This window comes from Variovorax glucosi (assembly GCF_051216695.1).
Classification (GTDB): domain Bacteria; phylum Pseudomonadota; class Gammaproteobacteria; order Burkholderiales; family Burkholderiaceae_C; genus Variovorax.
The window spans coordinates 447,080-900,610 of sequence record NZ_JBPJZE010000001.1 but is presented as its reverse complement, the minus strand read 5'-3'; the positions used below and the strand labels follow the sequence as shown (position 1 = coordinate 900,610).

General features: G+C 64.8%; 416 protein-coding genes, 9 tRNA genes, 2 pseudogenes and 2 riboswitches (1 of these 429 running past the window's edge). Of the genes and pseudogenes, 233 read left to right on the top strand and 194 right to left on the bottom strand.

The annotated features are described in order from the left end of the window. Positions 1–1,629 carry the 5' portion of a glucan biosynthesis protein G gene (locus ACSFA3_RS04315; protein WP_435504156.1) on the bottom strand. It extends 9 nt beyond the left edge of the window, so only the first 1,629 of its 1,638 coding nucleotides appear in the window; it begins with the start codon at positions 1,627–1,629; its stop codon lies off the left edge, out of view. A gap of 181 nt (positions 1,630–1,810) precedes the next feature. On the opposite strand from ACSFA3_RS04315, the gene bglX reads away from it, so the two are divergent. The 4 genes from bglX to ACSFA3_RS04295 all read left to right on the top strand — a co-directional run bounded on the left by bglX (position 1,811) and on the right by ACSFA3_RS04295 (position 11,590). Continuing rightward, positions 1,811–4,144 carry a beta-glucosidase BglX gene (bglX, locus tag ACSFA3_RS04310; protein ID WP_435504155.1) on the top strand — a complete coding sequence of 778 codons (2,334 nt, stop codon included), beginning with the start codon at positions 1,811–1,813 and terminating at the stop codon, positions 4,142–4,144. A 31-nt stretch (positions 4,145–4,175) separates the two neighbouring features. Then, positions 4,176–5,597, top strand: coding sequence for a CoA transferase (locus ACSFA3_RS04305; RefSeq protein WP_435504154.1), 1,422 nt, complete (start codon positions 4,176–4,178; stop codon positions 5,595–5,597). Positions 5,598–5,619: 22 nt separating this feature from the next. Further along, a complete protein-coding gene (locus ACSFA3_RS04300; protein WP_435504153.1) occupies positions 5,620–6,135 on the top strand; it encodes an SET domain-containing protein in 516 nt (171 codons plus the stop codon). Between the two features lie 91 nt (positions 6,136–6,226). Further along, positions 6,227–11,590 carry a DUF4011 domain-containing protein gene (locus tag ACSFA3_RS04295; RefSeq protein ID WP_435504152.1) on the top strand — a complete coding sequence of 1,788 codons (5,364 nt, stop codon included), beginning with the start codon at positions 6,227–6,229 and terminating at the stop codon, positions 11,588–11,590. A 9-nt stretch (positions 11,591–11,599) separates the two neighbouring features. Here the strand turns inward: ACSFA3_RS04295 and ACSFA3_RS04290 are convergent, their stop codons facing one another. Beyond that, entirely contained in the window at positions 11,600–12,499 is a 900-nt protein-coding gene (locus ACSFA3_RS04290; protein ID WP_435504151.1) for a LysR family transcriptional regulator, read from the bottom strand. Between the two features lie 113 nt (positions 12,500–12,612). On the opposite strand from ACSFA3_RS04290, the gene ACSFA3_RS04285 reads away from it, so the two are divergent. From ACSFA3_RS04285 to mmsB, 4 genes are read left to right on the top strand one after another with little or no spacing between them, the layout of a single operon-like run. Beyond that, positions 12,613–14,157, top strand: coding sequence for a CoA-acylating methylmalonate-semialdehyde dehydrogenase (locus ACSFA3_RS04285; RefSeq protein ID WP_435504150.1), 1,545 nt, complete (start codon positions 12,613–12,615; stop codon positions 14,155–14,157). After that, positions 14,154–15,308: an acyl-CoA dehydrogenase family protein gene (locus tag ACSFA3_RS04280; protein ID WP_435504149.1), complete on the top strand. Its 1,155-nt coding sequence runs from the start codon at positions 14,154–14,156 to the stop codon at positions 15,306–15,308. The genes ACSFA3_RS04285 and ACSFA3_RS04280 overlap by 4 nt, the downstream gene beginning before the upstream one ends. Before the next feature lie 33 nt (positions 15,309–15,341). Beyond that, positions 15,342–16,454, top strand: coding sequence for an enoyl-CoA hydratase/isomerase family protein (locus ACSFA3_RS04275; RefSeq protein WP_435504148.1), 1,113 nt, complete (start codon positions 15,342–15,344; stop codon positions 16,452–16,454). 26 nt (positions 16,455–16,480) lie between these two features. Next, on the top strand, positions 16,481–17,374 hold the full coding sequence (gene mmsB, locus ACSFA3_RS04270) for a 3-hydroxyisobutyrate dehydrogenase (RefSeq protein ID WP_435504147.1): 894 nt from the start codon (positions 16,481–16,483) through the stop codon (positions 17,372–17,374). Positions 17,375–17,403: 29 nt separating this feature from the next. On the opposite strand, the gene ACSFA3_RS04265 is transcribed toward mmsB, so the two are convergent. From ACSFA3_RS04265 to ACSFA3_RS04250, 4 genes are all read right to left on the bottom strand, one after another. Next, entirely contained in the window at positions 17,404–17,799 is a 396-nt protein-coding gene (locus ACSFA3_RS04265; RefSeq protein ID WP_435504146.1) for an FHA domain-containing protein, read from the bottom strand. A 63-nt stretch (positions 17,800–17,862) separates the two neighbouring features. Next, positions 17,863–19,179 carry a sulfatase family protein gene (locus ACSFA3_RS04260; protein WP_435504145.1) on the bottom strand — a complete coding sequence of 439 codons (1,317 nt, stop codon included), beginning with the start codon at positions 19,177–19,179 and terminating at the stop codon, positions 17,863–17,865. A gap of 20 nt (positions 19,180–19,199) precedes the next feature. Beyond that, positions 19,200–20,168, bottom strand: a complete 969-nt coding sequence (locus ACSFA3_RS04255) for a Bug family tripartite tricarboxylate transporter substrate binding protein (RefSeq protein ID WP_435504953.1) — start codon at positions 20,166–20,168, stop codon at positions 19,200–19,202. A 100-nt stretch (positions 20,169–20,268) separates the two neighbouring features. Then, complete coding sequence (locus ACSFA3_RS04250) at positions 20,269–21,090, bottom strand: metal-dependent hydrolase (RefSeq protein ID WP_435504144.1); 822 nt, start codon at positions 21,088–21,090, stop codon at positions 20,269–20,271. Positions 21,091–21,182: 92 nt separating this feature from the next. Between ACSFA3_RS04250 and ACSFA3_RS04245 the strand changes: the two genes are divergently transcribed. Continuing rightward, positions 21,183–21,779 (top strand): TetR/AcrR family transcriptional regulator, encoded by a 597-nt coding sequence (locus ACSFA3_RS04245; RefSeq protein WP_435504143.1) that lies wholly within the window; start codon positions 21,183–21,185, stop codon positions 21,777–21,779. 62 nt (positions 21,780–21,841) lie between these two features. Here the strand turns inward: ACSFA3_RS04245 and ACSFA3_RS04240 are convergent, their stop codons facing one another. The 4 genes from ACSFA3_RS04240 to ACSFA3_RS04225 all read right to left on the bottom strand — a co-directional run bounded on the left by ACSFA3_RS04240 (position 21,842) and on the right by ACSFA3_RS04225 (position 25,295). Then, positions 21,842–22,768, bottom strand: a complete 927-nt coding sequence (locus ACSFA3_RS04240; RefSeq protein WP_435504952.1) for a Bug family tripartite tricarboxylate transporter substrate binding protein — start codon at positions 22,766–22,768, stop codon at positions 21,842–21,844. Positions 22,769–22,866: 98 nt separating this feature from the next. Continuing rightward, positions 22,867–23,631 carry an SDR family oxidoreductase gene (locus tag ACSFA3_RS04235; RefSeq protein ID WP_435504142.1) on the bottom strand — a complete coding sequence of 255 codons (765 nt, stop codon included), beginning with the start codon at positions 23,629–23,631 and terminating at the stop codon, positions 22,867–22,869. Continuing rightward, positions 23,628–24,326 (bottom strand): fumarylacetoacetate hydrolase family protein, encoded by a 699-nt coding sequence (locus ACSFA3_RS04230; RefSeq protein WP_435504141.1) that lies wholly within the window; start codon positions 24,324–24,326, stop codon positions 23,628–23,630. The genes ACSFA3_RS04235 and ACSFA3_RS04230 overlap by 4 nt, the downstream gene beginning before the upstream one ends. 15 nt (positions 24,327–24,341) lie before the next feature. Then, positions 24,342–25,295, bottom strand: coding sequence for a 2-hydroxyacid dehydrogenase (locus ACSFA3_RS04225; RefSeq protein WP_435504140.1), 954 nt, complete (start codon positions 25,293–25,295; stop codon positions 24,342–24,344). 104 nt (positions 25,296–25,399) lie between these two features. Between ACSFA3_RS04225 and ACSFA3_RS04220 the strand changes: the two genes are divergently transcribed. After that, complete coding sequence (locus ACSFA3_RS04220; RefSeq protein ID WP_435504139.1) at positions 25,400–26,566, top strand: citrate synthase; 1,167 nt, start codon at positions 25,400–25,402, stop codon at positions 26,564–26,566. 9 nt (positions 26,567–26,575) lie between these two features. Here ACSFA3_RS04220 and ACSFA3_RS04215 read toward each other — a convergent pair whose 3' ends face one another. From ACSFA3_RS04215 to ACSFA3_RS04200, 4 genes are all read right to left on the bottom strand, one after another. Then, entirely contained in the window at positions 26,576–27,265 is a 690-nt protein-coding gene (locus ACSFA3_RS04215; RefSeq protein ID WP_435504138.1) for an orotate phosphoribosyltransferase, read from the bottom strand. Next, positions 27,262–28,515, bottom strand: coding sequence for a hydantoinase/carbamoylase family amidase (locus ACSFA3_RS04210; protein WP_435504137.1), 1,254 nt, complete (start codon positions 28,513–28,515; stop codon positions 27,262–27,264). Before ACSFA3_RS04210 ends, ACSFA3_RS04215 begins: the two co-directional genes overlap by 4 nt. Positions 28,516–28,620: 105 nt before the next feature. Then, positions 28,621–28,926: a hypothetical protein gene (locus tag ACSFA3_RS04205; protein WP_435504136.1), complete on the bottom strand. Its 306-nt coding sequence runs from the start codon at positions 28,924–28,926 to the stop codon at positions 28,621–28,623. Positions 28,927–29,040: 114 nt separating this feature from the next. Continuing rightward, the gene (locus ACSFA3_RS04200; RefSeq protein ID WP_435504135.1) at positions 29,041–30,246 is read right to left on the bottom strand and encodes an MFS transporter; all 1,206 of its coding nucleotides are present in this window, start codon (positions 30,244–30,246) and stop codon (positions 29,041–29,043) included. Between the two features lie 18 nt (positions 30,247–30,264). Between ACSFA3_RS04200 and ACSFA3_RS04195 the strand changes: the two genes are divergently transcribed. Continuing rightward, positions 30,265–32,031 carry a dipeptidase gene (locus tag ACSFA3_RS04195; protein ID WP_435504134.1) on the top strand — a complete coding sequence of 589 codons (1,767 nt, stop codon included), beginning with the start codon at positions 30,265–30,267 and terminating at the stop codon, positions 32,029–32,031. Positions 32,032–32,107: 76 nt separating this feature from the next. Further along, complete coding sequence (locus tag ACSFA3_RS04190; protein WP_435504133.1) at positions 32,108–32,938, top strand: transporter substrate-binding domain-containing protein; 831 nt, start codon at positions 32,108–32,110, stop codon at positions 32,936–32,938. A gap of 3 nt (positions 32,939–32,941) precedes the next feature. Here ACSFA3_RS04190 and ACSFA3_RS04185 read toward each other — a convergent pair whose 3' ends face one another. From ACSFA3_RS04185 to ACSFA3_RS04115, 15 genes are all read right to left on the bottom strand, one after another. Then, on the bottom strand, positions 32,942–34,489 hold the full coding sequence (locus ACSFA3_RS04185; RefSeq protein ID WP_435504132.1) for an amidase: 1,548 nt from the start codon (positions 34,487–34,489) through the stop codon (positions 32,942–32,944). 31 nt (positions 34,490–34,520) lie between these two features. Next, a complete protein-coding gene (gene urtE / locus ACSFA3_RS04180) occupies positions 34,521–35,213 on the bottom strand; it encodes an urea ABC transporter ATP-binding subunit UrtE (protein WP_435504131.1) in 693 nt (230 codons plus the stop codon). Between the two features lie 2 nt (positions 35,214–35,215). Next, positions 35,216–35,965 carry an urea ABC transporter ATP-binding protein UrtD gene (gene urtD / locus ACSFA3_RS04175; protein WP_435504130.1) on the bottom strand — a complete coding sequence of 250 codons (750 nt, stop codon included), beginning with the start codon at positions 35,963–35,965 and terminating at the stop codon, positions 35,216–35,218. Next, a complete protein-coding gene (urtC, locus tag ACSFA3_RS04170) occupies positions 35,962–37,089 on the bottom strand; it encodes an urea ABC transporter permease subunit UrtC (RefSeq protein WP_435504129.1) in 1,128 nt (375 codons plus the stop codon). Before urtC ends, urtD begins: the two co-directional genes overlap by 4 nt. A 2-nt stretch (positions 37,090–37,091) precedes the next feature. Continuing rightward, a complete protein-coding gene (gene urtB, locus ACSFA3_RS04165; RefSeq protein WP_435504128.1) occupies positions 37,092–37,985 on the bottom strand; it encodes an urea ABC transporter permease subunit UrtB in 894 nt (297 codons plus the stop codon). Position 37,986: 1 nt separating this feature from the next. Then, complete coding sequence (locus ACSFA3_RS04160; protein WP_435504127.1) at positions 37,987–39,234, bottom strand: transporter substrate-binding domain-containing protein; 1,248 nt, start codon at positions 39,232–39,234, stop codon at positions 37,987–37,989. 238 nt (positions 39,235–39,472) lie between these two features. Next, positions 39,473–40,072: an ANTAR domain-containing response regulator gene (locus ACSFA3_RS04155; RefSeq protein WP_435504126.1), complete on the bottom strand. Its 600-nt coding sequence runs from the start codon at positions 40,070–40,072 to the stop codon at positions 39,473–39,475. Between the two features lie 11 nt (positions 40,073–40,083). After that, positions 40,084–41,229 carry a transporter substrate-binding domain-containing protein gene (locus ACSFA3_RS04150; RefSeq protein ID WP_435504125.1) on the bottom strand — a complete coding sequence of 382 codons (1,146 nt, stop codon included), beginning with the start codon at positions 41,227–41,229 and terminating at the stop codon, positions 40,084–40,086. A gap of 114 nt (positions 41,230–41,343) precedes the next feature. Beyond that, positions 41,344–42,267 carry an ABC transporter permease gene (locus ACSFA3_RS04145; RefSeq protein WP_435504124.1) on the bottom strand — a complete coding sequence of 308 codons (924 nt, stop codon included), beginning with the start codon at positions 42,265–42,267 and terminating at the stop codon, positions 41,344–41,346. After that, positions 42,264–43,325: an ABC transporter permease gene (locus tag ACSFA3_RS04140; protein ID WP_435504123.1), complete on the bottom strand. Its 1,062-nt coding sequence runs from the start codon at positions 43,323–43,325 to the stop codon at positions 42,264–42,266. The genes ACSFA3_RS04145 and ACSFA3_RS04140 overlap by 4 nt, the downstream gene beginning before the upstream one ends. Continuing rightward, positions 43,322–44,875: an ABC transporter ATP-binding protein gene (locus ACSFA3_RS04135; protein WP_435504122.1), complete on the bottom strand. Its 1,554-nt coding sequence runs from the start codon at positions 44,873–44,875 to the stop codon at positions 43,322–43,324. Before ACSFA3_RS04135 ends, ACSFA3_RS04140 begins: the two co-directional genes overlap by 4 nt. A 100-nt stretch (positions 44,876–44,975) precedes the next feature. Further along, positions 44,976–45,977 (bottom strand): BMP family protein, encoded by a 1,002-nt coding sequence (locus ACSFA3_RS04130; protein ID WP_435504121.1) that lies wholly within the window; start codon positions 45,975–45,977, stop codon positions 44,976–44,978. Positions 45,978–46,017: 40 nt separating this feature from the next. Beyond that, complete coding sequence (gene upp / locus ACSFA3_RS04125) at positions 46,018–46,647, bottom strand: uracil phosphoribosyltransferase (RefSeq protein WP_435504120.1); 630 nt, start codon at positions 46,645–46,647, stop codon at positions 46,018–46,020. A 13-nt stretch (positions 46,648–46,660) separates the two neighbouring features. Continuing rightward, positions 46,661–48,037, bottom strand: coding sequence for a URC4/urg3 family protein (locus ACSFA3_RS04120; protein ID WP_435504119.1), 1,377 nt, complete (start codon positions 48,035–48,037; stop codon positions 46,661–46,663). Continuing rightward, complete coding sequence (locus ACSFA3_RS04115) at positions 48,034–49,320, bottom strand: GTP cyclohydrolase II (RefSeq protein WP_435504118.1); 1,287 nt, start codon at positions 49,318–49,320, stop codon at positions 48,034–48,036. The genes ACSFA3_RS04120 and ACSFA3_RS04115 overlap by 4 nt, the downstream gene beginning before the upstream one ends. Before the next feature lie 126 nt (positions 49,321–49,446). Here ACSFA3_RS04115 and ACSFA3_RS04110 point away from each other — a divergent pair, with 126 nt between their 5' ends. Then, a complete protein-coding gene (locus ACSFA3_RS04110; RefSeq protein ID WP_435504117.1) occupies positions 49,447–49,953 on the top strand; it encodes a DUF1993 domain-containing protein in 507 nt (168 codons plus the stop codon). Here ACSFA3_RS04110 and hemH read toward each other — a convergent pair. Further along, positions 49,950–50,969 (bottom strand): ferrochelatase, encoded by a 1,020-nt coding sequence (gene hemH / locus ACSFA3_RS04105; RefSeq protein ID WP_435504116.1) that lies wholly within the window; start codon positions 50,967–50,969, stop codon positions 49,950–49,952. The genes ACSFA3_RS04110 and hemH overlap by 4 nt on opposite strands. Before the next feature lie 15 nt (positions 50,970–50,984). Here hemH and ACSFA3_RS04100 point away from each other — a divergent pair, with 15 nt between their 5' ends. The 22 genes from ACSFA3_RS04100 (at position 50,985) to ACSFA3_RS03995 (ending at position 69,709) form a co-directional block, all read left to right on the top strand. Beyond that, positions 50,985–51,710: an HAD family hydrolase gene (locus tag ACSFA3_RS04100; RefSeq protein ID WP_435504115.1), complete on the top strand. Its 726-nt coding sequence runs from the start codon at positions 50,985–50,987 to the stop codon at positions 51,708–51,710. A 194-nt stretch (positions 51,711–51,904) separates the two neighbouring features. Beyond that, positions 51,905–52,168 (top strand): hypothetical protein, encoded by a 264-nt coding sequence (locus ACSFA3_RS04095; RefSeq protein WP_435504114.1) that lies wholly within the window; start codon positions 51,905–51,907, stop codon positions 52,166–52,168. A 405-nt stretch (positions 52,169–52,573) separates the two neighbouring features. Then, positions 52,574–52,768, top strand: a complete 195-nt coding sequence (locus tag ACSFA3_RS04090; RefSeq protein WP_435504113.1) for a hypothetical protein — start codon at positions 52,574–52,576, stop codon at positions 52,766–52,768. A gap of 33 nt (positions 52,769–52,801) precedes the next feature. Then, positions 52,802–53,674 carry a DUF1521 domain-containing protein gene (locus ACSFA3_RS04085; RefSeq protein ID WP_435504112.1) on the top strand — a complete coding sequence of 291 codons (873 nt, stop codon included), beginning with the start codon at positions 52,802–52,804 and terminating at the stop codon, positions 53,672–53,674. An 18-nt stretch (positions 53,675–53,692) separates the two neighbouring features. Further along, a complete protein-coding gene (locus ACSFA3_RS04080) occupies positions 53,693–54,064 on the top strand; it encodes an EscI/YscI/HrpB family type III secretion system inner rod protein (protein ID WP_435504111.1) in 372 nt (123 codons plus the stop codon). 8 nt (positions 54,065–54,072) lie between these two features. Further along, positions 54,073–54,987: a type III secretion system inner membrane ring lipoprotein SctJ gene (gene sctJ / locus ACSFA3_RS04075; protein WP_435504110.1), complete on the top strand. Its 915-nt coding sequence runs from the start codon at positions 54,073–54,075 to the stop codon at positions 54,985–54,987. A gap of 7 nt (positions 54,988–54,994) precedes the next feature. Continuing rightward, complete coding sequence (locus ACSFA3_RS04070) at positions 54,995–55,519, top strand: hypothetical protein (protein ID WP_435504109.1); 525 nt, start codon at positions 54,995–54,997, stop codon at positions 55,517–55,519. Further along, on the top strand, positions 55,516–56,226 hold the full coding sequence (locus tag ACSFA3_RS04065; RefSeq protein ID WP_435504108.1) for a hypothetical protein: 711 nt from the start codon (positions 55,516–55,518) through the stop codon (positions 56,224–56,226). The genes ACSFA3_RS04070 and ACSFA3_RS04065 overlap by 4 nt, the downstream gene beginning before the upstream one ends. Continuing rightward, on the top strand, positions 56,223–56,453 hold the full coding sequence (locus ACSFA3_RS04060) for a hypothetical protein (protein ID WP_435504107.1): 231 nt from the start codon (positions 56,223–56,225) through the stop codon (positions 56,451–56,453). Before ACSFA3_RS04065 ends, ACSFA3_RS04060 begins: the two co-directional genes overlap by 4 nt. A gap of 29 nt (positions 56,454–56,482) precedes the next feature. Next, positions 56,483–58,483 (top strand): secretin N-terminal domain-containing protein, encoded by a 2,001-nt coding sequence (locus ACSFA3_RS04055; protein ID WP_435504106.1) that lies wholly within the window; start codon positions 56,483–56,485, stop codon positions 58,481–58,483. Between the two features lie 6 nt (positions 58,484–58,489). Further along, a complete protein-coding gene (locus tag ACSFA3_RS04050; RefSeq protein WP_435504105.1) occupies positions 58,490–58,756 on the top strand; it encodes an EscS/YscS/HrcS family type III secretion system export apparatus protein in 267 nt (88 codons plus the stop codon). A 3-nt stretch (positions 58,757–58,759) separates the two neighbouring features. Beyond that, the gene (locus ACSFA3_RS04045) at positions 58,760–59,755 is read left to right on the top strand and encodes a hypothetical protein (protein WP_435504104.1); all 996 of its coding nucleotides are present in this window, start codon (positions 58,760–58,762) and stop codon (positions 59,753–59,755) included. Next, entirely contained in the window at positions 59,752–61,113 is a 1,362-nt protein-coding gene (locus ACSFA3_RS04040) for a FliI/YscN family ATPase (RefSeq protein WP_435504103.1), read from the top strand. The genes ACSFA3_RS04045 and ACSFA3_RS04040 overlap by 4 nt, the downstream gene beginning before the upstream one ends. Then, positions 61,097–61,564, top strand: coding sequence for a hypothetical protein (locus ACSFA3_RS04035; RefSeq protein WP_435504102.1), 468 nt, complete (start codon positions 61,097–61,099; stop codon positions 61,562–61,564). Before ACSFA3_RS04040 ends, ACSFA3_RS04035 begins: the two co-directional genes overlap by 17 nt. Further along, positions 61,549–62,067 (top strand): hypothetical protein, encoded by a 519-nt coding sequence (locus ACSFA3_RS04030; protein ID WP_435504101.1) that lies wholly within the window; start codon positions 61,549–61,551, stop codon positions 62,065–62,067. Before ACSFA3_RS04035 ends, ACSFA3_RS04030 begins: the two co-directional genes overlap by 16 nt. Next, on the top strand, positions 62,067–63,323 hold the full coding sequence (locus tag ACSFA3_RS04025; protein ID WP_435504100.1) for a FliM/FliN family flagellar motor switch protein: 1,257 nt from the start codon (positions 62,067–62,069) through the stop codon (positions 63,321–63,323). The genes ACSFA3_RS04030 and ACSFA3_RS04025 overlap by 1 nt, the downstream gene beginning before the upstream one ends. Continuing rightward, positions 63,320–63,979 carry a type III secretion system export apparatus subunit SctR gene (sctR, locus tag ACSFA3_RS04020; protein ID WP_435504099.1) on the top strand — a complete coding sequence of 220 codons (660 nt, stop codon included), beginning with the start codon at positions 63,320–63,322 and terminating at the stop codon, positions 63,977–63,979. Before ACSFA3_RS04025 ends, sctR begins: the two co-directional genes overlap by 4 nt. 4 nt (positions 63,980–63,983) lie before the next feature. Beyond that, positions 63,984–64,787 (top strand): EscT/YscT/HrcT family type III secretion system export apparatus protein, encoded by an 804-nt coding sequence (locus ACSFA3_RS04015; RefSeq protein ID WP_435504098.1) that lies wholly within the window; start codon positions 63,984–63,986, stop codon positions 64,785–64,787. Further along, a complete protein-coding gene (locus ACSFA3_RS04010) occupies positions 64,732–65,886 on the top strand; it encodes an EscU/YscU/HrcU family type III secretion system export apparatus switch protein (RefSeq protein ID WP_435504097.1) in 1,155 nt (384 codons plus the stop codon). Before ACSFA3_RS04015 ends, ACSFA3_RS04010 begins: the two co-directional genes overlap by 56 nt. A gap of 118 nt (positions 65,887–66,004) precedes the next feature. Continuing rightward, entirely contained in the window at positions 66,005–66,352 is a 348-nt protein-coding gene (locus tag ACSFA3_RS04005; RefSeq protein ID WP_435504096.1) for a hypothetical protein, read from the top strand. 98 nt (positions 66,353–66,450) lie between these two features. Next, the gene (locus ACSFA3_RS04000; protein WP_435504095.1) at positions 66,451–67,536 is read left to right on the top strand and encodes an HrpJ domain-containing protein; all 1,086 of its coding nucleotides are present in this window, start codon (positions 66,451–66,453) and stop codon (positions 67,534–67,536) included. Between the two features lie 4 nt (positions 67,537–67,540). Continuing rightward, entirely contained in the window at positions 67,541–69,709 is a 2,169-nt protein-coding gene (locus ACSFA3_RS03995; RefSeq protein WP_435504094.1) for an FHIPEP family type III secretion protein, read from the top strand. Positions 69,710–69,734: 25 nt separating this feature from the next. Here ACSFA3_RS03995 and ACSFA3_RS03990 read toward each other — a convergent pair whose 3' ends face one another. The 4 genes from ACSFA3_RS03990 to hpnC form a co-directional block, all read right to left on the bottom strand. Continuing rightward, the gene (locus ACSFA3_RS03990; protein ID WP_435504093.1) at positions 69,735–70,499 is read right to left on the bottom strand and encodes a LuxR C-terminal-related transcriptional regulator; all 765 of its coding nucleotides are present in this window, start codon (positions 70,497–70,499) and stop codon (positions 69,735–69,737) included. 98 nt (positions 70,500–70,597) lie between these two features. Then, entirely contained in the window at positions 70,598–71,893 is a 1,296-nt protein-coding gene (gene hpnE / locus ACSFA3_RS03985) for a hydroxysqualene dehydroxylase HpnE (protein ID WP_435504092.1), read from the bottom strand. Between the two features lie 15 nt (positions 71,894–71,908). Further along, on the bottom strand, positions 71,909–72,748 hold the full coding sequence (hpnD, locus tag ACSFA3_RS03980) for a presqualene diphosphate synthase HpnD (RefSeq protein ID WP_435504091.1): 840 nt from the start codon (positions 72,746–72,748) through the stop codon (positions 71,909–71,911). A gap of 25 nt (positions 72,749–72,773) precedes the next feature. Then, positions 72,774–73,676, bottom strand: a complete 903-nt coding sequence (gene hpnC, locus ACSFA3_RS03975; RefSeq protein ID WP_435504090.1) for a squalene synthase HpnC — start codon at positions 73,674–73,676, stop codon at positions 72,774–72,776. A 136-nt stretch (positions 73,677–73,812) separates the two neighbouring features. Here hpnC and ACSFA3_RS03970 point away from each other — a divergent pair, with 136 nt between their 5' ends. The 23 genes from ACSFA3_RS03970 (at position 73,813) to ACSFA3_RS03860 (ending at position 98,827) form a co-directional block, all read left to right on the top strand. Further along, positions 73,813–74,937 carry an efflux RND transporter periplasmic adaptor subunit gene (locus ACSFA3_RS03970; protein WP_435504089.1) on the top strand — a complete coding sequence of 375 codons (1,125 nt, stop codon included), beginning with the start codon at positions 73,813–73,815 and terminating at the stop codon, positions 74,935–74,937. Continuing rightward, positions 74,934–78,095: an efflux RND transporter permease subunit gene (locus ACSFA3_RS03965; protein ID WP_435504088.1), complete on the top strand. Its 3,162-nt coding sequence runs from the start codon at positions 74,934–74,936 to the stop codon at positions 78,093–78,095. The genes ACSFA3_RS03970 and ACSFA3_RS03965 overlap by 4 nt, the downstream gene beginning before the upstream one ends. 79 nt (positions 78,096–78,174) lie before the next feature. Further along, positions 78,175–78,261: transfer RNA gene (locus tag ACSFA3_RS03960), tRNA-Leu, on the top strand. Positions 78,262–78,287: 26 nt separating this feature from the next. Next, entirely contained in the window at positions 78,288–79,607 is a 1,320-nt protein-coding gene (gene tig / locus ACSFA3_RS03955) for a trigger factor (protein ID WP_435504087.1), read from the top strand. Between the two features lie 85 nt (positions 79,608–79,692). Next, positions 79,693–80,301 (top strand): ATP-dependent Clp endopeptidase proteolytic subunit ClpP, encoded by a 609-nt coding sequence (gene clpP, locus ACSFA3_RS03950; protein ID WP_435504086.1) that lies wholly within the window; start codon positions 79,693–79,695, stop codon positions 80,299–80,301. Between the two features lie 150 nt (positions 80,302–80,451). Continuing rightward, positions 80,452–81,717: an ATP-dependent Clp protease ATP-binding subunit ClpX gene (gene clpX / locus ACSFA3_RS03945; RefSeq protein WP_435504085.1), complete on the top strand. Its 1,266-nt coding sequence runs from the start codon at positions 80,452–80,454 to the stop codon at positions 81,715–81,717. A gap of 102 nt (positions 81,718–81,819) precedes the next feature. Further along, positions 81,820–84,261 carry an endopeptidase La gene (gene lon, locus ACSFA3_RS03940; protein WP_435504084.1) on the top strand — a complete coding sequence of 814 codons (2,442 nt, stop codon included), beginning with the start codon at positions 81,820–81,822 and terminating at the stop codon, positions 84,259–84,261. A gap of 54 nt (positions 84,262–84,315) precedes the next feature. After that, positions 84,316–84,391: transfer RNA gene (locus ACSFA3_RS03935), tRNA-Gly, on the top strand. A 226-nt stretch (positions 84,392–84,617) separates the two neighbouring features. Next, entirely contained in the window at positions 84,618–86,300 is a 1,683-nt protein-coding gene (gene atzF, locus ACSFA3_RS03930; RefSeq protein WP_435504083.1) for an allophanate hydrolase, read from the top strand. A gap of 51 nt (positions 86,301–86,351) precedes the next feature. Then, positions 86,352–87,362: an ABC transporter substrate-binding protein gene (locus ACSFA3_RS03925; protein WP_435504082.1), complete on the top strand. Its 1,011-nt coding sequence runs from the start codon at positions 86,352–86,354 to the stop codon at positions 87,360–87,362. A 2-nt stretch (positions 87,363–87,364) separates the two neighbouring features. Next, positions 87,365–88,204, top strand: a complete 840-nt coding sequence (locus tag ACSFA3_RS03920; protein ID WP_435504081.1) for an ABC transporter permease — start codon at positions 87,365–87,367, stop codon at positions 88,202–88,204. Positions 88,205–88,209: 5 nt separating this feature from the next. Further along, positions 88,210–89,031, top strand: coding sequence for an ABC transporter ATP-binding protein (locus tag ACSFA3_RS03915; protein WP_435504080.1), 822 nt, complete (start codon positions 88,210–88,212; stop codon positions 89,029–89,031). Then, positions 89,028–89,234: an AtzG-like protein gene (locus ACSFA3_RS03910; protein ID WP_435504079.1), complete on the top strand. Its 207-nt coding sequence runs from the start codon at positions 89,028–89,030 to the stop codon at positions 89,232–89,234. The genes ACSFA3_RS03915 and ACSFA3_RS03910 overlap by 4 nt, the downstream gene beginning before the upstream one ends. Further along, a complete protein-coding gene (locus ACSFA3_RS03905) occupies positions 89,231–90,658 on the top strand; it encodes an AtzE family amidohydrolase (RefSeq protein WP_435504078.1) in 1,428 nt (475 codons plus the stop codon). The genes ACSFA3_RS03910 and ACSFA3_RS03905 overlap by 4 nt, the downstream gene beginning before the upstream one ends. A 79-nt stretch (positions 90,659–90,737) precedes the next feature. Next, positions 90,738–91,850 carry a BMP family ABC transporter substrate-binding protein gene (locus tag ACSFA3_RS03900; RefSeq protein ID WP_435504077.1) on the top strand — a complete coding sequence of 371 codons (1,113 nt, stop codon included), beginning with the start codon at positions 90,738–90,740 and terminating at the stop codon, positions 91,848–91,850. Between the two features lie 16 nt (positions 91,851–91,866). Next, a complete protein-coding gene (locus ACSFA3_RS03895) occupies positions 91,867–92,964 on the top strand; it encodes an ABC transporter permease (RefSeq protein ID WP_435504076.1) in 1,098 nt (365 codons plus the stop codon). Then, positions 92,961–93,881: an ABC transporter permease gene (locus tag ACSFA3_RS03890; protein WP_435504075.1), complete on the top strand. Its 921-nt coding sequence runs from the start codon at positions 92,961–92,963 to the stop codon at positions 93,879–93,881. The genes ACSFA3_RS03895 and ACSFA3_RS03890 overlap by 4 nt, the downstream gene beginning before the upstream one ends. Positions 93,882–93,892: 11 nt before the next feature. Next, positions 93,893–94,978, top strand: coding sequence for a formamidase (locus ACSFA3_RS03885; protein ID WP_435504074.1), 1,086 nt, complete (start codon positions 93,893–93,895; stop codon positions 94,976–94,978). 4 nt (positions 94,979–94,982) lie between these two features. Continuing rightward, the gene (biuH, locus tag ACSFA3_RS03880) at positions 94,983–95,666 is read left to right on the top strand and encodes a biuret amidohydrolase (RefSeq protein ID WP_435504073.1); all 684 of its coding nucleotides are present in this window, start codon (positions 94,983–94,985) and stop codon (positions 95,664–95,666) included. 14 nt (positions 95,667–95,680) lie between these two features. After that, on the top strand, positions 95,681–97,282 hold the full coding sequence (locus tag ACSFA3_RS03875) for an ABC transporter ATP-binding protein (protein ID WP_435504072.1): 1,602 nt from the start codon (positions 95,681–95,683) through the stop codon (positions 97,280–97,282). After that, entirely contained in the window at positions 97,282–97,947 is a 666-nt protein-coding gene (locus ACSFA3_RS03870; RefSeq protein WP_435504071.1) for a cysteine hydrolase family protein, read from the top strand. The genes ACSFA3_RS03875 and ACSFA3_RS03870 overlap by 1 nt, the downstream gene beginning before the upstream one ends. 9 nt (positions 97,948–97,956) lie before the next feature. Then, on the top strand, positions 97,957–98,676 hold the full coding sequence (locus ACSFA3_RS03865) for a GntR family transcriptional regulator (RefSeq protein ID WP_435504070.1): 720 nt from the start codon (positions 97,957–97,959) through the stop codon (positions 98,674–98,676). A gap of 77 nt (positions 98,677–98,753) precedes the next feature. Further along, positions 98,754–98,827 (top strand) — tRNA-Cys (locus ACSFA3_RS03860). 15 nt (positions 98,828–98,842) lie between these two features. On the opposite strand, the gene ACSFA3_RS03855 is transcribed toward ACSFA3_RS03860, so the two are convergent. Continuing rightward, a complete protein-coding gene (locus ACSFA3_RS03855; RefSeq protein ID WP_435504069.1) occupies positions 98,843–100,021 on the bottom strand; it encodes an acyltransferase family protein in 1,179 nt (392 codons plus the stop codon). Positions 100,022–100,277: 256 nt separating this feature from the next. Between ACSFA3_RS03855 and ACSFA3_RS03850 the strand changes: the two genes are divergently transcribed. Genes ACSFA3_RS03850 through ACSFA3_RS03835 form a run of 4 tightly spaced genes read left to right on the top strand, consistent with a single transcriptional unit; the run spans position 100,278 to position 104,026 of the window. Further along, complete coding sequence (locus ACSFA3_RS03850) at positions 100,278–101,171, top strand: TauD/TfdA dioxygenase family protein (protein ID WP_435504068.1); 894 nt, start codon at positions 100,278–100,280, stop codon at positions 101,169–101,171. A gap of 43 nt (positions 101,172–101,214) precedes the next feature. Further along, a complete protein-coding gene (locus ACSFA3_RS03845) occupies positions 101,215–102,225 on the top strand; it encodes an ABC transporter substrate-binding protein (RefSeq protein WP_435504067.1) in 1,011 nt (336 codons plus the stop codon). A 59-nt stretch (positions 102,226–102,284) separates the two neighbouring features. Continuing rightward, entirely contained in the window at positions 102,285–103,157 is an 873-nt protein-coding gene (locus tag ACSFA3_RS03840; protein ID WP_435504066.1) for an ABC transporter ATP-binding protein, read from the top strand. Then, positions 103,154–104,026: an ABC transporter permease gene (locus ACSFA3_RS03835; protein ID WP_435504065.1), complete on the top strand. Its 873-nt coding sequence runs from the start codon at positions 103,154–103,156 to the stop codon at positions 104,024–104,026. The genes ACSFA3_RS03840 and ACSFA3_RS03835 overlap by 4 nt, the downstream gene beginning before the upstream one ends. 4 nt (positions 104,027–104,030) lie before the next feature. Here ACSFA3_RS03835 and ACSFA3_RS03830 read toward each other — a convergent pair whose 3' ends face one another. Further along, a complete protein-coding gene (locus tag ACSFA3_RS03830) occupies positions 104,031–104,945 on the bottom strand; it encodes a protein NO VEIN domain-containing protein (RefSeq protein ID WP_435504064.1) in 915 nt (304 codons plus the stop codon). Between the two features lie 77 nt (positions 104,946–105,022). Between ACSFA3_RS03830 and ACSFA3_RS03825 the strand changes: the two genes are divergently transcribed. Further along, a complete protein-coding gene (locus ACSFA3_RS03825) occupies positions 105,023–106,132 on the top strand; it encodes a potassium channel family protein (protein ID WP_435504063.1) in 1,110 nt (369 codons plus the stop codon). Between the two features lie 145 nt (positions 106,133–106,277). Here ACSFA3_RS03825 and ACSFA3_RS03820 read toward each other — a convergent pair whose 3' ends face one another. Further along, entirely contained in the window at positions 106,278–107,210 is a 933-nt protein-coding gene (locus ACSFA3_RS03820; protein ID WP_435504062.1) for a DUF6279 family lipoprotein, read from the bottom strand. Positions 107,211–107,381: 171 nt separating this feature from the next. Between ACSFA3_RS03820 and ACSFA3_RS03815 the strand changes: the two genes are divergently transcribed. Both ACSFA3_RS03815 and ACSFA3_RS03810 read left to right on the top strand, forming a co-directional pair. Then, positions 107,382–107,468 (top strand) — tRNA-Leu (locus ACSFA3_RS03815). Between the two features lie 134 nt (positions 107,469–107,602). Beyond that, complete coding sequence (locus tag ACSFA3_RS03810; RefSeq protein ID WP_435504061.1) at positions 107,603–109,840, top strand: PhoX family protein; 2,238 nt, start codon at positions 107,603–107,605, stop codon at positions 109,838–109,840. Positions 109,841–109,856: 16 nt separating this feature from the next. Here the strand turns inward: ACSFA3_RS03810 and ACSFA3_RS03805 are convergent, their stop codons facing one another. From ACSFA3_RS03805 to ACSFA3_RS03750, 12 genes are read right to left on the bottom strand one after another with little or no spacing between them, the layout of a single operon-like run. Continuing rightward, positions 109,857–111,983 carry a TadG family pilus assembly protein gene (locus ACSFA3_RS03805; protein WP_435504060.1) on the bottom strand — a complete coding sequence of 709 codons (2,127 nt, stop codon included), beginning with the start codon at positions 111,981–111,983 and terminating at the stop codon, positions 109,857–109,859. Positions 111,984–111,995: 12 nt separating this feature from the next. Continuing rightward, a complete protein-coding gene (locus ACSFA3_RS03800; RefSeq protein WP_435504059.1) occupies positions 111,996–112,466 on the bottom strand; it encodes a TadE/TadG family type IV pilus assembly protein in 471 nt (156 codons plus the stop codon). Between the two features lie 23 nt (positions 112,467–112,489). After that, entirely contained in the window at positions 112,490–112,939 is a 450-nt protein-coding gene (locus ACSFA3_RS03795) for a TadE/TadG family type IV pilus assembly protein (RefSeq protein WP_435504058.1), read from the bottom strand. After that, complete coding sequence (locus ACSFA3_RS03790; protein WP_435504057.1) at positions 112,936–113,799, bottom strand: DUF3613 domain-containing protein; 864 nt, start codon at positions 113,797–113,799, stop codon at positions 112,936–112,938. Before ACSFA3_RS03790 ends, ACSFA3_RS03795 begins: the two co-directional genes overlap by 4 nt. Beyond that, positions 113,796–114,737: a type II secretion system F family protein gene (locus ACSFA3_RS03785; protein ID WP_435504056.1), complete on the bottom strand. Its 942-nt coding sequence runs from the start codon at positions 114,735–114,737 to the stop codon at positions 113,796–113,798. The genes ACSFA3_RS03790 and ACSFA3_RS03785 overlap by 4 nt, the downstream gene beginning before the upstream one ends. A 5-nt stretch (positions 114,738–114,742) precedes the next feature. After that, a complete protein-coding gene (locus tag ACSFA3_RS03780) occupies positions 114,743–115,738 on the bottom strand; it encodes a type II secretion system F family protein (RefSeq protein ID WP_435504055.1) in 996 nt (331 codons plus the stop codon). Then, entirely contained in the window at positions 115,731–117,116 is a 1,386-nt protein-coding gene (locus ACSFA3_RS03775) for a TadA family conjugal transfer-associated ATPase (RefSeq protein WP_435504054.1), read from the bottom strand. The genes ACSFA3_RS03780 and ACSFA3_RS03775 overlap by 8 nt, the downstream gene beginning before the upstream one ends. A 2-nt stretch (positions 117,117–117,118) precedes the next feature. Next, complete coding sequence (locus ACSFA3_RS03770; RefSeq protein WP_435504053.1) at positions 117,119–118,342, bottom strand: CpaE/TadZ family protein; 1,224 nt, start codon at positions 118,340–118,342, stop codon at positions 117,119–117,121. After that, complete coding sequence (locus tag ACSFA3_RS03765) at positions 118,339–119,667, bottom strand: type II and III secretion system protein family protein (RefSeq protein ID WP_435504052.1); 1,329 nt, start codon at positions 119,665–119,667, stop codon at positions 118,339–118,341. Before ACSFA3_RS03765 ends, ACSFA3_RS03770 begins: the two co-directional genes overlap by 4 nt. Before the next feature lie 12 nt (positions 119,668–119,679). Then, on the bottom strand, positions 119,680–120,639 hold the full coding sequence (cpaB, locus tag ACSFA3_RS03760) for a Flp pilus assembly protein CpaB (protein WP_435504051.1): 960 nt from the start codon (positions 120,637–120,639) through the stop codon (positions 119,680–119,682). A 7-nt stretch (positions 120,640–120,646) separates the two neighbouring features. Further along, a complete protein-coding gene (locus ACSFA3_RS03755) occupies positions 120,647–121,165 on the bottom strand; it encodes an A24 family peptidase (protein WP_435504050.1) in 519 nt (172 codons plus the stop codon). Between the two features lie 21 nt (positions 121,166–121,186). Continuing rightward, on the bottom strand, positions 121,187–121,366 hold the full coding sequence (locus ACSFA3_RS03750; RefSeq protein WP_435504049.1) for a Flp family type IVb pilin: 180 nt from the start codon (positions 121,364–121,366) through the stop codon (positions 121,187–121,189). Positions 121,367–122,056: 690 nt separating this feature from the next. Between ACSFA3_RS03750 and ACSFA3_RS03745 the strand changes: the two genes are divergently transcribed. Both ACSFA3_RS03745 and mdeB read left to right on the top strand, forming a co-directional pair. Continuing rightward, positions 122,057–122,707 carry a DUF6806 family protein gene (locus tag ACSFA3_RS03745; RefSeq protein ID WP_435504048.1) on the top strand — a complete coding sequence of 217 codons (651 nt, stop codon included), beginning with the start codon at positions 122,057–122,059 and terminating at the stop codon, positions 122,705–122,707. 60 nt (positions 122,708–122,767) lie between these two features. Further along, positions 122,768–125,425, top strand: a complete 2,658-nt coding sequence (gene mdeB, locus ACSFA3_RS03740) for an alpha-ketoglutarate dehydrogenase (RefSeq protein WP_435504047.1) — start codon at positions 122,768–122,770, stop codon at positions 125,423–125,425. Between the two features lie 35 nt (positions 125,426–125,460). On the opposite strand, the gene ACSFA3_RS03735 is transcribed toward mdeB, so the two are convergent. The 4 genes from ACSFA3_RS03735 to ACSFA3_RS03720 form a co-directional block, all read right to left on the bottom strand. Beyond that, complete coding sequence (locus tag ACSFA3_RS03735) at positions 125,461–126,195, bottom strand: hypothetical protein (RefSeq protein ID WP_435504046.1); 735 nt, start codon at positions 126,193–126,195, stop codon at positions 125,461–125,463. A 202-nt stretch (positions 126,196–126,397) separates the two neighbouring features. Beyond that, on the bottom strand, positions 126,398–127,180 hold the full coding sequence (locus ACSFA3_RS03730; RefSeq protein ID WP_435504045.1) for a PA3715 family protein: 783 nt from the start codon (positions 127,178–127,180) through the stop codon (positions 126,398–126,400). Beyond that, the gene (gene murI / locus ACSFA3_RS03725) at positions 127,177–128,013 is read right to left on the bottom strand and encodes a glutamate racemase (RefSeq protein WP_435504044.1); all 837 of its coding nucleotides are present in this window, start codon (positions 128,011–128,013) and stop codon (positions 127,177–127,179) included. The genes ACSFA3_RS03730 and murI overlap by 4 nt, the downstream gene beginning before the upstream one ends. Continuing rightward, positions 128,010–129,560, bottom strand: a complete 1,551-nt coding sequence (locus ACSFA3_RS03720) for a fumarate hydratase (protein WP_435504043.1) — start codon at positions 129,558–129,560, stop codon at positions 128,010–128,012. Before ACSFA3_RS03720 ends, murI begins: the two co-directional genes overlap by 4 nt. A gap of 155 nt (positions 129,561–129,715) precedes the next feature. On the opposite strand from ACSFA3_RS03720, the gene ACSFA3_RS03715 reads away from it, so the two are divergent. The 5 genes from ACSFA3_RS03715 (at position 129,716) to ACSFA3_RS03695 (ending at position 138,098) form a co-directional block, all read left to right on the top strand. After that, positions 129,716–131,068: a sigma-70 family RNA polymerase sigma factor gene (locus tag ACSFA3_RS03715; protein WP_435504042.1), complete on the top strand. Its 1,353-nt coding sequence runs from the start codon at positions 129,716–129,718 to the stop codon at positions 131,066–131,068. A gap of 100 nt (positions 131,069–131,168) precedes the next feature. Next, positions 131,169–133,571: a TonB-dependent siderophore receptor gene (locus tag ACSFA3_RS03710; protein ID WP_435504041.1), complete on the top strand. Its 2,403-nt coding sequence runs from the start codon at positions 131,169–131,171 to the stop codon at positions 133,569–133,571. 82 nt (positions 133,572–133,653) lie between these two features. Further along, positions 133,654–135,039, top strand: a complete 1,386-nt coding sequence (gene fumC, locus ACSFA3_RS03705; protein ID WP_435504040.1) for a class II fumarate hydratase — start codon at positions 133,654–133,656, stop codon at positions 135,037–135,039. 114 nt (positions 135,040–135,153) lie between these two features. Beyond that, complete coding sequence (locus ACSFA3_RS03700; protein ID WP_435504039.1) at positions 135,154–137,073, top strand: O-linked N-acetylglucosamine transferase, SPINDLY family protein; 1,920 nt, start codon at positions 135,154–135,156, stop codon at positions 137,071–137,073. 5 nt (positions 137,074–137,078) lie between these two features. After that, entirely contained in the window at positions 137,079–138,098 is a 1,020-nt protein-coding gene (locus ACSFA3_RS03695; protein ID WP_435504038.1) for a metal-dependent hydrolase, read from the top strand. 112 nt (positions 138,099–138,210) lie between these two features. Here the strand turns inward: ACSFA3_RS03695 and ACSFA3_RS03690 are convergent, their stop codons facing one another. The 3 genes from ACSFA3_RS03690 to ACSFA3_RS03680 form a co-directional block, all read right to left on the bottom strand. Further along, on the bottom strand, positions 138,211–139,581 hold the full coding sequence (locus tag ACSFA3_RS03690; RefSeq protein WP_435504037.1) for a hypothetical protein: 1,371 nt from the start codon (positions 139,579–139,581) through the stop codon (positions 138,211–138,213). Further along, complete coding sequence (locus ACSFA3_RS03685; RefSeq protein WP_435504036.1) at positions 139,578–140,006, bottom strand: hypothetical protein; 429 nt, start codon at positions 140,004–140,006, stop codon at positions 139,578–139,580. Before ACSFA3_RS03685 ends, ACSFA3_RS03690 begins: the two co-directional genes overlap by 4 nt. Before the next feature lie 108 nt (positions 140,007–140,114). Next, positions 140,115–140,765, bottom strand: a complete 651-nt coding sequence (locus ACSFA3_RS03680; RefSeq protein ID WP_435504035.1) for a YqhA family protein — start codon at positions 140,763–140,765, stop codon at positions 140,115–140,117. A gap of 206 nt (positions 140,766–140,971) precedes the next feature. Here ACSFA3_RS03680 and acs point away from each other — a divergent pair, with 206 nt between their 5' ends. Together acs and ACSFA3_RS03670 are read left to right on the top strand one after the other, a co-directional pair. Continuing rightward, on the top strand, positions 140,972–142,978 hold the full coding sequence (gene acs, locus ACSFA3_RS03675) for an acetate--CoA ligase (RefSeq protein WP_435504034.1): 2,007 nt from the start codon (positions 140,972–140,974) through the stop codon (positions 142,976–142,978). Positions 142,979–143,064: 86 nt separating this feature from the next. Further along, on the top strand, positions 143,065–143,574 hold the full coding sequence (locus ACSFA3_RS03670) for a LapA family protein (protein WP_435504033.1): 510 nt from the start codon (positions 143,065–143,067) through the stop codon (positions 143,572–143,574). Here the strand turns inward: ACSFA3_RS03670 and ACSFA3_RS03665 are convergent. Further along, positions 143,568–143,885, bottom strand: coding sequence for a c-type cytochrome (locus ACSFA3_RS03665; protein ID WP_435504032.1), 318 nt, complete (start codon positions 143,883–143,885; stop codon positions 143,568–143,570). The genes ACSFA3_RS03670 and ACSFA3_RS03665 overlap by 7 nt on opposite strands. An 83-nt stretch (positions 143,886–143,968) precedes the next feature. Here ACSFA3_RS03665 and ACSFA3_RS03660 point away from each other — a divergent pair, with 83 nt between their 5' ends. Beyond that, positions 143,969–144,220, top strand: coding sequence for a TIGR04438 family Trp-rich protein (locus ACSFA3_RS03660; RefSeq protein ID WP_435504031.1), 252 nt, complete (start codon positions 143,969–143,971; stop codon positions 144,218–144,220). Between the two features lie 39 nt (positions 144,221–144,259). Here ACSFA3_RS03660 and ACSFA3_RS03655 read toward each other — a convergent pair whose 3' ends face one another. The 6 genes from ACSFA3_RS03655 to ilvD form a co-directional block, all read right to left on the bottom strand. Next, entirely contained in the window at positions 144,260–145,729 is a 1,470-nt protein-coding gene (locus ACSFA3_RS03655) for an efflux transporter outer membrane subunit (protein WP_435504030.1), read from the bottom strand. Then, positions 145,707–148,910 (bottom strand): efflux RND transporter permease subunit, encoded by a 3,204-nt coding sequence (locus tag ACSFA3_RS03650; RefSeq protein WP_435504029.1) that lies wholly within the window; start codon positions 148,908–148,910, stop codon positions 145,707–145,709. The genes ACSFA3_RS03655 and ACSFA3_RS03650 overlap by 23 nt, the downstream gene beginning before the upstream one ends. 20 nt (positions 148,911–148,930) lie before the next feature. Next, on the bottom strand, positions 148,931–150,172 hold the full coding sequence (locus tag ACSFA3_RS03645) for an efflux RND transporter periplasmic adaptor subunit (RefSeq protein WP_435504028.1): 1,242 nt from the start codon (positions 150,170–150,172) through the stop codon (positions 148,931–148,933). A gap of 78 nt (positions 150,173–150,250) precedes the next feature. Further along, the gene (locus ACSFA3_RS03640; RefSeq protein ID WP_435504027.1) at positions 150,251–151,705 is read right to left on the bottom strand and encodes a sensor histidine kinase; all 1,455 of its coding nucleotides are present in this window, start codon (positions 151,703–151,705) and stop codon (positions 150,251–150,253) included. Positions 151,706–151,707: 2 nt separating this feature from the next. Next, positions 151,708–152,373: a response regulator gene (locus ACSFA3_RS03635; protein ID WP_435504026.1), complete on the bottom strand. Its 666-nt coding sequence runs from the start codon at positions 152,371–152,373 to the stop codon at positions 151,708–151,710. 52 nt (positions 152,374–152,425) lie between these two features. After that, entirely contained in the window at positions 152,426–154,120 is a 1,695-nt protein-coding gene (gene ilvD, locus ACSFA3_RS03630) for a dihydroxy-acid dehydratase (RefSeq protein WP_435504025.1), read from the bottom strand. A 97-nt stretch (positions 154,121–154,217) separates the two neighbouring features. On the opposite strand from ilvD, the gene ACSFA3_RS03625 reads away from it, so the two are divergent. The 3 genes from ACSFA3_RS03625 (at position 154,218) to ACSFA3_RS03615 (ending at position 157,547) form a co-directional block, all read left to right on the top strand. Next, positions 154,218–155,180: a LysR family transcriptional regulator gene (locus ACSFA3_RS03625; protein ID WP_435504024.1), complete on the top strand. Its 963-nt coding sequence runs from the start codon at positions 154,218–154,220 to the stop codon at positions 155,178–155,180. A gap of 137 nt (positions 155,181–155,317) precedes the next feature. After that, positions 155,318–156,814 carry an aldehyde dehydrogenase family protein gene (locus ACSFA3_RS03620; protein WP_435504023.1) on the top strand — a complete coding sequence of 499 codons (1,497 nt, stop codon included), beginning with the start codon at positions 155,318–155,320 and terminating at the stop codon, positions 156,812–156,814. A gap of 22 nt (positions 156,815–156,836) precedes the next feature. Then, complete coding sequence (locus ACSFA3_RS03615) at positions 156,837–157,547, top strand: cupin domain-containing protein (protein WP_435504022.1); 711 nt, start codon at positions 156,837–156,839, stop codon at positions 157,545–157,547. On the opposite strand, the gene ACSFA3_RS03610 is transcribed toward ACSFA3_RS03615, so the two are convergent. After that, positions 157,548–157,820: a hypothetical protein gene (locus ACSFA3_RS03610; protein ID WP_435504021.1), complete on the bottom strand. Its 273-nt coding sequence runs from the start codon at positions 157,818–157,820 to the stop codon at positions 157,548–157,550. 26 nt (positions 157,821–157,846) lie between these two features. Between ACSFA3_RS03610 and lgt the strand changes: the two genes are divergently transcribed. Then, positions 157,847–158,674, top strand: coding sequence for a prolipoprotein diacylglyceryl transferase (gene lgt, locus ACSFA3_RS03605; protein ID WP_435504020.1), 828 nt, complete (start codon positions 157,847–157,849; stop codon positions 158,672–158,674). Position 158,675: 1 nt separating this feature from the next. Here the strand turns inward: lgt and ACSFA3_RS03600 are convergent, their stop codons facing one another. The 8 genes from ACSFA3_RS03600 to ACSFA3_RS03565 all read right to left on the bottom strand — a co-directional run bounded on the left by ACSFA3_RS03600 (position 158,676) and on the right by ACSFA3_RS03565 (position 166,242). Beyond that, positions 158,676–159,581, bottom strand: coding sequence for a pseudouridine synthase (locus tag ACSFA3_RS03600; RefSeq protein ID WP_435504019.1), 906 nt, complete (start codon positions 159,579–159,581; stop codon positions 158,676–158,678). Positions 159,582–159,600: 19 nt separating this feature from the next. Then, positions 159,601–160,002: an oxalurate catabolism protein HpxZ gene (hpxZ, locus tag ACSFA3_RS03595; RefSeq protein ID WP_435504018.1), complete on the bottom strand. Its 402-nt coding sequence runs from the start codon at positions 160,000–160,002 to the stop codon at positions 159,601–159,603. A 10-nt stretch (positions 160,003–160,012) separates the two neighbouring features. Then, a complete protein-coding gene (locus ACSFA3_RS03590) occupies positions 160,013–160,504 on the bottom strand; it encodes a VOC family protein (protein ID WP_435504017.1) in 492 nt (163 codons plus the stop codon). A 14-nt stretch (positions 160,505–160,518) separates the two neighbouring features. Further along, positions 160,519–161,445: an ABC transporter permease gene (locus ACSFA3_RS03585; protein WP_435504016.1), complete on the bottom strand. Its 927-nt coding sequence runs from the start codon at positions 161,443–161,445 to the stop codon at positions 160,519–160,521. A 3-nt stretch (positions 161,446–161,448) separates the two neighbouring features. After that, positions 161,449–162,525, bottom strand: coding sequence for an ABC transporter permease (locus ACSFA3_RS03580; RefSeq protein ID WP_435504015.1), 1,077 nt, complete (start codon positions 162,523–162,525; stop codon positions 161,449–161,451). After that, the gene (locus ACSFA3_RS03575) at positions 162,522–164,063 is read right to left on the bottom strand and encodes an ABC transporter ATP-binding protein (protein WP_435504014.1); all 1,542 of its coding nucleotides are present in this window, start codon (positions 164,061–164,063) and stop codon (positions 162,522–162,524) included. Before ACSFA3_RS03575 ends, ACSFA3_RS03580 begins: the two co-directional genes overlap by 4 nt. Before the next feature lie 5 nt (positions 164,064–164,068). Next, positions 164,069–165,121 carry a BMP family protein gene (locus ACSFA3_RS03570; protein ID WP_435504013.1) on the bottom strand — a complete coding sequence of 351 codons (1,053 nt, stop codon included), beginning with the start codon at positions 165,119–165,121 and terminating at the stop codon, positions 164,069–164,071. Between the two features lie 224 nt (positions 165,122–165,345). Then, positions 165,346–166,242 (bottom strand): LysR family transcriptional regulator, encoded by an 897-nt coding sequence (locus ACSFA3_RS03565; RefSeq protein WP_435504012.1) that lies wholly within the window; start codon positions 166,240–166,242, stop codon positions 165,346–165,348. Between the two features lie 112 nt (positions 166,243–166,354). Here ACSFA3_RS03565 and ACSFA3_RS03560 point away from each other — a divergent pair, with 112 nt between their 5' ends. Genes ACSFA3_RS03560 through ACSFA3_RS03545 form a run of 4 tightly spaced genes read left to right on the top strand, consistent with a single transcriptional unit; the run spans position 166,355 to position 171,153 of the window. Continuing rightward, positions 166,355–167,020, top strand: a complete 666-nt coding sequence (locus tag ACSFA3_RS03560; RefSeq protein ID WP_435504011.1) for a GntR family transcriptional regulator — start codon at positions 166,355–166,357, stop codon at positions 167,018–167,020. Beyond that, on the top strand, positions 167,020–168,510 hold the full coding sequence (locus ACSFA3_RS03555) for a malonyl-CoA decarboxylase (protein ID WP_435504010.1): 1,491 nt from the start codon (positions 167,020–167,022) through the stop codon (positions 168,508–168,510). The genes ACSFA3_RS03560 and ACSFA3_RS03555 overlap by 1 nt, the downstream gene beginning before the upstream one ends. 55 nt (positions 168,511–168,565) lie before the next feature. After that, positions 168,566–169,564 (top strand): Bug family tripartite tricarboxylate transporter substrate binding protein, encoded by a 999-nt coding sequence (locus ACSFA3_RS03550; protein ID WP_435504009.1) that lies wholly within the window; start codon positions 168,566–168,568, stop codon positions 169,562–169,564. Between the two features lie 8 nt (positions 169,565–169,572). After that, the gene (locus ACSFA3_RS03545) at positions 169,573–171,153 is read left to right on the top strand and encodes a malonate--CoA ligase (RefSeq protein ID WP_435504008.1); all 1,581 of its coding nucleotides are present in this window, start codon (positions 169,573–169,575) and stop codon (positions 171,151–171,153) included. On the opposite strand, the gene ACSFA3_RS03540 is transcribed toward ACSFA3_RS03545, so the two are convergent. From ACSFA3_RS03540 to ACSFA3_RS03530, 3 genes are all read right to left on the bottom strand, one after another. Beyond that, positions 171,140–171,892, bottom strand: a complete 753-nt coding sequence (locus ACSFA3_RS03540) for an anti-sigma factor (protein ID WP_435504007.1) — start codon at positions 171,890–171,892, stop codon at positions 171,140–171,142. The genes ACSFA3_RS03545 and ACSFA3_RS03540 overlap by 14 nt on opposite strands. A gap of 8 nt (positions 171,893–171,900) precedes the next feature. Next, on the bottom strand, positions 171,901–172,473 hold the full coding sequence (locus tag ACSFA3_RS03535) for a sigma-70 family RNA polymerase sigma factor (RefSeq protein WP_435504006.1): 573 nt from the start codon (positions 172,471–172,473) through the stop codon (positions 171,901–171,903). A 97-nt stretch (positions 172,474–172,570) separates the two neighbouring features. Then, a complete protein-coding gene (locus tag ACSFA3_RS03530) occupies positions 172,571–173,134 on the bottom strand; it encodes a DUF3455 domain-containing protein (RefSeq protein WP_435504005.1) in 564 nt (187 codons plus the stop codon). Positions 173,135–173,259: 125 nt separating this feature from the next. Here ACSFA3_RS03530 and ACSFA3_RS03525 point away from each other — a divergent pair, with 125 nt between their 5' ends. Then, positions 173,260–173,448 carry a GNAT family protein gene (locus tag ACSFA3_RS03525; protein ID WP_435504004.1) on the top strand — a complete coding sequence of 63 codons (189 nt, stop codon included), beginning with the start codon at positions 173,260–173,262 and terminating at the stop codon, positions 173,446–173,448. Positions 173,449–173,599: 151 nt separating this feature from the next. On the opposite strand, the gene ACSFA3_RS03520 is transcribed toward ACSFA3_RS03525, so the two are convergent. From ACSFA3_RS03520 to ACSFA3_RS03510, 3 genes are all read right to left on the bottom strand, one after another. Further along, complete coding sequence (locus tag ACSFA3_RS03520) at positions 173,600–174,466, bottom strand: ZIP family metal transporter (protein WP_435504951.1); 867 nt, start codon at positions 174,464–174,466, stop codon at positions 173,600–173,602. Between the two features lie 94 nt (positions 174,467–174,560). Then, positions 174,561–175,532: a ferritin-like domain-containing protein gene (locus ACSFA3_RS03515; RefSeq protein WP_435504003.1), complete on the bottom strand. Its 972-nt coding sequence runs from the start codon at positions 175,530–175,532 to the stop codon at positions 174,561–174,563. A gap of 193 nt (positions 175,533–175,725) precedes the next feature. Then, positions 175,726–176,838 (bottom strand): catalase family protein, encoded by a 1,113-nt coding sequence (locus ACSFA3_RS03510; protein ID WP_435504002.1) that lies wholly within the window; start codon positions 176,836–176,838, stop codon positions 175,726–175,728. A gap of 128 nt (positions 176,839–176,966) precedes the next feature. Here ACSFA3_RS03510 and ACSFA3_RS03505 point away from each other — a divergent pair, with 128 nt between their 5' ends. After that, a complete protein-coding gene (locus ACSFA3_RS03505) occupies positions 176,967–177,290 on the top strand; it encodes a YnfA family protein (RefSeq protein WP_435504001.1) in 324 nt (107 codons plus the stop codon). Positions 177,291–177,304: 14 nt separating this feature from the next. On the opposite strand, the gene ACSFA3_RS03500 is transcribed toward ACSFA3_RS03505, so the two are convergent. The 3 genes from ACSFA3_RS03500 to fnr all read right to left on the bottom strand — a co-directional run bounded on the left by ACSFA3_RS03500 (position 177,305) and on the right by fnr (position 180,502). Beyond that, positions 177,305–178,339, bottom strand: coding sequence for a zinc-dependent alcohol dehydrogenase (locus ACSFA3_RS03500; RefSeq protein ID WP_435504000.1), 1,035 nt, complete (start codon positions 178,337–178,339; stop codon positions 177,305–177,307). Between the two features lie 2 nt (positions 178,340–178,341). Further along, the gene (locus ACSFA3_RS03495) at positions 178,342–179,724 is read right to left on the bottom strand and encodes an NAD-dependent succinate-semialdehyde dehydrogenase (RefSeq protein ID WP_435503999.1); all 1,383 of its coding nucleotides are present in this window, start codon (positions 179,722–179,724) and stop codon (positions 178,342–178,344) included. A 61-nt stretch (positions 179,725–179,785) separates the two neighbouring features. Next, a complete protein-coding gene (fnr, locus tag ACSFA3_RS03490) occupies positions 179,786–180,502 on the bottom strand; it encodes a fumarate/nitrate reduction transcriptional regulator Fnr (protein WP_435503998.1) in 717 nt (238 codons plus the stop codon). A 185-nt stretch (positions 180,503–180,687) separates the two neighbouring features. Here fnr and hemN point away from each other — a divergent pair, with 185 nt between their 5' ends. Then, positions 180,688–182,058 carry an oxygen-independent coproporphyrinogen III oxidase gene (gene hemN / locus ACSFA3_RS03485; protein ID WP_435503997.1) on the top strand — a complete coding sequence of 457 codons (1,371 nt, stop codon included), beginning with the start codon at positions 180,688–180,690 and terminating at the stop codon, positions 182,056–182,058. 3 nt (positions 182,059–182,061) lie between these two features. Here the strand turns inward: hemN and ACSFA3_RS03480 are convergent, their stop codons facing one another. The 3 genes from ACSFA3_RS03480 to ACSFA3_RS03470 all read right to left on the bottom strand — a co-directional run bounded on the left by ACSFA3_RS03480 (position 182,062) and on the right by ACSFA3_RS03470 (position 183,713). Then, on the bottom strand, positions 182,062–182,877 hold the full coding sequence (locus ACSFA3_RS03480; RefSeq protein ID WP_435503996.1) for a sulfite exporter TauE/SafE family protein: 816 nt from the start codon (positions 182,875–182,877) through the stop codon (positions 182,062–182,064). A gap of 219 nt (positions 182,878–183,096) precedes the next feature. Continuing rightward, the gene (locus ACSFA3_RS03475) at positions 183,097–183,471 is read right to left on the bottom strand and encodes a cell division protein ZapA (protein ID WP_435503995.1); all 375 of its coding nucleotides are present in this window, start codon (positions 183,469–183,471) and stop codon (positions 183,097–183,099) included. Then, the gene (locus ACSFA3_RS03470; RefSeq protein ID WP_435503994.1) at positions 183,468–183,713 is read right to left on the bottom strand and encodes a DUF904 domain-containing protein; all 246 of its coding nucleotides are present in this window, start codon (positions 183,711–183,713) and stop codon (positions 183,468–183,470) included. The genes ACSFA3_RS03475 and ACSFA3_RS03470 overlap by 4 nt, the downstream gene beginning before the upstream one ends. Before the next feature lie 38 nt (positions 183,714–183,751). After that, a riboswitch (cobalamin riboswitch) is annotated at positions 183,752–184,002 on the top strand. Between the two features lie 76 nt (positions 184,003–184,078). On the opposite strand from ACSFA3_RS03470, the gene ACSFA3_RS03465 reads away from it, so the two are divergent. The 10 genes from ACSFA3_RS03465 to ACSFA3_RS03420 all read left to right on the top strand — a co-directional run bounded on the left by ACSFA3_RS03465 (position 184,079) and on the right by ACSFA3_RS03420 (position 194,282). Further along, entirely contained in the window at positions 184,079–186,034 is a 1,956-nt protein-coding gene (locus ACSFA3_RS03465; RefSeq protein WP_435503993.1) for a TonB-dependent receptor domain-containing protein, read from the top strand. Further along, positions 186,019–187,437: a cobyrinic acid a,c-diamide synthase CobB gene (locus ACSFA3_RS03460; RefSeq protein ID WP_435503992.1), complete on the top strand. Its 1,419-nt coding sequence runs from the start codon at positions 186,019–186,021 to the stop codon at positions 187,435–187,437. Before ACSFA3_RS03465 ends, ACSFA3_RS03460 begins: the two co-directional genes overlap by 16 nt. Next, positions 187,424–187,987: a bifunctional adenosylcobinamide kinase/adenosylcobinamide-phosphate guanylyltransferase gene (gene cobU, locus ACSFA3_RS03455; protein WP_435503991.1), complete on the top strand. Its 564-nt coding sequence runs from the start codon at positions 187,424–187,426 to the stop codon at positions 187,985–187,987. The genes ACSFA3_RS03460 and cobU overlap by 14 nt, the downstream gene beginning before the upstream one ends. Beyond that, on the top strand, positions 187,984–188,856 hold the full coding sequence (locus ACSFA3_RS03450) for an ABC transporter substrate-binding protein (protein WP_435503990.1): 873 nt from the start codon (positions 187,984–187,986) through the stop codon (positions 188,854–188,856). The genes cobU and ACSFA3_RS03450 overlap by 4 nt, the downstream gene beginning before the upstream one ends. Further along, on the top strand, positions 188,853–189,869 hold the full coding sequence (locus ACSFA3_RS03445) for a FecCD family ABC transporter permease (protein ID WP_435503989.1): 1,017 nt from the start codon (positions 188,853–188,855) through the stop codon (positions 189,867–189,869). Before ACSFA3_RS03450 ends, ACSFA3_RS03445 begins: the two co-directional genes overlap by 4 nt. 11 nt (positions 189,870–189,880) lie before the next feature. Beyond that, a complete protein-coding gene (locus tag ACSFA3_RS03440; RefSeq protein ID WP_435504950.1) occupies positions 189,881–190,678 on the top strand; it encodes an ABC transporter ATP-binding protein in 798 nt (265 codons plus the stop codon). 27 nt (positions 190,679–190,705) lie between these two features. Then, the gene (gene cobO / locus ACSFA3_RS03435; protein WP_435503988.1) at positions 190,706–191,287 is read left to right on the top strand and encodes a cob(I)yrinic acid a,c-diamide adenosyltransferase; all 582 of its coding nucleotides are present in this window, start codon (positions 190,706–190,708) and stop codon (positions 191,285–191,287) included. Positions 191,288–191,294: 7 nt separating this feature from the next. Next, positions 191,295–191,981: a 5,6-dimethylbenzimidazole synthase gene (gene bluB, locus ACSFA3_RS03430; protein WP_435503987.1), complete on the top strand. Its 687-nt coding sequence runs from the start codon at positions 191,295–191,297 to the stop codon at positions 191,979–191,981. Beyond that, entirely contained in the window at positions 191,978–192,922 is a 945-nt protein-coding gene (gene cbiB, locus ACSFA3_RS03425) for an adenosylcobinamide-phosphate synthase CbiB (RefSeq protein ID WP_435503986.1), read from the top strand. Before bluB ends, cbiB begins: the two co-directional genes overlap by 4 nt. Positions 192,923–193,220: 298 nt before the next feature. Then, positions 193,221–194,282 (top strand): aminotransferase class I/II-fold pyridoxal phosphate-dependent enzyme, encoded by a 1,062-nt coding sequence (locus ACSFA3_RS03420; RefSeq protein WP_435503985.1) that lies wholly within the window; start codon positions 193,221–193,223, stop codon positions 194,280–194,282. Positions 194,283–194,294: 12 nt separating this feature from the next. Here the strand turns inward: ACSFA3_RS03420 and ACSFA3_RS03415 are convergent, their stop codons facing one another. Then, positions 194,295–194,468: a hypothetical protein gene (locus ACSFA3_RS03415; RefSeq protein WP_435503984.1), complete on the bottom strand. Its 174-nt coding sequence runs from the start codon at positions 194,466–194,468 to the stop codon at positions 194,295–194,297. A 108-nt stretch (positions 194,469–194,576) separates the two neighbouring features. Beyond that, positions 194,577–195,494: a LysR family transcriptional regulator gene (locus ACSFA3_RS03410; protein ID WP_435503983.1), complete on the bottom strand. Its 918-nt coding sequence runs from the start codon at positions 195,492–195,494 to the stop codon at positions 194,577–194,579. Positions 195,495–195,670: 176 nt separating this feature from the next. On the opposite strand from ACSFA3_RS03410, the gene ACSFA3_RS03405 reads away from it, so the two are divergent. From ACSFA3_RS03405 to ACSFA3_RS03390, 4 genes are all read left to right on the top strand, one after another. Further along, positions 195,671–196,585: an alpha/beta hydrolase gene (locus ACSFA3_RS03405; protein WP_435503982.1), complete on the top strand. Its 915-nt coding sequence runs from the start codon at positions 195,671–195,673 to the stop codon at positions 196,583–196,585. 148 nt (positions 196,586–196,733) lie between these two features. Then, positions 196,734–197,975, top strand: a complete 1,242-nt coding sequence (locus ACSFA3_RS03400) for an efflux RND transporter periplasmic adaptor subunit (RefSeq protein ID WP_435503981.1) — start codon at positions 196,734–196,736, stop codon at positions 197,973–197,975. Between the two features lie 20 nt (positions 197,976–197,995). Then, positions 197,996–201,214, top strand: coding sequence for an efflux RND transporter permease subunit (locus tag ACSFA3_RS03395; protein ID WP_435503980.1), 3,219 nt, complete (start codon positions 197,996–197,998; stop codon positions 201,212–201,214). A gap of 2 nt (positions 201,215–201,216) precedes the next feature. Then, positions 201,217–202,635 carry an efflux transporter outer membrane subunit gene (locus ACSFA3_RS03390; RefSeq protein ID WP_435503979.1) on the top strand — a complete coding sequence of 473 codons (1,419 nt, stop codon included), beginning with the start codon at positions 201,217–201,219 and terminating at the stop codon, positions 202,633–202,635. Here ACSFA3_RS03390 and ACSFA3_RS03385 read toward each other — a convergent pair. Further along, entirely contained in the window at positions 202,632–202,892 is a 261-nt protein-coding gene (locus tag ACSFA3_RS03385) for a hypothetical protein (protein ID WP_435503978.1), read from the bottom strand. The genes ACSFA3_RS03390 and ACSFA3_RS03385 overlap by 4 nt on opposite strands. A 254-nt stretch (positions 202,893–203,146) precedes the next feature. On the opposite strand from ACSFA3_RS03385, the gene ACSFA3_RS03380 reads away from it, so the two are divergent. The 7 genes from ACSFA3_RS03380 (at position 203,147) to ACSFA3_RS03350 (ending at position 210,867) form a co-directional block, all read left to right on the top strand. After that, positions 203,147–204,604 carry a cobyric acid synthase gene (locus ACSFA3_RS03380; protein ID WP_435504949.1) on the top strand — a complete coding sequence of 486 codons (1,458 nt, stop codon included), beginning with the start codon at positions 203,147–203,149 and terminating at the stop codon, positions 204,602–204,604. Then, positions 204,604–205,641 carry a nicotinate-nucleotide--dimethylbenzimidazole phosphoribosyltransferase gene (gene cobT, locus ACSFA3_RS03375; RefSeq protein ID WP_435503977.1) on the top strand — a complete coding sequence of 346 codons (1,038 nt, stop codon included), beginning with the start codon at positions 204,604–204,606 and terminating at the stop codon, positions 205,639–205,641. Before ACSFA3_RS03380 ends, cobT begins: the two co-directional genes overlap by 1 nt. Then, a complete protein-coding gene (cobS, locus tag ACSFA3_RS03370; protein ID WP_435503976.1) occupies positions 205,638–206,444 on the top strand; it encodes an adenosylcobinamide-GDP ribazoletransferase in 807 nt (268 codons plus the stop codon). The genes cobT and cobS overlap by 4 nt, the downstream gene beginning before the upstream one ends. Further along, positions 206,441–207,016 (top strand): histidine phosphatase family protein, encoded by a 576-nt coding sequence (locus tag ACSFA3_RS03365; RefSeq protein ID WP_435503975.1) that lies wholly within the window; start codon positions 206,441–206,443, stop codon positions 207,014–207,016. The genes cobS and ACSFA3_RS03365 overlap by 4 nt, the downstream gene beginning before the upstream one ends. A 110-nt stretch (positions 207,017–207,126) precedes the next feature. After that, positions 207,127–208,053 carry a DUF995 domain-containing protein gene (locus ACSFA3_RS03360; protein WP_435503974.1) on the top strand — a complete coding sequence of 309 codons (927 nt, stop codon included), beginning with the start codon at positions 207,127–207,129 and terminating at the stop codon, positions 208,051–208,053. 94 nt (positions 208,054–208,147) lie between these two features. Further along, the gene (locus ACSFA3_RS03355) at positions 208,148–209,581 is read left to right on the top strand and encodes a metallophosphoesterase (protein ID WP_435503973.1); all 1,434 of its coding nucleotides are present in this window, start codon (positions 208,148–208,150) and stop codon (positions 209,579–209,581) included. Next, a complete protein-coding gene (locus tag ACSFA3_RS03350) occupies positions 209,578–210,867 on the top strand; it encodes a cytochrome-c peroxidase (protein WP_435503972.1) in 1,290 nt (429 codons plus the stop codon). The genes ACSFA3_RS03355 and ACSFA3_RS03350 overlap by 4 nt, the downstream gene beginning before the upstream one ends. On the opposite strand, the gene nth is transcribed toward ACSFA3_RS03350, so the two are convergent. Genes nth through ACSFA3_RS03335 form a run of 3 tightly spaced genes read right to left on the bottom strand, consistent with a single transcriptional unit; the run spans position 210,828 to position 213,113 of the window. Then, a complete protein-coding gene (gene nth / locus ACSFA3_RS03345; protein WP_435503971.1) occupies positions 210,828–211,469 on the bottom strand; it encodes an endonuclease III in 642 nt (213 codons plus the stop codon). The genes ACSFA3_RS03350 and nth overlap by 40 nt on opposite strands. Before the next feature lie 4 nt (positions 211,470–211,473). Further along, a complete protein-coding gene (locus ACSFA3_RS03340; protein WP_435503970.1) occupies positions 211,474–212,850 on the bottom strand; it encodes a type II toxin-antitoxin system HipA family toxin in 1,377 nt (458 codons plus the stop codon). Further along, complete coding sequence (locus ACSFA3_RS03335; protein WP_435503969.1) at positions 212,847–213,113, bottom strand: helix-turn-helix domain-containing protein; 267 nt, start codon at positions 213,111–213,113, stop codon at positions 212,847–212,849. Before ACSFA3_RS03335 ends, ACSFA3_RS03340 begins: the two co-directional genes overlap by 4 nt. Positions 213,114–213,246: 133 nt before the next feature. Here ACSFA3_RS03335 and ACSFA3_RS03330 point away from each other — a divergent pair, with 133 nt between their 5' ends. Next, entirely contained in the window at positions 213,247–214,434 is a 1,188-nt protein-coding gene (locus ACSFA3_RS03330; protein ID WP_435503968.1) for an aminotransferase-like domain-containing protein, read from the top strand. A 10-nt stretch (positions 214,435–214,444) separates the two neighbouring features. On the opposite strand, the gene ACSFA3_RS03325 is transcribed toward ACSFA3_RS03330, so the two are convergent. After that, positions 214,445–214,672 carry a hypothetical protein gene (locus tag ACSFA3_RS03325; RefSeq protein WP_435503967.1) on the bottom strand — a complete coding sequence of 76 codons (228 nt, stop codon included), beginning with the start codon at positions 214,670–214,672 and terminating at the stop codon, positions 214,445–214,447. 81 nt (positions 214,673–214,753) lie between these two features. Between ACSFA3_RS03325 and ACSFA3_RS03320 the strand changes: the two genes are divergently transcribed. Beyond that, positions 214,754–215,119, top strand: coding sequence for a DUF6172 family protein (locus ACSFA3_RS03320; protein ID WP_435503966.1), 366 nt, complete (start codon positions 214,754–214,756; stop codon positions 215,117–215,119). On the opposite strand, the gene serB is transcribed toward ACSFA3_RS03320, so the two are convergent. From serB to mfd, 4 genes are all read right to left on the bottom strand, one after another. Next, on the bottom strand, positions 215,116–215,838 hold the full coding sequence (serB, locus tag ACSFA3_RS03315) for a phosphoserine phosphatase SerB (protein WP_435503965.1): 723 nt from the start codon (positions 215,836–215,838) through the stop codon (positions 215,116–215,118). The two genes, ACSFA3_RS03320 and serB, sit on opposite strands and share 4 nt — an antisense overlap. 10 nt (positions 215,839–215,848) lie before the next feature. Further along, the gene (locus tag ACSFA3_RS03310) at positions 215,849–216,280 is read right to left on the bottom strand and encodes a type II toxin-antitoxin system VapC family toxin (RefSeq protein ID WP_435503964.1); all 432 of its coding nucleotides are present in this window, start codon (positions 216,278–216,280) and stop codon (positions 215,849–215,851) included. An 8-nt stretch (positions 216,281–216,288) separates the two neighbouring features. Then, the gene (locus ACSFA3_RS03305) at positions 216,289–216,621 is read right to left on the bottom strand and encodes an antitoxin (protein WP_435503963.1); all 333 of its coding nucleotides are present in this window, start codon (positions 216,619–216,621) and stop codon (positions 216,289–216,291) included. 72 nt (positions 216,622–216,693) lie between these two features. Beyond that, a complete protein-coding gene (mfd, locus tag ACSFA3_RS03300; RefSeq protein ID WP_435503962.1) occupies positions 216,694–220,194 on the bottom strand; it encodes a transcription-repair coupling factor in 3,501 nt (1,166 codons plus the stop codon). A gap of 128 nt (positions 220,195–220,322) precedes the next feature. On the opposite strand from mfd, the gene ispD reads away from it, so the two are divergent. After that, positions 220,323–221,072: a 2-C-methyl-D-erythritol 4-phosphate cytidylyltransferase gene (gene ispD, locus ACSFA3_RS03295; RefSeq protein ID WP_435503961.1), complete on the top strand. Its 750-nt coding sequence runs from the start codon at positions 220,323–220,325 to the stop codon at positions 221,070–221,072. Further along, entirely contained in the window at positions 221,069–221,578 is a 510-nt protein-coding gene (gene ispF, locus ACSFA3_RS03290; RefSeq protein WP_435503960.1) for a 2-C-methyl-D-erythritol 2,4-cyclodiphosphate synthase, read from the top strand. The genes ispD and ispF overlap by 4 nt, the downstream gene beginning before the upstream one ends. Before the next feature lie 12 nt (positions 221,579–221,590). Here ispF and ACSFA3_RS03285 read toward each other — a convergent pair whose 3' ends face one another. Both ACSFA3_RS03285 and ompR read right to left on the bottom strand, forming a co-directional pair. Then, complete coding sequence (locus ACSFA3_RS03285) at positions 221,591–223,015, bottom strand: sensor histidine kinase (RefSeq protein WP_435504948.1); 1,425 nt, start codon at positions 223,013–223,015, stop codon at positions 221,591–221,593. A gap of 97 nt (positions 223,016–223,112) precedes the next feature. Further along, a complete protein-coding gene (gene ompR / locus ACSFA3_RS03280; protein ID WP_435503959.1) occupies positions 223,113–223,844 on the bottom strand; it encodes an osmolarity response regulator transcription factor OmpR in 732 nt (243 codons plus the stop codon). A gap of 172 nt (positions 223,845–224,016) precedes the next feature. Here ompR and ACSFA3_RS03275 point away from each other — a divergent pair, with 172 nt between their 5' ends. The 8 genes from ACSFA3_RS03275 (at position 224,017) to rimO (ending at position 231,188) form a co-directional block, all read left to right on the top strand. Further along, positions 224,017–224,358: a hypothetical protein gene (locus ACSFA3_RS03275; protein WP_435503958.1), complete on the top strand. Its 342-nt coding sequence runs from the start codon at positions 224,017–224,019 to the stop codon at positions 224,356–224,358. 85 nt (positions 224,359–224,443) lie between these two features. Beyond that, the gene (locus ACSFA3_RS03270) at positions 224,444–225,118 is read left to right on the top strand and encodes an SIMPL domain-containing protein (protein WP_435503957.1); all 675 of its coding nucleotides are present in this window, start codon (positions 224,444–224,446) and stop codon (positions 225,116–225,118) included. A gap of 64 nt (positions 225,119–225,182) precedes the next feature. After that, the gene (locus ACSFA3_RS03265) at positions 225,183–226,151 is read left to right on the top strand and encodes an alpha/beta fold hydrolase (protein ID WP_435503956.1); all 969 of its coding nucleotides are present in this window, start codon (positions 225,183–225,185) and stop codon (positions 226,149–226,151) included. 117 nt (positions 226,152–226,268) lie between these two features. Next, on the top strand, positions 226,269–228,410 hold the full coding sequence (locus ACSFA3_RS03260; protein ID WP_435504947.1) for a RelA/SpoT family protein: 2,142 nt from the start codon (positions 226,269–226,271) through the stop codon (positions 228,408–228,410). 46 nt (positions 228,411–228,456) lie between these two features. Beyond that, positions 228,457–228,533, top strand: a tRNA-Val gene (locus tag ACSFA3_RS03255). A gap of 169 nt (positions 228,534–228,702) precedes the next feature. Further along, positions 228,703–229,101, top strand: a complete 399-nt coding sequence (locus ACSFA3_RS03250; RefSeq protein ID WP_435503955.1) for a hypothetical protein — start codon at positions 228,703–228,705, stop codon at positions 229,099–229,101. Positions 229,102–229,200: 99 nt separating this feature from the next. Continuing rightward, positions 229,201–229,734, top strand: coding sequence for a polyhydroxyalkanoate synthesis repressor PhaR (gene phaR, locus ACSFA3_RS03245; RefSeq protein ID WP_435503954.1), 534 nt, complete (start codon positions 229,201–229,203; stop codon positions 229,732–229,734). 47 nt (positions 229,735–229,781) lie between these two features. Continuing rightward, a complete protein-coding gene (gene rimO / locus ACSFA3_RS03240) occupies positions 229,782–231,188 on the top strand; it encodes a 30S ribosomal protein S12 methylthiotransferase RimO (protein WP_435503953.1) in 1,407 nt (468 codons plus the stop codon). 92 nt (positions 231,189–231,280) lie between these two features. Here rimO and ACSFA3_RS03235 read toward each other — a convergent pair. Then, positions 231,281–231,365: transfer RNA gene (locus tag ACSFA3_RS03235), tRNA-Leu, on the bottom strand. A gap of 89 nt (positions 231,366–231,454) precedes the next feature. Here ACSFA3_RS03235 and rnr point away from each other — a divergent pair. Then, complete coding sequence (rnr, locus tag ACSFA3_RS03230) at positions 231,455–233,749, top strand: ribonuclease R (protein ID WP_435503952.1); 2,295 nt, start codon at positions 231,455–231,457, stop codon at positions 233,747–233,749. 23 nt (positions 233,750–233,772) lie between these two features. Next, positions 233,773–234,552 (top strand): SDR family oxidoreductase, encoded by a 780-nt coding sequence (locus ACSFA3_RS03225; RefSeq protein ID WP_435503951.1) that lies wholly within the window; start codon positions 233,773–233,775, stop codon positions 234,550–234,552. A 7-nt stretch (positions 234,553–234,559) separates the two neighbouring features. On the opposite strand, the gene ACSFA3_RS03220 is transcribed toward ACSFA3_RS03225, so the two are convergent. The 3 genes from ACSFA3_RS03220 to ACSFA3_RS03210 form a co-directional block, all read right to left on the bottom strand. Next, positions 234,560–236,041: an NAD(P)H-hydrate dehydratase gene (locus ACSFA3_RS03220; protein WP_435503950.1), complete on the bottom strand. Its 1,482-nt coding sequence runs from the start codon at positions 236,039–236,041 to the stop codon at positions 234,560–234,562. Between the two features lie 19 nt (positions 236,042–236,060). Beyond that, complete coding sequence (locus ACSFA3_RS03215; RefSeq protein WP_435503949.1) at positions 236,061–237,317, bottom strand: D-amino acid dehydrogenase; 1,257 nt, start codon at positions 237,315–237,317, stop codon at positions 236,061–236,063. A gap of 98 nt (positions 237,318–237,415) precedes the next feature. Next, positions 237,416–238,744, bottom strand: a complete 1,329-nt coding sequence (locus ACSFA3_RS03210) for an amidase (protein WP_435503948.1) — start codon at positions 238,742–238,744, stop codon at positions 237,416–237,418. A gap of 217 nt (positions 238,745–238,961) precedes the next feature. Here ACSFA3_RS03210 and rpsB point away from each other — a divergent pair, with 217 nt between their 5' ends. The 21 genes from rpsB to ACSFA3_RS03105 all read left to right on the top strand — a co-directional run bounded on the left by rpsB (position 238,962) and on the right by ACSFA3_RS03105 (position 260,669). Beyond that, positions 238,962–239,717: a 30S ribosomal protein S2 gene (gene rpsB / locus ACSFA3_RS03205; RefSeq protein WP_435503947.1), complete on the top strand. Its 756-nt coding sequence runs from the start codon at positions 238,962–238,964 to the stop codon at positions 239,715–239,717. 80 nt (positions 239,718–239,797) lie between these two features. Beyond that, complete coding sequence (gene tsf, locus ACSFA3_RS03200) at positions 239,798–240,721, top strand: translation elongation factor Ts (protein WP_435503946.1); 924 nt, start codon at positions 239,798–239,800, stop codon at positions 240,719–240,721. A 98-nt stretch (positions 240,722–240,819) separates the two neighbouring features. Further along, positions 240,820–241,542 carry a UMP kinase gene (gene pyrH, locus ACSFA3_RS03195; RefSeq protein ID WP_435503945.1) on the top strand — a complete coding sequence of 241 codons (723 nt, stop codon included), beginning with the start codon at positions 240,820–240,822 and terminating at the stop codon, positions 241,540–241,542. Positions 241,543–241,554: 12 nt separating this feature from the next. Then, the gene (gene frr / locus ACSFA3_RS03190) at positions 241,555–242,115 is read left to right on the top strand and encodes a ribosome recycling factor (protein WP_435503944.1); all 561 of its coding nucleotides are present in this window, start codon (positions 241,555–241,557) and stop codon (positions 242,113–242,115) included. After that, the gene (gene uppS / locus ACSFA3_RS03185) at positions 242,115–242,852 is read left to right on the top strand and encodes a polyprenyl diphosphate synthase (protein ID WP_435503943.1); all 738 of its coding nucleotides are present in this window, start codon (positions 242,115–242,117) and stop codon (positions 242,850–242,852) included. Before frr ends, uppS begins: the two co-directional genes overlap by 1 nt. Beyond that, a complete protein-coding gene (locus ACSFA3_RS03180; protein ID WP_435503942.1) occupies positions 242,852–243,706 on the top strand; it encodes a phosphatidate cytidylyltransferase in 855 nt (284 codons plus the stop codon). The genes uppS and ACSFA3_RS03180 overlap by 1 nt, the downstream gene beginning before the upstream one ends. A 27-nt stretch (positions 243,707–243,733) precedes the next feature. Continuing rightward, a complete protein-coding gene (gene ispC / locus ACSFA3_RS03175; RefSeq protein WP_435504946.1) occupies positions 243,734–244,924 on the top strand; it encodes a 1-deoxy-D-xylulose-5-phosphate reductoisomerase in 1,191 nt (396 codons plus the stop codon). Positions 244,925–244,952: 28 nt separating this feature from the next. Next, entirely contained in the window at positions 244,953–246,320 is a 1,368-nt protein-coding gene (gene rseP, locus ACSFA3_RS03170) for an RIP metalloprotease RseP (protein ID WP_435503941.1), read from the top strand. A 37-nt stretch (positions 246,321–246,357) separates the two neighbouring features. Further along, positions 246,358–248,757 (top strand): outer membrane protein assembly factor BamA, encoded by a 2,400-nt coding sequence (gene bamA, locus ACSFA3_RS03165; RefSeq protein WP_435503940.1) that lies wholly within the window; start codon positions 246,358–246,360, stop codon positions 248,755–248,757. Continuing rightward, on the top strand, positions 248,757–249,308 hold the full coding sequence (locus tag ACSFA3_RS03160; protein WP_435503939.1) for an OmpH/Skp family outer membrane protein: 552 nt from the start codon (positions 248,757–248,759) through the stop codon (positions 249,306–249,308). The genes bamA and ACSFA3_RS03160 overlap by 1 nt, the downstream gene beginning before the upstream one ends. 27 nt (positions 249,309–249,335) lie before the next feature. Beyond that, entirely contained in the window at positions 249,336–250,313 is a 978-nt protein-coding gene (gene lpxD / locus ACSFA3_RS03155; RefSeq protein WP_435503938.1) for a UDP-3-O-(3-hydroxymyristoyl)glucosamine N-acyltransferase, read from the top strand. 7 nt (positions 250,314–250,320) lie between these two features. Beyond that, positions 250,321–250,767 (top strand): 3-hydroxyacyl-ACP dehydratase FabZ, encoded by a 447-nt coding sequence (gene fabZ / locus ACSFA3_RS03150; protein ID WP_435503937.1) that lies wholly within the window; start codon positions 250,321–250,323, stop codon positions 250,765–250,767. Between the two features lie 19 nt (positions 250,768–250,786). Then, a complete protein-coding gene (gene lpxA / locus ACSFA3_RS03145; RefSeq protein WP_435503936.1) occupies positions 250,787–251,575 on the top strand; it encodes an acyl-ACP--UDP-N-acetylglucosamine O-acyltransferase in 789 nt (262 codons plus the stop codon). 4 nt (positions 251,576–251,579) lie between these two features. Further along, entirely contained in the window at positions 251,580–252,731 is a 1,152-nt protein-coding gene (lpxB, locus tag ACSFA3_RS03140; protein ID WP_435503935.1) for a lipid-A-disaccharide synthase, read from the top strand. Then, positions 252,703–253,419, top strand: coding sequence for a ribonuclease HII (rnhB, locus tag ACSFA3_RS03135; RefSeq protein ID WP_435503934.1), 717 nt, complete (start codon positions 252,703–252,705; stop codon positions 253,417–253,419). The genes lpxB and rnhB overlap by 29 nt, the downstream gene beginning before the upstream one ends. Then, the gene (locus ACSFA3_RS03130; protein ID WP_435503933.1) at positions 253,416–254,204 is read left to right on the top strand and encodes a TrmH family RNA methyltransferase; all 789 of its coding nucleotides are present in this window, start codon (positions 253,416–253,418) and stop codon (positions 254,202–254,204) included. The genes rnhB and ACSFA3_RS03130 overlap by 4 nt, the downstream gene beginning before the upstream one ends. Positions 254,205–254,352: 148 nt before the next feature. Further along, complete coding sequence (carA, locus tag ACSFA3_RS03125; RefSeq protein WP_435503932.1) at positions 254,353–255,537, top strand: glutamine-hydrolyzing carbamoyl-phosphate synthase small subunit; 1,185 nt, start codon at positions 254,353–254,355, stop codon at positions 255,535–255,537. Continuing rightward, positions 255,530–258,790 (top strand): carbamoyl-phosphate synthase large subunit, encoded by a 3,261-nt coding sequence (gene carB, locus ACSFA3_RS03120; protein WP_435503931.1) that lies wholly within the window; start codon positions 255,530–255,532, stop codon positions 258,788–258,790. Before carA ends, carB begins: the two co-directional genes overlap by 8 nt. A gap of 31 nt (positions 258,791–258,821) precedes the next feature. Continuing rightward, positions 258,822–259,691: a Kdo hydroxylase KdoO gene (locus ACSFA3_RS03115; RefSeq protein ID WP_435503930.1), complete on the top strand. Its 870-nt coding sequence runs from the start codon at positions 258,822–258,824 to the stop codon at positions 259,689–259,691. Positions 259,692–259,758: 67 nt separating this feature from the next. Continuing rightward, positions 259,759–260,241 (top strand): transcription elongation factor GreA, encoded by a 483-nt coding sequence (gene greA / locus ACSFA3_RS03110; RefSeq protein WP_435503929.1) that lies wholly within the window; start codon positions 259,759–259,761, stop codon positions 260,239–260,241. 5 nt (positions 260,242–260,246) lie between these two features. Next, entirely contained in the window at positions 260,247–260,669 is a 423-nt protein-coding gene (locus ACSFA3_RS03105) for a DUF4149 domain-containing protein (RefSeq protein ID WP_435503928.1), read from the top strand. A 20-nt stretch (positions 260,670–260,689) separates the two neighbouring features. Here ACSFA3_RS03105 and ACSFA3_RS03100 read toward each other — a convergent pair whose 3' ends face one another. Both ACSFA3_RS03100 and ACSFA3_RS03095 read right to left on the bottom strand, forming a co-directional pair. Further along, positions 260,690–261,454 carry a glycosyltransferase gene (locus tag ACSFA3_RS03100; RefSeq protein ID WP_435503927.1) on the bottom strand — a complete coding sequence of 255 codons (765 nt, stop codon included), beginning with the start codon at positions 261,452–261,454 and terminating at the stop codon, positions 260,690–260,692. A 2-nt stretch (positions 261,455–261,456) separates the two neighbouring features. Further along, complete coding sequence (locus ACSFA3_RS03095; protein WP_435503926.1) at positions 261,457–261,936, bottom strand: YhbY family RNA-binding protein; 480 nt, start codon at positions 261,934–261,936, stop codon at positions 261,457–261,459. Positions 261,937–261,955: 19 nt separating this feature from the next. Here ACSFA3_RS03095 and ACSFA3_RS03090 point away from each other — a divergent pair, with 19 nt between their 5' ends. From ACSFA3_RS03090 to ACSFA3_RS03065, 6 genes are all read left to right on the top strand, one after another. Then, positions 261,956–262,618: an RlmE family RNA methyltransferase gene (locus ACSFA3_RS03090; protein ID WP_435503925.1), complete on the top strand. Its 663-nt coding sequence runs from the start codon at positions 261,956–261,958 to the stop codon at positions 262,616–262,618. A gap of 148 nt (positions 262,619–262,766) precedes the next feature. Then, on the top strand, positions 262,767–264,686 hold the full coding sequence (gene ftsH, locus ACSFA3_RS03085; RefSeq protein ID WP_435503924.1) for an ATP-dependent zinc metalloprotease FtsH: 1,920 nt from the start codon (positions 262,767–262,769) through the stop codon (positions 264,684–264,686). 101 nt (positions 264,687–264,787) lie between these two features. Then, positions 264,788–265,651: a dihydropteroate synthase gene (gene folP, locus ACSFA3_RS03080; protein WP_435503923.1), complete on the top strand. Its 864-nt coding sequence runs from the start codon at positions 264,788–264,790 to the stop codon at positions 265,649–265,651. Beyond that, a complete protein-coding gene (glmM, locus tag ACSFA3_RS03075) occupies positions 265,648–266,976 on the top strand; it encodes a phosphoglucosamine mutase (RefSeq protein WP_435503922.1) in 1,329 nt (442 codons plus the stop codon). Before folP ends, glmM begins: the two co-directional genes overlap by 4 nt. Next, entirely contained in the window at positions 266,973–267,545 is a 573-nt protein-coding gene (locus ACSFA3_RS03070; RefSeq protein WP_435503921.1) for an MOSC domain-containing protein, read from the top strand. The genes glmM and ACSFA3_RS03070 overlap by 4 nt, the downstream gene beginning before the upstream one ends. Continuing rightward, positions 267,542–268,030, top strand: coding sequence for a GNAT family N-acetyltransferase (locus ACSFA3_RS03065; RefSeq protein ID WP_435503920.1), 489 nt, complete (start codon positions 267,542–267,544; stop codon positions 268,028–268,030). The genes ACSFA3_RS03070 and ACSFA3_RS03065 overlap by 4 nt, the downstream gene beginning before the upstream one ends. Positions 268,031–268,042: 12 nt before the next feature. On the opposite strand, the gene ACSFA3_RS03060 is transcribed toward ACSFA3_RS03065, so the two are convergent. From ACSFA3_RS03060 to ACSFA3_RS03045, 4 genes are read right to left on the bottom strand one after another with little or no spacing between them, the layout of a single operon-like run. Continuing rightward, a complete protein-coding gene (locus tag ACSFA3_RS03060) occupies positions 268,043–269,131 on the bottom strand; it encodes a phosphotransferase (protein ID WP_435503919.1) in 1,089 nt (362 codons plus the stop codon). 41 nt (positions 269,132–269,172) lie between these two features. After that, the gene (locus tag ACSFA3_RS03055) at positions 269,173–269,892 is read right to left on the bottom strand and encodes a Crp/Fnr family transcriptional regulator (RefSeq protein ID WP_435503918.1); all 720 of its coding nucleotides are present in this window, start codon (positions 269,890–269,892) and stop codon (positions 269,173–269,175) included. 24 nt (positions 269,893–269,916) lie between these two features. Next, positions 269,917–270,696 carry an oxepin-CoA hydrolase, alternative type gene (locus tag ACSFA3_RS03050; RefSeq protein WP_435503917.1) on the bottom strand — a complete coding sequence of 260 codons (780 nt, stop codon included), beginning with the start codon at positions 270,694–270,696 and terminating at the stop codon, positions 269,917–269,919. Beyond that, positions 270,693–272,225 carry a 3-hydroxyacyl-CoA dehydrogenase gene (locus ACSFA3_RS03045; protein ID WP_435503916.1) on the bottom strand — a complete coding sequence of 511 codons (1,533 nt, stop codon included), beginning with the start codon at positions 272,223–272,225 and terminating at the stop codon, positions 270,693–270,695. The genes ACSFA3_RS03050 and ACSFA3_RS03045 overlap by 4 nt, the downstream gene beginning before the upstream one ends. Before the next feature lie 143 nt (positions 272,226–272,368). On the opposite strand from ACSFA3_RS03045, the gene ACSFA3_RS03040 reads away from it, so the two are divergent. Beyond that, positions 272,369–274,873, top strand: a complete 2,505-nt coding sequence (locus ACSFA3_RS03040) for a hypothetical protein (RefSeq protein ID WP_435503915.1) — start codon at positions 272,369–272,371, stop codon at positions 274,871–274,873. Here ACSFA3_RS03040 and ACSFA3_RS03035 read toward each other — a convergent pair. Further along, on the bottom strand, positions 274,867–275,811 hold the full coding sequence (locus ACSFA3_RS03035; protein WP_435503914.1) for a LysR family transcriptional regulator: 945 nt from the start codon (positions 275,809–275,811) through the stop codon (positions 274,867–274,869). The two genes, ACSFA3_RS03040 and ACSFA3_RS03035, sit on opposite strands and share 7 nt — an antisense overlap. Positions 275,812–275,906: 95 nt before the next feature. Between ACSFA3_RS03035 and ACSFA3_RS03030 the strand changes: the two genes are divergently transcribed. Both ACSFA3_RS03030 and ACSFA3_RS03025 read left to right on the top strand, forming a co-directional pair. Beyond that, the gene (locus ACSFA3_RS03030; protein WP_435503913.1) at positions 275,907–276,740 is read left to right on the top strand and encodes a DODA-type extradiol aromatic ring-opening family dioxygenase; all 834 of its coding nucleotides are present in this window, start codon (positions 275,907–275,909) and stop codon (positions 276,738–276,740) included. 135 nt (positions 276,741–276,875) lie between these two features. Next, positions 276,876–277,655, top strand: coding sequence for an alpha/beta fold hydrolase (locus tag ACSFA3_RS03025; protein WP_435503912.1), 780 nt, complete (start codon positions 276,876–276,878; stop codon positions 277,653–277,655). A gap of 375 nt (positions 277,656–278,030) precedes the next feature. On the opposite strand, the gene ACSFA3_RS03020 is transcribed toward ACSFA3_RS03025, so the two are convergent. The 5 genes from ACSFA3_RS03020 to ACSFA3_RS03000 all read right to left on the bottom strand — a co-directional run bounded on the left by ACSFA3_RS03020 (position 278,031) and on the right by ACSFA3_RS03000 (position 284,795). Further along, on the bottom strand, positions 278,031–278,588 hold the full coding sequence (locus ACSFA3_RS03020; protein WP_435503911.1) for a hypothetical protein: 558 nt from the start codon (positions 278,586–278,588) through the stop codon (positions 278,031–278,033). After that, the gene (locus ACSFA3_RS03015) at positions 278,585–280,924 is read right to left on the bottom strand and encodes a glycoside hydrolase family 19 protein (RefSeq protein WP_435503910.1); all 2,340 of its coding nucleotides are present in this window, start codon (positions 280,922–280,924) and stop codon (positions 278,585–278,587) included. Before ACSFA3_RS03015 ends, ACSFA3_RS03020 begins: the two co-directional genes overlap by 4 nt. A 39-nt stretch (positions 280,925–280,963) precedes the next feature. After that, on the bottom strand, positions 280,964–283,600 hold the full coding sequence (locus tag ACSFA3_RS03010) for a type VI secretion system Vgr family protein (protein WP_435503909.1): 2,637 nt from the start codon (positions 283,598–283,600) through the stop codon (positions 280,964–280,966). Between the two features lie 112 nt (positions 283,601–283,712). Further along, positions 283,713–284,432, bottom strand: a complete 720-nt coding sequence (locus ACSFA3_RS03005) for a hypothetical protein (protein WP_435503908.1) — start codon at positions 284,430–284,432, stop codon at positions 283,713–283,715. 15 nt (positions 284,433–284,447) lie between these two features. Next, positions 284,448–284,795, bottom strand: a complete 348-nt coding sequence (locus tag ACSFA3_RS03000; RefSeq protein WP_435503907.1) for a c-type cytochrome — start codon at positions 284,793–284,795, stop codon at positions 284,448–284,450. A 122-nt stretch (positions 284,796–284,917) separates the two neighbouring features. Between ACSFA3_RS03000 and ACSFA3_RS02995 the strand changes: the two genes are divergently transcribed. The 7 genes from ACSFA3_RS02995 to ACSFA3_RS02965 all read left to right on the top strand — a co-directional run bounded on the left by ACSFA3_RS02995 (position 284,918) and on the right by ACSFA3_RS02965 (position 293,781). Continuing rightward, positions 284,918–286,564: an ATP-binding protein gene (locus ACSFA3_RS02995; protein WP_435503906.1), complete on the top strand. Its 1,647-nt coding sequence runs from the start codon at positions 284,918–284,920 to the stop codon at positions 286,562–286,564. A gap of 68 nt (positions 286,565–286,632) precedes the next feature. Continuing rightward, entirely contained in the window at positions 286,633–287,493 is an 861-nt protein-coding gene (imuA, locus tag ACSFA3_RS02990) for a translesion DNA synthesis-associated protein ImuA (protein WP_435503905.1), read from the top strand. Then, positions 287,462–288,778 carry a Y-family DNA polymerase gene (locus tag ACSFA3_RS02985; RefSeq protein ID WP_435503904.1) on the top strand — a complete coding sequence of 439 codons (1,317 nt, stop codon included), beginning with the start codon at positions 287,462–287,464 and terminating at the stop codon, positions 288,776–288,778. The genes imuA and ACSFA3_RS02985 overlap by 32 nt, the downstream gene beginning before the upstream one ends. Next, complete coding sequence (locus tag ACSFA3_RS02980) at positions 288,771–292,082, top strand: error-prone DNA polymerase (protein ID WP_435503903.1); 3,312 nt, start codon at positions 288,771–288,773, stop codon at positions 292,080–292,082. Before ACSFA3_RS02985 ends, ACSFA3_RS02980 begins: the two co-directional genes overlap by 8 nt. A 41-nt stretch (positions 292,083–292,123) precedes the next feature. After that, positions 292,124–292,921 carry a hypothetical protein gene (locus ACSFA3_RS02975; protein WP_435503902.1) on the top strand — a complete coding sequence of 266 codons (798 nt, stop codon included), beginning with the start codon at positions 292,124–292,126 and terminating at the stop codon, positions 292,919–292,921. A gap of 91 nt (positions 292,922–293,012) precedes the next feature. Beyond that, positions 293,013–293,318: a hypothetical protein gene (locus ACSFA3_RS02970; protein WP_435503901.1), complete on the top strand. Its 306-nt coding sequence runs from the start codon at positions 293,013–293,015 to the stop codon at positions 293,316–293,318. Between the two features lie 13 nt (positions 293,319–293,331). Further along, positions 293,332–293,781: an acyl-CoA thioesterase gene (locus ACSFA3_RS02965; protein ID WP_435503900.1), complete on the top strand. Its 450-nt coding sequence runs from the start codon at positions 293,332–293,334 to the stop codon at positions 293,779–293,781. 7 nt (positions 293,782–293,788) lie between these two features. On the opposite strand, the gene ACSFA3_RS02960 is transcribed toward ACSFA3_RS02965, so the two are convergent. From ACSFA3_RS02960 to ACSFA3_RS02940, 5 genes are all read right to left on the bottom strand, one after another. Further along, complete coding sequence (locus ACSFA3_RS02960; protein ID WP_435503899.1) at positions 293,789–296,842, bottom strand: sensor domain-containing protein; 3,054 nt, start codon at positions 296,840–296,842, stop codon at positions 293,789–293,791. A gap of 20 nt (positions 296,843–296,862) precedes the next feature. Then, complete coding sequence (locus ACSFA3_RS02955) at positions 296,863–297,336, bottom strand: hypothetical protein (RefSeq protein WP_435503898.1); 474 nt, start codon at positions 297,334–297,336, stop codon at positions 296,863–296,865. After that, the gene (locus tag ACSFA3_RS02950) at positions 297,336–298,706 is read right to left on the bottom strand and encodes a porin family protein (RefSeq protein ID WP_435503897.1); all 1,371 of its coding nucleotides are present in this window, start codon (positions 298,704–298,706) and stop codon (positions 297,336–297,338) included. The genes ACSFA3_RS02955 and ACSFA3_RS02950 overlap by 1 nt, the downstream gene beginning before the upstream one ends. A 266-nt stretch (positions 298,707–298,972) precedes the next feature. Continuing rightward, complete coding sequence (locus ACSFA3_RS02945; protein WP_435503896.1) at positions 298,973–299,530, bottom strand: fasciclin domain-containing protein; 558 nt, start codon at positions 299,528–299,530, stop codon at positions 298,973–298,975. Positions 299,531–299,677: 147 nt separating this feature from the next. Then, positions 299,678–299,751 (bottom strand) — tRNA-Gly (locus ACSFA3_RS02940). Positions 299,752–300,000: 249 nt separating this feature from the next. Between ACSFA3_RS02940 and ACSFA3_RS02935 the strand changes: the two genes are divergently transcribed. After that, complete coding sequence (locus ACSFA3_RS02935) at positions 300,001–300,402, top strand: hypothetical protein (RefSeq protein ID WP_435503895.1); 402 nt, start codon at positions 300,001–300,003, stop codon at positions 300,400–300,402. Next, on the top strand, positions 300,399–300,848 hold the full coding sequence (locus ACSFA3_RS02930; RefSeq protein ID WP_435503894.1) for a hypothetical protein: 450 nt from the start codon (positions 300,399–300,401) through the stop codon (positions 300,846–300,848). Before ACSFA3_RS02935 ends, ACSFA3_RS02930 begins: the two co-directional genes overlap by 4 nt. Positions 300,849–300,860: 12 nt before the next feature. On the opposite strand, the gene ACSFA3_RS02925 is transcribed toward ACSFA3_RS02930, so the two are convergent. The 12 genes from ACSFA3_RS02925 to ACSFA3_RS02870 all read right to left on the bottom strand — a co-directional run bounded on the left by ACSFA3_RS02925 (position 300,861) and on the right by ACSFA3_RS02870 (position 311,868). Then, entirely contained in the window at positions 300,861–301,529 is a 669-nt protein-coding gene (locus ACSFA3_RS02925) for a GntR family transcriptional regulator (RefSeq protein ID WP_435503893.1), read from the bottom strand. Next, a complete protein-coding gene (locus ACSFA3_RS02920) occupies positions 301,477–302,499 on the bottom strand; it encodes a branched-chain amino acid ABC transporter permease (protein WP_435503892.1) in 1,023 nt (340 codons plus the stop codon). The genes ACSFA3_RS02925 and ACSFA3_RS02920 overlap by 53 nt, the downstream gene beginning before the upstream one ends. A 1-nt stretch (position 302,500) precedes the next feature. Then, positions 302,501–303,403, bottom strand: a complete 903-nt coding sequence (locus ACSFA3_RS02915; protein WP_435503891.1) for a branched-chain amino acid ABC transporter permease — start codon at positions 303,401–303,403, stop codon at positions 302,501–302,503. Positions 303,404–303,434: 31 nt separating this feature from the next. Then, positions 303,435–304,631, bottom strand: a complete 1,197-nt coding sequence (locus tag ACSFA3_RS02910) for an ABC transporter substrate-binding protein (RefSeq protein WP_435503890.1) — start codon at positions 304,629–304,631, stop codon at positions 303,435–303,437. A 63-nt stretch (positions 304,632–304,694) separates the two neighbouring features. Further along, on the bottom strand, positions 304,695–305,417 hold the full coding sequence (locus ACSFA3_RS02905) for an ABC transporter ATP-binding protein (protein WP_435503889.1): 723 nt from the start codon (positions 305,415–305,417) through the stop codon (positions 304,695–304,697). Next, on the bottom strand, positions 305,410–306,168 hold the full coding sequence (locus ACSFA3_RS02900) for an ABC transporter ATP-binding protein (RefSeq protein ID WP_435503888.1): 759 nt from the start codon (positions 306,166–306,168) through the stop codon (positions 305,410–305,412). The genes ACSFA3_RS02905 and ACSFA3_RS02900 overlap by 8 nt, the downstream gene beginning before the upstream one ends. Next, positions 306,158–307,462, bottom strand: coding sequence for an FAD-dependent oxidoreductase (locus tag ACSFA3_RS02895; RefSeq protein ID WP_435503887.1), 1,305 nt, complete (start codon positions 307,460–307,462; stop codon positions 306,158–306,160). The genes ACSFA3_RS02900 and ACSFA3_RS02895 overlap by 11 nt, the downstream gene beginning before the upstream one ends. Next, positions 307,459–307,719 (bottom strand): (2Fe-2S)-binding protein, encoded by a 261-nt coding sequence (locus ACSFA3_RS02890; RefSeq protein WP_435503886.1) that lies wholly within the window; start codon positions 307,717–307,719, stop codon positions 307,459–307,461. Before ACSFA3_RS02890 ends, ACSFA3_RS02895 begins: the two co-directional genes overlap by 4 nt. Continuing rightward, positions 307,716–308,816 carry an NAD(P)/FAD-dependent oxidoreductase gene (locus ACSFA3_RS02885; protein ID WP_435504945.1) on the bottom strand — a complete coding sequence of 367 codons (1,101 nt, stop codon included), beginning with the start codon at positions 308,814–308,816 and terminating at the stop codon, positions 307,716–307,718. The genes ACSFA3_RS02890 and ACSFA3_RS02885 overlap by 4 nt, the downstream gene beginning before the upstream one ends. A gap of 2 nt (positions 308,817–308,818) precedes the next feature. Then, on the bottom strand, positions 308,819–309,760 hold the full coding sequence (locus ACSFA3_RS02880; RefSeq protein WP_435503885.1) for a 4-hydroxyproline epimerase: 942 nt from the start codon (positions 309,758–309,760) through the stop codon (positions 308,819–308,821). 13 nt (positions 309,761–309,773) lie between these two features. Continuing rightward, entirely contained in the window at positions 309,774–310,907 is a 1,134-nt protein-coding gene (locus ACSFA3_RS02875) for a branched-chain amino acid ABC transporter substrate-binding protein (protein WP_435503884.1), read from the bottom strand. 28 nt (positions 310,908–310,935) lie between these two features. After that, entirely contained in the window at positions 310,936–311,868 is a 933-nt protein-coding gene (locus tag ACSFA3_RS02870) for a dihydrodipicolinate synthase family protein (RefSeq protein WP_435503883.1), read from the bottom strand. Between the two features lie 252 nt (positions 311,869–312,120). Between ACSFA3_RS02870 and alaS the strand changes: the two genes are divergently transcribed. After that, the gene (gene alaS / locus ACSFA3_RS02865; protein WP_435503882.1) at positions 312,121–314,820 is read left to right on the top strand and encodes an alanine--tRNA ligase; all 2,700 of its coding nucleotides are present in this window, start codon (positions 312,121–312,123) and stop codon (positions 314,818–314,820) included. A 68-nt stretch (positions 314,821–314,888) separates the two neighbouring features. Here the strand turns inward: alaS and ACSFA3_RS02860 are convergent, their stop codons facing one another. Then, complete coding sequence (locus ACSFA3_RS02860; RefSeq protein WP_435503881.1) at positions 314,889–317,126, bottom strand: NADP-dependent isocitrate dehydrogenase; 2,238 nt, start codon at positions 317,124–317,126, stop codon at positions 314,889–314,891. Positions 317,127–317,303: 177 nt separating this feature from the next. On the opposite strand from ACSFA3_RS02860, the gene ACSFA3_RS02855 reads away from it, so the two are divergent. The 3 genes from ACSFA3_RS02855 to ACSFA3_RS02845 are packed head-to-tail and all read left to right on the top strand — an operon-like array spanning position 317,304 to position 320,798. Beyond that, positions 317,304–318,347 carry an aliphatic amidase gene (locus tag ACSFA3_RS02855; RefSeq protein WP_435503880.1) on the top strand — a complete coding sequence of 348 codons (1,044 nt, stop codon included), beginning with the start codon at positions 317,304–317,306 and terminating at the stop codon, positions 318,345–318,347. Further along, positions 318,347–319,141: a CbbQ/NirQ/NorQ/GpvN family protein gene (locus ACSFA3_RS02850; protein WP_435503879.1), complete on the top strand. Its 795-nt coding sequence runs from the start codon at positions 318,347–318,349 to the stop codon at positions 319,139–319,141. Before ACSFA3_RS02855 ends, ACSFA3_RS02850 begins: the two co-directional genes overlap by 1 nt. Beyond that, positions 319,128–320,798, top strand: a complete 1,671-nt coding sequence (locus tag ACSFA3_RS02845) for a nitric oxide reductase activation protein NorD (RefSeq protein ID WP_435503878.1) — start codon at positions 319,128–319,130, stop codon at positions 320,796–320,798. The genes ACSFA3_RS02850 and ACSFA3_RS02845 overlap by 14 nt, the downstream gene beginning before the upstream one ends. Positions 320,799–320,802: 4 nt before the next feature. On the opposite strand, the gene trmB is transcribed toward ACSFA3_RS02845, so the two are convergent. Genes trmB through ACSFA3_RS02825 form a run of 4 tightly spaced genes read right to left on the bottom strand, consistent with a single transcriptional unit; the run spans position 320,803 to position 324,583 of the window. Then, on the bottom strand, positions 320,803–321,585 hold the full coding sequence (gene trmB, locus ACSFA3_RS02840) for a tRNA (guanosine(46)-N7)-methyltransferase TrmB (protein ID WP_435504944.1): 783 nt from the start codon (positions 321,583–321,585) through the stop codon (positions 320,803–320,805). Then, positions 321,585–322,511 carry a tRNA glutamyl-Q(34) synthetase GluQRS gene (gene gluQRS / locus ACSFA3_RS02835; RefSeq protein WP_435504943.1) on the bottom strand — a complete coding sequence of 309 codons (927 nt, stop codon included), beginning with the start codon at positions 322,509–322,511 and terminating at the stop codon, positions 321,585–321,587. Before gluQRS ends, trmB begins: the two co-directional genes overlap by 1 nt. A gap of 7 nt (positions 322,512–322,518) precedes the next feature. Continuing rightward, on the bottom strand, positions 322,519–323,589 hold the full coding sequence (locus ACSFA3_RS02830) for an NAD(P)/FAD-dependent oxidoreductase (RefSeq protein WP_435503877.1): 1,071 nt from the start codon (positions 323,587–323,589) through the stop codon (positions 322,519–322,521). Positions 323,590–323,629: 40 nt separating this feature from the next. Further along, positions 323,630–324,583 (bottom strand): LysR family transcriptional regulator, encoded by a 954-nt coding sequence (locus tag ACSFA3_RS02825; RefSeq protein ID WP_435503876.1) that lies wholly within the window; start codon positions 324,581–324,583, stop codon positions 323,630–323,632. A gap of 146 nt (positions 324,584–324,729) precedes the next feature. Between ACSFA3_RS02825 and ACSFA3_RS02820 the strand changes: the two genes are divergently transcribed. The 4 genes from ACSFA3_RS02820 (at position 324,730) to ACSFA3_RS02805 (ending at position 327,476) form a co-directional block, all read left to right on the top strand. Continuing rightward, a complete protein-coding gene (locus ACSFA3_RS02820) occupies positions 324,730–325,431 on the top strand; it encodes a pirin family protein (RefSeq protein WP_435503875.1) in 702 nt (233 codons plus the stop codon). A gap of 81 nt (positions 325,432–325,512) precedes the next feature. Continuing rightward, positions 325,513–325,950, top strand: coding sequence for a DoxX family protein (locus tag ACSFA3_RS02815; RefSeq protein WP_435503874.1), 438 nt, complete (start codon positions 325,513–325,515; stop codon positions 325,948–325,950). A gap of 31 nt (positions 325,951–325,981) precedes the next feature. Further along, entirely contained in the window at positions 325,982–326,536 is a 555-nt protein-coding gene (locus ACSFA3_RS02810; protein WP_435503873.1) for a flavodoxin family protein, read from the top strand. A 13-nt stretch (positions 326,537–326,549) separates the two neighbouring features. Further along, positions 326,550–327,476, top strand: a complete 927-nt coding sequence (locus tag ACSFA3_RS02805) for a pirin family protein (RefSeq protein WP_435503872.1) — start codon at positions 326,550–326,552, stop codon at positions 327,474–327,476. Positions 327,477–327,490: 14 nt separating this feature from the next. Here ACSFA3_RS02805 and budC read toward each other — a convergent pair whose 3' ends face one another. The 4 genes from budC to ACSFA3_RS02785 form a co-directional block, all read right to left on the bottom strand. Further along, positions 327,491–328,261: a meso-2,3-butanediol dehydrogenase gene (gene budC / locus ACSFA3_RS02800; RefSeq protein ID WP_435503871.1), complete on the bottom strand. Its 771-nt coding sequence runs from the start codon at positions 328,259–328,261 to the stop codon at positions 327,491–327,493. A gap of 223 nt (positions 328,262–328,484) precedes the next feature. Further along, positions 328,485–328,856 carry a type II toxin-antitoxin system VapC family toxin gene (locus ACSFA3_RS02795; RefSeq protein WP_435503870.1) on the bottom strand — a complete coding sequence of 124 codons (372 nt, stop codon included), beginning with the start codon at positions 328,854–328,856 and terminating at the stop codon, positions 328,485–328,487. Further along, positions 328,843–329,052: a type II toxin-antitoxin system VapB family antitoxin gene (locus ACSFA3_RS02790; RefSeq protein ID WP_435503869.1), complete on the bottom strand. Its 210-nt coding sequence runs from the start codon at positions 329,050–329,052 to the stop codon at positions 328,843–328,845. Before ACSFA3_RS02790 ends, ACSFA3_RS02795 begins: the two co-directional genes overlap by 14 nt. Before the next feature lie 50 nt (positions 329,053–329,102). Next, positions 329,103–329,939: a sulfurtransferase gene (locus ACSFA3_RS02785; RefSeq protein ID WP_435503868.1), complete on the bottom strand. Its 837-nt coding sequence runs from the start codon at positions 329,937–329,939 to the stop codon at positions 329,103–329,105. 97 nt (positions 329,940–330,036) lie between these two features. On the opposite strand from ACSFA3_RS02785, the gene ACSFA3_RS02780 reads away from it, so the two are divergent. From ACSFA3_RS02780 to ACSFA3_RS02770, 3 genes are all read left to right on the top strand, one after another. After that, complete coding sequence (locus tag ACSFA3_RS02780) at positions 330,037–331,092, top strand: Ldh family oxidoreductase (protein WP_435504942.1); 1,056 nt, start codon at positions 330,037–330,039, stop codon at positions 331,090–331,092. A 41-nt stretch (positions 331,093–331,133) separates the two neighbouring features. After that, positions 331,134–334,652, top strand: a complete 3,519-nt coding sequence (gene dnaE / locus ACSFA3_RS02775; RefSeq protein WP_435503867.1) for a DNA polymerase III subunit alpha — start codon at positions 331,134–331,136, stop codon at positions 334,650–334,652. Between the two features lie 134 nt (positions 334,653–334,786). After that, positions 334,787–335,626 carry a cupin-like domain-containing protein gene (locus tag ACSFA3_RS02770; RefSeq protein ID WP_435503866.1) on the top strand — a complete coding sequence of 280 codons (840 nt, stop codon included), beginning with the start codon at positions 334,787–334,789 and terminating at the stop codon, positions 335,624–335,626. 8 nt (positions 335,627–335,634) lie between these two features. Here the strand turns inward: ACSFA3_RS02770 and tolA are convergent, their stop codons facing one another. The 19 genes from tolA to ACSFA3_RS02675 form a co-directional block, all read right to left on the bottom strand. Next, positions 335,635–336,690 carry a cell envelope integrity protein TolA gene (tolA, locus tag ACSFA3_RS02765; RefSeq protein ID WP_435503865.1) on the bottom strand — a complete coding sequence of 352 codons (1,056 nt, stop codon included), beginning with the start codon at positions 336,688–336,690 and terminating at the stop codon, positions 335,635–335,637. Between the two features lie 2 nt (positions 336,691–336,692). Further along, entirely contained in the window at positions 336,693–337,130 is a 438-nt protein-coding gene (locus ACSFA3_RS02760) for an ExbD/TolR family protein (RefSeq protein ID WP_435503864.1), read from the bottom strand. Positions 337,131–337,163: 33 nt separating this feature from the next. Then, positions 337,164–337,880, bottom strand: coding sequence for a protein TolQ (gene tolQ, locus ACSFA3_RS02755; RefSeq protein ID WP_435503863.1), 717 nt, complete (start codon positions 337,878–337,880; stop codon positions 337,164–337,166). Further along, complete coding sequence (ybgC, locus tag ACSFA3_RS02750) at positions 337,877–338,326, bottom strand: tol-pal system-associated acyl-CoA thioesterase (protein WP_435503862.1); 450 nt, start codon at positions 338,324–338,326, stop codon at positions 337,877–337,879. The genes tolQ and ybgC overlap by 4 nt, the downstream gene beginning before the upstream one ends. Beyond that, on the bottom strand, positions 338,323–339,516 hold the full coding sequence (locus tag ACSFA3_RS02745; RefSeq protein ID WP_435503861.1) for a pyridoxal phosphate-dependent aminotransferase: 1,194 nt from the start codon (positions 339,514–339,516) through the stop codon (positions 338,323–338,325). Before ACSFA3_RS02745 ends, ybgC begins: the two co-directional genes overlap by 4 nt. Then, complete coding sequence (gene nusB / locus ACSFA3_RS02740; RefSeq protein WP_435503860.1) at positions 339,513–340,070, bottom strand: transcription antitermination factor NusB; 558 nt, start codon at positions 340,068–340,070, stop codon at positions 339,513–339,515. Before nusB ends, ACSFA3_RS02745 begins: the two co-directional genes overlap by 4 nt. After that, a complete protein-coding gene (gene ribH, locus ACSFA3_RS02735; protein ID WP_435503859.1) occupies positions 340,067–340,531 on the bottom strand; it encodes a 6,7-dimethyl-8-ribityllumazine synthase in 465 nt (154 codons plus the stop codon). Before ribH ends, nusB begins: the two co-directional genes overlap by 4 nt. Positions 340,532–340,535: 4 nt before the next feature. Next, positions 340,536–341,693, bottom strand: a complete 1,158-nt coding sequence (ribBA, locus tag ACSFA3_RS02730) for a bifunctional 3,4-dihydroxy-2-butanone-4-phosphate synthase/GTP cyclohydrolase II (protein WP_435503858.1) — start codon at positions 341,691–341,693, stop codon at positions 340,536–340,538. Continuing rightward, positions 341,690–342,346 (bottom strand): riboflavin synthase, encoded by a 657-nt coding sequence (locus tag ACSFA3_RS02725; RefSeq protein ID WP_435503857.1) that lies wholly within the window; start codon positions 342,344–342,346, stop codon positions 341,690–341,692. Before ACSFA3_RS02725 ends, ribBA begins: the two co-directional genes overlap by 4 nt. A 31-nt stretch (positions 342,347–342,377) precedes the next feature. Then, on the bottom strand, positions 342,378–343,478 hold the full coding sequence (ribD, locus tag ACSFA3_RS02720) for a bifunctional diaminohydroxyphosphoribosylaminopyrimidine deaminase/5-amino-6-(5-phosphoribosylamino)uracil reductase RibD (RefSeq protein WP_435504941.1): 1,101 nt from the start codon (positions 343,476–343,478) through the stop codon (positions 342,378–342,380). Between the two features lie 61 nt (positions 343,479–343,539). Further along, complete coding sequence (locus ACSFA3_RS02715; protein ID WP_435503856.1) at positions 343,540–344,130, bottom strand: GspH/FimT family pseudopilin; 591 nt, start codon at positions 344,128–344,130, stop codon at positions 343,540–343,542. Further along, the gene (locus ACSFA3_RS02710; RefSeq protein ID WP_435503855.1) at positions 344,127–344,603 is read right to left on the bottom strand and encodes a type IV pilin protein; all 477 of its coding nucleotides are present in this window, start codon (positions 344,601–344,603) and stop codon (positions 344,127–344,129) included. Before ACSFA3_RS02710 ends, ACSFA3_RS02715 begins: the two co-directional genes overlap by 4 nt. Continuing rightward, entirely contained in the window at positions 344,590–348,594 is a 4,005-nt protein-coding gene (locus ACSFA3_RS02705; RefSeq protein WP_435503854.1) for a pilus assembly protein, read from the bottom strand. Before ACSFA3_RS02705 ends, ACSFA3_RS02710 begins: the two co-directional genes overlap by 14 nt. 3 nt (positions 348,595–348,597) lie before the next feature. Further along, positions 348,598–349,212 carry a pilus assembly protein gene (locus tag ACSFA3_RS02700; protein WP_435503853.1) on the bottom strand — a complete coding sequence of 205 codons (615 nt, stop codon included), beginning with the start codon at positions 349,210–349,212 and terminating at the stop codon, positions 348,598–348,600. Further along, the gene (locus ACSFA3_RS02695) at positions 349,209–350,186 is read right to left on the bottom strand and encodes a PilW family protein (protein WP_435503852.1); all 978 of its coding nucleotides are present in this window, start codon (positions 350,184–350,186) and stop codon (positions 349,209–349,211) included. Before ACSFA3_RS02695 ends, ACSFA3_RS02700 begins: the two co-directional genes overlap by 4 nt. Then, positions 350,183–350,791 carry a type IV pilus modification protein PilV gene (gene pilV, locus ACSFA3_RS02690; protein WP_435503851.1) on the bottom strand — a complete coding sequence of 203 codons (609 nt, stop codon included), beginning with the start codon at positions 350,789–350,791 and terminating at the stop codon, positions 350,183–350,185. The genes ACSFA3_RS02695 and pilV overlap by 4 nt, the downstream gene beginning before the upstream one ends. A 177-nt stretch (positions 350,792–350,968) precedes the next feature. Further along, positions 350,969–351,412, bottom strand: coding sequence for a transcriptional regulator NrdR (gene nrdR / locus ACSFA3_RS02685; RefSeq protein WP_435503850.1), 444 nt, complete (start codon positions 351,410–351,412; stop codon positions 350,969–350,971). 25 nt (positions 351,413–351,437) lie between these two features. Continuing rightward, a complete protein-coding gene (glyA, locus tag ACSFA3_RS02680; protein ID WP_435503849.1) occupies positions 351,438–352,682 on the bottom strand; it encodes a serine hydroxymethyltransferase in 1,245 nt (414 codons plus the stop codon). A 40-nt stretch (positions 352,683–352,722) separates the two neighbouring features. Further along, a riboswitch (ZMP/ZTP riboswitch) is annotated at positions 352,723–352,861 on the bottom strand. Between the two features lie 22 nt (positions 352,862–352,883). Continuing rightward, positions 352,884–353,735 carry a lytic transglycosylase domain-containing protein gene (locus tag ACSFA3_RS02675; RefSeq protein ID WP_435503848.1) on the bottom strand — a complete coding sequence of 284 codons (852 nt, stop codon included), beginning with the start codon at positions 353,733–353,735 and terminating at the stop codon, positions 352,884–352,886. A 381-nt stretch (positions 353,736–354,116) separates the two neighbouring features. On the opposite strand from ACSFA3_RS02675, the gene ACSFA3_RS02670 reads away from it, so the two are divergent. The 3 genes from ACSFA3_RS02670 to ACSFA3_RS02660 all read left to right on the top strand — a co-directional run bounded on the left by ACSFA3_RS02670 (position 354,117) and on the right by ACSFA3_RS02660 (position 361,396). Then, entirely contained in the window at positions 354,117–357,872 is a 3,756-nt protein-coding gene (locus ACSFA3_RS02670; protein ID WP_435503847.1) for a DUF748 domain-containing protein, read from the top strand. A 93-nt stretch (positions 357,873–357,965) separates the two neighbouring features. Continuing rightward, entirely contained in the window at positions 357,966–360,953 is a 2,988-nt protein-coding gene (locus tag ACSFA3_RS02665; protein WP_435503846.1) for a DUF349 domain-containing protein, read from the top strand. Next, a complete protein-coding gene (locus ACSFA3_RS02660) occupies positions 360,950–361,396 on the top strand; it encodes a GNAT family acetyltransferase (protein WP_435503845.1) in 447 nt (148 codons plus the stop codon). Before ACSFA3_RS02665 ends, ACSFA3_RS02660 begins: the two co-directional genes overlap by 4 nt. On the opposite strand, the gene ACSFA3_RS02655 is transcribed toward ACSFA3_RS02660, so the two are convergent. From ACSFA3_RS02655 to ACSFA3_RS02635, 5 genes are read right to left on the bottom strand one after another with little or no spacing between them, the layout of a single operon-like run. Continuing rightward, a complete protein-coding gene (locus ACSFA3_RS02655; RefSeq protein ID WP_435503844.1) occupies positions 361,380–362,168 on the bottom strand; it encodes a M90 family metallopeptidase in 789 nt (262 codons plus the stop codon). The two genes, ACSFA3_RS02660 and ACSFA3_RS02655, sit on opposite strands and share 17 nt — an antisense overlap. A gap of 7 nt (positions 362,169–362,175) precedes the next feature. Beyond that, positions 362,176–362,985, bottom strand: coding sequence for a UDP-2,3-diacylglucosamine diphosphatase (locus ACSFA3_RS02650; protein WP_435503843.1), 810 nt, complete (start codon positions 362,983–362,985; stop codon positions 362,176–362,178). 22 nt (positions 362,986–363,007) lie between these two features. After that, on the bottom strand, positions 363,008–363,520 hold the full coding sequence (locus ACSFA3_RS02645; protein WP_435503842.1) for a peptidylprolyl isomerase: 513 nt from the start codon (positions 363,518–363,520) through the stop codon (positions 363,008–363,010). Positions 363,521–363,536: 16 nt separating this feature from the next. Then, entirely contained in the window at positions 363,537–364,121 is a 585-nt protein-coding gene (locus ACSFA3_RS02640; protein WP_435503841.1) for a peptidylprolyl isomerase, read from the bottom strand. Between the two features lie 46 nt (positions 364,122–364,167). Continuing rightward, a complete protein-coding gene (locus tag ACSFA3_RS02635; protein WP_435503840.1) occupies positions 364,168–364,677 on the bottom strand; it encodes a tetratricopeptide repeat protein in 510 nt (169 codons plus the stop codon). A 356-nt stretch (positions 364,678–365,033) separates the two neighbouring features. Here ACSFA3_RS02635 and cysS point away from each other — a divergent pair, with 356 nt between their 5' ends. The 6 genes from cysS (at position 365,034) to ACSFA3_RS02605 (ending at position 370,580) form a co-directional block, all read left to right on the top strand. After that, positions 365,034–366,410, top strand: coding sequence for a cysteine--tRNA ligase (cysS, locus tag ACSFA3_RS02630; RefSeq protein WP_435503839.1), 1,377 nt, complete (start codon positions 365,034–365,036; stop codon positions 366,408–366,410). 8 nt (positions 366,411–366,418) lie between these two features. After that, the gene (locus tag ACSFA3_RS02625) at positions 366,419–367,105 is read left to right on the top strand and encodes a DNA-3-methyladenine glycosylase family protein (protein WP_435504940.1); all 687 of its coding nucleotides are present in this window, start codon (positions 366,419–366,421) and stop codon (positions 367,103–367,105) included. A 16-nt stretch (positions 367,106–367,121) separates the two neighbouring features. Continuing rightward, positions 367,122–368,102, top strand: coding sequence for an acetyl-CoA carboxylase carboxyltransferase subunit alpha (locus tag ACSFA3_RS02620; protein ID WP_435503838.1), 981 nt, complete (start codon positions 367,122–367,124; stop codon positions 368,100–368,102). Positions 368,103–368,106: 4 nt separating this feature from the next. Beyond that, positions 368,107–369,057, top strand: a complete 951-nt coding sequence (gene tilS, locus ACSFA3_RS02615) for a tRNA lysidine(34) synthetase TilS (protein ID WP_435503837.1) — start codon at positions 368,107–368,109, stop codon at positions 369,055–369,057. A gap of 81 nt (positions 369,058–369,138) precedes the next feature. Then, positions 369,139–370,407 carry an aspartate kinase gene (locus tag ACSFA3_RS02610; RefSeq protein WP_435503836.1) on the top strand — a complete coding sequence of 423 codons (1,269 nt, stop codon included), beginning with the start codon at positions 369,139–369,141 and terminating at the stop codon, positions 370,405–370,407. An 80-nt stretch (positions 370,408–370,487) separates the two neighbouring features. After that, positions 370,488–370,580: transfer RNA gene (locus tag ACSFA3_RS02605), tRNA-Ser, on the top strand. Between the two features lie 49 nt (positions 370,581–370,629). Here ACSFA3_RS02605 and ACSFA3_RS02600 read toward each other — a convergent pair. Together ACSFA3_RS02600 and ACSFA3_RS02595 are read right to left on the bottom strand one after the other, a co-directional pair. Further along, entirely contained in the window at positions 370,630–372,078 is a 1,449-nt protein-coding gene (locus ACSFA3_RS02600; RefSeq protein ID WP_435503835.1) for an HDOD domain-containing protein, read from the bottom strand. Then, positions 372,075–373,838: a putative bifunctional diguanylate cyclase/phosphodiesterase gene (locus tag ACSFA3_RS02595; protein WP_435503834.1), complete on the bottom strand. Its 1,764-nt coding sequence runs from the start codon at positions 373,836–373,838 to the stop codon at positions 372,075–372,077. Before ACSFA3_RS02595 ends, ACSFA3_RS02600 begins: the two co-directional genes overlap by 4 nt. A 307-nt stretch (positions 373,839–374,145) precedes the next feature. On the opposite strand from ACSFA3_RS02595, the gene ACSFA3_RS02590 reads away from it, so the two are divergent. Then, the gene (locus ACSFA3_RS02590) at positions 374,146–374,601 is read left to right on the top strand and encodes an OB-fold protein (RefSeq protein WP_435503833.1); all 456 of its coding nucleotides are present in this window, start codon (positions 374,146–374,148) and stop codon (positions 374,599–374,601) included. 4 nt (positions 374,602–374,605) lie between these two features. Here the strand turns inward: ACSFA3_RS02590 and ACSFA3_RS02585 are convergent, their stop codons facing one another. Beyond that, positions 374,606–375,034, bottom strand: a complete 429-nt coding sequence (locus tag ACSFA3_RS02585; RefSeq protein WP_435503832.1) for a hypothetical protein — start codon at positions 375,032–375,034, stop codon at positions 374,606–374,608. Between the two features lie 15 nt (positions 375,035–375,049). Next, on the bottom strand, positions 375,050–376,066 hold the full coding sequence (locus ACSFA3_RS02580; RefSeq protein WP_435503831.1) for a Bug family tripartite tricarboxylate transporter substrate binding protein: 1,017 nt from the start codon (positions 376,064–376,066) through the stop codon (positions 375,050–375,052). 56 nt (positions 376,067–376,122) lie between these two features. Between ACSFA3_RS02580 and ACSFA3_RS02575 the strand changes: the two genes are divergently transcribed. Beyond that, entirely contained in the window at positions 376,123–377,388 is a 1,266-nt protein-coding gene (locus ACSFA3_RS02575) for a CynX/NimT family MFS transporter (protein ID WP_435503830.1), read from the top strand. Continuing rightward, positions 377,385–377,897 (top strand): 2'-5' RNA ligase family protein, encoded by a 513-nt coding sequence (locus ACSFA3_RS02570; protein WP_435503829.1) that lies wholly within the window; start codon positions 377,385–377,387, stop codon positions 377,895–377,897. Before ACSFA3_RS02575 ends, ACSFA3_RS02570 begins: the two co-directional genes overlap by 4 nt. Before the next feature lie 26 nt (positions 377,898–377,923). Here the strand turns inward: ACSFA3_RS02570 and ACSFA3_RS02565 are convergent, their stop codons facing one another. Then, the gene (locus ACSFA3_RS02565; protein WP_435503828.1) at positions 377,924–378,442 is read right to left on the bottom strand and encodes a hypothetical protein; all 519 of its coding nucleotides are present in this window, start codon (positions 378,440–378,442) and stop codon (positions 377,924–377,926) included. A 33-nt stretch (positions 378,443–378,475) separates the two neighbouring features. After that, on the bottom strand, positions 378,476–379,423 hold the full coding sequence (locus tag ACSFA3_RS02560) for a LysR family transcriptional regulator (RefSeq protein WP_435503827.1): 948 nt from the start codon (positions 379,421–379,423) through the stop codon (positions 378,476–378,478). Positions 379,424–379,556: 133 nt separating this feature from the next. On the opposite strand from ACSFA3_RS02560, the gene ACSFA3_RS02555 reads away from it, so the two are divergent. The 7 genes from ACSFA3_RS02555 to ACSFA3_RS02525 are packed head-to-tail and all read left to right on the top strand — an operon-like array spanning position 379,557 to position 387,049. Then, positions 379,557–380,099, top strand: coding sequence for a PPC domain-containing DNA-binding protein (locus ACSFA3_RS02555; protein WP_435503826.1), 543 nt, complete (start codon positions 379,557–379,559; stop codon positions 380,097–380,099). Continuing rightward, complete coding sequence (locus ACSFA3_RS02550; protein WP_435503825.1) at positions 380,092–380,487, top strand: PPC domain-containing DNA-binding protein; 396 nt, start codon at positions 380,092–380,094, stop codon at positions 380,485–380,487. The genes ACSFA3_RS02555 and ACSFA3_RS02550 overlap by 8 nt, the downstream gene beginning before the upstream one ends. A gap of 9 nt (positions 380,488–380,496) precedes the next feature. Further along, positions 380,497–381,336, top strand: a complete 840-nt coding sequence (locus ACSFA3_RS02545) for an SDR family NAD(P)-dependent oxidoreductase (protein ID WP_435503824.1) — start codon at positions 380,497–380,499, stop codon at positions 381,334–381,336. A gap of 17 nt (positions 381,337–381,353) precedes the next feature. Beyond that, entirely contained in the window at positions 381,354–382,523 is a 1,170-nt protein-coding gene (locus ACSFA3_RS02540) for an acetyl-CoA acetyltransferase (RefSeq protein ID WP_435504939.1), read from the top strand. A gap of 32 nt (positions 382,524–382,555) precedes the next feature. Continuing rightward, positions 382,556–384,142 carry an acyl-CoA synthetase gene (locus ACSFA3_RS02535; protein WP_435504938.1) on the top strand — a complete coding sequence of 529 codons (1,587 nt, stop codon included), beginning with the start codon at positions 382,556–382,558 and terminating at the stop codon, positions 384,140–384,142. Positions 384,143–384,179: 37 nt separating this feature from the next. After that, positions 384,180–385,193: a TRAP transporter substrate-binding protein gene (locus ACSFA3_RS02530; RefSeq protein WP_435503823.1), complete on the top strand. Its 1,014-nt coding sequence runs from the start codon at positions 384,180–384,182 to the stop codon at positions 385,191–385,193. Beyond that, the gene (locus ACSFA3_RS02525) at positions 385,190–387,049 is read left to right on the top strand and encodes a TRAP transporter large permease (RefSeq protein WP_435503822.1); all 1,860 of its coding nucleotides are present in this window, start codon (positions 385,190–385,192) and stop codon (positions 387,047–387,049) included. The genes ACSFA3_RS02530 and ACSFA3_RS02525 overlap by 4 nt, the downstream gene beginning before the upstream one ends. A gap of 30 nt (positions 387,050–387,079) precedes the next feature. Here ACSFA3_RS02525 and ACSFA3_RS02520 read toward each other — a convergent pair whose 3' ends face one another. The 4 genes from ACSFA3_RS02520 to ACSFA3_RS02505 form a co-directional block, all read right to left on the bottom strand. Further along, on the bottom strand, positions 387,080–387,754 hold the full coding sequence (locus ACSFA3_RS02520; RefSeq protein ID WP_435503821.1) for a GAF domain-containing protein: 675 nt from the start codon (positions 387,752–387,754) through the stop codon (positions 387,080–387,082). An 84-nt stretch (positions 387,755–387,838) separates the two neighbouring features. Continuing rightward, positions 387,839–388,297 carry a VOC family protein gene (locus ACSFA3_RS02515; protein WP_435503820.1) on the bottom strand — a complete coding sequence of 153 codons (459 nt, stop codon included), beginning with the start codon at positions 388,295–388,297 and terminating at the stop codon, positions 387,839–387,841. Positions 388,298–388,349: 52 nt separating this feature from the next. Beyond that, positions 388,350–389,021, bottom strand: coding sequence for a DUF4760 domain-containing protein (locus tag ACSFA3_RS02510; protein ID WP_435503819.1), 672 nt, complete (start codon positions 389,019–389,021; stop codon positions 388,350–388,352). 99 nt (positions 389,022–389,120) lie between these two features. After that, entirely contained in the window at positions 389,121–391,439 is a 2,319-nt protein-coding gene (locus ACSFA3_RS02505) for a hypothetical protein (RefSeq protein ID WP_435503818.1), read from the bottom strand. 138 nt (positions 391,440–391,577) lie between these two features. Here ACSFA3_RS02505 and ACSFA3_RS02500 point away from each other — a divergent pair, with 138 nt between their 5' ends. Then, on the top strand, positions 391,578–391,787 hold the full coding sequence (locus ACSFA3_RS02500; protein WP_435503817.1) for a hypothetical protein: 210 nt from the start codon (positions 391,578–391,580) through the stop codon (positions 391,785–391,787). A 46-nt stretch (positions 391,788–391,833) separates the two neighbouring features. On the opposite strand, the gene ACSFA3_RS02495 is transcribed toward ACSFA3_RS02500, so the two are convergent. After that, positions 391,834–393,225: an aminotransferase-like domain-containing protein gene (locus tag ACSFA3_RS02495; RefSeq protein ID WP_435503816.1), complete on the bottom strand. Its 1,392-nt coding sequence runs from the start codon at positions 393,223–393,225 to the stop codon at positions 391,834–391,836. Positions 393,226–393,574: 349 nt separating this feature from the next. Between ACSFA3_RS02495 and ACSFA3_RS02490 the strand changes: the two genes are divergently transcribed. The 9 genes from ACSFA3_RS02490 (at position 393,575) to ACSFA3_RS02450 (ending at position 400,892) form a co-directional block, all read left to right on the top strand. Then, positions 393,575–394,057, top strand: a complete 483-nt coding sequence (locus tag ACSFA3_RS02490) for an MSMEG_0572/Sll0783 family nitrogen starvation response protein (protein WP_435503815.1) — start codon at positions 393,575–393,577, stop codon at positions 394,055–394,057. A 2-nt stretch (positions 394,058–394,059) separates the two neighbouring features. Further along, a complete protein-coding gene (locus ACSFA3_RS02485) occupies positions 394,060–395,115 on the top strand; it encodes a Nit6803 family nitrilase (RefSeq protein WP_435503814.1) in 1,056 nt (351 codons plus the stop codon). Next, on the top strand, positions 395,078–396,148 hold the full coding sequence (locus ACSFA3_RS02480; protein WP_435504937.1) for an MSMEG_0568 family radical SAM protein: 1,071 nt from the start codon (positions 395,078–395,080) through the stop codon (positions 396,146–396,148). Before ACSFA3_RS02485 ends, ACSFA3_RS02480 begins: the two co-directional genes overlap by 38 nt. A gap of 3 nt (positions 396,149–396,151) precedes the next feature. Further along, positions 396,152–396,709: an MSMEG_0567/Sll0786 family nitrogen starvation N-acetyltransferase gene (locus ACSFA3_RS02475; RefSeq protein ID WP_435503813.1), complete on the top strand. Its 558-nt coding sequence runs from the start codon at positions 396,152–396,154 to the stop codon at positions 396,707–396,709. Between the two features lies 1 nt (position 396,710). Further along, positions 396,711–397,700 carry a sll0787 family AIR synthase-like protein gene (locus ACSFA3_RS02470; RefSeq protein WP_435504936.1) on the top strand — a complete coding sequence of 330 codons (990 nt, stop codon included), beginning with the start codon at positions 396,711–396,713 and terminating at the stop codon, positions 397,698–397,700. Further along, the gene (locus ACSFA3_RS02465) at positions 397,693–398,994 is read left to right on the top strand and encodes an MSMEG_0565 family glycosyltransferase (protein WP_435503812.1); all 1,302 of its coding nucleotides are present in this window, start codon (positions 397,693–397,695) and stop codon (positions 398,992–398,994) included. Before ACSFA3_RS02470 ends, ACSFA3_RS02465 begins: the two co-directional genes overlap by 8 nt. After that, entirely contained in the window at positions 398,907–399,191 is a 285-nt protein-coding gene (locus ACSFA3_RS02460; protein ID WP_435503811.1) for an MSMEG_0570 family nitrogen starvation response protein, read from the top strand. Before ACSFA3_RS02465 ends, ACSFA3_RS02460 begins: the two co-directional genes overlap by 88 nt. 18 nt (positions 399,192–399,209) lie before the next feature. Next, positions 399,210–400,475, top strand: coding sequence for an MSMEG_0569 family flavin-dependent oxidoreductase (locus tag ACSFA3_RS02455; protein ID WP_435503810.1), 1,266 nt, complete (start codon positions 399,210–399,212; stop codon positions 400,473–400,475). A gap of 105 nt (positions 400,476–400,580) precedes the next feature. After that, entirely contained in the window at positions 400,581–400,892 is a 312-nt protein-coding gene (locus tag ACSFA3_RS02450) for a hypothetical protein (RefSeq protein ID WP_435503809.1), read from the top strand. 24 nt (positions 400,893–400,916) lie between these two features. Here the strand turns inward: ACSFA3_RS02450 and ACSFA3_RS02445 are convergent, their stop codons facing one another. The 4 genes from ACSFA3_RS02445 to ACSFA3_RS02430 form a co-directional block, all read right to left on the bottom strand. After that, entirely contained in the window at positions 400,917–401,096 is a 180-nt protein-coding gene (locus ACSFA3_RS02445) for a hypothetical protein (RefSeq protein WP_435503808.1), read from the bottom strand. Positions 401,097–401,161: 65 nt separating this feature from the next. Beyond that, a complete protein-coding gene (locus ACSFA3_RS02440) occupies positions 401,162–401,587 on the bottom strand; it encodes an RNA-binding S4 domain-containing protein (protein WP_435504935.1) in 426 nt (141 codons plus the stop codon). A gap of 14 nt (positions 401,588–401,601) precedes the next feature. Continuing rightward, the gene (locus tag ACSFA3_RS02435; RefSeq protein ID WP_435503807.1) at positions 401,602–403,068 is read right to left on the bottom strand and encodes a sensor histidine kinase; all 1,467 of its coding nucleotides are present in this window, start codon (positions 403,066–403,068) and stop codon (positions 401,602–401,604) included. Further along, positions 403,065–403,745 (bottom strand): response regulator, encoded by a 681-nt coding sequence (locus ACSFA3_RS02430; protein ID WP_435503806.1) that lies wholly within the window; start codon positions 403,743–403,745, stop codon positions 403,065–403,067. Before ACSFA3_RS02430 ends, ACSFA3_RS02435 begins: the two co-directional genes overlap by 4 nt. 121 nt (positions 403,746–403,866) lie before the next feature. On the opposite strand from ACSFA3_RS02430, the gene ACSFA3_RS02425 reads away from it, so the two are divergent. The 5 genes from ACSFA3_RS02425 to ACSFA3_RS02405 are packed head-to-tail and all read left to right on the top strand — an operon-like array spanning position 403,867 to position 407,588. Then, positions 403,867–404,826: a Bug family tripartite tricarboxylate transporter substrate binding protein gene (locus ACSFA3_RS02425; RefSeq protein WP_435503805.1), complete on the top strand. Its 960-nt coding sequence runs from the start codon at positions 403,867–403,869 to the stop codon at positions 404,824–404,826. A 10-nt stretch (positions 404,827–404,836) separates the two neighbouring features. Continuing rightward, positions 404,837–405,379, top strand: a complete 543-nt coding sequence (locus ACSFA3_RS02420) for a tripartite tricarboxylate transporter TctB family protein (RefSeq protein ID WP_435503804.1) — start codon at positions 404,837–404,839, stop codon at positions 405,377–405,379. 1 nt (position 405,380) lies between these two features. Next, positions 405,381–406,895, top strand: a complete 1,515-nt coding sequence (locus tag ACSFA3_RS02415) for a tripartite tricarboxylate transporter permease (protein WP_435503803.1) — start codon at positions 405,381–405,383, stop codon at positions 406,893–406,895. A 40-nt stretch (positions 406,896–406,935) separates the two neighbouring features. Beyond that, positions 406,936–407,226 (top strand): AbrB/MazE/SpoVT family DNA-binding domain-containing protein, encoded by a 291-nt coding sequence (locus tag ACSFA3_RS02410; protein ID WP_435503802.1) that lies wholly within the window; start codon positions 406,936–406,938, stop codon positions 407,224–407,226. Continuing rightward, a complete protein-coding gene (locus ACSFA3_RS02405) occupies positions 407,226–407,588 on the top strand; it encodes a type II toxin-antitoxin system PemK/MazF family toxin (RefSeq protein ID WP_435503801.1) in 363 nt (120 codons plus the stop codon). The genes ACSFA3_RS02410 and ACSFA3_RS02405 overlap by 1 nt, the downstream gene beginning before the upstream one ends. A 14-nt stretch (positions 407,589–407,602) precedes the next feature. Here ACSFA3_RS02405 and ACSFA3_RS02400 read toward each other — a convergent pair whose 3' ends face one another. The 4 genes from ACSFA3_RS02400 to ACSFA3_RS02385 all read right to left on the bottom strand — a co-directional run bounded on the left by ACSFA3_RS02400 (position 407,603) and on the right by ACSFA3_RS02385 (position 413,790). Beyond that, on the bottom strand, positions 407,603–407,983 hold the full coding sequence (locus ACSFA3_RS02400) for a hypothetical protein (RefSeq protein ID WP_435503800.1): 381 nt from the start codon (positions 407,981–407,983) through the stop codon (positions 407,603–407,605). A gap of 82 nt (positions 407,984–408,065) precedes the next feature. Then, complete coding sequence (locus ACSFA3_RS02395; RefSeq protein WP_435503799.1) at positions 408,066–411,155, bottom strand: efflux RND transporter permease subunit; 3,090 nt, start codon at positions 411,153–411,155, stop codon at positions 408,066–408,068. Beyond that, positions 411,152–412,285, bottom strand: a complete 1,134-nt coding sequence (locus ACSFA3_RS02390) for an efflux RND transporter periplasmic adaptor subunit (protein ID WP_435503798.1) — start codon at positions 412,283–412,285, stop codon at positions 411,152–411,154. Before ACSFA3_RS02390 ends, ACSFA3_RS02395 begins: the two co-directional genes overlap by 4 nt. Continuing rightward, complete coding sequence (locus ACSFA3_RS02385; protein WP_435503797.1) at positions 412,282–413,790, bottom strand: efflux transporter outer membrane subunit; 1,509 nt, start codon at positions 413,788–413,790, stop codon at positions 412,282–412,284. Before ACSFA3_RS02385 ends, ACSFA3_RS02390 begins: the two co-directional genes overlap by 4 nt. 309 nt (positions 413,791–414,099) lie before the next feature. Here ACSFA3_RS02385 and ACSFA3_RS02380 point away from each other — a divergent pair, with 309 nt between their 5' ends. Beyond that, entirely contained in the window at positions 414,100–414,558 is a 459-nt protein-coding gene (locus ACSFA3_RS02380) for a DUF4019 domain-containing protein (RefSeq protein WP_435503796.1), read from the top strand. 69 nt (positions 414,559–414,627) lie between these two features. Then, positions 414,628–415,677 (top strand): annotated as a pseudogene (locus tag ACSFA3_RS02375) (ESPR domain-containing protein); the annotation flags it as partial. A 188-nt stretch (positions 415,678–415,865) separates the two neighbouring features. Here the strand turns inward: ACSFA3_RS02375 and ACSFA3_RS02370 are convergent. Further along, positions 415,866–416,081 (bottom strand): hypothetical protein, encoded by a 216-nt coding sequence (locus ACSFA3_RS02370; RefSeq protein ID WP_435504999.1) that lies wholly within the window; start codon positions 416,079–416,081, stop codon positions 415,866–415,868. Here ACSFA3_RS02370 and ACSFA3_RS02365 point away from each other — a divergent pair. Further along, a pseudogene (locus tag ACSFA3_RS02365) lies at positions 416,068–416,502 on the top strand (hypothetical protein); the annotation flags it as partial. The gene ACSFA3_RS02370 and the pseudogene ACSFA3_RS02365 sit on opposite strands and share 14 nt — an antisense overlap. A gap of 164 nt (positions 416,503–416,666) precedes the next feature. Here the strand turns inward: ACSFA3_RS02365 and ACSFA3_RS02360 are convergent. Beyond that, entirely contained in the window at positions 416,667–416,927 is a 261-nt protein-coding gene (locus tag ACSFA3_RS02360; RefSeq protein ID WP_435504998.1) for a hypothetical protein, read from the bottom strand. 73 nt (positions 416,928–417,000) lie between these two features. Between ACSFA3_RS02360 and ACSFA3_RS02355 the strand changes: the two genes are divergently transcribed. Then, complete coding sequence (locus ACSFA3_RS02355) at positions 417,001–421,404, top strand: beta strand repeat-containing protein (RefSeq protein WP_435504934.1); 4,404 nt, start codon at positions 417,001–417,003, stop codon at positions 421,402–421,404. Between the two features lie 42 nt (positions 421,405–421,446). Here the strand turns inward: ACSFA3_RS02355 and ACSFA3_RS02350 are convergent, their stop codons facing one another. After that, a complete protein-coding gene (locus ACSFA3_RS02350) occupies positions 421,447–423,000 on the bottom strand; it encodes a helicase HerA-like C-terminal domain-containing protein (RefSeq protein ID WP_435503795.1) in 1,554 nt (517 codons plus the stop codon). A 103-nt stretch (positions 423,001–423,103) separates the two neighbouring features. Between ACSFA3_RS02350 and ACSFA3_RS02345 the strand changes: the two genes are divergently transcribed. Genes ACSFA3_RS02345 through fabG form a run of 11 tightly spaced genes read left to right on the top strand, consistent with a single transcriptional unit; the run spans position 423,104 to position 434,027 of the window. Beyond that, complete coding sequence (locus ACSFA3_RS02345; protein ID WP_435503794.1) at positions 423,104–423,418, top strand: phosphopantetheine-binding protein; 315 nt, start codon at positions 423,104–423,106, stop codon at positions 423,416–423,418. Between the two features lie 15 nt (positions 423,419–423,433). Further along, entirely contained in the window at positions 423,434–424,081 is a 648-nt protein-coding gene (locus ACSFA3_RS02340) for a COG4648 family protein (protein ID WP_435503793.1), read from the top strand. 23 nt (positions 424,082–424,104) lie between these two features. Next, complete coding sequence (locus ACSFA3_RS02335; RefSeq protein WP_435503792.1) at positions 424,105–425,847, top strand: ApeI family dehydratase; 1,743 nt, start codon at positions 424,105–424,107, stop codon at positions 425,845–425,847. Further along, positions 425,847–426,821 (top strand): acyl-CoA synthetase, encoded by a 975-nt coding sequence (locus ACSFA3_RS02330; protein WP_435503791.1) that lies wholly within the window; start codon positions 425,847–425,849, stop codon positions 426,819–426,821. The genes ACSFA3_RS02335 and ACSFA3_RS02330 overlap by 1 nt, the downstream gene beginning before the upstream one ends. Further along, a complete protein-coding gene (locus ACSFA3_RS02325) occupies positions 426,778–427,389 on the top strand; it encodes a LolA-related protein (RefSeq protein ID WP_435503790.1) in 612 nt (203 codons plus the stop codon). Before ACSFA3_RS02330 ends, ACSFA3_RS02325 begins: the two co-directional genes overlap by 44 nt. Continuing rightward, positions 427,386–429,812 carry an MMPL family transporter gene (locus ACSFA3_RS02320; RefSeq protein WP_435503789.1) on the top strand — a complete coding sequence of 809 codons (2,427 nt, stop codon included), beginning with the start codon at positions 427,386–427,388 and terminating at the stop codon, positions 429,810–429,812. Before ACSFA3_RS02325 ends, ACSFA3_RS02320 begins: the two co-directional genes overlap by 4 nt. A 15-nt stretch (positions 429,813–429,827) precedes the next feature. Beyond that, positions 429,828–430,676: a polysaccharide deacetylase family protein gene (locus tag ACSFA3_RS02315; protein WP_435503788.1), complete on the top strand. Its 849-nt coding sequence runs from the start codon at positions 429,828–429,830 to the stop codon at positions 430,674–430,676. After that, complete coding sequence (locus ACSFA3_RS02310) at positions 430,673–431,428, top strand: class I SAM-dependent methyltransferase (protein WP_435503787.1); 756 nt, start codon at positions 430,673–430,675, stop codon at positions 431,426–431,428. The genes ACSFA3_RS02315 and ACSFA3_RS02310 overlap by 4 nt, the downstream gene beginning before the upstream one ends. 10 nt (positions 431,429–431,438) lie before the next feature. Continuing rightward, positions 431,439–431,930, top strand: a complete 492-nt coding sequence (locus ACSFA3_RS02305) for a hotdog family protein (protein ID WP_435503786.1) — start codon at positions 431,439–431,441, stop codon at positions 431,928–431,930. After that, positions 431,927–433,252, top strand: coding sequence for an MATE family efflux transporter (locus ACSFA3_RS02300; RefSeq protein ID WP_435503785.1), 1,326 nt, complete (start codon positions 431,927–431,929; stop codon positions 433,250–433,252). The genes ACSFA3_RS02305 and ACSFA3_RS02300 overlap by 4 nt, the downstream gene beginning before the upstream one ends. Before the next feature lie 43 nt (positions 433,253–433,295). Further along, entirely contained in the window at positions 433,296–434,027 is a 732-nt protein-coding gene (gene fabG, locus ACSFA3_RS02295) for a 3-oxoacyl-ACP reductase FabG (protein WP_435503784.1), read from the top strand. 1 nt (position 434,028) lies between these two features. Here the strand turns inward: fabG and ACSFA3_RS02290 are convergent, their stop codons facing one another. From ACSFA3_RS02290 to ACSFA3_RS02255, 8 genes are read right to left on the bottom strand one after another with little or no spacing between them, the layout of a single operon-like run. Further along, on the bottom strand, positions 434,029–434,673 hold the full coding sequence (locus ACSFA3_RS02290; RefSeq protein WP_435503783.1) for a LysE family translocator: 645 nt from the start codon (positions 434,671–434,673) through the stop codon (positions 434,029–434,031). Next, positions 434,674–435,696, bottom strand: a complete 1,023-nt coding sequence (locus tag ACSFA3_RS02285) for a C-terminal binding protein (RefSeq protein WP_435504933.1) — start codon at positions 435,694–435,696, stop codon at positions 434,674–434,676. After that, the gene (locus ACSFA3_RS02280; RefSeq protein WP_435503782.1) at positions 435,650–436,882 is read right to left on the bottom strand and encodes a beta-ketoacyl-[acyl-carrier-protein] synthase family protein; all 1,233 of its coding nucleotides are present in this window, start codon (positions 436,880–436,882) and stop codon (positions 435,650–435,652) included. Before ACSFA3_RS02280 ends, ACSFA3_RS02285 begins: the two co-directional genes overlap by 47 nt. A 22-nt stretch (positions 436,883–436,904) precedes the next feature. Continuing rightward, complete coding sequence (locus tag ACSFA3_RS02275) at positions 436,905–437,189, bottom strand: acyl carrier protein (protein WP_435503781.1); 285 nt, start codon at positions 437,187–437,189, stop codon at positions 436,905–436,907. After that, positions 437,186–437,896 carry a phosphatase PAP2 family protein gene (locus ACSFA3_RS02270; RefSeq protein WP_435503780.1) on the bottom strand — a complete coding sequence of 237 codons (711 nt, stop codon included), beginning with the start codon at positions 437,894–437,896 and terminating at the stop codon, positions 437,186–437,188. Before ACSFA3_RS02270 ends, ACSFA3_RS02275 begins: the two co-directional genes overlap by 4 nt. Continuing rightward, complete coding sequence (locus ACSFA3_RS02265; protein ID WP_435503779.1) at positions 437,893–438,669, bottom strand: glycosyltransferase family 2 protein; 777 nt, start codon at positions 438,667–438,669, stop codon at positions 437,893–437,895. Before ACSFA3_RS02265 ends, ACSFA3_RS02270 begins: the two co-directional genes overlap by 4 nt. Further along, positions 438,670–439,461 (bottom strand): lysophospholipid acyltransferase family protein, encoded by a 792-nt coding sequence (locus ACSFA3_RS02260; protein WP_435503778.1) that lies wholly within the window; start codon positions 439,459–439,461, stop codon positions 438,670–438,672. It lies immediately after the preceding gene. A 16-nt stretch (positions 439,462–439,477) separates the two neighbouring features. After that, the gene (locus tag ACSFA3_RS02255; protein ID WP_435503777.1) at positions 439,478–440,509 is read right to left on the bottom strand and encodes a chorismate transformation FkbO/Hyg5 family protein; all 1,032 of its coding nucleotides are present in this window, start codon (positions 440,507–440,509) and stop codon (positions 439,478–439,480) included. A 207-nt stretch (positions 440,510–440,716) separates the two neighbouring features. On the opposite strand from ACSFA3_RS02255, the gene ACSFA3_RS02250 reads away from it, so the two are divergent. From ACSFA3_RS02250 to rng, 8 genes are read left to right on the top strand one after another with little or no spacing between them, the layout of a single operon-like run. Further along, positions 440,717–441,442 (top strand): YebC/PmpR family DNA-binding transcriptional regulator, encoded by a 726-nt coding sequence (locus tag ACSFA3_RS02250; protein WP_435503776.1) that lies wholly within the window; start codon positions 440,717–440,719, stop codon positions 441,440–441,442. After that, a complete protein-coding gene (gene purD, locus ACSFA3_RS02245; RefSeq protein ID WP_435503775.1) occupies positions 441,439–442,740 on the top strand; it encodes a phosphoribosylamine--glycine ligase in 1,302 nt (433 codons plus the stop codon). Before ACSFA3_RS02250 ends, purD begins: the two co-directional genes overlap by 4 nt. Further along, entirely contained in the window at positions 442,740–443,657 is a 918-nt protein-coding gene (gene hemF, locus ACSFA3_RS02240) for an oxygen-dependent coproporphyrinogen oxidase (protein WP_435503774.1), read from the top strand. The genes purD and hemF overlap by 1 nt, the downstream gene beginning before the upstream one ends. 1 nt (position 443,658) lies before the next feature. Then, positions 443,659–444,309 (top strand): nicotinate (nicotinamide) nucleotide adenylyltransferase, encoded by a 651-nt coding sequence (nadD, locus tag ACSFA3_RS02235; RefSeq protein WP_435503773.1) that lies wholly within the window; start codon positions 443,659–443,661, stop codon positions 444,307–444,309. Continuing rightward, positions 444,309–445,052, top strand: a complete 744-nt coding sequence (gene rsfS / locus ACSFA3_RS02230) for a ribosome silencing factor (protein WP_435503772.1) — start codon at positions 444,309–444,311, stop codon at positions 445,050–445,052. Before nadD ends, rsfS begins: the two co-directional genes overlap by 1 nt. Further along, a complete protein-coding gene (gene rlmH / locus ACSFA3_RS02225; RefSeq protein WP_435503771.1) occupies positions 445,049–445,528 on the top strand; it encodes a 23S rRNA (pseudouridine(1915)-N(3))-methyltransferase RlmH in 480 nt (159 codons plus the stop codon). The genes rsfS and rlmH overlap by 4 nt, the downstream gene beginning before the upstream one ends. Continuing rightward, positions 445,525–446,142: a Maf family protein gene (locus ACSFA3_RS02220; protein ID WP_435503770.1), complete on the top strand. Its 618-nt coding sequence runs from the start codon at positions 445,525–445,527 to the stop codon at positions 446,140–446,142. The genes rlmH and ACSFA3_RS02220 overlap by 4 nt, the downstream gene beginning before the upstream one ends. Before the next feature lie 26 nt (positions 446,143–446,168). Continuing rightward, positions 446,169–447,701, top strand: a complete 1,533-nt coding sequence (gene rng / locus ACSFA3_RS02215) for a ribonuclease G (RefSeq protein WP_435503769.1) — start codon at positions 446,169–446,171, stop codon at positions 447,699–447,701. Between the two features lie 10 nt (positions 447,702–447,711). On the opposite strand, the gene msbA is transcribed toward rng, so the two are convergent. Continuing rightward, complete coding sequence (gene msbA / locus ACSFA3_RS02210) at positions 447,712–449,532, bottom strand: lipid A export permease/ATP-binding protein MsbA (protein ID WP_435503768.1); 1,821 nt, start codon at positions 449,530–449,532, stop codon at positions 447,712–447,714. Positions 449,533–449,661: 129 nt separating this feature from the next. On the opposite strand from msbA, the gene tolB reads away from it, so the two are divergent. The 5 genes from tolB to ACSFA3_RS02185 all read left to right on the top strand — a co-directional run bounded on the left by tolB (position 449,662) and on the right by ACSFA3_RS02185 (position 453,214). Further along, positions 449,662–450,978 carry a Tol-Pal system beta propeller repeat protein TolB gene (gene tolB / locus ACSFA3_RS02205; protein ID WP_435503767.1) on the top strand — a complete coding sequence of 439 codons (1,317 nt, stop codon included), beginning with the start codon at positions 449,662–449,664 and terminating at the stop codon, positions 450,976–450,978. A 19-nt stretch (positions 450,979–450,997) separates the two neighbouring features. Beyond that, positions 450,998–451,516 carry a peptidoglycan-associated lipoprotein Pal gene (pal, locus tag ACSFA3_RS02200; protein ID WP_435503766.1) on the top strand — a complete coding sequence of 173 codons (519 nt, stop codon included), beginning with the start codon at positions 450,998–451,000 and terminating at the stop codon, positions 451,514–451,516. A gap of 2 nt (positions 451,517–451,518) precedes the next feature. Beyond that, positions 451,519–452,268, top strand: a complete 750-nt coding sequence (gene ybgF / locus ACSFA3_RS02195; RefSeq protein WP_435503765.1) for a tol-pal system protein YbgF — start codon at positions 451,519–451,521, stop codon at positions 452,266–452,268. Between the two features lies 1 nt (position 452,269). Further along, complete coding sequence (locus tag ACSFA3_RS02190) at positions 452,270–453,082, top strand: tRNA threonylcarbamoyladenosine dehydratase (RefSeq protein WP_435504932.1); 813 nt, start codon at positions 452,270–452,272, stop codon at positions 453,080–453,082. A 56-nt stretch (positions 453,083–453,138) separates the two neighbouring features. Continuing rightward, positions 453,139–453,214 (top strand) — tRNA-Lys (locus ACSFA3_RS02185). Positions 453,215–453,531 lie beyond the last annotated feature (317 nt).

Genomic DNA, 453,531 nt, shown 5'->3' with positions numbered 1-453,531 from the left:
CGGCTTGTCCGCCGGCGTAGCCAGCGGCTCCGCAGCAGCCTTCGGCACCGGCACCGCCGGTACGGGCGGCAACTGATAGCTCCAGGTTTCGGTCAGCGGCTTGTCGCCCTGCGCCAACGCCGCGCGCATTTCGACCGGTTGCGTCGGGTTCTTCACCTTCACCCGCAACGTCAGGCGCCAGCCTCTGATCGCAGGATTGCGCTCCAGCACGCTCTCCAGCAACTCCGCGTTGTCGCCGACGCTGATCTTCGAAGTCACGGGTGTGTCGACCGGCAGCCTGGACAGCACCGGGCCTTCGAAGTCGATCAGGAAGGCCGTGCTGCCGTCCAGCTTGCGGATCAGGTTGGCCTGCAACTGTTCGCCGTCGGTGTGGAAAGTCTGGCGCACCCAGCCGTTGTCCGAACCGTGCAGCGCGGATTCGTCGCTGGTCCAGTGCATGCGGTAGGCGAACTGCATCTGCTGGCCCTTGACCACCGGCGCGTCGGGCGTCCAGTAGGCGACGATGTTGTCGTTGGTCTCGTCGGGCGTCGGTATCTCCATCAGCGTGACCTTGCCCTTGCCCCAGTTGCCCTGCGGCTCGATCCAGGCGCTCGGGCGCAGGTCGTAGCGGTCCTTCAGGTCCTCGAAGCGCGAGAACTCGCGGCCGCGCTGCAGCAGCCCGAAGCCCTTGAGGTTCTCGACCTGGAACGTGCTGATCGCCAGCGTTGCCGGATTGTTCAGCGGACGCCACAGCCATTCGCCGTTGCCGGTATGTATCGCCAGCCCGTTCGAGTCGTGGATGGCCGGCCGGAAATTGCGCTTGAGGTTCGACTGCTGGCTCGGGCCGTACAGGAACATGCTGGTCAGCGGTGCGACGCCGAGCGTCTTGATGTCGCTGCGCGCGAACACGTTGGCCTGCACGTCGACGACCGCATCCCGGCCGCCGGGCGTGACGATGAACTGGTAGGCGCCGGTCGCGCGCGGGGAATCGAGCAGCGCGTAGATGACGAGCTGCGTTTCCTGCCCAGTCGGTCGTTGCACCCAGAACTCGCGGAAGTTCGGGAATTCCTCACCGCCCGGCGGTGCCGTGTCGATGGCGAGCCCGCGCGCCGACAGGCCGTACGCCTGACCCTTACCTACGACGCGGAAGTAGCTCGCGCCGAGGAAGCTCATGATCTCGTCGTCCTTGCCCGCCTGGTTGATCGGGTAGAGCACCCTGAAACCGGCGTAGCCGAGCGCGCTCGTTGCGCCCTTGTCGAACGTGAGATTTCCGAAGTCGAAACGATCGGCGTCGTACTTGATCTCGTTCACCCCGCCTTCGCTGATTTCATTGATGCGCACCGGCGCATTGAAGTGCATGCCCTGGTGATAGAAATTGAGCTTGAACGGCGTCTGCTGGTCGCGCCATTCGAAGCGGTCGCCGCGCGGCTGCATCTTCTGGTAATCGGCAAACTGCATGCTGCTGAACACAGGCGGCAGGTTGCTGACCGGCGCGACATACGGTTTGTCGACCAGCGCCTTGGCCCGTGCCGTGACGTCGTCGAGAGAAAAGGCCTGGACTTGTCCGGCGCAGAGCAGAGCGAGCGAGACGGCGAGGCATGCGACCGGTGCCGTGGACTTCTTCTTGCGGGATGCGATGCGGAGATTCATGGAGCGGTTCCAGGATGAAGATGTGCAAAAGCGTTGCACTTGGTTGCCGAAAGACAGGGAAGCAATGTTCCTGCCAGTGGGTGTGGCGCGAGGCCGATACGTTGGATCGAGGCCGCCGTACTTGCGTCGGCGCGAGCACTGCGGCTCTCGTACCTTAGCTTAGCATCGCTCCGAAATGACCATGAAAGTCGCACGAATGAAGATGTCCCGCCGGTTGGTCCTCGTGGCCGGCCTCGTCAGTCCGCTCGTGTTCGCGCAGGCGCAGCCCTTGCAGAACTCGCCATCCCGCAGCCCGCTCCTGAAAGACAAGAGCGCCTTCGTCGCCGATCTGGTCGGGCGGATGACGCTCGACGAGAAGATCGGCCAGCTGCGCCTGATCAGCATCGGCCCCGAAATGCCGATCGACCAGCTCGCGAAAGAGATCGCGGCCGGCCGCGTCGGCGGTACGTTCAACTCGGTCAACAGGCCGCACAACCGGCTGCTGCAGGATGCGGCGGTGAAGAGCGGGCGCCTGAAGATCCCGATGTTCTTCGCCTATGACGTGATCCACGGCCACCGCACGACCTTCCCGATCGGGCTCGGCCTGGCGTCGAGCTGGGACATGGACGCGATCGGCCTGATGGCGCGCACCGCCGCGATGGAGGCGGCCGGCGATTCGATCGACATGACCTTCGCGCCGATGGTCGACATCGCGCGCGATCCGCGCTGGGGCCGCACCTCGGAAGGCTTCGGCGAAGATCCGTATCTGGTCTCCGAAATCGCCCGCGCCACGGTCAGGGGTTTCCAGGGCACGCTGCCGGTGCCGGCCGACCGCATCATGACCAGCGTCAAGCACTTCGCGCTGTACGGCGCGGTCGAAGGCGGGCGCGACTACAACACGGTCGACATGAGCCCGATGCGCATGTACAACGATTACCTCCCGCCGTACCGCGCCGCCATCGACGCGGGTGCGGGCGGCGTGATGGTCGCGCTCAACTCGATCAACGGCGTGCCGGCCACGTCGAACACCTGGCTGATGCAGGACCTGCTGCGGAAGGACTGGGGCTTCAAAGGCGTGACGGTGAGCGACCACGGCGCCATCGTCGAGCTGATGCGCCACGGCGTGGCCAAGGACGAGCGCGAAGCGGCGAAGCTGGCTATCAGGAATGGCATCGACCTCAGCATGGCCGATTCGGTCTATCTCAATGAATTGCCAGGGCTGGTGAAGTCCGGCGAGGTGACGACGCGCGAGATCGACAACGCGGTGCGCGAAGTGCTCGGCGCCAAGTACGACATGGGACTGTTCCACGACCCGTACCTGCGCATCGGCGTGGCCAAGGACGATCCGCCGGAGCTCGACGCCGAGAGCCGGCTGCATCGCCCGGAAGCGCGCGATGTGGCCCGCAAGTCGATGGTGCTGCTGGAGAACCGCAACGCGACATTGCCGCTGTCGAAGTCGAAGACCATCGCACTGGTCGGTCCGCTGACCGATGCGCCGATCGACATGCTGGGCAGCTGGTCGGCTGCCGGCAACAACAGGAACGCCGTCACGCTGCTGACCGGCCTGAAAGCGGCAGTCGGTACGCAGGGCCGCGTGCTGCATGCGCGCGGCGCCAACATCACGGGCGACGAAGCGATCGTCACCTACCTGAATTACCTGAACTGGGACGCGCCGGAAGTCACGCAGGACAAGCGCGCGCCGGCCGAGATGATCGCGGAAGCGGTCAGGATTGCCGCGCAGGCCGACGTGATCGTCGCTGCGGTCGGCGAATCGCGCGGCATGTCGCACGAATCGTCCAGCCGCACCAGCCTCGATCTGCCGCAGAGCCAGCGCGACCTCATCGTCGCGCTCAAGGCCACCGGCAAACCGCTGGTTCTGGTGCTGATGAACGGCAGGCCGCTGGCACTGCAGCGCGAGCAGAAGGAAGCCGACGCGATTTTGGAGACCTGGTATACGGGCATGGAGGGCGGTCACGCCATCGCAGAAGTGCTTTTCGGCGACTACAACCCGTCCGGCAAGCTGCCGATCTCGTTCCCTCGCTCGGTCGGCCAGATACCGACCTACTACAACCATGCGCGCCTCGGTCGACCGTTCACCGAAGGCAAGCCGGGCAACTACACATCGCAGTATTTCGAGGAAGTCACCGGTCCGCTGTACCCATTCGGCTACGGCTTGAGCTACACCGAATTTGCGCTGTCCGATGTGGTGCTGTCCGCGCCGACGATGGCGCGCGGCGGCAGGATCGAAGCGGCTGTGACGGTGAAGAACGTGGGCCGCCGTGCGGGTGAGACGGTCGTGCAGCTCTACATACAGGACGTTGCCGCGTCGGTGGTGCGGCCGGTGAAGGAACTCAAGGATTTCCGCAAGCTGATGCTGCAGCCCGGCGAGGAGAAGGTGCTGCGGTTCAGCATCGGCGAGGATAAGCTGAAGTTCTTCAATGCCGATCTGAAGAACGTCGCTGAACCCGGACAGTTCAATGTGCAGATCGGCCTCGATTCGCAAACGGTCAGGCAGCAAGGTTTTGTCCTGCAGTAATGCCGGTACGGAAATCCAGGAGGGCGCGGCCATGAACCCCATCGACGTCTTGCGAGAACTCTGGTTGCAGAGCGGCCTGTCCGCCGATGCGCTCAATTCAGTAGACCTGACCGGTGCAGACCCGGTGTTTCCTTCGTCGTTCGCGGTCGGCACTGCAGCGCAGACCACCGTCGCCGCCGCCGCGCTGGCTGCATGGGAGCTCGGCCGTCTGCGCGGGTTGACGATGCCGCGACTGAGCGTCGACATGACGCACGCTGCCGTCGAGGCCACAGGCTGGTTCAGCATCGACGGCGTCGCGCCGGATCTGTGGGATGCGTTCTCCGGGCTTTATCGCTGCGCCGACGGCTACGTGCGCATCCACGCGAATTTCAGCCATCACCGCGAGGGAGCGTTGCAGCTGCTGGGGCTCGACCCGGCGACGTCGAAAAAGAATGATGTCGAGCGCGCACTGAGTAATTGGAGCGCGCTCGACTTCGAGGAGGCGGCCGCCGAAAAAGGCCTTGTCGTCACCGCGCTACGCAGCTTCGACGAGTGGGATGCCACGCTGCAGGGACAGGCCTTGCGCACGCAGCCGCTGTTCACGATTGAGCGTATCGGCGAGGCGGAGCCGCTGACCTTGCCGCCAATTGCAGGAACGGATGACGGCGTTGCCCGACCGCTTGCCGGCGTGCGCGTGCTCGACCTCACGCGCATCCTGGCCGGTCCGGTCGGCGGTCGCACGCTGGCAGAGCATGGCGCCGAAGTGCTGCTGGTGAATTCGCCGCTGTTGCCGAACATTGCCGCCATCGCCGACACCAGCCGCGGCAAGCTGTCGACGCATGTCGATCTGAAGACAGCGGAAGGACGCGCCGCGTTGCAACGCCTGATAGCCGATGCACATGTGTTCGTGCAGGGCTACCGGCCAGGAGGTCTTTACGACCTCGGCTTCGGCTCGCATGCGGTGGCGAAGTTGCGTCCCGGCATCGTCTACGTCTCACTCAGCGCCTACGGCACGCAGGGCCCGTGGGCCGACCGGCGCGGTTTCGATTCCCTCGTGCAGACGGCGATGGGATTCAACCAGGCCGAAGGCGAAGCGGCCGGCGATGGCAAGCCGCGACCGCTGCCGATGCAGATCCTCGACGAGGCGACCGGCTTCCTGATCGCCTTCTGCACCGCCGTTGCGCTTTGCCGTCAGCAGCAGGAGGGCGGCAGCTGGGAGGTCAAGCTCTCGCTGGCACAGACCGGGCAGTGGCTGCGCAGCCTGGGTCGCGTGCCGGGCGGGCTGGCGACGCTCGTGCCGGACCGAGCGCCCTACGTCGAAACGACCGCTTCGGGTTTCGGCGAGCTTGCAGCACTGCGTCACGCCGCGCACGCGGCTGGGGCGGCACGATCCATGCAGCCAACGCAAGTCAAGCAAGTCGCGCGACCATCGATGCCGCCCGGTAGCCATCCGCCATCATGGCCCGACGCTTGAACGGTTACGCACCCCCAACACCATGACCACCAAAAAATCCCGCGACCCCCTCTCGTCCACGCCTTTCCTTCGCATCGCCGACAGCGCGGTTCACGGCCTCGGCGCCTATGCCAACCGCGACCTGCCCGCCGACACCTTCCTCGGCCTGTACGAAGGCCGGCGTTACACGGCAGAACAGGTGGCGGCCAAGGACTGGAACAACCAGCTGACCTATCTTTTCACTCTGTCGAGCGGCGAAACGATCGACGGCGCCAAGGGCGGCAACGGCACGCGCCACCTGAATCATTCGTGCGCGCCAAACTGCGAAGCGGTCGAGGAATACGACGCTTCCGGCAAGCTGCTGCTGCGCTTCCAGACACTGGTCGCGGTGGAGGCGGGAGATGAACTCTTCATCGACTACTGCCTCACCGCGGACGATGGATCGCCGGCTTCCGACTATCCGTGCCACTGCGGATCGCCGGACTGTCGCGGCACGATGCTCGCACCCGTCGAAGCGCCGGTCGAGGCACCCGTGGACATCTTTTCCAAGCCGGCCTAGAACGAGCGCCCGTCGGCGCGCGCAGCCCATTTACCCTTTTCACCCCTGCGCTGCGCTGCCATCGACGGAGCGGCTATAAACGTCGGCTCCCATGGACAACGAGACCGACTTCATCGCCACATCCGATTCGCCCGCAGAGGCTCTTGCAGTCTCTCCAGTCCTCCCAGTCATCGAAACGGAGGCCGACGCAACGCTCGGATACGCCTCCATCCAGAATGCCGTTCCGGTGCTCCGGTCGATGTCCATCACCAACCGGGGTGTCGATCCGTTATCGAACGTCGAGGTGCGCATCGCCTGCAATCCGCCGTTCGCCGAAAGCATCAGGCTGCGCTTCGACCGGCTGGCGCCCGGCGAAACCCGCCGCATCGCACCGATCGACCTTCGCCCCGATCACGCATGGCTCGCCGACCTTCAGGAGTCGGTGAAAGCGTCCATCGAGGTCGACGTCACGGCGGCCGGCGTCGAGGTGGCGCGCGCCACGCAGAACATTGAAGTTCTGGCATACGACCAGTGGGCCGGCACGCGCGCGCTGCCCGAGCTTCTGGCGGCGTTCTGCATGCCGAACAATCCGGCCGTCGATGCGCTGATGGGCAAGGCATCGACATTGCTTCGCTCGGCGCACAGCGACCTGTCGATGAGCGGCTACCAGTCGAAGAGCCGCGACACCGTCTGGAAGCAGATCTCGGCGATCTACAGCACCGTCGCAGCGGAGAACCTGCAGTACGCCGAACCACCGGCTTCCTTCGGCGACGATGGGCAGAAGATCCGCACGCCCGACCGCATCCTCGACAGCCGTGTCGCGACATGTCTCGACCTCGCGATGCTGTTCGCATCGGCTTTCGAGCAGGCCGGACTGCGTCCCGTGGTGCTGATCAAGAAAGGCCACGCCTGGGTCGGCGTCTGGCTGCATCCGACGTGTTTCCCCGATCCGCTCACCGACGACGTGCAGGCCGTGCGCAAGCGTGTCGATACCGGCGAGTTCCTGGTCTTCGAGACCACTGGCGTCGCGCATCACCACAGCCTGCGGCCTTCGCTGCGCGTGGCGATGGAGCAGGGGCTGGCGCATCTTCGGGAAGAGGGCACTTTCCGTTATGCGGTGGACATCCGGCGCGCACGGGAGCTGCAGATCAAGCCGCTGCCGTCGCGCACGACGACATCCGGTACCGGCGTGCCCGACGCTTCCGGTGCCGGGCCGGGGCCGGCCGTCATCGAGCCGCCACCGCCGTTTCCGGCGCTTGACGTCGACACGGTCCAGTCGCTGGATGCGAGCAACGACGACACGCCCGACGGCCGTCTGTCGAAGTGGAAGTCGCGCCTGCTCGACCTAACGCTGCGCAACAAGCTGCTGAACTTCAAGCCGACCAAGGCATCGCTGCAACTCGTTGCGCCCGACCTCGCCGTGCTCGAAGATGCGCTGTCGGAGGGCAGGGATTTCAAGATCAGGCCGCTGCCCGCCATCATGGAAGGCACCGATCCGCGCGTCGCCAATGTGCATGCGAGCCGTGGCACCGGACGCAGTCCGCTCGACGACATGGCGCTGGAAGCGCTCGGCGGCAACGAACTGCTGGCGCGTGTCGCGCAGGACGCACTCGACGGCCATCTGCTGGCGATCCACACCGCCGCGCGCATCGGGCTGGAGGAGGGCGGCGCGAACACGCTCTACCTCGCGCTCGGCCTGCTGCAGTGGACCGAGGCCGACAAGGCCGATGCGGTGCATTGCGCGCCGATCCTGCTGATTCCGGTGACGCTGCAACGCCAGTCGGTGCGCGCCGGTTTCCGGCTGGCCCGGCACGACGACGAAGCCATCGTGAACCCGACGCTGCTGCAGTTGTTGCGCACCAGCTTCGAGCTGCGCGTCGCCGGGCTGGAAGCGATTCCGATGGACGAGAAGGGCATCGACGTCGGCCGCGTGCTGCAGGCCTTCAGGCTGGCGGTCGCGGAGATTCCGAAGTGGGAAGTGCTTGAGCAGGCCAACCTGGGCATCTTCTCCTTCACCAAATACCTGATGTGGAAGGACCTGCAGGACCGCACCGAAGAACTCAAGGCCAACCGCGTCGTCCGGCACCTGATCGACAACCCCGGTCAGGCCTTCGCGCGCCAGGACGTTCCCGGCGAATTCGAGCGGCTCGACGAGTCGCACCGGCCGCAGGACATCCTCGCGCCGCTGCTGGCCGATTCGTCGCAGCTCAAGGCGATCTGCGCGATCGATGCCGGCCGCGATCTGGTGCTCGAAGGGCCGCCCGGCACCGGCAAGAGCCAGACCATCACCAACCTGATCGCGCACTGCCTCGGCACCGGCAAGACGGTGCTGTTCGTGTCGGAAAAGCTGGCCGCGCTGTCGGTGGTGCACCGGCGCCTGAACGACATCGGGCTCGGGCCGTTCTGCCTCGAACTGCATTCTTCCAAATCGAAGAAGAGCGAAGTTCTCCAGCAACTCGCCAGCTCGCTCGACATGGCCGGGGAGCGAACGGCCGACGACTGGAAGCGCGAAGCCGAGCGGCTGGCCGTGCTGCGGCTCGACTTGAACGGCCTCGTCGATTCGCTGCACCGGCAGTATCCGAATGGGCTGACCGTGTTCGAAGCCATCGGAACCTGCATCGGCGAGGACGGCAAGACGCCGGCGCCGATGCCGTGGACCGATCCGCTGACGCACGGCCGCGAGGCACTCGACACGTTGCGCGAGACCACGCGGCGCATCCAGGCGCTCGCGGGCGCCATCGGCGGCGCGGATGGCACGGTAGGGATCGAAGGATTGCAGGCGCATCCGCTGGCGCTCATCGGCCATTCCGATTGGTCAACGGTCTGGAGCGACGACCTGCTGGTCGCGCTGCAGGGCCTCGATCGCGCCATTGCGGGTTTTCGTGGCAAGGTCGCGGCGCTGGGCGGACTTCTCGGTGTCGGCAGCGACGGATCGGGCATGGACACATTCGGTGCGCTCGACCGGCTCGCCGATGTGCTCATGGCCGCGCCCAGGGTGCCTCAGGGCCTGGCGCGGCAGGCGCACGACCCGGTCGCGCGCGCCCGCGTGCTGGCGCTGGTGAAGCACGGCACGGCCCGCAACACCGCGTGGCAGCGGCTGGGGTCGGGATGGACGCCGCAGCTGGCGAAGCTGGATGCGACGGCGCTGACGGCGGAGTGGTCGGGCGCTGAAACCGCCTGGTGGCCGAAGTCGTTGCTGGCGAAGCGGGCGGTCACCGGTCGTCTCAGCGGATTCCGCGACGATGGCAAGCGGCCGACGCCGGAGCAGATCCGGCAGATGCTCGCGCCGCTGGCGGAGGTGAACGATGCGGATCTGGCGCTGCGCACGGCCGGGCCGGAGGCGCAGGTGCTGCTCGACGACGCCTTTGCCGGGCTGGAAACCGACTGGACGGCGATGGTGGACCATGAGGCGTGGGCCGCGAGGTTTGCCGAGGCGGTTGCGCACTGCGCGGACGGCGACGCCGCGCAGGCGGCTGCGCTGCGGAGCCGCCTGCAACCGCTGGTGGCCGAGAACCGCGCCGCGCTCGCTCCGACGGGATCGGCCGGCAAGGTGCTGCTGGCCTACCGCGATGGATGGCGCGAGGTGCTGCAGATGCTCGCTGTCGTCGACGGCCTGGCCAAGCCGATCGCGCCCCTGCAGGGACAGCCGCACGACGACGGTGCGCTGGCACGCATCCAGGGCACGCTCGCCGCCTGGCAGGGTGCGAAGCATACGTTGCAGCCGTGGTGCGGTTGGCGCGCCGTCCGGACGTTCGCGGTCGCACAAGGCTTGCAGGGGCTGGTTTCCGCGGTCGAGTCGGGCACGGTTCCGCTGCGCGATGTCGAAACGCATTTCGAATTCAGCTACCGCAGCTGGTGGGCCAAGCGGACCATCGACGGCGATCCGGTTCTGCGCGGTTTCTCCAGCGCCGACCACGAGCGGAAGATCCGCGAGTTCAAGTCGGCCGACCAGCGATTCCAGAAGCTGACCGAGCGCTACATCGCCGCCACGCTGGCCGGGCGAATCCCAGCGGCTTCGGAAGCGGTCGTCAGCGCCGACAGCGAACTCGGACGGCTGCGCCGCGAGCGCCAGAAGCAGCGAGGGCACATGCCGGTGCGCCAGCTGGTCCGGTCGCTGCCGACGCTGCTGCCGCGACTCAAGCCGTGCCTGCTGATGTCGCCGCTGTCGGTGTCGCAGTACCTCGATGCCGGTTATTCGCAGTTCGATCTGGTGGTGTTCGACGAAGCCTCTCAGATTCCCGTCTGGGATGCCGTGGGCGTGATCGCGCGCGGCAAGCAACTGGCGGTCGTCGGCGATCCCAAGCAATTGCCGCCTACCAACTTCTTCAACCGCAGCGCCGATCCCGACGAAGGCGAGACGGGCGACGCGGGCTTCGATCAGGTGGAAGATCTCGAAAGCATCCTCGACGAATGCCTCGGCGCCGGCATGAACCGGCTGAGCCTGAAATGGCACTACCGCAGCCGGCACGAGAGCCTCATCACCTTCAGCAACGTCACGTACTACGGCTCGGAGCTGATTACGTTTCCGTCGCCGGTCACCGACGACATCGCGGTCCGATTCGAGCGCGTGCAGGGCGTGTACGACCGCGGCGGATCGCGCACGAATCGTGCCGAAGCCGACGCCATCGTTCTGGGTATCGAAGCGCATTACCTAAACCCGGCCAAGGCCCGGCTGACGCTGGGCGTTGTCACCTTCAACCAGACGCAGCAGGCGCTGATCGAAACGCTGCTCGACGCGCGACGCCGTACCAGCCCCGAGCTCGACCGCGCCATCGAGGCCCGCGCGCATGAAAAGCTCTTCATCAAGAACCTGGAGAACGTGCAGGGCGACGAGCGCGACGTGATCTTCTTCTCGATCACCTACGGACCGGACACGAGCGGCAAGGTCACGATGAACTTCGGGCCGCTGAACGGCGAAGGCGGTCATCGCCGGTTGAATGTCGCCATCTCGCGGGCACGCGAAGCCGTCGTCATCTACAGCACGCTGATGCCGGAGCAGATCGACCTCGCGCGGGTTCGCGCGGCCGGCGTGCGGGATCTGAAGCACTATCTCGAATTCGCGATCCGCGGTGCGCGAGCGCTGGCTGCGCAGAGCGCGCCGACCGGGCTCGATCCCGACAGCCCGTTCGAAGTCGCGGTGATCGCGAAGCTGCGGGCGCATGGCTGGGTCGTGCATCCGCAGGTCGGCTGCTCGGGCTACCGGATCGATCTGGCGGTGGTCGATCCGCGTGCGCCGGGACGCTATCTGGTCGGCATCGAATGCGACGGACGCGCCTATCACTCTGGCGCGACTGCACGCGATCGGGACCGGCTGCGCCAGCATGTGCTGGAGAGCCTCGGCTGGCGGATCCACCGGATCTGGTCGACGGACTGGTGGCTGAATCCGAACGGTGAGGTCGAGAAGATACTGAAGCTGCTCGCGTCGTTGACGGAGAAGTCCGAAGCGCCGGAGGAGGCCGTCGTAGCGACGCCGTAAGTCTTCGGCTCAGGGCGTCGGCAGCAGGACGCGCTGCTGCGCCGTCACCGTCTCGCGCACGAAGGCCCAGACCGCCTGCATCCGCGCCAGATGCTTGTTCTCTTCCGGCATCGACATCCAGAAGGTACGCGTGAAATTGGCTTGCGGATGCGCAGGCAGCACGGCTTCCAGCGCGCCGTCGCGCCCGGCGATGAAGGCGGGCAGCACGGCGATGCCCGCGCCCGCAGCCACAGCCGCGTGCTGCGCGAGGATGCTGGTGCTGCGCAGCGCGAACGCATCGGGGCGATACAGCTCGTCGAGGTACTGCAGTTCCTTGCTGAAGAGCAGGTCGTCGACGTAGCTGATGAAGGTGTGGCCGCGCAGGTCTTCGCGGCTCGCGATGGGCGGGTGCGCGGCGAGGTAGCCTTTGGATGCGTAGAGACGCAGGCTGTAGTCCGCAAGCTTCGCGACCATCACCGGGCCGCGCGCCGGACGTTCCAGCGAGATGACGATGTCGGCCTCGCGCCTCGACAGATGGACCAGGCGAGGCATGGCGAGCAGGTCGATCACCAGCTTCGGATGCCGCATCGCGAACGTCGCCAGCGCCGGTGCCAGCATCACCGTCCCGAAACCTTCCGTCGCGCCGATGCGCACCACGCCGGACAGGCCTTCCGCCGATGTCGGCGCCGAGCTTTCGATGCTTCGGTAGGCGCCTTCCATCGCTTCGACCTGCGGTTGCATCCGGCGGCCGGCCTCTGTCAGCCGATGGCCGCCGGCTTCGCGTGTGAAGAGCGGTGTGCCGACCTGCTTTTCGAGCGCCTGGATGCGGCGCGCGACGGTGGTGTGATCGACAGCCAGCCGGCGGGCCGCGCCCTGCAGCGTGCCGGAGCGGGCGAGTTCGAGAAAGTAGCGGAGGCTGTCCCAGTCCATGTGTTGCGATTATGCAGAGCGAGGATGCATATTTGTCTATTGCCATCGCAAAAGTGCAAAGCTAGGATCGTTGAATCCCCGCAGACGGGAACACCATAAAAGGAGACAGATTCATGGACGCCAAAGTCAAGCCGGCCCCGACCGCCGTCAACGCCGCCAAGCAGATCGCCACCGTCAAGCTGCTCATCGGCGGCAAGTTCGTCGAGTCGAAGACCACCGAGTGGCGCGATGTCGTCAATCCGGCGACGCAGGAGGTGCTGGCCCGCGTGCCGTTCGCGACGCCGGCTGAAGTCGATGCAGCCGTTGCATCCGGCAAGGAAGCCTTCAAGACCTGGAAGAAGACGCCCATCGGCGCCCGCGCCCGCGTCTTCTTGAAGTACCAGCAGCTGATCCGCGAAAACATGGCCGAGCTTTCCGCGATCCTCACCGCCGAACAGGGCAAGACGCTGCCGGATGCGGAAGGCGACGTGTTTCGCGGCCTCGAAGTGGTGGAGCACGCGTCGGCCATCGGCAACCTGCAACTGGGCGAAATGGCCAACAACGTTGCCAATGGCGTCGACACGTACACGCTGCTGCAACCTCTGGGCGTGTGTGCCGGCATCACGCCGTTCAACTTCCCCGCGATGATTCCGCTGTGGATGTTCCCGATGGCGATCGTCACCGGCAATACTTTCGTGCTGAAGCCGTCCGAGCAGGACCCGATGGTCACGATGCGCCTCTGCGAACTCGCGCTGCAGGCCGGCATTCCGCCGGGCGTGCTGAACGTGGTGCACGGCGGCGAAGCGGTGGTCAACGCGATCTGCGATCACGCCGACATCAAGGCGATCTCGTTCGTCGGCTCGACCAAGGTCGGCACCCATGTCTACAACCGCGCCATACCGACCGGCAAGCGCGTGCAATGCATGATGGGCGCCAAGAACCACGCCATCGTCATGCCCGACGCCAACAAGGAGCAGACGCTCAACGCGCTGGCCGGCGCGGGCTTCGGCGCGGCGGGACAGCGCTGCATGGCGGTGTCGGTCGCGGTGCTGGTGGGCGATGCGCAGAAGTGGGTGCCCGACATGGTCGCGAAGGCGAAGACACTGAAGATCGGCGCCGGCACCGACAAGGGCATCGACGTCGGGCCGGTGATTTCCCTCGCAGCCAGGGACCGCGTCAACGGCCTGATCGAACGTGGCGTCGCCGACGGCGCGACGCTGGCACTCGACGGCCGACAGCCCGACGTGCCGCGCTACGAGAACGGCAACTTCGTCGGCCCGACCGTGTTCGCCGACGTGAAGCCCGGCATGGCGATCTACGACCAGGAAATCTTCGGCCCGGTGCTCTGCCTCGCGAATGCTGCCGACATCGACGAGGCGATCGCGCTGATCAACGCGAACCCGAACGGCAACGGTACTGCGATCTTCACGCAGTCGGGCGCGGCAGCGCGCAAGTTCCAGGAAGAGATCGACGTGGGGCAGGTCGGAATCAACGTTCCGATTCCGGTGCCGGTGCCGATGTTCTCTTTCACCGGTTCGCGGGCGTCGAAGCTGGGCGACCTGGGGCCGTACGGGAAGCAGGTCGTGATGTTCTACACGCAGACGAAGACGGTGACGGCGCGGTGGTTCGACGACAGCACGGTGAGCCAGGGTGTGAATACGACGATCAGCTTGAAATGAACTTCGAACTCACCGAAGAACAACTCGCTTTCGCCCAATCCGCCCGCGCGTTCGCCGCAGCCGAATTCGCTCCCCATGCCGCCCGCTGGGATGCCGAATCCTTCTTCCCGAAAGACACCATCGCCCGCGCCGGCGAACTCGGTTTCTGCGGCCTCTACGCACCCGAGCGCATCGGCGGACTTGCCCTGCCGCGCCTCGACGCCACGCTGGTGTTCGAAGAAATGGCGGCCGTCGATCCGTCGACCACCGCCTTCGTCACCATCCACAACATGGCGACCTGGATGCTCGGCACCTGGGGCACCGACGCCGTCTGCGATACCTGGGGCGAGGCGCTGACCAGCGGGCGCAAGCTGGCGTCGTACTGTCTCACCGAACCGGGCGCCGGGTCCGATGCCGGCTCGCTCAAGACGCGCGCCGAAGTACAGGGCGATGGCTACGTGCTCAACGGCGGCAAGGCCTTCATCAGCGGCGCCGGCGCGACCGACGTGCTGATCGTCATGGCGCGCACCGGCGGCGGCGGCGCGGGAGGCGTGTCCGCTTTCGTGGTGCCTGCGGATGCACCTGGCGTGAGCTACGGCAAGAAGGAGCACAAGATGGGCTGGAACAGTCAGCCCACCCGCACCATTGCCTTCGACAACGTGCGCATTCCCGCCGATCATCTGCTCGGCGGCGAAGGCGAGGGTTTCCGCATCGCGATGAAGGGGCTCGACGGCGGGCGCATCAACATCGCGACCTGCTCGGTCGGCGCGGCGCAGGGCGCGCTCGATGCATCGCGCAGCTATCTGCACGACAGACAGCAATTCGGCAAGCCGCTCGCCAGCTTCCAGGCGCTGCAGTTCAAGCTGGCCGACATGGCGACCGAGCTGGTCGCGGCGCGGCAGATGGTGCGCATGGCCGCGAGCAAGCTCGATGCGGCGCATCCCGACGCCGGCACCTATTGCGCGATGGCGAAGCGCTTCGCGACCGATGTCGGCTTCACCGTCTGCAACGATGCGCTGCAGCTTCACGGCGGCTATGGCTATCTCAGCGAATTTCCGCTGGAACGGCTGGTGCGCGACACGCGCGTGCATCAGATCCTCGAAGGTACCAACGAAATCATGCGGGTCATCGTCGCGCGCAAGCTGCTCGAAGGCGACACCGACATCCGCTGACCTAATCCATCTCATCGCACCAATTCACTGCAAATGACCGAACCCGTCGTCCTCTTCAAAGAAATCCCGACCGCGAACGGCAAGCGTTTCGGCATCGCCACGCTCAACGCGCCCGCGTCGCTGAATGCGCTGTCCGTCGACATGGTCCGGCTGCTGACGCCGAAGCTGCGCGAATGGGCCGCCGACAACGCGGTCGTCGGCGTGATGCTCGACGCCGCCGGCGAGAAAGCCTTCTGCGCCGGTGGCGACCTGCGCCAGCTCTATCAGACGCTGCTGGACTGCAAGGCCGAGCGGAACGAGTACGCCGAGCGCTTCTTCGGCGAGGAATACGAGCTCGACTACCTGATCCACACCTTTCCGAAGCCATTCGTCTGCTGGGGCCACGGCATCGTGATGGGTGGGGGCGTCGGTTTGATGGCGGGCTGTTCGCACCGCGTCGTCACAGAAGGCAGCCGCGTCGCGATGCCCGAAGTCAACATCGGCCTCTATCCCGATGTCGGCGGCAGCTGGTTCCTGCGCCGTACGCCGGGTCGCACCGGTCTTTTTCTCGCGTTCACGGCCGCACAGATCAACGCCGCCGATGCGATCTTCGCGGGCCTTGCCGACGTGCTGGTACCGCACGCGGCCAAGGCGCAGGTGCTGGAAGCGATCGGCACGGCGGCCTGGAAGTCTGAGCAGGGCGCCGACCGTGCGCTGATGTCGGCGCTGCTGACCAAGGCGGGCGAAGGCGCCGCGATGCTGCCGTCGAAGCTGCGCGAGCATTTCGACCTCATCAACGTCACGTTGGCCGGCGAGGATCTTCTGGTCATCGACCGGCGATTGCGCGCGCTGCATAGCGACGACGCGTGGCTGCAGACGGCGGTCAAGACTTATTCGAGGGGCGCGCCTAGCTCGGTGGCGCTGTCATGGGCGTTGTGGCAGCGCGTGCTGCGGATGTCGCTGGCCGAGGTGTTCCGTGTCGAATACCGGGCGTCGCTCGGTTTCTGCGCCCATGCCGATTTCGCCGAAGGCATCCGGGCGGTGCTGGTCGACAAGGACCGCAATCCGAAATGGACGCCGGCCATGCTGGCCGAGATTACGCCGGACTTCGTCGAAGACCACCTGCGTGCGCGCGGCGGGATGGCGCCGGAACTCGAAGCACTGTAAGCACTGAAAGTACTGGAGACAGAGAAATGAAGATCGCATTCATCGGACTCGGCAATATGGGCGGCCCGATGGCCCTGAACCTGCACAAGGCCGGCCACTCGGTCAGTGCCTTCGACCTGTCGGCGGAGGCATGCAGGAAGCTGGCGGACGAAGGCGTAACCATTGCTGCGTCGGCGATCGAATCGCTTGTCGATGCGGAAGTCGTCGTCAGCATGCTGCCGGCCAGCGCGCATGTCGAGGCGCTGTACTTCGGGCGCGACGGACAGCCGGGTCTGCTGGAGAAGATCCCACCGGGCGCGCTGGTGATCGACAGCAGCACCATCGCCGCAGCGACCTCCCGCAAGGTGGCCGAAGCAGGCGCCAAACGCGGGCTGGCAGTAATCGATGCGCCAGTGTCTGGCGGTACCGGCGGCGCCATCGCCGGCACGCTGACCTTCATGGTCGGCGGCGCGGCAGCCGATCTCGAACGCGCGCGACCGCTGCTCGAGAAGATGGGCGCCAATATCTTTCACGCAGGCGATGCCGGTGCCGGCCAGACCGCCAAGATCTGCAACAACATGCTGCTCGGCATCCTGATGATCGGCACGTCGGAGGCCATCGCGCTGGGCGTGGCCAACGGGCTCGATCCGAAGGTGCTGTCGGAAATCATGCGGCGCAGCTCGGGCGGCAACTGGACACTCGAAAAGTACAACCCGCTGCCCGGCGTGATGGAAACGGCCCCCGCGTCGAAGGGCTACGCTGGCGGCTTCGGAACCGATCTGATGCTGAAGGACCTGGGCCTGGCGCAGGAAAACGCGGCTGCGGTCCGGGCGTCGACGCCATTGGGCGGACTGGCACGCAACCTGTATGCGGCCCACAGCCTGGCCGGTCACGGCGCGCTGGATTTCTCCAGCGTGATCCGGATGGTCCAGAAATCCTGAAATCCTGAAAGGCTGAAGCGGCCGAATCCCTACTTCTTGGTCTCCAGCGGGTCGTCCGGGCTGGCCGGTCGCCAGCCTGGTATCGACGACAGCGCTTCTGCCTCGATGTGCTGGGCGTCATGGCCTTCCCACATGAAGTGGATCAGGCAATCGCCCATCGTCAGGATGTCGCCATGCGACAGCGCCGCGTGCATCACCGCACGACCGTTCAACAGCACGCCGTTGCGGCTGCCGACGTCCTCGACCAGCGCGAACGGATGCTGCATGACGATGGCTGCATGCATCCGGCTCACGCGCAGGTCGGACAGCATGATGTCGTTGTTGGGCGCGCGCCCGAAGGTCGTTCTAGGCAATGTCAGCTGATAGACGTAGGCCTCGCTGGATGGCGGCTGGATACGAAGCGTAGGTGGCTTACTTTCACTCATGTGCGAACTATCGCCGTATATGTCGCCAACTCGGCCCGTCGGATGGCGCCGGAAGCAAAAAAATCAGCGCTGCGGCATGTCCTTCGTCGAATAACCCACGCTCACCGTCGCATCGGACGGGATCGGCGGCATCGTCGCGTTCCAGCTTTCCCAGTCGGCGCGCATCCTGGCCAGCCGATCCTGCTCGCGCTTGGCCAGGTTCGCGCGCTCGCGTTCGTCGGCCGGAATGTTGAACAGGTATTCGTTGCCGTCGACTTTCAGGTACTTCCAGTCGCCGTCTCGCATGGCCTGCTGACCGCGATGGTTCATGCGCCAGTGCAGCGGGCGGTCGAAGCCCTGGGCCGCGTCGCGCAGCACCGGCATCAGCGAGATCCCGTCGAGCGGAAACGCGGGGTCTGCCGAGACGCCCGCGGCGTCCAGCATCGTGGCCGACCAGTCCATCGTCATGCAGGGCTGACGGCTTTCGCAGCCCTTGCCGATGACCGCCGGCCAGTGCGCGATCCACGGCACGCGGATGCCGCCTTCGGTCAGGTCCATCTTGCCGCCGACCAGCGGCCAGCTGTCCGAGAAGCGTTCGCCGCCGTTGTCGCTGGTGAAAACGATCAATGTGTTGTCGGCCTGGCCGTTCGCTGCCAGCGCAGCCATCAGGCGGCCGATGCCTTCGTCCATGTGATGGATCATCCGGCGGTAGACGTGGATGTTGCCGCCGGCCAGGTCGAACAGGTTGTCCGCGACTGCCGGCGCTTTTGCCGCATCGTCGCGGGTTTCCCAGGGCCAGTGGGGCGCGGTGTAGTGCAGGCTCAGGAAGAACGGTTCTTCCTGCTGTGCCATGCGATCGACGTAACCGACTGCGCGATCGGAGATCAGGTCTGTGAGGTAGCCCTCGGCCTGCGTCGCTTGGTCGCCGGTCCAGAGATCGTGCTGGCCGCGCGAATCGCAGTGCGTGAAATAGTCGACGCCGCCGGACAGCGGGCCGAAGAATTCCTCGTAACCCGAGCGCAGCGGACCGAAATGCGGCGGATAGCCGAGATGCCACTTGCCGATCAGCGCCGTGCGATAGCCGCTCGCTTTCAGCAGCGAAGGCAGCGTCGGGTGATCGGGCGGCAGGCCGAGCGTCGTGCTGCCACGGCTGTCGCTCCGGATCGGTTCCTCGGCCGCGCCGCGTAGCCGGTACTGGTAGCGGCCGGTGATCATCGCGAAGCGCGTCGGCGAGCAGACCGGCGAATTCGAGTAGCCCTGCGTCAGCTTCAATCCGCCGGCGGCCAGACTGTCGAGCACCGGAGAAACCGGACCGAAGTCCGCATCGCGGCCGCCGTAGCAGCCGAGGTCCGCGTAGCCGAGGTCGTCAGCGACGATGAAGACGATGTTGGGGCGCTGCATCGACGTTCCGTCCGGGCCGGTCAAGGCTGGTAGCCCGACTTCTGCACCACTGGCGACCACTGCGCGCGGTATGCCTTCAGCATCGCGACCGTCTGCGCCTGCGTGCTGACGACCGGCGTCATCAGCGAGTCCTTGAAGCGGCGGGCGGTGTCCGGGTCCTGCATCACGTCGTGGATGGCGCGCGAGAGGCGGTCGACCTTGTCTTTCGGCATGCTCGTCGGCGCGAAGAAGGTGTTCCAGCCGGTCGCCGAAAGATCGAGCCCGGCTTCCTTGAAGGTCGGAATCTTCGGTGCGAACGGCGAGCGTTGCGCACCGGACACAGCCAGGATGCGCAGCTTCCCGGCTTCGTGCTGCGGCAGCACGACGTCGGCAGTGTCGATCGCCACCGGCACCTGGCCGCCGAGCAGGTCGTTCAGCAGCGGCGCCGAGCCGCGATAGCCGATCACCTGCGTCTGCACTGCTGCCTTCTCGCCGACCATCAGAGCGAAGAAGTGCGGCAGGCTGCCGGTGGCCGGCACGCCGACGTTGGCCTGCTTTGGATTGGCACGCATCCAGGCGAGCAGGTGGTTGAGTTCGCGCACCGGCAATTCGGGCGATACGGCGAGCGCGAAGTCGTAATCGTTGACGTGCGACACAGGAACGAAATCGCGTTCCGGGTCGTAGCCGTTGTCCTTGAACACCAGTGGCGCGACGATCATGACGGCCGGGTTGGCGAGCATCAGCACGTTCTGGTTGGCCGGCGTCGTCTTCACCTGCTGTGCAGCCAGACGTCCACCCGCGCCGGGCTTGTTCTCGACCACCACCGGCACGCCGAGCTTCAGCGCGAGCTTGTCGCCGACGATGCGCGCGACGCGGTCGGTCGCGCCGCCGGGTGCATAGCCGACCACGATGTGTAGCGGAGTGTCGAGTTGCGGCGTTGCCGCGGTTTGTGCCTTGGCAGCGGCGACGAACCCGGCCGTGAGGGCGGCGACCGACAGGAGCGCCACCATGCGGCGGGTGTAGCGGCCGCGCGGGTACGAGAGGAAGGACGGCATGCGGTGTCTCCGATAAGGGGCCGCAATGCTACCGGTTCTTCCGGCCGGCGGTCGGTCAGCGCGATGCGACCTGTTCGAACAGCGCCTTGTTTTCCTTCAGCCAGCGTTCCGAGAGGTCGCCATCTTGCTGAGACGGATCGAAATCCGTGCGGAAATAGCTGCGCCAGGTATCCAGGTTGCTGCGCAGCAGTCCATTACGGCCCAGGAGGATCCGTGCGCCGCTGCGCCACGTGGCGAGCTTCCATAGCTGACCCTCGCGCTTCAGGTTGGCGACTGTCTGACGTGCGAGGTCGCTCATGAAGATCAGCGTCGTGCGTCGAAACCAGCGGGTGCGCCACTGTTCGGACCCGTCCGCGGCGCGGTAGATGGTGAACGCCGTATTGCGATGTTCCGACTCTTCCGCGCTGTGCCAGAGCCACATGGCCTTCAGTCGCGGTTCGGCGCCGTCGAAAACTTCTGGATGCGCGAGCAGCCAGTTTGCGAACATCGCCGTGAAATGTTCGGTGGCAGCCGTAATGGCCAGCGCGTGCCGCGGATCGGTACCTTCGAGAAGCGCCATCCGTTTCCTGGCGCGGGGCGTCCAGTCGTCGACCAGCCCGTGCTTCGCCAATTGCGCGTTGAACAACGCGTGAATCCTGCGATGCGTCGCCTCCTGGCCGATGAAGCCTTTGACTTCCGCTTTGTGCTGCGCTTGCAGATAGGGCGAAAGCATCACCATCGCGTCCCGCACCGAATCGATGAAGAACTGCTCTCCGAACGGAAAGCTCATCGACAGCGCATTGAACATGGCGGTCGAAAACGAATCCCCGCCGCACCAGTTGCGCGCGATCGGCTCATCGAGATCGATGAGAAGGCGGCGGGTGGCGAGATCGGTCATGCAGTCGGTACTTTCACGTACCGCCGATCATGCGAGCGCTGGGTGGTACTGTCAAACACCGAGCCCGAATGGGTCGATATAAGGGCATCCTCATGTCTCGAGCACAAGCCACACCGCATCACGAGCACTACGGGCGCCTGCTGGACGGCATGGGCGCAGCGGTTGCCGCCAAGGGGTACGCCGAAACCACGATCGCCGACATCGTGCGGGAGGCGGGTGTTTCGCGCCGCAGTTTCTACGAGCATTTCGCGACCAAGTCGGATTGCCTGCTCGCGCTCTACAAGGCCGGCAGCATGCGCGCGCTGACCGTATTGGCAGAAGCGGTCGATCCGGATCAGCCTTGGCAGACGCAGGTCGCGCCTTCGCTTTCCGCCTATCTGGTCTACCGTTCGCAAGCGCCGGCGCTTCTTCGGATGCTGTTCGTCGACATCGTCGGTATGGGCCCGGAAGGGCTTGCCGTGCGTGGAGAGGTCAATCTGGAGATTGCGCACTGGATCCAGGCAGCGACGCATGAAGAGGGTCGGCTGCCGATTTCGATCGAACTTGCGATGACCGTGATCGGTGGCATCAACGAACTCGTCCTGCGTGCGATCCAGCAGGGGCGCTCGGACGATCTGCGACCTCTCATCGCGCCACTGACGCAGATGGTGCTGGCCGTGGCCGGCTACCAGCGAATGTCGGAAGCCTAGACTTGCGCGGCGTCGACGCCATCTGCCGCGCGCCTCGGCGCTGCGCTACGGACCGGTATCCATCACTCCGATGGAATTCCCGCTTCCTTCACCACCTTGCCCCACTTGGTCAGGTCGGACCTGATCAGCGCCGCATATTCCTCAGGCGTTCCGCCCTGGATCTCGATGCCGACGGCTTCCAGCTTGACCCTGACGTCCGGAAGCTTCAGCGCGGCGTTGATCTCGGCGTTCAACCTGGCAACGATCGCCTTCGGCGTGCCGGCAGGTGCCAGGAAGCCGCCATTCGTATTCGCGTCATAACCCTTGAGGCCTTGCTCGTCGGCTGTCGGCACGTCGGGCAGCGACGCCGATCGCTTGCGGGTCGATACCGCGACGGCCCGGACGTTGCCGGCCTTGACCTGCGACTGGATCGCGCTGATCGTGTCTATATAAAGAGCGGTGCGCCCGGCCAGCAGATCGGGGTGGGCTGCGGACGAGCCCTTGTACGGCACCAGCAGCATCGGTACGCCGCTCGCCATGCGAAACATCTCGGCCGCCATCTCCTGCGCGCTGCCGCGTCCGGAAGTCGCGACCTTGGCCTCGTTCGGATTCGCCTTCATCCAGGCGACGAACTCGGGCAGCGTCTTGGCCGGAATCTGCGGCGAGATCGCGAAGATCAGCGGCACCTCATGGGTGTAAACGATGGGTTCGAAGCTCTTTTCCGGATCCCAGCCAAGGCTCCTGAACAGGAACTTGTTGATGTTGTGACTGCCGCCGACGATGCCGATCGTGTAGCCGTCAGGCGTCGACTTGGCAAGGATCTCGGTGCCGAGGTTGTTGGAGGCGCCCGGCTTGTTCTCGACGATCACCGGCTGGCCCATCGACGCGCCGATCTTGTCGCCGACCACGCGGGCGATGACGTCGATCGCACCGCCCGGCGGCGCGGGGACGATGATCTTGATCGGTCGGGTCGGATAGGTAGCCTGCGCGCCGGCCAGGGTCGGCAGCATGGCGAGTGAAGCCGACACGGCCAGGGCCTTGATAAGGGCCTTAGAGAGGGAAGTGATTTGCACGATTTGTCTCCTTTTTATGGTTTGTTCGATCGCTCTCAGCCGCGCCCGACGTAGGGCATCGCGCTGGCCATGACGGTCATGTTCAGCACATTGGCCGCCAGCGGCAGCGCTGCGATGTGGCGCACGGCATCGGCGACATGCTTCGCGTCCATCGTGGGTTCGGCTGCAACCGTGCCGTTGGCCTGCAGCACGCCGCGCGTCATGCGCTCCGAAAGCTCCGTCAACGCATTGCCGATGTCGATCTGGCTGGCGACGATGCCGAATGCGCGACCGTCCAGCGCCAGCGATTTGGTGAGGCCCAGCACCGCATGCTTGCTCATCGTGTAGGGGGCCGTGAACGGGCGCGGTGTGTGTGCCGAGACCGAGCCGTTGTTGACGATTCGGCCGCCCTGCGGCGATTGGCGGCGCATCAGGCCGCAAGCCGCTCGCGCGCAAAGAAACATGCCGGTCACGTTGGTGTTCAGCACGCTGAACCATTTGTCGAGCGGCAGTTCGTCGATCGGCACGGCCGGTGCGTTGACGCCGGCGTTGTTGAACAGCAGGTCCAGCCGGCCGAAGCGCTTTTCGACGGCATCGAAGAGCGCCTGCACGCTCTCGGGATCGCTCACATCGGTCGGCAGTGCAAGCGCAAACTGGTCGCGCGATGCGGCCTCCGCCGCCAGCGTTTGCAGCGGCTCGGTGCGACGGCCTGCAAGCACGACATGCCAGCCGTCGTTCAGCAGCCCGATAGCCACGGCGCGACCGATGCCGCTGCCGGCGCCGGTGACCAGCGCGATCTTGTTGGAAGGGGTTGTCGTCAAAGGTTGTCTCCTGTCGTGGTCATCATCGAGAACCGGCCGATGCCTGCCGCGCCGCCTTCGACGACGTCGCCCGGTTGCAGCGCGCCGACGCCGGCCGGCGTTCCGGTGTAGATCAGGTCGCCGGGCTGTAGCGCCACCGATCTGGAAAGCATCGCGACCAGTTCGGACACCGACCACAGCAGGTCCGATATGTCGGCCCGTTGCCGTTCGATGCCGTTCACCGTCAGCCACACGGCGCCATCCTTCGGATGCCCGCAGATCGCGGCCGGAACGATAGGCGTGCACGCCGCGGATCGGTCGAAGGCCTTAGCCGGCTCCCATGGGCCGCCGGCACGTTTCGCCTGCTGCTGCAGATCGCGTCGCGTCAGGTCCAGCCCTGCGGCATAGCCCCAGATGTGGTCCGGCTCCACCTGCTCGGGTTCGATGTTCCAGCCGCCGCGACCGATGGCGACGACCAGCTCGATCTCATGACAGAAGTCGCTCGTGCCGGTCGGATAGGGCAGCGCACCGCGCGCCTCGAACACGGCGCCGGCCGGCTTCATGAACCATGCCGGCATGTCTGGCGACCTCGGTTCGTCCGCATTCCAGCTGTAGTTGCGACCGATGCAGTAGACGCGGTTGACCGGAAAAAGCGTATCGGTGTTTGCCACCGGCAAGGTCGTCGGTATCGGCGGCGGGAAAACGAAGTTCGTCATGCGGTTCGATGACGTTCAGGTCGTCAGGCTCATCGATGGGCGTTTGCCCGCCAGGGCCTGCGCGATGCTTTCGAGCACCATTTCGCCCATCGCCGTCCGTGTCTCCCAGGTCGCGCTGGCGCGATGCGCCTGCAGCGTCACGCGCTCCGAATCGCGCAACGCGGCCGGAACGCGGGGCTCGTCGACGAACACGTCCAGACCCGCGCCAGCGATCCGGCCCGAGGTCAGCGCGTCGGCCAGGTCCGCCTCGTTGACCAGTCGGCCGCGCGCGACGTTGACCAGGAAGCCGCGCGGGCCAAGTGCTTCGAGCACCACCGCATCGACGATGCCTTCGGCCTTGTCTGCCGCCGCGCTCAGTACCAGCGCATCGACATCGCGGGCCAGCGTGAGCAGATCGGGCACGAACCGGTGCGAGAGATCGTCCATCCGGCGCAGGTCGGTGTAGCTGATTTCGCAGCCGAAAGCCGCGGCCCGGACCGCGACCGCGCGGCCCACGCGACCCATGCCGACGATGCCGACGCGCATGCCGCTGAACCGTCGGGCCAGCGGAATCGCGCTCGGCTCGGGTCGGCGCTCCCACTCGCCAGCGCGCACGAATCGGTCTCCGGCGCAGAGGTTGCGGCAGGCGGCGATCAGCAGCCCGACCGCCAGGTCGGCGACGTCTTCGGTCAGCGCGCCGAGCGTGGCCGTGACGGGCAGTCCGCGGCTGCGGCAGTACGCGAGATTCACGGCATCGGTCCCGACGCCGTTGACGGCCACCACCTTGACGTTGGGCAACTGTTCGAGCATCGCCCGCGAAATGCCGGCATGCCCGCCGGTGATCACTGCATCGACGGAGGCGCCGTTCTCGCGCAGCCAGGTTTCGCGATCCGCGGTCTCGAAGAATTTGACAACCGTGTAGAGCGAAGTGAGCTGCTCGTTGATGGCCGGGATCAGGATCGGATTGAGCTGCAGGACGCGAGGTTTCATGGCTGTTCGGGTGGCTATCAAGGGTGGCGCATGTTAAAAATAGATTGATTAATAGGTCAATATTGATGTTTAAAATCAATGTATAAAACTTTCTGCGACCGCTCATGGCTTCCTGGATTTCGATGGACGAGGCGTGCCGCCTCCTGGGGGTGCGACCCCAGACCGTTTACGCCTACGTAAGCCGCGGCAAGCTGGAGGTGATGCCCGATCCGGTCGACACGCGGCGCAGCCTTTACCGGGCCGAAGAAGTGGCCGGCCTGACCCGGCGAAAACAGGCGGGCCGCAAACACGAAACGCTGGCGGCCAACACGCTGTTCGGTTCGGAGCCGAGCGTTCCGACGGCGCTTTGCGCGTTCTTTCGCGGGCGACCACACTACCGCGGTAAGGACGCCGTCGACATGGCCCGGTCGGCCACTCTGGAGGAGGCCGCGCAATGGTTGTGGAATGCAGAACAGCCGGTCGACTTCACTTCGCCGAAGTCGACCGAACCGAAACCTGCAGACGAACCGGGGCGGGTCGCGGCATTCGCCGTGCTCGGGCGCCTTGCCGCGACCGGGCATTCCACCCGTGGACGCCTGACACGGTTGCTGCACCGCGAAAGCGAGGGCCTGATCGGCCGAATGGCCAACGCATTCGGCGCCGGGCCGGGCAATCAGCCGCTGCATCTGCGTTTCGCTAAGGGCTGGAAGCAGCCGGCGCATGTGGCCGAGCTGTTGCGGACGGCGATGGTGCTGCTGGTCGATCACGAACTCACCAGTTCGGCTTTCGTGGCGCGCATCGCCGCGTCGACGGGTGCGTCGCTTCCGGCTTGCCTGATCGCCGGACTTGCCACGCTCTCGGGCCCGTTGCACGGCGACGCTTCAGGCCGGGTCCAGGCGCTGTTCGGCGAGGTCGAACGGCTGGGCGACGACAAGGTGCTGGCGCACTACCTGTCGACCGGGTTGCCGCTGGCCGGCTTCGGTCACCACCTCTATCCCGACGGGGACCCGCGTGCGGCAGCCTTGCTGGCGATGTTCGAGCCGTCGGAAACGATTGCGCGCTTCATCCAAAAGGTGACGAGCCTGACCGGCCTTCAGCCGAACATCGACGTGGCGCTGGCTGCTCTGGTCGCGCACCACCGATTGCCGGAAGACTCAGCCTTCGGGCTGTTCGCGACGGCGCGCAGCATCGGATTGCTTGCGCACAGCCTGGAGCAATTGGGCGTGGCGCAGGTCATCCGTCCGCGCGGACGCTATGTGGGGCCGATGCCCGAAACGTCGGAAATGCCCTGAAAAACCGATCTACGCCCGGCCGATGCCGCCATGCGCCAGCGACCAGGCCGACGGGTTTTCCAAAAACTGGGCCAGCTCGATACGCGCGTCCCGCCCGAAGTCGTTGCGCGCTTCGGCGGCGGCAAGAACGTCGCGCCAGTTCGCGAGTGCGTGAAGCCGCAGATCCAGCGAGTCCAGCAGCCTGTCCGCACCGAGGATTCCGTAGTCGAAGACGACGAACAGGTCCTGCACCCTGGCGCCGCGAGCGCGCAAGGCACTGACGAAGCCGGCCTTCGACGCGCCGGCGGCCATCATGTCGTCGACGAGAAGCACCTTCATGTCCCGGAGAACGACGCCCTCGACCCTGTTCGCGCCGGTGCCGCGCTTGCGCACGAACTGGAGCGGAAGGTTCAGCGCATCGGCGATCCAGGCGGCCAGCGCGATCCCGCTGGATTCGCCGCCCGCCACGGCCGTGACTCCGCTCAGTGCGCCGTCCGATTCGAGACGCTTCAATCCGGCGGAAACCAGCGCACGGCGCGTTTCCGGAAACGAGATCAGGCGCCTGCAATCCATGTAGACCGGACTCGCCCAGCCGGACGGCAGGCGGAAGGGTTCGTCGGAACGGACGGTGACGCAGCCGGCGTCGATCAGGCGGGACGCGATGGCGGGGCCGGAGCCGGGGATCAGGTCGTGTGTCGACATCGAAGAACTCTTGTTCATAGTTTGGCCAGCGCCGTGTTCAGGGCCTGCACGCCGAGCATGAAATCGCCCATGTCCATCGCTTCGTGCGGATTGTGCGAGCCGTTCTGGTTGCGCACGAAAAGCATGCCGCTCGGTATGCCGGCGTTGGCGAACAGGGACGCGTCGTGACCGGCTCCGCTCGGAATCGTCTCGTGCACGGTTTTCTGTTCCGCGCACGCCTGGGAGAGCAGCTTGCAGAGGGCGGCATCCATCGTGGCCGGCTCGCTGAGCAGGCGCCGGTCGAATTCGAAACGCACACCGCGCTCCCGCGCGATCGCAGCGCATTCCGCCTGCATCACCTGATAGAACGCCTCCAGCGTGTCGTTGCTCTTGCTGCGCGCCTCCAGGCTGAAGGCGACATGGCCGGGAATGCGGGAAATCGAATGCTCGGCAGGGTCGGTGCCAACGATGCCGGTGGTCACGACCAGATCGGTCCCGCGCTCCAGCAACACGCGCCAGTGCTCGTCGAGCCGCATGATGAGGTCGGCTACCGCGAACATGGCGTCGTGACGCAGCCACCGCGGCACTACGCCCGAATGCTGCGCATCGCCGTGGCAGACGACGCGGTTGTGGCGCACATTGCCGCGAATGCCGGACACGACGGCCAGCGGCAAGTCGCGCGCGATCATCACCGGGCCCTGTTCGATGTGCAGTTCGACGAAAGCCTTGACGCGCGCCTTGTCGAAGAGCGTCTGCTGCGCCGAGATGGCTTCGACATCGGCCCCGCAGGCACGCATGCAGTCGGCCATCGACTCGCCGGTGGCGCGCTGCTTCAGGGCCAGATCTGCCGGGCCGATTTTTCCGAACAACGCGCCCGAGCCCATGTAGGCCTTGCCGAACCATGCACTTTCTTCGCCGCGGAACGCCACGACTTCAAGCGGGAGCGGGTAGGCCGTGCCGTTTCTCTTCTGGTCGACGAGACACAGCAGGCCGGCGACAACGCCTGCATAGCCGTCGAAGTTGCCACCCTGCGGAACCGAGTCGATGTGCGAGCCGGTCCAGGAGACGGCTCGCGCGCCTTCGGTTTCGGGCAAGCCGACGACGACGTTCGCAGCCCTGTCGTCATGGACCGCCAGACCCTCCTGGCGGGCGAAGGTGCGGAGGTATTCGGCGGCCGCGGATTCGCCGCGGCCGTAGCTCTCGCGAGTGACACCGACGCCGTCGAAGGAAAGTTCGTGTACGTCGGAAAAAAGTTTCTCGGCCAAAGGCCGAAGTGAGGAGATGGTCATGTGCAGTCGAACTCTTCGGCCCCGATGGCCGCCTGGGAGTCGACGGTGCAGCTTTCGTGCCAATCAGCCGCAACTGCGCGCAGCGGCACGCGTTCTCCGGGGTTCTTACTTGTCGGACTTCGTTTTCTTAGCTGCGGCCTTCTTCGCCGCCGCCTTCTTCGCTGGCGCAGCTTTTTTTGCAGCCGGTGTCTTTTTTGCAGGAGCTGTTTTCTTGGCTGCCGTCTTTTTGGCTGCTGTCTTTTTCGACGCGGCAGCCTTCTTGGCGGGTTTTGCGGTCTTTTCGGACTTGTCGAAATCCTCCTTCTCCGGCGCTCCCTCTTCGCCCTTTTTCTTCATGTGTTCACCGCTGCCGTTCTTGATGCGCTCCTGCTTGGCATGGATGTTGGCGTACAGACCTTTTTTCGCTGGCATGGATGACTCCTGTGGTGATTGTTGCCAACGGTAGTGCGCGTTTGTCAACTGGCCGCACGCCCGCGCCGCATGCCAGCGTAGGAAGGCACTCGCTTGCGTCGACGTTTTCTCTTTTCAGAACGGTGCCGGCTTTGGACTCGACGCATAGATCAGCGCGCCGCTCAGCACCACACCCGTCGCGCACAGGAATATCAACGAGTACGTTCCAGCTGCATCCCAGCCGTTACGCAGGCTCGCATCCGCGATCAGCCCGAACGCCCACGACGTCGCTGCCGATCCCAGGAAGACAAAGGTGTTGAGCACGCCGAGACCGCGCCCGCGCAACGACTTCGACACCATCCCGCGACCGTGCGCCATCACCAGTGGATGCACCATGCCGACCGTCGCCAGCAGCGTGAGCAGCAGCACGCCGGGTACGAGACCCGCGTCGGGCCAATGGGAAAGCATTGCGCCGCAAATGAAGGACATCAGCGCCCAGCCGAGGATGGTCGTCTTGATGCCTTTGCGGCGTACCAGCAGCGGAAGCAGCAGGGCAGTGGCAAAACCGCCGAGGCTCACCAGCGCCAGCATCAGGCCCCGCGAACCGGCGTCGAGTCCGAAGACGTCGGCGAGATACGGACCGCCCCAGGCATTTCGGAATGTCGTGCCCGCAGCCAGCGCGACGCAGAGCGGGATCAGCGTCCACATCGCCGGCAGCTTCAACAATCCGGCACTGCCACGCAGCAAGGCAGCCGGACTTTCCTGGCGCGCGTCGGCATGGCCCTCGTCGCGCACGTTGCGCCAGACGCCGATGCAGGCGAGCAGCATGCAGGCGGCCGCAACGGCCAGCGCCGGACGCCAGCCGAACGTGTGTGCAGCCCAGCCTAGCGGTGCCGTGGCGAACAGCGCCCCGATCATCGACACCGCATTCGCACGGCTGATGACGGTGACGTAGCGGTGCACCGGCAACTGTTCCGACGCGTAATGCATGAGCCCCATGAAGACTGGCGCGCAGGCGAGACCGAGTCCGGCCTGAGCCACCATCGCGGTCGCGCCGCCCGGCGCAGCGACGAAGAGTATCGAAGCGGCCACGCCGACCGACATCAGCAGGCGGGTCGGCCGCCCGACGCCGTAGCGGTCGAAAGCCACGCCGACCGGAACCTGCGCCACGGCAAAAGCAAGGAAGAAGCAGGACGACAGCGAACCGAAGCCGGCTGGCGTCAGGCCGAGGTCGTGCTGGAGCTCGGGTGCTATCACGGCCAGGCAGGTGCGAAAGAACTGGCTGAGCGCGAAAGCGAAGATGAGGGCGCGGATGCCGCGCGATGGATCGGTGGAGAGCATCGGGTGAGAATCTCACACATGACACGACTTTCCTTCTCCATTCTTCCCGCCGCCCTTGCCGTTGCCGTGGCAGGTACCCTGTGCCTGACGCCGCGAAGCGCAGCGGCGGAAACGCTCAAGAAGCCGGCGCTAGACCGGCTTGCCGCGATGCCGGCGCTGCAGAAGGCCCCCGACTTCAAGCGTTTTCTCTCGCAGGCCGCCGGCTCCAGCGGCGCGTCGCCGTCGCTCAAGAAAGCCGCCGCGGCCTATGCGGCGAAGTGGCCGCTGACCGGCGACGACCAGGTCAACGTGAGCCGCATGCTCGGCCTCTACAACCGCCTGCATCACCACGATGCGGTGATCGCCAGCATCTCCGAAATGGTCGCGATCCCGACCGTGCGCGCAGCCAGCGTGCCGCCGCACGAGAGCCCGGCGATCATCGAGATCGGCCGGAAGATCGAGACGATGTCGCGCGAATTCGGACTGCAGTACCGGAACGTCGACAACCGCATCTTCGAGGTTAGGCTGCCGGGCACGGGCAGCGAGGAGTTCGGCATCCTCACGCATGCCGACGTGGTGCCGGCCATCGCCGAGGAATGGGTGCTGGACGACGGCACGAAGCTCGATCCGTTCAAGGTCACGCGCGTGGGCGACTATCTCTATGGCCGAGGCACCATCGACGACAAGGGCTCGATCGCTGCGGTGATGTACGCGATGAAGGCAGTGAAGGAAAGCGGCCTGCCGTTGGCCCGCACCATCCGTTTGATGGTCGAGACCACGGAGGAAACCGGTGGCGACGCGATGAAGTACTACCGTGAGAAAACGACCCTGCCGGCCTACAACATCGTGCTCGACAGCAAATACCCGGCGGTGGTTGCGGAGAAAGGGTCGGGTGCGCTGAAGGTGTCTTTCTCGGGTGCTGCAGGGATCGAAGCCGATCCGGCGGTCACCGCTATCACCGCGATGACGGGCGCGCCGTCGGCCAACGCGATTCCGCAGACTGCCACGGCGAGGCTGCAGGGCGGCGATCTCGCGGCGGTCGCGGCGAAGCTCGAATCAGCCAGGGCGGTGTTCGTGCAGAAGTACGAAGGGCAGGGCGGCAAGTTCTCCATCGACATCGCGCGCGGCGCCGACAGCGTCGACCTGAAGGTGAACGGCGTCTCGGCCCACGGCTCCCGGCCCGAGGAGGGAGTGAACCCGGTGCCGCGTCTCGCGCTGTTCCTGCGGGAGGCCGGCGTGCCGCTGGCCGATAACGGCTACGCCCGTGCCGCAAGATACGTCGCGGAGGTCTATGGCACCGATTACTTCGGCAACACCCTCGGCGTCGCCTACAAGGACGACTTCATGGGTCCGCTCACCCTGTCGCCGACGCTGATCCGGGCAGGCACCGAGGGCAAGGTCGACGTCACGGTCAACGTGCGCATGCCGCGCGGCAACACGCCAGACGACCTGAAGAAGGCAATCACCGCGAAGATCGATGCATGGGCAACCGGCAGCCAGACCCAGGCCGTCGTGCAATACGACCAGGGCAACTGGATGGCCCGCGACCCGAGCGGCGCATGGCTGTCGACGTTGCTCAACATCTTCGGCGACACCACCGGACTCGAAGCCAAACCGGTTCCGACCGCCGGCAGCACCACGGCCAAGCTGATGCCGAACGCGATCAACTTCGGCCCCGCTATGCCCGGCAAGAAATACACCGCGCACAACGCCAAGGAATTCAAGGAAGTCGCCGACCTCGACGCCGACATGCAGATGTTCACCGAGATGCTGGTGCGGATCGGAAATCTGCAGAAGATGCAGTGAATACCAGCGTTGCGGCACGCTGCTTGCATCAGCAGAATTCGGTTTCCGACAATATCCTCAACATCTAGGACAAGGCATGCGCCAAGCAGTTTCGAAGTTTCCTTCTCTCATCGCCACGGCGATCGCAACGGTCATCCTTTCGGGCTGCGCAATGCCGCCGCCACCAGCTCCCGCTTCGCCGCCACCGCCGCCGGTCGCAGTAACGTCGCATCTCGACGCCGTGCAAAAGGCCGGCACGCTGCGCGTCTGCTCGCCGGGCGACTACCGTCCGTTCAGTTTTCAGAAAGCCGACATGGCTTATGAAGGCATCGACGTCGACCTGATCACCGCCTTCGGTGCCAGCCTCGGCGCGAAGCCGGAATGGATCAAGACCAGCTGGGCCAACCTGATGCCCGACCTCACTGCCGGCAAGTGCGACATCGTGGTCGGCGGTGTTTCGGTGACGACAGAGCGCCAGAAGAAGGCGTTCTTCAGCGCGCCGTACATGGTGAACGGCAAGACGCCGATCGCGCGCTGCGCCGACGTTCGCAAGTACCAGACGGTGGCCGACATCGACAAGCCGGCTACCCGCGTGATCTTCAACCCGGGCGGCAGCAACGAGCGCTTCGCGCGCGCCAACTTCAAGCAGGCCAGGATGACGCTGCACGGCGAGAACATCACGATCTTCGACGAGATCCTGGCCAACCGCGCCGACGTGTTCGTCACCGAATCGGCCGAGGCGATCACGCAGCAGAAGCTGAAGCCGGGGCTCTGCGCAATCAACCCGGACAAGCCGTTGCAGTACGGCGAGATGGCCTGGATGCTGCCGCGCGACGATGTGGCCTTCAAGTCCTATGTCGACCAGTGGCTGCACCTGTCGCAGGCAGGCGGCGATTTCCAGAAGACGATGGACCGCTGGTTGAAGTAAGGCTCAGTCGGTGACGAGACGGGGCGGCACGCGATGCTGCGTGCCCGTCTCGTAGCCGTAGGCGAAGGCCAGCAGGTCGGCCTCGCTCCACTGCTTGCCGACAAAGATCAGGCCGAACGGCGAGCCCGATGCGTAGTAGCCGGCGGGCATCGTCACGCCGGGAAGGCCGGCGATGTTGATCTCACCGACGGTCGTTTCCTGGATCGTCAGACCCGAGCCTGCCGCCGGCAGTTCTTCGCGCATCTGCGGGAACACCAGACCGTCCAGCCGATGGCGGTCGAACACCTCGTCGACGATGCGCAGGTAGGCCTCTTTCAGTGCGATGAAGTCGCCGAGCTTCGGCGGTGTCGTCGGAGACTTCAGGCACGCCACGAAATCGGGCAGGTTGTGCAGGTAGCTCAGGACGCCGCCGGGACCGAACGCCGACTGGCTCGCCGTCGCGGCGGCAAATTCATCGAAGCTCTTGAGCGCGGCGTCGGGGCCGAGCCGCTCCAGGTATTTCTGCAGGTCGTAGGGCACCGATTCCATGCCGCGCGCGTCGAAATTCTGCAGCGGCAGCGTCGGCTTCCTGAGCGCTGCGAAATCCGTGTCCGCGAACGGATCGTCCACCAGCACCGCACCCAGCGCTTTCAGCTCATCGATCGCTCGCGCATAGAGCGTTTGCGTTTCCGGCGACAGCGGCTGGTTGCGCCAGCCGGCGCCGTAGAGGCCGAGTCGTACGCCCTTGAGTGCGTTGCTTTTCAGCTTCGACGTGTAGCCGAGCGCAGGCTTCTTGCCGACGCCCGCCAGCGTCTTCGGATCTTCGGCCGTGTAGCCGGCCAGCACGTCGAGGCACAGCGCCGCATCGCGGACGCAGCGCGCGATCGGACCCACGACATCGCGGTTGCCCGACAGCGGTGTCACGCCCGCGTTGGGCACCAGGCCGATGGTGGGCTTGATGCCGACCAGGTCCTGCGACGAAGCGGGATTCTGGATGGAACCGCCGGTTTCTTCTGCAAGTCCGATTACCGCCATGCCGGCGCCGACCGCGGCCGCGGTTCCGGCGCTGCTGCCGCCCGGAACCCTGTCGGTCATGACGACGTTGAGCGTCGGTCCGGCCCAGCTGTCGTCGGCATGGGTGCCGGTGTGGCTCAGCACCGGCACGTTGGTCTTGCCGAGGATGATCGCGCCGGCAGCCCGCATGCGCGCGACCACCGGCGAGTCCGTCGCAGGCATCAGGTCGACGCCGCCGGTCTTGCTGTAGAGCAGCGACCAGCCTGCTGTGGTGGGAAAGCCGACCATGTCCATCGGGTCCTTGACGACCACCGGCACGCCCGCGAGCGGTCCGAGCTGCTCGCCGGCCAGCCGACGCACGTCGATGGCGCGTGCGTCTTCGATCGCGGCTTCGTTGATGAAGATGATCGCGTTGTAGTGCTTGTTGAAGGTTCCGATCTGCTTCATGCAGGCCTCGACGAGGCTTTCCGAAGTGAAAGCGCCTGTCATGAAGCCGTCCTGCACTTGCGCGACGGTGAGTGTGTTCAGGTTCGGCGCCGCCGAATCTCGATTGCTCATTCTTGAACTCCTGGTGGGAATGAAAGGTTGATCAGAAAGTCATGTGCCTGTCGACCACTTCGTCGGTCAGCCAGTCGATGGGGCCGCTCTCGACGATCGATCCCTTCTCGAACATCGCGAAGTGGCTCGCCACGCGCCGCGCGAAGTCGATGTTCTGTTCCACCAGCACCATGGTCAGCCCGAACTCGCGGTTCAGACGCGTGATGGCGGCTTCGATCTCTTCGACGACGGACGGCTGGATGCCTTCATTGGGCTCGTCGAGCAGCATCACCTTGGGATGCGCCGCGAGTGCACGGGCCAGCGCCAGCTGCTGTTGCTGACCGCCCGACAGCACGCCGCCGGGCCGATCGAGATTCGCGGCGAGGTACGGGAACAACTCCAGCGCCAATGGAGGAATCGCATGCGGACCGCGACCGGCGAAAGCGCCCATCTCGATGTTCTGCCGTACGCTGAAATCCGGAATGATCTCCCGGCCCTGCGGCACATAGGCGACGCCGCTGCGTGCGCGCAGGTGCGTCGGCAGGGCGTCGATGCGCGTGCCTTCGAGACTGATGCTGCCGGTCGAGCGGACGATGCTGCCCATCAGCGTGCGCAGCAGCGTGGTCTTGCCCATGCCGTTGCGCCCGAGGATGGCGGTGATCTTGCCGGCCGGTATGTCGAGGTCCACGTCCTGAAGGGCGTGGCTGCGGCCGTAGAAGCCGTTGACGTTCGTGAGTTTCAACATGGTCAGGCGATCCCGTGAGAGCCGAGGTAGGCCTGCCGAACGCTGGCGTCGCGTTCGATTTCCGCGACGTTGCCTTCGGCCAGAACACGCCCGAGATGCAGCACCGTGATGCGCTCGGCGATGTCGCGCACGAAAGCCATGTCGTGCTCGACCACCAGGATCGTGTGGCTGCCGCGCAGCTTCTTGAGGATCTGCGCCGTCTTGCGCGTCTCGGCCTGCGTCATGCCTGCGGTCGGCTCGTCGAGCAGGATCACCTTCGGGCGTTGCGCGATCAGCATGCCCAGCTCGAGCCACTGCGTGTGACCGTGGCTCAGGTCGGCGGCCTGGCGTTGCTGCACATCCTCCAGCCCGATGAGCGATAGGATCTCCTCGACCTTGCTCTCGTCGCTCCGGTCGAAGCCCCAGCGCAGGTTGCGGACGATCGAGGGTTCGCGCGTCGCAGCCACACACAGGTTCTGCCGCACGCTCAGCTCGCGGAAGACGCTCGGTATCTGGAACTTGCGACCGATGCCGGCGCGCGCGATGCGGTACTCGGGCATGTGGGTCAGGTCGGTGCCGTAAAGCTCGACATGCCCTTCGGTGCTGCGCGTCTTGCCGGAGATCAGGTCCATCAGCGTCGTCTTGCCGGCGCCGTTGGCGCCCAGCAGAACGCGCAACTCGCCCTGTTCGACCTGGAGCGAAACGCCGTCCACAGCCTTGAAGCCGCCGAAGCTGACACCGATGGATTTCAGCTGCAGTGCGATCGGGGTCATCGTGCCGCTCCCGGCTCATCGGCTGCGGTGCGACTGCTGTCCCGGCGCGCGATCACGTCGTGCACCCAGCCGCCGATCCCTTTCGGCAGGAACAGCACGACCAGCACGAAGGTCAGCCCGACGATCACGCGCCACGCTTCGACCAGCGCCTGGGTTTCGCTGGCGGTCGCTTCCAGCATGTTGATCAGGATGGCGCCGACGCAGGCACCGAGCAGCGACGCGCGGCCGCCGACAGCGGCCCACACGACCATCGTGATCGAGAACGAGAGGTCTAGGAATGTCGGCGATGCAAACTCAGCGACCACGACGTAGAGCATGCCTGCCAGCGCCGCGATGGCCGCCGAGAACGCGAAGAAGAAGGTCTGGTAATGCGCGACGTCGAAACCCAGGTAGCGGGCGCGCTGAGGATCGCCCGATGTCGCACGCAGGATCAGCCCGGCGCGGGTGGCCAGCAGCAGGCGTGCGCCGACCAGCGTTACCGACAGCAGCGCGGCGACGAGGTAGTAGGTCGCCTTGCTGTACGGATCGAACTCGAAGCCACCGACGCGCAGCCAGGCCAGGTCCGACAGCCCGTTGAAGCCGTTGGTCAGCGGCTGTGCATCGACCAGCAGAAGCCGCACCAGCAGGACCAGCGCGAGCGTGATGATGGAGACGAAGACGCCGGCGATGCGCTTGCGGAAGATCACTGCCGCCAGCACGAATGCCACCGCCACCGGAAGCACCACGCCCATCAGGATTCCGAACCACTGATGCGCGAACGGCATCCACAGGAAGGAGCCGTTGTTGATGCAGCACAGGTCGATGACCGCGCCCGGCTCGGCGTTCGACAGCATGAAGTCGGGAACCGGTCCCGTGCCCGCATGCTGCAGGCTGGTCGGGCTCGCCATCTTCAGCGACATCGCCAGCATGTAGGCGCCGATGCCGAAGAACAATCCCTGCCCGAGGTTGAGGATGCCGGCATAGCCCCAGCACATGGCTATCGCGATGCCGAGCATGCCGTACACCAGGTACTTGGAAAGCCGGTTGAGCCAGAAGCCGTCGAGCACCAGCGGCGCGGCGGCCACCAGCACGAGGAAAACTGCGTAGGCGGCGAACGTCGCTCGCCGGTCCAGTCGGGAAACCATTTTCAGCGTCCCTTGAAAGAGAAGAGGCCTTGCGGGCGGATGACGATCAGCAGGATCACGATGCCGAACACCGCCGCTCGCGCCACGATGTCGTTGGTGACGGCCGCGATCACGCTGTTGACCTCACCCAGCCCGAGTGCCACGACGACCGCGCCGAGCAGGCTGCCGACGCCTCCCGCAACGACCACCAGAAAGCTGTCGACCACCAGCGCCGTCCCCATGTCCGGCGACACGGTCTTGAATCCCGCGACCAGCACGCCCGTGATGCCCGCAAGACCGGCGCCGTAGGCGAACGTCCAGGCGTTGATGCGCTCGACGTCGATGCCGCAGGCCGCCGCCATGCGCGGGTTGCGGATGATGGCGCGCACCTGCATGCCGATGCGGGTCCGGTAGAGCAGCAGCCATGTGATCAGCGTCAGCACGACGGTGCTGCCGACGATGAATGCGCGGTAGGCATTGATGGACGTACCGGCGATCGTGAAGGCGCCCTTGAGCGCTTCGGGCACGGGCATGGTCTGCAGGCCGGGGCCGAGTCCTTCGATGTGGATGCCGAAGAACGCCAGCCCGCCTTCGAGCCGGACGAACTGCTGCACGAGGATGGCGACGCCCCATGTCGCGAGGAGGGTGTCGCCGAGCCTCCCGTAGAGCCGGCGCACCACGCATCGCTCGATCAGGAACCCGAGCAGCGCGGTGAGCACGAATGCGATCGGTATCGCCGCGTAGAGGCCCCATCCCAGCCAGATCTGCGTCATGACCGCCGCATAGGCGCCGATCATGATCATCTCGCCATGCGCCATGTTCACGACGCCCATCGCGCCGTAGATGATGACGAGGCCGAGAGACGCGAGCAGCAGGATCGAGCCGACGCTCAGGCCGATCAGTAGGACGTCGACCATGTCAGGTCTTGGCTGCGACCGCGCCCTTGACCGTGCACATCGGGCTGCCTTCGGTCTCGCCGTTCGTGAAGTAGGGCAGCGGACGAACCGGCTGAGCGCTCGCATCCACTACCTTGCTCTGGCCGTCGGCCTGCCACTGGCCGATGCGCGGCGTGACCCATGCGTGCAGGCTTTCGGGGTCGATGCGCACCTTGCCGCCGGGCGCGTCGAAGGTCTGGCCGCCGATGTTGGCGCGGATCGCGTCGGGCTTGTCGGACTTGCCGGCCTCCACCGCCTGTTTCCACAGGAACACCTGGAAGTAGGCCGCTTCTAGCGAGTGGTAGGTGACGGCCTTCGAGTCGTTCACGAACTTGCGATAGCGCTCGATGAACGACTTGTTCGCCGGCGTGTCGATCGACATGAAGTACGGCACCGAGGTGTAGCTGCCGGCTGCGTATTCGGCACCCATCGCGGCGATCTCGATCTCGCTGGTCACCGTCGCGCAGATCGGCACCGCGGCATGCGACATGCCCTGGTTCTTGTACTCGCGGTAGAACGAAATGAGCGAGTCGCCGACGACGTTCGACAGCACCACGTCGGCGCCGGATTCCTTGATCTTGCGCACGGTGGTCGCCCATTCGGAATGGCCGAGTTCGAGGTATTCGTCGGCCACCCATTTCGCGCCCGACTGCTCGATCAGCTTCTTGCTGACCTTGGCCATTTCACGCGGGTAGACGTAGTTGGAGCCGACGATGAAGAACTTCTTCTTGCCGAGCTTCTGCACGATCCAGGGGATGTAGTTGCCGAGCTGCTGGTTGGCCACCGCGCCGCTGTAGACGACGTTCTTCGAGCACTCGGAACCTTCGTAGTGGGTCTGATAAAACAGCATTGCGTTGCGCCGCTCGAACACCGGCAGCACGGCCTTGCGGCTGGCCGACGTGTGGCAGCCGAAGACGGTCTCGATACGGTCGCGCGTCACCAGCTTCGATGCCTTCTCGTTGAAGGTCTTGGGGTCGGAGGCGCCGTCTTCCAGCACCACCTCGACCTGCCGTCCCAGCACGCCGCCGGTCGCGTTGATCTCCGCGACGGCCATCTTCACGGCATTGGCCAGCATCTTCTCGACGATGGAAAGTCCGCCCGTCTGCGAGTAGAGCGCGCCTACCTTGATGGGCTCGGCGGCGAACGCGGAACGCATCCAGGCGGGGGACGAAAGCACGGCGGCCGAAGCGGCCGAGGAAGCGAGGAGATGACGGCGTGAAGTGGGCAGCATGGCAGGAACCTTAAGGGTTGATGAACCGTGTCAAGAGAGACCAGCCGACGGCACTGTCGGGTACGGGCAAAAAAAAACCCACTTCGCAGCGAAAGGGCTGCGACGTGGGCTTCATTGCCAGCATCCAGAAGAACACAACATGGTTCTCTGGAAGAACCGCACCAGCGCCTGAAGATCAAGGGTGATGCAGCCACTGTACCGACGATATTCATCGGCACAGTGGTTTGATCGTATCCGCTTAATTTGACGCTTGCAACAGAGTTTCCATGTTGATGATCGAGCTTGCGATCTGCTCCATCGACAAGCGCTTCGACATCGCCTGCGCACGGATCGCCTGGTAGGCCTCGACCTCGCCGATGCCCTTCGACGCCATGAGGATTGTCTTGGCGCGGCTCATCGCCTGGTCGCTCGTGATCTTCCTGCGAAGCTTGCGGTTCTCCTTCAGCAGCGCCTGCCGCTCGACCCAGATGCTCCGTGCGGCGATCAGGTTCGCGAGCAGTCCGAACGGCTTGATGGGCTTCTGCACGACGGCGAACGCGCCGCTTTCCAGCACCAGCTGCAGCGTCGTCGGGTCCTCGTAGTTGACGATGGCGATCACCGTGGGTTCGGGCTTCGGCAGCGCCTTCAGCAGCGCTTCGGTCGCGGCGCGCGCTTCGCCCTCGATCAGCAGGAAGAGCACGTCGGCGTTCGATGCCAGCGTCGCCGGCACCGGCCATGTCACGCTGACCATGCAGCCGACCCGGCGCAGATGGCTGACGAGCGCGTCGCCTTCCTCGTCCGGCGGATGGACGACGACGATCTTCAGTTCGGGTAACTCTCGCAGCAGGGATATGGCCATGCGCCCTCCGTTCAGGCCGAATGGCCCGCGAGTGGATCGAACCGGCTTTCGTACATGTAGGGATCGGGTTTGACGCGGACCCCCGGATCGTCAACGACCTGGAACCGGCCGCTCGCATCGACCCTGGCGACACGTGGCCAGAGATAGGTATGGTGATTTTCCCGATCGATCTTCACGCGTCCTTGCGGCGCATCGAATTCATGGTCGTGCAGGTGCCCGAGCATCGCATCGAGTCTGTCGTCGCCGGCGCGTTCGAGCGTCTGCGCATACAGCATCACCTGGTAGTACGCGGCTTCGGTGCACGACGCGATCGGCAGGTCGGGCCCGAAGCGCTTGCGGTAGGCGGCCACGAACTTGAGGTTCGCCGGACTCTGCAGCGTGGAGAAATACGGCGCGGCCGTGATGCTGCCTTCTGCCGTTCGTGCGGACATCTGCGCGATCTCGGCTTCCTGCGTCGACTGGCTGGCGATGGGATGCGTGCGCTGGTCGAACCCGGCTTCCCTGTACGCGTTGTAGAACAGCGGGATGCCGTCGCCCACGACGGTCGAATAGACCAGGTCGTGCCGCGATGCCTTGAGCCGGCGGACGACTTTCGGCATGTCGATGTCGGCGGTGCGCAGCGGTATGTACATCTCGTCGGCCACCTCGCCGCCGGCCTGCCTGAACAGGTCCGCGATGATCCGGTTCGACTCGTACGGGTAGACATAGTCGGAGCCGATCAGGAACAGCCGCTTGCCGAAATTCTGCGTCAGGTAGCGAACCAGCTGCACCGAGTTCTGGTTGGGCGCGGCACCGGTGTAGACGCAGTTCGGCGAGTACTCGAACCCTTCGTACAGCGTCGGGTAGAACAGCAGCGCACGGTGCGCCTCCACCACCGGCAGCACGGCCTTGCGGGTGCTGGACATGTAGCAGCCGAAGATGACCGCCACGCCGTCGGTGTCGCAGAGCTGCCTGGCCAGTTCGCGGTACTGTTTGGGACGCGACTCCGGGTCGTAGATGACAGGTTCGATCTGCCGCCCGAGCACACCGCCGCTCGCATTGATTTCGTCGATGGCGAGCAACGTCGCAGCCTGCTGCGTCCGCTCCATTGCCGCCGTCACGCCGGTGGTGGAAAACAGGACACCGACGCGCCAGGTTGGCGTTTTGACTGTGCTCACGATAGGTCTTTCAAAAAAAAAGCTCCCGACGGTCTTGTGCGAACCGTTGGGAGCTTCACTGCTCGAAGTATGTGGGGCGATGCGCTGCATCGCCGGTGAACGGAACTCTATCAGCTACCGCTCGCCCTTGCGATACGGTTTCATCAGTGCCTGCGGATAGCTCGCCTTGCGCGCTACCAGCACCAGCGCCACGATCGACAGCACGTAAGGCAGCATCAGGTAGATCTGATAGGGCAGCACCGCATCGCCGGACTGCTGCAGCCGCAACTGCAGCGCATCGAAGAACGCGAACAGCAGGGCGCCGAGCAGCGCCTTGCCGGGTCGCCACGAGGCGAAGACGACGAGCGCGACGCAGATCCATCCTCGGCCGTTCACCATGTTGAAGAAGAACGCGTTGAAGGCCGACAGCGTGAGGAACGAACCCGCCACGCCCATCAGCGCCGAACCCGCGACGATGGCACCGGTGCGGATCCTGCCGACCGATACGCCCTGGCTTTCCGCCGCCTGCGGGTTCTCGCCGGCCATTCGCACCGCGAGACCGACCGGCGTCCTACACAGCACCCAGGCGATGACCGGCACGAGCATGAGCGCGAAGAGCGTGAGCACAGTCTGCGCATTCAGTATCGGGATCGGCAGCCAGTCCATGGGGCCGAAAGGCGTGACGGTCGGCGGTGTGTTCACCTTCGGGAAACTGACCCGATAGCCGTAGTAGCTCAGCGCTGTCGCCAGCAGCGTGATGCCGAGGCCGGAGACATGTTGCGAAAGCGCCAGCCCGACCGTGAGGAACGCATGCAGCAGACCGAATGCAGCGCCCGTCAGCGCCGCCACGCCAACGCCGATCCACAGCGGCGCGCCCGCGTACACGGCGAGCCAGCCGGCGAAGGCGCCCGCCACCATGATCCCCTCGATGCCTAGATTCAGCACGCCCGCCCGCTCGCACAGCAGCACGCCGAGTGTGCCGAAGATAAGCGGCGTCGCGATGCGCAGGGTCGCAACCCAGAAGGATGCGTTTGCGAGGATGTCGAACAGGTCGCTCATTTCAGGCGCACCCTGAACTGCGTCAGCAGAGTCGCCACCAGTACGGCGATCAGCGAAGTCGCAACGATCACGTCGGCGATGTACGTCGGCACGCCGACTGCGCGGCTCATGGTGTCGGCGCCGACCAGCACGCCGGCGACGAACACGCCCGCGGCGACCACGCCCAGCGGATGCAGCCCGGCGAGCATCGCGATCACGATGCCGGTGTAGCCGTAGCCTGGCGACATGTCGAGCGTGACGTAACTCGTCCGGCCCGCGACCTCGATGGCGCCGGCCAGCCCCGCGAGCGCGCCGGAGAGCAGCGCCGCGCCGACAACCGTGCGCGTGACCGGCACGCCGGCGAAGGCGGCGGCGCGCGTGTTGGCGCCGACCGCGCGCATGTCGAAGCCGGCGACCGTGTAGCGGAACAGCGCCCAGACCATGACGGCCAGCGCTGCCGCCCACAGCAGGCCGGTGTGCACCCGCGTCTGCGCGACCAGCTTGGCGAGTTCGAGATCGCTCTGCAGCGACACGCTCTGCGGCCAGCCCATCGCGGTGGGGTCTTTCATCGGGCCGTCGAGCAACGCCGACACGGCCAGCAGCACGATGAAGTTGATCAGCAGCGTCGTCACCACCTCGTCGACGCCCAGCTTGTTCTTCATGAGCGCCGGTCCGAGCAGCAGCAACGCACCGGCAGTCGCTGCGGCGAGCATCATCAATGGGAACAGCAGCCACGGCGACAGTTCGAAGCCCGTTCCGCCGTGCAGGCCGCCGACCGCGACGGCCGCCAGCGCGCCGGCATAGAGCTGCCCTTCGGCGCCGATGTTGAACAGCCGCGCCTTGAAAGCCACTGTCGCCGAAAGTCCGGTGAGGATCAGCGGAATCGCTCGCGTCAGCGTCTCGCTCCACGCGAACACCGAGCCGAAGCCACCCTGCAAGAGCAACGCATACGTCCGACCGACCGGCGCGCCGGCCCAGAGCACCAGCAGCGCGCTGATGGCGAGCGTGAATGCGAGGGCACCGACGGATGCAAGCAGCAGCGATGCGCGGGATGCGGAGTGACGGCGCTCGAGTCTCATGTGCCCGCCATTGCGAGGCCGATCTGTTCGCGGGTCCAGTTGGCTGCGGAGCGCGGCTCGCCGAGCCGGCCGCCATGCATGACAGCCACGCGGTCGCCGAGCGCGAGCACCTCGTCGAGGTCGTCGGAAATCATGAGCACCGCGGCGCCGGCATCGCGGGCGGCGATCAGCTGCGACTGAACATAAGCCACGGCGCCGATGTCGAGGCCCCAGGTCGGCTGGTGCGCGACGATCAGGCGCGGTGCTTTTCGCTTTCCCAACGTGCTGCCGCCGTCGGGTGCCGTCAGCGCGCGGCCGAGGATCAGCTTCTGCATGTTGCCACCCGAAAGCGCGCGCGCCGGCGCGTCGAGGCCGGCGCCGCGCACGTCGTACATCTTCTCGATCCGCTGCGCATGCGCGCGAGCCGACGCGCGGCGAATCCAGCGGATGCCCAATGGCGTCCAGCGCGAAAACGCATTGCCGCGCAGCCTTTCCGACACCGCGTTCTCCCACACCGGCAGATCGCCGATCACGCCCACCGCATGCCGGTCTTCCGGGATTCGTGCGACGCCACGCGATACCAGTGCAGCAGGCGAGGGTGGCAGCGCGCGCCCCATGAGTTGCACGCTGCCGGCGGTCGTGCGGCGCGTTCCGCTCAGCAGTTCGGCCAACGCAACCTGGCCATTGCCCGACACGCCGGCGATGGCGACGATTTCTCCCGCATGCAGCATCAGCGACACGCCGTGGAGCCGGTCGTGACCGCTTCCAGTCGTATCGACATGATCGAGCACACAGACCGCATCGCCGACATGGCGTGCCGGTCGCCGCGCGGTCTGCTCGACCGCATGGCCGACCATCCAGCGCGCGAGTTCGCCCTGTGTCGTGTCGGCCGCGCGCGCTTCGGCCACCAGCTTTCCGCCGCGCAGCACCGCGATCCGGTGCGATACGCGAAGCACCTCGCCGAGCTTGTGGCTGATGAAGATGATCGACAGGCCCTGCGCCACCATCTGCGCCAGCGTCGCGAACAGCGCTTCGCTTTCCTGGGGCGTGAGCACCGCGGTCGGCTCGTCGAGGATCAGGATACGCGCGCCGCGGTACAGCGCCTTCAATATTTCGACGCGCTGCCTTTCGCCGACCGACAGATCGCCGACCCTGGCGTCGGGCTGCACCGGCAGGCCGAAGCGCGTCGACACCGCCATCAGCTTCGCGCGCGCCGCACTGCGTCGCGAGAATGGCTGCCACAGCGGCTCGGTGCCCATCAGCACGTTGTCGAGCACGCTCAGGTTGTCTGCCAGCGTGAAGTGCTGGTGGACCATGCCGATGCCCGCAGCCAGCGCGGCTTTCGGATTGCCGGGCGCGAGTGGCTTGCCGAAGACTTCGATGGTGCCCGCGTCGGCCGTGTAGTGGCCGAACAGGATCGACATCAGCGTCGACTTGCCGGCGCCGTTCTCGCCGAGCAGCGCAAGCACTTCGCCGGCCTTCAAATAAAGCGAAATGGCGTCGTTTGCGGTCAGCGTGCCGAAGCGCTTGGTAACACCATCGAGCCGCAGTACGGTTTCGATGGTTTTCATCCGTGAAACACCGCGGAACGGGCTTTGCCCGGCCGCTGGTGTTGCCCCCGGCAGGGGGTTGGCGAAGCGACACGAAGTGCGCGAAGCCTGGGGGCGAGCATTATCTGGCCGTGGATTTCGGCTGGCCGTCGTCGACCTTCACGGTGAACTTGCCGGCCAGGATGTCTGCCTGCTTCGCCTTGACCTTTGCGACGATGTCGGCCGGCACCTTCTTCTCGAACGTGCCGAGCGGCGCCAGTTCGGAGCCTTTGTTCTTCAGCATCGCGTACGGGCCGTAGTCCTCGGCCGAATACTTGCCTTCCTTCACCAGCTTGATCGCGCGGTCGGCCGAAGGCTCGAAGTTCCAGAGCGCCGAAGCGACCACGGTGTCTGGATACTGTGCTTGCGTGTCGATCACGTTGCCTATCGCCAGCTTGCCCTTTTCCTTGGCCGCATCGCTGACGCCGAAACGCTCGGCATACATCACGTCCGCGCCCTTGTCGATCATGGCGAAGGCGGCTTCCTTGGCCTTCGGCGGATCGAACCAGCTGTTGATGAAGCTCACGCTGAACTCGACCTTCGGATTGGTCTCCCTGGCGCCGGCCATGAAGGCGTTCATCAGCCGGTTGACTTCGGGAATCGGGAAGCCGCCGACCATGCCGATGCGGTTGGCCTTGGTCATGCCGCCCGCGATCATGCCGCTGAGGTACGCCGGCTCCTGGATGTAGTTGTCGAACACGCTGAAGTTCGGCGCCTGCGGCTTGAGCGACGAGCCCATCAGGAAGGCGGTCTTGGGAAAGTCCTTGGCGACCTTGCGCGCGGCAGCCTCGACGCCGAAGACTTCACCGAGGATCAGCTGGTTGCCCGCCGTGGCGTACTCGCGCATCACGCGCTCGTAGTCGGCGTTGGAGACGTTCTCCGTTGCCTTGTATTCGATCTCGCCGCGTGCTTCGGCGGCTTTCAGCGCCTTGTGTATGCGGCCGACCCACTGCTGCTCGAACGGCACGGTATAGACCGCAGCGACCTTCAGCTTGGCTTGCGCAAGCGCGAAGCCCGGAGCGCCTGCGGCGAGCGTGGCTGCAATGGCGATGGATCGAACGATCAACTGGCGGCGTACGGTCAAGGTGTTCTCCAAGTGTCAGAAAAAGGCTGGGCGGGCGAGATCACTTCGTCCCGAAAATCCGGTCGCCCGCATCGCCCAAGCCGGGAAGGATGTAGCCGTGGCTGTTCAGCTCGCGGTCGATGGCGGCGGTGTAGATCGGCACATCGGGATGTGCGGTCTGCAACGTCTTCACGCCTTCCGGACAGGCCAGCAGGCAGACGAACTTGATCGACTTCGGATTCAGTTCCTTCAGCCGCTCCACCGCCGCGCTGGCCGAGTTGCCGGTCGCCAGCATCGGATCGACGATGACCACATCGCGGTCCTGCATGTCGCTCGGCATCTTGAAGTAGTACTCGACGGCGGTGAGCGTCTTCGGGTCGCGGTACAGTCCGATGTGGCCGACGCGCGCGCCCGGCACCACCGTCAGCATGCCTTCGAGGATGCCGTTGCCCGCGCGCAGGATGGAAACCAGCACCAGCTTCTTGCCATCGATGACCTTGGACGTCATCGTCTCCAGCGGCGTCTCGATCTCGATGTCCTGCAGCGCCATGTCGCGCGTGACTTCGTAGGCCATCAACATGCTGAGTTCATTCAGGAGACGGCGGAAACTGTTGGTGGATGCGTCCTTGCGGCGCATCAGCGTGAGCTTGTGCTGGACGAGTGGGTGGTTGATGACGTGAACGTTGCTCATTTACTTTTTTTCTTTAGAAGACAGTGCCGTCGCTCTCGATCCGGAGCGGTGGTGCTCCATCTCGCAAGCGTTGTGCCAGGACGCGTCCCGCCGCCCAGCTGCCGCCTTCAAGGATGCAGGCCAGCGGCAGTTCGTCGGCATCGAGGCCGAGCGAACGGCGCACGCGGGGCGCCAGCTCGTCGAGCAGCGCAACGGTCAGCGCACGCCATTCGACGATGAATTCGTCGCCGACCTTCCATGTGCGCTCGAGCGATTCGGCGTCGCGTGGAACGATCACGCCGGTGTCTATGAACAGGCCACCGTTGCGGTACTCCGGCAGGCCGGTGAGAGCGTCCAGTCCGTGAACCTTCACGCCCGCCCACTTGAAGGGCTCCAGCAGTGAATACGTGAGCCATTGCGACAGCTTGTGAAACGGCATCCAGCCGTTGGTCAGGCCGGGGCCGAAGACGGCACTGTGGCGCCAGCAATCGCCGAGCGCGAAATCCGGATTGCCCGAGCCGACCAGCGCGGCGCCGCCCGGCATGTCGCTGCCGTCGGCCGCGATGCTGTCGACCGAATTGGCTGCGGGCCAGATGCGCGAGAGCGATGACAGCAGCAGCGAGAGCAACCCGTGCGCGGTCGCTTCCGCGGTCGGCGGAATGGCGGGCCCGACGGGGCCGATCAGCGCATCGAACAATCCGCCGGGCCGGCCCGGGTTGCCGAAGACTTCCGGCTGTTCGGCCAGCGCTTCGCCGAGGCGGCGCAGCAGCATTGCGCGACCGGAAAGACCGACCAGCGGATTGACGTCGCTGACCTGGAACGCTTCCGCCAGGCGGTCGGCGATCAGCGCGCGCAGGCCGGCGGCATCGGCTTGCAGCGGCTTGTCCGGATCGGATGAAAAGAGGCCGCTGGTGAATGCATGGAAGCTCGCCACTCCAAGACCTTCGGAACGGCTGTAGCGCTGGCCGCTGGCAGCTTCGGTGTAGTGCCAGTCGGGGCCTGCACCGGCATCCAGCAGCACGCTGACCAGAGCGAGATCGATCTGCATGCGTGCGCGCTCGCGTGGCGTCACTTCAGTGCCGTCTCTCGTGGACAAGCGATCCAGTTCGGCCAGCCGGTCGAAGCCGCCGGCCTCGAAATGTCGCCAACGGCTGTGGAACGGAATGTCGCCTGACGGATAGCGCTCGCGTGTGACGTCGGCCACGGTTTGCGCGGCGTTTTCCATCGTGGCGTCGTTGCCGATGACGAACCACTGCGACTCTCCGCTGCGCGCACGCGCCAACAGCGCTGCGGCACGGGAGCGGATGGCTTCCGTCGTGCGCAGATAGGCTGCGGCATGGGCGGGCTGGGTGAATTCGGTCGAGCTTTCGTTCTCGTGCGAGGTGTCGAGTCCGTAGTTGTCTCCGCTCATTCGCTCAATCCCCGGCCTTTGACCTTCTTCAGTTCTTCGGAATCCGGCACCGGGCCGGGCGTGAAATAGCCGGCGGCCATCTTGGCGTCCATCTCGACGCGTGCGTCTTCCGGAATGAGATCGTTGGGAATATTCACGCGCTCGCCGATTTCGATGCCCGAGCCTGTGATGGCGTCGAACTTCAGGTTGCTCATGGAGACCAGGCGGTGGATCTTCTTGATGCCGAGCCAGTGGAAGACGTCCGGCATCAGCTCCTGGAAGCGCATGTCCTGCACGCCGGCCACGCATTCGGTGCGGGCGAAATACTGGTCTGCGGTATCGCCGCCGACCTGGCGCTTGCGGGCGTTGTAGACCAGGAACTTGGTCACTTCGCCGAGCGCGCGGCCTTCCTTGCGCGAGTATGCGATGAGCCCGACGCCGCCGCGCTGCGCACCGCGGATGCATTCCTCGATCGCGTGGGTCAGGTACGGGCGACAGGTGCAGATGTCGGAGCCGAAAACGTCCGAACCGTTGCACTCGTCGTGGATGCGGGCGGTGAGTTCGACTTCGGGGTTGGCGAGGTCGCGCGGGTTACCGAAGATGTAGATGGTCTGTCCGCCGATGGGCGGAAGGAACACTTCGAGATCGGAGCGCGTGACGAGCTCGGGATACATGCCACCGGTTTCCTCGAACAGCGTGCGACGCAGGTCGGTTTCGGAGCAGCCGAAGCGGCGAGCGACTTCCGGCAGATACCAGACCGGCTCGATGGCCGCCTTAGTCACCATCGCGGCGCCGCCTGCAGTCAGAAAATGTCCGTCCGCCTTCAGGCGGCCGCTCTGCAGCGCCTCGATCACCTCCGGCAGGATCACATGCGCCTTGGTGATGGCAACAGTCGGTTTGATGTCGTAGCCGGCTGCCAACTCGGTCGAGAAGGCATCGGCGACCAGCGCTCCCCACGGGTCCATCGAGACGATTCGGCCGGGTTCGCTCCACTGGGGATACGGCCCGATCACGTCGGTCGGCGACGTGTTGGTGAGGTCGGCGCGGTGGTCGCGCTTGAGAGCGCCGGCCGCTACGGCGAGCGCACGGTAGACGCTGTAGGAGCCGCTGTGGGTGCCGATGACGTTGCGGTGCGCCCGCGACGTCGTAGTGCCGACGATCGGGCCGCGCTCCGTGGCGGTGGCTGCGCCCCAGTGCAGTGGCAAAGCACCGAAGCCGCCTGCATGGGAGGTCAGCCGGATATGACGCGGCGAGCCGGGGAGGGGTGGGGTGTAAAGCGAACTTGAAACGGTGTCGACAGACATTGCAGGCCCTCAAAAAATGCAATGTACCGAGGGTCTTCACGACTGGCAAGCGCGCGTACGCCATCCGCCGTAGCGGCTTGCGGCATCGGCGCCACAATCGCGCGCTGGATCAACCAAGGAGACTCCATGGCCTTATCGATGTACGACCTTTCCGTTCCCGTCTTCACGCGAGGGCTTGGGCAACTGGCTCATCTGCTCGACAAGGGTCTGTCATATGCCACGGCGGGGAAAATCGATCCCGCCACTTTGATCAGCGCCCAGTTGGCGCCGGACATGTTCACGCTCGCCCGACAGGTGCAGAGCGCAAGCGACGCTTCGAAGCTGGCGGTCGCGCGCATCGCCGGCATCACCGCTCCGAGTTTCCCCGACACAGAGACCACGTTCGAGGAACTGCAGGCGCGTATCGCCAAGACGCTCGACTTCTTCGAGACCGTCGATCGTTCGCTGCTCGACGGTAGTGAAGCCCGGCCGGTCGTCGTCAAGACACGCGGGCACGAACTGCAGTTCACTGCGGAACGCTATCTGCTGCAGTTCGCACTACCCAACTTCTTCTTTCACGTCACCACCGCCTACGGTGTTCTTCGCCATAGCGGCGTGCCGGTCGGCAAGCTCGACTATCTCGGCAGCTTCTAGCCCTGCTTGGTCGGCCAGCCGGAAAGATGTCTTTCGGCGATGCCGGTCAGTGCCGTGATCCAGGCCGGATCGTCGTTGAGGCAAGGAATGTAGTTGAAAGTCTTGCCGCCAGCGTGCAAGAAAGCTTCGCGCGCTTCCATCGAGATCTCTTCCAGCGTCTCAAGGCAATCTGCTGGGAAACCCGGGCACATCACGTCGACGCGGCCGACGCCAGCCGCTCCCATCTCGCGCAGCGTCGGCTCGGTGTAGGGCTCCAGCCATTTGGCGCGACCGAATCGCGACTGGAAGGTCACGCGAAACTCGGATTCCTTCAATCCCAGACGCTCGCCGATCAGACGCGCCGTTTCGAGACACTGCGACTGGTATGGGTCTCCCAGGCGAATATTGCGCTCCGGGATGCCGTGGAAGCTCATCACCAGCTGATCGGGCCGGCCGTTCTGCTTCCAGTAGGCAGCAACGCTCGCAGCAAGCGCATCTATATAGAGCGGGTCGTCGTGGTACTGGTTGACGAAGCGAAGTTCAGGCAATCTGCGCTGCGTGCGGGTCCAGGTGGTGACTGCATCGATGACGCTGGCTGTGGTGGTCGCCGAATACTGCGGATAGGCCTGCAGCACCAGCACGCGCGTCGCGCCCTCGGCCATCAGGGCATCGAGTTGTGATTCGATCGATGGATTGGCGTAACGCATGGCGTGGCGCACCGAAAGGCGATGGCCACGTTCCCCGAGCCAGCCCGCCAGGAGTTTGGCCTGCTTTTCCGTCCAGACCTTGAGCGGCGAGCCCTCCGGCATCCAGATGCTGGCGTATTTGGCGGCGGACTTGGCTGGGCGAATGCGAAGGATGATCCCATGCAGGATCAGGCACCAGACTGCGCGCGGAATCTCGACGACGCGATAGTCGTGGAGGAATTGCGAGAGATAGGGGCGAACCGCTTCGGCGGTCGGCGCATCGGGGGAACCGAGGTTGCACCAGAGGATGGCGGTGCGTTCTTCGGTGACAGATGGGGCATTGAGAGGCATGCGATATTCTGCTGCATGACCATTGACGTCCCGCGCATCGAAGCCATATCCCTGGACCTCGACGACACGTTGTGGCCGATCTGGCCGACCATTGAGCGCGCGGAAGTTGTACTGCACGCATGGTTGTTGCGTGAAGCGCCGCGCACGGCGGATCTCCTGATGAAGCCTGGCATGCTGCGCGAATTACGTGAAGCAACGGCACGCGAACGCTCCGATCTTGCACATGATCTGAGCGGGCTGCGGCGCGAATCGATTCGCACAGCGTTATGCCGGAGTGGTGAGGACCCTGCGCTGGCAGAACCTGCATTCGACGCTTTTTTCGCGGAACGTCAGCGGGTGGTGATGTACGAGGATGCGCTGCCGGCATTGAGGCTGCTCAGCGCGCGCTATCCGCTGATCGCCATATCCAACGGAAACGCCGACCTTCGCCAGACCGGCGTCGATCGGTGGTTCAGCAGCGGCTTCAGTGCACGCGAGTTCGGTAGCGGCAAACCGCACGCGCCCATCTTCTTGGCGGCGGCTGCCTCCGTGGGGGTGCAGCCCAGCGCAGTGCTGCATGTCGGCGACGACGCCGAACTCGATGTGATCGGCGCGCGGAATGCCGGCATGCAAGCGGTCTGGCTTGCTCGCGAAGGCGCGAACACCGTTCCGCCCGTCTGGCCGATAGACGGACATCCGCACGTCACTGTCACCACGCTTCTCGCGCTGTGTGAATTGTTGGGAATTGCAATTTCTAATTGAGTGCGAATTACTTCACTACCGCGCGTAGTGAAGTGAACTAATACTTTATATAAAAACGTTTCGGATCAATCCGAAGCGTTAATTTTCGTCGTCGATTATACGATGCGACGCGGTTGACCCATTTGCGTGGAGCTTTCATTTCAACGCGATGGCAGGTCTGCAGGCACAGTAATACTTACGTTAAAGGAAGAATCATGGCTGGAATTCCGGGTTTGGGCGGTTTGGGTGGGGCCGGCGGCGGCTTGGCAGGTCTGTTGGGAAAAATTCCAGGGCCAGCAGGTAAAGCGTTGAGTGCAGTTGCACCGTTGGCGGAAATGGCAGCCAGCCTAGTTCCTGGCGGCGCGGCAGTCACTGCCGGACTCGATGTTGCGGGCGGAATCGCTGCAACCGCGATCGATAAAAGCAAGGCATCTGGTGATGGCAATGAGAAACCCAACCCGACGTCGATACTTTTTTAAGTAAACCTGATTGCTCAAAATTTTTTTGATTAGAAGTACTAAGTCGAAAATTCTGCTGGATCATCCTTTTCGCTTCGTACTCATGTTTTTTGTTGGTGGTGAATTATTGCGAAACTTGAGGGGGCTAAAACTAAGAGTTGTCTGAGTTTCGGTGTGATCTGGCTGGAACGCGACTCGACAGCAGCTCAATCGTCAGCATTTCCGCACGTCGTATGCAATGGTCACATCCTGGCTATGTGACTTCGTTTCTGTCTGCTTGCCGAGAAATCAGCGGATTCTATTAATCAATGACTGGGCTCTTTCCGTAAAGCTCCCGGCTTAAATTGTGAGGTTGTAATGGCAATGTCAACATTGTTGAGTTCTCTTTTGGGCGGGGCGACCGGAACGAGCCTGACGAAAAATCTCATGGCCAGCAAGGCGGGCGCGGCGCAGCAGGCAGCGGTCCAGGGCGCTAATATTGAAGCCGAGGCGGAGGTTACTGCGCAGGAGCTGAACAAGATCGAGAGAGACAAGCAGACAAAGCTGCTTCAACTCGACGGTGAAGAAAGAAAGAATCGGATGGGTGTGAACGAAAAAAATGCCTCTCTCATTCAATTTTAAAAGATTTTTTTAATCAATCGAACGGTTCACGCCATGTCAATCAATAATTCGGGTTTTTCACAAAAACAGGTTTCTCATTTTCAGATGAGCGGTTCGCCGAACATGCGCCCGAATTGTTCTGGCGCAAATGTTCAAAGTGCCAGCAGGGATCTATGGGCCGGCAAGGCGTGCGAAAGAGAGATGTCTGTCGAACAGGGTGAGGATTCAACGGAAGTCAAAACGCCAGGCGGATACAAGATCACTGGATTCGGTCAAAGCAGTGCCGACGGTGGAAAACTGGAAATTGTTGATCCCGATGGCAAGAAAACGACGGTGTGGGGCGATCCACACGTCGACCAGACCGACACGGACGGTAAGAGCAAGCGTGCATTCGACGTAAAGAATCGGACGACATTCACCCTTCCGGACAAGACGGTAATCACCATGAACATGAAGCCGTCCACCAACGGCTCCGATACGACCATGCTTTCCGACGTAATGATCACCAATGGCGACAAGGGTGTGCTCATGAGCGACATGATGTCCGGAAAGGGAAAGATGAGAACGGACGAAGGTTACGGCCCGCTGATGGACGACATGGTCGACGATGGAAATGTTTTGAACATGGGCAAAAACGGTCAGTTCTACGAAACAAATCAATTCGGCGGAAAGAGCAAGGTCACCCAGGAAAGTATTAATCGTACGGAAAGCAAAATGAACGAGGGCGTCATGCGCGAGGAGGCGCAGGATTCGGACGAGGCAATGATGCAGCAATTCATGCAGCACATCCAGAAGCTGCTTTCAGGATTCAATTCCGAATTCCTGCAGTCGCTGACTTCGGGTTCGTCCAGCAGCTATTCGTCGCGACATCCGCATCTGGGCATGCAGCACATGACGCTCAATACTGCAAGCGCAAGCTGGTTCTGAACTTTCAGGTCCGATCCCATGTCGATCCCTTCATCTCCAATCGATGGCCTGCGTGCAGGCGCACCCGCATCTGCTGCTCAATCGAGCCAGGGAGTTTCAGCACTTTCTGCGCCTGAGGCACCCTCGGCAGAGGGTGACGAGTTCCACGCGATGGTGGAGGGAAGCTCAGGCTCGGCCTCTTCGGGTGGTGTCATGAGAATGCTCCAGGGTGTCGATAACTCCCGGAAGACGGCGGAGAGTTCGATTGTCTCGGTCGTTAAGACAGGCGATATCTCGCGCATGTACGACGCCACCGCCGCGATGGCACGCTTCAATCTGCAGACACTCGTACTGAACAAGCTTGCCAGCAAGGTGGGTCAGGCCGTCGATCGATTGACCAATCTTCAATAAGCGACGTTATGACGATCGTCGCGCACTGCGGTGCCTCACCTGTTGTCCATGCATCGTGCCTCGCTTCGCTACAGCGCGCCATGCATTGGGTTATTCGTGTCGCAGCAGCCATGTGTGCTCTGGTGCTGATTCTTGGGTTGACTGGATGCGACTCCGCGACATCGCCACTGCATCGAGGCTTGAGCGAGACCGAAGCAAATCGCCTCGTGTCCTTTCTCGATCGGTACGAGATCGCGGCCGGGAAGACCGTCGAACGCGACGGCGTGACCGTATTCGTGCCATCCGCAGAGCTTGCCCGTGCGGCCCGCCTCTCGTCCAGAGCGGGCCTCCCACGCACCGACTACAAATCCTTCGGCGCCATCTTCCCCAAGGACGGACTGATTTCATCTCCTCTCGAGGAGCGGGCGCGCATGACGTTTGCGGTGTCGCAACAGATCGAAGCGATGCTGGCGGACATCGATGGCGTCGTCAGCGCGAGGGTGAACGTGGTGATTCCAGAGCGCCGCAACGGGCGATTTGCCGAAACGCCATCGGCTGCGGTTTTGATCCGTCATCTCGACGGCCTGGAAACGGACATGCTGACGCACAAGATCCGCCGGCTCGTGGCTTCCAGCGTTCCCGGTTTGGTGGATGCCGACCCGCGTCAGATAAGCATCAGCTTCGTTCCTGTTTTCAGGCCCGACTCGAAGGACGAAGCCAATGGATCCGGCTTCGATGATTCCCTCAAGACAGCTTCCAAGTCGGGCTCTGGCTCTTCCGGATCAGCGCAGCCTGCACCTGCCACCGAGGAGCGTCAGCTTTTTGGCGGATGGCCGTATGTCTTCGGAATCATCACGGCACTCATGATCTGCGGCTTCATCATGCGCCGACAGTTCATGCCGCCGATGGACATGTCTGACGAGCTTGAGCTCTCGCAGTACTGAGTTCGACATGAAGTCAGCTTCCAACTCCAGCGCCTTTCACGGAAGCATCGATGCCAGTTGGTTCGGTGCGGACTTCAGACTGACTTCTCCAACATGGCGTCTCATGCACGCGGAAGAGGCAGCCGCGAGCGGCGAATTTGCCTGCATGGAGCCGGAGTTCGTCGATTTGCTTGCTGGAGGTTGGCCGGCTGACGCAACGGCGTTGGTCGCTTCGGCCTGGTGGCTGGCGGAAGCGCTGTGGCGCAACGGCGTCGCAGCATCGGTGCTCGGTGCCGCGCATCTGCGTCGCGCAAGGCAGATAGGTCTGGCTGTGCTCGCCATAACCCCTGTCAGTCCCCCTGCGCGACCTGCATTGGCTGCATGGCTGGCTTCGGAGCTTTTCGATGGTCCGGCCCGTGCAACGATTCGGCTGCAGCTTGCCCGCATGCAGCCGTCTGACACCGAAGCCTGCAACCAGATCAAACGGCAGATCGCTCCTGCGCAGGCCGCAAGACTCGTCGGTTATGCGCGCGCGGCGATGGGTGTGTCATGAGCATTTTTGCGCGCATCGTATTGAACGAGACGGCAGAAGCGACGCTGCCTGCGCCTGTGTTCAGCGTGGTCCGGTCGGTCGACGTGGCCAAAGCCGATCAGGGCCGCCAGTTGGTGGCACAAGCCTGGATCCGCGCGGATGAGATCGTGGCCGACGCTCATGCGCAGGCTGCTGCACATGTGGCGCAAGCGCGCATTGACACGGCCGCTGCGCAATCTGCTTGGTACGAGGGTCAGGCGGCGCTCTTCGAATCGAGAACCGCGCAAGCCATCGATCTCCTTTGTCGCGCGACGGGGCAGATTGCCGAAGCCGTCATTGCCGCCATTTTCGAACGTAGCCCGGCACTGCCGATTCAGGCGTCCGTCGAGATCGCCGTCCGGTTGCTGCGCGCCGAAATGCGTTCCCACGTGCTCTGCCACTCGCTCGACTTCGATGTCGTCGATGCCGCATCAGCGTCGCTGGGCGCCATTCAGACGCAAACCGACGAATCCGTCAGGCGTGGCGAACTGATATTCCGCGACGCGCAAGGGGAAGTCAGGGTCGACGGTACCGATGCGCTGCTCCAGTTGCTCTCCGACTGGAAGACTGCATTGGCAAACGCGCTGCCGCCCCTTCCGCTGAATGCCATATCGAGTCCGTCGCATGCGACCTTCAAAAACGGCCTCACTGCTGCGCCGTCAACCCCAGAAAGCGAGATGACCCCGTGATCACTTCCATAAAAGCTCCTCTGTCGACGCTTCAAATCCTCGAGCGGCGGGCCGATGAAACCAGCAAAAGCGTGGATGAGACGCTGTCCAACTTCGACATTGCCAGCCAGGCCGACTGGGACGCGCTGAGCGACAACCGAATGGATTCGCAAATCGCCGTATGGGCACGCAACGACTTTCACCGCCTCCAGCATCAGACTGCCAAGAGCATCCTGGCTTCGACATGAGCAAGCCACGCCTCCGAACTCGGTCAGAAGTGCAGATTGCCTCTATTCCGCGCCGGTTCGCCTTCGCAGGTTGCGCGGCGATCATGCTTGCCGCCCTTGCAATGCCCAGCCATGCGGTGATGCCGACCGCATGGAAGACAACCAACTACGCACTGGCACCCGGTGAAGCGCGCGTGCGCGACGTTCTGGGCGACCTGCAGAAGACGATGGGGCTGAGCATCGAGATGACGCAGGCGGTACAGGGCTCTATTTCCAGCGCAGGCGAGGCGATGACGGTCGAGGGCCTGTTGAACAAGATCGCTGTCAACAATGGCCTCAACTGGTTCGTCTTTCGCAACCGGCTCTATGTGGCGCGCGAAAGCGAAGTCGAGGAGGCACGCCTGCCTGCGCCTTCTGACCAGGTCGGCGAACTGCGCAGTTATCTGAGCGGCCTGCGGTTGCTCGAAGACAAGTTCGGCTGGATCGAGATGGCTTCGCGCAGCGAGGTCACCGTCATCGGACCGCCAGCCTATGTGCGCCTGGTCAGGCAGCACGCTGCCAATGTAAAGCTGGTCAAACCGAAGGAGCCGGTGCCCCTCGAGCCGATGCAGACCATGACATTCAGATTGCGTCACGCGAGCGCGATAGACGTTCAATCGACTGGTGGCGCCAGGATGATTCCTGGCGTCGCATCCATGCTTCGCAAACTCTATGGCGACGACGGTACGCCGGAGAGTCTGATGGCGGGCGACCGGAGTGCGACTTCGCCCATCCAGCGGCGCCAGCGGCGAGAAGCGGCACAGGCAAGCGCGTCGCGCTCGGGGCCGGACGTGGCGGCCTTGCGAAACGCGACGGCCGATAGCGGTGTCGAAGACGAGACCCAGGCTGCCGAGCCCTCCATACCTGCATTTCCTGTGCGCATGCGCGCGCTTGCGTCGGATCTCGGTAATCCCGGCAGCGGCCCGGAGAGCCGCAAGCCCACGGACGCCGCGGGATTCACTTCGGCTGCGCAATGGCGCCACGACGGCTTCGGGCGCAACCAGGGCGGAATGGACGAGCGACCCAGCATCCAGGCAGATGCGCGTCTCAACATGATCCTGGTGCGCGACCGTGCCTCGAAGCGTGCCGAATACGAACGACTCATCGCCGAGCTGGATGTCGCAACCTTGCAATTCGGTCTGAATGCCGTGGTGCTCGAGCTCGACACCGACGCGATGGGGGTCCTGCTCACCGATGTCGCGCGATCGACGCGACCGGGACCGCTCGCCTCGTCTGTCGTTGTCTCTCGCACTGCGATCGAGGCGCTTTATCCGGCCTTGCGGGCCGCACGGCAGTGCAAGCAGGACATCTCGCTGGTGTCGCAATCGGTCGTCTTCAAGGAAAACGATGCGTTCGGCCTCAACTTTGCTGACGACCTGATCTACCCGTCGATAAGCACGCCGTTCTGGTACTCGTTGTTCTCGAAGCTGGTGGCGTTACCGCAGGATCAGGCAAACAAGGCCCGCACGATCGGCCTGAAGCTCGTCGGTTCCGCCCGAGCGACTGGCGATCAGCGTGTCGAACTCCGCTTCGAGCTGACCGATGGGCGAGACAACCCGCTGGATCGCGGCGAACTGGTTTCCAAGCGCCTGACCGAAACGAGCATGTCGATCGAGCTAGCAGAAGACGACGTGCTTCTACTGGTCGACGGGCTGGTGTGGAGCGGGAACGACATGAAGACGGCCAGATCGCGCATGGTGATGTTGTCCACTCGCCGCTGGTCGCGGGAAGATGCACCGCGCCAGCTGGCGGCGGCGGCAGCCCTTGCACCTGCGATCGGCGACAAGGCACCCGCATGCGCAGCTTCAGGGTCGGCAAGGGCGTCCATGCCGCCGTACGGGCGCAGTCAGTTGGCGGCTGCACCAGCACCAGCACCAGCACCAGCACCAGCAATGGCAGTAGTGCCGGCCTCATCCGTTGCGATCCCCGCACGGACCCTGTCGCTGTTTCCGCGACCGGCCTATACCCGTGGTGCGCCGATGCCCACCGCGCCCGACGCATACGCCCGCTGATCGTCCATGGAAAGCTCGCTCTACCTGTTCAAAACCGGGCTCCTGCTGGCGACGCTGCTGTCGGCGCCCGTTCTGCTTGCGGTGCTCGTCGTCGGCATGCTGGTTTCCCTGGTTCAGGCCGCGTTCCAGCTGCAGGACCAGACGCTGCCGATCGTCGCGAAGCTGGTGGTGGCGGTGTTGGTGCTTGCAATGAGCTGGTCGTGGATGTCGGCGCAGCTGATCCAGTTCTCCCAGCAGGTTTTCGACAGCATCCAAACCATTTCGGTGAAGTAGGCCATGGCTACCTTCGATCCAGGTATTCCCATCACGCTGACGCTGGAAGAGGTGCGGGTGCTCAACGGGCTCAGTCGTGGCGCTGCGATCCCTATCGAGTCTCGCCTGAGCGTGGGTTGCTCCCCGGAGAACGACCTTGTCCTGCTCGACCCGCTGGTGAGCGACCAGGAGGCCGAGCTCGAGTGCCCGCTGATGCCCGGCGGACCGCTGACCGTGCGGTGGCTGAATACGCCGACGCCTGGCGCGGACGCACCGGTGGACGAAGTGCCGGTGATCCGCGAGGCACATATCGAATTGGGCGAAGTCTTTCTCGTGTCCGGCGTCATGCTGCAGTACTGCAACAGCGACGCACCCTGGGACTACGCGCTTCTCCCGAAGGTCGATCCCGCAAGACTCCCCAGACTTGGGCGCAAACGCCGTCAATCACGCCGCGCACCGACCTTGAAGCTCCGTATCTTCCAGGGCGTCATGGGCCTGGGGCTGATTGCGCTCGTCGGCATCGCCGTGCTCATGTTCTTCCAGCAGCAGAACCAGAACAAGGTTCTGGCGCAGGTCGCTCCACCCAAGGTGAGTGGCATGAGCGCAGCGCAGGTGGCGGCTGAAGTGCAATTCGAAATGGAAAGCCGAGGCCTCACGACGCTGCAGGCCACCGTCGATCGCGGCATCGTGCACGTCATCGGCACCGTGCCGGCCAGTCGCCAGGAAGAATTCGAGCGCGTCGTGGAGCGTGCGCGAGCCACCTACCGGAAGACACGTTTTCGTTTCGAGACGACCAACGAGGCAGGTCCGGGTCCCGGGCTCGACATCGTTGCCATCGTGGGCGGCGCAACGCCCAACCTGCTGCTGCGCGACGGTAGCCAACTCTATGTCGGCAGCGCTTTGACGGGTTTCACGTTGTCCGGTGTGGAAGGGAGCTGTGCAATCCTTCTGGCTGCCGACAACGTCAGCAAGACGACGCAGTGTCTGGGTGCCAGCAAGCCACCGGTAGCGCCACCATGACCAATCCCGCCAGACAGGTCGCGACGGTTGCCGCTGCATGGACCGGCGAGCGTTTGCCGGGGCTGCGTGCCAGCGCCGGCCTGAGCATCATCGGCAGCGTCTACGAGGTCGTCGGCACCGACGTGATGGCACGCCTGCCGCTTGGGCGACTGGGCATGCTTTGCGTCATCGAACGGACCGGCATGGCCAGCGAAAGCCTGCTTGCCGAAGTCGTCGGTTTTTCGGCCGATGGCGTGCGGCTCACGGCGATGGGGTCGCTGCAGAACGTCGGGCCGGGTGACCGAGTCCGTGTCGTCGCCACCGAACATTTCGTCGCAGCCGGACCGCATCTTTGCGGCGACGTGCTCGACGCCTACGGCCGTTCGCTGACAGGCAGGGTCGGCGCGTTCGCTCTCGGCGCTCCGTCGGTAGGGTCGCGTCGCGTGCTGCAGGGCATCCACGGCGCGCTCGACCGGAAACCGATTTCCGAGGCTTTCACGACCGGCGTGCGTGCGCTGGACGGCCTGATGACCATCGGGCGAGGCCAGCGCGTCGGTATTTTTGCCGGACCCGGATGTGGCAAGACAACTTTGCTGAGTGCGATTGCCCAAGGCTGTGCCGCCGATTACGTCGTCTTCGGCCTGATCGGCGAACGAGGACGGGAACTGCAGGAGTTCGCGCACGAGATGCAGTCGTCACCGCTCGCCGCGCGCCTGATCATCGTTGCCGCCAGCAGCGATCGGAGTTCGCTCGAGCGGGCGCGCGCCGCTGCAACCGCGACGACGGTGGCCGAAGCGCTGGCAGCTGGCGGCCACAGTGTGCTCCTGCTGATCGATTCGCTGACGCGCTATGCACGTGCGCAGCGGGAAATCGGCATTGCCGCTGGCGAGCCGCCGGGCCGCGGCGGATTTCCTCCGTCGTTCTACACCAGCCTGCCGCGATTGGTAGAACGTGCCGGCAACTTCACCGACGGTTGCATCACGGCAATCTACACCGTGCTCTCCGAGCAGGACCTGGAAGCCGATCCCGTAGCGGACGAGACCCGGTCGCTCCTCGACGGCCACATCGTTCTCTCGCGCAAGCTGGCCGAGGCTGGCCATTACCCGGCCATCGACGTCCTGAGAAGTCTCAGCCGGACCATGGGCAGCGTGGTCGTGTCCGCGCAGTCGGGATCGGCACGCAAGGTGCGCAAGGCGATGGCGCGCCACGAGGCGCTCGATTTCCTGATCAAGGTCGGTGAATACAAGCCGGGTCGCGTCGCCGAAGACGACGCGGCGGTCGAAGCGGAACCGGCGATCAAAGAATTCCTGCAGCAGGATCTCGGCGTTCGTGCCGATTTCGACAGTACCGTGGCACAGCTGCATGGCCTCGTCGCGTAAGCATCACGTCTTCCGGGACGATCGCCCGCCGCCATCGAGGACGGCGGCAGAGCGCCTGCAGGCCAAGCAGGTGCACGCTTTGACGGCGCTGCGCCTTCTGCGGCGCGATCGGGCGTTCGAGGAAGTTGCCGAAGTGCAGCTCCGGCATGCCGCCTGCGAGAAGCGACTGATCGAAGCCGGTCAGGCCATCGTGGCCGCACAGGCCGAACTGCGGGTGCGGCACGGCGAAATCGATGTCATCGTGCGCGCCGGCGCGACCGAATTGCGCGTCATCCATCGAATGAACGATGCGGCCGAACGGGCTCGCTTCGACGTCGAGCGGTTCTACCGCCAGCAGGACCGCCTGGCCATGATGCTGGAGCGAATCGGCCAGGAACTCGAGTCTCAAAAAGCCGCAGCGCACTCCTGCGCGCTCGACTACGAAAGGATTTCGGAATGCAAGACTTCATAGTGAATGCAGCGCTCTGGATCACGCCCGACTTTGCACCGTCGGACCGTCGAACTGTCGACGAGCTGGCTCCGTACGAACTCGACGAAGCATCGCTCGCGCAATTCGAGGCCTTGCTGCCGGCACGACAAGATGACGCGATCGACGCGTCGAGTACCGAGGAAGGGAGTTCCGGCATTGCTGGCGTTGGTGCGAGAGGAAGTGCCGGTGGTGCAGCAGCAAGCGCGTTTTTCGCGGCGACGTCGGCGCCCGACGCCGGCGTGCGTTCCAGAGATGTCCGCCCGCCGGAGCCCGATGCCATCGTCTCGAGCTACACCATCCACCATGCGCGCATTGGCGTGGTGCACGTTCACCAGTCGACAGGCGGGCACGGAGGCGTCGGCGCGCTCACGCTCAGCACCGACGACGACGACCTGCGTGCTCGCCTTCGCGAAGCGATGCCGGCATTGCGGGAAGCCATCGCCGACGGCGACGGGCGTGGCCCTGACCTTTCGGTGGACGCTTGATGCGTGACGGCAGGGCTCCCCATGGCGATGCGTCACGTCACGGTGCGACGCAGAACGCTGCGTGGACACGAACGCATGTCTCGGCCGATGCGGCGCGTCTGTCGCGCACCATCGGGCATGGCCGTCGCATTGCGCTGGAAACGCCGGGGCGCTTGAGTTACATCGAGGTCCTGACACCGGCGATGTTTGCCTCGCACGCGGAATCCGAGAAGGTGGCGGACGCGATGCGTGGAACCGTTCTGGACGGCAGGGAAGGCCAGTTGATCTTGGGGAGCGGCGGTCTCGCGCTGCTCTGCCTGCTTGGCGGCGTTCCGTGGCCTGTCGGTGGCGGTGCGGCCAGAGAGCGATTGCATGCCGCGGCAGCTTTGGCAAGACTTCCATCTCCCCTGGCCGAGCTCGATTTTTCGCTTGCCCGGGTTCAGGCGCCGAGCCTGTCGCCGGTGTATCGAATACTGGCATCGGTCTCGAAGGCCCGGGCTGCGCGTCACGAAGCACTCGTGCGTCAGCGGCTACATGTGCGGAGCGACGATATCTCGTGCTATTGCGAGGCTTGGGCACCCGCACGTGTCTGGGACGCTGCCATGCGACTCGCCGAGCCGCACATCGCTTCCGCTGCTGCGCTGCAGATGTCCGCGATTCCGCTGCGATTCGGTTTTTCGCTGGGCTGCACGCGAGCACCGCGCAGCGAGTTGGCTCTTCTGCAGCCGGGCGACATCGTCCGGATGCCCTTGTGGCTCGATGCCAGCGGTATCGGTCTTGTATCCATCGCCGGTCTGGCGATTGGTGTTCGCTGCACCGGCCCTGAGCGAAATCGGTTGTTTTCGATCACTTCCGTCGAACCTGCTGCATTGGTTGCAGGCATCGATTTCCCTTCGCCCTTCGCCCTCCGGGCGTTCACTGACCCACCGAGACCTGCCGCCATGAATCCACTTTCCTCGTCGACGAACGAAGTCTCCGCTGCGCCACCGGGCGAGGTTGTGGTGCCGGCCGATGCGACGCCACCCGGCCCGCTCGGCAACGACTTGACGGAGCTTCTCGACACGATGCCCGTGACGCTCGCTGCGGAGGTCGGTCTCCTGCGATTGACGGTGGCGACGCTGCGTGGACTGGCGCCGGGAATGCTGCTTGAAATCGAACCGCATGCGCTGGGGGAGGTCGTACTTCGCACGGAAGAGGGGCGGCATCTCGCCGGCGGCCGTCTGGTAGACATCGATGGACAGTTGGGGATCCAGGTCACACAGCTGGGGTCTTTGTGAACCCGACCGCAGTAGGCAGCGATCCCGTCAGCCTGATCCTCCTGGTCACGCTGATGGGATCGCTGCCGCTCATTTGCGTCGCAAGCACATCGTTTCTCAAGTTCTCGCTGGTATTGGTCGTGGTTCGCAACGCCATCGGCGTGCAGCAGGTGCCACCCCAGATCGCCATCTATGGCATGGCCCTGGCGCTCACCGGTTTCGTGATGGCGCCGGTCGGCTACGAAATGGCCGAGCGATACCAGGACCGCGACTTCATCGGCAAGTCCGTCGAAGAAAAGTTCGAAGCGGCGCAGCGCGTCGCGCAGCCGTGGAAAGCCTTCCTGCTGCGCAACACCGAAACCTCGGCGCAAGAAACCTTCGTTGACATCGCAAAGCGCAACTGGCCGCCGGCACTTCAATCCAAGATCACGCCTGAACATCCGGTGATCCTGATCCCTGCGTTCGTCATCTCCGAATTGAAGACGGCTTTCGAGATCAGCTTCCTGATCTATGTGCCGTTCATCATCATCGACGTCGTGGTGTCCAACATCCTGCTGGCGCTGGGAATGCAGATGGTGGCGCCGATGACATTCGCGACACCGCTCAAGCTTCTGCTGTTCGTGGCGGTCGATGGCTGGGCGCATCTTCTCCGTGCGCTGGCAGGCGGCGTGAGCTAGCGGAATGCTCGAAAGCGCACTCCAGTGGCCGGTCGAAGCCACCATCGTCTTCTGCTGTCTCTGGGCGCGCTGCACGGTGATGCTCGGCATTGCGCATGTGTTCGGACTCGTCGGCAATTCGCGCGGTCTGCGGGTGATCGTCGCAACGATTCTTGCCGCATGGCTCTGGCCGGCGGCCTTCCACGCACCCGACCTTGCGCTCGAAGACGCGACACAGTTCAGGATCGCCTTGCTGATGGCCAAGGAGGGCGCGGTCGGACTTTTCCTCGGTATTCTGCTTTCGATCCCGGTGTGGGTCGCCGAGTCGGTCGGCGCCATGTTCGACAACCACCGAGGCGCGATGACGGGGCAGACCTTCAACCCGCTGCTCACGTCGCCGAGCACCATGGCGCTGCTGCTGCAGTACGCTGCCGTGCTGGCACTTTATGGAAGCGGCGCACTGACCTGGGTGTTCGAATTCCTGGTGCTCGTCGCCAGACTGTGGCCGCCGGAGTCGTTGACGCCGAATGCCGGCCTGGCGGACCTCGACATGCTCATCCTTTCATTCAACGCGATGGCAAAAGGCGCCGTGCTGTACTTCGCTCCGCTGATGGCCATCATGCTGATGATCGAAGCCGGAATGTCGCTGATGAGTCTCTACGCACCGCACTTGCAGGCTTTCCAGCTCGCGATGCCTGTGAAGTCGCTGGTCGGCTTAGGTGTTCTGTTGATGCTGGTCGGCACGATCGGCGAATTCTGGATGGCAGAGAGTCTTGGCCATTTTCGCGGCCTGGTCGAGCGCGCGCGGGCTGTTCTCCATGTCAGGTGAAAAGACTTTCGATGCGACCGATCACAAGGTCGAAGAGGCTCGGGAGGACGGCAATGTCGCCATCAGCCAGGATCTGATGAAGTCGGCTGTCTGTCTTGTCGCCTTTGAAGTCTGCCGTGTCATGGCGATGCAATTCGACGGTTTCGTCTTTGCCTATTTCACGGACTTCATTTCGCAATTGGCCAACGTGCAGCAGCATCGAGGTTTTCGCGCCGACAACATCTTCATGTGGATCGGCGCTTCGGTAGCGCTGTCTCTCATGATCGGCTGCGTTTCGGTCCTTGTATTCATCACCATGTCGTGGGTGCAGACCGGCGGGCCGGTGATAAAGAAATCACCTATCGAATTCAAGCTGGACGGCTTTCTTCCAGATAAGTACTTCAAGAAAGTATTTGCATTAAAGACGCTTGTCGACCTTGCGACCAATATCATCAAAGCGTTGGTTATTTCTGCAGTGCTGTGGTTTGCAGTCAAGGAAGTGGTCCGGCAACTGCCGATGGCCGTGCCTTCCGGAATCGAGGAAGTCTCGGCACTTATTGCTAAGGAGGCGCTGGGATCTGTCAGAAAAACCTTGGTTATCTTGTTCGTGATGAGCGTCGGCGATTTCTGGATTCAGCGGAAACTGATGCTCAAAGACCTCAAGATGTCGATGCAGGACATGAAGGACGAGCACAAGCAGATGGAAGGCAGTCCCGAAAGCAAGCAGAACGTGCGCGCGTTTGCGGAAGAACTGATGTCCGGTTCGGACGATGGTGGAGGCGGGTTGGGAGGAGCCAACGTGCTCGTCGTCAATCCGACACACGTCGCGGTGGGACTGCGGTACGTTCACGGCGAACGCCGTTTGCCCAGGATACGAGCGCTGGCCATCGACAAGGAGGCCATGCGGTTCATCGAGATCGCAAAGGACACCGGCATCCCGGTCGTTCGGCACATCTGGCTCGCCCGAACGTTGTATTCAGTCAAAGCAGGAGAGCCTATTCCTCGAGAAGCGTATCGCGCAATTGCAGCGATCTACCGCCTGATCGTCGGTCTGGAGGGAATTACCGCCGGACCCCAGTCGTCGCCGGTACCACCTGAGATGCCAAAGCCGGCACTTTGACGCGATTTCTATCGCGACCTTTGGTCAATTCGATCTTTAAGACCAATCCGAGTACGCCGAGAAAAATGAGGAAACTAGCATGTGGAATCGGCAAACGACAACTTAACCCGAGTTCAAAATGAGCGAAGTCATTAATAACCTGATGGGTGGAAACGTACTTGGTGCGATATCTTCTCTGTTCAAGGAATCGCCACAAGAAAACATTCGCGAGGCGGCTATCGACATTCTCAAGGGAGAAAAAGTCGATAAAAACATGGAAAAGCTCACGACGGAGATGCAGCGTACTGGCGGAGACCGTGAAAAAATCACCGAAGTGAACGAGTTGATGCAGACGATGGCATCAGGCAAGGCCGATCAAACCTCCACGATGGAGCAGATACTCGCAATAGTTGGCCCTAAAGACGCAGAGAAGATGGGCCTGCCGCCCTCGGGCAAGCGCATGAAGTCCGACTCGATTCAATTCTGAAAGTCGAGCCGAGCCGCTATTAAAGAATCTTCTGTTTCATCGCTACAGCCTCATCGCATTCAATGGAAATTCGACCCGCGTCCGCCATTCAGCGCGCGATGCCCACTGCGCCGACCGCATCGGCTAGCACCCAGAACGATGCCGACCAGGTCAAGACCCCGGTCTTCAGACGACCTGATCCCAGCAGACAGACCCGTACGAGGGCCGAAGGCGGCAACCTTCAGGGAATGCTGGCTCAGATTGCGGCGCGCCCGTCTCAATTGCGTCGCGTGGTCAAGTCACTCGGTGACGATAAAACCGATCCGCAAGCATTGTCAGATGAAGCTTCTGCCCATGTAAAAGGCGGCGGGACGCTTTCAGGCTTCGCGGACACGCATGCTCTGGACCCGGCGACGCTGCAGTTGATCGGTAACCGGGCTGCGCTCGATCTTTCCGGAAGCGATCCGGCGTTGGCCCAGGTGCTGCAGCGGGAACTTGAGCATCTACAGGACATTCTGGCAACGGACATCGGCGCCGCGCTCAACACCGCTGCGGCACTTGCGGCTGGCGGGCGTTCGCAGCTGGACAAGGCCTGGTTGCGCAACATGTACATGTCCGTCACTTCGGCCAGCGCACCCGTTCTCGATGCCTATGAATCGCTTCTTCAGCGTTTCGGAACACTTCACTTCGAAGCCGGCGCGATTGCGATGATGCGTGCCCTCGCAGACGACATGAACGCGCCTCGCGCATCGATTCCGCCCGACAAGCTGCAGATTCTGCTGCTCAGCAGCATGGTCACGATCCGGCACATCGTGGCACTCATTCAGACCTGCAATGCATTTCTGCGCCGACCGAAGACCGTCCCTGGACCGGCGGCTGAGGAAACACAAAAGGATTCGGACAAGAACAGCGGCGACCGCGACGAGTCGCGTGGCGAACTGGCGACGGTCCGCATGATCAAACTGCTTCTTCAACTGACGACAAGCAGTGCAGCTGTCAAGCTGGTGCCCGGTTTTCTGGAAGAAGACGTCGTCTCCAAGGCGCATGCCGAGCGAGCCGCACGCGCCCGCAACGAGTTCATCGATGTCATGCGAAATCTGCCGGCGACGCTTTGGAAGGATCCCAAGCTGAAAGACCAGCTCATCGAAATGCTGCGTCGACAGGCCATTCTGGAGCCTGATGCAGGTATGGGGCCAAGAGCCTGACGCCGTGAAAGATCGAATGAAAAAATGGTCTTTCGAGCGGCTCCAGTCTGCAGGCAAGGACGCCACCAAGCGCACGCGCTCGGAGCGCCTTCTCGGAATGCTGCGCGGACGTCCCGATCTGCTTGCAGCAAGCCTCGTCATGCTGGTCGTGATGATGATGATCGTGCCGTTGCCCCAGTCCTTCGTTGACGCTGCAATCGCCTTCAACTTCGCGATCTCGATCCTTCTCGTTGCCATCGTCACGTACGTCCCGAATCCACTTTCTCTGTCGACGTTTCCAACGTTGCTGCTGATCATCACGGCCTTTCGCCTGGCAATCAGCATTTCGACGACGCGCCTTGTCCTGCTCGAAGCCAATGCAGGTCACATCGTCGAAGCTTTCGGCAAGTTCGTTGTCGGCGGCAATGCGGTCGTCGGATTCGTGATGTTCCTGATCCTGACAGTCGTACAGTTCCTGGTTGTCACGAAAGGCGCGGAGCGAATCGCCGAAGTCGCTGCGCGCTTCTCGCTGGACTCGCTGCCGGGCAAGCAGTTGTCGATCGATGGCGACGTCAGGGCAGGTTTTCTGGATGCAGCGGAAGCCCGGAAGCGGCGCAATGAGCTTTCCAGCGAAAGCCAGCTTTTCGGCGCCATGGACGGTGCCATGAAGTTCGTCAAAGGCGACGCTGTAGCCGGGCTGATCATTGTTGCGATCAACATGTTCGGGGGATTTGCCGTCGGCATGCTGCAGCAGGGCATGAGTGCAAGCGTCGCCATCCAGACCTTCACCATCCTCACCGTCGGCGACGGCCTCATCGCCCAGATCCCCGCGTTGCTGATTGCGCTCTCGTGTGGTTTGCTGATCGCCAGGGTGACGCCTGCGATCACCGGTGACGAGGACGAAGGCGCTGGAACCATCGGCGACGAAATGACGCGTCAGTTGCTGGCCGAGCCGAAAGCCTGGTATTTCGCGGCCGTGATCATCGCAGCGATGAGTTTGATTCCTGGCCTGCCGGCCATTCTGTTCCTCACTATTTCCGCCTCGATCGCCGGTATTGCCTTCATGCAGTCGTCGCGGACGCGACGCAAGACGGCAGGCATGGTCACCGACCAGCAACTTTCTAAAGACGGGTTGAAAGACCTGCGTCGAATCACGCCCAACATTCCGCTCGTGTTGCGAGCCGCGATCTGCCATGAGCATGACGCTGCCTTTCTGCCACTGATTGCCACTACCCGCCAGATTCGGAATGCGATCGTTGCCGAATATGGCTTCACGCTGCCGCCTCTGGTCTTTCAGTACAGCGATCTCGTTCCCGCCGATGAACTGCATTTGTGTGTCTACGAAACACCGCAGTTGCGCATCAGCTTCAGACCGGGTCAGATCGCATGGCGCCTCCCGCGCGGTCAGGTGATCGAACTGCCGGCCACGTTGACCGAGAACAGCGCCATCCCTGCTGTGGCACTCAGGGAGGAAGGATGGTTCTGGACGCCCGCAACCAACCGTGAAGCATTGGCGGAAAGAGGATTGGTTAGCTGCGATTTCGACACGTTTTTTGCAGAACGGGTACGCGCCACACTTTTCGAGCATGGCGCTCAATTCCTGGGAATGCAGGAAATGCGCGCCTTCATCGCCTGGCTGGACAGCGAGGCGCCTGAGCTTGCCAAGGAAATCCAGCGTTGCGTGCCTATCGCCAAGTTATGCAGCGTGTTGCAGCAACTTGCACGCGAACGCGTACCGGTCAGGAATTTTCGGCTGATCGGGGAAACGCTGATTTCCTCAGGCCTGCACGACCGGGATCCGGAAGTGATCGTCGATCATTTGCGTCAGGTTTTGCGTGACGAGATCACGATGCAATATGTCGAGGGCGGCATCGTCAAGTTGTGCCTGTTGCATTCGGCCCTGGAGGATGCGTTGCGAGGTAGCCTGCGGCAGTCGATCATGGGAGCGTATATCGAATTGCCGGCCAGCGAACTCGACCAGATCTACAACGCAATCTTGATCCATATTTATCCCAACGATGAGCTCCAGCCGCGTGCCGTCGTCGTTGTTGCGCAGGATATCCGGCGTCCGCTTTGGCAGGGTGCTGCACTGATGAAACGTTTCTTGCCGACGTTGTCGTATCCCGAGTTGAGCCCGAATTACCGAACCGAAGTGATTGCCAGGGTCGATTGGACCACGGAAGAATTCTTCTGAACGCCGCAATTCTCTTCGAGCTGGATTACAGCAGTTGAAAAGAATGTTGCAATTTGAATAGATCCTGATCGCTGCCGACGCTCAGTTTTCGAAATGCGGACTGTTTCTGCGAGCTGATGGTCTTGATGCTGCGGACGAATTTGACGCTGATCTGGCTCACCGACATGCCCTGCAGCAGGCAGCGCAGAACCTCGCGTTCTCTGGCAGAAAGCCGTGCACCTTCGAATGTGAGCATCGAGTCGGGTGGATCGCTTTCTGGAAGGGCATCGATCTCATAGTCGCCAAGCTCGAAATCTTCGAGATCGAGCAGGTGTTCCGGATGTCGCCCACCATAACGCTGATGCCAGGACGCGAAGCCAAGATCGCGAACCGTGTTGATCAATTCGTCCATCGACGCGCTTTTCGACACCACCTTCGACGCGCCGGCGCGATAAATAAATGAGATCGTGGAAGCACTCATGTAGCCGGCGTAGACAAGCAGACTCATTCTCGGAAATGCGCGGCGGATATACCGTATGAGATTCCATCCGTCGTTTTCCATGCCTTCAAGCCGATATTCGACGACGATGACATCGCAGAGAACATGTCGCAGCATCGACGTCAGCTCTTTCGAATCGGACGCAGCGCCGAGCCAGTTGACATCGCATTCGCTGCGAAAGCGGCACTCCAGGCCGAAACGAACTGCCGCGTGACTGTCCAGGACGCATACGTTGATTCGTGCCGGATCGCCCTGCGACAGAGATTCCGAATGCGCGACGTGGATGGCATTGCGTTGAAGGGCTTCGCTCATTCTTTACTTCTCATGCATCAATGCACGACGCGTAGGCTAATGCCTTATAAGAAGTGTGTGTCTGAAGTAATCTTTACTAACTTGGAGTTAATTGAATTTCAATCTTGGACTTTCATCCCGGCCGCCGCGAGGCCGTTTCGCACAGCACCTTCGAGGGTTGCCGGATACGGTCCATCGACATAATCGCCGCACGCCGAAAGTCCAGCAGCAATGTGCATGGAGGGACGAACCAAGCCCGCAGTGCAGGCAAAAGTGGCGCGCTTTTCGACAATGGTCCGCGCGATTGCCAGGTTCGGCTGGTGCAATTCGCTTCGAGCCTGGGTTAACACCTTCTGTTGGATCAAGTCCCGGTCCTGATCGCAAGCGCTGACGACAAGGGCGAGCGAGCCAGTTGCGCCGCAGAGTTGCTCGCGGTCGAATGCGAATTGGGCTGGTGCATCCTGCGATGCGCGCAACGCCAGCATCGGTGCCGCCAGGGCCGTCGCGCCCGATAGGTAGACCGTGGCGATGGATTCGAAACGCAACGCTTCAGCCGCACTCGACCACGCTTCGGCAGCAGACACGGCGCCGCGAGTCGAGATGGCACCGTTCCCGATAGCCCCTCGAACGAGTTTTGCCGCATCGGTTGAACCGACCGCCAGCACGACCCGATCGAATGCGACACCGTCGACTTCCCAACCACCGGCCGAGTCGGCGACCAGTTCGCGAATGCGCTGCCCGGGGTGCAGCCGGGCACTGTTGCTTTCCAGCCAGCGCCAGGCTGCGTCGGGAAACAGTCGACCCAGGTCGACACGTGGAAGCAGCAGATCGGCGCCACCTGCCGCACCGAAGAGCGCGTCGGAAAGCACGCGCAGGAACACCTGTCCGCTCGACTCTTCGACAGGTGTATTCAGTGCGGAAACGCATAGCGGTTCGATCAGCTCGCGCATGACGCGAGGTGGCAGGCCGGCACACAGTTCTCCGACGGTGGCGAGTCGACTGCAGCGAAAACCGGCGATGCGCCATCGCAGGGCGGTGCGCACGAGCGCCCACTTTTCTCCCGCGGACCAGCCGCCTGCAGTTGCGATGCCGCCCAGCAGATGAAGCGGTTCCGGCCAGCGAGGCAGTGCGATGCCGCCGCCGTCCGCAAATCGCAGAGACAAGGGTAGCCGCAGCAGAGCTGCATCGGGATCGACACCGACGCGCCGCATCATTGCCAGTGTTTCGCGGTACGCGCCGATCAGGATGTGCTGGCCGTTGTCGAGCGGCGGTCCGGCATCCTCCAAGTCGATTCGGCGTGCACGGCCACCGAGCGAGCGTGACGCTTCGAATACCGTCACCTCGTGGCCTGCGCTCACAGCCTCGACAGCGCAGGAAAGTCCGGCCCACCCGGCGCCGATGACGGCAAGTTTCATGGCGCCTTCAGCGGCTCAGACCCGGCCGAGCGCCTGCACGCGCCATGCGAGCCAGAACTTGCGGACCGGCGTCAGGCTCACTCGCTGGTTGAGCACCTGGAATCCGTCGCGTTCGATCTCGCGCAGCAAGGTTCGATAGATGCTGGCCATCATCAGTCCCGGCTTCTGGCTGCGACGGTCGACCGCGGGCAGCAGTCCCAGTGCCTCGTCGTACGCCTGGTGCGCGCGCGCGGCCTGGAACTTCATGAGCGCCACGAAGCGCTCGGAGTGAACGCGGTTGAGCACCTCGTGCGCCTTGACGTCGAACTGCTGCAGCTCATTGACCGGCAGGTAGATGCGGCCGCGCAACGCGTCTTCTCCGACGTCGCGCAGGATGTTGGTGAGCTGCAGCGCGAGGCCGAGCTTGTGGGCGTAGGCGGTGGTTTGCGGATCGACCTGCCCGAAGATGCCGGCAGCGACTTCGCCGACGACGCCCGCCACCAGATGGCAGTAACGTTGCAGGCCGGGAAAGTCGAGGTAGCGCGTCTGGTCGAGGTCCATCTGGCAGCCGTCGATGACCTGCTGCAACTGATGCGCCTCGATGCCGTGCTCTCGCGCGAGCGGCATCAGCGCCTGCATCACCGGATGGTGCGGCTGTCCGGCGAAAGACTGCGCGACTTCGGTGCGCCACCAGGCGAGCTTGGTTGCGGCAACGCCCGGATCGCGGACTTCGTCGACCACGTCGTCGACCTCGCGACAGAACGCATAGAAGGCGGTGATTGCTGCGCGGCGCGGCTTCGGGAGAAACAGGAACGCGTAATAGAAGCTGCTGCCGGAAGCAGCCGCTTTTTCCTGCACATACTGCTCGGGATTCATCGGACGGAGCGGTTTCGCTTCTTTTTCATGCGGCCGATTGTCTCCGCATCCATATGCCCATCCTCAGCGCGCGCCAAGCCATGCGTGGTGCGTCGGACGCGCCGATGGTCGGCCGCTGCGAGAAGGTGTCGAAGCCCAGTGCCTCGATCTTGTCGAGGATGCGCAAACCTCCCTGGACCACGAAACGCAGTTCCCAGCCAGCCCGTCCGGGCAGCCGATGGACAAGCGGGGCGCCTTCCAGCATCAGCAGGCGGGCCCATGCGGCTTCGTCGGCCAGCAGAGCGAGTGCGCGTACCGGTGGCGGCGCGATGCCAATCGGGCGGAAAGTGCGCAGATCGTATGCAGTGAGGCTGTGCGCGGCGCAGTCGTCGACCGGTAGATAGAAGCGGCCGCGCGGAAGGTCGACGCTCGGGTCTTGCCAGAAGTTGATCAGCTGCAAAGCGCTGCAGATGGCGTCGCTCTGCGCCAGCGCCACAGCATCTTCGACGCCGTAGAGATGCAGCAGCAGCCGGCCAATGGGGTTGGCCGACCGCCTGCAATAGTCGAGCAATGCGGCGCGATCTGCGTAATGGCCGCCATCGCGTGTCATCCGGATGTCCTGCATGAACGCCGAAAGCAGATCCGCCAGCAGACTCTGCGGCAGCTCGAATTGCTGCATGGCCCAGGTGAGCGGTCCGAATACTTCCGGCCAGCGTGCCGACGGCGCTTCTCCGCAAGCTGCGGCAGCAAGGTCGGCGCGGAATTCGGCCAGATCGTCCAGGCGTTGTGCTGCAGTGGCGTCGCCTTCATCGGCGATGTCGTCCGCGGTACGTGCGAAACCGTAGATGGCTGCGATCGGCGCGCGCAGGCGAGGCGGGCAAAGCCAGGACGCCACGGGGAAATTCTCGTAGTGCGCGGGCGGTGTCGCTATGGAGGGCAGGTCGGACACGGCTTGAAATGGTTGTGGGGCCTGCGGGATTGTCGATGCCGACAGCGCGCCGCCTCGATTGACAGTGCCGTACGCATCCCCTAAATTACTAACCGTTCGGTCATTAATGGCCCGTCACTGTATACCGAGGTGGTCCATGACCGTGTTTTTTCCGCGCGTTTGCCTGCGCGTTCGCCCGCGCATTTCGGCGTCGCTCGTTGCTGCGGCCGCTGTATTGACGGTTGCCGGATGCTCGCGCCCGCCACCGGCAGAGGAGCCGCTGCGCGCCGTCAAGGTGATCGCCGTGGGCGTCGGCAGTTTCGACACGGCGCCGGAGTTTTCCGCCGAAGTTCGGGCGCGGGTGGAGTCGCAACTGGGCTTCCGCGTCGCCGGCAAGATTCTTCGTCGGCAGGCCGGGCTCGGTCAGCATGTCAAGGCCGGCGACGTTCTCGCACAGCTCGACCCGCAGGACTACCGCCTCGCCGCAGACGCCTCGCGCGCGCAGCAGGCATCGGCATTGACGAGCCGCGACCTGGCGGCAGCCGATCTCAAGCGCTACCGCGAGCTGCGCGAGCAGAACTTCATCAGCGGAGCCGAACTCGAGCGGCGCGAATCGACGTACAAGGCAGCGCAGGCGCAGTTCGATCAGGCGAAGGCGCAACTCGCGTCGCAAGGCAACCAGGCCAGCTACACGACGCTGATCGCCGATGCGCCGGGCATCGTGACGTCGATCGATGCCGAGCCTGGACAGGTGGTTTCCGCCGGTGCGCCGGTGGTGCGCATCGCACAGGATGGCGCACGAGACGTCGTCTTCGCCGTGCCGGAGGATCGCGCGGCGCTCATCCGCCCGGGCTCGGGTGTGTCTGTGCGTGGTTGGGCAAGCGGCACGGTCCTGAAGGGCAGCGTGCGCGAAGTCGCGGGCAGCGCCGATCCGGTGACGCGTACCTATACGGTCAAGGTCGCCATCGACGCGGCGACATCGCCTGCGCTCGGCGCCACCGTCTACGCCAGCCCCGAGGCGCTTTCGCGTGTCGGTGTGCCCGTGATCAAGCTGCCGACCAGTGCGCTGCGTCAGGAAGGCAGCGGCAGCGCGGTGTGGGTGCTCGACAAGGCGACCATGACCGTCCGGTCGCAGCCGGTGCAGGTCGCGACGGCCGACGGCAACCAGGCGGTGATCGCATCGGGCGTCGGCCAGGGCGATCTGGTGGTGGTCGCCGGCGTGCACGTGCTTTCGCCGGGACAGAAGGTTTCGATCTTCCAGGACAGGTCCGCACCGCGATGAGCAACCCGAACCACGAGCCCTCGGAGCCGGCCAAGGGTGGCTTCAACCTGTCGAAATGGGCGCTCGACCACGCGGCGCTGACCCGCTACCTGATGATCGCGCTGATGGTGCTCGGCTTTGCCGCGTACTTCCAGCTGGGGCAGGACGAAGACCCGCCGTTCACCTTCCGCGTGATGGCCGTGCGCACGCTGTGGCCCGGCGCGACCGCGCAGCAGGTGGCCGAGCAGGTGACCGACAAGCTGGAACGCACGCTGCAGGAAGTGCCGTACGCCTACCGTATCCGCAGCTATTCCAAGCCCGGCGAGTCGCAGATCATTTTCGAGATCAAGGATTCGTCCAAAGCGAGCGAAGTGGCCGGTGTCTGGTATGCGGTGCGAAAGAAGATCGGCGACATCCGCAACACGCTGCCCGGCGGCGTGCTCGGTCCGTTCTTCAACGACGAATTCGGCGATGTGTACGGCGTGATCTATGCGCTCGAAACCGACGGTTTCAGCCAGGCCGAGATCAAGACATTTGCCGACGAGGTCCGCCAGGGTCTGTTGCGCGTCAAGGACGCAGCCAAGGTCGAGCAGTTCGGGCTGCAGGACGAAAAGGTCTATATCGAGGTATCGCAGAAGCGGGTCGCGCAACTGGGGCTCGATTTCAATGCGGTGCTCCAGCAGATCGGCGCGCAGAACGCCGTCGAGAGCGCCGGCACGATCCAGTCGCCGCTGGACGTGGTGCAGGTGCGCGTCGCCGGCCAGTTCACCGACGTCGATCAGCTCCGCGCGATGCCGATCCGCGGGAGTTCGGGCAACCAGCTGCGTCTGGGGGACATCGCCCAGATCCGGCGCGGACTGGTCGATCCGCCCGTCACCAAGGTGCGGCACCAGGGCCGCGAAGTTGTGGCTCTCGGCGTGTCGATGGCCAAGGGAGGCGACATCATCGCGCTGGGCAAGGCGCTGAAAGTAGCGGTTGCCGATATCAATGAGCGCCTGCCGGCCGGTGCGAGCCTGAAGCAGGTGCAGGACCAGCCGGTGGCGGTCGCGACATCCGTCAACGAATTCATTCATGTGCTGATCGAGGCGGTCGCCATCGTTCTGGCTGTGAGCTTCGTCGCACTCGGCCTGCACAAGGGCGGGCGTTTCGGCTGGCACATCGACGTGCGGCCCGGGCTCGTCGTCGCGATCACGATCCCGCTGGTGCTGGCCGTCACGTTCCTGGCGATGAACTACTTCAACATCGGGTTGCACAAGGTGTCGCTCGGCTCGCTGATCATCGCGCTCGGTCTGCTGGTCGACGACGCCATCATTGCGGTCGAGATGATGGTGCGGAAGATGGAGGAGGGCTACGACAAGGTGCGCGCGGCGACCTTCGCCTACGACGTCACGGCCAAGCCGATGCTCACCGGCACGCTGATCACCGCTGCGGGTTTCCTGCCCATCGGCCTGGCCAAGTCAGTAACCGGCGAGTACACATTTGCAATCTTCGCCGTGACGGTGATCGCGCTGGTGCTGTCGTGGATCGTGTCGGTGTATTTCGTGCCGTACCTCGGGACGCTGCTGCTCAAGGTCAAGAAGCACGACCCCGACGCGCCGCCGCATGAACTGTTCGACTCGCGCTTCTACAACGGCTTTCGACGCACTGTGGACTGGTGCATCACTCACCGCTGGCTGACCATCGCGGCAACGGTTGCCATCTTCTCGCTGGGCATCTTTGGCATGGGGCGCGTGCAGCAGCAGTTCTTCCCGGATTCGAGCCGGCCGGAGATCATGGTCGAGTTGTGGCTGCCCGAAGGCACGTCTTTTGCTGCCAACGAAGAGGTTTCCAGGCGCATCGAGCAGCGGCTGATGACAGAGGACGCCGTGGCGACGGTCAGCACCTGGGTCGGCAACGGCGTTCCGCGTTTCTACCTGCCGCTCGACCAGATCTTTCCGCAGAGCAACGTGTCTCAGATGATCGTGCTGGCGAAGGACCTGAAGCAGCGCGAGGTGCTGCGCAAGCGTCTACCCGAGATCCTGGCGCAGGAGTTTCCGGAGGTGCGCGGCCGGGCCAAGCTGTTGCCGAACGGGCCGCCGGTGGCCTATCCGGTGCAATTTCGCGTGATCGGCACCGATCCTGCCGAGTTGCGCCGGCGTGCCGACGAAGTGAAGGCGGTGATGCGCGCCAATACCAGCCTGCGCGGTGTGAACGACAACTGGAACGAATCGGTGAAGGTGATCCGGCTGGAAGTCGATCAGGCCAAGGCGCGAACGCTCGGCGTCAGCAGCCAGGCTATCGCGCAGGCTGCGCGCACGATGTTCAGCGGAACGACGGTCGGTCAATACCGCGAGAACGACCGGCTGATCGACATCGTGCTGCGCCAGTCGCCGGACGAGCGCGAAGCGATCTCCGATATCGGCAACGCCTACCTGCCCACCGCTTCGGGCAGATCGATTCCGCTGACGCAGATCGCCCGCCCGGTATTCACCTGGGAGCCCGGCGTGATGTGGCGCCAGAACCGCGATTACGCCATCACCGTCCAGGCGGATCTTGCCGAAGGCCTGCAGGGCGCGACCGTCACTTCGCAGCTGCTGCCGAAACTGCGTGAAATCGAAGCCGGCTGGCGTGCCGAGGGCAGTGGCGGCTATCGGATCGAGGTGGCCGGCGCCGTGGAGGAAAGCAGCAAGGGCTCGACGTCGATCGTCGCCGGCGTGCCCATCATGCTGTTCCTCGTCTTCACACTGCTGATGCTTCAACTGCACAGCTTCAGCCGCGCGCTGCTGGTCTTCATCACCGGGCCGCTCGGCATCGCGGGTGTTGCAGCAGCGCTGCTGATTCTCGATCGTCCGTTCGGCTTCGTCGCGCTGCTGGGCGTCATTGCGCTGATGGGCATGATCCAGCGCAATTCGGTCATCCTGATCGACCAGATCGAAAGCGACCGTGCGGCCGGCGTGCCGGCCTGGGATGCGATCGTCGAATCGGCGGTGCGGCGACTGCGGCCGATCGTGCTGACCGCCGCGGCGGCGGTGCTGGCGATGATCCCGTTGTCGCGCAGCGTTTTCTGGGGGCCCATGGCCGTGGCGATCATGGGCGGACTGATCGTGGCGACGGTTCTGACGCTGCTCGCGCTCCCCGCGATGTATGCCGCAGCCTTTCGCGTGAGGCGCGAGCCGGAAGGCGTTCCGAATCGCGGCTAAAATGCGCGGTTGCCGATTTCAACGGGTGGGCTGCAGCGATCTGCACACCACCCGTCTTTGCATTGAATTTCACCTGACAGCGCGGGTGGCGAAATTGGTAGACGCACCAGGTTTAGGTCCTGACGTTCGCAAGAACGTGCCGGTTCGAGTCCGGCCCCGCGCACCAGCCCCATATCCTTTGAGGAAAACAGAATGACCGTGAACGTTGAAACCCTCGAAAAGCTCGAGCGCAAGATCACCCTGACCTTGCCGGTCGGCATCATCCAGTCGGAAGTGGATTCGCGTCTCAAGAAGCTGGCACGCACCGTGAAGATGGACGGCTTCCGTCCCGGCAAGGTGCCGATGAATGTCGTCAATCAGCGTTACGGCTATTCGGTTCACTTCGAAGTCATGAACGACAAGGTCGGCGAGGCCTTCTCCAAGGCAGCCAACGAAGCCAATCTTCGTGTCGCTGGCCAGCCTCGCATTACCGAAAAGGAAGAGTCGGCCGAGGGCGAAATGGCCTTCGACGCGATCTTCGAAGTTTTCCCCGAAGTCAAGATCAACGATCTGGCCGGCGCCGAGATCGAGCGCGTCACCGCCGACGTGAGCGACGAAGCGATCGACAAGACGCTCGACATCCTGCGCAAGCAGCGCCGCACCTTCGCGCAGCGCGCCCAAGATGCCGCTGCCGAAGACAACGACCGCGTGACGGTCGACTTCGAGGGCAAGATCGATGGCGAGACCTTCCAGGGCGGCAAGGCCGAAGACTTCCAGTTCATCATCGGCGAAGGCCAGATGCTGAAGGAATTCGAAGACGCGGTGCGCGGCCTGAAGTCCGGCGACAGCCGCACCTTCCCGCTGTCGTTCCCCGAGGATTATCACGGCAAGGACGTCGCCGGCAAGCAGGCCGATTTCATGGTCACCGTGAAAAAGATCGAGGCGTCGCACCTGCCTGAGATCAACGAGCAACTTGCAAAGTCGCTCGGCATCGAAGAAGCCACCGTCGAAGGCCTGCGTGCCGACATCAAGCGCAATCTCGAGCGCGAAGTGAAGTTCCGTCTGCTGGCGCGCAACAAGAATGCCGTCATGGACGCGCTCATCGCCAACGCCGAACTCGACCTGCCGAATGCCAGCGTGCAATCGGAAGTCGAACGCATGATCGAAGGCGCCCGCGCCGAGCTCAAGCAGCGCGGCATCAAGGACGCCGACAAGGCACCGATCCCGGAAGAAGTCTTTCGTCCGCAGGCCGAGCGCCGCGTGCGACTGGGCCTCGTGGTCGCCGAACTCGTTCGTGCGAACGAACTCCAGGCCAAGCCCGAGCAGATCAAGACGCACATCGACGAACTCGCCGGCAGCTACGAAAAGCCGGCCGACGTGGTTCGCTGGTACTTCAGCGACAACCGCCGCCTTGCCGAAGTCGAGGCCGTCGTGATCGAAAACAATGTGACCGAGTTCGTTCTCGGCAAGGCCAAGGTTGCCGAAAAATCGGTTTCCTTCGACGAACTGATGGCGCAGCCGCAACAGGGCTGATCGCTGGCGCTGCATGGGGCTTGTGCTTTCGGCTCAAGCCCCAAATTGATCCGGGTACGGAACAAAAACATCTGGGAAAGCACATATGAGCGCACAGGAAATTCAAGGCCTCGGCATGGTGCCGATGGTGATCGAGCAGTCCGGCCGCGGCGAGCGGTCCTACGACATCTATTCGCGTCTGCTGAAAGAGCGCGTGATTTTCCTGGTGGGCGAGGTCAACGACCAGACCGCCAACCTGGTGGTGGCGCAGTTGCTGTTTCTCGAGAGCGAGAACCCGGACAAGGACATTTCGTTCTACATCAACTCGCCGGGCGGCAGTGTGAGCGCCGGTATGGCGATCTACGACACGATGCAGTTCATCAAGCCTGCAGTGTCGACCCTGTGCATCGGCTTTGCGGCCAGCATGGGAGCCTTCCTCCTGGCGGCTGGCGAGAAGGGCAAGCGTTTTTCGCTGCCGAATTCGAAGGTCATGATTCACCAGGTCCTGGGCGGCGCCCGCGGTCAGGCGACCGATATCGAGATTCATGCGCGTGACATCCTTCGCACGAAGGACCAGATGAATCGAATCCTGGCGGAGCGGACCGGTCAGCCGCTCGAGAAAATCGCGCGCGATACCGAGCGCGATTACTTCCTGACGGCCGATGAGTCCAAGGATTACGGACTGATCGACCAGGTCATCTCGAAGCGCGGCTGATCGGTCTTTGCGCAGAGGTTTGAAGGCGCTGCGATACGGTAGCGTTACTCGATAACGGCGTTTTCCATGCGGAGAACGCCGTTTTTGTTCAGAAGTCCCATTTCAGGTCTTCGCTATCATTGTTGAATTCAGTTACGAAGGCACCAGTACATGGCCGAGAAAAAAGGCTCTTCCAGCGAGAAAACGCTTTATTGCTCCTTTTGCGGCAAGAGCCAGCATGAGGTCAAGAAGCTCATCGCAGGTCCGTCGGTATTCATCTGCGACGAGTGCATCGATCTCTGCAACGAGATCATCCGCGACGAGTTGCCGAGCGGCGATGAAGCCCGCGATCCGCGCAGCGATCTTCCGACGCCGCTCGAGATCAAGAACAACCTCGACAACTATGTGATCGGCCAGGAGCCTGCCAAGCGCATGCTATCCGTGGCGGTCTACAACCATTACAAGCGCCTGCGCCACAAGGAAAAGTCCAAGGGCGACGAAGTCGAACTCGGCAAGAGCAACATCCTGCTCATCGGCCCGACCGGCTCGGGCAAGACGTTGCTGGCTCAGACACTGGCGCGGATGCTCGACGTTCCCTTCGTGATGGCCGACGCCACGACGCTGACCGAAGCCGGCTACGTCGGCGAGGACGTCGAGAACATCATCCAGAAGCTGCTGCAGAGCTGCAACTACGAAGTTGAGCGTGCGCAGCGCGGCATCGTCTACATCGACGAGATCGACAAGATTTCCCGTAAGTCGGAAAACCCCTCGATCACGCGCGATGTGTCGGGCGAGGGTGTCCAGCAGGCCCTGCTCAAGCTGATCGAGGGCACGATGGCCAGCGTACCGCCGCAAGGCGGGCGCAAGCATCCGAACCAGGATTTCCTGCAGGTCGACACGACCAACATCCTGTTCATCTGCGGCGGTGCTTTCGCCGGACTCGAGAAGGTGATCGAGAACCGCACCGAAGCGTCAGGCATCGGATTCGGAGCGCTGGTGCGAAGCAAGGCGCAGCGCAGCCTGACCGACGTGTTCCGCGAAGTCGAGCCTGAAGACCTGATCAAGTTCGGCCTCATACCCGAACTCGTCGGTCGCATGCCCGTCGTGGCGTCGCTGGCCGAGTTGAGCGAAGACACGCTGGTCAAGATCCTGACCGAGCCGAAGAACGCAGTCGTGAAGCAGTTCGTCAAGCTGCTCCAGATGGAAGGCGTCGATCTCGAGATCCGGCCCGGCGCGCTGAAGGCGATTGCACGCAAGGCGCTGGCACGCAAGACCGGTGCTCGCGGACTGCGGTCGATCCTGGAGCAATCGCTGATCGACACGATGTTCGAATTGCCCAACGCAACCAATGTCGACAAGGTGGTCGTCGAGGAATCGACCATCGAGGAAAACAAGCCGCCGCTGCTGGTGTATCGTGAAGCGGCCAAGAAGGCCTAGGCTTTCTTGAACGCTGAACGCGTTCCCTCCGATGAACGCGCCCTCCGGGCTTGAAATCCGGGCGGCGCGTTCCATCTTCGTCTGATCACTTCGAGGATCCGCATGTCCGGCCACACCCCTTTGCCCCCTGACGCCATCGACCTGCCGCTGCTGCCGCTGCGAGACGTCGTGGTGTTCCCCCACATGGTGATCCCGCTTTTCGTGGGACGCCCCAAGAGCATCAAGGCGCTCGAGCTCGCGATGGAAGCCGAGCGACGCATCATGCTCGTCGCCCAGAAAGCCGCCGCCAAGGACGAGCCGTCCGTCGAGGACATGTTCGAGGTCGGCTGCGTTTCGACCATTCTGCAGATGCTCAAGCTGCCAGATGGCACCGTGAAAGTCCTGGTCGAAGGCCAGCAGCGTGCCCGCGTCAACAGCATTCACGACGGCGAGACGCATTTCACCGCCAACGTCATGCCGCTGCCCGCACCCGATGCGGCAAGCCAGAAAAGCACCGAGATCGAGGCCCTGCGCCGCGCGGTCATGCAGCAGTTCGACCAGTACGTCAAACTGAACAAGAAGATTCCTCCCGAGATCCTGACGTCGATATCGAGCATCGACGATCCCGGTCGTCTGGCGGACACCATTGCCGCGCATCTGCCGCTCAAGCTCGACAACAAGCAGGGCGTGCTGGATCTGGACGATGTCAAGGCGCGTCTGGAGAACCTCTTCGGCCAGCTCGAGCGCGAAGTCGACATTTTGAACGTCGACAAGAAGATTCGCGGTCGCGTCAAGCGACAGATGGAAAAGAACCAGCGTGATTTCTATTTGAACGAGCAGGTTAAGGCGATCCAGAAGGAACTGGGCGAGGGCGAGGACGGCGCCGACATTGAGGAGATCGAGAAGAAGATCAAGCTCGCCAAGATGCCCAAGGAAGCGCTCAAGAAGGCTGAGAGCGAACTCAAGAAGCTCAAGCTGATGTCGCCGATGTCGGCCGAAGCAACGGTGGTGCGCAACTACATCGATGTACTGATCGGCTTGCCGTGGAGCAAGAAGACCAAGATCAAGCACGACCTGGCGAATGCCGAAGCGGTGCTGAACGAAGATCACTACGGGCTGGACAAGGTCAAGGACCGCATCCTGGAGTATCTCGCGGTGCAGCAACGTGTCGACAAGGTCAAGGCGCCGATCCTGTGCCTGGTCGGGCCACCCGGTGTCGGCAAGACCTCGCTGGGTCAATCGATCGCCAAGGCTACGGGTCGCAAATACACGCGCATGGCGCTTGGCGGCATGCGCGATGAGGCGGAGATCCGCGGCCATCGCCGTACCTACATCGGCGCGTTGCCGGGCAAGGTGCTGCAGAGCCTGAACAAGATCGGCACGCGGAACCCGCTGTTTCTGCTCGACGAGATCGACAAGCTGGGCACCGATTTCCGTGGCGACCCGTCGAGTGCGCTGCTCGAAGTGCTCGACCCTGAGCAGAACCACACTTTCGGTGACCATTACGTCGAGGTCGACTTCGACCTGAGCGATGTGATGTTCGTCGCGACTTCGAACTCGATGAACATTCCTTCGGCGCTGCTCGACCGGATGGAAGTCATCCGGCTCTCGGGCTATACCGAGGACGAGAAGACGCACATCGCGCTGAAATACCTGCTGCCGAAGCAGATGACGAACAACGGCGTCAAGGAAGAAGAGCTCCTCATCACCGAAGAGGCCGTGCGCGACATCGTCCGCTACTACACGCGGGAAGCTGGCGTTCGTTCGCTGGAACGCGAGCTCTCCAAGATCTGCCGCAAGGTGGTCAAGGGGCTGCTGCTGAAGAAGATGACGCCGAAGGTGACGGTCGACGGCTCGAACCTCAACGATTTCCTGGGCGTGCGCAAGTACACCTTCGGGCTCGCCGAGAAGCAGAACCAGGTCGGTCAGGTCGTCGGCCTTGCATGGACGGAAGTCGGCGGCGATCTGCTGACGATCGAAGCAGTCGCGATGCCGGGCAAGGGTGTCATCAGCCGCACTGGATCACTAGGCGACGTGATGAAGGAATCGGTGGAAGCTGCACGCACTGTCGTGCGGAGCAGGGCACGCCGGCTTGGCATCCGCGACGATATCTTCGAAAAGCGCGACATCCACATTCACGTGCCGGACGGCGCGACGCCGAAGGACGGCCCGAGCGCCGGCGCGGCGATGACGACAGCCTTCGTTTCGGCGCTGACCGGTATTCCGGTGCGCGGCGATGTGGCGATGACGGGCGAGATCACGCTGCGCGGCGAAGTCACCGCCATCGGCGGCCTGAAGGAAAAGCTGCTGGCCGCATTGCGCGGTGGAATCAAGACGGTGCTGATTCCGGAAGAAAACGCCAAGGACCTGCAGGACATTCCTGAGAACGTGAAGAACGGGCTGGAAATCGTGCCGGTGAAGTGGATCGACAAGGTGCTGGAGATCGCACTCGAGAAGATGCCGACACCGCTGTCGGACGAAGAAGTTGCCGCATCGGCTGCCGCGGTGGCCGAGTTGTCGAGGCAACGTGCGGCGCAACCGCCAGAAGGCTCGATCAAGCATTGAGAGGTCCTGGTTGTCGACCCTCGACAATCCGGTATATAATCTGAGGCTTGAATCGCGGGATTAGCTCAGTTGGTAGAGCGATACCTTGCCAAGGTATAGGTCGAGAGTTCGAGTCTCTTATCCCGCTCCAGAACAGATCTTCTGGAGTTCTTCGGAATTTCGCAAGTCGTTAAAAAAGGACCCTCTGGGTCCTTTTTTCGTTTCCTCTCCCCTCGCATTCGTCGATCGTCACGCCCACAAGAACTCGGGTTGGCACGCTGCTTGCATCTGAACTTGTACACAAGACAGGATGCTTGATGATGGTGCATGAATCGACTTCGCTGCAAGAACAGAGCAACGAGCCAAAAGCGACTGCAATGGCAACGGCCTGGATCACCCTAATCGATCCGCCGCTAGGTCTCGCCGGGACAATCGCAGACCGGCCGCTCGAAGGTCTGCGCTTTGCAGTCAAGGACAACATCGACGTCGAGGGGCTTCCGACGACCGCTGCCTGTCCGAGCTTCGCAAGCGATGCCGAAGCGCATGCGCATGTCGTTCAGCGCCTGCTCGATGCGGGTGCGCTGCTCGTTGGCAAGACGAATATGGACCAGTTCGCCTGCGGACTCAACGGCACGCGTTCGCCGTACGGCGCGGTGCCGAACAGCTTCGATCCGCGCTACGTGTCCGGCGGTTCGAGCTCGGGTTCTGCGTGGACGGTCGCCGTCGGAGAGGTCGACTTCGCACTCGGCACCGACACCGCAGGATCGGGACGCGTGCCCGCCGGTCTGAACAACATCGTCGGGCTAAAGCCGACCAAGGGTCTGATCAGCACACGCGGCGTCCTGCCGGCTGCGCAAAGCGTGGATTGCGTCTCCATCTTTGCCCGGACGGTCGAACTCGCGGCGAAGGTACTTGCGGTTGCGATGGGTTACGACGCGCTCGATCCGTATTCCCGGCCGCTGAGTCCTGCGACTGCGCCGTTGCCCTCGCGCCTGCGCGTCGGCATTCCGTCGGCGCTGGAATTCTTTGGCGATGCCGCATCGGCCGATGCCTTCGCGGCTTCTTTCGCGCAACTCGACAAGCTCGGCGCCACGACGGTGCCGATCGATTACGCCCCGCTCGCCAAAGCAGCCGATCTGCTCTACGACAGCGCGATGGTGGCCGAACGCTACGCAGCGGTGCGTCCGTTCTTCGATGCACATGAACACGACGTCATCGAACCTGTCCGCGGTATCCTGGCACGCGGAAAAAGCTACAGCGCGGCCGATCTGGTCGATGCGCAGATTCACTTGCGCGCGTTGGCGCAGAAGATCGCGCCGATGTGGGACGACATCGACATCCTCGTCGTGCCGACGGCACCGGCGCACTACACGATCGAGGCGATGCGGGCCGATCCGGTGACGCTCAACCGCAACCTCGGCGCGTACACCAACTTCGTCAACCTGCTCGACTACGCAGCCATCTCGGTGCCGACCTGTCTGCGTAGCGACGGCCTGCCTTTCGGGCTGACGCTGATCGGGCCCTGCGGCAGCGACTTCCAGCTGGCGGCACTGGCGCAACGCGTTCATCACGCGACGGGCCTGACGCAGGGCGCGACCGGCCTGCCGTTACCGGCGCCAGCCACCTTGCCGACGATCGTTGCGGCGCCGACGGTCGAGAAGGTCAAGGTCGCCGTCGTCGGCGCCCATCTTTCGGGCATGCCGCTCAACAGCCAGTTGACTGAACGCGGTGCGGTGCTGCTGCGTGAAACGCAAACCGCCGCCCAGTACCGTCTGTTCGCGCTGCCCGGCACCGTGCCGCCCAAGCCCGGCATGGTGCGCGTGCCGGCCGCGGAAGGCTCGGCGCTCATCGTCGAAATCTGGGAGATGCCGTCCACGACCTATGGCTCCTTCGTCGCGATGATTCCCGCGCCGCTCGGCATCGGCACGCTCACGCTGGCCGACGGCAGCACCGTGCAGGGCTTCGTCTGCGAGTCGATCGCGCTCGACGGCGCGGAAGACATCACGCACCACGGCGGATGGCGCAGCTACATCGCTTCGCGGCGCGCGCCTGCCGCCTGAGCAGAACCAGCAGATTTCTTTCCTCAATCCATCCCACCCAGGAGTCGGTCCATGGTCTCTCAAGACAAGTCCTTCACGGCAGGCGCACCTTCGCGTCGCCACATGCTCCAGGCGGGTGCCGCAGGTCTGGTCGCGCTTGCCGCGCCGTCGCTGGTGTTGGCTCAGTCGACGCCCAAACTGCGCATCGGCTACTGGCCGGTTGCAGCAGGATTGCCGTTCTTCGCCGCGATCGAAAAGGGCTACTTCAAGGAAGCGGGTCTCGACGTCGAGCCGCTCAAATTCGCCGGCGCGCAGCAGGTGATGGAGGCGATGCTCTCGGGGCGCTCCGACGGCAGCTCCAACGGCACCGGTTCCGCGAACCTGGCCATCGGCGAGATTGCGCAGCCGGGACTGTTCAAGATCTTCTGCACCAACCCGAGCAATGCCAAGTTCGTGCTCGACGAGTTCATCACCGCCAAGGACGGTCCGATCAAGACGATGGCCGACCTCAAGGGCAAGCGCGTCGCGTCCGGGCCCGGCATCCAAAACGTGACGCTGTGCAAGACCATGCTCGAGCGAGCCGGCGCCACCGGCGCGACGGTCAGCGAACTGCCGATCGGCCAGCACGTCGCAGCTATCGTCGCCGGCCAGGTCGACGCCTGCTACACGCTGGAGCCGACCGGCACCGTCGGGCGAATGAACGGCACCACCCGCGTGATCGAAGCCGGCGTTGTCGCCAAGTACATCCTCGGCGACCCGATGGCGCCTTGGCACGGCGGCGCGGCCAGCCTGACGACCGAGTTCATCAAGAAGAATCCCGAAGTCGCGAAGAAATTCATCGCCGCCTACACGCGCGGCGTCGAACTGGTGCGCACGCAACCGGCCGACGCGCGCCAGTACATGAAGGGCTACACCGCCATCGAAGGCGCGCTGACCGCCGAAGTGCCGCTGGCCTCGTACATGCTCTACAACGAGTTCAAGCCGAGCGATATCGCCTACTTCCAGAAGTTCTACGACCTGTTCACGGAAAAGGGCATCTTCGACAAGAAGGTCGTCGTCGAGAGCCTGCTCTACAAGGCCTGACCGTGGCCGATACGCTCACCACCACCGCCGCAACCGCCGCTGCCTGGACGCCACCCGCTGCCGGCGCCGCGGCCGCCGTGCCGAAGCGCCCGCTCTGGGACCGGCTGCTGCCGTTCATCGGTCCGGTCGTGCTGTTCATCGCCTGGGACCTGGTGGTGCGGCTCGGCTTCATCAAGCCGATCCTGCTGCCGACGCCGGCCGACACCATCGCCGCGCTCATCACCGGGCTGGCCGGCGGGCCGCTGCTGACCGATTTCGCGGTGACGGTCTGGCGCACGCTGCAGGCTTTCGTGATCGCTGCCGTCGTCGGCGTGCCACTCGGCGTTCTGCTGGGCAGCAACGAGCGCGTCTACCGCAGCGTCGAGTTCCTGATCGACTTTTTCCGCTCGACGCCGTCTTCGGCGCTGATTCCGCTGTTCCTGCTGATCTTCGGCGTGTCGGACGTGAACAAGGTCGCCATCGCCGCCTTCGGCGCGTTCCTGATCGTGATCTTCAACAGCGCTTACGGCGTCATCAATGCGCGCAAGCAGCGGGTGATGGCTGCGAAGGTGATGGGCGCGTCGCGCTGGCAGGTGTTCAAGGATGTGCTGATCTGGGAGAGCCTGCAACCGTCGTTCGTCGGGCTGCGTTCGGCCGTCTCGATGGCGCTGGTGATCGTGATCGTCGCTGAGATGTTCATCGGCTCCGACGCCGGGCTTGGCAACCGCATCATCAACGCGCAGCAGGTGCTCAACGTGAAGAGCATGTACGCGGCCATCCTCGCGGCGGGTGCGCTGGGCTATGCGCTGAACATCCTGTTCCTCGTCGCCGAACGCAAGATCGTTCACTGGTCCGGAAGGTAATCGCCATGTCCGCAGTCATCAACGCACCCGTGTTCGCCGACGTGCCGAAGCCGGCTTTCAAGCCCGGCCCGGCCGGCACGCACATCACCATCCGCGGCCTCACCAAGTACTTCGCCGGCTGGCCGCTGTACGAGAACTTCGACCTCGATATTCCGAAGCACAAGATCGTCTCGGTGTTCGGGCCGAACGGCTGCGGCAAGTCGACGCTGATCAACATGATCGCGGGGCTGGTGCCGATCGATTCAGGTGAAATCCTTTTCGATGGCAAGTCGCTCAAGGACACCAAGATCGGCTACGTGTTCCAGAACTACCGCGAAGCGATGTTTCCGTGGATGCGCACGATTGACAACATCGCCTACCCGCTGAAGCTCGAAGGGCGGAGCAAGGCCGAAGTTGACCGGCGGATGGAAGAGCTTGTCGCGTCCTTCGATGTGAAGTTCGACCTCAAGCGCTATCCGTACGAACTCTCCGGCGGACAGCAGCAGACCGCGTCGATCATGCGGGCGCTGGCACCGAATCCGGAGGTGCTGTTCCTCGACGAACCGTTCTCCGCGCTCGACTTCGAGATGACGCTCTTCATCCGCGAGAAGCTGCAGGAAGTGTTCATGCAGACCGGCACGACGATGCTGCTGGTTTCGCACGATCTCGAAGAGGCCGTGTATCTGGCCGACCAAGTGCTGCTGCTGACCAAGCGGCCGACACGCGTGGCGGAAATCCTCGACTACGGCGATGCGCGCCCGCGCACCATCGACACCCTGAGCTCCGACAGCTTCGTCGCGATGAAGAAGCTGAGCCTCGAGATCTTTCAACGGGAAGTGCGCCGATGACACCCGCCCAGACTGAAGCCTGCGTCGATGCCGCCGCCTTGGCGCTCGACCTGCCGCTACACCCGGACCATCGCCCCGGTGTGCTCCGCTTCTTCGCGCTGGCCGCGGAATTCGCAGCAGTGATCGACGCGGTGCCGCTGGAGGCGCATGCGGAATCGGCGGTGGTTTTCAGGCCTGTCGTTCCGCATGGAGAGCCGGTATGAGCGCTGAAGAACTGTTGCTCCACGACGCAGCCGCGATGGCCGAGGCCGTGCGCAGCGGCGCCGTGAGCGCGACCGCGCTGGTACAAGCCAGCCTCGACCGCATTGCAGCGACCGACGATCGCGTGAATGCATTCACCGACGTGGTGCGCGAGCGCGCATTGCGTCGCGCGGGACAGGTCGACGCATCGCTCGCTTCCACGCATGCCGAACGCACCCGCGCGCTACCGCTGCTCGGCGTGCCGTTCGCGGTTAAGAACCTGTTCGACATCGCGGGCCTGCAGACGCTGGCCGGCTCGAAGATCGAGCGCGACAGCGTGCCCGCGCGCAGCGATGCGGCGCTGGTGCGTCGGCTCGAAGCTGCGGGTGCGGTGCTGGTCGGTGCGCTCAACATGGACGAATACGCCTACGGTTTCACGACCGAGAACAGCCATGTCGGCCCGGTGCACAACCCGCACGACCCGACGCGCATCGCAGGCGGATCGTCGGGTGGGTCGGGAGCGGCTGTGGCTGCAGGGCAGGTTCCGCTGACTCTAGGTTCGGACACCAACGGATCGATCCGCGTGCCGGCTTCGCTGTGCGGCGTCTTCGGACTGAAACCGACCTTCGGGCGACTGCCGCGCACCGGCAGCTATCCCTTCATCTCAAGCCTCGATCACCTCGGCCCGTTCGCGCGTTCGGTGCGCGATCTGGCGCTGGCGTACGACGCGATGCAGGGGCCGGAGACGGCCGGTGCGCACGATCCGGGCTGTGCGCAGCGCGCCGTCGCACCGACTTTTCCGACGCTCGGCCACGGACTGAAGGGCTTGCGCATCGGCATACTCGGCGGTTATTTCCGCGAGCGCGCGATGCCGGAGGCGCTTTCGGCGGTCAACCGCGTGGTCAATGCGCTTGGCGCCACCAACACGGTCGAACTGCCGATGGTCGAGGCCGGACGCGCCGCGGCTTTCCTCATCACCAACGCCGAAGGTGCCGCGTTGCATCTGGACGACCTGCGCAAGCGTCCGCAGGATTTCGAGCCGCTCTCGCGCGACCGCTTCCTGGCCGGCGCCCTGCTGCCTGCCGCGTGGATCGCGCGCGCGCAGCGTGTCCGCCGGCTTTACGCCGAGCAGGTGGCGCGGGTGTTCGAGAGCTACGACATCCTGCTGGCCGCTTCGACGCCGTGCGCAGCGACGCCCATCGGCGCGGAATGGTTCGAGATCAACGGCCAGCGCCTGCCGGTGCGCCCCAGCATGGGCGTGCTGACGCAACCGATTTCGTGCATCGGGTTGCCGGTCTGCGGCGTGCCGGTCTGGGGCGCGCACGAAAGCCTCCCGGTCGGCGTGCAGATCATCTCCGCGCCGTGGCGCGAGGACCTGGCGCTGCGTGTGGCGGCGGTGCTCGAAGCGGCCGGTGTCGCGCGGGCACCGGTGGCGTCGCTGAACTGAAACTTCTCGGCGCCGTGGGCATGAAATTTGCATACCGTCTTGTATCCAAGATCACCATGTACTTTTCCGGAGCATTTCCATGAGCCAGATCAATCGCCGCGATTCCCTCAAATCCATCGCCGCGCTCGGCGTAGCCGGCACGCTCGGCGGCTGGAGCGCGCTTGCCGGCGCGCAGACCAAGCCGCTGACCATCGGCGTGATCTACGTCGGCCCGCGCGACGATTACGGCTACAACCAGGCCCACGCGCAGGCGGCAGCCGAAATCAAGAAGATGCCCGGCATCAAGGTGGTCGAGGAAGAGAACGTACCCGAAACCGCAGCCGTGCAGAAGACCATGACCGGCATGATCCAGCAGGACGGCGCCAAGCTGCTGTTCCCGACCTCGTACGGTTACTTCGATCCGCATCTGCTGGCCGTGGCGGCCAAGAACCCGGACGTGCGCTTCTCGCACTGCGGCGGTCTCTGGACCGAATCGATGCCCAAGAACGCCGGCAGCTTCTTCGGCTACATCGAGGAATGCCAGTTCCTGAACGGCGTCGTCGCGGCGCACATGACCAAGAGCAACAAGATCGCATTCGTCGCGGCCAAGCCGATTCCGCAGGTGCTGCGCAACATCAACGCCTTCACGCTCGGCGCACGCTCGGTCAAGCCCGGCATCACCTGCAGCGTGATCTTCACCGGCGACTGGTCGATGGCAGTCAAGGAAGCCGAAGCCACGAACAGCCTGGCCGACCAGGGCTGCGACGTTTTCACGATGCATGTCGACGGCCCTAAGGTCGTCGTCGAGACCGCAGCCAAGCGCGGCAAGATGGTCTGCGGCTACCACGCGAGCCAGGCCAAGCTGGCGCCGCAGGCTTACCTCACCGGCGCGGAATGGAACTGGATGACCGCGTACAAGACGATCATCGAAGCGGCGCAGACCGGCAAGCCGCATCCCAACTTCCTGCGCGGCGGCCTGAAGGACGGCTACGTGAAGATGTCGGCGTACGGACCTGCCGTGACCGATGCAGCCAAGAAGCAGGCCGACGGCATCAAGGCGCAGATGATCGCCGGCAGCTTCGACATCTTCAAGGGACCGCTGAAGGACAACAAGGGCAAGGAAATCATCGCAGCGGGCAAGGTCCAGAAGCAGACCGATCTCGAGCTGGAAAAGATGAACTACTTGGTCGAAGGCGTGCTGGGCTCGGTCTGATCGCGAGCCGATTCCCATGCCCACCGCGCTGAAAGAGATCGCCTATCCGGTGTTCGCCATCGCGGCGGCATTGCTGCTGTTCGGTTTGCTCGGTGCGCTGGCGGGCGTCGATCCGGTGGACGTCTGGACGACGCTCTTCACCGGTGCGTTCGGCAGCTGGTTCTCCTGGCAGAACACGCTGCAGCGCGCGGCGCCGTTGATGCTCACTGCGCTTTGCGTGGCGATCCCGGCGCGCGCCGGGCTGATCATCATCGGCGGCGAGGGCGCTGTCGTGCTGGGCGGATTGGCCTGCGCAGCGCTGCCTTACGTGTTGCCGTTGCCGGGCAACGTGGTCGGCACGGTCATCGTCTGCATCGCGGCTGCGGCGGCGGGTGCGCTCTGGATCATGCTGGCCGGCTGGCTGCGGCAATTTCGCGGAATCAACGAGACGATCAGCAGCCTGTTGCTTGCGTATATCGCCATCGGACTGTTCAAGCATCTCGTCGAAGGGCCGTTGCGCGATCCGGCAAGCCTGAACAAGCCTGCGACATATTCGCTGCCCGAAGGCCTGCTGATCGGTGGCATCGGCGGGTCGGACATTCACTGGGGGCTGGCGATCGGTGTCGTCGCATGCATCGGCATGGGGCTGTGGCTGCGCATGACGACCTCTGGCTTTGCGGTGCGGGTGGTGGGCGGCAATCCAAGGACGGCGCAGCTGGTGGGCTTGCCGGCGACGCGGCTGATCTTGACGGCCTGCGGGGTCGGCGGTGCGTGTGCGGGCGTGGCCGGCGCGGTAGAGGTTGCGGCGGTGCACACCAACGCCAACGCGTCGCTGATCGCGGGTTACGGCTACGCGGGCATCCTGGTGTCGTTCATCGCACGGCACAACCCGGCGGCGATCGTTCCCGTGGCGATTCTGTTCGGCGGCTTCGGGGCGGCAGGTAGCTTGCTGCAGCGGCGGCTGGGGTTGCCGGATGCGTCTGTGCTGGTGCTGCAGGGGATTGCTTTCGTGCTGATCCTGGCGAGCGAGGGGTTGCGGACTGTGGATTGGGGGCGTGTTCGTTCATTTGCCAGCCGGGGGAGGGGAGCCCCCATCCCGGCCTTCCCCCGGAAGGGGAAGGAGGAAATCCGATGACTGTCGATCAATGGATTGCGCTGGTCGCGGGAATCGTCGGCGGTGCGTTGCGTGTCGGTGCACCGTTCCTGTTCGTGAGTCTGGGCGAATGCCTGACCGAAAAGTCGGGCCGAATCAACCTCGGTCTTGAGGGCGTGCTGGTGCTTTCGGCGATGGCGGCGTTCGGCGGCGCCTATTACTTCGACTCGCCCTGGGCCGGCGTGCTGGTCGGCGCGGCTGCCGGCGCGCTGCTGGCATTGCTCCACGGTCTGCTGTGCTCGCTGGAGCGCGTCAATGATGTCGCGACCGGCATCGCGCTAATGCTGTTCGGCACCGGCCTCGCGTTCTATCTCGGCAAGCCGCTGATCCAGCCGCAGGCGCCGCAGATTCCGGCCATTCCGCTCGGCTTCTGGAGCGACAACCCGGTGGTGCGATCTGCGTTGCAACTCAATGCGCTGGTGCCTATCGGGCTGCTGATCGCGGTATTCCTGTACTGGGGGTTCGCCCGCACGCGCGCCGGTCTGCTGGTGCGCATGGCGGGCGATTCGGCCAACGCGACGCGCGCTCTGGGTTACTCGGTGTCGGCCATCCGCATCGCAGCGACGACGGCGGGCGGCGCCATCGCGGGGCTCGGCGGTGCGTCGCTCACGCTGTTCTATCCGGGCAGCTGGAACGAGGGCATCTCCAGCGGGCAGGGCCTGATCGCGGTCGCGCTGGTCATCTTCGCGCGCTGGAGTCCGCTGCGATGCGTCGGCGCGGCGTTCCTATTCGGCGGCGCGGGGGCGATCGGCCCGGCGCTGCAATCGATCGGCGTCGGCTGGGGCTATCACCTGTTCAATACGGTGCCCTATGTGCTGACGCTGGTGATCCTGGTCTTTACCTGCAAACCCGGCAGCGTCGCCATCGGCAGCCCGGGCGAGCTTTCATCCACTAGATAAGGACGACACCCATGAGCGGTTTCGGTGGTCTCAACAAGTCGGCGCACGGCGTCGTCATCGGGCTGGTTCAGCTGCAGTTGCCGGTGGTCCGCACAGCCGAGGATCTGGCTGCGCAGACGCAGCGGATCGTCGACATGGTCGGCAAGGCGCGGCGCAACCAGGGCACGATGGACCTGGTCGTGTTCCCGGAGTATTCGCTGCACGGCCTGTCGATGGACACGTCGCCGGAAATCATGTGCACGCTCGACGGCCCCGAGGTCGCGGCCTTCCGCAAGGCCTGCATCGACAACACGATCTGGGGCTGCTTCTCGATCATGGAAGCCAACCCCGACGGCAATCCGTACAACAGCGGCCTGATCGTCGACGACACCGGCGCCATCCGCCTCTACTACCGCAAGATGCATCCGTGGGTGCCGGTCGAGCCGTGGGAGCCGGGCAACCTGGGCGTACCGGTCTGCGACGGACCGAACGGCAGCAAGCTCTCGCTCATCATCTGCCACGACGGCATGCTGCCCGAAATGGCGCGCGAGGCCGCGTACAAGGGTGCGGAAATCATCATCCGCACCGCCGGCTACACCGCGCCGATCCGCCATGCCTGGAAGATCACCAACCAGGCCAATGCCTTCTGCAACCTGGCCTACACGGCGAGTGTCTGCATGTGCGGCAGCGACGGCAGTTTCGACTCGATGGGCGAGGGCATGTTCTGCAACTTCGACGGCACGGTGATGGTCGAGGGCGGCGGGCGCGTCGACGAGATCGTCACCTGCGAACTGCGTCCCGATCTGGTGCGCGAAGCCCGCACCGGCTGGGGCGTCGAGAACAACATCTACCAGCTCTATCACCGCGGCTATGTCGCCGTGAAGGGCGGCGCGCAGGACTTTCCGTACACCTACATGCAGGACATGGCCGCCGGCCGCTACAAGCTGCCGTGGAGCGACGAAGTGAAGGTGGTCGACGGCAGTTCCTGCGGTTTCGTTCCGCCCGTGCGCGCTTATGCAGGTGCCGGTACGCATCCGCTGGTGCCTCGCGTGCCGGCTTCGGTGCCCGACATTCCGCAGGACCCCGATTCGAAACATCGCAGAGCGACGGGTACCTGACCCGATGACGACCATTGCCGCCCAACCCTACGCATGGCCGTACAACGGCGACCTGCGTCCGCAGAACACCGCGCTGGTCGTCATCGACATGCAGACCGATTTCTGCGGCAAGGGCGGCTATGTCGATGTGATGGGCTACGACCTGTCGCTGGTCCAGGCGCCGATCGAGCCGATCGCGCGCGTCATGGCGCGCATGCGCGAACTCGGTTTCCACATCATCCACACGCGCGAAGGGCATCGGCCCGACCTCGCCGACCTGCCGGCCAACAAGCGCTGGCGGTCACGGCAGATCGGCGCGGCGGGCGTCGGCATCGGCGACGACGGGCCGTGCGGGCGAATTCTGGTGCGCGGCGAGCCAGGCTGGGAAATCATTCCGGCACTGGCGCCGCTGCCCGGGGAAGTCGTCATCGACAAGCCGGGCAAGGGATCTTTTTACGCGACCGACCTCGAACTCATCTTGCGCACGCGCGGTATCGAGAACCTGATCCTCACCGGCATCACGACCGACGTCTGCGTCCACACCACGATGCGCGACGCCAACGATCGCGGCTTCGAATGCCTGCTGCTGTCCGACTGCACCGCTGCGACGGACCACGGCAACCATCTCGCGGCGCTGAAGATGATCACGATGCAGGGCGGCGTGTTCGGCGCGCATGCGGATTCGGCGGCGCTGCTGGCGGCGCTCTAGAGCCCAAGGACACAATGCGCGACGAAGTCACGACCCCCATCGGCGCCTTGCCTACCGCCACGGGCGCACTCGCGCTCGATACCTACCAGCTCACCAAGCGATTCGGCAGCTTCACCGCGATGGACAGCGTGACAATGCGCGTCGAGCCCGGCACGGTGCATGCACTGCTTGGCGAGAACGGCGCGGGCAAGAGCACGCTGGTGAAGTGCGTGGCAGGCTTCCAGAGGGCGGAAGAGGGCAGCATCCTGATCGATGGGCGCGAGCACGACATCGCAAATCCGGTCGTCGCGCGCCAACTCGGCATCGGCATGGTCTACCAGCACTTCACGCTCGCGCCAGGCATGACGGTGGCCGAAAATTTGTTGATGGCCGGCGGCAAGACGCCCGCGCTGATCGACTGGAAGAAGAAGCGCGCGGAGCTTGAGGCGTTTCTCGCGACCACGCCGTTCAGCCTCGATCTCGATGTGACGCCGTCGTCGCTCGCGGCCGGCGAAAAGCAGAAGCTGGAACTTCTCAAGCAGCTCTATCTGCGCCCGCGATTGCTGATCCTCGACGAGCCGACTTCCGTGCTGACGCCGCAGGAAGCCGATGAGGTCCTGGGCCATGTCCGCGACTTCGCCAGGAGCGGCATGTGCACCGTTCTCATCATCACGCACAAGTTTCGTGAAGTGATGGCGTACGCCGACAGCGTGACGGTGCTGCGGCGCGGGAAAGCGGTGCACCACTGCCGCGTCGACCAGACCAGCCCGGCGCAGCTGGCGGCGTCGATGATGGGCGAGGGTGCGGGCGCGCCGCCGCTCGAAATCGACGCGCCCGCCGTGCGCACCGGGCGTGCCTTGCACACCATGAAAGCGCTGGCGGCGAATGCGCCGGTCGCGCTCCATGTCGACCGACTGCAAGCGATGGGCGACCGCGGCACGCTGGCCGTGCACGACCTCAGTCTTTCGGTTAAGGCAGGAGAAATTCTCGGCGTGGCCGGCGTGTCGGGCAACGGACAGCGGGAACTCGTCGAGGCGCTGGTCGGACAGCGCGCACGTCTGTCCGGCAAGGTCACGGTGATGGGCAAGCCCTATGCGGCCAGCCGTGCCGAGAACCGCGAACTCAAGGTGCGCAGCCTGCCCGAAGAGCCGTTGCGCAATGCGTGTGTCGGCGACCTGAGCGTGGCCGAGAACATGGCGCTGCGCGATTTCGATCGGCCACCGCTCGCACGCGGCGGGTTGCTGAATTTTCCGGCCTGGCGCAGCCGGGCGCGCGAGTGGATTGCCGAGTACGGAGTCAAGACGCAGGGCGAGGGAGCGCCGATCCGCAGCCTTTCCGGCGGCAACGTGCAGCGCGCGGTGCTGGCGCGCGAACTGGCAGGCGACATCAACGTGCTGATCGCTGCGAATCCGGTGTTCGGACTCGACTTCGCTGCCGTGGCGGAAATCCATTCACGCATCGTGCAGGTTCGGGAGAAAGGCGGTGCTGTACTGCTGATCAGCGAAGACCTCGACGAGCTGCTGGAGCTTTCGGACCGCATCGTCGTGATGAGCGAAGGGCGGGTTGTGTTCGAAACGGCTGCCGCGACGGCCGAGCGTCACGTGCTGGGTGCCCACATGGGCGGAGGAAATCACTGATGCGCATCGAAGAAGCCCGGCCGTTTCCCTACGATTTCGAAGTGAAGACGACGGCGCTCGTCCTCATCGACTTCCAGCGCGACTTCATGGAGCCCGGCGGTTTCGGCGACACGCTGGGCAACGACGTTTCGCTGCTTCAGGCCATCGTGCCTGCGACACGACGCATGCTCGAAACGTGGCGCAATGCAGGTGGTTGTGTCGTGCACACACGCGAGGCGCATCGCCCGGACCTTTCGGACTGTCCGCCGGCCAAGCGCGATCGCGGCAACCCGACGCTGCGCATCGGTGATGCCGGGCCAATGGGGCGCATCCTGATCGTCGGCGAGCCGGGAAGCCAGATCGTCGAGGCGCTGGCGCCGGTCGACGGCGAACTGGTTATCGACAAGCCGGGCAAGGGCGCTTTCTACGCCACCGGATTGCAGGCCGTGCTGCAGGAGCGCGGCATCACGCATCTGCTGTTCGGCGGCGTGACGACCGAAGTCTGCGTGCAGACCAGCATGCGCGAGGCCAACGACCGCGGCTACGAATGCCTGCTGATCGAGGACTGCACCGAAAGCTACTTTCCTGCGTTCAAGGATGCGACGGTCGAGATGATCCGCGCGCAAGGCGGCATCGTCGGCTGGACGGCGACCAGCGCAGAGGCGATCGCCGCGCTCGGCGACTAATATCGCCCCGTGTCTACCGTCCGCTCAGCCCCCGTCATCGCCGCCGATCCCGCCGTCTTCCGCACTCGCGCGGCCGAGGTCTATGCGCAACTCAAGCGCGACGTCGCCGAGTTCAAGCTCGTGCCCGGCGACCGCTTCACCGAAAACGAAATCAGCGAACGGCTAGGCGTTTCGCGTACGCCGGTGCGGCAGGCGCTGTTCAGGCTGCAGCAGGAAGGTTTTGTCGAAGTGCTGTTCCGCAGCGGCTGGCGTGTGCTGCCGTTCGACTTCGACCAATTCGAGCAGTTCTACGACCTGCGGATGATCCTGGAGACCACTGCCGTACATCGCCTGTGCGAAACCGACCGTCACATCGACCGCACGGCGATCGACGGTCTGGCCGATATCTGGCTGGTGCCCGAGGCGCAACGCAGCAGCGCCACGGCTCAGGTCGCTAAGTGGGATGAAGAATTCCACTGCACGCTGGTCGCCGCCGCCGGCAACGCCGAAATGGCCCGCGTGCACCGCGAGGTGACCGACCGCATCCGCATCATCCGGCGGCTCGATTTCACGCAGCAGCCGCGCATCGACGCGACTTACGACGAGCACGCGAAGATCCTCAAGGCCGTGCTCGCCAATCGCGGAGACCAGGCAGCGATGTTGCTGCGGGCGCATATCGAGACTAGCCAGGCGGAGGTGCGGAAGATCACGCTGCATCAGGTGCACATGGCGCGGCATGCGGCCAGTTAGCGCCGGCTGGGCGCCGTTGCGGATGGTGTAGACTTGCAATCCAGTTTTCGCAAGACAATTGATGTGCATGGGATAACGGCGCGATAGCAAAGCGGTTATGCAACGGATTGCAAATCCGTGTAGCCCGGTTCGACTCCGGGTCGCGCCTCCAACTCCCAACGCGTTCTCAGCGATCCGTCGCCAGTTCCGCAACCGGCTTGCGCCGCGTCAGTCGGTTCCCCAATGCGATACCCGGTTTTTCGACCCACAGCATCACGAGATGGGCGAACAGATAGACCCCGGGAACGACAAAGACCAGCATCGCGCACACCCGCGCGAACGGACTCAGGTCGATCAGCCAACCATGCGTCAGGATCAGCCCGAAGCCCGCGATGAAAAAGCCGTGGAACAGGTAAACGCTATATGAAGTCTCGGCAGTGAACCTGACCAGACGTCCCTGCAGCAACGACGTCAGCGCCGAAGGCAGGCGACCGGCATGCTCGAGTCGCGCGCCTATGAACAGCACTGCATACAGAACATAGGATCGCCAGACGCTCGATGGATCGAGCGCTATCAGCGCGCATCCTGCGGCGAAAAGCGCCAAAGCATAACGACCACGCGCGGCGACTGCGGTGAATGCGAGCATGCCCGCCATGAAGGTCTGCAACTTGAACAGCAGCAGAGCGGGCTCCTGCCATAGCGGGCGCAAGCCAGGAATGAATCGCCATGCAAGCGCGGCCAGAACCAGCGCCACGAGGATCATCCCGAACCGACGCATGGCGAGCACGAGCAGCGGGAAAACGGCATAGAACTGCATCTCCAGGCTCAGGCTCCAGTCGGGCAGGAACGTGGCCCATGAATACGCCGGATGCAGGCCGAACAGAAAGCTGAGATGGAGCAGCACGTTTTCTGCCGTGTAGTGAATGAGCATCGGCGCATAGCTCGTATCCGTTCCCCAGCGTTCCGGATCCAATACCCGGAATTCCTGATAACCGTTGAGGTAGTAATTGCTGAACGTCACCGCGCAGAACAGGGACAGGTAATAGGCCGGCGCGATCCGAAAGAACCGTCGCCACCAGAACCGTCGCCACGAAAAGTCGCGCGGCGTCGCGGCATCTTTGGCGTAGCCGGTCGACGCCATCATCACGAAGCCGGAAAGCATCATGAACAGATCGACAGCGAGTTTCGGGTTGGGCAACCATCGCCAATAAGCGCCGCCCCAGATCATGCAATGCGTCACCACCACCCACAGGGCAGCGAATGCCCGCAGGAAGCTCATGGTGTGGTACGTGCGATCGGCGCTCAGGCCGCGGCTATTGGTCGGGGTGGAATAGTCGACCGCATTTGGCGTTTGGTTGGGTGTCATCGAGGGCTAGTTCGAGTGTTTTTATGTTTTTGAACACTGGCAAGGACATTTAAGAGTCCTCTTTGGCATTGAAAAAACTTGTAATTCTTGAGAATTAATTTAGCTCATTTCCTGCCGGACCGGAAGGTCGACTTGATGCTGGTCTCGTTAGACCGCTTTTCGTATAAGCAAGCAAAAAATCAGTCGTTCCGAATCCGATTCGGCACTCCTAAAGTGACTGTTCCGATCCCCACGGATCACATCAGTCACTGATTTCATGCCGGCAGTTCTTTCCCCGCAAGCCACCAGCGCACCAGCCCAGACCTTCGAAGTCCGTCCGTTCGACGCCCCCGTAGGCGCGGAAATCATCGGTCTCGACATCGCAAAGCCGATCAACGACGCTGATTTCGCGCGCATCCATCGCGCGCATCTCGATCACCATGTCGTCGTCTTCCGCGACCAGCGGATCACCCCCGCCGCGCACGTCGAATTCAGCCGCCGTTTCGGCCCGCTCGAAATCCACGTGCTCCACCAGTTCCAGTTGCCCCAACAACCCGAGATCCTCATCGTTTCCAACATCAAGGAAAACGGCGAGCCGATAGGTCTGGGCGACGCGGGTGTCTACTGGCACTCGGACATCTCGTACAAGCCGAAGCCCAGCCTGGGTTCGCTGCTTCATGCGCAGGAACTGCCGTCAGAGGGCGGAGACACGCTTTTCGCCGACCAGCACCTGGCATGGGAGGCGCTGAGCCCGGCGCTGCAGCAGCGCATCCTGCCGCTCAAGGCGACTCACAGCTATCTCGCCAAGTACGAGGAACTGCGCGCAAAGAATCCGTGGCGGCCGAAGCTGTCGCAGGACCAGATCGATCAGGTCGCGCCAGCCGTGCAGCCGGTGGTACGCACGCATCCGGAAACGGGCCGCAAGGCGCTTTTCGTCAGCGAACATTTCACGACCGGCATCGTCGGTCTGCCGAAGGAGGAGGGCGATGCGCTGCTGGCCGAGCTGTTTGCGCACAGCGTGAAGCCGGAGTTCGTCTATCGCCATGCGTGGAAGCCGCACGACCTCGTGTTCTGGGACAACCGTTCGCTGATGCATCTGGCGGCCGGTACGCCCGATCACCTGCGCCGCAAGCTCTATCGCACGACGGTGATCGGCGACACGCCGCGCTGATCCATCACCGACGCCGAACCCCAGTTTTCAGGACACCGATTCCATGAACCGCTTCAAACGCACCGCCGTATCTCTTCTCGCCGGCGCGACCCTCTTCACTGCCGGCCTCGTCGCCCATGCCGAAGGCCAGATTCGCATCGCCGAGCAGTTCGGCATCGTCTATCTGCTGCTCAACGTCGCGCAGGACCAGAAGCTGATCGAGAAGCATGCCAAGGCCGAAGGCGTCGATGCCAAGGTCGAATGGGTGAAGCTTTCGGGCGGCTCGGCTGTGAACGACGCGCTGCTCTCCGGGAACATCGAAATCGCCGGCGCCGGCGTCGGTCCGCTGCTGACGATCTGGGACCGCACCAAGGGCCGGCAGAACGTGAAGGGCGTGGCGTCGCTCGGCAACTTCCCGTACTACCTGGTCAGCAACAACCCGGCGGTGAAGACGATCGCCGATTTCACCGACAAGGACCGCATCGCGGTGCCGGCCGTCGGCGTGTCGGTGCAGTCGCGCGTGCTGCAGCTCGCGTCGGCCAAGCTGTGGGGCGACAAGGACTTCGCGAAGCTCGACAAGATCAGCGTCGCGGTGCCGCATCCCGATGCTGCGGCGGCGATCATCAAGGGCGGTACCGAGATCACCGGGCACTTCGGTAATCCGCCCTTCCAGGAGCAGGAGCTGGAAGGCAATCCGAAAGCGCACATCGTGCTCAAGTCGTACGACGTGCTCGGCGGTCCGTCGTCGGCCACCGTGCTGTACGCGACCGAAAAATGGCGCAGCGAGAACCCGAAGACGTACAAGGCTTTCGTTGCAGCGCTCGACGAAGCGGCTGCGTTCGTCACCGCTAATCCCGAGAAGGCGGCGGACATCTACATCAGGGTCAGCAACGCGAAGATCGACCGCAACCTGCTGCTGAAGATCATCAAGAACCCCGAAGTGCAGTTCAAGACGACGCCGCAGAACACCTACCCGCTGGCCGAGTTCATGCACCGCGTGGGCGCGATCAAGAACAAGCCGGCTTCGGCGAAGGATTATTTCTTCGACGATGCGCACAACGCTGCCAGCAACTGATGCGCACCGCAAATTTGCGTACGGGTATTGGCTCCTTCCCCCTCCGGGGGAAGGCTGGGATGGGGGCCGCACCCGTCACCCACGTCGCAACGAAGCCAGCGCTGCCGGCCCCCACCCCAGCCCTCCCCCGGGAGGGGAGGGAGCAAGCCCCGCTTCTGCAAGTCGACAACGTCAGCCTCGAATACCGCACGCCGGAGCGTGTCGTCCGCGCGACGCATCGCGTGAGCTTCGATCTGCACGAGGCCGACCGCTTCGTGCTGCTCGGCCCGTCGGGCTGCGGCAAATCGACGTTGCTGAAGGCGATCGGCGGCTTCATTCCGCCGGTCGAAGGTGAGATCCGGCTCGACGGCCGACGCGTGACCGCGCCGGGGCCGGACCGCATCGTCGTATTCCAGGAGTTCGACCAGCTGCCGCCGTGGAAGACTGTGAAGCAGAACGTGATGTTTCCGCTGCTTGCCTCGCGCACTCTGGGTCGCAAGGAAGCCGCCGAGCGCGCGCTGCACTACCTCGACAAGGTCGGGCTGGCGCCGTTCGCCGATGTGCATCCGCACCAGCTTTCGGGCGGCATGAAGCAACGTGTGGCAATTGCACGCGCGCTGGCGATGCAGCCGCGCGTTCTGCTCATGGACGAGCCTTTCGCCGCGCTGGACGCGCTCACGCGCCGCAAGATGCAGGAAGAATTGCTCGAACTGTGGGACGACGTGCGCTTCACGCTGCTGTTCGTCACGCATTCGATCGAGGAAGCGCTGGTGGTCGGCAACCGCATCGCATTGCTGTCGCCGCATCCGGGCCGCATGCGCGCCGAAATCAACAGCCACGATTTCACGCTCGCGAGCCAGGGCGGCGTCGAATTCCAGGCGGCTGCGCAACGCATCCACAACATGCTTTTCGAGGAAACGGTCGAACACTCGGAAAAGAGGCTGGTCGCATGAACGCCGCCGTCAATCCGCCGATCCGGCCCGAGTACGAGAACCGGCTGGAAGTTTTCACCGAAGTTCCGGTCGAGCGATCGCTGCCGTTCGCCACGCGCGTCTGGGCGCAGGGATGGTTGCGCAAGGGGCTTATCCTTGTCGCGCTCGCCGTGATCTGGGAGATCGCCGCGCGCTGGCAGGACAACGACCTGCTGTTGCCGACTTTCCTGGCCACTGCGCGGGCGCTTGTCGACGGCATCGCCAGCGGCGAACTGATCAACAAGGTACGGATTTCGATGGCGGTGCTGTTGCAGGGCTACATCGCAGGGGTACTGCTGGCTTTCGGGCTGACCACGCTGGCAGTGTCGACGCAGATCGGACGCGACCTGCTGGGCACGCTGACGTCGATGTTCAACCCGCTGCCGGCCATCGCGCTGCTGCCGCTGGCCTTGCTCTGGTTCGGGCTTGGGCGCGGCAGCCTCGTCTTCGTGCTGATCCACTCGGTGCTCTGGCCGCTGGCGCTCAACACTTACGCGGGCTTCCAGGGCGTGCCCGAGACGCTGCGGATGGCAGGGCGCAATTACGGGCTGAAGGGGTTGCGCTATGTGCTGCAGATCCTGGTGCCGGCTGCGCTGCCGGCCATCCTGTCGGGGCTGAAGATCGGCTGGGCCTTTGCCTGGCGCACGCTGATCGCGGCCGAACTCGTGTTCGGCGCATCGTCGGGGCAGGGCGGACTCGGCTGGTACATCTTCCAGAACCGCAACGAGCTCTACACCGACAAGGTGTTCGCCGGCCTCGCAATGGTGGTGCTGATCGGGCTGGCCGTCGAAAGCCTTGGTTTCGCGACGCTGGAGCGGCTGACGATCAGGAAATGGGGCCAGCAGCGCTGAAACGTCAGCCGAGCAGCGGCTCGAGTCCCGGCGCGCTGTCGATTTCCGTCGGCTTGTAGAGCTTGTGCTGCGCGGCCGGATTGCCCGCATCCATCACCACGACCAGGCGCCACGGGTCGCCGCGCTTCACGCCGGCCCGTTCTTCTGCGGTTAGCTGGAAGCTGGTCACGCCGGGCGCCGTGCCTTTCACGGCGACCTTCAACAGCGTGTTGCCCTTCTTGTCCGACACCTCGATGTCGTAGCCGAGCTTCTGGCTCGACACGTCTTCCGTCTTGTAGCCATAGCCGGCGAAGTGCTTGACGACGTAAGTCATCGCAGCCGCCTGGATTTCCTCGCGCGTCGAATGCACGACGACGACCTCGGGTTTCGGTGCCGGCAGGCTGCCTCGTAGGCGCGCTGCCTGGATGTCGTCCTGGCTCGGCAGCCAGCCGCGCGGGCCGCGGATCAGGATCGCCATCTTGAGCTCCTGATCCCAATGGCCGACGTGCCAGTCCTGGTCGTCCGGCACGCGCACCGACACCTTCGCGGCCTTGTCGGTTTCCAGGTCGCCGATGGCGACGCGGTTGGTCTGCAGCACGACGCGCAGCTGCTTGTCCGCGTCGAGTGCGCGCTTGAGCAGCGCCAGCCGGTCCTTCCCGCGCTGGATCTGCAGAACGCTGCGCTCGCCGCCGTCGATGCGGCGCTGCGTATCGAGCGATTCGAGAATGAACCAGCGACCACCCGAGCCGATGCTGACGTATTCGGCCCAGACGGTGGCGATGATGTTGTCGCCGGTCGCCAGCCACGCGTGGTCGGACGCCTTGTCCCGTGCTTCGAACACGCCCATCTTGGCGATGATTTCGACCGGCGTGCGCTTGTCGCCCATGAGGCGTTTTTCGTTGATGACCGCGAGGACGGCGGGGTCGACTTCTTTTTCCATGCTGAAAGATTCAGGCGAGTTGTGATCGCCTCAAGTATGCCTCCGGGGCATGATCGGCTTTTTTCTTCCGGCGTCCCATGCCCGTCACCGTCCTGCTGCTCGGCGCCTTGCTGGTGCTGTCGATCCTCGTCGACGCTTTCGAGGTCGTGCTGCTGCCGCGCCCGGTGCGCCGGCAGGTCCGCGTCAACCGCTATTTCTTCCGAATGACCTGGGCCGTCTGGTCACGCCTCGCGAAGCTCTGGCCCGCGGGTCGGCGCAGGGAGGATTTCATCGGCGTCTACGGTCCGCTAGCGATGGTGACGCTGTTCGCGCTGTGGGGCGCATGCCTGATCGTCGGCTTCGGCCTGATGCAGTGGGCGCTGCAGCGGCTGGTGCCCGACGCGGGCTCCGATTCGCTGGCGGCACAGATGCTGGTCAGCGGCGACGCCTTCTTCACGCTCGGCTATGGCGACAACGTGCCGCACAACCTGCTGGCGCGGCTGCTGGTGATCGTCGAGGCCGGCACCGGCTTCGGCTTCATCGCGTTGACCATCGGCTATCTGCCGGTGCTCTATCAGCATTTCGCGCGGCGCGACATCCAGCTGATCGAGTTCTCGGCACGCGCCGGCTCGCCGCCAACCGCCGCTTCATTGCTCGCATGGCATGCACACGGCAATGCCGAGTCGCTCGAACGCTGGCTCACGGGCTGGGAGACCTGGGCCAGCGACCTGATCGAAAGCCATGCCGTGTATCCGATGCTGGCTTTCTATCGTTCGCAGCATGAGGGCCATTCGTGGCTCGGCTCGCTGGCGGTGGTGCTCGACGTGTGCACCTTGCTGATCGCCGGCGGTGCCGATGCACGGTGCCATCAGGCGACGGCGACGTTCTCGGCTTTGCGTCGCATGCTGGACGAGTCGAGCGAAGCGCTCGCGACAGGTCGCCCGAAACCCGCTTCCGACCGGCGAATGGACGATGCCTCGTTGCAGACGCTGACGCCGACGATCCGCAAACTGCTGCCGGAATGGCGCGACGACGCGGCCGCTCGCCAGGCCATCCGCAAACTTCGTTCGACCTATGAGCCGCAACTCCAGGGACTGGCGGCTTACCTGATGCTGCCGTTGCCGGACTGGATGGGTCCCGACGAGTTGCAGCCTGAACGTTTCGGTCGCGACGCGATCCTGCTGGAACTCATGAAGGGACGCGAATAAGTCGAGAGCGAACTTTAAATGTGAAGAATTCCATCGGAACGGAACGCAGGAAATCGCACGGGCTCGTGCATTCCTGGGGACTCTACACGCTGACGCTGCGTGCCAAGGTTGCGGCAGGCGCTTTCGATTCCATCACCTGAGCTAATTACCTGAGCGCCGCATTCGGATCGCGAGGCGTCGCAGGTTGTGGCGCCAGTGGCTTTGCGATGAGATCCCTCACATCCTGCGCATACGACTGCAACCGGCGCGCTGCACGCTCGCGCTGATCGGGACGCGTCACCTTGTGCAGTGCGGCGATGTTGGTGCAGCTTTCCTGAAGCAGCGCATGCTGGTAGTCCTTCCATGCGCCGGGCGGCGGTTCGGCGATGCGTTTCGAATACGCGTCGATGGCCGCACGCAGCTCGCGGACCGGCGCCTTGCCCGATCCCATGCGACGCAGCAGACCCAGGAACTCCTGTTGCCGCTGGCGACGTTCCGCATCCACGAGACGCGGGTCGAAGATCGACCTGTCGACGAGTTCGCGCAGCAAGGTGCGTTGCCCGTTGTCCAGCGTGCCGTAGAAGTCCTCGCTGCGGTCGAGGAAGGTGTCGTAACGCTTTTTATGCTGCTGGTCGGGACTGCGATCGAGCCAGTCGTCCGCATACTCGGCGTTGACCTTGGCGTATTTGGCCTGCAAGTATTGAAGCTGCGAGGCGCTCAGCGTCGCAGCGAGTTCCGCGCCTGCCTGCGACGCGTCCAGCGCGACGGCAAGAACGCGGGTGCGAATCTCGTCGCTGAAAATGCAGATCTGGCTTCCCGTGACATCTTCCGGCGCCATGCGCTCCGCTTTTTCGACCAGCGCGAGCAGTCTGGGCAGTTCGTTCTTGCGATGGCGTTCGAGCAGCTGGGCCAGCTGGTCGCGGACCTGCGGCGTCTGGGCGCCGGAAAAGTCGACATAGCCGTCGAGCCACCAGTAGCCGAGCTCCGGCAGATTGTTGTAGGCCAGCTTGATTGCGCTGCAGCCGGAAAGCGCGACTCCCACCAGGATGGCGCACAGCATCTTCACCAGTGTGGTGTGCACGAAGGCAGGAAATCGCATCTTTCGCATCTGTTTCCCAGGTGAGTCGTCGGAATCGGCAGGGACTAATCTAACGGTTGGTTCGACACCCGCTGCGGCCCGGTTTCCCGACCGTACGCAGTCCAATGCCGCACCGTTTCATGCGTCGGTATCGGCAAAAGCCTGTGCTAACCTCGACGACGAAAAGTGCGCGCCCGAGTGGTGAAATCGGTAGACACAAGGGACTTAAAATCCCTCGACTTCGCGGTCGTGCCGGTTCGATTCCGGCCTCGGGCACCACACATTTCCTCCGCATTCTTTCCAGGCGCTGTCATCCCTCTGACACATCGCCGTCGCGCCAGCGACACGCACCGCTAGTACTTTCGTGGGTGGATTCCTGACTTCCACCTGACCCCACCACGAGAGAACAAAGAATGCCTGCGAACACGCGCCACGATATCGACCGCGCCATCGATCCCGACGACATCGGCCACAACCCGACAGCCAATCCTTCTTTCAACGACCTCATCGCTTCTCGCCTGAGCCGCCGCAACCTGCTGGGTCTCGGTGCAGGCGCGGCCAGCGTCGCCTTGCTCCAGGCCTGCGGTGGCGGCAGCGACGACGCCGTCGCAGCAACGCCGGCCCCGGCTCCGGCGCCCGCTCCGGCACCCGCAGCGCCCTCGCTCAAATTCAATGCTGTCGCCAAGGGCCTCGCCGACACCGTCGTCGTTCCCGCCGGCTACACCGCCAGCGTGCTCTACCGACTCGGCGACCCGATCGCCACCGGCGTGCCTGCCTATGCCAACGACGGCACCGACGCCGCATCGACCTACGACCGCCGCGCCGGCGATCACCACGACGGCATGACGTATTTCGGCATCGACGCGACCAACAAATGGCTGCCGAGCAGCGTCGCGCGCGGTCTGCTGGTGATGAACCACGAAGCCATCACGCCGCTGTTCCTGCATCCCACCGGCCAGACCGTCTCGGGCACCGGCAACGCACAGGTGCGCACGGTCGCCGATGAAGTGCTGCGCGAGTTCTACCTGCACGGCGTCAGCGTGATCGACGTGGCTCGCACCGGCAGCACCTGGAGCTACACGCAGGGTTCGACGTTCAACCGTCGCGTCCATACGCTGACCGAGATGACCTTCTCCGGCCCCGCTGCAAAGACCGCCTACCTGACGACCAAGTACTCGATCGATGGCTCGCGCACGCGCGGCACGGTGAACAACTGCGCCAACGGCACGACGCCGTGGGGCACGTACCTCACCTGCGAAGAGAACTGGGCCGGCTACTTCCGCCGCATCGTCGCCACCGATAATCCTTTGCGCAGCGCGAAGGAACTAGTTTCCTTCGCCCGCTACGGCGTCTCCGGCACCGGCCGCGAACTGTGGGCCACCGTCACGCCCGACACCGCCGACAACCTGTACGGCCGCTGGAACACGCAGGTGCTCGCCGGCGCGGCAAGTGCCGCTGCCGACTATCGCAACGGTGCCAATACCTATGGCTGGGTGGTCGAGATCGATCCGTTCGCACCCACCAGCACGCCGCGCAAGCGCACCGCGCTCGGCCGCTTCGGCCACGAAGGCGCCTGCCTCGGTCCGGTCGTGGTCGGCAAGCCGCTGGTCTGGTACATGGGTGACGACTCGCGCAACGAATACATCTACAAATTCGTGTCGACGCAGAACTGGAACGCGGCCGACGTCGGCGGCGGCCTGACTGTCGGCGACAAGTACATGGACGATGGCCGTCTCTACGTCGCGCGCTTCAATGCCGACGGCACGGGCGTATGGCTCGAATTGAAGCTCGGCGTCAACGGCATCACCTCGACCAATGCCAGCTATGCATTTGCCGACGCAGCCGACGTGGTCGTCAATGCGCGGCTCGCGGCCGACGTGGCCGGCGCGACGAAGATGGACCGCCCTGAGTGGACCGCCGTCAATCCGAAGACCGGCGAGGTGTACGTCACGCTGACCAACACCAACGCGGCGTCGCGCCCGATCACCGCGACCGATGCGGCCAATCCGCGCTTCTACAACGACCCGAAGGGCACTGCGGCCACTGCGCAGACCGGTAACCCGAACGGCCACATCGTGCGTTTCGCGGACGATGGCGCCAATCCTGCAGCGCTCACCTTCAAGTGGGACGTCTACCTGTTCGGCGCGCGCTCGACCGCTTCGGCCGACGTCAACCTGTCGCAACTGAGTGCCGACAACGACTTCTCCAGCCCCGACGGCATGTGGTTCAGCCAGGCGAACCCCGGCCTGCTGTGGCTGGAAACCGACGACGGTGCCTACACCGACGTCACCAACTGCATGCTTCTGGCCGCCGTTCCCGGCAAGGTCGGCGACGGCGCTGCGAAGACGATCGTCAACACCAGCGGCGCCACGACCGCCACGCAGGCGACTTTCGTCGGCAAGGCGCCGGGCAACGACGGCCTGCGCCGCTTCCTGGTCGGACCGAAGGATTGCGAGATCACCGGCATCGCCGAATCCGGCGACGGCCGTGCGCTTTTCGTGAACATCCAGCATCCGGGCGAAACCACGCCGAATGCCAGCATCGGCACGCCGGCCCAGTTCGGCAGCCATTGGCCGGAAGGCGGCAACGCGCGCCCGCGTTCGGCCACGATCGTGATCACGCGCAACGACGGCGGGCCGATCGGTACCTGAGCGGTCGGTAGAGCGGTCAGTAGACCAGCTTCGAATTGCCGCACTGCAGCGATTCGACCTTGACATCCACCTGGCCCAGGTAGATGCCGAGCACGTTCTGCAGCAGCGGCGTCAGCACGTTGGCGCCGATGGCGTTCAGCACCGGCTTCAGCATCCCCGCGAGAACCGCGAGGCTGTTGGAGGCGGTGCCGCCGCTGCTGCTGCCGCTGGCTTTCGTCAGCGTGTTCTTCAGCAGGGTCACGCAACCTGCGTTCGACGTCGTGCCGAAGAGACCGGTGTAGCTGCAGCCGTCGCCGCTCGCCAGTCCGCCGACGGCACCCAGGAGATCGCCGATGCCGTTGACCAGCCCGCTGAGCAGGCCGCTCTGCGCGGCGTTGGCCTCGATGCGCTGCTTCGCGTTCGCGAGACGCGAGGCGCGACAGGCGGTCGTGTCCGCCGTGCATCCCGCGCCGCCGTTCGCTGCCGATCTGCCGCTGTCGTTCCATATCTGGTTGGCGATATCCGTCAGGTTGGCGCTGCTCGGCGTGCCGCTGGACGACGTGTTGGTGAAGAGCAATGTCGTCGTCTGCGACACCAGGTTAGATACCGTGCTGCCGATCGCGAGATTGTTGCCCAGCGTTCCGGTTTCGCCCTGCTGCAGCGTCACGCGGCTCGGCGTGTCGAGCGGCAGAGCGGCGATGCGCAGGTGATTCGTCGTTTTCAGCAGGCCGAGCACGTTGACCAGTTCCATGTCGAACAGGCTGTCGTCGCACAACTGCCGCTTGGAGAACAGCAGCTGATCGAAGCAGGCCTTGTAGGCCGGCGCGGTGGCCGCAACGGCGCAATCCTGCGTGCCCGACGCGTTGGCGATGCGTCCGATGCAGGACTTCGCGAGTGCGCCGGTCGCCGAAAGCACGGCGCGCTGTTCGTTCGACGCAGTGGCGAGCGCGGGCGTGCAGAGATCCTCGAGCTTTGCCTGTGCCGAGATCACGTCGAGCACGATCGGCAGATTCAGTTTGATCAGGGGCGCGAGCAGGCTGCCGATCAGCGCGTCGTCGCTGCGCACGTGGATGAACGTGCGCATCTGCGCGCTGTACGCCGTGATGCCCTTCCGGCCGATCGCGATCGAAGGCGGCTCCACGACGCCGATCTTCGCCGTCACGCTGGCAAGCCCGATCAGCGAGATGTTGAGCGACGGAATGCTGACCGCATGACCCGAGCTCGCCACGCCGATGGCGGTGCGGATCACATCGAGCGCGTTGAGCTGGGAGGCGAGAGCGGTGTAGCCGTTCGATGCCGTGATGGTCGCGAACAGCGCCGAGGCGCCGCTGGCGGAGCCGAGTCGCATGTCGAGCGTCGTCGCGCCGAGTGCCGTCTTGAGCGCGTTCACCAGCGCGACGTTGGCACTCAGGAGGTCGGTGCGCCCGCCGGCCGCGACGACTGCATCGAGAAGCTGTCCGAGCGTGATGTCGGTATCGATCAGACTGTTCAGGCTGGCGACCGAAATGCTGGCGGCGGGGCACAGCGCGGCGCCGGGAATCGCGCACAGCAGTCCGCCCGGCGTGATCGGCACCGTCGCCAGACCTTCATAGCCGACGAGGATGCTGTTGTCGATGTTCAGGCCGATCGCCTTCAGCGAAGCGCCGAGCGTCGAGTCGCCATTGAAGCGCATCAGGCGCGGCGTGACCGAGATCGCCGCGATGGGCGCATCGAGCATGGCGAGCGCCTCGACCGCGATGGTGCGCGCGCCGCCGAGGTGCGGCAGTATCGACACCGGTGGCGCGGACCTGATCGTGACGCGCAAGGCGTTCGGGTCGGCGCCGCCGCTCGTGAAATGCCGCTCGCCCGTAATGCTGCCGGCCCACTGGCCGCATTCGATCGTCGACAGCGCGATGCCGGCCAGATTGCGCGCTGCGTTCTGCGTCGCCTGGGTCTTGGCATTGGCGCAGGTGTCGACACCGGGCGAAGGCAGCAACCGCTGCGCACCCGCGAGCGCGGCCAGGTCGGCGGTCTTCTGGAATTCGCGCTTCATGTAGAAAAGATAGGCTATCTCGCTGCCCAGCAGCACCGCGACGATCAGGCTCAGCGCCATGGCAGCGGTGACGACGACGGAGCCGCGTTGCCGGCGGCGCCGGAGCCGCGACGAGAAATAGGGCGTGTGCACTGGGTCGCCCGCTCAGGAATAAAGGACGGCCGTTGCGCGGCTGGTCAGCGTGTTCGGCATCCAGCGGCTGGCGTCGAACAGCGGGACCGAGGGCAGCACGCGGTTGAGACTGTACGGATAGCTCACCGTGACGGTGACCAGCGGGCTTGCGGTCGCGACCGTCACCGTCACCGTCACCTGGCTGGCGATCCAGTTGCGTCGAGCTGCCTGCGAAACGTTGCTCGCGGCCGGCACGATCAGCGATCCGGCGAGCGAATCGCGCACGGCACCCTTGATCTGCTCGACGGCTGCCGCCTGGCTGTTCTTCAGCATCAGCGACGGCAGCAGCGGCGCCGCGCGAGCGCCGTCTTCGGCAGCGCGCGACACCGCCTGCTGGATGTAGAGCGCCGCGCCGAAGGTCGCGATGCCGTAGAGCATCAGCAGCAACAGGCTGAAGACCAGTGCGAATTCGACTGCGGCGATACCGCGCTGCGCACGCTGCATGCGATGCGATCGGCGGCGGGTACTCACAGCGATCGCCCGTCGAGCAGCACGGTGGCGCGTCCGGTCAGCGTGTCGGGCATCGCGAAGTTCAGCGCCGGCATCAGTCGGCGAATGCCGCCAGCCGTCACCGTGACGACGATCTGGCAGCGTTGCGACCAGTCGAGGCTGCAGACCGGTGCGATGCACTGGTTGCTTTCGACGCCGCAGACCTGAGCCGCGACGGTCGGCGTCACCGGCAGCCAGCCGCTCGTGCGCTGCAGCGCGACCGCTGCGGCGCGCGCGGTGCGGGAAGGAAGGTCGACCTGGTATCGCAGGGCCGCACGCGCTCCATCTTCGGCTGCGTTCTGCAGCCCGGCCCGGAACGCGAACAGCAGACCGAAGCACAGACTCGCATAGAGCAGGGTGAAAAAAATCAGGAACACGAATGCGAACTCCACCGCGTAGACGCCGCGCTGGGTGCGCCGGGCCTTCATGGCGAAGCGCGCCCCGCGCCGGCGCTGCGCATGTTGGTGCTCAGGTGTTCGGGTATCGGGCGCTTGAAGCTGTCGATGTAGCGCTGGTAGCTCAGGTTCGCGATCTCGCCGGCGATGGGCCGCGGCGTTGCCGATTCGGCACTGCCGTTGCGCTGCAGTTCGACCAGCGAAAGGGCGCTGTCGTGCACGGCGGCTCGCGTCCTGGGCGCCATCTTGTAGGCGTTCATCAGGGCCTCCGCCTGCGGCGCCTGTCCGCTGGCTTGCAGATACAGCGCGACATTGACCTGCACCTGTGCATCGTCCGGCCGCAGCTGGATTGCCTGCATCAGCGGAACGCGTGCTTCGGCGATGCGGCCGGCACGCAGGTAGGCATAGCCGAGATCGCCGAGCAGCACACCGTCGGTCGGGTTGCGCTGACGCGACAGCTCGAAGAATCGGATGGCTTCCGAATCGTCGCGCCGGGACGCGGCGATGAGGCCGAGACCGTGATGGCCGGCGGCTTCGAGCGGCGTGCCGACGAGCTTTTCGTAGGCGGCGCGCGCGGCGTCCGGCTGGTCCGTCTGGCGGAGCGCGTCGGCCCGCAGCCGGACCGACGGCGAGGTGCTGCCCCAGCGCTGCTCCAGCGCGTCGATGTGGGCGAGGGATGCGAACCACAGCCCGTCGCGCTGCATCTGCGCGACCAGGCGGAGATAGGTTTCCTCGCTGTCCGCCGGCGCGCCGGTGGGTGCTTCGGCGGCGTTGCGCTGGAGCTGCTGTTCCGCAGCGCCGGGGTAGACGCCCTTCGGCTCGCTGGCGCAGGCGCCGAGCAACAGGGCCGCCAGCAGCGAGGCACCTGTGCGGAGGATGCGTTGAGTGGTCATTTGCCCATGGCTCCCATTGAACGGACGATGGCCAGGAAACCCGGCCCGGCGGCGACGATGACCAGCGCCGGCAGCAGCGTCACGACCATGATGCCGGTCATCTTCACGGTGATCTTTCCGATGCGCGCCTTCATCTGCGAGCGCCGCGATTCGCGCAGCCGGTCGCCGAACTGCGCGAGCGGCTCCTGCACTGCGCCGCCATGACGATCGACCTGCACCAGCAGCGCCACCAGTCCGGCGAGGTTGTCGTTCGCATGCAGCGTCGCCAGCCGCTGCATCGACTGCTCGCGGGTGCGGCCCTGCGCGTACTGCCGGTTGGCGATGACGAGTTCCGCGCCGAGCACCTTCAGCACGTGAGTGAAATCGGTCGCCATCACCTGCAGGCTCTGGTCCAGGCTCAGGCCGACGCCTTGAAGCAGCCGCAGCAGGTCGACCGCGAGCGGCAGTTCTTCCACCACGCGTTCGCGTCTTCTTGCGGCCCAACGACCCAGCAGCCACTTGGGCAGCATGAAGCCGACGATGAAGGCGAGTGCGGCGACGGGCGGTATCTTTTGGTCGAGCCATCCCGCTGCAATACCGATCCACGCCATGAGCGGCAGCAGCGTGGCCAGCGTCAGCCTCAGAAGCAGAAAGACCAGTTGCGCACGCACCGAAGGCAGGCCGCACTGGTCGATCAGCTTGCGGTCTTCGTTGGCGACCAGCAGCCGGCCGACGCGTGTCTGCAGCCAGTGGATGGGCAATGTCTTGCGGCTCTTGCCGGATGCATCGCCGCCGTCGGTGCCGGACGATGCCGCACCGCCCTGGACGGCCAGCGCCCGCTCCAGCACGCGCGCGTGCCGGTGTCTCTCCGACTCCCGCGCGATCAGCAGACCGGCGACCAGCAGCGCCGATGCCGCCATCAACGCCAGGCTCAGGATCGCGAGTGCTTCGGGCGTCATCGCGGTCATCCGATGCGCGCCAGGCGGTAGAGCATCAGCACGCCGATCATCTGGAGCCCGGCGGCACCGAAGATCATGGTCTGCCCGGTCGGGTCCTGCCACATCCGCAGGAAGTAGGAAGCGTTGGTCATCACGATGATGCCTGCGACGATCATCGGCAGCAGGCCCAGCACCCAGGCCGACAGGCGTGTTTCCGAAGACAGCGCGATCAGTTCCTGCTCGGCCTGTTCGCGGTCGCGCATGAAGCCCGCGACGCGTTCGAGCAGCAGGTCGGTCCTGCCGCCGTAGCGCACGCCGACGCCGACGATCGATGCCAGCAGCGCCATCTCGTCGATGCCGGTGTCGCGAGCCGTCTGGTGCAGCGCGAGATCGAGATCGACACCTGCGCGAGCCAGCGCGGCGGCGTCTTCCAGCGGTTCGCGCAGGGGTGCCTTTGCGCTGTCGACGGACAGCTGGAACGCCGCCTGCGTCGCATTGCCGACTGTCAGGAGCCGCACCATTCCGTCGATGAAGCCCGGCAGTTGCGCGACCATGCGCCGGCGCCGCTTCTGCAGGCGCAGCCAGAGAGCGAACGTGCCGGCAAGGGCGAGCAGGACGAACGCGGTCACGGCAGGCAGGGCGCCTGCCGCCGCCAGCATGGCGATGCTTGCCGCCAGTACGACGATCGAGGAGATCGCGAGAGTCCGCAGCGTGATCACGCCTTGCAGCCGGCCAGGCAACTCGATCGGAGCCCAGCCTGTCCTGGCCGCATTGGCCGAGTTCGCCGAGTTGGCCGGACCGGCCGGCGCGGGCGCCCAGGGGTCGGTCATCTGCCTGGGTTGCTCGGCTGCCGACCCGTCGGCGGCCAGACCGCCGCCGGTTCCGTGCGCCGCGATCTGCTGCGCCAGGAACCGCCCGGCCGCATCGCGCGCCTGTCGCCGGGCTGCCCACTGCCAGAGCAGAAGTGCGGCCGCCGCGACCAGCAGCGCGAGGATCGCGGCGACGAAGAACGCGTCAGGCACGGATCGCTCCGAAGCCGGTGATGGGTTCGTCCATCCGGTCGCGGGCCGTGCCGCTGTCGCTGTTGGCCGCGGTCGTCGCACGTTGCTGGCGCTGGAGGCTCTGGCGGAAGCGCGTGATCTTCGGCGAATGCGGAGCGACGCCGAGCGTTGCCCAACGGTCGATCTCGCGGCCGTCCGGCCCGGTCATCGGGTCGTAGCGGTAAAGCTCCTGCATCGCAACCACGTCGTCGTTGACGCCGGTGACCTCCGAAATCGACAGGATGCGCCGCTGTCCGCTCGAAAGCCGGCCGATCTGGACGATGAAGTCGACCGCGTTCGCGATTTGCCGGCGCAGGCTGTTCTCGCTGCCCTGGTAGCCAGCGAAACCGGCCAGCATCTCCAGCCTGTAGAGGCATTCGCGCGGGGAGCTGGCGTGGATGGTGCCCATCGAGCCGTCGTGGCCGGTGTTCATCGCCTGCATCATCTCGATCACTTCCGCGCCGCGCACCTCGCCGACGATGATCCGGTCCGGCCGCATGCGCAGGCTGTTGCGCAGCAGGTCGCGGATCGATACCTGGCCGGCGCCGTCGAATCCGCCGGAGCGGCTTTCGAGGCGGACGACATGCGCGTGGCCCAGAGAAAGCTCCGCCGTGTCCTCGATCGACACCACGCGCTCGGTCGCCGGGATGAAGGTCGCCAGCGCGTTCAGCAGCGAAGTCTTGCCCGAACTCGTGCCGCCGCTCACCAGCACATTGCAGCGCGCTTTCACCGCTATTTCCAGCAGTTGTGCCATGCCGGCGTCGAAAGTGCCGAGACGCACCAGTTCCGACGGCGTTAGCGGGTCCTTCCGAAACTTGCGGATCGACACCGAGAGCCCGTCGAGTGCCAGCGGCGAGATCACCACGTTGATGCGCCCGCCGTCCGGCAGCCGGGCGTCGACCATCGGATTGGCCTCGTCGAGGCGGCGGCCGACCGGAGCCAGGATGCGGCGCACGATGCGCAGTACGTGCGCCTCGTCGGTGAAGCGCAGCGTCTCGCGCTGCAGCATGCCGCGGCGCGAGACGTAGACCTGCTTGTGGCCGTTGATGAGGATGTCTTCGACGGCCGGGTCGTTCAGCAGGTCTTCCAGCGGCCCGAAACCGGCCAGCTCCTTGGTCAGCGCGTCGGCGATCAGCTGGATTTCGCGGTTGTTGACAGGCACGCGCTGCTGGCGGATGAAGCCGTCGAGCTCCAGTTCGACGAATTGCTGGATCGACGCCCGCGACAGCCGTCCGAATTCCGCGCCCAGCTCCTCGATGCGCCCGAGCAGGTGTTCGTGCGTCCAGCCCTTGATGTCCTGGAACTGCTGCGAATGTATGAAGCCTTCGTTGTCGTCGGCGAATTCGATGACCGGTGACATGCTCAGCTCTCCTTCGCCCGCTTCTTGATCTGGCTCATGAAGCTGTTCCACGGCGAGGCGGCCGGAGCACCGGTCGGCGCTCCGGCAGTGGCGCCCGACGTCGCGAACTCGCGCTGCAGCGCTTTCGCGATGCCGAGAACGGCCTGTGTGTAGGGGTCGTTGCGCGCCGTGCGCACCAGCATCTCGCCCCGTCCGGCTGCCGTCAGCAGTGCCGTGCGGCGCATCGGCAGGACGTGGGCCAGCGGCAGGCGCAGACGCGCGGCGATGTCGCGGGCAGTCAGGCTCACGGCCGGATCGATCTTGTTGACGACCAGCGAAAAGCGCTGGATCTCGATGCCGCGCGTTTCCAGTTCGCGCAGCATGTTCGCCGTCGACAGGATGGCGCCGATGCTCTGGTCGCAGACCACCCAGGTCCGGTCGGCCTCGGCCACCGTGCGCGCGATGAAATCGACCGTGGTGAAGCCGCCGAGGTCGATGAACTGGTAGTCGAAGAAATCGGCCAGCCGGCGGATCAGCGCGGCCGAGTCGGCATGCGATATCTCCCGGATCTGCGTCAGGCTCGGCGGCAATGGCAAGACGGCAGCGCCGCCGGCATGGTGGGCGAAAGCGGTGTGCAGCAGCGTCTGGTCGAGCCGGCGGAGGTTGTGCACGCCGTCGACGAAGCTGAAGCTGCTCTGCGTGTCGAGGTACAGCAGCCCGTCTCGCGCCGGCAGGCCGAGGTCGAGCAGGGCGGCGCGCGAGGTCGCGTCCTGCATCAGCAGCGCCAGGCTTGCGGCGAGCGTGGTGGTGCCCAAGCCGGCGCGGGCGCCGAGCAGTGCGACGGTGCGGCCGCGCACGGCGGCCTTCTGTGCGCTGCGTCGCTCCAGCAGTGCGGCCAGCGTGGTTTCGGCGTCCGGCGAGGGTGCGGCCATGTCGATGAAATCGTCGACGCCTGCGCGCAGGCCGGCCAGCAGCGTCGCAGGGTCGTCGGCACTGCCGGTTCCCAGGATGGCGAGCGCCGGCCAGTCGCGCCGGAGATGCTGATGCAGCGTCGCCGAGGTCGCGGCATGCGGCTCCGAAAAGTCCAGGAAGACGGCGCGGGGCGCGCTGGCCGCGATGCGCTCGTCCAGCGCCTCCGGCGTCATGGCGATCGGCTGCACCGTGCCCTGCCGTTGCAGCGCGTGGATCAGCCAGCTGATTCGGGCGCCGTGCTCGCAGGCGAAGAGGTAGGTGTCGGGCGTGTTCATCGTGAGAAGCCGGGCAGCGCGTCGCCGGAAGCGGCGCCGAGGAATATCGAGCGCCAGACGGGGCCGTCGCGCTGCTCGGTGCCGCCGCCGGGCAGTTGCGAAGACAGGTCGGTGCCTCGGGCGATCGGCTTGACCAGATGCGGGGTGGCGATGATGACCAGCTCCTTTTCGTTCATCGTGTAGCGGTTGTTCCTGAAGAACGAGCCGATGACGGGCAGGTCGCCGAGCAGCGGCACCTTGTCGACGTTCGAGGAGGTCGTGCGGCTCACCAGCCCGCCGATGACGAAGCTTTCGCCGTCGCCGAGTTCGACGGTGGTGTCGGCGCGACGCGTGCTGATGGCCGGCACCGAGGAGCCGCCGATGTTCAGGCTGTTGCCGTAGTCGATGTCGCTCACTTCCGGCGCGACCTTCAGCACGATGCGCTCGTTGGACAGCACCGTCGGCGTGACGCTCAGGCCGATGCCGAACGGCTTGTATTCGATCGATGTGGTACCCAGCCCCTGCGGAACCGGTATCGGCAGCTCGCCGCCCGACAGGAAACTCGCGCTCTGGCCGGAGACGGTCACCAGCGTCGGTTCCGCGAGCACGCGCGCCAGCCCGTTCTGCTGCAGCAGCTGCAGCGTGGCCTGCATGCCGCGGCCCTTGTTGGCATTGCCGAAGTTCAGCGCGAGGTTGAAAGCTTCCGACAGCATCCCGGGCGACGTGCTGAGGAAACTGAACCCATGGTTGTTGGGGCCGTAGGACGACAGATTGAGCCCCGCCTGTTTCAGCACGCTGCGGCTGAACTCGACGACCCGCACCTCGACCTGGACGGTGTGGCTGCGAACCTCGACCTGTGCCCGGTCGACAGGCACGGCCTTGTCGGCATAGGCAGCCAGTGCTTCTTCGCGCGCCTGTCGATAGGCAGGAACGTCGGCGACGCTGCCTTCTATCAGCGGCATCGGACGCTGCACCTCGATTGCATACGTGGTTGCAGCGGTGCTGCCACGTTCCCAGACCATGAGCGTGCTCTGGCCGTGCTTCTTGCCGGTGATGATCAGGCGCGCCGCAGCCGTCGCGCCGGGGCCGGAACCGGCGGATGGCGGTCTGGCGGATGTCTTGCGCGAAACCGTCACCGTGGCGACGGATTCGTCGGCGATGGCGATGCGCTCGACACCCTTGTCGAACATCAGTTCGCGTTGGGCGCCGGCGGGCAGGCGGAGCAGTCGCGGCGCGGCGTTGTCGGCCGCATCGAAAGGCGCTGCGGCCGGCAATGCGGCGGGCAAGGCAAGCGCGACGAGCGTCATCACGGCGAATGCGGCTTTTCTGGAGAAGGTGGCGGGCATGGGAAAGGCGCTTCAGTAGTTCAGCGTCTCGCGGCGGTTACCACGGATGAATTCGACTTCGTTGATTCGCGCCGGCCGGTCGGCGGCGCTGCGGCTTGCGCTCGCCTGGACGGGCGCAGGACGCTTTGCAACCGGCGGCGCCACGGCAGACGTCGCGGCACCGCTGGCGGGCTCGGCGACGAGACGGGTCGCCGTCAGCCCGGTGAAAAGTGCGGGGTCCGGCGGCATCGTGTCGGCCGGGTTGCGCAGCGCGAGCAACAGATGACCGCTGTTCTCGCCGAGCGCCAGGCGGGCGATCTCGGCCACCGGGACGGCCAGCACGGCGGTCCGTGCGGCTTCGCTGCGGCCCTGGGACGGCTGGTTGTTCTGCTGCTGCTGTTGCTGTTGCTGTTGCTGTTGCTGCATGTTGTCGACCGACGCCGCGCCGAACGCCAGCACCCGCTTGCGCGACAGCAGCAGTCGCGCCTGGTTCGCCGCTATGTCCCTGCCGTCGGCCTTCAGTACCACGAACACATCGACGTAATCGCCAGGCTGCACGCGATTGCCCACACCCATGACTTCGTCCGCGCGAACGGCGACGGCACGCTCACCGTCGCCAAGCCGTTGCGCGAAGCCGGTGGCGAGCTGGTTTTCGACCAGCGGCGTACCTTCGGAAAGATCGAGCACCGGCACGCGTCCGAGGAGTTCTTCAGTGCCGGCGAAGCTGCCCGAAGGCTGAATCGGCAGTTGCACGACGCGCAGAGCGTCTGCGGCAATCACCTGGCCTGCCGGCGTTGCGCGTGCGGCGACGACGACGGGGAACGAAGCGACTGTCGTGCGGACCTCTGCGGGCGGCGCCGTCTGCCCGGCTGCCGGCGTGAGCGATGGCGCTGCCCCGATTCCCTTGGTTCCATGCCCGAGGACCCAGGCATAGATTCCGAGTACCACTGCCAGCAGTACCAGCAGGGCAGCGACGATTTTGGTGAGATGCACCACGGCTTCAGTTCAGCAAGGTCCGGCCCGTGGCCAGCCAGGCGAGGGTCGCCAGGGAAAGATAGGCGGCGTAGGGAACATGACGCTGTCGTGCGAGGCGGCTCGACGCCGGGCCGGCAGCATCGATATCGCCCCGCCGGACGCCGGAAAGCGCCAAGGCCAGCCGAGGCGCCACAGGCCACTGATCGAGCGCAAGCCAAAGCGCTGCATGGACACCCGCCAGAAAACTCGCGCCAACCCAGATCGGCATCAGCGGCGCAAAACCGACCCACAGGCCCAGCGCACCGGCAAACTTGACGTCTCCCGCGCCCATGAGGCCCGTTGCGTAAAGCATCAGCAGAACCCCGAATCCCACCGCCGCACCCCCGGCCGAATTCCGCCATCCGATGCCGAAAGGCTGGCTGTCGAAGACCAGCGCCGCGATCGCAACGACCGCGCCGGCAAGCGACAGCCAGTTGGGCACGCGGCGTTGCCGGAAGTCGAACGCGGCGACCGCAAGCAGCCAGAGGATCCAGACATGCGTCATGACGGCAAGGCTTCGACGTTTTCAGGCCACTGCGAGAACGGCAACGATGCGAGTGAAGACGCCGGTGAGCGCCGCACCGAAAAGGCCCGTTGGCGCAAAGATCGCGGCAAGCACGATCGACATCATTCCCGCAATGATTCCGTATTCAATTGCAGTTGCTCCTTCTTCATCGCGCAGAAATTTGATAATTGCAGATTTCATTTGAAAACCTCAAATTGGTAATTGATTGAACTGCCGATTTGATTCGGTGCAGAAATCTTAATTTTTGTAAGTTTGCGTATCAATTACCTCTAAAGTACACAGTCGATCATGATTGTCAAAAAATGTGAACTTCCTCGAAGAGTGCGCGGGAGCTTTAACGAAAGATGCCCCGTTCTGTAGGACATGGCGCCGCGCTTCGAATTAGTTGTAAATCCCTTTCAGATCAACGATCTATGCGAATTTGAAGCGGCCGGGCGCGGTTTGGCTTGTGCCGTCGGCATGGGAAAGAAACGCATTATTTGCATCGCCCCATGCGCTGACTCCGGGTTTTTACGAAGCAGCTCTTGAAGTCGAATTGAGGTCGGAAAACGATGCAAATCCCTGAATCGATGTGACATTCGCCACAGTTTTTTTTCGGATCGTGCAATAGCCGAGCAAAACTGAAGTTCTTTCGTACGGCAAAGGTACTAACGTTTTAGGGTCCGTTTTTAGGGTTCGATTCGTGGCGACAGGGCCATCCGCAATCGAACCCGAACGGGACCTCCGGAGCCGGCGCACAGGCTTGCCAAGCACTCCCCACGGGCGCCGTCCGGCCATCCGTGCAATACGCTTAAAATTCGTCGCTTCCCGCTATGGGCACGCCGGCTCAGGGCCGGTATGGGCACCACCACACCAAAAAGGGAGCAAGACATGCCTCGCTACAACGCTCCATTCGAGATCCATGTGCACGGCGACGTACCGCTGCGATCCGATGTCACATTCGCGCAGATCCAGGAGGCCTTGAAGCCGCTCTGGACTTATGCCGGCGCCAAGTCGCTGGCCGACGGCGCCACCAGTTCCTACGAAGAAGAACCCGGCCTGCGCTTCGAGCCCAAGGAGCACATGCTGCAAATGTGCTGGACCGTCGCCGGCGACGAAGACTTCCGCCAGGAACTCGACGAGATGTGCATGGCGCTCAACGAGCTCGCCGAGCAGGGCGCAGCCATCGAGATCACCTTCTACGACACCGATTTCGACGAGGAAGAAGGCGACCCCGAGGAAGAGTCGCGCGACGACTTCATCATGCTTTTCGTCGGGCCGAATCCGGCCGCGATCATGCAGGTGCAGCGCGACCTGCTCGTGGAAGACGTCGTCAATCTGATGGAGCGCCATTTCGACGGCGCCGAACTCGGTGGCGTCGTCGCCGAGATCGACAAGCTGTTCGGCGACCGATTCGATGCGCTCGTCAATTCGCTCGAGATCGGCAAGCGCCCGCGCGGCAGCGGCGGTAGCGGCGGATCGGGCGGTCCCGGCACCGGTGGCGGTCATGGCGGCGGGCGCCGTCCGCGACATCTGCACTGATTATTAGAGTGCAAACTCGCGGCGATCATCGAACGACTCGGCCTCCGGCCCTTGACTCAAATGAACGCTCCTGCGACACCCGTCTCTCTCCTCCATCCGGTCGATCCGGACCCCGCCGAAACAGAGGAATGGCGTGAGGCTCTGCTCGCGCTGGTGCAATCCGGCGGCCCGGCAAGGGCGCGTCAGGTGCTCGACGCGCTTGCGCAGGTCGCGCGCGGTCAGGGCATCGGCTGGAAACCTGATTTCGCGACGCCGTATGTCAACACGGTGGCGGTCACCGACCAGCCCGCGTTCCCTGGCGACCTCGCCATCGAGGAGCGACTCGCTTCGCTGATGCGCTGGAACGCGCTCGCGATGGTCGTGCGCGCCAACCATTCCTATGGCGAGCTTGGCGGCCACATCGCGAGTTATGCCAGCGCAGCGGACCTGTTCGAGGTCGGTTTCAATCATTTCTTCCATGCGCGCAGCGAGGCGGGTCATGTCGGCGACCTGGTGTTCTTCCAGCCGCACAGCTCGCCCGGTGTCTATGCGCGCGCCTACCTCGAAGGCCGGCTGACGGAAGCCGATCTCGGCCACTATCGCCAGGAGCTCACCGCACCGGCCTTCACCGAAGGCAAGGGTGCACGCGGCCTCTCGAGCTATCCGCATCCCTACCTGATGCCGGACTTCTGGCAATTCCCGACCGGCTCGATGGGCATCGGCCCGATCAGTTCGATCTACCACGCGCGCTTCATGCGTTACCTCACGGACCGCCAGCTGCTCGATTGCGGCGCGCGCAAGGTCTGGGGTGTGTTCGGCGATGGCGAGATGGACGAGCCCGAATCGATGAGCGCGCTGACGCTCGCCGCGCGCGAGAAGCTGGACAACCTGGTCTGGGTCGTGAACTGCAACCTGCAGCGGCTGGACGGTCCGGTACGCGGCAATGGCCGAATCATCGACGAGCTTGAACGGCTTTTTGCCGGCGCCGGCTGGAATGTGATCAAGCTGGTCTGGGGCAGCGACTGGGACGGCCTTTTCGCCCGCGACACCACCGGCGCCCTGGCACGCGCGCTTGGCGACACGGTCGACGGCCAGATGCAGACCTTCGCGGCCAAGGACGGCCGCTTCAACCGCGACACCTTCTTCGGCCAGAACGAGGAGCTCCGCAAGCTCGCCCAGGGCATGACAGACGAGCAGATCGACCGCCTGAAGCGCGGCGGCCACGACATCGTCAAGATCCACGCGGCCTATGCCGCAGCCGCAGCTCACACTGGCCAGCCGACCGTGATCCTCGCCCACACCAAGAAGGGTTACGGCATGGGCGCGGGGCAGGGCCGGATGACCACGCATTCGCACAAGAAGTTCGAGAGCGCGGACCTGATCGGTTTTCGCAACCGCTTCGGCCTGCCGCTGACCGACGAGCAGGCGACTTCGCTGTCGTTCTACAAGCCGGCCGAGGACAGCGTCGAAATGCAGTACCTGATGGCGCATCGCGCGGCGCTCGGCGGTTCGATGCCGCGCCGCGATACGGCTTGCGACGTGGTGCAGAAGCCCGAGCTTGCCGCCTACGCCCAGTTCGCGATCGCAGCCGACGGCAAGGACATGAGCACCACGATGGCTTTCGTGCGGATGCTCGGCGCGCTGCTCAAGGACAAGGCGCTGGGCCCGCGCATCGTGCCGATCGTCGCCGACGAGGCACGCACTTTCGGGATGGCGAACCTGTTCAAGCAGGTGGGCATCTATTCGAGCGTCGGCCAGCGCTATTCGCCCGAGGACATCGACTCGATCCTCAGTTATCGCGAAGCCACCGACGGCCAGATCCTGGAAGAAGGCATCAGCGAGGCCGGCGCCATCGCCAGCTGGACGGCGGCGGCCACCAGCTACAGCGTGCATGGCCTGGCGATGCTGCCGTTCTATATCTACTACTCGATGTTCGGCTTCCAGCGCGTCGGCGATGCGATCTGGGCAGCAGCCGACCAGCGCGCTCGCGGCTTCCTGCTCGGCGCGACGTCGGGTCGCACCACGCTCGGCGGCGAAGGGCTGCAGCATCAGGACGGATCGAGCCATCTCGTGGCCGCGACGATTCCGAACTGCAAGGCCTACGACCCGGCCTATGCAGGAGAAATGGCGGTGATCGTCGATGCGGGCATCCGCGAAATGATTGTCGAGCAGCGCGACGTCTTTTATTACGTGACGCTGATGAACGAGAACTACGCGCAGCCGAGCCTGCCGGCGGAGGCTCGTGCGGACGTGTTGCGCGGCTGCTATCGCTTCGGCCGCTACGGCCCGGATGTGCCGGCCCAGGTCACGCTGATGGGATCTGGCGCGATCCTGAACGAGGTCGTCAAGGCGGCGCAGTTGCTGGCGGATGAAGGCCTCGCGGTCGAAGTATTTAGCGTGACGAGCTGGAGCGAGCTGGCGCGGGACGGTGCGCGATGCGAAACGGCGACGCTGAAAGGGCGGGGCGGCAATTCAGCAGCCGATGCCGAAACCGAAACCGAAATCGAAACGCCTTTCATCACGCAATTGCTCGCCGGTTCCGGTTCACCGATCGTCGTCGCGACCGATTACGTCCGTGCGGTGCCGGAAAGCATCCGCGCGTTCCTGCCGGAAGGTCGGCGCATGGTCACCCTGGGCACGGACGGATTTGGCCGGAGCGACACGCGCGCCGCGCTGCGCGATTTCTTCGGCGTCGATGCGGCGAGCATTGCGCGGGCGGCGAGGCATTCGCTGCGCTGATCCGGCGCTCGGGCAGGCGCATCGCAACTGCCGCGTTACCGAATGACCTGTTCCAGCAACGCGATCGCGGTGTTGAGTTTCTGAACTTGCGCAGCGTTGCTGAAGCCCATGATGGAATGGTTGTCCGCTTTTTCGATCCCGAGCGGGTCGTTCACCAGAAAGGCGCCGAATGTCCTGGAGTTCGGGTTGCTGTCGAGTCCGCCTTGGAGATCTTCGATCAGGATGCCTTCGCGTTGGACCACATCACGAATGTTCTTCAGTGAGTCGATGGTGTTGCGGTTCGCAATACCGGTTCTGACCAGGTCGAAGCCCGGCGATGCTGAATCGTTGAACTTGAGCATGTGGCGGAATCGCGGCTGAATCATCGCTTCCTGGCCGCGGAATTTCCCGATAGCCAAAATCGGCGCGACTGGAATCCCGATGCTCTGCAGACGAAAAAGCGTCGCCAGTTCCTCTTTTATGCCGCGCGTGTATTTCTGGCTCACGATCAGCGCATTTTCGGTGCCCTTGATCTCGTAGCAGTCCTTGAAAAGCCCCTGTCCGATCATTGCCCCGGCCGGCAGGTGGTCCAGCGAAGTGCTGTTCATGATGCGCTCGGCTTCCTGGTTCATGGTGAGCATCTGCTGTCGGGCATTGACGCCCCCGTTGGCGGAAAGGAACTGACCAAGCGGCTGGCGACCATGCACGCCGGAGATCATGCGATCCGCACCGGTCGTCGGCACCTTTTCCCTGGGTCGCGACCAGCTCTGCGGCTCAGATGCGCGGGACATGCGCGATCTCGCGTCGGTTGCTGGCTTGGAGCTGTTGGGTCGGAGTGCGGCGAGGGTCAAGGATGTCTGACGTTGGGTAAGCAGGCCGTTGAAAAGGTCGGTCGAAAAGACCGCTTTCGTCTGGAGGTGCAATGAGCTTATGTAGCTCGCTGCGTCTACCCGTTGGGACAATTCTTAAAGCGCGGCAAGTGCGCACCTGCTGTCAGTTCGATTTCACTTCGCCGGGGATCCGGTATCTCTCGCCATCGAAATGCAGGGACGTGGACTTGAAAGTGGCTGGCCGTTCCCGCGTCACGCATTCCTCGCCGACCAAGCTCGAACGGCTGTTCGAACCGGTCTGCCGCAGCATCAGGTCCGCATAGCCGTTGGTCGTCGTCCGCGCGATCAACAGCGTGCTGCGCACCGTGCGGAACGTGCCGCTGCAATTGGTGTCCCAGTCGCCGCTCTGTCGTTCCAGCTCCAGCTCGTCGAGCACCTTGTGCAGCTTTGTACCGTCGGGCACGTAGAGCGACAGGCGCTCGCTTTCGTACGGGCTTTCGCGCACGGCGCTCTGGTAGACGATGCGGACGCCGAAGGCACGCGCATCCGGCGCCAGCGCATAGCGCGCTGTGTCGATCTTGATCGACGCGATCCGTGTGGTGTCTTCGCTCAGGCCGCGCGGCTCCATCGAGCGGCTGACGATCCGGGCGCGCTCGGTGTTGCCGTTGTCGGCCTGTTGCACGACCAGCACTTCGACATCGAATTCGGTCAGTCCAGGCTCCGAAAGCGCGACCGGTACCGGCATCGGAAGGATGACGATGAAGCGTCCGAGGAAGCCGCGCCACGGTTCGCAGACGGCGCGCTCGTGGTCGAGCGCGCGGTTGGGATGGAGCTTGCCGTGCATGCGCTCGGCGAGTCCGGTGTCGCAGGCAGCCTGCGCGGCCGTGCCGAAGAATGCGATGGCTGCTGCGACCAGAAGATCGGTCGCCGCGAAACGGCGGCTCAAGCAGCGATCTCCGCGGTCGGCGACGGCGTTCGCAGCCAGCGTGTTGCCGCGGCATCGAGCGCGGCCTTGTCGCCGCTGCCGACAAGCAGGATCGACCCTGGCGCCGTGCGCGAGTTCAGCAGTCCGGCCGCCGAAAGCAGGCGTCGCGTGTGCTGCGCGACCGGTGCGCCCGTGTCGATGAAGCGAACTTCGGTACCGGTGTGCCGCCGCAGTTCTTCCGCGACGAATGGGTAGTGCGTGCAGCCGAGCACCAGCGTATCGATCTCGCCAGCTTGCGTGCCGAACATGCCTGCCTCGCCGACGTAGCGGGCGCAGAGCGCAGAGATCGTCGGCGCATCGTCGCGCTCGATGGCTGCGGCCAGCCCGTCGCAGGCAACGACGACGAACTCCGCCTGTCCGGAGAGCGATTCCCGCAGCGTCTCGAATTTCCGGCTGGTCGTCGTGCCGCGAGTCGCCAGGACGGCGATGCGCCGTGTCCGGGTCATCGCGACCGCCGGCTTCAACGCCGGTTCGACGCCGACGAGCGGCAGCGACGGATAACTTTCGCGCAGCACTTGGATCGCCGCCGCGGTCGCCGTGTTGCACGCCACGACCAGCGCCTTGATGCCGTGTTGCAGCACCAGCTCCTGCGCTACTGCAACGCTGCGCGCGACGACATGGGCCTCGTCGCGCTCGCCGTAAGGTGCGTGGCCGGCGTCCGCGAAGTAGACGAAATCCTCGTGCGGCAATTCAGCTCGCAGTGCATCGAGGACGCTCAGCCCGCCGATGCCGCTGTCGAAGACGCCGATGGCGTTGCTGTTGCCGTCGCCGTTGCCGCTATGGCCAACCGTCAAGCCTGCTCCAACATGATCGTCTTGAACTCGCCCGACGCGATGCGCTTCTGCCATTCGGCTGGGCCGGTGATGTGCACGCTGGTGCCGCCGGCATCGACAGCGACCGTTACCGGCATGTCGACGACATCGAATTCGTAGATCGCTTCCATGCCGAGATCCGCGAAGCCGACGACCTTTGCCGTCTTGATCGCCTTGCTGACCAGATAGGCCGCGCCGCCGACCGCCATGAGGTAGGCGCTCTTGTGCTTGCGGATCGAATCGATCGCGACCGGGCCACGCTCGGCCTTGCCGATCATCGCGATCAGTCCGGTCTGAGAGAGCATGGTTTCGGTGAAGCCGTCCATGCGCGTGGCGGTCGTCGGGCCGGCCGGACCGACCGCTTCGTCGCGAACCGGATCGACCGGGCCGACGTAATAGATCACGCGGTTGGTGAAGTCCACGGGCAGCTTCTCGCCCTTGGCCAGCATGTCGGCGATGCGCTTGTGCGCGGCATCGCGGCCGGTGAGCATCTTGCCGTTGAGCAGCAGCGTGTCGCCCGGCTTCCAGCTGGCGACTTCTGCCGGCGTGAGCGTGTCGAGATCGACCTTCTTGCTCTTGTTGTAGTCGGGCGTCCAGTCGACGTTCGGCCACAGGTCGAGCGACGGCGGATCGAGGTAGACCGCGCCGCTGCCGTCCATCGTGAAATGCGCATGGCGCGTGGCCGCGCAATTCGGGATCATCGCGACCGGCTTGCTCGCCGCGTGCGTCGGATACATCTTGATCTTGATGTCCAGCACGGTGGCGAGGCCGCCCAGGCCCTGCGCGCCGATGCCGAGCGCGTTGACCTTCTCGTACAGCTCGATGCGCAGCGCCTCGACCTTGGTCAGCTCGGCGCCGGACTGCTTCTTGTGCTGCAGTTCGTGCATGTCGAGGTCGTCCATCAGGCTTTCCTTCGCCATCAGCGCGGCCTTTTCTGCCGTGCCGCCGATGCCGATGCCCAGCATGCCCGGCGGACACCAGCCGGCGCCCATCGTCGGCACGGTCTTCAGCACCCAGTCGACGATGCTGTCGCCGGGGTTGAGCATGACCAGCTTGCTCTTGTTCTCGCTGCCGCCGCCCTTGGCCGCGACCGTGACTTCGAGCTTATTGCCCGGCACGATCTCGGTGAATATCACGGCCGGCGTGTTGTCGCCGGTGTTCTTGCGGGCGAACTGCGGATCGGCCACGACCGAGGCGCGCAGCATGTTGTCCGGGTGGTTGTAGGCGCGGCGCACGCCTTCGTTGACCGCGTCGTCGAGCGAGCCGGTGAAACCGCCCCAGCGCACGTCCATGCCGACCTTGAGGAACACGTTGACGATGCCTGTGTCCTGGCAGATCGGGCGCTGCCCGGTCGCGCTCATCTTGCTGTTGGTCAGAATCTGCGCGATCGCGTCCTTCGCCGCCGGACTCTGCTCGCGCTCGTAGGCCCTTGCCAGGTGCGCGATGTAGTCGGCGGGGTGGTAGTAGCTGATGTACTGCAGCGCGGCGGCGACTGATTCGATCAGGTCGGCTTGTTGAATCGTGGTCATTGGCGTGTGGGGCGTGGGGTGTTTTTCGAGCCGCAATTATCGGCCGTGGGTCGGATGGCGGGGCAAGTCGGATGTTCGGCGTGTTAATGAGAATCGGTCGCGTTTGGGTGGTACTCTCGGGGCTGTCCAATCAACCACAGCACCGGCAGCCTTTCATGACGACTCGCACCGAGCGCGACGCCGCCGCGACGCCGGCGCTGCTGGACAGCTTTCGCACCAGCTACCGCGATCTGTTGCGCTATCTGGCGCAGCGGACCAATTCCACCGACGAGGCGCGTGACCTGGCGCACGACACATGGCTGCGACTGGCCGAGCTTGCGGCGCAGGGCTCGCTGCCGGAAGTGCCTGAGGGGAGCGAGGCGCGTGCCTATATTTTCGCGATGGCGCGCAATCTGAGCACCGACCGGCAACGCCGCGACGGCGTCGCTTCGCGCCACGCGGCGGCTTTTCCGTCGCGTGAGCATGCGTCGCCGGACGCGACCGAAGCGCTGATGTATCGCCAGGCGATCTGCGCGATCGAGGCAGCGCTCGGCGGTCTTCCCGAGCGAGCCAGGCAGGTGTTCCTGCGCCATCGCGTGCAGGGCGAGGACCAGTCGGTGCTGGCTGCGGAATACGGCGTCACGCGCAACATGATCGAGCGCGACATGATGCGGGCAATGGATTGCGTGCAGGCGGCGATGGAGCGCTGGCACGGCGTGGCCACTTCCGAGGCGAGACAGCCGGCACGCATCGGCCGCCGCCGATCGCTCGCAGCGCTGTTGGGAATCGGTGGACTGGCGGCGACCGGTGGCTGGCATTGGTGGCGCGAGGCGATGCCGCAATGGCAGGAAGCGTTGTCTACCGGGCAGGGACGGTTGCTGCGGCAGGCGCTTCCCGACGGCAGCGTGCTGACGCTCGATGCGCAGAGCCGGGTGCAGGCGAGCTACTACGCGGCGCATCGGGTGGTGCGGCTGCTGGCTGGTGCCGTTTACCTCGACGTGGTGCGCGATGCCGAACGGCCGTTCGTAGTCGAAACGACTGCTGCGCCCGATGCGCCGCGTGTGCGCGTCACTGTGCTGGGCACGCGCTTCGGCGTCGAGCGCCTGCCGGACGCGGGCGTCGAAGTGCAGGTCGAGTCGGGCAGGGTGCGCGTGGAAACGCTCGATGCCGACGGTCGCGTGCGGGAGTCCCGGACGCTGTCCGACGGCGAGTCGCTCCGAGTCCGGGCCGGACCGCCCGGCGCAGCGACCGCAGGCGTTTTCGAGCCGACGGGCGCCGCTGCCGACGTCGCATCGTGGCGCCACGGCGTTCTGGTGCTGTCGGACATGCCGTTGAGCGCCGCCGTTTCACGCCTCTCGCGATATCTGCCGCGCCCGGTCGAGGTCGACCCGCGCGTGGCTGGACTGCGGCTGTCGGGACAGGTGCGCATCGCGCAGTCCGAGGATTTCCTGCGCGCGCTGCCGGACATCGTGGCCGTGCGCTCGGTGCTGTCCGGCGATCGCTGGACCATCGGGCCGCGCTCGCGCTGAAACTTTTTGCGGGCGAAGCGCAGATTCGTTCAGGAAGCCGCAGGGCCGATTCGTTGTAGTCATGAAACCTCTTCTTGACCACTTCACGCTTTCAGGCCCTATGCGACGTACTTTTCTCTCCCGTTCCGTTCCTCTCTGGCAAGGCGCCGCGGCTGCAGCGCTGACCGTGTTCGCGCTGCCGCTGGCGGCACAGGTCGACAACGGCGGCACGGCTGCGTTCCGCGTGTTCGACATTCCGGCGCAGCCGCTGCCCGCCGCGCTGTCGCTGTTCGCACGGCAGGCGGACGTGCAGATCGTGTTCGCGACCGGGCTGGCCGACGGCCTGCGCGGCAACGCGGTGGCCGGGCGGCTGCGCAGCGACGACGCGCTGAACGAACTGGTTCGCGGCAGCGGATTGCGTGTCCGGCGCAGCGGCGCCACGCTGACGCTGGAGCGCGCGCCGCAGGGCGCGGCCGTCACGCTGGGCGAAGTCACGGTCAGTGCCGATGCGGCAGATGCTACTGCCGTGAGCCCGGTGCACGGATACGTCGCGCACCGCAGCGGCACCGCGCTCAAAACCGACACGCCGCTGCGCGAAACGCCGCAGTCGATCACCGTGGTGGGCGCCGAAGAAATGGCGCTGCGCCGTACGGACTCCGTTGCCGATGCACTCGGCTATGCGAACAGCATCGTCAGCCAGCCGAACGGCTTTTCGCGCATCGCCGACGACTACAACATCCGCGGATTCGACGCCGGCGGGCGTACCGGCAGCGTGCTGCGGGACGGCATGAAGCTGCAGTCGTCGCAGTTCGACGGCGGGCAGGAGCCGTACGGCCTGGAGCGGGTCGAGCTGTTGCGCGGTCCGTCGTCGGTGCTCTACGGGCAACTGTCGCCGGGCGGGCTGGTCAACACGGTCAGCAAGCGCCCGACCGCCGATGCACTGCACGAGATCGTGGTCGAAGCCGGCAGCCACGATCGCCGCCAGATCGCCACCGACCATGCCGGCACGCTGAACGCGGACGGCACGCTGTCGTACCGGCTCACGGCGATGGTGCGCGAGAGCGGCACGCAACTCGCGCAGGTGAACGACGACAAGTATTACGTCGCTCCGGCGATCAGCTGGCGGCCCAACGCCGCCACGTCGTTCACCGTGCTCGCCAGCCAGCAGCGCATCGACACGAAGTTCGTCGCGCCGATGCAATACGACAGCACCATCTACAGCCGCACGGCGGGCCGGAAGATTCCATACACGCTGTTCGCCGGCGAGCCCGACTTCGACAACTACGAAGGCCGAATGTCGACGCTCGGTTACCTGCTGGAACATCAGTTCGACGGCGGCCCCAAGCTGCGCCACGGATTGCGCTACTACCAGTCGAAGGTGAGCTACGACTACATCACGCCGGGCGTGGTGGCACCGGGTGCGGCGGGCCGGCTCGCCCGACGCTATGACGTGCGCGACGACGATTCCCGCGCCGTCACCAGCGACACGAGCCTCGAATGGAAACTGGGCAACGGACGGGTGCAGCACAACGTTCTGGCTGGCTTCGACGTCTACCGCAAGGACTACGACACGCAGCGCTTCGCGGGGACGGCGCCGGTGTTGAATCTTTCGAATCCGGTCTACGGCAACCTGCCGGTGGTCGGCGCCGTCAACTCGGGCTCCCGGCAGATCGGGTTGCAGAGCGGGCTCTATCTGCAGGACCAGGTCCGTTTCGACGACCGATGGATCTTCGTGCTGGGCGGCCGCTACGATCGCGCCGACAGCCGCACCGACACTTTCCGAACTGGCGTGCGTACGCAACAGGACGACAGCAGGTTCTCAGGCCGCATCGGCGTCGTCCGGCTGTTCGACAACGGGCTCGCGCCGTATGCGAGCTTCAGTCAGTCCTTCTTCCCGTCCAGCGGCACCGACCGCGCGGGCGATCCGTTCAAGCCGACGCTGGGCGAGCAATACGAACTCGGCGTCCGCTATCAGCCGGCAGGCACCACGACGATGCTGAGCGCGGCGCTGTACCAGCTGACGCAGAAGAACGTGCTGACCGAAGACCCGGTCGACAGCGGTTTCGACGTGCAGACCGGCAAGGTCCGCTCGCGCGGAATCGAGCTCGAAGCACGCGTATCGCCGACCCGTGCGCTGAGCCTGATGGCTGCCTACAACTACACCGACGCGCGCACGATCGCCGACAACGAGCCGGCGCTGATCGGCAATCCGACGCAAGGCGTGCCGCGCCACAGCGCCTCGTTCTGGGCCGACTACAACCTCGGCGCGATCGGCTTGCAGCGCGCGCGGATTGCGATGGGCGTGCGCTACGTCGGCCCGCTGGCCACGGCGACGACGGCCTCGGTGTCGCGAACCGGCGGCTACACGCTGGTCGACCTGCTGCTGGGCTACCAGATCGACGCGCATTGGCAGGCGAGCCTCAAGGTGCAGAACCTGACCGACCGGCAGTACCTGCATTGCTCTGGAACCTGCCGCTATGGCGATCTGCGGACGGTGGTCGCGACGCTTGGTTATCGATGGTGACAAAGGCTGAAGCTGCGTCAATGCGAATAGATCGCGTTTGATTCATACTGGCGGGCTTTTCACAGCCACTGGACAGCCTGCCATGACGATCCGCATCGAACGCGACACCTTCGGTCCCATCGAAGTCCCTTCCGACAAACTCTGGGGCGCGCAGACGCAGCGTTCGCTGCAGAACTTCGACATCTCCGGCGAACAGCAGCCGCGGGAAATCATCAAGGCGCTGGCGCAGGTCAAGCGGGCGTCGGCAGTGGTCAATCACGCGCTGGGCCTGCAGGACGAGAAAAAGACGAAAGCCATCGTCGCTGCAGCCGACGAAGTCATCGCCGGCAAGCACCCGGACGAATTCCCGCTGGTGGTCTGGCAGACCGGCTCCGGCACGCAATCCAACATGAACGTCAACGAGGTGCTGGCGAACCGCGCCAGCGAAATCCTCGGCGGCGAGCGTGGGGAAGGGCGGCTCGTCCATCCGAACGACGACGTGAATCGCAGCCAGTCGAGCAACGACGTGTTCCCGACCGCCATGCACGTGGCGGCGGTCGAAGCGGTCACGCACAAGCTGCTGCCGGCCATTGCGCTGCTGCGCGGCACGCTGCAGAAGAAGGCAGAGGACTTCGCCGACATCGTGAAGATCGGCCGCACCCATCTGCAGGATGCGACGCCGCTCACGCTGGGCCAGGAGTTCTCGGGCTACGTCGCGCAACTCGACCACGGCGCCCGACACGTGAGTGCCGCGCTGCCGCACCTGTGCGAACTGGCACTCGGCGGCACGGCGGTCGGTACCGGACTGAACGCGCCCAAGGGTTACGCCGAGCAGTCGGCAGCCGAACTGGCGCGGCTGACCGGCCTGCCTTTCGTGACCGCGCCCAACAAGTTCGAGGCGCTGGCTTCGGTCGACGCGCTGGTGCACGCGCACGGTGCGCTCAAGACGCTGGCCGCCAGCATGATGAAGATCGCCAACGACGTGCGCTGGCTGGCCAGCGGTCCGCGCAGCGGCATTGGCGAACTGAGCATTCCGGAGAACGAGCCCGGCTCTTCGATCATGCCGGGCAAGGTCAATCCGACGCAGAGCGAAGCTGTCACGATGCTGGCCGCGCAGGTGTTCGGCAACGACGTCGCGATCAACTTCGGTGGCGCGTCGGGCAACTTCGAGCTGAACGTGTTCCGCCCGATGGTCGCGCACAACTTCCTGCAGAGCGTGCGGCTGATGGCCGATGGCATGCGCAGCTTCAACGACCATTGCGCGGTCGGCATCGAGCCGAACCGGGAGCGCATCGGCGAACTGGTGCAACGCTCGCTGATGCTGGTGACTGCGCTCAATACGCACATCGGCTATGACAAGTCGGCCTATATCGCGAAAAAGGCGCACAAGGAAGGCACGAGCCTGCGCGAGGCGGCGGTGGCGTCGGGCCATCTCACTGGCGAACAGTTCGACGAGTGGGTGGTGCCGGAGAACATGACCGGGCGTTGAACGTCGCCTGGTTCCGAAGATGTACAAATCTGATCGGAACCGATAAGCGGCGGTCCAACCCTGCTTGAATTCGAGCCCGGCTCCGGCATCCGGCGCCTTCTCGGATTCAAGCTCATGACGCGGCACTTCTCGTACAGACCCACCCCGAAACTCAAGCAAGGCCTGTCCGCAGGGCATCCTTTGTCGAAGCTGTTGCAGCGTGCCGTTCCTGCGGCATCGACAGCGTCGCACACGGTCATGCAGCCCGAGGTGCAGGCGCTCTATGCCGAGGCCTGCCGGAAGCTCCAGAGCAACGCATTGCATGAAGCCGATGCGCTGATCGACCTGGCTTTGACTTCGACGCCGCACAACCACTACCTGCTGCAGGTTAAAGCGGCGATCTGCACATCGCTTCATCGTCTGCAGGAGGCAGAGTCGATCTGGCAGAAGCTTCTTCAGAGCCGGCCCGACGATCCTCAATTGCTGTGCAACGTCGGCCTCTATGCGTTTCGCCAAAAACGCTACGAACTCGCGGCGGACCTGCTGTCTCGCGCAGTGGTTCTGGATCCCCGACACGCGAGCAGCCAGCTTCATCTGGGGCTGGTGCACGCCGCCCTGCATCAGTATGAGCGGGCGATGGCCTGCTTCCGTCAGGCGCTGCGCGTCGAGCCGCGCAATGCCGAAATTCATTTCAGCATGGGCTGCTGCCTGCATGGCCAGCATCGCCTCGACGAGGCGCATGCCGCGTTCGAACAGGCGCTGGTGCTGGATGCCGGCCACTTCGGCGCTCGCTCCAACCTGGTATTCACCCAGCACTACCTGCCCCGGTTCGACCCGGCGGCTAACCGGCTGCAGGCCGAACGGGTGAGTTCCATCCTGAGCAGCAGCCCTGCCAACCTGCGCCGGCCCGCGCTCCATCCGGGCGGGCTCGACGCCGACAGGCGCATCCTCCGGGTGGGGCTGGTATCGCCGGACCTGAACACCCATCCGGTCGGCTTCTTTCTGGAGGCGATGCTTGCAGCGCTGCCTCCCGGCGAAGTCGTTCTGTACGCCTATGCAAAAACGCGTGTGTACGACGCGCTCTCGGCGCGTCTGCGGCCGGCTTTCGCGGGCTGGCATCAGGTGGTGGACTGGTCGGACGAGCAGACCATGCAGACCGTCGTCGACGACGGCATCGACATACTGATCGACCTGGCGGGCTACACCAGAGGAAATTCGCTCGCATGCTTCGCGCACCGGCTGGCTCCCGTGCAGATGAGCTGGCTCGGCTACTTCTCCACCACCGGCCTCGCCACCATCGATTACGTACTTGCCGATCCGATCTGCGTGCCGTCCGGCGAGGAGCGCTATTTCACCGAGCGGATCGTCCGGTTGCCGCACAGCCGTTACTGCTTCAGTCCGCTCAAGACCCGGCTGACCGAGCGCAGTCTGCCGTCGACCCGGCAGCCCGGCGTCACGTTCGGCTGCTGCCAGGCGCTCGCCAAGATCAACGATCGCGTCCTGGGGGCTTGGGCCCTTATCCTTGCCGCCGCACCCGATGCCAGGTTGCGAATCCGAAGCGCGAATCTCGATTCTCCGGTCGTGGCTTCCGCGCTCCGGACCCGCATGCGGCGTCTCGGCCTGCCGCTGGAGCGTGTCGAAACACTGCCGCTGCTGACCTACGACGCCTACCTGCAGAGCCATGCGGACGTCGACGTCATGCTCGACACCTTTCCCTATCCGGGCGGCACGACCACGGCCGAAGCGCTCTACCTGGGTGTGCCGACACTGAGCCTTGCATTGCCCGGCATGCTGGGACGCCAGGGCGAAGCCATCCTGAAGAACGGCGGCCTGGCGCACTGGGTTTGCGCGGACGACGCCGAATACGTCGAGAAAGCCGCCGCGATCGGTCGCAGAGAGTCGCTCTGGCTCGCCGAGGCGGCCGAACTGCGCGCGCAAGCGCCTGCGAATGTCGACTCAAGCCCGCTCTACGACGCACCGCGTTTCGCCAGGGACTGGCTGGAAGCCCTGCGTCGAACTTGGCGGGAGAGGGTGGCGCTCCTGCACGGACAATAGGCGCCATGGATTCTGTTTCTCAAATAGCGCTGGGCGCCGCCGTCGGCGTTGCGACCATGGGCCGGCGCACCGCCGTCTGGAAAGCGGCACTGTGGGGCGCCGTCGCGGGCACCTTGCCCGACCTCGACGTCTTCATCGACCAAGGCAGCCCGATTCTGAACATGGTGCTCCACCGCGCCGAATCGCATGCGCTGTTCTGGCTGACGCTGTTCTCGCTGCCTTTTGCCTCAGCCGTCGCCAGGCTGCAAGGCGAATGGCCCGTCTGGTGCCGCTGGTGGCTGGCGATGTGGCTGGCGCTGGTCACTCATCCGCTACTCGACACGATGACGGTCTACGGCACGCAATTGGCGCTTCCGTTCACCGACCGTCCGTTCGGCATAGGCAGCGTCTTCATCATCGATCCTCTCTACACGCTGCCGCTGCTCGCGGGAACGGTCTGGGCGCTCTGCACGCGAGGTCGCGGGCGAGGGCTGACGGCCAACGGCATCGGGCTGGCGCTCAGCACCGCGTACCTGGCCTGGGGCGTGGCGGCGCAGCATCATGTGACGCAGCTTGCCAAGGCATCGCTGGCCGAACGCGGCATCGTCGCCGAGCATCTGCTGGTCACGCCGACGGCGTTGAACAGCGTGCTCTGGCGGGTCGTCGCGATGTCGGGCGACAGCTATCACGAAGGCTTCCATTCGCTGCTCGACACCGAAAAGCGAATGGGCTTCGACCGCTTCGACCGCGGCAACTCCCTGAACGCGGCCGTCGCCGACATCGACGGCGTGCGGCGCATTTCGGCCTTCAGCAAGGGCTTCTACAAGGTGAGCGAGGACGCGGCGGGCCGGATACGCATCGTCGATCTGCGCATGGGGATGGAGCCGACCTACAGCTTCGACTTCGCGGTAGCCGAACGGAAGGCAGGCGGCGCCGTGGCGCCGCTCGCGAAGCCGGTGCAGCTCGGCGGCCGGCCCGATGTTCCGATGGTGCTGTCGTGGCAGTGGGAGCGCGCGCTCGGCAAGAAGGTGCCGCCGCCGCGTTGAATCCGAGTCGGATCAGCCGGCAGCGTCACGCGCCACCGCCGTCGTGATCTGCAGGAAGCGGTCGATGCCGGCCGGTGTGCGATTCTGTTGGCGGGAGTCGACGCGGTGTCGTTCAGCGCGGTTCGATGCGCTTGTTTCTCCGCTGGAACAGTACCGCAGCCACCATGCCCATCGCAAGAAATCCGACCAGTGCGTTGTTGGCTGCGACGCTGACCGCAAGCACCAGCCAGAACAGCACGATGGCCCGCTGGCGTGGGGCGACGGCTCCGGGCCGATATCCGTGTTTCCACAGCATTTCAGTGTCGCGCCCCAGCATCTGTACGCCTACCAGCGTCAATGCGACAGCCGCGCTGAGCTTCGGCACCTGCGCCATCCACGGCGTAGCCAGGAGGACGATGGCCAGCAGGGCCAGGCCGTGCGCGGGTACTGCCCACCGGCCATGCCCGCCGAGCATGCGCAAAACCACGGTGCGCGACGTCGAGAACGAGGCCGGCGCACCGCCCACCGCGGCAGCGAAAAAGCCGCCTGCCGATGTGGCGCACAGCATGCGTGGCTGCAGGCTGGAATACGCGGCCAGCTTGATGTTCACGATGAAAGCCGTCAGGCTTTCGAGCAGCAGCACGGCGCCCACGCCGACGCCGCAAAGCGCAGCCAGCAGCAGGGCACCGGTCGGTGGGATGTTGCTGGAATGGCTGATGTCGAACCAGCGCGCGTCGAGCAGCGACCAGTCCATCTGCATGTTGCCGAAGCGGCCGCAGAAAGGTCCGTTCGGTGTCGAGAGCCGCGTCCGTTCGTAGATAAGCCACGATGTCGCGGCTCCGGCCAAAAGTCCGAGCGGTTGCATCAGGAGCAGGAGATGCGCCGGGCGCGTGAAACCCTTGTTCCGTGCGAGATGGCCGTGGATGCGCTGGAGCACCGGCTTCCACGCGATGCCCAGCACGACTGACGGCAGATATACCAGCCAGGTCGCCAGCTTGTCCACCTGCATGCAGCCCAGAAGGCGACCTGCGGCTGCACTTCCGGCGACGATCCCCAGTGCGGTCGCGTACATGAAACCCTGAATCAGCCAGGTCGGTGCGCGCTCGATCGCATGCCGCACAGACCCCATGCATCCAAAGAGCAATGTCAGGGAGGCGGTCGCCGTGATGACTGCGAGCAGCAGGGTCTTGTCGCCCTGCAGACCCGGGTACGCTGCGACAAGCATCGTCAGCAGCTTGGTCGCGACCACCATGGATGCTGCACGCGGCCCCGACAATGCCGCGCCGTGGCTGGCCAAGGCCAGCAGGGAGCAAGCCACGACCGGCACGATTACCAGCATGGTTCCCAGCGCCGCTCCATCGGGTATGCCGGGCAGAAGGGCCTCGCCCAGAAGCGAACCCAGGCCGACGTATTCGATATAGAAGATAAGTGCAGTGGCACCACCGGCCCAGACGTCGGCAAGGAAGCTGTGAGGCGGAAAGGCAGTGGAGCGGTGCGGCTTCATCGGCATTCCGGATATGTCCTCACATTGGTGACGGACGGCGACGCGCGCAGTGTCTGGATGCCGGTGCCGTTCGCCCCGCCGATCAGACGTATCTGGAAGCGTCCGAATTCGTCGGGGCCGTAGGTCACGAAGCCTTCCGCGGCGCGCATTGCATCCCGGATTTCCGACATCGACGCCGAAGCACCGAATGCCACCGAGGCATGCGCGCAGTGCGCTGACAGGGTTGTTGCGCTGCGCGTCTCGGAGTGCAAATCCTGTCCGGCCCTGTGCTCCAAGCCGTCTATGCGCACGAGCGCGTAGACAAAGCCTGCCGTGATGCCGAGAAAAACAATCAGCGTGACGAGGGTCAACGTCGCATTGGCCGATAGCCAGAGACCCCGGCGTTCCAGAAAACGATTGACATCCAGGGTTGACGGATTTTTCATGGAATGCGGTGTTCGGCGTCCGTGCAGCCACGGACGGCCGCTCACTCGCTGGCCAGAAAATTCGGTTCGGCTGCCGGCTGCAAGAGCCGGCAGCCCAGCGGCAGCGCTTTAGTGAGTCTTGCCGTTTCCGCCTGTATTCGCCATCAGCTTGTCGGTGTAAGCAATCGCCATGGCCGACAGCAGGAACGCACAGTGGATCGCGGTTTGCGCGATCAGCACGCGGTCGGTGTAGTTGTCGGCGTTGATAAAGGTCTTGAGCAGGTGGATCGAGCTGATGCCGATGATCGACAGGCCCAGTTTCACCTTCAGCACCGACGCGTTTACGTGACTCAGCCATTCGGGCTGGTCGCGGTGGCCGCTGAGGTCCATGCGGCTGACGAAGGTCTCATAGCCGCCGACGATCACCATGATCAACAAATTCGAAATCATGACGACGTCGATCAGCGCCAGCACCACCAGCATGATCACGGTTTCGTTCAGCGTCGTGATCGGAGCGGTGGTCTTGTAGCCGATGCTGCTGATGAGCGCCTGCAGCGCCGTCTGGCTGCCGAAAGCGGCTTCGACCAGGTGCAGCAACTCGACCAGGAAGTGGAGCACGTACACGCCTTGCGCGACGATCAGGCCCAGATAAAGCGGCAACTGCAGCCAACGACTGGCAAAAATCAATCTCGGCAATGGACGCATCGGAGACAGTTTTCTGGGTGCGACGACGGGGTCGTCGACGGAAGCGGGTGTTTGGGTGGGGTCGGGGAGGGCCATGGGAGGGGTGCGTCAGGAGGAGCGGGGAGTCGCTTTGCGGATGCTGCGGGCAACCCACGATTGTAAGTTGGCGAGATGTCTGCACCATGGAAGTCCACACTTCGGCGCAGCATGGCACCGATGGCGCCCGATGTAGCGTCAGTAAGCCGTAAGTGCAACGTCCGACATTACGGCCGCCAGTCAAACCAAGGCGCAGGAGACAAAAAATGAGCAGCCCCAAGAACATCGAATCCACGTTGGTCGAGAACCGCGTGTTCCCACCCGACGAACGCGCCACCAGCGGCGCCCGCATCAGCGGCATGGCAGCGTACGACGCACTCTGCGCCGAAGCGACGGCCGATCCGGACGCCTTCTGGGCCCGCCTCGCCCGCGAGAACCTCAGCTGGACAAAGCCCTTCACGCGCACGCTGGACGAGTCGAACGCGCCGTTCTACAAATGGTTCGACGATGGCGAGCTCAACGCATCGGCCAACTGCCTGGACCGCCACATGGGAACGCCGGTCGAGCACAAGGCCGCCATCGTGTTCGAGGCCGACGACGGCACCGTCACCACCGTGACCTATCGCGAACTGCTGACGCGCGTCAGCGAATTCGCCAATGCGCTCAAGGCCGAAGGCATCAGGAAGGGCGACCGCGTCATCGTCTACATGCCGATGACCATCGAAGGCGTGGTCGCGATGCAGGCCTGCGCCCGCATCGGCGCGACGCACAGCGTGGTGTTCGGCGGCTTTTCGGCCAAGGCGCTGCAGGAGCGGATCATCGATGCCGGCGCCGTGGCCGTCATCACGGCGAATTACCAGATGCGCGGCGGCAAGGAGCTGCCGCTGAAGGCCATCGTCGACGACGGCATCGCACTGGGCGGTTGCGAATCGATCAAGAGCGTGCTGGTTTATGAACGCACGCCAACAGCCTGGGCGCGCGTCGAAGGCCGCGACAAGAGCTTCGGCGAAGCCATCGCCGCGCTCGACGGCAAAGGCGCCGAATGCCCGCCGGAACCGGTCGGCGCCGAACATCCGCTGTTCATCCTCTACACCTCGGGCTCGACCGGCAAGCCGAAGGGCGTCCAGCACGCCACCGGCGGCTATCTGCTGTGGGCCAAGCTCACGATGGACTGGACCTTCGACCTGCGCCCGGACGACGTGTTCTGGTGCACGGCCGACATCGGCTGGATCACCGGCCACACCTACGTCACCTACGGCCCGCTGGCCGCCGGCGCGACGCAGGTGGTGTTCGAGGGCATCCCGACCTTCCCGCACGCCGGCCGCTTCTGGCAGATGATCGAAAAGCACAAGGTCTCGATCTTCTACACGGCGCCGACGGCCATCCGTTCGCTCATCAAGGCGGCGGAATCCGACGACAAGGTGCATCCGAAGAACTGGGACCTGTCGAGCCTGCGCATCCTGGGTTCGGTCGGCGAGCCGATCAATCCGGAAGCCTGGATGTGGTACCACCGGAACATCGGCCTCGAGAAGTGCCCGATCGTCGACACCTTCTGGCAGACCGAAACCGGTGGTCACGTGATCACGCCGCTGCCGGGCGCCACGCCGCTGGTGCCGGGTTCGTGCACGCTGCCGCTGCCGGGCATCGCAGTCGCCATCGTCGACGAGACCGGCAAGGACCTGCCGAACGGCGCTGGCGGCATGCTGGTGATCAAGCGGCCGTGGCCTTCGATGATCCGCACGATCTGGAACGATCCGGAGCGTTTCAAGAAGAGCTATTTCCCGGAAGAGATGGGCGGCACGATCTACCTGGCCGGCGACGGCGCGGTGCGCAGCGAAGACCGTGGCTACTTCCGCATCACCGGGCGTATCGACGACGTGCTGAATGTTTCGGGCCATCGGCTCGGAACGATGGAAATCGAATCGGCGCTGGTCGCAAAGACCGATCTGGTCGCCGAAGCTGCGGTGGTCGGTCGTCCCGACGACGTCACCGGCGAGGCGGTCTGCGCCTTCGTCGTGCTCAAGCGCGGCCGTCCGGGCACCGATGAAGAGGCGAAGAAGATCGCCGCCGAACTTCGCGCCTGGGTCGCGAAGGAGATCGGACCGATCGCCAAGCCGAAGGACATCCGCTTCGGCGAGAACCTGCCGAAGACGCGCAGCGGCAAGATCATGCGGCGCCTGCTGCGCAGCATCGCGAAGAACGAACCGATCACGCAGGACACCTCGACGCTCGAAAACCCGGCCATCCTGGAACAACTGGGGCAGGCCTACTAGGCCCGACTCCGGCAGCGTCCGACAGGGGCGCAGTACCGCATGCTTTACAACGCTCCCTTCGATTCAATTCAAAGGGAGTGTTTCACATGGGTTTGAGAACAGGATTTTTGCTGGCCGTCGTCGTGCTGATCGCTGCGCTGGCTGCGCTGAACTGGGGCGTTCTGGCGATGCCGGTGCTGATGTCCATCGGCTTCATGCAGGTCAATGCGCCGCTTGGCGTGATCATGCTGGGGCTCACGGTATTGCTCGGCATTCTCTTTGCTGCCTATGTCGTGTCGCTGCAAAGCTCGGTGCTCATGGATTCGCGCCGCCACACGAAGGAAATGCAGACCCAGCGCGATCTGGCCGACAAGGCGGAGGCATCGCGCTTCACGGAATTGCGCAACTTCCTGGAGACGCAGGAAAACGTCCACATGACGCGCAACGCCGAGCGCCATTCCACGCTGATCGCGCGCGTCGAGCAGCTCGAAGGCACGCTGGCAGCGCACATCGGGCAGCTGGAGGATCGTCTAGAGCGTCGTCCGGTTCCGGGGTCGTCGACCGTCGCTACGACGCTTTCGTCGAGCGGCTCGACGATCATCCCGCCTCGCTACTGAGGCGTCGCGAGTACCCAGTCGGCCAGTTTCTTCGCGTCGGCTTCGCTGACTTGGTTGTTGGCCGGCATCGGAACGGCGCCCCATACGCCGGAACCGCCCTTGCGAATCTTGCTGGCGAGCATGTCGGCGGCACCGGCATTTCCCTTGTATTTCGCCGCCACGTCCTTGAACGAAGGGCCGAGCAGCTTGCGCTCGACGGCGTGGCAGCTGATGCAGTTCTTGCTGCGTGCCAGCGCGAGATCGGCCAGAGCGGGCGTGGTGGCGAGAAAGCCGGAGGAGGCCATCAAGAGGATCGAAAAAGCTTTGAGCATGTCAATGCGCGCGTACGCGCCGGTTACCATGAGTTACAGTCATTCCGAGAGATTCTATTTAGTGCTCTGAGTAAGGATTCCCCATGTGGTTCTTGGCCTTGGGATTGGTCGGACTGGTTCTCAAGTATCTCGAGATCGGCCCTGTCGGACAGCTTGCGTGGTGGATCGTCTTGACGCCGTTCGCGCTGGCCGCCGCCTGGTGGGCCTACGCCGACTGGTCCGGCTACACGAAGCGCCGCGTCATCGAAAAAGAGAATCGGCGCAAACAGGAGCGAATCGACCGCAAACACAGCCGGCTCGGAACCCTGTCGCCGCGTGCCAAGGACCGCCGCTGAGGACGCTCCTCGGCTCGTCGGCCGATGTCCGAGGGCCGATCACGGCCTTGTGCCGGCACCTCCGCCCAGCGACTGATAGAGCGCGACCGTATCGCCGAGGAGCGCGCCGCGTGCTGCGATGCGGGCGGATCTGTTCTGGAGAAAAGCGGCCTGCGTCGCCAGTGCCGATGGCCGAGTCGTATATCCCTGAGCGAGCTGCAGCCGCGTCAGCTCGAAGTTCTTCCGGGTCGCCGCCTCCCCCGCCTCCGCGACGCGCAATGCACGCGTGTCGACGTCGATGGCGTAGAGCGCATCGGCGACGTTCTGGAATGCTGCGAGGACCGTGCCTCGGTACTGCGCTGCGATGGCATCGAACTGTGCTTCGGCCGCGCGCTGGCGTGCAGAGAGCGTGCCGCCCGAGAAGATCGGCTGCAACACACCCGCGCCGAGCGACCATGCCGGATTGCCGGCGGCGAACATGTCTGCGAACCGGATCGCTCCGCCGCTGAAAGCCGCCGTGATCGACAGTTGCGGCAGGCGGGCCGCCTTTGCGACGCCGATGGCGGCGTTTGCCGCGCGCAGCTGCATCTCGGCCGCATGCACGTCGGGACGCTGATCGATCAGTTCCGAGGCGACTGCCGACGGCAAAGCCGGCATCCGGACATCCGCAAGCCTGATGCGCGGCAGCACCGCATCGGGGGTCCGCCCGGCGAGCGCCGAGATCAGGTCGCGCGTCTGCTCGCGCTGCTTTTCCAACGGCGGCAGCGACTGCTGCAGCTGCGTCAGCTGGTTTTCCTGAAGCGCGACGTCGAGTCCGCTCAGATAGCCGTTGGCCTGGAGGCGGCGCGCGTAGTCGAGCTGCTCGCGCGTCGCCTCGATTGCCTGCTGGACGGCTTCGGCCTGTTCGGTGAGCGTGGCGTCCTGGATCGCCGCAGCCACGATGTTCGAAGCGAGCGTCACGCGCGCCGCGGCAAGCTGGTCGCGCTGGCCGTCTTCCGCCGCCTGCAGACCTTCGACCTGGCGCCGGTTGCCACCGAACACGTCTGGCGCGAAGCCGACGCTGAGCTGGGCCGTGTGATAGCTGTAGATCGAATCGCCGGACGCCAGCGGCGAGGAAACCGATTGCCCGACGTTCTGCCGCGATGCGTTGTAGCCTGCCTGCACGGTCGGATAGAAGAACCCACGCTGCGCGATCGTGTTCTCGCGGGCTGCGCGCAGCGTCGCTTCGGCGGCTGCGACCGTCGGGCTCTGCGCAAGCGCCTGCGCGACCAGCGCATCGAGTTCGGGCACGCCGAACTGGCGCCACCAGTCGTACGTCACCGTCACAGCTGCGCTGCCTGCGGTCGGGAGCGGCTCGCGCGTCAGGGCCATCGGTAGCGGAGATTCGGGTCGCACGTAGTCGGGCCCGACGGTGCAGCCGCAAATGCCGAACATGGCGAACAGTCCGACGAAGCCCGCCATTCCGAGCCTCCCGAGCAGGTCGGCGCTCTTTCGCCGGGCATCTGTTTCAGGCAGGGTTTGTTGCCGCATTTCTCTTTCCTCCCAAACCTTGTCGCCGCTTGGCGAACTTCGAACGCCGCAGCACCGCGAGCCGCAATGCCGGAACCACCAGCAGCAGAAAAATCGGGCCGATCAGCATCCCGCCCACCACCACGGTGGCCAGCGGGCGCTGCACTTCGCTGCCGATGGCATGCGAGAGCGCTGCCGGCAGCAGCCCGATGCAGGCCGACAGCGCGGTCATCAGCAGCGGCCGCATCCGGTGCTCGTAGGCTTCGCGGATGGCTTCCAGGTCGTCGCGGCCCTTGAGCCTCAGCTCCTTGTAGTAGCCCAGGATCAGGATGCCGTCCATCACCGATACGCCCAGCAGCGAGATGAATCCGATGATTGCCGACACGCTGATGACCTGACCCGAAACCCACAGCGCGACGATGCCGCCGGTCACGGTGAACGGCACCGCCGCCAGCGTGAGAAGGCTGTAGACGAAGTTGTTGAAGAGGGCATAGAGCAGCACCACGATCAGCGCCACCGCTATCGGCACGGCCACCGCCATCCGCGCCTTGGCCTGCTGCAGTTCCTCGAACTCGCCGGCATACAGGATGCGATAGCCGGCCGGCAACCTGACTTGCGCGCCGACCTGCTTCTGCACTTCCTCGACGGTGCTGCCCAGGTCGCGGCCGCGGGCACTGAACTTGATCGGGATGAAGCGTTCGTTGCTCTCGCGGTAGATGTAGCTGGCGCCGGTGTCGAGCGTCACCTTGGCGATGTCCGAAAGCGGTATGAAGGAAGTGCTGCCGCCGGTGGTCGTGTAGCCCACGCGCAGCGACTTCACATCGTCCAGCGAGGCGCGCTGGCTCTGCGGAAAACGTACCGTCAGGCCGAACTGGCGGTCGCCCTCGAGCACGGTGGTCGCCTGGGTTCCGCCCAGCGCGGCCTGCACCACTGCGGTGATGTCGCCGGTGTTGAGGCCGTAGCGGGCGGCACGTGCGCGGTCGATCTGGATGTTCAGGTTCGGCTGGCCCAGCGTATTGAACACGCCCAGGTCGGCCACGCCCGGCACGCCGCTCATGACCGTCATGACCTGCCTGGCCAGCGTTTCCAGCGTCGCCAGGTCCGGCCCGATGATCTTCACCGAGTTGGCGCCCTTCACCCCCGAAAGACCTTCCTCGACGTTGTCCTGGATGTATTGCGAGAAGTTGAAGCCGACGCCGGGGAATTCGGCGGCGAATTTCTGCTGCAGCTCACCGACCAGCCGTTCCTTCGTCATGCCCGGACGCCATTCCTCGAAAGGTTTGAGCGGTGCGAACAGCTCGACATTGTTGAAGCCCGATGCATCGCTGCCGTCGTCCGGGCGTCCGTGCTGCGACACCACGGTGATGACTTCCGGATAGTCCTTGATCAGCTTGCGCATGCGGTTGACCTTGTCGCTGCCGGCCTCCAGCGAGATGGTCGAAGGCATCGAGGCGCGAATCCAGAGGTTGCCTTCTTCCAGCGCCGGAAGGAATTCGCTGCCCAGCGTCGACAGCAGCAGGCCGCCGGCCACCAGCACCAGCGCGCCGATCGCCAGCGTGGTGCGCACGTGCGCCAGCGTCCAGTGCAGGGCCGGGCGATACACCCGGTCGATGGCGCGCACGAAGATTGTTTCCTTCTCCTCGACCTTGCGCGGCAGCAGGTAGCTCGCGAGCACCGGCGTCACCGTGAAGGTCGCGAGCAGTGCGCCGGCCAGCGCGTAGCCGTAGGTGCGCGCCATCGGGCCGAAGATCTGGCCCTCGACGCCCTGCATCGTGAACAGCGGCAGGAACGCGGCGATGGTGATGCAGGTCGAGAACAGCACCGAACTGTCGACCTGGCAGGCACTCAGGTAGATGAGCCGCAGGCGAGCCGTCCAGCCGAGCGAGGGGTCGGTCCGCGCGCCGTCGGGTGCGCGGGCCATCGTGCGCAGCGCCAGCGCGCGCTCGGCCGACGGCTTCTGGAAGTTCCGGAAGATGTTCTCCACCAGGATCACGGCCGAGTCCACGATGATCCCGAAATCGACCGCCCCGAGCGACAGAAGGTTGGCCGACTCGTTGGTCAGCACCAGGATCATGATGCTGAAGAACAGCGCGAACGGTATGTTCACGCTCACGATGGTCGCGCTGCGCAGGTCGCCCAGGAAGATCCACTGGATCAGGAACACCAGCACGCAGCCGAAGATCAGGTTGTGCACCACCGTGTGCGTCGTCACCCCGACCAGCACCGAACGGTCGTAGTAGGGCGCCAGCTGGACGCCCTGCGGCAGCGCGCCATCGCTGTTGATCTTGTCGACCGCCGTCTTCACCCGCGCGATCACGTCGCTGGTGTGCAGGGTGCGGTTCATGATCACGACGCCGGTCACCACGTCGTTCTGCGCATCGCGGCCGGCTTCGCCCAGCCTCGGCACCGTTCCCTCGACGACACGCGCAACATCCTTCACCTGCGTCGGCAGGCCGTTCTGCTGGCCGATGACGACGTTGGCCACGTCCTCGATCTTCTCGATCAGCCCCAGCCCGCGGATGTTGATCGACTGGTCGCCCACGCTGACCGCGCGCCCGCCGACGTTGAGGTTGGCATTGCCGATTGCCGCGATCAGCTGCTGCAGCGTCACGCCGTGCGCTTCGAGCAGCTTCGGGTCGGGCTCGACGTGGTATTCCTTGGTGGTTCCGCCCCAGGTGACGACCTGCACGACGCCGGGCACTGTCAGGAGGCGGCGCTGTATCACCCAGTCCTGCAGCGCACGCAGCTGCGTCAGGCTGTAGGTCGACGGTCCCTTGACCTGGTAGCGCAGTATCTCGCCGACCAGGCTAGAGGCCTGGATCTGCGGTTGCACGCCGTTGGGCAGGTTCACGTTGGCCGCCAGGTTGTTGGCGACCTGCGTGAGCGCGAAGTAGTAGTCGGTGTCGTACTTGAAAGTCACGCGCACGAACGACAGACCGTAGAACGAGGTCGAGCGGATGTTGTCCACGCCGGGCGTCGTCGCCAGCCCGATTTCCATCGGGTGCGTGTAGTAGCGCTCCATTTCCTCGGCCGACTGTCCGGCGGCCTGGGCCGTTATCTCCAGAATGACCGGCGCGGGATTCGGATAGGCCTCGACGTTGAGCTTGAGAAAGGCCAGTACGCCGGCGGCAATGAAGGCCAGCAGGCCGAGCAGGACGATGGGCCTTCGCATGAGCACGAAGGCGAGCAGGGAACGGAACACGTGAGGCTTTCTTCGGGCGTTTACTGCGTATCGATCGCGTAGAGGTTGCTCAGGAACAGGGCGTTGCGGCGCGCGATACGCTCGCCGTCGCGCAGTCCGCCGGTAACCTGTACCGCATCTGCCGTGTGGTGCCCGAGCGTGACCGCGCGCCGCTCGAAGCGCTGGCCGTCGCCCTTCGCGCCTTCCACTGCCGCCCAAACCGCGTAGCTGCCGTCGTTCTCGCGAACCACGGCCCGCGCCGGCACCGAAAGACCTTGCTCCGGTGCCGACAGCTCGATGCTGAAATCCGCCGTCATCTGCGGGCGCAACTCATGCGCCGGGTCCTTCACGTCGGCGCGCACCACGAGCCGACGGCTGTTGGCATCCACTGCGTCCCCGACATAGGACACACGCGCGTCATAGGTCTTGCCGGGATAGGCCTGGACGCGCACCTGGACCGGCTGGCCGATACGATAGAGCGTCATTTCCGACTCCGGCACGGTCGCGACCATCCACAGCGTGCGGACGTCCGACACGGTCATGGGTGCCGTCGATGCGCCGGGTTGCACCAGCAGGCCGGCCTGCGCGGCACGCGCCGTGACGCGACCGGAAATCGGGCTGCGCACAGGCATCTCGATGTCGACGGCATGGCTGCGCTCGATGTTCGCTATCTCGGCCTCCGACAGCCCGAACAGGCGCAACGACTTGCGGGCTGCGTCGAAGTTGGCCTGTGCCGTCTGGAAATCCACCTGGTTCTGGATCAGCTCCTTCTGCGGGATGCCGTCGTCGGCAGCCAGCACCTTCGCCCGTTTTAGCGTCTGCGTCGCAGCGCTCAGCGTCGCTGCGGACGTGATCAGCGTCGATGCCGCCTGCGCGACGTCGGGTGCTGCGACCGTGTACAGCACCTGGCCGGCCTTGACGTCGTCGCCGGCCTTGGCCAGCACCTTGGCGATGCGGCCTTGATAGGCAGTGAAGACCGGAACCGTGTTGTCCTGGTTGAAATCGATGTAGCCGATCGCTTCGCGGCGGTTGACGAAGGCTTTCGCCGATACCGGGCCCACCTCGAGGTCGCCGGCCTGCACCGCGCTGACCTCGACCGCGTTTTCGCCGCTCTTGCCTGTCTTGCCCGTTTGGCCAGCCTTGACCGCATCCGTTTGCGCCGATGCGCTGTCCACCGTCGCAGCCGTGGCGCGATGCACCCACCATGCGCCGCCTGCCCCCAGCAAGAGCGCGACGAGCGCGATCGCGCCGACCATTCCGGGAGATGAAAATCTGCGTGCCATGAATCTGTTTTCCGCCTGATGAATGCCCGTCGGGGGACAGGCGCGCGGAGTCTAGATTCGGGTAGCTTTAAATTGGCTTTACGAAAACGGTTTCGTTGAACCCGTCGATAAACCCGTCGATGAACCGGTCGTCTTCCGGGGCAGTCGCACCTCGACCCGGGTGCCCACGACCCCGGGCCGCGTCCGCACCGCCAGTACGCCGCCCAGGCGTTCGATCACGCGATGCGCGATCGACAGCCCAAGGCCGGAGCCGCCCGGCAAGCCGTGCGTCCCACGCCAGAAAGGCCTCAGCATGTTTTCGCGCGTCGTCGCGTCGAGCTCCGGCCCGTTGTCCTCCACCGCAATGACGATTTCGTCGTTGAGGAGTTCCGACGTCAGTGCAAGGCTGTCGCCGCCGTAGCGAAGCGCGTTGTCCAGCAGGTTGCCTACGACTTCGTGCAGCAGCGTCGGCGAGCCGTTCAGCAGGCAGGCCGCACCTTCAGCCGGTTGGTGCCGGCGCATGGACAAGGTCTTGCCGGCCTTTTCGATGGCGGGGAGCCATTGGTCGTGCAAGGCGTCCAGCACATCGGCCGGATCGAAGTCGATGCTCTCGACCACCGCCTCCTGGTCGATTCTGGCGAAAGCCATCAGCTGACGAACCAGATGCACGGCGCGGGCCGCGACCCGGTCGAGCTCGGACAGCACATCTGCGTCGGCCGGCTGGCGCGCGTCCGCACGCTGCGTGCGTCGCATGTCGCCCACCAGCAGACGAATGCCGGCGATGGGCGTCTGAAGCTGGTGCGCGGCATCGGACAGGAAGCGCCTCTGCTCGAGCATCGATGTCTGCAGCCTGAGCAGCAGCGCGTTGGTATGCGTCACCATGCCGCGCAACTCGTCCGGAACGCTGTCCACCGGCATCGGCGACAGGTCGTCGAAGCCGCGGTGCGAGACGGCGTCGCTGATTTCCCATGTTGGCGCCAACCCGTGCCTCACGCCCAGATAGATCAGCGGAACGATGACGAAACCGACCAGCGCCGCCGGGAGGAAGATGGCTAGCGCGATCTCGCGCGACACCTGGTTGCGCCCGGTCCGCGACTCGGCCACCACGATCACGACAGCTTCGTCTCCGGGTGTCGGCTGGAAGCGCTGAATCACCGCGCGCAGGGGTGTGCCGGACTTGGCGTTGTCTACGTCGAAAAACACCGGCCGCCCCGGCTCCTCCCACTCGAGTTCGGTCGGCGGCTCTATCGCTGCGCTGCTCACCAGCGTGCGGCCCGAGACCGTGCGGACCGCAAAGCGGGAGTGCGACAGAGAGTCGAAAACCAGCGAAGCCGCCGTCGCCTGGTCGACTGCGAAACGGGCGATGCCGCCGTTCCACTGGAGCTGTGTCGACAACGCCAGCGCGTCGTCCTGCAGGAACCGGTCGAACGACAGGTCGCTCGCCCGGCCGACGAGCCAGAACGCGCATAACGTCGCGACGATGGCCGATGCAACCCACAGCGAGAGCAGCGGGCCGAGCAGCTCACGCCCCATGCTCCTGCGGAATCGACGCATGGTCAGGTCGCTTCCATCCGGTAGCCGACGCCGCGCACCGTGACGATGGCGACGCTGGCCTCGGACAACTTGCGGCGCAGCTTCAGGATGTAGATTTCGACGGCGTTCGCGCTGAAGTTCGATTCCCAGCTGGACATCGCCGAGACGATGCGGGTCTTCGAAACCGGTTTGCCTGCCGAGCCCATGAGCAGCTGCACCAGAGCGGCTTCTCGCGGACTGAGCGGTATCGGCTGGTCGCCATGCCGCAGCTCGCGTCCGTCGGTGTCGAAAGTGAGCGACCCGACCGAGAGCAGGTTGGTGCTGACACCGCGCCGTCGCCGCGTGACGGCGCGCAGGCGCGCCACCAGTTCTTCGGGCTCGAAGGGTTTCGGCACGTAGTCGTCGGCACCGTCGTTGAGGCTTCGCAGCCGGTTCGACAGGCCGTCGTTGGCCGTCAGCACAAGCACAGCCAGATCCTGACCGGCACTGCGCCATTGCTTCAGCACATCGAGCCCGTGAATGCGCGGCAGGCCCAGGTCGAGCACGGCGGCGTCGTAGCGCTCGGTTGCGGTGGCGGCGAGGGCTTGCGCGCCGTCTGTCACCGAATCGACCTGCCAGCCTTCGGCTTGCAGCGTGCGTTCGATGCCGAGACGCAGCGTCGGATCGTCTTCGACCAGCAGGACACGCATGGCAGCGGTGGAAGAGGTCTAGGAAGTGGCAGCAGGCCGGTGCGGCCGCGACTCAGTAGTTGTCGAGCACGGCACCCGTGCTGGCGCCGGACGCGTTGAACGCGAACTTCGCCTGCACGCCGCGCGTGTAGCGCGGTGCGGGTGCGGTCCAGGCTGCGCGGCGCTTCTCGATTTCTTCGTCGGACACGTGCAGTTCGAGCACCAGCTCATGCGCATCGATGGTGATCGAGTCGCCCTCGTTCACGAACGCGATGGTGCCGCCCGCCGCCGCTTCCGGCGCGACGTGACCGACCACCATGCCCCAGGTGCCGCCCGAGAAACGGCCGTCGGTGATCAGGCCGACGCTTTCGCCCAAGCCGGCACCGATCAGCGCGCCGGTCGGTGCCAGCATCTCGGGCATGCCCGGCCCGCCCTTGGGGCCGAGATAGCGCAAAACCATCACGTCGCCCGCCACGATCTTGCCGGCCAGGATGGCGGAAAGCGCCGATTGCTCGTCGTCGAATACGCGCGCCGGTCCGGTGATGACCGGATTCTTCAAGCCGGTGATCTTCGCGACCGCGCCTTCTGGCGACAGGTTGCCCTTGAGGATCGCCAGATGGCCTTCGGCGTACATCGGCTTGCCGATCGGGCGGATCACGTCCTGGTCGGCACGCGGCACGTCGGGCACGTCGGCCAGCACTTCGGCGATGGTCTGGCCGCTGATGGTGATGCAGTCGCCGTGCAGCAGGCCGGCGTTCAGCAGCACCTTCATGACCTGCGGAATGCCGCCGGCCTGATGCAGGTCGACCGCAAGGTACTTGCCCGACGGCTTCAGGTCGCACAGCACCGGCACCTTCTTGCGCATGCGCTCGAAGTCGTCGATGGTCCATTCGACGTCCGCCGCATGCGCGATCGCCAGGAAGTGCAGCACCGCGTTGGTCGATCCGCCGGTCGCCATGATCACTGCGACCGCGTTCTCGATCGCCTTGCGCGTCACGATGTCGCGTGGCTTCAGGTCCTTCTTGATCGCCTCGATCAGCACCTTGGCCGATTCCTTGGCCGAGTTGGCTTTTTCGTCATGCGGATTCGCCATCGTCGACGAGTAGGGCAGCGAAATGCCGAGCGCCTCGAACGCGCTGGACATGGTGTTGGCCGTGTACATGCCGCCGCAGGAACCGGTGCCGGGAATGGCGCGCTTCTCGATCTGCAGCAGGTCTTCGTCGCTCATGTTGCCGGCGGCATTCTGGCCGACCGCTTCGAACACGCTGACGATGTTCAGGTCCTGGCCCTTGTAGCGACCCGGCAGGATGGTGCCGCCGTAGACGTAGATGGCAGGAACGTTGGCGCGCAGCATGCCCATCAGGCCGCCCGGCATGTTCTTGTCGCAGCCGCCGACCACCAGCACGCCGTCCATCCACTGGCCGCCGACGCAGGTCTCGATGCAGTCGCTGATGACTTCGCGGCTGACCAGCGAGTACTTCATGCCTTCGGTGCCCATCGCCATGCCGTCGGAAATCGTGGGCGTGCCGAACACCTGCGCATTGCCGCCGGCTTCCTCGATGCCGGCGATGGCCGCATCCGCCAGCTTCTGCAGGCCGGAATTGCAAGGCGTGATCGTGCTGTGGCCGTTCGCGACGCCGACCATCGGCTTCTTGAAGTCGCTCTCTTCGTAGCCCATCGCGTAATACATGGAGCGATTCGGCGCGCGGGACTTGCCTTCGACGATGTTGGCGCTGCGGCGGTTGATCTGGAGCGGCTTGATGTCCATGACGGTCTCTTCTTTTGAATTCGGGGGGACGCCAGTATCCGACGAATGAATGATTCGTTCCAATCCGAAGATTGGTGTGGATTGATATGCTGGAAGTATGAAAGAAACGCTCATCGACCTCCGTGCCTGGCGGCAGTTCGTCGCTGTCGCCGAGGAACTGCACTTCGGTCGCGCCGCCCGTCGCCTGCACATGACCCAGCCGCCGGTCACGCAGGCCATCGCACAGCTCGAGAGGACGCTCGGCGTGAAACTGTTCGATCGCACCCAACGCCGCGTCGCGCTCACTGCCGCCGGTGAGGCGCTGCTGCCGGACGTGCGCGACATGCTGGCGCGTGCGCAGGCATTGCCGATGCGCGCGCGGGCTGCGGCGGCGGGTGAAGTCGGTCGCGTGCGGCTGGCTTTCGTGTCGACCATCGGTTTCGAGCGGCTGCCGGTGTGGGTGCGGGAATTCCGCATCCAGTGCCCGCAGGTGGCGCTGGAACTGGTCGAGGCGACCGGCGATGTGCAGCTCGAAGCGCTGGCGCGTGGCGAGATCGACGCCGGCCTGATGCTGCATTCGCCCGGCTTCGCGCCGCCGGGGCTCGAACGCCTGCCGGTGGCTGCGGAACCGCTGGTGCTGGCGCTGCCGGAATCGCATCCGCTGGCCCGCGTCGAGCGGCCGGCGCTGGGCGACGTGCTGGCCGAGCCGCTGGTGATATTCCCGCGCCGCATCGTACCGTCGCTGCACGACGCGATCTACGGGCTGTATCACGCGGCCGGGCGGGTGCCGACGGTGGCGCAGGAAGCAATCCAGATGCAGACCATCGTCAATCTGGTGTGGGGCGGGGTCGGCGTGGCCTGGGTGCCGGCGAGCGTCATGCAGTTCAGGCGGGCGGGGGTGGTGTACAGAACCGCGGAGGCGCTCGCACCGGGCGCCGTCGCTCATCGTGGCCGGAAGGCGCTGGCGGCGCAACCGTTGCCGGCTTGCGAGACGAGCCTCGTCTGGTCTGCGGACGTCTGCGATCCGGCGTTGGGGCGATTCGTGGAATTCGTGCGGTCGGCAGTTCGATCTGCGGCTTGACTGCGGCTTGACTGCGGCATGCCGTTTGCGGCGTTTCTTCGGCAGGAAATGACCGCAGCCCGACCTGAATCGACAGCTTTTGCAGGAGGTCACTACCTAAGATCGATGGTTGGTTCCCATCCCGAAAGCACTGATCCATGACGAGCTTCGCGCCGCACGCTATTCCCCATCTCCCGATCACCGATAGCACGAACGCGCAGCGCTTCTACATCGATGGTGACTGGCAAGATCCGGTGCCGACAGCGGCGACGAGCGGCGGATTCTTCGATGCAGTCAACCCTGCCACGGAGCAGGTCTTCGGCCGCATCGCGATGGGCAGCGCAAATGACGTCGATCTGGCAGTCGCCGCCGCTCGCCACGCGTTCCCTGCGTTCTCGACTTCTTCCGTCGAATCGCGCGCCGCGCTGCTGGAAAAGATCCACGCGCTGATGCTGGAGCGCGCCGAAGAACTTGCGCTCGCGCTCAGCCTCGAGATGGGTGTCGCGATCGGCTATGCGCGCACCGCGCAGTTGCCGTTCGCTGCCGAACACGTGCGGGTCGCGCGCGAAGCCCTGCTGGCTTATCCGTTCATGAAACACCAGGGTCCGACCGCGATCGTCCGCGAAGCCATCGGCGTCTGCGGTCTCATCACGCCCTGGAACTGGCCGCTGTACCAGGTCACGGCCAAGGTTGCGCCGGCCTTGGCTGCGGGTTGCTGCATCGTCATCAAGCCGAGCGAGCTGTCGCCTTTCAGCGCGCTGATGTTCGCCCAGCTGATGCACGACGCGGGCGTGCCGGCGGGCGTGTTCAACCTGATCAACGGCACCGGTCCGGACGTGGGCGCGGCGATGGCGGAGCATCCGGGCATCGACATGATCTCCATCACCGGCTCCACCCGCGCCGGCGTGCTGGTCGCGCAGGCGGCGGCGCCGACGGTCAAGCGCGTGACGCAGGAACTGGGCGGCAAGTCGCCGAACGTGATGCTGCCCGACACCGATTTCGCGCGCGCCGTGCCGCTCGGCGTGGCGGCGGCGTTCCGCAACGTCGGTCAGTCGTGCAGCGCACCGACGCGGATGATCGTGCCGCGCGAGCGTCTGGCGGAAGTCGAGGCGCTGGCTCGCGACGCAGCGCAGGCGCTGGTCGTCGGCGATCCGATGTCGGAGAAAACGACGCTGGGTCCGATCGCCAATCGTGCGCAATTCGACCGCGTTCAGCATCTGATCCGGGTCGGTATCGAAGAAGACGGTGCGCATCTGCTGTGCGGCGGCGCTGGTCGGCCTGAAGGACTCGCGCGCGGCTTCTACACGCAGCCGACGATCTTCTCGTCGGTCGAGACCGGGATGCGTATCGCGCAGGAAGAAATCTTCGGCCCGGTGCTGTGCATCCTTCCTTACGACACGGTGGAACAAGCCGTGGTCATTGCCAACGACACGGTCTACGGGCTCGGCGCGCATGTGCAGGGCGCCGACCTCGTCCAGGCGCGCGCTGTCGCCTCGCAGATCCGCGCCGGCCAGGTGCTGATCAATCACCCGGCGTGGGACCCGTTTGCGCCGTTCGGCGGCTACAAGCTCTCTGGCAACGGCCGCGAATACGGAAGCCACGGTCTCGAGGAATACCTCGAAACCAAGGCGATCCTGGGCTTCGGAACCGTCTGATCAATCTCTCTTTCAACATTCCATGACCACCACCGCACACATTCCCTCCTTCGTCGACCTGCGCGCGCTCGCCGCCACGTCTTCCGCACCGTCGCCGCTGCCGTCGGGCGACCGCTTCCAGGCGTCACGCCAATGGCTCAACACGCCGGCCGTCGGCGTCACCATCGACGCGCTGCATCTCGATGGCGGCAGCGGCAGCGTGGAAGCGCTGGCGGACGACGAGTTCGTGCTGGTGCTCGCGGGCGGATTGACGATCAACGACGATCAGGTGGGCATCGACGGTTCGATCGTCGTGCCGCGCGGCCAGCGTTTCGACTGGGCGGCTGACGCCGGCACCGTCGCGCTGGTGATGGGCTGCGGCCTCGGTCCGGCCGGTGGTGGCCGGCCCGTGCCCATCGACACGTCCGCCGCGCTGGAACCTTCATCGCCGCCGCTGGCCGACCTGCTTGTCGGACCCACGCCCGCCTGCCGCAATTTCACCGACTTCCGCTCGGCCAGCGGCGAATACATGATCGGCACCTGGGACTCGACGCCCTACGAGCGCGTCACGATGCCGTACCGGCATTGCGAACTGATGCTGCTGCTGGAAGGCGCAGTGACCTTCGTCGACGGCGTGGGCCGCAGCGGTACGTTTTCCAAAGGGGATGTCTTCCTGGTGGAGCAGGGCGCGCATTGCTCGTGGTTGAGCGAGACGCATGTGAAGAAGGTGTATGTGATTTTTCGGCCGGCTTGATCAGCCGTCGAACCCCTTCTGCTTGTGGGCGGATCCTGTGATGCTGTATTCGTCTCCAAATCCTGCCGAGTGGCTTTGAGTCAAATAAAGGCTCTCCAGGCCATCGATTTTGGCAACGACGGCTTCGCTGGCAAGTTCATTGCTGCTGCAACCAATGCGTACGGCAAGGGTGGCGAGCCTAGCCGCGATGACCTCGGGAAGTTGGATTGAAATTGCCACGTTCTTGCGCCCTTGTGAAAGCAAGAGCATCGCACGCGGTGTCGTCGTAGCCACCCACACCGCCCGGGCACAATCTCCGCATGCTCATGTACCCCCAGATCAATCCGATCGCCCTGCAGATCGGTCCGCTCGCCATTCACTGGTACGGCCTGACCTATCTCGCGGCTTTCGCTCTCTTTTTCTTTCTCGGCACGCGGCGGCTGCGGCATGAACCGTTCCGTTCGATCATCGGACCCGGCGCCTGGACGCGCAAGGACGTCGAGGACATCCTTTTTCTCGGCGTGATGGGCGTGATCGTCGGCGGGCGGTTGGGTTATTGCCTGTTCTACAAACCCGGCTTCTATCTCTCGAACCCGATCGAGATCCTGTACGTCTGGCAGGGCGGCATGAGCTTTCATGGCGGACTGCTCGGCGTGATCGCGGCGATGGTCTGGTTCGCCCGGTCGCGCAAACGGCCGTTCTGGCAGACGATGGATTTTGTCGCGCCCTGCGTGCCGACCGGGCTCGCTGCCGGACGTGTAGGCAACTTCATCAACGGCGAACTCTGGGGTCGTATTGCAAGCCCCGATCTGCCGTGGGGCATGGTGTTTCCGCAGAGCGGGACGATGCTGCCGCGCCATCCGTCGCAGGTCTATCAGTTCCTGCTCGAAGGCTTGCTGCTTTTCGTCATTCTCTGGCTCTACGCGCGCAAGGAGCGGCTGGAGCGCCGGGTGTCTGCCGTGTTCCTGATCGGCTACGGCGCGATGCGTTTCATTGCCGAGTACTTCCGCGAGCCGGACGATTTCCTCGGCCTGCTGGCGCTCAACATGAGCATGGGTCAGTGGCTGTGCGTGCCGATGATCGCGTTCGGGCTGTGGCTCTACGCGAGCGCGCCAGCCAGGCACTCGGTGGTGGCAGCGCGCGGCTGATCTAGTCGAGCGTCAGCGTGCTGCGGAACTCGCGCTGCGCACCTGTCACCGGGTCGATGAACTCCAGCTGCTGCGCCAGCAATTTCAGCGGTCGCGCGTAGTCGTCTTCGCCGGCCGGCAGCAGCACCGGATAGATCGGGTCGTTGACCATCGGCATGCCGAGCTCGTTGCAATGCACGCGCAACTGATGCTTGCGGCCGGTCACCGGCGACAGACGCAGGCGGGCCCGGTCTTCGCCGATGCGTTCCAGCAGCTCGAAGTGCGTGGTCGAGTTCGGCTCACCCGGCACCTCGGCCGTGCGCAGAAACGACGCATCGGGCACCAGCCGGCTATGCCGCACTGCCGGCAGGACCATGCCGGCGTGCCAATGCACGATCGCCTCGTACTGCTTGTGCACGCCGCGATCCGCGAACAGCTTCTGATACGCGGCCCGACCCGCCGGATCGACACAGAACAGCACCAGCCCCGCCGTGCCGCGATCGATGCGATGGATCGGCGCCAGCGTGTCGATGCCCAGCTTGCGCTTCAGCCGCACCAGCAGGCTTTCCTGCAGGTATTTGCCGGTGGGCGTCACCGGCAGGAAATGCGGCTTGTCGACGACCAGCAGATGCGCGTCCCTGAACAGCACGCACTCTTCGAACGGAATGCGCGGTTCGTCCTCGATCTCGCGGTAGTAATAGAGACGCTGATGCGCCACGTAAGGCTGGCTCGCGCTGACGGGCCGACCCTGCTCGTCGACGACGTCGCCGGCCTGCATGCGGCCCAGCCAGGTCGCCTGCGTCACACCGGGAAAACGCGCCAGCAGGAAGTCGAGCATCGTCGGCCATTCGCCTGCGGGGAGGCCGACGGTGCTGGGGCCGACACCGAGGCGGGTCGGAAGCGGGGTGTGCGGGGCTGGGGACTTCAAGATTCCCGGAATGTACCGTTCAGGCCAGCATGAGGCTCACGTGTGCGGACACGACGCGCCAGCCTTCGGGCATGCGCACCCAGGTCTGGCTCTGGCGACCGATGCGCTCGCTGCCTTCGCGGCGGAACTCGACATTCGCAACCGCGAAGTCCTCGCCGAAGGTGGTGATGGACTTCGCCGAGATCTCGCGCGCCAGGTTGGCGCTCGGGCGCCCTTGTCGGAATGCCTGGATGGCGTCGTAGCCGTAGAGGTTCTCGCCGGCGCCGTAGCGCAGCGTGTGCGGCGACACCCAGAACAGAAGGTCGAGTGTGGCGACGTCGTTGGTTACCAGCGCGCGTTCGTAATCTGCGAAAACGGCTTCGACCTCGGCCATGACGGCGGGCAGGTTGATGGCGGGAGCTAAGGAGGCGGTGGCGGACATGGGAGGACTTTCAGGAAGCGTCGAAGAAGCTGCTGCCGGCGCGGTAACGGCGTTCGGGCGACATGTCGGGAGAAATGTGGGGCGATGCAAGCGACTCGACCGCGCCTTCGAACGTGAGTTCGAGCTGTACGCCGCTCGGGTCGTAGACGAAGAGCTGCCACAGCGTCGTGCCAGGCACCAGGAACTCGCGCCAGTCGAGTCCGGCTGAGCGAAATCGTTCGATGTATGCAGCGTAGCCGGAGCAGGCGAGCGAGACGTGGTCGATGGCGCCGGTGCCGGTCGGCACTTCGCCTGCGCCGCCCAGCGCCGGACCGCCGGCGTACACATGGATGATGGCCTGTCCGCCCGGCTGACCGCAGGCGAGCCAGGCGCCGGGGTAGCCGAAATCGGGCCGCGCTATCTCGCGCAGGCCAATGACGCGGGTCCAGAAAGCGCGTGTGGCTTCCAGGTTCGCCGTCTTGATCGCGAGATGGAAGAGGCCGTGGGTGATGGCGACTGTCATGGTGCTCCTCGAGCTCAGGGTTGGCGGAATGCCTGTCCGACGGCGGCCGGCATGCGCGCGCCGCGACCCAGGCCCGCCAGTATGAGCAGCGCCGCGAGATACGGCGTCATCTGTATCACGTACGAAGACACGGGCAGGCTGAATGCCTGGACCCGCAGCGAAAGCGCCTCGGCCGCGCCGAACAGCAGGCAGGCCAGCACGCTGCCTCTCGGCATCCAGCGGCCGACGATGATCGCTGCCAGCGCCAGATAGCCGCGCCCGCTGGTCATGCCGTCCGTGAAAGTGCCGACCTGCTGCATAGACAGCACCGCGCCGCCCAGCCCGGCCAGCGCGCCGCTGCAGAGGATCGCCGCCATGCGCACCCGGATCGGATCGGCGCCCGCCGCAAATGCAGCCAGGGGGTTTTCGCCCACGGCGCGCAGCGTCAGGCCGGCGCGGCTGCGGAACAGGAAGAGCGACAGCGGCGCGATCAGAACGAAGGCGAGATAGGTGAGCGGCGGCTGCCTGAAGAGCAGCGGTCCGACCCACGGCAGGTCCGACAGCCACGGAATCGCCCACACGTCCAGCAACGGCACCCGGACGGCGGTGCCGCCGTCGCGACCGGTCGTCATGCGGACCAGGAAGCTGGTGAGCCCGAGCGCCAGGATGTTCGAGGCGATGCCGGTGACCATGTGCTCGGTGTGGAAGCGCGTGGTGGCGACGGCCACGACCAGCGCCATCGCCATCCCGGCCAGCGCGCTGGCTGCCAGCCCGAATCCGGCATTGGACGTGGCATGCGTCGCCATCACGCCGAGAAAGGCGCCTGCCAGCATCTGGCCTTCGAGCCCGACCGCGAAGGTGCCGCTGCGCTCGCAGAGGATGCCGCCGAGCGCGGCGAAGATCAGCGGCGTCGCAATGCGCAGGCTGGCTGCGAGGAAATCCAGAAGAACGGCGGGTTCCATGATTCAGGTCTTTTCCTTGCCGGACCGGCCGATACCGCACAGCACGAAGATCATCGTGAGGCCCTGGATGACCAGCACCAGCGAGGAGGGCACGCCGACCTGCCGCTGCATCGCCAGCGCGCCGGTTTCCAGGAAGCCGAAGAACAGCGCCGACGGCAGCACATAGAGCGGGTTCAGCGCGCCCATCAGCGCGATGGCCACCGCATTGAATCCGAAGCCGGCCGAGAAGCCTTCTATCAGGCGGTAGTGCACGCCCAGGCATTCGATCGCGCCGGCCAGTCCGGCCAGCGCGCCTGCGGTGCCCATCAGCCCGAAGACAGTGCGGCCATGCGACATGCCCGCGTAACGCGCGGCAGGCAGGCTGGCGCCGACGACGCGCCAGCCGAATCCGAGCGTGGTGCGCCACAGCAGATAGTTCGCGCCGAGCGCCGCGGCCACCGCGATGGCGATGCCGAAGTGCAGGTCGGTGCCGGGAACCAGCTTGGGCAGCCATGCGGCCGCATCGAACAGCGGCGACTGCGGAAATCCGGCGCCTTCTTCGCCCATCTCCCCGTGCAGCAATTCGGAAACCAGCAGCAGCGCGACGAAGTTGAGCAGCAACGTCACCAGCACCTCATGCACGCCGCGCGTCACGCGGATGGTCGCCGCGACACCCGCCCATGCCGCGCCACCGGCCGCGCCCGCCGCCAGCGCCAGCGGCAGCAGCACCCACATCGGCAGCCCGGCAGCGAACAGTGCGACCGCCGATGCAGCCGCGCCCCCGATGGCGAGCTGGCCTTCGGCGCCGATGTTGATCACCTTGCCCCGAAAGCACAGCGCGATGCCGACCGCGCACAGCAGGTAGGGCGTGGTCTTGTTCAGCCCGACCACGATGCGGTCCCAGCCGCCGAAAGCACCCATCAGCAGGTAGTAGTAGGCCGTGAACGGATTCTTGCCGGCCAGCAGGATCAGGATCGCGGTCAGCAGCAGCGCCATGCCCACCGAGACCGCAGCGCGCCACAGCGCTCCCGCCTGTCTCGCAGCACCGAGCAGATCCGGAAAGCGCCGGTTTGCGGTCGATGCGGTCATCGGCGCGCTCATGCCGACATCTCCTGCAGCACGCCGGCCATCGCCAGCCCGATGCGCTCCACGTCGGCCTCGGCTCGTGGAACCACACCGACGATGCAGCCGTCCGAAAGCACGCCCACGCGGTCGCCCACGGCCAGCACTTCCTCGAGTTCCGACGATATGTAGAGCACGGCGGCACCCTGATCGCGCAAGCGGCGCAGGCTGTCGATCACGAACTGCGTCGCGCCGGGGTCCAGCCCCCACGTCGGCTGAAAGGCGATCACGACTTCGGGCTTGCGGCCGAGCTCGCGCGCCAGCGCCACCTTCTGCTGGTTGCCGCCGGAGAGCGTGCGCGCCGGCGCGTCCAGCGAGGTCGCGCGGATGTCGAAGTCGCGTCGGCGGTCCAGGCACAGCGCGCGCGCCGCGCCGCGATGGATGTGGCCGAAGCTGGAGTAGGGCGGCTGGCCCATGTCGCGCAGCATCAGGTTCTCCTCGATCGACATGCCCTGCACCAGGCTCGTGCCCGCGCGGTCCGCCGGTATGTAGGCGATGCCCACGCCGAGGCGCTGGACCACGTCGCCGTAGGTGATGTCGTAGTTGTCGAGGATGATTCGCCCGCGCACTGGCTGCTGCATGCCGGCCAGTACGTCGGCCAGTTCCCCCTGGCCGTTGCCGTCGATGCCGGCCAATGCGAGGATCTCGCCGGCGCGCAACTCGAAGCTGGCATTCCTGAGGCGCGCAACGCCGCTTGCATCGCGTGCCGCCAGCCCCTCGACCTTCAATCGGATCCTGCCAGGCTTCGTGGCGACCGGCGATGAAACGGCCCTGGCGGCTTTCGCGTCCCGGCCGACCATCAGCCGCGCCAGGGATTCGCGCGTCGCTCCGGCCGTCGGCGCGCTACCGGCGACCTGGCCGTCTCGCAGTACCACGACCTGATCGGCCACGGCGAGCACTTCGCCAAGCTTGTGGGTGATGAATACCACCGAATGACCTTCGGCCCGGAAGCGTCGCAGGAACTCGAGCAACTGTGCGATTTCCGGCGGCGAAAGAATGGAAGTCGGTTCGTCGAGGATCAGAAGATTGGCGCCGCGCAGGATCGCCTTGAGAATCTCGACGCGCTGCTTTTCGCCGAGCGCAAGCTGCTCGACCCGCGCGTCGGGATCGATCTCCAGCCCGTAGCGCGCGGCCGCATCGCGCACCTTCGCGGCGATGCCGCGCCGATCGAGCCACCAGCCGGCGCCTTCGGCCCATCCGAGCATCAGGTTCTCTGCCACCGTCATCGCCTCGACCAGCGTGAAGTGCTGGTGGATCATCGCGATGCCGGCCTGTAGCGCGGCTTTCGGGCTGCCTGTCGCAAGCTCGCGTCCGTCGTAGACGATGCCGCCCTTGTCGGGACGCACCATGCCGAACAGCACCTTCATCAGCGTGCTCTTTCCCGATCCGTTCTCGCCGAGCAGGCCGACGATCTGCGCGGACATCACCGTCAGGTCGATGCCGCGATTGGCACGCACCGTGCCGTACGACTTGGAGATGCCGCGCATCTCCAGCAGCGCGCGCCGCTGATTCTCCACGAGCCTCACAGACCGCCGCGCGCGTCTTCTTTGACGACGTTGACCTTCAGCGCACCACTGGCGAACTGCTTCTTCAGGCCGTCGATCTCGGCGATGACTTCCTTGGGCACAGCCGGGCCGTAGGCGGCGGTCCTGCTGTACATCAGTTCGGCGCCCGGGTTCTTCGCCTCGTAGCCATAGGTGATCAGCATCGGCTTCAGCGTGCCGGAGCGGGCTTCGCCAGCTGCCGCGACGTACATGTCGTCCCACTTCTCGACGATCGCGGTCAGCACGTTCTGCGGCGCCGCCTCGACGTTGGCGAACGAGCGCCCGCTGGTGTAGACGTTCTTTTCCTTCGCGGCCTGGATGATCCCGCCCTGCGCCGCGTTCAGCTTGCCGAAGACGAAATCGGCGCCGCCCGCGATCAGCGCGAGCGCGGCTTCCTTGGCCATCGCGGCGTCTTCCATGTCCTTGATGTAGATGACGCGCACCTCGGCGGTCGGCTTCACGCTCTTAACGCCCTGGCGGAATCCGCCGACCTGCTGCACCACGTTGGGCAGGCCTTCGAGACCGTTGACCGAACCGATCTTGCCTGTCTTGGACATGCGCGCGGCCAGCACGCCCATCAGGTAGCCGACCTGCGCGTTGTCGTAGTCGACCGAGGTCACGTTCTTGCCGGCGCCCGCACCGCCCGAGCCGACGATGAATGTCGTCTTCTCGAATTCCGGGCCGACGCGCTGCGCGGCCGACAGGAAGCGGCCCGAATGACCGATCACCGGGCTGAAGCCGCGGCGCGCGTAATCCTTCATCGTCTCGATGTGATCCGCGGGTTGCACGTTCTCGGAGAACGCGGTTTCGACGCCGGCAGCCTTCATCTTGGTGATCGCCGCGTAGCCGCTCGCGTTCCAGCTCTGGTCGTTGATCGATCCGGGCAGAACCAGCGCGACCTTGTCTTCGGCCGATGCGATCTGCGCGAAGCCGATGCAGGCCGCGCCGACCAGGATGGCGGCGGCGGTACGGGTGAAGAAACGGCTTGCGCGGGTGGCGCGGGAGGCGTGTGCGGCGACAGTGGATGACATCGAAAGCTCCGTGGATGGGTGCCGGGCAGAGCGCAACATCCAGGCCAGCGCACCGGCGGCTGCAAGCGTCGCCTTCTTCTGCGAGCGGTTCGCTGCGGACATCGCATGTGCAGCCACTTTTGCAAGATTTCGCTACGCCCCGGTGCCGGATCGGCATCGCCTCCAGCCGATATCCGAAGCGGTGCATCCGCCTGCGCCACGCCCCAAAGGTGAACGTCGAGCAGTCACGCTTGGTGCATCGCCGAAAGTTCGCCGACCAGATGATCGGCGAATCCTGCCGACGCCACCGACAACACCCGGTCGCGCAGCGCCATCAGCACCAGACGGCTGGGCGGCAGGCTGCGTTCGTCGATCGGTATCGCGCGCAGCCTCGGGTCGCCAGCCGTGCCGAGCGCGATCTGGAAGCTCACGCCGCCGGATTCGCGCGCGAAACTGCGCATCATCTCGAACGAGTTGCAGACCAGCGACGCGACCGGCTGTTCCGACGAATGCTCCAGAAGATCGTCGATCACGCCGCGTCCGGACAGCGTGCCGTCGGGCAGCGCCACCGGGTATTCGAGGCAGTCCTTCAGGCGGACGCTGTCGCGTCCGGCCAGCGGATGGTCGGCCGCCACCACCGCGCAGGTGCGCTGGCGGGCCTGCGCGAGGATGCGCATGCCGCGCACCGGCGGCGGATTGAAGACCAGCGCCAGATCCACCTCGAAATCCACCAGCGCCTGCACCGCGCGCTCGCGGTCGAGCACCTTCACGGCAAAGCTCACACCCGGATGGCCGGCCTGGAATCCGACCATCGCGCGCGGCAGGAAGGCCGGTGCCAGCGCCTGGCTAGCGGCGATCGACACCTCGCCGCGCCGCAATCCGCGCAGCGACTCGATCTCCGAGCGCACATGATCGAGATCGGCCGCGCGCCGTCTCGCATAACCGACGAACAACTCGCCCGCGGCGGTCAGTCGTACGCCGCTGGGCAGGCGCTCGAAGATCGGCGTGTCGAGTTCGCGCTCGAGCTCCTTGATGCGGCGGTTGACGGCCGAGGCGGCGACGTGCAGCGTCTCGGCTGCGCTGCGGATCGAGCCGCAGCGCGCGACGGCGTCGACGTACTTGAGATATCTCAGGTGTTGCATGCCGATCCACTGCAATAGCGATGCCCGTATGGGTAAACCGGGTTGCACGGCACAGGCTGCCTGCTCATAATTATCGGTAATTACCGAAAATTACGGTTCGAACGGAAGCGCCATGCGTCTCGTACCCGATTCCCTGCACCAGGAGGTGGCCGGTCTGCTGCGCGAGGAAATCTTCTCGGGCACGCTCACGCCGGGCAGCTTTCTCGACGAAGCGGCCCTGTGCACCCGTCTCGCCATATCGCGCACGCCGCTGCGCGAAGCACTCAAGGTGCTGACCGCCGAAGGGCTTCTGCGCCACGAGCCGCGTCGCGGCTGCTTCGTGGCCGAGGTGACCGAGCGCGACCTCGACGAGATCTTCCCGGTCATCGCGCTGCTCGAAGGCCGTTGCGCATGGGAAGCGGCACGCAACGCGAACGATGCGGACATCGCCGCGCTAGAGGTGCTGCACGACAAGCTCGGCAAACACGCGCGCGCCAAGCGCATCGGCGACTACTACGCAACCAATTTCACCATCCACGAGGCAGTCATCACGCTGGCCGACAACCGCTGGCTGGCGCTGGTGATTGGCGATCTGCGCAAGATACTGAAGCTCGCCAGGCTTCAGCAGCTCACCGTGCCCGGTCGCATGGCGCAGAGCCTCGCCGAGCATCTCGCGGTGTTCGCCGCGATCAAGGCACACGACAGCGACGGGGCGGAAGCCGCGATGCGAACCCATCTGCACCGCCAGCGCGAAGCCCTTCGCGCCGTGGCGGCCCAACCGAAATCGAGGCTCGCCTGATGAATGCTTCCACCTGGATCGCCCGCAACGTGTCCCGACTGCGCCCCGGCGCTGCGGCGCCGCCCGACGAAGCCGCGTCGGCGCTTGCGCCTTCTGTCCCCAAGGAAAAGAAACCCGTCACGCCGCCGCGTTCCCTGTCCGAGCGGCTCGACGTCACGCTGCGCCGTCACGACGAGGCGATGGCACCGCGCACGCTGCGCCGCGCGCTCGCCGATCTGCTGGCGGTGGTCGATGCCCGCGTGAGCGAGGTCGAGGCCGGTCGTCGTGCCTGCGAGGTCATGAAGTGGTATGCCGGTCTCGAGTCGGCAGAGCGCCGCGACGTGTGGCTGCTCATCAGCGAGCGCTTCGCACCGGACCCGAGAAAGCTCGGAAGCGCCCGCGCCCGGCATGAGGCGGCCGTCGGTACCGCTGACGAAGGACAGGCCGAAGTCAATCTGCGGCGCGCGCTGTCGTCGCCGCGCGCGCGCCTGCTGCAGCGCTTCACGATCGACCCGGAGGGCATGCGTTTCCTGGTCGATCTGCGGGCGGAAGTGCTGCCGCACGTCAAGGGCGACCGCCGGCTGGTTCCACTGGATTCCGAGCTGGAGCATCTGTTCTCGACCTGGTTCGATGTCGCCTTTCTCGATCTGCGCCGCATCAGCTGGGACTCGCCGGCGTCGCTGATCGAAAAGCTGATCGAGTTCGAGGCGGTGCACGACATCAAGAGCTGGGCCGACGTGAAGAACCGGCTCGACAGCGATCGCCGCTGCTACGGCTTCTTCCATCCGCGCCTGCCCGGCGTTCCGCTGATCTTCGTCGAGGTGGCGCTGGTCGACCGGATCAGCGACGGCATCGTGCCTCTGCTCGACGAGGCCGCCGCGCCGGTGTCGGCCGACAAGGCGACGACGGCGATCTTCTATTCGATCAGCAATACGCAGGTCGGCCTGCGCGGCGTGAGCTTCGGCGATTCGCTGATCAAGCGCGTGGTCGAGACATTGCAGGCCGAGTTTCCGAAGCTCAAGGTATTTGCGACCCTGTCGCCGGTGCCGGGTTTTCGCGGATGGCTGTCCAGGCATGCGGGCGACATGCTTGCGCGGCTCGACGACAAGCGCGCTGCCGAACTTGGCCGTGCGCTCGGCTCGCTGCCGCCGACGCCCGAGCGGTTGATGGCCGCGGCGGACGATGCGCTGGCGCTCGACGCGAAATCGCCGGTCCGCCAGATGCTGATGCAATGCGCCGCCGAGTACCTCGGCCGGGCGTCGGCGGATGGCAAGCCGGTCGATCCGGTGGCGCGCTTCCACCTGGGCAACGGCGCCCGCGTGGAGCGGCTCAATTGGGCCGGCGATCCGTCGTCGAAGGGCATGAAGCAGGCGTTCGGGCTGATGGTCAATTACCTCTACGACCTGAAGCGGCTCGACAAGCACCGTGCGTTGCTTGCCGACGGCAGGGTGTCGGTGTCGCGCAGCGTCGACGGACTCTTTCTGAAGGGAGCGGCGAAGAGCCAGAGCTGAAACGAGAGTGTGCGGAAATTTCAAATAACGAGACGACTCGACAGGAGACGACAAGATGATTCAGGACTTTCAAAGACGCGACTGGCTTCGATGGGCCGCTGCAGGCGCTGCGACCGCGACGTTCGGCCGCGCGACGCTGGCACAGACCGCCGCAGGCTGGCCGACGCGTCTGGTGACGATGGTCGTGCCGTTCCCGGCCGGCGGCGGCACCGACGCCTTCGCGCGGCCGCTGTCCGCGCATTTCACGCGTGCCGCTGGCCAGACGCTGGTGATCGACAACCGCGGCGGTGCGGGCGGCACCGTCGGCGCGACCATTGCCGCCAAGGCGGCGCCGGACGGCTACACCGTGTTCATGGGTGCTGTGCACCATGCCATCGCGCCGTCGATTTACCCGAAGCTGGACTACGACCTGGAGCGTGACTTCGTTCCGCTGATGCTCTTGGCCAACGTGCCTCAGGTGGTCGTCATCAATCCGAAGCGCGTGACTGCCACGACGCTGCAGGAATTCGTCGCGCAGGCAAAGCGCAATCCCGGCAAGCTCAACTACGCCTCGGCCGGCGCCGGCACATCGCACCATCTGGCGGGCGAGCTGTTCAAGCTGCAGACGGGCACCTTCATCACCCACATTCCGTACCGCGGTGCAGGCCCGGCGCTGCAGGACCTGATCGCCGGCAACGTCGACGTGATGTTCGACGGGCTCGGTTCTTCCGCACAGCACATCAAGGCCGGACGCATCAAGGCGCTGATGGTGGCCGGCGGCAAACGCAACCCGGCATTCCCCGACGTGCCCTGCGCCAGCGAGGTCGGTCTGCCCGACTACACCGTCACCACCTGGTACGGCCTCTGGACGCCGCGGGGCACGCCCGCCGATGTGCAGGGGAAGATCGTCGAGGACATGAAGAAGGCGCTGGCCGCCGACGACCTCAGGGCGATCTGGACCAACAACGGATCGGAAATCCCGAATGTCACGATGGCCGCTTTCGGCGGCTTCGTGAATGCGGAAATCAAGCGCTGGGCAGCCGTCGTCAAGGCGTCGGGCGCCAAGCTGGAGTAACCACACAAATGATCAACGCCAATCTTTTCGCCGCGCTTCGCGCTGCATTCCCTGCCGATCTCGACGCCGTCGCGGTCGAAACCGACGACGGTCTTCTCTATTCGTGGCGCGATCTCGACCATGCGAGTGCCAGGATCGCCAACCTGCTCGACGCACTCGAACTCGAACCCGGCGCGCGTATCGCGGTGCAGGTCGAGAAGTCGGTCGAGGCGATGATGCTCTACCTGGCGACGCTGCGCGCTGGCTATGTCTTCCTGCCGCTCAACACCGCCTATCGCGGCGGCGAGATCGCCTATTTCATCGGCAACGCCGAGCCGGCCGTCGTGGTCTGCAGCAGCGCGAATGCCGATTGGGTCGCGCCCATCGCGCAAGCCGCCGGCACCCGCCACATCTTCACGCTCGACGACGACCGCAGCGGGACGCTGCTCGAAGCCGCGGCGCAGTGCAGCGATTCGCACGCCGTGGCGCACAAAGCCGCCGACGACCTGGCTGCCATCCTCTACACCAGCGGCACGACCGGGCGCAGCAAGGGCGCGATGCTGTCGCATGCCAACCTGCATTCGAATGCCGCGGTGCTGAAGGATTACTGGGGCTGGACGGACGGCGACGTATTGATCCACGCGTTGCCGATCTTTCACGTGCACGGCCTGTTCGTCGCCATCCATGGCGCGCTCATCAGCGGCAGCAAGATGATCTGGATGAACAGGTTCGACCCGAAGCGCGTGGTCGGACGGCTGCCGGACGCGACGGTCTTCATGGGTGTGCCGACGCTCTACGTGCGCATGCTCGCCGAGCCGGGGCTCACGGAGGCGGCCTGCCGCAATATGCGCCTCTTCATTTCCGGCTCGGCGCCGATGCTGATCGAGACCTTCAACGACTGGAAGTCGCGCACCGGCCACACCATCCTCGAGCGCTACGGCATGAGCGAAACGGCGATGCTGACGTCGAACCCGTACCACGCAGTGCAGGGCGAGCGGCGCGGCGCGACGGTCGGTTTTCCGCTGCCCGGCGTGAACCTGCGGGTTCGTTCGGCGCCGAATGCCGACGAAGCAACAGATCCGGCAGCCGAGTCGCGCGATTGCCTGACCGACGAGATCGGCAACATCGAGGTCGCCGGCCCGAACGTCTTCTCCGGCTACTGGCGCATGCCGGAAAAAACCCGCGAGGAGTTCACCGCCGACGGTTTCTTCAAGACCGGCGACGTCGGCAAGATCGACGGCTTGGGCTATGTCACCATCGTCGGCCGCAGCAAGGACCTGATCATCAGCGGCGGCTACAACGTCTACCCGGCCGAGATCGAAGGTGCGATCAACGAGATGCCTGGCGTGGCGGAAAGCGCCGTCATCGGCGTGCCGCATCCGGATTTCGGCGAGGTCGGCGTGGCGATCGTGACCGCGCGGGCCGGGTCGACAGTGGATGCGGATGCAGTGCTGGCCGGCCTCAAGGCGCAGCTCGCGAATTTCAAGATTCCGAAGCGCTGCTTCGTCGTCGGCGAGTTGCCGCGCAACACGATGGGCAAGGTACAGAAGGCGCTGCTGCGCGACGAACACAAGGCGCTGTTCACGCCAGCGGCAGCTACAGCACCTTGACCGCGCGGCCGATGAACTGGATCGGCCCGGTCGGCCGGTCGATCGGCGAGCCGGCGGCCGGCTCCAGTGTCAGCTCGAACAGCTGATCGGCTTCGAGCGGTGGCAACTGCTCGATCGGCACTCGGATCGAGCGACCTGGCGTCACCAGGCCAAGCGACACCGGCCCGCGCCATGCGTTGGCCTTGGTCCAGAACTGCAGCGACCTGCCTTCGGGCACCGGCTGGTTGCCGAGCGGTATCAGGCTGAGCTGCTGCGCACCGCCGCCCGCGGGTCGTGCGCCGGTCTGGACGACCCAGCCGGGCGCCTTGTCCGCCGGAGCGACCAGCACCACCATGTATTGCGGCGCGGCCGGCGCGAACGAGCGGGTCACCAGTACGGCGGCCATCACGGCTGCGGCAGCGAAACCGGAGCCTGCGAGACCACGCCACAGCTGCAGGCTGTTCCACCAGCCGGTGCGCAGCTCCGATCTGGCCGCCTGCTTGGGCGCCGCTGCGACGTGCATATTCGACATCGGCTCGACGCTTCTTGCGATGCGTGGCCACAGCGCCTGGGAAGGGTCGGCCGGCGGCACAAGCGCTACGAGCGGATGCAGCCTGACTTCCCACGCATCGACTGCGGAGCGCAAGGCCGCATCGCCGGGCAGCCGTTGCTCGACATCCGCACGCTCGACAGACGACAGCGTGCCAAGCACATACTCGCCGGCCAGCGCCTGGATGTCGTCGTCGGGACGAGGATTCATCGAATCGGTCATGCCATGCATTCCCGCAGCGACCGCATGCCGCGCTGGATCCAGGCCTTGACGGTGCCAAGCGGATTGCCGGTGCGCGTGGCGATCTCGCCGTGAGAGCAGCCGTCGACGTAGGCCAGCACGATGCATTCGCGCCGACCGTTTTCCAGTTGTTCGAGACAGGTATCGAGCCGTCCGAGCGAGACACGGACTTCGCCGGCATCGGTGGTTTCGGCATGTGCGGCGAGCGCCATGTCGTCCTGAAGCGCCGCCGTGGCTTCTTCGTCGACATGCACGTCGCGCGAATTGCTGCGGACCCAGTTGAGCGCCGCATGGCGGACCACGCTGTAGATCCATCCGCGGGCGGCACCGCGCGTGGCGTCGAAGGTCATGGCGCGCTGCCAGATGCTGACGAAGGCGTCGTGGAGCACGTCCTCGGCATATTGGCGCTGGCGAACGATGCGCAGCGCAACGCCGAGGAGGTAGCGGCTCTCGCGCTGGTAGATCCGCGCGAGTGCCTGCCGATCTCCCTGGGCGCAGGCGAAGAGCGCGGCTTCATAGTCGAAATCTTCGGAGGCTTGAGGGGGCGACAAGGGGCGGTCACTGGAGGTGGGGGAGCGTCGATGTTAGTCGAGCGCTCTCTGGTGCCGCCTCGGTGACTGCCCTGTATCCGTCGTGCCTTGATGGCGCTCAGGACGCCTTGTAGAAGATGTAGTCGGCCTGATACTTGACGGTCGTCTTCTGACCCTTCGTCATGGGCGTGCAAGGCGTCATCGGTGCGACGCCGCCAGTCAGCGCGACGCGCTGGATGTAGGTCACGCCGGTCATCGCGCCAGTGCCCATGGCCGGGTTGGCCTTGACGAGCTGGTAGGGGAGGCTGGTCGCGCCCGATGGTGCGACGGCGACCTGCGTGGCGGTCAGCTTGGAGCCGTCGTTCGATTCCCAGGTGGCTGGCGGGCCGTAATACTTGCCGACCAGCTTGCCGCTGCGATCGCTGAGGGTGGCGTTCGGGCCGACGAACACCCATTCGGTCTGGCCGGGCATGTTCGCCTTGTCGCGGCATTCGTAGGTGATGTCGCCGGCGCCGACGGTTTCCATCGCGACCTTGTTGCCTGCCGGTACCTGAATGGTCGGCGGCAGGCTGGCCTGCGAAAACATCGGGGCGGACATGCCCATGTTGCCGCAGGCGACGAGGAGGGCGGCTGAAGCGGCGACGGCCGAAACTGCGACGGTGCGGAAAGCGTTGCGATGCATGAGAAGCTCCTGAATGGGATCGGACGGTTGGTAGAAAAGCCAGCAGCGTTGACTGCTATGAGGTACTACCCGGCCGAATGGCTTCTGGATGCAGGCAGGCGCAGATTTATTTTGAAAGAGACTTCATGGAAATCCGTCGGTTCGTTGAAGGCGAAGAGGCTTCGCTCTTCCGTGTCTTCTTCAGCGCAGTTCATCGGGTCGCTTCCCGCGACTACACGCAGGAGCAGGTGGCCGCATGGGCGCCAGAAGATATGGACATGTCAGCCTGGGCCGAGCGCATGCGCACCATTCGATCATTGCCGATGTGCCCGTAGGCTACGACTATCTGTCTGTTGGAAGTTTTTCAGCAGATGTCGGCCAGACCGCAGAGCCGTTCTTCGCATACTACGGCTTTCACATTGTCGAACGCCGGAGGCCTGTTCGGCGCGGCGTAACACTGCACAACGCGCTGATGCGCAAATCGCTTCAGCCCAGCGCCGTGTCCAGCAACATCATCACCACGAACCCAAGCATCAGCCCACCCGTCGCATAGGCCTCATGCCCTTGACGATGCGACTCCGGGATGATTTCGTGACTGATTACGAACAGCATGGCGCCTGCGGCCAGCGCCAGGCCCCACGGCAGCAGACTCGCCGAGATGCCTATGACAAGCACGCCGAACACGGCAGCCAGCGGTTCGACCAGGCCCGACAGCACGCCGAGCCCCGCCGACTTCACCCGGCCGTAACCGACGCTGCGCAGCGCAAGCGCGACAACCATGCCTTCGGGCACGTCCTGGATCGAAATGCCGGTTGCCAGCGCAGTTGCGCCGACCGGGTCCGCGCCGGCGTAGGCGACCCCGATCGCCAGGCCTTCGGGAAGGTTGTGCAGCGAGATCGCAAGCACGAACAGCCAGACGCGCTTCATCGCCTTCGCGGCGGGACCTTCGAGTCCCTTGACGAAATGCTCGTGCGGCACGAGCCGGTCGATGGTAAGCAGGGCTGCGGCACCGATCAGGATGCCCATGCCGACGATGCCGCCCGCACCCCAGCTGCCTGCACCGCCGGCCTTGGCAGCGGCCAGCGCCGGAATCACGAGAGAAAAAGAGGTCGCAGCGAGCATGACGCCGGCGCCGAAGCCCAGCATGGTGTCATAGGTGCGCTGCGAGAATTGTTGGGAAAGCAGCACCGGCACAGTGCCAAGCGCCGTCGCGAATGCCGCAAAAAGTCCGCCGAGCAACGCGCCTTTCATGCGCGCATCGCCAGCTGCGATCTGCGAAGCGGTCTGCCAGCAGACGATGGCGATGCCGGTCAGGACCACAGCCGCACCGACGCGCAGCTGCCAGGTACTCATGATCGAAGCCGGCCCCGGAACCGCGATCAGCGTCGCATCGGTCGTTGCGGGGTTTGTTTCCAAGGTCGACTCCTGAGTAAAGACTGTCAGCGCGTCAGACGAATGCCGAACTGGTGTTCAGTGTGCCGTTGACGCCGTTCGGGAAGAAACCGCCGCGCATGCTTGCGTCCTTCGTGAGGTAGACGATATTCAGCACGTCACCCGGCGTGCGACTGTAGGCGATACCGTTCGCGTCGAGCGGAACGATGTTCGACGTGTCGGCAGTGCCGGTGATGCCCTGATCCACATCGGTCGACGCATCCAGCGAATCGCGCGCATTGGAGATCGCATCGGCGCTTGTACGCAGCGACGGGGTCTGCAGCCCCTTCGAGTACAGAACCGTACGCACAAGGCCGGCGTGATAGGCCTCTGCGGCAAGGATGCCGGCGGCAGCTTCGAGGTATGTCTTGTTGGTGATCAGCGGCGCGGCGCCCTTGTATGCGGTGACGCCGACATCTTCGAAGATGAACGCGCCGAGAAGAAAAGCCTCATCGCTGGCATACGGATCGAATGCCTGGCCGGCCGTGATCAGGCCGGCGGCCACGGCTGCAGAAGAGAAGGCACTTCCGACGCTGGCGCTGACGTCGATGGTCGGTTGTGCAACCGCCGCGCTGCCGAGTGCGGCGCGCAGGAAACGCACGTGGTCTGCCTCGTCCTTGGCGATCTCGCGTGCATATTGCGCAACGATTGGATCCTTGAACGGCACTTGCCGACCGCCGAAGACCGTGCCGCGCGTGCCGGTACCGCCGAGCTGGCTTTCCGGAAGTCCGACGCCGAAGACTGCATATTGGTAGAACTGCGCCTCGAGGTACTCGAGATTGAGCGCGAAGTTGAGGATGTCCACGTCCGTCGGACCGGTGGTCGACTGGCCGATGGCATTGTTGCCTCCGCCGCCGCAGGCCGCCAGGATGGCGCCGCCCGCCATGCCGGCCGCGTAGCCGCTGCTCTTGCGGAAGAAATTGCGTCGTTCAGTCCGCTTCTCGGTCTGTTTCTGCAATATGTCGAGGGTTACAGCATTTCCAAGCATTTCATCTCCTGCGCGGCGCGCTTCGTTCCCGTCGCTGTCGCCGCATTACGTGGACCGCCGCAACACGGCGTGCTGCGGAACCTGATCAGGCAGCCGGACTTCCGGTCGCCTGAGGTGACTACGGCGCCTGCCGCCCTGTAGATTCAGAAAAGTCGGTAAACGGATGTATCCGACGCTAAGTTCTTGCGTGCGGTCAGTCCGGTAGCACGGTCGATGCGGTCGGCTCTTCGGGCGTCACGCCGTTCTGCGTGTTGCGAAAACGTGCGCTCACTTCGTAAGCCGTCTTGCGGACGCGCATCACGGAGCCGATCGGACGATGGGCAGCAAGCGCGTGCCATGGTGCGAAAGACATGCCGTCGTCGACCGCACGCGCACGTGCCTCGCTCCATGAAACCTGCGGCTTCGCGACGATGCGGCCGACCGTGACGAACGGGCTAAGGTCCTGCGGCCATTCGACCGAGGCATCCTCGACGGGCATGGCCTCGATGTCGGTGCAGAGTTGCACACGGATCTCCCATACGCCGCCCTGCTGCGCAAAGTGCGACAGCACTTCTTCGCGCAGGCCGTTCGGACGGTCGCTCAGGTCGACAGGTGCATCGGTAAGCGCCGTGAGTTCGGGCGACACGGGCGCTATCGACAGCTTTGCCATGTAAGGGCCGTAAAGCATCGGAACCTGAGTAAAGAACGTTTCGCCGAGGATGTTGGTTTCGGGGTGTCCGCCCATGGTCTTCAGCAGGCCACTTTCTCCACCGGCCTTTTCGACGATGGTTTCCAGGCCGCGCAATGCGGCAGCCAGCACTTTCTTCAGGCCCGGCGCCTTGTCGGTCGTGGACGCGAGCAGCTTCAGCGGCCGGAGGAATGCCTTGGCTGTCGGCGCACTGAACACCGGGCCGTTGACCATCAGAAAGTCCTGCGTGGTGCCGCTCTCCGCGCCGGCTGCCCGCTCGCCTTCGACGCCGAGAATCTTGATCGACAGGCCGCGCGGCGTGGAAATCGCATCGTCCAGCAGGTCGCCAGGCGATGTGGAGAAGCGCATGACCACCGGGTAGTTGCCGGCCTTCGCGAACAGGCCCTGGGCCAGCGTCGGGGGCAGGCCGGCCGGAATCTGCAACTCTGCCATCAGCAGGCCGTGGCTTTTGGCATGGACGCTGCGATAGGCATGACCTTCGTCCTTGTGGACGATCGAGGCGATCTTCACCAGCGTTTCTTCCAGTTCCTGGGTGGTCTGGGCTTCGTCTTCTTCCAGCGATTCGTAGGCCGGCTGATAGAGCAACGGCTCCGTGGTGCTGAGCGTGAGGTCGGACATCGGCAATCCTTTTGGTCGTTGTAATTCGACCGGAGTATTCGAGTCCGGGATCCGGTTCGTGTCAGGAAGCACGGCCCCCACCTGTCGGACAGCGCAGCACAGTTGATCGGGTCACTACCATCTGCGCCATGAAGACCATAGCGCTTTACGTCGTGACCGCATTGGCGGAAATCGTCGGTTGTTACTTGCCCTGGCTCTGGCTCAAGCAGGACAGGTCGGCGTGGCTGCTGCTGCCCGCCGCCGTGTGCCTGGCGCTCTTCGCATGGCTGCTCAGCCTGCACGAAGCCGCCGCCGGTCGCGTGTATGCGGCGTACGGCGGCGTTTATATCGGCGTGGCGATCCTGTGGCTCTGGGCCGTCGACGGCATCCGGCCGACGCCCTGGGATGTGGCCGGCACCGTGGTGGCGCTGGCTGGCATGGGCATCATCATCTACCAGCCGCGCATTGGCTGAAGCGCGTCAGCGCGTCACTCCTGGCGGAAATCGATCACCACGCGCGACGGCACTTCGCCGTGCGCCAGTCTTGCGAAGACATCGTTGATGGCCGACAGCGGCTGCAGTTCGATATCGGCCCTGACCTTGCCCTCGGCCGCGAAGCCCAGTGCTTCCGCCATGTCCTGCCGTGTGCCTACGAAGGAGCCGCGGATGGTGATGCAGTTCGCCACCACGTCGAACAGCGGCGTGGGGAATTCGCCCGGCGGCAGGCCGACCAGCACGCAGGTGCCGCGCTTGCGCGTCATGCCGACGCCCTGTTTGAAGGCGGCCAGCGACGGCGCCGTGATCAGCACGCCATGCGCACCGCCGCCGGTCGCCAGCTTCACGGCTTCGATCGGGTCGCCGACCCTGGCATTCACGACCGCATCGGCGCCCAGCTTCGTGGCGTGCGCCAGTTTGCCGTCGTCGATGTCGACCGCGCAGACGTGCAGGCCCATCGCCTTGGCGTACTGCACCGCGAGATGGCCCAGCCCGCCGATGCCGGAAATCACGACCCATTGACCCGGTGTCGCTTTCGTCTCCTTCAAGCCCTTGTAGCTGGTGACGCCGGCGCAGATCAGCGGCGCCGCCTCGACGGCCGACAGGCCGGCCGGCACGTGCGCGACGTAGTTCGGATCGGCGAGGATGTATTCGGCGAAACCGCCGTTTCTGGTGTAGCCGCCGAATTGCGCCTCGGCGCAGACCGTTTCCCAGGCGGCAAGGCAATGCTCGCAGTGGCCGCAGGCCGAGTAGAGCCATGGCACGCCCACGCGGTCGCCTTCCTTCACGGCACTGACCCCTTCGCCCAAGGCTACGACGATGCCGATGCCTTCGTGGCCCGGAATGAACGGCAGTCCGGGCTTCAGCGGCCAGTCGCCGCCGGCGGCATGGAGATCGGTGTGGCAGACGCCGCATGCCTCGGTCTTCACGAGGATCTGGCCCGGGCCGGGCACGGGGACTTCGACTTGCCGGAGTTTCAACGGTTGGCCGAAGGCTTCGACGACGGCGGCTTGCATGGTGAGCGACATGATCAGACCGGCGCGTCGAGATGGACGGTGCGAACCAGCTTCTTGTTCACGAACTCCTGGATGCCCATGTTTCCGAGTTCTCTTCCGTAGCCGGAATCCTTGATGCCGCCGAAGGGCAGTTCGGCATCGGTCCAGTCGATGTTGTTGACGAACATCATTCCGGTGTCGACACGGCTCGCCACACGCTTGCCGCGCGCCTCGTCTTTCGTCCAGACCGAGCCGCCGAGGCCGAAGTCGGAATCGTTGGCCAGCGCGACGGCGGCGTCTTCGTCCTTCACGCGGAAGAAAGAGACGACCGGGCCGAAGAACTCGTCGCGGAAGGCCGGGTTTTCGGGTGCGATGTCGGCCAGGATCGTCGTTTGCATGAACGAGCCCGGACGGTCGATCCGCTTGCCGCCCATCAACAGCTTCGCGCCGTTGGCGACAGCGCCGTCGACCTGCGCTATCAGCTGCAGCAGCGCGCCTTCGCTGGAAAGCGGGCCGTGCGTGGTGGCTTCGTCCATCGGGTCGCCGGCCTTCAGCTTCGAAAGCGCCGCTGTGAATTGCGCAAGGAACGCGTCGGCGATCGACTCGACGACGATGAACCGCTTGGCCGCGCAGCAGGTCTGTCCGCTGTTGTACATGCGGCCCCAGACGGCCCACGGGATCGTTTTCGCGAGATCGGCGTCTTCGAGCACGATGAAAGCGTCGCTGCCGCCGAGTTCCATCGACGACTTCTTCAGGTTCCGCCCGGCACGCGCGGCGACGCTGCGTCCGGCCGCGACGCTGCCGGTCAGGGCGACGCCCTTGATGCGCGCATCGTCGATTACTTGCTCGGCTTGCGCGTGCGAGATCAGCAGGTTGGTGTAGGCGCCAGCGGGCGCGCCGGCGTCGAGCAGCAGTTTCTCGAAGGCGATCGCGCACTGGGGCACGCAAGCGGCGTGCTTGACCGCCAGCACATTGCCCGCCATGAGCTGCGGACCTGCGACGCGCGCGAGCTGATAGAAGGGGAAGTTCCAGGGCTCGACGCAGAACAGCACCCCGAACGGGCTGCTTTGCATGTGCGCTTCACCGGCTTTTGGGTTCAGCTTCACCGGTGCCAGGAACGATTCGGCATGGTCGGCGTAGTAGTCGAGGATGTCCGCGCTGAAGCTCACCTCGCCGCGCGCCTCCGAAATCCGCTTGCCCATCTCCAGCGTCGCCAGCTTCGCGAAGCGGTCGACATCCGTGCGGAGCAGCGCGGCGGCCTTCTTCAGGATCGCGGCGCGCTCGGCGTAGGCGGTGGTCTTCCAGGTCTGGAAACAGGCGTCGGCGGCGGCGAGCGCCGTCTCTAGCCGTGCGCTGCTGAAATGCTCGAAGCTCGCGATGAGCTTGCCGTCGTTGGGGTTGATGCTTTCGTAGGCCATTGGGTTTCCTCACACAAAACCCCAAGTTACGTCCGCACTCACGGAGCGATGTTGACCCAGGTCAGCAAACCGGCAGATTCACGATTCGCTTCAGCGCGTCCTGCGACACGATGCGGATGTGGCGCTGCTGCACTTCGACGACCCCGTCCTCGACGAACTTCGATAGCGTCCGGCTCACGGTTTCCAGCTTCAGTCCTAGATAGCTGCCGATTTCCTCGCGCGTCATGCGCAGCACCAGCTCCGACGAAGAGAATCCGCGCGCATGCAGGCGCTGCACCAGATTCAGCAGAAACGCCGCCAGCCGCTCCTCGGCGCGCATGCCGCCCAGCAGCAGCATCACGCCGTGTTCGCGCACGATCTCGCGGCTCATGATCTTGTGCACATGGCGTTGCAGGGCGGTGATTTCGCGCGAGAGCTCCTCGATGCGGTCGAAAGGCATCACGCAGACTTCGGAGTCTTCCAGCGCAACCGCGTCGCAGGTGTGGCGGTCGTTGACGATGCCGTCCAGGCCGATGATCTCGCCCGCCATCTGGAAACCGGTCACCTGGTCGCGGCCGTCCTCGGCCGTCACCCGGGTCTTGAAGATTCCGGTGCGGATCGCGTAGAGCGACGTGAAGCGCTCGCCGGCATGGAACAGCGTTTCGCGCCGCTGCACCTTCCGGCGGATCGCGACGATGTCGTCGATACGCTGCAGTTCCGCCGGCTGAAGCCCGATCGGCATGCAGAGCTCGCGCAGGTTGCAGCTGGAACAGGCGACTTTGATGGCTTCTGGGGTCATGGCAGGCGGGGGACTCGGTGCTGTGTTCGCGTATGCGATCTGCTGCAACGTCAAGGCCCCACCGGATTGTGTTCCAACTGTTAAACGCAATGCCTTGATTCAGATCAAGCAAAGTGCGCGCGCTTCGGCGCAAAGTGGACGGCACACCTCCAAAGCTACTTCAGAAGCCATCTCCGAAGCCCCGCATGCCGACCCTCCACAACCCCGCATCCGCCGACGTTCCCGGTCCGCGCTACACGTCCTATCCGACAGCCGATCGCTTCGTCGAAGCGTTCGGCAGCGACGACTACATGCAGGCGCTGCAGCAGCGAAAACACAGTGCGCGGGTGTTGCCGCTGTCGCTCTACGTCCATCTGCCGTTCTGCTCATCGCTCTGCTACTTCTGCGCCTGCAACAAGATCGTGACGCGTCATCCGGAGCGGGCAGACGAATACCTCGGCTATCTGGCACGGGAAATCGAACTGCAGGTCGCGCAACTCGGCCGGGGCGCGACGGTGAGCCAGCTTCACCTCGGCGGCGGCACGCCGACCTTCCTCGACGACGCGGCGCTCGGGCGGCTGATGGCGATGCTGCGGGACAACTTCACGCTCGCACCCGACGGCGAATACGCGATTGAGATCGATCCGCGCACCATTGATGCGGGCCGTCTCGCGCACATCAAGGCACTGGGCTTCAACCGGCTGAGCTTCGGCGTCCAGGATTTCGATCCGGCCGTTCAGCGGGCGGTGCACCGCATCCAGCCGGCGGAGCAGGTCTTCGATCTGGTCGCCGAGGCGCGAAGCATCGGCTTCGCTTCGATCAACGTCGATCTCATCCACGGCCTGCCGCTGCAGACGGCCGATTCGTTCGACCGGACACTGGCGCAGATCTGCACGCTGCGCCCTGACCGCATCGCGCTCTACGCCTACGCGCACATGCCCGAGCGTTTCAGGGCGCAGCGTCGCATCGATGCGAACGAACTGCCGGAATCGACGGCGAAGATCCGCATGCTGTCGCGTTCGATCGCGACGCTCAAGGCCGAAGGCTACGTCTATATCGGCATGGACCATTTCGCGCTGCCGGGCGACGCGCTCGCCGTCGCCAAGCGACAGGGCAGGCTGCACCGCAACTTCCAGGGCTACAGCACGCAGCCCGACGGCGATCTGCTGGCGCTGGGCGTGTCGGCGATCGGCCGCATCGGCGCGACCTACAGCCAGAACGCAAAGACGCTGGAGGAATACTACGACCTGGTCGAACAGCGCCGACTGCCGGTAGTGCGCGGGTTGGCGTTATCTCGCGACGACGTGCTGCGACGCGCGGTAATCATGGCTCTGATGTGCCAGGGGCAGGTCAGCTTCGAGTCGATCGCGCTCGGTCACCTGATCGACTTCAAGAGTTACTTCGCGAAGGAAATCGAGGCGCTGAAGCCGCTGGTCGCGCAAGGTTTCGTCACCGTCGGACCGCACGACATCGAAGTGACGCCGACCGGCTGGTTCTTCGTGCGGGCGGTGGCGATGATTTTCGATCGTTACCTGCAGGTCGACCGCGACCGCGCACGCTACTCGCGGATCATCTGAAGTTCAGCCGGTCAGCCCTTTCCAGAGCATGTACGCGGCCAGCAGATAGAGCAGGCTGGCGAACACGCGCTTGAGCTTGCCGACCGGCAGGCTGTGAGCGGCCCGCGCGCCGAGCGGCGCCGTCAGCACGCTACAGGCAGCGATCACGCCCAGCGCCGGCAGCCATATGTAGCCGAAAGCGCCTTGCGGCAGCCCTTGCACCGACTGGCCGCTGATGACGTAACCGGCCACGTTCGCGACTGCGATCGGAAAGCCGAGCGCCGCGCTTGTCGCGACTGCGGCGTGGATCGAGACGTTGCACCAGGCCATGAACGGCACGCTGATGAAGCCGCCACCCGCGCCGACCAGTCCGGACACGAACCCGATGACGCCGCCCACCGTGAGCTGACCGGCGGTTCCGGGCATCTGGCGCGCCGGCTTGGGCTTGCGGTCGAGAAACATCTGCGTCGCCGAGAAGCCGACGAAAAGAGAGAAGACGATGGCCAGCACGGAGCCCTTGAGCAGCGCGAAAACGCCGAGGCTGCCCGCCAGGCTGCCGATGACGATGCCCGGCGCCAGCCGGCGGACGATGTCCCATCGCACTGCGCCGCGCCTGTGGTGTGCGCGCACGCTGGATATGGAGGTGAAGACGATGGTCGCCATCGATGTGGCGATGGCCATCTTGACGGCGAGATCGGCCGGAACGCCGCGCTGGCCGATGATGTAGGTGATGAACGGCACCATCAGCATGCCGCCGCCGATGCCTAGCAATCCGGCCAGAAATCCGCTGACGAGCCCGAGTGCGGCGAGTTCGGCGATCAGCGAAGGTTCTAGCAACATAAGGTGTCTGCGGATGTGCACCGGACCCGCATCCTGAACCAGGGTTCAGGTGGGCGAGGGCAGCAAGACTTCGGGTTCATCTGACGCGAGATGATCACGCCCATCGAGCGATGTACCAAGCCCGGCTCCGGAGAGCATTGGAACAAGGAAATATTAAGCCCGACACACACCGCAGACACTTCGGATTCTAGGCGCCGATACGGCGGCGTGCGTATTCATTCAGAGCAAATGACTGTCGCCGGCAAGGGCTTGGTCCAGCCGCTGGACCAATTGGGCTGCACGTGCTTCGTCGGTATCGGGGTGCGAAGCGTCGCCGTTCGCCGAGTCATCCGCGCTCTCCGACTTCTCCGCTGCGGCCACCGCCATGGTGATCAGCGCAGCAGACGTCGCAGCCACCTGCTGGCCCAGGTCGTAGGCCAGGTTGAGCGATGCGAGCACGGCGATGCGGTCTCGCGCGCGCACCTTGCCGGCATCGCGGATCTTGCACATGGCGGTGTCTACCCGCTCGACCGCCTCGCGCAGTTCGGCTTCGCCGCCCTCGGGGCAGCCGAGCAGATAGTTCTGGTCCATGATCTGGACTTCGATCTGTTTCATGAGGCGGTGGAATCCTGCGGAGGAGTGGGAGACGCGTGCGGCGCATCGGCCGGAAGTCGCTGAAGGAGTGCATCGACACGGGTTCTTGCCGCAACGAGTCGCGCGTGGAGCGCGTCGCGCTCGCGCGTCAGCGACTCGACCTCATGCTGGAGCAACGCGTTGGTGCGCTGCAGCTCTTCGTGGCGAACGAGCAGACGTTCGACGCGCTCGGCGATCTGGTCGATGGGACTCGTGACGGGCATGGTCGGAGATTGTATGGGTGCCTTTATATGTCGGCAGCTTTAGAATCCGCCGCGTTGGTGCTCGTGCCGCTGTTCAGGCGGCGCAGTTCAACGGGAAGCAGGAAGCCAGAGCCCATCGGGCAGCGGTCAACCTGCGCTGCCCCCGCAACGGTCAAGCAGACGGCGCCGTCGAGACATCGAACGGCGCCGCTTTCGTCAATCAGCCACTGGGCGCCCTGAAACAGGTGCCTGGGAAGGCGGCGAAGGTTGGTCTGCCAGCCCGGATACCGGCCAACGAGGTGACGGCGTGCGCTCGCGCTTGCCGTCGTGACACCCAGATGTCCGGCGGGGAAGCCGGACAGGGTCCTGTTCTCGAGATCGGTTCCATGACACACAAAGTTTCTTCTTCAGGCGGTCGCCTGTCCGCGCGCGCCTGCCTTCGGCTGGCCGCACTGCCTCTGGCCGTCGCTACCGCATTTCCGGTGGTCGCGCAGTCCATGGCCGCCGCGCCCTCGCTCGGCGAAACGGTCGTCACCGCGGCACGCGTGGCGCAGCCGCTGTCCGACCTGGTGAGCGACGTCTCCATCGTCGACCGAGCGACCATCGAGCGCAGCGGCGCGACCGGTGTCGCCGACATCCTGGCGCGATTGCCCGGCATCGAGATGGTGCGCAACGGCGGCATCGGCAACACCACAAGCGTATTCATTCGGGGCGCGGAGCAGCGCTTCACAGCTGTCTACATCGACGGCGTCCGGATCGATTCGCAGACGACCGGTGGCGTGTCCTGGGAAGCCATTCCGCTGTCGCAGATCGACCGTATCGAAGTACTGCGCGGCCCGGCTGCGGCGGTCTACGGTTCGGACGCCATCGGCGGCGTGATCCAGCTCTTCACGAAGCGCGGCGACGGCAAGCCGATGCCTTATGTCGGCGTCGGTATCGGCAGCTACAAGCTGCGCCGGGGCGAAGCCGGTGTCAGCGGCTCGGCCGGGCCGGACAACGCCTTCGACTATTCGCTAGGGGTCTCGCGAGAAATCAGCGACGGCTTCGATGTGCGGCCGGAGCGCCTGCGCAATCTGGTGCGCACGGGAACCTTCGCTGCGGACGGCTTCTACAGCCCCGACCGCGATGGCTACGACATCACCTCGGCCAACGCGCGGCTCGGCTTCAGGATCAATCCATCGCAGCGAGTCGAACTCACGATGTTGCGCAGCGACACCGATTCGCGCTACGACACGCGTTCTCCCGTCCGCCTCGCAAGATATCCCGACGACACCAATGCCAACACGCTGCGCACCGTCGGCGCGGCCTGGATCGCCAAATGGAACGACATCTACAGCACGCGTCTGCAGGTCACCGACAGCAAGAGCACCTACGAGACCAACCCGTCGTTCTATCGGACCGAGACGCAGCTGCGCAACTACCTGTTACAGAACGAATTCCGCTTCGGCCCGCATTCGGCGACCGTTGCGCTGGAACGGCGCGAAGACCAGCTCGACAACGCAGCTACTGCGTTCGGTGATCGTCTGACGGGCAAGCGCTCGCAGAACGCGCTCGCGCTGGGCTACGGTTTCGTGCAGGGCCCGCACTCGGTCCAGTTGCATGTGCGCCACGACGACGACAGCGAATTCGGCGGCAAGACCACCGGCAGCGCCGGCTACGGATTTGCGATCACGCCGCAATGGCGTATCACCGCATCTGCCGGCACTTCGTTCCGCGCGCCGACGCTCTACCAGCGCTTCAGCGAATACGGCGTCGCCGGCCTGCAGCCCGAGCAGGGCCGGAACATCGAAGTCGGTCTGCGCTATGCAGAAGGTGCGACCAACGCGGGCATCGTCGCCTACCGCAACCGCGTGACCAACCTGATCACCTTCGACACCAGCTCGTTCGCCTGCACCGACGCGGTCGTCTCGGGATTCGGCGGCTGCTACGGCAACACCGCGCGCGCCGAGTACGAAGGCGTGACGCTCTCCGCCGGCCATCGCATCGGCGCCGTCACGCTGCGCGCATCGGCCGACTTCCAGGACCCGCGCGATCTTTCGACCGGCAACCAGCTGGCCCGCCGCGCGCGCAAGCACGGCACGGTCGGCGCCGACTGGGATGTCGCCGGATGGCGCCTCGGCGCTGAAATGCAGACCTCGGGCATGCGCTACGACGATGCGGCGAACCTTCGCAAGCTCGGCGGCTACACGGTATTCAACTTGGTGGCGAGCACGCAGCTCACGCGCGAACTGAGCCTGATCGCGCGCATCGACAACGTCGGCGACAAGGACTACGTGCTGGCCCGCACCTACGCGACCAGCGGACGCGCCGGCTACATCGGCCTGAAGTGGGCGCCGCAGTAAGTCTTTCCGCGGCGCAGCAGGGCGGATCGACCGCGGTCTGCGCCGCCGTGCTCGTGGCCGCGCCGGCCTCCGGGCAAGGCAAGACCACGGTCGCGGCGGCGCTCGCACGGTTGCATGCACGTGCCGGACGTCGCGTGCGGGCTTTCAAGTGCGGTCCGGATTTTCTCGATCCGCAATGGCTGGCGCTCGCTACCGGGGCGCCGGTGCATTCGCTCGATCTCTGGATGAACGGCGAGGACGATTGCCGCGCGCGCCTGCACGAGGCCGCCGCGTCGTCGGACCTGGTCATCGTCGAAGGCGTGATGGGTCTGTTCGATGGCGCGCCGAGCGCTGCCGATCTGGCGGAACGCTTCGGACTGCCGGTGCTGGCCGTGATCGATGCCGGCGCGATGGCGGGCACCTTCGGAGCGCTGGCGTTCGGGCTGCAGAACTTCCGCCCCGGACTGCCGTGGACCGGCGTGCTGGCGAATCGTGTGGCCAGCGAGCGTCATGCGGGCATGCTGCGCGACGCGTTGCGCGAGCCGTCGCAATGGCTCGGTGGTCTGCCGAAAGATGCGGGTTTCGCGCTGCCCGAACGCCACCTCGGCCTCGTGATGGCGCAGGAGACCGACGATCCCATGGCGCGGCTGGATGCCGTCGCGGATGCGCTGGCGAAAACGCCGCTCGGGCAGCGGCTGATCGGCGAGCTGCCGCAGGTCTGTTTTGCCGCGCCGGTTGCCGATGAGCCGGCCAGGTCAGGCTCGGCGCTGTTGGCCGGCCGCACCGTCGCCGTCGCGCGCGATGCGGCTTTCGCCTTCATCTACCCTGCAAACCTCGACGTGCTCGCCGCGCTCGGTGCGCGCCTCGAATTCTTCTCGCCGTTGGCAGGCGATGCGCTGCCGGCGTGCGATGCCGTGTGGTTGCCTGGTGGCTATCCTGAACTTCATGCGGAAAAGCTCGCTGGCTGCATGAAGTTGCGCGACGCGCTTGTGGCGCATGCAGTGGGCGGCAAACCGATCTGGGCCGAGTGCGGCGGGATGATGTCCTTGTTCGACACGCTGACGACGGCCGACGGCCAGGTGCATCGCATGTGGGGTTTGCTCCCCGGCGGCGTGACGATGCAGAAGCGGCTGGCCGGACTCGGGCCGCAGCGGCTGAAGACCGGCGCAGGCGAACTGCGCGGCCACACTTTCCACTATTCGACCTGCGAGACGGTGCATCCGGTGGCTGCACGCACCTCGCGACCTGAAAGCGCGCCGAGCAAAAGCGCTGGGCGCCCGTCTGGCGAAGCGGTCTACGTGCACGGCAGCGTGCGCGCCAGTTACTTCCACGCATGGTTTGCCTCGAACCCCGAAGCGACCGCTGAGCTGTTCCAGGCCCGATCGATCGAATTCGTACATGAGGACGCTGATGTCCGAGCGTGAACTGATCCTCGGTGGGCAGAAAAGCGGCAAGTCGCGCCGTGCCGAACTGACTGCCGCCGCGTGGCTGGCGGCTTCTCCGTCTCACTGCGCCGTCCTGATCGCGACCGCGCAACCGTGGGACGACGAGATGCGCGAACGCATCGCGTGTCACCAGGAAGACCGGGCGCAGCGGGTGCCCGGCTTGCGCACGGTCGAGGAGCCGCTGGCGCTCGCCGAAGCGATTGCCGCGCACAGCGCGCCGCAGACGCTGGTGCTGGTCGACTGTCTGACGCTCTGGCTGACAAACCGGCTGATGCCGATGCCGGACGTCGAAGCGCCGGCCGAGCCGCCGACGCAAGCCGTCGAGGCGATGATTAGCGCCCTTGCTAATGCGCGCGGCCCGGTGGTTCTGGTCGGCAACGAGATCGGTCTCGGCGTGATTCCGATGGGCCGCGAAGTGCGGGCTTTCGTCGATGCGCTGGGCCGCTTGAACCAGTCGGTCGCCGCAGCCTGCGACCGTGTCACGCTGATGGTCGCCGGCTTGCCGCTCACGTTGAAGGAAGCTGCATGACATCGCTGAAGTCCGTTTTGCTCTTTGCGGCGCTGGCGTTTCATGCGCTGATTGCGCAGGCAGAGATCGACGTGCGCGACGAACGCGGCATTACCGTTTCCTTGCCGAAATCGCCACAGCGCATCGTGTCCTTGCTGCCGTCGCTTACCGAATCGGTCTGCGCTCTCGGCGCCTGCGATCGGCTGGTCGGCATCGACCGCTATTCGAATTCGCCGGCATCGGTGCGGGCGCTGCCGCAGGTCGGCGGCGGGCTCGACCCGAACGTCGAGGCTATCGTCGCGCTGCGTCCCGACGTGGTGCTGCTGGCCAGGGCCTCGCGCGTGACGCAGCGGCTCGAGGCTCTCGGCATCAAGGTGGTCGTGCTCGAGCCGAAGAATCATGCGGATGTCAAGCGCGTGCTCGACGCGCTGGGCACGATCCTCGGCGTCGACGATGCGCAGCGGGTCTGGCGGATCATCGACGCCAGCGTGTCCGCGGCTGCGCAATCGGTGCCCGCATCGGCGCGCAACGTGCGCGTCTATTTCGAGGTCAACAACGGGCCGTACGCGGCCGGCGAAAGCTCCTTCATCGGCGAAACGCTGCAGCGGCTCGGCGTGCGGAACATCGTGCCGGCGACGCTCGGCCCGTTCCCCAAACTCAATCCCGAGTTCGTCGTGCGCGCGAATCCGGACGTGATCATGGTCGGTGTGCGCAGCGGCGTCGGCATGGAGCAGCGGCCCGGCTGGAGCGGCATCCGTGCGGTGCGCGAAGGGCGCGTCTGCCGTTTCGATGCCGACGCCGCCGACATCCTGGTGCGGCCGGGACCGCGAATGGGCGAGGCCGCGCGCCTGATGGCGAGTTGCCTGACAGGGCAGGGCGCCGCCAGATGAACATACAGCGGCGGCGCGCAATGCTGCTGGGCGCCGTTCTGGCTTGTGCGAGCGTGGTCGTGCTGCTGTTCGGGCTCGGCATCGGCAGCACCGGCGTCGAGAGCGTGCTGGCGATGCGGCACGACCCTGTCGCGCTGCAGATCGTCTGGGACATCCGCCTGCCGCGCACGCTGGGCGCCTGGCTGGCCGGCATGCTGCTGGGGCTCGCCGGCGCGGTGGCGCAGGGGCTGTTTCGCAATCCGCTGGCCGACCCGTATCTGCTCGGCAGCGCGTCGGGTGCGTCGCTCGGCGTCGCGCTGGCGCTGCTGGCCTTCGGCCATGTCGCGCCGGGCAGCATCGCCGGCATGCAGTGGCTGATGCGGCTCGGGCTTACCGGCGCAGCGTTTGCCGGCGCCGTGCTCGCGGTGCTGATCACGCTGACGCTGGCGAACGGCGTGCAGCAGTCGTTGCGGCTGCTGCTGGCGGGAGTGATCGTCGGCGTGGTGCTCGGCGCCATCAAGGACCTGGTCGTGCTCGGCTCGGCCGATCTGCTGCAGGCGATCACCGGCTTCATGCTCGGAAGCACCGGACTGGTCGGCTGGAGTGCCTGCGCGGTGATGGCGGCGACGGGCGCGTTGTGCCTGATCTGCGCCTGGGCGCTGGCGCCGGTGCTCGACGGGTTGGCGCTCGGCGAATCGACCGCTGCCAGCCTTGGCCTGCCGCTCGGCGCGATGCGCGTCGCGCTGGTCGCCGTGCTCGCACTGGCGACCGGCGCCGCCGTTGCACAGACCGGACTGATCGCCTTCGTTGGGCTGGCCGCGCCGCACCTCGTGCGCTCGGTAGTCAAGACCACTCACGCGGGACTGATCGTGCTGTCGGCGGCGATGGGAGGGCTGCTGCTGATGGCTGCGGACCTGCTGGCGCGCTGGCTGATCGCGCCACAGGAACTGCCGGTCGGCATCCTGACGGCGGTGCTGGGCGGCAGCTATCTGCTGTGGCTGATGCATCGACGCAATGCGCGGGGTGTGTCGTGACAGTGGACGACCTGCAGACATGCGCGCTCGAAGCACGAGGCGTCGGTGCGTCGCTGGGGCAGGCACCTGTTCTGCACGATATTTCGCTGCGGCTTTCGACCGCACGCTGGACCAGCATCGTCGGCCCGAACGGCGCCGGCAAATCGACGTTGCTGCGTGTGCTGGCCGGACTGTTGAAGCATCGCGGCGAAGTAAAGCTATTCGACGAACCGCTCGCCGGAATGACGGGACGCGCGCGCGCGAGGCGCCTCTCGTGGCTGGGCCAGAACGGTGCCGGCGACAGCAGCGCCGACGACCTGATCGTGCAAGACGTCGCGATGCTCGGCCGCCTGCCGCACCAGCGCTGGCTCGCTCCGCCAGGCGATGCCGACCACGCAGCCGTCGAACGCGCGCTGCGCACCACGCAGGCCTGGGACTGGCGTGACCGCCCGCTCGGCCAGCTCTCCGGCGGCGAGCGGCAGCGGGTGTTGCTGGCGCGTGCGCTGGCGGTCGAGGCCGACGTGCTGCTGATGGACGAGCCCCTGGCCAATCTCGATCCGCCGCACCAGGCCGACTGGATTCGCACCGTGCGCGCGCTGGTTTCCGAAGGTCGCACGGTGGTCAGCGTGCTGCACGAGCTGTCGGTGGCGCTGGCTGCCGACGAGATGGTGGTGATGGCGCAGGGGCGGCTGCTGCATCACGGCGCCTGTGCCGATCCGGCGACGCACGCGGCGCTCGAAGCGGTGTTCGACCATCGCGTGCACGTTCGCCGCATCGAAAGCACGCCCGCATCGGGTGCTGCCGGCCAATGGATCGCGCTGCCGCGCTGAATGAACCGAACAACGAAAGCAGACATCATGGAAATCGAAACCCCTCCCAGCGCCAAGCCCTACGACAAGCCGGAGGGCGAGCGGCGCGGATTGCTCATCGTCAACACCGGCGACGGCAAGGGCAAGAGCACGGCTGCTTTCGGGCTTGCGCTGCGCGCCCACGGACGCCATCACGTGCACGGACGCAAGGTGAAGATCTGGCAGTTCATGAAGGTGCCGACGGCGCGCTTCGGCGAACACCGCATGTTCGAGCAGATCGGCATCCCGATCGAAGGGCTGGGCGACGGTTTCAGCTGGAAGAGCCAGGACCTGGAGCGTTCGGGCCAGATCGCGCGCGAGGGCTGGGAGCGCGCGAAGGAATCGATCCTGTCCGGCGAGCATTTCATGGTGGTGCTCGACGAGATCACCTACCCGCTGATCTACGGTTGGCTTCCGCTGGACGACGTGCTCGACACGCTGAAGTCCCGGCCGAAGGATGTGCATGTGGTGCTGACCGGCCGCCGCTGCCCGCCGGAACTGATCGAAATCGCCGACACCGTGACCGAGATGACGCTGGTCAAGCACGCTTTCAAGGCCGGCATTCCGGCGCAGCGCGGCATCGAAGACTGACCTGACGATGCCCGATCACGCCTTCACCGAATCAGAGGCGCAGGCCGTCCACCGCGCCATCCGCGAGCGCCGTGACATGCGCCACTTCGCCGGCGGCGAGGTCGCGCCGGATGTGCTGCGCCGGCTGCTCGACGCCGCGCACCATGCGCCGAGCGTCGGCTTCATGCAGCCGTGGCGCTTCATCCGCATCCGCGACGTCGCCCTGCGCGAACGCCTGCACGGTGCCGTCGAACGGGAGCGTGTGCTGACGGCGCAGGCGCTCGGCGAACGGGAAGACGAGTTCATGCGGCTGAAGGTGGAAGGCGTGCGCGACGCTGCAGAAGTGCTGGCCGTGACGCTGGCCGACGGACGCGAGCGTCATGTGTTCGGTCGCCGCACCATGCCGCACATGGACCTGGCGTCCGCAGCCTGCGCGATCCAGAACCTGTGGCTCGCCGCGCGCGCCGAAGGGCTCGGCATGGGTTGGGTGTCGCTTTTCGATCCGGCTGAAGTGGCATCGATGCTCGCGCTGCCGCAAGGCGCGGAACCCATCGCGCTGCTGTGCCTGGGGCCGGTGCACGATTTCTACGAGGAGCCGATGCTGCAGCGCGAACGCTGGGCGAGGCGGGCGGAACTTTCATCGGTCGTTTTCGACGATCGCTGGGGGCAGGCGTCGGCGCTGTTCGAATCCGCTGCATCACGGGACAGCACTTGACGCCAATCGATATCGCCCTGATCGCCGGCCCAGTGTGGATCGCGCTCGCCGTCGACCGCTGGCTCGGCGAGCCGCCCGTGCGTTGGCATCCTGTGGTGTGGATCGGCAACTACCTCGGCGCGATCGGAAAGCGCATTGCGCCGCTTGCCGCAGCAACGCCGCGCCGCGCATGGCCGTTCGTCGCAGGCGCGTTGGCGTGGTGCGCGGGCGCGGTCGTTGTCGGAGCAGCGGCCTGGGGATTGCAACGGCTCGCGCTCGCTTTGCCCTGGTGGGCCGGCGCGCTGTTGCTGGGTGCGCTGCTCAAGCCGTTGCTCGCCTGGCGCATGTTGCGCGACGAAGTGCTGGCCGTCGAGGCAGCGCTTGCCGTGTCGCTGGATGCCGGTCGCACGCAACTCGCCCGCCTTGTCAGCCGCGACGTGAACCAGCTGAGCCGGGCGGAGGTCCGAGAGAGCGCGATCGAATCGCTCGCCGAAAACCTGAACGACTCGGTGGTCGCGCCGGTCTTCTGGTTCGTGCTGTTTGGCCTGCCGGGCGCAGCGGTCTACCGTTTCGCGAATACGGCGGATGCGATGTGGGGCTACCTCGGCGAGCGAAACGACCGGGACTGGACCTGGGCGGGTAAATGGGCTGCGCGTGCCGACGATGTGCTGTCGTGGATCCCGGCGCGTCTGACTGCATTGCTGCTTTGCCCGGTTCCGTTGCGTCTCCTGGTCGCCGAAGCCCGGCGGACGCCGTCACCGAACAGCGGCTGGCCGATGGCTGCGATGGCGCTGCGGTTGGGGGTGAAGCTGGGCAAGCCGGGCGTTTATGTGCTCAACGCGGCGGGTCGGGATCCGATGAAGGCGGATGTTTTGCGTGCGGCTCGGTTGGGGGAGATTGCTGTTTTGCTGCTGGGTTGTGTGGCGGTTGGGTTTGAGGTGGTTCGGGCTTTTGCTGGTTGAGGGGGTGGGCACGGTCGTTGTGCATCTCTCAAAAGCGCGCACAACAGTCGCGCCACCCCATAGCTCGGTAGGTGAAGCGCTTGGGGCGACCCTTCTGCGCCGCTGAGGAGCGCAGCCTTTCGCGGATCAGGGCCAAAGCTGTCTGAGCGCAGCGAGTTCTTTGGACCCCGCGAAAGGCGAGCACCGCAAGGAAGCCCGAAGGGCCGGCGCAGTGGGGTCGTCCCAAGCGCTTCACCTGCCGGGCGGCCCCCAATAGCGACCATCCTGCCTGCTCAAAGGCTCCACTTAACATCACACCTTGACATACCCAATCGTTTCCGCCCCCGTCGATGAGGTTCCAGTCGCCGACCACGGCGGCCCCGACGCCCAAGGCGCCGCGCCATACGACTTCTCGACCAACGGCAACGCCTGCGGACCCTGCGAAGAAGTCGTCGCCGCATTGCAAGCAGTCGACGCAGCGCACTATCCCGATCCGCACTACACAGCGTTGCGCGAGCGACTCGCAGCATTCCACGGCGTCACGACAGACCGCATCGTCATAGCGGCGAGCGCCAGCGAATTCATCTTCCGGATCACCGCAGCCGTCGCACGCCACGGCGGTCGAACGGTGACGTTGCCGCAGCACAGCTACGGAGACTACAAACGAGCCGCAGATGCCTGGGGCTTCAAGTCGACTGACGAAGAAAACGGCGCATCGCTGGTCTGGCTGTGCGATCCCTCCAGCCCACTCGGCCAAGGCATCGATGCCATCGGCAGCGTCATAGACACACTTCATCCCGATGCGACCTGCGTGCTCGATCTCGCTTACGAACCCATGCGTCTGCAGGGAAGTCTCGGCATCGCTCAACATCAGCGTGACCGCGTATGGCAACTATGGACGCCCAACAAGGCGTTGGGACTGACAGGCGTCCGGGCAGCGTATGCAATAGCACCGCAGATCGACCACACTAACAAGAAAGAGCTACACACCAGTCGGCGCGACATTCTGCGAACGATGACCCAACTCGCACCCTCCTGGCCTCTGGGCGCCCACGGCCTGCTTCTGCTCGAACGCTGGATTCAGCCGGCAATCCAGAACTGGCTGTCCCAAAGTCTGGTGACCCTTCGACGCTGGAAAGTCGATCAGCTTGCAATGTGCCGAGCATTCGGCTGGATGCCGCTACCCAGCACCGCCAACTTCTTCTGCGCACGCGTTCCCGAACCAGCCGACACCGACGCTCTCACGATGCGCCTACGCGCACATGGTATCAAGCTGCGAGATACAACGTCGTTCGGGCTACCCGGCCACTTTCGTCTCGCCGTCGCGAATCCCGTTGCCCAGCGCGCCCTAGAAACCGCGATGCGGAGCGCGCCGCGCTGAGCACCGAAGAATTCAGTCCGCCGAATCCTTCTCTTCGCCCGGCGGCTGTTCCAGCTTCTTGTTGACCACTTCCTTCATCATCTTCTCGCCCTCGACATCTCTGCCGTCGTTCGGCACAGCTTCCTCATTGGTGATCTCCGGTTCCTCGTTCGCGCCGGACCTCGTCTGCTCTGCGGGTGCTGTCATGAAATCGATCTCCTTGAAATTTGAAAAGATGATTTTTCTGTCGCGCCTGCCTCTGCAGGGTTCAGGCGATAGCGCCGACGACCGTCAGCCGATGCCGACAGTGGCGAATCACTCGCGTTGCAGATGCGGATGCTTCGCGAACAGTTCCGCCGCCCAGTCGACAAACGCCCGGACTTTGGCGCTGAGGTGACGGTTCGGTGGATACACCACGTAGACCGGCAGCGGATCGCGTGTCCAGTCCGGCAGTATCCGAACCAGTGAGCCGTCCTCGATGTACGGCTGCGCGATGAAAGTGACCATCTGCGAGATTCCCAGCCCCGCAAGCACTGCATTGGTGTGCGCCGTGGTTTCGTTGACCGCGATCTTGTACGGCATCGTCAGCTCGATTCGTTCGCCGTCCCTGTTGAATTCGTGCGGATACATCCGCCGCGTGCTGCCCGAGAACTGGTTCACCAGCCGGTGTCCCTTGCTCTCCAGATCGTGCGGATGCACCGGCACGCCGTGCCGCTTCAGATAGCCGGGTGCCGCGGTGACGACGAAGGGCAGGTGGCCGATGCGGCGCGCGACCAGCGACTGGTCGGTCACGTCGCCGATACGGATCACGCAGTCGACGTTGTCGGCGACCAGGTCGATCACGCGGTCGCTCACGCCGAGGTCGAGCTGGATGTCCGGGAAGCGGTCGTAGAAGGTCGAAAGTGCAGGAATCAGGACCAGGCTTGCCGTTGCGGAGCCGACGTCGATGCGCAATCGACCTTGCGGCGTGGCCTGCGCGTTGGTCATGCTGGCATCGAGATCGTCGAGATCGACCAGCAACCGCGAAGCGCGCTCGTAATAGGCGGCGCCGTCGGCCGTCACGGTGACGCGGCGGGTGGTGCGGTTGAGCAGCTTCACGCGCACGCGGGCCTCCAGCGCCTGGATCTGCTTGGTCACCGTGCCCTTGGGCAGCGCCAGCGAATCGGCCGCGCGCGTGAAACTGCCGGACTCCACGACCCGGGCGAAGATCCGCATTGCCTGGATCTGGTCCATGAGTTCGGTTCCTCTGCGCTCGTTCTTGTAGGTGCAGCCTTGCGGTGCATGAGAGCAATTCTCACATGGCGACGAACGCGATTGTGATCAGAGTGGAAACAGTGCACTGCACTTGCCTGCGTTCGTCCACCGTCCCGGGCCCGTACATTTACTACACCGCTCCAAGCAGACCCACCATGTCAAACATCTCATTGCTCCGCACAGCCGAAAAAGCCGCCAGCCCGGCAGCCGCTGCTGCGTCGCAGACCGCACTCCATGCGGTCGAGAACGACATCGTGATCGAGCTGCCGGGCCGTGAGCCGGTCAAGGCGCGGACCTACGGTGTCCGGACGGGTCGCGTCCCGGCCGGCACGCCCGCCCAGCCGCTGGTGCTGCATTTTCACGGTGGCAACTTCGCCTGCGGCGACCTGGACGACGGGCGGTGCGTGTCCCGCCTGCTGGTCGAGGCCGGCGCGGCTGTCGTTTCGATGGCTTATCCGCTGGCACCGCTGCATCCGTTTCCGGACGCGATCGAGGTCGGCTACGAAGCGCTCGGCTGGCTCTACAAGCAACGGGCGAAATTCGCCGGCAAGGGCGCGCAGGTCTATCTGGCCGGCGAAGAGGCGGGCGGAAACCTGGCGGCGTCGCTCGCGCTCATTGCACGCGATCGAGCCCATCCGCCGCTTGCCGGGCAGCTGCTCCTGTCGCCGATGCTCGACCCGTGCGTCGGGACCGCGTCGATGCGCGATGCCACGCCCGACAGCGTGGAAGTGACCGAATGCAAGTATTTCAAGGGCTGGAAGGACTACCTCAAGTGCCCACGCGACGCGGAGCATCCGTATGCCGTTCCCGGCTCGGCCCGTCGACTGGCCGACCTTGCGCCGACGCTGGTGCTGACCGGACAGGACGATCCGATGCGCGACGAAGCATTGAGTTACGCCAAGCGGCTTCAAGATGCCGGCATTCCGGTGCGCAGCCAGGTGCTTGCGAGTGCCCAGGGCTGGCCCGAGGCGCTTTCCGATCCCGCTACCGCCGATTCGGCATGTCCATGTTCCGCGTCGGTGCTGCAGCAGTTCCGACTGTTCTTCGAGACAACGCAGCCGCCGCGATAGGCGCCTGACGAAAGCGTCCCGATCCGATTCGGGCGTTTCCTTTTTCGACCTTCGACTCACCGGGCTGCCAGCCGATCAGGCGGCAGCCCGCGCTGCCGCATCGCCTTCATTTTTTGTATTTCCGCATCAAGTCACCGAGGAGTCCACCATGTCCAACAACTTCACCAACCAGCTTTCCGCCGTCGCGCGCCGAAGCGTGTGGCCGACCATCACGGCGCTGACCGCCCTTGCCGCGGTCGCATCCGTGCTGTTCGGGCTTCAGAGCGCCGACGCCAGCGTGCCTGCCGCCGCGCCACCGGCGCCGACCGTGTCCGTCGCTACGGTCGCGCAGACCGAGATCACCGCCTGGGACGAGTTCTCCGGCCGGCTCGAAGCGGTGGAACGGGTCGACGTGCGATCGCGCGTCGCCGGGGCATTGCTGGCGGTGCATTTCAAGGAAGGTTCGCTGGTGAAGAAGGGCGATCTGCTGATCACCATCGATCCGGCGCCGTATTCGGCCGAAGTCGACCGCGCCGAGGCGCAGGTCGCGTCCGCGCAGGCTCGCGCATCGTTCAGCCGCAGCGAGCAGGAACGCTCGCGCCGGCTGTGGGAAGAAAAGGCCATCGCCCAGCGCGAGTACGACGAGCGCGTCAATGCCGGTCGCGAAGCCGAAGCCAGCCTGCGCGCGGCGCAGGCCTCGTTGCAGACGGCGCGCCTCAGCCTCGGCTACACGCAGGTTCGCGCGCCGGTCGCGGGCCGTGTCGGACGGCTCGACGTGACGGTCGGCAATCTGGTGTCGGCCGGGCCCGGCGCACCGGTGCTGACGACGCTGGTGTCGGTCAGCCCGATCTACGCCAGCTTCGATGCCGACGAGCAGATCGTCGGCCGCGCGCTGAAGGACACGGCGACAGCCAACGGTTCCCGCACCGAACTCGACCGCATTCCCGTGCAGATGGGCACCGCGTCGAGCAACGGCACGCCGTTCGAGGGCAAGCTGCAGCTGATCGACAACCAGGTCGATGCACGCAGCGGCACCGTTCGCGTGCGCGCCGCCTTCGACAACAAGGACGGTTCCCTGATTCCCGGTCAGTTCGCCCGCATCCGCATGGGCCAGGCGCACAGCAGCCAGGTCTTCCTGGTGAGCGAGCGTGCCATCGGCACCGACCAGAGCAAGAAGTTCGTGCTGGTCGTCGGCGCCGACAACAAGGCCGAGTACCGCGAAGTCACGCTCGGCGCGCCGGCCAACGGGCTGCGCGTCGTGAGCGCCGGCCTCAAGACCGGCGAGCGCGTGATCGTCAACGGCCTGCAGCATGTGCGCCCCGGTTCTGCGGTGACACCGCAGCCGGTGCCGATGGAAGCGAAGGCGCCCACCGCCGCGCCGGCCCCGGCAAAGCTCGCCTCCAACTCCTGATCTGCTGACCGAGAGTCACCATGAACTTTTCCAAATTCTTCATCGACCGGCCGATCTTCGCCGGCGTCCTGTCGGTGCTGATGCTCATCGCCGGACTCGTCGCCTTGCGCAGTCTGCCGATCTCCGAGTACCCGGAAGTCGCACCGCCCTCGGTCGTCGTCCGCGCGCAATATCCCGGTGCGAATCCGAAGGTGATCGCGGAAACCGTCGCAACGCCGATCGAGGAACAGATCAACGGCGTCGAAGGCATGCTCTACATGGGCAGCCAGGCGACCACCGACGGCGTCATGACGCTGACCGTCACCTTCAAGCTCGGCACCGATCCGGACAAGGCGCAGCAATTGGTGCAGAACCGCGTCGCGCAGGCCGAACCGCGCCTGCCGGAGGAAGTGCGCCGGCTCGGCATCACGACCATCAAGAGCGCGCCCGACCTGACGATGGTCGTGCACATGGTTTCGCCCAACGGCCGCTACGACATCAACTACCTGCGCAACTACGCGGTGCTGAACGTCAAGGACCGGCTGGCGCGCATCGGCGGCGTGGGTCAGGTGCAGATCTTCGGCGGTGGCGACTATGCGATGCGCGTCTGGCTCGATCCGCAGAAGGTCGCGCAGCGCGGGCTTTCGGCGAGCGACGTGGTGGCAGCGATCCGCGGCCAGAACATCCAGGCCGCCGCCGGCGTGGTCGGCGCTTCGCCGGGGCTCAACGGCGTCGACATGCAGCTGTCGATCAACGCGCAGGGCCGCCTGCAGAGCGAAGAAGAGTTCGGCGACATCATCGTCAAGACCGGCACCGATGGCAGCGGCACGCAGGTCACGCGGCTGCGCGACATCGGCCGGCTCGAAATGGGCGCGGCCGACTATTCGTTGCGCTCGCTGCTTAACAACGATGCAGCCGTCGGCATGGGCGTGTTCCAGTCGCCGGGCTCGAATTCGCTCGACATCTCGCGCGACGTCCGCGCGACGATGGACGACCTCGCCAAGAGCATGCCCGAGGGCGTCGAGTACCGCATCGCCTACGACCCGACGCAGTTCGTGCGGGCGTCGATCGAATCCGTGATCCACACACTGCTCGAAGCCATCGCGCTGGTGGTGCTGGTCGTGATCCTGTTCCTGCAGACATGGCGCGCATCGATCATTCCTTTGCTGGCGGTGCCGGTGTCGGTGGTTGGAACGTTCGCGGTGCTGCACGTGCTGGGCTTCTCGATCAACGCGCTCTCGCTGTTCGGGCTGGTGCTGGCGATCGGCATCGTGGTGGACGACGCCATCGTGGTGGTGGAAAACGTCGAGCGGAACATCGAATCCGGCCTGTCGCCGCGCGAAGCGACGTACAAGGCGATGCGCGAAGTGTCGGGGCCGATCGTGGCCATTGCGCTGGTGCTGGTCGCGGTGTTCGTGCCGCTGGCTTTCATCAGCGGGCTGACCGGGCAGTTCTACAAGCAGTTCGCGGTCACCATCGCGATCTCGACGGTGATATCGGCGATCAATTCGCTGACGCTGTCGCCCGCGCTCGCCGCCTTGCTGCTGCGCGGCCACGACCAGCCGAAGGATGCGCTCACGCGCGGCATGGACAAGGCATTCGGCTGGCTTTTCCGCGGCTTCAACAAGCTGTTCCATCGCGGTTCCGAGGCCTACAGCGGCGGCGTCAAGAACGTGATCTCGCGCAAGACGCTGATGCTGGTGATCTACCTCGCGCTGGTCGGCGTCACATTCGGTCTCTTCAAGGTCGTGCCGGGCGGTTTCGTTCCCGCGCAGGACAAGCAGTACCTGATCGGCTTCGCGCAACTGCCGGATGGCGCCACGCTCGACCGTACCGAAGACGTGATCCATCGCATGGGCGAGCTCGTCAAGAAAAACCCGAACGTGGAAGACGCGATCGCGTTCCCCGGCCTGTCGATCAACGGCTTCACCAACAGCTCGAATTCGGGTGTGGTTTTCGTCACGCTCAAGCCGTTTGCCGAGCGCAAGAAGAAAGACCAGAGCGGCGGTGCCGTCGCGGGTCAGCTGAACCAGGCCTTCGGCACCATCCAGGATGCGTTCATCGTGATGTTCCCGCCGCCGCCGGTGGCCGGGCTCGGTACGACGGGCGGCTTCAAGCTGCAGCTGGAAGACCGCGCCTCGCTCGGCTACGACCAGATGGATGCGGCGGTCAAGGCCTTCATGGGCAAGGCGCGCCAGTCGCCCGAGCTCGCCGGCATGTTCACCAGCTGGCAGGTCAACGTGCCGCAGCTCTACGCCGACATCGACCGCACCAAGGCGCGCCAGCTCGGCGTACCGGTGACCGACATCTTCGAGACGATGCAGATTTATCTCGGCAGCCTGTATGCAAACGATTTCAACAAGTTCGGTCGCACTTACAGTGTGCGCGTTCAGGCCGATGCGCCTTACCGTGCCCGCGCCGAAGACGTCGGACTGCTCAAGGTGCGTTCGACGACCGGCGAGATGGTGCCGCTGTCGGCGCTGATGAAGGTCAACGCGAGCTTCGGACCGGAGCGCGCCATGCGCTACAACGGCTATCTCTCCGCCGACATCAATGGCGGCCCGGCTCCCGGCGTGTCATCTGGCCAGGCGCAAGATGCAATCGAACGCATCGCCGCAGAGACGCTGCCCAAGGGCATCAGTTACGAATGGACCGAGCTGACGTACCAGGAAATTTTGGCCGGCAATTCCGCGTTCCTCGTCTTCCCGCTGGCGATCCTGCTGGTGTTCCTGGTGCTGGCTGCACAGTACGAGAGCCTGACGCTTCCGCTGTCGATCATTCTGATCGTGCCGATGGGCCTGCTCGCCGCGATGACCGGCGTATGGATATCGGGAGGTGACAACAACGTCTTCACGCAGATCGGGCTGATCGTTCTGGTCGGGCTGAGCGCGAAGAACGCGATCCTGATTGTCGAATTCGCCCGCGAGCTGGAGTTCGCCGGTCGCACGCCGGTGCAGGCCGCCATCGAAGCCAGCCGCTTGCGTCTGCGCCCGATCCTGATGACCTCGCTGGCTTTCGTGATGGGTGTGCTGCCGCTGGTGCTTTCGACCGGCGCCGGCGCGGAGATGCGCAGCGCGATGGGTGTGGCGGTGTTCTCCGGAATGATCGGCGTGACGGCCTTCGGCCTGTTCCTGACGCCGGTGTTCTATGTGGCGCTGCGCAAGCTGGCCGGCAACAAGCCGCTGAAGCAGCATGGGGAGGTGCCGCATGACGTGGAGGCATTCGCACCGCCGGGCGATCTGTCGAATCAAGGAATCTGATCATGAACATGGTGAATTTCTCTTCGGCCCGGACGCTGCGCGCGGCCTGGCTTCCCCTGGTGGCTGCGCTCGTGCTGGCCGGTTGCGCGTCGACGGCATCGGTCGCGCCGGAAACCGAGACACCCCGGCAATTCAAGGAACTGACGACCGCGCAGGCCGGCCGCACCGCTGCGCCGGTACAGGTCGCCGGCGACTGGTGGCGCGCGTTCAACGATCCGGCGCTCGATGCGCTGGTCGAGCGCGCGGCTGCGCGCAACACCGACATCCGGCAGGCGGCGGCGCGATTGGCCGAGGCGCGCGCCTTGGCCCGTACGGTGGATGCCAACCGTTCCGTTCAGGCAGGCGTCGGCGCCGGTGCGAACCGCGCGGCCGGCATCGACCGGACCAACGACGGCCGGCCCGGCACGCTGCTGAACGCCGGTGCCAATGTGTCGTATGAGCTCGACCTGTTCGGCCGGCTTTCAGGCGCGAGCAACGCCGCCGCGCTGGACGCTGCTTCGCGCGAGGCGCTGCTGCAAAGTGCCCGGCTGATCGTTCAGGCCGAGGTCGCGCAGCGCTATCTCCAGCTGCGCGCCATCGATGCCGAGAGTGAACTAATGCGCGAGACCGTTGTCGCCTATCGCGGCACGCTCGATCTCACCGAACGCCGCGAACGCGCGGGCGACCTGGCCGAACTCGACGTCGCCCGCGTGCAGACCGAACTGGCTTCGACCGAGTCGGATGCGCTTGCGCTCGACCGTCAGCGCGCACTGATCGAACATGCGCTCGCCGTCCTGACCGGCGATGCTGCATCGGACTTCACCCTCGCAGCCGGCGAATGGACAACCGCATTGCCGTCGATCCCTGCGGGTGTGCCCTCGACTGTGCTGGCTCGCCGGCCCGATGTGGCGGCGGCGCAGAAGACAGTGATGGCTGCGCAGGCCCGCGTCGGCATTGCGCAGACGGCCTGGTTTCCGAGCATCTCGCTCACCGGCGCGGGCGGTTTCGCTTCGCCGGACCTCGGCGATCTGTTCAAGTGGTCGGCACGCTCGTGGGGCATCGGCGCGCTGCTGTCGCTGCCGCTGCTGGACGGCGGTCGCCGCGAGGCCGGCGTGCAGAGCGCTTCGGCTCAGTTGGATGGCGCCTTGGCAAACTACCGCGATCAGGTGCTGGTGGCGTTCAGGGAGGTGGAAGACGAACTTTCGTCGTTGCGCCTTCTCGACCAGCAATCGTCGGTTCAGGCAAAAGCCGTGACTTCGGCCCGGCGCGCGACGGCACTTTCGGACGTGCGCTACCGCAACGGGATGGTCAGCCAGCTCGATCTGCTGGACGCGCGCCGCAGCGAACTGCGCAACCGGCGGCAGGCGCTGCAGGTGCGGTCTGCGCAGTACCAGTCGACGGTCGGGCTGATTCGCGCACTCGGTGGCGGTTGGTCGATCTAGGCGCCATGGAACGCTTTGCTGTTGGCTGCATCTGTAGGAGGAGCGGGAGGCGACGCAGCGTTGCCCGCGCTCCTGGAAAGCAGACGACGAAGTTCCGCCATGCCGAGAACAAGTGCATTCCAGTAGACGTTCTGCGGCTCGGCTGCGGTGCGATAAGGGCGGTAATACAGCGCCTCCGGCAGCTCGAAATGCTGTCCGTGTTCGGCGGACAGGATCACCCAGAAGAACTGGCCGGTGGGCCGTTCGTCGACTCGCAAAGCCAGCTCCGGGCGTTCTGAAGGGTGTTGTGTATCGCGCATATGTAGAACTAAAGTATGTTGCCTGCGAGGCGAAAATCTTGCGGTGCCTCCATTGCGCGGGGTAGCGATTTGCGACTTTTTACTGTAGTCCGGCGATTACCTTCGGAAATCGGTCAGGGACAATGGTCGAAATGAGCGAAAAAAACGGGAAGAACGACAAGGACGGTTCGGCGTCGACCGGCCATAACAGCGCCGCGCTTGCCCGCTGCGTCATGGTTCTCGGAACGACGAGTGGCGCCGGAAAGAGCTGGCTGGCGACTGCGCTGTGCCGCTACTACGCCCGCCAGGGCTTCAGGGTCGCGCCGTTCAAGGCCCAGAACATGAGCAACAACGCGCGCGTCGTTGCCGGCGGAGAAATCGGCAGCGCGCAGTATTTCCAGGCTCTGGCTGCGCGCGCCGTGCCCGACGTGCGCATGAATCCGCTGCTTCTCAAACCGGAGCGCGACACCCACAGCCAGGTCGTGCTGATGGGAAAAGTCAGCGCGGAGCTGACGGCGTTGCCGTGGCGCGGACGCAGCGAGCGGGTGTGGCCGCAGATCGCGCAGTCGCTCGACGCGCTGCGCGCGGAGAACGATGTCGTCGTGATCGAAGGCGCCGGTTCGCCGGCCGAAATCAACCTGATGGCCAGCGATATCGTCAACCTTCGCGTGGCGCGGCATGCGGGCGCGCATTGCCTGCTGGTGACCGACATCGACCGCGGCGGCGCGTTCGCGCATCTCTACGGCACCTGGGCGTTGATGCCGGAGGCCGACCGGGCGCTTCTGCATGGGTTCGTCCTGAACCGGTTTCGCGGCGACGCATCGCTGCTTTCGCCGGCGCCGGAGCAACTGGAGGCGCTCACCGGCGTGCCCACCGTGGCGACGTTGCCGATGTGGTGGCAGCACGGTCTGCCGGAGGAAGACGGCGTCTTCGACGACCGCTCGCCCCCATCCCAACCTTCCCCCGGGGGGGGAAGGAGCAAGACCATCGCGGTCATTGCCTATCCGCGCATCAGCAACCTCGACGAGTTCCAACCGCTGAAGAACCTGCCTGGCGTGCGTCTACGCTGGGTGCGCAATCCTGCGGACCTCGTCGATGCCGACTGGATCGTGCTGCCCGGGTCCAAGCACACCAGCGGCGACCTGGCCTGGCTGCGCGAGCAGGGCCTGGACCGCGCGGTAGCTGCGCACGCGGCGCGGGGCGGACAGGTGCTGGGCATCTGCGGCGGCCTGCAGATGCTTGGCGAAGCGCTGATCGATCCGCACGGCATCGACGGCAACGCGCCCGGGCTCGGCCTGCTGCCGCTGGTCACCGTGTTTGCCGAGGACAAGACGGTCTGCCATCGGCGGGCCACTTTCGGTGCGATGCGTGGTGCCTGGACGGCGCTGACCGGTGTCGCCGTCGGCGGCTATGAAATTCATCACGGCCAGACCGCCGCGCATGCCGCCATGGCTGAAGCCGGAGACCGACCGCATGCCGTCATGCCCGACGGCCTGGCTTGGCAGAACGAGGCAGGAAACGTGCTCGGTCTCTACCTGCACGGGATGTTCGAGGACGCAGGCGTGCTGAGAGCGCTCTTCGGTGCAGAGGCGCCGACGCTCGATGCCGTGTTCGACGGCCTGGCCGATTTCATCGACAACCATTTCTCGCCCGGCGTACTCGATGCGCTCGTGGCATCGGACCCCAAATGATGAACATTCCTGCCGTCGAAGACATCGCTGACGCAGCGCTGGACGCGCGCATCCAGGCCGCGCTTGACAACAAGACCAAGCCGCTTGGCGCGCTGGGCCGCATCGAATCGCTCGCGCTGCGAATCGGCGGCATCCTCGGCACCGAAGCGCCGGTACTGGAGTCTCCACAGATGCTGGTCTGCGCCGCCGACCACGGTCTGGCGGCACGCGGCGTATCGGCGTTCCCGAGCGACGTGACCTGGCAGATGGTCGAGAACTTTCTCTCCGGCGGCGCCGCCGTGAGCGTGCTCGCGCGGCAGCACGGGCTCGCGCTGACGGTGGTCGATTGCGGCGTGCGACGCGACTTCGCGCCATGCGAACGCCTCGTCGTCCGCAAGATCGCGCACGGTACGGCCGACGCATCGACCGCACGGGCCATGACCGCCGACCAGTGCGCCGAAGCTGTCGGCAACGGCATCGCGCTGGTGCGGTCGCTGCCCGGCAACGCGCTGCTGCTTGGGGAAATGGGCATCGGCAACACATCCTCCGCGTCGATGCTGTTGTCGCGGCTCTGCGGCATCGACATCGATCTGTGCACCGGCATCGGCACGGGCCTCGATGTCGACGGCCGCATCCGGAAGATCGCCGTGCTGCGCGAAGTGCTGAAGCTGCATGCCGAAGCGAAGGAACCGCTCGATGCGCTGGCTGCATTCGGCGGTTTCGAAATCGCCACGCTGGTCGGCGCGGTGTTGCAGGCCGCGCAGGAGCGGCGCGTGATCGTCGTCGACGGCTTCATCGCCAGCGCCGCGGTGCTGGTAGCGCAGGCGCTGCAGCCGAATGTCGTGCAGCGCTGCATTGCCGCGCATGCGTCGGCCGAACCTGGGCATCTGCTGCTTCTGGAGCGCCTCGGGCTGGAACCGCTGCTGCAACTCGGTCTGCGCCTCGGCGAAGGCTCGGGCGCCGCGCTTGCCTGGCCGTTGCTCGAATCGGCCTGCCTGATCCTGCGCGAGATGGCGAGCTTCGAGGCTGCAGGCGTGTCCAGGAAGGGCGCCGAGTGAGTACGGCGGTACGCCACTTCCTGCTGGCGCTCCAGTTCTTCACGCGGATTCCCGTCACGGGGCGGATTGCGGTATGGGTCGGCTACAGCCCGGCGATGTTGCGTGCGAGCGCGGCGTTCTTCCCGGCTGTCGGCTGGGTGGTGGGCGCGGTCGGCGCGTCGGCGATGGCCGGCGCGCTGATGCTGTGGCCGCCGCTGGTCGCCGCCATCCTGTGCACCGCCGTGACTGTGATGCTGACCGGTGCATTTCATGAAGATGGTCTCGCGGATGTGGTCGACGGCCTGGGCGGATCGGCGAACCGCGAGCGCGCCATGGAAATAATGAGGGATTCGCGTATCGGCGCTTTCGGCGCGATTGCACTGGTGCTTGCCTTGGGACTCAAGGTGGCGCTGCTGGCGACGCTGGTCGACACGGAAACCTATTCCGGGGCGGACGACGGCGCATGGCTGGCTTGTACGGCGGTGCTGGCTGCGCATGTGCTGTCGCGCCTCGCGCCGCTCTTGGTCATGCGCTGGTTGCCTTACGTGGGCGGCGAGGGCGGCAAGGCCAAGCCGATGGCCGACGCCGTCAGCGGGGCGTCGTTGGCGGTAGCGTCGGCATGGTCGCTGCCGGCGCTGGCGCTGCTGTCGGTCGTTTTCGGGCCTGAACAGGCGCTTCTAGCACTGGGCGCGGCGGCGCTGGCGACGCTCTCGATGGGGCGGCTGTTGCGGCGCCGTCTCGGCGGCTTCACCGGCGACGGGCTCGGTGCCACGCAGCAGTTGAGCGAGCTCGCGGTCTACCTGGCGCTGGCAGCGATCTGGTGAGCACGCTCTGGTTGCTGCGGCATGCGCCGGTGCTGGCTTCGCCCGGCCTCTGCTACGGCCGGACCGATCTGGCTTGCGCCGACGAGGCGACGCGGTCCGTCGCGGAAGCGGTTGCGCCGCTGATTCCTGCCGGCATCGACATCTTCAGTTCGCCGCTGCGGCGGTGTGCCGTGCTGGCGAAGGCGGTCGCCTCGTTGCGTCCCGATCTGCCAGCCGCGCGTTGCGATCCACGGCTGGCCGAGATGGATTTCGGAAACTGGGAAGGCAGGCACTGGGCCGAGATCGATCGTGCCGAGTTCGACGCCTGGATGAGTGATTTTGCGGATGGCCGTGTGGGTGGCAACGGCGAAAGCACGCGGCAATTCATGGCGCGCGTCGGCGCTGGGTGGGACGAATGGCGCGTGTCGGCGCGCGATGCGCTCTGGGTGACGCACGCGGGGGTGATTCGGGCGGTGACGTTGCTTCAATCGGGCGTTCGGTGTCCTTCGAATGCGGCAGCGTGGCCAAGCTTTGCAATCGGATTTGGGGAGTTGACCCAGGTCGAATTCCGGAATGCAGGTCGTTCGACATAGCCGAAGAGCTATTAAATTACGCTGAAAGAGCTACTGCAGATTTGTTGCCGCTCAGATATAAGCAATTGACGCTGCAGCATGGTGCTGGCGGAAGACGATTCAAGGCAAGCATGAAATTTCTATTCTCCAGGCTTTTCCTCGTTTTCGCCTGCTTGATGACGTCGGCAAGCATGACCAGCGCAGCTTTGGCCGTCATCAAGATCCAGTCTCTGATCGACGGCGGGGCCCCGCGTCTGTCTTCGGAGGATGCGCATTCCTTATTGCCGGTTGGCGCCACGATCGAAACCATCGCGGTAAGCACCGGAAATACGCGCGACTGGGTCAACGCGGCCGATGGCACCTTTGTCGCGACATCCCACGGCGCTGGTGGCGTGTCCACAGGAACAGGTAAATGGAGGATCTCAAACGACGGCCTGTACTGCGTCGAAATCCTTTGGAAAAAGTCCGAAGAGAATTGGTGTCGCGCGATCTATAGATTTGACGAAGCGTACTACCTCGCTCCCAAGAATCTCGCGAATAACGCAGATAAAAGCTATGGCCAATTGCGTGTTGTCCCGAATGCGGGGGTTGTGCCATCGACAGCGTTGACGGCGAATGCAATCGATTCCTCTACGGTGCTTTCTCCTGGGCAGGCGAGAGACGTGAAGATGATCTACATGGGCGGCAACGATTGCCCGCCGTGCGTTTCATGGCGTGGGCTCGAATTGCCAAAGCTCGAGAAAATGAAGATATACATGGATTTCGAATTCATCCATGTCGTGAAAACCGTTGTTTCACCGGTTCCGAGTTCGATGTTCCTGCCAGACAAGGTCAAGCCGCTAAAGACTGCGCTGGACGAAGCAGGCGCAGGTAATCGCGGCTCCTCCCAGACGGCAATCGTCGTGGATGGAAAGATATTCGATTACTACTTCGGCTACAGGTCGGCCCAGGAAATAGAGGAGCGAATTCGAGCGATCAAGGATGGCGGTACCTATCCGTTCGAGCGCTGCGTCAAACTCGTGAAGGGAAATGCAGCGCAATGCGCTGTGAAGGGATAGGGACCTGGCTGAGCTGCAATGCCGACACGGTCGCGTCACACACCGCTGCCAGCATCCGGCGGGCTCCAATCACAACTCCAACAGGCTCCTCCCGATGCAACGCTCCTCCTTACGCGCCACCCAGGCGCTGCTGGCCCTTTCCGCCGTTTCGGCCGCTTCAATCCTCGCTTCATGCGGCGGTGACGGCGGCACCTCCGTCAGCGACACCGCAGACGTTCGCGTCAAGGCGGCGTGGGTCGAGATCGGTCCGAACGGCCAGACCATTGCGCGTGCCATCACATCGGCCGACACCTGCCCGACGATCGCCGTGGATGCCAATGCCGCCGTCATGACCTTGCGTGCTGCTGCGGGTACGCCGGCACAACGCACGACGGCGAGCGACGCCGCGGATTCCAAGCCATCGGCCTTTCCGGTCACGACATGCGAAACCGTCGTGAAACCCGGTGCCACGGCCGTGAGCGTCGCCGGCCGACTGCTTCCGCTGCCGAAGTCGGAACCGCAGCGCATCGCCGTCCTGGCCGACACCGGCTGCCGCATGAAGAAAGCCGACAACGCATTCCAGGCCTGCAACGACGGCATCGCGTGGCCGTTCGCGACCATCGCAGCCACGGTTGCGGCAATGAAACCCGATCTGGTGATGCACATCGGCGATTACCACTACCGCGAGAACGCCTGCCCGCAGGACATCGCCGGGTGCAAGGACAGCGCCTGGGGTTACGGCTGGGACACCTGGGAGGCCGACCTGTTCAAGCCGGCGGCATCGCTGCTGGCGGCAGCGCCCTGGGTCTTTGCGCGCGGCAACCATGAGGAATGCGCGCGCGCCGGCCAGGGCTGGATGCGTTTTCTCGATGTGCGCAGCTACGGCGCGACGCTCAGCTGCGACAGCCCGGCCAACGACAACGCGGCCAATTTCAGCGATCCATACACCGTCGCGTTGGGCGCGGACACGCAGGTCGTGATCTTCGATTCGGCCAAGGCGGGCACGGCTGCGTTCGGCGCCAGCGACTTCAAGTTCCCGATCTACCAGGCACAGTTCCGCACGGTGGCGAAGCTGGTGGCCGACACCACGAAAACCTCGCTGTTCGCCAATCACCATCCGATTCTGGCTTTCGCGCCGATCGCCGGCGGCTCGCCGGCGCCCGGCAACAACGGGCTGCAGGCGGTGATGCGGTCGCTCAACCCGGTGGCCTACTACCCGGACGGCGTGAAGATCGCGCTGCACGGCCATGTGCACGACTTCCAGGCCCTCAACTTCAGCAGCGCGCATCCCGCCACGTTCGTTACCGGCAACGGCGGCGACAACGTCGACGTCAATCTGCCCGATCCGTTCCCTGCCGGACTCACGCCAGCGCCGGGCGTGGTGCTCGACCGCATCACGCACACCAACACCTTCGGCTTCATGATGATGGAGCGCAGCGGCTCGGTCTGGCTTTACAAGGCGTATACCCGCGACGGCAAGCTCTTGACGACGTGCGTGCCAGCAGGCTCGAAGATCAGCTGCGACAAGACCGGCTTCCTCGCGCCATGACGTTGCGCGGCGGATGCGCTGGCCTGGTCTGGGTCGTTCTTGCGCTGGCGACCGGGACGGCGTGCGCCGAAACGGTCGCTGCGGATGTGCCTCGGCTCGTCGGCCATGTCGGCGACACGCCGCAGTACGCTGCCATCGTTTCCGCCGCTCGCCCACTTGCGCAGCCGATTCCCGAGCGAATCGCGCTCGGTCGGCAGCTATTCGGCGACATCCGGCTGTCGCAGCCCAGAGGCACCAGCTGCGCGAGTTGTCATGACCCGGCCCAGGCGTTCTCCAGCTTCAACGGCGGCCGCGACGGCGTGGCCGGCGGCAGCATCCGCAGCCGGCTCGGCACGCGCAACCCGCCTTCGCTGACCTATGCACGCTACCTTCCGCCGCTCTATTTCTACCAGGACGATGACGCGCAAGTGCCCGCACCCTTCGGCGGCCTGATGCTGGACGGCCGCGCCGACACGGTTGCCCAGCAAGTAAAGGAGCCGTTGCTGGCCCGCCACGAGATGAATCTCGGCACCGCCCGTGCGGCGGCCCGGCGGCTGAACGAGTCCGGCTATCGAAAAGCTTTCGAGGCGCAGTTTGGCGTCGGCGTGCTGGACGACCCGTCGCGTGCGATGAAGGCGTTCGGGAGCAGCCTGGAGGCGTACCTGCAGAGCGACGAACTCTCGCCGTTCGATTCGCGCTTCGACGAATCGCTGCGTGGGAAGCCGTCGATGAGTCTGGAGGAACGCCGCGGACTGGCGATCTTTCGCAATCCGGACCAGGGCAATTGCGCGTCGTGCCACAGCGTCAGCGTGACCTCGAACAATCCGGCGCGATCCTTGTTCACCGATTTCGGCTACGAAGCCCTGGGCGTGCCGCGCAACCGGAAACTGCCCTCGAATGCGCGACCCGATGCTTTCGACCTCGGCCTGTGCCGCACCGCCGAAGCGCGCCGCTGGCCGGAGAGCGAAGCGTGGTGCGGCTATTTCCGCACGCCGAGCCTGCGCAACGTCGCCGTGCGCCAGCGCTTCATGCACAACGGCGTATTCACCTCGCTGCGCGATGCCGTGCGCTTCTACGCCACGCGATCGACCGCGCCGGCCGACTGGTACGGCAAGCATCCGGTTTTCGACGACCTTCCCGAAGCGATGCGCGGCAACGTCAACATCGTGAGCACGCCGCTCAACCGCCGCGTCGGCAGCACGCCCGCACTGAGCGAAGCCGATATCGATGCGCTCGTCGCGTTCCTCGGCACGCTGACCGACAAGCGTTACGTCGGCGCCGGCGTCTTGGGCTTGAAGTCGCAATAGGCCGCTACCGCGCATTCCCAGCAGCGCGGCTTGCGCGCCACGCAGATGTAGCGACCATGCAGGATCAGCCAGTGGTGCGCATGCAGACGGTAGGCCGGCGGCACGCGTTTCTCCAGCTTCAGCTCGACGATCAGCGGGGTCTTGCCCGGCGCCAGTCCGGTGCGGTTGCCGACGCGGAAGATGTGCGTGTCGACCGCCATCGTAGGCTCGCCGAAAGCCACGTTCAGAACGACATTCGCTGTCTTCCGCCCGACGCCCGGCAGCGCCTCGAGCTCCGCGCGCTGGCGCGGCACCTCGCCGCCGTGCAGGTCGACCAGCATCCGGCAGGTCGCCATCAGGTGCTTCGCCTTGCTGCGGTACAGGCCGATGGTCTTGATGTAGCTCTCCAGCTCGTCGATGCCCAGATCGAGGATCGCCTGCGGCGTGTTCGCCACCGGATAGAGCTTGCGCGTCGCCTTGTTGACGCTGATGTCGGTCGCCTGCGCGGATAAAAGCACTGCAGCCAGCAACTCGAACGGCGAGTCGTACTGGAGTTCGGTCTCGGGTGTCGGGTTGGCCGCCTGCAGCAAGGCGAAGAAGGATTCGATGGCGTCTTTTTTCATGGCGTCACAAAGCGGACAGAGGGGCGGGTTCGTTGCCTTGAAGGCGCTGCGCGGTCGTCGTCATGCCGTCGAAGATCGACTCTGCCAGCGCGGGCGGGAAGCCCGGCGGCAGTTCCGACTCGACGGTGCGCAGCACGTCCGGCAGCTGGGCGGAAATCTCGTCGCCCAGCGCGCGCGCATCGCCCAGGCCTGCCTGTTTCGCGACGCCGTCCCAATGCCGCGCCTGGATGTCGGTCAGGCCCCAGTGCGCGCTCTTGGCGCGCAGCGCCATCGCGAGCCTGGCCTTCTGTCTGGCCAGCTGGTTGGCGCCATCGCCGATGATCGGCCAGGCCGAGAAAACGTCGTAGAAGGGCGTGAGCCGGTAGCCGTCGCCGCGCTCCAGGAAGATCGAGAAGTTCTTCGCGTGTCCGTCGGTCGCGGCCAACAGCCAGAAGATCATCTGCGCTTTCACGAAGGCGGTCTTGTCGGCCAACGCGTTCGCGCTGGCGTCGAGTACGCGCAGGATGTCGCGCATGCCGGGGCCGCCGTCGGTCTCGTATTTCTGTGCGCCGGGCATGCCGAGCGCCTGACAGAAGTCTTCCTGCGGAAGACGGGCGATCCATTCGGCGTCGGTTCCGGCGTTCTGCAGCACGCGGTCGAAGCGGCGCACCGCCAGCACCTTGCGTTCGCCGAAGGTGGCGATGTCGCAATGCGCGGTCGGCAGGCCGAAGGCCGTCATCACGCGCGAGCAGAGCCATTCGTTCTCGACCGACTGCTGCATGTCGGCCTGCATGTTGCCGACCAGGCCGAGCGGCAGCTTGAGGATGTGCGTGGTCGGCGTGGCGCCGAGCGGGCGGAACCAGGCGTCGCCGCGCCGCAGCAGCGCCGTCTTCTCCTGCGCGCCGGCGATGGCGATGCGGAATTCGTCGTCGTCGCGCTGGCCCGGCACGCGACCGGTGGCGAGCGCTGCGTCGATCGCGCGCTCGACGCCGGCGTCGTCGAGCGCTTCGGCCTCGATGCGGTCGAAGCCGACCGGCTCAATGCCGGGCTCCAGCAACTGCACCGCGCCCACGCATTCGCGGCCGATGGCTGTCAGCAAGTCGAATGCGTCGGTGCTCGCGGTGGCGAACCTGCCCTGCACCCGACGCCGGATGCTGTCGTTGTCGGGCAGCAGATTGTCGAAATAGTTCTGCACGACCGGGCCACGCAGCGGCACGTTGCCGGGCGTCAACGGCAGCGACAGCGACAGCCGGCGCGCGGCCGGGGAGGCGATCCATTCGTCCGCGTACTGGAAGCGATGCTCGCCTTCGCGCACCGCCCATTCGCCGACGATCTGCCCGTTGGCCCAAACCACCAGCGGATGCGGATGGCGGGCGCCGCGGCCGCGTTTCTTTGGGCTCACCATGAGGCTCCTCCAGATGAAGGTTCGGCACGCATCGCCTCGGTGGCCGGCATTTCTTCAAGCACCAGCCGATGGCCCATGAGCGCGACGAGGCGGGAGATCTGGTCGAAGCTGGTCACGCCCGGAGCCGACTCGATGCGGGCGACGCGCTTCTGGTTCACGCCCAGCCGTTCGCCGAGTTCTGCCTGCGTGAGGTGGCGAGACTGCCGCAGCGAACGGAGCAGAGTGCTCAGCTGCTGGCTGGTTTCGAGGGGGTATTGCACAAGCTACTACCTTGGAGTGGTAATGCCAGATTACTATTCTTGAGTGGTAAAGTCAATTCACTACCTTTGAGTGGTATTGGCATGTCCGACCCGCCGCAACGACAATAGCGGCCCAGAAAGTGAGTTACCCGTCATGCAATTCGCCTCCCGCCTCGACAACGTCGAAACCTCCGCCATCCGCGAACTCTTCAAGCTGCTCGGCACGCCCGGCATCATCAGCTTCGCCGGCGGATTCCCGGACAGCGCGATGTTCGACGTCGAAGGTTTGAAAGAAGCCAGCGCCCGGGCGCTCGACGAGGAACCTGGCGCTGCGCTGCAGTACGGCGCCACAGAAGGCTACGAGCCGCTCCGCACGCAGTTGTCGGCTTTCATGAACACCAAGGGCGTCGACGTCGACCCGAGCGGCCTGATCGTCACCACCGGCAGCCAGCAGGCGCTCGATTTGCTTGGCAAGACGATGATTTCACCCGGCGACAAGGTGATCGTCGAAGGCCCGACCTTCCTCGCGACCATCCAGTGCTTCCGTCTCTACGGCGCGCAGTTGATCAGCGCGCCCGTCGACGCGAACGGCGTCAGGACCGACGAGCTCGAAAAGCTCATCGCCGAGCACAAGCCGAAATTCGTCTACCTGATCCCGACCTTCGGCAATCCGAGCGGCGCGATGCTGAGCCTGGAGCGTCGGAAGAAGGTGCTTGAAATGGCCGTCAAGTACCAGACGCTGATCGTCGAGGACGACCCGTACGGCGACCTTTATTTCGACAAGGCGCCGCCGCCGTCGATCCTCGCCTTGTCGAAGGAAGTTCCGGGCAGCCGCGAATTGATCGCCTATTGCGGCAGCCTGAGCAAGGTGCTGAGTCCCGGCCTGCGCATCGGCTGGATGATCGCGCCGGCAGAGTTGCTGTCGAAGGCGACGATGTGCAAGCAGTTCAGCGATGCGCACACCAGCACTTTCGCGCAGGCCACCGCAGCGCAATACCTGAAAAGCGGCCGCATGCCGGCGACGCTGGCCAACGTGCGCAAAGTCTACGGTGAGCGTGCGCTGGCGATGGGCGCTGCGCTGAAGCGCGAACTCGGCGATGCGATCGAATTCACGCAGCCGGTCGGCGGATTGTTCTTCTGGGCCCGTCTGACGGGTGCGAACGACAAGTCGAACGATGCGACGGCATTCGCGAAGAAAGCCATCGCGCAACTCGTGGCTTTCGTGCCCGGCGCGCCGTTCTACGCCGAGAACCCCGACCTCGCGACCCTGCGTCTGAGTTTCGCGACGGCCAATGTGGAGAAGATCGAAGAGGGTATCGCCCGCCTGGGCAAGGCGCTCTGATCCTGCTCGTTCACGGCGAACGGTGAAGCCTCGGCGCCGACAGAAGCGCCAGGTTGTCGACGATCGCCGCGTCCAGGTCCTTCCATTTGCCGGACAGGCGGGACAGCGTCATCACCGTCTGCAGCGCCTTCAGGTCCTTCACGCTCGGCGCGACCTTGATCTGCGCGATCGCGGCGGCTCTGTTGCCGCCGTGGACCAATGCCATCACCTTGCCTGCCCAATCGTTTGCGCGCGCCATGTATTCACCTGTTTCCTGTTTAGCCATCGAATGTAAACGGCGAATCTCGCAGCCTGAGTTCACAGATTTATAGAATCACCCATGAAAAAGACGTTCCAACTTCACATCGACGGCAAGAACCCGGACCGGGTTCTTGAAGCCGTCAAGCACGAGATCCGCAAATACGTCAAATGCGAACGCCGCCGCGATCTGCCCGAAGGCGTGGACTTCTGGGATTTCGACTGCAGGTTCGGCACTACGCAAGAGGCCGCCGAGCCGGTGCATCTTTCGGCCATCACCGGGCTGATCGACGGCGTGGTCGCCGAATCGGGCAAGCAGTTCTATGTCGAGATTCTCGCCAAGCATGGCGTCCGGCAGGCTCGCCCCGACGGTGAAGCCGGCGAGAAGCGTCCGCGTCGCAAAACCGCCGTCAATGAACTTGACGACCTTGACGATCTGGAAGGCTAGACCAGCACTTCCAGCAGCCGGTCGAGCCCGCCTTCGTTGATCGCGACCATCGCCTGTTCGCGGACTTTCGGCTTTGCATGGAATGCGACAGACAGGCCTGCAGCACCCATCATCGGCAGGTCGTTGGCACCGTCGCCGACTGCGATGGTCTGCGATGCGGAAATTCCCATCAGCGAAGCCAGTTCCAGCAACGTGCGGCGCTTCTCGGCGCCGTCGCAGATATCGCCCCAGGATTGCGTCATCACCCGACCGGTGAGTTTTCCATCCGCTTCTTCCAGCAGGTTGGAGCGTGCGAAATCGATGCCAAGACGCGCCTTCACCCGGTCCGCGAAGAAAGTGAAGCCGCCGGAAACCAGCAGCACCTTCATTCCCGCAGCCTTGCAGGCTGCCACCAGCGTTTCTGCGCCGGGATTGAGGTGCAGGCGCTCGTCGTAGACGTTCTGCAGCGCCGTGACCGGTACGCCTTCGAGCAGCGCCACGCGGCGCGTCAGGCTCTCCTTGAAATCCCTGATCTCGCCGCGCATCGTCGCTTCGGTAATGGCGGCGACTTCGGCCTTCTTGCCGATGGCGTCTGCGATCTCGTCGATGCACTCGATGTCGATCAGCGTCGAATCCATGTCGAAGGCGATGAGCTTGAAGTCGGCGAGGCGCAGAGGGGGGGTGAAGCCGCGCAGGACGAGGCCGGGGCCGGCGGACAGCGAAGTGGGGGAGGTCGTCATTTGAAAAAACTCAGGAGAGGGCGGTTGCGTCGCGCAGCCAGTTTTCGATCTGCAGGCCGGGGACTCGGCGGAATTCGTCATCGTTGTCGGTGACGAGTACGGCATCGATGGAAAGTGCATGCGCAGCGATCAGCGTGTCGTTCGGTCCGATGGGTGTTCCCTGACGTTCAAGCGCATTGCGGATGGCCGCGTAATGCGCCACGACCGTCGTGTCGAGTGGCAATACGTCGATGCGCTGCATGACTTCGGCATAAGCCAATTCAAGTCGGCGCGACGGGCGTTTGGAGAGGCCGAACTCCAGTTCGCATTGCACCACGATGCTTGTCATGACTTTTCGACCAGTGTCCCGCGCGGTCATCACCCGCATTGCGGCGATGCCGGTCGCATCGCGCATGAAGTGGCTGATGATGTTGGTGTCGAGGAAAAGACTGCTGCTGTTCATCGGGTCGGTCACAGCACGATGTCGTCCAGCGGCAGCAAGCCTTCGTCGACATCGGGAAACTCGTCGTCGCAGGGGCCGAGAGCCTGGATTCGCTCCAGCGCCAGGACCAGGGCTGCCAACGTTCCTTTTTGCGGCTGCTCTGGAATCGGCTCGATGACCAACGTATTTCCGACCTTGCGGATGGTGGCATCGAGCGTCGGCAACTCGAATTCGCGCGGAATCCGCACCGCCTGATTCGCGCCGTTGCGGAACAGTCGCACGGTCCGCGACGGCGTCTCGACGGCATATGAAGCTGCCGGCTCCTCGACCTTGTGCGACGAGTTGGCTGGTGGTTGAGTCATGACGAATCTCCCTGGATGCAATCCGGCAAGTCTAGCCTATGCCTAGGCATAGGCCGATCAAAGAGTGCTTCGTCAGCCGACCACTGCCACCGCTGCAACCTCGACTTTCGGCTGTCCCAGCGACCGCAGTACATCGCGCACCATCTGCGCCCGGTCCTTCGGCTCCTTCAGCTCACGCTCGATGCGCAGCTTCTCGTTCCCGGCCAGCTTGATGTGCTTGTTCTTCTGGATCAGATGAATGATCGCCATCGAATCTACCGGCGGATCCTTCTTGAAGGTGATGTTGATCACCCCCGGCGCCGCATCGACCTTGACCACGCCGTACGGCCGCGCCAGCACACGCAGGCGATGCACGTCGATCAGCGTCTGCGCCTGCACCGGCAGCTTGCCGAAGCGGTCGACGATCTCTTCGAGCAGCGTGTCGATCTGGTCGGAGGTCTTCGCGGTCGCGAGCTTCTTGTAGAACGACAGCCGCAGATGCACGTCGCCGCAGTAGTCGTCCGGCAGCAGGGCTGGCGCGTGCAGATTGATCTCGGTGGTGACCGACAGCGGCGCCAGCAGATCGGGTTCGTGCCCGGCCTTCAGCGAACGCACGGCTTCGCCGAGCATCTCGTTGTAGAGTTGGAAACCGATCTCCATCATGTTGCCGCTCTGGTTCTCGCCCAGCACTTCGCCGGTACCGCGGATTTCCAGATCGTGCATCGCCAGGTAGAAGCCGGAGCCGAGTTCCTCCATCTGCTGGATCGCGTCCAGACGCTGGGCGGCATGCTTGGTCAGGCCTTCGATGTCCGGCACCATGAGATAGGCGTAAGCCTGGTGGTGCGAACGTCCGACCCGGCCGCGCAACTGGTGTAGCTGCGCCAAGCCGAACTTGTCGGCGCGGCTCATCACGATGGTGTTGGCGGTCGGCACGTCGATGCCGGTCTCGATGATGGTCGAGCACAGCAGGATGTTGAAGCGCTGCGCCACGAAATCGCGCATGACTGCTTCCAGCTGGCGCTCGGGCATCTGGCCGTGGGCGACGGCGATGCGGGCTTCGGGCAGAATTTCTTCCAGCTTCTGGCGCCGGTTCTCGATCGTCTCGACCTCGTTGTGCAGGAAATAGACCTGCCCGCCGCGCTTCAGCTCGCGCAGCACGGCCTCGCGGATCACGCCGTTGCCCTCGGTGCGCACGAATGTCTTGATCGCCAGCCGACGCTGCGGTGCGGTGGCGATCACGCTCAGGTCACGTAGGCCTTCGAGCGCCATGCCGAGTGTGCGCGGAATCGGCGTCGCGGTCAGCGTCAGCACGTCGACCTCGGCGCGGATCGCCTTCATCGCCTCCTTGTGGCGCACGCCGAAACGGTGCTCCTCGTCGATGATGAGCAGGCCCAGGTTCTTGAAGTCGATCGACGGCGACAGCAGCTTGTGCGTGCCGACCACGATGTCGACGCTGCCGTCCGCCAGTCCCTTCGCCGCGGCGCTGATTTCCTTCGCCGAACGGAACCGGCTCATTTCCGCGACCTTGACCGGCCACTTGCCGAAACGGTCGACCAGCGTCTGGAAATGCTGCTCCGCCAGCAGCGTGGTCGGCGCGAGAAAGGCCACCTGCTTGCCACCGGTGATCGCGATGAAGGCGGCACGCAATGCGACTTCGGTCTTGCCGAAGCCCACGTCGCCGCAGACCAGCCGGTCCATCGGCTGCGGCGAGATCATGTCCTGGATCACGGCGTGGATCGCGGCCTTCTGGTCGGCGGTTTCGTCGAAGCCGAAGTCGTTGGCGAACACTTCGTAGTCGGCTGCCGAATAGCGGAAGGCGTGGCCCTGGCGCGCGGCGCGGCGGGCGTAGATGTTGAGCAGCTCCGCCGCCGAATCGCGGATCTGCTCCGCAGCCTTGCGCTTCGCCTTATCCCACTGGCCGGAGCCGAGCTTGTGCAGCGGCGCTTCGTCGGCGCTGACGCCGGTGTAGCGGCTGATCTGGTGCAGCTGGCTCACCGGCACGTAGAGCGTGGCCTTGTCGGCGTATTCCAGGTGCAGCATTTCCTGCAGCAGCGGCTTGCCCTCGGCGTCCTTGCCCTGGCCCAGGTCCATGTTGATCAGCCCACGGTAGCGGCCGATGCCGTGGGCCGTGTGGACGATCGGATCGCCGACGTTGAGCTCCGACAGGTCCTTGATCAGCGCCTCCACATCGCTGACCTGCTCCTGCCGCTTGTTGCGGCGGCGGGTGGTCGGCGCGCTGGCGAAAAGCTCGGTCTCGGTGACCAGATCGATGCCGCGCTCGCGCCACGCGAAGCCCGAAGCGAGCGCGGCGGTGGCGATGCCGATCTTTTCGCTGTCGTCGGCTTCGAATTCGAGCAGCGATTCGAAGACCGGCGGGCTGATGCCGCTGGCGCGCAGGAAATCCAGCAGGCTCTCGCGGCGACCGTCGCTTTCGGCGATCAGCAGCACGCGGTGCTTCGTGTCGCGGATGTGGTTCTTGAGCTTGACGAGCGGATCGTCCGCGCCGCGGACCACAGCCAGCGACGGGAGCGTTTCGAATTCGGCGAAGGGCGCGCCGTCGACGGGCTCTGTTTGCGCTGACCGGATCGCCAACTGCGCGTGCGGCTTCGCCCGCTGGTAGAACTGCTCCGCATTCAGGAACAGCGCTTCCGGCGGCAGCGCCGGGCGCTCCGGATCGCCGCGCACCAGCCGATAGCGCTCGGCCGTGTCCTGCCAGAAATGCTGGAACGCCGGCTCCATGTCGCCATGCAACACCACCGTTGCATCCGGGCCCAGATAGTCGAAAACGGTCGCCGTCTCCTCGAAGAACAGCGGCAGGTAGTACTCGATGCCGGCCGTCGCGACGCCATTGCCCATGTCCTTGTAGATGCGGCTGCGCGTCGGATCGCCTTCGAGCAGCTCGCGCCAGCGGCTGCGGAAACGCGCGCGCGCATCGTCGTCCATCGGAAACTCGCGGCCGGGCAGCAGACGCACTTCGGGCACCGGGTACAGGCTGCGCTGCGTGTCGGGGTCGAAGGTGCGGATCGAATCGATCTCGTCGTCGAACAGGTCGACCCGGAACGGCACCAGCGAGCCCATCGGGAACAGGTCGATCAGCCCGCCGCGCACCGCGTATTCGCCGGGGCTCACCACCTGCATAACGTGGCTGTACCCGGCCAGCGTCAGCTGCGCCTTCAGCTTCGACTCTTCGAGCTTCTGCTTCGTCTTGAAGTGGAAGGTGTAGCCGGCCAGGAACGACGGCGGCGCCAAGCGATAAAGCGCGGTCGTCGCCGGCACGAGGACCACGTCGGCCTCTTTCTGGCTGATGCGCCAGAGCGTGGCCAGCCGTTCGCTGATCAGGTCCTGGTGCGGCGAGAAGCTGTCGTAGGGCAGCGTTTCCCAGTCGGGAAACAGCGCGCAACGCAAATCGGGCGCGAAGAAGCGCAGTTCGTCGATCAGCCGCTGTGCATCGTTGGCATCGGCCGTGAAGATGGCGGTGGCGCGCCCGGCTTTCTTCTCGCGTTCGGCCAACTGGCCGAGCAGCAGGGCGTCGGCGGACAGCGGAGGACGCGGCAGCGTGAATCGCTTGCCAGCCGTGAGGGAAGGAAGATCCATGGAGTACCCGGAAAGGACAACGCAGAACACCCCGCGCGGTTGTGGCGAGGGGTGTGAAGTGCCCGATTCTAGAATGGGGACCCTCCCGCTGCAGATGCCCTTTCAGGCGTCCCCTCACCATGTCGGCCATGCCGTCGCCACACCCCGCCGCCCGTTATTTCGTGCTTATTCCGTGCGCCGGGTCCGGCAGTCGCGCAGGCCGAACCGGCGACACCGGTCCGAAGCAATACCGCCGCATCGCCGGCCGGCCGATGGTTGCGCACACGATCGATGCTTTCCGGGCGCTGGAGGATCGTTTCGCCGGGCTTGCGCTGGTGGTGTCCGAGAGCGACGATGAAGTCGTCGCTGCGCTGCCGGGCTTTCCGGGCAAAAATGAATATCTGTTGCGAGTCGGCGGCGCCAGCCGTGCATCGACGGTGTCCAACGGCCTGGCCGCCTTGCGCGAAGCCGGTGCCCGTGCCGACGACTGGGTGCTGGTGCACGACGCCGCACGTTGCCTGGTCACGCCGACGCAGATCGAAGCGCTGATCGCCGCCTGTGTGCACGATGCCGTCGGCGGCCTGCTCGCGCATCGCCTGCCGGACACGCTGAAGGTGGCAGCGCCCGACGGCCGCGTCGCCCGGACATTGACCCGCGCCGACAAATGGCTCGCACAGACGCCGCAGATGTTTCGCATCGGCCTGCTGTGCGAAGCACTCGAGCGTGCAGGAGACGTCGTCACGGACGAAGCTGGCGCAATCGAGCTGCAGGGTCTTGCGCCGCTGCTCGTGCCCGGCAGCGCTCAGAATTTCAAGATCACCTATCCCGAGGATTTCGAACTGGCCGAAGCGGTACTGCTCGGCCGGCGTAATCTCACGGAATCTCCATCCTCAATATGACCGCCATCTCCGTTTCCCAACCCTCTGCTTTCAACATCCGCGTCGGCGAGGGCTGGGACGTGCACCAGTTGGTCGAAGGCCGCAAATTGATCCTCGGCGGCGTCGAAGTGCCGCACGTCACCGGCTTGCTGGGTCATTCGGACGCTGACGTTCTTCTTCACGCGATCACCGACGCGCTGCTCGGCGGCGTCGGGCTGGGCGATATCGGTCGTCATTTTCCCGACACCGATGCGCAGTTTCGCGGTGCCGACTCCGCTGTGCTCCTGGCCGAAGCTGCGCGGCGTGTCCGCGAAAAAGGCTGGCAGATCGGCAATGTCGATGCGACCGTGATCGCGCAGGCACCGAAGCTGGCACCGCACATCCCGGCGATGTGCGCACGCATCGCCGACATGCTGGGCCTCGCGGCAGAGCAGGTCAACGTGAAGGCGAAGACGGCCGAGAAACTCGGTCCGGTGGGCGAGGGCAGGGCGATGGAAGCGCGCGCCGTCGCGCTGCTCCATCGCTGAACCGATGCCGACCTAGCGCTGGATCGCCGAGCGCGTATCCGGACGCCGGACGCCGGCTTCCGCCTTCGCGCTCATGGCGCGGGGCAGCCGGATGTGTGCTGCAAAACCGCGTCCCGGCGTGCTGGTCAGTGCAAAAGTGCCGCCCATGCGCTCGATGTTCTTGGCGACGATCGACAGCCCGAGCCCGGCACCGGCCGCCGAGGTCCGAGCCGCGTCGCCGCGAAAGAACGGCTTGGTCAGTTGCGACAGTGTGGCCGGCGGAACACCGGCGCCATGGTCGCGCACCTTGATCAGCACCGCATCGTCGTGCGCCTGCGCCTGGATCGTGACGTCCGCGACGCCGGTCGAGGGCGTCTGGCCGTAACGTCGCGCGTTCTCCACCAGATTGGAGATCACGCGCGTGATCTCGACCTCGTCCGCCATCACGCGCAGATCCGGCGCCACATCGATCTTGATCTTGATGTCGCCATGGTCTTCGACCGCATAGGTGCACGAATCGATGACGTCGCGCAGAAGGACCGGCTTGAAATCGACGTGGTCCGGACGCGCGTAGTCGAGGAACTTGTCAATGATCGAGTCGAGCTGGGCGATGTCGGCGGCCATGTGGTTGCGCGCGTCTTCGTCGGCAACGCTCATCTCGGTTTCCAGACGCAGGCGGGCCAGCGGCGTGCGCAGGTCGTGCGAGATGCCGGCCAGCATCACCGCGCGGTCCTGCTCGATCTTGGCAAGCTGGTCGGCCATCCGGTTGAAGCCGATGTTGACCGCCCGGATCTCATTGGTGCGTGCGCTTTCGTCGAGCCGATGCGCTTCGTATTCGCCCTCGCGCACCTGCCGCGTCGCCCGCGACAACTGCTTCAACGGCCGGTTGATGAAACGCGCGATGAGCGCGGCGCCTGCCAGCGACAGCACCATCGCCGTGATCAGCCAGACCAGCCAGGTCCTGCCACCGACATGGCTGAAGCGGGTCGGGTCGAGCAGCAGCCAGTAGGCGTCGCTTTCGATCGTGAAGCCGATCCACAGCCCCGACTCGTCGTTGACGCGGCTGGCCACGGTGGTGCCGTCGCCCAGCTGGTCGATCAGTTCGCTGGTGACATGCTGGTCGAGCGCACCGGTGGTGTAGGGCTCGAACCGGTCGACCGGTTCGCGCGGCAGGATGCGAACGCCCTCCTGGTCGGCCAGCGTCTTGATCAGCGAAGTTCGCGTGATGGCGTCCGAATAGACCAGCGCGGCGCGCGTCAGATTCACCAGCGAGGCGATCTGATGCGCGGTCTGTATGGCGCGCGGCTCGTATTCGAGCGCACGGAACGTCTGCAGCCAGGCGACCGTGCAGCCGAACAGCAGCAGTGCAAGCAGAAAGAATGTGCGCCAGAAGAGGCTGAAACCCAGCCGCAGGCCGACGCGTCGCTTGGTGAGGCTGCCCTCCAGCGGGCTCGGCATGGTGACCTGCGGACCGTCGTCGCCGCCGAGCGGATTCGGCTGGGTGCTGAACTGCCCCGGTTGCGAGCGCATCAGAACGCTCTACCCAGGCTTCCGATCACGCCGCGCCGTCCGGCACGAACACATAGCCGACGCCCCAGACCGTCTGGATGTAGCGCGGCGCGGCCGCGTCGGATTCGACCAGCTTGCGCAGGCGCGAGATCTGCACGTCCAGGCTGCGGTCGAAAGGTTCGAACTCGCGGCCGCGCGCCAGCTGGGCCAGCTTTTCGCGCGACAGCGGCTGGCGCGGATGGCGTACCAGCGCCTTGAGCATGGCGAATTCGCCGGTCGTGAGGGACAGCTCTTCGCCATCCTTTTTCAGGGTCCGTGAACCGAGATCGAAGCTGAAGGGGCCGAAGTTGACAGTCTCGTTGTCGGTCGAAGGCGCACCGGGGGCCTCGAGCGGCGGACGCCGGCGAAGCACCGCGTGGACGCGCGCCAGAAGTTCGCGAGGATTGAATGGCTTGCCCAGGTAATCGTCGGCACCGACTTCGAGGCCGACGATGCGGTCGACGTCTTCGCCCTTGGCCGTGAGCATGATGATCGGCGTGCGGTCGTTGGCTGCGCGCAGGCGGCGGCAGACCGAGAGTCCGTCCTCGCCCGGCATCATCAGGTCGAGCACGATCAGGTCGACGGTGTCGCGCAGGAGGATGCGGTTGAGGGCCTTGCCATCTTCCGCGACGATGACTTCGAAGCCTTCCTGCGTGAGGTAACGGCGAAGCAGGTCGCGAATGCGCGCGTCGTCGTCGACGATCACGACCTTGTCGGTGCGGGTGGTGGTTTGATTCATTTCTACAACGCTGAATTTGTAACAGCCGCGATTCTGAAGCCGTTAAGACCCCATAAATGTGCTTTTGCACTCGGTCTGACACTAAGTTACATAACTTGCCTTGCTGACCGTGACGTTGTTCCGCATGTCGAAAGGGGATGGCAAAGTCGCGTTGTCCACCTTTTTTGACGCAATGAATTCGACTTCCTACGCACTGCCTCTGCTTCTCGCTTATGCCTGCTCGCCCGGTTGGGCAGGGGGGCGCGACTTTCTTCGCATCAGCGACACACAGCGCAGCGAGACCCGTCGGGCGGTCGAGACGCATCGGGAATCCCAACGCGAAGAAGTGCAGCGCGAGGAGCAGGCTGCCGGGCGCCGACTGACGCCGGCGGAACTCGCGGAGCTTCGCAATCAGGTGCGGCAGCAGTGGTCGCCGCAGTCGGACGGTGCCAGCGTCGGCAAGGCCAGCGGGCCGGTCGATCACGGACCGGCACCGACGAAGGCGTCGACAATGCCCCGGAGTCATCGTCCATGACGCGGCCCGACTCGATAACGCCATTGAACAGAGGATTGCTACTTTGAAGATTTCCAGGTCGATCGCAGTTTCAGCCGCATCCAGCATGCTGGCTCTCGTCGCGCTTTCCGGCTCGGCCGTCGCGCAGACGCTGCCGGAGCCGCAGAACATCCTGCAACTCAGCGCCAGCGGCACCGTCGAGGTTCAGCAAGATCTGCTGAGCATCCGGCTCACGACCACGCGCGACGCGGCCGATGCCGCAACCGTGCAGGCCCAGCTGAAGACCGCGCTCGACGCAGCCCTCGTCGAGGCGCGCCGCAATGCGCAGCCCGGCCAGCTCGACGTGCGTACCGGCAATTTCAGCCTGTCGCCGCGCTATACCAAGGAAAGCAAGATCAGCGGCTGGCAGGGCTCGGCGGAACTGGTGCTCGAAGGACGCGACTTCCCGCGCATCACCCAGACCGCAGGTCGAATCAGCACGCTCGGAATCGGCGGCATCGGTTTTGGATTGAGCCGCGAGGAGCGCGCCAGAGTCGAGGTTCAGGCGCAGACGATCGCCATCGACAACTTCAAGCAGAAGGCGGTGGAACTGGCCAAGGGCTTCGGCTTCGCGGGCTATACGCTGCGCGAGGTTTCGGTCAATGCAAACGAGGGCGGTCCTATCCAGCCGCGCATGATGGCCGCGCAGGCGAAATCGTTCTCTGCCGACGCGCCGGTGCCGGTCGAAGCCGGCAAGACGACGGTGGTCGTCAACGTGTCCGGCGCGGTCCAGCTGAAGTAGCCGGATCAATTACGATGGCGTGAGCCCACCATCGAACCGGACCTCCGGGTCCGCCGCCTCCGTTATGACCCAGCCGTCCCTCTTCTTCGTACCCTGCAAAGATGCGCAGGACGGCCATCGCATGGCTTACTGGCAATGGGGCGACCCGCTGAGCGCGCACGTCGTCGTGTGCGTGCATGGCCTGACGCGGCAGGGACGCGATTTCGATGTGCTGGCGCAGACGATCGTCGCACGCGCCGGTGGCGACGTTCGCGTGATCTGCCCCGACATCGTCGGCCGCGGCCGCAGCGACTGGCTGACGCATGCCGACGGGTACCAGGTGCCGCTCTACGCTTCCGACATCGGCGCGCTGATGGCGAAGCTGCACGGCGAACAGCCCATCGCCAGGTTCGACTACGTCGGCACCAGCATGGGCGGCCTCATCGGACTGCTCGTAGCCGGCTACAAGGATTTTCCGCTGCCGACACCGGTCCACCGTTTCGTGATCAACGATGTCGGTCCGGCTCTCGACCCAGCAGCGCTCGCGCGGATCGGCGCATACGTCGGTGTCGGCGGCCGCTACGAGACGCTTCAGGACGCTGCCGATGCCATGTGGACGCTGGCAAGCAGCTTCGGTCCGCACACGCCCGAGGAGTGGCTGGCGCTGTCGCGGCACATGGTGGTGCCGGCATCGCAACGCAGCACCGACGGTTCGGCCCGGATTCTGGAAGATGTAGCCGGCGACGCTTCGCCCGATGCGTCCGGACCTTTCACGCCGCATTACGACCCCGCCATCGCCGTGCCGTTCCGTTCGATGACGCCGGAGTCGATCGCACAGGGCGAAGCGGCGATGTGGGCGCTCTACGACGCCATCACCGCACCGACGTTGCTGGTGCGCGGCGCCGACTCCGACCTGCTGACGCCGGCGACGGCCACCGCCATGACGCAGCGCGGTCCTCGGGCGCAGCGGATCGATTTCGAGGGCGTCGGTCATGCGCCGACATTCGTGGCCGCCGCACAGAGCGCAGCGGTGGTTTCCTTCCTGTTCGACTGAAATACGACGCCGGTGAAGCGCGATCCTTCCAGCATTCCCGCACAGGCACGCGCCCTGTCGGAACCGTTGACCGTGGACTATCCGCTCTCCGCAGCGACGGCCGACCGAACGCCGGTCATGGAGCACATGCTCGTCCGAGCCCGCGCTTTCGCCGAGCCTCTGATCGCCGACGAGACACTGGAAACCGGTGAGAACACCCTGGCGCATGCAGATGCAGTGGCAGCCATCGTCGCGGCGATGGGCGGTTCAGAGGCGATGCAGTCGGCCAGCTATCTCGTCTATTCGTGTCAGCACCTGAACCGGCCGCAGGAAGTGATCGCGAAGGTGTTCGGCGAGAACTTCGCGGCGCTGGCGGTCGAGACGACGAAGCTGGTGCACGTTCAGAAGCAGGCCCGCACTGCGACCGTCGGCGCGCACTCGGCCGATGGCACAGGCGCGCAGACAGAAAACGTGCGGAAGATGCTGCTGGCGTTCTCGCGCGACCTGCGCGTCGTCATGCTGCGACTGGCGTCGCGTCTGCAGACGCTGCGCCATGCGGCCGCAAGCCGTCAGCCCGTGCCGGAATCGGTCGCGCGCGAATCGCTGCAGGTGTTCGCGCCGCTGGCAAGCCGTCTGGGCATCTGGCAGGTGAAATGGGAGATCGAGGACCTTTCATTCCGATTCCTCGAGCCCGAGACCTATCAGCTGATCGCGCGGCTGCTCGACGAGAAACGCGTCGAACGCGAAGGCTACGTCGAACAGCTGCGCAGCCAGCTGGAGCATGAGCTGCGTGGCCAAGGCATCCGCGCCAATGTGCAGGGACGCCCCAAGAACATCTACAGCATCGTGAAGAAGATGCGCGGCAAGTCGCTGGATTTCGGGCAGGTTTTCGACATCCTCGCGCTGCGCGTAGTGGTGCCCGACGTCAAGGATTGCTACGGCGCTCTGGCGTGGGTCCATTCGCACTTCGAACCCATCGACGAGGAATTCGACGACTACATCGCGCGCCCGAAGGCAAACGGCTACCAGTCGCTGCACACCGTCGTGCGCAAGGTGGTGGACGAGAAGGCCGGAAAACCGATCGAGATCCAGATCCGCACCGAGCAGATGCACGACCATGCCGAGCACGGCGTGGCGGCGCACTGGGTCTACAAGGAAGCGGGCACCAAGGGATACGCAGGCGTCTGGTCTACCGGAGAGTACGACGCAAAGATCGCGGTCTTGCGGCAACTGCTGGCCTGGGAGCGCGATCTTTCGGGCGGTACGCAGGGGCAGGGGCTGTTCGACGATCGCATCTACGTGCTGACGCCGGACGCGGCCATCGTCGAGCTGCCGCAGGGCGCAACCGCGGTTGACTTCGCGTACACGGTGCACACCAGCCTGGGCCATCGCTGCCGCGGCGCGCGCATCGACGGCGTGATGGTGCCACTCAACACGCCGCTGCAGAACGGCCAGACGGTCGAGGTCATCGCAGCGAAGGAGGGCGGCCCTTCGCGTGACTGGCTCAATGCAGAGCTGGGCTACCTTGCCAGCCACCGTGCGCGTGCCAAGGTCCGTGCCTGGTTCAACGCGCAGGTGACGCACGAAACGGTAGCGCGTGGGCGCGAAGCCGTCGAGAAGGTATTGCAGCGCGAAGGAAAGACGTCGACCAAGCTGGAAGATCTTGCATCGCAGCTCGGCTTCAAGTCGGCCGACCATCTGTTCGAAGTGGTCGGCAAGGACGAATTCTCGCTGCGCAACATCGAGATGCTGCTGCGCCCGCAGGAGCCGCCGCCGGGTCCCGACGACGGTGTGCTGATCCGCAAGTCGCGCGGCAGCGAGCAGTCGGGCAAGGGCGGTGTGCTGGTCGTCGGTGTCTCGTCGCTCATGACTCAGCTCGCGAAGTGCTGCCGTCCGGCACCGCCGGATCCGATCGGCGGTTTCGTGACGCGCGGTCACGGTGTCAGCGTGCACCGCCTGGATTGCAGCAACTTCCGGACGATGGCTGCGCACACGGCGGAACGCGTGATCGACGTGGAATGGGGCACACCGAAAGCATCGGAAAGTTCGGTCTACGCGGTGGATGTCGCCGTCGAGGCCGCCGACCGACAAGGCCTCCTGCGCGACATCTCCGACGTATTGGCGCGGGAAAAGATGAATGTGATCGGCGTGCAGACGCAGTCGGTCAAAGGAACGGCCTGGATGACGTTCACGGTAGAAATCGCCGATACGGCACGCCTTCGACAGGTGCTCGGTGTCGTTGCAGCGGTTTCCGGTGTGCGATCTGCGCGCCGTCGCTGATCGACTGTTTTTTGCGTGCTATAATCATGCTCTCGAATATTTATTCAGGCGCGTAGCTCAGCTGGTTAGAGCACCACCTTGACATGGTGGGGGTCGATGGTTCGAGTCCATTCGCGCCTACCAATTCTTTTCCCCTTGACCAGAGGGGAATCTTTAAAGAATTGGTTTATTGAAGTCCAAGACCATTTAGGCGGACTTCTTGAATTGAAGTTGTTCAGCTTCAGTTTTTCTCCACAAGTTTCTAGTAGCAGTCGTTTGCCGCGATAGCTTTGGTTAGGCCAAATGTGTTAACTTGGTCACAAAGTTAACGGTCAGTGCCTTGAATTCACCCCTTCATCTAGAAATCGATCCGGTAATTGAAGAGCGACGCATCGCAGCCTTGCTGCGTCAGGCGCCTATCGAGTTTGCGCGGGTGGTTTACGGTCTCAGCGACCATGCCAATGGACGGCTGGGAACAGCCGCTGCTGAGGATGTTGCACGCATGGTGCGCAAGGGAACACCCGTCACCCGGGAGCGGGCGGAACAACGCGCACGTGCTTATCTGCCGACTGCCGGGCACGCGCACTGCCCGCGCTGCTGGGTTTTCGCTGGTGTGAAGAGTCCTCTGCATTACCGGGAGGTGCTGGCCGAGCGTCCGGAATCGGCGGTCTGCAAAGTCTGTGGCGCCGAATACGCGACGGACAACGTCTGACTGGAAAACCGGTCAGGGTAAACCTTGGCGCAGTGCAGCAATTCCGCTCCCTAGAATCATCCGCACGCCACCGGCGAGAACATCCCGAAGGAGTCCTTAGTGCAGAGCAAGAAGTCCGGAGACAAGCCGGTTCAGCGCGTAATCAAGAAGTACCCGAACCGCAGGCTCTACGACACGGACACTTCCGCCTACATCACGCTCACGGAAGTGAAGCAGTTGGTGATAGAAAACGCGCCTTTCGTGGTGCGCGATGCAAAGAGCGGCGACGACCTCACCCGCAGCATCCTTCTGCAAATCATTCTGGAAGAGGAAGCCGGCGGTGCGCCGATCTTCACCGAGCCGGTACTGTCCAGCATCATCCGCTTCCATGGCAAGACGGTGCGTGGCTACCTTGGCAGCTACCTGGAAAAGAACATTCAGGCGATGACCGAGATGCAGGCACAACTTGCGACCCAGGCCGACGGCCTGACGCCCGAGGTGTGGGCGCGTTTCATGTCCGCGCAATCGCCGGTGCTTCAGGGCGTGATGGGCAACTACGTCGACCAGTCGAAGACCGTATTGCTGAAGATGCAGGAGCAGATGCAGAAAAACACGGAGCAGGTGCTGGACGCTTTCGGGATCAAGCGTCCCTGAAACGGGCGCCGCCCGGACAGGGGCATTAACGGGGACAATAGACAGATATGAGTGAAGTTGTCTCCCCCGAAAGATCCACGATGTCTGCCGCCCCCAAGGTGGGTTTCGTGAGCCTGGGCTGCCCGAAGGCCCTGACCGATTCCGAACTGATCCTCACGCGCCTCAGCGCCGAGGGTTACCAAACCTCCAAGACCTTCGAAGGTGCCGATCTCGTGATCGTCAACACCTGCGGATTCATCGACGATGCCGTGCGCGAGAGCCTCGACACCATCGGCGAGGCGCTGGCCACCAACGGCCGCGTGATCGTCACCGGCTGCCTTGGTGCCAAGAGCGGTGACAGCGGCGGCAACCTGGTCCGCCAGATGCACCCGAGCGTGCTTGCCGTGACCGGACCGCACGCCACGCAGGAGGTGATGGATGCGGTGCATGCCAACCTGCCGAAGCCGCACGATCCGTTCATCGACCTCGTGCCCAACGCCTTCGGCATCGCCGGTCTCAAGCTGACACCGCGCCACTATGCGTACCTGAAGATCAGCGAAGGCTGCAACCATCGGTGTACGTTCTGCATCATTCCGTCGATGCGCGGCGATCTGGTGTCCCGGCCGGTCGGCGACGTGCTGAGCGAAGCCAAGGCATTGTTCGAAGGCGGTGTGAAGGAGTTGCTGGTGATCAGCCAGGACACGTCGGCCTACGGCGTCGACGTCAAGTACCGGACGGGTTTCTGGGACGGCAAACCGGTCAAGACTCGCATGCTCGAGCTGGTCCGCACACTCGGCGAGATTGCCGAGCCGTACGGTGCCTGGGTTCGTCTGCACTACGTCTATCCGTATCCGAGCGTCGACGAGGTGATCCCGTTGATGGCAAGCGGCCAAGTCTTGCCGTACCTCGACGTGCCGCTGCAGCACAGCCACCCGGACGTTTTGCGCCGCATGAAGCGACCTGCGAGCGGGGAGCGCAATCTGGAGCGCATTGCGCGCTGGCGCGAGGTTTGCCCGCAGCTTGTCATCCGCAGTACTTTCATCGCCGGGTTTCCTGGAGAAACCGATGAAGAATTTGAGCATTTGCTGGACTTCATCCGCGAGGCTGAAATCGATCGGGCAGGGTGCTTCGCGTACAGCCCGGTTCAAGGTGCCGCTGCGAACGACATCCCCGGCATGCTGCCGGAGAACGAACGCGAGGCGCGCCGTGCGCGTTTCATGGAAGTGGCGGAGGCCGTGTCGGTCGCGAAGCTGCGTCGGCGTATCGGCGCGACGATGCAGGTGCTGGTGGATTCGGCGCCGGGCCTTGGTCGCAAGGGCGGCGTGGGCAGGAGCTACGCCGATGCGCCGGAGATCGACGGCGTGGTGCGACTGCTGCCGCCAGAAAAAATAAGCAAGACCATGAAGGTCGGTGAATTCACGCGGGCGAAGATCGTCGGCGTCGAAGGTCACGACCTGGTCGCATTGCCTGTCTGATCGACGGATGTCGATAATCGAGCAGACAACAAAAAAGCCACCGGAGGCCGGTGGCTTTTTTGGAATGAAACCTCAAGTGGTTTCATTAAACTTGGTGCCCAGAAGAGGACTCGAACCTCCACGATGTTACTCGCTAGTACCTGAAACTAGTGCGTCTACCAATTCCGCCATCTGGGCCCACTTGCTGCAAGGAACAAACCTTGCAACGCGTTTTGAATTTCAGGAAAGAGAGCAATCATATCAAAAATAATGGCCAATCCAATACTTTGTTGGACGAATTTGAAGGAACGGTTCAAGGACATCGCGACGGACACGGTTTCGTGCAGCGCGACGACGGCGAAGCCGATATCTATTTACCCCCCAACGAGATGCGTGCGGTGCTGCACAAAGATCGCGTCAAGGCGCGCATCGTCCGGCAAGACCGCCGCGGTCGCCCCGAAGGACGCGTCGTCGAGATCATCGAGCGTCCGGAGCATCCGATCATCGGTCGGCTATTGCATGAGGGCGGCGTCTGGCTCGTCGCGCCGGAAGACAAGCGATACGGTCAGGACGTCCTGATTCCCAAGGGCGCGACGGGTCCGGCCAAGGTCGGGCAAGTCGTCGTGGTGCAACTCACCGAGCCGCCTGCGCTGTTCGGTCAGCCTGCAGGCCGCGTGAAGGAAGTGCTCGGCGAGATCGACGACCCCGGCATGGAGATCGAGATCGCGGTGCGCAAGTACGGCGTGCCGCACGAGTTCTCGGAAGCCTGCCTGTCCGAAGCGAAAGGGTTGCCCGACAAGGTGACGCCGGCCGACAAGCGCGGCCGCATCGATCTCACCGATGTACCGCTGGTCACCATCGACGGCGAAGACGCACGCGACTTCGACGATGCGGTGTATTGCGAGCCGGCCAAGGTCGGCCGCGGCAAGGGCTGGCGACTGCTGGTCGCGATCGCCGACGTCAGCGCTTATGTGCAGACCGGCTCGCCGATCGACATCGATGCCTACGAGCGCGCGACCAGCGTGTACTTTCCGCGCCGCGTGATTCCGATGCTGCCGGAGAAACTCTCCAACGGCCTCTGCTCGCTGAACCCGGAAGTCGAGCGCCTGTGCATGGTGTGCGACATGCTGATCGCCGCCGACGGCGAGATCTATGCCTACCAGTTCTACCCGGCGGTGATGTTCAGCCATGCGCGCTTCACGTACACCGAAGTCGCGGCCATCCTCGGCAACACGCGTGGCTCCGAGGCTGCAAAGCGCAAGGACCGCGTCAAGGATCTGCTGAACCTGTCCGACGTCTACAAGGCGCTGCTCAAGCAGCGTGCCCGACGCGGCGCCGTGGACTTCGAAACCACAGAGACGCAGATCATCTGCGACGACGCCGGCCGCATCGAGAAGATCGTGCCGCGCACCCGCAACGAGGCGCATCGGCTGATCGAAGAAGCGATGCTCGCAGCCAACGTCTGCAGCGCCGACTTCATCGCCGAAGGCAAGCATCCGGGCCTGTACCGCGTGCACGAAGGCCCGACGCCGGAGAAGAAGGAGATCCTGCGCGGCTATCTGAAGGCGATGGGCGTTGGCCTGTCGATCACCGACGATCCGAAGCCGGGCGAGTTCCAGGCGATCGCCGAGGCGACCAAGGACCGGCCGGACGCGCAGCAAATCCACACCATGTTGCTTCGCTCGATGCAGCAGGCGATCTACACGCCTATCAACGGCGGTCATTTCGGTCTGTCGTTCGACGCGTACACGCACTTCACCAGCCCGATCCGGCGTTACCCCGATCTGCTGGTTCATCGCGTGATCAAGGCGATCCTCAGCAAGACGAAGTACCAGCTGCCGATGCTGCCGACGCCGGGCGAGGCGCATGCCAAGCTGGCCAAGCGATTGGCTTCTCGCGTCAAGGCGCCGACGAACAAGCCGCAGAAGGCGACCGTCGCGCCGACTAAGGAAGTGCTCGCGTGGGAAGCCGCCGGCCTGCATTGCAGCGCCAACGAACGCCGCGCCGACGAAGCCAGCCGCGACGTCGAGGCATGGCTCAAGTGCAAGTACATGCGCGAGCATCTTGGCGAGGAGTACGGCGGCGTGGTCAGTTCGGCCACCACCTTCGGCATCTTCGTCACGCTCGACGCGATGTACGTCGAAGGTTTGGTGCACATCACCGAACTCGGCGGCGAATACTTCAAGTTCGACGAGATGCGCCAGGAACTGCGCGGCGAACGCACCGGCATCCGCTATGCGATCGGCACGCGTGTCCGTGTGCAGGTGAGTCGCGTCGATCTCGATGGCCGCAAGATCGACTTCCGCCTCGTGCGCGAAGGCGAGGAACTGCAGGCGCGTGCAATGAAGGACAAGGGTGTTGTCGCGCAGAACGGTGCGCCTGCGAAGGCGACGGGCAAGCGTTCGCGTAACGCGGGCGGCGACCGTGGCGATCGAGGCGAACGCAATGCCGCATCGCATGCAAAGCATGCCGATCTGCCGCCGGTCATCGACCGGATGGAGCCGCAGTCGGCGATGCAGGCATTCAAGTCGGCGGTGAAGAAAGCCGCCAACAAGATGAAGGGGCGCAAACCGCGCCGTTAAACCTAAAAGAAGAGAGACGAATCATGACCCAAACGACTTCGAACCAACCAGCCGCAGGCTTGCGCAACGCGATCGTCACCGGTGCCGGAAGCGGTATCGGGCGTGCGGCTGCGCTGGCACTGCTGGCGGACGGCTGGAACGTCGCGCTCGCTGGCCGTCGGCTCGAGCCGCTCGAACAGGTTGCGGAGGAATCCGGTGCGGGCGCGCGTGCGTTCGCAGTGCCGACCGACGTGGCGAAGGCCGCGTCGGTGCAGTCGCTGTTCGCGGCGACGGTAGAGCGCTTCGGGCGTGTCGACCTGTTGTTCAACAACGCCGGCATCGGCAACCCGCCCGGGCCTTTCGAGGACTGGACGCCGGAGCAATGGCAGGGTGTCGTCGACATCAACCTGAGCGGCATGTTCTTCTGCATCCAGCAGGCGTTCCGCACGATGAAGGCGCAGACGCCACGCGGCGGCCGCATCATCAACAACGGCTCGATTTCCGCGACGGCGCCTCGCCCCAACTCGGCGGCCTATACGTCGACAAAGCATGGCGTCGAAGGCCTGACCAAGACGGCGTCGCTGGATGGCCGCAAGTACGACATCGCGGTCGGGCAGATCGACGTCGGCAACGCGATGACCGACATGGCGTCGCGCATGGCCAAGGGCGTGCCGCAAGCCAACGGAGAACTGGCGGCAGAGCCGCTGATCGACGTGAAGATCGTCGGCCAGTCGGTGCTCTACATGGCCAATCTGCCGCTGGATGCCAACGTGCTGTTCCACACGGTGATGGCGACGAAGATGCCCTTCGTGGGCCGCGGCTAAGCGCGCCTCAGGTTCGTGCCGGAACGCTGCCGCGCGCCAGTGCGCCGGCAGTCAGCGCGGTCTCCGATGGCCAGCGATCGGCCAGGTCGCCGTGTCGCCAGACCGCCGATCGCGCGGCGTCGAACGGCGACTCGCTCATCGCCAGCGCCGCGCCCACCATGCCGGCCAGCACGTCGCCGGTGCCCGCGGTGGCGAGCCGCGCGTTACCGCTCAGGTTGACGGCTGCCCGCTCGCCGGGCGCAGCGACGATGCTTCCCGATCCTTTCAGCACGACAACGGTGCCGTAGCGAGCCGCCAGATCGTGCGCTGCCTTGAGTCGGTCGGACTGGATGGCCGTGGTGTCGATGCCGAGGAGGCGCGCGGCTTCGAGCGGATGCGGTGTCAGCACGGTCGGATGTCGCCGCTCCCGACGCGCGACGAGCAGCGTCTGCAACGCAGGGTCCAGCGCGATGGCATTCAGCGCGTCGGCATCGAGCACCAGCCGTGCGGACGTCGAGATCACGCGCGGCAACACAGCGCGGACGGCGTCGCCGCCGCCGCATCCGCAGACCACGGTCATGGCGCCGAGGTCGATCGACTCGGGTCGCCGCAGCATCAGTTCGGGCTGTGCGCCGACGGCTTCCGAGGCATGCGGATCCAGCAACCCGAGGAACACGCGTCCCGCGCCTCCGTGCAGTGCCGCCGATGCCGCCATCCACGCAGCGCCGGCCATGCCCGGTGCGCCGCCGATCACAGCGACATCGCCGTAGCTGCCCTTGTGCGATGCGTGCAGGCGCATCACGGGAGCAGGTGTGCCGGAGAGTCGAGCAATCGCCGTGACGGTTGTCGGAATCGCCTGATCGCAGCCGAGATCGTCGAACCAGACTTCGCCCGCCGCATCCCGTCCGTCAGCCGTGAAAAGGCCGGGCTTCAGCGTCAGCAGGCTCAGGCAGAAGCGCGGGGCTCTTGGCGAGCTCATGGTTCTGGAAGTGGTCGCGGCAATGCGACCGGTGTCGGCGTTAAGTCCCGATGGCACATCGACGCCCAGCACCGGCGCGAGGCCAGAATGCATTCGTTCCAGCCAATCGGCCAGGTGCCCTTCCGGGGGACGGGTTGTGCCGATACCCAGCAGCGCATCGATCGCCAGCTCCCATTGCGCAGGCGGCGATGTGGCGAAGGCGACGCCGGCTTCACGTGCTCGCAGCAGCGAGGCCGCGGCATCGGGCGGCAGTCGAGCCTCTTCGCCAACCAGCGTCACGACCGGCGAGAAGCCGTGAAGCCGCAGTTGCGCCGCAGCTTCGAGCCCGTCGCCGCCGTTGTTGCCGGGACCGCAGGCGATCCAGATCGTTTCCGCATGCGGCGCCAGCGCCATCGCCAAACGCGCGACGGCGAGGCCGGCGCGTCGCATCAGCGTATGCGGCGGCAGGGCGGCTGCAGCGGGCTGCTCGATCTGGCGGGTGCCCGCGATGTCGAACAGATCGGCGGCGGATGCGGACGTGATGCGTTGCATGGCCGATCGTCGCCGGTGTTCAGCGACCGAGCAGGCGCTCGATGCCGAGGCCTTCGAGGTCGATGCCGGCATCCTGCCCGCCGACCAGGTCGGCCAGCACGCGTGCGCTGCCGCATGAGAGCGCCCAGCCGCTCGATCCGTGCCCGAGGTTCAGCCACACACCCGGAATGCCGCTCGGTCCGATCACCGGCGGACCGTCCGGCAGCATCGGGCGGGCGCCTTTCCACTGCTGCACGCCGGTCTGCAGCGTGGCCGCGCCGGGAAACCAGTCGTGCAGCACCTTGTAGAGCGTCTGCAGTGCGGCCGGATTCATGATGTCGAGCTTGCCTCCGATCTCCGCGCTGCCGGCGACGCGCACCCGCAAACCCAGCCGCGAGATCGCGACCTTGTAACGCTCGTCCATCACCGCGCTTCGTGGCGCGTTGAGCGGCTCTCGGATGTTGGCGCTGATCGAATGCCCGTAGATCGGTGTCAGCGGCATGCGCACGCCCAGCGGACGCAGCAGCCTGGCCGACGCCACGCCGGCGCACATCACGATGCTGTCGAAGGGCACCGCAGCGGAGCCGCGTGCCAACGCCAGCGAACGCGGTGCCGCCCTGGAGAGCGGCGCGATGTCGCAGTTGAAATGGAACTTGACGCCCAGCGATTCGGCTTCCCGCTTCAGCAGCAGCGCGAACTGGCGGCAGTTGGCCACCTCGTCGTCGGGCAGGTGGATGGCGCCAGCAAGTTTCGTGTCGGTGTTGAGCGCCGGCTCGATGCGCCGCGCCTCGTCGGCATCGACTTCGCGGAAGACGCTGCCGGCGGCACGCAACACGTCGAGGCCGGGCTGCACGATCTTCAGGTCGCGTTTCGAGCGAAGCAGCACCATGTAGCCGTCGCTGCGCTCGTAGCTGAGCTCGCGGGTGGCGCTGATCTCGTGCAGCCGCGTGCGGCTGTAGAAGGCCAGGCGCTGCATGCGCGCACGGTTCGCCAGGTAGGTTTCCAGCTTGCAGGCGCGCTGCCATTGGGCCATCCAGCGCAGGTCGCGTCCGGCCAGCGGCCAGCGCACCTTGATGGCACCGTGGCTCGACAGCAGCGAGCGCAGTACTTTCAGGCGCATGCCGGGCGCCGCCCAGGGCGTCACATAGCCCGGCGCAACGACGCCGGCATTGGCAAAACTGGATTCCTCGGCTGCGGCGCCGCGACGGTCGAACACGACGACCTCGTGGCCGTCGCAGGCCAGTTCCCAGGCGGTGGTGATGCCGATGATGCCGGCACCCACGATCGCGATTTTCATTATTGAGTTGTCGTTCTTGAGAAATACAGCTGTTGCGCGCGCTGCAAGCGCTCGGCTGGCAACAGCAAAGCCACGGATTGTCGGGGGCGGCGCCGGCCTCAGGCTGAAAGCATGGCCTGTTCGGCGTGCAGCGCGATGGCCAGCACGGTGTCGTCGTGCATCGCGGCGTGCCACAGCATCAGCCCGACCGGCAGTCCGCCGTCGACCGGGCAGGGGATGGAGATGGCGCAGCCGTCGAGCATGTTCACGATCGACGGATTGCGCAACAGCAACGCATTGATGCGGAAAAACTCGGCATCGCGCTCGTCGCCGGGCGAAACGCTGTCGATGGTCGGCGCGGTGATCGGCACGGTCGGCGAGAGCACGGCATCGAAAGGCGCGAGCGCCGCTTCGACGCGCGCGATCCAGTCGCGGCGCGCATGGATCAGATCGATGTATTCGTGTGCCTTCATGGTTGCGCCGCGCAGGATGCGTTGTGCCACGCGCGGGTCGTAGCCGACTCCGCTGCGTTCGAGCAACTGCCGATGCCAGGCATAGGCTTCGGCTGACGAAAAGCCGCCGGTCGCGTTGATCGTCGAAAGATCGGCCAGTGCGGGCAGGGAAATCTCCTCGATCTTCGCGCCGGCCGACTTCAGTGCGACCAGCGCCCGCTCGAAAGCCTGCGATACGGCGGGCTCGATGCCGTCGAAGAATGTGTCCCTGACGATCGCCAGGCGATAGCTTCCGAGCTTTTTGTTGCGCGTGACGACCGTGCGGGCGGCGAGAATTTCGTGCGCCGTCACGGCATCGCGCACCGAGCGCGTCATGGCGCAGACCGTATCCAGCGTCGTCGACAGCGGCAGGGCGCCGTCTGCCGGCACCAGCCGCGCCGTGCTCTTGAAGCCGACGATGCCGTTCAGCGCCGCCGGAATGCGGATCGAGCCGCCGGTGTCGGAGCCGAGGCCGATGAATGCCGCGCCCGTGGCGACCGAGATTGCCGCGCCGGACGATGAGCCTCCGGGAATGCGCGGTGTTTTCGCATCTGCGGCGTTGGCCGGCGTGCCGTGGTGCGGGTTGACGCCGACGCCTGAGAAGGCGAATTCGGTCATGTTGGTGCGGCCCAGCAATGCGCCGCCGGCGGCGCGCAAACGCGCGACCGCTGTCGAATCCGCTCCTGCAACTTTCGCATTCGCCAGCACGACGGATCCTGCCGGCGTCGACTGGCCGGCGATATCGAACAGGTCCTTGGCCGAGAAAGCCAGCCCTGCAAGCGGCTGGTGCAGGGTCGAGGCGGCGGCTTCGCGACGGGCCTCGTCGAACATCGGCTGTAAGAAGACCGACTCGCATGCCGGCGATTCGGCTGCGCCGATGGAGCGCTCTATTTCGGTGCGCGCATCGGTGTCGCCGGCGATCAGGGAAAGGCGGGTGGCGTGCAGGTCTGTGCGCATGGTGGAGGTGTCCGTGTGGAAAAGAAGCTGTCCTGCGGGGATGCTATGATCGCTGGGTTTCGCCTGACCAGGTGGCCATCCAGGCATTCAAAGCCGGGTCCCGAGTCAGAACCAAGCGAAATCATCCGCAAACCAGCCCACTCAAGGTGTTGCCGTTCTCCATGAAGGAGGCGGCGAAACGGGCTGGATTTTAGACCCAACCTTCGGAGTAATCCCTATGTCGACAACCATGCGCGAAATGCTGGAAGCCGGTGTCCATTTCGGTCACCAAACCCGTTTCTGGAACCCCAAGATGGCGCCGTTCATCTTCGGCCATCGCAACAAGATTCACATCATCAACCTGGAAAAATCGCTTCCGATGTTCCAGGACGCGATGAAGTACGCCAAGCAGCTCACCGCCAACCGCGGCACGATCCTGATGGTCGGCACCAAGCGCCAAGCCCGCGAGATCGTTGCTGAGGAAGCCCGCCGCGCCGGCATTCCTTTCGTCGATACCCGCTGGCTCGGCGGCATGCTGACCAACTTCAAGACCGTCAAGACGTCGATCAAGCGTCTGAAGGACATGAAGGCCCAGCAGGAAGCCGGCCTCGACAGCCTGAGCAAGAAAGAGCAACTCACGTTCTCGCGCGAAATTGCGAAGCTGGAGCGCGATATCGGCGGCATCCAAGACATGACCGCGCTTCCGGACGCGATCTTCGTGATCGACGTGGGCTTCCACAAGATCGCCGTCGCCGAAGCCAAGAAGCTCGGCATTCCGCTGATTGGCGTGGTCGACTCCAACCATTCGCCTGAAGGCATCGACTACGTGATTCCCGGCAACGACGACTCGTCCAAGGCTGTGGTTCTGTATGCGCGCGGCATCGCCGACGCCGTCATCGAAGGCCGCAACAGTGCGACCAACGACGTCATCAAGGCAGTGACCGAAGCCGGCAACGACGAATTCGTCGAAGTCGAAGAGGGCGCTTCCGCCTGATCGCGCCTTGCGCGAGCCTTGAAAAAGGGGCTATGTGGCCCCTTTTTTTGATCTGATTTTTTGAGTACGGAGAAATAACAATGGCTGCAATCACCGCAAGCATGGTCGGCGAACTGCGCGCTAAGACCGACGCGCCCATGATGGAATGCAAGAAGGCTCTCACCGAAGCCGAAGGCAACATGGAAAAGGCCGAAGAACTGCTGCGCATCAAGCTCGGCAACAAGGCCGGCAAGGCATCCGGTCGAATCACTGCCGAAGGCGTGGTTACTGCATTCGTCGACGGCGATGCAGGCGCGATGGTCGAGATCAACTGCGAAACCGACTTCGTCACCAAGAACGACAGCTTCCTGGCTCTGGCCAACGCTTCGGCCATGCTGGTCGCGAAGAACGATCCGGCCGATCTCGCTGCACTCGGCGCGATGCCATATGAACAGGACGGATTCGGTCCGACGCTCGAAGACGTGCGCAAGGGCCTGATCGGCAAGATCGGCGAGAACATGAGTTTCCGTCGTTTCAAGCGCTTCTCCGGCAACGGCAAGCTGGCCTCTTACCTGCATGGCACCCGCATCGGTGTGCTGGTCGAGTTCGAAGGCGACGATGCAGCCGCCAAGGACGTGGCGATGCACATCGCCGCCATGAAGCCGGTCGCGATCTCCAGTGCCGATGTGCCGAGCGACCTCATCGAGAAAGAGCGTGCAGTGGCTGCAGGCAAGGCAGAGGAAGACCGCAAGGTCGCCGAAGCCGCAGGCAAGCCGACGCAGCCAGCCGACATCGTTGCCAAGCGCATCGAAGGCGGCGTGCAGAAGTACCTCAAGGAAGTTTCGTTGCACAACCAGCCGTTCGTGAAGAACGACAAGCAGACCGTCGAGCAGATGCTCAAGGCTGCCAATTCGTCGATCAAGGGCTTTACGCTCTACGTCGTCGGCGAAGGTATCGAGAAGAAGGTCGACGACTTCGCTGCCGAAGTCGCCGCTCAGGTCGCAGCTGCCAAGGCTGCAGCCTGACAGCTCGAAACCAACCGGACGGCGTGCTCAGCGCGTCGTCCGATGCCGACGTCCAAGTCTTACACTCCCTCCCGCCATCCATTTCAAGGAAATTGTCCATGTCCGAAGCCCGCCCAGCCCACAAGCGAATCTTGCTGAAGCTGTCGGGGGAGGCGCTCATGGGTGACGATGCATTCGGCATCAACCGCGCCACGATCGTCCGCATGGTCGGTGAAGTGGCCGAGGTCGTGAACATGGGCGTGCAGGTGGCCGTCGTGATCGGCGGCGGCAACATTTTCCGCGGTGTCGCGGGAGGTTCGGTTGGAATGGACCGTGCCACGGCCGATTACATGGGCATGCTGGCCACCGTGATGAATTCGCTGGCGCTCGCCGATGCGATGAACAAGCAGGGCCTGATCCCGCGCGTGATGTCGGCCATCGCCATCGAACAGGTCGTCGAGCCTTACGTCCGCCCGAAGGCGCTTCAGTATCTCGAAGAGGGCAAGGTCGTGATCTTCGCGGCCGGCACGGGCAATCCGTTCTTCACGACAGACACGGCTGCAGCGCTGCGCGGGGCCGAAATCGGTGCCGAGCTGGTGCTCAAGGCGACCAAGGTCGACGGCGTCTATACGGCCGACCCGCAAAAGGACCCGACCGCGACACGCTACACGACGCTCTCGTTCGACGAGGCGATCGCCCGCAATCTCGGCATCATGGACGCCACGGCCTTTGCGCTGTGTCGCGATCAGAATCTGCCGATCAAGGTGTTCTCGATTCTCAAGAACGGTGCGCTCAAGCGTGTCGTGATGGGAGAGGACGAAGGCACGCTGGTGCATGCCTGAGGAGTAAAGACAATGACCATTGCTGACATTCGAAGTGCGACCGACGCGAAGATGAACCAGTCGCTCGCGGCTTTCCAGAACAACCTGACGAAGATCCGCACCGGCCGTGCCAATTCGGCGCTGCTGGACTCGATCCATGTCGACTACTACGGCTCGGCCGTGCCGTTGAGCCAGGTCGCCAACGTCTCGGTGCTCGATTCGCGCACGATCAGCGTTCAGCCCTGGGAAAAAGGCATGGGCGCGAAGATCGAGAAGGCCATCCGCGAAAGCGATCTCGGCCTGAACCCGGCGTCGATGGGAGATCTGATCCGCGTACCGCTTCCCGCGATGAGCGAAGAACGCCGCAAGGAGATGACGAAGCTGGTTCGCAACGAAGGCGAGACCGCCAAGATCGCGACCCGTAGCCTGCGTCGCGATGCCAACGAGTCGGTCAAGAAGCTGGTGAAGGACAAGCTGGCTTCCGAAGACGATCAGAAGCGCGCCGAAGCCGAGATCCAGAAAGTGACCGACCGGCATATCGCCGACATCGATCGCCTGGTGGTGGCCAAGGAAGCCGAGATCATGGCGGTCTGATGGCCGCGTTGCCGCCGGTTCCGCACCATATCGCCGTGGTCATGGACGGCAATGGCCGTTGGGCCACACGGCGCTTTCTGCCACGCATCGCGGGGCATAAGCAGGGTGTGGAATCTTTGCGCCGTTGCGTCAGGGCCTGCGGCGATCGGGGCGTCGGCGTGCTGACGGTCTTCGCGTTTTCGTCGGAGAACTGGAATCGCCCGGTCGAAGAGGTTTCCGGTCTCATGGACCTGATGGTCGGTGCCTTGGGGCGCGAGGTGCCGAAGCTTTCGGCCGATGGCGTGCAACTGCATTTCATCGGCGAGCGCGGCGGGCTGTCGGAAAAGATGCTGGCCGGTCTGCAGCAGGCGGAAGCCGCGACGGCGCACAACCGGAAACTGGTGCTGAATGTCTGCTTCAACTACGGCGGGCGCTGGGACATCGCACGCGCCGCGGCGCGGCTTGCCGAACGTGGTGCGGCCATGACCGAACAGAATCTCGATCGCGAAATGGCGCTGTCGCACGTCCCGGACCCGGACCTGTTCATCCGCACTGGCGGCGAGCAGCGCATGTCGAATTTTCTCCTGTGGCAGAGCGCTTACTCGGAGCTTTTCTTCAGCGACCGGCTATGGCCGGAATTCGATGAAGCCGCGCTGGACGAGGCGATTGCCGCTTACCAGAGCCGTGAGCGGCGCTTCGGAAAGACCTCTGCGCAGGTCGTTCCGCCGCGCGACCGTCATGACAGGCAGACCGCCTGATGCTCAAGCAGCGCATCATCACGGCGATCGTCCTGCTGGCGATCCTGCTACCCGCACTGTTCTATCCGTCTCCCGTTCCGTTCGCCGCAGTGATGCTGGTGCTGATCGGCGTGGCTGCCTGGGAATGGGGCAAGCTGAACGGCTTCGGGCAGCGCATGTCGGTATTCTTCGGCCTGGAAATGGTCGCTCTGTGCGGCTTTTCCTGGTGGCTCGGTCTGCTGGTGAAGCCGATGCTGCTGCTCTGGATCGTTGCCAGCGCTGCGTGGGTTCTGGGCGGCGCGGCATTGCTGCGCGGCGCAGTGCCCGGTTGGCCCAAGATCCCGCGTGGGTTGCGCCTGGTAGGCGGGCTGCTCGCACTATGGGTGGCCTGGTTGGCAGCCGTGCAGGCGCGCGCGGGCGGAATCAATTTTCTGCTGTCGATTCTCGTGCTCGTCTGGACAGCCGACGTCTGCGCGTATTTCGCGGGCAGGGCGTTCGGTCTCAGGTTCACGCGCAGCAAGCTGGCCCCTTCGATCAGTCCCGGCAAGAGCTGGGAAGGTGTCTGGGGCGGCATGGCAGGTGTCGTCGTCCTCGGCATTGCCTGGGTTGCAGCCGATGCCTCGGCACAGGCAACCGTCACGAGCCTCTACACGCGACTGGCCAACGTCGGCTGGTGGCTGTTGCTGCTGGGAATCGTCTTCATGACGGCGATAAGCGTGGTCGGCGATCTGGTCGAGTCGCTGGTCAAGCGCAGTGCGGGCGCCAAGGACAGCAGCAGCCTGCTGCCGGGTCACGGCGGCGTGCTGGACCGGATCGATGCACTGCTGCCGACGCTGCCGATCGCCATGATGCTGGCGTCGCTCGCCGCACATTGATCAGTTCTTGAAAACCGGGTGAGCAAGTTGAACAACGCCTGCAGGCAGCGCGTCACGGTGCTGGGCTCGACCGGATCGGTCGGCGCCAACACGCTCGATGTGATTGCACGACATCCGGATCGCTTCGAGGTTTTCGCGCTTTCCGCCGCCACCAAGGTCGACGAGATGCTGGCGCAATGCGCTAGGTTCTCGCCGCGTTTCGCCGTCATGGCGAGTGCTCCGCATGCGGCGCTGCTTGAAGAAAAGCTTCGGCAAGGCGATTTGCCGACACGCGTGCTGACGGGCGTCGGCGCTTTGGAAACCATCGCCTCGCACGAAGAAGTCGATGCGGTGATGGCAGCCATCGTCGGCGCCGCCGGGCTTGAACCGTGTCTCGCTGCGGCGCGTGCAGGCAAGCGGTTGCTGCTGGCGAACAAGGAAGCGCTGGTCGTCGGCGGCGACCTCTTCATGCGCACGGTGCGTGAGGGCGGCGCCACGCTGCTGCCGATCGACAGCGAACACTCCGCCATCTTCCAATCGCTTCCAGAAGATCCATCGACCTGGAAACAGCGCATCGACAAGATCATCCTCACGGCGTCCGGCGGACCGTTTCGCACGCGCAGGCCCGAAACGCTCGTCGACGTGACGCCGGAGGAAGCATGCGCGCATCCGAACTGGGTCATGGGACGCAAGATTTCGGTCGATTCCGCGACGATGATGAACAAGGCGCTCGAAGTGATCGAGGCACGTTTTCTCTTCGACGTGACCCCGGAGCAGATCGAGGTCGTGATCCATCCGCAGAGCGTCATTCATTCGATGGTCCAGTTCACCGATGCGTCCGTCATCGCGCAACTGGGCACACCCGACATGCGCGTGCCGATCGCCGTCGGCCTGGCTTGGCCGGACCGCGTCGAAAGCGGGGCAGGGCGTCTGGATTTCCGGCAGATGGGTGCGCTGACCTTCGACGCGCCCGACGCGGCACTCTTTCCGGGCCTCGCGCTTGCCTGGTCGACATTGCGGGCGGCGCCTGGCACCACGGCCGTGCTCAATGCCGCAAACGAGATCGCCGTGGAAGCATTTCTGGCACGTCGCCTTCGATTCGATCGCATTCATGCGGTCAACACGGAAACTTTGGACGCCGTCTCGCCTTCCAAGCCGTCATCGCTGGACGACCTGCTTGCAATCGATGCGGCGGCCCGGTCTGCCGCTCATGCAGCGGTGATGCGTTTCACGGTCTGATCTTCTCCACTCCATCGAGGTTGCTCGCATGCTCACTGTCGTTGCTTTCGTCGTCGCGCTGGGTTTGCTGATCGCCGTGCACGAGTACGGTCACTACCGCGTGGCCGTCGCCTGCGGCGTGAAGGTGCTTCGCTTCTCGGTCGGCTTCGGGAAGACGCTCTACCGCTGGAAACCGAAGAACCAGCGCGCCGGACAGGACACCGAATTCGTCATCGGCGCCTTCCCGCTGGGTGGTTACGTCAAGATGCTCGACGAGCGCGAAGGCAACGTCGCGGCCGAGGAACGGCATCTGGCCTTCAATACGCAACCGTTGCGTTCGCGTGCGGCTATCGTTGCAGCAGGACCGATAGCCAACCTTCTGCTCGCGATCGCGTTGTACTCGACCGTCAACTGGATCGGTGTCCAGGAGCCAGTGGCGGTTCTGGCGCGTCCGGTGGCGGCTTCGCTGGCCGAAGGCGCCGGCTTGCGTGGCGGCGAGCGCATCGTTCGCGCCGGTTTCGACGGCAATCTGGCATCGGTCGAGTCTTTCGAGGATCTGCGCTGGCGCATGACGCGCGGCGCGCTCGACGGCCGCGATCTGACGCTCGAGATCGCAGCCGATGCAGGCGCGACCCGCCGGGTCGTGCTGCCGCTGAGCCGCATCGAGACCCGGGACGCCGATGCGCAGATGTTTCGCAAGATCGGCGTGCTTTCGCCGATGACGCGTCCTGCGATCGGCGAACTGGTTGCCGGTGGAGCGGCCGACCGTGCAGGGCTGCGACAAGGCGATCTGGTGCGCAGCATCGGCGGCACGAACGTGATCGATGGCCAGCAATTGCGCGAACTCATACGCGCTTCGGTCGACGGTACGCAGGCACGCCGCCAGGCCTGGCAGATCGAACGCGACGGTCGTTCGATGGTCATCGACGTCTTGCCCGACGTGGCGGACGACGCCGGCGCCAAGGTCGGCCGCATCGGTGCCTATGTCGGCTCGCCGCCGGAGATGGTCACTGTCCGGCAGGGACCGATCGACGGCCTGTGGATGGGCGCTGTCCGTACCTGGGAGGTTTCGGCGCTCACTGCCAAGATGATGGGCAAGATGGTCATCGGCGAAGCATCGCTAAAAAACCTCAGCGGACCGCTCACCATCGCGGACTACGCGGGCAAGTCCGCAAGTCTCGGATTCACCCAGTATCTGATCTTCCTTGCGCTCATCAGCGTGAGTCTTGGCGTCCTCAACCTCATGCCGCTGCCGGTCCTCGATGGGGGGCACCTGATATATTATCTTTGGGAAGGTTTGACCGGCAAAAGCGTCTCCGACGCGTGGATGGAACGGTTTCAGCGCGGCGGCGTCGCGCTCTTGCTGGTGATGATGTCGATTGCACTTTTCAACGACGTTCACCGCCTTCTTGGTTAACTATCGCCGGCCTTTCATGCGCTGGCCCACTTCACACATGAACACAACAATCAATCGCTTCCGTCTGCGCAGCGTTGCAGCCGTGATCGCCAGCGCCCTGGCCGCAACGGCTGCCTGGGCAGTGGAGCCGTTCACGGTTCGAGACATTCGTGTCGAAGGTCTTCAGCGCGTCGAGCCGGGCACGATCTTCGCATCGATGCCCTTGCGCGTCGGCGACACCTACAGCGACGAGCGCGGCTCGGCTGCGATCCGCGCCCTGTTCGACCTCGGTCTCTTCAAGGACGTGCGGCTGGACGTGAGTGGCAACGTGCTGGTCGTGATCGTCGAGGAGCGGCCGACGGTCGCCGATGTCGACTTCGTCGGCGCCAAGGAATTCGACAAGGCGGCGCTGCAGAAGGCATTGCGCGAAGTGGGGCTTGCCGATGGCCGTCCGTACGACAAGGCGCTGGCGGATCGCGCCGAACAGGAACTCAAGCGCCAGTACATCAGCCGCAGCCTGTACAACGCCGAAGTGGTCACCACCGTAACGCCCATCGAGCGCAATCGCGTCAACCTGACCTTCACCGTGACCGAGGGCGAGCCTGCGCGCATTCGCGAAGTCCGCATCGTCGGCAACAAGGCGTTCAGCGAATCGACGTTGCTCGACCTGTTCGACCAGGACAGCGGCGGCTGGATGAGCTGGTACACCAAGTCGAACCAGTATTCGCGCACCAAGCTCAATGCCGACCTGGAGACGGTGCGTTCGTACTATTTGCGCCGCGGCTATCTCGAGTTCCGCATCGACTCCACGCAAGTCGCGATCTCCCCCGACCGGCAGGACCTGACGGTGACCGTCAACGTCACCGAAGGCGAAAAGTTCACGGTCGCCGGCGTCAAGCTCGACGGCAACTATCTGGGCCGCGAAGAAGAGTTCAAGTCGCTGGTGACCATCAAGCCGGGCGAGCCCTACAACGGCGAACAGATCACGGCGACAACGAAGGCATTCACCGACTATTTCGGCACTTTCGGCTATGCGTTCGCACGTGTCGAAGCGCGTCCGGACATCGATCGCACCAACAACCGCGTGACGATCGCCATGCAGGCCGAACCGGCGCGGCGCGTGTACGTGCGTCGGCTGGCCGTCGGCGGCAACAACCGCACCCGGGACGAAGTCGTGCGACGCGAATTCCGCCAGTACGAGGCATCCTGGTATGACGGCGACAAGATCAAGCTGTCGCGCGACCGTGTCGACCGTCTCGGCTTCTTTACAGAGGTCAACGTAGATACCCAGGAAGTGCCAGGTTCACCCGACCAGGTCGACCTCACGGTGACGGTGGTCGAGAAACCGACCGGTTCGCTGCAATTGGGCGCAGGCTTCTCGAGCGCCGACAAGGTTTCCCTGACTTTCGGCATCTCGCAGGAAAACGTCTTCGGCACCGGCAACTTCCTGGGCCTGCAGGTGAACACCAGCAAGTACTACCGCACGATTTCGCTCACGGCGACCGATCCCTATTTCACCAAGGACGGAATTTCGCGCACGTTCAGCGTCTTCCATCAGACGACGCGTCCGTACTACACGCAGGACGGCGACTATTCGCTGGTCAGCGAGGGTGGCTCGGTCAAGTTCGGCGTGCCGTTCAGCGAAGTCGATACGGTGTTCTTCGGCGCCGGGCTGGAGCGGTTCAACTTCAAGCCGGGAACCATCGTCGCAGCCAATACGCCGCAGGCGTATCGCGACTATTTCGGCTGTCAGGTCAACGCGGCCGGCATCATCTCCAGTTGCCAGGACGACAGCAAATGGGGCTTGCCGTTGACCATAGGCTGGGCACGCGACGACCGGGATAGCGCGCTTGTGCCGACGACCGGTCGTTTGCAGCGCGCCAACGTCGAATGGGGTGTCGGTGGCGACCTGAAGTACGTGAAGACGAGTTACCAGGCCCAGCAGTATTTCCCGTTGAGCAAGCAATACACCCTGGCACTGAACGGCGAGCTGGGTTACGGCAAGGCCTTGAACAACACGACTTATCCGATCTTCAAGAATTTCTACGCTGGCGGCCTGGGTTCGATTCGCGGCTTCGAGCAGAACTCGCTCGGCCCGCGCGATTCGGTGACCGAAGCGGCGCTCGGCGGTACGCGCAAGGCTATCTTCAACGTTGAAATGAGCACGCCGTTCCCGGGTGCCGGCAATGACCGGACATTGCGCCTGTACGGCTTCTTCGACGTCGGCAACGTGTTCACGGAGCGGTCGACGCAAAGCGATGCGCAGTGGAAGGCCCAGCAGAAGCTGCGAGCTTCGGTCGGCGTCGGCATCAGCTGGATCTCGCCGCTCGGACCTTTGCGTGTCGCACTGGCGAAGCCGGTGCGCTCACAAAAGGAGGACGATTTGTCCGACCCGGCCCATCCGATCTACAAAGATAGAATGCAAAGCTTCCAATTTCAGATCGGAACATCGTTCTAATGACTCATTCGTTCCGTTTCGCGGGCGCGCTGCTGGTTCCGTTTTTCGCGCTGATTTCCGTGCCGGCTCATGCCCAGGCGCAGGAAACTTTCCGCATCGGTTTCGTCAATCCGGACCGCGTTTTGCGCGAGGCTCAGCCAGCGAAGGCCGCGCAGGCAAAGCTCGAATCCGAGTTCCTGAAGCGCGAGAAGGACGTTGCAGGGCAGGGCGAAGCGGTGAAAGTCGCTTCCGAGAAGTTCGAACGCGAAGCGCCGACGCTGTCCGAAAGCCAGCGTGCCACTCGGCAGCGGGCTCTGGTCGACCAGGATCGCGAGTTCCAGCGCAAGCGCCGGGAGTTCCAGGAAGACCTGAACGCTCGCAAGAACGAAGAGCTCCAGCAGGTTTACGACCGTGCAAATCGCGTGGTCAAGCAGGTCGCCGAGGCCGAGAAGTACGACGCCATCCTTCAGGAAGCGATCTACATCAATCCGAAGCATGACATCACCGACAAGGTGATCAAGGCTCTCAACAGCTCTACGGCTTCTGCGCCTGCCGCAGCGGCCAGCAAGTAAGATCGCATCCGCGGTCGCTGGTGTCGCGTGTCACTGACGCTCCGCGCGATCGTCGACGCCCTGGGTGGTGAGCTCCACGGTGTCGACAGCGTCTGCATCGAACGGCTTGCACCGCTACAGACGGCAACGCCGGAATCGCTCAGTTTTCTGAGCCATCCCAAATACCGCAAGGAACTGGCAGCTTCACAGGCAGCTTGCGTCATCGTTTCGCCGGCCATGCAGGAAGCGGCCATCGCGCGGGGCGCTTGCATCGTCGTCGCAGATCCGTATCTCTACTTCGCTCGACTGACGCAACTGTGGAAGCGCGCGCATGAGCGACCTTCGCCAGCGCGCATCCATCCCAGCGCGGTGATCGATGCAGAAGCGCAGGTCGATGAAACGGCCTATGTCGGTGCGCTCTGCGTCGTGGAACGCGGCGCTCGAATCGGAGCGGGCACGGTGTTGAAGTCGCGCGTCACCGTCAGCGAGGACTGCGTCATTGGTGCGCGCTGCCTGCTGCATCCGGGCGTGGTGGTCGGTGCGGACGGATTCGGGCTGGCGCCGTCGAACGGCACCTGGGTCAAGATTGAGCAACTGGGTGCGGTGCGCATCGGCGACGACGTCGAGATCGGCGCCAACACCTGTATAGACCGAGGTGCGCTCGAAGACACCGTCATCGAAGACGGCGTCAAGCTGGACAACCTGATCCAGATCGGCCACAACGTGCACATCGGCAAGCACACGGCGATGGCGGGTTGCGTGGGTGTGGCGGGGAGTGCCGTCATCGGGGCGCATTGCACGGTCGGCGGCGGCGCCATCGTGCTCGGACATCTGATGCTGGCCGATGGCGTCCACATATCTGCGGCGACGGTCGTCACGCGCTCCATTCACAAGCCGGGTCAATACACCGGCATGTTTCCCATCGACGACAATGCCGCCTGGGAAAAAAACGCCGCCACGCTCAAACAATTGCACAGTCTGCGTGACCGGCTCAAAGCGCTCGAAAAAAAAGACGATGCAGGATAGAAAAAACATGACGACGCTCGACATTCACCAGATTCTCAAACTGCTTCCGCACCGCTATCCGTTCCTGCTCGTCGATCGCGTGCTCGAGATGGAAAAAGGAAAGAGCATCAAGGCGCTCAAGAACGTCACGATGAACGAGCCGTTCTTCAACGGCCACTTCCCGCATCGCCCGGTGATGCCTGGCGTGCTGATGCTCGAAGCCATGGCGCAGGCGGCTGCGCTGCTGTCTTTCCATTCGCTCGACATCGTGCCGGACGACAACACTGTTTATTACTTCGCGGCAATCGACGGCGCGCGGTTCAAGCGGCCAGTGGAGCCGGGCGATCAGTTGACGCTGGAAGTCGAGATCGATCGTATGAAGGCCGGCATCTCGAAGTTCAAGGGCCGCGCGCTCGTCGGCACCGAACTCGCTTGCGAGGCGACATTGATGTGCGCCATGCGCCAGATCAACTGATCCCGCGGCGCACGACAGCATGACGCAGATCCATGCGACGGCGCTTGTCGATCCGCAGGCGCAGATCGATCCTACGGTGTCGATCGGACCGTTTTCGGTGATCGGGCCGCACGTGAAGATTGCGGCCGGAACGACGGTAGCGGCACACTGCGTGATCGAAGGCCGCACGACGATCGGACACGACAACCGCATCTTCCAGTTCTCTTCGCTCGGCGCAGTGCCGCAGGACAAGAAATACGCAGGTGAGCCGACCGAGTTGATCATCGGCGACCGCAACACGATCCGCGAGTTCTGCACGTTCAATCTGGGTGTGCCCGGAGCTGGAGGCGTGACGCGCGTCGGCGACGACAACTGGATCATGGCGTACACCCACATCGCCCACGATTGCCGCGTTGGCAACCACACCACGCTGGCCAACAACACGACGCTGGCAGGCCATGTCGAGCTCGGCGACTGGGTGCTGATCGGCGGGCTGACCGGCATCCATCAGTTCGTGAAGATCGGTGCGCATGCGATGGTCGGTTTTGCGAGCGCCGTGTCGCAGGATGTACCGCCGTTCATGCTGGTCGACGGCAACCCGCTGCAGGTTCGCGGCTTTCATCAGGTCGGCTTGCGTCGCCGCGAATTTTCGGCCGCAAGAATCGGAGCGGTCAAACAGATGCACAAACTGCTTTACCGGCAGGGACGCACGCTGGAAGACGCACGCACAGCCATCGACGAGCTCGCGCTCGAAGTGCCGGATGCGGCAGGCGATGTCGCGCTGATGAGCGATTTCCTCGGCAGCAGCACACGCGGCATCGCGCGCTGAGGCGATGGTATCGACGGAAGACAGACGGCGCTTTGCGCTGGTTGCCGGCGAGCCATCGGGCGATTTGCTGGCCGGTCTCCTGCTGGACGGTCTGAACGCACGGTGGCCCGGCGCCGAAACCGCAGGCATCGGCGGTCCTCGGATGCTGGCGCGCGGATTCGAAAGCTGGTGGCCGCAAGAAAAACTGGCGGTGCGCGGTTACGTCGAGGTGCTTCGGCATTACGCGGAAATCGCCGGTATCCGACGCAAGCTCAAAGCCCGTCTGCTGCGCGAGTGGCCGGATCTTTTCATCGGTGTCGACGCGCCGGATTTCAATCTCGACCTCGAAGCCGGCCTGCGCAGTCGCGGCATCAAGACGGTGCATTTCGTCTGTCCGTCGATCTGGGCGTGGCGCGCCGACCGTATCGAAAAAATCCGTGCTGCGGCCGATCACGTGCTGTGCATCTTTCCGTTCGAGCCGGCTATTCTTGCGGAGCAGGGCGTTCCCGCGACCTACGTCGGTCATCCGGTCGCGAACGTGATCCCGCAGGTGCCGGATCGCGCCGCAGCGCGCATCGCGCTCGGGTTGCCCGCAGATGCACCCGTCGTCGCGCTGCTCCCCGGCAGTCGGCGCTCGGAGGTTCGTGCGCTGGCGGCACGATTTTTCGCTGCTGCTGCCTCGATGCGCGAGCAGATGCCCGACCTCCGTTTCGTGACACCGGTGATCCCCGGGTTGCGCGCCGAGATCGAAGCGCTGCTGCAGGCCAGCGAAATTGCCGGTCATGTCGACCTGGTCGACGGGCAATCGCACACCGTGCTGGCCGCCTGCGATGCCACGCTGATCGCGAGCGGTACGGCGACGCTCGAAGCGGCGCTGTTCAAGCGGCCGATGGTCATCGCCTACAACATGAACCGCGTCTCCTGGCACCTGATGCACCGCCAGCAACTGCAGCCGTGGGTTGGCCTTCCGAACATACTTTGCCGGGAGTTCGTCGTGCCGGAGTTGCTGCAGGAAGCCGCGACACCGGCTGCGCTGGCCGAAGCCACGTTGGACTGGTTTCGCGCGCCGGAAAAAGTCGCGGCGCTGCAGCAACGCTTCACCCTGCTGCACGACGAGTTGCGGCGCGACACGCCCACACTGTGTGCCGATGCGATCCAGAACGTTCTTGAAGGCTGAGCAGGCGGCATTGCTTTGGGACGCGCCGGGCTTGCTCGCGGGCGTCGACGAAGCAGGCCGCGGTCCGCTGGCCGGGCCGGTCGTGGCCGCGGCCGTGATCCTCGACGATCGGCGTCCGATCCGCGGACTTGCCGACTCCAAGACGCTGACCGCGCTGCAGCGCGATCGCCTCAACGAGCGCATCCTGGAGCGCGCGCTGTGCTGCTCCATCGCACAGGCCACGGTCGAGGAGATCGACACGCACAACATCCTGCAGGCGACCATGATCGCGATGCGGCGCGCCGTCGAAGGTCTGCGGCTCAAGCCCGCGAAGGTGCTGGTCGACGGCAATCGCCTGCCCAAACTCGATGTGCTGGCCGAAGCCATCGTCAGGGGCGACTCGCGCGTGAAGGCGATTTCTGCCGCATCGATCATTGCCAAGGTGCACCGCGACAAGCTGTGTCAGGCGCTGCACGACGAATTTCCGCAATACGGTTTCGCCGGTCACAAAGGCTACGGAACGCGCGAGCATCTCGAGGCGCTGGTCCTGCATGGCGCCTGCTACCACCATCGACGCTCGTTCAGCCCTGTGGCGGCTGCGTTCGCGCGGATGGCAGCGCAAGCGGTTTCCGTGAACATGCCGCAGCCGATCGGCGTCACGCTGACCGGCAGCGACGGTGTCCAATGCCAGGTTTGGGTACAACAATGACCATTTCAGAACCCACCGTCATCAGTTCGCGCGACAACCCGTTGCTCAAGGAACTGCGCAAGCTGGCGCAGGACCCGGGCGCCTATCGAAAGCTCGGCCGCATCTGGCTCGAGGGCGACCATCTCTGCCGCGCAGCGATGGCGCGCGCCGTGCGGCCGGCGATGGCTGTTTTCTCGGAATCCTTCTGGGCCATGTCGCGCTTCGAATGGGCCGAAGCGGCTGAGGCTGCGGACAAGACGGTGATCGTCGCCGATGCACTCCTGGCTGGTGTCAGCGGACTCGAATCCCCGGCGCCGATGGGCTTCGTGCTGCACCTGCCAATGCGGCCGGATCTGATTCCCGATGCGCCAACCGTGGTGCTGGACCGATTGCAGGACGCCGGCAACGTCGGGTCGATCCTGCGCAGCGCGGGAGCTTTCGGTTTCACGCAGATCGTCGCGCTCAAGGGCACGGCAGCGCTGTGGGCGCCGAAAGTGCTGCGTGCAGGCATGGGCGCACATTTCGGTCTGCAACTGATCGAAGGCGTCGAAGCCGACGCGCTCGATGCGCTGACCGTGCCGATGGTTGCCACCAGTTCGCATCAGGGCGAATGGCTGCATCGCGCGACATTGCCGTATCCGTGCGCCTGGTTGATGGGACATGAAGGGCAGGGCGTTTCTGCAGCGCTGGAAGCGCGTGCCAGCCACCGCATCCGCATCGCGCAGCCGGGCGGCGAGGAATCGCTCAACGTTGCCGCCGCCGCTGCGATTTGCCTGCATGCAAGCGCAGTATCGGTAGAAACGTGAATAACGCCCGGTTATAATCAGCGGCTTTCCCGCTCATACCCCGCCCACAGCGCACGCAAGTCAATCTTTCGACGAAAGCCGCAACCTTCCGAAAACCTGTTTTCGGGAATCTTGGTTCGCTTTGGGCGTCATCCATCCGGAGAACCCAGTGCTTTTGTCTCTCAAGGGATCTTTCCCGCCCGCCATACTGGCGCTCGCAGACGGCACGGTCTTTCTCGGCACCTCGATTGGAGCCACCGGCTCCACAGCCGGCGAAACGGTGTTCAACACCTCCATGACCGGCTACCAGGAAATCCTCACCGACCCCAGCTATTGCCAGCAGATCGTGACCCTCACGTATCCGCACATCGGCAACTACGGCGTCAACGAGGAAGACGTCGAGGCCGACAAGATCCATGCCGCAGGCCTGATCATCAAGGACCTGCCGCTCGTCGCTTCCAATTTCCGCAAGACCGCCACGCTCAACGAGTATCTGGTGCGCGGCAATACGGTCGCCATCGCCGATATCGACACCCGCAAGCTGACACGCCATCTGCGTGAAAAAGGCGCGCAGAACGGCGCCATCATCGGCCTGGCACAAGGCGAAACCGTGACGCAGACCCGCATCGACGAAGCCATTGCCGCAGCCAAGGCCGCACCGAGCATGGCCGGCCTCGATCTGGCGAAGTTCGTGTCGGTCAAGAAGACCTACGAGTGGACGCAGACCGAATGGAAGCTCGGCGCCGGCTACGGCGTGCAGATCACGCCGCAGTTCCACGTCGTCGCCTTCGATTACGGCGTCAAGAAGAACATCCTGCGCATGATCGCGCAGCGCGGCGCGCGCATCACGGTGGTGCCGGCGCAGACGCCCGCCGCCGATGTGCTCAAGCTCAAGCCGGACGGTATCTTCCTGGCCAACGGCCCGGGCGATCCGGAGCCGTGCGACTACGCGATTGCCGCGGTCAGGGAACTGATCGAAACAGGCATCCCGACCTTCGGCATCTGCCTGGGTCACCAGATCATGGCGCTTGCTTCGGGCGCCAAGACCTTCAAGATGAAGTTCGGCCACCACGGCGCGAATCATCCGGTGAAGGACCTGGACGACGGCCGCGTCAGCATCACGAGCCAGAACCACGGTTTCGCAGTCGACGAAAAGTCGCTGCCGGCCAATCTGCGTCCGACGCACATCAGCCTGTTCGACAACACGCTGCAGGGCCTGGCGCGCACCGACAAGCCGGCTTTCTGCTTCCAGGGTCATCCGGAAGCATCGCCGGGGCCGCACGATATCGGCTACCTTTTCGACCGCTTCACGGCGCTCATGGAAACGCACAAAGCAGGGAAGAAGAATGCCTAAGCGCACAGACCTCAAGAGCATCCTCATCATCGGCGCCGGCCCGATCATCATCGGTCAGGCCTGCGAGTTCGATTACTCCGGCGTACAGGCCTGCAAGGCGTTGCGCGAGGAGGGCTACAAGGTCATCCTGATCAACAGCAATCCCGCGACGATCATGACCGACCCGGCCACCGCCGACGTCACCTATATCGAGCCGATCACCTGGCAGACGGTCGAGAAGATCATCGCCAAGGAGCGTCCCGATGCGATCCTGCCGACGATGGGCGGCCAGACCGCGCTCAATTGTGCGCTCGACCTCTGGCATCACAAGGTGCTCGACAAGTACACCGGCGGCGCGACCGGCAAGCCGATCGAGCTGATCGGCGCTACGCCGGAAGCCATCGACAAGGCCGAAGACCGCCTGAAGTTCAAGGACGCGATGACCAAGATCGGCCTGGGCTCGGCCCGGTCGGGCATCGCGCATTCGATGCAAGAGGCGTGGGCGGTGCAGAAGGTGATGGGCTTTCCGACCGTGATTCGCCCGAGCTTCACGCTCGGCGGCACCGGCGGCGGCATCGCCTACAACCCGGAGGAATTCGAGACGATCTGCAAGCGCGGTCTGGAAGCCTCGCCGACCAACGAACTGCTCATCGAAGAGTCGCTGCTCGGCTGGAAAGAGTACGAGATGGAAGTAGTTCGCGACAAGGCGGACAACTGCATCATCGTCTGCTCGATCGAGAATCTGGACCCGATGGGCGTGCACACCGGCGACTCGATCACCGTGGCTCCCGCGCAGACCCTGAGCGACAAGGAATACCAGATCCTTCGCAACGCCTCGCTGGCCGTGCTGCGCGAGATCGGCGTCGACACCGGCGGTTCGAACGTGCAGTTCTCCATCAACCCGAAGGACGGCCGCATGGTCGTCATCGAGATGAATCCGCGCGTTTCGCGCTCGTCGGCGCTGGCGTCGAAGGCGACCGGTTTCCCGATCGCTAAGGTTGCGGCCAAGCTGGCCATCGGCTACACGCTCGACGAACTGCGCAACGAGATCACCGGCGGCGCGACCCCGGCGTCTTTCGAGCCGTCGATCGATTACGTCGTTACCAAAATCCCGCGTTTCGCGTTCGAAAAATTCCCGCAGGCCGACTCGCGTCTCACGACGCAGATGAAGTCGGTCGGCGAAGTGATGGCGATGGGCCGCACCTTCCAGGAATCTTTCCAGAAGGCGCTGCGCGGATTGGAAGTCGGCGTCGATGGACTGAACGAGAAGACGCAGGACCGCGAAGTGCTCGAGAAGGAACTTGGCGAGCCCGGTCCGGAGCGTATCTGGTACGTCGGCGATGCTTTCGCCATGGGCCTGAGCGTCGACGAAGTGTTCGCGCTGACCAAGATCGATCCGTGGTTCCTGGTGCAGATCGAGGAGATCGTGAAGATCGAACTCGAACTGGAGACGAAGTCCCTCGACGACATCGGCAAGGACACGCTGCTGGCGCTCAAGAAGAAGGGTTTCTCGGACCGTCGTCTGGCTTTCCATCTGAAGACCACCGACACCGCCATTCGCGAAAAGCGCCGCGCGCTGGGCGTGCGCCCGGTCTACAAGCGCGTCGACACCTGCGCGGCAGAGTTCTCGACCAACACCGCCTACATGTATTCGACCTACGAGGACGAGTGCGAGGCGGCGCCGACGAACAACAAGAAGATCATGGTGCTCGGCGGCGGCCCTAACCGGATCGGCCAGGGCATCGAGTTCGACTACTGCTGCGTCCACGCCGCACTTGCGATGCGCGAAGACGGCTACGAGACCATCATGGTCAACTGCAATCCAGAGACGGTTTCGACCGACTACGACACCTCCGACCGTCTGTATTTCGAGCCGCTGACGCTCGAAGACGTGCTGGAGATCGTCGACAAGGAAAAGCCGCTCGGCGTGATCGTGCAGTACGGCGGCCAGACGCCGTTGAAGCTTGCGCTCGACCTCGAAGCCAACGGCGTGCCGATCATCGGCACTTCGCCGGACATGATCGACGCTGCCGAAGACCGCGAACGCTTCCAGCAACTGCTGCACAAGCTCGGCCTGCGCCAGCCGCCGAACGCGACCGCGCGCGCCGAACCCGAGGCTCTCGAAAAAGCCGCTGCTCTCGGCTATCCGCTGGTCGTCCGCCCAAGCTATGTGCTTGGTGGCCGCGCAATGGAAATCGTGCACGAGCAGCGCGATCTCGAGCGCTACATGCGCGAAGCGGTCAAGGTCAGCAACGATTCGCCGGTGCTGCTCGATCGCTTCCTGAACGACGCCGTCGAATGCGACGTCGACTGCATCCGCGATGCCGAAGGCGGCACGCTGATCGGCGGCGTGATGGAGCACATCGAACAGGCCGGCGTGCATTCGGGCGACTCGGCATGCTCGCTGCCGCCGTATTCGCTGTCGGCGGAAACGATCGCCGAACTCAAGCGCCAGAGCGCCGCGATGGCCGAAGCGCTGAATGTGGTCGGTCTGATGAACGTGCAGTTCGCCATCCAGCAGAAGGACGGCAAGGACGTCATCTACGTGCTGGAAGTGAACCCGCGCGCATCGCGCACCGTGCCTTACGTGAGCAAGGCGACCGGCATCCAGCTGGCTAAGGTTGCGGCGCGCTGCATGGCAGGCCAGTCGTTGAAGTCGCAGGGCATGACGAAGGAAGTCACGCCGCCGTATTTCAGCGTCAAGGAAGCCGTGTTCCCGTTCGTGAAATTCCCGGGCGTGGACACCATCCTCGGCCCCGAGATGAAGTCGACCGGCGAAGTGATGGGCGTGGGCAAGACCTTCGGCGAAGCTTTCGTGAAGTCGCAGCTCGGCGCCGGCACGGTGTTGCCGAAGTCGGGCAAGGTCTTCATTTCGGTGAAGAACAACGACAAGGCGCGCGCCGTCGAGGTCGCTCGCGGACTGGCCAAGCTCGGCTTCGAGCTGATCGCCACCAAGGGCACGCTGGCTGCGATGACTGCCGCGGGCATCGCCTGCAAGCCGGTCAACAAGGTCACCGAAGGCCGTCCGCACATCGTCGACATGATCAAGAACAAGGAAATCGCCCTGGTGATCAACACGGTCGAAGAGCGCCGCAACGCGATCACCGATTCGCGCCAGATCCGAACGTCGGCACTGGCGGCGCGCGTGACGACGTACACGACGATCTTCGGTGCCGAAGCTGCCGTCGAAGGCATGCAGCACCTGGATGAGCTGGGCGTGATCTCGGTACAGGAAATGCACGCGCAACTCGCCGAGCAGCTGGCGAAGGCCTGAGGCGCTGAACGTGTCGGGGCAGGATTCCGCGATGGACTCGCAAATCGTCGAACTCGCCCTTGCCGACTGGAACAGCGCGACGCCGAACCAGGACTGGATCGCGGCGCTGGAAGCCGGCAAGGTGCTGTTTTTCCCGAGTCTGGCGTTCGCGCTGCAGCCGCAGGAGAAGCGGCTGCTGACGCCGACCGTGCTGGCGCCCGACGTTCGCAACATCAGCCTGGATGCTGAAGGTCGTCTCAAGGGCGTGGTTGGCGATGCCGACCTGCAGCGCGACATAGCTGCAATGGTCGGACGTTTCCGGAGCCAGGCGCAAGCGCTCATCGACGGTCTGCTGCCGCACTACACGCAGGCGCTGCGTTCGGCGCCGACCAGTTACCGTCCGGTGCAGGTCGAGACGCGCACGCAATCCTGGCGCGCCGACGACAAGCGCATGCACATCGATGCGTTTCCGTCGCGGCCCAATTACGGCGAGCGCATCCTGCGCGTGTTCACGAACGTCAATCCCGACGGCGTGGCGCGTACATGGCGGGTCGGCGAGCCTTTCGAATCCGTGGCCAGGCGTTTTCTATCGCGCGCCAAGCCGTATGTGCGCTGGCAGGCGCGTGTCCTGCGCGCCCTGCGCGTGACGAAATCGCTGCGCAGCGAATACGACCATCTGATGCTTCAGCTGCACGACGCGATGAAGTCCGATGCGGACTATCAGAAGAACGGCCCGCAACAAGCCGTGCAGTTTCCGCCCGGCACGGTGTGGGTCTGCTTTTCCGACCAGACGCCGCATGCGGTGATGTCGGGCCAGTACATGCTCGAGCAGACGCTTCATCTGCCCGCGGCAAGGCAATACAATCCCGAATCGAGCCCGCTCGCCGTCCTGAGCCGGCTCACCGGACGAACACTCGTCTGAGTTTCACACCCCACATGCACCGCCGAACGGCAGCGTTCGGCGGTTTCGTTTTATGGAGAACAGAACCATGGCAAACACCATTCCCGTCACCAAGCGCGGTGCAGAAAAGCTGCGCGAAGAACTTCATCGCCTGAAGACCGTCGACCGTCCCTGGGTCATCAACGCGATCTCCGAGGCGCGCGCGCAAGGCGACCTGAGCGAAAACGCCGAGTACGAGGTCGCGAAAGACCGCCAGGGCTTCATCGAAGGCCGCATCCAGGAAGTCGAAGGCAAGCTGTCGGCTGCGCAGATCATCGATCCGACCGAGCTGGACGCCGGCGGCAAGATCGTCTTCGGGACGACCGTCGATCTGGAAGATGAAGACAGCGGCGACGCCGTCACTTACCAGATCGTCGGCGAGGACGAGGCAGACATCAAGGTCGGTCGCGTCAATATCTCCAGCCCGATCGCGCGCGCGCTGATCGGCAAGGAAGAGGGCGACACGGCCGAAGTGCAGGCGCCGGGCGGCCTCAAGCGCTACGAGATCGTGGCCGTGCGCTACGTCGCCTGAAAGCGATGAGCGCCGTGAAGGATCGCATCGCGCTCATGCTGGCCGCTCTCTGGTGGGGCAGCCTGACGACGATCGGTTTCCTGGTCGTGCCGATGCTGTTCGCTCGACTCGGCAATCCTTCCGTTGCCGGTAATTTCGCCGGTCAGCTGTTCGCTGCCCAGACCTGGATCGCGATCGGCTGCGGGCTGGTGCTGATCATCTATTTCCGCACCAAGGGCGACCAGGGCTTCAGCAAGCCGGTGCTGGCCGGTCTGTTTCTGGTGCTGATCGCGCTTCTGCTCGCCCTGCTGCAGCAATACGCCATTGCGCCGCGCATCCTCGCGCGCGACAACCTGAAGTTGTGGCATTCGGTGGGCAGCGGGATGTATCTGGTGCAGTGGGCCTGCGTCGGCGTCCTGCTTTGGCGGATGGCCAAGCCGGCGGCTTGAAGCCGTACGGCGTCCGAGGCTCAGGCAGCCCAGAAGCGCGAGATCCATCGAGCGGGCCGGATGAACCGGAACGCACGATTGCGCCGCCCCGCCAGCGCATCCGGCGGATTGCATTCGCCGTGGAACACCACGATGCGCGCACCTTCGGGAACGAAGGGCTCGCGCCAATAGTTCGTAGGCCATGCGGGAATTCCGTGGTACTTGAAGCTCGGGCACCATGCGTCCGGCCAATACGACAGCTTTCCCTGCTTGTGCAGAAAATCCGAGAGATAGGCCTGCTCGTTGCGGAATTCCTTCTGCACCGCATCCATGTTGGCCCGAAAGTGCGCCAGCACGTCCGAATGCGCACCGAGTTCGAAGCGATAGACCGACGAGTTGCCTGTGATCCGCTCGCGTCGCCAGGGTCTCGCATAGTCGTGAATGATCAGGAATTCGCCTGGCTGCGTGAAGAACGCATCCAGACTGCCGACGATGACGACATCGAGATCGACGAACAGAGCTGTCCCGCGCAAGCCGTGGAGGTCTCGCTCGAAGGTCGTCAGCTTCTTCCAGGCACGGTCGGCCTTGCCCGGCGCGATTTCCAGATCGAGCGTCGGAATGGGGCGGCACTGGACTTCACTGCGGATGCCGCGTGTGTCGTCGGTAAGGCAGACGAAATTGAACCTGCCTTTCAAATTGCGCCGCACCATCGCGTAGAGCCGATTGACGTACTCGGGACCGTACTTCGTGCCCCATTTCATGCAGAGCACGTGCCGTTGCGGCTTTTCAGCCTGCGCGGTCGGCATCCTCAGTCGGCCTGATTGCGCTTCTTCGCAGACAGCGGTCGCTTCGGCTTGGCGCGCTTGATGGAGCCACCCGGCGTCAGGCGCTGGTTGCCCAGGACGCGCAAGGTCTTGATTTCCGGGCGCTGACCGCCGCGTTTGCTGTACTTGAGAACCTTGACGTCGCGCGGGCCGGGCATGCGGTCTTCGTCGACCACGCGCTCTTTCTCGACCTTCGGTCGCCAGAGAACGAGCAGTTTGCCGATGTGCTGGATCGGCGCGGCGTCGAGTTCGTCGGCAAGGGTTCGGAGCATCGCTTCGCGGGCGAGCCGGTCGTCGGAGAAGACGCGAACCTTGATCAGGCCGTGGGCCTTGAGTGCGGATTCGGCTTCTTTCTTGACAGCCGGGGTGAGCCCGTCGCCACCGACCATGACGATCGGATCGAGGTGATGGGCGTCGGCACGGTGCACTTTGCGCTGCGCGGGGGTAAGTTGAATGGCTGGCATCCTCGTATTATCGAGGCGAATGAAAGTTAAGACCCAAAGCAAGAAGGTGAACAAGGCGTGGTTGAACGACCACGTGAACGACACCTACGTCAAATTGGCTGCGCGGGAGGGCTACCGCGCGCGTGCCGCATACAAGCTGAAGGAGATCGACGAAGCCTTCGGATTGATCAAGCCCGGCCATCTCGTCGTCGACCTGGGCTCGACGCCCGGCGCCTGGAGCCAGTACATCCGCCGCCGCATGTCGCCGGACGGCGCTGCAACGGGCGCGCTCGACGGCACGATCATCGCGCTCGATCTGCTGCCGATGGAGCCGGTCGAGGGCGTGCTGTTCCTGCAGGGAGACTTCCGGGAGCCGGAGATGCTGACGCGTCTCACGGACGCCATGGGCGGGCGCAAGGCGGACATCGTGGTTTCCGACATGGCGCCGAACATTTCCGGCATCCACTCGGCGGATGCCGCCCGAATCGCGCATCTGGTCGAACTGGCGATCGATTTTGCACAGCACCACATGAAGCCGGAAGGTGCGCTGGTGACCAAGCTCTTTCACGGCGGCGCCTATGCCGAGCTCACGGCGCTCTTCAAAGCGAATTTCCGCACCGTCAAACCCTACAAACCCAAATCGTCACGCGACAAGTCTGCGGAAACTTTCATGGTGGGTGTCGGGCTCAAACCCGGCGCCTAGGCCGGATTCATCCAAACCCGTGCCCCTCCTGTGGCTGCTCCAAGCGAATGAAGCAGTTTCGCAGCTTGAAAAGCCTAAAATAGACGTCAATTGCGTGATCTCGGTGCGTTTTCACTTTCGTGTCACGTGCTTTTGACTGGAGCTTCGTTTGAATAATCAGTGGTTTTCTAAAGTTGCCGTTTGGCTTGTCATTGCGATGGTGTTGTTCACTGTGTTCAAACAGTTCGACACCCGCAGTGCAGCCGGCTCCGGCGCCGTCGGTTATTCCGACTTCCTCGAGGAAGTCAGGGGTAATCGCATCAAGAGCGCAACCATCCAGGAAGGCCAGGGCGGTAGCGAGATCGTGGCGATCACCAACGACGATCGCCGCATCCGCACCACCGCCACCTACCTCGACCGCGGTCTCGTCGGCGACCTGATCGCCAACAACGTCAAGTTCGACGTCAAGCCGCGCGAAGAAGGCTCGCTCCTCATGACGCTGCTGGTCAGCTGGGGGCCGATGTTGCTGTTGATCGGTGTGTGGGTGTATTTCATGCGGCAGATGCAGGGTGGCGGCAAGGGCGGTGCATTCAGCTTCGGCAAGAGCAAGGCCCGCATGCTGGACGAGAACACCAACTCCGTCACTTTCGCCGACGTTGCAGGCTGCGACGAGGCCAAGGAAGAAGTGAAGGAAGTCGTCGACTTCCTGAAAGACCCGGCACGCTTCCAGAAGCTCGGCGGACGCATTCCGCGCGGTCTCCTGCTGGTCGGCCCTCCCGGTACCGGCAAGACGCTGCTGGCAAAGTCGATCGCTGGCGAAGCCAAGGTTCCGTTCTTCTCGATTTCCGGTTCGGACTTCGTTGAAATGTTCGTCGGTGTCGGTGCGGCCCGTGTGCGCGACATGTTCGAGAACGCCAAGAAGAATGCGCCCTGCATCATCTTCATCGATGAAATCGACGCAGTCGGCCGTCAGCGCGGCGCAGGTCTCGGTGGCGGTAACGACGAACGCGAGCAGACGCTCAACCAGATGCTGGTCGAGATGGACGGTTTCGAGACCAATCTCGGCGTGATCGTGGTCGCTGCGACCAACCGTCCGGATATCCTGGATGCCGCTCTGCTGCGTCCGGGCCGTTTCGACCGTCAGGTCTACGTCACGCTGCCGGACATCCGCGGTCGCGAACAGATCCTGAACGTGCACATGCGCAAGGTCCCGCTCGGCCAGGACGTGAACCCGAGCGTCATCGCTCGTGGTACGCCGGGCATGTCCGGCGCCGACTTGGCCAACCTGTGCAACGAAGCTGCGCTGATGGCTGCTCGCCGCAATGCGCGCGTCGTCGAGATGCAGGACTTCGAAAAGGCCAAGGACAAGATCTTCATGGGCCCGGAGCGCAAGAGCATGGTCATGCCCGAGGAAGAGCGTCGCAACACCGCGTACCACGAGTCCGGCCACGCGCTGCTCGGCAAGCTGCTGCCAAAGTGCGACCCGGTCCACAAGGTCACGATCATTCCGCGCGGCCGTGCGCTCGGCGTGACGATGAGCCTGCCTGCGCAAGATCGCTACAGCTACGACCGCGACTACATGCTGAACCAGATCAGCATGCTGTTCGGTGGCCGTATCGCCGAAGAGGTGTTCATGCACCAGATGACGACCGGCGCCAGCAACGACTTCGAACGCGCAACGCAGATCGCTCGCGACATGGTGACGCGTTATGGCATGACCGAATCGCTTGGCCCGATGGTCTATGCCGAGAATGAAGGCGAAGTGTTCCTGGGCCGCTCGGTGACCAAGACCACCAACATGAGCGAGCAGACCATGGAAAAGGTCGACTCCGAAGTGCGCCGCATCATCGACGAGCAGTACGCCCTGGCGCGTCGCCTGATCGAAGACAACAGCGACAAGATGCACGCAATGGCCAAGGCCTTGCTCGAATGGGAAACCATCGATACGGAGCAGCTCGACGACATCATGGCTGGCCGTGCACCGCGCCCGCCAAAGGACTGGACGCCACGTATTCCGCCGTCCAATACCGGTGGCGGCAGTGGCGGCACGCCGGCGGTCAATACCGATCCTGCACCGACAGCGGCTTGATCGGACGACTCAGAATAAACGGGGCCTTGGCCCCGTTTTTTCGTTGAAGAAACAAGAGTCTGGAAGCGAAGTGGAAACATGAGCGACGTAGAAAAATTCCGATGAGGGTCTGGCGCACAACGCGTTTCGTCATCGACCTGACGCAGCCGGTGGTGATGGGCATCGTCAACGTCACGCCGGATTCCTTTTCCGACGGCGGCGTCCATGCATCTACGCGTGCAGCGCTCGCGCATTGCGAACGACTGATCGCCGACGGCGCGCACATCCTCGACATCGGCGGCGAATCGACCCGGCCCGGCAGCCCTGCGGTACCACTCGTCGAAGAACTGGTGCGTGTGTTGCCCGTGGTGCGCGCTGCCGTCTCGCTCGGTGTGCCTATCTCGATCGACACCTACAAGCCGGAAGTCATGCGCGCGGTGCTCGACCTGGGCGCCGACATCGTCAACGACATCTGGGCGCTGCGCCAACCGGGAGCAATGGACGCCGTGGCGCGGCATCCGTCGTGCGGCGTCTGCCTGATGCACATGCATCGCGATCCGCAGACCATGCAGGTCGCGCCGATGGATGGCGACGTCGTGCCTGCCGTCATCGATTTCTTGACGGAAGCGATGCGGAAGTTGCGCTGTCTCGGCGTGGACGCGACGCGGATCGTGCTCGATCCGGGTATCGGCTTCGGCAAGACCGTGGCGCAGAATTTCGCCTTGCTGGCCCGTCAGCAAGAATTGAGCGACATCGGCTGTCCGGTGCTTGCAGGCTGGTCGAGAAAATCGTCCTTGGGCGCTGTCACAGGCATCGAGAACGCAGCGGGCCGAATGGTGCCCAGCGTGGCTGCAGCGTTGCTGGCCGTCGAACGCGGCGCCGCCATTGTCCGCGTGCACGACGTGCGCGAGACGGTCGCGGCGTTGTCCGTCTGGCGTGCCATGCGGGCCGGATCATCAGAAAAAAAAGAAAGGGACTCTTCATGACACGACAGTATTTCGGCACCGACGGGATTCGAGGCACGGTCGGCCAGCCGCCGATCACACCTGATTTCGTGCTTAGGCTCGCGCATGCGGTCGGGCGCGTGCTCAAGCGCACCGAAGCGCGTCCGACCGTGCTGATCGGCAAGGACACGCGAATTTCCGGCTACATGCTCGAGTCCGCGCTCGAATCCGGGTTCAATTCGGCGGGCGTGGACGTGCTGCTGCTCGGGCCTTTGCCGACGCCCGGCGTCGCGTACCTCACGCGCGCGCAGCGGGCGAGTCTCGGGGTGGTGATCAGTGCCAGTCACAACCCGTTTCCCGACAACGGCATCAAGTTCTTCAGCGCGCATGGCACCAAGCTCGGCGACGAATGGGAACTGGCCGTCGAAGCCGCGCTGCAGGAAGAGCCCGTATGGGCGGATTCCGCCCAGCTCGGCAAGGCGCGCCGTCTGAACGATGCCGCAGGCCGCTACACCGAGTTCTGCAAGAGCACCTTCGCCAACGACCTCAGCCTGCGCGGCTTGCGTCTGGTGGTCGATGCGGCTCACGGTGCGGCATACCAGGTCGCGCCGCAGGTCTTCCATGAACTCGGTGCCGACGTCACGAGCATCGGTTGTGCGCCGAACGGACTGAACATCAACAAGGACGTCGGCGCGACGCATCCCGCCGCGCTGATCGCGGCAGTGACCGCGAAAGGCGCCGACTACGGCATCGCGCTCGACGGCGACGCCGATCGGTTGCAGCTGGTCGACGCCACAGGCCGTCTTTTCAACGGCGACGAGCTGCTCTACCTGATGGTGCGCGAGCGCATCGCGCGCGGCGAGAAGCCGAAGGGCGTCGTCGGCACGCTCATGACGAACAAGGCAATCGAGATGGCCTTGCGCGGGCACGGTATCGAGTTCGTGCGGGCCAAGGTCGGCGACCGCTACGTGCTGGAAGAATTGGAGAAGCGCGGCTGGATCCTCGGCGGCGAGGGCTCGGGACACCTGTTGGCCCTGGACCGCCACACGACCGGTGACGGCATCGTGAGCGCGCTGCAGGTGCTGCAGGCCTGCGTGCGCAGCAAGCAGTCGGTCGCGCAATTGCTGGCCGAAGTCACGCTGTTTCCGCAGACGTTGCTGAACATCCGTCTTGCGCCGGGCCAGGACTGGCGCACCAACAAGGCGTTGGCCGCGGAAACAGCGCGTGCCGAGGCAGAGCTGGGCGACGGCGGTCGGGTGCTGATCCGTGCGAGCGGTACCGAGCCGGTGCTGCGCGTGATGGTCGAGGCGCGCGACGCGGCGCAAGCGCAGGCTTGTGCGAAGCGTCTGGCAGACACGCTCTCATGAAAGACGATTCCGAGCGTCCGGAAGAACCGGTTGCGCAGGTCGTCGCGGTTCATCTGAGTGGCCTGCACAGCTTCTCCAAGTTCACCGAACCGGCGATCAGGCTCCTTGCAGGCATCGGTGTCGAGGGCGACGCGCATGCCGGCACGACGGTCAAGCACCGCTCGCGGGTCGCACGCGATCCTTCGGCGCCGAACCTGCGCCAGGTCCACCTCCTGCATTCGGAGCTGTTCGACGAACTCATGGCGGCAGACTTCGCGGTCTGGCCGGGCGACATGGGCGAGAACATCACGACACGCGGAGTCGATCTGCTGGCACTGCCGGCCGGCACGCGGCTGCATATCGGCGATGGGCCGGTGGTCGAGCTCACCGGATTGCGCAATCCGTGCAGCCAGATCGACAAGTTCCAGAAAGGCCTGCTGGCCGCGACGCTGGACCGCGATCCGGACGGCGGATTGGTCCGCAAGGCCGGCGTGATGGCGATCGTGCTGGAGGCCGGCGATGTGCGCGCCGGCGATGCGATCCGCATCGAGCTGCCAGAGGGCGAAATCAGGAAGCTGGAGCCGGTATGAATGCACCGATCGAGATCGTCGACGTCGACTACCGCGATCCCGCGCATGCGATCGCGCTTGTGAGCCTGCTCGACACCTACGCGCGCGATCCGGCCGGCGGCGGCACGCCGCTGGAGAAGGAAGTGCTTGCCGGGCTTCCCGAGGCTCTGGCCTCGCGGCCGCAGGCTTTCAGCGTGCTGGCCTTCGACGGTACGCAAGCGGTCGGGCTGGTCAACTGCATCGAGGGTTTTTCGACTTTCGCCTGCCGGCCGTTGGTCAATGTGCACGACGTGATGGTCGTGGAAAGCCACCGTGGCCGGCGCATCGTTCAACGCATGCTGGAACGCGCGGAACAGCTGGCGGTGGCGCGTGGCGCCTGCAAGCTCACGCTCGAAGTACTGCAGGGCAATGCGCCGGCGCTGCGGGCCTACGCGCGGGAAGGCTTCGTGTCTTACCAGCTCGATCCGGCCTTCGGCGCCGCGATGTTCCTGCAGAAGAAGCTGTAGCGCGCCGACGGGTCAGCTTTTCTGCGCGAAGGCCCAGGCCATTTCGGCCATCGGTCGCGCACCGCGGCCCGAAGCCTGCGCCTGCTCGCTCGACGCCGTACCGGTCTCGACCCGCTTCGCGATGCCCTGAAGAATCGCGGCGATGCGGAACAGGTTGTAGGCCAGATAGAAATTCCAGTCCGGTGCCAGCGCTTCGGGTGACGAAATGCCGGTGCGCTCGCAGTAACGGCGGATGTATTCGCTCTCGGTCGGAATACCGAGACTTTTCACATCGACGCCGCCCAGACCGCGAAACGAGCCCGGCGCTATGTGCCACGACATGCAGTTGTAGCTGAAGTCGGCCAGCGGATGGCCGAGCGTCGACAGCTCCCAGTCGAGTACCGCAATGGCGCGGGGCTCGGTCGGATGGAACATCACGTTGTCGAGCCGGAAGTCGCCATGAACGATCGACGTCAGCTTGCCGTCGCGGGCGGTGGCCGGCATGTTTGCCGGCAGCCACTCCATGAGGCGGTTCATTTCCGGGATCGGCTGCGTCACCGAAGCGACGTACTGCTTGCTCCAGCGGCCGATCTGGCGCTCGAAATAATTGCCGGGCCGGCCGTAATCGGAGAGACCCTGTTTTTCGACGTCGACGGTGTGCAGCGCGGCGATGACGCGGTTGAGTTCGTCGTAGATCGCGCTGCGTTCGGCGTTGTCCATGCCCGGCAGCGATTGGTCCCACAGCACGCGGCCGGTCTTGAACTCCATCACGTAGAACGCACGGCCGATGACCGATTCGTCCTCGCACAGGCACAGCATGCGCGGCACCGGTACGTCGGTGCCGGCGAGGCCCGCCATCACCTTGTATTCGCGCTCGATGGCGTGCGCCGAAGGCAGCAGCTTCGCGACCGGACCCGGCTTGGCGCGCATCACGTAGCTTTGCGTCGGCGTCACCAGCTTGTAGGTCGGGTTCGACTGCCCGCCCTTGAACATCTCCAGCGTCAGCGGTCCCTTGAAACCGTCCAGATGCGCATCGAGCCATGCTGTCAGCGCGTCGATGTCGACCGCGTGCTGGGTGGACACGGCGCGGGTGCCGACGAAGTTGTTGAAGTCCTGGGTCATTTATTTATTGGGTACAAAAGAGTGCGGAGTGCGGGCGAGGATCAGGTGTCGGCGGTGGCGATCTGCATCAGCGCCGACCGGTCCAGCACGACGAGGCCGCCAGGCTCGATGCGCAGCACGCTTTCGCGCTCCATCGCCTTCAACTCCTGGTTGACGCGCTGGCGCGAGGCGCCGAGCAGTTGCGCGAGTTCTTCCTGCGCCAGATGAAGGCCGATGCGCATCTGGCTGCCGTCGGCGAGGTTCGGTACGCCGTAACTGCGCACCAGATGCGTGAGCTGCTTGGCTAGACGGGCGCGCAAGGGCAGGGTGTTGAGGTCTTCCACCAGACCGAAAAGCTGCCGGATGCGGCGCGCCTGCAGCCGCATCAGCGCTTCGTAGAGCTCGACGTGGGCAGCAAGAATCTTCTGGAAGTCGGCGCGCGCCACGTTCAGCGTGGTCGTTTCCCCATGGGCATAGGCGTCGTGGGTCCGGCGGTCGCCGTCGAACATCGCCACGTCGCCGAACCAGATGCCCGGCTCGACATACGTCAGCGTCACCTGTTTGCCCGACACCGTCGTCGAACTCACGCGCACGGCGCCTTTCGCGCACGCGATCCACTGCTCCGGAGGATCGCCGCGCGCTGCGAGCAGGTCGCCGTCTTTGTGACGCTTGACATAGGCGCATCGGAGGATGTCGTGGCGGAGGGAGGGTGAAAGCGATGAGAACCAGCGGCCGCCGTTGATGGCTTCGCGTTCGTCGATGTTAAGAATGGGCTCATCCATGGGGCTGTCCTGTCGGCGACTGAATCATGAGTAATCCGGTTTTTCCTTGGCCAGGAAAGCTTCGATGCCGATACCGGCGTTGGCATGGTGCAGATTGCGGACGAACTGGTCGCGTTCCTGAACGAGGTGGGCGGAGAGCGTCGCGCCGCCGGCTTCGTTCAACAGTTCCTTGATGCTGGCAAGCGCGTTCGGTGCGCTGCCGTCGAGTCGTGCAGCCAGCGCCAGCGCGGTCGACAGCGCCTGTCCCGTATCGGAGAGTTCGTTGACCAGACCCAGGGCATGCAGGCGTGTCGCGGAAATCCGCTCGCCGCACATCAGCCACTCGGTCGCGATCTGGCGCGGCAGCGATTGCGCCAGCTGCCAGCTGAGGCCGCCGTCCGGCGAAAGGCCGACCCTGCTGTACGACGCTGCAAAGATCGCGTCGCGCGCGGCGACGATCAGGTCGCAGGCCAGCGCCAACGAAAACCCGCCGCCAGCCGCAGCGCCTTCGACGGCCGCGATCACCGGCTTCGGAAAGGTTCGGATCGAATCGATCCAGTTGTGCAGCGCGTCGATGCTCTCGGCCTGCACGGACGGCGGCTGCTGGCGGTTGTCGCGCAGACGCTGCAACGAGCCGCCTGCACAGAACCACGGCCCTTCTCCGACGATGACGACGCTGCGGATCTCGCTGCTGTTCTCTGCGCCGTTGAGCGCCTCGACGCCGGCGGCATAGATCTCGGGGCCGAGCGCGTTGCGTTGCGACGGGTTGCTCAGCGTCAGCACCATGGTGCTGCCTTCGGTGGTGCTCTTGAGTTCGGCGGTCATGGCGTGGTGCTTTCTTCTTCGTGTTTCAGGCTCAGGCCGAGCGCACCGCGGCGGCGCAGCCACGGGCTCGGTCGATAGCGCGGATCGCCGTAGACGGTCTGCAGGTTGAACAGCACTTCGAGCATGTTGGTCGGGCCGTAAAGGTCGCCCATCGCGAGCGGGCCTTGCGGATAACCGAGGCCGAGGCGCACGGCGGTCTCGAGATCGGCCGGCGAGCAGACGCCCTGCTGGCACATGTCGGCCGCGATGTTGACGATGGTGCCTATCACGCGCTGCGTCACGAAGCCGCCGCTGTCCCGGATCACGCTGACCGGCTTGCCGTCGCGCGCGAACAGCGCATGCGCCGCATCGCGCATGTCGCGGCTCGTGGCCGGGTTGGTCGCGATGACTCGGCGTCTGGTGGCGGCGTCGTCGATCATGAGATCGATGCCGACGGTGCGCGTGGCGTCCAGGCGCTCGACGGCTGCCACCGTCGTCACGTCGAAACCGAGCGGCGCGACCAGGATCAGCGCCGAAGGCGAGGGCGTCGCGCCGGTTTCGAGCTGGCCGCCGAGCGTGTGGATGAGCTTGAGCAGGTCGGGCCGGCGCGCGGCGCGAGGCGAAACCCACACGGCGACCGGATTCGCGATGACCGGCGCGGGTGCCTCGGGCCCCTGCTGCATCACGCCGTCGACATAGCGATAGAAACCCGCGCCCGTCTTGCGGCCGAGCGCGCCCGCAGCCAGGCGCTGTGCGGTTATCACGCTGGGGCGAAAACGCGGCTCTTCGTAATACTGGTGATAGATCGACTCCATCACCGGATGCGAGACATCGAGCGCGGTCAGGTCCATCAGTTCGAACGGTCCGAGACGAAAGCCGGCCTGGTCTTTCAGGATGCGGTCGATGGTCGCGAAATCCGCGACGCCTTCGCCGACGATGCGCAGCGCTTCGGTACCGAAACCGCGGCCCGCATGGTTGACGATGAAGCCGGGCGTGTCTTTCGCCTGCACCGCGCTGTGGCCCATCTGCGCTGCGTAGCCCGCGAGACGTTCACAGATACCAGCGTCGGTACGGAACCCGGCGATGACCTCGACCACCTTCATCAGCGGCACGGGATTGAAGAAGTGGAAGCCGGCGAAGCGTCCGGGATGCTTCAGGCCGGCGGCAATCGACGTGACGGACAGCGACGAGGTGTTCGTCGCCAGGGTCGCGTCGGATGCGACGACGCTCTCGATGTCGGCGAACAATTTGCGCTTGATGTCGATATCTTCGATCACCGCTTCGATGACCAGATCGCAATCCTTCAGCGCCTGGACCGCTTCCGCAATCTGCAGGCGGGATACGAACAGCTCGAATTGCGTTGCATCGAACTTGTTTTTCTCGTGTAACTTCCGCCACTGCGCAACAATTGCATCGCGCCCGCGTTCAGCCGCACCCGGCATGCTGTCGAGTAAAAGCACTTCACTGCCGGCCTGCGCCGCAATCTGTGCAATGCCTCGGCCCATGGCGCCAGCGCCTATCACACCAACTTTGGAATAGTTCACAATCATTTTGTCACTGTCTTCGTTCCTGCATCGGTCGAAATAGACCATGTCAGAATCTGTTTACTTTTGATTACTTCACAATCATTTTGCAGCTCAATCGCCTAGCGACCTCCCTGTTTTTACTCGGCTTTGCGCTGGATGCCGCCGCTTTGACCCTAGGGCAACCCCAGGGTGCAGCGCTGATCGGCCGTCCGCTCAACCTGTCTATCCCGGTGTCGTTCGGCGAAGGCGAGACGGGCGACGGGTTCTGCGCCGATGCGGAAATCCTGCAGGGAGCGTCGCGTGTCGACCCCGGCCGGGTATCGGTCACCGTCGAGTCAGATCCGCGCACTGGAGGCTCCCGATTGCGGGTGCGTTCGAGCGTGGTCATCGACGAGCCGGTGATCAACGTCACGGTGCGAGCCGGCTGCTCGATGAAGTCGACAAGGCAGTACGTGCTTCTTGCCGACATGCCGCCCGAGGTGGTTCTTCCGGCCGTCGGATCGGCTGCATCGTCGGTTTCGGGACGCAACGGCGCTTCGTCCAACGCGTCTTTTCCCGAAGTGCCCGCAGGCGATGCGGACCGCGCACGTCGTCGCGCGAACGCCGAAGCCGTGCTTGCCAACGCCAACGCCAACGCCAACGCTAGCGCCAACACGAGTGCCGGTGCCGGTGCGAACGCCAACGGCGGCCGCGCTCCGGCGACGCGCGATCTGCCGCGCGACGAACCTGCAAGGCGTTCTGCGCCGCCACGTGCCAGCGTCGCCGCAAATGCCGCACCGACCATACCCACCGCGGCGCCACGTGCCGCCCCGCGTGCTGCGTCCGCGCCCTCGACCGCGTCGACTGCACCGACCGCGCAGCCGGCCAATACGTCGAGCCGACCGCGTCTTCAGCTCGATTCGGCGGTTCCGTCCGCAGCCGGCCCCGCCGCTCTGGTCGCACCGGCTCCAGCGGCTCCAGCGGCTCGCGCGTCGGCCCCGGCAGCCGCTCCCGTCGCGAACGCTGCACCACCGGCCGTTCCCCAGGTCGTAGCACCGGCACCTGCACCTGCACCTGCACCTGCGGTTTCGCCGCCTCTTGCGGCGGCATCTTCGGCCGCAGCGCCCGTTGCCGAGGCTGCGGCGTCTGCCGCCTCCGCCTCCGTAGCCCCAGCCATATCTGCTGTGCCTGTACCGCCGACGCCCGAGGAAGCCGAACGCGCCGCCAGGCTCCAGGTCATGGAAAGCACGCTGGCCGCCTTGCGCGCACAGTCCGCCGAAACCCAGCGAACGCTGACGGACATGCGCTCGCAGCTCGCCGAATCGCGCGAGAGCCGTTACCTGAATCCGATCGTCTACGTGCTGATCGGCCTGTTGCTTCTGGCGCTGATCGCCATCGCGTGGCTGCTTCGCACGTCCCGTCGCCGTGCCGCTTCGGCCTGGTGGAACGACTCCATGATCCGGGAAGAAGATCCGCGTGGCCCGGCAGGCGGAGACGGCGTCGGCGTGGCCGGCCGCTCGCGTCCCGCGCCGCTCGTTCCCGGCAGCGCGCTGCTTGCGGCCCAAGGCGTGCGCAACGACGCCGACGGCAATGCGGACGAGGAAGACGAGCCGGCGGACAAGCGCCAGGCGGCGCTCGCGGCGGCCAGCGCCAGTGGGCAGGAAGACGAATCCGATCTCGCGCCGGCTCGCAACGTGAACACCGAAGAGCTGTTCGACGTGCAGCAGCAGTCGGACTTCTTCCTCTCGCTGGGCCAGCATGCGCAGGCGATCGCGGTATTGAGCGAGCACATTGCCGAGAATCCTCAGACCAGCGCGCTTGCCTATCTCGACCTGCTCCGCATCCATCATTCCCTCGGAAACCGCGATGCCTACGGTCGCGTCGGCCAGGAATTCGAGCGCGCGTTCAATGCGACGCTGCCTTCCTTCGACAACTTCAACGACGGCGGCAACGGGCTGGAGCACTATCGCAGCACGCTTTCGCGCATCACCGAACACTGGCCGGCGTCGGAAACACTGTCGCTGATCGAAGAACTCGTCTTCCGCAGGCCCGGAACCGACGGCAACGAAGCTTTCGACCTGGCTGCTTACCAGGAACTGCTGCTCCTCTACGCGGTCGCCAAGGAAGTGATCGATCCGGACAGCGCACCGCCCGCGCCCGTGACGCCGCTCTCGTACCTCGACACGGCCGCCCACGGACCGACCACCGCGCCTTCGCCGCTTGCGGCGTCGGCAGTGCCACTCGCTGCGGCGGCGGTACCGCTTGCAACGGCTGCGGCGGCCGCCACGGTTGCTCCGCTGGATTTCTCGCTGGACCTCGACCCCGAACCGACGCGACCCGCGGCCTTCATGCCCTACGCGCCAGCGACGCCGGCGTCGTCCGGAATCGCAACGGCACCGGCGCCCTTGTTCGCGTCGCCGTCGATCTTCGGATCGCTCGAAGAGCGCGCCGACAGCGACAAGGGCGAGGACACCCACCCTGGCGATCTCGAAGGCCCGACCGCACGCGTGCCGCTGTTCCCCGACGCGCCGCTGTTGCCGGCCGACACCGCGATGGACACGTCCATGGACACGTCGATGGACACCATTTCCGAGCTGACGCGCGAAACCACGCTCGATTCGAACCTGATCGATTTCGAGCTCTTCGATCCTGAAACCGAAGCCAAGATCGCGCCGAAGCCGACGCGCTACTGAGCGCTTTCCGGGTCGCCCAGGTCGTCCGGACGGTCCGGGCCTGCCGGGTGAGCTGCGGAGCCCAGCTTCTTCGACAGGAAATCGATGAAGCTGCGCAGTTTGGGCGCCATGTACTGGCGGCTTGTGTAGACCGCGAACAGCGTTACCGGCGTTGCGGAAAATCCCGGAAGCACTTGCGTGAGCACTCCGTGCGCGATGTCCTCGTCGACGAGCCATTCCGGCAGGAATGCGAGGCCCATGCCGGCACGCACGGCATGCAGCGACAGCGTCGTGTCGTCCGAGCGAAGAACCGGACTCAACCGCAGCGGTGCCGTCTTTCCGCCCTGCCCCTTGAGCGACATGCCTTCGAGGTTGACGTAACTCGGCACGATCGCGCCGAGCTTGGCCAGATCGGCCGGTGCCCTGGGCAGATCGAACGTTGCGAGAAATGCAGGCGTGGCGACCAGATGGAACTGCACCTTGCACAGCGGCCGCGCGATCAACGCGGGCGACGGCTCCTGCGTTGCCCGAAGCGCCAGGTCGTACCCGTCGGCCGCCAGATCGACTTTGCGGTTTTCGAGATGGATGTCGACCAGCACTTCGGGAAAAGCTGTTCGATAGGCGGCAAGCACACGCGCGAAACGCGGCGTCGCACACCAGACCGGCGCGCTCACCTTCAGCTGTCCGCGCGGCGCCTCGTTCTTGCGGCCGATCGTGGCTTCGGCGGCGTCGAGCAGATCGAGCGCCTCGCTGCTCCGTGCATACCAGGCCTCGCCGGCTTCGGTCAGGCTCAGGTGGCGGCTGGTACGGTTGAGGAGGCGCGCGCCGAGCGATTTCTCCAGCTGCGCGACATGCTTGCTGACCATCGGCGCCGAAATGTCGAGCCGGTCCGCTGCAGCCGAAAAGCTGCCCGCATCGACGACATCGCGGAACACGCGCAGGCTGGTCAAACGGTCCATCATGGTTTCTTGGGAAGAAACGAAAGCATGAATCGTAGGCCATCGATTTCTCCAAGGGAAATATCTAGACTTGCCGGATCCAAGGAGCTTTCAAGATGAACACCGTGTTTTCCGCCGATCCCGTGCTTCCGACCTACTTCATCTCCCACGGCGGCGGTCCGTGGCCGTGGATGCAGCGCGAAATGAACGGCGCCTACGACAAGCTTGCCGAATCGCTCGCCGACATGCCGCGCCAGATCGGCCGCACGCCGCGCGCCGTGCTGATGATTTCTGCCCACTGGGAGACTAGCGCCTTCACCGTTCAGGCCACGGCGAAGCCCGGGATGATCTACGACTACGGCGGCTTTCCCGCGCACACCTACCAGATCCACTACGACGCTCCCGGCTCGCCCGAGCTGGCCGCGCGCGTCCATGCGCTGATCGAGGCGGCCGGATTGCCCGCAGGCATCGACGCCGAGCGCGGCTACGACCACGGCATGTTTTCGCCGATGGCAGGCATCTATCCGAAAGCCGACGTGCCGGTGGTCCAGCTGTCGCTGCGCCGCGGACTCGATCCGGCCGAGCACCTCGCGCTCGGACGTGCGCTGGCTCCGCTGCGGAAAGAGGGCGTTCTGATCATCGGCAGCGGACTCAGTTATCACAACCTGCGCGCTTTCGGACCGCAGGCACGCGAGCCCTCGAAGGCGTTCGACGACTGGCTCGACGCGGCAGTCGTGCAATCGAGTTCTTCGCAACGCGTCGAACACCTGATCGACTGGGCCGCTGCGCCCGCCGCGCGGATCGCGCATCCGCGGGAGGAGCACCTGATTCCGTTGATGGTCGCGGTCGGTGCGGCCGAGGGCGAGGCCGGTGTACGGATCTATCACGAAGATGCGTTCATGGGCGGCATCGCGGTGTCGAGCTTCCGTTTCGGGGCCGCCGCAGCCTGAACCTGACGCGACTGCCGTCCCGGGCGATTGCATGGAAAATCGCCCGCCATGACATCCCGATCTGCCGCAGTTCTCCATCCCGAAATCGCCCGCATCGACGCGCTTGCCAGCCGCCACGAAGTCGCTCACGACGGCATGCGCATCGTCTGGCGCAAGTTCGGCGACCATCCCGAAAGACCGCCGCTGGTGCTGTTTCACGGCGGCCACGGCAGCTGGATGCATTGGTTGCGGAATATCGAGGCGCTGTCGGCGCAGCACACGCTGTGGCTGCCGGACCTTCCGGGTTACCTCGATTCGGACACGCCGCGCGATGCGGAGCCTGGCGAAGCTTTGCTCGACCCAATGCTCGACGCGCTCGGCGGCACGCTGGACACGCTCATCGGCGCAGGCACCGTCATCGACCTGGGCGGCTTTTCCTTCGGCGGACTGGTCGGCGCGAAATTTGCCGTGCGTCGAGGCGGCGTGCGCAAGCTGGTGTTGATGGGCAGCGGTGGCCACGGCACGCTGCGGCGACTGACGGTCGACATGATCAACTGGCGCGCCTCACCCGACCGAATTGCGCAGATCGCGGCGTTGCGGCACAACCTGGCCGCGCTGATGTTGCATGACCTCGCCGCAATCGACGACGTCGCATTCCAGATCCACGATCTGTCCTGTCATGGCACCCGATTCCGCAGCAAGAACGTATCGACCGGCGGCGGCTTGCAGGTGGCACTGGATGCGTTGGTGGATACGAAGCAATTGCTGGTCTGGGGCGAGTTCGACGTGACGGCGAATCCGAGGCCGTTGGTGGCTGACCTGCTGGCGGGGCATCCTGAACGGACGGGCCGGGTGATTGATGGGGCGGGGCACTGGGTGCAGTATGAAAGGGCTGATGAGACGAATGAGGCCTTGTTGGGATTTTTGCGCGATTGAGAAGGTGGTATCGGTCTATCTGCAATGGGCAGTTTTCTAATTTTTTAAATAGACCATCTTCAATTTTTCATTTGATGTGAATTTATTTAAAGCTACTCCCTTGTTTAATCGATCCTAAAATTTTGCAAGTTGAATTCATTGCATAAAATAACTCCGAGCGGCCGGCGTTTCATCGAAAGAAGCAGATATTTGTCCTGCGATGCAATTGGATGAAGTTAGACGAAAAATCGTCACAGGGATTGCACGGCAACAGCTTCCCATGCTTTACAGCACGTTAAAACGCGCAAAGCTCAGGCTAAGAAATCTAGAATTCGTCGACAGTTTGCACGTTGCCCACGATGCATATGGATATGCGAAAGTCATCGCGTATAAATTTTATCGACTTTCAATCGATGAATTTTTGGCACATTCCTTAAAAATAACAGATCGTGCAATTTTTCGCATTTCTGAAAAGTCCGTGTTTAACCCATTGGATTCTATTAACAAATAATTTTTATTACACCCGACAAGTGCAGAATAGCATTCACCTCCAGCTGTGTGAAAGCCAGATTCTCGATCGACGATGCCGCATGTCGGTGGGTATTTTGTTTCAATGAATATTGAGTTGCTGTGACTAGATATCAATTCTGCCGGTTTTTGATCCATGCTTCCGGCGGCGATCCAGTTCTTGCCTTCCTTTAAAAAGGCAGTGAATCTTAGAACTTCTTCTAAATTTCCTGAGTATTTACATGCTCTCAGATCCCATTCTGTCGCAGTCGGTGAGCGGGTATTTTTGAGAAATTGGCAATTTTCATTTTCTATGTTGTGATGATTTTTCCATTTTCTCGGAATAGTGAGAGAGAAAGAGTCATCGGATTTTATTGAGTGCGCGTTTGTGGGGTTTGTTGTTCCGAGTAACAAGATGGCTGAAAAAACGAGTTGAAGGTTATTCATAGATCCATCAGTACTTCAGAAATCCTTTGAGTATGGATTTTGCGATTTTCCAGGCTGTTCGTGCCTCCGTTGATTGCCAAGGTAACGGCAAGGACGTCAGATGACGAAACTCCGTTTTCAGTTATTATCATATTTATCGACATAAACCTTGTTTTTGCGGCGCCGGCTTCCCAATACCAGGTTCCTGCATCAATGCAAGACCAACCGTCCAGACTCAATTGTTGGGGGTTTGTTACGACAGGGAATCTTTTAGTCCAGTCTCTGTATTGAGGTGTTTTCGAAGCGTTTGCGATCCACCACGGGTTGTCGAAAGAGCTCTTTTCTATCCATGCCCGATAAACCCAATATTTGGAATAATTTTCGAGTGCTGTCAGTTGCTTCATTCCGCGGCCTCTGAACTTTATTCCATCGCCATGGCTCACATTTCCAAGGCGATAATTATACTGATCGAAGTATTTATCAGTCGTCGATTGATAAAAACCGGTAACCTCCGGGCTCAAACTTGGGTGGGAGGGGCTTATCGATGGAATTACAGATGATTCCACCATTTGGGAGAGAAATGAAGATTCAACGGCGCCTTGCCCAAAGAAGTGTGTTTGTCTCGTTCCGGTGTTGATAAAGTATTTGCGAGTTGTGCGGTTGATGTGAGTTCGGAATTTTTCCCGTTGTGTGCTGGGGTTGGGTGTCGTTACATTGTTGTAAAATTTGTCGGGGTACACCTCCTTCAGTTCTTTTTTGCTCAACCACCCGCACTGTCTAAACGTCGCAATGAACTCGGCCGGATGAAGCCGCCAGGTCGCAGCCTTGTATTCAACGGGCAGATCGTCGAAGCTGATTGCCCTCAAATGCAAACAGAAGTTTTTCCAGTGCACCGGATCGTCCAGCAGCAGTTTCTCCGCAGGATTCCTCGTCCATTCATGACGCTTCTCTATCGTGCTTCTGTCCCATTCGGTCGGAAACCTGCACACCGCTCGTCGCAGGATGGTGTGCAGCTTCGGATCATTAAGCCGCTTAGCAATCGACAGCCGGTCCTTGATATCGGCTTCCATCGTCCGTTCCGGCATTGCGGCCATTCGCTTGCGCTGTTCCGGATGCCGCAGCAATCGCTTGAGATTGGGTGATTCGCACAACTGGTTATCCGTCTTCGCATCGTCGTCGTAGCAATTCCAGCCTGCGACGGGCAGGAAGTCGGCGTCGCTGAACTTGTGCGTGCCTTGCGCATTCAGGTCGGCCCATATCGTTCCGGTCGCAGTCGGAATCTCGCGCCAGTGTGCAGCGTCCGCAGGCAGCGGATCGGTTCCACCGCCGAAACCGAGATTACGGCCGAAGCGCAGCAATTCGAACCAGCCGCTGGGGCTGCTGCTGCTGATTTGTCCCGGCGCCGCCGGGTTGTGCTTGAGATAGCTTTCGTGACGCGCATTCGCATCCTTGTATAGACCGTATTCGGCTAGCGGTGCGAGCAATGGGTTGCCGACCGGATTGCCGTCGGTGTCGAAGCTTTTGAGATTGGCGTTGCCTTGTTCATAGTGCAGCGCGACCCATCGTGCTTCTCTCAGCGTGTCGGGAATGAAATGATCGCTGGTTGCGCTGGCGCCACCAGACAGCAGGCGGCGATGCTGCTTTGGTTCTGTCGTTCGTGTTGGCGTGCCGATCGGTAGATAGAACCACAGGCTGCCGAAGACAGTGTCTGTCCGGCCATCGGAGGTCGGTGCTGCGACCGGTCTGTTCTCCTGCCAAGCGACCGAACGGCCAAGAACAACGCCCGCATTGACAGCGTCGCAGCAGATTTCCAGATGGATCTGTCCGGCCTCGCCGTAGATCTGCCCGGGAGTGCCCAGTTCGTCCTTGCGTTCTACAACGTCGGCGGCAGCCCATGGCTTCTTGGTTGCCGGGTTTGTCGCAATGCGGCCCAGATGCATATAGGCGCTGTAGAAACGGAATGCGGTGGGTAATGCCGCTTCGTCATTGGCGGCGCCAATCTCGGCTTCATGCGAAACGATCATCAAACCGTTGTCGGTCCATGCGGCGTCTTTGCCGAATGGGTTGTGGTTCTGGGGATCGGCCAACTCCGTATTGGCTTTTGTGGGTGGGCTCACATAAACGATCGTTCCACCAGCAATCGCACGCACAGCTGGCCAGGTAATGCCGTCGGGGTTGCATCGGGCTTGAACATGAAGACCGTTGTGCCACATCAAAGCAGCGCTCAATGGGAAAGAACCCTCGTACGCGCTGGAAAGCGGTGCGCGGCTGACGGGCGGTCTCATGGCCATGTCGACCCAGTCGGCGTCGAGTTGGCCGGTGGTTCGGGCGGGGAGAAAAGGCGGACTGATCAGCATGGCAATGGGATTTGTTGGAGTTCGTTGAATTGCATATGGTCAAAGAGAGGCCGCGAACGGGCCCTGCGCGGTGAATTCCACTTTGGGAAATCTCAGATCGGCGACGCCGAGGTTGTCCGGCCCGACTTCTCCGTGCCCCGCCGCATGCGCAGTCCATGCGCCTTTGGTCCCATGCGTGATTCCCGCCGCGTTCCAACGCGAATAACTCCCCGCGCCATTGATCAGCACTTCTTCTTTCGCCGTGATCGTGATTCGTTCGGCCGTATGTGTGATCTCCAGCTTTGCCAGCAAATGGACTGCGTTCTGCAGCGCGGTGATGTCGATGTCGCCGCTGGCTGCAACGAGGCGCATGCCGGCTTTGACGGCGAACAGGCGGATGGCTTCACGGGCGCTGGCGAGGAAGCTGCGGCCAGCGGAGATGCTGGTGTGGCCACCGCTGGTGATGGCTGTGTGCGTGCCGCTGGCGATGTGAGTGGATTCGGCAGCGGTGGACTCAATGCCCGCTGCGCTGGCGAGCACGAGGTGCGGTTGCGTCAGTTCAGGAAAGTTGCCCTCAGCGCCGCCGTTGCGGGAATCCGATCCGTTAGAACCGGCGGCGCTGCCTGTGCCGCTGGCCTTGCCGCGAGAGCCCTTGATCTCGTCGCACTGCGCTTGCAATGCATTCGCCACCGTCTCCTGATCGCCACCGTCCTGCGCTTGGGCCTGCTTGGCCGCATCAGACAGCTGCGCGTGCTGGTCCTGTGCTGCCGCGAGCCGGGCAACGCTCTCGGTCAATTCCTTCGCATGGCCGGCTGCTTTCGTCCGCGTTTCCGTCGTCAGCAGCAACCCATCACCAGCCCGCAGCACGCCATGCCCATCTGTCCGTAGTTCGAACCCTTCGCCCCGTGCGTCCTTGCGCCCCGCGTTGTCTTCAATCCGCGTCAGATATCCCAGCCCCAGGCTCGAACTCAAGTGATCGCTCTTGAGCTGCACTTGAATCTTCTTTGCCGTGTCATCGAGTACCAGATGGTTCGATCGCCCCATCGCGCTGTTCCCGCAGCCATCGACCAACTCCCGTGACCGGAACCCCGAGAGCGCCGACTGCCCCGGCAAGGCCCACGGTGGCATGTTCATCTGGTTGTGCACACGTCCGGTGCAGATCGGCAAATCGGGATCGCCGCCGATGAAAGAAACAAGCACTTCCTGGCCGACACGTGGCAGCTGGATGCCGCCAAGCTGATTCCCGGCCCACGGTGAACTCACGCGCAGCCAGCAGGTGCTGTTCTGATTCTTCTGGCCGATGCGATCCCAGGGGAACTGCACCTTGATTCGACCGAGCGAATCCGTCCAGATGTCCTGACCTTCAGGGCCGACGACCAGCGCTGTCTGCGGACCGTGGCTGAACGGCTTTGCGGGGACACCTTCGGGACGCAGCGGCTCGGTGACGGGATGCAGCACGAGTTCGGTCCGCACCTGCCAATGCTGCGAGCGATGACTGCCACCATCCACGCGCCGCTGGCTGTCCTGCCCTACGTCCTCGATCAGCAAAATTGCGTCAAGCACCAGGTGCTCGACGTTCGCAGCCTCTCTCGGATGACCGACCAGCCGGAATACGAAACCCGGTGCCATCCCGCGCAGATTGCCGCTGGCCTGAGCGCGCATGCCGGCCGTACGCAGCGCCTCCATCCGAAGCGATGCGATCTGCCGGCCTTCTTCATGGACATCGTTCAGATCCGATGCTTCAGGCGCAGCCCCTGCACCCGGCTGCGCGTAGTGGCTGTCGGCATGCCAGCGATAGACCTCGCCATCGGCTTGTGCTGTCGGTCCGGGATCGGTCTGGCTGACCGACAGATCGGCACGTGGCCTCAGGTAGTCGTAGTCGCGTGTCGTGTAGCGCCCGCTGGTCAGCCGGCTCACTGGCGCAAAGCTGTGCAGATACTCGGCATCAGTCTTCCAGCCCGGCGGGTGGTAGTCGACGTTGCGATAGGCCTCGCTGGGCATGGCTTGGAAGCCACCGATCGCATCGGTGAGGATCAGGCGATGCGGACCGATCGTCGCGTCATCGGCATCGGCAGAGCCATCGGCCCCCAACGGACCATGCTCGAAGTGAAAGCTGATTCCCCATTCGGAACACAGCCGGGCAAAGAAAGCAAAGTCCGTCTCATTGAACTGTGTCTGAAAGTCCCGCACCGGATAACGCTCCACCAGCCGCTTCTCGACCGGAAAGCCGTAATCGACGAGCACCTCATCCAGAATCTGAACAACTGTCTTGTTCTGGAAAATCCTGCAGTTTGTGCGCAGCGTCGCCAGATGCAACCAGGGTTTGAGCGTCAGCCGGATCTGGACATGGCGGCCTTCCTCGCCCCACAGACAAGCCTCGGTGACGATCGAATTGATCTCGCGAAGTCCGGCTCCGTCGAGCTCGATGCAGCATCCGATCTCGCGTCCGACCCAGCCGTCGAGGTCGACATCGATCGCATCGGCCAAGACGCCACCGAACGATCCCAACGCCTCGTCGGCCTTCAGATGCAGCTCATACGAGAACAGCGAATTCACGCCTTCGCGACCTGAAAGGCGAACCGGTGTCCAGACCGGCAATCCGAACCCAGATCCAGCCCTTGCCGGTTCCCCAAACGCAGGCAACCGAACCCTCAGCGTGCGCGTTCCCGCACCGCCTTCTCCATCGAAGATCGACATCCCAAAACCCCCTGAACCGGCCCTTCAAACGAGGGCTCGGCGGCATTATGGGAAGTTGTCCGAAAGAGGCTTACATCGGGGTGCGGTGCAAAGTACTAAACAAAACGCAGCATCAAATGCAACGTAATGCGAAGTGCCGATCCCGCAATTGCAGGCGCTCCGCCTTCAGCCGATCCTGCTCGTACCCGGACCTCGGCTGACGCGCGGCAGCGTCGATCGCGGCGATCGAAGTGCTCAGCCGGCCGCACTCTGCCGCACGCGAGCCGCCGCTATCCAGGCCCTGACCCTGGCCCTGGCCCTGTCCGTTAGATGCGACCTGCCGTTCGCGTTGTGCAGCGCCCTGTGCCACGGTCGCGTTGCTGCCGATCGATGCCTCGCGTGCCTCGCGGGTCATGCCGTCGACGATGTTGGTGTCGGGGCGCACCGTCATCACGCTGGTGAACGTGCCGGCCGGACAGGGACCATCGGAATAAGTGGCCGATCCGTTGCGCGAGGTGCATTTGGAGATCTGTTGTGCGCGCGGCTGGGGGCCGGTGCTCATTGCGGGGTCCACAGATCCGTTCGCCTCGGAGCCTTGCTGCGGTGCGGAAACCGCCGTCGGGATCGGCTGTGGCTGCGTCTGAGGCTGCGTCGACACCTGCATCACCTGCAGACCTGGCGCACCCTGCTGCGCATCCTGCAGCGCCGACCACACAGCCAGCGCCAGAAAAACGCCCGCGGCGATCAGCAGCAGCACCAGCAGCCAGAGCGACGAGCCGTTGGGCCGCAGCGCGCGCTCCCAGGCGCCGATGGGCGTGCGTTCTACGCCTGTCCAGTGCCCTCGATTCTTCATTTTTCCATGGCTCCTTCAGCGGGGAGGCGACGGCTGCGCCAGCACCCAGTTGGCAAGGACCTGCGATTCGTCTTCCGCCATGTGCGGCTGGCGCGGCATGATCACGCGGCCCCATTCGCCGACGCCGCCGTTGCGGATCTTGCCGGCGAGCCGTGCGGGCGCCGCAGCGTCGCTGCGATAACGGTCCGCGATCTGTGCGAAACCCGGTCCGACCTGTTTGTGCACCATGCCGTGGCAGGTCAGGCAGCTGTAGCGACCGACCAGCGCCTTGACTGTTTCCGGCGTCGTCTGGGCGCCAGCCAGACCGACGACGAGCACAACCCCTGTTGTCGCAATGACGGCCGAACGCAAACTTTTCTTCATGACGTCATTCCTTGACGGGCATCCTAGCGGTGCGTTTGTCGGGTTCTTGTCGGACATCGGCGTTCAGATTTCATTCATCGTCAAGACATAATTCAGGGAAATCTACGATTCATGCTGAAAAAATGAAGTTCCTCGAAGGCGGTGGCGATTCCGGCAGAGTGCTTCGATCCATCGACTGGAAAAAATCTCCGCTGGGCGATCCTTCCGGCTGGCCGCTTCAGCTTCGCACGCTGGTCGGCGTCATGCTCGAGGCCGGACAGGGCATCCTGATCGTCTGGGGACCGGAGCAGATCACGCTCTACAACGACAAATATGCCGAGATGCTCGGCGCCCGCCATCCGGGCGCGATGGGGCAGCGCTTCTGCGACGTCTGGTACGAAATCTGGGACCAGGTCGACCCGATCATCTCCGCCGCCTATGCCGGACGGGCCACGCAGATGGACGACATCGCGTTCGAGATGCTGCGCAACGGCTACCCCGAGGAAGCGCATTTTTCCTTTTCCTACACGCCGGTGCGCGACGAGAACGGCGAGGTCATGGGCATGTTCTGCGCCTGCAACGAACTGACCCAGCGCGTCAATGCCGAACGCGAAACGATGGCGCGCGCCCAGGAAACCGAGGAGCGGCTGCGCCAGGCACAGAAGATGGAAGCCGTCGGCCAGCTGACCGGCGGCATCGCGCACGACTTCAACAACATGCTGCAGGGCATCGTGATGCCGCTGCAGCTGATTCGCAAACGGGTCGAGCAGGCGCGCTACGAGGGCATCGACAAGTACGTCGAGGCCGGCATCGCCTCCGCGCGGCGCGCTTCTTCGCTGACGCAGCGGCTGCTGGCGTTCTCGCGGCGGCAGGCGCTCGACCAGAAGGTGTCGGACGTCGTCATGTCGATCCATGCCGTGGAACCGCTGGTGCGCACGACCTGCGGAGAAAACGTCGGCCTCAGCCTGCACCTGCCCGATGCGTTGTGGCGCGTGCGGACCGACACGCACCAGTTCGAGAGCGCGCTGCTCAACCTGGCCATCAACGCGCGCGACGCCATGCCCGACGGCGGCAACCTGAGCCTGCGGGCGCGCAACCTGCCGTTGTCGAGCGACGAACTGATCGGCACCGACCTGGCGCCGGGCGACTATGTCGAGGTCAGCGTCGCCGACACCGGTATCGGCATGCCGCCGGAAATCGTCTCGCGCGCCTTCGATCCGTTCTTCACGACCAAGCCGATCGGGCAGGGCACGGGTCTGGGGCTGTCGATGGTGTACGGCTACATCCGGCAGTCGGGCGGCTACGTGCTGATCGACAGCGAGGAGGGCGCGGGCACCACCATCCGGCTGCGCCTGCCGCGCGCCGAGGAAGAAGCACTGCAGGATGCCGAGTCGTCCGATGCGTCGGGCGACACCTGCGATCGCGATCAGGGCGGGCAGCGGGTGCTGGTGGCGGAAGACGACGAAGTGGTGCGGATGCTGGTCGTCGATCTGCTGCGCGACCGGGGCTATGTCGTGATCGAGGCGGTCGACGGCACCCAGGCGATGGCGATCCTGGCGCAGCCGTCGGCGTATTTCGACATCCTGCTCACCGACGTCGGACTGCCGGGTCCGAACGGCCGCCAGGTGGCCGACTACGCCCGCGAGCGCATGCCTGAAATCCGCATCCTGCTGATGACCGGCTATGCAGCGCAGGCCGCCACCGACGCCAATTTTCTCGGGCACGAGATGGCGCTGATCATCAAGCCCTTCGATCCGGATGTGCTGATCCGCAAAGTGGCCGAGCTGTAAGAGAAAAAAACGAAGGCTTGCGGAATCTGCGGATACTGTATAAAAATACAGTACTCGCAGATTTCGCCATGAGCCTTCCTCTCACCTCATCCTCCTACCCGTCCTTCGCTTCCGCCCGGCACAACGTCTGGCGCGGGGACGAGCTCGGCTCGGCCGATGCGCAGGTCATGACCACCGGCCATTCCGCGCTCGATGTCGAATTGCCGGGCGGCGGCTGGCCTGTGGGCGCGCTGACCGAGATCCTGCTGGGCGCGCCGGATGCGCATGTCTGGCAGCTGCTGCTGCCGGTGCTGGCACGGGCGGCCGGGGCGCGCAAGGGGCCGGTGGTGCTGATCGGCGCGCCGCACGAGCCTTTCGGGCCGGCGCTGGCAGCAGGCGGCCTGCCGTCGGAATCGCTGATGTGGGTCGGTGGCGGTTCGCCGGACCGTGGCGGTCGCACCGGCAGCACCGGCAGCACGTCGCAGTCGCACATGTGGGCCTGCGAGCAGGCGTTGCGCTGCGCCGACGTGGCGGCCGTCATGGCATGGCTGCCGCAGGCGCGGGTCGGTGAACTGCGGCGGCTGCAACTGGCGGCTGCGCAGCACGAGGGGCTGCTGTTCGTCTTCAGGCCCGAATCGGTGGCGCTGTCGGCATCGCCGGCGCGGCTGCGCATCCGGCTGGTATCGGCGGAGGGCGGGCAGATGGACGTCCACCTGCTCAAGCGCCGCGGCCCGCCGCTCGCGCAGCCGCTGACGCTGCCGGCGCGCAGCGAGCGCATCGTGGCGCTGCTCGCGGCCAGCCAGATGCGGCGCAAGCGCAGGCGGCAGCAGCAGGGCGAAACCGTCGATTCGAGCGATGCAGCCCACATCGCCACGGTGGTGCGCCTGGATCTGCGCAAGCCCAAACAGGGGGAAGTCCATGCAGTGGATCGCCTTGCGGTGGCTGCCTGAGGCCGAACCGGTGCCCGATGCGGTCGCGGGCGAAACCCTCGGCTGGTGGGCGCTGCAGTACACGCCGCGCGTCGCCTGGCTCGACGAAGCGCTGCTGATGGAAGTGTCGGCCTGCGAGCGGCTGTGGGGTGGCCGCCACGGGCTGATGCGGCGCATGAACATCGAGAATCCCGCGCCGGGTCACCGGCTGCAGCAGGCCAGGGGCGATACCGGCCTGGTCGCGCTGGCGCGGCTGCGCATGTTCGCGGCCGGCCGGCAGCCGCCCGCCGACGTGCCGGCCGCCCTGCCGCTCGGCACGCTCGGCGCCGCCCGCGAACATCTCGACGTGCTTGCGCGCATGGGCTGCCGCACCTGGGGCGATGTGGCGGCGCTGCCGCGCGGCGGGCTGTCGCGACGTTTCGGAGCCGGGTTGCGGGAGGCGCTCGACATGGCCTGGGGCCTGCATCCGGAGCGGCACACCTGGCTCACGCTGCCCGACGTTTTCGAGCAGAAGCTCGAACTGCCCGCGCTGGCCGAGAACGCATCCGGGCTGATGTGGTCGGCCAACCGCCTGCTGGCCGCGCTGCAGGTCTGGCTGCGCGCCCGGCAGCGCGGCGTGCTGGCGATCGAACTCGAATGGACGCTCGACATGCGCCGCTACAACGGCGTCGATCTGCCGCCGACACAGGCCGTCGCCGTGCGCACCGCCGAGCCAACGCAGGACATGGCGCATCTGCGGCGGCTGATGGGCGAACGCCTGGCACTGACCAGGCTCGCCGCGCCGGCCAGCTGGCTGCGGCTGCGTTCGGTCGAAACCTCGCCCTGGGCCGGCGCCAGTACCAGTTTCCTGCCCGACGACAGCCGCAAGGGCGACAAGCTGCACGAACTGGTCGAGCGGCTGAGTGCGCGACTCGGGCCGCAGCAGGTGCGGGTGCCGGTTCCGCATGCCGACCATCGACCCGAATGCATGCAGAGCTGGCGACCGGCGTTGCGCGGCAAGGGCGAAGCGGCGTCTGCAAACGCCTCTCCCGCAGCCTCGCAGCCCGACGCGGTCTTTCCCGCCTGGCTGCTGCGCGATCCGCCGCGCCTCGAAATGCGCGACGGCCGGCCCTGGTATTTCGGTCGGCTGCGCCTGCTGATGGGCCCGCAGCGCCGGGAAGGCGGCTGGTGGATCGACGACGCGATGCAAAAGGAAGGCGGTCGGCCGGCGATGCGCGACTACTTCATCGCCGAAAGCCCGGAGGCCGGACTGGTCTGGGTGTTCCGCGAAAACCTTCACTGGTTCCTGCAGGGGATCTATGCCTGAACTCACCGACAAGCAGATCAGGGCCCGTTTTCTGGCCCGTCACCCGGCCAGGCTCCATGTGCTGCCGCAGCGCGCGGTTTCTTGTGCGTCGCCCGAACTTCCGGCGTATGCCGAGCTGCATTGCCTCACCAATTTCAGTTTCCAGCGCGGCGCCTCGCGGCCGGGGGAGCTGGTTGCGCAGGCCTACCAGCTCGGTTACGACGCGCTGGCGATCACCGACGAATGCTCGGTCGCTGGCATCGTGCGGGCGCATGTCGCGCTGCGCGAGCATGCGGAAGCGATGGCGGACTGGGAGCTCGCGCATCCCGAAGCGCCGCCGCTCGCGCGCAATCCGGATTTCCGGCTGCTGTTCGGCAGCGAGTTCGACTTCGGGCACTTCCGGCTGGTGGCGATCGCGCACGACCTCGAAGGCTGGGGGAATCTTTGCGAATTCATCACGGCCGCCCGCACGACGAAGGCGCCCAAGGGACAGTACCGCGTCTGCTGGGAAGACGGCAGCGCCGCCGCGCTCGCACACTGCGAAATCCTCTTCGTGCCGAAGCGCCAGCCCGGCGGCGCGATCGACCGCCTCACGCTGGGCGCCGATCTCGCCGAAGCGAAGGCGATGTTCGGAATCCATCTCTGGATCGCCGTCGAACTGCTGAACGAGCTCGACGACGACCTCTGGCTGATGACGCTGGAAGAGCTTGGCGATGCCGGCGGCATTCCGCGTGTCGCGGCGGGCGACATCCACATGCACAAGCGGTCGCGCAAGCCATTGCAGGACGTGATCACCGCGATCCGCGAGGGCCGGCCGGTGGCCGAATGCGGCTTCGCGCTGCAGGGGAATGCGGAGCGGCACCTGCGTTCGCGCGTGCGGCTGGCGAATCTGTATCCGCCGGAAATGCTCGCGAACACGCTGGAAGTGATGGCGCGCTGCAGATTCGATCCAGACGAGATCAAGCAGCACTACCAGTATCCGCTGGAGTTGCTCGGCAACGGCGAAACGCCCGCCCAGACGCTGGTGCGCAAGACCTGGGAGGGCGCCGAGGAACGCTATCCGGACGGCTTGCCCGACCGGGTGCGCAAGCAGCTGGAACACGAACTGGAACTCATCGTCGAGAAGCACTACGAGATGTTCTTTCTCACCGTGGAAGACATCGTCCGTTTCGCGCGTTCCGAGAAAATTCTCTGTCAGGGGCGCGGCTCTTCGGCAAATTCGGCGGTCTGTTTCTGCCTCGGCATCACGGCGATCAATCCGGAAGTCGGTCATCTGCTGTTCGAGCGTTTCCTGAGCCGGGAGCGCGACGAGCCGCCGGACATCGACGTCGATTTCGAACACCAGCGGCGCGAAAAGGTCATCCAGTACATCTACGGGAAGTACGGCCGCGAGCGCGCGGCCATCGCGGCGGTGGTGATCTGCTACCGCTCACGCAGCGCGCTGCGCGATGTCGGCAAGGCGATGGGTGTCGATGCGCGGCTGGTCGACGAATTCGCCAAGGACCACTACTGGTTCGATCAGACGATTCTCGAAGACCGAATGGAGGAGGCGATGACGCGCGCCGGTGTGCGCGAACAGCCGCTGCGACTGCGCCAGTGGCTCGAACTCACAGAGCAGCTCAAGGGATTTCCGCGCCACCTGAGCCAGCACGTCGGCGGCTTCGTGCTGACGCAGACCAAGCTCACGCGGCTGGTGCCGGTGGAGAACGCGTCGATGCCCGATCGCTCGATCATCCAGTGGGAAAAGGACGATCTCGAGGCGATGGGCATGCTGAAGGTCGACGTGCTGGCGCTCGGCATGCTGAGCGCGATCCGGCGTTCGCTCGACTTCATGAACCAGTGGCGCGGCACCGCGACGGAAATGCACCAGATACCCGACGACGATCCGAAGGTCTACGACATGATCTGCGCCGCCGATACGGTCGGCGTGTTCCAGATCGAGAGCCGGGCGCAGATGTCGATGCTGCCGCGCCTGCAGCCGCGGGTTTTCTACGATCTGGTGGTCGAGGTCGCGATCGTGCGGCCGGGACCGATCCAGGGCGGCATGGTGCATCCGTACCTCAGGAACCGGGAAAAGATCCGGCGCGGCGAAACCATCGAATACCGTTATCCGAAGCTGAAGGAAGCGCTCGGACGCACGCTCGGCGTGCCGATCTTCCAGGAGCAGGTGATGCAGATCGCGATGATCGCAGCGCGCTTCTCCCCCGGCGAGGCCGACGCCCTGCGCCGTGCGATGGCGGCGTGGAAGCAGGCTGGCCGGATCGAGAAGTTTCAGGACAAGCTGATCAACGGCATGGTCAAGAACGGCTACGACCGGTTGTTTGCGGAAGCCATCTTCAGCCAGGTGAAGGGGTTCGGCGAATACGGTTTCCCGGAAAGCCACGCGGCCAGTTTTGCGAAGCTGGTGAGCGTGAGCTGCTGGCTGAAATTTCATGAGCCGGCGTGTTTCCTGGCTGCGATGCTGGATTCGCAGCCGATGGGCTTTTATTCGGCGTCGCAGCTGGTACAGGACGCGCGGCGGCACGGGGTGGAGGTGCGGGCGGTGGATGTGACGGTGAGCGGATTCGACAGTACGCTGGAAGGAGCAATGCGTGAGGGGCATCCGGCGGTGAGGCTGGGGTTGGGTAGGATCGTTTCCTTGAGCAGAGCCGGTGCCGAGCGCCTGCTGAAGGCCCGCGCCGTCGCGCCTTTCACCAGCACCGAGGATCTCGCACTGCGCGCCGATCTCGACAGCCGCGACATGGCTGCGCTGGCCGGTGCCGATGCGCTGATGGCGCTGTCGGGGCATCGCCGGCAGCAGGTCTGGGACGCCACCGCGCAGCGCCGCACGACGGCGCTGCTCAAGGGCGTGCCGATCCGCGAGGAAGCGCTGCAACTGCCGATCGCCACCGAAGGCGAGGAAATCGTCGGCGACTACGCATCGCTCAACCTCACGTTGCGCCGCCATCCGCTGGCGCTGCTGCGGCCGCGCTTTGCACGCATGAAGCTGCTGAGCGCCGACGAACTCCACGACCTGCCCGACGGCCGTGTCGTGCGCGCCTGCGGCATCGTCACGATGCGCCAGCGACCCGGCACGGCCAAGGGCACGATCTTCGTGTCGCTGGAAGACGAGACCGGCATCGTCAACGTCATCGTCTGGAACGATCTGGTCGAGGAAGAGCGCGAGCCGCTGCTCAAGGCCAAGCTGCTGGCGGTACAGGGCATCTGGCAGCGCAACACGGCCGGCGGCGGGCAGGTGAGGCATCTGCTCGCACGCCGATTCAAGGACCTGACGCCGTTGCTGGGCCGGTTGGCCGACAGCCGGCGAAGCAGGGACTTTCACTGATGCCGAGCAATACGCCGGCGTGTCATCTTTAATCGGGCCCAATGGCTTTTTCAGATTCAACAGAAAACCCGGAAGCGACGCCTGTCGTGCTCGGGCGCATTCATGCGCGTCGGCTGAGAGAGATGTACCGGTCGTCCGGCTGGCCGTGCTGCGACGCCGTCGAGATCGATCTTCTGGCCGCCGGACTGCTGGAACGGCGCACATCCGCGCTCGGGCACGAAACCTTGCGCGTCACCGACAGCGGCATCGCGCACATCGCGGGCTCGCTGCGCGTGAACCGCGCGGCGCTGTCCGACCACGAGGCGCTGGTCGAGCAGGTCGCGCGCGAGATGACGCGTTCCGGGCGCATCGCCTGGCGCGGCATCGGCTTGCGGGCGCAACTGCCGCCGCTGGAGGAGGGCGGTCCGCACCGCTGGTGCATCGCGCGGCCGGATGTGTTTTCGATCCGCAACACCAGCGTCGAAGCTTATGCGCAGCCCATCGTTCACGAGATCAAGGTGCGTCGCTCCGACCTCATCGCCGATCTGCGCAAGCCGGACAAGCGCGCCGCCTATCTGGAGCTCGGCGGCGAATGCTGGTACGTGCTCGGTCGTGATGCCAAGGACCGGCCGATCGCCTCGCCCGACGAGGTGCCCGTCGAATGCGGCGTGCTGATGCTGGAGGGCGGGCGCCTGGTCGTCGCCCGGCCGGCCGTGCATCGCGCCATGCCGCGCATGCCGTTCGCCGTCTGGATGACGCTTGCCAAGACACAGCCGGTCGCGGGATTCGACGAGGATGTGCAGGGATTGCTGACGCCTCTGCATGACGAAATCGAAATGCAAACCGCTTGCAATAACTAATTCCAATTGTAAACTGCGACGTCTGTGAGTTGTTGCGGACATGTCGGGCCAACGTCGGTTCGACATTGCCCGCATCAGACGAGGAGCGCAGATGCAACCCGTTCTTGAATTCGTGAAGCATCATTCGCGCTCCTTTACCTACAGCGTTCGTGCACCCCGGATGGGTGGCGTGGATCCGGCGCCGTGCTACGTCGACCGTGGCCACATTTCGCTGGCAGCCTGCCTTTTCGATGCAGCCCAGGCGCTGAGCATCAATTTTTCGCGCTTCTGCGTGCACTATCAAGGCGTTTGCATGGGCGAGATCGACGGTCGCCAACTCGGCATTTTTGCCGAACGCATTGCTGGCGAATGGATGGTTGCCGACGAACGCCGGAATGCGACTCCGTTTCAACCCTGATCTGATCGACCGAATGCAGACGCAGCCTCCCCGCCGTACCGATTTCTTGGCGCTCCAGAAAATGGAGACCCGCTGGGCCGACAACGACGCCTACGGTCATGTCAACAACGTCGTCTATTACGCATTCTTCGACAGTGCGGTGAACCGGCACCTGATCGAGCACGGCGTGCTGCAGATCGGCACCAGCCCGGTCATCGGCCTGGTGGTCGAGTCGCAGTGCAAATATTTCTCGTCGATCGGCTTTCCGGACGTGGTCACCGTCGGCTTGCGCGTGGCGCACCTCGGCAACAGCAGCGTGCGCTACGAGATCGCGATTTTCCGCAACGATGCAGAGGTCGCCTCGGCACTGGGCCACTTCGTCCATGTCTACGTCGACCGCGAAAGCAGCCGGCCGACGACGATTCCGGACGGCACCCGCGCCGTGCTGGCGGCACTGATGCTGCCTGACGCCGGCCTGCGCTAGGTCCACGCTAGATCACGAAATCCATTTCGACACCGGAATCGCTGCCGCGCGTATCCGACGCGACCAGGAAGCCATCCGGCGGCATCGGACGTCCGTGCAGCCAGCCCTGCTGCGACGGACATCCGTGGGTCGCCAGGAACTGCGACTGTTCGCTGGTCTCCACGCCCTCCGCTACGACGTGCAGCCCGAGGTGCGAGCCCATCGAGAGGATCGAGCAGACGATGCCGGCGCTGGCGACGTCGTGCGGCAGGCCGACGATGAAGCTGCGGTCGATCTTGATTTCGTAGAGCGGCAGCTGGCGCAGGTAGCCGAGGCTCGAAAAGCCGGTGCCGAAATCGTCGATCGAGAACCGCACGCCCATGGCGACCAGTTCGTGCAGGCGTCCGGTCACGCGGTTCACGTCGGTGATCAGCAAGCCTTCGGTGATTTCGAGGATCAGTCCGTCGGCCGGCGCACGGCTGGCTTCCAGCGCCTGACGCACGTGGGAGACGAAGTCCAGGTGATTGAACTGCACCGGACTGATGTTGATCGCCATTGTCTGCCGGCCGCCGTCCTTGCGCAGATCGACCAGGATCTCGCAGCCCGCGTGCAGCACCCAGATGCCCAGGTCGATGATGGCGCCGCAGGATTCGGCGAGCGGTATGAACTGGTCCGGCGGCACCAGTCCGCGTGTCGGATGACGCCAGCGCAGCAGCGCTTCGCCCCCGCTCACGATGCCCTCGCAGTCGACCTGCGGCTGAACATGCAGGAACATCTGCGGCGATCCGATGGCCGCGCGCAGGTCTTCCTCGAGCGACAGCTGATCGTGGAACCCGGCCATCATGGCCTGCTCGAAGAAGACCAGGCTGCCGCTGCCCGAGGCTTTCGAGCGCCGCAGCGCCAGCTGGGCTTCGCGCAGGACGACCAGTCCGTCCGCAGCGCGAGAATCGATCAGGCTGACGCCGGCGCTGGCATGGACGGCGACGGTGCAGGAGCTCAGCCGGAAAGGTTCCGAGAGGCAGTTCAGCAGCGTGGCCGCCACGGCCTCGGCGATGCGCCTGGCTTCCTCGTCGCCCGAGACGCCAACGCCGCCGGCCGAGACCACCGCCACGAATTCGTCGCCGCCGGTTCGCGCGATCAGGTCGGTGCGTCGCAGGACGGAATCGAATCGACGCGCGGCCTCGCACAGCACCTCGTCGCCGATGTGCGATCCGTGGGCTACGTTCAGCAGCTTGAACTGGTCGATGTCCAGGCAGATCACTGCCACCCGTTCGGCACCGTGGATCACCCGTGCGTGCGCCGAGGCGAGCTGATCGACGAGCTGCCGGCGGCTCAACAGACCCGTCAGGGCGTCGCGCTGTGCCTCCCGCGCTTCCGGAGCTTCCGGGCCATCCCGCAGGTCCGGGAAGGCCTGCCACATCAGGGCAGCCTCGGAGGTGTTTTCGCCGTAGGACGAATCGCCCGTCTCGGCGATGACGAATCCGCCCTTGCCGGATTGCTTGACCGCATACATGGCTGCGTCGGCGGCATGGATCAGCGTCTTCGAATTGGTGGCGTGCAGCGGATAGCTCGCCACCCCCACGCTCGCGCCGACGCGGGCGAGTTCGCCGTTCGGCAGTTCGAATGCGACCTTGAAGCTGTCGATCAGGCGCGCGGCCAGCTCGCCGATGCTCGGATGCGTCGCCTCGAAGCCCGCGATCATCACCACCAGCTCGTCGCCGCCCAGGCGCCCGACCAATTCGCAGCTGCGCTGGAACAGCGCGCGCAGCCGGTTGGCCGCTTCCACCAGCACCGCGTCTCCGGCGGCATGGCCCCAGCGGTCGTTGACGCTCTTGAAGCCGTCGAGATCGATGAACATCAGCGTGACGGCGCCTTCGCTCAGGCGCGCGGTGTGCACGTGCTGCCCCAGCGACGACTCGATGAAGGCGCGGCTCTTGAGGCCGGTGAGCGCGTCATGTTCGGCGCGATGGTGCGCATCGTGTTCCTGCTGCTTGCGCTGCGTGATGTCGTAGAGCACGCCCTCCACGCGATGCCGGCCGGATGCCGGGTCGACGATGGCCGAGACCATGCAGTGCGCCCACAGCGTGCTGCCGTCGCTGCGCACGAGTTCCAGATCCTCTGCTTCCGGCTGGGCCGACGCCCGCGCGCGCTCGACGAGCAGCACCAGCTGTTCGGGCTCGAAGAACATCGTCTCGGCGAAGTCGGCGATCCCGGCGATGTGCGTGGCGTCCAGCGTGTCCGCCGACATCCCCAGAAGCCGGCTCATCGCCGGGTTTGCCTGCAGCAGCTTGCCCTCGGCCGACAGAATGAAGATGCCCGCGCTGGTCGAATCGAAGATGCCGCGGTACCGGGCTTCCAGTGCGGTGATCTCCCCGCGCATGGCGCGTTCGCGCTCCATCGCATCCTGCTGCAGATCGAGCAGGCGGTTGGCCGCCGCCATCACGACGCCGACTTCGTCGCGCGCATGCTGGCGCTCGATGATCAGGCGCTGAGGGCTGCCCGGTTCGATGCGTTCGAGTGCATCGGCAAGCCTGTGCATCGGCCGCGACAGCAACCGGCTCGCCAGCGCGTTGAAGACGGTCAGCACGCTCGCCAGCAGCACGATCAGCGCGCCGACCAGGATGCTCGCCTGCTGACGCGCCTCGGCCGCCAGCCGGGTGGAATCCAGCCAGACCTGCAGGCGCCCGATCGTCTCTTCTTTGTTGAACGGCGAGGTCAGCGTCGATTCGACCGGCGGCGAGTCCATGTCGGCGCGACCGACGGATGCGAGCGGGCTCCTGGCAGAGACCATCTGGCGGCCGTTGATGTCCAGCACGCCGACGCGTGCGACCGACGGGTGGTGCGCCAGCCCGTCGACGAGTTCCTTGAGCAGCACCTCGTCGCGCGCATACACGCCGACGGTCATCGTCTTCTGGACTGCGCCGACGATCGCGCGGGCCGATGCCTCGCCGGCCTCGACATAGTGCGACTTGGCGCTGTGATAGGCGATCAGGGCGACCACCGCCGCCAGAACGACGGCGATGGCGAGCATCGCGTTCCTGAAACGTGCGTGCAGGCTGCGGCTGTGGCGATGATTTCTCACGACGTCGGATTCGGAATGCGTCAAGGGAGGCGCAGCACCACGCGCACCGCAGGGCTCTGGGGCTCGCGCAGCACATAGCCGATGGCCGCAGGGTCGGCTCGCAGCCGCTGGATCACGGCGCCGTCGTCGCCGACGGCCTGCGGCGGCTGGACCTGGCCGGTGAAATGCAGACGCGCCCAGTAACTGTTGATGCGGGCGATGTCCATGCCGGTGAGCGCCTGATAGAAGTCGGCGCGCGCCGGTCCGTCGCGCTGCTGGTCGATCGGCGTCGCCGTGTCGCTGCCCGGCACGGTCCGGGTGCGGCCCGTGTAGAGAGCGAGAACGTCTTTCTGTTCGAGGGCACGCACCGGACTTTGCGCCGAGACGACCACGAAGATCGGCATCGGTTCCGCCGCGAGAGCCAGGCCCGTCCAGCCCGCCCACAACAACGCCGGTACGAACACCGATGCCACGAACGAGGCGGCAGATCCGGGTTTCGAAGAGATGTTTTCCATCATTGCCCCCAAACGAAGTCGACCAGCACCGACACGAGCGTGCCCTTTGCGGCGCGTCCGTCGGAATAGCGCCATCCGGCGCTGCCGTTGCGGTTTACATCGAACCGGTCGACCTGCAGCTTCAGGGCTGCGTTCTGCGCGAAGTCCCATCGCAGGCCGACGCCGACGGTCGCCTGGTCGTACCTGAAGTTGTTCCCGGCAGCGGCGGCGAAGCCTGCGATCGTCTGCGCCTGCTGCGCGCCTTCCGGTCCGATGAAAGGCGTCAGCGCATCGGCCAGTGCAGGTTCGGCCGCCGCGCTTTTCGTGGGCTTCACCCGGCTTGCGATGCCGTAATACGTGACCGCGCCGACGCGGTAGCCGGCGCTCACATAGCCGCGCCGGGCACTCAGCGGACTGCGCGGCACGTCGACCTGGCTGCCTTCCGCGACGAATGTCCACGGCCCGGTTTCGTACATGGCGGCGAGCCCGAAGTACTTTGCGGGACCGCCGCTCCAGAGGTTGGAGCCCAGGGGGCCGAGCGAGTCGGCCAGACCCGGCACCGGCAGTGCCGACAGTTCGTCCAGGCCCTGCTGCAACTGCGCGGCGCCCGCACCCGTGTTCACCCGCAGGCGACTGCGGAGAAATGTGGCCTTCATCAGCAGTCCGCCTTCTTCGCGGGTCAGGCTCAGCGCCATGACGTCCTTTCCCTTGAACTTCAGGCGCGTGCCGTCGGTGTCCGTCACGCTCGTGTCGACGGAGCCGGCGGTCGCCCGGGCGCGCCATGTCGAGTCGCCGGCACGCCAGCGCTGGTCGATGTCGATGCCGTCGATCGCGGCCAGCGGCACATTGCCGTAGAAATCGACGGGCGGCCGTGCCCAGGGCATCGCGAAGCCGACGTTGCGGCTGTCGGAGAACAGAAACAGATCGGGGCTGGTGCGACCGATGCGCACCCGCATGTCGGGCCAGAGCCGATAGCCGAGATACGCCCATTCGATGCTTTCGCTGGCCGGCGTGCCTGCGGGTCTGCGCAGCAAAACGCCCTGGATGCCACCTTCCCACTGCGAGCCCGACCGCCAGTCGAGCTGCAGACCCAGGCGCGAATCGGACAAGGCGCTGAGCTTCGAGGAGGAGCCCAGCTGGGTGCTGTTGCGCAGGAATCTCAGGTCGCCGCCGCCGGACTGGTCGACGACGCCCAGCGTGCCGAAACCGCTCAGGTTCCAGATGGATTCGGACCGGATCGGCGCAGGCACAGGCGCAGGCACAGAGACAGGCGTTTGCGCATCGGCCTGGGCAATTGCGGATGTGGAAAGCGGCGCGCCGATCAGCAGCGCGAGTACCGATGGTCCTGTGAAGCGCGGTACGTAAATTGAAGGTATTCGCTTGGATGGCATGTCGAAGGTCGTTGATGCGCTTTAGCGCTAACCTTGGTTTTCGACGATGCAAAGGCGAACTTGAGTCGTCGTACGACGCTTATTTGCACTACGGGACATGGGCACAAGACGATCGAACGCCTTTTCGCGCGAAGGCGTGCCATCGGGTCCGGCAGTGCATGGGGTTGCGACAAAAGAAAAGGAGATGCCGAAAGTGATTTCGGCATCTCCCAAAAGGTCGGTCGGAACGCTCCGAAACGGAGCGTGTCCCGAGCGGACTCGTTCGATTACTTCGGCAGCATGACCTTGTCGATCACGTGGATCACGCCGTTCGACTGGATCACATCGGCGATCGTCACGGTGGCCACATCGCCCTTCTCATCGGTCACGGTGACCTTGCCGCCCGTGCTCTTCACCGTCAGCGTGCCGCCGGCGACCGTCTTGAGCTTGGCCATGCCCTTGCCGGCCATGACTTCCTTCGACAGCGCGGCTGCATCGAGCTTGCCCGGCACGACGTGGTACGTGAGGATGCTGGTCAGCATCGCCTTGTTCTCTGGCTTCAGCAGCGTATCGACCGTGCCTGCCGGCAGTGCGGCGAAAGCCGCATTGGTCGGTGCGAAGACGGTGAACGGGCCCGGACCCTTGAGCGTTTCGACCAGACCTGCCGCCTTGACGGCAGCGACCAGCGTCGTGTGATCCTTGGAATTGACTGCGTTGTCGATGATGTCCTTGGTCGGAAGCATCGAAGCGCCACCGACCATCACCTGGGCCATGGCGGAAACGGCACCGACCGACAGCGCGACGGCGAGGGTGACTGAAGCGAGGCGGGAAAATTTGGCTTGCATGGATGACTCCTGAGTTGTTCGCCGCGACGAAGATGCGTGGCGACTGTTACTCATACGGGCCGAAGCCGGCGCTGGATTCATCGGACGTCGCGCCTCGGGACGATCCGCGGCTTTGTCCTACCGGCGATGCGCATGCTGCGCCTGGAGTGGAGCGGGTGAAGAGAATCGAACTCTCGTCAGTTGCTTGGGAAGCAACAGCTCTGCCATTGAGCTACACCCGCATCGGGTGAGCATTCTAACGATGGCATCGGCCGTCGACACTGAGCGGACTGGATTGAAAAGACAGTTAACATTTGTCTTCGAAAGGTGAGGGCGCACGCAATCTGAACTGTTTTCCCGTTTTTCGTCGACTCGATCACGCCAGCCCCGCATCCGGAAATCGGGACTGCATAGAAAATACACATCTCCTTACACAGACGTTCTGCGCGTCGGTTCCCTGTTCAGACGTGAGAGACAACATGGTGATTGAAATGCATTCGAGTTCGGCTGAAAACTTTTCGATTTCGACCGCCGCTGCGGCTGTGGACCACGCTGTCGATGCGTTCATGGACAGGCATGGACCTGTGCCGTTCTGCCAGTCCACCGATTTCGGCGTGCTGGATGCCAATGCGCAACGCGACGTCCAGCGCAATGAAGCCGCGCACTACAAGGACAGTCCGGAACTTTCCGCCGTCCACTTCTGCCTGACCTCCGCCCAGGCGTTGCTCGAGATCAGCAAGACGCTGACGCAGCGCCAGTCGCTGCGTTCGCCGCACGAACAGGAGCGTCACTGGAAAGCGCTGGCGGAGGAGGCGAAACTGGCGGGCCGTGCCGCCTATCGTGCGGTTCTGATTCTTTCCGATCCGTCATCCGCGAACGCGCAACGCTCATGAGCCTTTTCAACTGGCGTGCCGACAAGAAGGAGCAACCTGCGGTCGAGGCGCGCACGGAGCCGGCGGTCGTCGCGCCGTCCGAGCCGTTAGAGCCGTCCGAGCCGTCCGAATCGCCCAGACAGGGCTTGTCGACCCCATTTGCCTTGTCCCAGTCGATCTTCTACAAGCACTGGAAGGCAATCAGCGCCGAAGGCATCACGGCTTCGCAGTTCATCGAGTTCCTGCAGCCGTTCGCCGACCTCGACGGCATCTCGGTCTCGTATGTGTACAGCGATGCCGACGGCAGGGAGCGCGTCTACAACCGCCGCCGCGACGACACCACGGTCGAGAATCCGCTGACGGTGGCGATCAAGGAAAAGAAGATCTCGCTCGACCAAGCGCTTGCGCTTGCGCGAAACGAAGAAGGCCGCGTCTGGATCGAGAGCAACTTCATCGACCTGAAGTAGAGAAGTGGCGCGCTACTTGTCGATCACCCTGCGCGCGAAGCGCTCCAGATAGTCCAGCAACCGATCGGCTCCGGCCACGGCTGCAGCCTCGTCGCCGGTCGCGATGCCTTGCGCCAGCGCCATGTGCGCATCGGCACCCTCGACGATCTCGCCTTCGTGCTGGTATGCGTACCAGAAACGCCGGCACTGGATCACCAGCGGCACCACGGCGTTGACCGCCGACACGTTGTGGCTCGCCTGGTGGTTGACCTGGTCGAGCTCGTGGTCGGCGCTCATGTAGTCGTCGAGGTTCCCGCGCGAAGCGGCCTTCGTCATTTTCTCGGCGCAGCGCAGGATGGCCTTGCGCTGCAGTGCCGTCGCGCGGCGCGCGGAGCAGGCGGCGATCAGGCATTCGAGCACGCGCCGCGTCTGGATCACGTCGAGGTGGTCGGCCAGGTCGATGGTCGATACCAGCAGCCCGCGCCGCACCTGCTGGTCGATCAGGCCCATCGACACCATCCGCATCAGCGCCTCGCGAACGGGCGTGCGGCCGAGGCCTGTGCGCTCGGCCAGTTCGGCTTCGACCACGGGGCTGCCGGGTTCGAGCTGCAGCGTCGAGATCAGCGTCTCGATGGCGTCGTAGGCGAGGTCAGCGGCCCGGCGCTTGGGTGGCGGACGCGGTGTTGTCGGGAGAGACGTCAAGGGGGACATTCCGTTGTCTTTTTGTAGTGCGGCGCTGGAGAAACGCCTGCCATTCGCCGACCATGCCGCGCCGGAAGAACGAGACGCAGACAATGAACGTCAGGCCGATGATGATCGTAACCACGCCGCCGAGTTCGGCCAGGTAGTTCTGCAGGCTGACCACCAGCGTGGCGCCGACGATCGGCCCCCAGCTGGCGCCGAGTCCGCCGAGCAGCGTCATGAGCAATACCTCGGTCGAGGTGGAAAGCATCACGTCGTTCAAGGCCGAGAGCTGGAGCACCAGCGCCTTGAGCGAGCCGGCGAGTCCGGCGAAGGCGGCGGACAGCATGAAGGCATAGAGCTTGCAGCGGTCGGTGTCGTAGCCCAGCGAGACAGCGCGGGGAGCGTTGTCGCGCAGCGCCTTCAGCGACTGCCCGAACGGCGAATGCACGATGCGGTGGATCGCCAGGAACCCCAGCACGAAGACGCCGAGCGTGAAGTAGTACATGTTGTCGTCGTTGGAGAGATCGACCAGCCCGAGCAGCTTGCCGCGCGGTATGCCCTGCATGCCGTCCTCGCCGCCGGTCCAGCCGATCTGCACCGCCAGAAAGTACGCGATCTGCGACAGCGCGAGCGTGATCATCGAAAAATAGATGCCGGTGCGGCGGATGGCGAGCGTGCCGATCAGCCAGCCGATGACGGTCGCGACCAGGATGCCCGCCAGGATCGCCAGTTCGACCGGAAAGCCGGCCGGCGAGAAACGGATCATCAGGATGCCGGTGGTGTAGCCGGCCCAGCCGAAGAAGGCCGCATGCCCGAAGGACACCAGCCCGGTGAAACCGATCAGAAGGTTGAAGGCCAGCGCGAAGAGCGCGTAGCACAGCACCTTCATCACGAACACCGGATAGGCGATCTCCGGGAACACCGGCACCAGCAGCGCCGGAACCAGCAGCACCAGCAGGATGCGCACGGGTATGGGAATGTTCTTCATGTCAGTGTTCCTTGCCGAACATGCCGGCGGGACGCGCGATCAGGACGATGGCCATGATCACGAAGACGACGACCGTCGACGCCTCCGGATAGAACACCTTGGTCAGTCCTTCGAGGAGGCCGAGCGACAGCCCGGTGAGGATCGCGCCCATGATCGAACCGAGGCCGCCGATCACGACCACCGCGAAGACGATGTTCAGCAGGTTGGCGCCCATCAGCGGCGTGATCTGCATGATCGGCGCAGCCAGCACGCCGGCGATGCCCGCCAGCGCCACGCCGAAGCCGTAGGTCAGCGTGATCATCAGCGGAATGTTGACGCCGAACGCCTGCAGAAGCTTCGGGTTCTCGGTGCCGGCGCGCAGCAGGGCGCCGAGCTTTGTCTTCTCGAACAGGTACCAGGTGACGGCGCAGATCAGCAGCGATGCGACGACGACGAAGCCGCGGTAGACCGGCATGTACATGAAGCCGAGGTCGACGCCGCCCTGCAGCATCGCCGGCGGGTCGTAGCTGGAGCCCGAAATGCCGTAGAAATGCCGGAACGCACCTTCGAGCACCAGCGCCACGCCGAAGGTCAGCAGCAGCCCGTAGAGATGATCGAGGTGATAGAGGCGCTTGAGCAGCGTCTTTTCCAGCAGGATGCCGAGCCCGCCGACGATCACCGGGGCCAGCACCAGCGCGACCCAGAAATTGATCCTGAATTCCGGCCCCAGCAGCAGCGGCAACTGCGTGAAGCCGATCCAGGCGAGGAACGCGGCCACCATGAACTGCGCACCGTGCGCGAAGTTGATGATGTTGAGCAGCCCGAAGATGATCGCCAGCCCCATGCTCAGGACGGCATAGAAACAGCCGTTGATGAGGCCCACGAGCAGCTGGGCCGCCAGGGCCTGCATCGAAATGTCGAACATGGTGTGGCGTTTTCTCAGGCTTGTCCGGGCATTACTTGGCTGCGATCTGGCAGGCCGGATTGATCGGCGGGTACACGTCCGCGCCCTTGAGCACCGACTTGACCTTGTAGTAGTCCCATGGCGCCTTCGATTCGGCCGGCGCTTTCACCTGCAGCAGCAGCATGTCGTGCACCAGCGCGCCGTCTTCGCGCAGCTTGCCGTGGCGGATCACGGCGTCGTCGATGTCCATCTTGCGCAGCTGGGTCATTACGGCCCTGGCTTCGTCGGTGCCCGCGGCCTGGATGGCTTTCAGGTAACTGAGCGTGGCCGAATAGACACCGGCTTGAGCGGCGGTCGGCATGCGCTTCTGCTTCTCGAAGAATTTGCGCGACCATGCGCGCGAGCGCTCGTCGAAGTCCCAGTAGAAGGCTTCGCTCAGGTACATGCCCTGCGCCTTCTCGAGGCCGATGCTGTGCACGTCGGAGATATACATCAGCAGCGGTGCGACGACCTGCTTGCGCGTTATGCCGTATTCGTTGGCCTGCTTGATCGCGTTGACGGTGTCGTTGCCGGCGTTGGCCAGCGCGATCACGTCGGCGCCGGACGATTGCGCCTTCAGCAGGAACGACGAGAAATCACCGCCCGGGAACGGATGGCGCGAGCTGCCGAGCACCGAGCCGCCGTCGGCCTTGATGACTTCGGAAGCGTCTTTTTCGAGCGAGTGACCGAAGGTGTAGTCGGCCGTGATGAAGTACCACTTCTTCTTGCCTTCCTTGACCAGCGCGCGTGCGGTGCCGGCGGCCAGCGCATAGGTGTTGGTTGTCCATTGCGCGGTCAGCGGCGTGCATTTCTCGCCGATGATGGCCGTCGCAAGTCCGGCCGACGGCATGACGATGCGGTTCTTCTGCTTGGCGATTTCCATCACGGCCAGCGCGGTGGATGCGGTCGGGAAGTCGGTCACCATGTCGACCTTGCCCTGGTCGAACCAGCCGCGCGCCAGGTTGGCCGCCACGTCGGGCTTGTTCTGGTGGTCGGCGAAGACCAGCTCGACCGGTTTGCCCAGCACCTTGCCGCCCATTTCCTCGATCGCCATGCGCGCCGCCGTGACCGAGCCCTGGCCCGCCAGGTCGGAATAGATGCCCGACAAATCGTTGAGCACGCCGATCTTCACGACGTCGTCGCTGACCTGCGCATGGGCGGCCAGCACCGCGCAGGCGGCCAGGCAGACGGAGAGTTTCTTGAATTGCATGGGGTACTCCAGGGTTTGAAAAGGAAAGCGGAAGAGAGCGGAGGAGAGCGGAAGAGTGCGGATTCAGATGCCGAGCAGCTCGTCGAGCCGGCCCTGCCTGGCTTCGACGTCGGCGGCCGCGATGACTTCGACCACGCGGCCGTGTTCGATGACGTAGTGGCGGTCGGCCAGATGCTTGGCGAAGCGGAAGTTCTGCTCGACCAGCACCAGCGTGAAACCGCTTGCCTTGAGTTCGCGGATCACCTGGCCGAGCTTCTGCACGATCACCGGCGCCAGGCCTTCGGTGATCTCGTCGAGCAGCAGCAGGTTGGCGCCGGTGCGCAGGATGCGGGCCATCGCGAGCATCTGCTGCTCGCCGCCCGAGAGCCGCGTGCCAGGGCTCGATGCGCGTTCCTTCAGATTTGGAAACATCCCGTAGATCTGCTCGAGCGACATGCCGCCCTGTCCGCCTCGACCGACTTTCGGCAGCAGCAGCAGGTTCTCTTCTGCGGTGAGCGACGCGTAGATGCCGCGTTCTTCCGGGCAGTAGCCGATGCCGAGCCGCGCGATGCGGTGTGTCGGCATGCCGATGGTTTCCTTGCCGAACACCTTGATCGACCCGGTGCGCTTGCCCACCAGGCCCATGACGGCGCGCAGCGTCGAGGTGCGGCCGGCGCCGTTGCGGCCGAGCAGCGTGATGCATTCGCCGGCCTTGACCTCGATGTCGATGCCCTGCAGCACGTGCGATTCGCCGTACCAGGCATTCAGGTCGCGGATGGAGAGGACCGACTCAGCGGATTCAGACATTTTCTTCGGTCCCCATGTAGGCTTCGCGCACCGCCGGATTCACCGAGACGTCCGCATACGGGCCCTGCGCCAGCACCTCGCCGCGCTGCAGCACGGTGATCGTGTCGCTGATGTCCGCGACCACCTTCATGTTGTGCTCGACCATCAGCACCGTGCGGTCCGCCGACACCTTCTTGATCAGGTCCTTGATGCGGTCCACGTCTTCGTGGCCCATGCCCTGCGTGGGCTCGTCGAGCAGCAGCAGTTCGGGGTCGAGCGCCAGCGTCGTCGCGATTTCCAGCGTGCGCTTGCGGCCGTACGGGAGGTCGCCGGCCAGCAGCTGCGCGGCGCTGGCCAGGCCGACCTGTTCCAGCAGCACCATCCCCGCCGGATCGAGCTTCGACAGCGCGGCGACCGGTTGCCAGAAGCGGTAGTCGAGCCCGAGCTTGCGTTGCAGCGCCAGCTTGACGTTTTCGAGCACCGTGAGCTGCGGAAAAACCGCCGAGATCTGGAATGACCGCACGATGCCGCGCCGCGCGATCTGCGCCGGCTTCTCCTGCGTGATGTCGATGCCGTTGAACAGGATGTGCCCGGCGGTCGGTATGTGAAACTTTGTCAGCAGGTTGAAGACCGTGGTCTTGCCGGCGCCGTTCGGGCCGATCAGCGCATGGATCGATCCGCGTCGCACGCGCAGATCGACCTCGCGCACTGCGACGAAGCCGCGGAACTCCTTGGTGAGGCCTCTGGTTTCGAGAATGATGTCAGTGGCCATGGGTTCGATCGGGAGGGATTTGGGAAGGCATCGGTACGGCAAGCGTGCTCACGCGGACCGGAAACAGGGGAGGGCGCGGTTCCGGCGGCGACCAGCCGAACAGGAACTGTGTCGCGGCGCCGCAGATGCGGCCCTGGCAGGCACCCATGCCGCATCGCGTATGCAGCTTGGCGTCGATCCAGCCGTTTCGCGAGACCAGGTCGCCATGGGCGACGTCTTCGCAGCGGCAGACGATGGTGTCGGGCTCCGACAGCGAACGCAGGTGGTCCGGCAAGGCGAAGCTGCGATGCAGTTGCTCGGCGAAAGCATCCCAGCGCGCGAGGTCGGGCCACATCGCGTCCGCTGCGGCCGCAAGCCCGACGGCGTCGCAGCCGGCCATCGCACCCTGCACCAGTGCCCGCTCGCTGCCGCCGACACCGGTGCATTCGCCGGCCGCATAGACGCCGGGGACGCCGGTACGCTGGCGCCTGTCCACGGCCAGTGCCGGCGCCCCGTGGACCTGAGCGGTCCGGCAGCCGACGAGCTGGCCCAGCTCGGTGTTGGGCCGCAAGCCGAAGCCGACCGCCACGCGATCGCATTCGATGTCTTCGAACGATGACAGCCCTCGCTTCAGGCGCACCGATTCGACCTTGCCGTCGCCGGTCGCCGAGAGGACATGGCTGGCCCAGCGGTAGCTCGGCCGGTACAGCGCCAGCGCCTGAGCCGCCTTCGCAGGCCACCGCCCGAGCTGCGTCGCGAACCCGGCCAGCGCCGCGAGCGATGCCTGTTCGGCGATGCGGACGACGTGCGCGCCGGCCTTCGATGCGGTCGATGCGGCTGCGAACAGCAGCGGGCCGCTGCCGGCGATCACGATGCGTTCGCCCGCGACCGGCATGCCCGACTTGACGAGCGCCTGCAGGCCGCCCGCACCGGTCACGCCGGGCAGCGTCCAGCCGGGGAACGGCAGCAGCAGCTCGCGGGCGCCGGTGGACAGGATCAGTTTGGCGTAGCGCAGCAGCCAACCGCGCCGGGCGTCTTCGAGAAGCATCAACCCGGGCGCGGGCGCCGCAGCCACACGGGCACCGCCGACGATGCGCACGTTGCCGCATCGCGCCAGCTCGTCGCGCAGCTTTTGCGCCTGCAACACCGGCGTCACGCCGGGCCCGCCGCGCCAGATCTGCCCGCCGGGCGACGGGTTGTCGTCGACGATCACGATGTTCGCGCCGCTCGGCGCGGCAGCCACGGCCGCGGCCATGCCCGCAGGCCCGGCGCCGACGATGAGCAGGTCGCAATTTTCCAGTCGGGAAGCTTTCATTCGACGCTCTCGGTGCGGATCCGCATGCCGTCGCTGCAGACCGTCTGGCAGGCCAGCATGCGGCGTCCGTCGATGTCGACGCGGCATTCCTGGCAGATGCCCATGCCGCACAGCGGCGCGCGCGCCATGCCGGTGACGCTGGTACGGGTGGTGCCGTCGCCCGCAATGCGAAGCGCAGCAGCGACCGAGGTGCCGGGCTCGACCCTTGCCGGCCGGCCGTCGATCGTCAATGCCAGCAGATCGGTCATGGTGCTCATGCGATCTCCAGCAGGCGTTCGGGGCGGTAGGGCGCCGGATCGATCGACGGTGCGGCGCCCGTGACGAGCGCGGCGATCAGCTGCGCGCTGCCCGGTGCCGTCGTCACGCCGAGCCCTTCGTGCCCGACCGCCAGCCACAGGCCGTCGTGCGTCGGATGCGCACCCAGGAGCGGCAGTCCGTCGGGCGTGGCGGCGCGCAGCCCGGTCCAGGTGCGCACGGCGTTCAGGTCGCCGACGCCGGGCAGGTAGTCCATCGCGCGCCGGAGCATGCGCGCCAGCATCGCCGGCTCGACCTTCATGTCGGTGGTGTCGAACTGGCGCGAGGAGCCGATCAGCAGCTGGCCGGTGGGCCGCGGCTGGACGTTGAAGGCAACCGAGTCGCCTTCGCTGTGGTGGGCGCTGGCGACGTAGCCGAGCTCGACGAGCTGGTGCTTCACCATGCCCGGATCGCGGTCGGTGACGAGCAGATGCCCTTTCTTGGGCCGCAGCGGCAGTTCCGGACACAGTGCGGTCGCATGGATGCCGTTGGCCAGCACCACGTGCGATGCGCTCCGCCAGGCGCCGTCGTCGAGCCGGAGCCGCGTGCCTTCGATCCCGACGACGCGAGCGTGCTCGACGCGGATCTGCGAGTCGCCCTGCGCAAGCATCCATTCGGCGGCTGCGGGCGCATAGACGACGCCGTCGCCCGGCACGCGCAGCGCACCCGTCAGGCCACGACGCAGTGCCGGTTCCGCGTTCCGCAACGCGACTTCGGTCAGCAGCTCGCTTTCGATGCCGTGCTCGGAAAGCCGCCGCTGCTTCTGTTCGGCTTCCACCATTTCGCGGTCGTTCGCGGCGATCCACAGCGTGCCGCAGCCGCGATAGTCGCAGGCACCGGCCATCGAAGGCGCCATGGCGCGCCACAGGGCCAGCGAATGCATGCCGAGCGCCAGTTCGGCCGGGTTGTCGTCCATCACGACCAGGTGACCCATGCCGGCACCCGTCGCGCCGCCGCGCCGGTCGTCGAGCACCAGCACGCGCAGGCCGGCCGCAGCCAGGGCCTGCGCGCAGGCGGCACCGACGATGCCTGCGCCGATGACGAGAACGTCGGCATCCAAAGTCATGATCGGAGCCGGATGCCCCAGCCGAAAGGGTCGCCGGGCTCGATCAGCAGCGTCGCCTCCGCGCTCATGTGGGCACGCCCGCGGATCGTCGGAATGACTTGTCCGGCTTCGTCGCGCACGTAGCTGGCCTCGAACTCGCTGCCGATCACGCTGGCCTGCCGCCAGATTTCGCCGGGCTGCAGCTTGCCGTCGGCGGCCAGGCAGGCGATCTTCGCGCTGGTACCGGTGCCGCACGGCGAACGGTCGTAGGCGTTGCCGGGGCAGAGCACGAAGTTGCGGCTGTCGGCGCTGTCGTCCGGCGCGAACAGCTCGATATGGTCGATCTCGACGCCGTCGGTCCCGGTGATGCCCTGCGCCCAGAGCGCCTCGCGCAGCGCCGCGGCATAGGCCGTGAGTGCCGGCAGGTTGCCGCTGTCGACGCGCTGGCCGTGTTCGCTGGCCAGGAAGAACCAGTTGCCGCCCCAGGCCACGTCGCCGACGACCGGGGCGCACTCCTTCATTTCCACCGTGACCCGGTGGCGATGGCGGAAGGCGGGCACATTGCGCACGCTCACCGCGCCGTCCTCGTGCAGCGTCGCCGTGACGGTGCCCACGGGGGTCTCGATGCGGTGTACGCCCGCGCCGATGCGGCCCATGTGGGCCAGCGTGACGACGAGGCCGATGGTGCCGTGGCCGCACATGCCGAGGTAACCGCTGTTGTTGAAGAAGATCACGCCCGCGGCGGCTTCGGGCGATACCGGCGCGCAGAGCAGCGCGCCGACGATCACGTCGCTGCCGCGCGGCTCCAGCACGGTGGCGGCGCGCCAGGCGTCGTGGTCGCGCGCCAGCACCGCGCAACGCTCGGCCATGCTCCCGCCGCCCAGGTCGGGAAAGCCGCCGATGACCAGCCTGGTGGGTTCGCCGCCCGTGTGCGAATCGATGACCTCGATGCGTTGCATTCGATGCTCCCGCTCAGTAGCTCGCCAATGGCACGGGAACGGCGTTCTTGAAGGTGAACACCGTGATCGGCGCCTGCTTCATGTTGCCCTTGTCCTCGTAGCTGTAGGTCGCGGCCACGCCCTTGTACGTGGTCTTGTGGATTTCCGCGCCCACCTTGTCGGGGTCGACGGAATTCGTCTTCTGCATCGACTGGCCGATGAACATCACCTGGTCGTAGTACGAGGCGGCATATGCGTCGGCATCGATGTTGAAGCGCTTCTTGAACCTGGCCTTGAAAGCCGGACCGCTTTCGGCCTTCTCGAGGATCGAGCCGCCCTGCGCGCAGAACACCCGGTCGTCGACCGCATCGCCACCGAGCTTGCCGGTGACGGGGCTGCACAGGGTGTCGCCGCCGAGCAGCTTGCCGGGCACGGTGAGCTGCTTCATCTGGCGCGCCATCGGTGCGGCCTGCGGTGCGTACCCACCGAAGAAGATCGCTTCCGGCGCCTTGGCCTTGATGTTGGTCAGGATCGCCGTGAAATCGACCGCCTTGTCGGTCGTGAATTCCTGCGCGACCACGGTCAGGCCCCTTGCCTTGGCTTCTCTGGTGAACTCCTCGGCCAGGCCCTGGCCGAAGGCGGTCCGGTCGTCAATCACGCCGACCTTCCCGACCTTCAGCACCGTCGCCGCGTACACGGCCATGGCGCCGCCGATCTGGTTGTCGCTGGCGATGATGCGGAACAGGTTCTTGTAGCCGCCCTGCGTGACCTTGGGGTTGGTGCCCACCGTCGACAGCAGCACGCCGCCTTCGCTGTAGACGCGCGAAGCCGGGATCGCCACGCCCGAGCAGTACGGCCCCATGACGAACCTGACGCCGTCGTCCACGAACTTCTGCGCCACACTCACGCCGCTCTTGGCATCGCACTGGTCGTCCTCGGACACGAGCTCGAACTTCAAGGTCTTGCCGGCAATCGCGATCTTCCTCGCGTTCAGTTCTTCTACGGCAAGGCGCACGCCGTTTTCGTTGTCCTTTCCCGCGAAGGCATTCGCCCCCGAGAGCGGGCCGCTGTGGCCGATCTTCACCACCTGCTCCTGTGCGCTCGCTGCGCCTGCGAATGTCAGCGCCATCGAGGCGACAAGCGGAATCATCCGGATGGGGTTCTTCATGATTGCTCCTTGCTGGGCGGCCCGGCGCTTACATGACCGACCGGTACTGGGCGGGGCGGGTCTCGAGCGCTTTCCCGACGACGGCTTCGATGAACGCGCGCTCCTCGCCGATCAGCGGAAGCCGCGGACGGCGCATGTGCTCGGAGCCGACGCCGGCCAGCAGATCGATCAGCTTCAGGTTCTGCACCAGCTTGGTCGACACGTCCAGATGCAGCATCGGCGTCATCCACTGGTAGAGCGGCAGCGCTTCGGCGAACCGGCCGGCCTTCATGAGGTCGTACAGGGCAACGGTTTCGCGCGGGAACGTGCAGCCGACACCGGCCAGCAGACCGTCGGCGCCGAGAGCGAGCGCCTCGTAGGCGAGGTCGTCGACGCCGCAGAAGATCTGGTAACGATTGCCCAGCAGGATGCGCAGATCGGTGATCCGGCGGATGTTGTCTGTGCTTTCCTTGATGGCGGCGATCCACTTGCAGTCGGCGAGTTCGACCATGTGTTCCGGCTTCAGGTCGACGCGGTAGGCGACCGGATTGTTGTAGACCATCACCGGCTTCTGAGCGGCTTCGGCCATGGTGCGGACGTTCAGCATCGCCTCGCGGGCGTCGGCCACGTAGATCACCGACGGCATGACCATGTACCCGTCGACGCCGAGCCTGTTGGCGCCGTCGATGTAGCGCAGTGCGTCGCGCGTGCTGGTCTCCGACACGTTGGCTAGCACCGGGACGCGGCCGTCTGCGGCTTCCAGCGCGATCTTCGCGACGGTTAGCTTCTCGTCGAGCGACAGCGTGCTCGCTTCGCCCAGCGAGCCGCAGGTGACGAGGCCGTGGATGCCGTTGCGGATCTGGAAATCGATGTGCTTCGCCGTGCCTTCCGCGTCGATGCTTTCATCGGCGTGGAACTTGGTGGTGATGGCCGGGAAGATGCCTTGCCAGGGTTTGGCGACGTTGGATTGCGAGGTGGTCATGCGCGGTTCCTGAGGGAATGGAAGAGGTCGGGCCAATGTCTTTAAATATATTAATAAGATATTTAAAATATCTTGGCAGTGCATTAAGCAGTTTGCGTGCCAGTCGCTTCATCGGTGAAAACCCGGTCCCCGACGGGTTTTGGCGCGATTGCGGACGTTGCGTGCTTCGTTCGGGTGCGGATGACGCACCGTTTTGATGGGCAAGGCGGGCAACGGATAATGCAAAGCTGTTCTCCGAAGATTTCCGACCTCATGACCACGACCACGATCACGCCCACCGGTACAACCATGTCCGTCGCGGACATCCGCAAGACATTCCTCGACTTCTTCGCCTCGAAGGGCCACACGATCGTCGCGTCGAGCCCGCTGGTGCCGGGCAACGACCCGACGCTGATGTTCACGAACTCGGGCATGGTTCAGTTCAAGGACGTGTTCCTCGGTGAAGACAAGCGCCCCTACGTGCGCGCCACGTCGGTCCAGGCCTGCCTGCGCGCGGGCGGCAAGCACAACGACCTCGAGAACGTCGGCTACACCGCGCGCCATCACACGTTCTTCGAGATGCTGGGCAACTGGAGCTTCGGCGACTATTTCAAGCGCGAATCGCTGAAATGGGCCTGGGAACTGCTCACCGAGGTCTACAAGCTGCCGGCCGAACGCCTGCTGGCCACCGTCTATGAAGAAGACGACGAGGCCTACGACATCTGGACGAAGGAAATCGGTCTTCCGCCCGAGCGCGTGATCCGCATCGGCGACAACAAGGGCGGCCGCTACAAGTCCGACAACTTCTGGATGATGGCCGACACCGGCCCGTGCGGCCCGTGCAGCGAGATCTTCTACGACCATGGCGACCACATCCCCGGCGGCCCGCCCGGCAGCCCGGACGAAGACGGCGACCGCTTCATCGAGATCTGGAACAACGTGTTCATGCAGTTCGACATGGCCGCCGATGGCAGCGTCACGAAGCTGCCCGCGCCCTGCGTCGACACCGGCATGGGGCTCGAACGGCTGGCGGCCATCCTGCAGCACGTGCACAGCAATTATGAGATCGACCTTTTCGCGGCACTCATCAAGGCCGCATCGCGCGAGACCGGAGAACAGGACCTGGGCAACAACAGCCTGCGCGTGATCGCCGACCACATCCGCGCGACTGCGTTCCTCGTCACCGATGGCGTGATCCCGTCGAACGAAGGTCGCGGCTACGTGCAGCGCCGCATCGTGCGCCGCGCGATCCGCCACGGCTACAAGCTCGGCCAGAAGAAGCCGTTCTTCCACAAGCTGGTGCCGGATCTGGTCGCGCTGATGGGCGATGCCTATCCGAAGCTGGTGGCTGACGAGGCGCGGATCACGGCGGTGCTGAAGGCGGAGGAGGAGCGGTTCTTTGAGACGCTAGCGAATGGGATGCATATCCTTGAACAGGAAATCGCACGAATTCGCGAAGCCTCGGGTAGTCGCGATGAGCCTATGGGTGATGTGCCTCCCGGAACCGGATGGATGCTATCTGGCGATGTCGCCTTCAAGTTGCACGACACCTTCGGGTTCCCGCTGGATTTGACGCAAGACGTTCTTCGAGAGGTTGATCTTTCGGTCGACGAAGCCGGCTTCAACGCCGCCATGGAAAAGCAGAAAGCCGCTGGCCGCGCCGCCGGCAAGTTCAAGATGGACCGCAACGTCGACTACGCCGGCACCGGCAACGTCTTCACCGGCTACGAACATCTCGAAGAAAAAGCCACCGTCGTCGCGCTGTACGTCGAAGGCACGTCCGTCCAGCAACTGACCGAAGGCCAGACCGGCATCGTCGTGCTCGACACAACGCCTTTCTATTCGGAAAGCGGCGGCCAGGTCGGCGACCAGGGCGTCATCGGCGCAGAGGGCGTGCAGTTCGGCGTCGAGGACACTCAGAAGATCAAGTCCGACGTCTTCGGCCACCACGGCACGCAGACGCAGGGCACCCTGAAGATTGGCGATGCGGTCACCGCCACGGTCGACGGCGAGCGTCGTCACGCCACGCAGCGCAACCACAGCGTCACCCACCTGATGCACAAGGCGCTGCGCGAAGTGCTCGGCACGCATGTGCAGCAGAAGGGCTCGCTGGTCGATGCCGACAAGACACGCTTCGACTTCGCGCACGGCGCTGGCGTGACGCACGCACAGGTGCTGGAGATCGAGAAACGTGTGAATGCCGAAATCCTGCTGAACGAGCCGACCGTGATCCGCACGATGGCGATCGAGGAAGCGCAGAAGTCCGGCGCGATGATGCTGTTCGGCGAGAAGTACGGCGAGACGGTGCGCGTGATCGACATCGGCAGCAGCCGCGAGCTCTGCGGCGGCACGCACGTGCAGCGCACCGGCGACATCGGCCTGTTCAAGGTGACGAGCGAAGGCGGCGTCGCTGCCGGGGTCCGGCGCATCGAGGCCGTCACCGGCGCAAAAGCGCTGGGCTATCTGCAGGATCTCGAATCGACGGTCCAGAGCGTGGCCGCGACGCTGAAAACCCCGCCCGTCGACGTGCAGGGCCGTCTCGCGCAGGTGATGGACCAGGTGAAGGCGCTGGAGCGCGAAATCGGCGCGCTCAAGGGCAAGCTGGCTTCGTCGAAAGGCGATGAGCTCATTACGCAGGCCATCGATGTCAACGGCATCAAGCTGCTGGTCGCGAAGCTCGACGGCGGCGATGCCAAGACGTTGCGCGACACGATGGACAAGCTCAAGGACAAGCTGAAGTCGGCTGTCGTCGTGCTCGCCATCTCAGACGGCGGCAAGGTGCAGATCGCAGCCGGCGTGACGAACGACACGACAGCAAAGGTCAAGGCCGGCGAACTGGTCAACTTCGTCGCGCAACAGGTCGGCGGCAAGGGCGGCGGCAAGCCGGACATGGCGATGGCCGGCGGTACCGATGCGCGCGCGCTGCCCGCGGCGCTGGCGTCCGTGCATGCCTGGGTGAGCGAACGCGCCTGACAAGACATTAAAAAAACCGCATCGGCTCGAGAGCCGGTGCGGTTTCATTGTGAGGAGTTGTCCGGTGCTTACGCGGTCACAGCTTCCAGCGCCGCATTGAACGTCGTGCTTGGCCGCATCACCGCTTCCGTCTTCTTCGCGTCCGGCAGATAGTAGCCGCCGATGTCCGCCGCCTTGCCCTGCACGTCGGCCAGTTCGCCGACGATCTTCTGCTCGTTATCGGTCAGGGTCTTCGCCAGACCGGCGAATCTGGCGGCCAGCGCCGCGTCCTCGGTCTGGGCGGCCAGTTCCTGGGCCCAGTACATCGCCAGGTAGAACTGGCTGCCGCGGTTGTCCAGCTGGCCGGTTTTCGGGGATGGGTTCTTGTTCTGGTCCAGCAGCTTGCCGGTGGCTGTGTCGAGCGTCTTCGACAACAGCGTGGCTTGCGCGTTGCCGGTCTTGAGGCCCAGGTCTTCCAGGCTCACGGCCAGCGCGAGGAATTCGCCGAGCGAATCCCAGCGCAGGTGGTTTTCCTCGACCAGCTGCTGCACGTGCTTCGGAGCCGAACCGCCGGCACCCGTCTCATACAGACCGCCGCCGGCCATCAACGGCACGACAGACAGCATCTTGGCGCTGGTGCCGAGTTCCATGATCGGGAACAGGTCGGTCAGGTAGTCGCGCAGGATGTTGCCGGTGACGCTGATCGTGTCGAGGCCGCGGATCACGCGTTCCAGCGTGTAGCGCATGGCACGCACCTGGCTCATGATCTGGATGTCGAGACCGTTGGTGTCGTAGTCCTTCAGGTAGGTCTTGACCTTCTTGATGACTTCGTTCTCGTGCGGACGGTACGGATCCAGCCAGAAAACGGCCGGCGTGCCCGAGTTGCGGGCGCGCGTGACGGCCAGCTTGACCCAGTCGCGGATCGGAGCATCCTTGACCTGGCACATGCGCCAGATGTCGCCCTGCTCGACCTGCTGGCTCAGCAGCACTTCGCCGGTGGCGATGTCGACGATGTTGGCCACGCCGTCTTCCGGAATCTCGAAGGTCTTGTCGTGGGAGCCGTACTCTTCGGCCTGCTGGGCCATCAGGCCGACGTTGGGCACCGTGCCCATCGTCTTCGGGTCGAACGCGCCGTGCCATTTGCAGAAGTTGATGATCTCCTGGTAGATGCGGGCAAAGGTGCTCTCCGGAATCACCGCCTTGGTGTCCTTCAGGCGGCCATCGGCGCCCCACATCTTGCCGCCGTTGCGGATCATCGCGGGCATCGACGCGTCGACGATCACGTCGTTGGGCGAATGGAAGTTGGTGATGCCCTTGGCCGAATCGACCATCGCCAGCTCGGGACGGTGCTCGTGGCACGCGTGCAGGTCGCGCTTGATCTCGTCCTGCTTGCTCTGCGGCAGCGTGGCGATCTTGTTGTAGAGATCGACCATGCCGTTGTTGACGTTGACGCCCAGCTCGTCGAACAGTTCGGCGTGCTTCGCGAAAGCGTCCTTGTAGAAGATGCGCACGCAGTGGCCAAACACGATCGGGTGCGAGACCTTCATCATGGTCGCCTTCACGTGCAGCGAGAACATCACGCCGGTCTTGTACGCGTCCTCGATCTCGCGCTCGTAGAAGTCCAGCAGCACTTTCCTGCTCATGAACATGCTGTCGATGATTTCGCCATCTTTCAGGGCGACCTTGGTCTTGAGAACGACCGTGTTGCCGCTCTTGCCAACCAGTTCCATCTTCACGTCGCGCGCCTTGTCGAGCGTCAGCGATTTTTCACCGTGATAGAAGTCGCCGCTGTGCATGTGCGAGACGTGCGAGCGCGATGCCTGGCTCCATTCGGCCATGCTGTGCGGGTGTTTGCGGGCGTATTCCTTGACGGCCTTTGGCGCGCGGCGGTCCGAGTTGCCTTCGCGCAGGACCGGGTTGACCGCGCTGCCGATGCACTTGTTGTAGCGGGCGCGGATGTCCTTTTCTTCGTCGGTCGTCGGGTTCTCGGGATAGTCGGGAATCGCATAGCCCTTGCCCTGCAGTTCCTTGATGGCGGCGCCAAGCTGCGACACCGATGCGCTGACGTTCGGCAGCTTGATGATGTTGGCATCGGGCGAGAGCGTGAGCCGACCCAGTTCGGCCAGATTGTCCGGCACGCGCTGGGCTTCGGTCAGGGCTTCGGGGAACTGGCCCAGGATGCGGGCAGCCACGGAGATGTCGCTGGTCTCGACGTTGATGCCTGCCGGGCCGGCGAAGGTCCGCACGATGGGCAGGAAGGCGGCCGTCGCCAGTGCGGGGGCTTCGTCGGTCAGCGTGTAGATGATGGTCGGTTGCGTCGTGCTCATGCGCTTGGTTCCTAGGGAGGGAGAAATTGAATCGACGCGTGATTTTCGTGCTTTTTTGCCGCGGGCTCCTTGCGAGGTATCCGGCGGGGTCTCCCCTACGTCAATCAACGTATTCGCGAGGGTTCGCCGGCTTTGCAGAATCGGGCCGTTCCACGGTCACAAGACAAGGTTGCGTTCATGATCCACGGCGATATCTCAAGCAGCAACGACACCGTGGGTGTCGCGGTCGTCAACTACAAGATGCCGCGTCTCCACACCAGGGCAGAGGTGCTCGACAACTGCCGCGCCATCGCGAAGATGGTGGTCGGCATGAAGTCCGGACTGCCCGGCATGGACCTCGTCGTCTTCCCCGAATACAGCACCCACGGGATCATGTACGACAGCGCCGAGATGTACGAGAACGCGGCGTCCATCCCCGGCGCGGAAACCGAGATCTTTGCCGAGGCCTGCCGCAAGGCGAAGGTGTGGGGCGTGTTCTCGCTCACCGGCGAGCGCCACGAGGAACACCCGAACAAGGCGCCGTACAACACACTGATCCTCATGAACGACCGGGGCGAGATCGTCCAGAAGTACCGCAAGATCATGCCGTGGGTGCCGATCGAGGGCTGGTATCCGGGCAACTGCACCTACGTGAGCGACGGCCCCAAGGGCATGAAGATCAGCCTGATCATCTGCGACGACGGCAACTATCCCGAGATCTGGCGCGACTGCGCGATGAAGGGAGCCGAACTCATCGTGCGCTGCCAGGGTTACATGTACCCGGCCAAGGAGCAGCAGATCCTGATCAGCAAGGCGATGGCCTTCGCCAACAACACCTATGTCGCGGTGGCGAATGCCGCCGGTTTCGACGGCGTGTATTCGTACTTCGGCCATTCCTCGCTGATCGGCTTCGACGGGCGCACGCTCGGCGAATGCGGTACCGAAGAGATGGGCATCCAGTACGCGGCGCTGAGCAAGTCGCTGATCCGCGATTTCCGAAAGAACGGCCAGTCGGAGAATCATCTCTTCAAGCTGGTTCACCGCGGTTACACCGGGATGATCAACTCGCGCGAAGGCGACAAGGGCGTGGCCGATTGCCCGTTCGACTTCTATGCCAGGTGGGTCGCCGACCCGCAGGGCACGCGCGAGATGGTGGAGTCGTTCACGCGCACCACCGTCGGCACGGCCGAAGCGCCGATCGAAGGGATCCCGAACGAAGACACCGTCAACGTCCACCGGTGATGCCCGACGTGCTCTCGAACTGGCGCATCGCTACCGAACCTTATTACCGACCGGTCGGCGACGAATGCGAACGCTTCGAGGCCGCATGGTCCGAGCGATTGCCGATGCTGCTCAAGGGGCCGACCGGCTGCGGCAAGACGCGCTTCGTTGAACACATGGCATGGCGCCTGGGCAAGCCGCTCGTGACCGTCGCGTGCAACGAGGACACCACCGCCGGCGACCTCGTCGGGAGATGGCTGCTCGACGCCGAAGGCACGCGCTGGCAGGACGGCCCGCTGACGCTCGCCGCGCGGCACGGCGCGATCTGCTACCTCGACGAGATCGTGGAAGCGCGTGCCGATACCGCCGTGGTGATCCACCCGCTGACCGACACCCGCCGCATGTTGCCGATCGAGCGCAACGGCGAGGTGGTGCGCGCGCATGCGGACTTCGCGCTCGTCGTGTCGTACAACCCCGGCGGCAGCCGCAACCTGAAGGCCTCGACGAAGCAGCGTTTCTGCGGGCTGGAGTTCGACTATCCCGGCGCCGAGGAAGAAACGGAGATCCTCATGCGCGAAGCCGGTGTCGATGTCGGGCTGGCGTCTTCACTCGTCGCGCTCGGAATCCGCTCGCGCCGCCTCGCCGGCCACGGACTGGAGGAGGGCGCATCGACTCGCATGCTGGTGCGCGCGGCGCAGCTCGTACGCTGCGGAATGACGCCGGCTGCCGCGAGCCGCATGGCGCTCGTCGCACCGCTGACCGACGACGCGGTGCTGCGCGACGCGCTGCTGGCCGCTGTCGATGCCTCGTTCTGAGCTGGCTCCGCTCGGCCCGTATCTGCGGCTGCTCTGGAACGTCGCGCCGCCGTTGCTGCTGCTGCCCGCTGCGATCGAGGGCGACGCCGGCGATGCGCAGCCGTACCTCTCGCACGCCGGCCTGCACCTTCCGGCCGCACCTGCCGCACCTGCCGCACCTGCCGGTCTCGACGGCGCGAGTGCCGCGCACTGGCAGCGCGCCGCAGCAGCCCATGCCGCGGCGCATCTCGTTTTCTCGCGCAGCGTTTTCGTGCGCGAGGGCATGGCGCCCATCACGCAGGCGCTGCTCGGCCTGCTGGAGGATGCGCGTGCCGAAGCGCTCGCCTGTCGCCAGCTCCCGGGTCTGCGACGACTCTGGGCGCCGCTGCACACGGTGACGTCGCAGGATGGCGACGACTTCGAAACGCTCATGTTGAGGCTTGCCCGCGGTCTCATCGACGCCTCTTATGTCGATCCGCATCCCTGGATCGCGAAAGGCCGGTCGATGTTCTTCAGCGACGGTAGCGGCCAGGAGGTTTTGGCTCAAACCGCTCCGCGTGCGCTGCGCCAGCTCGCTTCCGCACTGGGCAACGACATCGGACAGATGCGCATCGGCTTCAATCCGAAGCTGTACCGGCCCGGACCGAGCTACCGCGACGACAACCGCTGGCTCTGGCACAGCGACGAGCAGCATGCGGGTCGGTCGCAGCCGGCGCCGACAGCAGCGCGCCTGAAGGACGATGCGACCGGCGACATCCCGCCCGAGCCTGTGCAGTGGCGCTATCCCGAATGGGATCGGCGCATCGGCCGCGAGCGGCGCGACTGGTGTGCGGTGATCGAACACGCGGCGAGCGAATCCGCTTCTGCGGTACGGTGGTCGTCGCCGTCGTCATCGCCGTCGATTCCCTTTCCGGCGGCGCGTCTGCGTGCCGCGCTGCAGGTCGCGGCCTTGCGGACACGCGTCCTTCAGCCGCGCGAGGCCGACGGCGACGAACTGGATGTCGAAAATTCCGTTCAGACGCTGGCCGCACTGCGCCGCCGCCAGCCGTGGGATGAGCGCGTCTACCGTCGGATACGGCACGCGCCGGCCAGATTGGCGGTGATGCTTCTGCTGGACACTTCCGCGTCGAGCGGCGAGCGGCCTTTGCACGCGAGTGCAGCTGGGAGCGCGACAACGGTGCTGTCGCTGGCGCAGTGCGCCGCAGCCGAACTGGCGGCAGCCATGTCGCGGCTGGGCTGGCGCGTCGCCATCCAGGGTTTCAGTTCCGACGGCAGGCATGCCGTTCGACACAGCCGGGTGCTCGGTTTCGGCCAACCGTGGAACGACGCTGCGGAGCGTCGGCTCGCGGGGCTGCGGGCCGGAGATTCCACGCGCATCGGCGCGGCGTTGCGGCATGCCACGCGTGCGCTTCTGGAGCAACCGGCGACACGGCGGATCGCGCTGGTGCTGGGCGATGGCGAGGCGTACGACATCGATGTCCACGAGCCCGGCTACCTAACCGAGGATGCGCGCCACGCAGTGCGGACCGCCCGGCGGGCCGGCGTGCGTTGCTTGTGCCTGATGCCCGGCACCGGTTCGCCGGAGGCCGCGCGCATCTTCGGTCCCGATGGCATCGCGCTGCTGCGCGACATGTCGTCGCTGCCGCTCGCGATGAGCCGCCTGCTGTCGAGCGGCTGACGACTCAGTCGCGACCGTCGATGCGCTCGAAGACGAGGTCCCAGACGCCGTGGCCCAGCTTGAGACCGCGATTCTCGAACTTGGTCAGCGGCCGGTATTCCGGTTTCTCCGCATAAGTCGTTGCCGTGTTGCGCAGCATCGATTCGGCCGACAGCACTTCGAGCATCTGCTCCGCATAGGGTTGCCAATCGGTCGCGCAATGAAGATAGCCGCCCGGCGCCAGGCGTTCGGCCAGCTTGCGAACCAGCGGTGCCTGGATCAGCCGGCGCTTGTTGTGCCGCAGCTTGTGCCACGGATCGGGAAAGAAGATGTGCACGCCGGCCAGTACGCCGTGCGGCAGCATGTGGTCGATGACGTCGACCGCGTCGTGCGCGCAGATGCGGATGTTGGTCAGCGACTGCTCACCGATGCGTTTCAGCAGCGCGCCTACGCCGGGTTCGTGCACCTCGCAGCAGAGAAAGTTGTCGTCCGGACGCACGGCCGCGATGTGCGCCGTCGCTTCGCCCATGCCGAAGCCGATTTCCAGCACCGTCGGAGCGTCGCGGCCGAACACGGCGGCGAAGTCGACGGGAGATTCGGTGTACGGCAGCAAGAAGCGCGGGCCGAATTCTTCGTACGCGCGTGCCTGGCCGTCGGTCGTGCGACCCGCGCGGCGCACGAAGCTCTTGAGGCGGCGGTGCAGCGGATGCGGGTTCTCGGGGTCGTACGGGCCTGGAACAGCAGGCAGTTCCTGAGATTCCGGCGGGACGGGAGGGGAGTTGGGGAGGTCGTTCACGGGCGCATTCATCAAGGCCGCGAATTGTAGAGATCGTGCCATGCCGGAATCCAGGCGGACAGCGCCTCGGCGGCGGTCGGTGCCTGCGTCAACGGAAGGCCGAGCACTCGCGCCGCGGCTTCGAGCGCAGCCAGCGCAGCCGCCGGCGTCGACGTGTCGATTGGCTGCGCGCCGTTCTGCTTGGACAGCTTCTGGCCGTCCGGCGCCATGACCAGCGGCGTGTGGAGGTAGGTCGGCGTGGGCATGTCGAGCGCCTGCTGCAGCGCGATCTGGCGCGCCGTGTTGTCCGCCAGATCTTCGCCGCGCACGACATCGCCGATTCGCTGATCGGCATCGTCGACGACGACAGCCAGCTGATAGGCCCAGACGCCGTCCGCGCGACGAAGGATGAAGTCGCCGACTTCGACTGCTACGTCCTGGCACTGCGCGCCGAGGCGACGGTCGGTCCAGTCGACGACGGACGTTTGTTCAGCGACTGCAGTGACCGCAGCGCCGTCGAGCGGTACGACGGCGAAGCGCCAGGCCCGCGCCTGCCGGCCGTGCAGTCCGCTGCGGCAGGTGCCGGGATAGACACGTTCGCCGTGCCGGTCGTGCGTCACGCCGCGTCGGGCGAGTTCGTATTCGATGTCCTTGCGCGAACAGGCGCACGGGTAGGCACGTCCGGCAGCGACGAGCCGGTCTAGCGCTTGCTGGTACGGCGCGAAGCGTTGTGTCTGCCAAACCGGCGGCAGGTCGGGATGCATTCCGCAGGCGGCGAGTTGCGCCAGGATGTGTTCGCCCATGCCCGGCAGGCAGCGTGCGGTATCGGCATCCTCGATGCGCACCAGCCACTGCGCCAACGGCCCGCGCGCGCGCACGTCGAGCCAGCTGGCCAGCGCGGCGACCAGCGAGCCCGCATGCAGCGGGCCGGTCGGCGATGGCGCGAAGCGTCCGGTCAGAGGATGTTCAGAGAACGGCCAGGGCCAGCGAAAGGCCCGACAGGAACGCGTCTTCCACGCGATGCCCCATGCACCAGTCGCCGGCAACGCCGATGCGCGCCTTGGCATCCCAGAGATGCGTCTTGCCCAGCGGCACCTGCGTCTGCGCTTCGGGCCAGCAACGGGCACGAGCGTAATTGGGCGTGGCATAGATGCCGGTGATTTCGGCGAATGCGCGCATCAGCTTGGCTTCGACGCGCTGCGCGTCGTCGCGCAGATGTTCCTGCGACCAGGTCGGGCTGGCCTGCAGCGTCCAGCGTTCGACCGGATCGCGGCCGGGTTTGGAAGATTCGCGAGCGAGCCAGGCCACGCGGTGGTGCGTGCTGCGGGCGGCATTCCACTGCGGCCCGAGGTGCGACATGGTCGGCTGATTGGCTTGCGGGAAAGCGATCATCAGCGTCCAGCACGGCGATGCCTGCACCTTGGCTATGCCGCGCGCGACCGGCTCGGACACCTTGCCGCGCGACAGCAGCAGCCGTGCGCGCGCCGGCGGCACGGCCAGCAGCACGCCGTCGTAACCCGAATGCACGCCGGTGGCGCCGCCTTCGCTTTCGGTGCGCAGCTGCCATTTGCGCGGGCTCAGCGCATCGGCTTCAATCTGCACCACGGTTGCGCCTGTCACGACGCGCTCGCCGAGCGGCTTGGCCCAGTTCACGACCAGCGCGTCCATGCCCGGTTGTGCCACCCAGTGCGATTCGAGCGACGGCAGCGCTGCTTCGGCAACGCGGCCGTGCGGGTCGAGTACGCGGACCAGATTGGCGCTCCAGCGCTTGCAGGTGGTCGGCTCGGTCTTGAGCGCGAGTTCGAAGCGTGGATCGCGAACGGTGAAGTACTGGGCACCGCTGTCGAAGCGACCGAACGCGGTCGACTCACTGGCCATGCGTCCGCCGGCTGCGGCTTCGCTTTCGAACACCGTCACTTCATGGCCAGCCTGCATCAAGGTGCGGGCGCAGGCGATGCCAGCCATGCCGGCGCCGATGACAGCGAACTTGCGGGGTGCCGGAGCGGGGCGGGCGGCGCGGTCTGGAGAGGTGGACATGACGATTTCTTTCTTTTGGAAACGCACTCTACATCGGGTTTCAGCGGCCCCGGTGGCGCTCGAGCAGGGCGCGGCGGGTGCCTTCGTGATCGAGTTGCGCCAACCACCATGTCAGCGCCCGGCCCGCATGACCCGCTGCGCGTGCGCGCCAGGCCGCATGCATCTGCCCGACCGGCTGGACGCGCTCGGTCGGCAACTCGACCAGATGCCCGGCCTCGATGTACGGGCGTGCCATCGGCTCGGGCAGGAAACCGCCGCCCAACCCGTGGAGTTGCGCTGCAAGCTTGCTGTGGACCGTGGGTACGGTGAGCACGTCCTGACCGCCGATCAGGTTGACGCTCATGCTCGGACCGGCACGCGACGAGTCGGCGGCAACGACGGCGCGGTGCGCGCGCAGCGTCGCATCGTCGAGCGGCGTCGTCAGGCGCGCCAGCGGATGGTTCGGTGCCACTGCATAGATGAAGCGCAGTTCGCCCAGCGGCCGGGTGCGGATGCCGGCTGCCGTGAATGCCATGCTGGCAGCGTCCAGCACCGAGCCGATCGCGAGGTCGGCTTCACCGCTGGCCAGCGCCTCGATGGTGCCGAGCAGCGTTTCGTCGCGCAGCTTCAGGCGCGTCGGCGGGTCTTCGGCATAGAACGCGCCGATCAGGTCGAGCATCGGGTCGCGCGCGATCACGCTGTCGACCGCGATGGTGAAGAGCGGCTCCCAGCCGGTCGCCACGCGCTTCACGCGATTGGCGACCGCTTCGACATCCGCCAGCAGGCGCGGCGCCTCGCGCATCAGTTCGGCGCCGGCTTCGGTGAGCCGTGCCTGGCGAGCGCTCCGGTCGAACAGCAGCACGTCCAGCGCGTCCTCGATCTGGCGCACCCGGTAGCTGAGGGCGCTGGGCACCAGGCCGAGCGTGCGGGCCGCGCCGGCGAAACTGCCGGCGCCGACCACCGCCTGCAGCATGCCGAGGGAATCGGGCGTCAGGACATCGCGGGGACTCAGCATTTGGCGCTTTCAATCGTTCGAATAATTTGAATGATGACATCAAACGCGAACGACTTTCAGCCACCTCAACCGCTCTAAAGTTGCTTCATCGGCGGCACATACGGTGCGGCAGTGCAGAAAGTCCCTTCGGGGCAAGGAGTTCAACGATGTTGACGATTCGCAAATCCCAGGAACGCGGTTACGCAGACCACGGCTGGCTCAAGTCTTTCCACAGCTTCTCTTTCGCCGGTTACCACGACCCGGCGCACATGGGCTTCGGCAACCTGCGCGTGATCAACGAAGACCGCGTGGCCGCAGGCGCCGGCTTCGGCACCCACGGCCACAAGGACATGGAAATCATCAGCTACGTCATGTCCGGCGAACTGGCGCACAAGGACAGCATGGGCAACATCGAGAGCATTCCACCCGGAGAAGTCCAGCGCATGAGCGCCGGCCGCGGCGTGATGCACAGCGAGTTCAATCACAAGAAGGACGAGACCACGCACTTCCTGCAGATCTGGCTGCTGCCGAACGCCCGTGGCATCGAGCCCGGTTACGAGCAGAAGAAGTTTCCCGACGCCGAAAAGCGCGGCCATCTGCGGCTGGTCGCTTCGCCGGACGGCAGCGACGGTTCGGTGACGGTGCATTCGGATGCGCGGCTCTATGCAGGGCTGTTCGACGGCGCGGAAAGCACGTCGCTGACACTCGACCCGGCGCGCAAGAGCTATGTGCATCTGGTGCGCGGCGAACTCGAGGTCAACGGCCGCAAGCTGACGACCGGCGACGCTGCGCTCATCGAGGGTGAATCGCAACTCGCCTTGAGCGCTGGCAACGATGCCGAAGTGCTGGTGTTCGATCTCGCTGCATGATCCCGGGGCCGCTTCGACAGCGGCCCTTTTTTTGCTTGTTTCCTTTTTCCCTTTGTTCTTTTCTTTTCAGGAGTGACTTTCATGGCTTCAACGACCTACCCGACTTCCACCGGCATCACCACCACCTCGACGCAGGACGTCATCGCCCTCGTCGGCCGCATCCTGATCGCCTATCTCTTCATCCCGGCGGGCTTCGGCAAGCTGATGGGTTTTGCGGGCACGGTCGGCTACATCACGTCGGCCGGACTGCCGCTGCCGCAGGTCGCCGCGGCGATCGCAATTCTTGTGGAACTCGGCCTCGGCATCGCGCTGCTGCTCGGCTTCAAGACCCGCATCGTCGCCATCGTGATGGCAATCTTCACCGTGGCTACCGCCCTGTTCTTTCACAAGTATTGGTCCGCGCCTGACGCGATGAAGATGATGCAGACCATCAACTTCAACAAGAACATCGCCATCGCAGGCGGCCTGCTCGCCTTCGCTGCATTCGGCCCCGGCCGTCTGAGCATCGACAAGCGCTGATTCGATCCTCCACAACTCTCGAAAGCATTCAATGACAAACGTCGCAGTCATCTTCCATTCCGGCTACGGCCATACCCAGCGCGTCGCGCAGTTCGTCGCCGACGGTGCACAGGGCGAACTGATCGCCATCGACGCCGAAGGCAACCTGCCGGAAGGCGCCTGGGAAACGCTGGCCGCCGCCGACGCCATCATCTTCGGCACGCCGACCTACATGGGCGGCGCGAGCTGGCAGTTCAAGAAGTTCGCCGACGCGACGTCCAAGGTCTGGTTCACGATGGGCTGGAAGGACAAGGTCTTCGGCGGCTTCACCAACAGCGCCAGCTTCAACGGCGACAAGCAGGTCACGCTGCAATATCTGCAGACGCTGGCTTCGCAGCACGGCGGCATCTGGACCAGCCTGGGCATGCCGCCGTCGAACAAGAAGGCCGCGACCCGCAACGACATCAACAACCTGGGCAGCTCCGTCGGCGCGATGGCGCAATCGCCCTCGGATGCGAGCGTTCAGGAAATCCCGCAGGGCGACCTCGATACGGCAAAGGCCTACGGCAAGCGAGTCGCCGAGATCGCGGCCAAGCTGCGCGGTTGAACCGGACTTCGTCATGAACGATCTCCTCACGCTGACCGGTCATGACAAGGACCTCGGCGGCGGCTTCAAGGTGCGCCGTCTGCTGCCTGCCGCCAAGCGCCGTTCGGTCGGACCTTTCGTGTTCTTCGACCATTTCGGTCCCGCTCACGAACGGCCCGGCGAACAGCACGACGTGCGACCGCATCCGCACATCGGCCTGGCCACCGTCACCTATCTTTTCGAGGGCGCGATGATGCATCGCGACAGCCTCGGCAGCGTGCAGGAGATCCTGCCCGGCGCGATCAATTGGATGACTGCCGGTCGTGGCATCGTGCATTCGGAGCGCAAGCCCGAGCGCTTGAAGTCGGATGAATACGTCAACCATGGATTGCAGCTGTGGGCAGCGCTTCCGCAGGCACATGAAGAAGTCGAGCCGGCATTCGTGCATACGGCAAGCAACAAGATTCCGGAAGTCGAAGAGCAGGGCGCCCGCGTGCGGGTGTTGGTCGGCGAGGCGTTTGGAAAGCGGTCGCCGGTCGCGACCTATGCGCCGACGATCTACCTCGATGTCCTGCTGAATCCCGGTGCGCATTTCAAGCTGCCGGCCTTGGCGCCGGAACTTGCCGTCTACACCGTCGACGGTGCGATCGCCATCGACGGCACGCCGGTGGAGGCGCACACCATGACGCTGCTGCCGGACGGGCTGGGTGCCTTGCTGATCGTACCGGCTGAGGCGTCCGCCGTACGGCTGATGGTGGTCGGCGGCGAGCCGCTGGACGGTCCGCGCTTCATTACCTGGAACTTCGTCTCGAGCAGCAAGGAACGCATTCTTCAGGCCGGTGACGACTGGTCCGCCCAACGCATGGGACATGTGCCCGGCGAGACGGAATTCATTCCGCTGCCGGGTTCGCCTTTCAAAGTGCAGGACCCGGCGCCGGACGCCGGCACGACGCCGGTCTGAATCAGTGCAGTGCGTCAGCGCATCCGCGGCTGACCGTTCGACGCGCTGACGCCGCCGTCGACAGGCAGTGCCACACCGGTCACGAAGCTCGCGTCGTCGCTCGCCAGAAAGGCGATCACCGATGCGACTTCGCTGGCTTCGGCCGGCCGGCCTAGCGCGATGCGATCCTTGAACTTTGCCATCAGTTCGGGCTTCTGCTCCATTTCTTCGGTCATGCCGGTTCGCGTCAGACTCGGGCAGACCGCATTCACGCGAACGCCGTCGGCGCCGTGGTCCAGCGCCAGGGAGCGCGTGAGGTTGACGACCGCGCCTTTCGACGCGTTGTAGAAGCCCATGTCCCAGTCCGCGCCGGTGCCGGACACCGATGCGGTGTTCACGATACAGCCACGGCTCTTCTTCAGTTCGGTCATGGCGGCCTTCGCGCAGTGGAAAACGCCGCCGACGTTGGTGGTCATGACCTTGTTCCAGTCCTCCAGCGAGCCTTCCGACGCCTTGCCCTGGACGACGACGCCGGCATTGGCAACCATCACATGCAGCGCGCCAAATCGCTCGACAGTCGCGGCAACCAGTGCTTCAACCTGCGCGAAGTCGGCAACGTCGGTCTCGCGGACGAGCGTCCTGTCGGCGGGTAGATTGACTGCGATCTTTTCGAGCTTTTCCAGCGTCGTTCCGGCCAGCACGACGTTCGCACCTTCTTCCGAAAAGCGGATGGCGGTTGCCTTGCCGATGCCCGAGCCGGCGCCCGTGACGATGACGGTCTTGTCTGCGAATCTATGGAGGGTCATGAGGTGTCCTTTGAGTGATCGGTTGGTTTGAAACAGACCGGTCAGCGTGAGGACTCCGGATGGCGCAGGGCGTGGGAGAAGGGCAACGCGGAGCGTGAGAGTGCGGGAACAGATTGAATGTCGTGCCGAGTTGCTCGGCAGACGTTATCTCCGCGATTTGTGTGCGACGTATTCCTTCAGCGCGCCGTCCTTGCGGGACTGCACATCGGAACCCAAGCTTCAGCTAGTGCAGCGAAAACGCAGCGATATTCAAACGTTTTGCTGCTTGTTCAAGTCGCTTGTCTCGCGTCCAAAGCAACGTCGAAGGTTCCAGCCTCGTAGACGCAAGCAGATGCAGGTCGACGTAGCCGATGCCCGATCCGAACAGGCGTTCCGCGGTCAGGAGCGCCATCACCTCTGTCGGGCTGGCGACAGCGACGCTCGGCAAGAGTTCCAGTACTTGAATCGTCTCGGTGCGTTTCTGCAAATTGCCCAGTGCGATTTCACCGATGACATAAGGATGAGTCAGCACCATCCCGTCATTTAGCAGCGTCTGCAATTGCTCGTCGCCGTGGGCCAGATGATCTATCCAGATCGACGTATCAACGAGGATCATCTGATGGTTCGGATTGCCGACGCGGTATGGGTTTCAGGTCAGGCGATGAGCCGCCGAGAAGCGCGAGCCGTCGTGCGGCTTCTCGCTGCACGAAACTCTTGAGCGCCTGTTGTATGAGCGCCGAGTTTTCTTGAATGCCCGTCATGGCCCGAGCTTGGGCCATGAGTTCGTCATCCAGAGTGATGGTTGTTCGCATGATTACTTCCAATGCACCAAAAATAGCATCATACGATGCGTTTGAAGGTGCTATCTTTTCACCGAAAAATCTGGGTCCTCCGCAGCCCACGCACTCGCGTCCCCACCCGTCGCGCTCAAATCAGGCGCCAGCGTTCGCCGGCCGTCGAACACGAAGCAGTCGCCCTCGTAATGCGCGCCGCCTACGTCTTCGAAATACTTCAGGATGCCTCCTTCGAGTTGAAGCACGTCTTCGACGCCGGCTTCCCGCATCAGGATCGCCGCCTTCTCGCAACGGATGCCGCCGGTGCAGAAGCTCACCACCGTCTTCCCCGCAAGTTCGTCGCGGTGTTCGATCAGCGCAGGTGGGAACTGCGTGAACTTCTCGATACGCCAGTCGATGGCACCTTCGAAAGTGCCGTGATCGACTTCGAATGCATTCCGCGTGTCGAGCAGAACGATCGGCTTTCCGGCATCGTCGTGGCCCTGGTCGAGCCAGCGCTTGAGCGTCGTCGGCGTCACGCCGGGCGCGCGACCGGCGGCCGGATTGATGGCGGGATGGTCCATACGGATGATTTCGCGCTTCACCTTCACCAGCAGCCGGCGGAATGGCTGCGCCGACGACCAGCTTTCCTTGGTTTCGAGCGTCTCGAAGCGCGCGTCGGCACGCAGTTCGGCGACGAATCCGCGCACGTTGTCGGCTTCGCCGGCCAGGAAGAGGTTGATGCCTTCGGGCGCCAGCAGGATCGTGCCCTTGAGCTGGCGCGCGGCGGCGCTGTCGAGCAGGGCGGTGCGCAGCGTCTGCGGATCGTCGATGCCGGCGAACAGGTAGGCGGCGATGTTCAGGACGGGTGCGGCAACAGGTGGTACGGCGGTTGGCGCGTTCGGCGCGGAGGTCTTGTCTGGCATGGAAGGGATTGTAGAAAGGCATGAAAACTGCGCGACCGACACACAATGGCTGGACGGGCTCGTCGCAGGCACCGCCAACCAGGGAACTTCCATGCCGATTCGTCTTTCTCTTGCCGCCGCGACCGATCTGGTCGTGCGCATCCTCGACAAGCAGGCCGTACCCGCCGACATCGCCCGAGACGTGGCCGAACACCTGGTCGAATCCGACCGCGTCGGCTACGCCAGCCACGGCATATCGATACTGCCCGGCTACGCCAGGGCGTTGACCGACGGCCAGCTTCTCGGCGCTGCTCGCCCGACCCTCGAAACCGACGGCGGCGTCTTCCAGGCCTGGCACGGCCGGCACGGTTTCGGCCAGCACGTCGGCAAGCAGGTGATCGCCGCGGGCATCGAGGCGGCGCGCGCGCACGGCCAGTGCATCGTCACGCTGCGCGACAGCCATCACCTCGGCCGGATGGGCAGTTACGGCGAGCAGGCGGTTTCGGCCGGAATGGTGCTGATCGCTTTCACCAACGTCATCAACCGGCCGCCGATGGTCGCGCCCTTCGGCGGCGCCGAGGCGCGGCTGACCACCAATCCGATCTGCTTCGCCAGTCCGTTGCCCGACGGCCGGCCGCCGCTGATCCTCGACATGGCGACCAGCACCATCGCCTTGAACAAGGCGCGCGTGCTGGCCGACAACGGCGATCCCGCGCCCGACGGTGCGCTGATCGATGCCGATGGTCTGCCGACCAGCGACCCGTCCGTCATGTTCGCGAATCCGCCCGGCGCGCTGTTGCCGTTCGGCGGCCACAAGGGTTACGCGCTCGGCGTGATTGCCGAATTGCTGGCCGGCGTGCTGTCGGGCGGAGGAACGATCCAGCCGGAGCATCCGCGCGAGGGGCTGGCGACCAACAACATGTTCGCGGTGATCTTCGATCCGTCGCGGGCCGGTGCGGCGTCGTGGCAGGGGCACGAGGCCGGTGCCTTCATCGACTATCTGCTGTCGTGCCCGCCGCAGCCCGGCACGAACGCGGTGCAGTACCCCGGTGAGTACGAGGCGAGGAACCGTCTGAAGAATTCGACGCATATCGCGTTGGGCGACGGCAGCTGGAAGGCGCTGTCGGCGCTGGCGGATTCGCTCGGCGTTGCCATAACAGGCGAAGCGACCTGAGGCTGAAAAACGGTCTTCCCCCGGCTTTCTACAATGGCCGGATGTTCGTTCACCTGCGCCTCCACACCGAATTTTCCGTCGTCGACGGCACCAACCGAATCGACGAAGTCGTCGCTTCAGCCAAGGCGGACAAACAGCCCGCGCTGGCCATCACCGACCTGAACAACCTGTTCGGCGCGGTCAAGTTCTACAAGGAAGCACGCGGCGCGGGCATCAAGCCCGTACTGGGCGCCGAAATCTATCTCGAGGGGCTGGGCAGCGAGCCCGGCGTCCTGACCCGCATCATCCTGCTGGTGCAGAACACGCAGGGTTATCTGCACCTGTCGGAAATCCTGGCGCGTGCCTGGACGCGAAATGTGGCGCGTGGGCAGGCCCAGACCCAGGCCTTGTGCCGTCTGGAATGGCTCGAGGAGCTCAGCAACGGGCTCATCGCGCTTTCGGGCGCGCAGGCCGGCCCGCTCGGCGCGCCGCTGCTGCAGGGTCAGGCTGCGCGTGCGGCCGATGTGGCGCTGCGCCTCGCAGGAATTTTTCCGGACCGCTTCTATATAGAGCTGCAGCGCGCCGGCCGCCCGGAAGACGAGCCACACGTGATCGCTGCCGTGCAGCTTGCCGCGCGGCTCGATCTGCCAGTCGTCGCGACGCATCCGGTGCAGTTCGCGACCGCCGACGACTACGAAGCCCACGAGGCGCGCGTCTGCATTTCCGAAGGCGAAATCCTCGGCAATCCGCGCCGCGTGCGCAAATTCACGCGCGACCAGTACTTCAAGTCGGCCGCCGAGATGGAAGCGCTGTTCGCCGATGTGCCGAGCGCCATCGCCAACACGCTCGAAATCGCCAAGCGCTGCAGCCTGACGCTGGTGTTGGGCAAGCCGCAGCTGCCCGACTTCCCGACGCCGGTGGTCGACGGCGTGCGCATGCCGATCGACGAATTCTTCCGCGTCGAATCCCATGAAGGGCTCGAGGTGCGTCTGGCGCACCTGTACCCCGACGCGGCGAAGCGCGATGCGCAACGTCCGCGCTATGTCGAGCGGCTGGAGTTCGAGATCAAGACGATCCTGAACATGGGCTTCCCCGGCTACTTTCTGATCGTGGGCGACTTCATCAAGTGGGCCAAGAGCAACGGCTGCCCGGTGGGTCCGGGCCGGGGCTCGGGCGCCGGTTCGCTGGTGGCTTATGCGCTGAAGATCACCGACCTCGACCCGCTCGAATACAACCTGCTGTTCGAGCGTTTCCTGAATCCCGAACGCGTCTCGATGCCCGACTTCGACATCGACTTCTGCCAGGGCAACCGCGACCGCGTGATCGACTACGTCAAGGACAAGTACGGCCGCGAGGCGGTCAGCCAGATCGCTACCTTTGGCACGATGGCCGCCCGTGCCGCCATCCGCGACGTGGGCCGCGTGCTCGACATGAGCTACATGTTCTGCGACGGCATCAGCAAGCTGATCCCGAACAAGCCCGGCCAGCCGGTGACGATCCAGTACCCGCCGAATCCGAAGGTGGAGGGCGACAAGAACAACTACGCCATCGAGATGGAGCCGCAACTTGCCGCTCGCATCGAGAAGGAAGAGGAAGTGCGCATGCTGGTCGAGCTGGCGCAGAAGCTCGAAGGCATGACTCGCAACATCGGCATGCATGCGGGCGGCGTGGTGATCGCGCCCGGCAAGCTCACCGATTTCTGCCCGCTCTATCAGCAGCCGGGCAGCGATTCGGCCGTGAGCCAGTACGACAAGGACGATGTCGAAGCCATCGGCCTGGTGAAGTTCGACTTCCTGGGCCTGGCGACGCTGACCATCCTCGAAATCGCACGCGAATTCATCGCCAAGCGGCACAAGGGGCAGGAGAACTTCAACTACGAAGACATCGCGCTCGACGACGTGCCGACCTACCGGTTGTTCTCCGAGGGCAAGACCGAGGCAGTGTTCCAGTTCGAATCGCGCGGCATGCAGGGCATGCTGAAGGATGCGAAGCCGACCCGGCTGGAAGACCTGATCGCGCTGAATGCGCTGTACCGGCCCGGCCCGATGGACCTGATCCCGAGCTTCGTGGCGCGCAAGCACGGCCGCGAAACGGTCGAGTACCCGCATCCGCTGGTCGCGGAAATGCTCAGCGAGACCTACGGGATCATGGTCTACCAGGAGCAGGTGATGCAGACCGCGCAGATCCTGGGCGGCTATTCGCTGGGCGGCGCCGACATGCTGCGCCGTGCGATGGGCAAGAAGAAGGCCGAGGAAATGGCCGAGCACCGCGAGATCTTCCGCAAGGGGGCCGCAGTCAACGCGATCGATCAGGACAAGGCGGACGAAATCTTCGACCTGATGGAGAAGTTCGCGGGCTACGGCTTCAACAAGTCGCACGCCGCCGCCTACTCGCTGCTCGCGTACCACACCGGCTGGCTCAAGGTCCATTACACGGCCGAGTTCTTCTGCGCCAACATGACCGTGGAAATGGACGACACCGACAAGCTCAAGGTGCTGTTTGAGGACGCGATCAAGAACTTCGGCATGACCTTCGAGTCGCCGGACGTGAACAGCGGCAACTACCGTTTCGAGCCGATCACCGACAAGTCGATCCGCTACGGTTTGGGCGCCGTCAAGGGCACCGGTCAACTGGCGGTCGAGGCGATCGTCAAGGCGCGCGAGGAGGGCGGTCCGTTCGGCAGCCTCTACGATTTCTGTGTGCGCGTCGATCGTCAGCGCATCAACAAGCGCACCGTCGAGGCGCTGATCAAGGCCGGTGCATTCGACGCCATCCACGACAACCGAGCGTCTCTGGTCGCATCGATCGACCGCGCCTTCGAGTTCGCCAACGCGACGCAGGCCAACGTGGCGCAGGTCGACATCTTCGGCGATAGCGAGCATGGCTCGGCGGCTGCGGAGCCCGATCTGGTCCCGGCCACGCAGTGGGGCGTGAAGGAACGGTTGACCTTCGAGAAGGTCGCCGTCGGTTTCTACCTGTCGGGTCACCTGTTCGACGAGGTCGCGCACGAGGTCCGGCGCTTCTGCAAGCGCGAGATCGACGAGTTGCTCGACACCCGCGAGCACCAGGTCATTGCCGGCATCGTCAGCGACATGCGCGTCATCAACGGCCAGCGCGGCCGGCTGGCAATCTTCAAGCTGGACGACAAATCGGCGTCGATCGAGGCGACGGCCGATGAAGCCGTGATGAACGCGAACCGCAACACGCTCAAGGACGATGAACTGGTCATCGTCAGTGGGCGGCTGCAACCCGGTCGCGGCGGTTTCGAGGCGCGTTTCCAGGTGCAGCAGGTCTGGGACCTGGCGACTGCGCGCTGCCGCTTCGGCAAGTTCCTGCGAGTGGCTGTCAACGGCAAGGCACCTGACATCGCGCGGCTGGTGAAGGATTTTCCGCCGCGACTGGAGACGACCGAAGCCGGCGAAGTGCGAACGGGAATGCCGGTGCGGCTGACGCTGGCGCGCGGCGGCGCGCGTGTCGAGCTACAGCTGGGCGAGAACGCCAAATTCTTCCCGAACGATGCGGCGTTAGCCTGCTGGACTGCCCAGGCCGAGGCCGGGCAGGCCGTAATCGTGTACGAGTAGGCATTAAGGCCTACTCTTTCAGCCATCTGCCGAGGCCGACGTCAGATTCCTTTACATTCGGCGGCTACGTTTAAAGTTAGCTCCATGGAGAAGCACGCATGCGCTGTTTTGAAGAATCCCAGTCACTCAGCCTCTTGGACCGGGAGACTTTCAAGTTTCAGCACAAGCTGATGGGCCACCCGGCGCTGAGCCTCGAGAACCTTGCGAAGGTCTTGCCCGCGCTGTCCGACGGCCGCGTCAAGCATTCCAAGGGATTTCTCAAAAACGGCGACGATTTCGAATCGGTGATGTGCAAGGATCCGGTCCGCACGCTGACCATCGAGGAAACGATCGAACAGATTCGTGTATCCGACTCCTACATCATGGTCGACGGCCCGGAGGAAGACGCTTCCTTCAAGGATCTGTACCGCGAGCTGATCTCGGACGTCGAAGCGGTGATGCGCCGCAACGGTGTCGGCGACAGGGTGACCGACCCGCGCCTGTTCATGTTCATTGCGTCGCCGAACAGCATCACGCCGTTTCACATCGACCGCTATTCGAATTTTCTGATGCAGTTCCGCGGCAGCAAGGAAGTCTCCGTGTTTCCGCAGTGGAACGACACGCTGGTCAGCCCGGAAAATCGCGAGGCTTATGTCGCGCTGCAAAACACGAAGCTGCCCTGGAAGCCTGAGTTCGATGCGCTGGCGGTCAAGCACGATTTCCGCCCTGGCGACGCGGTTCACATTCCGTTCACTGCCGGGCACCATGTGCGCAACGGTTCCGAAGACGTGTCGATCTCGTTGTCGATTTTCTTCAGCACCCGCGAAAGCCTGGCCTGGCAGAACGCATTGCGCTTCAACCATGCATCTCGCGGTGCGCTGCGTCGCGTCGGCATGAAGCCGTCGCCGGTCGGCACGCAGCCATGGCGCGACAACGGGAAGTCCTATATGTGGCAGGCCATGCGCAAGGTGCGCAATGTCCTGCGTCCGAGCTAGGCGTCAGATCAGCGCTTCGGCTGTAGCGCCACGATCAGCGACGGGAAGATGCGACCGTCGTTGTCGCGCGGCAGCTTATCGGTCTTGCGCAGACCGCGTTCGGCCGCCTGGTCCCAATTCGGTAATCCGCTCGACTTGACCAACTTCACGCCGACGATGGTTCCGTCGGGTGCCAGAGTGACTTCGAACTCCGCCTTCGGATTGCCGTTGACGAGGTCCGCGTCCGGGAACACGATGTTCGGCCGCACGGCGGCGGCGACCCTGGCACCGTAGCTGCCTGAAGGTCCGCTCGATTTCAGCGCATTGCCTGTCGCCGTCTCGCCGCCGCTTGCGCCGGCCATGCCCTGCATTCGCTTCAGCGTCGCTGCGCGATCCGCGGCAGCCTGCTTGCTGGCTTCGGCCGCAGCGTTCTTCTTCGCTGCCTCCGCCTGCGCCTGTTTTGCAGCGTCCGCTTCCTTCTTCTTCGCCGCCTCGAGCTGTGCCTGCTTGGCTTCGGCCTGCTTCTGCTCGGCCTCTTTCTTCTTTCGTGCGTCGGCCAGGGCTTTCTGTTGGGCTTCCTTCCGGTCCTGCGCTTCTTCCTCGGCGCGCTGCTTCGCTTCGAGTTCCTTCTTTTCCTGCGCAGCTTTCTTAGCGGCTTCGATCTTCTTTTCCTGCTTCGCCTGTTCGAGCTCGCGTTCCTTCTGTTCCTTGGCCTTCTTCTCGCGTTCGAGCGCGATGTCCGGCGCGCGTGGTGCGGGCTCGGGCGTTCGCACCGCTGGCGCAGGCGGCGGCGGGGGAGGCGGCGGCGGTGCAGGCCGTGGCGCCGGTGCGGGCGGTGGCGGCGGTGGCGTCACGGGCACCGGCGTCGGGGCCGGCGGCTGCGACAGACGCGGCGCTGCCTGTTGAACGGTCGTCGACCAGATTTCCGCCTCGACCGCGTCGTCTTCGGCATCGCGCTTCCAATGCACGCCCCAGGTCAGCGCTGCGATGAGCACCACGTGCGCCAACAATGCGAAAACGATCGCACGCGGCGTACCGCGCTGGGGCGGCGGTGCGAATTCGGGACGATCGGCTGCGAGCGACATCCTTACTTCGCGCCTGTCGTCTGGACCGAGAGTCCGACGCGCTCGATGCCGGCCCGCTTCAGTTCATTCATCGCCTTGACCACGGTTTCGTACTTCACCGTCTTGTCGGCGCTGATGACGACCGGGCGCTGGGCGTCGCCACCTTGTGCAGCGATCACGGACTTGCCGATCTGGTTGAAAGGCACGTTGCTGCCACCGGTGCCGCTCGACGCATCCTTCTTGATCTGGATCTCGTCATCTGTCTTGATGACGATCTCGATCGGCTTGTCGGGCTGCTTGTTCGCGCGGTCGACGCTCGGAAGGTTGATGACGCTCGGCGTGATGAGCGGCGCGGTGACCATGAAGATGATCAGCAGCACCAGCATCACGTCGATGAACGGGACCATGTTGATCTCGTTGATGGTGCGGCGTCCGCGTCCTCGGGATGAAACTGCGGCCATGGGCTCTGCTCCGGTAGTGTGGCTGGGAGTGGCTCAGCGGCCGGCTGCGGCAGTGGTCGCGGCGCCGGCGGGCAGATGCGTCGACAGGTTGCGCTGCAGGATGTTGGAGAACTCTTCGGTGAAGGTTTCCAGGGCGATCGCGATCTTGTCGATCTCGCGGGCGAAGCGGTTGTAGCTGACCACGGCCGGGATCGCGGCGAACAGGCCGATGGCGGTGGCCACCAGCGCTTCGGCGATGCCGGGTGCAACGGAGGCGAGCGTCACCTGCGCCAGTGCGGCCAGGCCGGTGAACGCATGCATGATTCCCCAGACGGTGCCGAACAGGCCGACGTACGGGGAGACCGAGCCGACGGTGGCGAGGAACGACAGATTCGATTCGGCCACGTCCATCTCGCGCTGGAAGCTCGCACGCATCGCGCGGCGGGCGCCGTCGAGCAGCGTGCCGGCATCCGACACATGGCGCTCGCGCAGCTTCTGGTACTCGCGCATGCCGGACGCGAAGATGCGTTCCATCGGTCCCGAAAGCTTGGCGTTCTGCGCGGCGGCCGCAAAAAGTTCGTTCAGGCTGGTGCCGGACCAGAAATCGCGCTCGAATTCGTCATTGAGCGCGCGCATGCGCTTGAGTGCGAAGAACTTGCGGAAGATGGCGGCCCAGCTGGCAATCGAAATGCCGACCAGCAGCAACACGACCAGCTGCACCACGAAACTCGCATGCAGGAGAAGGGTAACGATCGAAAGGTCTTGATTCATGGCGTGATAGGTTGAGTCATGGAGCTGCGATAGCGCTCGAGGGTTCCCGCGACATCGTGCGGCATGCGCGCAGGTCGGAGCGTGGCGTCGTCGACCCAGCCGATGCGGATCGTTCCTTCGCAGAGAATCTGGGGCTGTTCGGACGGCTGCTCTGGTTTCGATAGCACCCGCTGGCCGATTATCAGGGAGGCGGAACCGATCTGTCGGAGTTCGGCCGTCACCCGAAGTTCATCGTCGAGCCGCGCCGGACGCAGGTATTTGAGCTGCGTCTCGCTGACGACGAACATCCCGCCGGTGGTTTCGCGCAGCGTGCGTTGCGCGATGCCGAGCGAGCGCAGCCATTCGGTGCGGGCACGTTCCATGAACTTCAGGTAGTTCGCATAGAACACGATGCCACCGGCGTCGGTGTCTTCCCAGTACACGCGGACGTCGAACGCGAAGCTCATGCGGTCGATGCCTTCAAGGCGGTCAGCCGGACGATCGCTTCTTCGAGGTGCGCCACCGAACTGGCTGTCGAGAAACGCACGAAATTGCCGGTTTCGGCGTTGCCGAAGTCGCGACCGGGCGTGATCGCCACGTGGGCGCGCTTCATCACCTCGAAAGCGAAATCCCAGCTGCCGGTGATTCCGAGCTTCTTCGCGAATTCGGTGCAGTCGGCCCAGGCGTAGAACGCGCCGTCGGGCATGACCGGCACCGTGAGGCCGAGCGCGTTCAGTTGCGGGATGAACCAGTCGCGCCTCGCCTTGAATTCGGCGCGGCGGCGTTCGTACTCGGCGATGCTTTCGTCCTCGAAACACGCAAGCGCGGCGTACTGCGACACCGTGCTCGCGCAGATGAACAGGTTCTGCGCCAGCCGCTCGACCGCCGGGACGATGGCTTCGGGCACCACCATCCAGCCGAGACGCCAGCCGGTCATGTTGAAGTATTTGCTGAAGCTGTTGATGCTGACGATCTGGTCGTCGATGGCGAGCGCGCTGTGGCCGAACTGCTCGTCGTAGGACAGTCCCAGATAGATCTCGTCGACGATGGTGATGCCGCCGCGGCGCGCCACGACTTCATGGATGCGCCGCAGTTCGTCGGGCGCGATCGATGTGCCGGTCGGATTCGACGGCGACGCCAGCAGCACGCCGCGCGTCTTGTCCGTCCAGGCCGCTTCGACCTTGGCTGCGCTGAGCTGGAAGCGTTCGGCCGCCGTAGTCGGGATCAGTACGGGGCAGCCGTCGGCTGCCGTGACGAAGTGCCGGTTGCACGGGTAGCTGGGGTCTGGAAGCAGCACCTCGTCGCCGGCTTCGATCAGCGCGAGGCAGGCCAGCTGAAGCGCTGCCGATGCGCCGGCAGTAATGACGATGCGGCGCGCCGGCACGTCGACATCGAAGCGTTTTTTGTACCACCCGCTGATCCGCTCGCGCAGCGCCTCGAGGCCGGTCGCCTGGGTGTACTGCGTCGCGCCGGCACGTACCGCACGCACGGCGGCTTCCTGCACCAGCGGCGGCGCGGTGAAATCGGGCTCGCCGATGTTCAGGAAGATCATCGGCCGGTCGGTGTGGGCCACTTCGCGCGCCAGCGCGCTGGCGGCCTTCGCGACCTCCATCACATAGAACGGCTCGATCCGCTCCGCGCGCGACGACACCCTCATGGGCGGGCTTTGCCTGACGCGCGGTCGGCTTCGACCTCGAGGCTGCGCAGTTGCGGCGCGAGGCCGTTCAGCACCGCGTTCACATACTTGTGACCGTCGGTGCCGCCGAATTCCTTGGCCAGCTCGATGCATTCGTTGAGCACCACGCGCCAGGGAACGTCGAGGCAATGCTTGAATTCGTAGACGCCGATCCACATCACCGCGTGTTCGACCGGCGAGATCTCGGCCATCTTGCGATCGAGCAGCGGCACGATGAGCGCGTCGAGTTCGGCTTCTTCGCGGATCGTGCCGTGCAGCAGCGCGTCGTAATGCGCGGCGTCGGCCTTGTGGAAGCCGGCGAGGTCGCGGGTGAAATGATCGATTTCGACCGCATTGTTGCGTCCGACCAGATGCTGATAAAGCGCCTGCAGCGCGAATTCGCGCGAGCGGCTGCGGTTGGACTTGGCCGAAGCCTTGCGTGCGCCGGTGCTGGTCAGGCCGGTGCGCGACTGGCGCGGCGGCTTGTCGGTGACTGTGGCAGCAGTGGTGGCGTTTTTGGTGGTGTCTTCGGTCATGTCAGTGTGGCCAGGAGCCGCGCCATTTCGACCGCGACGCGTGCCGCGTCGCGGCCCTTGTCGGTCTGACGCGCAACGGCCTGTTCGAGGTTTTCGGTGGTGAGAATCGCGTTGGCTATCGGCAGGCCGTAGTCGAGCGCGATGCGGCTCACGCTGGCGCCCGATTCGTTGGCCACCAGCTCGAAGTGATAGGTTTCGCCGCGGATGATGCAGCCCAGCGCGACCAGCGCCTGGTAGCCGCCGCGCTCGGCCAGCGCCTGCAGCGCGACCGGTACTTCGAGCGCACCGGGCACCAGGACATGGTCGATGTCGCTGTCGGCGACGCCCAATGCCGAAAGTTCGGCCAGGCAGGCCTCCGCGAGCGAGTCGGTGATGTCGGCGTTGAAACGCGCCTGCACGATGCCGATGCGCAGGCCCTTTCCGTCGAGCGCCGCTTCGGCGCCCTTGTTTGCGTGCAGCATGCGTTCAGTCCTTCTGGATGTAGCCGACGATTTCGAGTCCGTAGCCCGCCGCCATGCTCGGCATGCGGCGTGGCGTGCCCAGCAGCTGCATGCGCTGCACGCCGCATTCGCGCAGGATCTGCGCGCCGATGCCGTAGCTGCGCAGGTCCATGCGGCCACGCTCGGGCGCCTGGGCCGGACGTGCCGTTCCTTCGAACTGGGCCAGCAGATCGTTCGCCGATTCGCCGCAATTCACCAATACTGCGACGCCCTTGCCCTGCGACGCGATGTACGCGAGGCTGGCGTCCAGACTCCACGAGTGCAGCGAGCGATTCACTTCGAGCGCATCGAGCACCGACAGCGGCTCGTGCACGCGAACGGCGACTGCCTCATCGGGGCTCCAGGCACCACGCACCAGCGCCAGATGCACGCCGCCGCTCGGCTTGTCGCGGAACGCGTGAGCGCCGAAAGTCCCCCAGGCGGTCTTGAGTTCGCGCGAGCCGATCTTCTCGACCAGCGATTCGTTGCGGCTGCGGTGCTCGATCAATGCGGCGATGGTGCCGATCTTCAGCCCGTGCTCGGCAGCGAAGATCTGCAGGTCGGGCAAGCGCGCCATCGTGCCGTCTTCGTTCATGATTTCGCAGATCACCGAAGCGGGCGAGCAGCCGGCCATCTCGGCCAGGTCGCAGCCGGCTTCCGTATGACCGGCGCGCATCAGCACGCCGCCGTCGACCGCCTGGAGCGGAAAGATGTGGCCCGGCTGCACCAGATCGCTCGCCACCGCATCGCGCGCGACTGCGGCCTGCACGGTGCGGGAGCGGTCGGCGGCGGAAATGCCGGTCGTCACGCCTTCGGCCGCCTCGATCGATACGGTGAATGCCGTCGAGTACTTGCCGCCGTTGCGCGCCACCATCGGAGGCAGATTCAGCCGCTCGCACATTTCGCGCGACAGCGTCAGGCAGATCAGCCCGCGTGCATGGCGTGCCATGAAGTTGATGGCTTCCGGCGTGACGTGGTCGGCGGCGAGCACGATGTCGCCTTCGTTCTCGCGGTCTTCCTCGTCGACCAGGATCACCATGCGTCCGGCAGCCAGATCGGCCACGATTTCTTCGACCGGCGAGATGGACGCGGGCGGGCGCCCGCTGCGGGTCGCCGTGCCGATCGGCGTGACGGAGGCTTTCATTGGCGGTTGTCTTTCTTCTGGGGGATCTGGAGCGCGCCGGACTGGAGCATCCGCTCCACGTAGCGCGCCACGGTGTCGATTTCGAGGTTCACGAGGCTGCCCTGCTGAAGCATGCCCAGCGAGGTGTTGTCGACCGTGTGCGGAATCAGGTTGATGCTGATCTCGCTGCCATCGGTCACATCGGTCACGCTGTTGACGGTCAGGCTGACCCCGTTGACGGTGATCGAGCCCTTGTAGGCCAGGAAGCGCGACAGAGCCGGCGGCGCCAGCACCCGCAGCTCCCAGCTCTCCCCGATCGGCGCGAAGTGCGACACCGTGCCGATGCCGTCCACGTGTCCGGAAACGATGTGGCCGCCGAGACGGTCGTTCGCGCGCAGGGCTTTTTCGAGGTTGATTCGTGCGGATTCGCCCGAAAGCCCGGCCGTCTTGTCGAGCGATTCGGCCGATATGTCGATGGTGAACCGCTGCTGCGCGGCGTCGAGCGAGGTGACGGTCATGCACGCGCCGTTGAGCGCGATGCTGTCGCCCAGGCCGACGTCGTCCAGATAGCCGTCGGGCACAGCGATGCTGAGCCGCTTGCCGTGGGATGAAGAGCTTCCGAGGTCGTGGACTGCGACGATGCGCCCCACGCCGGTAATGATTCCGGTGAACATCCGTGCATTTTCTCCTATCTTTGCGAGGCGCTCATAACCCGGCCCGTCCAAGCACCTGCGCGACGATGCGCAGATCGGGTCCGAAGCGTTCCACCGACATGAATTCCAGTGCCGTCGCTCGTGCCAGATCCGTCAGCGGACCGCCGGCGAAAGGCTCGTTGGCCATGCCGAGCCCGCTGCCGATGAATTTGGGCGCCAGATACACCAGCAGTTCGTCCACCAGACCTTCGCGCATCAGCGAGCCGTTCAGCTTTTCGCCGGCTTCGACGTGCAGCTCATTGACTTCGCGAACAGCCAGATCGCGCAGCATGGCTGGAAGATCGACCTTGCCGCCGGGATTGGCAACGCAGGTGACCGTGGCGCCGCGCGCCTCCAGTGCCGCGGCTCTGTCTGCGTCGCGGCTGGCGCAGTAGATCCAGACCTGTCGGCTGGGAACGCCGAACAACCGTGCGTCCGGCGGCGTCTGCAGGCGGCTGTCGACGATCACGAGATGCGGCTGGCGTGGCGTTTCGACGAGTCGCACGTCGAGTCGCGGGTCGTCTTCCAGCAGCGTGCCAACACCCGTCAGCACCGCGCCGGCTCTTGCGCGCCACGCATGGCCGTCGGTCCTCGCGGCTTCGCCCGTGATCCACTGGCTGCTGCCGTTCTCGAGCGCGGTCTTGCCGTCGAGCGATGCGGCGGTCTTCATGCGGACCCACGGTGTCTTGCGCACCATCCGGCTGAAGAATCCGATGTTCAGCGCACGCGATGTGTCCGCGCCCGGACCGACCTCCACCTCGACGCCGGCTGCGCGCAGGCGCTCGAAGCCCTGGCCGGCGACCAGCGGATTGGGATCGGCAATGGAGGCGACCACGCGCCGGATGCCGGCGGCGATCAGCGCCTCGCAGCACGGGCCGGTGCGGCCATGGTGCGCGCAAGGTTCCAGCGTGACGTATGCCGTGGCGCCTCCGACCGACAGCCCGCGCGCCGCCGCGTCGCGCAATGCCATGACTTCGGCATGCGGACCGCCGACCCGCTGGGTCTGGCCGACACCGACGATCGTGCCGTCCGGCGCCACCAGCACGCAGCCGACGCGCGGATTCGGGTCGGTGATGCGCAGGCATTCGTGTGCCTTCTGCAACGCGAGGGCCATGCCGTCGAATGGAAGGGTGTTCACAGCGAAGACGGAATTGGAAGTGGGAAATCGGAACTGGTCAGGGATCGGTGTCTAGGAGTTCGCAGCGTGCGTCGCGCGCGGAGGTCGGTGTGCAGATGCGAACGCGTCCGGTCCGCGCAATGAAGATGCGACGCGTCTGCGCAAAAACCTCTTCGGGTGAAACATCGTTCCGCGAGAAGCTGAGACTCAGCGCGCCGAAACTTCCGTCCGACCTTTTTGCGAAGCCCGAACCATCGTATCGCACGTAGGAAGGCATGGCTTTGGCTGTGCCGTTGCCGGCGACCTTGAGAAAAGTGCCGGTGATCGGCCGACGCATGACGACGACATCGACCGATTCCGTGTATGTGCCGTCGCGATCGACGTCGACGAAGACGATGAAGCCCTGCGACCAGTCTTGGCGGCCGCTTTCCAGCGGCATGACGAGTGCCGGCAGGTTGCGCTTCATTGCCTCGGAACGTGCTGCATTGAGGCTCGCGATGAAGCTGTCTGCGGCCGTGCTGAGCTCCGCGCTGCGCATGAAAGACGTGAAGCTGGGCGCCGAGAGCGTCGACAGGATCGCGAGCACGGCCAGCACCACCATGAGTTCTATCAGCGTGAAGCCGACCGCTGTTCGATTCGAGCGGGTCATGGCCAGCACAGCCTTGCCTCGGCCTTGCGGGTTCCGTCGCAGTCCTTCGCGCCGGTGCTGTCCATCCACAGCATGCCCACCGTCGGGTCCGACTGCTGCGGCTCCGCACTGACGCGCACGCATTGCGTCAGCGGCAGCGCCGCGCCCGGAGCGGTTCCGCCGCAGGCGCCCGCTGCGAGAAGATGGCTCGCACTGCCCGGACTGTCGCCGGTGTACGTCTTGAAGGAAGTGCCGGTCATGCCGGCTGTCTGTATCTTTTGATAACTGCCGGTCTGCGTCATGAACCGTTCCTGCTGCTGCAGCATTTCGACGATGGCGTTGCGAGCGCCGGCGCGCCGTCCCTTGCGCACGAACTCGCTGAAGCTGGGAAAGGCCGTCGACGCGAGGATGCCGAGCACGGCGATGACGATGAGCAGTTCGATCAGCGTGAAACCGTCGGACGTGGGCCTCTTTGCGTTTCTATGGTTTGGCATGGAGAAGATCCCGGTAGTTGTTGATGCGACGCCAGCTCAGCATTCCGTAGGTACTGCGCCGTTCCAGAAGCTCGGACGTCTGCTGCGACCCGCGTCCGCCGCCGACGATGAGACGGCCCCGGCTCACCGTTTCGCCCTGGCCCACCGCGTTCACGGCGCCGTGTGTCGATGCACCGACCTGCAGCACGTACGGCACTCCGAACGCGCCCACTGTCGAACTGAAGGACTTGCCGTTGCCGGTGGCGATGTCCACCACGTACAGCTGGCCGCCCGTGCTGCATTCCTGTGTCGTGCCGGCGTTGCCTTCCGGAAGCAGCGATGCGAAGAGCAGCGATCTGCCGTAGCTCTGCATTGCGCCGATCTGCCGCTCGCCGGCTGCCGGCAGGTCGAAATACCAGCCGGCGCGTTTCGATGAGTCATCGTCGGTGAGCGGCCGGCCCCAGGCGAACGGCGCAAGGCGCACCTTTCCGCCCTCGGCGGTTCCACGCATCAGCCGACCGCGGCCTTCGATGGCTGCGGGCTTGTCGCTGCCATCGTCGTAGAGCGTGTAGATCGACTGCGTCTGGGCGTCGGCGCCGTCCGCGTCGGCGGATTCGAGGTATTTGCCGGTGCCGAAGGAGACCAGCGTGCTCCGTCCCGGGCCGCCGACGAGGCTCGGCGCCATCGTGATGGGCTGCAACTTGCCGACGGCGTCGCGGGAGACGAAAAGCGGCAGGGCGGTCGTGCCTTTGCCGAAGCTCGACAGCGCGGCAAATGTCCAGTCGGCGCTGCCCAGCCTGGAGAAGTCGAGCTTCCACAAGTTGCCGTGGAGGTCGCCTGCATAGAGATTTCGCAATTCGCCAGCGGGGCCGAGCGACGCGCTTATCTCCACGATGCCCGGCGCGACGCTGCGCGAAAGCGCGACGTCGGTCGGCACGTCGAGCCTGAAGTAGTCGATGTTCAACCGCCAGGCGGCGCCGGCCGGTTTCGACAGGTCGAGCAGGAAGATGGCGGGCGTGCCGTCCGGCCGCGCGAATCCATCGGCGAGCGAATTGTTCACGCCGCTGGCGACGATGGCGAAACTGCGGTAAGCGGGTGTGCCCGTCGCACTGGCTGCGCTGATTCGCACCTTGGCGACGAGCGGCCGACCGATCACGTTGCCCATCTGCGGGTCGTCGCGGTCCGTGAATTCCCACATGACTTTCGAGGCGTCGAAACTGGCCGGGTCGGTCACGTCGAGCGCGAAGACGCCCTGGCCGCCGGCGCCGGTGCCGCCGACCAGCACAGTTTTCCATCCGCCGTCCGCCATTGCGGCTTCGGCGATGCGAGGCGTGGCGTCCACGTAGCCGAGGTGGTTGCCTGCGTCGTAGCTGCGTCCGCTCAGCGCTGCCAGATTTGCACCCATCCAGCTCGGGATGTAGCCGAAGAGTTCGCGCCCCGTGCGGCCGTCGAACGCATGGAGCATGCCGTCGTTCGCACCGACGAAAAGCGATTCGGCGCGGTTCCCGTTCGCACCCTGGAACGCGGCATAGCCAGGTGCGTTGTTGCCCATGCCGGGTGCGCCGGAGGTGACGATGCCCGAATGCACGATGTCTCCGAGGCGGCTGGCGCGCACGCGGAAGACACCGCCCTCGAGGCTTCGGTCGCCGCGCAGGAAGTTCAGGCGCTGCTCGCCTAGCCCGTCGGGCGCAGCGGTCGGGGACGCGCGATCGAGCAGCGTCCGGAGGCTGTAGCCGCCCGGGGCATGCTCGATGGCCGACCAGCTGAAATCGTTCGCCGGAGTCTGCGCGCGGTCGACGCGACCGACGACGATGCGGCGGCTTGCAGGATCGGTCGATGCGGCATCGAGTCGATCCGCCGCCGACCAGCGTGCCTCCCGCTTCTTTTCGGCAATGTGGACCGCGTTTTCGGCATCGACCGTGATCGGTAATGCAAGCACGTCGCCGCTCCAGCTGCCGGAATCGAAACTGGCCTGGTAATTCACGAGGCCAGCACCGGGCGTCAGCATGCCAGTGGGCAAGTCTCCCGTAGCGAGTGCATTGGTGCGCGCGGCCAGGCTCGCAAAGATGTTGTCCAGACCTTCGAGTACCGCCGAAGCGCTGCTCGACAGATGGTAGGTACGCGGATGGCCGCCGCCTGCGCCGCTTTCCCAGCCCTTGTTGTCGAGTTCGCCGTTCTCGTCGAGAAACGGATTCCCGATGGTCGACCGGTCCCTGAAACCTCCGTACTTGGCAGCCAGGAAGAGTTGCTTCTGCCTGCGGCTCGACAGTGCGTCGTCTGCACCGCCTTCGTTGACGTCGATCGCGTAGGTCGTGACGCGCATTCCGGGCCTTTGCTTCTGCGGCGCTTCGGACCATTGCGCACCCCGGATGTCGTGGGTGTTCGCCCAGTAAGCCATGCCCGCCATGTAGAAGCTGGCACGGTTGGCACCGGTGTCCGCATCCGCGAGGCCGGCAAGGCCCGGCAGGGGCGCATGCAGCGCATCGCCCGTCGAATTGGGGTTCGACGTTGCAGCGGGCTTTCCGGTTGCGTCGATGTAGGGCACGGCGACGCCGGCCTCGAATCCGCCGACCACGCGTGTCCAGGCGGTGAAATCGGGCTCGTTCGCAGCCGGCGCTGCGGCTCGCGCGAACTCGTCGGCGTCCAGCCGGCCGGTGTTTCCGGGGATCGATTTGTCGTTGTGCGTGTTGACATCGCCGATGACCAGGATGTTGTCGCGAACGCAGGCATGGCTGCGATGCGGCGAGCTGCCCGCGAACGGGTCGTCCCACCGCGCGTATGCGGGAAAACCGTCTTTCATGGCGTCGGTGATCCCGGCGACCGCTTGCGGCGTCGGGGCCAGACCCTGGAGGTAGCGCAGCGCCTCGTAGTAGAGCTCGCCGAGCGGATCGACGACCTTGTAGCGCCCCGGCACGCTGCCGGTCCGGCCGAACTGGTTGAGGTAGTTGACGACGCCGCTGCGTCCTTCGACGGCGTCTTCGGGGTTGGACCGGAAGACGCCGGTCGCCTCGTCCCATTCCGGCCGGGCGTTCGTGGTATCGGGCTTGCCGTCGGCGTCGAAGCTCCTGGGCCCCACGAACTTCATCGGCGCACGCAGCACGCCGCCGTAACGCCGGTCGCCATCGTCCATGAGATAGCCGAATGCCGCCACGCGCAGGCGGTCGCTGTATTTCTGCAGATTGCCGACCGGCTTGAAGTTGCCCGCCGGATAGCGCGTGCAGAAGGTCGCGCGAGGATCCGAAAGCTCTCCCGAAGACGACGACTCGCAGACCCTGACGCGGGCGTAGAAGAACGCATCGCTCGCGAGCGCAGCCGATCCGTGCGCATGCCCGGCGCCGCCGAGATCGGCGCTGTTGCCGCTCGCTCCCGGTTCCAGGCAGCTGCCGTTGCTGCCGGTTCCGAAGGTCATGCGGTCGAGGCAGTTCGATATCACGACGTCGCCGGTCCACTCTCCGCGCAGACGTGCCGGTACGGCGTCCGCAACCTCGGCTGCGAGCAGCGTCTTCTTGGCGAAGTTGCCGTCGGCGACGTTGTGGAGCACGGCCCGCTGCAGCACCGTGAGCGTCGCGGTGTCGACGATGCGGTCGCCTCCGGTCAGGCCCAGCCGCAGCACGTCGATGGCCGAACTCGCAGCCCAGTTCAGGAAATTGCCGCTGAATCCAGCGCCTCCGCAGCGCCGTTCGATCGCGGCTGCGGTGCGGTCGAAGCGCCGAAGGCCCGAGTCGGCATCGTTCAGGTAGACGTAGCAGCTTTCGGCGTCGAAGTAGCCGATGTAGGCATCCTTTGGCTTGTAGACCGGGTCGAGGTACTGAGCGCCGACGGTCGGAAATTCGACGGACAGAGCCAGGGTCAGCGTCGGCTTCCGTGCTGCTGCGCTGCTGGACAGCGGTTCTGCGGACAGGGCCACCAGCCGGGCCGGCACCGCCTGTGCGTAGACCATCCACGAGATCACCGCAGTCACGGCAAGAAGCAGGGCGCCGGCGAAGCAACGCCGGCCTGGCGGTCGGTGCATTCGTCAATCCTTCTTTTTTCGGTAGAGCATCTGCACGACGGCCTGGATGTCTTGCCTCGAGCCGAAACCCAATGCCGTCACGCGATAGACCAGGCCCGATGGCTGGGTCAGATCCCTGAAGAGCTGTCTGTCTTCCAGCGCTTCGATGATGTAGCGCGGCGGCACGGCGGGCATCAGGCCGTGCTCGTTGCCGGCTGCCGTCGCGAATGCGCGCCCGGTGAACTGGCCGAAGGTTGCGGTCCGGCTTTCATCTGCGAGATCGACGGTCTGCCACACCGGCTTGCCGCCGAGCGCCTGACTGCAAAGCCCTTTCCGAAGACCGGCGGCGCCGCAGCCGATTTCGAAATCGAGCAGGCTCCCATTTGTGAAGGCACTCTGGCGCAGCGCAGCGGAAGCCGTACCGTCGATGTCCGAAACGGCATCGAGCAGCGTAGCCTCGGCAGCCTGCAGCGCGAGCTGCGCGTCACGGTCGTTGCGAGCGCCACGCTCGGTCATCATCGAGAGCTGCGTCGAGCCGATGCCCAGCAACGACACGATCACGAGGACGATCATCACGACGATCAGTGCAACGCCTCGCTGGCTGACGATGGCATTCGGGCTCCTGCGGCGCGACGTCACAGTTGCTGCCTGTTGTGCAGATTGACGACGAACGTCAGGACCTGTCGTAGCCGCCCGTCCTTTGCCGGAACGAAGCGGGCCCCGGCATCGTCGGCGGCCGACATGGCCTCGCCGAGTGGGAACAAGGTCGTGCGGATCGTCCGGTCCTGCGCCAGGTTCGGCGCGCCGCGCAGCACCAGGCCGATGCGCAACGACCGCACGCGCTGCCAGTTCAGGCGCGTTCCTTCGACATCGCCCGGTACGGTCACCTGTGATGCGCGCAAGTAGCGATCGGCCACGGAGTCGCCTGTGCCGACGGCTCGGGTATTCGGCGACACACCGTCGACGCCGTAGAGCACCTGGAAGGTTTCCACGCCCTGCACGATGGGCTGGATGGTCGGCTCCATCGTGGTCGCGCCCGATTTCGTCGTGCCGGTGGCGCACATGAGCGACGGCTCCCCGTCGCTGCCGACCCTCAGGAACAGCATGCTGACGCTCGCATCGGAGCGGTCGGACGGTACCTGTTCGATGTGGGCGCCCATGCAGTCGAGCATGGTGCCGTCGGATTTGGTGGAACCTGGCACGATGGCGCTGGCCTGCGAGCGCAATACCAGGATGTCGCTGCCGTTGATGCCTTTTGCGGCCGACGGATAGATGGCGTCGTCCGTACCTTGCACGAATGGTTCCGCGGCAGTCGTTCCGGCCGCGACGAAACCACCGCTATCGGTTTCGGCGGCGATGTCGGCGTCTAGATAGCCGACTTGCCCTGCCAGTTTGCGGACCGCATCGGCGGCGAAACGCGCGTTGTCCAGCAACTGGCTTGCCGCGTCGGTCGTCACGTGTCCACGGCGCGCGACCTGCAGCGCCGCGGTGGCGACGATCACGACCAGCAGCGTCAGTGCAAGTGCCACCATCAGCTCGATCAGCGTAAAGCCGCGCGAGTTTCTGATTCGAAGAAGGGCGACGCGACGTTCGGGCGGCAAGGGGTGGTTCATGACGGCCAGCCGGCGGCGATGGGCAGCATGACGGCGGGACGGCTGTCAGGGTCGCCCGCACGCGCGAAGGCGGCGGCGCCGGTGAGCGAACGGTCGGTCGACGCGCGCGTCCATCCGAGCTTGACCTGAGCGACATCGCCACTGCCTGAGCATGCCCAGCGGGGCAACCCGGCACTGTCGTACGGTGTCTGGTCGAAACACACGACGACGCGGGCGGCCGGCAGTCCGCCGTCGGGGGAGAAAACGCGTTGCAGCCAGTCGTCGATCTCCCAGCGTGCGACGTCGAGCGGATTTGCGCAGCTGGCGGTGAAACAGTCGACGGCGGTTTTCGTCGGCGCAGCAGTGGCATTCGCCTGCAGGTACGGATTGGTGGCTGCGTCGGGAAGGGCAGCGACACCGCGATTGCCACGCATCTGCTCGGCCAGTTCGGTGGCCAGACGCACGGCCGTCGATTGCAATCGCGCCTCGCGGTTGTTCTGCAGCGACGCCGCCTGCAGACCGATCATCCCGATCATGCCGATCGACAGAAGCAGGACGGCGACGAGCACCTCGATCAGTGTCGAGCCGCGCGCTTTCTGCGCTAGGGATGTTCGTTTCTTCGCCAAGCGTGCCTCACCTTGTTGAGCCGCCTTCTTGCAAGGCGGTCTGGTGCGGCATTCTGTTAGGCGGGATCCAGGTTTTCGAGCCTTTCGAGCGGCGTATGCAACCGCTCGGCGTGGCGCTTGTCGTCGTAGGTTTTCGGGGTGTTAATGCACAACCGCGAAGACATCGGCGTGAGTACTTTAGATGTCGCGAAGTAGCTGACGAAACTCGTCGACGTCCTCGAAGCTGCGATACACGGAGGCGAAGCGCACGTAGGCCACCTTGTCGAGCCGCTTGAGCTCGCGCATGACATGCTCGCCGACCTGCGTCGATTCGATCTCGCGCAACCCGCTGGCCAGCAGCTTCTGCTCGATGCTCAGAAGGGCGTTGTCGATCTGCGCGATGCCGACCGGTCGCTTGCGCAGCGCAAGCATCATCGAAGCGCGGACCTTGCGCGAATCGAAGTCGGCGCGGCTGCCGTCCTTCTTCACGACGACCGGAAAGTTGACGTCGGGGCGCTCATACGTCGTGAAGCGCTTGTCGCAGGCGCTGCACTGTCGTCGGCGGCGGACGAAATCGCCATCCTCCGAAACGCGGGTCTCGACGACCTGCGTTTCGGCGTGACTGCAGAAAGGGCACTTCATGCGGTCACCGGACGGTCGGCAGCAGTCAGCGGTAGACCGGGAAGCGGCTGGTGAGCGCGTGCACCTTGGCGCGCACGGCGTCGATGTTCGCCGCATCGCGCGGATTTTCGAGCACGTCGGCGATCAGGTTGGCCGTGAGACGCGCTTCTTCGTCCTTGAAGCCGCGCGTGGTCATGGCCGGTGTGCCGATGCGCACGCCGCTGGTGACCATCGGCTTTTCGGGATCGTTCGGGATCGCGTTCTTGTTGATCGTCATGTGGGCGCTGCCCAGCACGGCTTCGGCTTCCTTGCCGGTGATGCCCTTGGCACGCAGGTCGACCAGCATGACGTGGCTCTCGGTGCGGCCGCTGACGATGCGCAGGCCGCGCTCGATCAGCGTGTCGGCGACGATCTGTGCGTTCCTGATCACCTGTTGCTGGTAGATCTTGAATTCCGGCGCCATCGCTTCCTTGAAGGCGACGGCCTTGGCCGCGATGACGTGCATCAGCGGACCGCCTTGCAGGCCGGGAAAGATCGCGCTGTTGATGGCCTTCTCGTGTTGCGCCTTCATCAGGATGATGCCGCCGCGCGGGCCGCGAAGGCTCTTGTGCGTGGTCGAGGTGACGACGTCGGCATGCGGCACCGGGTTCGGGTACACGCCTGCGGCCACCAGGCCGGCGTAATGCGCGATGTCGACCAGGAAGATCGCGCCGATTTCCTTGGCGACCTTGGCGAAGCGTTCGAAATCGATGCGCAGCGAATAGGCCGATGCGCCGGCGATGATCAGCTTGGGCAGATGCTCGCGCGCCTTGCGCTCCATGGCGTCGTAGTCGATGGCTTCGTTGGCGTCGAGGCCGTAGCTGACCACGTTGAACCACTTGCCGCTCATGTTCAGCGGCATGCCGTGCGTCAGGTGACCGCCTTCGGCCAGGCTCATTCCCATGATGGTGTCGCCGGGCTTTAGGAAGGCCAGCATGACGGCTTCGTTGGCGGAAGCGCCGCAATGCGGCTGCACGTTGGCTGCGTCGGCGCCGAAGATCTGCTTGATGCGGTCGATGGCCAGTTGCTCTGCCACGTCGACATGCTCGCAGCCGCCGTAGTAGCGCTTGCCCGGATAGCCTTCGGCGTACTTGTTCGTGAGTTGCGAGCCTTGGGCCTGCATGACCGCCGGAGAAGCATAGTTCTCGCTTGCGATCAGTTCGATGTGGTGTTCCTGGCGTGCGTTTTCGGCTTGGATCGCAGCCCAGATTTCGGGGTCGGTCTGTTCGACCAGGATATCGCGGTGGTACATGGCAGTCCTTTGAAGACGGTGGTCCTTGTTTCAACCAAACAAGGGCTGCCCAGGCGAACGGCTGAACACCCGCATCCGATCTTTCGAAGATGGCGGGCGGTACGCTTCCCAGTGGTATTCCACGTCAGCGCAAACCACCGAAAACGGGGCAGCGCCTATCGCCAGTCGCGTACTTCTCGAGTGTAGCCGACCCGGAAAGGCTCAGAAGCCCGCGAGGGTTGCGACCTTTTGTCCGTCGCCGGCATCGGCGACAGGCAGGGCGGGACGCGGCGTCGTGCCCTGCGCGCGAACGACAGGCGGCGCAGCAGCTGGCGTGGTCGGCACCGATTTCGAGCCGCCAGCCACGAGGCGCAGGCGTTCGTGCTCCGCCAGAACCTTATTCGCGTAACCGCCGTCGTCTTCCAGATTGGCGGCGCCGACGTAATAGCGCAGGCCGGCTTCGAGCGAGCCGGCGCGCGCGATGCATTCCTGCAGCACCTTGACGCCCACGCGCATGTTCGTGACCGGATCGAACGCCGTCAGCGAGCCGCCGGCGCTTTCGTACTTGTCGACGTGAACGCGGGTCATCACCTGCATCAGCCCTTGCGCGCCGACGTGGCTCTGAGCGAAGGGGTTGAAGCTGGACTCGACTGCCATGATCGCGAGGATCAGCGTCGGGTCGAGCTTGGTGCGCTTGCCGAGCGAATAGGCCTCGGACACCAGAACGCTCAGCGGCTCCGCGGCGACACGGTACTTCTTGCTGAGCCAGAACGCGACTGCGGCCTGCTGGCTCGGCAGATCACGCGGGCTCGCCGCCGTGGTGCGGTCGATGGCCGTCACGTCGAGCGCGGTCGCATCGGCCACGAGCACCGGCTTGCGCGAGTCGAGCCAGCCCGATAGATGGGCTTCGCCGGACGCGCGCAGATCGGGGCGGGCCATCAGGGCCAGCACCGCGAACACAGTGGCCAGCCCGAGAAGAGCGAAGCCGTTGTGCATGATTTCAAAAAAGCCGTCGACCACATCGGATCCGAATGTCCGTAGCCCTCGGGCTGTGGCTTCTAACGCCTTGCTCATCGCTGTTCCTTTCTATGCGGCCCCGGGGCGCCAACGCCACGAGGGCAATGGGAGACACCGGCTGCAACGCTGATTGGTATGAATCAGGACCGCGCGTGAAGAGGTTGGAGCGCGGAATTCTGATGTAGCCGAAAAGATTTACTTTCGGCAGCGGATCTGGATGGCCCGGCGACAAGGGTGGCACGGGCGAGCCGAATTCTAGGAGGCGCTTAATACCCAGTCAATAATAAGGAATCAATTCTTTATGCAACTAGAGGTTTATCAGATATAGAACTTTTGTTTATTCGGTATTTTCCTAATCTTCGCGCTGTGCGTGTCGGAAGGCGCCGCGTCGAGAAGCCCGGCATCGGGACGGTGCCGTTTCTGCGGCACACTCCGTCGATGAATCGGGCTTCCTTGATGCAGAGTAAATGGGTGCGCCGCGGCGCTATCGCGGTGTTGTCGCTGCTGGGTTTCTGGCTCGTTGCCTGGCTCGCCGTGCCACCGATCGCAGAGAGCCAGATTCAGCGGATCGCCTCCGAGAAACTCGGCCGGCAGGTCACGGTCGGCTCGATCGATTTCAAACCCTGGACGCTCGAACTCACCTTGCGCGACCTGCGCATCGCGACCGCTGACGGAGCCCGGTCTCAGCTCGAAATCCAGCGCATCTATGCCAATGCCGAGATCCAGTCGCTCGTGCGCCTGGCACCGGTGATCGATGCCGTCGTTGTCGAGGGGCCGGCGGTCCATCTGACCCACATGGCCGACGGCAAGTACGACATCGACGATATCCTGGCCAAGCTCGCCAGCGCGCCCGAGACGCCGCCCGGAAAACCCGCGCGCTTTGCTGTTTACAACATCGCGATTTCCGGCGGTTCGATCGATTTCGACGACCAGACCGTCAAGCGCAAACACGAGTTGCGCGATCTGGTTTTCCAGGTGCCCTTCCTGAGCAACCTCGACTCCCAGCGTGACATCACGACCGAGCCCAAACTGGCTTTCAAGCTGAATGGCATCGCCTTCGACTCCGCCGCGGCAACCACGCCTTTCGCCGACAACAGAAAGACCGACGCCAACCTGAGTTTCAAGGGGCTCGACCTGGCGCCATACCTCGGCTACATCCCCGGCGGCCTGCCGATCAGGCTGCAGGCCGGACTGCTCGATGCGGAGTTGAAGATCGATTTCGAACGCGCGGCGACTGGTGGACTCAAGATCACCGGCACCGTCGAAGCGCACGGCATGAAGATCGCCGATGCCCGTTCGCGCGACCTGCTGGCTTTCGATTCGCTGAAGCTGGCGCTGACCGATGTCCGGCCGCTCGAGAGCGTCTTCCATCTCGGCGAGATCGCGTTGGCCGCGCCGAAACTGAAGGTCGCGCGTGATGCCTCCGGCCAGCTGAACCTGCTGGCGACCGATCCGAACACGGGCGCTACCGAGAAGGTCGTGGCTGCACCGCCTGCGAAGACGGCCAGCGCACCGGCTGCACCGGCCGCTCTGGCTGCACCTAAACCGCAGTTGCGCGTGCAGGTCGACAAATTCGTCCTGAACGGCGGCGAGATCGGCTGGACCGACGAAACGACGAAGCCTGCCGCTTCGATCGATGCACGCGCTCTCGCGCTCGATGTGACCGCCGTCTCCTGGCCGATCGACAAGCCGGCGAAATTCAGCGGCTCGGTCAATGTCGGCGGCGGCACGTTGAAGCTCAGGGGCGAGGCGACCGACAAGCTGGCCAACATCCAGACGGAGGTCGGTGCGCTGCCGCTGTCGCTGGCGGGGCCGTACCTGGCGCAGAGCCTGGTGCCGACGCTCGACGGAAAGCTCAGCGGGCAGATCGACGTCGCCTGGACCCCGTCGGACCTGAAGTTCAAGGCGACGCGCCTCGCGGCCGACGGCCTGGCGCTGACGCAGGCCAAGACCGCGCTTGCAAGCCTCGGACGCTTCGAACTGGTCGATGCCGAAGTCGACATGACGAAGCACACGCTGTCGGTCGCATCGCTCACCGCCGTCAATCCGAAGATAAGCATCGAGCGCGACAACGAACGCCGCTGGATGTTCGAGCGCTGGCTGCGCACGCCGGCAGGTACAGACGGCGCCGGCTCGGCCAAGGTCGCCGCACCGAAGTCGCCCGAGGCTGCGGCGACGCCAGCCGGTGCCAACACCACGCCCTGGAAACTCGCGATCGCGTCCGTTGCCGTCGATGGCGGCGCCGTTTCCTATGCCGACAAGTCGAGCGCCACCCCGGTTGCGTTCGAGATATCCGCGCTGAAGCTGATTGCCAAGAACATCGCGCCGAATACCGCGACGGCATCGGCGCTCGAATTGTCCGGGCGGATCGGGGCAGGGCGCGCCGACGCCGGTCGCTTCGACTACAAGGGCAATCTGGTGCTGCAGCCGCTATCGGCGGAAGGCCGGCTCGATGTGAGCGCGTTCCCTGCCCATGCCTTCAAGGCGTACTACGCCGATGCACTCAATATAGATATACGTCGCGCGTTCGCCAGCTACAAGGGGACGGTGCGTTTCGCAAGTCCGCCAGCGGGCATCAATCTGAAGCTGGCCGGCGACACGTCGCTTGACGATTTCCGCGCCAACAGCGCCTCGCTGACGCAGTCCGATTCTCCCGGGCTGGAGCGCAGCAACAACCAGCTGCTGAGCTGGAAGACACTCAGCCTGCGCGGCCTTCAGGTCGCCGTCGCACCCGGTGCGCCGCCGACCGTCGACGTGCGGGAAACCGCGCTGACCGACTTCTTCGCACGCGTGATCGTCGACCCGACCGGCCGCATCAATCTGCAGAACCTCACCAAGGCATCGGCGCAGGAAGCCGCAACAGACACGGCCAGGCAGGAAGCGGTGACCGGTCGGCAGCGCGGTGGCGGAACCAGCACTGTTGCGGGCGCGCCCGATCCGTCGGCAGCGACGGCTGCGGCTGCGGAGAAGAAGGCGGCGGAAAAGCCGCCGGTCGCGATCCTGCGCTTCGGCCCCATGAGCCTGGTCAATGGAAAGATCGATTTCACCGACCTGTTCGTCAAGCCCAACTACTCGGCCGACCTGAGCGAACTCACGGGAAAACTCAGTGCGTTTGCCTTGCAGCCGGGCGTCAAGCCCGAGATGGCCGATCTCGAACTGCGTGGCAAGGCGCAGCAGACGGCGGCGCTGGAAATCGTCGGCAAGATCAATCCGCTTGCCCGTCCGCTGGAGCTTGACATCACCGCGAAGATGCGCGACCTCGATCTCGCACCGCTGACGCCGTATGCCGTGCGCTATGCCGGCCATGGCATCGAGCGCGGAAAGCTCAGCATGGACGTCAACTACAAGATCTCGTCAGAAGGCCGGCTCGCCGCGACAAACAAGCTGGTGCTCAACCAGCTGCAGTTCGGCGAGGAAGTGAAGGGCGCGCCGACCAGCCTGCCGGTGCGGCTCGCGGTCGCACTGCTGGCCGACCGCAACGGCGTCATCGACGTCGACCTGCCGATCAGCGGTTCGCTGAACGACCCACAATTCAGCATCGGCTCGCTGATCTTTAAGGCGCTCGGCAACCTGATCGTGAAGGCAGTGACTTCACCGTTCACCTTGCTCACGGGCGGATTGGGAGGCGGCGGTCGGGGCGAGGCGAGCGAGATCGGCTTCGATGCAGGAAGCTCGAACCTGACGACGGCAGCGAAGGAAAGCCTCGATAAGGTCGCGAAGGCGCTGACCGATCGTCCGGCATTGCAGCTCACCGTCGTCGGCACGTCGAACCTTGCGCAGGAACGCGACGGATACAAACGTCAGCGCCTGCGCCAGCTGGCACAGATCGAAAAGCGTCGTGCCACTGCGCGCGCAGGCGAAGACGCCTCCGACGTGGCGCCGGTCAGCGATGCGGAATATCCGGCGCTGATCACCGCCGTCTACAAGCGCGCCGACCTGACCAAGCCGCGCAACGTGATCGGCATGGCGAAGGACATTCCGCTGGCCGAGATGGAAGCGCTGCTGCTCGACGGCATCACCGTGACCGAGGAGGCGATGCGTCAACTGGCGGTCGAGCGCGGTGCGGTGGTCCGCGACTATCTGCTTGCGCAGAAGCTGCCGACCGCGCGGCTTTTCCTCGGCGCGGCACGCACGAGAGCCACCGCAGAACTCGACTGGAAACCCTCCGCCGAACTCAAACTGGCCACCCGCTGACCCGGACTTTCCCGGGTCGGTGAAAATGACGGGATGCGTCGGCAAAAAGCCGGCGTCTCCGATTCCCATTCAGACAACGATCAGCAGCGCGCAGTGACCTCTAATTCTTCCAAGCACCACGACCTTCAGTCCCTCGACACGCTCACCGGCGGCGCCTTCACGGCACCCACGTCCGGCGAGCGGGCGCAGCGCATCCGCGACTGGCTCGCCACGAGCCCGTCGACAGAACAGATGCAGGAGGTTTTCAAGGAACTGAGCGGTCGCGACAAGGGCGCCGCCCGTCTTCTGCGTGAAAAGCTCGATGAAATCAAGCGCACGAAGGGCCAGGAGGCGATCGGCGTCGAATGGGCCCAGAAGGCGGAGACGCTGCTTGCCCAGTCCAAACTGAACATTGCCGATGCACTCGCCTGGCAACGCGACGCAGCCAAGGCCGGCGCACCGCTTTCGCGCGAGCCGCTCGCTGCTATCAAGGCACGGCTGGCCGAACGCGTGAAGGGCATTGAGGATCTCCAGCATCGCGCACAGGTCCAGCGCGAGGCTGCCGTGTTGTTGGCACAACGTTTTGAAGTGCTGTCGACCAAGGGCTGGCGCGATGCGCAGGGCGCCGAAGAAGCGTTGCGCGGCGATGTCGCACATTGGCAGCAGCAAGCCACCGAATTGGCAGGCGACGCCAACTGGAACAGCCTGGACGCCAAATTCGCACCGCAGCTCGAAGCCTCGAAGGCGCAACTGCTGTCGGTTTCCGACGCGTTCCATGTCGCACTCGGCCAAGCCGTGGCCGCCGCAGCGGACACGGCAGCGCCTCTGCCGCCCGTGCCGGTCTGGGCCGACGAACTGCGTGCGGCGCGCGGCTTGCCCACCGAAGCCAGCGTCGCCGCAGCTGCGACGGCGGCTGCGCCCGGCAAGCCCTCGGGCGCTCGTGGCGATTCGCGCGGTGTCGATCCCGAAAAGCGTGCCGCCGCGCAAGGCGCGGTGAATGCAGCGCTCGAAACGCTCGAAAAAGAAACCGCCGAGGGCCACGGCAAGGCCAGCGCCGGTGCGGCAGCCGCACTGCGCGCCGTATTGAAAGAACATGGCAAGCTAGTCGACGCACCGCTCGAAGCGCGCGTGCACGCGGCGCTGGTCGCAGCCGGCGAACTCGAAGGCTGGCAGCGCTGGAGCGCCGACAAGGTCCGCGAAGAACTGGTCGTGAAGGCCGAAGCTCTGCTCAAGCGTCCCGAAGGCCAGACGCTCGGCGGCCGGAAGATGCAGGAATCGCTGCGCGCGTTGCGCGATCAGTGGAAGCAGGCCGACCAGGGCGGCGTTCCCAACCACGGTTTGTGGAAGCGTTTCGACGAAGCCTGCAACGAAGCGCACAAGGTGGTCGAAGCCTGGCTCGACAAGGTCCGTTCCGACGCCGCCGAGCACCGCGCGCATCGCCTTGCACTGATCGAAGAAGTGCGCGCCTGGGCTGCGGAACACGCCGACGCCGCCGACCTGAAGGCGCATAACCGCGCGCTGCATCAGTTCGCCGACCGCTGGCGCGATGCCGGCCATGTCGGCGAGAAGCTCTTCGCGGAATTGCAGCCGCAGTGGAACGAAGCCTTCGGTGCCGCTCGTGCGCCGTTCGAGTCCGCACAGAAGGAAAGTGTCGAACGCCGTCAGGCCATGATCGCCGAAGCCGTCGAGCTGGGTGCCGCGCCGATGCTGCGCATCGATGCGGTCAAGGCACTGCAGCAACGCTGGCAGGCCGAGGCGCAAGGCGTGCCGCTCGACCGCCGTCAGGAACAGAAGATGTGGGATGCGTTCCGCGCACCGATCGACGAAGCGTTCAATCGCAAGACCGCCGAGCGCGAAAAGGCGTCGTCGGCGATGAGCGAATTCGACCGCCATGTGCTCGACGCCTCGAAGGCGCTCGAAGCAGCGAATTCCACAGGCGATGTCCAGAAAATTCGCGCCGCCGTTGCGCGCCTGGAAGGTGCGTTGCGCGGTGAGGCGCCGCCTCCGATGCCCGCATCCGCACCCGCACCGGCACCGGCCGCAGCGAAGGTCAAGACGGCCGACGGCAGCGACGGTCCGCCCGTCGGCGCGACCGAAGTCGTCTCGGACGGCCAGGCTGCTGCCGAGTTTGGCGAAGGCGCTCAGATACAGCCTGCAGCGCACGAAGCGGATGTGCCGTCGCCGAATCCGTCGGACGACGAATCCGAGGAAACCGGCGCCAAGCCGGTCGCCACGGCAGCGCCAGCCGATCTGATCGCCCCCGCGAACAGCGCCGATGCCGGCGCCCGTGCGGATGGCGGTGACAACGCGATCGGCGCTGTCCCGGAAGAAGCCGCTGCTGAAGCGCCGGTGGTCGCTCCGAAGGCGGCGCCGAAGCCGGTCGTGGTTGCGCGCCGGGGTGACGATCGTCCGGGCAGCCGCAAGGCGGAGCCGGCTACGGTTGGCCGCGACGGAAAATTCGGCGGCGATCGTCGCGACAGTCGCAGCGGCCCGGGTGGCCCTGGAGGTCGTCCGAACGACCGCGGCCCGCGTCCCGATTCGCGCGGCGGCAACGATCGCGGCGGTCCGGGTGCTGGCGCCGGCGGCGGCGCGGGCCGCTTCGGCGACCGTGGCGCGCCGCGCTTCGAGGATCGCGGTCCACGTCTCGGCGACACCGCTTTCCGAGCCCAGCGCGAAGCGCTCGAGCGCGCCGAACTGTCGCTGCGCAAGCTCGCAGCCCAGGCCCATGGCGAGGCGCTCACGCAATTGCTCGGCGCCTGGGAAAAGCGCGATGCGTCGCAATTGCCGAGCGTGCAGGAACTCGGCCGTGCGGTGACGCCGGTGGTTCGTACTGCCTGGTCGCAAGCCGTTGGTGCTGCGCCGTCGACTTCGACGGATGCATCGGAAGCGCTGCTGCGCCTCGAAATGGCTGCGGAAGTCCCGACGCCCGCCGATCAGATCGAAGCGCGCCGTGCGTTGCAGCTCAAGCTGTTGACCAAGCGCGGCGATCCCGCACCGGCGCAGACCTGGGGTCAGGACGCCGGCAAGGTGCTCGCAGCGGCGCATGAAGCCAATTCGGCACGCCGCCTGCAGAACGCGTTGAAGGCGTTGCTGCGCAAGTGACCGGTGAAGGCGCCTTCGCGATCCGCGCTTTTTCGCCAGCGGACGCGGAGGCGGTCATTGCGCTCTGGCAGGCGTGTGGACTGGTCCGTCCGTGGAACGATCCGCGAAAGGACATAGACCGCAAGCTCAGCGAGCAGCCGGAACTGTTTCTGGTGGCTTGCGCCGGAAGCGATGAGGGCGCCGTGGTCGCTTCAGCCATGATCGGCTTCGACGGCCACCGGGGCTGGGTCTACTACCTGGCGGTTGCGCCGGGCATGCAGCGACAGTCGTTGGGGCGTGCGCTCATGGCGCGGGCCGAGCGATTGCTCATCGAGCGCGGCTGTCCGAAGCTGATGCTGATGGTGCGAAGCAGCAATGCCGCCGTGCTCGACTTCTACCGCGAACTCGGCTACGGCGAGGAAAAGGTCACCGTCATGGGCAAGCGGCTCATTCCGGACCTTTGAAGAACGCGTCGAACAGCAGGGCCACTGCCGGAAACTCCTGTTCGAATGCCGCGCGATTGACGAAATAGCCTTCGCAGGCCACGGCGAAGAATTCGCCCATTGACTCGGCACCGTAGGCGTCAAGCCAGGGCGCGTCGCCGCCGAAGCGTTCGGCCACGATCGTCCGCTCCCTGAAATCCGCGTACGCAGGCTCCATTACCGCCATCCAGGCGGCATGGGCCTCGCGTGCGTTCGAGGTTCCGGCGAAACCGCCCGGCAGCGGCGGGCAGCCGTCGGCAGCGCCGCCGCGCATGTCGAGCTTGTGCGCGAATTCGTGGACGACCACGTTGTAGCCGTCGCCGGTCGCGATGCTGCTGGCGAGCACGTCCTGCCAGCTCAGCATCACCGGCCCGCGGTCCATCGCTTCGCCGGTCAGCACTTCCTCGTACTCGTGCACGACACCCGCGTCGTCGACCGTCTTGCGCTGGGCAACGACTTCGGCGCAGTGCATGACGATGCCGACGAAGTCGTCGTACCAGGCAAGTCCGCCTGCCAGATGGAGCACCGGCAGCACGGCCTGCGCGGCAACCGCCAGCGCCACCTCGTCGGTGACGACGAAACCGTGCGCGCCGTGGAACTCCTTGTCGCGCAGGAATTCGGCCGACATCGTGCGCAGACGCGCCATGTCCGCAGCGGGCCGGCCGTCGAGAAATGGGTAGCGTGCCAGTACGGCTCGCCAGGCCTCGTCGGGGATTTCGGGAGCAGCCCGCAGGCTGCGCAACCATCGGAACATGGGATGGTCAGCGGATGTCGACGCGCACTGCGCCTGCGTGCGACAGGCACAGCGCCTGCGCACGCGGTGGGTGCGCGGCCGCATCCCAGTCGCTCAGGACGAGGCGGCGCAATCCCTTGGATCCGCCGGAACCGCCGGAATCGCTCTCACCGAGCGCGTGTTCGGCCGGCCGGTGCGTGTGTCCGTGGATCAGCGTGCGCGCGCCGGCTTTTTCCAGCCAGGCACGCGCGGCGCCGGTGTCCACGTCGGCCCAGACGTTTCCGGGAACGCGTTTGTTGTCTTCGCTGCGTGCGCGCATGGCGCGGCCGACGGCGCGGCGTTCTTCCAGCGGCTTGGCCAGGAATGCCTGCTGCCATGCGGGCGCGCGCACCTGCGCTCGGAAAAGTATGTAGTCGGTGTCGTCGGTGCAGAGCATGTCGCCGTGGCTCAGCAGCCAGCGTTCGCCGTGAAGCACCAGCACCGTTGGGTCGTCGAGCAGCGTCATGCCGCTCTGCACTGCGAAGCTCGCGCCGACGAGAAAGTCGCGGTTGCCGTGCATGAAAAAGATCGGTCGACGCGCAGAAGCCTGCTTCAGCAACGTGGCGCATTGCGCCTCGAAACCATCGGCCAGCGCCGCATCGTCACCGACCCAGACCTCGAACAGGTCGCCCAGGATGAAGATCGCATCGGCGGGTGTGGTTTCGAGGTAACCGCGCCAGGCCTCGAAAGTCTGCGGCTCGCCGGGCTGCAGATGCAGGTCGGAAATCAGGTCGACGGTGCGCCACGCGGCCGGCGCGACGAGTTCGGCAAATGCCGTGTCGGTCGCTGTGGGGTTCATGCCTGCCGCGCCGCGCTGAAGATCACTCGACCGTGATCGTGGCCTTTTCAATGATCACGTCTTCGACCGGCACGTCACCGTGGTGACCCTTGTTGCCCGTCTTCACGCCCTTGATCTTGTCGACCACGTCGGTGCCGGAAATGACCTTGCCGAACACGGCGTAGCCCCAGCCCTGGGCCGAAGGTGCGGTGTGGTTCAGGAAACCGTTGTCTGCGATGTTGATGAAGAACTGCGCGGTCGCGGAGTGCGGTGCGCTGGTGCGGGCCATCGCGACGGTGTACTTGTCGTTCTTCAGGCCGTTGTTGGCTTCGTTCTCGATTTCGGCATCGGAAGGCTTCTGCTTCATGCCCGGCTCGAAGCCGCCGCCCTGAACCATGAAGCCCGGAATCACGCGATGGAAAACGGTGTTGTCGTAGTGGCCCTTCCTGACGTAGGCCAGGAAGTTTTCGACCGACTTCGGCGCCTTGGCGCGGTCGAGCTCGAGGGTGATCGAGCCGTGGTTCTTGATGGTGAGTTCGACTTGGGGATTGCTCATAGGGAAAGCTCCTTCTTTATTTCGCCACGACGGTGGCTGACTGGATGACGATGGGTTCGAGCGGCACGTTCTGCATGCGGCCCTTGTTGCCGGTCTGCACGGCGCGGATCTTGTCGACGACTTCCTTGCCGGAGACGACCTTGCCGAAGACCGTGTAGCCGTGGCCGTCCGGGTTCGGTGCGTCGAGCATCGCGTTGTTCTTCACGTTGATGAAGAACTGCGAGGTCGCGGAATTAGGGTCGTTGGTACGCGCCATCGCGATGGTGTAGGTGTCGTTCTTCAGGCCGTTGGAAGCTTCCAGCGGTACCGGGGCACGCGTAGGCTTTTCCTTCATGTCGGCCGTGTAGCCGCCGCCCTGGACCATGAAGCCGTCGATCACGCGGTGGAAAACGGTGCCGTTGTAGTGCTTGTCGTTGACGTACTGCAGGAAGTTCGCGACGGTCTTGGGTGCCTTGTCGGGCGCGAGTTCGACCACGATGTCACCGGCCGATGTGGCGAGCTTGACGCGCGGTGCGTTCTGCGCCGCGACAGCGCCGGCGAATGTCAGCGTAGCGGCCAGCAGCAGGGCTGCACGGCGCGAAAAATTGGACGAAGTGAACATCGGGAAAACCTTCAATGAATTGCAGCAACCGGAGCTGGCCGGCGGGTCACCTGCGATTGGCAGCGCGACGCGCGTCTGGTGCCACCGGCAACGCTGCGTTCGCAGGCGTCGTGAAGATCTGGCGGATCAGCGCGAGCTTCGGAGCGGGAGTGGTGATGCCGGGTGCCAGCTGCTGCGAGCGGCTATATGACTGTGCAGCGAGTCTCGCGTACACGTCGCCCAGATTCTCATAAGCCGTGGCATATGAAGGGTTGAGCTTGATGGCGGTTTCCAGCGCATCGCGGGCCTGGTCGAACTTGCTCTGCTGCGCATACAGCGCGGCGAGGTTGTTGTACGGCTCCGGCAACTCGGGGAAATCCTGCGTGAGCTTGGTGAAGGTAGCCGTTGCTTCCGCGCCGTTTCCTTGCTCGGTGAGGATCACGCCGCGCAGGAAGCGCATCTGCGGATCGCGCGGCTTCCCTGCGATGTAGGCATCGGCCTTGACCAGCGCTTCCGCAGGCTTGCCCTGGCGCAGCAGTTGATTGACTTCGGAGTAGTCGTCTGCCCACGCAGGCATCGCGAGCGCAGCGCATATCAGGACGGCAAGCAGACGCGGCACTGTGCGGAAAGACTGGGACAAAGGAGAGCGTGCGGAAGAATTGAGAACGGCGTGCTTCATGAAGCCTCGGGATAATTGTCTGGCGCGGATGGAGGCAGTGGCAGCAGTGGCGGCAGCGCTGCGGAAAACACCCGGAGAATGCCCGTCGAGGGCCGTTTATACTTGGTGCGATTGTAGCCGAGCGGCCATGTCCAACCTCTCGTGCCGCAGCCCCCACACCCCTGAAAAAACCGTTGATCGCCTGCGGCCGTTGATCGTCTGACTTCGTGTCGATCGACCGCGACGGCCAGCCGCGAATCGACGCCCCGAATTCCATGAGCTTGCGCATTTACAACACGCTGACGCGTGCATTGGAGGAGTTTTCTCCGCTGCAACCCGGTCATGTCCGCATGTACGTCTGCGGCATGACGGTCTACGACTTCTGCCATATCGGTCATGCACGGTCGATGGTCGCGTTCGATGTCGTTCAGCGCTGGCTGCGGCAGAGCGGGCTTGCCGTTACCTATGTACGCAACATCACCGACATCGACGACAAGATCATCCGTCGGGCGACCGAGAACGGCGAAACCATCCGTGCGCTGACCGACCGCATGATCGAAGCGCTGCATGTCGATGCCGACGCGCTGGGGGTCGAACGTCCGACGCACGAGCCGCGCGCGACCGATCATGTTCCCCAGATGCTTTCGATGATCGGTGCGCTGGAAAACAAGGGGCTGGCCTACCGCGCGCCCAACGGCGACGTGAATTACGCGGTACGCAAGTTCCCGGGCTACGGCAAGCTCAGCGGCAAGTCGCTGGACGAGCTGCATGCCGGCGAGCGCGTGGCCGTGCTCGACGGCAAGGACGATCCGCTGGATTTCGTGCTCTGGAAAAGCGCCAAGCCGACCGAGCCGGAAGAGGTGCGCTGGCCGAGCGGTTTCGGCACCGGCCGGCCGGGCTGGCACATCGAATGTTCGGCGATGGCTTGCGCCTTGCTGGGCGAGACGGTCGATATCCACGGCGGCGGCGCCGATCTCCAGTTCCCGCACCACGAGAACGAGATCGCGCAAAGCGAAGGCGCCAACGGCCAGCCGCTCGCGCGCACCTGGATGCACAACGGCTTCATCAACATCGACGACGAGAAGATGTCCAAGAGCCTGGGCAATTTCTTCCTGATACGCGATGTGCTGAAGAGTTTCGACGCGGAGACGGTGCGATTCTTCGTCGTGCGGGCACACTACCGGAGCCCGCTGAACTACAGCGACGCCCATCTGAACGATGCGCGTGCGTCGCTGAAGCGGCTCTACACGGCGCTGCATCTCGTCGCGCCGGTCGCGGTGACCATCGACTGGAGCTCTGGCCATGCCGCACGCTTCAGGTCGGCAATGGACGAGGATTTCAGCACGCCCGAAGCGGTGGCGGTACTGTTCGATCTGGCCGGCGAAATCAACCGTACGCAGTCGGGGGAACTCTCCGGCCTGTTGCGTGCGCTCGGCGGTTGCCTGGGGTTGCTGCAGGCAGACCCGCAGGCATTTCTGCAAGCCGGCAGCGTGCTCGACGACTCGGCCATCCAGGTGCTGATCGCGGAACGCGCGGCAGCCAAGGCCGCGAAGAATTTTGGTGAGGCCGATCGCATCCGCAAGGAACTGCTGGCCAAGGGTATTTCGCTGAAGGATTCGTCCACAGGCACAACATGGACAGCTGCACAGTGATGGACAAGATGGTGACGAATTTCTTTGAGGACGACTCCGTTCCTTCGGAACCGGACGGGGTGGCTCCGGTCAAGATCATCACGCCCGACTACTGGGAAGAGGCGTGCCGGCATCTGGCCAAGAAAGACCGCGTGATGAAGCGGCTGATTCCAAAGTTCGGGGATGCATGTCTCGAGTCGCGCGGCGACGCGTTCATCACGCTGGCGCGCAGCATCGTCGGCCAGCAGATCGCGGTGAAGGCTGCGCAAGCCGTCTGGGACCGCCTCGTGCTGCTACCGCGCAAGTTCACGCCCGCGAACGTGCTGAAGCTCAAGGTCGACGACATGCGTGCCGCGGGGCTGTCGGCGCGCAAGGTGGCCTACCTGGTCGATCTGGCGATCCACTTCCAGTCGGGTGCGGTGCACATCGACTCGTGGAAGGACATGACCGACGAGATGATCATCGACGAGCTGGTTGCCATCCGCGGCATCGGCCGCTGGACGGCGGAGATGTTCCTGATCTTCCATCTGATGCGGCCCAACGTGCTGCCGCTCGACGACGCGGGCCTGGTCAGCGGTGTCAGCCAGAACTACTTTTCCGGCGAGCCGGTGAGCCGCAGCGACCTGCGCGAAGTCGGTGTCGGCTGGGCGCCTTATTGCAGCGTGGCGACTTGGTATATTTGGCGCTCGCTAGACCCCGTACCCGTGGCGTACTGAATAACAGGAGAAGACGTTGGCGAAACGAACCTTCCTCGACTTCGAGCAGCCCATCGCTGAACTCGAAAGCAAGATCGAAGAATTGCGTTATGTGCAGACCGAATCCGCGGTCGACATTTCCGAAGAAATCGATCAGCTGGGCAAGAAGAGCCAGCAACTCACCAAAGACATCTACAGCGACCTGACGCCCTGGAAGATCACCAAGATCGCCCGGCATCCGGAACGCCCGTACACGCTCGATTACGTCCACGAAATCTTCACCGACTTCGTCGAGTTGCATGGCGACCGGCATTTCTCGGACGATTTGTCGATCGTTGGCGGGCTGGCTCGCTTCAATGGCACGCCCTGCATGGTGATCGGCCATCAGAAAGGCCGCGACACCAAGGAACGCACCGCGCGCAATTTCGGCATGAGCAAGCCGGAGGGCTACCGCAAGGCGCTGCGTCTCATGAAGACGGCGGAAAAGTTCAAGCTGCCGGTCTTCACCTTCGTCGACACGCCCGGTGCGTACCCCGGCATCGACGCCGAGGAGCGCGGCCAGTCGGAAGCGATCGGACGCAACATTTTCGAGATGGCGCAGCTGGAAGTGCCGATCATCGTGACCATCATCGGCGAGGGCGGTTCCGGCGGCGCGCTGGCGATTTCGGTCGGCGACCAGTTGGTGATGCTTCAGTATTCGATCTATTCCGTCATCAGCCCCGAGGGTTGCGCGTCGATTCTCTGGAAGACCAGCGAGAAAGCGCAGGAAGCCGCGGACGCGCTGGGCATCACGGCGCATCGTCTCAAGGCGCTGGGGCTGGTGGACAAGATCGTCAATGAGCCGGTCGGCGGCGCGCACCGCGACCACCGACAGATGGCGGCGTTCCTTAAGCGCGCGCTCAACGATGCGTTCCGCCAGGTCAGCGATCTGAAGGTCAAGGAACTGCTCGAGCGTCGCTACGAAAGGCTGCAGAGCTACGGCCGCTTCTCGGACACCAAGGCAGAAAACACCCGCTGACCGGGTGGAAAACCCTGCCGCTCCTGCCCTTGCGACCTGGGCAGCGACGCTTCCGATAGGGATTGCATACAGCGGCGGCGCCGATTCGACTGTGTTGCTGCATGCTGCGGCGGCGCAATGGCCGGGTCAGGTGCAGGCGCTGCATGTGCACCACGGGCTCCAGGAAGCGGCGGACGAGTTCGAGGCGCATTGCACGGCGACCTGCAAAGCGCTCGGCATCCCGTTCCACAGTTCCCATGTCGACGCAAGACACGCGCCCGGCGAAAGCCCTGAAGATGCCGCACGACGCGCGCGCTACAGAACGCTGGCGACGCTGGCTCAAACGCACGGCCTGCAGCACGTCGCACTCGCACAGCATGCGGACGATCAGGTCGAGACGATGCTGATCGCGCTCGGTCGCGGCGCCGGCCTCGACGGCATTGCGGGAATGCCGCGCACCATTCAGCGTCACGGCGTTTTCTTCCATCGACCATTGCTCGAGCTGCATGCCGAGGCGCTTCGTGCGTGGCTGGATGTGCAGCAGATCGCCTTCATCGAAGACCCTAGCAATGCCGATGCGCGTTACACGCGCAATCGAATTCGCCACCGTCTCCTTCCGGCCTTGGCCGAGGTCTTGCCGCAGTTTCGCGAGACCTTTGCCCGATCGGCACGCAATGCAGCGCGCGCTTCGGGGTTGCTGGCAGAACTTGCCGAGATCGACATCGAGGCCACCGGCTCGCCGCCGACGATTTCTGGGCTTCGCGCACTCGCACGCGAGAGGCGCGGCAACGCGCTGCGGCACTGGCTTCGCAACGCGCACGCTGCGGTGCCGAGCGAGGCGCAGCTGCAGCAGTTGCTCGATCAGCTCGATGCCTGCCGCACGCGCGGCCATCGCATTCACCTGAAGGTGGCCGGCGGTTTCGTCGAGCGGGAGGGCGATTTTTTGCGTTGGTACAATTTCGCGCCTTCTCCCTAGCGCCGCACCTCGCGGCGCGCAGGCCGCCCGGCCTTTCAGCTGCCGACTGTTTCTGCTGTTTTCTTCTCTCTGATTCAACCCATGGCATTGATCGTTCACAAATACGGCGGCACGTCGATGGGCTCGACCGAGCGCATCAAGAACGTCGCCAAGCGCGTGGCCAAGTGGCAACGCGCCGGCCACCAGATGGTCGTCGTCCCGAGCGCCATGAGCGGCGAGACCAACCGTCTGCTCGGTCTTGCCAAGGAACTGGCGACCAACAAGCACGACGCCACCCACGACCGCGAACTCGACATGCTGGCATCGACCGGCGAACAGGCCTCGTCGGCATTGCTGGCCATCGCACTTCAGGCCGAGGGCGTGCCGGCCGTGAGCTATGCAGGCTGGCAGGTCTCGGTGCGCACCGACAGCGCCTACACCAAGGCACGTATCGAAAGCATCGACGACGCCCGCGTGCGCGCCGATCTCGAGGCCGGCAAGGTGGTCGTGATCACGGGCTTCCAGGGCGTGGACGACGCCGGCAACATCACGACGCTCGGTCGCGGCGGCAGCGACACCTCTGCCGTGGCGATCGCCGCTGCGATGAAGGCCGCCGAATGCCTGATCTACACCGATGTCGACGGCGTCTACACCACCGATCCGCGCGTCGAACCCGATGCACGGCGCCTGGCGACCGTCAGCTTCGAGGAAATGCTCGAAATGGCGAGCCTCGGCTCCAAGGTGCTGCAGATCCGCTCGGTCGAATTCGCCGGCAAATACAAGGTCCCGCTGCGCGTGCTTTCGAGCTTCACGCCATGGGACATCGACATCAACAAAGAAGCCACCTCCGGCACGCTGATCACTTTCGAGGAAGCTGAAAACATGGAACAAGCCGTCGTATCCGGCATCGCGTTCAACCGTGACGAGGCCAAGATCTCGGTCCTGGGCGTGCCCGACAAGCCGGGCATCGCGTATCACATCCTCGGCGCCGTCGCGGACGCCAACGTCGAGGTCGACGTCATCATCCAGAATTTGAGCAAGGACGGAAAGACGGATTTCAGCTTCACGGTGAATCGCAACGACTATGCGCGAACCGTCGATCTGCTGAAGTCGAAGGTGCTGCCGACGCTGGGTGCGGCCGAGATCGTCGGCGACACCAAGATTTGCAAGGTGAGCATCGTCGGCATCGGCATGCGCAGTCACGTCGGCGTCGCGAGCAAGATGTTTCGCGTGCTGAGCGAGGAGGGCATCAACATCCAGATGATCTCCACCAGCGAGATCAAGACTTCGGTCGTGATCGACGAGAAGTACATGGAACTTGCCGTGCGCGCGCTGCACAAGGCTTTCGATCTGGACCAGCCTGCGGCCTGATACGGACAGGCGTCGATAACGACGATTTGCTGGAGCGAGGCGCGAAAACGGCGTCTTAAACTGGCATAATCGACGACTCAGGAACTGTGACCGAGTGGCCGAAGGTGCTCCCCTGCTAAGGGAGTATGGGGTGTAGAGCCTCATCGAGGGTTCGAATCCCTCCGGTTCCGCCAATTAGCTAGCTAGCAAAAACGCCCCTCACGGGGCGTTTTTGTTTTGTATTCAAGCCGTCGCAGCCGCAGCCGACTGGCTTCGATGAAACCCCATCCCGATCTCCGCCACCAGCGTCTTCAGCGCGGTCAGGTCTTCTTCCTTCAACGGGTCGGCGCCGCAGCCCGTCGTTCCCCAGTCGCCGCAAACCAGCGCGACCGGCCGGCTCTTCAGAAACACCGGTGCAAGCACGAGAGACTTGGTGTCGGGAAACGCATCGCGATACCAGCGGGGAATGCGATTGGCCATTTCCTTGCTGAATGTGTCGACGACGCAGGTGGGATTCCATGCATTGGCGGCGAAGTGGAAGACGTCGGGCACGAAGCCTTCCTCGAACACCAGCAGCGGCAGTTTCTCGGTCACGCCCGGGCCGAAGCCGACACGTGCCGTGAAACGTTTCTCTTGCGGGTTGAGCAGCATGATGAAGCAGTTCGTGAAGTTCATCGCCTGCATCGTCGTCTCGACGACCAGCGGCACCAGTTCCGAATTCGGCAGAGAGATCGCCACCGCGCGCGTTTCTGCCAGCGCAGTCTTCAGCCGAACGGGCAAGTCCTTCGGCTTTCCGGGCTGCGCCAGTCTTTCGGCTCCCGAATGCGATGCCATGCCACCCAACTCGGCCTTCAGGCCCTCGGCCCGGAGCGCGGCGGCGTCGACGACGCTCTCCTGCAGCCCCAAGGCCTGTGCGTGGCTGAGCAGAAGCGCACGCACTTCCTCCTGACCGCCGCCTTCCGCCATCACCGAAGCTGCCTGCGCCGAGACTTCGGCCATCGCGCCGAGCCAGTTGGTGTGGGAGGCGGCAACCTGTTCGGGGTCGAGCGATTTCTGGAACATCGTGCGGGTGATGAGGTCGGGCAGTCGCCATTTCAGCGCTGCCTCGTTGGCGATCTCTTCCAGCGAGACGCCGAGCACTTCTTCGCAGGCGATCGTCAATGCTTCACGCTTGCTGCCGCCCTTGACCTGGATGATTTCCCACTCCGTCGGGAAATAGAAGACCAGCAGCAACTGGCTCAGGTGATGCATCAATGTGCACACCACGGCTTCCTCGCCTTGATGGATGCCCTGCGAACTGCTGAGCATGCGCGCGAATTCGCCCGCGAGGATGGCGTGCTTCAAGGCATCGGCGGCCTGCGGGCGGGTCGCCGCGGCACCGCGGAAGTTGTCGAGCAGCTGCAGACCCAGGGCCAGATGGCCGACCGTGTCCACGCCGAGCACGGCAATGGCGCGCGAGACGGTCGTCACTTCGCCGCCGAAAGACGCATACATCGCGGAATTGGCCAGGCGAAGCACGCGCTGCGACAGCGCGAAATCCGCAAGCACGCTGGAGGCGAGCGTGCCGATGTTCGCGTCCGAGCCGAGGGTCGAGACCAGGTTGTCGATACAGAACTGGAGGGTCGGAAAGTCGCCCTGTTGCGCCATCCGCGACCACAGGGTATCGAAGAACTGTTCCTTGGAATACTTCATTGGTGCAATGTCAGGATGCCGGCGTCCAGGCGCCGCTCGAGCTCGAGTGTGGGAAGTGCAGGGGAGCGCAACCACCCTTGCGCGTAATCGCAGCCGTGCTCGGCAAGCAGGTCGCACTGCGCCTGTGTTTCCACGCCCTCGGCGATGGAGATCAGGCCGAGCTCCCGTGCAAGGGAGAGCACGGCGAGAACGATGGTGCGACCGTGTTGGGAGTCGTGCATTTCGGCGACGAAACTCCGGTCGATCTTCAGTGCCTGGAGCGGGAAACGTTGCAGGTACGCCAGGCTAGAGTAGCCCGTTCCGAAGTCGTCGACCGCGATACGGACGCCGTGGCTGCAAAGTTCGTTGAGCAGCTTGCCCGCATGCTCGGGGTCGGTCATCAGCGTGCCCTCCGTGATCTCCAGCACCAGTCGGCGGCCTTCGAGTCCGGAGGCGGTCAGCGCCTGGCGCACGCCATCGACGAACGCCGGATGCCTGAACTGCACCGGCGAGACGTTCACCGAGACGTAATCGAAATACTTGCCGGCCATGTCCCAGCAACGCAGTTGCTGGCAGGCACTGCGCAGCGCCCAGTCGCCGAGAAGGTTGATCAGTCCGTTGTGCTCCGCCAGCGGGATGAATTCCAGCGGCGGAACGTTGCCGCCCGGCCGCTCCCAGCGCATCAGCGCTTCCAGGCCCAGCACCGCGCCCGACTTAGGAACGAAGATCGGCTGGTAATGAAGTGTGAATTCGCCGTTCTGCACTGCGTCGAACATGTTCTGCTCGATCGCGAACTGCTCGCGCTGCTGCCGTTCCATGAGCGGCGTGTAGAGGGAGTGGCGGTTCTTGCCCTGTGCCTTGGCCTCGTACATCGCAAGGTCGGCTTGCTTCAGAAGACTCGATTCGCTCAACGGCTGGCTATTGCCCGAGAACGCAAGACCCAGGCTCGTCGTGATCCGCACCTGGCAGTCCGCGAGGGTGAAGGGCTTTCGCAGGCTGTGGACGATTCGCTCGGCCACCGCGCCTGCAGCCGCCTCGGAACCGACGCTCGTCAGCAGCACGACGAATTCGTCGCCGCCCATGCGCGCCACGGTGTCTGCCGGCCGGACGCAGGACTGGAGACGGGCAGCGACTTCCTTCAGCAGTGCATCGCCGACGTCGTGGCCCAGGGTGTCGTTGATGCGCTTGAAGCCGTCCAGGTCCAGCAGCGCCAGCGCAAAAGGCGTGTCGTGCCGAACGGCCGTGAGGATTCGTTCGGAAACGACCTGCCGGAGCCTGCCGCGATTGCCCAGGCCGGTGAGGGGATCGACGAAGGCCTCGTCCAGAAGCAGTTGCTCGGCACGGACCCAGTCGGTGATGTCGTAGCCGAAGATGATGAGACGTCTGCTGCCTTCGATCCCCGAGGCTGGCCGGATGGTCACTTCGAGCCAGCGGCTTTCCGACAGCCCGCCCGTGAATCTCAGCCGCGCATGCCTGTCGCTCGATCGCGTCCAGGCATTGGCCAGCAGGCCGGCGAGGATGTCGCGATGGTCCGAGGCAACGAGATCGCCCAACGATGCCTGCAGCAGGTGTTCCATCGGGAAGGCGAGCAGGACCGAAGAAGACTCGCTGGCCTCGAGCACGCGACCGTTCGGGTCGACATGGAGCGCAAGGGCGCCCGAAGCACTGAGCATCGATTGCAGGTCGCGCGCGGAGCTTGGTTCTCGTGCGGTTTTCTGCGCAGCGACCGCGCCCCGGGGCCAGGCCGCCGGGAGTTCGAGATCGAAATCGAATGCGCTCATGTTGGAGTACACAAAGAGAACTAAAGAGTTAAATTAGTCGATCTATTAACGTTTTTCGCTACTTTCACTATCGGCTGATTGCAATTCTGTCCGATGCTGAATTATGCGTTGCAAATTCTTACAGCGGCAAATTGATAGTTGTGCAAGACAAACGGTGGCACGCTGGCGTTTTCTGCAATACGTTGGTTTTCAGATCGGTTCGTGTGCTTGTCCACGGAACTGAAAAAAGTAGTTCCTAAGTTCGCATAAGAGAGCTGAAACTGGACAACAATGACTGCTGCTCGTCTATCGGCGTCGTCCAGTTGCCATGAACAGAAATCCGCGGTTCCTAGGTGCGATCGTGTTCTCCGTTGCCGGAATGGTGTTGTTGGGGGTCGTCTTGCCGTCGGTGAACGACGCAGAATTCAGGACGCTGCGAACGGCGGAACTTGCCTATCCGGTACCTGCCGTCGAAGTTCGGACCACCGCTTCCGAACTGGCAAGGGTCTACCAGGAAAATCCGTTGGCGGCCGACACGAAGTTCAAAGGACGGACCTTCGAGGTGAAGGGCGCGATCGACTACCTGGATTACGGACCTCGTGAAAGCATCGACGTCGTGTTGCGCGCCGGCTTTCCTTATCGCAATCCGCGCTTTCGTCTCGATCCGTCGGAGCGATCCGCTGCGTTCTGGCTAGGCAAGGGAATGTACGTGTCTCTCAATTGCCTCGGCGATGGCGTCGACGCAGGCGTTGCGAGTTCTCGAAACTGCGTCATCGGAAGGTAGCGATTCACCTCGACGCGTCGGCGCCACCGAAGAGCCCGAATTCATCGAGAAGATCGAACACGATCTGCGGATGCTTTTCCAGGCTGACGCGGATGGCGGCCGGAATCGACTGCCTGGTCTTCCTGCACAGACCGGGTTGCTCGGGCACCAGAATCGCGATGCCCCGCACCGTGCGCACTTCATTCGGTCCGATGGTGATGTTGAGGCGAATTCCCAGTTGGTCGCACAAACGTGCCTCTACACGCCTCAGCTCCTGAAGACTTGTCAGGCTTTCCAGTCTCCCGAGCAACCGCTTTTCTTCATCGCGCGTGAGCAACAGCACGCGGATATCGGCCGACGGCGCATTCAGCAACGCTTCGCGCGAACAGACACACGCACCGGGAGGGCATTCGGTGCGGATGGGAAAGATTGTCCGTGTCGCGGGCGTTTGCATGGATCCTTGGTTACATCAGTCCACCGAAGCTCCCGATTCCTTCACGACCTTCGCCCACTTGACCGTTTCCGTCTGGATGAACGCCGCGAACTTGTCGGGCGTTTCGGCGATCGGCTCGCCGCCCTGTTCGATGATCTTCTTCTTGAGGTCGGTGGTGGCCATTGCCTTGATCAAGGCGTCGTCGATGCGCTTGATGACGGCCGGCGGCGTGTTGGCCGGTGCGAGCAGGCCGAACCACGACGCCGCATCGAAACCGGGTACGCCGGCTTCGTCGATCGTCGGCAGGTCGGGGAACTGCGGTGCGCGCTTGATCGTGGTGACGGCGATGGGACGCAGCTTCCCGGCCTTGATGAACTGGATGGCGGACGGCAGGTTGTCGAACATGACGTTCGTCTGTCCGGCCATCAGGTCGGTCAGGGCCGGCGAGCTTCCCTTATACGGAATGTGCTGCATCGTGATTCCGGTCATCGATTTGAAGAGCTCGCCCGCGAGGTGGATCGACGTGCCGCTGCCCGACGAGGCGAAGGTGAGCTTGTCCGGATTCGCCTTGCCGTAGGCGATCAGTTCCTTGACCGTCTTGTAGGGCTGCGCCGGATTGGCGACCAGCACGTTCGGCACCGCGGTGACGCGCGAGATGGGCGCGAAATCCTTGATGTGGTCGTACGGCATCTTCTTGTACAGCGACGGATTGATCGCGTGCGTGCCGACCGTTCCCATGACCAGCGTGTAGCCGTCGGCCGTCGCGCGCGCGACGGCTTGCGCACCGATGTTGCCGCCGGCGCCGGGCCGGTTGTCGATGATCACGGGTTGTCCCAGTTCCTGGGAGAGCGCCTGGCCTGCGAAGCGGGCGACGATGTCGGTCGTGCCGCCTGCAGAGAATGGAACGATGATGGTGATCGGCTTGGTCGGCCAGGCGTCCTGCGCGAACGCCGGACTGAAGGGTACGGCGCCGATCGCTGCAACGGCTGCGACAGCTGCTACGGCTGCGAGCGAAAGCGCGTTTCGTCGGCTCGACTTGATCGATGAGGGCATGGTTTGTCTCCGTTATGTATGAATGAATTCTGACGCAAGCTTGCCAGCATCCGACCTTGACCCCGCCTTATCTGCGCACGCTCTTCATGCTCCCTCTCGTATCACGCAAATTTCTTCTGGGCGTTTCGATCGTACTGATCGCTTTCAACCTCCGACCCATCTTCTCCAGCCTGTCGGTCGTCCTGCCCGAGATCGTGAAGTCGACGGGACTTTCGGAAACCGGCGCCAGTGCGCTCACGACATTGCCGGTGATCTGCCTCGGACTATTCGCGATGCTCGCGCCGCGGCTGGGGCGTCTGCTCGGGCTGGAGCGAGCGCTGCTGGCCTGCATGGTGCTGATCACGGTCGGCACCGCGTTGCGCGGGCTCGGCAGCGTGCCGGTGCTGTTCATGGCTTCGGCGCTTGCCGGTGCCGGCATCGCCGTGAGCAACGTGCTGCTTTCCGGTCTGGTCAAGCGCGATTTCGCGGACCGCTCGGCCCTGATGATGGGTCTCTACACGATGGCCGTCTGCGGTGGCGCGGCGACCGGCGCCGGTTTCACCGTGCCGCTCGAGCATGCGACGGGCGGCGGCTGGACCGGCGCTCTCGCGATCTGGGCCATTCCGGCGTTCCTCGGTACGCTGCTCTGGGCGCCGCACGCGCTGTCGCGTTCGGCCAGGCCCGCCGCGGGTCCGCCGGGTCGTGCGGCTGGCTGGCTCTGGCGCGACCGCGTGGCCTGGCAGGTGACGCTGTTCATGGGCCTGCAGTCGGCGCTTGCGTATTCGACGATGGGCTGGCTGGCGCCGATCCTGCGCGAGCGCGGGCTGTCGGCCGAGACGGCGGGTTTCGTGGTGTCGATATCGGTGCTCGCGCAACTCGCGACCTGTCTTCTGGTTCCGGCCATCGCTTTCCGCCGACGCGACCAGGTCGGCCTGACCCTGGTGCTGGTCGTATCGACCATCGCAACGATGTTCGGCTGCATGTTCGCGCCGCTCGGCGGCATATGGGCCTGGGCGGTGCTGCTCGGGCTGGCGCAGGGCGGCACCTTCTCGCTGGCGCTCACTCTGATCGTGATGCGTTCGCCGGATTCGCAGGTGGCTGCGTATCTGTCCGGCATGGCGCAGGGCATCGGTTATCTGATAGCGGCCTGCGGCCCGATGCTGGTGGGACTGATACGCGCCGGCACCGGAAGTTTCGATGCTTCGGCGCTGCTGTTTGCTGCTCTGGGTATCGCGCTGGCTCTCGTGGGTGTCGGTGCTGGCCGTGCCCGGCTGGTCGGCGCCACGCGGTCGTTGCCTGCCGCTTCCGATCGTTCATCCAACACTTCTGCATCCACCTCGTGAACCCGACCGCACTCATCATCACCCTGCAGATGGACCCGGCCTCGGCCGAGCATTTCACGTCGTTGCGACAGGCCCACTTTCCCTCGGCGCGCAACTGGCTTTCGGCCCACGTCACGCTCTTCCACGCGCTGCCTCTTGAAGCGCGCGAAGAAGTGCTGCGCGACGTTGCCGAGATCGCCGCCAGGACCGGGCGTTTCGCGATGGACGTCGACCGGCTGCTGTTCCTCGGACGGGGTGTGGCCTTCGGCATTACCGCGCCGCCGGCCGTCGTCGTTCGCCAGGAACTCGCCGCGCGCTGGGCGCCTCTTCTTTCTCGCCAGGACGGTGCATGGCACGGCCGGCTCCACATCACCGTGCAGAACAAGGTCGAACCGTCGGTCGCGAGAGTGCTGCATGCGGAACTCCAGAGAGGCTTCGAACCCCGGCGGATCACGGCGACCGGCCTCCAGGTCTGGAACTACGTCGGCGGGCCGTGGGAGCCCGTGGCGACGCTACCTTTCATCGACTGATCGTTGTCGCGACGGGTTGCCGTCGATCACGCGTTCGCCGCTGCGGACGCGACAGCCCGGGCCACTTCGAGTTGCTCGGGCGGCGAATTGGCGTTCAGGAGATGGCCGTCGAGGTTGACCTGCGCAGCGTTGTTCGCGTCGCGGAAGAGGCGGATGTTGTGCAATATGGCGCCATCCTTTTCGACGGCCGCATGGATTTCGTTGCCGATGCCTTGCAGCCGAACGGTATGAAAACTGGTCCGCTGGCCGTTGACGGGTCCCAGATCGATGGCCGATGTCCAGCGCGTACCCGTGGGCCAGAAGGACAGGGCCTCGCCGGCCAGCGAAACCATACTGCCGTAGGTCGTGTTGTTTGGCGCGATCCCACCTTTGTCGCGCACCGTTGACGTCGTAGTGGACGCAGGCGTCGAACGCGAAGATTGCGCGTGATTGCGCGTGAACTCCCTGATGGACGACTTGTCGTCGAACCGGGCCTGAGCCTCGCGTGTCGCGAAGCGCTGCGAAGCGATGGGGGAAGCGGTGGATTGAAGGGAGGATGCGAGCACGGGATTCTCTTGGAGTTGATGGAGAGCCGGAATCTATGCGTCCACCTGTCGCGGTGATCCAGGAAGTGTCCTAAAAGGAAGCGTGCCGGCATCGTCCCCGGCTTCTTCCAGCGACGGCAGCAGCACCAGCATCGCGCGCAGCAGCGCCGAATCGTCCGCGCGCCGCCAGACGGCGAGCGTGTCGATGTAGGTCTTCTCGCCCTGTATCTCCCGATAGACGACGCCCTTGCGTTCCACCGCCTGGACGCATGCCGGCACCAGCGCGACGCCGACGCCGCCCGAGACGAGACTCACGATCGTGTTCATCTGACGTGCCGGAAACATCCTCGGGCTGAAACCGCGCCGCATGCACGTCGCGACCGCCGAATCGAACATCTGCGGGCCGAAGTGGCGCGCGAAGCCGAGGAACCGCTCACCCGCGAAATCCTCCAGCGCGACGCTGCCGGGGCGTGCCAACGGATGCGATTCGGGCATCGCGAGGATCAGCGCGTCGTTCTGCACCAGCCGCGATTCCAGCGTCTGCGGCAGGCTGGTCGGCTGCAGGACGAGCCCGAGGTCGATTCGGCCGGCTTCGACGTCCTCGATGATCTGGTCGGTCGTGCCTTCCCAGAGCGCGATTTCCACGCGCTCGTTGTCTTCCGAGAACTGCCGCAGTGCGCCGGGCAGGAACGAATAGGCGGGCAGGCTGATGAAGCCGATCGACAGCGAACCCATGAGTCCGGATGCGGCGTCGTGCGCGCGGCGGCGCAAGGTTTCCATGCCGCCCAGCACGACGCGCGCATCGCGCAGCGCCTGCTCGCCGGCGCGGGTGATCGCGATGCGCCGGGAAGTCCGCTCGAACAGCGTGACGCCGAGTTCTTCTTCCAGCTCCTTGATCGCCAGGCTCACCGGTGGCTGCGACAGGTTCAGGCGCCTGGCAGCGCGACCGAAGTGGAGTTCTTCCGCGACGGCGATCAGGCACCGCAGATGACGAATTTCCATTGATCTGATTAATGTATTGATCGATACGAATTATAAATTTGTGTCTATCGATGTCAACTTCTAGACTTTCTTTCATTCCGCGTTCAACGGACAAGAAAGCACCGGCAAACAGCACGGTGCAAGGAGACAAGCAATGCAAGACAAGACAGTCGTGCGTCCACCGTTCCGATCGGTGGTCCATCCCGGGCCGCTCGATCCGGTGCGCATCGCCGCCATGAGCGACAGCCGTGGCAGGCATGTCCGCCTGACGTTGCCCAGCGGCAGGAGCATCCACGAAAGCCTGATCGCCGCGCTGACGGAAGAAGGCATTTCGAGCGCATCGATGACGCTGCTCGACGGCGATCTCGAATCGCTGGTGTTCTGCCTGGCGCAGCCCGATCCGAGCGGCCAGCGCGTTGCGATGTACGGCCAGCCGCACAGCGAACGCAACGCACGCTTCATCTTCGGCAACGCGACGCTCGGCAAGGCGGCAGACGGTTCTCCGTCGGTCCACTGCCACGCGGCATTCCGTACCGAAAGCGGCACCGTGCGCGGCGGCCACATCCTGACGGACAGGACAGTCGTCGGTCGCCGCAGCATCGCGGTCGTCGTGACCGCGCTCGGCAGCTTCGAACTGCGCATCGGCTACGACGACGAAACCCGGATGCCGCTGATGCGTCCGCGCGCCCATGTCTGAAGTCCGTCTGATCGAGCGGGGCCGGATGGGCCGCGTGGCTTACGCGCGCATTGCGCCGAACGAGGATCTGGTCGGCGCCATCGAGAAAGTCTGCATGGCCCAGGGCTTCCGCAACGCCTTCGTGCGCGGCGCGCTCGGCAGTCTCACCGACGCCTGCCTCGAAGGCGCGGACGGTTCGCCGCAACTCATCGGCGGGCCGGCGATCGAGATCGTCAGCCTTGCCGGCGAAGTCCGTACCCAGGCGGACGGCTCGGCGCGCGCCGCGATCACCGGTGTCGTCGCGGACACCGAAGGCCACCTGCACGGCGGACCGTTCGTCGCCGGCGCCAATCCCGTATGCGTCACTTTCGAGATCACGCTCGAAGAGTGGCTTCCTTCCGCAGACTGAATAAGAACCATGACAACAACGAATCCGAACACCAATTCTTCCCGCGTCGCCGTCGTCACCGGCGGCGGGCGCGGCATCGGCCTGGCGGTCGGCCGCTGGTTCCTGGCGCATGGCTACCGCGTCGCGCTCCTCGACATCGACGGCGCCACGCTCGACAAGACCGTCGCCGAACTCGATCTGCCCGACACGGTGCTCGGCCTGCGCTGCGACGTGGCCGATCCGAAGCAGGTCGGCGACGCGGCAAAGGCCGTCATCGCGCGTTTCGGGCGTGTCGATGCGCTGGTCAACAACGCGGGCGTGGCCGTCTTCAAGACGGCGCTGACCACGTCGTTCGAGGAATGGCGCCATGTGCTGGGCACTAATCTCGACGGAACCTTCTTGTGCACGCAGGTTTTCGGCGCGCTGATGGCCGATGCGGGCAGCGGCGCGGTGGTGAACGTGGCGTCGATCTCCGGTCTGCGCGCCAGCACGCTGCGGGTCGCCTATGGCACCAGCAAGGCCGCGATCATCCATCTGACCAAGCAGTACGCGGTCGAATTGGGCAATGCCGGCGTGCGCGTCAACGTGATCGCGCCGGGCCCGGTGGAAACCGAGATGGCGAAGCTGGTCCACAGCGTCGCGATCCGCTCCGACTACTACGACACCATCCCGCTCGGCCGCTACGGCACGCCGGAAGAGATGGCCAACGCCATCGGCTTCCTGTGCAGCGACGACGCAAGCTTCATCAACGGCCAGGTGATCGCGGTCGACGGCGGTTTCGACGCTGCGGGTGTCGGATTGCCGACGCTGCGCAAGAACGCGGCTGCGAGCATGGCTTCAAACACGACTACATCAGGGAGCGCTTCATGAGCAACGCAAGCAACAGCATGAACAACAACGCCTTCATCGTCGGCTGGGGCCACACGCCGTTCGGCAAGCTCGACGCGGTCGATGCCGAACAGCTTATCCGCGACGCGGTCGAACCCGCGCTGGCCACATCCGGTCTCGCCGCCGAGGACATCGACGGCATCTTCGTCGGCCATTTCAACGGCGGTTTCCTGCCGCAGGATTTCAGCGCGTCGCTGGTGAGCCTCTCCGTGCCAGGTCTGCGCCACGTGCCGGCCGTGCGCCTCGAGAACGCCTGCGCCACCGGCTCCGCCGCCATCTGGGCTGCGCTCGACGCGGTGCAGTCGGGCCGCGTCAGGCACGCGCTGGTGGTCGGCTTCGAAATCATGAACGCCGTGCCGGCCGCACGCATCGGCGAGACGCTGCTGCGCTGCTCGTACGTGAAGGAAGAGGCGTCGACGCCGGCGGGCTTCGCGGGCGTGTTCGGCAACATCGCCGGCAGCTATTTCGAGCGTTTCGGCGACCAGAGCGATGCGCTGGCTGCGATCTCGTCGAAGAACCATGCGAACGGCGTGCACAACCCGTATGCGCACATGCGGCGCGATCTGGGCTTCGATTTCTGTCGCAATCCTTCGGACAAGAACCCGTTCGTCGCCGGACCGCTGAAGCGCTCCGACTGCTCGCTGGTGTCCGACGGCGCAGCCGCGCTGGTGATTTCCGCAGCGCCAGTCGGCTCGGCCACGGTGCCGGCCGTGCGCTGGCGTTCGCGCACCCAGGTGAACGAATACCTGCCGCTGTCGCGCCGCGATCCGACGCGTTTCGAAGGCGCTGCGCTGGCCTGGCAGAAGGGGCTGGCAGAGGCCGGCCTGTCGCTCGACGACCTCGGCTTCGTCGAGACGCACGATTGCTTCACCATCGCCGAACTGCTCGAATACGAAGCCATGGGTCTGGCGCCGCACGGACAGGGCGCGCGCGTGATCCTCGACGGCGTGACGCGCAAGGACGGCAAGCTGCCGGTGAATCCGTCCGGCGGGCTGAAGTCGCGCGGTCATCCGATCGGTGCGACCGGTGTCTCGCAGCATGTGATGGCGGCCATGCAGCTGACCGGGACAGCCGGCGACATGCAGGTCGGTTCCGGCAAGCCGGGCGCGGTGTTCAACATGGGCGGCGCGGCGGTTGCGAACTACCTGAGCGTGCTGGAGGCGGCTTGATTCAGGTGATTCAGGTGAGCCAGGTCAGCCAGATGCACCAAGCGCGGGCGATGAACCTGTCTGCGCTGCTGTCGCAGACCGCCGCGCTGTTTCCCGATCGGCCGGGGCTCGTCCAGGGCGATCGGCAGTGGACGTGGCGCGAGCTCGACGATCGCGTCGATGCGCTGGTGCAGGCGCTGAGCTCGCTGGGCCTGAAGCCCGGCGACAAGCTGCTCGTGATGTCGCGAAACAACGCGGCGTTGTTCGAAAGCTGCTGGGCTGCGTTCAGGCTCGGCGCAGTCTGGGTGCCGGTCAATTTCCGGCTCACGCCGCCGGAAGTCGCGTACCTCGGCAGTTCCAGCGAAGCCGGCGTGATGCTGGCGGAAGACTGCTTCGCCGATCACGTCGACGCGGTGAGGGCGGCATCGCCGATGCTGCGCGAGGTGATCGTCATCGGTCGCGCGCGAGAAGTGGAGGGCGAGGGCGAGCATGCCTACGAAGCGTTGATGGAAGCCAACGCCGGCGCGCCGCAGGCGATGGCGCAGGTCGATGCCGACCTGCCGCTCTGGTACTTCTACACATCCGGCACGACCGGCCGTCCGAAAGCCGCCGTGTTGACGCACGGTCAGCTCGGCTTCGTCGTCGTCAACCATCTCGCCGACCTGATTCCCGGCACGACCGAGCGCGACTGCTCGATCGCCGTCGCGCCGCTCTCGCACGGCGCCGGAATTCATGCGCTGCTGAACGTCGCGCGCGGCGCGCCGACCGTGCTGCTCGAAGCCGAAAGGCTCGATCCGGCCGTGTTCTGGGAGCTGGTCGAAAAGCACCGCGTGACCAACGTCTTCACCGTGCCGACCATCGTCAAGATGCTGGTCGAAGACCCGGCCGTCGACCGTTTCGATCACAGCTCTCTGCGCTACATGATCTATGCGGGCGCGCCGATGTACCGCGCCGACCAGAAGCGCGCGCTGGAGAAGCTCGGCAAGGTGCTGGTGCAGTATTTCGGCCTTGGCGAAGTCACCGGCTGCATCACGGTGCTGACGCCTGAAATGCATTCGGCCGACGACGCCGATCCCAACGCGCACATCGGCTGCTGCGGCCGAGCGCGTACCGGCATGGAGGTGGCGATCCTCGACGCCGACATGCAGCGGGTGCCGGCCGGAACGGTGGGCGAGATCTGCTGCCGCGGTGCGGCGGTGTTCGCCGGCTACTTCAACAATCCGGACGCGACCGAGAAGGCGTTGCGCGGCGGATGGTTCCACACCGGCGATCTCGGGCGCATGGACGATCGAGGGTTGATCTACATTACCGGCCGCGAGTCCGACATGTACATTTCCGGCGGGTCCAACGTGTACCCGCGCGAGGTGGAAGAAATTCTGCTGATGCATCCCGGCGTCGGCGAGGTGGCCGTGCTGGGCGTCGCGGACGAGAAATGGGGCGAAATAGGCGTGGCGGTGGTGGTTGCCACACAGGACGGCCTGACCGGCGCCGCGCTGCTCCAGCATCTCGAAGGCCGCTGCGCGAAGTACCGCTGGCCGCGGCACATCTTCTTCTGGGATGCGCTGCCGAAGTCGGGCTACGGAAAGATCACCAAGGCGGAAATCCGCCGGCAGCTGCTGGAACGCGGCGACATTCACTGAAGACGGTTTTCACACACAAAAAGACAGGAGACACGACATGACCATGACCCGCCGCACCGTGCTGCGTTCGACAGCACTCGCCACCTCGCTCGCCGTGCCGATGCACAGCGTTTTCGCCCAGAAGGCCGAGTTCAACTACAAGTACGCGAACAACCTGCCGATCAGCCATCCGATGAACATCCGTGCCAAGGAAATGGCCGATGCGATTCGCACGGAAACCAACGGCCGCGTCGACATCCAGATCTTCCCGAACAACCAGCTGGGTTCCGACACCGACGTGCTGAGCCAGCTGCGCTCGGGCGGCGTCGAATTCTTCACGCTGTCGGGCCTGATCCTGTCGACGCTGGTGCCGGCTTCGTCGATCAGCGGCGTGGGATTCGCCTTCAGCGACTACGCCAGCGTCTGGAAGGCGATGGACGGCGACCTGGGTGCGTACATCCGCCAGCAGATCGCCAAGGCCAACCTGGTCGCGATGGACAAGATCTGGGACAACGGCTTCCGCCAGATCACCTCGTCGACGCGTCCGATCGCCACGCCGCAGGACCTGAAGGGACTGAAGATCCGCGTGCCGGTGTCGCCCCTGTGGACCTCGATGTTCAAGGCGCTCGACGCCGCGCCGACATCGATCAACTTCGCCGAGGTGTATTCGGCGCTGCAGACCAAGATCGTCGACGGCCAGGAGAACCCGCTGGCCATCATCGCGACCGCCAAGCTCTACGAAGTGCAGAAGTTCTGCTCGCTGAGCAACCACATGTGGGACGGCTTCTGGTTCCTCGGCAACCGCCGCGCCTGGGAGAAGCTGCCTGCCGATCTGCAGACCGTCGTCGCGAAGCACATCAACGGTGCTGCCATGAAGGAGCGTGCCGACGTTGCCGAACTCAACGCCAGCCTCCAGAAAGACCTCGCTGGCAAGGGCATGACCTTCAACCAGCCCGACAGCACCGCTTTCCGCGACCAGCTGCGCAAGGCCGGCTTCTACAGCGAGTGGAAGGCCAAGTACGGCGACGAAGCCTGGGCACTCCTCGAACGTTCGGCCGGCAAGCTCGCATGATCCCGGGCGGTCAGGGGGAGGCTGCCGCAAGGCGGCCGGGGATCGCCGTGCTCGAGCGGCGCCTCGGCAGCGTGGTCGACTACGTAGCCGGTGCGCTCGTCGTGGCCGACATCGTGGTGCTGTTCATGGGTGTGCTGGCCCGGTTCGTGTTCCACGCGCCGCTGATCTGGTCGGACGAGCTGGCGTCGATCCTGTTCATCTGGATGGCGATGCTGGGGGCGGTCGTGGCGCTGCGGCGCGGCGAGCACATGCGCATGACGGCACTGGTGTCGATGCAGCCGCCGTCGCGCCAGCCGCTGTTCGAGGCGGTCGCGCTGGTCGCGGCGCTGGCGTTTCTAGCGATGGTGGTCTGGCCGTCGTGGGAATACGCGTCCGAAGAGCGTTTCATCACCACGCCGGCGCTTGAGATTTCCAACGCCTGGCGGGCGGCCGCGCTGCCGGTCGGCATCGTGCTGATGGCGCTGTTCGCGGTGCTGCGGCTGCTGCGCGACGTCGAATGGCGCGTCACCTTCACCGCCGTCGTGATCATCGGCGTGCTGATCGTCGGCTTTGCGCTGGGACGGTCGGTGTTCCAGGAACTCGGGCGGCTGAACCTGCTGGTGTTCTTCGTCGTCGTGGTGCTGGCCGGCGTGCTGTCGGGCATTCCGATCGCGTTCTCGTTCGGGCTCGGCACCTTCGGCTACATGGCGCTCGCCACCAACACCGCGTTGCCGGTGATCGTCGGGCGCATGGACGAGGGCATGTCGCACCTGATCCTGCTGGCGGTGCCGCTGTTCGTGTTCCTCGGCCTGCTGATCGAGATGACCGGCATGGCGAAGGCCATGATCGCGTTTCTCGCGAGCATGCTGGGTCATGTGAAGGGCGGGCTGTCGTACGTGCTGGTCGGCGCGATGTATCTCGTTTCGGGCATTTCCGGCTCCAAGGCGGCGGACATGGCTGCCGTCGCGCCCGCGCTGTTCCCGGAGATGAAGAAGCGTGGCGCGTCCGAAGGCGATCTGGTCGCGCTGCTGGCTGCCACCGGCGCGCAGACCGAAACCGTGCCGCCGAGCCTGGTGCTGATCACCATCGGTTCGGTCACCGGCGTGTCGATCGCGGCGCTGTTCACCGGCGGCCTGCTGCCTGCGGTGGTGCTCGGGCTGGTGCTGTGCGTGGTGGTCTATTTCCGCAGCCGCGGCGAGGACCTGAGCCATGTGAAGCGTCCGCCGTGGCGCGAAGTCGGTCGGCTGGCCATCATCGCGCTGCCGGCGCTGGCGCTGCCGTTCGTGATCCGCGCGGCTGTGGTCGAAGGCGTGGCGACCGCGACCGAGGTGTCGACGCTCGGTATCGTCTACGCCATCGTAGCGGGGCTCGTCATCTACCGGCAGTTCGACTGGAAGCGGCTTGGCCCGATGCTGCTCGCGACGGCTTCGCTGTCGGGCGCGATCCTGCTGATCATCGGTACCGCGACGGCGATGGCCTGGGGACTGACGCAGTCCGGCTTCTCGCGGCTGCTGGCCGAGTCGATGGCCGCGTTGCCCGGCGGCGCGCCGATGTTCCTGGCGGTTTCGCTGCTGGCCTTCGTCATCCTCGGTTCGGTGCTGGAGGGCATTCCGGCGATCGTGCTGTTCGGACCGCTGCTGTTCCCGATCGCGCGGCAACTGGGCATCCACGAGGTGCACTATGCGATGGTGGTGGTGCTGTCGATGGGTCTCGGCCTGTTCGCGCCGCCGCTCGGCGTGGGCTACTACGCTGCCTGCGCCATCGGACGGGTGCATCCCGACAAGGGCATCCGGCCGATCATCGGCTACATGTTCGCGTTGCTGGTCGGCACGATTGCGGTGGCTGCAATTCCGTGGCTGTCGATCGGTTTCCTCTAGACCGCGGCGGGTGCGGCGGGTGCGGCGGGTTCAGGCCCGCTGCTTTTCGAGCTCCACCGACACCATCTCGGCCACTTTGCGCAGCGCGTCGATCTGCCGGTTGCCCAGTGCCGAGCGCGGCGTGTGGCTGATGCAGCACAGCGTGCCGAAGACTTCGCCATTGCGAAGCACGACCGGCACGCTGATGTAAGCGCCGATGTTCGCAGCCGCCGTGCTGGGCAGGTCGCGGGCTTCCTCAAGCGCCGACGTATCGGGAATGGCGTTGGGAAAGCGACCGTCGACCACACGCTTGCAATACGTCTGTTCCAGCGGAGCCGACTGGCCGACAGCGAAGACATCCGCAGACTCGGGGCTGTTCTCCAGATGTCGAACAACGGCCCGATCCTCTTCGAAGGCCATGACGAAAGCGATGTCCATTTCTAGCAATTTGCGCATGCTGCGCAGGATTTCGTTCAGCGTGCGATTCGAACGTTCGTCGTCGTAACCGTCTTTCACCGGTCGGGATTCCGCCGAGGAGCGCGCCAGCGCAGCGGTGGCCGCGACGGCGGCGTCGTTGAAATCGGTGCCGTTGAAACGCTGCCTGAGCTGAGCTTCCAGTGCCACTGCGGAGGCCCGTGCTTCGCGGTCGCCGTTCAGCGCCAGAAGCCGGAAACCGCGAGCAGCCAATGCAAGTTGCTTACTGGAAATGTCGTTTGTGCAGAGCATGAAGAATTATTGTTGCACTTTGATACCGACTCAAGTGCACTGTATCTGTCGAACGAGAACTTTGCCACTAAACCGCTCGTGTCTTCATTGCATCGGAATCGGCTCGCCGTTGACTGCCCAGCTCACGCCGAAGCAATCGGTCAGCATGCCGAAGGTGTGCGCCCAGAACGACGGTGCCAGCTGCATCGTCACCTGTCCACCTTCGGAAAGAGCGGCAAAAGCCCGTTCGGCCTCTTCGACGGTGTCGTAGCTCACTGCGAGCATCACGCCCTTGATGCCGTCGAAGGGCATGCCGGGCGGTATATCGCCGGCGAACAGCATGGCGCCGCCGGGTAGCGCAAGAGCGGCATGCATGATGCCGTCGCCCGTGGGCACTGGGCCGTTTCCGCAGCCTTCGGCGGGCGCCGTCGAATCGGGCGGCTTCGGCATCTGGTCGAAGGTCATCATGGCCTGAACCGACGCACCGAGTGCCTTCTCGTAGAACGCGAATACCTGGCGGGTATTTCCGCCAAAGTTGAGGTAGGGGACCAGCGTGGTGGGCATCACAGACTCCTTTTCAGGTGAAAAACCATTGGTGCCGGATATCCTCCGACGACTAACAGGTCGGACGTGTTTCATCCGGTCGCTGCAGTGACGGAATGTGCCAGCGCGTGTAGAGCCACTCCAGATGCTCGAATGTCTTCGATCTGCCGGCATTGGAGCCGGCCGGTGCCTGCCGCCTTTGCGACACCAGCGGACCTGCCGCTTCATACACGCCGCAAAGAATGCCGCGCAGCGTGTTCTTCAGCAATTTCTCATCCAGATCGCCATAGCGAATACCGACCGCGATGAATTCGAAGTAATTGAGCAGGTAACGCAATGCCGCGAGCTGCGCATCCGGATGCGCCGTTCTGACTTCAGCGGGCGTCAGCCGGTAAAGACCGCCGCTGGGACTGAAATACCGCGCATTCACCAGCCGGGTCTGGCTCATGTAGGTTTCGGAAAGGCGCGACGACAGCAGCGTCGTCACCGTGTGCTGCCGGATCGAATTGCGCATCGTGACGATGGCGGAAATGATCCAGCCCGCGACTGCCGCAATCACGCCCAGCAATACGACCCACTGGGATTTCTCCAGTCCGGCAGGCGGCTGCCGAAGAATGAATTGCTGGTGTCCTGCAAGTTCGAGCAGCGAAAAGACGACCGTGGTCAGCAGCACGGCCCCCAGCAAAAAGCCCAGTACACGACTGGGCTTTTTGGGGTTCGTCGGCGGGTTGTTAGCCCAGACCATCACCTTCCTGGTGAAGCGTGTGCAATGAATGCAGGGTCATCGAATGCCTTTCAATGCCCGCCAGGTGGCGAGCGACACAGAATTTTGCCACGTTATTCGTCAATTGATGTTTCCACCACTCACATGGAACGGTTTTCCCGGCAGCCGCGCGCTGCCGGCATATTCGAACGGCTGATTGCCCTGAAGGCTGCAACCGTCGGATTTTGGGCAGGGCGCCTTTTTCGGATCGTAGGTCCACATGATGATCGGACCGTAGGCGTAGTTGTGGACCGCCTTGCCACCGTAATCTGCCAGCGTGACGATATAGCTTTCGGTGCCGTGGTTGTCGACGTCTTCCAATGCGATCGGGTCGATCATGCGGTTGTCCTGCAGCGTCTTGAAGACGCTCGCCGAACCGAATCCTGCATCGAAGCGCAGCAGCACGGCCTTGCGCTCGGTGCGCGAAAGCACCCACAGAAAACGGTGGCGGTCGACCTTGCCGAACAGCGCGCTGACGTTGCCGGGGCCGAAAGCCGCCTTTTCCTTGACGTAGCCGATGCTGGTCGGGTTGGCGCCGACGTCCAGGGAGGCGCGCTCGCCGATGTCGTCCGGCCGGCCTTCGCTCCTCGCCTGCTGGTCGAGATAGCGACTGCCGAGATCGAACAGCCGCAGCTTGCCTTCCTCGGTCGCGATGAACGCGCGGAAGGGCGGTTCCAGCGTCACCTTGACGGCGGTCGGGCTTTGCGGAAGGTCGATCACCTTGACGACCAGCGGCTTCTGTGCCGGTGCGACGTCGAAGCTGAACGGCCACTGGTCGGGCCGATCGCCTCGGCTGGCCATCAGGGCGTTCCAGCCGGCCTGCTCCTTCACCAGATACTGCGCACGGTAATAGGAGAACAGCGGCCGCAGGTCGATGAAAGCCGCGCGCTTCTCGCTCTTGCTGATGACGACCGCCATGCCTGTGCGCGCGATCGCGGGCGAAAAGTCGCCAGTGTCGTAACGGCGGCGATTGGCTTCCGACTGCAGATGGTCCTTGAAGAAATTGCGAACGCGCTGGTAGTCGGCATCGGTCTTGCCGGTGGTGGCGCTGATCTCGGTCGGTGCGCGCAGCTTGTCGGGCAGGTCGACGAAGCCGACGAGTTTCGCGCCCAGGTAATTGCCGAGGCCGGGCAGGCCGGCGTAGCGGCCACGGTGGCTGCCCCAGTTGGCTTCCCACTGCGATTCGGGCTTGGTCTCGCAGAAGGCGCAGCCGTCGGTCAGCGCGATGACCGCGATCTGGCCCTTGAAGGCGGCCGTGTCCCAGACCGTGACCAGCGCGAACTCGCCGCTGTTGGTGATGGCGATCGCCGTCGGCGTCTTGCCGTCGGGCAGCTTCAGTTTCATGAAGTTGTGCGAGGTGTTCGAGCCGGAGCTGGTGATCCAGCCGTTGGCGAACACCGTCAGCGTGTTGTTGACCCAGCCGCCGCGACCGTAGCCGCGTGCCGACGCGACCGGTCTGGCGTCCAGCGCGGCCGTGCCGATCGGCGAGCCGCCGCGGGCACCCGCGAGTTGGACGGTGTTGGCGTCGTTCGCGCCGCCGTCGCTGCTCGGCCCGCCGTAGGTCGTCCAGGAGACTTCGGGCTTCCAGGCGATGGTGTTGTGCGCCACGCCGAGCGTCTGCAGGCTCGCGACGCCCCAGTATTTCGGCTCCGGCCATTCCGCCGACGGCGTCGCATCGGGCAGGTAGCCGACGTTCACGATGCTGGAGCTGTAGTCGCCCGGGTCGCCGGTCAGGTAGTCGCCGAACTGGTAGGTGCCGCACCATGCTTCGATGCCGGTGCCGCAGCCCCGGTTGCCGGGTTTGCCGTCGAGCTGCATCTCCTTGCGCTGGCCCGACAGGGTCGCATAGCTCTTGCTGGCCCGTGGTCCCGGATAACTGGTGGTGGTGACCGGGCGTATGGACGGCAGGCCGTAGCGATAAGTGATCCCGTCGTCGGTGCCGAAGAGCGCTGCCGTCTTGCGATACGACTCCGGATCGGCGACGCTGAATACCGGCGGCGGCAGTGCGATCGCGATCTTTGCCGAAGGCGCGGCGGTCGTCGGTGCCGTTGCCGAAGCGTGAAGTTGCAACGGCGCGTTGTAAGGCGCGTCGATCGACTGCAGCGGCGTCTTCCGGACGGTGTAGCAGGACTTGGCCATCCCCGGCGCCGGGTCGCCGAACAGTCCGTCGCCGCAGGTGTAGTCGCCCGGCTGCAGCGCCTTCTCGGTGAAGCTGCCGGTGGCGCCGTAAAGCACGTTCGTCTGTGCAATGAGCGTGAACGTACCGCTCTGGCCGGTGAGCTGCGAAAGCATGTTCGCCGCAGGCGCCTTGGCGGGTGGCGGCGGTGCTGCGGTGGCCGGTCCGGCCGAAAGAGCGAGCGATCCAACAATCGCACTTATCTTGAATGCAAAAGTATTCATATGATGTTTCCTAGCTTCGATCTTCGCCGACAGTTGTGTATTCGTCAGGTAAAGCCGTAGTCGTCCGCTGGTTCCGGGTCATTGCACGGGTTAGTTTCCAGATGTGCCGATGTCGGTACGACTCCAAAAATATCCAACATGAAGAAGCTCATCCTTGCCCTCGCGACACTCGTCGTATCCGTCGCCGCAGTTTCGCAACCCGCACCGCCTCCGCGTCAACTGGCGCCGCACATGGACCGTCCGCAAATGCAGCCGCACGGCCGTCCGCATGCCAAGAAGCGGAAGGTCTGGGTGCCCGCGCATCGTGAGCGGGGACGCATGGTTCGCGGCCACTACGCCTACCGCTGATCCGGACCTCTCCCGTCCTCCGCCTTCCGCCTTCCGCCCTCCGCCGTCACATGACCGTGGCGTGCGGATGCAGCGGATGCGCCAGGGTTTCAGCGATCAATCTCAGCGCATGATCGCATTCGTCGCGCGTCATCGGTCCGCCCAGGCAGATGCGGACGGCTTCCGGCGGCATGCCGTCGGTCGAGAAAGCCGCACTCGCCACCACGCCGACATTCTGCGTCCGCAGGTATGAGGCGAATTCCAGCGTGCTCCACGCGGAAGAGAGCGGCAGCCAGAGGTGGAAGCTTTCGCTCACCGGCTGCACGCCGTGCACCGCCAGGTGCTTGCTCGCCAGCGCCTGGCGCGCATTCGATTCGTTCCGCACCGCCTGCAGCATCGCCTCGGCGGTGCCGTCTTCCACCCACAGCGTCGACAGCGCATTGGTGATCGGCGAAGCCATCACCGTCGTCGCGCGCAGTGCGCCCGCCAGCCGCTGCGACTGCCGCGCGCTCGGCGAACACACATAGGCGTTGCGCAAGCCCGCTCCCAGCGTCTTCGAGAAGCCGGTGATGTAGTACGTGAGATCCGGCGCGAGCGTGGCCAAAGCCGGCGGCGCCTGGCGCGGCAGCATTGCGTAGGCGTCGTCTTCGATGATCGGTATCGCATAGCGCAGCGCGATGTCGACCAGTGCCTCGCGCCGGCCGCGCGAGATCGTCGCGGTGGTCGGGTTGTTCAGCGTCGGGTTGCAGTACAGCGCCTTCGGCCGCAGCGTCTTGCATGCGTGTTCGAAGGATTCGCCCATCGGCCCTTCTTCGTCGAGCGGCAGCGCATGCAGCTGGATGCCCAGCTGCGTCGCGATGGCCTTGACGCCGGGGTAAGTCAGCGCCTCGACGCAGATCAGCTCGCCCGGCCTGGCCAGCTGCGAAAACAGCGCGGTCAGCACGCTGTGGATGCCCGGGCAGACCAGGATCTGGTCGAGCCGGCAATCGGGCACGCGCCGGCGCAGCCACTGCATGCCGGCCTCCTTGTCGCGCGGGGTGCCGCCGAAATCTTGATAGCGCAGCAGGTCCCACGGATCGGTGTCGGCCATCACGCGGGCGGCGCTTTCGCGCATGCGCTCGAGCAGGGCCGCATCCTGCGGCTCCGGCGGCAGGTTCATCGTCATCTCGGCACCGCCGCCGCCGCGCAACGGCAGGCTAGGGCTGCTGCCGCGGATGAAGGTGCCGGTGCCGGCGCGCGAATCGATCAGCCCGCGCTTGCGCGCTTCGGCATAGCCGCGAGCGACGGTCGTGTAGTTCAGCCGCAGGTCGATGGCCAAGTCGCGCAGCGTCGGCAGCTTGTCGCGCGCGGTCAGTCGTCCGGTGCGGATGTCGTCGGCGATCAGGTCGGCCAGCATCAGGTAGGCGGGCTTTTCGCTGCTGTCGAGCTGTCTTTGCCAGTGATTCGTGAGTTTGGGCATCGGTTCGCTGCATTGATCGCACGACTTGATTGCATCGGTTGATTGCATGCCGGCTCATTGAACGACGCATGAAGCATGCCCGTGCCACTGGAGATGCATGCATGGATCAGGTGCGATCGGTACCGATGATCGGGTGCATTGATTGCATGGATCGCGCTTCATTCGGGTGCGGACAGGCATCGGAAGCGACAGGCGTCGACCGTCCGGATGCGACCGGAATTCTTTTTGGCGACCCGCAGCGCGCGCGGTTGCTGGTTGATCGCAGCTTGATCGCATCCGCAGGCTTGCGGCATGGCACACGGTATGCGAAAGAGAAGGTCCAAACCACTCATTCCTGCACGGAGTCCACATGCCCAAAGTCACCAAGCCAGCCAACCAGAAAGGCGACTTCCTCGTCGACTACGAAGAAAAGGTGTTCGAAGACGTCAAGGCCGAACCGGGCGAAAAAGCCCTGGTCACGTTCCATACCGTGGCTTTCGAAGGCTCGATCGGTTTCGTGAACCTGCTGCAGGCCACGCGCCTGAAGCGCAAGGGCTACGAAACCTCGGTGTTGCTGTACGGCCCCGGCGTGACGCTCGGCGTGCAGCGCGGCTTCCCGACGCTCGGCGACGAAGCTTTTCCCGGCCACCAGAATTTCAACAAGCAGATCGTCAAGTTCATGGAAGAGGGCGGCAAGGTGTACGCCTGCCGCTTCGCGCTGCAGGCGCTGTACGGCCACGGCGAAGGCTCGCTGATTCCGGGCATCGTGCCGATCAGCCCGCTCGACGTGCTCGACATCGTGCTGCTGCATAAAAAAGCCGGTGCCGTGATCCTCGATACCTGGACGCTCTGACCATGGGCCGCATCGTCCGCGCCGCCGCCGTCCAGATCGCGCCCGACTTCGAGAGCGAGGACGGCACGCTGGCCAAGGTGTGCGAGGCGATCGATGCGGCAGCGGGCAAGGGCGCGCAGATCGTCGTCTTTCCCGAAACCTTCGTTCCGTACTACCCGTACTTCTCCTTCGTGCAGCCGCCGGTGCTGCAGGGGCCGGCGCACATCCGGCTGATGGAACGCGCGGTCGTCGTGCCCGGTCCGGTGACGTCGGCAGTCGCCGAGAGGGCGCGGGCGCGTGAGGTGGTCGTGGTGCTCGGCGTCAACGAGCGCGACCACGGCAGCCTCTACAACACCCAACTGGTGTTCGACGCCGACGGCACGCTGGCGCTCAAGCGCCGGAAGATCACACCGACGTACCACGAGCGAATGATCTGGGGCCAGGGCGACGCGGCTGGTCTCAGGGTCGCCGACACCCGCGTCGGCCGCGTCGGCGCGCTGGCCTGCTGGGAGCACTACAACCCGCTTGCCCGCTATGCGCTGATGGCGCAGCACGAGGAAATCCACTGCGCGCAGTTCCCGGGCTCGCTGGTCGGCCCGATCTTCGCGGAGCAGATGGAAGTCACCATCCGCCATCACGCGCTCGAATCCGGCTGCTTCGTCGTCAATGCCACCGGCTGGCTGACCGATGCGCAGATCGTCGCCATCACACCCGACGCCGGATTGCAGAAAGCATTGCGCGGCGGATGCCACACGGCCATCGTCTCGCCCGAAGGCAAGCATCTGGCGCCGCCGCTGACCGAGGGCGAGGGCATGGTCATCGCCGACCTCGACATGGCCCTGATCACCAAGCGCAAACGGATGATGGATTCGGTCGGCCACTATGCGCGGCCCGAGCTGCTGAGCCTGGCGATCAACGAACGTCCCGCCGCGACCACTTTCCCGATGCCTGCGGGCGCACCTCCTTCCCCGACTTTCTCGACTTTCCACGGAAGCACGTCCCATGACCACGACCACAGCCAATCCAAGCAGCCGCCAGTTGATGACCGAGCTGCAGTCCTTCGGGTTGCGGCTGGTTGATCCGTCGGCCGGCGCGGCCAGCCGTCGCGGCGGTGCGGGGCCGTCGGACCACAAGGCCGTCACCGTCGATGGCCACACGATCATGGTGCCGGTGCACACGTCGACCGCGTGGAATTCGCCGTTCACTGCGCTCGCGCCCGACGCGCAGGGCAACAGCACGATCACGCGCGGCAGCATCCCGATCGCCAGCGTCAGCTTCCCCAAGCAGCCGCGCTTCTACAAGCTGCAGACCTTCGACGGCGTGCCGTATTCGCACATCGCCACGCTGCACGGCAGCGACGTGCTCGCGACCACCGTGCTGCAGACCTGCATCCGCTACGAAAGTCGCAAGAAAACTTGCAAGTTCTGCGCGATCGGCCAGTCGCTCGCGGCTGGCCGTACCGTCGCGCGCAAGACGCCGGAGCAACTTGCAGAAGTCGCGCGCGCCGCCGTGCTGCTCGACGGCATCAGGCACATGGTGCTGACCACCGGCACGCCGAACGCGACCGATCGCGGCGCGCAGATCCTGTGCGAGAGCGCCTTCGCGATCAGGGCGGCGGTCGACATTCCGATCCAGGGCCAGTGCGAGCCGCCGGACGACGACCAGTGGTTCCACCGCATGAAGGCGGCCGGCATCGACACGCTGGGAATGCATCTCGAAGTCGTGACGCCGTCCGTGCGCGAGAAGATCATGCCGGGCAAGGCCAGCGTACCGATCTCGCGCTACATGAGCGCGTTCGAGGCGGCTGTCGGCGTGTTCGGGCGCGGGCAGGTCAGTACCTACATCCTGGCCGGGCTGGGTGACACGCGGGAAGCGATCCTGGAGATCTGCGACCGGTTGCTGGCGCTGGGCGTGTATCCGTTCGTCGTGCCTTTCGTGCCGATCAGCGGCACGCCGCTGGAGGACCATCCCGCGCCGACGCCGGAATTCATGAAGTCGATCCTGCAGCCGCTCGGCCAGCGGGTCGCGGCCGCGAATCTGCGGTCGAGCGACATCAAGGCGGGTTGCGGCAAATGCGGCGCGTGTTCTTCGCTTTCCGTGTACGAGACCTGAGCCATGTCCTACATCGACGACACGGCGGACGAGGTAACGGTCTATGCGCCGACCGGCTTCCTCGTGCGCGAGGCCGTGCAGCAGTGGGAGCGCGACGGCGCACATGCGCTGCGGCGCGCGGTGTTCTGTGTCGAGCAGGGCATCTTCCTGGGCGACGACCGCGACGAGATCGACGAAAGTGCGCAGTTGCTGGTCGCGATGTCGTGCATCGGCGGAATGCCGGACCAGATCGTCGGAACCGTGCGGATCCACGAAGCGTCTCCGGGGTTGTGGTGGGGCTCGCGGCTGGCCGTGCATGCGGCGTTCCGGAACCAGGGACACCTGGGTGCGACGCTGATCAGGCTGGCCGTGACGCGGGCGCGGGCGCAGGGCTGCGGAACTTTCATGGCGCATGTGCAGGCGCAGAACGAGGCGCTATTCAAAAAGCTGCACTGGCGTACGACCGGGACGCTGGCGATCCACGGGCGGCCGCACGTCGAGATGCAGCCGGATTTCGACTTCTATCCGCCGTGCCACGACCCGGTCAGCGGCTTCGTATCGCGGGCGCGCTGCCGTGGATAAGGTGAAGCTCACCGACATCGTCGCGGCACTCCGCGACAGCCGGGGTTTCGCCCACAAGCGCGACATCAGCGACGTGGTCTCCGCGCTCGGTCGCGCGCTGCCGGGCGGTGCGTCCGATCTGGCGCAGGCGGTGCCTGTCGGCGACGACTGCGCCGCGATTCCGGACGGGCACGGCGGCTATCTGCTGTTCGCCATCGAAGGCCTGGTCGAGGATTTCATCGTCCGCATGCCGTGGTTTGCCGGCTATTGCAGCGTGATGGTCAACGTCAGCGACATCTACGCGATGGGCGGACGACCGACCGCCGTGGTCAACGCGATGTGGAGCAGCGGCATGGACCCGGCCGCCGAGATGCTGCGCGGCATGGCCGACGCGTCGTCGCGCTACGGCGTGCCGATCGTCGGCGGCCACAGCAACAACCGCAGCGAGCGTCCGCAGCTCGCCGTCTCCATCCTCGGGCGTGCGAACAAGCTGCTGACCAGCTTCGACGCCACGCCCGGCGACCGGCTGGTGATGGCCGTCGATCTTCGCGGTGCTTACGAAGAGCCGTTCCCGTACTGGAACGCATCGACGAAAGCACCCGCACAGCGGCTGCGTGACGACCTCGAACTGCTGCCGCTGCTCGCCGAACGCGGACTCTGCAAGGCGGCGAAAGACATCAGCATGGCCGGCGCCATCGGAACGGCGCTGATGCTGCTCGAGTGTTCCGATGTCGGCGCCGTCATCGATCTGGATGCGATTCCGCGACCGCCCGACATTCCGCTGCTGCGCTGGCTGACCTCGTTTCCCAGCTTCGGCTTCGTGCTCAGCGTCGCGCCGGACGACGTCGACGCGGTCTGCGCGATGTTCCACGAACGCGGGCTGGCTGCTGCCCCGATCGGCACGGTCGACGATTCGCAGACGCTGACCCTCGTGCAGGGCGCCGAGCGCGAGCAACTCTGGGATCTGCGACAGGACGCCTTCATCCGCGAGACGGAGCCGACCTGTGTCTGACTTCGGTACTCCGCCGGCGCGCCCGCTGCGCATCGGCTTGCTCACTCACTCGACCAACCCGCGCGGCGGCGTCGTCCATACCGTCGAACTGGCGCATGCGCTGCACGACGCCGGCCACGACGTCACCGTGATGGCGCCGGCCGTGCCCGGCCAGCGATTCTTTCGCCCGATGCGCTGCCGCACCGAGCTGATCCCCGTCGAGCAAGCGCCGCGCGACATGGTGGCGATGGTCGGAAGCCGCATCGATGCGATCGGCGCGCATCTCCGCGACTTGCTGCAGCGCCGCAGTTTCGACGTGCTGCACACCCACGACCCGATCGGCGGCAACGCGCTGGCGAATCTGGTGGCGCAGGGCGTCATCGACGGTTTCACGCGCACCGTGCACCACCTCGAACTCTTCGCGCAGCCGCAACTGATGGACTGGCAGGAGCGCGGCTTCCGCGCGGCGAGCCAGGTCTTCTGCGTGAGCAAGAAGTGGCGCGAGACGCTGGCACGCACGCACGGCATCGAGGCGCATGAAGTGCCGAACGGTGTCGACAGCGAGCGCTTTTCGAGCGTTCGCCAGCCTGCGGACGCGGCGCTGGCGCAGCGGCTCGGCATCCGCATCGGCGCGCCGGTCGTGCTGGCCGTTGGCGGCGTCGAGGAGCGCAAGAACACGTTGCGGCTGCTGGAGGCTTTCGTGCTGCTGCGCCGCTGCTGGCCAAATGCCCAGCTGGTGATCGCCGGCGGCGCCAGCCTGCTCGACCATGCGGCCTATCGCCAGGCTTTCGACGCCGTGGCCGCACAACACGGCATCGCCGCAGGACCGCTGCAGCCGCTGCAGCCGCTGGTGATCACCGGCCCGCTCGCCGACGCCGACATGCCCGGCCTCTATCGGCTGGCCGACGTCGTCGCCATGCCGTCGCTGAACGAAGGTTTCGGCCTCGTCGTGCTCGAGGCGCTGGCCAGCGGCGTGCCGGTAGCGGTTTCCCGCATCGCGCCGTTCACCGAATACCTGCGCGACGACGACTGCAGCTGGGCCGATCCGCTCGATGCCGAATCCATCGCCGATGCGCTGCATCGCGCCATCGCCTGCCGGTCCGACGCGCGCATCGCGCAGTCGGCGGCACGCCTCGGCGCGCGCTTCAGCTGGACGGCCAGCGCCGCCCGCCATTCGCTGCTCTATCTGCAGCATCGTCAGCCTTCCCGGCATCCTGAAAGCAACCCATGCCCGTCATGCATTTCCGTGTCCGGTGGCCCGACCAGAGCGAACTCCGCTGCTACTCGCCTTCTCTCGTCGTGCAGGATTTCCTGACGCCCGGCGAAAGCTATGCGCTGGACGATTTCGTCGGGCGCTCGCGCGAGGCGCTGGGCATCGCGTCGGAGCGCGTGCGGGCCAAGTTCGGCTTCGCCTGTTCCCAGGCGATGGACCAGCTGGCCGAGATCGAAAGCCATGCCGCCCGTTTCGCCGACCGGCCGGACGCACGCGTCGCGGTGGTCGCTTTCGACTGATTCCAGAGGTAAATCGCCATGTCCACAACGTCAATCGATCCTTCCGTGACGCATTACAGCGTCGTCATCGTCGGAGGTGGGCAGTCCGGCCTGTCGCTGAGCCACTGCCTCCAGCAGCGCGGCATCGACCATCTCGTGATCGAGAAGCGCAGCCTCGTTCATTCATGGCGCACGCAGCGCTGGGATTCGTTCTGCCTCGTCACACCGAACTGGCAGTGCAATCTCCCGGGCTGGTCGTACGACGGAAACGATCCGCATGGCTTCATGGTCAAGGACGAGATCAATTCATGGCTGGCCGGTTTTGTCGAACAGGTGAAGCCGCCCGCGCTCGAAGGCGTGACGGTCGAGAAGATTTCGCGCGTGGGAGAGGCAGATTTATTTACCGTGGCGACCAGTGCCGGCGTTTTCACTGCCGGGCAGGTGGTGGTGGCTTCGGGCGGTTATCACAAGCCGGTCGTGCCGCGCATGGCCGAGCGGCTGCCGGCGTCGGTCACGCAGTTCCATTCGGCGCAATACCGCAATCCGGCGCAGTTGCCCGACGGCGACGTACTTGTCGTGGGCTGCGGGCAATCGGGCGCGCAGATCGCCGAAGACCTGCATCTGGCCGGCCGCAAGGTGCATCTGGCGACCGGGAATGCGCCGCGCTGCGCGCGTTTCTACCGTGGCAAGGACGTGGTCGACTGGCTGGCCGACATGAACTACTACGACATGCCGGTGACCCAGCATCCGCTGCGGGAAGGCGTGCGCGACAACACCAATCACTACGTGACCGGCCGCGACGGCGGCCGGGACATCGATCTGCGCCGTTTCGCAGCCGAAGGCATGGAGCTTTACGGTCTCATGACCGGGCTCGAAGGCGACACCTTGCAATTCCAGCCCAACCTGCGCGAGCACCTCGACCACGCCGACGGCATCTTCAACGGCATCAACGCCTCGATCGACAGGTTCATCGCCGCGAACGGCATCGATGCGCCGCCCGGCGGGCCGTACGTCCCGGTCTGGCAGCCAGCCGAAGAGCGGACTGCGCTGAGTCTGCGCACGGCCGGGATCACCAGCGTGGTCTGGTGCATCGGCTTTCTGCCGGATTTCGGCTGGGTCGATGCGCCGGTTTTCAATGGTCGCGGGGAGCCGGTGCATGTGCGGGGCGTCACCGGGCAGACCGGACTTTATTTTCTCGGCCTGCCCTGGTTGCACACCTGGGGTTCCGGTCGGTTCTCGGGTGTGGCACGCGATGCCGAGTTCCTGGCCGACCGAATCGAGCAATCCGTCACTGTTCCGGCATAACTTAAGAAAGCGTAACAATTTGCGAAAAAAGTGTGAACTAAACACTTCGTTTTGAAAGGGGCCCCCCGTACAAACGCTACATCGACATTTCGACTGGAGCGCAGTATGAACAAGGCAAACAGAATCGCGGCTGGCAACTCTTCGACGTTGCGCGAGCTCCGCCGGCTGGCATTGACCGTCGACGAACCGTGGCCAGGGTTGTTTTTCTGGGTGTTGCAGGAAGAGAACGACGACGTGGGTCTTTACGAGCCCATCGATGTCTCCGACTCCCCGGTCTCGACGTACCAGGAAGCGTTGGCGAACGGCTACGTCGCGTTGCAGTCATTGAGCGGTCACAGCGGTCCGCGTCAGGGCGAGGATCTGCCGCCGTTGTTCATCAGCCCGCCGACGGACTTCGCACCTTCAACGCTGCAGTAGCAGCATTTCCGGATGGCTGCAGTGTCAGAGCTTGTCGGCGCCCGTGTCGTGCTCGACTACGATCGAATGCTCGACACGCCTGCTGATCTCGGTATGGAGCACCTGGGGCAGCCGGTTGAGCGACATCAGTGCCCAGAGTCCGGCACCTGCCACGGCGAGCACGATGATTGCCCATTCCAAGCTGGAGAAAAGTACATTTTCCATGGCTGTTTTCCTTCGCGACAGTCTGCGGCGGATTGCCGGGCGCATCCATACGCCATTCGGATAACTCAGCTGCCGTCGTCGCCGTCGACGCTGGCACTCCAGCGCGATCCCCAGCCGCGCGCGGCGCCGTCGAGGTCGCGCCGCTCGCGCTTCGTGGGCCGACCCTGCACGATGGCGAGTGCCGGCTCGCTGCCCAACCGTCGCTGTTCGCGCGCTTCTTCCTGCGCGGCGATGCTTTCGGCGGTTTCTTCATAGAGCTTCTGTGCGACCGGTGCCGGGCCTCGCTGACCACTGATGCCCAGCACCTTCACATGGCGGACGGTCGAGCCCTGCCGCAGCGATACCTGGTCGCCGGCCTTCAGCTCACGCGACGCCTTGACCACGTCGCCGTTGACCTGCACCCGGTTCCTGGAAAGCTCTTCCGCAGCCAGCGAGCGGGTCTTGAAGAAGCGCGCGGCCCAGAGCCACTTGTCGATGCGCAGACGGTCCATCCCGGTGTGTGTCATTAACCTTGTTCCAGCGGAAGCCGTACCGTGGCGTCCAGTCCGTCGATATGGTTGCCGGATTCCCGGTTTTCAAGCGCGATCGTTCCGCCGAGCGTCTGCACGATCTCACGGCAGATCGCCAGGCCCAGGCCGGAGCCGCTGGCCATGTCGCCGGCGGAGAAGGGCGCATAGAGGCGCTGGCGCAGTTCATCCGGAATGCCGGGGCCGGCGTCCTGGATCTGCAGCACGCCGACACCGATGTCGCCCGAAATACCCGATTCCTGCTCGACCCCCACCCTCACGACGAGCGCACCGCCCGGCGGACTGTGCTTGATGGCGTTGTGCAGCAGGTTGCGGCTCAGTTCCTGCAACATCCACAGGTGTGCATGGACCGGCACGACGCCGGCGTCAAGCTCGAAATCCAGCGCCTTGTCTGCGATCAGCGGCGACACGTCCAGCGCCACCTCGCGCACCACGTCGCCGAAATCGACCGTGCTGGATTCCGGCTGCTGGCGCAACTGCTCGACCTTGGCAAGCGACAGCATCTGGTTGGCCAGTGCGGTGGCGCGCGCCACGGTATGGTCGATTTCGGCCAGTGCCTGCTCCGGCGGCATGTCGCCCCGGCGTGCCGACTGCACCTGCGCCTTGAGAACGGCCAGCGGCGTTCGCAGCTGGTGCGCACTGTCGCGCACGAAGCGCTTCTGGTGATCGAGCAGCGACTGCAGCCGGCTCATGACGCGCGTCGTCGCTTCCACGAGCGGGCGCAGTTCGCGCGGTGCGTCGCGTGCGTCGATGGGCGTGAGGTCGTCGGCGGCACGCGCTTCGATGGCTTCGCCGAGTTCGCGCACCGGCTGCGTCGCGCGCTGGACGACAACCGCCGTCACCAGCGCGATCACGCCGAGCAGCATCAATTCGCGCCAGAGCGTGTCGATCAGCAGTTTGCGGGCCAGCGTTTCGCGCAGTTCCAGCGTTTCCGCCACCTGGACGACGGCCATGCCGCGTCCGTTCGCGCTCGCGACCGGCTGCAGCAGCACGGCGACCCGCACCGGCTGCTTCAGGAATTCGGAATCGTAGAAATCGACCAGCGCCGCGTAAGCCGAACGAGCCGGCATCGCGCCGCGCCAGACCGGCAGCTCCTCATAGCCGGAAATCATCTGGCCGCCGAGCGTGGACACCCGATAGAACATGCGGCTCTGGTTGTCGGCCTCGAAAGCCTCCAGCGCCGAATACGGCACCACCGCGCGCAAAACGGCGGCCTCGTCGTAGCCGGTCACGTCGAGCTGTTCGCCGATGGTCTTCGCGGAAGCCAGCAGCGTGCGGTCGTAGGCGAGGGTGGCGGCGGCCAGGCTCTGGCGATAAAGGCTCACGCTGTTGATCGCGATCAGCACAGCCACCGGAATCAGGATGCCCATCAGCAGGCGAGTGCGCAGCGACCAGGCGCCGTGCGGGGGTAGTCGGCGAAGTTGCCCGATGCGCCGGATGCTCATGCGTCGGCACGCAGCAGGTAGCCGAGCCCGCGCAGCGTCATCAGCGTGGCGCCGGTCCCGGTCAGTTTCTTGCGCAACCTGTAGACCACCACCTCGACCGCCTCGTACTGCACATCGGCCTCGCCGGGGAAGACCAGCTCGAAAAGACGTTCTTTTCCGACCGCATGGCCGGGCTTGACCATCAGCGCCTTGAGCAGCGCCAGCTCGCGCGGCGTGAGCTCCAGCACATCGGCGCGGTGATAGATGGCGCCACTGTCGGGCTCGTAGCGCAGCTGGCCGACGGCCTGCGGCCCGTCGGGCGCTCCCTGATCGGCGTTCTGGTGACGGCGGCGCAGCGCACGTAGACGGGCTTCCAGCTCGTCCAGGTCGAAAGGTTTGGGCAGGTAATCGTCGGCGCCGGCGTTCAGGCCGACGATGCGGTCGCCGACCGTTCCGCGCGCCGTCAGCAGCAGCACCGGCGTGCGCAGCCCGGCGGCGCGGGCCTGCGCCAGCACCTGCAGGCCGTCGAGATTGGGCAGATTGAGGTCCAGCGCGACCACGTCGGGCTCCATCTCGCGCCAGTGCGCCAGCGCCAGCGCGCCATCGCCGCAGACCCGCACGTCGATGCGACGACGCGCGAAGGCGCGCTGCAACGTCAGTTGCATGGCGGGATCGTCTTCGACCAGCAGCAGCTTCATGGCAGGGATGGATGCTTCGCGGCGCGGCGGTACGTGGTTTCGGTGTTTACCCCAGTGTGCTGGACAGCCAACTGACAGCGGGGCGGCGCATCATAGCGACGAATAATATTTGGAGACCTTCATGCGTCGCGACACCTTCCTCAAATCTCTTGCTGCTCTGGTCGCCACCGGCGCGATGCCGCTCTCGGCCTGGGCCGCCACCAACGTCAAGATGATGATCCCGGCCAATCCGGGCGGCGGCTGGGACACCACCGGGCGGGCGCTCGGCAAGGCGATGACCGATGCGAAGCTGGCCGATACGGTCACCTACGACAACAAGGGCGGCGCAGCCGGCGCACTGGGCCTGGCGCAGTTCGTCAACGGTTCCAAGGGCGACCCGAACGCGCTGATGGTGATGGGCGCCGTCATGCTCGGCGGCATCATCACCGGCAAGCCGCCGGTCAAGCTCGAGGCCGCGACGCCCATCGCCCGCATCACCAGCGAATACAACGTCTTCGTGCTGCCAACCAACTCGCCGTTCAAGACGATGGCCGACGTGGTCGCGCAACTCAAGAAGGACCCGGGCAGCGTGAAGTGGGGCGGCGGTTCGCGCGGGTCCACCGAGCACATCGCGGCGGCCATGATCGCGCAGAAGGTCGGCGTCGACCCGTCGAAGATCAACTACGTCGCCTTCCGTGGCGGCGGCGAGGCGACGGCCGCGGTATTGGGCGGCAACGTGACCATCGGCGGCAGCGGCTACAGCGAATTCGCGGAATACATCGGCGCCGGCAAGATGAAGGCGGTCGCCGTGACTTCGGCCACGCGCCTTGCGGGCTCCGACGTGCCGACGCTGAAGGAGCAGGGCATCGATGTCGAACTCGGCAACTGGCGCGGCATCTACGGTGCGCCCGGCATCTCCGCCGACCAGCGCAAGAAGCTGATCGACATGGTGGTCGCCGCTCTGAAGACGCCGGCCTGGATCGACGCCGCGAAGAAGAACGACTGGACCCCGGCCGTGCTCACCGGCGATGCGTTCGGCAAGTTCGTCGACGACGAATTCGCCAGCCTGCGGGCCACGATGGCGAAATCAGGAATGATCTGACCGCTCCCCGATGACAACAAGCTCCTTTCCGCCGGTCGAACCGGCTCCTGCAGGCGCCGTCTGGCCGCAGACGGCTGTCGGCATCGGCGTGCTGCTCGTCGGCCTTTTCCTGGCTTACGGCGCGACCAGCATTTCTTCCGAAGCCGGCTATGGCGGCGTCGGACCGAATTTCCTGCCCTGGCTGAGCGCGATCGTGCTGATCGTCTGCGGCGGCTGGATCACCTGGGAAGCGCGGACCGGTGGCTTCCGCGAAATGGACGCACCGACCGGCGCGGTCGAGACTTACTGGTCCGGCTTCGTCTGGGTGTCGGCCGGCCTGCTGCTGAATGCATCGCTGATCACCAGCATCGGCTTCATCCTGAGCTGCACGCTGTGCTACGTGATGGCGGTGCAGGGCCTGCGCCGCGCCGCCGGGCAGCCGGCAGTCAACCAGCCGCGCACCTGGCTCGTCGACGCCGTGACCGGCCTGCTGATCGCGGCCCCGGTCTTCTGGATGTTCACCCAATTCCTGGCGATCAACCTGCCGGGCCTGACAGAAACCGGCTGGCTCTGACATGGATATCTTCAACGCTCTCATGGCGGGTTTCGCTGCGGCGATCACACCTGCCAATCTGCTCTGGTGCCTGGTCGGCTGCGCGCTCGGGACTGCGGTCGGCGTGCTGCCGGGTATCGGCCCGGCGGTGGCGGTGGCCATGCTGCTGCCGATCACCGGCAAGGTCGACGTCACCGCGTCGATGATCTTCTTCTCCGGCATCTACTACGGCGCCATGTACGGCGGCTCCACCACCTCGATCCTGCTGAACACGCCTGGTGAGACGGCCAGCATGGTGACGGCGATGGAGGGCAACAAGATGGCCAAGAGCGGTCGGGCGGGCGCTGCGCTCGCCACGGCCGCCATCGGTTCCTTCGTTGCCGGCACCATCGCCACCGTCGTCGTCACGCTGTTCGCCCCGTTCGTGGCCGAATTCGCGGTCAAGCTCGGCCCGCCGGAGTATTTCCTGCTAATGCTGCTGGCCTTCACCACCGTGAGCGCCGTCCTCGGCAAGAGCACGCTGCGCGGAATGACGGCGCTGTTCATCGGCCTCGCTGCCGGCTGCGTCGGCCTCGACCAGATTTCGGGCCAGGGTCGCTACACCGGCAACGTGCCGGAGTTGCTGGACGGCATCGAGATCGTGCTGGTCGCGGTCGGTCTGTTCGCGGTCGCCGAAGTGCTTTACGCCGTGCTGTTCGAAGGCCGCGTCGTCGAGGCGCAGAACAAGCTCAGCCGCGTGCACATGAGCAGCCGCGACTGGAAGCGCTCGATTCCGGCATGGCTGCGAGGCACCGCCATCGGCACGCCGTTCGGCTGCATTCCGGCCGGCGGCACCGAGATACCGACCTTTCTGAGCTACGCGGTCGAGAAGAAGCTGGCCAAGGACAAGGACGCGAAGGCCGAGTTCGGCACCAGCGGCGCCATCGAAGGCGTCGCCGGTCCCGAGGCCGCGAACAACGCTACGGTAACGGCCGCGCTGATCCCGTTGCTGACGCTCGGCATCCCGACCAGCAACACGACCGCCATCCTGCTCGGCGCGTTCCAGAACTACGGCATCCAGCCGGGTCCGCAGCTGTTCACCACATCGGCCGCACTGGTCTGGGCGCTGATCGCGTCGCTCTACATCGGCAACGTGATGCTGCTGGTGCTGAATCTGCCGATGGTCGGCCTGTGGGTCAAGCTGCTGAAGATTCCGAAGCCCCAGCTCTACGCCGGCATCCTGATCTTCGCGACGGTCGGTGCCTACGGCATGCGCCAGAGCGCATTCGATCTGTATCTGCTCTACGGCATCGGCGTGCTCGGCGTCATCATGCGTCGCTTCGATTTTCCGACCGCTCCGGTGGTGGTCGGCATGATCCTCGGCCCGCTCGCGGAGGCGCAATTGCGCAACGCGATGTCGATCGGCGAAGGCAGTGCGATGGTATTCATCCAGCGTCCGATGTCGATCGCGCTGGTCGTGGTGATCGTCGCGGTGCTGGCGCTGCCTAGGCTGATGAAGCGTGCTAGCGAGCGGAAGATGAGGGCGTTGAATGTTTAAACGCGTTGAAACATTTGCTTCGCGGCGCTAGACTGCCCCGATGAAATCCGAACCCAATCAACCTAACCCGAAGAACGCACAAGTTTTCGAACAGACCGTTCAGGCGTGGGGAAACGGCTTGGGTTTGCGATTCACCGGACCTGCAGCCAAGGCTGCGCATCTTTCCCGGGGTGTGGTCGTGACGATGGAAATCGTCGAAGACGGCGTGCTGATTCGGCCGATCGGAGAGCGCAAGAAGCTGACTCTTGCGCAGAAGCTGGAGCGCTACGATCCCGAGATCCACGGCGGTGGTCCTCTGGTGCAAGGGCGTGCAGGCGGCGAAATTTTCTGATGGGTGCGTTGCAAGGCAATTGGGCACCGGATCGCGGCGACACCATCTGGATCGATTTCGACCCGCAAGCCGGCAAGGAAATGAAGAGCGAGCACCCGATGCTCGTTTTGTCGATACGAGCGTTCAACGAAAAAACGGGCCTAGTCATGGGTCTGCCGATGACGCATTCGGAAATGAACGCGACCAATCCGTTCGCACTCGATTTCCTCGGCCCCAAAAAGGAGAAGTGCTACGTCCTCACGCACATGGTGGCAACCATGGACTGGCGGGCACGTAGCGCCAGACCCTATCCTGCGGGCAAGGTGTCAGCGAAAGTCTTCGCAGATGCTTGCGAGGGGCTTCAGTCCATCCTGCAGTTGTAATTGCTGCAAGCAGATCACCGCACCGGCGCGCGACCTGCCGGTTCGACAACTGTCGCGCGCCCGTCGTCAGTCGTCCGAATCCCCGATCCGCTCAGCGGCGTGCGCGAGCCGGCCGGGGCAATGATCGTTGCGCGGCCATCGGCCGACTCCATCTCGACGTTGTTCGGCGCTCCGCCGCGCGCGGCATCCATCGCCAGACCGGCATTGCGAATGCAGGCTTCGCGCGCGGGAGCGGGAATCGTGCTCATGTTGCAGGCGTCGAGCCTGCGTTCGTAGCGCTGGACATCCGTCTCCGGCAGCGGCGTGTTCTGAGCGAATGCCCCGGCGCTTGCCAGCGCCGAAAGCGCCAGCGCGGTGACGACGGCATGGCTGGATCGCATCGCAAATCGGTTCATTTTCGTTCCTCGTGTCGATGCGGCTATTGTCTGAACGCTCCGGCAGGACGACACCGGGTCGTTCGACCCGGATGCGTGTCGGCTAACGGCGCAACCGCCGGGCGGTGCGCACCAGCCACTTCTCGATGTCGTCCACATAGGTGAACACCGCAGGCACCACCAGCAGACTCAGCACCGTCGAAGTGATCAGCCCACCGATCACCGCGATCGCCATCGGCGACCTGAAGCTCGAATCCGCCGCGCCGAAGCCGACCGCGATCGGTAACATGCCGGCGCCCATGGCGATGGTGGTCATGATGATCGGGCGGGCACGCTTGTGGCAGGCGTCGCGCAGGGCGTCCCAGCGGCTCATCGGCTCGACCGCAGGCCGGCCGTCGCTGCCGTCGTGGCCGCGGCGCGCGACCAGCGCATATTCGACCAGCAGGATCGAATTCTTCGTCGCCACGCCCATCAGCATGATCAGGCCGATCAGCGACGGCATCGACAGCGCCTTGTTCGCCACCAGCAGTCCGACGAAGGCACCGCCGAGCGCCAGCGGCAACGCGCAGAGGATCGTGACCGGATGCAGGAAATCCTTGAACAGCAGCACCAGCACGATGTAGATGCACAGTACGCCGGTCAGCATTGCGAGGCCAAAGCTGTTGAACAGTTCGGTCATCACCTCCGCATCGCCGATTTCGGTAATGCGCACGCCGGGAGGCAGGTTGCGGATCGACGGCAACGCCATCGCCGCTGCCTTTGCATCGCCGAGGCCGAGGCCCGAAAGCTCGATCTCGAAATTGACGTTGCGCGAGCGGTCGTACCGGTCGATGACGGCAGGGCCACCCTCGATCGTCAGATCCGCGACCTGCCCGAGCATCACCGGGCCGCGCGCGCCGGGGACAGAAAGCCGTTCCAGCAGCGCCAGGTCCTTGCGCGCCAAGTCTTCCAGCTTCACGACGATCGGCACCTGTCGCTGCGCGAGATTGAGCTTGGCGAGCGACTGGTCGTAGTCGCCGACGGTTGCGACGCGCAGCGTCTCGGCGATGGCAGAACTGGTCACGCCGAGGTCGGCGGCGCGGGCGAAGTTCGGTCGCACCGCAATCTCGGGGCGGATCAGGCTGGCCGTCGACGTGATGTTGCCGAGCCCGCGAATCGTGCGCAGATCGCGTTCCACCGCGCGTGCGGCCGTGGTCAGCGCGACCGGGTCTTCGCCCGACAGGCCAAGGATGTATTTCTCGCCCGACCCGCCGAGCCCGACGGTGCTGCGCACGCCGGGAAGCGATTCGAGCGCGGTGCGGATCTGGTTCTCGATCACCTGTTTGCGCGGCCGGTCGCCGCGCGGGTCTAGCTTGACTGTCAGCGTTGCCTTGCGCGTCTCGGCCGAACTCAGGCTCGCGACCGGATCGCCGCCCGCGCTGCCGCCGCCGACGACGGTGTAGACGCTCCGCACATGCGCGATCTGCATCAGCCGCTGGCGTGCGATCTCCGCCGTGGCGCTGGTCTGCCTGAGCGTCGCGCCGGGGGCAAGTGATAGGTAGACCTGCGTCTGCGAGTTGTCGTCCGGCGGGATGAAGCCGGTCTTGAGCAGCGGGATCAGCGCGACCGAGCCGATGAAGAAGACCGTCGCCAGGATCATCGTCGTCAGCCGGTTGCGCATGCACAATTCGGCCGCGCGCATGTAGACGGTGAGCCAGCCGGGCTCTTTCTCGGCGCCGACGATGGGCTTCAGGATGTACGCCGCCATCATCGGCGTCAGCACCCGCGCGACGACCAGCGATGCGAACACCGCCAGCGATGCGGTCCAGCCAAACTGCTTGAAGAAACGCCCGGCCACGCCGCTCATGAAAGCGGTCGGCAGGAAGACGGCGATCAGTGTGAAGGTGGTTGCGATCACGGCGAGACCAATCTCGTCGGCCGCCTCCATCGCCGCCTGGTACGGCGACTTGCCCATGCGCAGATGCCGCACGATGTTCTCGACCTCCACGATCGCATCGTCGACCAGGATGCCGATCACCAGCGACAGCGCGAGCAACGAAATCACGTTGACGGAAAAGCCGAGCAGGTGCATGCCGATGAACGCCGGAATCACCGACATCGGCAGCGCCACTGCCGACACGAAAGTCGCCCGCCAGTCGCGCAGGAAAAGCCACACCACGATCACGGCGAGGATCGCGCCTTCGTACAGCAGATGCAGCGATCCGTCGTATTCCTCCTGCACCGGCGTCACGAAATTGAAGGCTTCGGTGAGCGTGATGTCCGGGCGCTGCGCACGCAGCTCGGCAAGCGCTTTCTGCACCGCGTTGCCGACTGAAACCTCGCTCTCGCCACGGCTGCGTGCCACCTCGAAACCGACCACCGGCTTGCCGTCCAGCAGCGCTGCCGCGCGCGGCTCCGCGATGGTGTCGCTGATGCGCGCCACCTGGTCGAGCCGGATGCGCCGGCCGTCGGTCAGCACGATCTGGATGTTGCGCAGCTCGTCCGCCGAACGCACGGTCGCCATCGTGCGCACGGGTTGCTCGCTGCCACCGAGATCGGTCCGGCCACCGGCGCTTTCGATCTGCACGAGGCGCAGCTGCCGCGAGATTTCCGCCGCCGTCGCGCCGAGCGACTGAAGCCGCGCCGGATCGAGATCGACATGCACCTGCCGCGTCACGCCGCCTACGCGGTTGACCGCGCCGACGCCCGGCAGCGATAGCAGCTTCTTCGTGATGTCGTTGTCGACGAACCAGCTCAGGGCCTGAGGATCGAGCCGCGTCGAGGCGATGGTGAAAGCCAGAACCGGCTGGCCGGCCAGATCGAGCTTGGTGACGACCGGATCGCGTACGTCGGCCGGCAGGTCGGCGCGCACGCGCTGCACGGCAGATCGCACGTCGTCGACGGCTTCCTGCACCGGCTTCTCCAGACGGAACTCGACGATCAGCGTGGCGACGCCGTCCTGCACCTTGGTCGTGATGTGGCGCAGGCCCTGCACCGTGGCGATGGAGTTCTCCAGCTTGCGCGCGACGTCGGTTTCGAGCTGCGCCGGGGCCGCGCCCGGCAGCGCGGCCGAGACGGTGACGATCGGCAGGTCGATGTCCGGGAAGTTCTGCACCTTCATCGCCTTGAACGAGAAGAAGCCGCCGAACGTGAGCATCACGAACAGCATCACCGCCGGAATCGGGTTCCGGATGGACCAGGCGGAAACGTTCATGGCGCGACGCGGACGAGGTCGCCGTCGTTGAGGAAGCCGGCGCCCTGGACGACGACCTGCGCGTCGGCCGGCAGCCGGGTGACGATCTCGACGCGGTCGCCGACGCGGCGCCCGGTTTCGACCTTGAGCTGCGACACGCGGTTGTCAGGCTGCAGCAGCAACAGGTGGTTGAAGCCGTCGCGCGGGACGAGCGATGCGAGCGGAACGGTAGCGGCGGTCGTCTTCCCGAGCTGGAAGGCGCCGCGCGCGAACATGCCGGCTTTAAGGGCTTCGACGGTCGGCACATCGACGTAGACCAGTGTGTTGCGTGTCTGCGGATCGACCGTCGGTGCGATGCTGCGAACCTTGCCCTGCACTTGCGCGCCGCTCGCGCCGACGATCACTGCCGGAGTTCCGACGGCGATGCGTCCGAGTTCGGCGGAAGTAACCTCAGCACGCCATTCGAGCCGGCTTTTGCGGATCAGGCGGAACAGTTCGGCGCCGCCCGCGACCACGCCGCCGACGGTTGCCGTTCGGGCGGAAATCACGCCGTCGTCCGGCGCCAGCACCTGCGTGTTGCGCCCGCGCACCTGCTGCGCCGCGAGCACGGCGCCCGCTGCTTCGACGCGGGCTTTCGCGGTCTGCTCGGCGGTCTGGTATTGGTTGATCTGCTGCTGGCTCAGCGCGCCGGTTTCCTGCAGCGTCCGGGCGCGCGCGGCATTGCCGGCCGCATCGGCCGCAGTGGCGCGCGCTTCCGCGAGCGATGCGCGCGCCTGCGCCACGTCGGCGTTGATCGTCTCGGGCGAGAAGGTCGCCAGTACCTGGCCTTTCTTCACCAGATCGCCGACGTTCGCGCGAACCTCCAGCAGCCGCAACCCGCTCGCCTCGGAGCCGACGATGGCTTCCTGCCACGGCGCGATATTGCCGTTCGCTGCGAGAGTGACGGCGAGTTCGCTTGACTCCGGTCTGGCGACGGTCACGGTCAGCACGGGTCGTGCCGTGGCGGCGGCGCCAGCGGTGCCAGCGGTGCCAGCAGCGGTCGTCGTCTGCTTGCCGGATGCATCCGGCGAACTGCGCGAAATCCAGAATGCGACGCTGCCGGTCACGACGAGAACCACCACGAGCGTGGTGATGAGAGTTGAGCGTTTCATTGTTTCGACAGGGACGTTTCTGTGGGTTCGGAACGCGCCCAGCCGCCGCCGGTAGCGCGATAGAGGGCAATGCGGGCTTCGGCACGTTCGCGTTGCAATGTGACGCGCGCTGTCTGCGCGGCGAAGAGCGTACGGCGGGCGTCTTCAAGCTCGAACAGGCTGCCCAGACCGGCACGGTAACGCGCCTGCGCGGCGTCGAGCGACGCCTGGTAATTGTCGACGGCGGTGATCGCATCGCCTTCGCGTGCATCGGCGCTGTTCAGGTTCAGCAGCGCCACCTCGACTTCGCGCACCGCCTGGCGGGCGCTCGACCGGAAGAGCGATACAGCTTCGTCGTAACGCGCCTTCGCTGACTCGACGTTCGCCGCACGGATGCCGCCGTCGAAGATCGGCAGAGAAAGCGCGACCGGACCGATGGTCCAGGTCTCCAGCGACTGCCGCACGCCGCCGCTGCGCAACTGCAGCGCAGCCACCGATCCTTGCAGCGTGAAACGCGGGTAGCGATCGGCCTCGGCGGCGCCGATGTCGGCGCTCGCAGCGGCAACCGCCGTCTCTGCCGCATAGACGTCGGGTCGCTGCGCAAGCAGGCGGGCAGGCACGTTGTCGACAGGCGGCAGCGGATGCGTCGACATCGGGCCGCGGTCGGTCGGCGCTACTGGCGCTACTGGCGCTACTGCGAGCAGGGCGTCGAGCGCCGCGCCGTCGATCGCCGTCAAGGCGACCAAGCCCCGGCGAAGCACTGCGCATTGGGCGCGTTGCTGGTTGAGCCGCGCCGAAGCGTCGGCAGCACTTGCGCGTGCAAGCGCGGCGCTCGCCGGCGCAGTGAAGCCCGCTTTCGCCGAAAGGTCGGTCAGTCGGGCCGTTTCGCTGCGTGACTGGGCATCGGAGGCGGCTACGTCGAGTTGCCGCTGGCAGGCGCGCTCTCCGACATACAGGTTCGCGGTTTCTGCAGCGACGGAAACGCGTGCGTTGTGCCATTGCGCGTCTGCACCTCGCAGGCGGGAGAACGCAGCCTCTCGAGCCGCATTCCGGCCGCCGAAAACATCGATCTCCCAGTTCGACTGGAGACCGGCCTGCAGCGTTGTCACGCCCGGCAGCGCGTTGCTGCTTCCAGTCGCAGCGCTGGAGCCGCCGGTGAATGGCGAATTGCTGCGTTGCGCCGACAGAGTGCCATCGAGCGTCGGCAGCAGCGCCGCGCCTGCCTGAGTGCCTGCCGCGCGCGCCTCCGCGATTCGCGCGGCAGCGCTTGCGATGGTCGGACTCGCTTTCTGCGCAGCGTCGACCAGCGTCGAGAGGGCTGCATCGTCGAAGCGGCGCCACCAGGCCGAAAGCGCCGGGACCGAGCCGTCGTGAGGCAGCGTTGCAGAAATCGGGACGGGCGCAAGCCATTGCGCAGGCGCGTGCGGGTCCACCGCCGCTGGAGGGCGGGCAAGGCTGCAGGCGGCAAGCAACAAGGCCAACGAGATCGGCAGCACCAGTGCGCCGACGTTTCTGAACATTTGCATTCTTTTTCCGTGAGCTTTCAGGTCGACTTCCTGATTTGAATGCTTTTGCCTGCATCAACGTGTATTGAGCTTCGCTCCGATAAGTCGATGGTCTTCTTTGACATCGTCAGCGGAGAGCAAATTTTACACGCTATTTATTCCACTCCCGATTTCAGACTTTTCGATGCCGAATTTTAGCGTCTTGTGCCCGTGGCGAAATTGTTCCGTGTCGCGTCGTAATACTTTGTCAGCGCTCGAAACGTCTTTGACGCAAATGCAATCGGCAAATTCCTAAAACGTTCACACCCGCCTCGGGATGAAAGCACGGAAATGAAATACCTGAATATTCGGACCTGCATCTCGGTAGTCTCATTCTTTGCGGCAAGCGTCGTATTCGATGCGGCGGCAGCGGAAAAAGATATCTCTCCTGTCGATGTCGTCGGATTGGGTGCGCAGGTTCTGCAGCAGATCGACGGCGGTCAGGTCGGATGGGTCTGGGACAACGCATCTCCCGTGCTCAAGGCGCAAGTTTCCAAAGAGCAGTTTGGCGGTAAAAGCCTCGAGCGGCGCCGCGGCTTCACCGCCATTGGCGACCGCATCTGGATGAATGTTTCGCGCAACCGATTTCCCCAGGCCGCGCCCCCGGCGCCGCCTGCCGGTTTTTACGCCAATGTGGTTTTCGTGACACCCGGAGCCGCGGGCGACTCGCTATCGGAATTGGTCAGTTTCCGGCTTGAGCCAGATAACAAATGGCGGATTACGGGGTATGTGCCTGAGATCAGGAAATAACCGGAAATCCTGAAATAGTCAAATGAACCGGAAGACGGTTCGATTCAAGCCAACATATTCAAGAACATCATGAACAGAAGCTATAAATCGATTTATAACGAGTCGCTGGGTGCGTGGGTCGCTGCATCGGAAATCACCATGAGTGGAGGGCGTAAGTCAAAGGGATCCATCAAAGCGGCTGTTGTACTTGCTGCGGCACATTTTTCAATGCTTCTATGCTCAAGCTCAATTGCTGGCGAGTTTTCGAGCCCGAACGGGAATGCTTCGGGTTTTTATACGATCGCGATTGGGCTTAGCTCGATTTCTACAGGTGACGATGCGATAGCGATAGGTAGTCAAGCCAATGCGGGAGGCTGGGAGTCCTTGGCGGTTGGGTTTGGAGCAAAAACTGTGGGAATTCGTGCTCAAGCAATGGGCAACTCTGCATCCGCTCAAGGGAACGACAATCTTGCCATCGGTAGTTTTGCTAAAGCAAATGCTGGATATGGTTCTATCGCTATAGGATCATCCGCATCGGCAACTGCGCAGCTTGCGACTGCAATCGGATCAAGCACAATCGCTGCGGAAGAGGCTTTTTCTGGCGGTAATGGCGCTAGGTCAGGCTATGCTGGCACTGCAGTAGGCGCCGGGGCAAATTCAGAGAGTTCCAGTGGGGGAACAGCAGTTGGATATGTCTCCATCGCTGGGCTGAATGCTTTTGCTGGCGGCATTGGTGCGCATGCAACTGGAACAAGCTCTGTTGCGATAGGAAACGGGGCTATCGCCAGCGCGGAAAACTCAATTACGATTGGACTTAGCTCTGCGGCCTCTGGTATTAACAGCATCGCGGCCGGTGTCTCGGCAAAAGCAACGGGCTCCAGTGCCGTCGCATTCGGCGAGACCTCGGAAGCAGCGGAGCTAGCAATTGCAGCCGGCAGCAAGTCCAAGGCTTTCACAAAGGGCGTGGCTATCGGAGCCGAGGCGCTGGCCAACAGTTCCACCGGTGGCACTGCAGTCGGTTATCAGGCCGAAGCAGGTGGTAACTCATTCGCCGGCGGCACCGTAGCAAAGGCGACCGGTAACAGCTCAGTAGCGGTGGGCGTTTATTCCGTATCGAATCAGAGTAATGCAGTCGCTATCGGTGCAGGCGCAGCAGTGTCTGTTTTCGGTGCAGGCGGCATCGCCCTCGGCGCAGGCGCATTGGTCACAAATTCTTCGGGTATTGCCATCGGTGGAATCAGTGGCACAGGATCCGCGACAGGTGCTTCGACCAAGGCGAGTCCCAGTGGCAGCGACGATGCGTTCAGTTCACTCGCCTTGGGCGGTGCCTATGCGGTCGCAGGTGCAACTGCCGTCGGAGCATCAGCGCTCAACGAAGCAGGCATCGCCATCGGCGGCGCGCAATCGCGCGGTACGGGGTCGGCCTTTGGTGCCTCGGCTGCTGGCGGCGGGCACAACGGCGTGGCGATCGGCGGTGCAAGCTCGAACGGTGCCGGGACTGCGACCGGCGCCGCTGCAAATTCGGCAAATATGGCGACAGCCATTGGTGGTGCGATGGCCTCCGCCGGGAACGCACGAGGTGCGGTCGCAACAAGCCTAAGCTTTGCGCTAGGCGGAGCCATTGGTTGGGGCACAGCCGATTCAGTCGGGGCAACGGCGGGCAACGTCGGTGCTCTTGCGATCGGTGGAGCTTCAAATCCGGGTGACATCGGTGTTTCGACAGGCGCCACTGCAAATGGAGTTAATTCGATTGCGATCGGTGCAGTAACTGCGAGCAATGCAACTGGAGCTGCGGCGTTAGGCGCCAATTCCATTGCAATCGGCGGCACCGATGTTGCCGGCGGATCCGGCGCACGTGCCCTGGCGGCAGACTCGATCGCAGTTGGACGCGCGGCCTCTGCCAGCGGCTATAACTCCACGGCAGTTGGCGCAAGCACTAATGTAAACACCGAAGGCAGTGTCGTATTAGGAAATACCGCCTCTTCTTTCGTCGCAGCGCCGACGAACTCCCTCACCGGAACGAATGGCTTAGGCGCGGTCGCAGTCGGCGGTGCTTCAGGATCAAACGCAACGGGCGCGACTGCAATCGGTGACGGATCGATATCTCTGGGCGCCGGTATCAAAAACATCTACCCGGGCCTTTTCGGCGGCACTGTCACAGGGGCCAATGCGACGAACAGCGGTTCGATCGCCATCGGCTCCGGCAACAACGGCGGCGGCAACGGCGACTCGCGAGGCGCCCAATCGACCGGTATTTCTTCCATCGCGATCGGCTCGGGCAACTGGACGGGTAGCGTCGGCGCTGTGGCCTCGGGTACGCAATCCATTGCAATCGGCGGATCGAACGCGCACAACGGTGTCGGCGCGACATCGGCTGGAGTCGGAGGCATAGCGATCGGCGCTTATTCCAACGTGGTCGACACTGCACCGCAGGGAGTCGCGATCGGCTGGAACTCTCGCGCCTTGGCTCTCTACGGTCTGGCACTTGGAGTCAACGCGGCAGCCAGCGGCTCCAATTCGGTGGCCATCGGAGTGAATTCGTCGACTGCGGGCGAGAACTCGGTCGCCCTGGGACAAGGCACCAATGACAACGGAGCCTTGAACGGTACCGTGTTGGGCGCGGGTGCAAACATAGCTGCAGGCCGCGCTGGTAATAACGTCGCTCTGGGAGCAAATGCGAGTGCCGTCCGTGGATCGAGCGCATCCTTCACCGGCTATGCACTTGGAACCGCCGAATCGACCGTCGGCGAACTGAGCATCGGTTCCGCAGGCAACACCCGACAACTGACCAATCTCGCTGCGGGCACCGCCTCCACCGACGGTGTCAACGTTTCGCAACTCGCGGCGGTCGGCGGCAATCTGGCTGTTGCGCTGGGTGGCGGATCTTCTTTCAATGCAGCTTCGGGTGCGTTCACGGCGCCGAGCTACAGCGTGGGTGGCGTGGTTCGCCATGACGTCGGCTCGGCGCTGGCGGCTACGAATGCGTTGGGCGTCCAGTACGTGCCCAACGGATCGGGCGCGCCGACGGCATCCGTCGACCTGACCAAGGGCAATACGCTTTCCGCCGTGACGATTTCAGGCGTCGCGCCGGGGGCGGTGTCGGTGACGTCGGCCGACGCTGTCAATGGGTCTCAGCTCTACGCAACCAATCTGAGCGTCGCCACGCTCTCGAATTCAATCGACAGGGGCGCCATCGGTCCGCTGCAGTATTCCGGTTCCGGCACGCCGACGGTGTCCAACGGCGGGATCAAATCGAACGACATGACGTTGATCGGCGCTTCCGCATCGGTGGCTGTCGGGCTGCATAACGTTTCCGCCGGCTTGACGACGGCGGGGTCGACCGACGCTGTGAATGGCGGACAGCTGAACACGGTGCTTGCGTCGGTCGCGACGCATCTCGGTGGCGGTGCGGTTTACGACCCGGCGTCCGGCAAGGTCGTAGCACCCTCGTACACCGTCGATGGAAACACCTACGACAACGTCGGCGATGCGCTCGCCAACGTCGACGACTCTGTCAGCGGGGGCGCGGGCGTCAAGTATTACCGTACGAATTCGACGCTGGGCGACAGCGTCGCTTCAGGAGTCGATTCGACGGCGGTCGGCGGAAATGCCGTGGCTTCGGGCATCGCCGCCATAGCGCTCGGACGCAACACGCTTGCCGACACCGCGTCGGCGGTAGCCATCGGCGATGCGGCCGTGGCGACCGGCGGCAAGGCGGTCTCGATAGGCGCAGGCAACAGGGCAAGCGGCAATGGCGCAGTCGCGATCGGCGATCCGAACAACGCCACCGGAACGGGTTCCGTGGCGGTCGGTGCGGACAATACTGCGGTCGGCGACGGCGCCGTTGCGGCGGGCAACCTGAATGTCGCCAACGGCAGCGCAGCGATCGCCATGGGAACGTCCAGCACGGCGGTCGGTGTCTCGGCCATGGCTTTCGGTGCCAGCGCGACTGCTGCAGGACAGAACGCGATGGCTTTCGGATCAGGCAGCAATGCGGCGGGGATCGGGACGATCGCCATCGGGTCGGGCAGCAATTCGTCGTCGACCAACAGCGTTGCGATCGGCGCCGGAAGCAATGTTTCCGTCGCCGGCAGCGTCGCGCTCGGTGCGAGCTCGAGCGCGACGCGCGGAGCGTCGGGCAGCTACACGGCTTACGGCTCGGGTGCGGGGCAATTTTCCGCAGGAGAAGTCTCGCTGGGTTCCGCAGGGTCCGCCCGTCAACTCACCAATCTCGCGCCGGGATCTGCAGCGACGGACGGCGTGAACGTCGGGCAGCTCACGACCTCGGTCAACGGACTCGCGACGAATGTGGCGAGCGTTCTGGGTGGAACCGTCAATGCATCGACCGGCGCCTATGCCGGCACCACGTACAACACGGCAAACGGGTCGACCGCGACCACCGTACAGGGCGGGTTCGACAGTTACAACACGGCGATCACCGGTCTCAACAACGGCGGCGCCGGCCCGGTGCAGTTCTCGGACCCGGGGACGCCGACCGTACGCAACGGCGGCACCAGGACCAACGACATGACGCTGGTGGGCGTTGCGGCCGGGCCGGTCGGGCTGCACAACGTGCGCAGCGGTTCGACGGCTGTGGCGTCGACCGACGCCATCAACGGCGGCCAGCTGAACACCGGTCTGGCATCGGTCGCAACGAGCCTGGGCGGCGGATCCGCCTACGACCCGGTGACCGGCAAACTCACCGCACCGTCGTTCACGGTCGGCGGCACGACGTACAACAACGCCGGTGCGGCATTCGCAGCGGTGAACAATTCGGTCGCGAACGGCGCCGGCATCAAATACTTTCACGCGAATTCGGCCGCCGCGGACGCGCAGGCGCAGGGCGCCGAAAGCGTGGCGATCGGAGCGGCGGCCATCGCGAAGTACGCAGGCAGCATCGCGTTGGGCTCGGGCAGCGAAACCGACGCTGCGGCGCCCGCGGGGCTCGGCTTCGTCACGGCGACTGCAGCGCCGGCGTCCGAGTTATCGGTCGGCACGGCGACGGCGCAGCGGCGCATCACCAACGTGGCCGCCGGTTCGGCCGGCACCGATGCCGTGAACGTGAGCCAGTTGGGCGCGGTGACGGGCAACATCAATTCGGCAATCGGGCAGACCGTCTTCAATGCGCTGACAGGGGCTGCGGTCGCGCCGAGCTTCACGGTCGGCGGGCAGAGCTACAACAACCTCACGAGCACCGTGAGCGCGATCGACAGCGGCCTGACTGCGACCAATGCGGCGTCTGCCGCTTTGCTGGGTGCGATCAACGGCGGCACGGTGGGCCTGCTGAAGCAGGTTGGCGGTGCGCCCGGAACGGGCATCCTGACGGTCGGTGCCGCAACCGGCGGTACGGTGCTGAACGTGGCCGGTACGGCGGGCAACCGTGTCATCAGCGGAGTCGCGGCGGGCGTCGCAGGCAGCGACGCAGCGACGGTGGCGCAGGTCGCAGCGGCCGGTACGGTAGCTGCCAATACCTGGATCACGGCGAGCACGCCGACCTACGCTGCGCCGTCGGCCAGCGGTGTCGGCAGCATGGCGGTCGGCAATGGCGCCACGAGTACCGGCACGCAGTCGGTGGCGATCGGCGAAAACGCCTCCGACGGCGGCAGGAACAGCGTCGTCTCGGTCGGCAGCGCCGGTGCCGAGCGGCAAATCGCGAACGTGGCGGCCGGCACGGCGAGCACCGATGCGGCCAACGTCAGGCAGGTCGGCGACCTGGCGGCCAAACTCGGCGGCGGAGCGCAAGTGCTGGCGGACGGCACGGTGCAGGGCCCGACCTACACGATCGACAACTACACCACCGCCGGTACGCTCGCATCTGCGAACTACGGCAATGTCGGCGACGCCATCGGCGGCCTGAGCGGCTCGATCGTCAACCTCAGTGCTGCAGTGAAGACCGTCACCAGCGGTGGCGGCACCTACGTCCAGTCGAATACCACCGGCGCCGCCGCGCAGGCCACCGGGATCGACAGTCTGGCGATGGGCCCCGGCGCCACCTCGATCGGCGAAAGCAGCATTGCGATGGGTTCGGGCAGCAACGCGGCAGGCAAGGGCGCGGTTGCGCTCGGATTGAACAGCACGGCTGTGGGTCTCGAAGCAACGGCGGTCGGCGCGACGGCGAAGGCCATCGACGGCGGTACCGCCCTGGGCAGCAATGCAGATGCGAGCGTTGCCCAGCGCGGCACGGCGATCGGCAACAACACCGTCGTCAAAGCCGACGGCGGCGTGGCGCTGGGCGCCGGCAGCGTGGCTGAACGCGTGGGCCTGGCCGGAGCGAAGGAAGCGATGTCCGGCGCGGCGGTCGCCTCGACGCAGGGTGCGATTTCCGTCGGAACCGAAGGCGGCGAGCGCCAGATCGTGAACGTCGCGGGCGGTACCAAGGCGACCGACGCCGTCAACGTTCGGCAACTGCAGGCGGTCCAGGCCGGCAGCACGCAGTACGAGCGCAATTCCGACGGATCGGTGAACTACGGCAAGCTCGTCCTCGGCGACGGCCAGTCACCGAACGGCACGGTGGTGTCGAACGTGGCGCCGGGTGTCGCGGGGACCGATGCGGTCAACGTCAATCAGCTCGGTAGCGCGCAGACGGCGACCAACAGCCGGATCGATGCCGTGAACAACCGCGTGGACAGCGTCGCGCGCAATGCCTACGCAGGCGTCGCCTCGGCGATGGCGGTGCAGATGCCGGGATCGTCCGTGCCGGGCAAGGTCGCGATGCGGGTCGGTTCCGCAGTGTTCAAGGGCGAGAGCGCCATCGGCGTCAGCTTCAGGCGCACTTCGCAGAGCAACGCCTGGACCGTGACAGGCGGCGTCGGCCTCAGTCGCGCCGGCGCGGCTGCGACGGTAGGTGCGGAATGGATCTTCGACTGATCGACCGGGGGCAGGAAGGGGACGCCCTCATCAGCGCTCTGATCAGCGCCCCTTCTTGCCGCCGAAGATTCCGCCCAGCACGCCTCGCAGGATCTCCTTACCGAGACTGGTGCCCACGGTGCGAACTGCGGATTTCGCCATCGTCTGCGCCAGTCCGTCGTGCTTGCCGCCACGCGGTCCGGTGGTGCCGAACAGGATGTCATTCAGGTTGCCCATCAGCCCGCCGCCCGCAGGTGCAGGTTCAGCCGTACCGAGAGTCCCGACGGTCCCCACAGGTTTGCCCGATGCCTTCCCGGCATCTGCCGGCAGACCCGGCGCCGCGTCTGCGCGTGCCTTGAGCTTCTCGTACGCCGATTCCCGATCGACGGCCTTCTCGTACACACCGGCGACCAGCGAATCGGTCATCAGCGCCTGCCGCTGGGCCGCGCTGATCGGCCCTAGCTGACTGGCCGGCGGCATCACGAAGACGCGTTCGGTGATGCTGGGGCTGCCCTTGGCGTCCAGAAAGCTCACCAGCGCCTCGCCGACCGCGAGTTCCGTGATCGCGGCCTCGATGTCGAGGCCCGGCTTTGGTCGCATGGTCGTGGCCGTCGCCTTGACGGCCTTCTGGTCGCGCGGCGTGAAGGCGCGCAGCGCGTGCTGCACCCGGTTGCCTAGCTGTGCCAGCACGGCGTCCGGAATGTCGAGCGGGTTCTGCGTGACGAAGTAGACGCCGACGCCCTTCGAGCGCACCAGCCGCACCACCAGTTCGATGCGCTCGATCAGCGCCTTGGGCGCGTCCTTGAACAGCAGGTGCGCTTCGTCGAAGAAGAAGGCAAGCTTCGGCTGGTCTGGATCGCCGATTTCGGGCAACTGTTCGAAAAGCTCGGAAAGCATCCACAGCAGAAAGGTTGCGTAGAGACGCGGCGAATTCATGAGTTTGTCGGCGCTCAGGATGTTGACCACGCCCTTGCCGCCGACCGTCTGCATGAAATCGGCGATGTTGAGCATCGGCTCGCCGAAGAACTTGTCGCCGCCCTGGCTCTCGATCTGCATCAGCCCGCGCTGGATCGCGCCGACGCTCGCGGCGCTGACGTTGCCGTACTGCGTCGTGAACTGGCTGGCGTTCTCGCCGACGTACTGCAGCATCGCGCGCAGGTCCTTCAGGTCGAGCACCAGCAGGCCGTTGTCGTCGGCGATCTTGAAGACCAGGTTCAGCACGCCGGCCTGCGTGTCGTTCAGGTCGAGCATGCGGGCCAGCAGCAGCGGGCCCATGTCGGTCACCGTGGCGCGCACCGGATGGCCCTGTTCGCCGAAGACGTCCCAGAGCGTGACCGGGGAGGCGGCAGGTTCGGCCGGCTCGATGCCGCGCGCCTTGAGCGTGGCGGCGAGCTTGTCGCCGATCTTCCCGGGCTGGCTGATGCCGGCCAGGTCGCCCTTGACGTCGGCCATGAAGACCGGCACGCCGATGTTCGAAAGCTGCTCGGCAATGGTCTGCAGCGTGACGGTCTTGCCGGTGCCGGTGGCGCCGGTCACGAGGCCGTGGCGGTTGGCCAGCTCCGGCAGGAGGAAGCATTCCGTCGTGTCGCGACGGGCTATCAGGAGAGGGTCGGCCATGCGTGTTCCGGTCGGGTCGAAACGCCGAAGTCTAGCCAACATGGCCTCCTATAATCCGCGGCGTCAAGCGCCTTTGTGCGTGAATTTGTTCCAGGAGTTTTCCTTGTCATCGACAGTCCCTACATCCAACACCGCCGATGGCGCCGCCGCAGAACAGACACCGCTCGAAAACGAGCTGGCCGTGCTGCTAGTCGATTCGCTGAATCTTGAGGTCGCGCCGGGCGACATCGACCCCAATGCGCCGCTGTACGGCGAAGGCCTCGGCCTAGACTCGATCGACATCCTCGAAGTGGCGCTCGAAGTCTCGCGCCGCTACGGTTTCCAGCTCCGTTCGGACGACGAACGCAACCAGCAGATCTTCACGTCGCTGCGCACCCTGGCGACGCACGTCGGCCAGAACCGCGTCCCGGCCGCCTGAATGGCCGGCTCCGCCATGTCGCGTTGGCGTCTGGCGCTCTATCTGCTCGCTGGCATCGCCTATGCGGGCCTCTCCCACTGGATGATGGTTTTTCATGCCGATGCGCCCTGGGCCATCGCCGTGTTGCTCGGGCCGCTCTGGCTGACCGCGCTGGGCATCGCCGGGACGCGGCTCGGCAGACTAGGCATCGCCGCGGTCGTGCTGGCGGGCGCGGCACTGGTCTGGGCGCTGGCGCGCGGTGAAGCGGGCAACCCCGACCGGCTTTACGTGCTGCAGCATTTCGGAATCAACGCGGTGCTGGGCTGCTGGTTCGGCGGTTCGCTGCGCGGCGGCCGGCTGTCGCTGATCGGCGAATTCGCGCAGCGCATCCATCCGCTGGTCGACGGCATGCGTGCGTACACGCGGCAGGTGACCTGGGTCTGGACGGCGTACTTCGCGATCACGGCGCTGGGTTCGATCGCGATCTACCTGTGGCTGCCGTTCTCGGTCTGGTCGTTCTGGGCGAACATGCTGAGCCCGGCGATGGTCGGCGTGCTCTTCGTCGGAGAGCATCTGCTGCGCTACCGGCTGCATCCCGAATTCGAGCGCACCCGCATGATCGATGCGATCCGCGCCTTCTACAGCCACGGCGCTGCGGCACCCGGCGCGTCCGCCAAACATTGAAATTCAATGAATCCGTCCTGCGCATGAGTCTGTCGAACAAATCCTCCCTTCTTCCGCTGCTGGCCGCTCGCGATCTCGACGCACCGCTGGCCTGGCGCCACGGCGTCGCCGTCAGCGGGCGGACGTATCTGGCGGATGTCGCGCGACAGGCCGGGCAGTTGCCGGCGCTGGGTCCGCTGGTCAATCTCTGCAACGACCGCTATGCCTTCGCGGTCGCGCTTGGCGCTGCGCTCATGCGCGGCCATGCAAGCCTGTTGCCGCCCGACGTCCGTCCCGAAACCATCGCCCGCCTGCGCGAATCGCATGGCGAGATCGTCGCCGTGACCGACGAGCCTTCGCTGGACACCTCGGGCATGGCGCGCGTGCTGGTGCCGTTCGGCGCCGTGGCGGCCGGGCTGGCCGAACCGGCGCCGGTCGTCGGTGACGCCCATGTCCCGGTTCCATCCTTTCCCGGCGACATGCATGCCGTCAGCCTGCTCACATCCGGCTCCACCGGCGTTCCGCAGCCGCATGCCAAGGAGTGGTGCACGCTGGTCGGCGACATAGCCGCCGCCGCCGGGCCGCTGGCGAAATGGCTTGGCCGCACGTCGCTCACAGGCATGACGCTGGTCGCTACCGTTCCCGTGCAGCACAGCTACGGACTCGAATCGTCGGCGCTGCTGGCGATGCTCGGCGGCGCGGCCTTCGACAGCGGCCGGCCGTTCTTTCCGGCGGACATCGTCAAGTCGCTGGCTTCGGTGCCGCGTCCGCGCGCGCTGGTGACGACGCCGTTCCATCTGAAGACGCTGGTGCTGTCCGGACTGGAGATTCCGCCGGTCGACCTGATCCTTTCCGCCACAGCGCCGCTGTCGCCGCAACTTGCCGCGCAGGCCGAGCAGGCCACCGGCGGCGTGCTGATCGAGATATACGGCAGCACCGAATCGGGCCAGGTCGCCTCGCGCCGCCCGACCGAAAGCGAAGTCTGGGAGACGTTCGGCGACATTCGCGTGCGTGCGCAGGCTGCCGGGGGTGGGGAGGGCGCCGAGCAGTTCGTCTTCGAGGGCGACTTCATCCCGCGGCCGACGCCGATGGCGGATGTACTCGAACTGCTCGACGACCGGCGTTTCCGTCTGTTCGGGCGCTCGAACGACCTGATCCACGTCGCCGGCAAGCGCAGTTCGCTGGGGCATCTCAATTACCACCTGAACAGCATTCCCGGCGTCGAGGACGGCGCGTTCTGGCTGCCAGACGAAGTGGCCGACGGCATCGTGCGTCCGGTGGCTTTCGTCGTCGCGCCGAAGCTGGCGCCGGGAGCGATCGTCGCAGAATTGCGCCATCGCATCGAGTCGGTGTTCGTGCCGCGTCGGGTCGTTCAGGTCGGGAGCCTGCCGCGCGAAGGCACCAGCAAGCTGACGGCGCGTGCGCTGCGCGAATTCGCGCTGTCGCAGATGGCGGCGGACGATACGCCGGTGCACATCACGCACGACGTTCCGGCCGATCACCCGGTTTTCGTCGGCCATTTCCCCGGCCAGCCGCTGCTGCCGGGTGCGCTGCTGGTGTCGGAAGTGATGGAAGCGATGGCGCGGGTGCCGGCGATGGTCGCCCGGCTCGGCGCGCACCCGACGCTGGCGGCGGTCAAGTTCCTGTCGCCGGTTCGTCCCGGTGCCACGGTCGACATATCGCTGCATCCGGAACCCGGCGCATCCCGCGGCGTGCGTTTCGAGGTGCGCTGCGGCGACGTGATCGCCGCGAGCGGTCGCTGGATTGCCGGCGAGGCCGCTGCCTGATGGCGCAGCCGATCACCGGAACCGGCTGGGCACATGCGCCCGAGCGCAGCAACATGATGGCGTTGCGCTTCATCTGCTGGGTGGCGCTGAAGTTCGGCCGGCGCGCGACCCGGCTGATCCTGTATCCGATCTGCCTGTATTTCCTGCTTTTCATGCCGGAGGCGCGCCGCAACACGAAGCGCTATCTGTTGCGCGTGATCGGCCCGAAAGCCGGCTGGGGCGACGGCTACAGGCTGCTGCACAGTTTCGGCTCGACCGTGCTCGACCGCGTGTTCTTCCTGCGCGGCCGGCTGGCGCTTTTCGACGTCCAGGTCACCGGCCAGCATCCGGTCGAAACCGAGGCTTTCGAGGGCCGCGGCGCGTTCCTGCTGGGTGCGCACATCGGCAGTTTCGAGGCGTTGGGCGCCTGCAAGCAGCAGAGTTCCGACAAGGAAGGCCTGCGCGTCGCGATGCTGATGTTCACCGACAACGCGCAGCGGATCATGTCGATCCTCAAGGCGATCAGCATTCCGGAGATGCGGCCGAACGTGATCGCGCTCGGCCAGCCGCATTCGATGCTGCAGTTGCGCGACTGGCTCGACAGCGGCGGTCTCGGCGGCCTGCTGGCCGATCGCACGCTGCCGGGGAGCGACGATCCTTCGGGTCAGTCGCGAGGCAGTGCGGTGGTGCTGCCGTTCCTCGGGCATCCGGCGACCTTCAACGACGGGCCGTTCCGGCTCGCCGCCATCCTGCGGCGCAAGGTGTTCTTCATGGCCGGCCTGTATGTCGGCGGCAATCGCTACGATGTGATTTTCGAGCCGCTGGCCGACTTGACCGAGCGTCTCAAGGACCCGGTCGAGCGAGAACTGCGCATTCGTGCAGCCGTCGAAGCCTATGTCGCGCGGCTCGAATCGCTGTGCCGCGCCTATCCCTACAACTGGTTCAATTTCCATGATTTCTGGCTCGAAGACGCGGCTTCCTCGAAAGATTCTTAGTTTCACGGTCGCCGCCGCGCTGTTCTGCCTGGGCTCGGTGCCGGCGTGGGCGTTCGACCTGCCCGAACTCATGGGCCTGCTCGGCAAGCAGAAGCACGGCGAAGCCAACTTCGTCGAGCAGCGCTACGTGCGCGGTTTCGACGGCCCGCTGTCGGCCAGCGGCACGCTGAGCTTCACCGCGCCCGACCAGCTGGTGCGCAAGACGCTGTCGCCGCGTCCGGAAACCATGTCCGTCGACGGCAACGCGCTGGTGCTTTCGCGCAGCGGCCGGACCCGCACCATGACGCTCGACAGCATTCCCGAGCTGCTTGGGCTGGTCGAGGCGATGCGCGCCACGCTGGCCGGCAATGCGCCGGTGCTTGAGCGCTACTTCAAGACCAAGGTTGTCGGTACGGCGAACGAATGGGCGATCGATCTGGCGCCCATCGACGAGAGACTCGCCGCGCAGATCAATTACCTGCGCCTCACCGGGCGTGCCGGTGAGGTGCTCGGCGTCGAGATGGAATTTCGCGGCGGCGACCGATCGGTGATGACGATTTCGCCGCGCCGGCCGGGCGTCGCGCAGTGAGCGCTTCGACTGGCGCACCCAGCGCGGGTCCGAGCCGAGGTCGCCGCGCGCTGGTGTTGCTGCTCTGGCTGGCTGCCGTGCTGGCCGGCGTCGCCGTCATTTCCCGCACGCAGTTCAGCGCCGATCTCTCCGCTTTCCTGCCGGCCAGCCCCGATGCGCGGCAGCGGGTGCTGATCGAGCAGCTGCAGAGCGGCGTGGCCTCGCGCACGCTGATGATGGGCGTGGAGGGCGGCAAGGATTCGGCCCAGCGCGCCGACGTTTCCCGTGCGCTCGGCAAGGCGATGCGCTCCAGCGGGCTGTTCGAGCAGGTGCAGAACGGCGACAACAGCGACTGGCAGGAAGCCGGCACCTTCGTCTTCGATCACCGTTATCACCTGTCGCCCGACGTCACGCCCGAGCGTTTCACCGAGGCCGGATTGCGCGACGCCATCGTCGACACACTGTCGATGCTCGGCACGCCGGCCGGCAACATGGTGCGTCCGCTGCTCGAGCGCGACCCGACCGGCGAAACCCAGCGGATCGCCGAAGGCCTGATCCCGGCCAGCTCGCCGCGTACCGAGAACGGCGTCTGGGTGTCGCGCACCGCGCCGCGCGCGATGCTGCTGACGACGACCAGGGCGTCGGGCAGCGACCTCGATGCGCAGGCGGTGGCGATCGCGCGGGTGCGTTCGGAATTCGACAAGGCCGTCGCCACGGCCGGCGGCGCTGCAACCGATTCGGGCGCCGAGAAACCGCGTCTGCTGCTGAGCGGCGCACCTGTGTTCTCGGTCGAGAGCCGCGACAAGATCAAGGGCGAGGCGATCCACCTGGCGATCATCGGCGCCATCGTCATGGGCTGCCTGCTGCTGCTGGCGTTCGCGTCGCCGCGCGCGCTGGTGATCGCGCTGCTGCCGGTGCTGACGGGCGTCGTGGCGGGCACGGCGGCGGTTTCGCTGGTTTTCGGGTCGGTCCACGGGCTGACGATGGGTTTCGGCAGTACGCTGATCGGCGAGACGGTCGACTACGCCATCTATTACCTGATCCAGGCGCGCGGCGCTGCAGTGCGCGGCACCGGCTGGCAGCGCTGGCGCGACCTGAACTGGCCAACGGTGCGACTCGGCCTGCTGACGTCGGTCTGCGGCTTCGCGGCACTGCTTTTTTCGGGCTTTCCGGGATTGGCGCAGCTTGGCGTGTTCTCGATCGCCGGACTGGTCGCCGCCGCTTTCGTGACCCGCCACGGGCTGCCGATGCTGGCTCCCGATGGCGCGACCGGCATGGGCATGCGCCGCCAGATGGCGCGCGTGGCGGGGGGCATCGTCCATTACCTGCCGCGTCTTCGCCCCGCTTTCGTGGCGCTCGGCATTGCGGCGCTCGCCCTGATGGCCTGGCAGGGTGGCGAACTCTGGCGTGCCAATCTGACTTCGATGAGCCCGATTTCCAAGGCGTCGCAGGAGCTGGACGCCAGCCTGCGGGCCGATATCGGCGCGGCCGACGGCGGCACGCTGGTCGTCGTGCAGGCCGCGGACGAGCAGGGCGCCTTGCGTGCGACCGAAGCGGCCGGCCTCAAGCTCGATGCGCTGGTGGCCGATGGGCAGCTCGGCGGTTATGAAAGCGTCGCGCGAATGCTGCCGAGCATCGCGACGCAGCAGGCGCGCCTGGCCAGCCTGCCGGACGCGGTGACGCTGCAGAGCCGGCTGGTCGCGGCGACGGCGGGCCTGCCGCTTCCGGCCTCGATGCTTCAGCCGTTCGTGACGTCGGTCGAAGCTTCCCGCGCCCTCCCGCCGATCGTCCGCGCCGATCTGGCAGACGGTGCATTGGCGCCTGTGGTGCGGGCGCTGCTGTATGAGCGTGCGGGAGGCGGATGGTCGTCGCTGATCGCGCTGCACACGTCCGACACCTTCGATTCGGCCAGGCTGGCCGCAAGTCTGTCGTCGCTGCCGGAAGTGCAGGTCGTCGACATCGGCCGCGAACTCGGCAGCCTCTACGACCGTTACCTGCACGAAGCCTTCGTGCAGGTGATGCTCGGCGCGCTGGCGGTGGTCGTCCTGCTCGGTGTGTATCTGCGATCCGTCAAGCGCCTGGTCGCCGTCTGCCAGCCACTGCTGCTTGCAGTCGTGCTGACACTCGGCGGAATGGCTGCGCTGCACGTGCCGCTCGGCATCCTGCATCTGGTCGGGCTGCTGCTGATCGTTGCCGTGGGGTCGAACTACGCCTTGTTCTTCGATCAGCTCCAGGTCACCGGCCGCGCCGACGAAGACACGCTGGCTTCGCTGATGCTTGCCAACCTGACGACCGTGGTTTCGTTCGGCCTGATCGCGATCTCCGACATTCCCGCGCTGTCCGCCATCGGCCGAGTGGTGGCACCCGGCGCATTTCTGGCGTTGATGCTTTCAGCGGCGTTCGTCAGAAAAGAAAACAAAATAGTTACCGTAGAGGTCAGCTGAGTTACAAAGCAAGGCATGGCTCCTACTGTTTCTTCACCGGGTTCACCTCCCGTACAGGTTTCTTCCGGCTCTTCGCGACTGCCGAAATGGATCGCTGCCAGCGTCGGTCTTCACGGCGCGGCGCTTGGTGCCGCCCTGTGGGTGCCCGGCGCGACGCCGTGGGCCATCGGCGCGGTGGCCCTGAATCACGCGATCATTACCGGCGCCGGCCTGACGCCACGAAGCCGGCTGCTGGGGCCGAACGTCACGCGGCTTCCGGCTGCTGCCGTCGCCCGACGCGAGATCGCGCTGACGATCGACGACGGTCCCGATCCCGAAGTGACGCCCAAGGTGCTCGATCTGCTCGATGTGCACCGTCAGCGCGCCACCTTCTTCTGCATCGCCGACCGGGTCGCCGCGCACCCGGCGCTCGCACGAGAGATCGTGGCACGCGGACACAGCGTGCAGAACCACACGTCGTGTCATCGACACAACTTCTCCTTCCTCGGCCCGCACGGGTACGAGGCGGAAATCTCCCGCGCGCAGGACGTGCTGGCCGACATCACCGGCGAGCGGCCCACCTGCTTCCGGGCGCCGGCCGGACTGCGCAACCCCTTTCTGGCGCCCGTGCTCCAGCGGCTCGATCTTTCGCTGGTGAGCTGGACGCGGCGCGGCTTCGACACGCGCGAGCGCGATCCGGCCGTCGTGCTTGCGCGGCTGGTGCGACGTCTGGCTGCCGGCGACATCCTGCTGCTGCACGACGGCAACGCCGCGCGCACCCAGCAGGGCCGTCCGGTGCTGCTCGAAGTGCTGCCGCCGCTGCTCGCGCGCCTCAAGGCGGACCGCCTGCGCGCGGTCACGCTACCCCAAGGACTCACTGCATGACTCCCGTTTCTTCCCGCGCGGCGCATGACGCCGCGTGGCACCGCCTGCTCGACGCCGCGACCGAACCTTACCGGCGCGGCGGGCGTTTCGCATGGCACTTCGCGCGCGGAAAGCTCGGTCGCGACCCGGTGTTTCGCGGCATGCTGGAACGCGGCCTGATCGGGCCGGACCGCGCGCGGATCGTCGATATCGGCAGCGGCCAGAGCCTGATCGCAAGCCTTCTATCGGTTGCGGCGTCGATGCAATCGCAGGGTCAGTGGCCGAAGAGCTGGCTGGCGACGCCGCCGCGCACCGACTACACCGGCATCGAACTGATGCCCAAGGATGTCGCACGCGCTCGCGAATCGATCGGCCACCTCGTTCCGGTACCGCAGATCCTCTGCGCCGACATGCGTACCGCGACGCTGCCTGCTTGCGATCTGGTCGTGATCCTCGACGTTCTGCACTACGTCGATCTCGAAGCGCAGGAGGGCGTGTTGCGCCGGGTGCGCGATGCGCTATCGCCGGGCGGGCGCCTTCTGTTGCGTATTGGCGACGCCTCGAGTTCGCGCGGTTTCGCTGTGAGCCAGTGGGTGGACCGCACCGTCACGCGCGTTCGCGGACACAAGGTTTCGCCAACCTGGGGCCGAACGCTGGAACAATGGAAGGTCTTGCTGGCGCGGCTCGGCTTCAAGGTGCTGAGCGTGCCGATGAGCGAAGGCACGCCGTTTGCAAACGTGCTGCTGGTCGCAGACCTCGAACCTTCCAATTGATGCTGCCTTCATGACGACTCCCCAGACCCTCGACCGTGCCGGCATCGCGCGGCGCATTCCGCACAGCGGCAGCATGTGCCTGCTGGACCGGCTCGAAAGCTGGGATGCGACGGCGATCCACTGCACGACTTCGAGCCATGCGCTCGCCGACAATCCGCTGCGTACCGCGAGCGGCCTCCTGGCACCGAACCTGATCGAATATGCCGCGCAGGCGATGGCGCTGCATGGCGGCTTGCTGGCGCCCGAAGGTGCCGAGCCGTCCGCCGGATTCCTGGCGAGCGCGCGCAACGTCCGGCTGTCGGTAGCCCGCTTCGACGACGTGCCCGGCGCGCTGCAGGTGCACGCCCAGCGCATGTCGGGCGACGCACGACAGGTTCTGTACGAATTCGCGGTGCGCGACGCGGGTGGAGCGGCGTTGGCGGAAGGCCGGGCCGTCGTCGTGCTGAACACGCCGCTGGCGGACGCTGCTGCCGCCGCCGCCAGCGGCGCAGTTTCCCGATGAGGGCTCTCGTCACGCGCCTGCGCGCGGATCCGCGCTACGCGAAGTTCTTCGAATGGGGCGTGCTCGTCTCCATCACCGGCTCGGCGCAGATGCTGGTCCAGGGCCTCGGCCTGCTGAGCGGCTTCCTGATCATCCACATGCTGTCGACGCACGAATACGCGCTGTACACGCTGGCCTACACGATGCTCGGAACGCTGGTCGCACTGGCCGACGGCGGCATCACTGCCGGTGTCCTGGCGCACGGAGCGAAGGCCTGGCAGGACAAGGGCGCGATGGGCGAGACCGTCGCGACCGGCCTGCAGTTGCGGCGCAAGTTCTCGATGGTGAGCCTTGCGGTGTCGATGCCGGTGTTGTTCGTGCTGCTGGTCAAGCATGGCGCGGCCTGGCAATTCGCGGTGCTGATTTTGCTGGCACTGGTGCCGGCGTTCCTGGCCGGCCTGACCGAAGACATCCTCGAAGTACCGGTGCGTCTCAACCAGGACATCACGGCGCTGCAGAAGAACCTGATCGCGGTCAACGTACTGCGTTTCGTGCTGCTGCTTTCGACCATCTTCCTGCTGCCGTTCGCGGCCATGGCGATCCTGGCGAACGGCATTCCTCGCATCTGGGCCAACTACCGGCTGCGCAAGATCGCGTTCAAGTTCACCGATTTCGCCAAGCCGCCGAACGCCGAGATACGTCGCGGCATCCTGGCGATGGTCAAGCGGACGCTGCCGGGCGCCATCTATTACTGCCTGTCGTCGCAACTGTCGGTCTGGCTGATCTCGATCTACGGCAACACCGAGGCCATCGCGCAGATCGGTGCGCTAGGTCGGCTGGCAGCCATCCTGACAGTCGTCGGCGGCATCTTCTCGACCCTGATCGTGCCGCGCTTCGCTCGTCTGCCCGAGCGCAGCGACGTGCTTTTCAAGCGGCTGATCCAGATACTGGGCCTGATGTTCGTCATCAGCCTTGTGTCGTGCGGCATCGCGTGGTTCTTCCCGACGCAGGTGCTCTTCCTGCTCGGAAAGAATTACGCCAACCTCGACATCGAGCTGTTCCTGAGCGTGCTCGGCGGCTGCGTCTCGATGATGGTCGGCATCGCGTATGCACTATCGCTCGGACGCACCTGGGTCGTTCCGGTCGCTTTCAACGTCACGTCCTGCATCGTGGTGCAGGCGCTGCTGATATTCGCGCTCGACTTCTCCACCGCGCGCGGCGTGCTGGTCTACGGCCTGCTCAACAGCATCTGGGTCTTCGCCGTATTTCTCGGCTACCTTGTCTACCGGATCTTCCTGCTGCGCAAGCACGAATCCAGGACCGCTGCGGACGCCGTCCCCTGATCACGGCCAAGTCAATGCCAAGAAAACGAAGCGAGATAGAAAAATGAGTCTTTCCGGAAAACGTGCACTCGTGACGGGTGCCAGCGGTGCGCTCGGAACGGCCATCGCCTTGCGCCTCGCCCGTGACGGCGCCACCGTGCTGCTGCATGCAAGCTCGCGGCCGCAGGCGGTCGAGGCGCTGGCCGAGACCATCCGCGCGGCCGGTGGGCAGGCCGAATGCCACGTCTTCGATCTGTGCAGCGACGAGGCGACCGCTGCCGGCTGCGCTGCAGTGCTCGCGGGCGGGCCGGTGCAGGTTCTGGTCAACAACGCAGGCGTCCACGACGATGCGGTGATGCCCGGCATGCGCGCCGAGCAGTGGCACAAGGTGATCGACGTGTCGCTCAACGGCTTTTTCCGCGTCACGCAGCCGTTGCTGCTGCCGATGATGCGCACCCGCTGGGGCCGAATCCTGAATATTTCGTCGGTGGCATCGCTCACCGGCAACCGTGGCCAGGTCAATTACTCGGCGGCGAAGGGTGCGATCAACAGCGCCACGAAGTCGCTGTCGCTAGAAGTCGCGTCGCGCGGCGTCACGGTCAATGCCATCGCGCCGGGAATCATCGCCTCGCCAATGGCCGATGCGGTGTTCGATCCCGCGGTGATCGCGCAGATGGTTCCGGTCAAACGCGCCGGCACGCCGGACGAGGTGGCGGCTCTGACCGGCTTCCTGGCGAGCAATGAAGCGGCTTACATCACCGGGCAGGTGATATCGATCAATGGCGGGATGATCTAGGTCAGAAGATCAGAGCAGCAGCCGCGAAACAGAGCAGCACCGCGCCGGTCGCGATATTGATCGCGGCCTGAAATCTCGGGCTCTCGAGCTTTTCCTTCATGCGCGAGATGAAGAAAGTCAGGAAGAAGAACCAGCTCGCAATGATCGACGCGTGTATCGACACCATCGAAAATCCTGCATATATCGCTTGATGGCCTGAATTCTGGCCCGCAATGAATTGCGGGAAAGCGGCCAGGTAGAACATCGATACCTTCGGATTGAAGAGCTGCGTGATGAAGCCCTCCCGAAAACTTTCCGCAGGGGATTTCGCTATCGCCGACAGCGTCCTTGCGCTTCTTCTGGTCGCCTTTCCGTTCAGGAATTCGATTCCTGTCCAGAGCATCTTCAAGCCGATGTAAGCCAGGTAGAAACCGCCTATCGCCTTGACGACGAAATAGAGATTCGGGCTCGACAGCACGATCACCGAGATGCCGAAAATCGACAGTGCGCCGTGAAAGAAGGTTGCGCAACACAGTCCGGCGATATTGAAGGTCGCGATCTTCGGGCCGAAACTGGAGGCGTTGTTGATGATCAGCATCGTATTGACGCCCGGCGACAGCACCAGGAACAACGCAATCAGCGAAAAGCCCAGCAGACCGGTGTTCATCTAGCCGGCGATCGTATTTCTGAAGACGCCTTCATATAACGCAAGCCGCACCGTTTCCGTGGCGTCCTTGCGCTGTTCGATATGCGACGCATCCGAGTAATAGGCGTTGTGCGGATTGATTACCAGCCTGCCGGAAAGCCAATCTTCGTTTCTGCGCCACGCGGCGATCAGGTAATCGTCGCCGGGTGGCTCGACCGGCAGGACATCGAGGAAAACCCGAAATTCGTCGTTTGCCCGCATGTGCAATTCCAGGGTGTAGAGCGACTGCATCAGCATGCCGCGGCCGGTATTGACCAGGATGGCATCGGGCTTCATTCGCTCCAGGAATCCGGCGTCGATCATTCCGGCGGTTTCGTCGGTCAGCGGGCAATGGAGCGACACGATGTCGCTGGCGCGCAGAAGGTCGTCCAGTTTGCCGACGTAATTCAGACCGAGAGATTTCCAGACGCCTTGCTCGACATGGGGGTCGTAAGCCGAAACATGGAAGCCGAAGGCTTTCAGCCTCAATGCCGTTGCGATTCCGATTTTCCCCAGGCCGATCAATCCGACATTCCGTGTGCTCGAGCGCCAGGTCGGCAGGTTGTGCTCCTGCCAGGCATCGCCGTGACGGCGCGCGAGGTTGTCGTGCCTCGACACACCCCTGACGCCGTTCAGGATCATTGCGCACGCCGTGTCGGCGACTTCTTCGGTGCAATAGGACGGATTGTTCGCGAACCGGATGCCCGCGCGCGTCAGCGAGGCGACGTCGATCTGGTCGTAGCCGATACCGTAGCGAACGACGAGCCTGCAATTCTTCAGGCGCCGCGCGGTCGATTCGGTGATCTGTGCGTGCCAGACCAGCAACGCGTCGAGATCGGCGAGATCCGATTCCCTGAAATCGCGCTCGTCGAGCGAATTTAGGACGTGCCGTCCGACCCATATGGCAGACGGCCAATACGAGCTTGTCGTATTGACTAGGCCGACTGGGCAGCCGGATTCATGCAGGACTCGGCGGTGTGAACAACAGCACCGAATTGGTCCCACCGAAGGCAAAGGAACTGCTGATGGCGGCACGCAGACCGGACGCCGCCGCACCGCCGACCGGCACCAGATTTAATTTGCAGTCCGCGTCGACGGCCTCGCCATGCACATTCGGCGGAAGTTGCCGGCGGTGCAGCGCCAATACGGTGATCAGCGCTTCGAGCGCTCCGGCTGCACCGAGCAGATGGCCATGCAGCGCCTTGGTCGAGCTCACCTGCAGCCGGTCGAGCGCGTCGCCCCACACCACCGCGAGGGCTTCGCTTTCGACCGCATCGCCGATGCGTGTCGCGGTGCCATGCGCGTTGCAATACCCGACGTCTTCCGGCAGAAGACCGGCCTGGTGCAACGCCGAGCGCAGCGCGCGCGCCTGGCCCTGCGCGTCGGGTTTGGTCAGGTGCGTGGCATCGCAGCTGCCGCCCCATCCGGAAAGCGTCGCGTAGCTGCGCGCGCCGCGAGCGCTGGCATGCTGCTCGGATTCGAGGATCAGGAAGGCGGCGCCTTCGCCCAGTGCGAAGCCGCTGCGGTCGGCGGCGAACGGACGCACGGCACGCGCCGCGTCGCCGGGTTCGAAGCCGGCCAGCGTCTGCATCGCCTGCCAGGCCAGAACCACACCGGGCACGATCAGCGCTTCGCTGCCGCCCGCGATGGCGATGTCCACTTCACCGCGCGCGACCGCTTTCGCGGCTTCGGCGATCGCCACCGATGAAGAGGCGCAGGCCACTGAATAGGTCAGCACCGGACCCTGCGCGTTCTGCCGCATCGCGACATGGGAGGCGGGCGCATTCGGCATGAAGGACGGGATCGTCAGCGGAGGCACGCGCCCGCCGCTACGGTACGCCGATTCCAGCGCCGCGGCGCCGCCCATGCCGCAGCCCGCGAAAACGCCGATCCGCTCGGGCGCGACGTCGCCGGACCTGCCGGCGTTCGCCAGGCCTGCATCTTTCATCGCCAGATCGGCCGCCGCGACGGCCAACTGGCTGACGCGGTCGACACCGGCCAGCTGGAGCTTCGTGAACCAGCGCGAGGCGTCGAAAGCAACCGTTGCGGCCGCAGCCGGTTTCGGCAGTTCGGGAAAGACCGGATGCATCGCCGATTCGCCGCGCATCAATGCGTCGAACAGCTCCTGCAGGTCATCGCCGTGCGGCGACACGGTGCCCAGACCTGTGACGCCGACCCGGTGGGCATGCATGGACCGAAACTCCCTCACGAACTCAGACCACTTTCTCGGCCTTGGCCTCTTTGACCTCTCTGGCCTCTTTTGCTTCCTTGGCAGCGATGGCGCCGTCGACCAGGACGGCCAGTTCGGCCAGCGTGTCGATGTTCGGGTTGTCGTCGGGCACGACGATGTGGAAGTGGTCCTCGATCGCGAAGATGAACTCGGCCAGCGCCAGCGAATCGAGACCTTTTTCGCGCATGGATGCCTGGGGATCGAGTTCGGACGCCGGAATGTCGTACTTTTCCTGGATCAGATCCTGCAATTCCTTCAGCGAACTCATGGTGTTTTTTCTTTCTGTGTTGGCTGTCGATTCCATGATATCCGCTGGGCGCCGGGCCTCCAGCGCAGCGAAGGCAGGGCAAAGGCGATGCCCAGCAGTGCGCCGCCGAGGGCGTCGAGCGCCACATGCTGGCGGATCGCGAGCGTCGACCAGGCGATGGCGGCGAACCACAGCAGGTTGACGGCGCGCAGCCATCGCGGCGCGCCGATGCCTTGCAGCACGTGCTCGATGCGGATCACGGTGAACATCGCCGCCGCCACATGCATCGAAGGACAGGCGTTGCCGGCGGCATCGACGCCCTGGAGAAGCTGGAAGCCGGGGAATCCCGAGGCGTCAAAAGCCATCGGCGGCACCGCGGTCGGCCAGAAATGGAAGAAGCCGAGGCCGGCGAGGCACATCGCGACGATCCAGAGTCCGTAGACCGACAGCTCGGCGAAATTTCGCTGCATGCCGGGCCCGACGCCGATGTAGAGCCAGAGCGACAGATACGGAACCAGCGCCTCGGGGCGGAACGGAATCAGCCGGTCGACGACCGTCACCGGCATCAGCGTGACCGGATGCACCGGATGGCGCAAGAGCTGGAAGTACGCGACGAAGAACAGCGTCGTGACGGCGGTGGTGCCGAGCAGCTTCAGCGTGAAATGCCGGCGCATCCGGTAGGCGAGCTCGGTCGTCCAGCGCGCGCCCGGTTCCGATCGGGGCGTCACGCCTGGAACGGCGGCAGCCGGCGCATCCGACGCAACACCAGGCCCGGCAGGCGCAGGAGGAATTCGCCCATCAGCCGCGCATGCATCCAGCTCAGCAGGATGTTGTCGCGGACGTAGTGGAAGTGCGACACGCCGCCTTCGTCGGCATTCAGGTACTTGACCGGTGCATCGATGTTGAGCGGCTTCGCGCCGCCCCAGACCAGCCGCACCACGGCCTCGGTGTCGAAATCGAAGCGGCGCATCCAGCTCTGGCGCTTCATGACGGCGATCAGTGGCGACACCGGATAGATGCGGAAGCCGTAGAGCGAATCGCCGACGCCGGCCCACAGCGTCTCGATGTGGGTCCAGCCGTTCGACAGCTTGCGGCCCTGCACGCGGACCATCGGCGCGGTGTCGTCGAAGATCGGCCGGCCGAGCACCATCGTGTCGGGCCGGGCCTGCGACGTGTGCATGAAATCGGGGATGAGGTCGGCCGGATGCTGGCCGTCGGAGTCCATTGCCAGCGCATGCGTGTAGCCCTCGGCTTCCGCTGCGACCAGGCCGTGCAGCATGGCCGCGCCCTTGCCCCGGTTCTCAGGTAGCACGAAAACGCGCAATCCCGGATCGCGGGCTGCCATCTGCACCATCCTTTCGGCTGTCCCGTCGGTGCTGCCGTCGATGACGACCCAGACCGGGTTCCATTGCGCACGTGCGCTGCTCACTGTTGAAAAAAGTCGTTCGCCGGTGTCGTAGCTCGGGATCAGGACAAGATGGGTACGCGAAATTTCTGGCATTCAGGCTGCGCCTCTGGCGGGCGGATTGGTGGTTCTCTGCGTTTCTTCTTCTGTACGCAAGGTTTGGCGAAAGTAGTGCTCCAGCTGCTGCATCAGCAGCGCGCTGTCCTGCATGGGCGCGAAGCGCTGGCCCAGCCGCAGCGTGAAGACCAGCGGCAGCGGCGGTACGCGCCAGAGCGGCCAGCCCTTGCCGAGGTACGGCGAATCGGTGTCGATGAAGACGGTCTGGATCGGCGCCTGCGCGAGCTTGGCGATCAGTGTGAAGCCGGGGCGAAAAGCGTCGAGCGGCGGAGACACGGTGCGCGTGCCTTCCGGAAACACCACCAGCTGACCGCCGCGCCGCAGGTCTTCGACCGCCAGCCGGATCATGCTGTGCGCCGAATCGTTGCGGATGTAGCGTGCCAGCTTGGCGCCGCCGCCGAGGAAGACGTTGCGCATCAGCGTCGCCTTCATGATGCAGGCGCTGCGCGGCAGCCGGGCGACCATCAGCAGCGCGTCCAGCATCGTCGGATGGTTCGCCGTGAGGATCAGGCCAGGCTCGTCGCGCAATGCGTCGAGGCAGCGGCAATCGATGCGCATCATGCCGGTCAGCGTGGCGACGGCCCAGAAGGTTCGGTACGCCCCGGAGATCACGCGGCGGCCGAGCGTGCGGCCGACATCCGCCGGCAACACCGGATGGAGCAGCGTAGCGACCAGGTTCCAGCCGAGCGAGCCGACGCCCAGCCCGAAGAGAAGGACATAGAGCGGCGGCGCGAGCGCGACCGATGTCGCGATCCGCATCGCCCGCCTCATCGTGCTTCCACCGGCATCATGGATTCAGCGTGCCCGGCGCCACCGCGTGCGCCTCGATCTCGACCAGCAGGTCCTGGCGGCAGATGTCGGCTTCGAGAAAGACCGCGTGCAGCAGCGTCGGCGCTTCGGCGCCCAGCACTTCGGCAAGCACGCGTCGCACTGTGTCCGCATCGGAGACATGGCGGACATAGACCACGGCTTCCAGCTTCGGCAGCGCGAACTCGGCCGTGGTGCGGGTGTTGGCGGCTTCGATCACGGCGGCGAGGTTGCGCAACGTCTCGTGCGTCTGCGCGACGACGTCGCCGAGGTGGACGGTTTCGTGACCGATGATGCTGGCGGTCCCCGAAATGAACAGCGCGACGTCGCCGCCGCCGAGTTCGGCCAGCGCGGCGCGGGAAAACGTCGGCGAGCGCGGGCCGTAGGTATCCGGGTAGCGGTAGGCGGAAACCTGGCGCGGATTCTCGACCGGCACCGGCGCGATCTGTCCCGCGAGGAAACGGATGCAAAGCGCGCCCTGGCGGATGCCGAGCGCGCAGGCTGCCGGCGCGCCTTCGAAGGCTGCCTGCCCGGCCTCGATGAACGCTTCCTGCCGGCCGGCGTTGAATTGCCGGTAGCGCTCGAGCCCGCCGCCGTCGCCGTTGATCTGCGGCAGGTAGTTCCAGATGCGCAGCATGTGCGGGCAGCCGGTTTCCTCAAGTGTCCTGAAGAGGTCGTGATAGGCGCGATGGGCCAGCTTGGCGACGCCCTGGCGTTCGACGGTTTCGTCGAGATCGATCGCGCCGAGCACCCAGTGACCGTCGGTACGCCAGCGAACAATGCCGGTCATGCCCGACTGGATCTGCCCGCTCGCATGCCAGACGTCGGCCATCGGTCCGCTCTCCGACAGCACCTGCGCGTTGACCGTCGGCATCCAGGCCAGATCGTCCGGCGTGCCGTAGCCGAGTCCGCCGAACGGCGAGCTGCCGCCTTCGGCCATGGCGAGGCCTTCGGACAGGGACAGCCGTTCGATGCGCAGGGGCGGCACCTTCAACAGATCACGAGCGCTCATGTCGCTTCCTTCACCCGGTCGGGGTTTTGCAGATGGACAAATAGGAAAAGAGCCATGTTCTGGGTAAGAACAAAGCCCGCAGCCGGCGGATTATCACAAATGGATACGTCGACCTGTCGCCATACCGAGCACAAATCGAGCCCGGCAACGCCCGGACAGTAAACTCGCCCCCAGGTTTGAAACACAAGACAGCGAGAAAACAACGCCATGGCCGGACATAGCAAATGGGCAAATATTCAGCACCGGAAGGGGCGGCAGGACGAGAAGCGCGGCAAGCTCTGGACGCGCGCCATCCGTGAGATCACCGTCGCTGCGCGTGCCGGTGGCGGCGACCTGAGCGCCAACCCGCGCTTGCGGCTGGCGGTCGAGAAAGCCAAGGCGGTCAATCTGCCCGCGGACACCGTCAAGCGCAACATCGACAAGGCGACCGGCGCGCTCGAAGGCGTGAGCTACGAGGAAATCCGCTACGAGGGTTACGGCATCGGCGGCGCCGCGATCATTGTCGACACCATGACCGACAACCGCGTGCGCACAGTCGCCGAGGTCCGTCACGCTTTCAGCAAGTACGGCGGCAACATGGGCACCGAGAATTCGGTGTCGTTTCAGTTCAAGCATTGCGGGCAGTTCGTGTTCGCGCCCGGCACCGACGAAGACAAGGTGATGGAAGTCGCACTCGAAGCCGGCGCCGAAGACGTGCTGACCGGCGACGACGGCGCCATCGAAGTGCTGACTGCCGTGGCGGATTTCGAGTCGGTGCAGAAGGCGCTGGAGGCTGCGGGCCTGGTGCCGGATCTGGCGGAAGTCACGATGCGTGCCGAGAACACCATCGAGCTGTCCGGCGAGGAGGGCGCGAAGATGCAGCGTCTGCTCGACATCATCGAAGACCTGGACGACGTCCAGGACGTATTCCACAACGCTGCCATCAACGAATGAAAACGCTCGTCATCGGCGGCGGCGGCCGCGAACATGCGCTGGCCTGGCGTCTCGCGCAATCCGAGCGCGTCTCCAAGCTCTACGTCGCGCCCGGCAACGGCGGCACCGCGTCCGACCGGCGCTACGAAATCGTGAATATCTCCGACCCGGTCGCGCTGCGCGAATGGGCGAAGAAGGAAAAGATCATGCTGACGGTGGTCGGTCCCGAGGCGCCGCTGGCGGCTGGCGTGGTCGACGAATTCCGCGCCCACGGTCTGCGGATCTTCGGCCCGACCAAAGCCGCAGCGCAGCTCGAAAGCTCCAAGGCGTTCTCGAAGGCGTTCATGAAGCGCCACAAGATCCCGACCGCCGACTACGAAGCCTTCACCGACGCCGCAGCCGCGCACGCGTACATCGACGCCAAGGGCGCGCCGATCGTCGTCAAGGCCGACGGTCTGGCGGCGGGCAAGGGCGTGGTCGTCGCGACGACGCTGCAGGAAGCTCACGACGCGGTCGATTTCATGCTGGTCGATAACAAGTTCGGCGTTTCGCACAACGCCGGCGCCGATGGCCTGGCGGTGCCGCGTGTGGTGATCGAGGAATTCCTGCAGGGCGAGGAAGCCAGCTTCATCGTGCTGTGCGACGGCAAGAACGTGACCGCGCTCGCCACCAGCCAGGACCACAAGCGCCTGCTCGACGGTGACCAGGGTCCGAACACCGGCGGCATGGGTGCCTATTCGCCGGCGCCAGTGGTCACGGCGGCGGTGCACGCGCGGGCAATGCGCGAAATCATCCTGCCCACCGTGCGCGGCATGGAAAAGGACGGGATTCCATTCACCGGCTTTCTTTACGCCGGTCTGATGATCGATTCGGCCGGTCATCCGAAGACGCTCGAATTCAACTGCCGCATGGGCGACCCCGAGACGCAGCCGATCATGATGCGGCTCAAGTCCGACCTGTTCGAACTGTTCTGGCACGCCACCGACGGCACGCTCGACAAGGTCGATCTCGAATGGGACCGCCGCGTGGCGCTTGGCGTGGTCCTGGCTGCGCACGGTTATCCGGAATCGCCGCGCAAGGGTGACCGCATCACCAACCTGCCGGCGGAAACGCCCGATGCCGTCGTGTTCCACGCCGGCACGACGCTGGAAAACGGCGAGCTGCGGACCAGCGGCGGTCGCGTGCTCTGCGTGACGGTGCTGGCGGACAACGTCAAGCTCGCCCAGCAGCGCGCCTATGAAGTGGCGGCGCGCATCCAGTTCGATGGCGTGCAGTACCGCAAGGACATCGGCCACCGCGCGCTGGGGCGCAACGGCTGATGCTGCAGGCAGATCCGGGCGCCGTCGGCGACTATCTGCGCGATTTGCAGCAGCGCATCGTCGGCGCCGTAGAGGCAGCGGACGGCGGCAGTTGCGTTCGCGATCCGTGGGAAAAGGCGCCGGGCGAAGCGCTGCAAGGCAGCGGGTTGACCTGCATCCTCGAAGGCGGCGAACTGTTCGAGCGGGCCGGTTGCGGCTTTTCGCAGGTGCGCGGGCCGCGTCTGCCGCCGTCGGCGACGCAGCATCGGCCCGAACTTGCCGGTGCGCCGTTCGAGGCGATGGGCGTGTCGCTGGTGTTCCATCCGCGCAATCCGTATGTGCCGATCGTGCACATGAACGTCCGGATGATTGCCGCACTGCCGGCCGTCGGCGAGCCGGTCTGCTGGTTCGGCGGTGGAATGGACCTGACGCCGATCTACGGTTTCGAGGAAGACGCAGTGCATTTCCATCGCACATGCAGCGATGTGCTCTCCCCGTATGGCGACGACAAATACCCGCGCTTCAAGAAATGGTGCGACGAATATTTCTTCATCAAGCACCGCAACGAGCAGCGCGGCGTCGGAGGCGTCTTCTTCGACGATTTTTCCGAGCTGGGTTTCGAGCAGAGCTTCGGCATGATGCGCGCGGTCGGCGACGCCTTGCTCACTGGTTATCTGCCGATCGTCGAACGTCGCCGCGACACACCGTACGGCGAGCGCGAGCGCGAATTCCAGCTCTATCGCCGCGGTCGCTACGTCGAATTCAACCTCGTGTGGGACCGTGGAACCCATTTCGGTCTCCAGTCGGGCGGGCGTACGGAATCGATTCTGCTGTCGATGCCGCCCCTGGCCAGCTGGGCCTATCGGAAGTCGCCGGAACCGGGAACGCCCGAAGCCGCGCTCTACAGCGACTTCATCGTCCGGCGCGACTGGCTCTGAAATGAAGCCACGCATCGGCGTCTTCGGCGGCGCTTTCGATCCGCCGCACAACGCGCACGTGGCGCTGGCCGAAGCGGCGATGGCGCAGCGCGACCTGTCCGCGCTGCGCATCTTCCCGACCGGACAGGCCTGGCACAAGGCGCGCACGCCGAGCAGCGCGGAACACCGGCTCGCAATGGCCGAGCTGGCCTTCGGTTCGATCCCCGGCGTGACCGTCGATGCACGAGAAATGCGCCGAGACGGGCCGACCTACACCCTGGACACGCTGCGCGAACTCCAGCGCGAGAAACCGGATGTCCAGCTGGTGCTGATCATGGGCAGCGACCAGGCGAGGGCGTTGCCGCAATGGCACGGCTGGCGTGACATATTGGCGCTGGCAATCGTTTGCGTGGCCGAGCGCTTAGAATCCCCGGTCCCCGGCGTCGCGATCGACCCGAGCACGGATGGTGGCAAACCAGTCATCCGCTTCGATCCGCATTCCCTGCCAGGCCTCCCGGCCGGCGCCCGCTTCGAAACCCTAGAACTTCCCGCGGTGGCCACCAGTGCCACCGACATCCGCGCCCGTGCTGCGCGGGGCCAGGACATCGCCCGTCTGGTCCCGCCCGCCGTTGCGCGCTATATTGAACGACACCACCTCTACGCCTCCGCCTGATGACCACTGAAGCCGCCGCCAAGAAAGACACCCAGAAACTCCAGCGAGCCATCGTCGACGGGCTCGAAGACGTCAAGGCGCAGGACATCCAGGTCTACGACACGGAACATCTCTCGGCGCTGTTCGAGCGCGTGATCATCGCCTCGGGCACGTCGAATCGTCAGACCAAGGCGCTGGCTTCCAGCGTGCGCGACGCGGTTCGTGAAGCCGGCTTCCCCAAGCCGCGCATCGAGGGCGAAGAGAACGGCGAATGGATCATCGTGGACTGCGGCGCCGCCGTGGCGCACATCATGCAGCCGGCAATCCGCCAGTATTACCACCTCGAAGAGATCTGGGGCGACAAGCCGGTTCGCCTGAAATTCGGCGCTGCCAAGCCGGTCGTTGCCGTCGCGGAAGACGCACCGGAGAAGAAGGTCGCCGCACCCGCCAAGACGCTGCGCCGCGCCAGTGCCGCGAAGACCGCGATCAAGGCGGCCGAGCAGGCAGCCAAGGCCGAAAAGGAAGAGCGTTCGCGTCCTGCGGCGCGCAAATCGCCGGCACGCAAGACGGCAGCGCCGACCAAGACTTCCGCGACGAAGTCGCCCGCGCGCAAGACTGCAGCCGGAACGGCAGTTAAGCCGCCTGTGAAGACGCCCGTCAAGGTGATCGGCAAGCCTGCCGCCAAGAAGGTCGCTGCCAAGACCGCGGGCAAGCCGGCCGCCAAGAAGGCTCCGGCCCGCAAGACCGCTCCCCGCAGCAAATGAGGCTGTTGGTGGTCGCAGTCGGGCAACGCATGCCTGACTGGGCGCAGACCGCCTGGGACGACTACGCCAAGCGTTTTCCGCCCGAGATCAAGCTGGAGCTGCGCGCCGTCAAGACCGAGCCGCGCGGTTCGAAGACCCTCGAGACTCTCTACGCCGCAGAACGTGGACGCATCGAGGATGCGATCTCCAAGAACAACACCCGCAACATGCGAATCGTGGTGCTCGACGAGCGCGGCACGTCGCTGACGACAAAAGCCCTGGCGACGCGCCTGCAGACCTGGCAGGGCGAGGGCGACGACGTCGCGCTGGTGATCGGCGGGCCCGACGGGCTCGATCCGGCTTTCAAGGCTGCTGCGCACGAGCGCATCCGACTGTCCGATCTGACCCTGCCGCATGCGATGGCGCGCGTGCTGCTCGTCGAACAGCTGTATCGCGCGTGGTCGGTGAACGCCGGTCATCCGTACCACCGCGAATGAGCGACTCGTCTTCCGCATTCGTCTATCTGGCATCGCAAAGTCCGCGGCGTGCGCAACTGCTCGGCCAGCTTGGCGTGCGCCATGAGTTGCTGCTGGCCGCGCCGGACGAAGATGCCGAGGCGCTGGAAGTCGTGCTGCACGGCGAATCTCCGACCGCCTATGTCCAGCGCGTGACCGGACTCAAGCTCGACGCCGCCGTGGCACGCCACCGTCTGCAGGGACTTGTCCCGGCGCCGATTCTCTGTGCCGACACCACGGTCGCCTTGGGCCGCACGATTCTCGGCAAGCCCGAAGACGCCGGCGACGCCGAGCGGATGCTGGCGCTGCTCGCCGGCCGCACGCACCGCGTGCTCACCGCCGTCGCCGTGCAGCACGGTCGCGACCGGCACGCCGCGCTCAGCATTTCCCGGGTCCGCTTCGCACCGATGTCGAAAGCGCAGATCGGCCGCTACGCCGCCAGCGGCGAGCCGCTCGGAAAAGCCGGTGCGTACGGCATCCAGGGCTCGGTTGCGGCTTATGTCGAACACATCGCCGGTTCCTATTCGGGCATCATGGGTCTTCCCATGTTCGAGACCGCGCAGCTGTTGCGCAACGTCGGACTGATTCAAGACTGATTCATGACTTCCCGAGCGCCGAGCCTGTGACACAAGACATCCTCATCAACTGGTCGCCGCAGGAAACGCGGGTTGCGCTGGTCGAGCACGGCGCCGTGCAGGAACTGCATGTCGAGCGCACGCTGGAGCGAGGACTGGTAGGAAACGTCTACCTCGGCAAAGTGTCGCGCGTGTTGCCGGGCATGCAGTCGGCTTTTATCGACATCGGGCTCGATCGCACCGCCTTCCTGCATGTCGCCGACATCGTCGCGCCTTTCACGCCCGGCTCCCGTCCGGCGACGCAACTGCCCGACCGCGACCGTCGCGACGCCGCAGCGGCAATGGTGCCGATCGAGAAACAGGTTTTCGAAGGCCAGGCGCTGCTGGTGCAGGTCATCAAGGACCCGATCGGTACCAAGGGCGCGCGGTTGTCGACGCAGATCAGCATCGCCGGGCGGCTGCTGGTGTTTCTGCCGCAGGACAACCATGTCGGCGTGTCGCAGAAGATTCCGGTCGACCAGCGCGAGAAGCTGCGCAACCGCATGCAGGCGCTGATCGATGCGGCGGCTGTGGCCGACAGTGTCGGCACCGCACCGGCTTTCACCGGCGGCTTCATCCTGCGCACCAATGGCGAGGACTCGACCGATGCCGAGCTCGCCGAAGACATCGCCTACCTGCGCAAGACCTGGACGCGTATCCGCGACCGATCCACGCGCATGCCGCCGATGTCGCTGCTGCACCAGGACCTGAGCCTGCTGCAGCGGGTGCTGCGCGACCTGACCGGCGAAGACACGCAGACGATCCGTATCGATTCGCGCGAGCAGTTCGACGTGCTGCACAGGTTCGGCGTGGAGTTCATGCCGCAGGCGGCTGCGAAGCTGCAGCTGTACAAGGGCGAGCGGCCGATCTTCGATCTGTATTCGATCGACGAGGAAATCGCCAAGGCGCTGGGTCGGCGCGTCGACCTGAAGTCCGGCGGCTATCTGGTCGTCGACCAGACCGAGGCGCTGACGACGGTCGACGTGAACACCGGCGGATTTGTCGGTGCGCGCAACTTCGACGACACCATCTTCAAGACCAATCTCGAAGCGGCGCAAGCCATTGCTCGGCAACTGCGGCTGCGCAACCTGGGCGGCATCGTGATCGTCGACTTCATCGACATGGTGCGCGACGATCATCGAGAACAGGTGCTCGGCGAGTTCAGGAAGCAGCTGGCGCGCGACCGCGTCAAGACCAGCGCCGGCGGGTTCTCGCCGCTCGGGCTGGTCGAGATGACGCGCAAACGCACGCGCGAATCGCTTGCTCACATGCTTTGCGAGCCGTGCGTGGCCTGCGGCGGACAGGGCATCGTCAAGACGGCGCGCAGTGCGGCCTACGACGTCCTGCGGGAAATCTTGCGCGAAGCGCGGCAGTTCAACCCGCGCGAGTTCCGCATCGTCGCGGCACCCCAGGTCATCGAATTGTTGCTCGACGAGGAAAGCCAGCATCTGGCTGGGCTCAGCGATTTCATCGGCAAGCCGATATCGCTGCAGTCGGAGCCCGCGATGGGGCAGGGCCAGTTCGACATCGTCTTGCTGTGATCGCCCCGGCTCAGAGCGTCGCCGGCTGACCAGGTGGTGCGGCGCGCACGGCACGGGTCTGCAGCCGCGCATAGAGCCCGTCCAGCGCCATCAGCTGCGCATGGCTGCCTTGCTCGGCGATCCGGCCGCGCTCCATCACGACGATGCGGTCGGCATGCTGGATCGTACTGAGGCGGTGGGCGACGATCAGTGTCGTGCGGCCCTGCATCAGTCGGGCCAGGGCGTCCTGCACCAGGCGTTCGGATTCGGTATCGAGCGCCGACGTAGCCTCGTCGAGCAGCAACACCGGCGCGTCCTTGTACAGCGCCCGTGCGATCGCCAGCCGCTGGCGCTGTCCGCCAGAGAGTTGCGTCGCGTTGTGGCCAAGGACCGTGTCCATGCCCTGCGGGAGGCTTTCGACGTGCGTGCGCAGGTTGGCTGCGTCAACGCAGGCGGCGACCCGCTCGCGGTCCATGACGCCGCCGAGCGCGACGTTGGCGGCGAGCGTGTCGTTGAGCATCACGACATCCTGGCTGACCATCGCGAACTGCGAGCGCAGGCTCTGCAGCTGCCAGTCGGCTAGCGAGTGGCCGTCGAGCAGCACTTCGCCACCGCTCGGCAGCACGAATCGCGGCAGCAGGCTGACCAGCGTCGTCTTGCCCGATCCGGACGGCCCGACGAACGCAACGGTTTCTCCCGGCTCGATGACGAGGTCGATGCCGTCCAGCGCACTGGCTTCGTCCTCGCCGCGGTAGCGCACCTGCACGTTGCGAAGTTCGATGCGGCCCTCGGCGCGGGGCAGCGTGACGGAGCCTTGCTGTTCGGGCGCGACGTCGTCGACCAGCGCGAGGCCGCGTTCTAGGGCGGCGAGCCCGCGCGTGATCGGGTTGGCCATGTCGGCCAGCCGCCGGATCGGCGCGATCAGCATCAGCATCGCCGTGATGTAGGCGACGAAACCGCCGACGGTGAGGCCCTGTTCGTTGCTCTGCCAGAGCGCGATCATCACCACCACCGACAGCGCGACGGCCGCCAGCAGTTGCGTGAGCGGCGTCATGGCTGCGGAGGCGATGGTCGACTTCACGGCCAGCCGGTTCAGTGTCTGGCTCAGGCGGTCGAAGCGCTCGCCCTGGCTGGCCTCGGCGCCGTGCAGGCGGACCATGCGATGCGCGAGCACGTTCTCCTCGACGACATAGGCGAGGTCGTCGGTGGCCGTCTGGCCGAGCCGTGTCAGGTGATAGAGCCGCTTGGAGAGCACTTTCATGATCCAGGCGACGCCCGGCACCAGCAGACCGACGATCAGCGTCAGCTTCCAGTTCAGGTAGATCAGATAGCAGAGCAAGGCCACCATCGTGAAACCGTCGCGCGACAGGCCCAGCAGCGCCTGCACCAGCAGCATCGATCCGGTCTGTACCTCGTAGACGACGGTGTTCGACAGCGTGCTTGCCGACTGGCGCGTGAACAGCGCCAGTTCGGCCGAAAGCAGGCGCTCGAAAAGCACGCGTCGCAGGCGCTGCATGCCTTCGTTCGCGATGCGGGCGAGCGCATATTGAGAGACGAACTGCGCGATGCCGCGCACCGCGAACAGCAGGATGATGAACGCCGGCACCATCCACAGCGACAGTTCGCCCTGCGTGAAACCGCGGTCCAGCAACGGCTTCAGCAGCGCGGGCATCAGCGGCTCGGTGATGGCAGCCGTGAGCGCAGCACCGAGGGCGATGGCCCACCAGCGACGCGATCCGGCGAACCAGGTCATCAGGCGGGCAAGCCGGCGAAACAGGGGAGGGCGCGCGCTGGCGGCGCGATCGGCGCTCTTGCCGCCATCGTCGATGGCGCCGGGGGGGGAAGGAGACATGGGCGCGGATTCTACGGGCGCGCTTTTTGTCGGCCGTGGGGCTGGCGTTCGGGGCCGTCGCTGGCAGTGTGTACCATGTCGAATGCTTACGCCGGTGAACTTTGTCCCGGAAAACCCTCTCCGAACCGCATGATCAAGCCGTTGCCCGATTTCTCCCCGACTCCTTCCTCATCGTTCACCGCCCGCCGTGGCCTCGTCGCGGCCCTGGCCGCTTCTCCCCTCGTTCCTGCGCTGGCCCAGTTCCGGGTCGAGGTTTCGGGCGTCGGGCTCACGCAGTTGCCGATCGCGCTTGCACCCTTTAAGGGTCAGGATGCTTCGCCGCAGAAGATATCCACCATCGTCCAGGTCGACCTCGAACGCAGCGGTCAGTTCAGAGGTGTCGACGCCTCCGGTCAGGATCTCGACGAAGCGTCGCGCCCCGACCTCACGCTCTGGCGTCAGCGCACCGCGGACTCGCTGGTGGTCGGCAGCGTCACGCGCCTTGCCGATGGCCGGTTCGATGTGCGCTTTCGCCTCTGGGACGTCGTGCGCGGCCAGGATCTCGGCGGCCAGAGCTACACCGTGCCGCAGGGCGACCTGCGACTCGCATCGCATCGCATCGCGGATTACGTCTACGAGAAGCTGACCGGCGAAAAAGGCATCTTCTCGACCCGGATCGCTTACGTGACCAAGACGGGCAGCCGCTACAACCTCTGGGTGGCCGACGCGGACGGAGAAAACGCACAGGCCGCGCTGGCCAGCCCGGAACCCATCATTTCGCCGGTGTGGTCGTCCAATGGCAGCCAGCTCGCGTACGTGTCGTTCGAGTCGCGCAAACCGGTCATCTACGTGCACAACGTGTCGACCGGCCAACGTCGCCTGCTGGCCAATTTCCGTGGATCGAACAGTGCGCCGGCCTGGGCGCCGGATGGCAACTCGCTCGCCGTGACGCTGAGTCGCGACGGTGGATCGCAACTCTTCAGCATTCCCGCAGCCGGCGGCGAACCGCGCCGTCTGACGCAGAGCAGCAGCATCGACACCGAGCCGGTCTTCTCGGCGGATGGCAGCACGATCTACTTCGTCAGCGACCGCGGCGGCGCTCCCCAGATCTACAAAATGAGTGCAAGTGGCGGGACACCAACACGGGTCACGTTCAGCGGTTCTTACAATATCTCACCATCTATCAGCGGAGACGGCCGGTGGTTGGCCTACATCTCTCGTGTAGGGGGTGCATTCAAACTGCACGTGATGGAATTGGCCAGCGGGAACGTCGCTGCCATTACCGACACGACAGCGGACGAAAATCCCAGTTTTGCGCCCAACAGCAAGCTCATCGTCTATGCGACGCAGCTCGGCGGTCGCGAAGCGCTGATGACGTCGACGCTGGATGGAAAGATTAAGGCAAGGCTCGCGGGCCAGGCCGGAGATATTCGGGAACCGGACTGGGGTCCATTCCAAAAGCAATGATTAACCGAGGAGTTCGAGAATGTTGAAACGCACAATTTATTCGCTGGCCATTGTGGCCTTCATCGCCGGTTGCTCGTCGGGCACCAAGCTGAACGACACTCCCGTCGTCGACGGTGCCGGCGCCGGTGGCATGGGTCGCAGCGGCTCGGCAAGCGGCGTGGCCCCGGTCACCATCGATCCGAACGCGCAGAACGCGGCCGGTCCGGTGGGCGTCGCACGCATCGTGTATTTCGACTACGACAGCTACACGGTCAAGCCCGAGTACCAGTCGCTGATCGACGGCCACGCACGCTTCCTGAAGGCGAATCCGCAGCGCCGTGTGTCGATCGAAGGTCACACCGACGACCGTGGAGGCCGCGAATACAACCTCGCACTTGGCCAGAAGCGTTCGGAAGCCGTGCGTCGCGCACTGAATCTTCTCGGCGTGAACGACAGCCAGGTCGAAGCCGTGAGCTTCGGCAAGGAAAAGCCGGCAGTGCAGGGCGCGGGTGAAGCCGCGTTCGCCCAGAACCGCCGCGCTGAAGTCACCTACCGTTGATGATGAACCACTTCGCCTTGCGCAATGCCGCACTCGCTGCGGCGCTCGCCCTCTCCGGCGTCGTCTCGCACGCGGCATTGTTCGAGGACGACGAGGCGCGTCGCGCCATTCTCGATCTGCGCCAGCGCGTCGAGGCGCAGCGCGTGCAGACCGAGCAGCGCAGCACCGACGACACCGCACAATTGCGCCGCAGCCTGCTCGACCTGCAGACGCAGATCGAGACCATGCGTACCGACATGGCCCGGATGACGGGTCAGAACGAGCAGCTGGCGCGTACGGTTTCGGAAATGCAGCAACGTCAGACCGATCTCGACGACAAGCTCCGCAAGAGCGAGCCGTCAAAGGTGTCCGTCGACGGTCGCGAGTTCACCGCCGACCCTAAGGAAAAGTCAGATTTCGATGCGGCCTTGGGTGTGTTTCGCTCAGGTCAATTCGCGCAGTCGCAGACTGCATTCGCGGAATTCGTCAAACGCTATCCCCAGAGCGGCTACAACGCGTCGGCGTTGTTCTGGCTGGGCAACGCGCAATATGCGACCCGCAACTACAACGAAGCGATCGCGAATTTCCGTTCGATGCTTTCGTTGGCACCGGACCATGCCAAGGCACCAGAAGCGGTCCTTTCGATCGCCAACTGCCAGATCGAACTTAAGGACACGCGTGCAGCGCGCCGCACCTTGGAAGATCTGACCAAGGCCTATCCCCAGTCCGAAGCCGCACAGGCTGGACGGGAACGTCTTTCGCGACTCAAGTGATCTGACGGACGCTTGGGTGTCTGTCGGTTCCGTTACTCCAGTTGACTCCGTTCGCCGATTCGGCGGCCTCGAACGTCTTTATGGCGTTTCAGGCGCCGAGCGGATTCGCGCGTCTCACGTGCTCGTCGCAGGCATCGGCGGGGTGGGGTCGTGGACGGTCGAAGCGTTGGCACGCAGCGGCGTAGGCCGGCTGACGCTGGTCGACCTCGATCACATTGCAGAGTCCAACATCAATCGGCAGATTCACGCACTGGAGTCGACCATCGGCCAGGCCAAGGTCGAAGCCATGCGCGAACGCATCGCGCAGATCAATCCGGAATGCCAGGTGAATGCGATCGACGACTTCGTCGAGCCGGACAACTGGCTGGCGATGGTCGCGTCAGCCCAATCGGCGCAAGGCGAACTGACTGCTGTCGTCGATGCGTGCGACCAGGTCAAGGCGAAGCTGGCGATGAGCGCCTGGGCGCGGACCGGCAAGCGGACGTTCATCACCGTCGGTGCGGCTGGCGGCAAGCGTCACGCGCACCGCGTGGAGATCGAAGACATCTCCATGGCCACTCACGATCCGCTGATGGCTCAACTGCGACAACGACTTCGCAAGGAGTACGGCGCGCCTCGCGACGGCAAGAAGATCGGCGTGACTTGCGTATTCAGCCGCGAGAGCGTTGCCGCTCCCGATGCGTCGTGCGCCGTCGAAGGTGATGGCTCTTTGAACTGCCATGGTTACGGATCGGTCGTCAGCGTGACGGCGACCTTCGGTCAATGTGCAGCTGGATGGGTTCTGGACCGAATCGCGTCGAAGGTCGCGCTATAATCGTAGGCTTTGCTGAATGCGATGCGCGACATCGTCTTCAGCGGAACCCGAAATTCGGGACGTTAGCTCAGTTGGTAGAGCAGCGGACTTTTAATCCGTTTGTCGTGGGTTCGACCCCCGCACGTCCCACCATTGTTTAGCCCGCATGGGAACTGAAAAGCCTGCTACCGATTTGGTAGCAGGCTTTTTCTTTTGCCGGTGCGCGCTCGGGTTGTGTAGCCACCGTGTAGCCACCATGTAGCCACGGGGACGGGGTTTTGTACCTTGGCTGATGCCTGGAGCAACTCCAGCCAGCAAGGTCGGATCGTCAAGCGGACCAGGCACACACCACCAAATCCGCGATACCGGCTTTGCTCTGGACCGTGCAGCTTCTTCCTGCTCGTGGATCAGCAACCCGCCGCGCCCGATCTTCTTCACGTGCGCGTGAATGAGAGGATCGACTGGATCAC

Coding starts and splice junctions, on each gene's coding strand:
- ACSFA3_RS02950 (WP_435503897.1), bottom strand. CDS start 298,706: ATGCCATCCAAGCGAATACCTTCAATTTACGTACCGCGCTTCACAGGA.
- ACSFA3_RS03895 (WP_435504076.1), top strand. CDS start 91,867: ATGCCCACCGCGCTGAAAGAGATCGCCTATCCGGTGTTCGCCATCGCG.
- ACSFA3_RS02485 (WP_435503814.1), top strand. CDS start 394,060: ATGGGCCGCATCGTCCGCGCCGCCGCCGTCCAGATCGCGCCCGACTTC.
- ACSFA3_RS03680 (WP_435504035.1), bottom strand. CDS start 140,765: ATGGCCCTCCCCGACCCCACCCAAACACCCGCTTCCGTCGACGACCCC.
- ACSFA3_RS03360 (WP_435503974.1), top strand. CDS start 207,127: ATGAAATTTCTATTCTCCAGGCTTTTCCTCGTTTTCGCCTGCTTGATG.
- rpsB (WP_435503947.1), top strand. CDS start 238,962: ATGTCGACAACCATGCGCGAAATGCTGGAAGCCGGTGTCCATTTCGGT.
- ACSFA3_RS02645 (WP_435503842.1), bottom strand. CDS start 363,520: ATGAGCAATCCCCAAGTCGAACTCACCATCAAGAACCACGGCTCGATC.
- ACSFA3_RS03810 (WP_435504061.1), top strand. CDS start 107,603: ATGCCTGCGAACACGCGCCACGATATCGACCGCGCCATCGATCCCGAC.
- ACSFA3_RS02405 (WP_435503801.1), top strand. CDS start 407,226: ATGGGTGCGTTGCAAGGCAATTGGGCACCGGATCGCGGCGACACCATC.
- ACSFA3_RS02980 (WP_435503903.1), top strand. CDS start 288,771: ATGCCTGAACTCACCGACAAGCAGATCAGGGCCCGTTTTCTGGCCCGT.
- ACSFA3_RS02440 (WP_435504935.1), bottom strand. CDS start 401,587: ATGGACCGTCTGCGCATCGACAAGTGGCTCTGGGCCGCGCGCTTCTTC.
- ACSFA3_RS03590 (WP_435504017.1), bottom strand. CDS start 160,504: ATGACAGTCGCCATCACCCACGGCCTCTTCCATCTCGCGATCAAGACG.
- carB (WP_435503931.1), top strand. CDS start 255,530: ATGCCTAAGCGCACAGACCTCAAGAGCATCCTCATCATCGGCGCCGGC.
- ACSFA3_RS02390 (WP_435503798.1), bottom strand. CDS start 412,285: ATGAAACGCTCAACTCTCATCACCACGCTCGTGGTGGTTCTCGTCGTG.
- ACSFA3_RS03870 (WP_435504071.1), top strand. CDS start 97,282: ATGCGCATCGAAGAAGCCCGGCCGTTTCCCTACGATTTCGAAGTGAAG.
- ACSFA3_RS03100 (WP_435503927.1), bottom strand. CDS start 261,454: ATGCCGACCGCGCAGGCTGAAAAGCCGCAACGGCACGTGCTCTGCATG.
- ACSFA3_RS03825 (WP_435504063.1), top strand. CDS start 105,023: ATGCCCGTCACCGTCCTGCTGCTCGGCGCCTTGCTGGTGCTGTCGATC.
- serB (WP_435503965.1), bottom strand. CDS start 215,838: ATGACGACCTCCCCCACTTCGCTGTCCGCCGGCCCCGGCCTCGTCCTG.
- ACSFA3_RS04015 (WP_435504098.1), top strand. CDS start 63,984: ATGCTCGAAAGCGCACTCCAGTGGCCGGTCGAAGCCACCATCGTCTTC.
- ACSFA3_RS03550 (WP_435504009.1), top strand. CDS start 168,566: ATGATTCAGGACTTTCAAAGACGCGACTGGCTTCGATGGGCCGCTGCA.
- ACSFA3_RS04140 (WP_435504123.1), bottom strand. CDS start 43,325: ATGAGACTCGAGCGCCGTCACTCCGCATCCCGCGCATCGCTGCTGCTT.
- ACSFA3_RS04000 (WP_435504095.1), top strand. CDS start 66,451: ATGCCCACTGCGCCGACCGCATCGGCTAGCACCCAGAACGATGCCGAC.
- ACSFA3_RS04290 (WP_435504151.1), bottom strand. CDS start 12,499: ATGGACTGGGACAGCCTCCGCTACTTTCTCGAACTCGCCCGCTCCGGC.
- ACSFA3_RS03055 (WP_435503918.1), bottom strand. CDS start 269,892: ATGGATGAGCCCATTCTTAACATCGACGAACGCGAAGCCATCAACGGC.
- ACSFA3_RS03785 (WP_435504056.1), bottom strand. CDS start 114,737: ATGACGCCCGAAGCACTCGCGATCCTGAGCCTGGCGTTGATGGCGGCA.
- ACSFA3_RS02715 (WP_435503856.1), bottom strand. CDS start 344,130: ATGACCCGCTCGAATCGAACAGCGGTCGGCTTCACGCTGATAGAACTC.
- ACSFA3_RS02400 (WP_435503800.1), bottom strand. CDS start 407,983: ATGAACCGATTTGCGATGCGATCCAGCCATGCCGTCGTCACCGCGCTG.
- ACSFA3_RS03830 (WP_435504064.1), bottom strand. CDS start 104,945: ATGGAAAAAGAAGTCGACCCCGCCGTCCTCGCGGTCATCAACGAAAAA.
- ACSFA3_RS04045 (WP_435504104.1), top strand. CDS start 58,760: ATGGCTACCTTCGATCCAGGTATTCCCATCACGCTGACGCTGGAAGAG.
- ACSFA3_RS04095 (WP_435504114.1), top strand. CDS start 51,905: ATGGCTGGAATTCCGGGTTTGGGCGGTTTGGGTGGGGCCGGCGGCGGC.
- imuA (WP_435503905.1), top strand. CDS start 286,633: ATGAGCCTTCCTCTCACCTCATCCTCCTACCCGTCCTTCGCTTCCGCC.
- ACSFA3_RS02260 (WP_435503778.1), bottom strand. CDS start 439,461: ATGAGGCGGGCGATGCGGATCGCGACATCGGTCGCGCTCGCGCCGCCG.
- ACSFA3_RS04025 (WP_435504100.1), top strand. CDS start 62,067: ATGCGTGACGGCAGGGCTCCCCATGGCGATGCGTCACGTCACGGTGCG.
- ACSFA3_RS03030 (WP_435503913.1), top strand. CDS start 275,907: ATGAACACCGTGTTTTCCGCCGATCCCGTGCTTCCGACCTACTTCATC.
- ACSFA3_RS04195 (WP_435504134.1), top strand. CDS start 30,265: ATGACACGACTTTCCTTCTCCATTCTTCCCGCCGCCCTTGCCGTTGCC.
- ACSFA3_RS02325 (WP_435503790.1), top strand. CDS start 426,778: ATGATTTCTGGCTCGAAGACGCGGCTTCCTCGAAAGATTCTTAGTTTC.
- ACSFA3_RS03910 (WP_435504079.1), top strand. CDS start 89,028: ATGACACCCGCCCAGACTGAAGCCTGCGTCGATGCCGCCGCCTTGGCG.
- ACSFA3_RS02995 (WP_435503906.1), top strand. CDS start 284,918: ATGAAGTTCCTCGAAGGCGGTGGCGATTCCGGCAGAGTGCTTCGATCC.
- ACSFA3_RS02255 (WP_435503777.1), bottom strand. CDS start 440,509: ATGAGCGCTCGTGATCTGTTGAAGGTGCCGCCCCTGCGCATCGAACGG.
- ACSFA3_RS02250 (WP_435503776.1), top strand. CDS start 440,717: ATGGCCGGACATAGCAAATGGGCAAATATTCAGCACCGGAAGGGGCGG.
- ACSFA3_RS02550 (WP_435503825.1), top strand. CDS start 380,092: ATGTCTGAAGTCCGTCTGATCGAGCGGGGCCGGATGGGCCGCGTGGCT.
- ACSFA3_RS03390 (WP_435503979.1), top strand. CDS start 201,217: ATGAACATGGTGAATTTCTCTTCGGCCCGGACGCTGCGCGCGGCCTGG.
- ribBA (WP_435503858.1), bottom strand. CDS start 341,693: ATGAAAGCCTCCGTCACGCCGATCGGCACGGCGACCCGCAGCGGGCGC.
- ACSFA3_RS03260 (WP_435504947.1), top strand. CDS start 226,269: ATGGAGCACATGCTCGTCCGAGCCCGCGCTTTCGCCGAGCCTCTGATC.
- ACSFA3_RS02900 (WP_435503888.1), bottom strand. CDS start 306,168: ATGGCCACTGACATCATTCTCGAAACCAGAGGCCTCACCAAGGAGTTC.
- tsf (WP_435503946.1), top strand. CDS start 239,798: ATGGCTGCAATCACCGCAAGCATGGTCGGCGAACTGCGCGCTAAGACC.
- cobT (WP_435503977.1), top strand. CDS start 204,604: ATGAACATTCCTGCCGTCGAAGACATCGCTGACGCAGCGCTGGACGCG.
- bluB (WP_435503987.1), top strand. CDS start 191,295: ATGCCCGATCACGCCTTCACCGAATCAGAGGCGCAGGCCGTCCACCGC.
- ACSFA3_RS04190 (WP_435504133.1), top strand. CDS start 32,108: ATGCGCCAAGCAGTTTCGAAGTTTCCTTCTCTCATCGCCACGGCGATC.
- budC (WP_435503871.1), bottom strand. CDS start 328,261: ATGACCCTCCATAGATTCGCAGACAAGACCGTCATCGTCACGGGCGCC.
- ribH (WP_435503859.1), bottom strand. CDS start 340,531: ATGCTGCACGCAAACAAGGGCGCCGAAGCGGCGCTCGACGGAAAGGGC.
- ACSFA3_RS02540 (WP_435504939.1), top strand. CDS start 381,354: ATGAACAACAACGCCTTCATCGTCGGCTGGGGCCACACGCCGTTCGGC.
- ACSFA3_RS02760 (WP_435503864.1), bottom strand. CDS start 337,130: ATGGCCGCAGTTTCATCCCGAGGACGCGGACGCCGCACCATCAACGAG.
- ACSFA3_RS02310 (WP_435503787.1), top strand. CDS start 430,673: ATGACTCCCGTTTCTTCCCGCGCGGCGCATGACGCCGCGTGGCACCGC.
- ACSFA3_RS03320 (WP_435503966.1), top strand. CDS start 214,754: ATGAAAAAGACGTTCCAACTTCACATCGACGGCAAGAACCCGGACCGG.
- hemH (WP_435504116.1), bottom strand. CDS start 50,969: ATGCCTCTCAATGCCCCATCTGTCACCGAAGAACGCACCGCCATCCTC.
- ACSFA3_RS03685 (WP_435504036.1), bottom strand. CDS start 140,006: ATGAAAAATCCGTCAACCCTGGATGTCAATCGTTTTCTGGAACGCCGG.
- ACSFA3_RS03925 (WP_435504082.1), top strand. CDS start 86,352: ATGGTCTCTCAAGACAAGTCCTTCACGGCAGGCGCACCTTCGCGTCGC.
- ACSFA3_RS03640 (WP_435504027.1), bottom strand. CDS start 151,705: ATGCGTCGATTCCGCAGGAGCATGGGGCGTGAGCTGCTCGGCCCGCTG.
- tolQ (WP_435503863.1), bottom strand. CDS start 337,880: ATGAATCAAGACCTTTCGATCGTTACCCTTCTCCTGCATGCGAGTTTC.
- ACSFA3_RS03065 (WP_435503920.1), top strand. CDS start 267,542: ATGAATGCACCGATCGAGATCGTCGACGTCGACTACCGCGATCCCGCG.
- ACSFA3_RS02290 (WP_435503783.1), bottom strand. CDS start 434,673: ATGAACACCGGTCTGCTGGGCTTTTCGCTGATTGCGTTGTTCCTGGTG.
- ACSFA3_RS02820 (WP_435503875.1), top strand. CDS start 324,730: ATGTTGACGATTCGCAAATCCCAGGAACGCGGTTACGCAGACCACGGC.
- ACSFA3_RS03035 (WP_435503914.1), bottom strand. CDS start 275,811: ATGGACCGTTTGACCAGCCTGCGCGTGTTCCGCGATGTCGTCGATGCG.
- ACSFA3_RS03990 (WP_435504093.1), bottom strand. CDS start 70,499: ATGAGCGAAGCCCTTCAACGCAATGCCATCCACGTCGCGCATTCGGAA.
- ACSFA3_RS02580 (WP_435503831.1), bottom strand. CDS start 376,066: ATGCCCTCATCGATCAAGTCGAGCCGACGAAACGCGCTTTCGCTCGCA.
- ACSFA3_RS02895 (WP_435503887.1), bottom strand. CDS start 307,462: ATGAAAGCTTCCCGACTGGAAAATTGCGACCTGCTCATCGTCGGCGCC.
- ACSFA3_RS02510 (WP_435503819.1), bottom strand. CDS start 389,021: ATGGTCTGGGCTAACAACCCGCCGACGAACCCCAAAAAGCCCAGTCGT.
- ACSFA3_RS03215 (WP_435503949.1), bottom strand. CDS start 237,317: ATGAAAATCGCGATCGTGGGTGCCGGCATCATCGGCATCACCACCGCC.
- ACSFA3_RS03480 (WP_435503996.1), bottom strand. CDS start 182,877: ATGTTGCTAGAACCTTCGCTGATCGCCGAACTCGCCGCACTCGGGCTC.
- ACSFA3_RS03855 (WP_435504069.1), bottom strand. CDS start 100,021: ATGACACCCAACCAAACGCCAAATGCGGTCGACTATTCCACCCCGACC.
- ACSFA3_RS03050 (WP_435503917.1), bottom strand. CDS start 270,696: ATGACCGCCGAACTCAAGAGCACCACCGAAGGCAGCACCATGGTGCTG.
- ACSFA3_RS03580 (WP_435504015.1), bottom strand. CDS start 162,525: ATGAGCGCGCCGATGACCGCATCGACCGCAAACCGGCGCTTTCCGGAT.
- ACSFA3_RS02790 (WP_435503869.1), bottom strand. CDS start 329,052: ATGCGAACAACCATCACTCTGGATGACGAACTCATGGCCCAAGCTCGG.
- ACSFA3_RS02870 (WP_435503883.1), bottom strand. CDS start 311,868: ATGACCACCTCGCAATCCAACGTCGCCAAACCCTGGCAAGGCATCTTC.
- mfd (WP_435503962.1), bottom strand. CDS start 220,194: ATGGATCTTCCTTCCCTCACGGCTGGCAAGCGATTCACGCTGCCGCGT.
- ACSFA3_RS02805 (WP_435503872.1), top strand. CDS start 326,550: ATGAACGATCTCCTCACGCTGACCGGTCATGACAAGGACCTCGGCGGC.
- ACSFA3_RS04260 (WP_435504145.1), bottom strand. CDS start 19,179: ATGCAGCGCCCCAACATCGTCTTCATCGTCGCTGACGACCTCGGCTAC.
- ACSFA3_RS04210 (WP_435504137.1), bottom strand. CDS start 28,515: ATGACCATCTCCTCACTTCGGCCTTTGGCCGAGAAACTTTTTTCCGAC.
- ACSFA3_RS02905 (WP_435503889.1), bottom strand. CDS start 305,417: ATGTCTGAATCCGCTGAGTCGGTCCTCTCCATCCGCGACCTGAATGCC.
- ACSFA3_RS02425 (WP_435503805.1), top strand. CDS start 403,867: ATGCGTCGCGACACCTTCCTCAAATCTCTTGCTGCTCTGGTCGCCACC.
- rseP (WP_435503941.1), top strand. CDS start 244,953: ATGCTCACTGTCGTTGCTTTCGTCGTCGCGCTGGGTTTGCTGATCGCC.
- ACSFA3_RS02335 (WP_435503792.1), top strand. CDS start 424,105: ATGAGTCTGTCGAACAAATCCTCCCTTCTTCCGCTGCTGGCCGCTCGC.
- ACSFA3_RS03500 (WP_435504000.1), bottom strand. CDS start 178,339: ATGTCGCTCACCATGCAAGCCGCCGTCGTCGAAGCCTTCGGCCAACCG.
- ACSFA3_RS02600 (WP_435503835.1), bottom strand. CDS start 372,078: ATGAAGTATTCCAAGGAACAGTTCTTCGATACCCTGTGGTCGCGGATG.
- ACSFA3_RS02495 (WP_435503816.1), bottom strand. CDS start 393,225: ATGCCCAAACTCACGAATCACTGGCAAAGACAGCTCGACAGCAGCGAA.
- ACSFA3_RS02350 (WP_435503795.1), bottom strand. CDS start 423,000: ATGGCCGACCCTCTCCTGATAGCCCGTCGCGACACGACGGAATGCTTC.
- ACSFA3_RS04205 (WP_435504136.1), bottom strand. CDS start 28,926: ATGCCAGCGAAAAAAGGTCTGTACGCCAACATCCATGCCAAGCAGGAG.
- ACSFA3_RS03470 (WP_435503994.1), bottom strand. CDS start 183,713: ATGCCCGTCACGAGTCCCATCGACCAGATCGCCGAGCGCGTCGAACGT.
- rnhB (WP_435503934.1), top strand. CDS start 252,703: ATGCGATCCAGAACGTTCTTGAAGGCTGAGCAGGCGGCATTGCTTTGG.
- fabZ (WP_435503937.1), top strand. CDS start 250,321: ATGACGACGCTCGACATTCACCAGATTCTCAAACTGCTTCCGCACCGC.
- ispF (WP_435503960.1), top strand. CDS start 221,069: ATGACCGCCATCTCCGTTTCCCAACCCTCTGCTTTCAACATCCGCGTC.
- purD (WP_435503775.1), top strand. CDS start 441,439: ATGAAAACGCTCGTCATCGGCGGCGGCGGCCGCGAACATGCGCTGGCC.
- ACSFA3_RS03545 (WP_435504008.1), top strand. CDS start 169,573: ATGATCAACGCCAATCTTTTCGCCGCGCTTCGCGCTGCATTCCCTGCC.
- ACSFA3_RS02650 (WP_435503843.1), bottom strand. CDS start 362,985: ATGAACCCCACAGCGACCGACACGGCATTTGCCGAACTCGTCGCGCCG.
- ACSFA3_RS02490 (WP_435503815.1), top strand. CDS start 393,575: ATGCCCAAAGTCACCAAGCCAGCCAACCAGAAAGGCGACTTCCTCGTC.
- ACSFA3_RS02590 (WP_435503833.1), top strand. CDS start 374,146: ATGAACAGAAATCCGCGGTTCCTAGGTGCGATCGTGTTCTCCGTTGCC.
- ACSFA3_RS02860 (WP_435503881.1), bottom strand. CDS start 317,126: ATGAGCACGACGCAACCGACCATCATCTACACGCTGACCGACGAAGCC.
- glyA (WP_435503849.1), bottom strand. CDS start 352,682: ATGTACCACCGCGATATCCTGGTCGAACAGACCGACCCCGAAATCTGG.
- ACSFA3_RS04115 (WP_435504118.1), bottom strand. CDS start 49,320: ATGTCTGTCGACACCGTTTCAAGTTCGCTTTACACCCCACCCCTCCCC.
- ACSFA3_RS02625 (WP_435504940.1), top strand. CDS start 366,419: ATGGTGACGAATTTCTTTGAGGACGACTCCGTTCCTTCGGAACCGGAC.
- ACSFA3_RS04200 (WP_435504135.1), bottom strand. CDS start 30,246: ATGCTCTCCACCGATCCATCGCGCGGCATCCGCGCCCTCATCTTCGCT.
- ACSFA3_RS03160 (WP_435503939.1), top strand. CDS start 248,757: ATGACTCATTCGTTCCGTTTCGCGGGCGCGCTGCTGGTTCCGTTTTTC.
- ACSFA3_RS03520 (WP_435504951.1), bottom strand. CDS start 174,466: ATGAGTACCTGGCAGCTGCGCGTCGGTGCGGCTGTGGTCCTGACCGGC.
- ACSFA3_RS02705 (WP_435503854.1), bottom strand. CDS start 348,594: ATGCACCGACCGCCAGGCCGGCGTTGCTTCGCCGGCGCCCTGCTTCTT.
- ACSFA3_RS04100 (WP_435504115.1), top strand. CDS start 50,985: ATGACCATTGACGTCCCGCGCATCGAAGCCATATCCCTGGACCTCGAC.
- ACSFA3_RS03670 (WP_435504033.1), top strand. CDS start 143,065: ATGGGTTTGAGAACAGGATTTTTGCTGGCCGTCGTCGTGCTGATCGCT.
- nadD (WP_435503773.1), top strand. CDS start 443,659: ATGAAGCCACGCATCGGCGTCTTCGGCGGCGCTTTCGATCCGCCGCAC.
- ACSFA3_RS02890 (WP_435503886.1), bottom strand. CDS start 307,719: ATGAGCACCATGACCGATCTGCTGGCATTGACGATCGACGGCCGGCCG.
- ACSFA3_RS02395 (WP_435503799.1), bottom strand. CDS start 411,155: ATGAACGTTTCCGCCTGGTCCATCCGGAACCCGATTCCGGCGGTGATG.
- ACSFA3_RS04035 (WP_435504102.1), top strand. CDS start 61,097: ATGGCCTCGTCGCGTAAGCATCACGTCTTCCGGGACGATCGCCCGCCG.
- ACSFA3_RS03635 (WP_435504026.1), bottom strand. CDS start 152,373: ATGCGTGTCCTGCTGGTCGAAGACGATCCGACGCTGCGTCTCGGCATC.
- ACSFA3_RS04295 (WP_435504152.1), top strand. CDS start 6,227: ATGGACAACGAGACCGACTTCATCGCCACATCCGATTCGCCCGCAGAG.
- ACSFA3_RS03965 (WP_435504088.1), top strand. CDS start 74,934: ATGAGCAACCCGAACCACGAGCCCTCGGAGCCGGCCAAGGGTGGCTTC.
- ACSFA3_RS02530 (WP_435503823.1), top strand. CDS start 384,180: ATGACCATGACCCGCCGCACCGTGCTGCGTTCGACAGCACTCGCCACC.
- ACSFA3_RS03735 (WP_435504046.1), bottom strand. CDS start 126,195: ATGTCCCGCGCATCTGAGCCGCAGAGCTGGTCGCGACCCAGGGAAAAG.
- ACSFA3_RS03380 (WP_435504949.1), top strand. CDS start 203,147: ATGGTTCTCGGAACGACGAGTGGCGCCGGAAAGAGCTGGCTGGCGACT.
- tig (WP_435504087.1), top strand. CDS start 78,288: ATGACCGTGAACGTTGAAACCCTCGAAAAGCTCGAGCGCAAGATCACC.
- ACSFA3_RS02795 (WP_435503870.1), bottom strand. CDS start 328,856: ATGATCCTCGTTGATACGTCGATCTGGATAGATCATCTGGCCCACGGC.
- cobU (WP_435503991.1), top strand. CDS start 187,424: ATGTCCGAGCGTGAACTGATCCTCGGTGGGCAGAAAAGCGGCAAGTCG.
- ACSFA3_RS03475 (WP_435503995.1), bottom strand. CDS start 183,471: ATGAAACAGATCGAAGTCCAGATCATGGACCAGAACTATCTGCTCGGC.
- ACSFA3_RS02855 (WP_435503880.1), top strand. CDS start 317,304: ATGATCCACGGCGATATCTCAAGCAGCAACGACACCGTGGGTGTCGCG.
- ACSFA3_RS03820 (WP_435504062.1), bottom strand. CDS start 107,210: ATGCGATTTCCTGCCTTCGTGCACACCACACTGGTGAAGATGCTGTGC.
- ACSFA3_RS02480 (WP_435504937.1), top strand. CDS start 395,078: ATGACCGAGCTGCAGTCCTTCGGGTTGCGGCTGGTTGATCCGTCGGCC.
- acs (WP_435504034.1), top strand. CDS start 140,972: ATGAGCAGCCCCAAGAACATCGAATCCACGTTGGTCGAGAACCGCGTG.
- urtD (WP_435504130.1), bottom strand. CDS start 35,965: ATGACCCCGATCGCACTGCAGCTGAAATCCATCGGTGTCAGCTTCGGC.
- ACSFA3_RS04215 (WP_435504138.1), bottom strand. CDS start 27,265: ATGAACAAGAGTTCTTCGATGTCGACACACGACCTGATCCCCGGCTCC.
- ACSFA3_RS02220 (WP_435503770.1), top strand. CDS start 445,525: ATGAGCGACTCGTCTTCCGCATTCGTCTATCTGGCATCGCAAAGTCCG.
- ACSFA3_RS02430 (WP_435503806.1), bottom strand. CDS start 403,745: ATGAAGCTGCTGCTGGTCGAAGACGATCCCGCCATGCAACTGACGTTG.
- ACSFA3_RS03745 (WP_435504048.1), top strand. CDS start 122,057: ATGCCTCGCTACAACGCTCCATTCGAGATCCATGTGCACGGCGACGTA.
- ACSFA3_RS03330 (WP_435503968.1), top strand. CDS start 213,247: ATGCAATTCGCCTCCCGCCTCGACAACGTCGAAACCTCCGCCATCCGC.
- ACSFA3_RS03905 (WP_435504078.1), top strand. CDS start 89,231: ATGAGCGCTGAAGAACTGTTGCTCCACGACGCAGCCGCGATGGCCGAG.
- ACSFA3_RS04090 (WP_435504113.1), top strand. CDS start 52,574: ATGGCCAGCAAGGCGGGCGCGGCGCAGCAGGCAGCGGTCCAGGGCGCT.
- ACSFA3_RS04245 (WP_435504143.1), top strand. CDS start 21,183: ATGTCTCGAGCACAAGCCACACCGCATCACGAGCACTACGGGCGCCTG.
- ACSFA3_RS03405 (WP_435503982.1), top strand. CDS start 195,671: ATGTCAAACATCTCATTGCTCCGCACAGCCGAAAAAGCCGCCAGCCCG.
- ACSFA3_RS02935 (WP_435503895.1), top strand. CDS start 300,001: ATGCATTCGAGTTCGGCTGAAAACTTTTCGATTTCGACCGCCGCTGCG.
- ACSFA3_RS03765 (WP_435504052.1), bottom strand. CDS start 119,667: ATGCCCGCCACCTTCTCCAGAAAAGCCGCATTCGCCGTGATGACGCTC.
- atzF (WP_435504083.1), top strand. CDS start 84,618: ATGGCAACGGCCTGGATCACCCTAATCGATCCGCCGCTAGGTCTCGCC.
- urtB (WP_435504128.1), bottom strand. CDS start 37,985: ATGGTCGACGTCCTACTGATCGGCCTGAGCGTCGGCTCGATCCTGCTG.
- ACSFA3_RS02275 (WP_435503781.1), bottom strand. CDS start 437,189: ATGAGTTCGCTGAAGGAATTGCAGGATCTGATCCAGGAAAAGTACGAC.
- lpxA (WP_435503936.1), top strand. CDS start 250,787: ATGACGCAGATCCATGCGACGGCGCTTGTCGATCCGCAGGCGCAGATC.
- ACSFA3_RS02945 (WP_435503896.1), bottom strand. CDS start 299,530: ATGCAAGCCAAATTTTCCCGCCTCGCTTCAGTCACCCTCGCCGTCGCG.
- ACSFA3_RS02880 (WP_435503885.1), bottom strand. CDS start 309,760: ATGCAACGCATCGAGGTCATCGATTCGCACACGGGCGGCGAACCCACC.
- hemF (WP_435503774.1), top strand. CDS start 442,740: ATGCTGCAGGCAGATCCGGGCGCCGTCGGCGACTATCTGCGCGATTTG.
- ACSFA3_RS03875 (WP_435504072.1), top strand. CDS start 95,681: ATGCGCGACGAAGTCACGACCCCCATCGGCGCCTTGCCTACCGCCACG.
- ACSFA3_RS03530 (WP_435504005.1), bottom strand. CDS start 173,134: ATGCATCGCAACGCTTTCCGCACCGTCGCAGTTTCGGCCGTCGCCGCT.
- ACSFA3_RS03690 (WP_435504037.1), bottom strand. CDS start 139,581: ATGAAGCCGCACCGCTCCACTGCCTTTCCGCCTCACAGCTTCCTTGCC.
- ACSFA3_RS02965 (WP_435503900.1), top strand. CDS start 293,332: ATGCAGACGCAGCCTCCCCGCCGTACCGATTTCTTGGCGCTCCAGAAA.
- hpxZ (WP_435504018.1), bottom strand. CDS start 160,002: ATGTCCGCCACCGCCTCCTTAGCTCCCGCCATCAACCTGCCCGCCGTC.
- ispD (WP_435503961.1), top strand. CDS start 220,323: ATGCCGTCGCCACACCCCGCCGCCCGTTATTTCGTGCTTATTCCGTGC.
- biuH (WP_435504073.1), top strand. CDS start 94,983: ATGACGACCATTGCCGCCCAACCCTACGCATGGCCGTACAACGGCGAC.
- ACSFA3_RS03710 (WP_435504041.1), top strand. CDS start 131,169: ATGCGACGTACTTTTCTCTCCCGTTCCGTTCCTCTCTGGCAAGGCGCC.
- ACSFA3_RS03915 (WP_435504080.1), top strand. CDS start 88,210: ATGTCCGCAGTCATCAACGCACCCGTGTTCGCCGACGTGCCGAAGCCG.
- ACSFA3_RS03025 (WP_435503912.1), top strand. CDS start 276,876: ATGCGCATCGTCTGGCGCAAGTTCGGCGACCATCCCGAAAGACCGCCG.
- lgt (WP_435504020.1), top strand. CDS start 157,847: ATGCTCATGTACCCCCAGATCAATCCGATCGCCCTGCAGATCGGTCCG.
- ACSFA3_RS03410 (WP_435503983.1), bottom strand. CDS start 195,494: ATGGACCAGATCCAGGCAATGCGGATCTTCGCCCGGGTCGTGGAGTCC.
- ACSFA3_RS03000 (WP_435503907.1), bottom strand. CDS start 284,795: ATGAAGAAAAGTTTGCGTTCGGCCGTCATTGCGACAACAGGGGTTGTG.
- ACSFA3_RS03665 (WP_435504032.1), bottom strand. CDS start 143,885: ATGCTCAAAGCTTTTTCGATCCTCTTGATGGCCTCCTCCGGCTTTCTC.
- ACSFA3_RS03400 (WP_435503981.1), top strand. CDS start 196,734: ATGTCCAACAACTTCACCAACCAGCTTTCCGCCGTCGCGCGCCGAAGC.
- urtE (WP_435504131.1), bottom strand. CDS start 35,213: ATGTTGAAACTCACGAACGTCAACGGCTTCTACGGCCGCAGCCACGCC.
- ACSFA3_RS04250 (WP_435504144.1), bottom strand. CDS start 21,090: ATGACCGATCTCGCCACCCGCCGCCTTCTCATCGATCTCGATGAGCCG.
- pyrH (WP_435503945.1), top strand. CDS start 240,820: ATGTCCGAAGCCCGCCCAGCCCACAAGCGAATCTTGCTGAAGCTGTCG.
- ACSFA3_RS02505 (WP_435503818.1), bottom strand. CDS start 391,439: ATGAATACTTTTGCATTCAAGATAAGTGCGATTGTTGGATCGCTCGCT.
- ACSFA3_RS03655 (WP_435504030.1), bottom strand. CDS start 145,729: ATGCGGCAACAAACCCTGCCTGAAACAGATGCCCGGCGAAAGAGCGCC.
- ACSFA3_RS02670 (WP_435503847.1), top strand. CDS start 354,117: ATGAATCGGGCTTCCTTGATGCAGAGTAAATGGGTGCGCCGCGGCGCT.
- ACSFA3_RS03285 (WP_435504948.1), bottom strand. CDS start 223,015: ATGCCGAGCCCGCTGGAGGGCAGCCTCACCAAGCGACGCGTCGGCCTG.
- ACSFA3_RS03900 (WP_435504077.1), top strand. CDS start 90,738: ATGAGCCAGATCAATCGCCGCGATTCCCTCAAATCCATCGCCGCGCTC.
- ACSFA3_RS03885 (WP_435504074.1), top strand. CDS start 93,893: ATGAGCGGTTTCGGTGGTCTCAACAAGTCGGCGCACGGCGTCGTCATC.
- ACSFA3_RS02385 (WP_435503797.1), bottom strand. CDS start 413,790: ATGCAAATGTTCAGAAACGTCGGCGCACTGGTGCTGCCGATCTCGTTG.
- cysS (WP_435503839.1), top strand. CDS start 365,034: ATGAGCTTGCGCATTTACAACACGCTGACGCGTGCATTGGAGGAGTTT.
- ACSFA3_RS04065 (WP_435504108.1), top strand. CDS start 55,516: ATGAGCATTTTTGCGCGCATCGTATTGAACGAGACGGCAGAAGCGACG.
- ACSFA3_RS02360 (WP_435504998.1), bottom strand. CDS start 416,927: ATGCCTCCGACTCCAGCCGATGTCGCGCCGACACCGTTGTGCGCGTTC.
- ACSFA3_RS04265 (WP_435504146.1), bottom strand. CDS start 17,799: ATGAGTGAAAGTAAGCCACCTACGCTTCGTATCCAGCCGCCATCCAGC.
- ACSFA3_RS03775 (WP_435504054.1), bottom strand. CDS start 117,116: ATGTCACCGGTCATCGAATTCGCCGACGACAACGAAGGCTTCATACAT.
- ACSFA3_RS02725 (WP_435503857.1), bottom strand. CDS start 342,346: ATGTTCACCGGAATCATTACCGGCGTGGGGCGCATCGTCGCAGTCCAC.
- ACSFA3_RS02810 (WP_435503873.1), top strand. CDS start 325,982: ATGACAAACGTCGCAGTCATCTTCCATTCCGGCTACGGCCATACCCAG.
- ACSFA3_RS02415 (WP_435503803.1), top strand. CDS start 405,381: ATGGATATCTTCAACGCTCTCATGGCGGGTTTCGCTGCGGCGATCACA.
- ACSFA3_RS02410 (WP_435503802.1), top strand. CDS start 406,936: ATGAAATCCGAACCCAATCAACCTAACCCGAAGAACGCACAAGTTTTC.
- ACSFA3_RS02500 (WP_435503817.1), top strand. CDS start 391,578: ATGAAGAAGCTCATCCTTGCCCTCGCGACACTCGTCGTATCCGTCGCC.
- rsfS (WP_435503772.1), top strand. CDS start 444,309: ATGACCACTGAAGCCGCCGCCAAGAAAGACACCCAGAAACTCCAGCGA.
- ACSFA3_RS04070 (WP_435504109.1), top strand. CDS start 54,995: ATGAAGTCAGCTTCCAACTCCAGCGCCTTTCACGGAAGCATCGATGCC.
- ACSFA3_RS03750 (WP_435504049.1), bottom strand. CDS start 121,366: ATGAAATCTGCAATTATCAAATTTCTGCGCGATGAAGAAGGAGCAACT.
- ACSFA3_RS02265 (WP_435503779.1), bottom strand. CDS start 438,669: ATGCCAGAAATTTCGCGTACCCATCTTGTCCTGATCCCGAGCTACGAC.
- hemN (WP_435503997.1), top strand. CDS start 180,688: ATGCCGACCCTCCACAACCCCGCATCCGCCGACGTTCCCGGTCCGCGC.
- ACSFA3_RS04305 (WP_435504154.1), top strand. CDS start 4,176: ATGAACCCCATCGACGTCTTGCGAGAACTCTGGTTGCAGAGCGGCCTG.
- ACSFA3_RS02535 (WP_435504938.1), top strand. CDS start 382,556: ATGCACCAAGCGCGGGCGATGAACCTGTCTGCGCTGCTGTCGCAGACC.
- ribD (WP_435504941.1), bottom strand. CDS start 343,478: ATGGCCCTCGCGTTGCAGAAGGCACACGAATGCCTGCGCATCACCGAC.
- ACSFA3_RS02475 (WP_435503813.1), top strand. CDS start 396,152: ATGTCCTACATCGACGACACGGCGGACGAGGTAACGGTCTATGCGCCG.
- alaS (WP_435503882.1), top strand. CDS start 312,121: ATGACCACGACCACGATCACGCCCACCGGTACAACCATGTCCGTCGCG.
- ACSFA3_RS02910 (WP_435503890.1), bottom strand. CDS start 304,631: ATGCAATTCAAGAAACTCTCCGTCTGCCTGGCCGCCTGCGCGGTGCTG.
- ACSFA3_RS03105 (WP_435503928.1), top strand. CDS start 260,247: ATGAGCGCCGTGAAGGATCGCATCGCGCTCATGCTGGCCGCTCTCTGG.
- clpP (WP_435504086.1), top strand. CDS start 79,693: ATGAGCGCACAGGAAATTCAAGGCCTCGGCATGGTGCCGATGGTGATC.
- ACSFA3_RS02455 (WP_435503810.1), top strand. CDS start 399,210: ATGTCCACAACGTCAATCGATCCTTCCGTGACGCATTACAGCGTCGTC.
- ACSFA3_RS03525 (WP_435504004.1), top strand. CDS start 173,260: ATGGAAATCCGTCGGTTCGTTGAAGGCGAAGAGGCTTCGCTCTTCCGT.
- ACSFA3_RS03010 (WP_435503909.1), bottom strand. CDS start 283,600: ATGTCGATCTTCGATGGAGAAGGCGGTGCGGGAACGCGCACGCTGAGG.
- dnaE (WP_435503867.1), top strand. CDS start 331,134: ATGTTCGTTCACCTGCGCCTCCACACCGAATTTTCCGTCGTCGACGGC.
- ACSFA3_RS02340 (WP_435503793.1), top strand. CDS start 423,434: ATGTCGCGTTGGCGTCTGGCGCTCTATCTGCTCGCTGGCATCGCCTAT.
- ACSFA3_RS03130 (WP_435503933.1), top strand. CDS start 253,416: ATGACCATTTCAGAACCCACCGTCATCAGTTCGCGCGACAACCCGTTG.
- ACSFA3_RS02970 (WP_435503901.1), top strand. CDS start 293,013: ATGCAACCCGTTCTTGAATTCGTGAAGCATCATTCGCGCTCCTTTACC.
- pal (WP_435503766.1), top strand. CDS start 450,998: ATGTTGAAACGCACAATTTATTCGCTGGCCATTGTGGCCTTCATCGCC.
- hpnD (WP_435504091.1), bottom strand. CDS start 72,748: ATGAATCCCGAGCAGTATGTGCAGGAAAAAGCGGCTGCTTCCGGCAGC.
- fumC (WP_435504040.1), top strand. CDS start 133,654: ATGACGATCCGCATCGAACGCGACACCTTCGGTCCCATCGAAGTCCCT.
- sctJ (WP_435504110.1), top strand. CDS start 54,073: ATGACGATCGTCGCGCACTGCGGTGCCTCACCTGTTGTCCATGCATCG.
- ACSFA3_RS03755 (WP_435504050.1), bottom strand. CDS start 121,165: ATGACGCATGTCTGGATCCTCTGGCTGCTTGCGGTCGCCGCGTTCGAC.
- hpnE (WP_435504092.1), bottom strand. CDS start 71,893: ATGAAACTTGCCGTCATCGGCGCCGGGTGGGCCGGACTTTCCTGCGCT.
- ACSFA3_RS04160 (WP_435504127.1), bottom strand. CDS start 39,234: ATGCTGCCCACTTCACGCCGTCATCTCCTCGCTTCCTCGGCCGCTTCG.
- ACSFA3_RS03565 (WP_435504012.1), bottom strand. CDS start 166,242: ATGCAACACCTGAGATATCTCAAGTACGTCGACGCCGTCGCGCGCTGC.
- ACSFA3_RS04080 (WP_435504111.1), top strand. CDS start 53,693: ATGTCGATCCCTTCATCTCCAATCGATGGCCTGCGTGCAGGCGCACCC.
- ACSFA3_RS04050 (WP_435504105.1), top strand. CDS start 58,490: ATGGAAAGCTCGCTCTACCTGTTCAAAACCGGGCTCCTGCTGGCGACG.
- ACSFA3_RS02610 (WP_435503836.1), top strand. CDS start 369,139: ATGGCATTGATCGTTCACAAATACGGCGGCACGTCGATGGGCTCGACC.
- ACSFA3_RS02300 (WP_435503785.1), top strand. CDS start 431,927: ATGAGGGCTCTCGTCACGCGCCTGCGCGCGGATCCGCGCTACGCGAAG.
- ACSFA3_RS02280 (WP_435503782.1), bottom strand. CDS start 436,882: ATGCATGCCCACCGGGTCGGCGTCACAGGTCTGGGCACCGTGTCGCCG.
- clpX (WP_435504085.1), top strand. CDS start 80,452: ATGGCCGAGAAAAAAGGCTCTTCCAGCGAGAAAACGCTTTATTGCTCC.
- rimO (WP_435503953.1), top strand. CDS start 229,782: ATGAGTGAAGTTGTCTCCCCCGAAAGATCCACGATGTCTGCCGCCCCC.
- ACSFA3_RS02435 (WP_435503807.1), bottom strand. CDS start 403,068: ATGAGCATCCGGCGCATCGGGCAACTTCGCCGACTACCCCCGCACGGC.
- ACSFA3_RS03505 (WP_435504001.1), top strand. CDS start 176,967: ATGAAGACCATAGCGCTTTACGTCGTGACCGCATTGGCGGAAATCGTC.
- ACSFA3_RS02675 (WP_435503848.1), bottom strand. CDS start 353,735: ATGAGCAAGGCGTTAGAAGCCACAGCCCGAGGGCTACGGACATTCGGA.
- upp (WP_435504120.1), bottom strand. CDS start 46,647: ATGAGCAACGTTCACGTCATCAACCACCCACTCGTCCAGCACAAGCTC.
- ACSFA3_RS02445 (WP_435503808.1), bottom strand. CDS start 401,096: ATGGAAAATGTACTTTTCTCCAGCTTGGAATGGGCAATCATCGTGCTC.
- ACSFA3_RS03970 (WP_435504089.1), top strand. CDS start 73,813: ATGACCGTGTTTTTTCCGCGCGTTTGCCTGCGCGTTCGCCCGCGCATT.
- ACSFA3_RS04225 (WP_435504140.1), bottom strand. CDS start 25,295: ATGAAACCTCGCGTCCTGCAGCTCAATCCGATCCTGATCCCGGCCATC.
- ACSFA3_RS02875 (WP_435503884.1), bottom strand. CDS start 310,907: ATGAAGAACCCCATCCGGATGATTCCGCTTGTCGCCTCGATGGCGCTG.
- ACSFA3_RS02515 (WP_435503820.1), bottom strand. CDS start 388,297: ATGCCCACCACGCTGGTCCCCTACCTCAACTTTGGCGGAAATACCCGC.
- ACSFA3_RS02815 (WP_435503874.1), top strand. CDS start 325,513: ATGGCTTCAACGACCTACCCGACTTCCACCGGCATCACCACCACCTCG.
- uppS (WP_435503943.1), top strand. CDS start 242,115: ATGGCCGCGTTGCCGCCGGTTCCGCACCATATCGCCGTGGTCATGGAC.
- ACSFA3_RS03645 (WP_435504028.1), bottom strand. CDS start 150,172: ATGGCACGCAGATTTTCATCTCCCGGAATGGTCGGCGCGATCGCGCTC.
- ACSFA3_RS04240 (WP_435504952.1), bottom strand. CDS start 22,768: ATGCTGCCGACCCTGGCCGGCGCGCAGGCTACCTATCCGACCCGACCG.
- ACSFA3_RS03070 (WP_435503921.1), top strand. CDS start 266,973: ATGAAAGACGATTCCGAGCGTCCGGAAGAACCGGTTGCGCAGGTCGTC.
- ACSFA3_RS03325 (WP_435503967.1), bottom strand. CDS start 214,672: ATGGCGCGCGCAAACGATTGGGCAGGCAAGGTGATGGCATTGGTCCAC.
- ACSFA3_RS03850 (WP_435504068.1), top strand. CDS start 100,278: ATGCCGGCAGTTCTTTCCCCGCAAGCCACCAGCGCACCAGCCCAGACC.
- ACSFA3_RS03210 (WP_435503948.1), bottom strand. CDS start 238,744: ATGCGCACAGACCTGCACGCCACCCGCCTTTCCCTGATCGCCGGCGAC.
- urtC (WP_435504129.1), bottom strand. CDS start 37,089: ATGGTTTCCCGACTGGACCGGCGAGCGACGTTCGCCGCCTACGCAGTT.
- ACSFA3_RS03620 (WP_435504023.1), top strand. CDS start 155,318: ATGACGAGCTTCGCGCCGCACGCTATTCCCCATCTCCCGATCACCGAT.
- ACSFA3_RS02560 (WP_435503827.1), bottom strand. CDS start 379,423: ATGGAAATTCGTCATCTGCGGTGCCTGATCGCCGTCGCGGAAGAACTC.
- ACSFA3_RS02520 (WP_435503821.1), bottom strand. CDS start 387,754: ATGCTCTGCACAAACGACATTTCCAGTAAGCAACTTGCATTGGCTGCT.
- ACSFA3_RS04110 (WP_435504117.1), top strand. CDS start 49,447: ATGGCCTTATCGATGTACGACCTTTCCGTTCCCGTCTTCACGCGAGGG.
- cobO (WP_435503988.1), top strand. CDS start 190,706: ATGGAAATCGAAACCCCTCCCAGCGCCAAGCCCTACGACAAGCCGGAG.
- ACSFA3_RS04285 (WP_435504150.1), top strand. CDS start 12,613: ATGGACGCCAAAGTCAAGCCGGCCCCGACCGCCGTCAACGCCGCCAAG.
- ilvD (WP_435504025.1), bottom strand. CDS start 154,120: ATGGACATCAAGCCGCTCCAGATCAACCGCCGCAGCGCCAACATCGTC.
- ACSFA3_RS02380 (WP_435503796.1), top strand. CDS start 414,100: ATGAAATACCTGAATATTCGGACCTGCATCTCGGTAGTCTCATTCTTT.
- ACSFA3_RS03220 (WP_435503950.1), bottom strand. CDS start 236,041: ATGCAACGCATCACGTCCGCATCCGCCGCCGATCTGTTCGACATCGCG.
- folP (WP_435503923.1), top strand. CDS start 264,788: ATGAGGGTCTGGCGCACAACGCGTTTCGTCATCGACCTGACGCAGCCG.
- ACSFA3_RS03005 (WP_435503908.1), bottom strand. CDS start 284,432: ATGAAGAATCGAGGGCACTGGACAGGCGTAGAACGCACGCCCATCGGC.
- ACSFA3_RS02585 (WP_435503832.1), bottom strand. CDS start 375,034: ATGCAAACGCCCGCGACACGGACAATCTTTCCCATCCGCACCGAATGC.
- ACSFA3_RS02525 (WP_435503822.1), top strand. CDS start 385,190: ATGATCCCGGGCGGTCAGGGGGAGGCTGCCGCAAGGCGGCCGGGGATC.
- frr (WP_435503944.1), top strand. CDS start 241,555: ATGACCATTGCTGACATTCGAAGTGCGACCGACGCGAAGATGAACCAG.
- nrdR (WP_435503850.1), bottom strand. CDS start 351,412: ATGAAGTGCCCTTTCTGCAGTCACGCCGAAACGCAGGTCGTCGAGACC.
- ACSFA3_RS02655 (WP_435503844.1), bottom strand. CDS start 362,168: ATGTTCCGATGGTTGCGCAGCCTGCGGGCTGCTCCCGAAATCCCCGAC.
- ACSFA3_RS03445 (WP_435503989.1), top strand. CDS start 188,853: ATGAACATACAGCGGCGGCGCGCAATGCTGCTGGGCGCCGTTCTGGCT.
- ACSFA3_RS02845 (WP_435503878.1), top strand. CDS start 319,128: ATGCCTCGTTCTGAGCTGGCTCCGCTCGGCCCGTATCTGCGGCTGCTC.
- ACSFA3_RS03225 (WP_435503951.1), top strand. CDS start 233,773: ATGACCCAAACGACTTCGAACCAACCAGCCGCAGGCTTGCGCAACGCG.
- lpxB (WP_435503935.1), top strand. CDS start 251,580: ATGGTATCGACGGAAGACAGACGGCGCTTTGCGCTGGTTGCCGGCGAG.
- ACSFA3_RS03310 (WP_435503964.1), bottom strand. CDS start 216,280: ATGAACAGCAGCAGTCTTTTCCTCGACACCAACATCATCAGCCACTTC.
- ACSFA3_RS04005 (WP_435504096.1), top strand. CDS start 66,005: ATGAGCGAAGTCATTAATAACCTGATGGGTGGAAACGTACTTGGTGCG.
- ACSFA3_RS03495 (WP_435503999.1), bottom strand. CDS start 179,724: ATGGCCTACGAAAGCATCAACCCCAACGACGGCAAGCTCATCGCGAGC.
- ACSFA3_RS03795 (WP_435504058.1), bottom strand. CDS start 112,939: ATGAAGGCCCGGCGCACCCAGCGCGGCGTCTACGCGGTGGAGTTCGCA.
- ACSFA3_RS03415 (WP_435503984.1), bottom strand. CDS start 194,468: ATGACAGCACCCGCAGAGCAGACGAGGTCCGGCGCGAACGAGGAACCG.
- ACSFA3_RS02850 (WP_435503879.1), top strand. CDS start 318,347: ATGCCCGACGTGCTCTCGAACTGGCGCATCGCTACCGAACCTTATTAC.
- ACSFA3_RS03890 (WP_435504075.1), top strand. CDS start 92,961: ATGACTGTCGATCAATGGATTGCGCTGGTCGCGGGAATCGTCGGCGGT.
- ACSFA3_RS02920 (WP_435503892.1), bottom strand. CDS start 302,499: ATGAAGAACATTCCCATACCCGTGCGCATCCTGCTGGTGCTGCTGGTT.
- ACSFA3_RS03265 (WP_435503956.1), top strand. CDS start 225,183: ATGACCCAGCCGTCCCTCTTCTTCGTACCCTGCAAAGATGCGCAGGAC.
- ACSFA3_RS03095 (WP_435503926.1), bottom strand. CDS start 261,936: ATGCCAGCCATTCAACTTACCCCCGCGCAGCGCAAAGTGCACCGTGCC.
- ACSFA3_RS03555 (WP_435504010.1), top strand. CDS start 167,020: ATGAATGCTTCCACCTGGATCGCCCGCAACGTGTCCCGACTGCGCCCC.
- tolA (WP_435503865.1), bottom strand. CDS start 336,690: ATGTCGCTCGCAGCCGATCGTCCCGAATTCGCACCGCCGCCCCAGCGC.
- ACSFA3_RS02595 (WP_435503834.1), bottom strand. CDS start 373,838: ATGAGCGCATTCGATTTCGATCTCGAACTCCCGGCGGCCTGGCCCCGG.
- fnr (WP_435503998.1), bottom strand. CDS start 180,502: ATGACCCCAGAAGCCATCAAAGTCGCCTGTTCCAGCTGCAACCTGCGC.
- ACSFA3_RS03060 (WP_435503919.1), bottom strand. CDS start 269,131: ATGACCCAGGACTTCAACAACTTCGTCGGCACCCGCGCCGTGTCCACC.
- ACSFA3_RS02695 (WP_435503852.1), bottom strand. CDS start 350,186: ATGAACCACCCCTTGCCGCCCGAACGTCGCGTCGCCCTTCTTCGAATC.
- ACSFA3_RS03695 (WP_435504038.1), top strand. CDS start 137,079: ATGGATTCTGTTTCTCAAATAGCGCTGGGCGCCGCCGTCGGCGTTGCG.
- ACSFA3_RS02370 (WP_435504999.1), bottom strand. CDS start 416,081: ATGGCTGTCGCCATATTTGCCGAATTTGCAGCGGCGCCGGTCGCAGTC.
- ACSFA3_RS03845 (WP_435504067.1), top strand. CDS start 101,215: ATGAACCGCTTCAAACGCACCGCCGTATCTCTTCTCGCCGGCGCGACC.
- ACSFA3_RS02305 (WP_435503786.1), top strand. CDS start 431,439: ATGACGACTCCCCAGACCCTCGACCGTGCCGGCATCGCGCGGCGCATT.
- ACSFA3_RS04145 (WP_435504124.1), bottom strand. CDS start 42,267: ATGAGCGACCTGTTCGACATCCTCGCAAACGCATCCTTCTGGGTTGCG.
- ACSFA3_RS03570 (WP_435504013.1), bottom strand. CDS start 165,121: ATGTCATCCACTGTCGCCGCACACGCCTCCCGCGCCACCCGCGCAAGC.
- ACSFA3_RS04155 (WP_435504126.1), bottom strand. CDS start 40,072: ATGGCCATATCCCTGCTGCGAGAGTTACCCGAACTGAAGATCGTCGTC.
- ACSFA3_RS04230 (WP_435504141.1), bottom strand. CDS start 24,326: ATGACGAACTTCGTTTTCCCGCCGCCGATACCGACGACCTTGCCGGTG.
- ACSFA3_RS02635 (WP_435503840.1), bottom strand. CDS start 364,677: ATGCCTGCGTGGGCAGACGACTACTCCGAAGTCAATCAACTGCTGCGC.
- ACSFA3_RS03700 (WP_435504039.1), top strand. CDS start 135,154: ATGACGCGGCACTTCTCGTACAGACCCACCCCGAAACTCAAGCAAGGC.
- ACSFA3_RS04220 (WP_435504139.1), top strand. CDS start 25,400: ATGGCTTCCTGGATTTCGATGGACGAGGCGTGCCGCCTCCTGGGGGTG.
- ACSFA3_RS02745 (WP_435503861.1), bottom strand. CDS start 339,516: ATGAGGGTGTCGTCGCGCGCGGAGCGGATCGAGCCGTTCTATGTGATG.
- ACSFA3_RS02915 (WP_435503891.1), bottom strand. CDS start 303,403: ATGTTCGACATTTCGATGCAGGCCCTGGCGGCCCAGCTGCTCGTGGGC.
- ACSFA3_RS02420 (WP_435503804.1), top strand. CDS start 404,837: ATGACAACAAGCTCCTTTCCGCCGGTCGAACCGGCTCCTGCAGGCGCC.
- ACSFA3_RS02545 (WP_435503824.1), top strand. CDS start 380,497: ATGACAACAACGAATCCGAACACCAATTCTTCCCGCGTCGCCGTCGTC.
- ACSFA3_RS03275 (WP_435503958.1), top strand. CDS start 224,017: ATGAATTCGACTTCCTACGCACTGCCTCTGCTTCTCGCTTATGCCTGC.
- ACSFA3_RS03115 (WP_435503930.1), top strand. CDS start 258,822: ATGGACTCGCAAATCGTCGAACTCGCCCTTGCCGACTGGAACAGCGCG.
- ACSFA3_RS04120 (WP_435504119.1), bottom strand. CDS start 48,037: ATGAGCGGAGACAACTACGGACTCGACACCTCGCACGAGAACGAAAGC.
- ACSFA3_RS03450 (WP_435503990.1), top strand. CDS start 187,984: ATGACATCGCTGAAGTCCGTTTTGCTCTTTGCGGCGCTGGCGTTTCAT.
- ybgC (WP_435503862.1), bottom strand. CDS start 338,326: ATGAGCTTCGCGTTCGACGTCCGCGTGTACTGGGAAGACACCGACGCC.
- ACSFA3_RS04280 (WP_435504149.1), top strand. CDS start 14,154: ATGAACTTCGAACTCACCGAAGAACAACTCGCTTTCGCCCAATCCGCC.
- tolB (WP_435503767.1), top strand. CDS start 449,662: ATGATCAAGCCGTTGCCCGATTTCTCCCCGACTCCTTCCTCATCGTTC.
- bglX (WP_435504155.1), top strand. CDS start 1,811: ATGAAAGTCGCACGAATGAAGATGTCCCGCCGGTTGGTCCTCGTGGCC.
- ACSFA3_RS03465 (WP_435503993.1), top strand. CDS start 184,079: ATGACACACAAAGTTTCTTCTTCAGGCGGTCGCCTGTCCGCGCGCGCC.
- trmB (WP_435504944.1), bottom strand. CDS start 321,585: ATGAATGCGCCCGTGAACGACCTCCCCAACTCCCCTCCCGTCCCGCCG.
- ACSFA3_RS02785 (WP_435503868.1), bottom strand. CDS start 329,939: ATGCCAGACAAGACCTCCGCGCCGAACGCGCCAACCGCCGTACCACCT.
- ACSFA3_RS03540 (WP_435504007.1), bottom strand. CDS start 171,892: ATGAATCCTCGTCCCGACGACGACATCCAGGCGCTGGCCGGCGAGTAT.
- ACSFA3_RS03020 (WP_435503911.1), bottom strand. CDS start 278,588: ATGAATAACCTTCAACTCGTTTTTTCAGCCATCTTGTTACTCGGAACA.
- ACSFA3_RS04135 (WP_435504122.1), bottom strand. CDS start 44,875: ATGAAAACCATCGAAACCGTACTGCGGCTCGATGGTGTTACCAAGCGC.
- ACSFA3_RS04185 (WP_435504132.1), bottom strand. CDS start 34,489: ATGAGCAATCGAGATTCGGCGGCGCCGAACCTGAACACACTCACCGTC.
- ACSFA3_RS02930 (WP_435503894.1), top strand. CDS start 300,399: ATGAGCCTTTTCAACTGGCGTGCCGACAAGAAGGAGCAACCTGCGGTC.
- ybgF (WP_435503765.1), top strand. CDS start 451,519: ATGAACCACTTCGCCTTGCGCAATGCCGCACTCGCTGCGGCGCTCGCC.
- ACSFA3_RS04275 (WP_435504148.1), top strand. CDS start 15,342: ATGACCGAACCCGTCGTCCTCTTCAAAGAAATCCCGACCGCGAACGGC.
- ACSFA3_RS03720 (WP_435504043.1), bottom strand. CDS start 129,560: ATGACCACGATTCAACAAGCCGACCTGATCGAATCAGTCGCCGCCGCG.
- ACSFA3_RS02315 (WP_435503788.1), top strand. CDS start 429,828: ATGGCTCCTACTGTTTCTTCACCGGGTTCACCTCCCGTACAGGTTTCT.
- lon (WP_435504084.1), top strand. CDS start 81,820: ATGTCCGGCCACACCCCTTTGCCCCCTGACGCCATCGACCTGCCGCTG.
- ACSFA3_RS03350 (WP_435503972.1), top strand. CDS start 209,578: ATGACGTTGCGCGGCGGATGCGCTGGCCTGGTCTGGGTCGTTCTTGCG.
- ACSFA3_RS02555 (WP_435503826.1), top strand. CDS start 379,557: ATGCAAGACAAGACAGTCGTGCGTCCACCGTTCCGATCGGTGGTCCAT.
- ACSFA3_RS03270 (WP_435503957.1), top strand. CDS start 224,444: ATGCTGGCTCTCGTCGCGCTTTCCGGCTCGGCCGTCGCGCAGACGCTG.
- ACSFA3_RS04030 (WP_435504101.1), top strand. CDS start 61,549: ATGCAAGACTTCATAGTGAATGCAGCGCTCTGGATCACGCCCGACTTT.
- ACSFA3_RS04255 (WP_435504953.1), bottom strand. CDS start 20,168: ATGGTGGCGCTCCTGTCGGTCGCCGCCCTCACGGCCGGGTTCGTCGCC.
- ACSFA3_RS03015 (WP_435503910.1), bottom strand. CDS start 280,924: ATGCTGATCAGTCCGCCTTTTCTCCCCGCCCGAACCACCGGCCAACTC.
- ACSFA3_RS04085 (WP_435504112.1), top strand. CDS start 52,802: ATGTCAATCAATAATTCGGGTTTTTCACAAAAACAGGTTTCTCATTTT.
- ACSFA3_RS03715 (WP_435504042.1), top strand. CDS start 129,716: ATGACGACTCGCACCGAGCGCGACGCCGCCGCGACGCCGGCGCTGCTG.
- ACSFA3_RS02710 (WP_435503855.1), bottom strand. CDS start 344,603: ATGCCAAACCATAGAAACGCAAAGAGGCCCACGTCCGACGGTTTCACG.
- ACSFA3_RS04040 (WP_435504103.1), top strand. CDS start 59,752: ATGACCAATCCCGCCAGACAGGTCGCGACGGTTGCCGCTGCATGGACC.
- nusB (WP_435503860.1), bottom strand. CDS start 340,070: ATGACCGAAGACACCACCAAAAACGCCACCACTGCTGCCACAGTCACC.
- ACSFA3_RS02975 (WP_435503902.1), top strand. CDS start 292,124: ATGGCTTTTTCAGATTCAACAGAAAACCCGGAAGCGACGCCTGTCGTG.
- glmM (WP_435503922.1), top strand. CDS start 265,648: ATGACACGACAGTATTTCGGCACCGACGGGATTCGAGGCACGGTCGGC.
- ACSFA3_RS03045 (WP_435503916.1), bottom strand. CDS start 272,225: ATGATTGTGAACTATTCCAAAGTTGGTGTGATAGGCGCTGGCGCCATG.
- nth (WP_435503971.1), bottom strand. CDS start 211,469: ATGAAAAAAGACGCCATCGAATCCTTCTTCGCCTTGCTGCAGGCGGCC.
- ACSFA3_RS02830 (WP_435503877.1), bottom strand. CDS start 323,589: ATGTCCACCTCTCCAGACCGCGCCGCCCGCCCCGCTCCGGCACCCCGC.
- ACSFA3_RS03625 (WP_435504024.1), top strand. CDS start 154,218: ATGAAAGAAACGCTCATCGACCTCCGTGCCTGGCGGCAGTTCGTCGCT.
- ACSFA3_RS03660 (WP_435504031.1), top strand. CDS start 143,969: ATGTGGTTCTTGGCCTTGGGATTGGTCGGACTGGTTCTCAAGTATCTC.
- ACSFA3_RS03770 (WP_435504053.1), bottom strand. CDS start 118,342: ATGAACACGCCCGACACCTACCTCTTCGCCTGCGAGCACGGCGCCCGA.
- mmsB (WP_435504147.1), top strand. CDS start 16,481: ATGAAGATCGCATTCATCGGACTCGGCAATATGGGCGGCCCGATGGCC.
- ACSFA3_RS02450 (WP_435503809.1), top strand. CDS start 400,581: ATGAACAAGGCAAACAGAATCGCGGCTGGCAACTCTTCGACGTTGCGC.
- ACSFA3_RS04300 (WP_435504153.1), top strand. CDS start 5,620: ATGACCACCAAAAAATCCCGCGACCCCCTCTCGTCCACGCCTTTCCTT.
- ACSFA3_RS03510 (WP_435504002.1), bottom strand. CDS start 176,838: ATGTCCGACCTCACGCTCAGCACCACGGAGCCGTTGCTCTATCAGCCG.
- ACSFA3_RS03835 (WP_435504065.1), top strand. CDS start 103,154: ATGAACGCCGCCGTCAATCCGCCGATCCGGCCCGAGTACGAGAACCGG.
- ACSFA3_RS03615 (WP_435504022.1), top strand. CDS start 156,837: ATGACCACCACCGCACACATTCCCTCCTTCGTCGACCTGCGCGCGCTC.
- ACSFA3_RS03840 (WP_435504066.1), top strand. CDS start 102,285: ATGGGGGCCGCACCCGTCACCCACGTCGCAACGAAGCCAGCGCTGCCG.
- ACSFA3_RS03355 (WP_435503973.1), top strand. CDS start 208,148: ATGCAACGCTCCTCCTTACGCGCCACCCAGGCGCTGCTGGCCCTTTCC.
- ACSFA3_RS03515 (WP_435504003.1), bottom strand. CDS start 175,532: ATGCTTGGAAATGCTGTAACCCTCGACATATTGCAGAAACAGACCGAG.
- ACSFA3_RS03395 (WP_435503980.1), top strand. CDS start 197,996: ATGAACTTTTCCAAATTCTTCATCGACCGGCCGATCTTCGCCGGCGTC.
- ACSFA3_RS03180 (WP_435503942.1), top strand. CDS start 242,852: ATGCTCAAGCAGCGCATCATCACGGCGATCGTCCTGCTGGCGATCCTG.
- ACSFA3_RS02330 (WP_435503791.1), top strand. CDS start 425,847: ATGGCGCAGCCGATCACCGGAACCGGCTGGGCACATGCGCCCGAGCGC.
- ACSFA3_RS02985 (WP_435503904.1), top strand. CDS start 287,462: ATGCAGTGGATCGCCTTGCGGTGGCTGCCTGAGGCCGAACCGGTGCCC.
- rlmH (WP_435503771.1), top strand. CDS start 445,049: ATGAGGCTGTTGGTGGTCGCAGTCGGGCAACGCATGCCTGACTGGGCG.
- ACSFA3_RS03560 (WP_435504011.1), top strand. CDS start 166,355: ATGCGTCTCGTACCCGATTCCCTGCACCAGGAGGTGGCCGGTCTGCTG.
- ACSFA3_RS03305 (WP_435503963.1), bottom strand. CDS start 216,621: ATGACTCAACCACCAGCCAACTCGTCGCACAAGGTCGAGGAGCCGGCA.
- ACSFA3_RS02640 (WP_435503841.1), bottom strand. CDS start 364,121: ATGTTCACTTCGTCCAATTTTTCGCGCCGTGCAGCCCTGCTGCTGGCC.
- ACSFA3_RS02955 (WP_435503898.1), bottom strand. CDS start 297,336: ATGGAAAACATCTCTTCGAAACCCGGATCTGCCGCCTCGTTCGTGGCA.
- ACSFA3_RS03090 (WP_435503925.1), top strand. CDS start 261,956: ATGAAAGTTAAGACCCAAAGCAAGAAGGTGAACAAGGCGTGGTTGAAC.
- greA (WP_435503929.1), top strand. CDS start 259,759: ATGGCAAACACCATTCCCGTCACCAAGCGCGGTGCAGAAAAGCTGCGC.
- ompR (WP_435503959.1), bottom strand. CDS start 223,844: ATGAATCAAACCACCACCCGCACCGACAAGGTCGTGATCGTCGACGAC.
- msbA (WP_435503768.1), bottom strand. CDS start 449,532: ATGTCTCCTTCCCCCCCCGGCGCCATCGACGATGGCGGCAAGAGCGCC.
- fabG (WP_435503784.1), top strand. CDS start 433,296: ATGAGTCTTTCCGGAAAACGTGCACTCGTGACGGGTGCCAGCGGTGCG.
- ACSFA3_RS03585 (WP_435504016.1), bottom strand. CDS start 161,445: ATGGAACCCGCCGTTCTTCTGGATTTCCTCGCAGCCAGCCTGCGCATT.
- mdeB (WP_435504047.1), top strand. CDS start 122,768: ATGAACGCTCCTGCGACACCCGTCTCTCTCCTCCATCCGGTCGATCCG.
- ACSFA3_RS02460 (WP_435503811.1), top strand. CDS start 398,907: ATGCCCGTCATGCATTTCCGTGTCCGGTGGCCCGACCAGAGCGAACTC.
- bamA (WP_435503940.1), top strand. CDS start 246,358: ATGAACACAACAATCAATCGCTTCCGTCTGCGCAGCGTTGCAGCCGTG.
- ACSFA3_RS03800 (WP_435504059.1), bottom strand. CDS start 112,466: ATGCAGCGTGCGCAGCGCGGTATCGCCGCAGTCGAATTCGCACTGGTC.
- ACSFA3_RS03790 (WP_435504057.1), bottom strand. CDS start 113,799: ATGACCACTCAACGCATCCTCCGCACAGGTGCCTCGCTGCTGGCGGCC.
- ACSFA3_RS02825 (WP_435503876.1), bottom strand. CDS start 324,583: ATGCTGAGTCCCCGCGATGTCCTGACGCCCGATTCCCTCGGCATGCTG.